274 protein-coding genes and 1 rRNA gene (2 of these 275 running past the window's edge) are annotated in these 341,945 nt (G+C 39.2%); 132 read left to right on the top strand and 143 right to left on the bottom strand.

The window, feature by feature from the left end; all coding sequences use genetic code 11:
• Positions 1–28: ribosomal RNA gene (rrf, locus tag KZP23_RS21250) — 5S ribosomal RNA — on the top strand (it extends 84 nt beyond the left edge of the window).
• Between the two features lie 116 nt (positions 29–144).
• On the opposite strand, the gene KZP23_RS21245 is transcribed toward rrf, so the two are convergent.
• From KZP23_RS21245 to KZP23_RS21235, 3 genes are read right to left on the bottom strand one after another with little or no spacing between them, the layout of a single operon-like run.
• Complete coding sequence (locus tag KZP23_RS21245; protein ID WP_262904763.1) at positions 145–723, bottom strand: Maf family nucleotide pyrophosphatase; 579 nt, start codon at positions 721–723, stop codon at positions 145–147.
• Between the two features lies 1 nt (position 724).
• On the bottom strand, positions 725–2,047 hold the full coding sequence (locus tag KZP23_RS21240; protein ID WP_226333821.1) for a DUF1015 domain-containing protein: 1,323 nt from the start codon (positions 2,045–2,047) through the stop codon (positions 725–727).
• Positions 2,007–3,509: an acetyl-CoA carboxylase biotin carboxylase subunit gene (locus tag KZP23_RS21235; RefSeq protein WP_226333820.1), complete on the bottom strand. Its 1,503-nt coding sequence runs from the start codon at positions 3,507–3,509 to the stop codon at positions 2,007–2,009. The genes KZP23_RS21240 and KZP23_RS21235 overlap by 41 nt, the downstream gene beginning before the upstream one ends.
• Positions 3,510–3,684: 175 nt before the next feature.
• Between KZP23_RS21235 and KZP23_RS21230 the strand changes: the two genes are divergently transcribed.
• The gene (locus tag KZP23_RS21230) at positions 3,685–4,935 is read left to right on the top strand and encodes an aminotransferase class I/II-fold pyridoxal phosphate-dependent enzyme (protein ID WP_226333819.1); all 1,251 of its coding nucleotides are present in this window, start codon (positions 3,685–3,687) and stop codon (positions 4,933–4,935) included.
• 97 nt (positions 4,936–5,032) lie between these two features.
• Positions 5,033–5,209: a histone H1 gene (locus tag KZP23_RS21225; protein WP_226333818.1), complete on the top strand. Its 177-nt coding sequence runs from the start codon at positions 5,033–5,035 to the stop codon at positions 5,207–5,209.
• Between the two features lie 53 nt (positions 5,210–5,262).
• Here KZP23_RS21225 and dapA read toward each other — a convergent pair whose 3' ends face one another.
• From dapA to ligA, 3 genes are read right to left on the bottom strand one after another with little or no spacing between them, the layout of a single operon-like run.
• A complete protein-coding gene (gene dapA, locus KZP23_RS21220) occupies positions 5,263–6,123 on the bottom strand; it encodes a 4-hydroxy-tetrahydrodipicolinate synthase (RefSeq protein WP_226333817.1) in 861 nt (286 codons plus the stop codon).
• 2 nt (positions 6,124–6,125) lie between these two features.
• Positions 6,126–6,617, bottom strand: a complete 492-nt coding sequence (locus KZP23_RS21215; RefSeq protein ID WP_226333816.1) for a DUF6913 domain-containing protein — start codon at positions 6,615–6,617, stop codon at positions 6,126–6,128.
• A gap of 16 nt (positions 6,618–6,633) precedes the next feature.
• Positions 6,634–9,096 (bottom strand): NAD-dependent DNA ligase LigA, encoded by a 2,463-nt coding sequence (gene ligA, locus KZP23_RS21210; protein WP_226333815.1) that lies wholly within the window; start codon positions 9,094–9,096, stop codon positions 6,634–6,636.
• A 162-nt stretch (positions 9,097–9,258) separates the two neighbouring features.
• On the opposite strand from ligA, the gene KZP23_RS21205 reads away from it, so the two are divergent.
• The gene (locus tag KZP23_RS21205) at positions 9,259–9,894 is read left to right on the top strand and encodes a TetR/AcrR family transcriptional regulator (protein ID WP_226333814.1); all 636 of its coding nucleotides are present in this window, start codon (positions 9,259–9,261) and stop codon (positions 9,892–9,894) included.
• Between the two features lie 166 nt (positions 9,895–10,060).
• Here KZP23_RS21205 and xseB read toward each other — a convergent pair whose 3' ends face one another.
• The 7 genes from xseB to serA form a co-directional block, all read right to left on the bottom strand.
• Complete coding sequence (gene xseB / locus KZP23_RS21200; protein WP_226333813.1) at positions 10,061–10,264, bottom strand: exodeoxyribonuclease VII small subunit; 204 nt, start codon at positions 10,262–10,264, stop codon at positions 10,061–10,063.
• Complete coding sequence (xseA, locus tag KZP23_RS21195; RefSeq protein ID WP_226333812.1) at positions 10,254–11,570, bottom strand: exodeoxyribonuclease VII large subunit; 1,317 nt, start codon at positions 11,568–11,570, stop codon at positions 10,254–10,256. Before xseA ends, xseB begins: the two co-directional genes overlap by 11 nt.
• Positions 11,571–11,636: 66 nt before the next feature.
• The gene (locus KZP23_RS21190; protein ID WP_226333811.1) at positions 11,637–12,092 is read right to left on the bottom strand and encodes a Spy/CpxP family protein refolding chaperone; all 456 of its coding nucleotides are present in this window, start codon (positions 12,090–12,092) and stop codon (positions 11,637–11,639) included.
• An 11-nt stretch (positions 12,093–12,103) separates the two neighbouring features.
• Entirely contained in the window at positions 12,104–12,481 is a 378-nt protein-coding gene (locus KZP23_RS21185; RefSeq protein ID WP_226333810.1) for a hypothetical protein, read from the bottom strand.
• 35 nt (positions 12,482–12,516) lie between these two features.
• A complete protein-coding gene (locus tag KZP23_RS21180) occupies positions 12,517–13,065 on the bottom strand; it encodes an RNA polymerase sigma factor (protein ID WP_226333809.1) in 549 nt (182 codons plus the stop codon).
• 234 nt (positions 13,066–13,299) lie between these two features.
• On the bottom strand, positions 13,300–14,226 hold the full coding sequence (locus KZP23_RS21175) for a universal stress protein (protein ID WP_226333808.1): 927 nt from the start codon (positions 14,224–14,226) through the stop codon (positions 13,300–13,302).
• 785 nt (positions 14,227–15,011) lie between these two features.
• Positions 15,012–16,904: a phosphoglycerate dehydrogenase gene (serA, locus tag KZP23_RS21170; protein ID WP_226333807.1), complete on the bottom strand. Its 1,893-nt coding sequence runs from the start codon at positions 16,902–16,904 to the stop codon at positions 15,012–15,014.
• Between the two features lie 376 nt (positions 16,905–17,280).
• Between serA and KZP23_RS21165 the strand changes: the two genes are divergently transcribed.
• The 4 genes from KZP23_RS21165 to KZP23_RS21150 all read left to right on the top strand — a co-directional run bounded on the left by KZP23_RS21165 (position 17,281) and on the right by KZP23_RS21150 (position 24,015).
• Positions 17,281–17,484, top strand: a complete 204-nt coding sequence (locus KZP23_RS21165; RefSeq protein WP_226333806.1) for a hypothetical protein — start codon at positions 17,281–17,283, stop codon at positions 17,482–17,484.
• 873 nt (positions 17,485–18,357) lie between these two features.
• Complete coding sequence (locus KZP23_RS21160; protein WP_317198023.1) at positions 18,358–19,389, top strand: efflux RND transporter periplasmic adaptor subunit; 1,032 nt, start codon at positions 18,358–18,360, stop codon at positions 19,387–19,389.
• 31 nt (positions 19,390–19,420) lie between these two features.
• Positions 19,421–22,576 (top strand): efflux RND transporter permease subunit, encoded by a 3,156-nt coding sequence (locus KZP23_RS21155; RefSeq protein ID WP_226333804.1) that lies wholly within the window; start codon positions 19,421–19,423, stop codon positions 22,574–22,576.
• A complete protein-coding gene (locus KZP23_RS21150; protein ID WP_226333803.1) occupies positions 22,573–24,015 on the top strand; it encodes a TolC family protein in 1,443 nt (480 codons plus the stop codon). Before KZP23_RS21155 ends, KZP23_RS21150 begins: the two co-directional genes overlap by 4 nt.
• Before the next feature lie 444 nt (positions 24,016–24,459).
• Here KZP23_RS21150 and sppA read toward each other — a convergent pair whose 3' ends face one another.
• Entirely contained in the window at positions 24,460–26,217 is a 1,758-nt protein-coding gene (gene sppA / locus KZP23_RS21145; RefSeq protein ID WP_226333802.1) for a signal peptide peptidase SppA, read from the bottom strand.
• Between the two features lie 80 nt (positions 26,218–26,297).
• Here sppA and folK point away from each other — a divergent pair, with 80 nt between their 5' ends.
• Together folK and KZP23_RS21135 are read left to right on the top strand one after the other, a co-directional pair.
• Complete coding sequence (folK, locus tag KZP23_RS21140; protein ID WP_226333801.1) at positions 26,298–26,789, top strand: 2-amino-4-hydroxy-6-hydroxymethyldihydropteridine diphosphokinase; 492 nt, start codon at positions 26,298–26,300, stop codon at positions 26,787–26,789.
• A gap of 163 nt (positions 26,790–26,952) precedes the next feature.
• Positions 26,953–28,344 (top strand): MATE family efflux transporter, encoded by a 1,392-nt coding sequence (locus KZP23_RS21135; RefSeq protein ID WP_226336565.1) that lies wholly within the window; start codon positions 26,953–26,955, stop codon positions 28,342–28,344.
• Positions 28,345–28,591: 247 nt separating this feature from the next.
• Here the strand turns inward: KZP23_RS21135 and KZP23_RS21130 are convergent, their stop codons facing one another.
• From KZP23_RS21130 to KZP23_RS21105, 6 genes are all read right to left on the bottom strand, one after another.
• Positions 28,592–30,166 (bottom strand): hypothetical protein, encoded by a 1,575-nt coding sequence (locus tag KZP23_RS21130; RefSeq protein WP_226333800.1) that lies wholly within the window; start codon positions 30,164–30,166, stop codon positions 28,592–28,594.
• Between the two features lie 148 nt (positions 30,167–30,314).
• A complete protein-coding gene (locus tag KZP23_RS21125) occupies positions 30,315–30,650 on the bottom strand; it encodes a HopJ type III effector protein (RefSeq protein WP_226333799.1) in 336 nt (111 codons plus the stop codon).
• Between the two features lie 73 nt (positions 30,651–30,723).
• The gene (gene bioA / locus KZP23_RS21120; RefSeq protein WP_226333798.1) at positions 30,724–32,025 is read right to left on the bottom strand and encodes an adenosylmethionine--8-amino-7-oxononanoate transaminase; all 1,302 of its coding nucleotides are present in this window, start codon (positions 32,023–32,025) and stop codon (positions 30,724–30,726) included.
• Positions 32,026–32,210: 185 nt separating this feature from the next.
• Positions 32,211–33,086 (bottom strand): ACP S-malonyltransferase, encoded by an 876-nt coding sequence (gene fabD / locus KZP23_RS21115; RefSeq protein ID WP_226333797.1) that lies wholly within the window; start codon positions 33,084–33,086, stop codon positions 32,211–32,213.
• 194 nt (positions 33,087–33,280) lie between these two features.
• The gene (locus tag KZP23_RS21110) at positions 33,281–33,715 is read right to left on the bottom strand and encodes a thiol-disulfide oxidoreductase DCC family protein (RefSeq protein ID WP_226333796.1); all 435 of its coding nucleotides are present in this window, start codon (positions 33,713–33,715) and stop codon (positions 33,281–33,283) included.
• Positions 33,712–36,498: a T9SS type B sorting domain-containing protein gene (locus KZP23_RS21105; RefSeq protein ID WP_226333795.1), complete on the bottom strand. Its 2,787-nt coding sequence runs from the start codon at positions 36,496–36,498 to the stop codon at positions 33,712–33,714. Before KZP23_RS21105 ends, KZP23_RS21110 begins: the two co-directional genes overlap by 4 nt.
• Before the next feature lie 367 nt (positions 36,499–36,865).
• On the opposite strand from KZP23_RS21105, the gene KZP23_RS21100 reads away from it, so the two are divergent.
• The 9 genes from KZP23_RS21100 to KZP23_RS21060 all read left to right on the top strand — a co-directional run bounded on the left by KZP23_RS21100 (position 36,866) and on the right by KZP23_RS21060 (position 46,095).
• A complete protein-coding gene (locus KZP23_RS21100; protein WP_226333794.1) occupies positions 36,866–37,552 on the top strand; it encodes a succinate dehydrogenase cytochrome b subunit in 687 nt (228 codons plus the stop codon).
• 12 nt (positions 37,553–37,564) lie between these two features.
• Positions 37,565–39,499: a fumarate reductase/succinate dehydrogenase flavoprotein subunit gene (locus KZP23_RS21095; RefSeq protein WP_226333793.1), complete on the top strand. Its 1,935-nt coding sequence runs from the start codon at positions 37,565–37,567 to the stop codon at positions 39,497–39,499.
• A gap of 30 nt (positions 39,500–39,529) precedes the next feature.
• Positions 39,530–40,279 carry a succinate dehydrogenase/fumarate reductase iron-sulfur subunit gene (locus KZP23_RS21090; RefSeq protein WP_192007019.1) on the top strand — a complete coding sequence of 250 codons (750 nt, stop codon included), beginning with the start codon at positions 39,530–39,532 and terminating at the stop codon, positions 40,277–40,279.
• A 196-nt stretch (positions 40,280–40,475) separates the two neighbouring features.
• The gene (locus KZP23_RS21085; RefSeq protein WP_226333792.1) at positions 40,476–41,882 is read left to right on the top strand and encodes a sodium:solute symporter family protein; all 1,407 of its coding nucleotides are present in this window, start codon (positions 40,476–40,478) and stop codon (positions 41,880–41,882) included.
• A 40-nt stretch (positions 41,883–41,922) separates the two neighbouring features.
• A complete protein-coding gene (locus KZP23_RS21080) occupies positions 41,923–42,363 on the top strand; it encodes a GNAT family N-acetyltransferase (protein WP_226333791.1) in 441 nt (146 codons plus the stop codon).
• Position 42,364: 1 nt separating this feature from the next.
• The gene (locus tag KZP23_RS21075; RefSeq protein WP_226333790.1) at positions 42,365–43,435 is read left to right on the top strand and encodes an alanine racemase; all 1,071 of its coding nucleotides are present in this window, start codon (positions 42,365–42,367) and stop codon (positions 43,433–43,435) included.
• A gap of 116 nt (positions 43,436–43,551) precedes the next feature.
• Positions 43,552–44,157 (top strand): porin family protein, encoded by a 606-nt coding sequence (locus tag KZP23_RS21070; RefSeq protein ID WP_226333789.1) that lies wholly within the window; start codon positions 43,552–43,554, stop codon positions 44,155–44,157.
• Positions 44,158–44,369: 212 nt separating this feature from the next.
• On the top strand, positions 44,370–44,918 hold the full coding sequence (locus KZP23_RS21065; RefSeq protein ID WP_226333788.1) for an outer membrane beta-barrel protein: 549 nt from the start codon (positions 44,370–44,372) through the stop codon (positions 44,916–44,918).
• A 103-nt stretch (positions 44,919–45,021) separates the two neighbouring features.
• Positions 45,022–46,095 (top strand): Gfo/Idh/MocA family protein, encoded by a 1,074-nt coding sequence (locus KZP23_RS21060; protein ID WP_226333787.1) that lies wholly within the window; start codon positions 45,022–45,024, stop codon positions 46,093–46,095.
• Between the two features lie 95 nt (positions 46,096–46,190).
• Here KZP23_RS21060 and KZP23_RS21055 read toward each other — a convergent pair whose 3' ends face one another.
• The 8 genes from KZP23_RS21055 to KZP23_RS21020 form a co-directional block, all read right to left on the bottom strand.
• Entirely contained in the window at positions 46,191–47,072 is an 882-nt protein-coding gene (locus KZP23_RS21055; protein WP_226333786.1) for a carbohydrate kinase family protein, read from the bottom strand.
• Positions 47,065–48,408, bottom strand: a complete 1,344-nt coding sequence (locus tag KZP23_RS21050; RefSeq protein ID WP_226333785.1) for a sugar porter family MFS transporter — start codon at positions 48,406–48,408, stop codon at positions 47,065–47,067. The genes KZP23_RS21055 and KZP23_RS21050 overlap by 8 nt, the downstream gene beginning before the upstream one ends.
• An 80-nt stretch (positions 48,409–48,488) precedes the next feature.
• Positions 48,489–49,994 carry a glycoside hydrolase family 32 protein gene (locus KZP23_RS21045; RefSeq protein WP_226333784.1) on the bottom strand — a complete coding sequence of 502 codons (1,506 nt, stop codon included), beginning with the start codon at positions 49,992–49,994 and terminating at the stop codon, positions 48,489–48,491.
• 90 nt (positions 49,995–50,084) lie between these two features.
• Positions 50,085–51,734 (bottom strand): glycoside hydrolase family 32 protein, encoded by a 1,650-nt coding sequence (locus tag KZP23_RS21040; RefSeq protein ID WP_226333783.1) that lies wholly within the window; start codon positions 51,732–51,734, stop codon positions 50,085–50,087.
• A gap of 124 nt (positions 51,735–51,858) precedes the next feature.
• Positions 51,859–53,601: a RagB/SusD family nutrient uptake outer membrane protein gene (locus KZP23_RS21035; protein WP_226333782.1), complete on the bottom strand. Its 1,743-nt coding sequence runs from the start codon at positions 53,599–53,601 to the stop codon at positions 51,859–51,861.
• An 11-nt stretch (positions 53,602–53,612) separates the two neighbouring features.
• Positions 53,613–56,762 carry a SusC/RagA family TonB-linked outer membrane protein gene (locus KZP23_RS21030; RefSeq protein ID WP_226333781.1) on the bottom strand — a complete coding sequence of 1,050 codons (3,150 nt, stop codon included), beginning with the start codon at positions 56,760–56,762 and terminating at the stop codon, positions 53,613–53,615.
• Positions 56,759–57,172, bottom strand: a complete 414-nt coding sequence (locus tag KZP23_RS21025) for a hypothetical protein (RefSeq protein WP_226333780.1) — start codon at positions 57,170–57,172, stop codon at positions 56,759–56,761. Before KZP23_RS21025 ends, KZP23_RS21030 begins: the two co-directional genes overlap by 4 nt.
• A 202-nt stretch (positions 57,173–57,374) precedes the next feature.
• On the bottom strand, positions 57,375–58,985 hold the full coding sequence (locus KZP23_RS21020) for an ATP-binding response regulator (RefSeq protein ID WP_262904796.1): 1,611 nt from the start codon (positions 58,983–58,985) through the stop codon (positions 57,375–57,377).
• 75 nt (positions 58,986–59,060) lie between these two features.
• Here KZP23_RS21020 and tnpA point away from each other — a divergent pair, with 75 nt between their 5' ends.
• Complete coding sequence (tnpA, locus tag KZP23_RS21015; protein WP_226332611.1) at positions 59,061–59,522, top strand: IS200/IS605 family transposase; 462 nt, start codon at positions 59,061–59,063, stop codon at positions 59,520–59,522.
• Here tnpA and KZP23_RS21010 read toward each other — a convergent pair.
• From KZP23_RS21010 to msrA, 3 genes are all read right to left on the bottom strand, one after another.
• Positions 59,505–60,680 (bottom strand): substrate-binding domain-containing protein, encoded by a 1,176-nt coding sequence (locus tag KZP23_RS21010; protein ID WP_226333779.1) that lies wholly within the window; start codon positions 60,678–60,680, stop codon positions 59,505–59,507. The two genes, tnpA and KZP23_RS21010, sit on opposite strands and share 18 nt — an antisense overlap.
• Before the next feature lie 442 nt (positions 60,681–61,122).
• On the bottom strand, positions 61,123–61,641 hold the full coding sequence (gene msrB / locus KZP23_RS21005; protein WP_226333778.1) for a peptide-methionine (R)-S-oxide reductase MsrB: 519 nt from the start codon (positions 61,639–61,641) through the stop codon (positions 61,123–61,125).
• 19 nt (positions 61,642–61,660) lie between these two features.
• Positions 61,661–62,272 (bottom strand): peptide-methionine (S)-S-oxide reductase MsrA, encoded by a 612-nt coding sequence (gene msrA, locus KZP23_RS21000; protein WP_226333777.1) that lies wholly within the window; start codon positions 62,270–62,272, stop codon positions 61,661–61,663.
• Between the two features lie 414 nt (positions 62,273–62,686).
• Here msrA and KZP23_RS20995 point away from each other — a divergent pair, with 414 nt between their 5' ends.
• On the top strand, positions 62,687–63,604 hold the full coding sequence (locus KZP23_RS20995; protein ID WP_226332547.1) for an IS1595 family transposase: 918 nt from the start codon (positions 62,687–62,689) through the stop codon (positions 63,602–63,604).
• 40 nt (positions 63,605–63,644) lie between these two features.
• Positions 63,645–64,325, top strand: coding sequence for a 3-keto-disaccharide hydrolase (locus KZP23_RS20990; RefSeq protein ID WP_226333776.1), 681 nt, complete (start codon positions 63,645–63,647; stop codon positions 64,323–64,325).
• 99 nt (positions 64,326–64,424) lie between these two features.
• On the opposite strand, the gene KZP23_RS20985 is transcribed toward KZP23_RS20990, so the two are convergent.
• Both KZP23_RS20985 and KZP23_RS20980 read right to left on the bottom strand, forming a co-directional pair.
• Positions 64,425–64,604 (bottom strand): histone H1, encoded by a 180-nt coding sequence (locus KZP23_RS20985; RefSeq protein ID WP_186756927.1) that lies wholly within the window; start codon positions 64,602–64,604, stop codon positions 64,425–64,427.
• A gap of 412 nt (positions 64,605–65,016) precedes the next feature.
• Complete coding sequence (locus KZP23_RS20980) at positions 65,017–66,321, bottom strand: DUF6600 domain-containing protein (protein ID WP_226333775.1); 1,305 nt, start codon at positions 66,319–66,321, stop codon at positions 65,017–65,019.
• A gap of 949 nt (positions 66,322–67,270) precedes the next feature.
• Between KZP23_RS20980 and KZP23_RS23085 the strand changes: the two genes are divergently transcribed.
• The 11 genes from KZP23_RS23085 (at position 67,271) to KZP23_RS20930 (ending at position 86,681) form a co-directional block, all read left to right on the top strand.
• Positions 67,271–67,879, top strand: coding sequence for a carboxypeptidase-like regulatory domain-containing protein (locus tag KZP23_RS23085; RefSeq protein WP_262904758.1), 609 nt, complete (start codon positions 67,271–67,273; stop codon positions 67,877–67,879).
• 13 nt (positions 67,880–67,892) lie between these two features.
• Positions 67,893–70,412 (top strand): SusC/RagA family TonB-linked outer membrane protein, encoded by a 2,520-nt coding sequence (locus KZP23_RS20975; protein WP_262904757.1) that lies wholly within the window; start codon positions 67,893–67,895, stop codon positions 70,410–70,412.
• A 26-nt stretch (positions 70,413–70,438) separates the two neighbouring features.
• Positions 70,439–71,977 (top strand): SusD/RagB family nutrient-binding outer membrane lipoprotein, encoded by a 1,539-nt coding sequence (locus KZP23_RS20970; protein WP_226333774.1) that lies wholly within the window; start codon positions 70,439–70,441, stop codon positions 71,975–71,977.
• Between the two features lie 179 nt (positions 71,978–72,156).
• Positions 72,157–73,200: a LacI family DNA-binding transcriptional regulator gene (locus KZP23_RS20965; protein ID WP_226333773.1), complete on the top strand. Its 1,044-nt coding sequence runs from the start codon at positions 72,157–72,159 to the stop codon at positions 73,198–73,200.
• A gap of 855 nt (positions 73,201–74,055) precedes the next feature.
• Positions 74,056–77,127 carry a SusC/RagA family TonB-linked outer membrane protein gene (locus tag KZP23_RS20960; protein WP_226333772.1) on the top strand — a complete coding sequence of 1,024 codons (3,072 nt, stop codon included), beginning with the start codon at positions 74,056–74,058 and terminating at the stop codon, positions 77,125–77,127.
• Between the two features lie 12 nt (positions 77,128–77,139).
• Positions 77,140–78,768 (top strand): RagB/SusD family nutrient uptake outer membrane protein, encoded by a 1,629-nt coding sequence (locus KZP23_RS20955; protein WP_226333771.1) that lies wholly within the window; start codon positions 77,140–77,142, stop codon positions 78,766–78,768.
• Positions 78,769–79,132: 364 nt separating this feature from the next.
• The gene (locus KZP23_RS20950) at positions 79,133–81,427 is read left to right on the top strand and encodes a GH92 family glycosyl hydrolase (RefSeq protein WP_226333770.1); all 2,295 of its coding nucleotides are present in this window, start codon (positions 79,133–79,135) and stop codon (positions 81,425–81,427) included.
• Between the two features lie 54 nt (positions 81,428–81,481).
• Complete coding sequence (locus KZP23_RS20945; protein ID WP_226333769.1) at positions 81,482–82,360, top strand: ROK family protein; 879 nt, start codon at positions 81,482–81,484, stop codon at positions 82,358–82,360.
• A gap of 35 nt (positions 82,361–82,395) precedes the next feature.
• Positions 82,396–83,802, top strand: a complete 1,407-nt coding sequence (locus KZP23_RS20940) for a sugar MFS transporter (protein ID WP_226333768.1) — start codon at positions 82,396–82,398, stop codon at positions 83,800–83,802.
• A gap of 5 nt (positions 83,803–83,807) precedes the next feature.
• Positions 83,808–86,105: a GH92 family glycosyl hydrolase gene (locus KZP23_RS20935; RefSeq protein WP_394370951.1), complete on the top strand. Its 2,298-nt coding sequence runs from the start codon at positions 83,808–83,810 to the stop codon at positions 86,103–86,105.
• A gap of 63 nt (positions 86,106–86,168) precedes the next feature.
• Positions 86,169–86,681 (top strand): cupin domain-containing protein, encoded by a 513-nt coding sequence (locus KZP23_RS20930; RefSeq protein ID WP_226333767.1) that lies wholly within the window; start codon positions 86,169–86,171, stop codon positions 86,679–86,681.
• 46 nt (positions 86,682–86,727) lie between these two features.
• Here the strand turns inward: KZP23_RS20930 and KZP23_RS20925 are convergent, their stop codons facing one another.
• The 10 genes from KZP23_RS20925 to KZP23_RS20880 form a co-directional block, all read right to left on the bottom strand.
• Positions 86,728–88,092: a vanadium-dependent haloperoxidase gene (locus KZP23_RS20925; protein ID WP_226333766.1), complete on the bottom strand. Its 1,365-nt coding sequence runs from the start codon at positions 88,090–88,092 to the stop codon at positions 86,728–86,730.
• Between the two features lie 2 nt (positions 88,093–88,094).
• The gene (locus KZP23_RS20920; protein WP_226333765.1) at positions 88,095–91,256 is read right to left on the bottom strand and encodes a VCBS repeat-containing protein; all 3,162 of its coding nucleotides are present in this window, start codon (positions 91,254–91,256) and stop codon (positions 88,095–88,097) included.
• A 274-nt stretch (positions 91,257–91,530) separates the two neighbouring features.
• On the bottom strand, positions 91,531–92,406 hold the full coding sequence (locus KZP23_RS20915; protein WP_226333764.1) for an ROK family protein: 876 nt from the start codon (positions 92,404–92,406) through the stop codon (positions 91,531–91,533).
• Positions 92,407–92,489: 83 nt separating this feature from the next.
• A complete protein-coding gene (locus tag KZP23_RS20910; protein WP_226333763.1) occupies positions 92,490–94,817 on the bottom strand; it encodes a glucosamine-6-phosphate isomerase in 2,328 nt (775 codons plus the stop codon).
• 68 nt (positions 94,818–94,885) lie between these two features.
• Positions 94,886–96,124, bottom strand: a complete 1,239-nt coding sequence (locus tag KZP23_RS20905; RefSeq protein ID WP_226333762.1) for an ROK family transcriptional regulator — start codon at positions 96,122–96,124, stop codon at positions 94,886–94,888.
• A gap of 331 nt (positions 96,125–96,455) precedes the next feature.
• Positions 96,456–98,042: a toxin-antitoxin system YwqK family antitoxin gene (locus KZP23_RS20900; RefSeq protein WP_226333761.1), complete on the bottom strand. Its 1,587-nt coding sequence runs from the start codon at positions 98,040–98,042 to the stop codon at positions 96,456–96,458.
• A 90-nt stretch (positions 98,043–98,132) separates the two neighbouring features.
• Positions 98,133–98,699 (bottom strand): hypothetical protein, encoded by a 567-nt coding sequence (locus tag KZP23_RS20895; RefSeq protein WP_226333760.1) that lies wholly within the window; start codon positions 98,697–98,699, stop codon positions 98,133–98,135.
• Positions 98,700–98,705: 6 nt separating this feature from the next.
• Complete coding sequence (locus tag KZP23_RS20890) at positions 98,706–99,704, bottom strand: 3-oxoacyl-ACP synthase III family protein (protein WP_226333759.1); 999 nt, start codon at positions 99,702–99,704, stop codon at positions 98,706–98,708.
• 130 nt (positions 99,705–99,834) lie between these two features.
• Complete coding sequence (locus tag KZP23_RS20885) at positions 99,835–100,533, bottom strand: SOS response-associated peptidase (protein WP_226333758.1); 699 nt, start codon at positions 100,531–100,533, stop codon at positions 99,835–99,837.
• Between the two features lie 26 nt (positions 100,534–100,559).
• On the bottom strand, positions 100,560–101,519 hold the full coding sequence (locus tag KZP23_RS20880; protein ID WP_226333757.1) for a YheT family hydrolase: 960 nt from the start codon (positions 101,517–101,519) through the stop codon (positions 100,560–100,562).
• Between the two features lie 124 nt (positions 101,520–101,643).
• On the opposite strand from KZP23_RS20880, the gene KZP23_RS20875 reads away from it, so the two are divergent.
• Positions 101,644–103,308, top strand: coding sequence for a pyruvate dehydrogenase complex dihydrolipoamide acetyltransferase (locus KZP23_RS20875; RefSeq protein ID WP_226333756.1), 1,665 nt, complete (start codon positions 101,644–101,646; stop codon positions 103,306–103,308).
• A 124-nt stretch (positions 103,309–103,432) separates the two neighbouring features.
• The gene (gene hslV, locus KZP23_RS20870; RefSeq protein WP_226333755.1) at positions 103,433–103,972 is read left to right on the top strand and encodes an ATP-dependent protease subunit HslV; all 540 of its coding nucleotides are present in this window, start codon (positions 103,433–103,435) and stop codon (positions 103,970–103,972) included.
• A 43-nt stretch (positions 103,973–104,015) separates the two neighbouring features.
• On the opposite strand, the gene KZP23_RS20865 is transcribed toward hslV, so the two are convergent.
• Both KZP23_RS20865 and KZP23_RS20860 read right to left on the bottom strand, forming a co-directional pair.
• Entirely contained in the window at positions 104,016–106,739 is a 2,724-nt protein-coding gene (locus tag KZP23_RS20865; RefSeq protein WP_226333754.1) for an ATP-binding protein, read from the bottom strand.
• An 88-nt stretch (positions 106,740–106,827) separates the two neighbouring features.
• Positions 106,828–107,220, bottom strand: a complete 393-nt coding sequence (locus KZP23_RS20860) for a Dabb family protein (RefSeq protein ID WP_226333753.1) — start codon at positions 107,218–107,220, stop codon at positions 106,828–106,830.
• A gap of 188 nt (positions 107,221–107,408) precedes the next feature.
• Here KZP23_RS20860 and KZP23_RS20855 point away from each other — a divergent pair, with 188 nt between their 5' ends.
• The 5 genes from KZP23_RS20855 (at position 107,409) to KZP23_RS20835 (ending at position 112,301) form a co-directional block, all read left to right on the top strand.
• A complete protein-coding gene (locus tag KZP23_RS20855; protein ID WP_226333752.1) occupies positions 107,409–108,395 on the top strand; it encodes an aldo/keto reductase in 987 nt (328 codons plus the stop codon).
• A 62-nt stretch (positions 108,396–108,457) separates the two neighbouring features.
• Positions 108,458–109,354: an aldo/keto reductase gene (locus KZP23_RS20850; RefSeq protein WP_317198020.1), complete on the top strand. Its 897-nt coding sequence runs from the start codon at positions 108,458–108,460 to the stop codon at positions 109,352–109,354.
• 173 nt (positions 109,355–109,527) lie between these two features.
• Positions 109,528–109,848 (top strand): hypothetical protein, encoded by a 321-nt coding sequence (locus KZP23_RS20845; RefSeq protein WP_226333751.1) that lies wholly within the window; start codon positions 109,528–109,530, stop codon positions 109,846–109,848.
• Positions 109,849–109,987: 139 nt separating this feature from the next.
• Positions 109,988–111,640, top strand: a complete 1,653-nt coding sequence (locus KZP23_RS20840; RefSeq protein WP_226333750.1) for a SulP family inorganic anion transporter — start codon at positions 109,988–109,990, stop codon at positions 111,638–111,640.
• A gap of 22 nt (positions 111,641–111,662) precedes the next feature.
• Entirely contained in the window at positions 111,663–112,301 is a 639-nt protein-coding gene (locus KZP23_RS20835) for a carbonic anhydrase family protein (protein WP_226333749.1), read from the top strand.
• Between the two features lie 68 nt (positions 112,302–112,369).
• Here the strand turns inward: KZP23_RS20835 and KZP23_RS20830 are convergent, their stop codons facing one another.
• Positions 112,370–112,720, bottom strand: a complete 351-nt coding sequence (locus KZP23_RS20830; protein WP_226333748.1) for a single-stranded DNA-binding protein — start codon at positions 112,718–112,720, stop codon at positions 112,370–112,372.
• A gap of 196 nt (positions 112,721–112,916) precedes the next feature.
• Here KZP23_RS20830 and KZP23_RS20825 point away from each other — a divergent pair, with 196 nt between their 5' ends.
• From KZP23_RS20825 to KZP23_RS20785, 9 genes are all read left to right on the top strand, one after another.
• Positions 112,917–113,291 (top strand): hypothetical protein, encoded by a 375-nt coding sequence (locus tag KZP23_RS20825; protein WP_226333747.1) that lies wholly within the window; start codon positions 112,917–112,919, stop codon positions 113,289–113,291.
• A 79-nt stretch (positions 113,292–113,370) separates the two neighbouring features.
• Entirely contained in the window at positions 113,371–114,681 is a 1,311-nt protein-coding gene (locus KZP23_RS20820) for a DUF2254 domain-containing protein (RefSeq protein ID WP_226333746.1), read from the top strand.
• A gap of 206 nt (positions 114,682–114,887) precedes the next feature.
• Positions 114,888–115,334 carry a class I SAM-dependent methyltransferase gene (locus KZP23_RS20815; protein WP_226333745.1) on the top strand — a complete coding sequence of 149 codons (447 nt, stop codon included), beginning with the start codon at positions 114,888–114,890 and terminating at the stop codon, positions 115,332–115,334.
• A 99-nt stretch (positions 115,335–115,433) separates the two neighbouring features.
• Complete coding sequence (locus tag KZP23_RS20810) at positions 115,434–115,625, top strand: hypothetical protein (RefSeq protein WP_226333744.1); 192 nt, start codon at positions 115,434–115,436, stop codon at positions 115,623–115,625.
• 241 nt (positions 115,626–115,866) lie between these two features.
• The gene (locus tag KZP23_RS20805) at positions 115,867–118,818 is read left to right on the top strand and encodes an FAD-binding and (Fe-S)-binding domain-containing protein (RefSeq protein ID WP_226333743.1); all 2,952 of its coding nucleotides are present in this window, start codon (positions 115,867–115,869) and stop codon (positions 118,816–118,818) included.
• A 168-nt stretch (positions 118,819–118,986) separates the two neighbouring features.
• Positions 118,987–120,138, top strand: coding sequence for a glycosyltransferase family 4 protein (locus tag KZP23_RS20800; RefSeq protein WP_226333742.1), 1,152 nt, complete (start codon positions 118,987–118,989; stop codon positions 120,136–120,138).
• Positions 120,139–120,187: 49 nt separating this feature from the next.
• On the top strand, positions 120,188–121,498 hold the full coding sequence (locus KZP23_RS20795; RefSeq protein ID WP_226333741.1) for a glycosyltransferase family 4 protein: 1,311 nt from the start codon (positions 120,188–120,190) through the stop codon (positions 121,496–121,498).
• Positions 121,473–122,570 (top strand): DegT/DnrJ/EryC1/StrS family aminotransferase, encoded by a 1,098-nt coding sequence (locus tag KZP23_RS20790; protein WP_226333740.1) that lies wholly within the window; start codon positions 121,473–121,475, stop codon positions 122,568–122,570. Before KZP23_RS20795 ends, KZP23_RS20790 begins: the two co-directional genes overlap by 26 nt.
• Before the next feature lie 91 nt (positions 122,571–122,661).
• Positions 122,662–123,051: a DUF302 domain-containing protein gene (locus KZP23_RS20785; RefSeq protein ID WP_226333739.1), complete on the top strand. Its 390-nt coding sequence runs from the start codon at positions 122,662–122,664 to the stop codon at positions 123,049–123,051.
• A gap of 148 nt (positions 123,052–123,199) precedes the next feature.
• On the opposite strand, the gene KZP23_RS20780 is transcribed toward KZP23_RS20785, so the two are convergent.
• The 6 genes from KZP23_RS20780 to KZP23_RS20755 form a co-directional block, all read right to left on the bottom strand.
• The gene (locus KZP23_RS20780; RefSeq protein ID WP_226333738.1) at positions 123,200–124,690 is read right to left on the bottom strand and encodes a lipopolysaccharide biosynthesis protein; all 1,491 of its coding nucleotides are present in this window, start codon (positions 124,688–124,690) and stop codon (positions 123,200–123,202) included.
• A gap of 3 nt (positions 124,691–124,693) precedes the next feature.
• Positions 124,694–125,410 carry a class I SAM-dependent methyltransferase gene (locus KZP23_RS20775; RefSeq protein WP_226333737.1) on the bottom strand — a complete coding sequence of 239 codons (717 nt, stop codon included), beginning with the start codon at positions 125,408–125,410 and terminating at the stop codon, positions 124,694–124,696.
• Positions 125,411–125,462: 52 nt separating this feature from the next.
• Positions 125,463–126,320 (bottom strand): glycosyltransferase family 2 protein, encoded by an 858-nt coding sequence (locus tag KZP23_RS20770; protein ID WP_226333736.1) that lies wholly within the window; start codon positions 126,318–126,320, stop codon positions 125,463–125,465.
• 21 nt (positions 126,321–126,341) lie between these two features.
• Entirely contained in the window at positions 126,342–127,058 is a 717-nt protein-coding gene (locus tag KZP23_RS20765) for an SAM-dependent methyltransferase (protein ID WP_226333735.1), read from the bottom strand.
• The gene (locus KZP23_RS20760; RefSeq protein WP_226333734.1) at positions 127,039–129,477 is read right to left on the bottom strand and encodes a YfhO family protein; all 2,439 of its coding nucleotides are present in this window, start codon (positions 129,475–129,477) and stop codon (positions 127,039–127,041) included. The genes KZP23_RS20765 and KZP23_RS20760 overlap by 20 nt, the downstream gene beginning before the upstream one ends.
• A gap of 240 nt (positions 129,478–129,717) precedes the next feature.
• On the bottom strand, positions 129,718–130,749 hold the full coding sequence (locus tag KZP23_RS20755) for a patatin-like phospholipase family protein (RefSeq protein ID WP_226333733.1): 1,032 nt from the start codon (positions 130,747–130,749) through the stop codon (positions 129,718–129,720).
• A 663-nt stretch (positions 130,750–131,412) separates the two neighbouring features.
• On the opposite strand from KZP23_RS20755, the gene KZP23_RS20750 reads away from it, so the two are divergent.
• Positions 131,413–132,021, top strand: a complete 609-nt coding sequence (locus KZP23_RS20750) for a cytochrome c (protein ID WP_226333732.1) — start codon at positions 131,413–131,415, stop codon at positions 132,019–132,021.
• Positions 132,022–132,220: 199 nt separating this feature from the next.
• Positions 132,221–133,066: a hydroxymethylglutaryl-CoA lyase gene (locus tag KZP23_RS20745; RefSeq protein WP_226333731.1), complete on the top strand. Its 846-nt coding sequence runs from the start codon at positions 132,221–132,223 to the stop codon at positions 133,064–133,066.
• 65 nt (positions 133,067–133,131) lie between these two features.
• On the opposite strand, the gene dprA is transcribed toward KZP23_RS20745, so the two are convergent.
• The 10 genes from dprA to KZP23_RS20695 form a co-directional block, all read right to left on the bottom strand.
• A complete protein-coding gene (gene dprA, locus KZP23_RS20740) occupies positions 133,132–134,256 on the bottom strand; it encodes a DNA-processing protein DprA (RefSeq protein ID WP_226333730.1) in 1,125 nt (374 codons plus the stop codon).
• Positions 134,237–134,590: a MerR family transcriptional regulator gene (locus tag KZP23_RS20735; protein ID WP_226333729.1), complete on the bottom strand. Its 354-nt coding sequence runs from the start codon at positions 134,588–134,590 to the stop codon at positions 134,237–134,239. Before KZP23_RS20735 ends, dprA begins: the two co-directional genes overlap by 20 nt.
• Before the next feature lie 153 nt (positions 134,591–134,743).
• The gene (argH, locus tag KZP23_RS20730; protein WP_226333728.1) at positions 134,744–136,078 is read right to left on the bottom strand and encodes an argininosuccinate lyase; all 1,335 of its coding nucleotides are present in this window, start codon (positions 136,076–136,078) and stop codon (positions 134,744–134,746) included.
• A gap of 42 nt (positions 136,079–136,120) precedes the next feature.
• Positions 136,121–137,182, bottom strand: a complete 1,062-nt coding sequence (locus KZP23_RS20725) for a M20 family metallo-hydrolase (RefSeq protein ID WP_226333727.1) — start codon at positions 137,180–137,182, stop codon at positions 136,121–136,123.
• A 51-nt stretch (positions 137,183–137,233) separates the two neighbouring features.
• Positions 137,234–138,034, bottom strand: a complete 801-nt coding sequence (argB, locus tag KZP23_RS20720) for an acetylglutamate kinase (RefSeq protein WP_226333726.1) — start codon at positions 138,032–138,034, stop codon at positions 137,234–137,236.
• 30 nt (positions 138,035–138,064) lie between these two features.
• The gene (locus KZP23_RS20715; RefSeq protein ID WP_226333725.1) at positions 138,065–139,006 is read right to left on the bottom strand and encodes a Rossmann-fold NAD(P)-binding domain-containing protein; all 942 of its coding nucleotides are present in this window, start codon (positions 139,004–139,006) and stop codon (positions 138,065–138,067) included.
• 97 nt (positions 139,007–139,103) lie between these two features.
• Positions 139,104–140,249 (bottom strand): aspartate aminotransferase family protein, encoded by a 1,146-nt coding sequence (locus tag KZP23_RS20710; protein WP_226333724.1) that lies wholly within the window; start codon positions 140,247–140,249, stop codon positions 139,104–139,106.
• A gap of 10 nt (positions 140,250–140,259) precedes the next feature.
• Entirely contained in the window at positions 140,260–141,228 is a 969-nt protein-coding gene (argC, locus tag KZP23_RS20705) for an N-acetyl-gamma-glutamyl-phosphate reductase (RefSeq protein ID WP_226333723.1), read from the bottom strand.
• Complete coding sequence (gene argG, locus KZP23_RS20700) at positions 141,221–142,420, bottom strand: argininosuccinate synthase (protein WP_226333722.1); 1,200 nt, start codon at positions 142,418–142,420, stop codon at positions 141,221–141,223. Before argG ends, argC begins: the two co-directional genes overlap by 8 nt.
• A gap of 1 nt (position 142,421) precedes the next feature.
• Positions 142,422–143,096: a GNAT family N-acetyltransferase gene (locus KZP23_RS20695; protein WP_226333721.1), complete on the bottom strand. Its 675-nt coding sequence runs from the start codon at positions 143,094–143,096 to the stop codon at positions 142,422–142,424.
• Positions 143,097–143,753: 657 nt separating this feature from the next.
• On the opposite strand from KZP23_RS20695, the gene KZP23_RS20690 reads away from it, so the two are divergent.
• Together KZP23_RS20690 and KZP23_RS20685 are read left to right on the top strand one after the other, a co-directional pair.
• The gene (locus tag KZP23_RS20690) at positions 143,754–144,824 is read left to right on the top strand and encodes a Fic family protein (protein WP_226333720.1); all 1,071 of its coding nucleotides are present in this window, start codon (positions 143,754–143,756) and stop codon (positions 144,822–144,824) included.
• Positions 144,825–145,163: 339 nt separating this feature from the next.
• Complete coding sequence (locus KZP23_RS20685; protein ID WP_226333719.1) at positions 145,164–145,877, top strand: DsbA family oxidoreductase; 714 nt, start codon at positions 145,164–145,166, stop codon at positions 145,875–145,877.
• Positions 145,878–146,007: 130 nt separating this feature from the next.
• On the opposite strand, the gene KZP23_RS20680 is transcribed toward KZP23_RS20685, so the two are convergent.
• Positions 146,008–147,222: a serpin family protein gene (locus KZP23_RS20680; RefSeq protein WP_226333718.1), complete on the bottom strand. Its 1,215-nt coding sequence runs from the start codon at positions 147,220–147,222 to the stop codon at positions 146,008–146,010.
• Between the two features lie 611 nt (positions 147,223–147,833).
• Between KZP23_RS20680 and KZP23_RS20675 the strand changes: the two genes are divergently transcribed.
• Positions 147,834–150,008, top strand: a complete 2,175-nt coding sequence (locus KZP23_RS20675) for a B12-binding domain-containing radical SAM protein (RefSeq protein WP_226333717.1) — start codon at positions 147,834–147,836, stop codon at positions 150,006–150,008.
• A 137-nt stretch (positions 150,009–150,145) separates the two neighbouring features.
• Here KZP23_RS20675 and KZP23_RS20670 read toward each other — a convergent pair whose 3' ends face one another.
• From KZP23_RS20670 to smc, 3 genes are all read right to left on the bottom strand, one after another.
• The gene (locus KZP23_RS20670) at positions 150,146–150,853 is read right to left on the bottom strand and encodes an endonuclease/exonuclease/phosphatase family protein (protein WP_226333716.1); all 708 of its coding nucleotides are present in this window, start codon (positions 150,851–150,853) and stop codon (positions 150,146–150,148) included.
• Positions 150,853–151,725: a restriction endonuclease gene (locus tag KZP23_RS20665; RefSeq protein ID WP_226333715.1), complete on the bottom strand. Its 873-nt coding sequence runs from the start codon at positions 151,723–151,725 to the stop codon at positions 150,853–150,855. Before KZP23_RS20665 ends, KZP23_RS20670 begins: the two co-directional genes overlap by 1 nt.
• Before the next feature lie 123 nt (positions 151,726–151,848).
• The gene (gene smc, locus KZP23_RS20660; protein ID WP_226333714.1) at positions 151,849–155,403 is read right to left on the bottom strand and encodes a chromosome segregation protein SMC; all 3,555 of its coding nucleotides are present in this window, start codon (positions 155,401–155,403) and stop codon (positions 151,849–151,851) included.
• A gap of 511 nt (positions 155,404–155,914) precedes the next feature.
• Between smc and KZP23_RS20655 the strand changes: the two genes are divergently transcribed.
• The gene (locus KZP23_RS20655; RefSeq protein WP_226333713.1) at positions 155,915–156,445 is read left to right on the top strand and encodes a hypothetical protein; all 531 of its coding nucleotides are present in this window, start codon (positions 155,915–155,917) and stop codon (positions 156,443–156,445) included.
• Positions 156,446–156,558: 113 nt separating this feature from the next.
• Here KZP23_RS20655 and KZP23_RS20650 read toward each other — a convergent pair whose 3' ends face one another.
• Positions 156,559–158,178 (bottom strand): ArnT family glycosyltransferase, encoded by a 1,620-nt coding sequence (locus KZP23_RS20650; RefSeq protein ID WP_226333712.1) that lies wholly within the window; start codon positions 158,176–158,178, stop codon positions 156,559–156,561.
• A 118-nt stretch (positions 158,179–158,296) separates the two neighbouring features.
• Here KZP23_RS20650 and KZP23_RS20645 point away from each other — a divergent pair, with 118 nt between their 5' ends.
• Positions 158,297–159,232 (top strand): helix-turn-helix transcriptional regulator, encoded by a 936-nt coding sequence (locus KZP23_RS20645; RefSeq protein WP_226333711.1) that lies wholly within the window; start codon positions 158,297–158,299, stop codon positions 159,230–159,232.
• A 14-nt stretch (positions 159,233–159,246) separates the two neighbouring features.
• Here the strand turns inward: KZP23_RS20645 and KZP23_RS20640 are convergent, their stop codons facing one another.
• On the bottom strand, positions 159,247–159,786 hold the full coding sequence (locus tag KZP23_RS20640; RefSeq protein ID WP_226333710.1) for a DUF4377 domain-containing protein: 540 nt from the start codon (positions 159,784–159,786) through the stop codon (positions 159,247–159,249).
• Between the two features lie 259 nt (positions 159,787–160,045).
• On the opposite strand from KZP23_RS20640, the gene KZP23_RS20635 reads away from it, so the two are divergent.
• Positions 160,046–161,521 (top strand): S10 family peptidase, encoded by a 1,476-nt coding sequence (locus KZP23_RS20635; protein ID WP_226333709.1) that lies wholly within the window; start codon positions 160,046–160,048, stop codon positions 161,519–161,521.
• Positions 161,522–161,551: 30 nt separating this feature from the next.
• On the opposite strand, the gene KZP23_RS20630 is transcribed toward KZP23_RS20635, so the two are convergent.
• A complete protein-coding gene (locus KZP23_RS20630; RefSeq protein WP_226333708.1) occupies positions 161,552–162,451 on the bottom strand; it encodes a glutamate--tRNA ligase family protein in 900 nt (299 codons plus the stop codon).
• 303 nt (positions 162,452–162,754) lie between these two features.
• Between KZP23_RS20630 and KZP23_RS20625 the strand changes: the two genes are divergently transcribed.
• A complete protein-coding gene (locus KZP23_RS20625; protein ID WP_226333707.1) occupies positions 162,755–163,489 on the top strand; it encodes an NYN domain-containing protein in 735 nt (244 codons plus the stop codon).
• Positions 163,490–163,537: 48 nt separating this feature from the next.
• Here the strand turns inward: KZP23_RS20625 and KZP23_RS20620 are convergent, their stop codons facing one another.
• Positions 163,538–165,127, bottom strand: coding sequence for a CHRD domain-containing protein (locus KZP23_RS20620; protein WP_226333706.1), 1,590 nt, complete (start codon positions 165,125–165,127; stop codon positions 163,538–163,540).
• 200 nt (positions 165,128–165,327) lie between these two features.
• On the opposite strand from KZP23_RS20620, the gene KZP23_RS20615 reads away from it, so the two are divergent.
• The 20 genes from KZP23_RS20615 to KZP23_RS20520 all read left to right on the top strand — a co-directional run bounded on the left by KZP23_RS20615 (position 165,328) and on the right by KZP23_RS20520 (position 184,037).
• Entirely contained in the window at positions 165,328–166,122 is a 795-nt protein-coding gene (locus KZP23_RS20615; RefSeq protein WP_226333705.1) for a M48 family metallopeptidase, read from the top strand.
• A gap of 673 nt (positions 166,123–166,795) precedes the next feature.
• Entirely contained in the window at positions 166,796–167,365 is a 570-nt protein-coding gene (locus KZP23_RS20610) for a YceI family protein (protein WP_226333704.1), read from the top strand.
• A 43-nt stretch (positions 167,366–167,408) separates the two neighbouring features.
• Positions 167,409–168,668 carry a hypothetical protein gene (locus tag KZP23_RS20605; RefSeq protein ID WP_226336562.1) on the top strand — a complete coding sequence of 420 codons (1,260 nt, stop codon included), beginning with the start codon at positions 167,409–167,411 and terminating at the stop codon, positions 168,666–168,668.
• Between the two features lie 94 nt (positions 168,669–168,762).
• On the top strand, positions 168,763–169,368 hold the full coding sequence (locus KZP23_RS20600; RefSeq protein ID WP_226333703.1) for a YceI family protein: 606 nt from the start codon (positions 168,763–168,765) through the stop codon (positions 169,366–169,368).
• Positions 169,369–169,433: 65 nt separating this feature from the next.
• On the top strand, positions 169,434–170,144 hold the full coding sequence (locus KZP23_RS20595) for a Crp/Fnr family transcriptional regulator (RefSeq protein WP_226333702.1): 711 nt from the start codon (positions 169,434–169,436) through the stop codon (positions 170,142–170,144).
• A gap of 155 nt (positions 170,145–170,299) precedes the next feature.
• Positions 170,300–170,920, top strand: coding sequence for a hypothetical protein (locus tag KZP23_RS20590; RefSeq protein WP_226333701.1), 621 nt, complete (start codon positions 170,300–170,302; stop codon positions 170,918–170,920).
• A 76-nt stretch (positions 170,921–170,996) separates the two neighbouring features.
• The gene (locus KZP23_RS20585; RefSeq protein ID WP_226333700.1) at positions 170,997–173,426 is read left to right on the top strand and encodes a heavy metal translocating P-type ATPase; all 2,430 of its coding nucleotides are present in this window, start codon (positions 170,997–170,999) and stop codon (positions 173,424–173,426) included.
• Entirely contained in the window at positions 173,417–173,602 is a 186-nt protein-coding gene (gene ccoS, locus KZP23_RS20580) for a cbb3-type cytochrome oxidase assembly protein CcoS (protein WP_226333699.1), read from the top strand. The genes KZP23_RS20585 and ccoS overlap by 10 nt, the downstream gene beginning before the upstream one ends.
• Positions 173,603–173,605: 3 nt before the next feature.
• On the top strand, positions 173,606–175,759 hold the full coding sequence (gene ccoN, locus KZP23_RS20575) for a cytochrome-c oxidase, cbb3-type subunit I (protein ID WP_226333698.1): 2,154 nt from the start codon (positions 173,606–173,608) through the stop codon (positions 175,757–175,759).
• A gap of 11 nt (positions 175,760–175,770) precedes the next feature.
• Positions 175,771–175,962: a cbb3-type cytochrome c oxidase subunit 3 gene (locus KZP23_RS20570; protein WP_226333697.1), complete on the top strand. Its 192-nt coding sequence runs from the start codon at positions 175,771–175,773 to the stop codon at positions 175,960–175,962.
• Positions 175,949–176,875 carry a cbb3-type cytochrome c oxidase N-terminal domain-containing protein gene (locus KZP23_RS20565; protein ID WP_226333696.1) on the top strand — a complete coding sequence of 309 codons (927 nt, stop codon included), beginning with the start codon at positions 175,949–175,951 and terminating at the stop codon, positions 176,873–176,875. The genes KZP23_RS20570 and KZP23_RS20565 overlap by 14 nt, the downstream gene beginning before the upstream one ends.
• Positions 176,876–176,922: 47 nt before the next feature.
• Positions 176,923–178,335, top strand: a complete 1,413-nt coding sequence (ccoG, locus tag KZP23_RS20560) for a cytochrome c oxidase accessory protein CcoG (RefSeq protein ID WP_226333695.1) — start codon at positions 176,923–176,925, stop codon at positions 178,333–178,335.
• Between the two features lie 22 nt (positions 178,336–178,357).
• Positions 178,358–178,783, top strand: a complete 426-nt coding sequence (locus KZP23_RS20555) for a FixH family protein (RefSeq protein WP_226333694.1) — start codon at positions 178,358–178,360, stop codon at positions 178,781–178,783.
• On the top strand, positions 178,783–179,490 hold the full coding sequence (locus KZP23_RS20550; protein WP_226333693.1) for a sulfite exporter TauE/SafE family protein: 708 nt from the start codon (positions 178,783–178,785) through the stop codon (positions 179,488–179,490). The genes KZP23_RS20555 and KZP23_RS20550 overlap by 1 nt, the downstream gene beginning before the upstream one ends.
• Positions 179,491–179,752: 262 nt before the next feature.
• The gene (locus KZP23_RS20545; RefSeq protein WP_226333692.1) at positions 179,753–180,316 is read left to right on the top strand and encodes an RNA polymerase sigma factor; all 564 of its coding nucleotides are present in this window, start codon (positions 179,753–179,755) and stop codon (positions 180,314–180,316) included.
• Positions 180,285–181,493 (top strand): PorT family protein, encoded by a 1,209-nt coding sequence (locus tag KZP23_RS20540; protein WP_226333691.1) that lies wholly within the window; start codon positions 180,285–180,287, stop codon positions 181,491–181,493. The genes KZP23_RS20545 and KZP23_RS20540 overlap by 32 nt, the downstream gene beginning before the upstream one ends.
• 126 nt (positions 181,494–181,619) lie before the next feature.
• Positions 181,620–182,132: a CHRD domain-containing protein gene (locus KZP23_RS20535; protein ID WP_226333690.1), complete on the top strand. Its 513-nt coding sequence runs from the start codon at positions 181,620–181,622 to the stop codon at positions 182,130–182,132.
• Between the two features lie 83 nt (positions 182,133–182,215).
• Entirely contained in the window at positions 182,216–182,584 is a 369-nt protein-coding gene (locus KZP23_RS20530; RefSeq protein WP_226333689.1) for a 2-polyprenyl-6-methoxyphenol hydroxylase, read from the top strand.
• Between the two features lie 11 nt (positions 182,585–182,595).
• Positions 182,596–183,132 carry a YceI family protein gene (locus KZP23_RS20525; RefSeq protein ID WP_226333688.1) on the top strand — a complete coding sequence of 179 codons (537 nt, stop codon included), beginning with the start codon at positions 182,596–182,598 and terminating at the stop codon, positions 183,130–183,132.
• Positions 183,129–184,037 (top strand): DUF5777 family beta-barrel protein, encoded by a 909-nt coding sequence (locus KZP23_RS20520; protein ID WP_226333687.1) that lies wholly within the window; start codon positions 183,129–183,131, stop codon positions 184,035–184,037. Before KZP23_RS20525 ends, KZP23_RS20520 begins: the two co-directional genes overlap by 4 nt.
• 3 nt (positions 184,038–184,040) lie before the next feature.
• Here the strand turns inward: KZP23_RS20520 and KZP23_RS20515 are convergent, their stop codons facing one another.
• A complete protein-coding gene (locus tag KZP23_RS20515) occupies positions 184,041–185,114 on the bottom strand; it encodes a LacI family DNA-binding transcriptional regulator (RefSeq protein ID WP_226333686.1) in 1,074 nt (357 codons plus the stop codon).
• A gap of 570 nt (positions 185,115–185,684) precedes the next feature.
• Here KZP23_RS20515 and KZP23_RS20510 point away from each other — a divergent pair.
• The 4 genes from KZP23_RS20510 to ffh all read left to right on the top strand — a co-directional run bounded on the left by KZP23_RS20510 (position 185,685) and on the right by ffh (position 194,323).
• Positions 185,685–189,125: a SusC/RagA family TonB-linked outer membrane protein gene (locus KZP23_RS20510; protein WP_226333685.1), complete on the top strand. Its 3,441-nt coding sequence runs from the start codon at positions 185,685–185,687 to the stop codon at positions 189,123–189,125.
• Between the two features lie 31 nt (positions 189,126–189,156).
• The gene (locus KZP23_RS20505; protein ID WP_226333684.1) at positions 189,157–190,740 is read left to right on the top strand and encodes a SusD/RagB family nutrient-binding outer membrane lipoprotein; all 1,584 of its coding nucleotides are present in this window, start codon (positions 189,157–189,159) and stop codon (positions 190,738–190,740) included.
• Between the two features lie 139 nt (positions 190,741–190,879).
• Positions 190,880–192,418, top strand: coding sequence for an IS1182 family transposase (locus KZP23_RS20500; protein WP_226333683.1), 1,539 nt, complete (start codon positions 190,880–190,882; stop codon positions 192,416–192,418).
• A 564-nt stretch (positions 192,419–192,982) separates the two neighbouring features.
• On the top strand, positions 192,983–194,323 hold the full coding sequence (gene ffh, locus KZP23_RS20495) for a signal recognition particle protein (RefSeq protein WP_226333682.1): 1,341 nt from the start codon (positions 192,983–192,985) through the stop codon (positions 194,321–194,323).
• 165 nt (positions 194,324–194,488) lie between these two features.
• Here the strand turns inward: ffh and KZP23_RS20490 are convergent, their stop codons facing one another.
• The gene (locus KZP23_RS20490) at positions 194,489–195,661 is read right to left on the bottom strand and encodes a 2-isopropylmalate synthase (protein WP_226333681.1); all 1,173 of its coding nucleotides are present in this window, start codon (positions 195,659–195,661) and stop codon (positions 194,489–194,491) included.
• Between the two features lie 140 nt (positions 195,662–195,801).
• Here KZP23_RS20490 and KZP23_RS20485 point away from each other — a divergent pair, with 140 nt between their 5' ends.
• A complete protein-coding gene (locus KZP23_RS20485; RefSeq protein WP_226333680.1) occupies positions 195,802–197,361 on the top strand; it encodes a hypothetical protein in 1,560 nt (519 codons plus the stop codon).
• A gap of 41 nt (positions 197,362–197,402) precedes the next feature.
• Here KZP23_RS20485 and KZP23_RS20480 read toward each other — a convergent pair whose 3' ends face one another.
• From KZP23_RS20480 to KZP23_RS20470, 3 genes are all read right to left on the bottom strand, one after another.
• Entirely contained in the window at positions 197,403–197,879 is a 477-nt protein-coding gene (locus tag KZP23_RS20480) for a nucleoside deaminase (RefSeq protein WP_226333679.1), read from the bottom strand.
• 95 nt (positions 197,880–197,974) lie between these two features.
• On the bottom strand, positions 197,975–198,712 hold the full coding sequence (locus KZP23_RS20475; RefSeq protein WP_226333678.1) for a LytR/AlgR family response regulator transcription factor: 738 nt from the start codon (positions 198,710–198,712) through the stop codon (positions 197,975–197,977).
• Entirely contained in the window at positions 198,709–199,785 is a 1,077-nt protein-coding gene (locus KZP23_RS20470; protein ID WP_226333677.1) for a sensor histidine kinase, read from the bottom strand. The genes KZP23_RS20475 and KZP23_RS20470 overlap by 4 nt, the downstream gene beginning before the upstream one ends.
• A 302-nt stretch (positions 199,786–200,087) precedes the next feature.
• Between KZP23_RS20470 and KZP23_RS20465 the strand changes: the two genes are divergently transcribed.
• Positions 200,088–202,604, top strand: coding sequence for a TonB-dependent receptor domain-containing protein (locus KZP23_RS20465; protein ID WP_226333676.1), 2,517 nt, complete (start codon positions 200,088–200,090; stop codon positions 202,602–202,604).
• A gap of 79 nt (positions 202,605–202,683) precedes the next feature.
• Here KZP23_RS20465 and KZP23_RS20460 read toward each other — a convergent pair whose 3' ends face one another.
• The 5 genes from KZP23_RS20460 to KZP23_RS20445 all read right to left on the bottom strand — a co-directional run bounded on the left by KZP23_RS20460 (position 202,684) and on the right by KZP23_RS20445 (position 210,314).
• Positions 202,684–204,120, bottom strand: a complete 1,437-nt coding sequence (locus KZP23_RS20460) for a RagB/SusD family nutrient uptake outer membrane protein (RefSeq protein WP_226333675.1) — start codon at positions 204,118–204,120, stop codon at positions 202,684–202,686.
• Between the two features lie 216 nt (positions 204,121–204,336).
• Complete coding sequence (locus KZP23_RS23080; protein WP_262904750.1) at positions 204,337–205,959, bottom strand: SusC/RagA family TonB-linked outer membrane protein; 1,623 nt, start codon at positions 205,957–205,959, stop codon at positions 204,337–204,339.
• Complete coding sequence (locus KZP23_RS23075; RefSeq protein ID WP_262904749.1) at positions 205,917–207,197, bottom strand: SusC/RagA family TonB-linked outer membrane protein; 1,281 nt, start codon at positions 207,195–207,197, stop codon at positions 205,917–205,919. Before KZP23_RS23075 ends, KZP23_RS23080 begins: the two co-directional genes overlap by 43 nt.
• Positions 207,198–207,876: 679 nt before the next feature.
• Complete coding sequence (locus tag KZP23_RS20450) at positions 207,877–208,857, bottom strand: pyruvate dehydrogenase complex E1 component subunit beta (RefSeq protein ID WP_226333674.1); 981 nt, start codon at positions 208,855–208,857, stop codon at positions 207,877–207,879.
• A gap of 95 nt (positions 208,858–208,952) precedes the next feature.
• The gene (locus KZP23_RS20445) at positions 208,953–210,314 is read right to left on the bottom strand and encodes an NAD-dependent succinate-semialdehyde dehydrogenase (RefSeq protein WP_226333673.1); all 1,362 of its coding nucleotides are present in this window, start codon (positions 210,312–210,314) and stop codon (positions 208,953–208,955) included.
• A 184-nt stretch (positions 210,315–210,498) separates the two neighbouring features.
• Between KZP23_RS20445 and KZP23_RS20440 the strand changes: the two genes are divergently transcribed.
• Both KZP23_RS20440 and KZP23_RS20435 read left to right on the top strand, forming a co-directional pair.
• The gene (locus tag KZP23_RS20440; protein WP_226333672.1) at positions 210,499–211,005 is read left to right on the top strand and encodes a metallophosphoesterase family protein; all 507 of its coding nucleotides are present in this window, start codon (positions 210,499–210,501) and stop codon (positions 211,003–211,005) included.
• A gap of 29 nt (positions 211,006–211,034) precedes the next feature.
• Positions 211,035–211,769 (top strand): EcsC family protein, encoded by a 735-nt coding sequence (locus KZP23_RS20435; RefSeq protein WP_226333671.1) that lies wholly within the window; start codon positions 211,035–211,037, stop codon positions 211,767–211,769.
• Positions 211,770–211,822: 53 nt separating this feature from the next.
• Here the strand turns inward: KZP23_RS20435 and KZP23_RS20430 are convergent, their stop codons facing one another.
• Positions 211,823–212,629, bottom strand: coding sequence for a 3'-5' exonuclease (locus tag KZP23_RS20430; protein WP_226333670.1), 807 nt, complete (start codon positions 212,627–212,629; stop codon positions 211,823–211,825).
• Between the two features lie 362 nt (positions 212,630–212,991).
• Here KZP23_RS20430 and dnaB point away from each other — a divergent pair, with 362 nt between their 5' ends.
• Together dnaB and KZP23_RS20420 are read left to right on the top strand one after the other, a co-directional pair.
• Positions 212,992–214,590 (top strand): replicative DNA helicase, encoded by a 1,599-nt coding sequence (gene dnaB, locus KZP23_RS20425; protein WP_226333669.1) that lies wholly within the window; start codon positions 212,992–212,994, stop codon positions 214,588–214,590.
• A gap of 39 nt (positions 214,591–214,629) precedes the next feature.
• A complete protein-coding gene (locus KZP23_RS20420) occupies positions 214,630–215,637 on the top strand; it encodes a quinone oxidoreductase family protein (RefSeq protein WP_317198019.1) in 1,008 nt (335 codons plus the stop codon).
• A gap of 13 nt (positions 215,638–215,650) precedes the next feature.
• On the opposite strand, the gene KZP23_RS20415 is transcribed toward KZP23_RS20420, so the two are convergent.
• On the bottom strand, positions 215,651–215,983 hold the full coding sequence (locus KZP23_RS20415; RefSeq protein ID WP_226333668.1) for a tetratricopeptide repeat protein: 333 nt from the start codon (positions 215,981–215,983) through the stop codon (positions 215,651–215,653).
• Between the two features lie 449 nt (positions 215,984–216,432).
• Between KZP23_RS20415 and KZP23_RS20410 the strand changes: the two genes are divergently transcribed.
• The 4 genes from KZP23_RS20410 to KZP23_RS20395 all read left to right on the top strand — a co-directional run bounded on the left by KZP23_RS20410 (position 216,433) and on the right by KZP23_RS20395 (position 220,184).
• Complete coding sequence (locus tag KZP23_RS20410; RefSeq protein ID WP_226333662.1) at positions 216,433–217,170, top strand: electron transfer flavoprotein subunit beta/FixA family protein; 738 nt, start codon at positions 216,433–216,435, stop codon at positions 217,168–217,170.
• A 26-nt stretch (positions 217,171–217,196) separates the two neighbouring features.
• Positions 217,197–218,162: an electron transfer flavoprotein subunit alpha/FixB family protein gene (locus KZP23_RS20405; protein ID WP_226333661.1), complete on the top strand. Its 966-nt coding sequence runs from the start codon at positions 217,197–217,199 to the stop codon at positions 218,160–218,162.
• Between the two features lie 7 nt (positions 218,163–218,169).
• The gene (locus tag KZP23_RS20400; protein ID WP_226333659.1) at positions 218,170–218,775 is read left to right on the top strand and encodes a bifunctional nuclease family protein; all 606 of its coding nucleotides are present in this window, start codon (positions 218,170–218,172) and stop codon (positions 218,773–218,775) included.
• A 122-nt stretch (positions 218,776–218,897) separates the two neighbouring features.
• Positions 218,898–220,184: a NupC/NupG family nucleoside CNT transporter gene (locus KZP23_RS20395; RefSeq protein ID WP_226333658.1), complete on the top strand. Its 1,287-nt coding sequence runs from the start codon at positions 218,898–218,900 to the stop codon at positions 220,182–220,184.
• Positions 220,185–220,331: 147 nt separating this feature from the next.
• On the opposite strand, the gene KZP23_RS20390 is transcribed toward KZP23_RS20395, so the two are convergent.
• Complete coding sequence (locus KZP23_RS20390) at positions 220,332–220,769, bottom strand: peptidylprolyl isomerase (protein WP_226333657.1); 438 nt, start codon at positions 220,767–220,769, stop codon at positions 220,332–220,334.
• A gap of 149 nt (positions 220,770–220,918) precedes the next feature.
• On the opposite strand from KZP23_RS20390, the gene KZP23_RS20385 reads away from it, so the two are divergent.
• The gene (locus tag KZP23_RS20385) at positions 220,919–221,188 is read left to right on the top strand and encodes a hypothetical protein (protein ID WP_215223609.1); all 270 of its coding nucleotides are present in this window, start codon (positions 220,919–220,921) and stop codon (positions 221,186–221,188) included.
• 41 nt (positions 221,189–221,229) lie between these two features.
• Here KZP23_RS20385 and pckA read toward each other — a convergent pair whose 3' ends face one another.
• Positions 221,230–222,828, bottom strand: coding sequence for a phosphoenolpyruvate carboxykinase (ATP) (gene pckA, locus KZP23_RS20380; RefSeq protein ID WP_394370947.1), 1,599 nt, complete (start codon positions 222,826–222,828; stop codon positions 221,230–221,232).
• A gap of 308 nt (positions 222,829–223,136) precedes the next feature.
• On the opposite strand from pckA, the gene KZP23_RS20375 reads away from it, so the two are divergent.
• The gene (locus KZP23_RS20375; RefSeq protein WP_226333656.1) at positions 223,137–224,717 is read left to right on the top strand and encodes a peptide MFS transporter; all 1,581 of its coding nucleotides are present in this window, start codon (positions 223,137–223,139) and stop codon (positions 224,715–224,717) included.
• Positions 224,718–224,773: 56 nt separating this feature from the next.
• Here the strand turns inward: KZP23_RS20375 and KZP23_RS20370 are convergent, their stop codons facing one another.
• From KZP23_RS20370 to KZP23_RS20360, 3 genes are all read right to left on the bottom strand, one after another.
• Positions 224,774–224,914 carry a hypothetical protein gene (locus KZP23_RS20370; protein ID WP_226333655.1) on the bottom strand — a complete coding sequence of 47 codons (141 nt, stop codon included), beginning with the start codon at positions 224,912–224,914 and terminating at the stop codon, positions 224,774–224,776.
• Between the two features lie 125 nt (positions 224,915–225,039).
• Positions 225,040–225,240 carry a hypothetical protein gene (locus KZP23_RS20365; RefSeq protein WP_226333653.1) on the bottom strand — a complete coding sequence of 67 codons (201 nt, stop codon included), beginning with the start codon at positions 225,238–225,240 and terminating at the stop codon, positions 225,040–225,042.
• 161 nt (positions 225,241–225,401) lie between these two features.
• Positions 225,402–225,758, bottom strand: coding sequence for a response regulator (locus KZP23_RS20360; RefSeq protein ID WP_226333652.1), 357 nt, complete (start codon positions 225,756–225,758; stop codon positions 225,402–225,404).
• Between the two features lie 499 nt (positions 225,759–226,257).
• Here KZP23_RS20360 and KZP23_RS20355 point away from each other — a divergent pair, with 499 nt between their 5' ends.
• The 4 genes from KZP23_RS20355 to KZP23_RS20340 all read left to right on the top strand — a co-directional run bounded on the left by KZP23_RS20355 (position 226,258) and on the right by KZP23_RS20340 (position 232,235).
• Positions 226,258–227,646 carry an undecaprenyl-phosphate glucose phosphotransferase gene (locus tag KZP23_RS20355; RefSeq protein WP_226333650.1) on the top strand — a complete coding sequence of 463 codons (1,389 nt, stop codon included), beginning with the start codon at positions 226,258–226,260 and terminating at the stop codon, positions 227,644–227,646.
• A gap of 652 nt (positions 227,647–228,298) precedes the next feature.
• Complete coding sequence (locus tag KZP23_RS20350; protein ID WP_226333649.1) at positions 228,299–229,288, top strand: polysaccharide lyase; 990 nt, start codon at positions 228,299–228,301, stop codon at positions 229,286–229,288.
• 156 nt (positions 229,289–229,444) lie between these two features.
• Positions 229,445–231,097 (top strand): polysaccharide lyase, encoded by a 1,653-nt coding sequence (locus KZP23_RS20345; protein WP_226333646.1) that lies wholly within the window; start codon positions 229,445–229,447, stop codon positions 231,095–231,097.
• A 439-nt stretch (positions 231,098–231,536) separates the two neighbouring features.
• A complete protein-coding gene (locus tag KZP23_RS20340) occupies positions 231,537–232,235 on the top strand; it encodes a polysaccharide lyase (RefSeq protein ID WP_226333645.1) in 699 nt (232 codons plus the stop codon).
• A gap of 36 nt (positions 232,236–232,271) precedes the next feature.
• On the opposite strand, the gene KZP23_RS20335 is transcribed toward KZP23_RS20340, so the two are convergent.
• The 21 genes from KZP23_RS20335 to KZP23_RS20235 all read right to left on the bottom strand — a co-directional run bounded on the left by KZP23_RS20335 (position 232,272) and on the right by KZP23_RS20235 (position 260,553).
• Entirely contained in the window at positions 232,272–233,231 is a 960-nt protein-coding gene (locus tag KZP23_RS20335; protein ID WP_226333643.1) for a polysaccharide deacetylase family protein, read from the bottom strand.
• 81 nt (positions 233,232–233,312) lie between these two features.
• Positions 233,313–234,947: a GNAT family N-acetyltransferase gene (locus KZP23_RS20330; protein ID WP_226333642.1), complete on the bottom strand. Its 1,635-nt coding sequence runs from the start codon at positions 234,945–234,947 to the stop codon at positions 233,313–233,315.
• Positions 234,948–235,041: 94 nt separating this feature from the next.
• A complete protein-coding gene (locus KZP23_RS20325; RefSeq protein WP_226333641.1) occupies positions 235,042–236,655 on the bottom strand; it encodes a GNAT family N-acetyltransferase in 1,614 nt (537 codons plus the stop codon).
• 53 nt (positions 236,656–236,708) lie between these two features.
• A complete protein-coding gene (locus KZP23_RS20320; RefSeq protein WP_226333640.1) occupies positions 236,709–237,824 on the bottom strand; it encodes a DegT/DnrJ/EryC1/StrS family aminotransferase in 1,116 nt (371 codons plus the stop codon).
• Between the two features lie 51 nt (positions 237,825–237,875).
• Complete coding sequence (locus KZP23_RS20315) at positions 237,876–239,480, bottom strand: GNAT family N-acetyltransferase (RefSeq protein WP_226333638.1); 1,605 nt, start codon at positions 239,478–239,480, stop codon at positions 237,876–237,878.
• 141 nt (positions 239,481–239,621) lie between these two features.
• Positions 239,622–240,929, bottom strand: coding sequence for a UDP-glucose dehydrogenase family protein (locus KZP23_RS20310; protein WP_226333636.1), 1,308 nt, complete (start codon positions 240,927–240,929; stop codon positions 239,622–239,624).
• A 2-nt stretch (positions 240,930–240,931) separates the two neighbouring features.
• The gene (locus KZP23_RS20305) at positions 240,932–241,954 is read right to left on the bottom strand and encodes a DUF354 domain-containing protein (RefSeq protein ID WP_226333635.1); all 1,023 of its coding nucleotides are present in this window, start codon (positions 241,952–241,954) and stop codon (positions 240,932–240,934) included.
• Between the two features lie 137 nt (positions 241,955–242,091).
• Complete coding sequence (locus KZP23_RS20300) at positions 242,092–243,030, bottom strand: glycosyltransferase family 4 protein (RefSeq protein WP_226333634.1); 939 nt, start codon at positions 243,028–243,030, stop codon at positions 242,092–242,094.
• Between the two features lie 21 nt (positions 243,031–243,051).
• A complete protein-coding gene (locus tag KZP23_RS20295; protein WP_226333633.1) occupies positions 243,052–245,055 on the bottom strand; it encodes a glycosyltransferase in 2,004 nt (667 codons plus the stop codon).
• 7 nt (positions 245,056–245,062) lie between these two features.
• A complete protein-coding gene (locus KZP23_RS20290; RefSeq protein ID WP_226333631.1) occupies positions 245,063–246,208 on the bottom strand; it encodes a glycosyltransferase family 4 protein in 1,146 nt (381 codons plus the stop codon).
• Positions 246,209–246,217: 9 nt separating this feature from the next.
• The gene (locus tag KZP23_RS20285; protein WP_226333630.1) at positions 246,218–247,486 is read right to left on the bottom strand and encodes a hypothetical protein; all 1,269 of its coding nucleotides are present in this window, start codon (positions 247,484–247,486) and stop codon (positions 246,218–246,220) included.
• On the bottom strand, positions 247,483–248,247 hold the full coding sequence (locus tag KZP23_RS20280; protein ID WP_226333629.1) for a hypothetical protein: 765 nt from the start codon (positions 248,245–248,247) through the stop codon (positions 247,483–247,485). The genes KZP23_RS20285 and KZP23_RS20280 overlap by 4 nt, the downstream gene beginning before the upstream one ends.
• Positions 248,248–248,252: 5 nt before the next feature.
• Positions 248,253–249,647: a nucleoside/nucleotide kinase family protein gene (locus KZP23_RS20275; protein WP_226333627.1), complete on the bottom strand. Its 1,395-nt coding sequence runs from the start codon at positions 249,645–249,647 to the stop codon at positions 248,253–248,255.
• A gap of 52 nt (positions 249,648–249,699) precedes the next feature.
• Positions 249,700–251,244, bottom strand: a complete 1,545-nt coding sequence (locus tag KZP23_RS20270; protein WP_226333625.1) for a lipopolysaccharide biosynthesis protein — start codon at positions 251,242–251,244, stop codon at positions 249,700–249,702.
• 187 nt (positions 251,245–251,431) lie between these two features.
• A complete protein-coding gene (locus tag KZP23_RS20265) occupies positions 251,432–252,433 on the bottom strand; it encodes a UDP-glucuronic acid decarboxylase family protein (protein WP_226333623.1) in 1,002 nt (333 codons plus the stop codon).
• Positions 252,434–252,657: 224 nt separating this feature from the next.
• On the bottom strand, positions 252,658–253,740 hold the full coding sequence (locus tag KZP23_RS20260) for a glycosyltransferase (protein ID WP_226333619.1): 1,083 nt from the start codon (positions 253,738–253,740) through the stop codon (positions 252,658–252,660).
• Positions 253,741–253,925: 185 nt separating this feature from the next.
• Positions 253,926–256,358, bottom strand: coding sequence for a GumC family protein (locus KZP23_RS20255; RefSeq protein WP_226333617.1), 2,433 nt, complete (start codon positions 256,356–256,358; stop codon positions 253,926–253,928).
• 367 nt (positions 256,359–256,725) lie between these two features.
• Positions 256,726–257,880, bottom strand: a complete 1,155-nt coding sequence (locus tag KZP23_RS20250; protein WP_226333616.1) for a polysaccharide pyruvyl transferase family protein — start codon at positions 257,878–257,880, stop codon at positions 256,726–256,728.
• A gap of 2 nt (positions 257,881–257,882) precedes the next feature.
• Positions 257,883–259,052 carry an outer membrane protein assembly factor BamB family protein gene (locus tag KZP23_RS20245; RefSeq protein ID WP_226333614.1) on the bottom strand — a complete coding sequence of 390 codons (1,170 nt, stop codon included), beginning with the start codon at positions 259,050–259,052 and terminating at the stop codon, positions 257,883–257,885.
• Between the two features lie 284 nt (positions 259,053–259,336).
• Entirely contained in the window at positions 259,337–260,152 is an 816-nt protein-coding gene (locus KZP23_RS20240) for a polysaccharide biosynthesis/export family protein (RefSeq protein WP_317198018.1), read from the bottom strand.
• A gap of 233 nt (positions 260,153–260,385) precedes the next feature.
• Positions 260,386–260,553 (bottom strand): hypothetical protein, encoded by a 168-nt coding sequence (locus tag KZP23_RS20235; RefSeq protein WP_226333613.1) that lies wholly within the window; start codon positions 260,551–260,553, stop codon positions 260,386–260,388.
• Between the two features lie 72 nt (positions 260,554–260,625).
• On the opposite strand from KZP23_RS20235, the gene KZP23_RS20230 reads away from it, so the two are divergent.
• Positions 260,626–261,108 carry a deoxycytidylate deaminase gene (locus tag KZP23_RS20230; RefSeq protein ID WP_226333612.1) on the top strand — a complete coding sequence of 161 codons (483 nt, stop codon included), beginning with the start codon at positions 260,626–260,628 and terminating at the stop codon, positions 261,106–261,108.
• On the opposite strand, the gene murB is transcribed toward KZP23_RS20230, so the two are convergent.
• Positions 261,105–262,124, bottom strand: a complete 1,020-nt coding sequence (gene murB, locus KZP23_RS20225) for a UDP-N-acetylmuramate dehydrogenase (RefSeq protein ID WP_226333608.1) — start codon at positions 262,122–262,124, stop codon at positions 261,105–261,107. The two genes, KZP23_RS20230 and murB, sit on opposite strands and share 4 nt — an antisense overlap.
• 135 nt (positions 262,125–262,259) lie before the next feature.
• Here murB and KZP23_RS20220 point away from each other — a divergent pair, with 135 nt between their 5' ends.
• The 4 genes from KZP23_RS20220 to KZP23_RS20205 all read left to right on the top strand — a co-directional run bounded on the left by KZP23_RS20220 (position 262,260) and on the right by KZP23_RS20205 (position 266,231).
• Positions 262,260–263,201: a succinylglutamate desuccinylase/aspartoacylase family protein gene (locus KZP23_RS20220; RefSeq protein ID WP_226333605.1), complete on the top strand. Its 942-nt coding sequence runs from the start codon at positions 262,260–262,262 to the stop codon at positions 263,199–263,201.
• A gap of 56 nt (positions 263,202–263,257) precedes the next feature.
• Complete coding sequence (egtB, locus tag KZP23_RS20215) at positions 263,258–264,400, top strand: ergothioneine biosynthesis protein EgtB (RefSeq protein WP_226333604.1); 1,143 nt, start codon at positions 263,258–263,260, stop codon at positions 264,398–264,400.
• A 10-nt stretch (positions 264,401–264,410) separates the two neighbouring features.
• On the top strand, positions 264,411–265,376 hold the full coding sequence (gene egtD / locus KZP23_RS20210; protein WP_226333602.1) for an L-histidine N(alpha)-methyltransferase: 966 nt from the start codon (positions 264,411–264,413) through the stop codon (positions 265,374–265,376).
• A gap of 63 nt (positions 265,377–265,439) precedes the next feature.
• Positions 265,440–266,231, top strand: a complete 792-nt coding sequence (locus KZP23_RS20205; RefSeq protein WP_226333600.1) for a tRNA pseudouridine synthase A — start codon at positions 265,440–265,442, stop codon at positions 266,229–266,231.
• A 52-nt stretch (positions 266,232–266,283) separates the two neighbouring features.
• Here the strand turns inward: KZP23_RS20205 and KZP23_RS20200 are convergent, their stop codons facing one another.
• A complete protein-coding gene (locus tag KZP23_RS20200; RefSeq protein ID WP_226333599.1) occupies positions 266,284–268,011 on the bottom strand; it encodes a phospho-sugar mutase in 1,728 nt (575 codons plus the stop codon).
• A 122-nt stretch (positions 268,012–268,133) separates the two neighbouring features.
• Positions 268,134–269,228, bottom strand: a complete 1,095-nt coding sequence (gene hppD / locus KZP23_RS20195; RefSeq protein ID WP_226333598.1) for a 4-hydroxyphenylpyruvate dioxygenase — start codon at positions 269,226–269,228, stop codon at positions 268,134–268,136.
• A 363-nt stretch (positions 269,229–269,591) separates the two neighbouring features.
• Between hppD and KZP23_RS20190 the strand changes: the two genes are divergently transcribed.
• Complete coding sequence (locus KZP23_RS20190) at positions 269,592–270,014, top strand: hypothetical protein (RefSeq protein ID WP_226333596.1); 423 nt, start codon at positions 269,592–269,594, stop codon at positions 270,012–270,014.
• A 79-nt stretch (positions 270,015–270,093) separates the two neighbouring features.
• Here the strand turns inward: KZP23_RS20190 and trpS are convergent, their stop codons facing one another.
• Positions 270,094–271,068 carry a tryptophan--tRNA ligase gene (gene trpS / locus KZP23_RS20185; RefSeq protein ID WP_226333595.1) on the bottom strand — a complete coding sequence of 325 codons (975 nt, stop codon included), beginning with the start codon at positions 271,066–271,068 and terminating at the stop codon, positions 270,094–270,096.
• A 71-nt stretch (positions 271,069–271,139) separates the two neighbouring features.
• Here trpS and KZP23_RS20180 point away from each other — a divergent pair, with 71 nt between their 5' ends.
• The gene (locus tag KZP23_RS20180; RefSeq protein ID WP_226333593.1) at positions 271,140–272,237 is read left to right on the top strand and encodes a DUF1573 domain-containing protein; all 1,098 of its coding nucleotides are present in this window, start codon (positions 271,140–271,142) and stop codon (positions 272,235–272,237) included.
• Between the two features lie 9 nt (positions 272,238–272,246).
• On the opposite strand, the gene KZP23_RS20175 is transcribed toward KZP23_RS20180, so the two are convergent.
• Complete coding sequence (locus KZP23_RS20175; protein WP_226333592.1) at positions 272,247–273,455, bottom strand: acyl-CoA dehydrogenase family protein; 1,209 nt, start codon at positions 273,453–273,455, stop codon at positions 272,247–272,249.
• A gap of 130 nt (positions 273,456–273,585) precedes the next feature.
• Between KZP23_RS20175 and KZP23_RS20170 the strand changes: the two genes are divergently transcribed.
• The 5 genes from KZP23_RS20170 to ppk1 all read left to right on the top strand — a co-directional run bounded on the left by KZP23_RS20170 (position 273,586) and on the right by ppk1 (position 280,896).
• Positions 273,586–274,554 carry a tryptophan 2,3-dioxygenase family protein gene (locus tag KZP23_RS20170; RefSeq protein WP_226333591.1) on the top strand — a complete coding sequence of 323 codons (969 nt, stop codon included), beginning with the start codon at positions 273,586–273,588 and terminating at the stop codon, positions 274,552–274,554.
• Positions 274,555–274,620: 66 nt separating this feature from the next.
• Positions 274,621–276,198, top strand: coding sequence for an NAD(P)/FAD-dependent oxidoreductase (locus KZP23_RS20165; RefSeq protein WP_226333590.1), 1,578 nt, complete (start codon positions 274,621–274,623; stop codon positions 276,196–276,198).
• A complete protein-coding gene (locus tag KZP23_RS20160) occupies positions 276,191–276,562 on the top strand; it encodes a CoA-binding protein (RefSeq protein WP_226333589.1) in 372 nt (123 codons plus the stop codon). The genes KZP23_RS20165 and KZP23_RS20160 overlap by 8 nt, the downstream gene beginning before the upstream one ends.
• 125 nt (positions 276,563–276,687) lie before the next feature.
• Positions 276,688–278,646, top strand: a complete 1,959-nt coding sequence (gyrB, locus tag KZP23_RS20155) for a DNA topoisomerase (ATP-hydrolyzing) subunit B (protein WP_226333587.1) — start codon at positions 276,688–276,690, stop codon at positions 278,644–278,646.
• A 120-nt stretch (positions 278,647–278,766) separates the two neighbouring features.
• Positions 278,767–280,896, top strand: coding sequence for a polyphosphate kinase 1 (gene ppk1 / locus KZP23_RS20150; RefSeq protein ID WP_226336558.1), 2,130 nt, complete (start codon positions 278,767–278,769; stop codon positions 280,894–280,896).
• Positions 280,897–280,961: 65 nt separating this feature from the next.
• Here ppk1 and KZP23_RS20145 read toward each other — a convergent pair whose 3' ends face one another.
• The 5 genes from KZP23_RS20145 to KZP23_RS20125 form a co-directional block, all read right to left on the bottom strand.
• Positions 280,962–281,858: a Ppx/GppA phosphatase family protein gene (locus KZP23_RS20145; protein ID WP_226333586.1), complete on the bottom strand. Its 897-nt coding sequence runs from the start codon at positions 281,856–281,858 to the stop codon at positions 280,962–280,964.
• 105 nt (positions 281,859–281,963) lie between these two features.
• Positions 281,964–282,173, bottom strand: a complete 210-nt coding sequence (locus KZP23_RS20140; RefSeq protein ID WP_215223650.1) for a hypothetical protein — start codon at positions 282,171–282,173, stop codon at positions 281,964–281,966.
• 107 nt (positions 282,174–282,280) lie between these two features.
• A complete protein-coding gene (locus KZP23_RS20135; protein ID WP_226333585.1) occupies positions 282,281–283,258 on the bottom strand; it encodes a TerC/Alx family metal homeostasis membrane protein in 978 nt (325 codons plus the stop codon).
• A gap of 63 nt (positions 283,259–283,321) precedes the next feature.
• Positions 283,322–285,103, bottom strand: coding sequence for an SLC13 family permease (locus KZP23_RS20130; RefSeq protein WP_226333581.1), 1,782 nt, complete (start codon positions 285,101–285,103; stop codon positions 283,322–283,324).
• Positions 285,104–285,106: 3 nt separating this feature from the next.
• Positions 285,107–285,382 (bottom strand): DUF202 domain-containing protein, encoded by a 276-nt coding sequence (locus KZP23_RS20125; protein WP_226333580.1) that lies wholly within the window; start codon positions 285,380–285,382, stop codon positions 285,107–285,109.
• Between the two features lie 48 nt (positions 285,383–285,430).
• On the opposite strand from KZP23_RS20125, the gene KZP23_RS20120 reads away from it, so the two are divergent.
• Positions 285,431–286,342, top strand: a complete 912-nt coding sequence (locus tag KZP23_RS20120) for a DUF3078 domain-containing protein (RefSeq protein ID WP_226333578.1) — start codon at positions 285,431–285,433, stop codon at positions 286,340–286,342.
• A gap of 179 nt (positions 286,343–286,521) precedes the next feature.
• Here KZP23_RS20120 and KZP23_RS20115 read toward each other — a convergent pair whose 3' ends face one another.
• From KZP23_RS20115 to KZP23_RS20080, 8 genes are all read right to left on the bottom strand, one after another.
• On the bottom strand, positions 286,522–288,057 hold the full coding sequence (locus KZP23_RS20115) for a DUF4301 family protein (protein ID WP_226333576.1): 1,536 nt from the start codon (positions 288,055–288,057) through the stop codon (positions 286,522–286,524).
• A gap of 175 nt (positions 288,058–288,232) precedes the next feature.
• Entirely contained in the window at positions 288,233–289,099 is an 867-nt protein-coding gene (locus KZP23_RS20110) for an alpha/beta hydrolase (RefSeq protein ID WP_394370946.1), read from the bottom strand.
• Positions 289,100–289,614: 515 nt separating this feature from the next.
• Entirely contained in the window at positions 289,615–290,547 is a 933-nt protein-coding gene (locus KZP23_RS20105) for a polysaccharide deacetylase family protein (RefSeq protein ID WP_226333575.1), read from the bottom strand.
• A 26-nt stretch (positions 290,548–290,573) separates the two neighbouring features.
• Positions 290,574–291,446: a TlpA family protein disulfide reductase gene (locus KZP23_RS20100; RefSeq protein WP_226333573.1), complete on the bottom strand. Its 873-nt coding sequence runs from the start codon at positions 291,444–291,446 to the stop codon at positions 290,574–290,576.
• Between the two features lie 97 nt (positions 291,447–291,543).
• On the bottom strand, positions 291,544–292,422 hold the full coding sequence (locus tag KZP23_RS20095) for a 5-oxoprolinase subunit C family protein (protein WP_226333572.1): 879 nt from the start codon (positions 292,420–292,422) through the stop codon (positions 291,544–291,546).
• On the bottom strand, positions 292,409–293,122 hold the full coding sequence (locus KZP23_RS20090) for a 5-oxoprolinase subunit B family protein (RefSeq protein WP_226333571.1): 714 nt from the start codon (positions 293,120–293,122) through the stop codon (positions 292,409–292,411). The genes KZP23_RS20095 and KZP23_RS20090 overlap by 14 nt, the downstream gene beginning before the upstream one ends.
• Entirely contained in the window at positions 293,119–293,847 is a 729-nt protein-coding gene (gene pxpA / locus KZP23_RS20085) for a 5-oxoprolinase subunit PxpA (RefSeq protein ID WP_226333569.1), read from the bottom strand. The genes KZP23_RS20090 and pxpA overlap by 4 nt, the downstream gene beginning before the upstream one ends.
• Positions 293,838–295,061, bottom strand: a complete 1,224-nt coding sequence (locus tag KZP23_RS20080; RefSeq protein WP_226333568.1) for an Nramp family divalent metal transporter — start codon at positions 295,059–295,061, stop codon at positions 293,838–293,840. Before KZP23_RS20080 ends, pxpA begins: the two co-directional genes overlap by 10 nt.
• A gap of 756 nt (positions 295,062–295,817) precedes the next feature.
• On the opposite strand from KZP23_RS20080, the gene KZP23_RS20075 reads away from it, so the two are divergent.
• The 6 genes from KZP23_RS20075 to KZP23_RS20050 all read left to right on the top strand — a co-directional run bounded on the left by KZP23_RS20075 (position 295,818) and on the right by KZP23_RS20050 (position 302,095).
• Positions 295,818–296,996, top strand: a complete 1,179-nt coding sequence (locus KZP23_RS20075) for a DNA recombination protein RmuC (RefSeq protein WP_394370988.1) — start codon at positions 295,818–295,820, stop codon at positions 296,994–296,996.
• Positions 296,997–297,089: 93 nt separating this feature from the next.
• Positions 297,090–297,668: a DUF4136 domain-containing protein gene (locus tag KZP23_RS20070; RefSeq protein WP_226333564.1), complete on the top strand. Its 579-nt coding sequence runs from the start codon at positions 297,090–297,092 to the stop codon at positions 297,666–297,668.
• Positions 297,669–297,934: 266 nt separating this feature from the next.
• A complete protein-coding gene (locus KZP23_RS20065; RefSeq protein WP_226333563.1) occupies positions 297,935–298,255 on the top strand; it encodes a n-acetylglutamate synthase in 321 nt (106 codons plus the stop codon).
• Positions 298,256–298,405: 150 nt separating this feature from the next.
• Positions 298,406–299,752 (top strand): Trk system potassium transporter TrkA, encoded by a 1,347-nt coding sequence (trkA, locus tag KZP23_RS20060; protein WP_226333561.1) that lies wholly within the window; start codon positions 298,406–298,408, stop codon positions 299,750–299,752.
• 4 nt (positions 299,753–299,756) lie between these two features.
• A complete protein-coding gene (locus KZP23_RS20055; RefSeq protein WP_226333559.1) occupies positions 299,757–301,208 on the top strand; it encodes a TrkH family potassium uptake protein in 1,452 nt (483 codons plus the stop codon).
• Positions 301,209–301,246: 38 nt separating this feature from the next.
• Complete coding sequence (locus tag KZP23_RS20050) at positions 301,247–302,095, top strand: PhzF family phenazine biosynthesis protein (RefSeq protein ID WP_226333558.1); 849 nt, start codon at positions 301,247–301,249, stop codon at positions 302,093–302,095.
• Positions 302,096–302,169: 74 nt separating this feature from the next.
• Here the strand turns inward: KZP23_RS20050 and KZP23_RS20045 are convergent, their stop codons facing one another.
• On the bottom strand, positions 302,170–302,601 hold the full coding sequence (locus KZP23_RS20045; protein ID WP_226333556.1) for a c-type cytochrome: 432 nt from the start codon (positions 302,599–302,601) through the stop codon (positions 302,170–302,172).
• Between the two features lie 5 nt (positions 302,602–302,606).
• Positions 302,607–303,773, bottom strand: a complete 1,167-nt coding sequence (locus KZP23_RS20040; RefSeq protein ID WP_226333555.1) for a PQQ-dependent sugar dehydrogenase — start codon at positions 303,771–303,773, stop codon at positions 302,607–302,609.
• A 267-nt stretch (positions 303,774–304,040) separates the two neighbouring features.
• On the opposite strand from KZP23_RS20040, the gene KZP23_RS20035 reads away from it, so the two are divergent.
• On the top strand, positions 304,041–304,520 hold the full coding sequence (locus tag KZP23_RS20035) for a hypothetical protein (RefSeq protein ID WP_226333554.1): 480 nt from the start codon (positions 304,041–304,043) through the stop codon (positions 304,518–304,520).
• Positions 304,521–304,608: 88 nt separating this feature from the next.
• Here the strand turns inward: KZP23_RS20035 and KZP23_RS20030 are convergent, their stop codons facing one another.
• The 3 genes from KZP23_RS20030 to KZP23_RS20020 all read right to left on the bottom strand — a co-directional run bounded on the left by KZP23_RS20030 (position 304,609) and on the right by KZP23_RS20020 (position 310,499).
• The gene (locus KZP23_RS20030; protein ID WP_226333553.1) at positions 304,609–305,220 is read right to left on the bottom strand and encodes a hypothetical protein; all 612 of its coding nucleotides are present in this window, start codon (positions 305,218–305,220) and stop codon (positions 304,609–304,611) included.
• 23 nt (positions 305,221–305,243) lie between these two features.
• Positions 305,244–307,556: a TonB-dependent receptor gene (locus KZP23_RS20025; protein ID WP_226333551.1), complete on the bottom strand. Its 2,313-nt coding sequence runs from the start codon at positions 307,554–307,556 to the stop codon at positions 305,244–305,246.
• Between the two features lie 174 nt (positions 307,557–307,730).
• Positions 307,731–310,499: an outer membrane beta-barrel protein gene (locus KZP23_RS20020; RefSeq protein WP_226333549.1), complete on the bottom strand. Its 2,769-nt coding sequence runs from the start codon at positions 310,497–310,499 to the stop codon at positions 307,731–307,733.
• Between the two features lie 330 nt (positions 310,500–310,829).
• Between KZP23_RS20020 and KZP23_RS20015 the strand changes: the two genes are divergently transcribed.
• Positions 310,830–312,062, top strand: coding sequence for a S8 family peptidase (locus KZP23_RS20015; protein ID WP_226333547.1), 1,233 nt, complete (start codon positions 310,830–310,832; stop codon positions 312,060–312,062).
• Positions 312,063–312,116: 54 nt separating this feature from the next.
• On the opposite strand, the gene KZP23_RS20010 is transcribed toward KZP23_RS20015, so the two are convergent.
• Entirely contained in the window at positions 312,117–312,347 is a 231-nt protein-coding gene (locus KZP23_RS20010) for a DUF3820 family protein (protein ID WP_226333546.1), read from the bottom strand.
• Between the two features lie 101 nt (positions 312,348–312,448).
• Between KZP23_RS20010 and KZP23_RS20005 the strand changes: the two genes are divergently transcribed.
• Positions 312,449–313,855 carry an alpha/beta hydrolase family protein gene (locus KZP23_RS20005; protein ID WP_226333545.1) on the top strand — a complete coding sequence of 469 codons (1,407 nt, stop codon included), beginning with the start codon at positions 312,449–312,451 and terminating at the stop codon, positions 313,853–313,855.
• Positions 313,856–314,173: 318 nt separating this feature from the next.
• Positions 314,174–315,178: a type I glyceraldehyde-3-phosphate dehydrogenase gene (gap, locus tag KZP23_RS20000; protein WP_226333544.1), complete on the top strand. Its 1,005-nt coding sequence runs from the start codon at positions 314,174–314,176 to the stop codon at positions 315,176–315,178.
• Between the two features lie 60 nt (positions 315,179–315,238).
• Here gap and KZP23_RS19995 read toward each other — a convergent pair whose 3' ends face one another.
• Positions 315,239–315,619, bottom strand: coding sequence for a nuclear transport factor 2 family protein (locus KZP23_RS19995; protein WP_226333542.1), 381 nt, complete (start codon positions 315,617–315,619; stop codon positions 315,239–315,241).
• Between the two features lie 390 nt (positions 315,620–316,009).
• Positions 316,010–317,548, bottom strand: coding sequence for a SulP family inorganic anion transporter (locus KZP23_RS19990; protein WP_226333540.1), 1,539 nt, complete (start codon positions 317,546–317,548; stop codon positions 316,010–316,012).
• Between the two features lie 569 nt (positions 317,549–318,117).
• Here KZP23_RS19990 and cfa point away from each other — a divergent pair.
• On the top strand, positions 318,118–319,263 hold the full coding sequence (gene cfa, locus KZP23_RS19985) for a cyclopropane fatty acyl phospholipid synthase (protein ID WP_226333538.1): 1,146 nt from the start codon (positions 318,118–318,120) through the stop codon (positions 319,261–319,263).
• Between the two features lie 124 nt (positions 319,264–319,387).
• Positions 319,388–319,591 carry a YwbE family protein gene (locus KZP23_RS19980; protein WP_226333537.1) on the top strand — a complete coding sequence of 68 codons (204 nt, stop codon included), beginning with the start codon at positions 319,388–319,390 and terminating at the stop codon, positions 319,589–319,591.
• Positions 319,592–319,631: 40 nt separating this feature from the next.
• On the opposite strand, the gene KZP23_RS19975 is transcribed toward KZP23_RS19980, so the two are convergent.
• The 4 genes from KZP23_RS19975 to KZP23_RS19960 form a co-directional block, all read right to left on the bottom strand.
• Positions 319,632–320,066 carry a hypothetical protein gene (locus KZP23_RS19975; RefSeq protein WP_226333536.1) on the bottom strand — a complete coding sequence of 145 codons (435 nt, stop codon included), beginning with the start codon at positions 320,064–320,066 and terminating at the stop codon, positions 319,632–319,634.
• A gap of 148 nt (positions 320,067–320,214) precedes the next feature.
• Positions 320,215–322,614 (bottom strand): glycoside hydrolase family 3 N-terminal domain-containing protein, encoded by a 2,400-nt coding sequence (locus tag KZP23_RS19970; protein ID WP_226333534.1) that lies wholly within the window; start codon positions 322,612–322,614, stop codon positions 320,215–320,217.
• A 472-nt stretch (positions 322,615–323,086) separates the two neighbouring features.
• Entirely contained in the window at positions 323,087–323,764 is a 678-nt protein-coding gene (locus KZP23_RS19965; RefSeq protein ID WP_226333533.1) for a LytR/AlgR family response regulator transcription factor, read from the bottom strand.
• A complete protein-coding gene (locus tag KZP23_RS19960) occupies positions 323,764–325,191 on the bottom strand; it encodes a sensor histidine kinase (RefSeq protein WP_226333532.1) in 1,428 nt (475 codons plus the stop codon). Before KZP23_RS19960 ends, KZP23_RS19965 begins: the two co-directional genes overlap by 1 nt.
• A gap of 510 nt (positions 325,192–325,701) precedes the next feature.
• Here KZP23_RS19960 and KZP23_RS19955 point away from each other — a divergent pair.
• Positions 325,702–326,754 carry a LacI family DNA-binding transcriptional regulator gene (locus tag KZP23_RS19955; protein ID WP_226333531.1) on the top strand — a complete coding sequence of 351 codons (1,053 nt, stop codon included), beginning with the start codon at positions 325,702–325,704 and terminating at the stop codon, positions 326,752–326,754.
• Between the two features lie 376 nt (positions 326,755–327,130).
• Here the strand turns inward: KZP23_RS19955 and KZP23_RS19950 are convergent, their stop codons facing one another.
• The gene (locus KZP23_RS19950; protein WP_226333530.1) at positions 327,131–328,108 is read right to left on the bottom strand and encodes a M23 family metallopeptidase; all 978 of its coding nucleotides are present in this window, start codon (positions 328,106–328,108) and stop codon (positions 327,131–327,133) included.
• A gap of 134 nt (positions 328,109–328,242) precedes the next feature.
• On the opposite strand from KZP23_RS19950, the gene alaS reads away from it, so the two are divergent.
• From alaS to KZP23_RS19915, 7 genes are all read left to right on the top strand, one after another.
• Positions 328,243–330,873 carry an alanine--tRNA ligase gene (gene alaS, locus KZP23_RS19945; RefSeq protein WP_226333529.1) on the top strand — a complete coding sequence of 877 codons (2,631 nt, stop codon included), beginning with the start codon at positions 328,243–328,245 and terminating at the stop codon, positions 330,871–330,873.
• 90 nt (positions 330,874–330,963) lie between these two features.
• A complete protein-coding gene (gene gatB / locus KZP23_RS19940) occupies positions 330,964–332,427 on the top strand; it encodes an Asp-tRNA(Asn)/Glu-tRNA(Gln) amidotransferase subunit GatB (protein ID WP_226333528.1) in 1,464 nt (487 codons plus the stop codon).
• A 5-nt stretch (positions 332,428–332,432) separates the two neighbouring features.
• On the top strand, positions 332,433–333,551 hold the full coding sequence (locus tag KZP23_RS19935) for a TlpA disulfide reductase family protein (protein WP_226333524.1): 1,119 nt from the start codon (positions 332,433–332,435) through the stop codon (positions 333,549–333,551).
• A gap of 226 nt (positions 333,552–333,777) precedes the next feature.
• On the top strand, positions 333,778–334,242 hold the full coding sequence (locus KZP23_RS19930) for a nucleoid-structuring protein H-NS (RefSeq protein WP_226333523.1): 465 nt from the start codon (positions 333,778–333,780) through the stop codon (positions 334,240–334,242).
• Positions 334,243–334,267: 25 nt separating this feature from the next.
• Positions 334,268–334,846, top strand: coding sequence for a hypothetical protein (locus KZP23_RS19925; protein WP_226333522.1), 579 nt, complete (start codon positions 334,268–334,270; stop codon positions 334,844–334,846).
• Complete coding sequence (locus tag KZP23_RS19920; RefSeq protein WP_226333521.1) at positions 334,843–335,685, top strand: hypothetical protein; 843 nt, start codon at positions 334,843–334,845, stop codon at positions 335,683–335,685. Before KZP23_RS19925 ends, KZP23_RS19920 begins: the two co-directional genes overlap by 4 nt.
• Entirely contained in the window at positions 335,672–338,122 is a 2,451-nt protein-coding gene (locus tag KZP23_RS19915; protein WP_226333519.1) for a leucine-rich repeat domain-containing protein, read from the top strand. The genes KZP23_RS19920 and KZP23_RS19915 overlap by 14 nt, the downstream gene beginning before the upstream one ends.
• Positions 338,123–338,290: 168 nt before the next feature.
• Here KZP23_RS19915 and KZP23_RS19910 read toward each other — a convergent pair whose 3' ends face one another.
• The 3 genes from KZP23_RS19910 to KZP23_RS19900 all read right to left on the bottom strand — a co-directional run bounded on the left by KZP23_RS19910 (position 338,291) and on the right by KZP23_RS19900 (position 340,670).
• Complete coding sequence (locus KZP23_RS19910) at positions 338,291–339,238, bottom strand: formylglycine-generating enzyme family protein (protein WP_226336556.1); 948 nt, start codon at positions 339,236–339,238, stop codon at positions 338,291–338,293.
• Positions 339,239–339,562: 324 nt separating this feature from the next.
• Positions 339,563–340,024 carry a DUF1801 domain-containing protein gene (locus KZP23_RS19905; RefSeq protein ID WP_226333518.1) on the bottom strand — a complete coding sequence of 154 codons (462 nt, stop codon included), beginning with the start codon at positions 340,022–340,024 and terminating at the stop codon, positions 339,563–339,565.
• A gap of 100 nt (positions 340,025–340,124) precedes the next feature.
• Positions 340,125–340,670 carry a ferritin gene (locus tag KZP23_RS19900; RefSeq protein ID WP_226333517.1) on the bottom strand — a complete coding sequence of 182 codons (546 nt, stop codon included), beginning with the start codon at positions 340,668–340,670 and terminating at the stop codon, positions 340,125–340,127.
• 438 nt (positions 340,671–341,108) lie between these two features.
• On the opposite strand from KZP23_RS19900, the gene kdsB reads away from it, so the two are divergent.
• Positions 341,109–341,840, top strand: coding sequence for a 3-deoxy-manno-octulosonate cytidylyltransferase (gene kdsB, locus KZP23_RS19895; RefSeq protein ID WP_226333516.1), 732 nt, complete (start codon positions 341,109–341,111; stop codon positions 341,838–341,840).
• On the opposite strand, the gene KZP23_RS19890 is transcribed toward kdsB, so the two are convergent.
• Positions 341,841–341,945, bottom strand: the final stretch of a protein-coding gene (locus KZP23_RS19890) for a DMT family transporter (protein WP_226333515.1). It continues 210 nt past the right edge of the window; only the last 105 of its 315 coding nucleotides appear in the window; its start codon lies beyond the right edge, outside the window — the gene reads right to left on this strand; the stop codon is at positions 341,841–341,843.

The raw sequence follows: 341,945 nt of genomic DNA, 5'->3' as shown, positions 1-341,945 counted from the left end.
CACCCGGGAGAGTAGGTCGCCGCCCTCACCTATCAGGCCCCTTTTACAGAAATGTCAAAGGGGCCTTTTTTTGATTATTATTACTAAAAAAAGCCAACAGTTATTAATATAGCTGTTGGCTTTTTTATTGGTGTTTTGTTGAGTTTACCAGTTTTTCAATTCTTCATATATTTTATGTACAGGAAGTCCCATTACTGTATAGAAAGAACCTACTAATTTATGGACTGCTGCATAGCCTATCCATTCCTGGATGCCATATGCTCCTGCTTTATCAAAAGGCTGGCATTTATCTATATAGAATTCTATTTCATCATCTGATAATTTATTGAAATGGACCTCTGTAATGTCCGAGTAGACTGTTTTTCTTGATTTGTCCATCATACAAACTCCAGATACTACTTGATGAGATTTGCCTGATAATAGCTTTAACATATCGATTGCTTCCAACTTGTTGGCGGGTTTGTTCAATACTTTTCCATCAACTAGTACCGTGGTATCGGATGTAATTAGTAACTCATCAAATGCAAGGTCTGATTCAAATGCTTTTGCTTTCTTTTCAGCCAAATAGGTAGCTACTTCAGTGGGGGCCAAATCCTCTGGGAAATCTTCATTTACTTCCTTTGTGCGGACTTCAAAAGGTATAAATAGACCTTTCATTAACTCTTGTCTTCTAGGGGACTTGGAGGCAAGAACTATTTTTTTTGTGTTTAGTATAGGAAACAATTTATTGATAGTTATAATACGGATAATTAAATTCTTCTTCTTTTATTGAGCCAAATAGTAAGCCTGATAATAATTTGGGGTAAAAATAGGTTGATTTCTGGGGAAGGATATGTCCTGAATTACATACTTTTATTATTTCTTCGATTTTTATTGCTCTTGTAAGTAGGACCATAGCTACTTCCTCCTTGCTCAATTTTTGTTGACATACCTCTAAATCATTTGCATATTCTATACTATTCGAATATCGTTGTTGATTTAGGGGAATTCCTACTGTTTTGTCGACAAAGAAAAAGTGTAGAATGGATATATCCAATTCTTTTAGCATGGCTGGTGCTGATATGGTGAAATCTTTAAATAACTCTCGCTTAAAAAGCATGCCGTATGAACTTTTTTTGGTTAAAAGTATAAAGCTCCATTTAGATTTTATTTGGTTGGGATGAGCGATGTCATGTTGGGATAAGGGAATCAGATCAAAATACTTTTTCGCTTTAGTTAGTGTTTCTTTTTCAGTAAGTTGTATGTTTTTTAGTAATCTATGTGTAGGTAGGATTTTTAAATTATTTGAACTTGAATTAGTAAAGTACATCATATGGTAATTATAACCTTCTTTGCCGTTATGGTAGGGGTTCTTTCTAGTACACTTATTTTTATATTCAATGGCAGCTTGGATTCTATGATGGCCGTCAGCAAGAATGATCTTTTTTGATTTTATTAAGCCAAGAAATTTTTTGACGATCATAGGATCGGTTATTCTTGCAAGGACATCCCTTACACCGAGGTCATCGATTATATCATACAAAGGAATTTTCATGGCGTCATCCATATATTTCTCCAAGTGAAAGGTTTTGTCCTCATAAAGGCCATGAGTAGGACTAGATTGCATCAAAGTTTCTTTTAGAACTTGTACGCGTTCACTAACGGATGATGGGATCGTGTCTTCATGCCTCAAGATCACCTTTTCTTCCCAGTTATAGGCTTTGATCTGTGCTATAAAGCCTTTTCTGCAATATTCCTTATTGTCATTAGGTAGAGTGAAGTACTGGTAATAAACATATATAGCTGGCTCCCTATCCTGAATTAGGATAGCATCATGTTTCCATTTTTTGATAATCTTACCTGGCTTTGCGGCTTTGTCAGGCAATGTTATGTGTATGCTGTTAAAAGGAAATTGATAAAGTTTCATTAATTGCTTTGCGCTAGCAACATCAAATAGCGGTGAAACAAGTTGTTCTAAGGGAATTCCCAAGTTCTCATTGTATCGCCAAGCACGTAAAGGGAGTATTTCAGCCACGTTTTTTCCTTTTGGTCCAATTGCTTTTTTCATTTAGAGACTTACTTGGATAGGCTTGGTTTTTTGGGGATGACTGTTTGAAAATATAGACACCTAATGCGGCCAGTATTGTCTTTTCATCCCTAGAGAATTCAGTGACCAAGTTCTCAGGACTGAAAAACTTTTCTATAAACTTTGTATCAAATGCACCTGACCTAAAAGAAGGATGTTTCATGACGTATTTGGCAAATTGAAGTGTATTTTCAATTCCCGTAATTTTATAGCCATCGATAGCCCGTATCATTTTTTCAATACATTTCTCTCTGTCCTCAGCATAACAAATCAATTTAGCGATCATAGGATCATAATATATTGGGATATCCATTCCTTCTTCAAATCCATCATCTACTCGTATCCCCGGTCCTTCAGGCCTTTTATAGGTATGGAGTTTACCTATGTCTGGCAGGAAGTTGTTTTTAGGATCTTCGGCATACACCCTGGTTTCAATTGCATGTCCAGTAATACTTAAATCCTCTTGGTTAAAACTTAATGCTTTTCCTTCAGCTATAAGCACTTGCTCTCGTACTAGGTCTTTTCCTGTAATAAGTTCAGTTACAGGATGCTCCACCTGTAGTCTAGTGTTCATTTCAAGAAAATAAAAATTCAATTTTTCATCTACAATAAATTCAACTGTCCCTGCACCGTAGTAATTACAGGCCTTGGCAACATTGATTGCAGCTATGCCCATTTTCTGCCGCATGCTAGGCGTAACTACAGCTGAAGGAGCTTCTTCTATTACCTTTTGGTGTCTTCTTTGTATGGAGCATTCTCTTTCAAAAAGATGGACAATATTGCCATGTTGGTCTCCCAATATTTGAATTTCTATATGACGAGGTGAATTGATGTATTTTTCTATGAACACAGCACCATCTCCAAAGGAACTATGGGCTTCACTTACCGCTCTTTGTACTTGTTCCTCAAATTGTTCTTCATCGCCTACTATTCGCATGCCTTTTCCTCCCCCTCCGGCACTGGCTTTAATGAGAATAGGGTAGCCTATATTTTTGGCAACTTTTTTTGCTTCCTTTAGGTCTGATATGGGATCATCGGTACCCGGAACCAAAGGGATATTATACTGGCTTACTGCTTTTTTTGCGCCGAGTTTACTGCCCATAATCTCTATTGCAGCAGAAGAGGGACCTATGAAAATGATCCCAGCTTCTTGGACTTTCTGTGCGAAAGCAGCGTTTTCTGAGAGGAAACCATAGCCAGGATGAATGGCATCTACCTTTAAGCCTATAGACAATTGAATGATTTTGTCTTGTAAAAGGTAGGATTGTTTGGAAGGGGCAGGTCCCAGGCAGACAGCTTCGTCTGCAAAATGTACATGTGGAGCGTTTCTATCAGCCTCACTGTATACTGCCACAGAAAGTATTTCCATTTCACGTAGCGTTCTCATGATCCTTAGGGCTATTTCTCCTCTATTGGCAATTAGGACTTTTTTGATCTTGGACATAGGTTATCTGGACTATGAATATGTTGAAAAAATGCTTTTTAATAATATAACAATAAATGGAGGAATTGTGAAATGTGATAGCTTTTTTGCAGATAACTTGAAAAAATGCTATTTTTGGGGGTTTTAACGAACAGTATAAGAAGTAAGCAGTAAGTACTCTAAACGATTATTAGTTTTGGATATATTTGAAAAACTACAGACAAACCTAGGACCACTTGGCAAGCACTCTGACTTGTCAGAAGGATATTTTATGTTCCCAAAATTGGAGGGTGAAATAGCTCCTAGAATGAAATTTAAGGGAAAGGAAGTATTGACCTGGAGTTTGAACAACTACCTAGGCTTAGCTAACCACCCAGAAGTGAGAAAGGCTGATGCAGCAGCTGCAGAGAAATGGGGGGCCGCATATCCCATGGGAGCGAGAATGATGTCTGGTAATACGGATTTACATGAGAAGTTGGAAAGAGAGCTGGCAGAGTTTGTTGGAAAAGAAAAAGCTTACTTGCTCAATTTCGGTTATCAAGGGATCATGTCCGTGATTGATTCTTTGGTGGATCGTAAGGACGTCATTGTGTATGACAGTGAATGCCATGCTTGTATTATTGATGCTTTGAGAATGCATATGGGGAAACGTTTCGTTTTTCCTCATAATGATATGGAAAATTTCGAAAAGCAATTGGTAAGAGCAGAGAAGTTGACTAACGAAACTGGTGGCGGCATTCTGGTTATTACTGAAGGTGTTTTTGGGATGACCGGTAATATGGGGGATCTGAAAGGCATTGTGAAGTTAAAAGAAAAATTCCAATTCAGGTTATTGGTAGATGATGCGCATGGTTTTGGTACCATGGGGGCCACCGGTGCTGGAGCAGGAGAGGAGCAAGGAGTTCAGGATCAAATAGATCTTTATTTCTCTACTTTTGCTAAATCCATGGCTGGTATTGGTGCATTTATCGCCGGTGATGAAAAAGTGGTTCATTACCTGAAGTATAATATGCGTTCTCAGATCTTTGCTAAATCACTTCCTATGGTGTTTGTAGAAGGTGGATTGAAGCGATTGGAACTATTGAGAAATAATCCTGAGCACAAAGCTAATCTTTGGAAAGTGGTCAATGCACTTCAAAATGGCTTAAAAGAAAAAGGATTCAGTATCGGTACGACTACTACTCCTGTAACTCCTGTGGTACTGAATGGAACAGTAGGAGAAGCAGCTACCCTAAGTAAGGATTTGAGGGAAAATTATAATATCTTCTGCTCTGTAGTTATCTACCCAGTGGTACCAAAGGGAATGATTATTTTAAGATTAATCCCTACTGCTGTCCATACACTGGAGGATGTGGCAGAAACTATCTCTGCTTTTGAAGCCATTAAGGATAAACTTTCTAGTGGATATTATAAAACCACAGAACTAGCGACTTCATTTGGTGAATAAAGTTTTAAAAAATATGGCTGATCTGTTGTTTTATAAACATTTTGACTATATTGAATGAAAAATAAACTTATCATCAACCTAAAAATTAATTTTTATCATGAGTAGATTTAGTGAAATCAAAGATCTAGTGACGTCTTTGGAAGCTGACTTCGAAAAGTTCTATGAAAAGAAAAATTCAGCAGCGGGTACCAGAGTTAGAAAAGGTATGCAAGAGATGAAAAATATGGCCCAAGAAATTCGTAAAGAAGTTCAGGACATTAAAAATAAAGGTTAATATAAGCTTTAAAAGTAGAAAAAAGCTGGCCAATTAAAGTGGCCAGCTTTTTTTTATACTGTTTGTGAAAGTTCTTTGATCTTCTTATCTAAACTTTCAGTAGCTCTAAGAAGTGGTAACCTCACCTGGTCTCCACAGACTCCCAAGTGTTTCAAAAGGTTTTTGACTCCCACAGGGTTGCTTTCTGCATACATCAGTGGGTTGATTTCCAGTAAACGGAAAGTAGCGTTTTTGGCCTCTTCAGGGCTTCCGTGACAGATGGTCTTAAAGATATCTGGGAAGCTATTGGCAAGAACCGATATAACCCCTTCACAGCCTATGGCACGCATTGAGGCCGTTAGCATATCGTCGCCTGAGATCAAGATAAAATCTTCAGGTTTATTTTTACAGATTTCCATACACTGTACCAAATCTCCACTGGCTTCTTTTATTCCAATGATATTGGCATGTTTTGAAAGGGCCAATGTGGTCTGTCCAGCCATATTGGACATGGTTCTGCCAGGTACATTATAAAGAATCACAGGAACTGGACAGGCATCAGCGATTTTCTCGAAGTGGATTTGAATGCCAGCCTGACTAGGCTTGTTGTAATAGGGACTCACAGAAAGGATAGCGTCTACTTTGCTTAGGTCGGTGTCATTGATTTCATCAATGGCTGCTTGGGTGTTATTTGCCCCAATTCCGTAAACAATGGGTAACCTTCCGTTGTTAATTTTAATGGCTTCAGCAAGGACGGAACGTTTTTCCTCTCTGGATAAGGTAGATGCTTCTCCAGTAGTTCCTTGAACAACCAAGTAATCAGCACCGCCCTTGATAACATGTTCCACTACCTTTTCTAACCCTCCAAAATCAATATTTCCTTCCTCATCAAAAGGCGTAACCAAGGCTACTCCCGTCCCAATAAATTTTTTCATTTCTAAATTATCTTCTTTAGGTACTTAAGTAAATTTTTAATATTATGGTCCAAATCCGTATTTTCCTTTGCTAACATTAAATCGAAGCTATGGGAAGCCGATTGGTTATAGAAACCAATTTTGCATCGAGCAACTTTTTGATTAACGACTAGTTTTTGGAAGTCGTTAAAGTCTGTTAGTGTAGACAAAAACAGGTCTGCAGGGCTCTTCAAGAAATCTTGTAAATGATCTTTTGGTTTGCCAAACAAAGAAAACCCCTTACTTGAAAAAGCTCCCTCAGCAGTTGATTTATCTGTATAATATACGGTTTGAATTTCCAGCTTTGCTGGCCATTCTTTTTGGATAGTTTCTTCAGCTATAGCCAATTCTTCGTAAGAATCTGCTAAAATATGAATTGATTTTATATCATCCATTGATTTTAACCAATTCTCTAGGGTATTGCCTTTATTTTTTTTGAGCTGAAGGGAAACGAAGAATTTTTTAATCCATTTCATATCTTTTTCTGAGTGGTTAATCCTGGATCATTTGAATAAATTCCTCTTCAGAAATAAGTTTTACACCCAATTTTTCAGCTTTTTCTTTTTTACTAGGCCCCATATCTGCTCCTTCAATGATAAAGTCCAAACTTTTAGAAACGGACTTTACATATGTTCCTCCATGTGCAGTCACGGTATCGATTATTTCATCCCTTTTAAAATATTCCAATTTTCCCGAAGCCAAAATTTTCTTTCCTTCCAGTACATTACTCTTTTTACTGGGCATATCTTCCTCTTTGATCTCAAAATGCAAGCCTTGGGCCCTTAGTCTTTTAATGATATTGAGGTTTTCTTCCTGCTTGAAAAATTCCTTTAAACTATATACCAAAGTTTCCCCAATCCCATTGATCTCCAATAAGTTTTCGGGAGAGCTCTGCATGAGCTGGTCAATGTTTCCAAAGTGGTGGGCCAATATCTGTGCTGTGTTTTCTCCTATATTTCTGATACCCAAGGCGAAAAGTACTTTCTCAAAAGGCTGATTTTTAGAGGATTCGATTCCGTGAAACATATTTGAAATGACACCTTCTTGGAATGTATTGCCCTTTAACTTTTTGATTTTTTCTTCTTGCTCAGTACTTAGCTCAAAATCAAAGGCCAAAACGATGTCATGTACCGTGTTTTTCTCTTGAGATAATTGATGGAGTTTTTCCAAGCTGATTTGTTTGCCCACAAAAAGAGATAGGACTACTGAGCAAGGCAAAAAGTCCTCAATCTGATCATGAGGGAGGTCAGCTAGCCGCTCTAACAAAATTTCTAATGATCCCAAATTTTGAGCTTTGCCGGATTTTTGGATTTCAATAAAGCTTTTGAATTTTTCTAGCTTTGGCTGTAGTTCCAGTGTCTCATTATCTTGAAGGAATTGATCTATGGCAGTAAGTGAAATGCCATGGGTGATAGAAAAAAGTGCTTTTTTTAGAATCACATACAGGTATCCTTCACTGCTCTTGTCATATTGATCATTATTGATCTCCAAGCCCAGTAGCATTTCTCTTTGGTCATGCAGCTCATAAAGATCTGCTGGGTTCGCGACATAACCTTGGTTGATCAATGCCCTGATCCTCTCTGTTCCCAATGAGTCAATATCCATCGCCCTTTTGGATACAAAATGCTCTATTCTTCCCAATATTTGGGGAGGGCATGAATTGGCATTTGGACAGAAGTGCTTGGCCTCACCCTCTTTTCTTTCCAGTAAAGTTCCGCATTCTGGACAATGGGTGATATATTGGACAGGTTGGGTACCTGTTTTTCTCTTTTCTAGGACTATTCCGGTTATTTTAGGTATGATTTCCCCTCCTTTTTCTACTAGTACTGTATCTCCATTATGAAGACCTAAACGTTCTATTTCATTGGCATTATGTAGAGAGGCTCTTTTTACTGTAGTCCTAGCCAAGGAAACAGGGGAAAGGTTAGCTACAGGGGTTATGGCCCCCGTTCTTCCTACCTGATAAGTGACCGACATCAATTCACTTTCAGCACTTTCTGCTTTATATTTGTAGGCAATGGCCCACCTTGGTATTTTAGCAGTATAGCCGAGCTCTTCTCTTTGCCCGTAGTCGTTGATTTTTAGCACCACACCATCCGTTTCCAAGGGTAATTCATGACGTTTTTCCCTCCAAGATTCGATATAGTCTAATACCGAGTTGATGTCAGTGCAGTTTTTATAAGTAGGGGAAATATTAAATCCCCATTTTTCCAATAATTTTATAGCATCAAAGTGATTTTCAACCTCAAGATCATCCCCAAGAAGCTGGTAGCAATAGCAGTTTAACCTTCTTTTGGCTACTACACTGCTGTCTTGCATTTTAAGGGTCCCTGAAGCAGTGTTTCTTGGATTGGCCAATAAGGCTTCATCATTGGCAGCCCTTTCAGTGTTGATCTTTTCAAATTCCTTGATGCCCAAAAATATTTCGCCCCGTACCTCAAATTTGGAGGGAATATCATCACCTTCAAGAAATAGGGGGATACTTTGGATGGTTTTTACATTTTCAGTGACATTATCACCTCTATAGCCATCTCCGCGGGTGACGGCCCTTACGAGCTTCCCTTGTTCATAGACAAGACTAATTGCAACTCCATCGAATTTTAGCTCACAAAAATAGGAATACTGCTTATGGCCCAAGCCTTTGATCACCCGTTCATCGAAGGCTTCTAAATCTTCCTTGGAATAGGTGTTTCCCAAAGAGAGCATTCTCGTTTCATGATCAACAGTTTCGAATTCTTTGGTTATGGTGCCACCTACGCGCAGGCTAGGGCTATTTTTATCCTGTAATTCTGGATATTGATTTTCTAGAACGATAAGCTCATTTAAAAGTTGGTCAAATTCATAATCAGAAATCTCTGTACGGTCTTCCTGATAATAGAGCTGGTTATGGTGATTGATAGCAGTAGTGAGTTCTGCAATCCTTTTTTTTGCTTCGGATTTGGGAATGGTGTTCATGTAGATCCTTTGAGGTTCTGCTTGCTTTTTTGTAGTTCAAATCTACAGCTTTTGAGTGAAAATTTCCGTCTTATAGGGCTGCTATTATTTTTTTCTCAAAGTTAGTGAATAAGACGTGATATTAAATCGAAATAATTATATTTGAAATCCAGTTTTATCGAAATGAATAAGAGTAAAAAAGTAGAAGAGAAGATAATGGAGATGGCTAATAAGCTGTTTTTCCAAAACGGGTACAAGAATACGACAATGGATGAAATATCCAAAAAACTAGGAATGAGCAAAAAAACAGTTTATATGTACTTTCCTGGTAAGCTTGAATTGTTGGAAGCTTCTTTTAACCTACTAAGAACTAAGCTGTCTATCAAGGTAGAGACCATCTTACAGGATGAAAATTTGCCCTTTCTTATGAAATTGAAATCCATGCTTTCTGCAATTGCCTCGGATCTAGCCCCCATCAATCCTCAACTGGTGGCGGATTTAAGGGAGCAGGTGCCAGAAGTTTGGGCAGCATTGGAGGATTATATACGTACATCAGCTTATTTGAGGTTCCAAAGACTGGTACAGTACGGGATCGATCAAGGCTTGGTATCGTCCAAGGTGAATAAGAGTATGGTGGTGTTGATATATGCTTCTGCCATTCAGAATTTGATAGATCCAAAGTTTTTGGGACAGTTTCCCTCCGAAATGATTGATGGATTGGAGCTTAAACCCGCTAAAATCTATGATCAGGCGATTTCCATTATTTTTGAAGGTATATTGACAGACGAGGCCAAACAGGAGTACACAGGACAAGAGTGATCCTGAACGACGGTTCAAAATAAAAATATAGAATCCTCAAAATTTGATATGAATGAAGAGGGAATAAACAGAGTGAGGTAACTGTTCTTGATTTATGATTACTTCACTCTGTAGATATTTGTTCAGATGGGATTGGTACTAAAGGTTTCTTTCTTCAATTTGTTTTTTATTGTTCATCTTCTCCGAAGGCTTTAAGGATATCTTCCTCTGTCATTCTCAGTTTTGATTTGCAGGCTTTGACCAATGTGCTGGCTTCTTTTACTAAAGCAGAAAGTTCATCTATGCTTTTGTCATCTTCCTCCAACTGGTTAACAATTTCTTCAATCCGACCAATCGACTTATCGTAGCTAAAGTTTTCTTTATTGCTCATTTTCTTCAATGCTATTTACGGTACTTTTGATTTTTTCAGATAGGGTATAGGTAGTCAGTTCATCTCCACTTTTGATGCCTACATTATTAATGGGGGTTCCCATGATTTCTGTTCGGGTATAACCTCTTTTCAAAAAGGTGTTTGGGTCCAGTCTTTGCAAATCTTTGTCTAGACGATTTAACTTAAAATTTTCATTGCTGAGAATATTGGAAACGGACTTTTTCATGGCTGATTCCATATGCAATAATTCACTGGATTTAAGTTTAAGGATATGCTGGGCTTGGGAAATGATCCTTTGCCTGAGCACTTGAGTCTGGTCCTTACTCCGCTGGATTTGGTTTTGGGAAATGCTTTTAAGCAAATGCTCCAAGTTAGAGATTTTTCGGTCTTCTTTTTGGAGTTGGTATGCGGCATGTCTCTCTATTTGCTTGAAATGGGTTTCCAGTAAATCTTCAAAATTTCTGAATCCCGAAAGGATAAATTCAGCAACTGCAGTAGGTGTTTTCATCTTAGTATGGGCTACCATGTCTGCTATTGATTCATCCCTTTCGTGACCAATGCCAGTTACTACAGGCAGTGAAGTACAAGCGATGGATTTAGCCAACTCATAATCATCAAAACAGTCCAAGTCAAGTTGTGCCCCGCCTCCCCTGATGATCACCATTAAATCAAACTTTTCTTTTATGAGATCAGCTTCGACTTGTTTGATGGCCAAGATTAAACTGTCTACTGCCTGATCACCTTGCATTGTTGCCTGATAGAGTTTGTAATGTACTTTATATTGGCTGCGGTTATGCGCTACTTGGTTGATAAAGTCGCCATATCCAGCGGCATTGACTGAGCTGATAACGGCGACTTTTTGTGGGACCTTGGATAGTAAAAATTGCTTATTGAGGTCCATGAGCCCTTCCTTGTTGAGCAAGTCAATAGTTTCCTGTCTTTTTCTGGCCTTTTCACCCAAGGTGAAATTGGGGTCGATATCTTTGATGTTTACACTTAATCCATATACTTCATGGAATTGTACGCCGACTTGTGCCAGGATTTTCATTCCGGCTTTTAAGTTTTGTCCTGTAATAGTGTTGAATCTGGATGCAATGCCCCTGTACGTATATGACCAAATATTTGCCCGGATTTTGGCGAGGATATTTTTGTTGGATTTTTCAACCAGTTCCAAATAAGCATGTCCCCGAGGCGAATCCCTGAATTCTCCAATTTCAGCAATTACCCAATAGGAGGGGGCCAAATTAGCATCAAGGCTTTGTTGAATCAGTTGGTTAAGTTCTAATAATGATAGAGGGCTTTGCATAAGACAAAATAAATAAAAAATAGCCAGCGTAGCCGGCTATTCGATTTCTTTTTTGCTCAATTTAGGTCATGAGCCATCAGGTTCACGCCTTCCTCCATCTCTGGTGCTTCTGTAGAGGTGCCTTAAAAACTCTCTTTCTATCTCCCCCAGTCTATAAACCTGCACTGGACTTAGCACTTCTAGTACCTGTTTGCTAAATTTTTTTTCAATGTCTAGTAATTCTTGTTGCAATTCGAATTTTTTATTGATCAATTCAGTAGCTTTTTCAGGGCTTATATTCTCTGTCTTCTGATGCATGGCCTTTCTTAGTTCCATATGGACCCCTTTTCTCTTTTCATCAAATTGATTGTAAATGGGCCAAAATTCAGTTGCTTGTTCCGGACTGATATCCAGCCTTTGGGTCAGAAAGGCTATTTTGGCAGCCTCAAATTTTTCCATATCAAATCTTCTACCTTCATCTCTTTGGGCCAGTGCTGAAAGGGAGGTTATACAAGATATCAATAGGATGAACAGGGTTTTCATTTCTTTCGTTTTTAATATGTCCATATTTCATGTTCTAGCTCAGCTTCACTTACCTCATAAGCTCCCCATTCTTCTTCAATGATCTGATCTAGAATAGCATTGGGGTCATCACTGAGTGAAAGTATATCTTCTGCATACCATTCGCCTTGATCAATCATTAACTCTACTTCCTGGTCCAGTGCATAAGTATTGGAAAGGTCTTCTGATGAATTTGTCGATAATTTAAATATAGAAAGCCCCAAGCCAAGAACCAAAATTGCAGCTGCAGCCCAGCGTGTAAAATAGACTTGTCGGGTCTCTTGCTGTCTTTTTTCAAGGATATTGTCAGCAAGTCTATCAAAATATCCTTCGGGGGTTTTGAATACGTTATTTTTTGGTAATCCTTTCATATTTCATTACTTAGACAATGAAAAACCTATAAGGTTTATTCTTCTTTGATTTCCTTTTCAATTTTTTTTACCGCATGATGATAGGAGGCTTTTAATGCACCCACGGAAGTTTCGGTAATGGTACTTATGTCTTCATAGCTTAATTCCTCGAAATACCTGAGGTTAAAAACCAGTCTTTGCTTTTCTGGTAATTTGAGCAAAACCTTCTGTAATAAAACTTCAATTTTATCCCCGTCTATATGTGGTGATTTTTCCAAGTAGTTTTCCATTTTCATGATATGATCATCAATTTGGAAGAAAATACGTTTCTTTTTTTTGTTTAAAAAGTTGAGGCTTTCATTGGTTGCTATGCGATATAACCAAGTGAAAATACTGGCGTCACCCTTAAATTTGTCGATGTTTTTGAACGCTTTGATAAAAGTGTTTTGCGTGATGTCATTAGCATCCTCATGGATCAAAACCATTTTTCTGATGATGCCATATACCCTTACTTGGTATTGCTCTACCAACTGACGATATCCTTTTTCTTTAGTGGAAGGGTCTTTTATAAGTGCTAAAATGGCTAAGTCATCCAATGGTCTCATGCTTTACTTAGACTTCTAATCTATGCATAAGTTTAATGGCTTTTTACATAAAATATAAAAAGTTAAGGAAGTAGGGAAGTGCTTAGATTGCCTTGGTTTTTTACTTTTGAGGGTTAATTGGTTTAAGTGTTTTTTTTTGATAAATAAAAAGCCGTCAGAAATTAGACGGCCTTTCTCTTGGCTTTTCGACCAAGTATGGATTTTTTGCAAAATAGAATATTGCTATGGTTAATTTTATATTTCTAGAATATAGTCTAAAATTCCAGCATTTTTACCTTTAGGTCTGGTAACTACAAGTGGGAATTTGTCATTAAGCTGGATAAGCCTTTCAGCCATGCTGCCGATAAACAGGGCAGTTGCTGCTGTTCTTCCTTTGGCACCTATGATAATTCCATCCACATTGGCTTCTTGGGCTTTCATGAAAATGTCTTCCACAGGATCATCGTTATTGTCTACCGTGTAAACTGGGTGAATAGTGACATTTTTAGTGTCAATTTTCCTGATGAACTTCTTGAAGTTGACTTGAGCATTTATCTTCATGATATCTGCAAATTCTTCATAAGATTTACCTGTAAGGTGGTAGCCAGAAGGAACTGAGAATACATTTTGGCAGATAATTTCCACATGGCTTCCGTGGCGTTCTGCGATCATGATCGCCTCTTCCAAAGCGTCTTTAGAATAGTCAGAGAAGTCACTTGGAACCAATAATTTTTCCACTTTAGGGCTTGTGCAGCTTTCAGGGACGATCATAAGGGAACAAGATGCTCTTCTGGCTAATCGTTGTGAAACAACGCCACTGCCAGAAAGGGTAGACTTTCTTCCCACCAAGATCATGTCTGCAGATTTCTCATGGGCTAGTTTTAGGATTTTTTTCGATAGCTGCCCTTCTTTCACTACATAACTTAATTCAATCTTTAGGTCTTTATCAAAATGTTGGTCAACCAAATTTTTCATTTGCCCTTTTCTTTCCTCTATCATGTTCTCGACTAGATTGGGGAATTCTTTCAAAATGTCTTTTGGAATCTGAAGGTTTCTGATCACATTGGTAAAATAGATCTTTTTGGTGTGGTTGATCTTCGCTATAAAAGAAGCGAATTTCACCAATGTTTCATCCATTTCTGTGTGGTCTAGGCAAACAATGAGTTTCTTAATTGTATACATTTCTTAAGCTGCTAAATATAGTGCGAAGTTATGATTTTAAATGAAGTGAAAATAATTAAAAATGAATAAAATAGTTGAATGTTAATATGGGTAAAGAGGGCTCAAGTTTTTGTTCTGATATTGACTTAATCTTCATAATTTAATAAAAAAAACATTCAATAACCTAATCCAAAATGAAGAAGGCTTGTGTTGTATTGATATTTTATTCACGGACTTAAGTTTAAGCAGATTTTTTTTGCAATATTTTCTATTGGGTAAATAATCAATGTGCTTGACGATAAATCTTTGGTTTTTCCTCTTAGATACAGGGACTTTTGGTAGTTTTTATCAAAACAATGTTAGGATATTTTGATAATAGGGCATTGCTATTGCTTGTTTTGTAACTGATTGATTTATAGTTAAATGGAATGTGTTTGTTGGTTTTTTAGATCTCTATGGATATTTTTATCATTCCTCAATCTTATTTGTATATTTGCAGAAGGTTCGGGTCGCCGACATGTTCAAACTTCACAATTAACAAAAATACCGAGTGAAGCCTTTTTTCAAAACCAGGCCTCATCCCGATAGCTATCGGGACCTCGTTTCTTCGGAAGCAGGATAACAGTGGAAGGTTGCGAAACCCTGGCAGCTCAAATCTTGTCTATAAAGAGGTTTGTAACACTCTAAGACCCGTTCCTTTTTTATTTTTATCCCCTCAAAATTTTCACCTATAAAAAAAGAGAGCAATACCGATGATTGACTCTCCTTTTATAGTTGTATAGGTTAATTGTTTGTTGCTATATGATTTAGTAAAGGATACGGAATCTGATTGTTCCTTCGATTTCCTTTAATGCGTCAATTACCTCTGTTTCGTAGGCTTTATCAATATCCGTAATTACATAACCAATCTTTTCATTGGTTTTTAGATATTGGCCAACGATATTGATTTTGTAGCTAGCCAAAACTTGATTGATTTTAGCCAGTACTCCAGGTTCATTGTGATGGATATGGATCAGTCTGTGGGCATCTCTTAAGAAAGGCAATTGGATGTTCGGGAAGTTTACACTATTGAATGTGTTTCCTGTATTGATGTATTCAATGATTTTTCCCGGAACAAACTGAGCAATGTTTTGTTGGGCCTCAAGGGTACTTCCTCCGATATGGGGCGTAAGTATGGTGTTTGGACATCCTTTGAGCTCTGACTCAAACGGTTCACTGTTGTTTTTAGGTTCTGAAGGGAATACATCCACAGCTGCACCTGCCAGTTTTCCAGAAATAAGGGCTTCTTTGAGGGCAGGTACATCCACTACGTGACCCCGACTCAGGTTAACTAAAATAGCGCCTTTTTTCATCTTGGCGATCTTGTCTTTATCAAGGATGTTTTTGTTTTCCTTACGTCCATCCACATGTAGGGAAATGATGTCGCAGGTTTCCAAAAGTTCATCCAAAGAATCCACTTTGGTGGCATTTCCCAAAGCCAATCGCTCGACAATATCATAGTAGAATACGTTCATGCCCATGTTTTCTGCCAAAACAGAAAGTTGGGCACCGATATTACCATAGCCGATTATACCCAGTTTTTTGCCTCTTACTTCAAAACTACCACTGGCAGATTTGTTCCAAACGCCTTGGTGCATCTTCAAGGATTTGTCATGAAGATTTCTCATCAAGAAGATGATTTCGGAAATGGCCAATTCTACAACAGATCGGGTATTGCTGAAGGGGGCATTGAATACCGCAATCCCCTTTTCCTGGCATGTTTCCAGATCAATTTGGTTGGTCCCAATACAGAAGGCGCCTACTGCGATCAATCTGTTGGCATTTTCCAAAACTTTTTTGGTGATCTGGGTTTTTGATCGGATACCAATAATGGATACCGTTTTGATCTTTTCGCACAGTTCTTCTTCAGACATAGCAGAGCTCACAACTTCCACGTTGTAGCCTTCTTGCTTCATCAATTCTACCCCAATAGGGTGGACATTTTCAAGCAGGAGTACATTGATCCGGCTTTTAGGGTAAGAGTATTTCTTATTCATTTTGTTAACATACAAAATTTCGTCTAAACTTGGGGCGATATGATCAGCCTTAGAAGAAACTTTTGGACGGTTGATGTTTTCTGTAAATGCGTAAAATTTATTGGCTAGGCCTGAGGCCTTGATTTCATAATCTGTGTAGCCGTCACCTATTACATACACATCTCCTTCAAGGTTAAGTGTCTTAATGGTTTCCGGTTTTCCATTGTTTTTGGAAAGCAAGTTTTCCCGGTTGAAATCGACAATATTTCCATCCGAATCGTAAACAAACTCATTGGCAAACACATTGTTCTCATCCACCCCATATTTTGCAACTACCGGTGTGATGAAATCTTTGAAACCATTAGAGATAATATAAATGTTTTCCGCGTTTTCCTGGATAAATTCTTTGTTTCTCTGGAAAGATTTGGAAATCTTTTTACTTAGCTCTTCAACGAGTTCTTGGATTTGTCCTTTGTTGGCACAAAGGATTTCAATTCTTTTTTCTAAGCTTTCTCTTAGGGAAACTTTTCCCTCCATGCCTAGGTCAGTGATGTCTTTGATCGCTTTTAATTTTTCATCTCTTTTGGGGTCATTTCTCAAGCTGATCTCTCCTAGAATGTCTAAAGCTTCTACTTGTGTAAATGTACTGTCAAAATCGATGATAAACTTTTTAATCATGGCCATTTTGTGGTGAACTTTTAATGATTAGGCTGTAAATTTAGTATTTTATCAAATTATATGTGCGTTTGTTACGAAAAATACTTTTAATTTTTTGTTCCAGGTTTGGGGCTTCAAGTCCATTAATTCTCAGTAATCTGCGAAATAGAAGAGATAGGAGGGAAAATTATGCTGGAAGCTACTGTATGTGTCTTTATGTAAAGAAAAATATACAGCTATATTCTTATGATAGTTTCTGTTTAATGGAGTATTTTTGAAGATTCGTTAATCACTTTCGGAAGAAAGCTATAAAGCTTCGGGCTGAATAAAATTTAGCTTTTCTTATGTAAGGGTTATAATGATGCTGTTGGTAAATTAATGAAGTATAGAGAGAAAATAGATCATGGCAATATCATTGGATAATTTAAGGGTAGGTAGGGTTTATTGTTTGACCAATTATGGTGAGAAGCGGGAGTTAGAGGTGTTAGCCAAAATAGGTAGGGATAATTTTAAGGTTAAGGATAGGGATACGCTCGAAATCTATGAAATGGAAGAGTTGCTCAGGTGGGGGATAGGGAAAGATTATGATTTGGACGAACTTAGATGAAAAAATAGTTTTGGACCTAAAGGTGTTGTTTCTTACATGTAATTAGTGGAAATAAGAAGGTCTTCGGGCCTGTTTTTTGATTGCGGAAAATATATTGTAAGAATTTTTTTCAACTTTTTACAGGTTTTTGGAATCAATCTATGGTTGATGGTTGAGTATTTGTTTTGTTTATGGTGATTATATTGTTTTAGTGTTTTGGTTTGATTTCCTATTTATTTTTTGGTGTAATATTTGTTAGATCGAAAAAGTGTGGAATTTTTGGACAAAATTATGACCGATCATGTAATAATATGACCGTCGGATTGCGAAAAATATATTTTTGCACTTAATGATCGAGAAGTAAGTGAAAGCTATCGTTTAGGTAAAACGTCCTTTCATTGAGCTTTATGTTTTATTCTACATTATAGGGGAATTTTCCGTGAAGTAAAAGATTTCATGGTTTTTCTTCTTTAATCACTCAAGTTTAGGTTGACACAATGAAAAATGGATAATAGGGAGGTGCAAAAGTCCGTCCAGTGGATCTTTTGATTTTGAACTTTCCGGCCATTTAAAACAACCTTAGATAGAATATCGGTTAAACAATCGATCAGTAAAATAATCTCCAAAATAGCCATTGGGTTACCCGTTAATCATGATTAGATCATGGTGAAAGGGAGTTGTTTGGCATTTTGAATTAAGTTTTGAACGAATAAAAGTTATTTGCTACCGTATAACCATACTACATTTATGATACCACTCTTGAATCAACGAATTTCTTTAAGAAAATGCTCGCATGTATTCTTGTTACTATTAGTCTGCATGCCACTTGTATTTTCGTGCAATGAAGGAAATACCAAAGAATTCAAAAGGAAAAAGCCTTTAAAGATTCCAACCATGAAATTATCGCCACAGAAAATTGAGGTACCTCAGACTTATGTGTGCGATATTCAAGCAGTCCAGTTTGTGGAGGTCCGGGCAAAAGTAGAGGGCTTTGTGGATGATATTTTTGTAGATGAAGGTGCCTATGTGAAAAAAGGACAGCCATTGTTTAAGTTGAGTTCAGCTGAGCTTTTTGAAGAAGTGAATAGTAACCAGGCAAGGTTGATGCAGGCCAAAGCCGAGGCTCAGGCAGCTAAACTTGAAGTAGAGAGGCTACAGACTTTGGTAGATAAGAAAATCATTACTTCATCCGAGTTGGAATTGGCAGAAGCCAAATATGAAATGGCCCAATCAGGAATTATGGAGGCCGAATCCATGCTTAAAAATGCCAAAACTGGACTTTCATATACAACTATCAAAGCGCCATTTGATGGGATCGTGGATAGGATTCCTTTTAAAACGGGTAGTTTGGTGACTACTGGGGATCTGATGACCCATATCACAGATATTTCAGAGATTTTTGCTTACTACAAGGTAAATGAGAACGAATACCTGAGGTTTATGCGTGAAAAACTGGAGTCAGGAGAGTCAGAAGTGTTAGAAAAGGAATTGACCTTGATATTATCAGATGGTCAAGAATACCCATATAAGGGGAAACTGGAAACCATGGAGGCAGATTTTGAAAAAGGAACCGGTTCTATTGCTTTTAGGGTGAGATTTCCAAATCCTGACGGTTTGATCAAGCACGGTGCCAGCGGCAAGATCAAAATGACCAATGAAATGAACAATATCTTCTTGATTCCTCAGAAATCATGTTTTGAGATCCAGGATTTTACCTACGTATATATCTTGGATGAAGAGAATAAAGTGCAGGTGAGGAGTTTCAGGCCGATTAAAAGGTTTGGGTTGTTTTATGTGGCTGAAGGTTTCAAAAGTGGTGATAGGATCATCTATGAAGGTATACAACAGGTGAAGGACGGAAGTGTCATTGAACCAGTTAGTGTTTCAGATGAAGAAGCCTATGACACTTTATACAATTCCTTATAAGAACCTAATAGCTAAAAAGATTTACTAGAGTATGTTTGAAATATTCATTAGGCGACCAATTTTATCCACGGTCATTTCGGTGATCATAACCTTGGTCGGATTATTATCATTGACTTCATTGCCAGTGACCCAATTCCCGGAGATTGTACCTCCTTCAGTGACGGTTACTGCTCAATATACAGGTGCAAACGCAGAGGTATTGGCCAAGGCTGTGGCCACTCCTTTGGAAAGAGCCATTAATGGTGTTCCGGGGATGACTTATATGAATTCCGTAAATACCAATGACGGTGTGACGGTGATCACGGTAGTATTTAAGGTAGGCACAGATCCCGACCAAGCAGCGGTGAATGTGCAGAACAGGGTCTCTACGGTGATAGATGAACTTCCTGAGGAAGTTATTAGAGCGGGTGTAATGACAGAAAAAGAGGTGAACAGTATGTTGCTTTACCTCAATTTGATGAGTTCTGATTCCACCCAAGATGAAAAGTTTGTTTATAATTTTGCCGACATCAATGTGTTGAAGGAATTGAAGCGGATTGATGGTGTTGGTTTTTGTGAAATAATGGGGGTAAGGGATTATGCCATGAGAATCTGGATGAATCCTGACAGAATGGTGGCATATGATATTTCTCCACAAGACATCACGGATGCTATCAGAAGCCAAAATGTGGAAGCTGCACCCGGAAAATCAGGCATCAGTTCAGACAAAGATCCCCAGATGCTGCAATATGTCCTTCGTTATACAGGAAAGTTCAATAAGGAAGAGGATTATGAAAATATTACCATTAAAGCGCTTCCTGATGGTTCATTACTGAAAATCAAAGATGTTGCCGAGGTAGAATTTGATTCGGAAGATTATAATATGGTTTCTATAACTGATGGGAGTCCATCAGCCTCTATTATGATCAAGCAGCGTCCTGGTTCCAATGCCCGTGATGTCATCAATGCCATCAAGGCGAAAATGGAGGAGTTGAAGGGAAGTTCATTTCCTCCAGGCATGACCTATAATGTTTCTTATGATGTTTCAAGATTTCTGGATGCTTCGATTGCGGGGGTAATCAAGACCTTGCTTGAGGCCTTTATTCTGGTGTCCATAGTGGTGTTTATCTTCCTCCAGGATTTTAGATCTACTTTGATTCCAGCCATTGCTGTACCGGTTTCATTGATTGGTACCTTCTTCTTTATGGATCTATTTGGATTCTCTATTAACCTATTGACTTTATTTGCACTGGTGCTGGCGATTGGTATTGTGGTTGATAATGCCATTGTAGTGGTAGAGGCGGTCCATGTGAAGATGCATGAGGATAAAATGAGTGCCAAGGATGCGACCATTTCTGCGATGAAGGAAATAGGCGGAGCAATTATAGCCATTACCATGGTAATGTCAGCAGTATTTATTCCTGTTGGCTTTATGTCAGGTCCTGTTGGTATTTTCTACAGACAGTTCTCCTTGACCCTGGCGATTGCTATTGTGATTTCCGGGGTGAATGCACTTACACTCTCACCAGCACTTTGTAGTTTGTTATTGAAGCCCAATCATCATGAAGAGGGCAAGCCCAAAGGTTTTATGCAGAAGTTCTTCGATGGTTTCAATAGCCGATATGATAAACTTTCAGGGAAATACGCCGGTGTACTTAAGGCCATTGTGGGGAGGAAGTCAATTACCTTCGGAATTTTGGCAGTATTCTTTTTGGCCACTTTTGGCATCAACAGTGTCCTGCCTACTGGGTTCATTCCAACAGAAGACCAGGGTATGATCTATGTGAATGTTACCACTCCTCCAGGAGCAACAGTGGAACGAACCAAAGTGATTTTGGATGATGTTCAAGCAGCTTTATTGCCTTTGGATGAGGTAGAAACCATTTCCACCCTTGCGGGTTATAGTTTGCTTACAGAAACAGCCGGAGCATCCTATGGTATGGGGATGATCAACTTGGTAGCTTGGGAAGACAGGGACATGAGTGTGGCTGAGCTAATTCGTGAATATGAAGGTAGGGTGAGCCATATTACAGGTGCAGAAATTCAGTTTTTCCCTCCTCCAAGTGTACCTGGTTTTGGTAATGCTTCTGGCTTTGAGATGAGGCTATTGGATAAAACTGGTGGGCCGCTGGGTATTACAGCCAAAACTACCCAGGACTTTGTGGCTGCATTGAATGAAAAACCAGAGCTAAATGGTGTATTTACCAACTTTGATCCAAATTTCCCTCAGTATATTCTTCATGTAGATCATGATAAGGCCTCTAAATTAGGGGTTTCAGTAGAGGAAGCCATGGAGACGCTGCAGAGTTTTATCGGTAGTTTCTATGCTTCGAACTTTATCCGCTTTGGACAGATGTACAAAGTGATGATCCAAGCAGCACCTGAATACAGGACCAATCCTGAATCCCTGCTAAAGATGTATGCCAAGAGCTCCCATGGAGATATGGTGCCTTATTCCAACTTTGTGACCTTGGAGCGGGTGTATGGACCGGAGCAGTTGACCAGGTACAATATGTACACTTCCGCGATGATCAATGGCGAAGCGGCGCCTGGTTTTAGTAGTGGAGATGCTATCCAAGCAGTGGAAGCTACAGCCTTGGAGTTCCTACCAAGAGGTTTTGATATTGATTGGTCAGGCATTACCCGAGAGCAGATTGCATCAGGAAATCAAGCCCTGTATATTTTCGCTATTTGTTTGGTTTTTGTGTACTTATTATTGGCCGCCCAGTATGAAAGCTATATGTTGCCTATGCCGGTGATTTTATCCCTTCCTGCAGGTATTTTTGGTGCTTTCCTATTGTTGAAATTGACAGGTTTGGAGAACAATATCTATGCCCAAGTATCCTTGGTGATGTTGATTGGTCTATTGGGTAAAAATGCCATTCTGATTATTGAAATAGCCATTCAGAACAGAAATAGAGGCTTGGGAATTATCGAGTCAGCTATTAGAGGTGGAGTGGAGAGATTACGTCCTATTTTGATGACTTCTTTTGCTTTTGTTTGTGGTTTGATTCCTTTAACAATTGCCACGGGAGCAGGCGCCATTGGTAACCGTACTATTGGTACCGCTGCAGCTGGTGGGATGTTTATAGGTACCGTAGTGGGCGTTTTCTTGATTCCAGGTCTATATGTGGTCTTTGAATCAATCGGTACACATTTTAAGAAAAAGTCAGAAGAACCAATAGAAAAAGCAGCAGAAAAAGCATGATGAATAAAAGAGTAATATTTAGCGGTCTTTTTACCTTATTGCTGGCCTGGTCCTGTAAAACTGGTGAGATCGCCCAAGATCAAGAATTGACTATTCCGGATGATTACGGTGTAATCCAGGATTCGGTGGAAACCTTGGCTGAAGAGCATTGGAGGATGTTTTTTGAAGATGAGCGTTTAAAGCGATTGATTTCAAAAGCAATTGAAAATAACCAAGATGTCTTAAAGACTTTAGAAAGAATTCGCATCGCCAATTCCCAGATGAAAGTAGGGAAGCTAGGTGTGTTACCTGAAATCAGCGCTATAGTTGGAGCAAGGCAGAAAAAATTTGGAGATTATACCATGGATGGAGTGGGGAATTATGATACCAATTTTTCTGATAATCTTTCTGAGGACCAAAAAATACCATCTCCCTATAAGGATTTCGTACTTGGTGCCCAGTTTGCTTGGGAATTGGATATTTGGGGTAAATTTTCCAATAGAAAAAAGGCAGCAATGGCACGCTGGCTGGCTACTGAGCAGGCGGCCAATATGGTCAAGACTCAGCTGATTGCCAATGTAGCTAAGTTGTATTATGAAATGGTAGGTTTGGATGAAGAGGTTATCATTCTATCCAAGAATATTGCTTATCAGGAGACAGCATTTAAACTTTCCAAAGACCTTAAGGAATCAGGAAAGGAAACCCAGCTAGCAGTAGACCAGTTTGAGGCCCAATTGCTGAATTCAAAATCCCTATTAGTACAAAAGAAAAGGGAGTTAAGATCCGTTGAAATAGCCTTAATGAGCTTGTTGGGGACTTATGAGGATGGATTGCAGAGGACTACTTTGTCTCAGGTGGACTTTGTCCCTGAGATTATCCAAATTGGTATACCAGCGGATTTGCTTCAACGAAGGCCAGATATTAGACAGGCAGAGATGGAGCTGGAAGCTTCAAAGGCCGATGTAAAAGTGGCCAGGGCGGCATTTTTCCCTTCTTTAAATCTGGTCGGTGGAGTAGGCTTTAATGCTTTTGACATTAGTAAATTGTTTCTAAGTCCAGCATCTACCTTTTATGAAGCAGGGGCCAACTTAATGGCACCTATCTTCAATAAGGGTAGAATAAAAGCTTCTTTTGAGCAGGCAAAAGCCTCGCAAAAGATTGCCTTTTTAGACTATGAGCAAACGGTATTGAATGCGTATTTGGAAGTCTTGGATATGGTAAATGTTTATTCTACTCTCGATGAGCAATTGACACTTAAAACGGATGAAGTTTTGGTACTGAGAAGGTCGATTTCCAATGCCAATACGATGTTTTCTGTTGGTTATGCCAATTATTTGGATGTAATCAATTCCCAAAATAGGGCTTTGGAGGCTGAATTGGATTATGTTGGGTTAAAAACCCAAAAGCTGAAAAGTATAGTTAACCTTTATAGGGCATTGGGAGGTTCTATGAGCCAATAATACCAAAGAAATTTCCTGATAATTAAATGATAAGTGAGTTAGTTGAAGGGCTGTCCATGGGCAGCCCTTTTTTTGTGCTAGTTTGTATAAGAGCAAAGAGGAAATCGTGATTTTGATGACTTAGAGCAATTGTTTCGAGAATTAACATAGAAAGTTTAGTCCTGAAATTTGCCATTTAGAGGACTTTAATAAGCATATGTTCCCAGTAACTGCGTTTTTGGACGTCATTTAATAAAATATGTGAATCTGCTTTCGCATTCGTAAATTTATTACTCATTGGTTTATATGGCCATTACTAAGGGAATCCTTTGTTATTTGAGTTGATATTTGGAATATTAATCCTTTTTGGTGCAATTCTGGACATAGGAGAAAAATTATATTACACTATTCAAAAAAAAAGGAGCACCTTAAAAAATGCTCCTCCTTTAATCCGATGACTGGTCTTTATTCGATTATCACATCAAAGGGCATTCGTGCCATCACGCCTTGCATATCTTTGACCTTCTCAATTTGCTGGAACATTTGATAGCTTTCCCCAAAACGGTAATTCATGTATTTGGCTTCAATATCCGTTCCTAGTTCACTCATGATTTGTTCTATAAAGTTCTTTTGTTTCGGGAAGTATAATACACGGTATTCGTCTTCAATATTGGCTTTGGTAGCAGCAATTTCAATGGCATCTTCCAAGCCTCCCAATACATCTACCAAGCCTTTTTCTTTGGCTTGCACTCCGCTCCAAACCCGGCCACTGGCAACTTCCAAAACAGCCTCTTTACTCATCTCTCGGCCATCCGCAACCCTTTGGATAAAGGTGTCATAACCGTCTTCAATTTGGTTTTGGATAATGTTTTTCTCTACTTCCGTCAAGGCCCTTGTAGGGTTCATAAAGTCTGAGAATTCTCCTGTTTTGGCTACGTCAGTGGTAATTCCCAGTTTATTATTAAGCAGACCTTTGGCATTGAACCACATGCCAAAAATTCCAATAGAACCTGTAATGGTATTGGGTTGGGCCACGATGGTATCCGCTGGAGCAGAAATATAATAGCCTCCAGAGGCGGCTAGCTCAGACATGGAGGCAATTACTGGCTTTACTTTCTTGGCCTCATTCATTTCCCTCCAGATAACATCAGAGGCCAATATTGATCCTCCGGGAGAATTTACCCTCAAGACGATGGCTTTGATATTGTCATCGAGTCTGGCATCTTTGATTTCTTTGGCTATAATTTCTGAGCTTAACGCATTTTCTACTTTTCCGCTGACAATTTCTCCTTGAGCGATGATCACTGCCACTCGGTCCGAGGCGGTGATGTTTTCGGTTTTTGCAGTGGTATTGATGCCGGTAATATTGATGGTTTTTATTTTACCATTTTCAGCAATTCCCATCTTTTCCCTTAATAGGTCCTTGACTTGATCATCATACCATATGCCATCTATTAGCCCCAAATCAACTGCATCTTGAGGTTTTCTGATCAGCATCTGTTCATTGATGTTCTGAAGCTCTTCAAGGTTGATATCTCGGCTTTCTGAAATGGTTTTGATGGCAAATTGGTTGATATCCCCCAAAAATTCTTCAGTTTGTTTTCTGTTGGCCTCACTCATTTGATCAAGAATAAATGGCTCCACAGCACTTTTGTATTCTCCAACTCTGAAGATCACCGGTTCAATTTCCAGTTTTTCCAATAAACCTTTAAAGAATAAAGCTTCAGATGAAAGTCCATTAAACTCTAATCCCCCCATTGGGTTCATATAAAGCTCATCCGCAATGCTAGAAAGAAAATATCCGTTTTCCGAAAAATATTCTGAGTAGGCAATGATGAATTTTCCAGAAGACTTAAAGTCGTCCAACGAATTTCTTAACTCGAGGAGCATTGCTGGATTGGCCATGACACTGCCAGCCTCCAAATAAATTCCTTTTATTTTGTCATTGTTTTTTGCTGTTTTAATGGCCGTTTTCAAATTAGTCAAGCCAATTTTATTGGCAGTAGGGACCAAACCGAAACTTGACAGATTCATATTGTCATCAGCGGTGCGCTCCATCAGAACAACATTATTAAGGTTCATATGCAGTAGGGTATTGTCCTCAATGGCCACTTTGTCCTCAGCAGTTGTAAGGCTTATTAGTCCTGCAAGAAAAAAGAATCCAAACAGGGAAAAGATAAATAAGCCTATTAATACAGCGAATACATTGCTTAAAAATTTCATATAAATACTTTTTTGTAATGTCCGAAATTAAGTCTTTTTTCTTATTTCTGTTAGTTTTGAACTTTGAAATTAACCCACTTATGGAGAAAGTAGTTTTATTGATTGGAGGGAATTTAGCTGATAGGGAGGCGCTATTGAAGGAAGCTGTTTTGGAGTTGGGCAGACAGTTTGAGATCATTAAACTGTCTGGAATTTATGAAACTGCGGCTTGGGGCGGGAAGTCTTCGGGTGATTACCTTAATATGGCTGTATTGTTTTCTACTGACAAACCTGCAGAGGAGGTATTGGATATTGTTTTGGCTATAGAAAACCAACTTGGACGGGAACGCGACATCAAGTGGGGGAATAGGACGATGGATATTGATATTATTTATTTTGGTGATCAGGTGATTGATACGGAAAGGTTGAATGTGCCTCATCCCATGATGTCAGGTCGAAAGTTTGTTTTGATTCCTCTTGCGGAAATTTTACCGGATTTTGTCCACCCAAAGTTGAAAGTAACAAATCAGGAATTATTGGAGAAATGTCCGGATGTTTCTGAAGTAAAATACTTTTCCGCTTCACTTTTTTGATCAAAAATCATGAATCTATTGTTTCTCTTCTTTTCATTTCCCAAATTTAGGGTCTTATGAAGTCATAATTTTTCAATACCGGGAATATAAACCTCGCAAGAGGTCCATTTCTCTACTCCATTTAGGAGTGGATTTTTTTACTATGGAACATATCAGAAAAACCATGACTTTAAAGCGCATCATCGAGCATATAAAAAATGCCCTTAGTGGCGTAGAGGAAGATTACACTATTGGTAGTATTCGGAAGGCCATATTTTACCTGTCCATACCGATGATTTTAGAAATGTTAATGGAATCGCTCTTTGCGGTGGTGGACATTTTCTTTGTAGGCAAGCTGGGGGTACAGGCTGTGGCCACGGTGGGGCTTACCGAGTCTGTTTTAACTATCGTATATTCAGTGGCTATTGGCTTGAGTATGGCTGCTACGGCGGTAGTGGCCCGTAGGATAGGGGAGAAAAATAGAGAAGCTGCCTCAGAAGCTGCCTTTCAAGCAATCAGTATTTGTGCTGTCTTGGCCGTAGTGGTTGGTGTGCTGGGACTTTATTTTGCCAAGGAGTTACTTCAATTGATGGGGGGAGAAGCTGATTTGGTTGAAAATGGCTATCGTTATACCCAAATTATCTTTGCGGGTAATATCAGTATCATGCTCCTTTTTTTGATCAATGGGGTTTTTCGTGGGGCGGGCAATGCAGTAATAGCCATGCGAACACTTTGGTTGGCAAATGGCATCAATATACTTCTCGATCCGCTTTTGATATTTGGGATAGGTTTTTTCCCTGAGCTTGGATTGGAAGGGGCTGCCTGGGCCACTACTATTGGCAGGTCCATTGGGGTATTGTACCAACTGTCTGTTTTACTCAGCGGGAAGGCAGTCATCAATTTCCGTTGGGAAGTGATGCGCTTCAAATGGCATACGGTACAAAATATTCTTAAGATCGCCATAGGGGGAATGGGGCAGTTTTTGATAGAATCTGCCAGCTGGATAATCCTTATGAGGATAGTGTCGATTAGTGGAAGCGTGGCTTTGGCTGGCTTCACCATAGCTATCCGTTTGATTATTTTTGCATTATTGCCGGCTATGGGGTTTTCGAATGCAGCAGCTACCTTGGTTGGCCAGAATTTGGGTGCTGGACATCCCTATCGGGCGGAAGCATCAGCATGGAAGGCAGCTCATTATACTGCTGTTTTTTTGGGTTCCTGCGGTTTGATCTTTTTCTTGGGTGGAGACTGGATTATCGGTTGGTTTAATGCGAATCCTGAGGTGGTTTCCATAGGAGGTAGAGGTTTAGGAATTATCTGTTTAGGGTATGTGTTTTTTGCTTACGGGATGGTCATGAGCCAGTCTTTGAATGGGGCAGGGGATACGCGTACACCTACCATTATCAATATCTGTGTATTGTGGCTTTTTCAGCTTCCTTTGGCCTATATACTTGCTCACCATTTTGATTTGGGGGCCAATGGCGTGTTTATTGCCATCGCCGTAGGACACTCTGTACATGCAGTGGTCAGCAGTTGGATTTTTAATAAGGGTAAATGGAAATTGGTTAAGGTCTGATTATTGTTTTTTTTTTGGCGGTGTGGGGGATTTTGGTGCAAATGTGTATCACTAAGCATCACCTTCCAAAATCAAGGTATGCATACAATCCATTCTTGAAAAACCAAAATCCCATCCATATGGTAAAACCTCAAAAGCATCCTTTTTTATCCAAGCCTTTCTTGGAATAGCGTTTTCAATATCCAATAAAACTACCCAATATTCAGGATAATAATATTTTCAAATAAGCTTTCATCTAGCATATTGGTTATTGATCGTAAGCATGATACAGGTATAGCGCACCATAGGTCCAGTTAGGACCGGTAAGGCCGGGATAGTTATAGCGGTCCATCATTAATGCAATATAGGGGGAAGGATAACCTTCAGGCAACTGGACAATATTTGGCCATACTCTGGTGCCGGCATTACTGTCCCAAGGTGGGAGATCCATTTTTAAAGTACCAACTTCTTTGAGGTCTGGATAGCTGTAAATAAAAATTTCCCTTTCTGAGCTACCAGAGAAACAATAACGACTGTCGCCGATTTTTTGAATAGATGTACCTGTAGAATTATGTGCTACTGGTCCGGATATTCTGGTATATCCCTTGTTCCAATAGTCAGATTCCAAAACGATGGCTTTATAACCTTGACCTTGGTTCTCACAGGTCAACATTCGCCACTTGTTAACTTCCTCATCAAATAGAATATGAGGATCTTCAATATCACCTACCATTCCAAATGGAACAGCATCCATTACTGAAAAACCAAACCGGGGGTCCCTTTTGCTTTCTATGGCCAGTAATTGCTTTTTCTCTTTGTCTGGAAAGGCATAAGCACTGAACCCTGTGGTCAGCCCTCTCCATATCTGCTCATTTCTGTCATAAAATAAATGGGAAGCTATCTCATTTCTAAGCAGGCCATCTTTACGGTCAAATAGGATAACACCTTCCAGTTTTATGTCGAAGACAGTTGGATCCATGCTGAATACGCCTTGGATATGATGTGGAAGGGCCCGTCCTCGAATGGACATGGTATACCAAAGACGTCCTTGGTCGAGCATTGGGTCCCCATTTTCATAGGTGATGGTCCTGATGTCTGCTAAACCAACCCCAGTGGTCAATGCCATGTCCACCTTCTTGATTTGAACCTGTCCGTTTATAAGGTGAAGGTAGAGCTGGGATTGAAGGGAATGAATATACTCTTTTTTTCTTAAGTCAATAAAGTTGTTAAAGTCGCTCTGACCGATCACCTTGGGTAAGCCCTGATCATGGATATATAAGTTCAAACCGCTTCCAAGCATTTGCAGGATGATTTTACCCTGTAAGTTTTTTGGCCCCTCTTTATTTACTGCGATGGACTGATCAGTTATGGTTTTCTGGTTTATGGTGACTTTTAGTTTTACATCAGTCAGTATATTGTCTTTATAGGCCACTTTAACGATGAATTGTTTTTGGTCTTTAGAATCCGAAAATTGAAAGCCAATTTCTCCACTTCCTAAGCATGATTCCAAGTCAACGGTATAGGTAGCAAAGGGATTGAAACCACCAAACCAAACAGCGGTTTCAGATTCTTGTGGTGATTGGACAATGAGTGTTTCTCCTTCAGTATTAAGATCTGCAGCTATTTCACTATATGTCTTACGGGGATACATGGATGAAAACCCAACAATTGCCTTTGGGTCAAGACTGGACAATGGAATGGCCTGGTTTTCGTCAAAAATCAGTCTTTTCACCCCCTGCCTGACAAAGTTGATCTTTTCCGGTGATGTTTGCGAGGAAACTTCCCTGGCAAATAAACAAATGAAAATGGTAAAAAGGAATGATTTGAAAATCGTCTTTGGCATGGTTTAGTAGGTATTAGGGTTATAGGGAATTGAAAATTAAATTTAAAAAAATAAGCTTAATAAAGACTCGATATGGTCTTGTATTAAAAAGTGGACTGGTCGCAGGATAAGCTACGACCAGTTTTATATTAGTTAAAATTGAATATGCTTATTTTGCCTGAAGAGCTTCTCCATCAAATAGAATACCTTCCCAGCCGCTCTTTATAAAGTTGCGAATGTTTTGATGGCCTGTGCCTTTAGGGTCTTCTAGAACTTCCTCTCTGTAAAAATCTCCAAATAGATTTAAGGTTTGATCCTGATTGAAGCCTTGAAGTTTGGCGAAACTGAAAATTTTGCAGGAACCATTGTTTTGATTGGGCTCGTTGGTGGTGTCGCCATTCGTAAACTTGGTAGGGATGAAATCATAATTTTCATCGATATAGGCGATTACTTCTGGGAAAGTGATGGTTTCAGGATTGGTTTTGATTTTTTCTAGTAATGTCATTTTTATTAGCTTTTTTCAAAATTAATGTAATTGTTGTTGCGATTAAGCCTGAATTTTATAAAAGGCTTTTCTGCTACTTGATCATAAGTTCTTTGGAATATTCTTCAATGGCTGAAACCATTCCTGAACTTAGTTTTGAAAGTTCCTCTTCTGTAATGTTAAATGGCGGCATGGTATAGATCAATTTGCCAAAAGGCCTTAACCATATACCTTTTTCCAATAGCTTTTGCTGGATTTTGGACATATTCACGGCTTCTTTCATTTCTACTACACCGATAGCTCCCAATACTCGTACATCGTTTACTTCATTTAAGTTAGCCAGCGAAGATAATTTTTGTCCTAAATGTTTTTCAATATTTCGGATTTCTTGTTTCCAATTTTTTGATAATAAGAGATCAAGGCTGGCAATGGCCGTTGCACAGGCCAAAGGGTTGCCCATAAATGTTGGGCCGTGCATAAATACCCCTGGACTGCCATCGGAGATGGTTTGTGCTACATCTGTACTGCAAAGTGTTGCTGCAAAGGACATATAGCCTCCTGTTAAGGCTTTTCCGAGACACATGATATCTGGACTGATCCCTGAATGCTCACAGGCAAAGAGTTTTCCCGTTCTTCCAAATCCAGTGGCGATTTCATCAGCGATCAGCAGGATATTGTATTTTTCACAAAGCTGTTTGACCGCCTTTAAATATTCAGGATGGTAAAATCGCATTCCACCGGCTCCCTGGACAATGGGTTCTAAAATAAAAGCAGCGATTTCCTCGTGCCTCTGAGAAAGCACTTCTTCCATCTCAAGGATTTCTTTTTTAATGAGTGGACCATCAAATTTTGATTGAGGAGCTGGAAGAAAGATTTGAGGGGAAAGCCGGTTATTGAAAATACTGTGCATGCCAGTAACTGGGTCACAAACGGACATATCATGCCAGGTGTCCCCGTGGTAACCATTTCTAATCGTAATAAAACGGTTTTTGTTTCCCTGATCTTTAGAGTGCCAGTATTGCAAAGCCATTTTCATGGCTACTTCCACTGCAACTGAACCTGAATCACTGAAAAAAATATGCTCGAGTCCTGAAGGGGCTATTTCCAGTAGTTTTTTAGTAAGAAATGCTGCTGGTTCATGGGTAATTCCTCCAAACATCACATGAGCCATTTTTTCCAATTGCTTTTGGATAGCTTGGTTAAGCTCAGGAACATTATAGCCATGGATCGTAGACCACCAGCTGGACATGCCATCGAGTACTTTTTTGCCTTCACCAAGTTCCAGATAAACACCTTTTGCACCTTGGACCACAAGGTTGTCAATAGCTCTATTTGCAGAGGTATAAGGGTGCCAGATGTGCTTATTATCTACAGATAGGATTTCTTGCTGTGTCATATGGCTATTTGATCGTTTTTGTTTTTGAGACAAATGTAGAATTTTAGGAATTGAATATATAGATCATACAATTCATCTAATAAACAAAGGGGATTGAAAATCCCCTTTAAAATAAGTTCTTGATTACAAACTAAGAACAACTGATTTTAGTCTTAAGTCTTTTATCTGGAATCTTATGTCTTAAATTAAAGTCCAGAAACTTCAGCTTCACGGTGGATTTTCTTCACCAAGCCTTGAAGTACTTTTCCAGGCCCACATTCCACAAATTCAGTTCCACCATCTGCTACCATATTTTGTACCGATTGGGTCCATTTTACTGGTGCAGTCAGTTGGGCAATTAGGTTCTTTTTAATGGTCTCTACATCTGTTTCTCCTTTAGTGCTTACGTTTTGGTAAACAGGGCAAATTGGAGAGTTGAAAGAGGTAGCTTCAATGGCCTTTTCTAATTTTTCCCTAGCGGGTTCCATTAATGGTGAGTGAAATGCTCCACCTACAGGAAGAGGAAGGGCTCTTTTTGCACCAGCTTCTTTGGCTTTTTCACAGGCAATTTCAATACCTTTATTTGAGCCAGAAATCACCAACTGTCCAGGACAGTTATAGTTGGCAGCTACAACCACCTCATCATTAATGCTGGCACAGATTTCCTCTACCTTTGCATCATCAAGGCCTAGGATGGCAGCCATGGTGGAAGGGTTGATTTCGCAAGCTTCTTGCATGGCCAAAGCTCTTTCGTAAACTAATTTTAAGCCATCCTCAAAAGAAAGGGCTCCAGTAGCTACCAAGGCAGAAAGTTCACCCAAAGAGTGACCTGCAGCCATTTCAGGCTTAAAATCTGCAGTGGTTTTGGCTAAAATTACGGAGTGAAGAAAAACGGCTGGCTGGGTTACTTTGGTTTGCTTAAGCTCATCAGCGGTACCGTTGAACATGATTTCACTGATCTTGAACCCCAATATTTCATCAGCCTGATCAAAAAGCTTTTTGGCTTCAGTATTGGTTTCATATAATTCTTTACCCATTCCCGGGAACTGTGCCCCTTGACCGGGGAAAACATAAGCTTTCATGCGTTTTTGTTTTTTATGAATCCACTTTTCTATTTGATAAATATCTCAAAGAGATCAATTTAAGATTTCCAAGTGGCTTTGGTAAATTCAAAATGTTAATCGTGGACACAAATATATCAAAAAATTAAGCAAAGCAGATAAAGCGATGAAACGGAATCATTGAAAGTTCGGAAAGCCTTTATTGATTTTTAACCTCATTTGATAAAATCATCAGTGGAGAGAAATTTCCTTTTTTCACGCTCATTAGGTAATCGACAAGTGTCTCTTTTCCCAAACCATTTGTAGCGATTTTTGGCTATCCAATCATAAACAGGGTCTCTCAAAAATTGGGGTACAATGATGAAACCATAAAAAAGGGGCCAAAGCCCCTTGAGTTTTTTTGCAATTTCCAAAGCAGCCCGGCTCTTGTAATATACTTTGTTCTTTCTTAATAGTACTATAGAGTCGAGGTAGGCTTCATCAATGGATTTTCCTTTTAAGAGTGCCTTGCCAGGCTCATCTTGTAGAGAGGCCAACTTGAAATGATTTTTTGAATCATGCTGAATGATAAAGTCCACAGCCTGATTACACAGGTTGCAGACTCCATCAAATAGCACGATATCAAAATCTTGATTGCTTAATGGGCTCATTTAATAATTTGAACATGTCCTTTTAATTCTTCAGAATTAATGCTTTCATCATTGGTGTTGAATAATACCGTTCCGGAGTAGAAATAGGTGCCTGCAGGTAATTCATTTCCATTTTTGTCTATGCCATCCCAACGAATATAAATATCATTTTCATTAGATGTTGCACTATTGTATTCGAATACCATTACTCCCCAACGGTTATATATTTTAATATCCACCGCATCAACAAATCGTGGGCATCTTACAAAAGGATTATCAAAAGCTTGGAAGGTATCATTGATACCGTCACCATCAGGAGTGAAAGCATTGGGTAGTTCATAATTTGGACAATTGTCTACACAGACGATATTGCTTGGCTCACTTTCATTTCCAGAGCGGTCCACAGCGGTAATATAGTAACAACCTTTTAGTTCTGTCAGTCCTGAAATTCTAGTATTCAAATCCAATGCATTCAAGGTACTTACCAATTCGAAAGTGCCTTCATTACCTGTTTCAGAGAAGTAAATTTTATAGCTCCCCAATTCATCATCACAATCTCCAGTGAAGTTGGGTTCCCAGCTGAGGTCATGGTAGAAAGCATCAAAATTACATGCTTTGTCCGCAAGGAATTCTTCACAGTTTGGACCTTCATAAGTCAGTACAGGTGGGCATGGGAGTCTATTGTCATCAGGTCTGGCACAAATGATCTGAGATTTATTTTCCAGAGGATAGGTCAATATGTCTACATTATAGGCACCTTTGGTAATTACATAATAACAATACTCTGTGTCCCTGCTTAGCGGTACTCCATTATGGCTGCCATCATCCAAGAAGGTAAAGCCGTTAGCAGTGACATCTACTTCTGCAATTAGCTCAAAGGTATCTACATCACTAGCCTCTGGATCAGTACGGTTTCGATAGACTTCATGGGTATATTGGCTGATACTATTGTTCCACGGTACATCAAATTGCCAATTGAGTTCAATGGCTTCATTGATGATGGTAGGTTGCAGCCAAACTGAAGAGGCCTTGCTTGAGGTATCAATCCTCACTCCACCATCAAGTAATACTACCTCATAATTATATACCAGTCCCTCCGTGTTTAATCCTGTATCAGTAAATAGTGTATCACTCGTAGTGATTACTGTAGTGTTGTTGTTGTCTCCTCTGAAGCCCTCAGAACGGATAAGTTGGTATTCATAAGGTCCGGGATATTGAGTTTGATCAATATCATATGGCGGGGTCCACTTGATAAACATCTCGCCGTTTGTAGGATCTGTTTCCTCTACACTGACATTGGTGATGATCGGTACATCTACATCAATGGTCACACAGAATTCCTCAGAAACAATGCTTTCTCCACCTCTTGGCTGAGGGTAAACTGCCACTAGTCGGTAACAGTAGGTGTTGCCAGGAGACAATCCCTCTCCACCATTGATGTCTGTGAACTCAAAGGTGCTCATGTCAGTAGTTCCTATCAATTCATAACCAGCCCTGATACCGGTTTCACAAGAATCAGGTTCGTAAGGATTGCTATTGATGCTCCTCCATATTTGCATGGTTTCGGCACTATTGCCACAGGAATAGGGATCCCAATTTATTGTTGCAGTCCTTCCTGGCATTTGTTCTACATCCTGAATCACCGGAGGAGGGCCGACGACTTTGATATTCCAAGTTTTGATGTCCACCAAAGCAGGTCCCGATTCTGGGTCATCAGTAATACGGATCCTGACCTGATATTCCCTGGCCCTTACATGGCCACAGACTGTTTGCCAATCGAAATTAATAATACCAGGTGAAGACTGGAAAGTAGCCACAGGATCATAGGAAGCAGGGGAAGAGGTGATTTCGATAGGGTCTCCAAAAACTTCTATTTTGATATCATCCCCATCTGGATCAGTACCTTGTATGATTTCTTCAATATTAGTTCCGGCCACCACACATATATCAGGTGGTACCTCTAAAACGGGTCTTTGGTTATCGGAATTCTCAATGATAATCTGCATATCCCGGACCACATAACCGATTTTTTGGTATTCGCCGTTGATTTTCCGCCATTCTTCTATATGGAAGGCTACGTTGTATTGTCCTGCCACTCCAGGTGCATCCCAAATTAAGTCACCAGTTAAAGGGTCCATGGAGATATATGGATTGGGGCTGCCATCTTCTTTGTTGAAGCTAAATTCTCCAGATGCAGGGCTTCTATAATTGTTTACCGGTCTTTGGAAATCCTGAAGGGGAACGATATCGTCAAATCGATAAGCCAAACTGTCTCCATCAGGATCATATGCTCCTGGGTTATGGATGTAGCGGGTATTGATCTGGCCATTATCCACTGGAGGGATGGTCAATACAGGTGAGTTGTTGACACCTATAAATGGATCAATGGTAATCATGGTCTCAATATAGAAAGGTGTTTCTACTGAGTTGTCCATGTTAAGCGTAAGGTCGTTACGGTTAAATTCCTGAAACCGGATAGTGTATTGACCAGGGCCTTGATAGGTATGGGTGATCACAAAGGTGTTTTTTTCAATTTGGTTGCCCAGTGATTCCACCATTTCGAAGTCACTCTCCGTATTGAGGTTTTCTACTACCCGGCCATCTCCAAACTCAATTCGTCCCGGGCCAAATATAACCGAGGAACGGGTGTCCGTATAACCTACGACAGTGATCCTATAGGTAAGGGATTGAACAGAAATTCTCTCTGCAATGATTTCACCTGCCCGGATGTGTGTAGCTAATGTCTCTTGAAGTCCTATAAACAATAGTGACAGGGTGAATAAGAGAAAAGCTTTACATTTCATATATCTCATAAGTTTTACTACTTCACCTAAATCTAACCAGTTTATTTAGGTGGATTACTTAAAAATTTACAGTATTTATACTTAAAAAACTTCTAAGTATAAAATATCGCATTTACCTTAATTAATAAATATATACGAATTAAAGTTAAGGAAGTGTACCGTATTACCGAAATCCAACATAAAAATTAAGTGATAAAGGAGCAAAAAGTTTAAAAATACCTGAAAAATAGGTTTCTGATAATTATTTAGAACCTTTTAAAATAAGGGCAATACGTAGTGATCAATTGTTTGATAAACTTTCGACATGTAAATTTGTTAACCAATTTGAACATTTTAAAAACCATCTACACAAATAAAGAGAAATTTTATGAGTTGGGTAACCAAAACCTTTAGTAGCACTTTGGGACGAAAGTTGCTAATGGCCCTGACAGGCTTATTCCTGATCCTGTTTTTGATAGGACACGTTTCTGGAAACATGCTTTTATTCAAAGATGACGGTGGGCAGGCATTTAATGAATATGCTAAATTTATGACTACCAATCCGGCAGTGAAAATTCTTTCCTACCTGACTTACATCTCCATTATTGGACATGTGGTTGTTTCGATCATTCTTTCTGCAAAAAATAAGAAGGCAAGACCAGTAAATTATGCAGATAGCAAAGCAGGTACCAATAGTACATGGAATTCCAGAAACATGGGGGTACTAGGTACCATTGTATTTATTTTTATTGTTGTTCACCTTCAGAATTTCTGGGCACAGATGCATTGGGGAGCCATACCAATGGTGACTTATGAAGGCGGTGAGTTCAAAGATCTTTATTCGGTAGTTAACCTCGCTTTCTCTAATATTGGCTTAGTTGCTCTTTATGTAATTGCAATGGCATTTTTGGGCTTCCACTTGTATCATGGTTTTGCCAGTGCATTTCAGACATTGGGACTGAATCACAAGAAGTACACTCCGGCGATCAAGTTTATCGGCAGTGCTTTTTCCATCATTGTTCCGGCTATGTTTGCCTCAATGCCACTTTATATCTATTTCTCAACTTTGAATTAATAACTAGCCAATATGATACTTGATTCTAAAATACCAGCAGGTTCATTAGCTGAAAAGTGGACTAAACATAAATTTAATATGAAGTTGGTCAATCCGGCCAACAAAAGGAAATATGAGGTAATTGTAGTAGGGACTGGTCTAGCAGGTGCTTCAGCAGCAGCTTCTTTGGCTGAGTTGGGCTATAATGTTAAGGCTTTTTGTTTCCAAGATAGCCCTAGGAGAGCGCACTCTATTGCTGCTCAGGGTGGTATCAATGCTGCAAAGAACTATCAAAATGATGGTGACTCCGTTTACAGGTTGTTTTATGACACCATTAAAGGAGGCGATTACCGTTCCAGAGAAGCCAATGTACACAGACTAGCAGAAGTTTCTGTAAATATTATTGACCAATGTGTGGCGCAAGGTGTTCCATTTGCCCGTGAATATGGTGGATTGCTTGCCAACCGTTCATTTGGTGGTGCCCAGGTATCACGTACTTTCTATGCCAGGGGCCAAACGGGACAGCAGTTGCTTTTGGGTGCTTATTCTGCCTTGAGCCGTCAGGTAGCCAATGGAAAGGTGAAGCTTTATCCAAGAACTGAAATGATGGATGTGGTAACCATCGATGGCAAAGCCAGAGGTATTGTTACCAGAAACCTGATCACTGGTGCCATTGAATCTCACAGCGCACATGCCGTGTTGCTTTGTACTGGTGGGTATGGAAACGTTTTTTTCCTTTCTACCAATGCCATGGGATCTAATGTGACGGCTGCTTGGAGAGCACATAAGAAAGGGGCTTATTTTGCCAACCCTTGTTATACCCAAATTCACCCAACTTGTATTCCTGTTTCAGGAGACCATCAGTCTAAATTGACTTTGATGTCAGAATCTTTGAGAAATGACGGTAGGGTATGGGTGCCTAAAACAAAAGAATTGGCTGAGAAACTTCGTAAGAGGGAAATCATGCCTAAAGATATTAAGGACGAGGACAGAGACTATTATTTGGAAAGAAGGTATCCTTCTTTCGGTAACTTGGTTCCTCGTGACGTGGCTTCTAGAAATGCCAAGTATGTTTGTGATGAGGGCAGAGGGGTAAATGAAACCGGAGAAGCGGTATTCTTGGATTTCCGTGATGCTATCATCAGAGACGGAGAAGACACGATCAGTGCTAAATATGGTAACCTGTTTGATATGTATCAGCAGATCACTGGTGAGAATCCTTATCAGACGCCAATGAAGATTTATCCAGCTGTTCACTATACTATGGGTGGACTTTGGGTAGATTACCATTTGATGACTACTGTACCTGGTCTTTATGCCCTAGGAGAGGCCAACTTCTCTGATCACGGTGCTAACAGATTGGGAGCTTCTGCATTGATGCAGGGCCTTGCAGATGGTTATTTTGTGATTCCTTACACTATCGGTGATTACTTGGCGGGCATGCCTTACGAGAAAGTGGGAACGGATCATGAGGCTTTCAAGCAGTCGGAAAAAGAAATCAAGGATAAAATCCAAAAACTACTTTCCATCAATGGTAAGAAAACAGTAGATGATTTCCATAAGCGATTGGGGAAAATCATGTGGGAATACTGTGGAATGGCCAGAACTGCTGAAGGGCTTCAAAAGGCTATCGGCATGATCCAAGAGCTGAGAAAGGAATTTTGGTCTGATGTCAAAGTATTGGGAACAGGTGATGAGTTGAACCTATCCTTGGAAAAGGCGCACAGAGTGGCTGACTTCCTGGAGTTGGGAGAGCTTATGGTGAGAGATGCACTGCACAGAAATGAGTCGTGTGGTGGTCACTTCCGAGAAGAATATCAAACCGAAGAAGGTGAAGCCCTTCGTGATGATGAGAATTTTGCTTACGTGGGTGCTTGGAAACACATGGGAGATAATGTGGAGGAAGAGCTGAACAAAGAACCGCTTGTGTTCGAGAACGTGAAGTTGACCCAGAGAAGTTACAAGTAATCATTTGACAACCAAAAATTCATAATTATTATGAACTTAACACTTAAAGTTTGGAGACAAAAAAACAGCTCAGACAAGGGCGGTTTTGTTAATTATAATATTGCTGATATTTCTGAAGACATGTCTTTCTTGGAGATGTTGGACGTTTTGAACGAGGAGCTTTCTGAAAAAGGAGAAGATCCAGTTCACTTTGACCATGACTGTAGAGAAGGTATCTGCGGGATGTGTTCTTTGCATATCAATGGTAAGCCTCACGGACCTCAGCAAACTACTACCTGCCAGTTGCATATGAGATCTTTCAAGGATGGAGATACCATCACCATAGAACCTTGGAGAGCAGCAGCTTTCCCTGTGGTGAAGGATTTGGTAGTGGATAGAGGTGCGTTTGACCGTATTATCCAGGCAGGTGGTTATGTGTCGGTAAATACGGGTGGTGTACCTGATGCCAATGAGATTCCTATTCCAAAGAAAATTGCTGACGAGGCTTTTGATGCGGCGACGTGTATTGGATGTGGAGCTTGCGTAGCGGCTTGTAAAAATGCTTCTGCTATGCTGTTTACTTCCGCTAAAATCTCCCAGTTGGCCATGTTGCCACAAGGTAAGGTGGAAAGAAAAGAGAGAGCAGAGAAGATGATCGCCCAAATGGATGAGGAAGGATTTGGCGCATGTACCAACACAGGAGCATGTTCAATTGAATGTCCTAAAGGCATCAGTTTGACCAATATCGCTAGAATGAACAGGGAATATTTCTCTGCCATTGTCAGCAGTGAGAATGTATAATTGAGATCATAGACACATAAAGTGAAAGGCCGGTAGTTCCGGCCTTTTTTATTGCCTGATTTTTTGGTTCATTATTGTAAAAACAAGTTTTTATAGATCATTTCCTAAATAAGTGCAGTCCTTATTGGAAAAAACGAGGAAAACTATAACTTCAACATTTTGTTAATATTGGTGTAGACAAAAAGAATCTCTTTTAATGGAATGGATAGATGTAGGTATTTTTATATTGTATATGATCATTATGCTTGGAGTGGGGTTCTACTTCATGCGAAATAACCAGGGGCAGGATGACTATTATGTAGGGGGGAGATCCATTGGGCACTGGCATATTGGACTTTCAGTGGTGGCTACTGATGTAGGCGGTGGTTTTAGTATAGGTCTGGGCGGCTTGGGATTTGCAATGGGACTTTCAGGTAGTTGGATGCTCTTTACGGGATTGATTGGAGCCTGGCTGGCAGCAGTATTTTTAATTCCTAAGGTGAAATCAAATCCTGCTTTTGCTAATTTTTACACCTTCCCCCAGATTTTTCAATACCTCTTTAATCGGCCAGTAGGGATTGCCTCAGGAATCATTTGTTTTGTGGGCTATTTGGGATTTACTTCTTCACAACTTTTGGCTGGCGCAAAACTAGCTTCGGGAACTTTCAAAGGATTGGACTTGAACCTTGCCCTTTTAATCATGGGGATTATTGCAGTAGTTTATACCGTTATGGGTGGGTTAAAGGCTGTTATTTATACCGATACCATTCAGTGGGTGATTTTATTGTTGGGCTTTAGTTTAATAGGTTTGCCTATTTCCTATCACCATGTTGGAGGTTGGGAAGCCATTCATGAGACCCTGCCCAAGGAATTTTTCAGCCTTTCCAATTTGACCTGGCAGGATATGGCCAATTGGGGGATAACCATTTTGCCTATTTGGTTTGTGGGCATGACGCTTTATCAGCGAATTTTCGCGAGTAGAGATGTGAAATCAGCCAAGCGAGCATGGTATATTGCAGGGCTTTTTGAATGGCCGGTTATGGCCTTTATGGGTGTTTCATTGGGATTATTGGCCAGGGTTGCCTTTGAACAAGGGATGATAGCAGAAAATATTGAAGATTTAGATCCAGAAATGGGCTTGCCTATTTTGCTTAGTACAGTTTTACCTGCAGGGATTATGGGACTGATGATGTCCGCTTATTTTTCAGCGGTACTTTCCACTGCAGATTCATGTCTGATGGCTGCCTCAGGAAATCTGACTACAGATCTTTTTGGAAGGTGGTTTGCCAAACAAGCTGAAAAGAAATCCATGCATTTCAGCCAGCTTTTTACTTTAGTGATAGGGACTTTGGCTTTGCTAATAGCTATGCAAATGACCAATGTGCTGGAATTGATGCTTTATTCTTATGCATTTATGGTATCGGGCCTATTAGTCCCTATTCTAGCAGGTTTGTTTTGGAATAAGAGAAATCCAAAAGCAGCTTTATCTTCGATGATCATAGGAGGCGGGGTTACGGCTGGTTTGGCACTTAGTGGAACGTCACTTCCCTTAGGGCTAGATGCCAATTTATTTGGGCTTACAGCCTCTTTAGCAGTGTTTTTGCTTGTTGATAGCTTAAGCTGAATTAAATAATTAGTGAGTATATACAGAATAAATATCCAATATGATGAAAATAGAGACACTTTCAACCATTGATAATGCCACCTTTTTACAAAAAACCGAAATTGCAGATTTTCTGTTTAAGCATTTGGAAGAATATGGTGATCCTCACGCGGATATCATGAAATGCTTGGACTATGCTTTGGACATGGCTGGCGATAAAGGAGGTTTTGTTGTTATGGGAAGAGAAAATGGGAAGATTGTAGGAGCAGTAGTGGTGAATAAAACAGGAATGTCTGGATATATTCCAGAAAATATTTTAGTTTATATAGCTGTTAATGCCAATCAAAGAGGGAAAGGAGTGGGGAAGAAATTAATGAAAACAGCCATAGATATGTCCAGTGGTGATATTGCCTTGCATGTGGAGCCAGACAATCCCGCAAGAAAACTCTATGAAAAACTGGGTTTTACCAATAAATACCTCGAAATGAGGTTGAAAAAATAAAATGGCATTTCTAAATCTTTACAAGGATAACCTGAAAAGGAATTACGAATTTCTACGTCAGAAATTTAAGGAGAATAATGTGGCTTGGGGAGCAGTTTCCAAATTACTATGTGGAAATGAGATTTACATCCAAGAGCTGATAGACTTAGGTATAGATGAAATCCATGATTCCAGGATAAGTAATCTAGCTAAGGTGAAGGAAATCAATGAAAACATAAAAACGGTTTATATTAAACCTCCTTCTAAGCGTAACCTGGCTGATGTGGTTACCTATGCAGATGTAAGTTTGAACAGTGAATTAAATACGATAAAGTGGATCAGTGAAGAGGCCGTCAAGCAGCAAAAGAAACACCAAATCATCATTATGGTGGAGACTGGAGATTTAAGGGAAGGGGTCATGGGTGAAGATTTGGTGGAGTTTTATGCCAAGATTTTCAGGTTGCCCAATGTGGAGGTGATTGGGCTAGGTACCAATTTAAATTGCCTAAATGGGGTAATGCCTTCTACAGACAAATTAATTCAATTGTCACTTTATAAACAGATCATTGAATTAAAATTCAACAAAGAAATTCCTTGGGTATCTGCAGGAACTTCGGTGACCATTCCACTGATGCTGAACCACCAGTTACCAAAAGGAGTCAATCATTTCAGGGTGGGGGAAACCCTGTATTTTGGTGCCAATCTATTTGACGATTCCACCATCAAGGGGATGAATGACGGTGTTTTTGAATTGTGCGCTGAAATCATTGAGTTGCAGGAAAAACCACTTTTGCCCACGGGTAATTTAGCAGCAAATCCCCAAGGGGAAATTGCTGAGATCGATGAATCCTTATATGGCCAATCTTCCTTTCGAGGAATATTGGACCTGGGCTTGTTGGATGTAGATCCTAAATATTTGATTTATGATAAGGACGAATTTGAAGTATTGGGAGGAAGTTCGGATATGTTGATCCTGGATTTGGGTAAAAACCCGAAAAATTACCAAGTTGGGGACCTGATTCGCTTTAAGTTGAAGTATATGGGGGCTTTGGCTGTTTTAAATTCCTATTATATTGAAAAAAGAGTTAAGTAGGTGCTAATGAGCTTAGCAGCCTTTTATCATAGGGGGTAGACATTTAATTAAATTAAGCAGCATACGTTTTGGCATGGAATTCGTAGAGTAGTGGTTGAACCAACTATATAAACAACATGAAAAAGGTAATTTTTGCTTTTATCGCAGTAACATTATTTGTTTGGGATGCAAATGCACAAAGGAGGACACCGGCAAGTGCTCAGATGAGTAATTTTGGTATTCGTGGAGGGGCAAGTTTCTTTAATTGGGGAGGAGACGATGGCTCCAATAATGATTATACCAATAGGGCGGGTTTTCATGCAGGTATATATGGAAACATGTTCGTGACCGATAACTTTGCCATTGAGCCCGGAGCCTATTTTTCACAAAAAGGAACAACAGCAGATAATTTTGCAGATTCCAGAACGGTACTTAGTTATGTGGATGTGCCGATTTTATTAAGGTTTTATGCCAGTGATGGTTTTAATATCTTTGCAGGTCCCCAAGGTTCTATTCTGGTAGATTCGAAATTTGAAGGAGATGCTTTTGGATCAACCTTTGAGTGGGAGCGTGATGATATCAATGATTTAGATGCTGGCTTGGTGTTTGGTATAGGATATAACCTTCCTGTAGGTTTAAATGTACAGGGTAGCTATGATTTAGGGCTGACACCTGTCTTTAAGGACTCAGATGCCGAAGTCTATAATAGGGGCTTTAAAGTTTCTTTGGGCTATAGCTTCTAAAAGATATAGAAAAATAGAAAAGGGTTTTGCTGTAAAGCAAAGCCCTTTTTTCTGGGGTGTACAGAAACTCAAACGTTAGATTTATATTATTTTTTGCTAAATAAATCGGAATGCCTAACGTTACCATTTTATTGAATTACTTTTTTAGCTAGTAGCTTTCTCCATTTGTTTGAATTTCACTTTAAAGCAAAACATAAAACCAAGTAAAAACCATGAAAACACAGTTGATCATAATTGTAATGCTACTGTTGGGGGCTTATCAGCAGGTAAAAGCACAAACGGGGATTAGGGCGGGATGGAATTACTCTAAGATCCATGATATCAGTAATGGAGGAAATTCAGGGTTCCATGCTGGTATATACAAAAAGATAAGTTTGTTGGGGCTGATAGGCGTAGAGCCAAGTATACAGTATTCTCAAAAAGGAGCAGAAGTAGACAATATGGGGACTTCAGGAAAAGAAAGATTGCATTATATTGATGTTCCTGTACTGGTGCGCTTGGGATTTATTCCACTGATTAATGTTTTTGCTGGTCCGCAAGCCTCCTTTCTTGTAGCAAGAAAATACGATGGAGCGACCAATGTATCTTCTATAAATGAGCTTTCCCAGTTTGATATGGGGGGAGTGGTAGGAGTAGGGGTGAATTTGCCCTTGGGCTTCAATGTACAGGGAAGTTATGATTTTGGTTTTTCAGATTTGAATTATAATGATTTTGAAAGTAAAAACAGGTTAATAAAAGTATCTATTGGGAAGAACTTTTAATCAGTTGAAAGAAGAATAGCAAAAGCCTGTTTGATATTCCAAACAGGCTTTTGTTTTATGATTTTTTGTAAATTATGCCTCACCATCAGATCTTTAAACCATTATGCGACGACGACAATTTATCCAAAAGACCAGTTTAGCCACAGCAGCGATGTCTTTTTCACACATTTCTATAGGAAAGAAAAAAGAGAAACTAGGGGTAGCTTTAGTGGGGCTGGGAGGGTATAGTACCGGGCAACTGGCCCCTTCGCTGCAAATGACCGAGCATTGTTATTTGGCCGGTATTGTTACGGGAACTCCTGAAAAAGCAGTTTCATGGCAGGAAAAGTATGATATCCCTGATGAAAATGTTTATAACTATGACAACTTTGAATCCATAGCCAATAATGCTGATATCGATGTAGTCTATGTGGTATTGCCCAATAGCATGCATACTGAATTTGCGATTAAGGCTGCTGAGGCAGGAAAACATGTTTGGTGTGAAAAGCCCATGGCCAAAACGGTTAAAGAGTGTGAAGAGATTATAGCAGCCTGTAAGAAGAACAAGGTAAAATTAAGTATAGGTTATCGTATGCAACATGAACCGAATACCCAGCAGTTAAGGGCGTTTGTCAAAAATCAAAAATACGGTGACTTGAGGATGCTGGAGGCGGTAGCAGGCTTTACGATGAACAGCACTGGGATATGGAGATTGAATAAGGAAATGGGAGGCGGAGCGATGTACGATATGGGTGTTTATCCAATCAATGCTGTCAGGTATTTGAGTGGTTTAGAGCCTCTATCCGTAATGGCCTATGAAAGCAAACGCCGACCTGAAATGTTTGCTGAGGTAGATGAGACCATGAATTATATATTGGAATTTCCTGGAGGACTCATGGCGAACTGTGCTACTAGTTTTGGGATGAATATGGGGAGGTTAACGGTTACTTGTGGCCGTGGTAATTTCAGGTTGGAACCTTTTCAGTCTTACAGAGGGATTAAGGGCTATACCAGTGACGGCATACAGTTTTCAGACCAGGTGAAAAGTCAGCAGGCTGTACAGATGGATGATGATGCTTTGGCCATTATCGATGGTAGGGCCGTGATGGTTCCTGGAGAAGAAGGCTTAAGGGATATAAAAGTTGTGGAGGCCGCTTTTAAATCTGCTGAGGAGGGCAAGAGAATAAGCATCCATTAGCTTAACAAATTTGACCTAAAACGATGGTCTCTTGGAGAAAGGAATATGTTAAAAAAGGAAAGGCTTGTTTCTATTTTGAACAAGCCTTTCCTTTATCAGGTCCTTTGAATGGAAGCAATGTCTTCCAGTTCATATTGTGGAGTACCCCCCTTATTGGTGGCAACTAAAGCTCCGAGTGCACAAGCAAAATCCAATATCTCTTTGGGTGAATCACCTGAAAGTGACTTATAGATAAAACCGCTCAAAAAAGCATCGCCAGAACCAACGGTATCGGCTACTTTTACTTTATAGCCTGGGTGGGAATGGCTTTTTTTACCATCATAAATAATGGCTCCGGCAGCTCCCTTGGTCACACAGATCATTTGTAATCCAAAATCTTCAGATAATCTTTCCAAGGCTTTATCCCCGTTTTTGTCTAGTTTGAAAATATCCATGAGCAAGAGCAATTCATCGTCGTTGATCTTAAGGATATCTGCTTTCTTCAATAGTTTTTCAAGCAGTGAAGCCTCGAAATATGGAGCTCTTAAATTGATGTCAAATATTTTTAGAACGGATGTTTCCAAGAGCTTAAACAAGGTGTTTCTACTATCTTCATTCCTAGCAGACAGACTGCCAAAGATAAAAGCATCTGCTTCATTGACCTTTTTCTGCATTTCTTTTGACCATTGGATAAAATCCCAGGCTACTGCTTCTACAATTTCATATTTGATGTTTTCCTTATCAGCATCATCCACTAATACCCTACTGGTATCATAATGTTCGTCTACCTGGATCAGGTCAGTGTTCAGGGACTTATCTTGAACAAAGTCAAGCAGCTCCTTTCCCCAGTTGTCATTTCCCACTTTTGAGATAAAGGAAGTTTCCAAGCCCAGGTATTGGGTGTGGAGAGCTACATTCATAGGTGCCCCTCCAGGGATGCTTCTATCAGAAAAACAATCCCAAAGCATTTCACCGAAGATGACTATTTTTTTATGCATTGCTAGCGATCATATCTTGTTGAATTTCCTCCAATGAGCGTCCTTTGGTTTCTGGCATTTTGGTCAATACCCAAACCAGCTGCAAGACCATCATCAAAGCAAAGAAGCCAAATATACTCACCGCACCAAAGGTATTGGCAAAGAAGGGGAAGATATTGGCGATGATGGCAGCTAAGATCCAATGGGTGAAACATCCAATGGACTGGCCATATGCCCTGGTTTCGTTAGGGAATACTTCCGCAATAAACACCCAGATAACACTGCCTTGTCCTACAGCATGGGAGGCAATGAAAATAAATACAAACACGGGCAAATAGGATGGAGGAATGGCCCCACCAGAAAAGGAATAGGCAATCAAGATTAAGGAGATAATATAGCCAACTGAACCGATCAGCATCAGTTTTTTCCGGCCTATTCTATCGATAAGGTAGAGTCCCAACATGGTGGCTATCATATTTACTGCTCCAATGCCAATAGTGGATAATAAGGCACTTTCAGCATCTATTCCTGCCATTTCAAATACCCTTGGGGCAAAATAGATGATGGCATTGATTCCTGAAAGCTGGTTGAACATGGCGATCATTATGGCCAGCATGGTGGTTTTGATATGGCCGTGTTTGAACAGGGCGGAAAAGCCTACTTTTATTTTTTCTCTATTTCGTTCTTCTATGGCCAGTCTGATGGCTTCATCTACACCTTCAGGATCCGTTTTGGTCAATATCTCTGTTGCTTCTGCGACATTGTTTTGATGGGCTATTAGCCAACGTGGACTTTTGGGAACCTTAATGGTCAGTAAAGTATATATCAGTGCAGGAATGGCTTCCATCCCCATCATCCATCTCCAGCTTTCATTGAGGTTGGCGGTTTCTATCAGGTAATTGGAGAAGTAGGCCATCAAAATACCGAATACGATATTGAACTGGAAGAGGGCTACCAGCACTCCCCGGTTTTTTGCAGGAGCAATTTCACTGATGTACATGGGGGCCACTACTGAAGAAGCTCCCACTCCGAGACCTCCAATAAACCTAAGTGCCATAAAGGTGATGACATCTGGCGCCAGTGCTGAGCCAAGGGCGGAGACAAAATAGAGCAGCCCAATCCATAATAAAGATTTTTTACGGCCGTATTTATCTGCGGGAACGCCTCCAAAAAGAGCTCCGATCACTGTGCCATAAAGTGCAATGGCAACCGCCATTCCATGGGTCCAATCACTGAGTTGCCATTTCTCCTGGATGAACCTTTCGGCCCCTGAGATTACTGCGGTATCAAAGCCAAATAGAAAACCTCCCAATGCGGCTACTATAGAGAGAAAAATTACGTACTTTTTACTGTTCATTTTTGGTTTATTTTCGGGCTATTCGTCAAAACTAGCTACAAGATAGTTGAATTGAAACATTTTTACCCCCTTATTTTTACTTACCAAGTGGAATTCAGATAATGAACTTCACCATTGTTTTCTATCCCTTCCAAATCCAATTTTAATAATGGAGAATTGGGAAATAATATCTCTGTTAAGACCAGTTCCCCATCATTGAAAAAGAACTCTAGAGAAGATTTATCTGAATAAATATCAATATCATTAATCTCCAGGCCATTTAGGGGCGCTTCATGTATGGCTTGGAAAGCTTCATTGAATTTGACCTGACCTGATTTGCTTCTGTCGAAAATTACTTTGTTCTGTTCAATATGAAGGAGAACCTCTTCTCCTAAATCATTGCTGAACTTAATGGATGCCCTGTTCCCATTTGCTGTTTTTAAATCCAAATGGAAAAGTTCGTCTCTCAATAAATGGCTTTTGGCTTCGATTTTTTCCGAATTACCGTATAATGTTTTGACTTCCATTACAGGCCTGGAGGCCAATAAGTCTTTGCCTTCAAAATGATATAGTTCGAGTTTCCTAGGCAGGGTCATGGCTGATCTCCAAATGGTAGTAGGGACAATATTGGCATATAGCCAGTTGCTCATCCAGCCTAGAAATAATCTTCTTCCATCTGTTTTTGGGATGTCAGACCAAGTAACACCGGCATAATTGTCAGCCCCGTAATCTATCCACTTCACATCCTTGCCATCAGCGGTGAAATTTCCACCATCAAAGTTTCCTGTAAAATATTGGGTGGCCGATCCCCCGTTGGGTCCTCCGGGGTTGATGCTGACCAGTAATACCCATTTCTCATGACCTTCTTGATCAGTTAATGGAAACAAGTCCGGGCATTCCCAAACGCCACCATAGGAAGCCCATGAGGGACTGAAATCACTTTCATGTTCCCAGTCAATTAAGTTGGGAGAGGAGTAAAAGCTGATTTTGTCCTTTACCGCCAGGGTCATGATCCATTTTCCGGTTCCATTACCTTGGTCATACCAGCTCACCTTGGGGTCTCTAAAGTCAGGTATTCCAGGGTTGTTCAGTACTGGATTGTTTTTATATTTGGTCCAAGTTCTCCCTTTGTCATTGCTAAAGGCAATTCCTTGGGTTTGGCCTTTTTCCGGATGGTGATAGGTAAAAATGGCTATCATGGGGTTTTTGCCATCTTCACCCAGCCCACTCGTGTTTCCTTTGTCAATCACAGCGCTACCAGAAAATATGGTACCTAGACTATCAGGGTAAAGCGCGATGGGCAAATGTTCCCAGTGCAACATATCTGTGGAAACCGCGTGCCCCCAGTGCATTGGACCCCAGACATTGCTGTCAGGGTTGTGCTGGTAAAATAAGTGGTATTCTCCATCCAAATACACCATTCCGTTGGGGTCATTCATCCAGGATTTTGGAGGAGTGAAATGATATTGAGGACGGTAAGTCTCATCAAAGGCAGGTTCGGAATTGGGGATTTCCAATTCAGCTTGTTTTTCTTTTTTGGACTCAGTACATGCTGCAAACATCCCTAAGATGAGCAGGTATATCAAGGGGTTGAATGAAGTTTTCATGGTTTTGCGTCATTTTGGATTTCGTTTAAACTACCGTTTTGCGATGGTTTGCATTTGATTTTTGTTGTTGTGTTTAGGAGGGGACTGAGGCTATTCCCATATTGACTTAGCCTCAAATACTTCCAAATTCTTTATTTCAATATTGTTGCCCCAAAAATGGAAGCCTTCATTATTGTTGGTGTCTGGTCTTCTCGGCATAATCAATGTTAGTGCCCCTCCGTCCACAAATACCTCAATACTGCTCCGGTCAATATAGATATCTGCTGATATTTCCATGCTTGTGGGATCATTGGGGGAATAGAATACACCGTTAATTTTGTTGAAGTTAAGGTCATAATTCAAGATGTTTTGACCAAAAAGGTTCAAGCCAGCACTGGTCGCGTGGGAAAGCTTGATGGTGGTTTTGATTCGTACTTCCCCAGATTCAGAAAGTGGCTTTAGGGCCTCGTTTGCTTTTTCCGCAGAGAGCGTTTCCCAATGTTGAATGGGCGTAAACAGCTGCTCAGTTTCCTTTACGGGAAGGTTAAAGAGTCTTGGCCCATCTTTGGTTTCCTTGAGGCTTAGTTCTGTGGGGAGCATCATCATACCTTTAAATGGCATTTCTGGATGTGTGATTTGTCCCCAACCTATTTGTATCCTACGTCCATTGGGGACATTGGTAAATGTCTGTGCCGCATAAATAGGACCAGAGGTGAACTGGTATTTTCCTGCTTTAGGCGTAAAGGTCTTGCCATCAAAATCACCCAGCATATAGGTTCCTGAAGCCCCATACATCACCCAAAGGGTGTTATTGGTATCACCATCTATGGGTAATTCAAATAATTCGGGGCATTCCCAGAATCCTGTGATATGACTTTGGTATTCCCAATTTTTAAGATCATTGGAATTATAGATGGAATGGCCATCCCTTTCATTGAGGACCATGACCCAGTGTTTTCCAGGTTCATACCAAAAGACCTTGGGGTCTCGTGTATCTTGACTGTTCCAGATGTGTTTTGAATCAATAACAGGATTGCCCTCATACTTGGTGAAGGTGCGTCCATTGTCCAGGCTATAGGCGATGGCCTGCACTTGCTTTTCAGGACCTGCAGCTGTATAAGCAGCAATCATAGCAGGAGTGTTTTTCTTATTAAAACCGGCTGTATTATTATAATCAATAACTGCTGATCCAGAAAACATGGCTCCCAAATGGTCGGGGTATAAGGCGTCCGGAAGTTCTTCCCAATGGATAAGATCCTTGCTCACCGCATGTCCCCAGTGCATATTCTCCCATTCCCTTTCATAGGGATTATGTTGGTAAAAGAGGTGGTATTCCCCATCATGAAAAAGCAGTCCATTGGGATCATTGATCCAGCCCCTTTGTGTGGTAAAATGAAACTGAGGCCTGTTTTTCTCTTGGTATATATTGGCTTCCCCTTCTATCTCATCTGCCTGATAGATTTTGGACAGCCCAGCTTCATTTCCCTCATAGGAAATCTTTATGGTTTTACCTTTTAGGTTGGAAACATCTTTGAATACCCAGTAGTCAGGTTCATCAGCAGATAGCCGAATGACCACGGTTAAGTCTGCTTGACCAGGAATATGGAAGGTCATTTTATGCCGGTCTTCTTGATGACTAACAGGGAAGTTAAGGTAATTTTTGGTAATCCTAAGTTCAATCTCTCCAGCCCAAGTGGAGGTAAATGTCAGGAGTAAAATGAAGGCTCCAAATAATAAACTTTTCAAAAGTGAAGTTTTCATGGGTTAATCGATTTAGTTGACCTTTTAAAGGTTTGAAATAATTTCGGATAAAAAAACACAATTCTTCTATAATTCTTTTTTGAAAGGGCAGACAGATTTTCATCCGTCCGCCCATACAACAGGTTTAATAGCCAGGGTTTTGCTTATAAAGCCCACCCGTAAAGTCAATCTCCCTTTGAGGAATAGGATAATATTCATCCCTGCCAGCGGTAAATTCAGCACTGGACAAGAAGTCCCTTTTGGTTTTTTCTTCAGCCAGATAGGCATTCAGTACTTCTTCTGCTTCACCCCATCTCACCAAATCGAAGAAACGGTCACCCTCCATGGCAAATTCTAATCTTCTTTCGAATTTCAAAGCTTTCCAAGCATACTCTTTATTGGGAAAGGAGGTATAAAGTCCAATATTGTAGATGTCCTCTGCACCGGCATTGAGTGGTCGTGAAGTACTGGCAGCCGCTCTCGCCCTTATCTCGTTAATTAATGGAAGGGCCTCGTTCCATCTGTCCAACTGGATTAATGCTTCTGCTTTCCATAGTAATACATCAGCGTAGCGGATAAAATCTATGTTTTTTGAGGTGCCGATAAAAGGGCCTTCTTTTTTATAGCAAGAACAATCTGGAGCTTGTTGTTCTTTCATATTTCCAAAATAGCCATAGACCCCTGGATCCCTTGCCCAGCTGAAGTTATAGACCATGTCACCACTTGAGTTGACAGTATTTCTGTATTTGAATGGTCTTCCTGGTATCCCTACTGTGTGGTCCAATCTAGGGTCTACGGTAAGTCCTGTAGATGCAGGAGTCGTGCCATCAGGCAATAAATTGGTGAAAATGTCCTCGTTATTGAAATCGTCCAATAAGGGAAGGCCATTTGCATCTGTTTTGAAGGCATTGACCATGTTTTGGCTGGCAAGGTGAAAGCCACAGCAGCCATATAATCCTGTTCCATGCGGTGAGTTTAATCCGGTTACAAAGCTTAATCGTCCCACGGTGGTCCCGTCATTGATGGAGAACTGTACTGCCCAAATGGACTCTGGTCCATTGTCAAAACCATCCAAGAAGTTGTTCCCAAAGTCATCTTCCAAGCTGCCGGTTACCTCATCTGCATACTGTATGACTTCTTCCAATCTAGAGGTATTTATATTGGTAACCTGATGGTCTTCGTTTTGTTCATAAGCTTGGAATAGCCGTGTTTTGGCCAGATAAGCAGCAGCAGCATTCTTGTCTGCTCTACCTACTTCATCCTGGGATTGTGGGAGGTTATTATAGGCGAAAAGAAAATCATCCGCAATCTTGTCCCAAAGCTCATCATTGGGGATCTCATTGCTTACTTGGCCGATTTCTTCTTGACTTAATTCCTCTGTGATATAGGGGATTTTTTTGAACAATATTTTAAGCATAAAGTGGGAGTGAGCCCTCAAAAACCTCAATTCAGCTTGCCTTATTGTCTTATTGGCATAAGCTCCATCAGGAATTTCATTGATCACCTGCAAGGCAAAATTGGCTCTGGAGATGGCTTTGTAGTAATTGGTCCATGTCCTTGGGGCCATAAAATCACCTTGGTCAGGAATGGTCAAATTGTATTGTTCATATCTGTCAATCTCCCCAACATCGGTACGGCCACCTCCGCCTTTATAGGCATCATCTGATCGAACACTACCAAATACCCACATATGGGTAAGGGGGCCCACCATTTCATCATTGCCAATGCCTGCATAAGCTGCAATCACTAATCCTTCAGCATTTTCTGGAGTGGCCACATTTTCACTAGAGAGTACGCCTTCGGGTTCATATTCAAGGAAGTCTTCCGAACAAGAAACCAAGGAAAACCCTAGTATAATAGCTGAGATATATAATTTATAATTTTTCATGATTTCCAATTTTAGAAGTTTACATTAAGTCCTAGTGAAAGCGTGGTGGGTACCGGGATTCTGTTTGAATCTGTACGCTCAGGATCAGATCCGATATAGCCACTAGGTGTAAAATACAAGAGGTTTTCCCCTTGGAAATATACCCTCAGTCTAGACATTCCTGCCCATTTGTTGATGATGGATTCGGGTAAGGAATAGCCAATTTGGAGATTTCTGATTTTAAAATAGGAGTTGTTTCTGAAAAGGTAATCAGAGGTTCTTTGGTCATTGAAAGCCAAGGAAAGGGAAGGAATATCTGTATTGGTGTTTTCCGGGGTCCAAGCATTCAAAACACCTAAACCTGCATTTTCACGTCCTTGAACAAAGTTGTTCCAGAAAATATAGGGGTCCTGTCCGATTCTTCCTGTAACGCCTGAACCAAAGATGGAGAAGTCGAAATTTTTATAGGAAAGATCAAAGCCTACACCGTATTCTAAGGCAGGAAGTGTGGTGCCGATAAAATCCCTATCATCAGAATCTATTACCCCATCATTATTGATGTCTTTAAACTTCAAGCCACCGGGTCTTGCACCCACCTGATCCGGGCTGTTGTCTACGTCCTCTTGACTTTGGAATAGTCCATCATATTGGTAACCGAATATGGAGAACTGCGAATGGCCAATGATTGAGTTTTGTGCAGTTCCAGGGAAAGCTGCCCTTACCTCTTCAGGCAAATAGGTGATTTCGTCAGCAAAAGCCCCAAAATTGGTATTGATGGTAAAGGTCATCCCATTGTCAAAGTCCTTGGCATAGTTCAGTGCAAGTTCCCATCCATTGGTTTTGGTGGTAGCTCCGTTTAATACGCGCTGTTGTCCTTCACCTATTACAGAGGCAATCGGAGGAGTGGTTAGGATATCACTGGTCTCTCTGGTAAAATAGTCAAAGGAGCCATTGATGGCATAATTGAACAGGCTGAAATCTAAGCCAAAGTTCCATTCTTTGGTAGTCTCCCATTTCAAATCAGGGTTTTCAGCTTGTATGGAAACAAAGCCAGATGGAAGGTTTCCTGTATTGTTTCCGTTAATATCATAGGCTGTACCCACATTATAGTAGATTTCAAAAAAACCACCGATGTATTGGGCTTGGTTCGGGCCATACCTGGATTCATAAAGACCAAACCTGGCCAAGTCTCCAATTTCCTGATTACCAACTTCCCCATAGCCAATTCTCAGTTTCAAATCAGAAAGGGTAGGATTGTCTTTAAGAAATTCTTCATTACTTATTCTCCAACCAACGGTAGCAGCTGGGAACACACCATATCGGTTATTGCTACCGAACCTGGAAGAACCATCACGCCTTAGGGTAAAAGAAGCCAAATAACGGTCATCGAAGGCATAGTTCAGTTTACCGAATTGTGACAATAAGCGGTTACCTGTGGAGCGGCCATTGGAGGTTCTTGCTCCTGTGGCGGCATCCAGTACAAAATAGGATTCTGTTTCAACCGCAAAACCATCGGCCGTAGCTATTAAACTATTCAAATCGTCTTTGATGGATTCTACTCCCAAAAGGGCTTCAAACCTGTGTGATCCTTTAGTGAGTTGGTAGTTTAGGGTATTGGAAAATACCAAGCTGGTGAACTTATTGGTATCCCAAATAAGCCTGTTATTGCTCCTAGTGATAAAGCCATTGTTTACTTTGGGCTCTATGTCTTTTTTCTGGAAATCGCTATAATCAAGGCCCAAGCTGCTGCGGAATTTTAGGTTTTCCAAAATATTGATTTCTGCAAATACATTTCCATAAAAATTGTTTTTGCGGGTATTGTCCCATCTGTTGATGTATTGCATGAGAACTGGATTATTTCTGTCCGAATACCCTGCTCCTAGAGGTCCTGCAAAATTACCGTTGATATCATATACAGGGATGGTTGGTGCCATATAGATGGCCAGTCCGGGAGTAGGAGCACTACCCACATCAGGAGTGGCGAGCGTTTCATTGGAAGAGCTGAATTGGGTATTTATCCCAAATTTCACAACATCATCAAATAGCCAAGTGTTGGCGTTGATCCGAGCAGTGTTTCGCTCATAATTGGTGTATTTAAGCATCCCCGTGTTTTTATAGTTGCCTAAATTGATCATCAGCGATGATTTCTCTGAATTGGTTGCTACGGTCAATTCATTATTGAAAGCCCAGCCTGTTTCATAGGTCGCATCCTGCCAATCGGTATCTCCAGCAGGAACTGTTTCGTCACCACCCACGAAAGGTTGGACCGTAACGCTGTTCAAAACTGGATTGTCAAAATCACCGTTCCAGTCAAAATTATAGATTTCTCCATATCCACCTGCGGGGTCAGCGCCATCATTGACAGAGGCGCGCCACAGCACTTCGCCTCTTTGGACTGCATTGAGCATGTCGTATCGTTGTGGTTTTTCGGATAGTCTTGAAACATTGGTGTTAAAGGTTACGCTAAACTTATCACCACCTAGGCTTTTGTTTTTAGTAGTCACCACGATTACACCATTGGCTGCCCGGGATCCATATACAGAAGAAGCGGATGCATCTTTTAATACTTGTACAGACTCTATGGCCTCGGGATTAAGACTGGCAAAAACCTCTTGTCTTTTCGTTGGGACACCATCAATGACATATAATGGATCGTTGTTTCCCAGCGTGGTTATCCCTCGGATCAGGATTCTGCTATTGGAACCGGAAGGATCGCCTGATTTTTCGACATATAAACCTGGAACACGGCCCTGTAAGGCCTGCATGGGGTTACCGGTACTCATGCTTTGTCCCTCTAAGGGAGCCAAGTCCACGGCTACAATTGCTCCAGTCATATCTGATTTTTTCTGGGAACTATATCCCACTACTACCACCTCTTCCAAATTGGAAATATCTTGACTTAGGATCACATCTATAATACTTCTGTTGCCGACTGTTTCTGATACTGATGCATAACCAATAAAGGAAAATACTAAAATTGCATCGGGACCAGCTGTGATGGAATAGTTTCCATCCAAATCGGTGATGGCACCTTGGGTGGTGCCCTGTACTTGCACCGTCACACCAGGAAGGGCTTCTCCTGAGGACTGGTCGGTTACTTTGCCTGTGATTTCTCTGGTTTGTGCCATAAGTGGCAAAACAAGCAAAAGGGCAAATAATAGACTTAATACACTTGTTTTCATAGGGTAAATGGGTTTTTCATTTTGTTATTGTTTAGGTTAATTTTTGTTGGTTGGGTTTTATGGATGTCATTAACTGTATATAAAACAGGACAAGTAGCTGCAGTATATATGGTTCCGCTAATGATAGAATTAAAGGGTAAAAGGAAAGGTATAGCCGTACTTATTGGGTAATTATAGACCGCAGTTTCAGTTAGTGTTTGGGAGTGAAATAATTGGTTCTTACTACTGGCTTTTAGGATTGGATAATCAAGGATCGCAAGCCCCATAACAGTGATAGAAAGTGTATGGGAAATCATAACGTTCCCTTTGAGAACTTCAGGACTTCCTTTCTGAATCATTATTATTACTGTACAAAATAAAAGACTGTATAGTAGGTTAATGTCAAGGTAATATATTGTTATTTCTTTCATGGCTTATTGTTAGGACTAAGCTATGAAGTATAAATGGAGGGAAATTTTGATCTTGTTTCAAAAAATTACAATTTCAGATCAAAAGGGCTTGATAAATAAAAAATCAAGGTGTATTGTTGATTTCAATCGGTTTCGGTGTGGATTTGTGAGTTTTTAGACTTTCAATTTTGTGTCAGGTTTTCAAAATTGATTCAAATTTGAATCAATTTTGATGTTGTTGGTCTCTAAACTCAGAAGGCGTAATGCCAAAGTGGTTTTTAAATGCAGTGGAAAAGTAGGCTGAAGTCGTAAAACCTACCTGAAAGGCAATGTCAGCAATGGGAGAGTTTTCTGTCAAAAGGAGGTGTTTGGCTTTCTTTAATCTGACCTTATTGATATAGTCATTTACACTGTATCCCAAAAGGGCTTTTAATTTTCTGTAAAGCTGGCCTCTGGAAAGTCCCATTTCCAGACAAATTTCATTGACGCCAAATTGGGAATTGGAGATATTTTTCTCCACCAGTGCAGTGAAGTTACTTACAAACTTTTTGTCAGGAGACTGTTTAGTAATGGCCGTATTTTCGACAGGCAATTCATGAATATAATGTTCTCTTAATTTTTGCCTATTGGCCAGGAGCATTTTGATTCTTTCGAGGACCAATTCAAAGCTAAATGGTTTGGTGATATAATCATCTATTCCCAGTTTGATGCCTTTTATGCGTTCTTCGATTCCTTTTTTAGCAGTTATTACAATGATGGGGATATGTGAGGTTCTGATGTCATTTTTCAGGATTTTAACTATATCAAATCCGTTTTTCTGCTGGAGCATCAGGTCAATGGTAATAAGGTCGGGAACTTGGTCCAGGGCCTTGTTTAGACCTGTTTCAAGATTTTCAGCTTGGATGATATGAAAGTGTTTTCCCAGCTGCTTACACAGATAATCCCGTATGGGTTTTTCATCTTCAATGACAAGAACGGTATGTTCTTTTGGTTCGTCACTTTCAACCATCACAGGGCGGGGCTCAAAATCTTCAAAACTTATGTTTTCTTCAGAGAAATATTGCTGATGCTCACCTTCGATTATTTCAGATGAATTAAAATGGGCTTTTCCGCTTTTAAGATGAACAGAAAATTTAGTGCCATTACCCAGATGGCTTTCAACTTCTATATGTCCATGATGTAGTTCAATCAAGTCCTTGGACAGTGCCAGGCCAAGACCTGATCCAGATTGGGAAAAATTCTCTCCCTGATAAAATCGGTTGAATATATGTTTGACAGATTCTTCAGACATACCTTCACCTGTATCTTCAACTTTTATCAGTACTTCATTTGAAAGTGCATTTTGTTCTACTTTAATGATGATGCTTCCCTTTTCATGTGTGAATTTAAAAGCATTGGAAAGTAGGTTGAACATGACTTTGTCCAGCATCATGGGATCAAACCATAACTTGAGATTTCTGTCTTCTGTTATAAGTTTAAAGGTAATGCCACTTTGCAGTGCTAATTTTTGGAAAGAGGACATGATTTCTTCCAAAAAAGGAATGATGTCATGTTCCGCAGCCTTTATATGCATTTTTGCAGAATCTAACTTTCTCAGGTCCATTAGTTGATTGACCAATCGTAATAGCCGCATTGAATTTTTCCTTATCAATGACAGATCATTTTTAAAGGGAGCGGCATCTTTATTGTTTAGGAGGTCTTCAACTGGAGCTTGGATCAAAGTAAGCGGAGTCCTGAATTCATGGGAAATATTGGTGAAGAACTCAAATTTTTGTTGAGTGGCTTTTTCAGCCTTTTGGGATAGTTCAAGGACTTTGTCTTTTTGTTCTGAGATCTCCTTGTTTTTGTTTTTTAATCTCTTAGGGTCAAATTCCCCGAGGCTAGCCTCGTTTTACTATCTTGTGACTCGATGTCGCAAGAAAGTAAGTATATCCATAAGAGTCATAATGTATCAGTTTTGCTGTACCATATAGTTTGCTCAGCAAAATATAGACGAGTAGTGTTCAGTAAAGAGGTTGATAAAGTTCTGACATCGACGTGTGAACAGATAGAACTAAGATATGAGATTAAATTTCTGGAAATCGGTACAGATGCTGACCATGTACATTTTCTGATCCAATCGGTTCCAACGTATAGTATAACCAAAATAGTGAGAAAGATAAAGAGTTTAGTGTCACGAGAGGTGTTTAAAGAATGCCCAGAGGTGAAAAAACAGCTCTGGGGAGGGGAGTTTTGGGGTAAGGGATATTTTGTCAATACGGTAGGCCAACATGGAACAGAGGAAAAGATCGCTAATTATGTAAAGAGTCAAGGGCTGGAAAAAGGATATAAAAAACTGAAGACCAATTATCAATTAAAAATATTCGATTGACCAATAATGCCTCGTGGGCTTGCCCCGAGGATTATTTACTTCCTCATTGATTTCTTGTTTATCTCTTAGGGATTTGAAAATATAGGCCAGTGAAATGATGGCTACTACCAAAGTAAGGCCGAAAACAAAGAGAAAAGTTCTTTGGTTTTTGTAAATCTCCATTTGAATATTGATCCGGTCTCTTTGACGGGTAATATTGTCTTGTTGATCTATGATTTTATCTGTCTGTTGTTTGATGATCCGGACATTGGATGAATCAACCACGGCTGTTTGAAGGATGTTTTCTTTTTCAAAGTATTCACCTTTAAGTATCTTATGGGCCACTTCAATGGATTTGTCTCCACCAGTGGGGTAGAAAAAAGTAGCGTCGAGTACATCATCTGTTACAGCTTGGATTCCTCCGTAAGGACCGGGAAGGGCGTCTACTCCCAGGAATTTTTTATGGTGGATATTTAATGCATTGCATATTTCATGTGCGCCTATGGCCATTACATCATTATGACCAAATATTAAGTCAAATTCAGGAATATTTTCTTTTAACAGATGGGCCCTTAGTTGGTTTTTGGCAGTGTCTTTTTCCCATTGTCCACTGATCTCAGTGACAATATTAATGTCTGAACCTTGAAAAGCATTGAGCAGCCCTCTGTGTCTTTCTACAGCCGGGGAGCTACCTCTAAGCCCCCAAATTTCCAAAATTTCACCTTTGCCATTTAGAAGATTACGGATATACTGTCCTGCCGTGAATCCCACCTCATAATTATTGCCACCTACATAGGCCGAATATAGGTTTGAGGAAGTTTTTCGGTCTACTACGATCACTGGTGTTCCATTTTGGAAAACCTCCTCTACAATTGGGGTTATCGGCGATGATTCATTAGGTGATACAATCAATAAGTCAATCCCAGATTCCACCAGTTCTTTTATTTGGCGGATTTGAGTAGCATTGTCCCCCTTTGCATCCTTTATTTCCAAACTCAAGTCAGGATAGAAGGACAGTTCGCGGTACATTTCGTCATGCATGGCTTTTCTCCAGGCATCATTGCTGACACATTGGGAGAAGCCTATTTTATATTTTTTGGAGGCTTCTTTTGGGCCACAAGAAAACAGGGTGGCCAAAACAAGGATATAAAGAAGAATGAAGCAATGGGGGGATTTCATTTATTTACAAATGATTTTAGTTATTTGGGTGAATGAATTACTGATGTGTAATTATTTAATCTGATTATCCGCAAAGATGCCAGTAACCTTAAATCCTTTGCTTAAGCGGTCGGGAGTTTGAAGACTGAAGACCGAAGGAGTTGATATTTTAACTAAAATCAACATTTCGATTCGCTTTTAACCTTTACTGGTGCAATTGCGGATATACATTTTATTTAATTTAAACAAATATGCGAAATTAAAATCTAAGGAAACTGAAAAAAATAGTGGGCTTTTTTTAGTTGACTGGATTTGTCCTTTGGGGATACAAGTCCTCACTACGATCACTAATGAATAATCCGATTTAAGCCATAAATGGGTGAGACAATAGGGTGTTACTTAAATGCCATGTTTTGGGTAAAGTAGCTATTGGGTTTTGAAATTGTGCAATATTAGCTTAGCATCATTGGGAAATGGTCCCAAGCAGCGGTTCGAAATCCAGGGAAACTGAGTTCATGCAGAAACGTTTGTGGGTAGGAGGAGGCCCATCATTAAAGATATGGCCGAGATGGGAGTCACATCTACCGCATAATACTTCTATTCTTTGCATTCCGTGACTGTTGTCTTCTTTATAAATGACACTGTTCTTCCTTACAGCCTCAAAGAAGCTAGGCCAACCACAGTCACTTTCAAATTTAGCTTCTGATAGAAATAGCTTGTTACCGCAAACCGCACAGTAGTAGGTGCCCTTAGCATCTGCATTCCAATATTTTCCGGTGAATGCCCTTTCAGTGGCTGCCTCTCTGGCCACAGCATAAAGAAAAGGAGAAAGTATCTTTTTCCATTCTGTATCAGTGACTTGAAGTTTGCTGGTATCAGTTCTAGAATAGTAGGGGTTTTCAGCTTTTTCTGTATTGTTTTGTCCCATACTACAGCTACAGAGGACAGTTAGCGACAAGGTTATAAGCATCAATTTTTTCATGATAGATTGATTTTAATGTTCATTTAAGCTTTTCTTTAAACACTTTTTTGAACTTCTCCAGCTTTGGAGTAATCACAAATTGGCAGTAAGGCTGGTTTTTGTTGAGTGCGTAGTAGTTTTGATGATAATCTTCTGCTACATAGTATTCTCCTACAGGAGATACCTCAGTGACGATTTTTTTTGGATAGATATTTTCTTCCGTCAGTTTTTTGATATAATAATTAGCCATTTCTTTTTGCCCGGTATTGTGATAGAATATAGCCGATCTGTATTGTGTGCCCACGTCATTCCCTTGTCTATTTAACTGTGTAGGATCATGGGAAATAAAGAAAGCTTCCAAGAGTTCATCGTAGCTGATGATATTGGGATCATAGGTGATTTGTATGGCTTCAGCGTGCCCTGTTTTACCTGTGCAGACTTGTTTGTAAGTAGGGTTTTTGACCGTTCCTCCAGTATAACCGGAAACTACTGTCTTGACACCTTCAAGCTGTAAGAATTGTGCTTCAGTGCACCAAAAACAGCCAGCGGCAAAGGTCGCGGTGTCCAGTTCTACCATATTTTCAAGCGAACTGGCTTTTGAAGCAAAAGTCAAAAAGACCAGTGCAAATGCCATTAGCAATAGATTTTTCATGAGTCTTTAGGGGTGAATTGAATTTTAGGTTTGGAATAGGTTTATATTAGTTAATTACGTGAAAATGGGCAAAAATGGTTTAATAAGTCAATTTATAATAAAAGGGTCAGATCAAAAATGAACCCTCGGGAATTTTATTCGATAATGATAATTTCAATAGAATAGCCAAATCTAAGCTATATAATTTTAAGGAGGGATAACGGAGTTTGAGATTAAAGTGGTAAAAGTGCCTATACTATTGGAGGGTTTCTTATTTTTAACTTACGATACCTAAATAATTATTGGTATATAGGGTTTTTAACGAAAGATAATATGTGTATCCGTAAGAGTGCACGTAATAAAATATGACAATACGTGTCATTAAATTTCAAGGTATCAGGATAGTTGTTTTCTTGCATAAAAACAAGAAAAGCTATGAACCTTATAGAATTTACGGGCCATTTCCCAGATGAGGAAAGTTGTGAACAATACATCAAGAAATACCGTGAGAAAAGCGGTATACGGTGCAAAAACTGTGAGAAGATAACCCGACACTATTGGTTTGCCAACGGCAGGTTTTTCGAATGCAGCAGTTGTCGGAGACGTTCTTCTCTTAAATCAGGGACGGTAATGGAAAACAGCAAGCTTCCGCTCCGTATCTGGCTATTGGCCATGCTGTTTATGTCGGCGACCAAGAAAGGGTTTTCCTGCCTTGAGCTCCAGCGGCAACTGGGGCTTAGCCGATATGAGACCACTTTCCGTCTGATGCACAGGATACGGTCAGCCATGGGACAACGAGATGAGCTTTATATCCTCAGTGACATGATTGAATATGACGAGTGTTATATGGAAACCGTACAGGAGAACCAGATCTTGGGTCAGCTTAAACGTGGAAAAGGCAGCCAGAAACAGACCGCAGTAGCGGTGGCGGCCGAATCGGTACCCTTGGAAGACCTGGATTCCGGGCAGAAAACAAAGCGCTGTGGCTATTTCAAAATGAGGGTCATGGACAAAGTGGACTGCGAGAGTGTCAATGCCTTTATCCGGGCCAATACCGTAGGGGATGTGGTACTGTTTACAGACAAGAACACGGCCTACTCGAAAATAGAGGAAGTGGTGGCCACCCATTTGGCCGTTCCATCGGGAAAGGAGTCCGTAAACGACACCTTAAAATGGGTACACAAAGCAATCAGTAATCTTAAAAGAACCCTGTTGGGGGTATATCACATGATAACTTATAAATATTTACAGAACTATTTAAATGAGTTTGTTTACAGATTGAACCGAAGATATTTTGGCAAAGGACTCTTTGAAAGGCTCGTTATTGCGGGCACTTACCCATACGTGCAGTAAAACGGATACACATAAAAGATAATTATTAAACGAACTACTAATGTTTATGATAAAAAAACACAATTTAAATAGGTCCCTTTTAAAAGGGGTGTTTTTAGTATTTGCTGGAATCAGCATAATTTCACTTGTTGGGCTAGTGCCTCCTCTTGGATTTACCCAATTATTCAATGGTAAGGACCTTACTGGATGGGTGGGGAACAAGACCGACTATGTAGTTGAAGATGGTGTGTTGGTCATTCGGCCGGATAGGGGAGGAAGTGGTAATTTGTATACGGAGAAGGAGTATTCCGACTTTCATTTGAAATTTGATTTTTTATTGACTCCTGGAGCGAACAATGGTTTGGGGATTAGAGCTCCATTAAAGGGGGATGCTGCTTATGCGGGGATGGAATTACAAATCTTGGATAATACGGCAAGTAAATATGCCCATCTTAAAGAATATCAGTACCATGGTTCTGTATATGGTGTGATCCCTGCAAAGAGAGGGGCCTTAAAGCCTGTTGGTGAGTGGAACAGTGAAGAGGTGATCGTAAAGGGTAATAAAATCAAGGTTATTCTCAATGGAAAAACGATCTTGAAGGGGGATATTGAGAGGGCTAGTAAGGGTGGAACACTCGATGGAAAGGAGCATCCAGGTCTATCCAGAACAAGGGGGCATATTGGATTTTTAGGCCATGGATCAGTTGTGAAATTTAAGGATATTTCGATCAGGGAACTGTAGAGATCGATCAGGCTCCAAAATAAACATGCCGGTACTATATAGTATCGGCATGTTTTTGAATACTGATTTACTTTTCGACTTGGTCAAAAAGAAATAGAATTATTTTTCTGAATTCTTGATCTCAGTAATTTCTTTTCTGATGTCCTGAGCCAGGTTTTTAATTGCCTGCATGCCGTTTCTTACACGAGTACCAGCTGCTTTGTTTCCTTTTTCGTAGAACTTTTCGAAATCATCTTCTAAAGAATCAATCAAATCCTTAACTTCTGTGAATCTGCTCATAGTGTTAAATTTTTTAAGTTTATGCTATTAAAAACGTGAATATAGGGAGATTATTTAGTTTTCAAGGGTTTTGAGCAAGAGATTTCCCTTTCAAAAGTGGATAGGGTTTTTTCCTTTGCTGGTTTATAGCTGTAAATCTGGTACTTGTGAAGGGGATGCTCCGTTTTTTTATTTTGGCTAAATTCTTTCCGTTTTTAAAGAAAATGCCCACTGGAGCCATTATAAGCCTTTATTTTAATGAATTTTAATTTACCGCTTTAAGCGGAACCTATCGAATGGTGTCTTCTGTATATGTCTAGTTTGGTTATATCAAATGATCAGTGGCAAATGAAAAAAGCTTGCCAGCACATCTGACAAGCTTTTAATAATCTATCACCTAACATTCATCTTTTTCTCTATTTAAGTAGTCAAATTAGTTGTTTGACCTACCTCTGCTACTGGAAGATCTTCTACTGCTGGCACTTGAATTGGAGCTTCTAGAACTACTTCTAGTGGCAGGAGCCCTTCTGACTTGGGGACTTTTGCTCACGGCAGTACGACTTCTGCTTGGTTGGCTTTTTACTTGCCTGTTTGAGCTTGAAGGCCTTGATACCCTACTGGGACTACTGCTTTTTGTTCTTGTGCTTGGAGAAGCTTTTGTTCTGCCAGAATAAGCGTTTCCTTTATTTGACTCATAAGTTGTATTTCTAGGACTCCTTACTTGGCGATTATTACTGCCATTAGGATAAGGAGTGGCTTTCATCGTTTTTGGTTTGTTGGAATTAGATTGCTCAGATCTGCTAGGGGAAGACCCTCTATAAGTGGCAGATGGCGAGGAAGATCTATTGGTGTTTGAATTTCCATAGCTGCGTGAGTTGGTATTACTTCTGTTGCCTCTGATCGCAGTATTTCCCCTACTATATTCTTCTCTGTTTACTCTGGCATTTTGACGGCTAGTGATTTTACTAGGCTTGGCATTATACCTGGAGTTTCCGGAATTACTTCTTATTTGTGGTTTGTAAACATTTACAGCGTTCCTGCTGATGTTAGTTCTTCCAGGTTTTTGGCTGGAATTCACCCTGTAAACCGGCACACGGCTTCTGCTGTATCTTTCTATATGTTGTTTTCCAGGTCCAGCGATATAGCGGTGATTGTTGTAAATCACGGTGTTATTGATAACCGTCGTTTGGTTATAAATATTTACTATATTCCTTCTTGGGGCATAATAACGGTAAACATGTCTATGGGTAAATCTTCTATGAGGGACAAAAACCCAGTGGAAACTAGGTATACCTATATTTACACTGATTGAAACATTTGGTCCCAAAGGTGCCCATCCGTAATATCCGCCACCATTTCTCCAGCTTACCCAGGCAGGTGCCCATTCATATCCAGGAACCCATGCCCAGCCGTAATAATCGTCATATAACCATCTACCATAATGAAACGGAGCCCATCCCCAGCTATAATCGGATACCCAGGTGTTACCGTATTCTGTCATCACCCAGTGACCATTTGTGCCATAGGGATGGAAATTGTGATCGACATATGGCAGCCATATGTACCCATACCGTGCATCTTCTACCCAGTCTCCATGGGGGGACAGTTGGTCATAAAAGACCTGGAATGATACGCCAATAGGTGCTTCTGCTTTAGCTTGTTTTGGGGTTACAATTGCAATTGTTAACCACATCAAGAGGGATATACCCAACCATTTATTTAGTTTCTGCTTATTCATAACGCTGTGGTTTAGTTTAATCATCTGAGCTAGTAATGTTGCTTTACTAGCTTTTTGACATTGTTGATATAATGTATTTATTATGTAGTTAATTCAACTTTTTTGTCTATAAGTTGATTTGTCTGAGTTAATGCCAAAACCATTCCAAATTTTTGAAGTTATCCATAGGAGGCTTTTGCATTTTGGCTACTAAATAGTTTTAATAGTCGTTTTACGTTGGTTTTTTATTGAAAAAAATAATTTGTAATCATGTTAGTTGACAATGTTCCCTTACAAGTAAATAGCTTGTTGCCCTATCATGGTGATATAAAAAAGGGGGCTCAAGCTTCTTATAGCCGAAATATTGAAGGGTATGTTCCCTTACTATTCTAGGAACTAAGGTGAGGGCAATCCCAAGATGACCCTAAGACAAACCTAAGTTTCTGATAAGAGAAACACGGCTAAAACACGGGATAAACACGGCTTAACTAGGGGTTAAATACAGGTTAAGGCAAGGACGTTAAAAATGTTAAATTCATTAATATTGGATTATTTTCACGGCAGTCATCTGGTTTCCCAAGGCTTGTCCTGCCCGTGGAGGAGATTCTCCGGATCTTGGGTAATTGGTGAATTAAAATTAGGCGAGGGAATTTGATTGAATGAAGTTTTATATATTTTGAATTAGTGCTTGCCTTCTCTCATTTTTTATAAAATTATAGGTTATATGTTTTGTGTTTTGATTGAAATTCCTATATTTAATAGGATACATCTAAGATCAACGAAATTTCGTTTATAGATGTATGGAAGGAGGTAAATTGGAGATTGGCTTCTGAAAGTTTACCATAGAGCTTAAGATTACCCTAGCACGTTTAACTACCCACCTTAATGCACCCGGGAAAACACGCCAGTGTTTTAAACTTGAATTTACAAGTAATTATTTCTTCTTAACCTTAATCAAATCCTAAAATTTATGAGCAAAATTTTACTGGCCATATTTTCTATGGCACTATTGATCAACCTGGAGGTCCAGGCGCAAGATAGAGTACTGAGTGGAACCGTGATAGGTTCTTCAGATGGGCAGCCCATTCCAGGGGTGAATGTCCGGAATACAGCTACCAATACAGGTACAGTGACAGATCTTGATGGTAAGTATTCCATAAATGTTACTGATGAAACCATAATTGAATTTTCATTTGTAGGTTATGTTTCACAACAGTTCACGGTAGGAAACCGAAGTAGCCTTAACGTGACCTTGGAAGAGGATTTGGCAGATTTGTCCGAGGTGGTGGTGACTGCTTTGGGTATTGCAAAAGAGAAGCGATCCCTGGCTTATTCAGTTACGGAAGTAGGTGGGGACGATTTGGTGGAGGCCCGGGAAATTAGTTTGGGAGATCAGATCCAGGGACGTGTAGCCGGTGTAAATGTGAGCAATATTGGTTCTGGTGTAGCTGGTTCGAGTAGGATAGTTATCAGAGGTAACTCTTCTTTAAGTGGCCAAAACCAACCATTGTTCGTAATAGACGGAGTACCAATGGATAATTCCCAACTGGGTAGTGCTGGTATGTGGGGGGGGAGTTGACTGGGGAGATGGATTGACCAGTATCAACCCGGATGATATAGAATCCATGAGTGTACTGAAAGGTAATACAGCTGCGGCACTGTATGGCTCCAGAGCTTCGAATGGTGTGGTATTGATCACCACGAAAAAAGGTGTAAATAGAAAAGGCATTGGAGTAGAGGTAAATTCCCAGTTTACTGCTGACCGCATTATTAATCGCTTTGATTTCCAACAAGAATATGGCCATGGTAATGCAGGTTTAAAACCGGCTAATGAGGGCCAAGGCTTTTTATATGGAGCATCGGCTTGGGGAGGTAAACTTGATGGTTCTATGGTTTATCAGTTTGATGGTGAACAAAGGCCCTATGTGTATGCTGGAGATAATTTTGGCAGGTATTATAGGACAGGGACTACTTGGACCAACACAGTTGCTTTAAGTGGCGGCAATGATAAGCAAACTTTTAGATTCTCTGTATCCGATTTGAGAAATCAGGCAATCACCCCTAATTCAGGGATGAACCGGCAAACCGCTACGTTGTCCACCAATGCCAATTATATAGAGAAATTAACCCTTTCTGCTAAAATCCAATATTCAAGAGAAGATGTAAGCAATAGGGCAAGGCTATCGGATGCGCCTGGTAATGGCAACGCAACCTTATCGGTATTGCCACCAAGTATTAATGTCCTTGATTTGAAAGGAGACCCCAACAAATTAGGGGCAAGGCCTGATGGTTACGAGCTTCAGTATGTGGATAATACTTTTACCCAAAATCCATATTGGGCGGCTTATCAATTTGAAAATTCCAATATCAGGGACCGGGTGATAGGCTCAGCATTAGCAAGGTACGATTTTACGGATTGGTTGTATTTGCAAGGTAGGATAGGCTCGGATTTCTATACTTCCAGAAGGAGAAGTTTAGAGCCCTATGGTACGGCCTATATTCAATTGGGTGCTTTGAACGAAGAAGAACATCGGGTCCGGGAAATTAATATGGACTGGATGTTAGGCTCAGATCACAAATGGGGGGATTTTGGTGTGAGCGCATTTGTAGGAGGCAGTACCATGACCAATAAATATGAGGTTTTGGGCGGTAGGGCCACGAATTTCAATGTACCGTTTTTACATACACTGCCCAATGGAGGTCAGCAATCCATTATATACAGTATCAGGGAATTTGGTATCAATTCACTTTATGGATCTGCTGAGTTTTCGTATAAAGATTTATTATTCCTAAATGCGACCGCCAGAAATGATTGGTACTCCACATTACCTACAGATTCAAATGACCTGCTTTTCCCAAGTGTGGGAGCAAGTTTTGTTTTCTCAGAAGCATTTGAATTACCAGAATGGATATCTTTTGGTAAGGTAAGGGCCTCCATGGCCGGAGCTGGTGGAGGTACAGATCCCTATCAATTGATACTCAATTACAGTTTGTTCGGCCAGGGGCATAATGGGGCCGCCTTGGGTAGAATCGATCAAACCAGTGTGCCTAATAGCCAGTTGAAGCCTTTGAGGACCAATGAGTTTGAGGTAGGCGTGGATATTCGGTTTTTTGAGGATCGATTGGGTATAGATTATGCCTATTATAATCGGGAGACAAGGGATGATATTATCCAAGCGACCATTTCTCAAACTTCCGGCTATGGCAACGCTACTGTAAACGTAGGCAAGGTGTCCAATTCAGGTCATGAAGTATTGGTGACTGGATCTATTTTGGAAAGTAGTCAGCTGAGATGGAATACGAGCTTGAACTTCTCCTATAATAAAAATGATGTGGACCAATTATTTGGAGATTCCAAGGTGCTATCTGTGGAATCGCCAAGAGGCGGAGGTGCCAATATCCAGCATAGAATTCCTTATGTGGATGAAGAAACCCAGATGTACATGGAAGGAGGTTATGGAGTGATCGTAGGTCTAAAGCATAGGAGAATTGATGGGCAGAAGGTATATGATGCCAATGGATTGCCTGTTCAGGAAAGCGGAGCCTTTTATTTAGGTGATGGCGTTGCACCTTGGGCAGGTGGTTGGAATAACAACTTTGCCTTTAAGAATTTTACATTAGGTTTCTTGGTAGACTTTAAGTTTGGAGGGTCTTTATTCTCTGGTACAAATGCCAATTCCTATTCCAACGGTATGCATAAGGCAACCTTGGAAGGTAGGGAAAATGGTTTGACCATTTCTGGTGTAGATGAAAATGGTGATCCTAAAACTTGGGAAATAGCTGCTAGTGATCCTGGTAACCAAGGTATTACCACTGTACAGAACTATTACAGTCAGTTGGCGTCCATCACCGAATATTTTGTGTACAGTGCCGATTATATCAAATTAAGACAGGTTTCTTTGGGCTATGTATTCCCCAATAGTTTGTTAAGGAACACTCCCTTCAGTTCAGCAAGTTTATCGTTAATAGGCAGGAATTTATGGTTGATTCATAGTGAAGTGGATAATATCGATCCAGAGTCAACTTACAGTTCATCCAACGGACAAGGCCTGGAGTGGTACGGGGTTCCTCAGACGAGGAGTTATGGTTTTAACTTAAGTGTGAAATTCTAATTGAAGGTTCCAAAATTATGAAAACAATGAAGACGATATATATAAAAATTACAGCTTTGTGCCTCATGTTAATGGTGTCCTTCAATGCCTGTAATACTGATAATTTGGCAGAGTTAAACGTTGATCCTAGAGTTGCCAGTGAGATTGACCCAGGCTTTATTTTAGCTTATACCCAGCTTCAAACATCCGGTGAACGGTATGAGAACTGGCGAACAGTGATGATTTATCAGTCCGTGATGATACAGCATTTTGCTGCCTTGGCGACTTATTGGGTAGGGGACAAGTACCTACACAATGATTCTTATTCTGCTGCATTATGGGATAGGGCGTATGTGAATTATATCAAGGATTTGGTCAACCTGGCAGATATTACAGATCCCACAAAAGAAGGCAATGACCCTTCGAACGTAAATTACCATGCTATTGCTCGGATTTGGAAAGTTTTTGCTTTCCAAAGGATAACCGATATCTATGGTGATGTACCTTATTTCGATGCAGGCAAGGGGTTTATTGACCAAAACTTCTTTCCTGCTTATGATCCTCAAGAAGAAATCTATCCTGATTTGGCCAATGAGTTAGAAATAGCCGCGGGTCTTTTAGATGCTGCTCAGACAAATCCCGGCAGTCAGGATTTGATCTATGGTGGAGATCTTGATAAATGGAGGAAGTTTGCTTATTCGTTGATGTTGAGGATTGGCATGCGTATGAGCAAAGTAGCTCCCAGTTTGGCTGAAGAATATGTTGGAAAAGCCATTGCTGGTGGGGTGATGACCAGCAATGAGGATATCTGCTTTATCTCCCACACTGATGGTCCTGCGGGCATCAATAGGAACGGAATTGGAGAAGTGTTCAACTGGGACGGTACTAATTATACCAATGATGATCAAGGGGTATTGAGCAAAACCTTTGTGGATTGGATGGTTGCAGGTAATGATCCTAGGCTAGAGAAATTAAGCTGGGTGAGAAATGGGGGAGAGCCTATGGGACTTCCCAACGGTTATGATGGAAATACCATTGAGAATTTTGATCCGCTTTACACCTCTTCGGCAAGAAGGGATGATTATAGTAGGATCAATCCCCTGTTTGTTTTGAGAGAATCGCCAATGGTTTTTCAGACTTATGCAGAAGTAGAGTTTTTAATAGCTGAAGCCATTGAGCGGGACTGGGCATCTGGTAATGCTGCAGAACATTATAATGCAGGAGTAACCGCGGCCATGAAACAGTTTACAGTATACGATGCCAGTTTGGAGGTAGCAGATGCTGATATCGTAGCTTATTTGGCTGCCAACCCCTACAATAGCGCAGAGTGGGACAGGATACTTGGTGAGCAATACTGGGCGGCTACCTTATTGAATGAATATGAGGCATATGCCAATTGGAGAAGAACAGGTTTTCCAGTATTGACTCCTGTGAATTATCCTGGAAATCAAACCAATGGTACCATTCCAAGGAGGTTGAGATATCCAGGAGCGGAAGCAGCCAATAATCCAGAAGGGTATAATGCAGCAGTGGCGAGGCAAGGACTGGATCTATATACCACTAGAATGTGGTGGGATGTGGAATGATTTATTTCTTACCAATGATTACAAAAGGCCGTTCCTGGGAATGGCCTTTTGTTTTCTGTACTTAAAAGCTTAGATAAATAAGAATCTTTAATTTTTAAGAAAATAGATTATATTTGGTATTTAACAAATTCAAATGGGACCGATAAAGGAACCATTTTTGCTTAGTATAAATCCCGCAAATGCAAAAAAAGAAACACTCTATAAAAGCCATCGCCAAGGAGCTAAATATTTCTGTGACAACCGTTTCGTTTGTATTGAATGGTAAGGCCGAGGAAAATAGAATTAGTCAGAAATTGATCGATAAGGTACAGGCTTATGTCAAAGAAATAGGCTATTATCCCAGTCAGCTGGCGAAAAGCTTAAGGACAGGAAAATCCAATATTATTGTTTTTATGGTGGAGGATATATCCAATCCATTTTTTGCCACGATTGCTAAGATGATTGAGGACCAGGCATTCAAGGATGGATACAAGATCATTTACAGTAGTACCAATAATGACCCCGAAAAGACCATGGGACTGATCAGGGTTTTTAAGGATTTACAAGTGGACGGTTATATACTGACGCCTCCTGTGGGGATGGACCCCAAGTTTATCAAAGAACTATCCAATGACAGGAATCCAATGATTCTTTTTGATAGGTATTTACCGGATGTGGAATGTAGCCATGTGGTCATTGACAATTTTCAGGGAGCGAAACAAGGACTGGATTTGTTTTTGAACAATGGCTTGAAGAATATAGGATTGGTCACCCTCGATAGTGACCAGTCCCAAATGCACGATAGGATGGAGGCATATGATCAAATGTGTAAAACACTGGGGATCAGTCCAAAAGTATTGAAGGTGCCCTTTGGTTCCTACTCTTCTGCAGATACCGCTAAGGCGTTAAAAGATTATTTTCTAAATAATAGAGATTTGGACGCCATCTTTTTTGCCACTAATTATTTGGCCATGAAGGGCATGCAAGTCATGAAGGAGATGGGGATAAAAATTCCAGAAGATATTGCTGTCATTGCCTTTGATGATAATGAGTTTTTTAAGTTCAATACGCCAACAGTGACCAGTATAGTTCAGCCTAAAGAGGAGATAGCGGAGAAATTAATCAGTACCATGTTGGAACTTATCGATACAAATGTGGAGGACAGAAAGGTGAAGAAAATTGTGCTGCAAGCTTCGGTGAATGAAAGGGAATCGTCTAAAAAGAAGGTAGGCGTGAATAAGTAGTGTTTTGTCATTAAACGCGAAGATGCATTGGTCTATCTACACCGCGACGCACAAGTATTTCGGCCTTATTTGCCACGGTGGATAAAATCATTCGTTTTGCTTTAGTTTTACATCGTAGCGGTACTACGCTTAGGATACTAAACTGGCTTGTTTTCTTGCATTTTCAGCCCTCACTACGATTGCTAATGCATAATCCGGGTTTAAAACCACACTACGATCGCTAATTAATAAGCAGGGTTAAAGATTAAAACCTCACTAATGTGTTACGATTAGTGAGGTTTTAATTTATGGATACAGTAAAGCAATTGATTGTCTGGTTCTTCATCATCCGGTTAAATTGTTAGTTTTTAACAGCGTATCAGGCCCTATGCTCATTTATATGGGGTGTCTGACTTTTTTATAGGAGGATGCTCTGGTTATTTTTGTTTTTCCGGTGATGGAGTAAATGCACATCAATTTATAATGGCATTATTGAATAATTGGAGTTAATTTTTGCGCTGATTTTTTTGTGTATTTATGGTAATAAAAACAAGATTTTTGCTTTGTACAATTAGGACAATAGCACAATTTTTTAAATTAAAAGGATTATTTTATTAAAATTTTAAAAAAGATATAAGGTCATGATTTTGTTATTAAAGATAGGTTTGTCGATTTGAATTACATTTTTTTTCATGTAATGTGTTTTGTTAGATGTGGTAAGTGTTTTTGATGATGCCAAATTTGATAAAACGATTTTGCATTTTTACTAAATGGGTTTAGCTTTATGGGTTGAATGAGGTGGTTCCTACCATTATTTTTTTGGCTGGATAGCCTGATTCACCCAAAATAATTTTCAAACCCTAACCCAAATTTCGCATGAAAGCAAAGTTTACAGATGCTATCATTCCAGATGGTAGTTCAGCTTCAAACTTTCGGGGAGTGAAAGGAGGTATTATGATGATGCTCCTTTCCGGTGTATTAGGATCTTTTTCCTATGCTACTGCAAGTCCCACAATTTTACCAGGAAACAATGCCCAAGCCCTTGCGGCATTTTCTGAAATCAAAGCAAAACAGATTAGCGGAACCGTCACCGATGAGTCGGGAGAACCCCTTCCAGGTGTTTCTATTTTAGAAAAAGGGACTACCAATGGAACCGTTACGGATTTAGACGGAAAGTACAGTATTTCTGTAGCTTCCAGCGAATCCGTATTGATCTTTAGTTTTATAGGTATGGAATCAAAAGAGATCCCTGTAGGAAGTCAATCCAGCCTTAATGTAGTGTTGGCCTCAGATACGGAATCACTAGAAGAATTTGTGGTGATTGGTTACGGGTCTCAAAAGAAGAGAGAAATTACTTCCTCTGTTGCAAATGTAGGAGAGGAGGATTTTGTTCAAGGGGGGATGCGTTCTCCTTTAGAATTGATACAAGGAAAAGTAGCGGGATTGAATATCAATAGAACTCAGGGAAGTAACCCAAATGCAGGGACAGATATTCAGCTTAGGGGATTAACATCTATTATTGGTACGACCAGTCCTTTAATAGTAATTGATGGAATTCCCGGTGGTAGTTTGGATCTTCTTCAGCAGGACGATATTGAGTCTTTTGATGTGTTGAAAGATGGTTCAGCAGCTGCCATTTATGGAACAAGAGGTAATGCAGGTGTTATTCTTATTACAACCAAAAAAGGCAAAGCAGGAAGATCGCAATTTGACTATTCCACTTATGTTCAACGAGAATTTGTGGATAAAAAACCTGATTTCTTAACTGCCGATGAATTTCGTGATCTTATTGATCAAGGTTTGATAGATGAGGTTAATGATTTAGGACATTCTACTGATCTGTATGATATGCTTTTAAATAAGCAAAACTTAAGTCAGTACCATAATTTTGCTGCTTCAGGCGGTGGGGAGAACTCTACTTATCGAGCTTCATTTTATTTTAATGATGCTGAAGGTATTGCTAAAGAAAATAGTAGGCGTCAATATGGTGGTAGAATCAGTTTCAACCAAACAGGATTGAACGATCGCCTTACCTTAGCTTCCAATATAGCTACAAACTTTAATAAGGCTAATCTTTTGGGAGGGGGAACAGGTGATTTTGAGCAGGCTATTCAAAGAAATCCTACAGCTCCGATATTCAATGAGGATGGATCATATGTAGAAACCCAAGCATATAATAATTACAATCCGCTTTCTAGATATGCCAACAGGATAAGTGAAAGAAACCAACAAACTTTTTCTGGGGATGCTAGGTTGACTTTAGAGATCATCGAAGGACTTACTGCTTCGGCTTTTGGAGCACATGTGCGGAATTCCTATAATGATAGATACTATCAATCCATGAATGATTTTGCCAATCGTCCTACTTCTCAGTATCAAGGAATGGGGTATGCATCTAAGAGTAATTATTTGAATTGGTCAAATACTTTTGAATCAACTTTAAATTACAAGAGAGTATTTGCTAGTGACCATTCATTAGATGTTATAGGTGGCTATAGTTATCAGTATTTTACGACTGAAACCTTCAATGTAAACAATAATGGATTTACTACTGATGGATTTTTAGATTGGAATCTTGGAGCAGGTAGTGCTATAAACAACACTCAACTTCCAAGACCTGGTATGGGAAGTTTTAAAGAGGATAATACCCTAGTGGCCCTTTTTGCAAGAGCAAGTTATTCTTATAGAGAAAAGTATTTTGTTCAGGCAACTATTAGAAGAGAGGGATCTTCCAGATTTGGGTCTAACCATAAATGGGGTAACTTCCCTGCCTTATCAGTAGGGTGGGAATTGACTCAAGAAGAATTTTTAAGAAGTAGCTCTGCGGTTAATAATCTTAAGGTCCGTTTAGGTTATGGTGTGACAGGTAACCAAGGAATTGGAAATTATAATTCGATGGTAACTCTTTCTACAGGGGGTGTTTATCCACAAGAAGGTATATTTTATCAGACATATGGAGCCGCTAGGAACCCCAATCCTGACTTACGTTGGGAAAAGAAAAAGGAGTTGAATTTAGGTTTTGATTTCTTATTGCTCAATAACAAATTAGGTGGTTCTTTGGATTTATATAATAGAGAAACAGTTGATTTGCTTTATAACTATACTGCACAGCAACCTGCTTTTGTTAGAAGTACATTGCTCACCAATGTTGGTAGCATTAATAATAAAGGGATCGAACTTTATTTGACCTCTACCCTTGTTCAGAATAGTGATTTCAGCTGGAGGGCAGATTTGACAGCCAATACTCAAAGAAACAAAATCACTTCACTTTCAAATGATGTGTTTACCGTTTCATGGATTGAGGATGGAGGTTTGCCAAGTCCTGGTAATTTAGGAAATGCAATTAGAGTTGAAGAAGGAGGGGTAATCGGTAATTTTTATGGAAAGAGGTTTGCTGGCTTCACAGAAGATGGCGAATGGCAATTTTATAAAGCAGATGGTACCATTGGCGGAGCAGGTGATATGTCACAAGAAGACCTGACTATTATTGGTAATGGAGTTCCAAAATATATGGCTTCTTTGAATAATACCTTTACCTATAAGAATTTTGACTTGAGCGTTTTCTTCAGAGGTAAGTTTGGCTTTGATATTTTAAATACTAAAGATTTGTATTTTGGAAATAAAAGATGGTTACCAAACAACTTGTTAAAAAGTGCTATTACCACTCATGCGGAGCTGGATGATGATCCTCAATATTCTGATTATTATTTGGAGAAAGGTGATTTTGTAAAGCTTGACAATGTGACTTTGGGGTATAATTTCAGCCTTCAAAGTGAGTACATTAGAAATCTAAGGGTTTATGCAACTGGAAGAAATCTGTTGACCATTACTGGTTACTCTGGAATTGATCCAGAGTTGCAGGACGTTGGTTTTAATACAGGCATAGATGGAAGAGGCTTCTATCCAAGAACCAAATCATTTTCTTTAGGAGTAAAAGTTGGATTTTAAAGCACGGTAATCATGAAAAAGTATATCAATAAAATTGCAGCAATCCTTACACCAGCTGCTTTAATGGGCACTGTTGCATGTATGGATTTAGATGAAACCATATATAGTGAGCTTTCAAAAGATAATTTCTACAATAATAAAGTGGAAATTATGCAGGGGGTGCTAAGACCGTTTACTCACATGCAAGCCTGGTTGGCACCGACTGGTCAAAGTGGACATTATTATCATAGTGAATTGGCCGCAGATCAACTGGCTTGGCCTCAAAAGGGTCGTCATGGTTATGATGGAGGTGATCATATTAGATTACATTATCATGAATGGACACAAAGAGAAAATAGACTTAGGGACGCATGGTCTTTGATGTGGGCAGGTCTTGGCTACGTCAATTCAGCTCTTGAGGATCTTGAAGGTGTGGATTTTGTTGCTGCAGGGTTAAGTGAGGACGACAAGAAATCTATTCTTGCAGAAGTAAGGGTAATGCGAGCGTACCATTATATGAAAATTATGGATATGTGGGGAAATGTACCTATAGTCACAACTGTGGGTACTCCGACCAATCCAGAAACCAGAAGTAGAGAAGAGGTCTTTGCCTTTGTAGAAAAAGAATTGTTGGATAATGTAGAGTTATTGGAACCTCTTTCACAAGATTTGGTAGGAAGGGTATCTAAAGCTGCTGGATATTCCATGCTTTCTGAGTTATACTTGAATGCAGAAAAATGGGCTGGCCAAGCTATGTGGGACAAATGTATAGAATACAGTAATAAAGTGATTGACGGAGAGGGCGGAAGTTTGAATGGATCTATGAGATTGGATCCTGATATTCTAGGTCCATTTAATAATACCAATCATCTTTCTCCTGAAAACATCTTTCAATTTGCTTTTAGTAGGCAAGGTGGATTTACCTTTAGCTGGGGAGGATTCTTCTTTGGGTATGGAAATATGTCTGAAGCTTTGAATGTAACTTATGGAGGATGGAATGCATTCGTAGTAATTCCTTCCGCATTTGATGCCTTTGAAGAAAATGATCTTAGAAAACAAGATTGGTTCTTATTTGGTCCACAATATAAGTATGGAACCAATGAGCCTATTATAGCTACTGAAGAGTATGACGGTCAGCCATTAGTATATGTAAATAGTATTAGAAGGAATAGTGAAGGAGCTACTGGAGAAGGTAGTATGACAGAAGGAGAAGAGAATAGTGGTGCCCGTTTCCATAAATATCGCTCTGGAACGAAAGAGGATGAGAACTATCAAGAAAATGATTATATCATTTACCGTCTGACTGAAATTTACTTTAATAAGGCTGAAGCACTTATGAGGAAAAATGGCGGAGCAGCAACTCAGGAAGCTGTGGATTTGATCAATGCAAGTAGAGAAAGGGCGTTTTCAGATGCTGACTGGCCTTCTGAAATGTATACGACGGCTACTTTGACAATGGATGAATTACTTGCAGAGCGAGGTAGAGAGTTTATCTTTGAGGGCAAGAGAAGGACTGATTTGATCAGGTTTGGTAAATTTACCACGACTAGCTGGTGGGATCATGAGCCGAGCAATGATGTAAATATGGAACTTTTCCCAATTCCATATGTACAGACAGCACTTAATCCTAATTTGGATCAAAATCCAGGCTATATTGAATAATGATTTTAGAAAAGAGGTAGTTAATATTGCCTCTTTTCTTATTCTTGTTAGAATAAGTTTTTGACTGAGAGGTTTTCTCTTGTAGATATGTTTATATCAACTCCCCATTTTGAAATCCCATCCTGAAGAGGATGGGATTTTTTGGTTTATGCGACCAATGTAATATATGCCCAAACATAAGAGATGAAGGGGAGGGGCACTTCAGCTGTCAAAATAATTCTTAAATATTACTAAAAGGGTTTAGCTTTTTGTGTCTCAGATAATATATTTGTATTTTGAAAGTTAATTGTAAAATGAACTCCCTTTCTTTATCACTTCAGTGCAAGAGCAGGAATTCCTTTAAACCCTAAATAAAAATATAAAAATGAAGAAAATTTGGACCAATGTCATTGCTTTAATGACGGTCGCTCTGACAGTCAATGGACAATCTTACCTTGTCGAAAAGGTAGAGGATCCGGTTGATTTTGTAAAACCTTTGATGGGAACAGACTCTAAGCCTAGTATGTCCAATGGTAATGTTTATCCTGCAATAGCATTGCCTTGGGGGATGAACTTCTGGACACCACAGACTGGTAAAATGGGCGATGGCTGGGCTTATACTTATAATGCAGATAAAATCAGGGGCTTCAAACAAACGCACCAACCTTCCCCGTGGATGAATGATTACGGTCAGTTTGCCATTATGCCGGTAACAGGGGACCTGAAATTTAAGGAGGATGAAAGGGCAAGTTGGTTTTCCCATAAATCTGAAATAGTACAACCACATTATTATAGTGTTTATTTGGCTGACTTTGATGTAACCACAGAGATTGCACCAACCGAGCGCGCCGCTAGATTCAGATTTACCTTTCCGGAAAACGATCATTCCTATGTGGTTTTGGACGCCTTGGATAGAGGTTCTTATGTGAAAGTTATACCGGATGAGAACAAAATCATCGGTTATACGACCAAAAACAGTGGAGGGGTGCCTGATAATTTCAAGAACTATTTTGTGATGGAATTTGACAAGGCATTTACCATCAATAAAACCTTTAAAGATGGTGAACTTCAGGATGCATTGGAAGCGGAATCCAATCATGTAGGGGCAGTTATCGGTTTTTCTACTGAAAAGGGTGAGGTGGTTAACGCGAGAGTTGCCTCTTCTTTTATTAGCTACGAGCAGGCAATGCTCAATTTGAAAGAAATCGGTAATGATGATTTTGAAACTGTCAAAGAAAAAGGCAGGGATATCTGGAATGAGGAATTAGGTAGAATCAAAGCTGAAGGTGGTACTGTTGATCAAATGGAAACCTTTTATTCTTGTCTCTACAGATCTCTTTTGTTCCCAAGAAAATTCTTCGAATATGACGCAGATGGAAATGTAGTACACTATAGTCCTTATAATGGCGAAGTATTGCCAGGTTATATGTTTACCGATACTGGATTTTGGGATACTTTCAGGTCATTATTTCCATTCTTGAATTTAATGTACCCTGAACTAAATGCACAAATGCAGGAAGGTTTGGCCAATGCTTATAAGGAAAGTGGCTGGTTGCCGGAATGGGCAAGCCCAGGCCTTAGAAGTGTGATGGTCGGAAACAATTCAGCGTCTGTGGTGGCCGATGCTTATTTGAAATATGAAGGAGACTATGATTACGATATAGAGACCCTTTATGAAGCTTTGATCAATGGCGCTAATAATGCGGGACCCTTGACTGCTGTGGGAAGGGCAGGAGCAGAGTATTATAAAGAATTGGGCTATGTTCCTTATGATGTCGGTATCAATGAAAATGCTGCCAGAACCTTGGAATATGCTTACGATGATTTTACGATATACCAATTGGCCAAAGCACTAGGAAAGCCTAAGGCAGAGGTAGAATTGTATAAGGAAAGAAGCTTAAACTACAAAAAGCTATTTGATCCTGAAACCAAATTGATGCGCGGTAAAAATAAGAATGGTGAGTTTATGGCTCCATTCAATCCTTTCAAGTGGGGAGATGCCTTTACAGAGGGGAACAGTTGGCATTATACCTGGTCTGTATTCCATGATATCAATGGCTTGATGGAGCTGATGGGTGGAAAAGATGCCTTTGTGGGTCAATTAGACAAGGTGTTCTCACTGCCTCCGGTTTTTGACGAAAGCTATTATGGTGGTGTGATCCATGAGATTCGAGAGATGCAAATTGCCAATATGGGCCAATATGCGCATGGAAATCAGCCAATTCAGCATATGATCTACTTGTATAATTTTGCGGGCCAGCCTTGGAAAGCGCAGTACTGGGCAAGGGAGACCATGAACAGAATGTATCGCCCAACTCCTGATGGTTACTGTGGTGACGAGGATAATGGTCAGACTTCAGCTTGGTATGTGTTCTCAGCAATGGGATTCTATCCGGTTTGTCCTGGAACAGATCAGTATGTCTTGGGAACCCCGCTTTTCAAGAAAATCACTCTTGATCTGCAAAATGGTAATGAAGTAATCATTAATGCACCCAAAAACAGTCCAGAAAACAAATATATTGACGGACTCAAAGTCAATGGTAAGAAGTATTCCAAGAACTGGCTGAGTCATAAGGAGCTATTGAAAGGCGCCCAGCTTGACTTTGATATGAGTGCATCACCCAATAAGAAAAGAGGTACCAAGGAAGAGGATTTCCCCTATTCTTTATCAACTGAATAATTCAAACTTCCTGGGAATAGTGTACACAGATCGGTGTGCGTTTGAAAATTTATTATGAGTAGTAACAAAGTAATAGGCATAGATATCGGTGGGTCACATATCACCGCAGGTATGGTCAATATGAAAGATTATCGATTGGATGAATCTACAGTGGTCAGAAAAGCGGTGCATTCCCAAGGCGATGCTATGACTATCATCCAGCAATGGAAAGATGCGATATCATCAGTGCCAGGCTATGACGCTACCGATGTAAAAATCGGTATCGCCATGCCTGGTCCTTTTAATTATCCTGAGGGGATTTCTTTTATCAAAGATCAAGGTAAATATCAGTCACTATATGAACTGCATGTAAAGGAAATGTTGGCAGATGCCTTGGGTATCCAGGTAGATCAAATTCATTTTGAAAATGATGCAGCTTGTTTTTTGCAGGGAGAGGTCGCCAGTGGGGCAGCCAGATCTGTAAAGAGTGCGATAGGACTGACACTTGGAACAGGCTTGGGAAGCTCCCGGTATCATGGGGATTTTGCTCAGGATGCGGCTTTATGGTGCAGTCCATTTAGGGGAGTTATAGTGGAGGATTATGTTTCTACCAGGTGGTTTGTCAAAGCCTATAAGGAACGGACAGGAAGGAGCATCAGTGAGGTTCGCGAATTGACCCAAAATCCGGAAAATCAAGGCGTGGCAAGAGAGATTTTCAGGGAATTTGGAGAGAACTTGGCAGAATTTCTGAAGATATTTATTGAAAAAGAGCAACCTGAAGTCATCGTGATTGGAGGAAATATCACAAAAGCAGGAGAATTATTTATTCCAGTAGTACAGGAGGAGTTGGCCAAATCCAATTTGTCCACCCCTATACGGATTTCTGAGCTTGGCGAAAGTGCTGCATTGATAGGTGCAGCGAGTAGCTGGAACCAGCATCAGGAGAAACTTTAAAACACAATTTAAAACCTTTATAACCTTTCAATACAATGGCTTCAGCTAATGTAACCCAACCTATTGACCAAAATGTGGAGTTTGACTCCGGACAGAAGTTCATTGGTCCTTTATTTCTTGTAACGATGTTGTTCTTTATGTGGGGATTTATTACCTGCATGAATGATATTTTGATACCTCATCTGCAGCAGGTGTTTACCCTTCAGAATTGGCAGGCCATGTTGATTCAAACTGCTTTTTTTGGCGCTTATTTTATTATCTCTTTGGTGTATTATATTATATCGATTACCAAAGGAGATCCCATTGGGAAAATAGGTTATAAGAATGGTATTATTTTAGGACTTATTATTTCTGCTGCAGGATGTTTGTTTTTTTACCCTGCTGCGAGCTATAAGAGTTATGCGTTTTTCCTTTTTGCGTTGTTTGTCTTGGCATCGGGAATCACGATTTTGCAGATTGCAGCCAATCCATATGTGACCATTTTAGGTAAGCCTTCAGGAGCTTCCAGTAGGTTAAATATGACCCAGGCATTTAACTCCCTGGGGACTACCATTGCCCCTTTGATTGGAGGATATTTGATTTTTGGTGCCATGGGAGAGGTTGAAATTAGCGCAGATGCTGTTAAGTTGCCTTATATAGGTTTGGCATTGACCTTGATTTTTATTGCTTTGATCTTTAAGCTATTCAAATTACCAGAGGTGAATGCTCAGGGAGTGATTGTTTCTGACAGCGGGGCATTGAAGCACAAACATTTGGTATTGGGAATTGGGGCCATTTTTGCCTATGTAGGGGGAGAAGTAACCATAGGAAGTAATTTGATCAACTTTGCCAGGCTACCGGAGATAGCAGGTTTGGATGAAACAGAAGCCAGTCATTATCTTGCCCTGTTTTGGGGTGGGGCCATGGTAGGGAGGTTCTTTGGGGCTGTTGCTTTGGCGGATTTTAAGAAGAATATAAACAGGTTCTTTATCATTGGTGGGATTACCTTGTTGTCCTTTGTAACCATTTATAATGTTTATGGTATGGACATGGCCTTATATGCTTTGGCTTTTATCGCATTGAATATAGTGGTGATTATCCTTGGACAGTTTATTCCTAATAGAACTTTATGGCTGTTTGGTTTGAGTGTAATAGCTTTATTGACAGTGGGATTGTTAACTGATGGAGCGTTGGCTTTGTGGTCGATAGTGGCAGTAGGCTTATTTAATTCCATCATGTTTCCGACCATTTTCTCTCTGGCCATAAAGGGGCTTGGGAAATATACCGCTCAGGCATCTTCTTTATTGGTAATGGCTATAGTAGGTGGAGCAGTGATTACTCCTTTACAAGGCTTGTTTGCGGATCTTACAGGAAGTGTACAGCTATCCTTTTTGGTTCCTATGGTCTGCTATTTGTATATCGTATTTTATGGGCTTTTAGGTTATAAAATCAAAAAAGATTGATATTAATGATCCGAAGAATTTTATATTCATTTTTTCTGGCATTATTGGGCATGCCGGTACTATCTCAAACGATGGACCTATCTCAATTTGTCGATCCGATGATCGGGACGGCAAAGATGGGACATACCTATCCTGGCGCAACGGTCCCTTTTGGAAGTGTACAACTGAGTCCTGATACGGATACCATTCCTTACGAAGTCAATGGACGATATAATCCTGAAGTCTATCGTTATTGTGCGGGATATCAATATGATGATGAAACTATCGTTGGCTTTAGTCATACTCACTTTAGTGGGACGGGGCATTCAGATTTAGGTGATTTTTTGATCATGCCTACCAGTGGTCCATTACAGCTTAATCCAGGCACCGCTGAAAATCCTGATTCTGGATACAGGTCCAGGTTTTCCCATGACCATGAAAATGCTTTCCCGGCTTATTATCAAGTAGGATTGGAAGATTATGGTATAAATGCTGAGTTAACCGCTACGACGAGGGTCGGAGTTCATCGATATACCTTTGATCGGGGAAAGGATGCACATATTATTTTGGACTTGATGTCTGGGATTTATAATTATGACAATAAGAACTTATGGACTTTCTTGCGGGTAGAAAACGATACTTTGGTGACAGGGTATAGAGAAACTTCAGGTTGGGCCAGGACCCGTAAAGTCTATTTTGCGCTGTCTTTCAATAAGCCCATAGCTAATTATGGACACCAAAAATACGATGAGAAGCAAGCCTATAAAGGTTTTTGGAGAAGGTTCAATGAGCGTGAAAATTTTCCAGAAGCAGCGGGCAGAAAGATAAAGGCATATTTTGATTTTGACCTTGAAGATGGAGAGGAAATTATATTAAAATTGGCAATTTCCCCGGTGAGTACAGCAGGTGCCTTGAACAATATGAAGACAGAGACCCCAAACTGGGATTTTGATGCCATTCATCAGGCAGGTGTGGAACAATGGAACAAAGAACTAAACAAAGTACAGGTAAATACCCTTGAAGAAGAGGATATGGTCAATTTTTATACAGCTATGTACCATGCCTTTCTGGGTCCTACAGTATATATGGACGTAGATGGGAGTTATATGGGCTTGGATAGGAATGTACATAAAGCCGAAGGATTTACCAATTATACCAGTTTTTCACTTTGGGATACTTATAGGACTTTGCATCCATTATTCAATGTGGTTCAACCAAGTCGTAATAGGGATATGATCAAGTCTATGTTAGCGCATTTTGATCAAAGTGTTCATCCCATGTTGCCTATTTGGTCTCATTATGCCAATGAAAACTGGTGTATGATTGGCTATCATAGCGTATCAGTGATCTCAGATGCGGTGGTGAAGGGGAACGTGGATTTTGATACTGAACGGGCATTGGATGCTGCTATTCAAACGGCAAAGACCAGTTATTTTGATGGTATTGGCGAATATATGACCAAGGGGTATGTGCCTGAAGATGTAAGTGGAGCTTCTGTTTCCAAAACCTTGGAATATGCATATGATGATTGGGCGATTGCTCAAATGGCCAATAAACTTGGTGCGGAAGATATTGCTGAAGAATTTGGTAAAAGAGCTAAAAACTATAAAAATGTTTTTGATCCCCAGTCAGGATTTATGCGTCCAAAACTAAAGGATGGTTCTTGGAAAACTGGGTTTGATCCCTTGGATACCCATGGACAGGGATTTATTGAAGGGAACGCTTGGAACTATAGCTTGTACGTGCCGCATGATCCGGCTGAAATGATAAGAATGATGGGAGGAAACAAGCAGTTTGTTCCTCATCTGGATTCTTTGTTTTCTATGGATTTACCTGATAAGTATTTCGCTAATACAGAGGATATATCCAGAGAAGGGATTATTGGCAACTATGTGCATGGCAATGAACCTTCCCATCATGCGGTATATCTTTATAATTGGACTGATCAGGCATGGAAGTCGCAGGATAAACTTAGGATGATCATGAAAACAATGTACCGAAATGGAGAAGATGGCCTTGGAGGTAATGATGATTTTGGGCAGATGAGTGCCTGGTACATATTCAGTGCCCTTGGTTTTTATCCAGTAGCACCTGGATCGGTAGATTACGCCCTAGGAAGTCCTTTGGTTACCAAGGCGAAGATTAACCTGGAAAATGGAAATCAGTTTGAAGTAGAAGTAAAAGGGCAATCCTCAAAAAATGTGTATGTAAGCAAAGTATTGTTGAATGGTAAAGAACTTACAGAACCTTTTATTCAACATGATGATATTATGGATGGAGGAAAATTGACTTTTTATATGAGTGCAAGACCGAATAAAAATTGATTTTTCAAGGATTAAAGTATTACAATTTATAATTTTAAATAAGAAAATAATAACTGTAACTATATGAAGATAGAGAAGAGTGCTTCCAAAGAGGAAATCTTTAAGCAAATTAAGGACTGGTTGGATTTCAACGGATATCAGGTAGCGGCTGAAGACAGAGAAAGGCCTTGGGGTGGTTTTTTTGTAATAGATGAAAGCCAGATTGATAAATTCAGATCCCAGTTTTTTTCCAGTGTTGAATTTTCAGAGGCGCAATTAAGGCAAAAATTGAGTCCGAAGATTTTGATTGTTGGACCTGAGAAAAGACTTTCATGGCAGTATCACCATAGAAGGGCTGAGATTTGGAAATTGGTAGGAGGTGAAGGAGGTATTGTGACGAGTCCATCGGATGAAGAAGGAGAATTACAGTCTTTGATTTTGGGAGAAGTGGTTGAATTGGCCAAAGGCGAAAGACATAGATTGGTAGGAATGGATAACTGGGGTGTAGTAGCAGAAATATGGATGCATACTGATCCTGAAAACCCATCCAATGAAGATGATATTGTGAGGGTTCAGGATGATTTCCAAAGAAAATAATAAATGATATTAGCACAGGCCTTTCTTCGACTAGAAAGGCCTGTTTTTATTTTTGGCTAAGTGTGCCTTGAGGTTTAATCCTGCCCAATATATGATGGGCGATTTTATTGCCTTGATTTATGCCTACTTCTATGGCATCTCTATAGTGGATTCCCCCATATAGTCTTGAGATGGCCGCTTCATCTGATGCCTGTAAGAATGACTTGAATTTTCTGGCAGGTAGCCCAAAATACTCTTCGGAAGTGTCTGTATAGGAAAAATTCTCTCCAAAATAGCTGGTCAAGAGTACGGCGCTTGTTCTGGAAATCACGCTGTGGCCACTTGTATATTCAGGGAAAGGTGGTGTTTGGAGGATAGGCCGCCAATTCTGGTCCAAATGTCTGTTGATTACCGTTTCTGGGCGAATACGGTCACTATCATACTTTTCTTCCCAACAGCTAATAAAGGCATCATGAAGGCCCAAAGAAACCATAGCATGTACTTCCACGGCTTGGAAAAAGCTCAGTTTGGCTTTTTTACTGGCAATTCCTGTAATATTTACCCAGTGCCCTCCAGGAGATATCTTTTTAAGTCCTATTGCCATATGCCCAGAATAGGAAACCATAAATGGATTACAGTCCCAAAAATTGGCTATCAGCCTCTTTTCTTGATTCAATACACGAGTGGTGTCATATACCTCTTTCACCTGTTTGTAGAAAGCACTGTTTTTTTCCATTGAAAATGGTGCCGGAGGAACAGGTTTGAATCTTTCCAAATCCTTAATATAGAATGTTCGAATAGTTTTCCATTCGGGATCAATGGCCATCAAATAGGCTGGGGGGGTAGGGTACCAAGTACCCGGCTTATTGGCAGGTGTATATCTTGGAAGTGCACTAAGTTGCCCATAGCCATCTGATTTTGAGTAGGTAAGGATTTGCTGGGCGATTTCTTGTGCATAAGCTATACTGTTTTCCAAGATTTTTTTGTTGGTCCAGCGGTTGGTTTTGAATTTTTGGAACAATTCCTCTTGTGTTTTGCCCAATAGTTTTCCTGAAGGCATGATTCCTTTTCCGACCTCCAGCATACAATAAATGGCACTGAATGTACTATCTATTTCCACAGGATCAGGGTAGTTGATATTTAGGGGCTGGTTAAACTCATTTATAAAAGAGTGCTTTATTCCTTGTTCTCCGACCATGGCCGCATAGGCTCCAAGTGTGCTATAGGCATAAAATCTTGAAGCTCCTGTAGGGGGTGTTACATCAGAAACCATGATTTCTGTAATGGCAAAAAGGTTTTGTACATAAAGGTTCACCTTTTGATCTCTACTTTGGGCATTGAGATGTGAGGGCAATAGAATTAAGCCGATACAGAGTGATAAGACCATGAATGGAGAAAGGCCAAATCTAATTTTGCTGATATATTGAATCATGTTTATTTACTTTTTTGATAGGCTATGATCCCTTGGTCATTTAGGCCAAATAGGAGAATAGGTCTGTTGTTAATGGTCAAAGGGAGGATAGACTTGACATCTCCCTTGATGGACAGGCCAGATTGTTTTTGAGGAAGGTAGCTAAACTCTCCCTTGCCATTTCCCAGGAATACTTCACCGTAGTTGGCGTCAATTACTCCGATTCTCAAACGGGTATATGTTTGGTTTCCTCCAAGGATAAAATCCAAATGACCATCTTCATTGAAATCGAAGCTTGCAATACTATGGACTGGGGCAAATTGGGCCTCAATAGGGAGATCATGGGCTGTAAACGAATTCCCACTGTTCTCCAAGTAAATGGTTTTTAATTCGTTGACAGTAAGGGTTTGGGCCTCATTTAATTGTTCTTTGGAAAGGACATCCTCAATTTTTGCATCCGAATAGGACCCATAATCTGTGAATTTGCTTCTCAGTCCATAAATTTGATCTAGCAATTCATCCCTACTCGCAAAAGGGAAAGGTTCATCATTGAAGTACTTTACCATGAGCGGATCCACAGAGCCATTCTTATCGAAATCACCATAATAGAGGGTCATTGGCTGGTCCTTGCTGGCACGAAGCTGTGAGTTTAACCCATAATTGCCGGCGATAAGATCGATATCACCATCATTGTCAAAATCTCCTAGGGCTAAACTGGACCATAAGCCATGAGGAGAATCTTTCAGCCATTGGGAGGTGAGGTTTTTAAATCCATTTCCCTGTTGGTTGATGAAGACTTGAATAGGAAGACATTCACCTACCACAATAATGTCATCATAACCATCATTGTTGAGGTCTGTAACCTGCGCATCCGTTACCATTCCCAATTGCGAAAGCTCTGGAGCTAGGCTTGCCGTTTCATTCATGAATCTACCGGTTCCATCATTTATTAGTAAGTAACTTTCGGGGCTTTCAGGGTATTTTCCAGGAATGATCCGACCTCCTGAAAACAAGTCGGGAAAACCATCTTTATTAAAGTCAGCACTTTTTACTACAGAAGAACTGGTGAGCATTTTGGGTAATATCTCAGGAACGTGTCTGAAATTATTGTTCCCATCATTCATATATAACCTATCCTGGAGGGCTTCATCGGTGGCTGTATAATTATGATAACCGCCACTTGCTATATAAAGATCAGGATGGCCATCTTGATCAGCATCCATAAAAACTGCATCTGCATCAGAATAGCTGTCCTCTAAATGTAGGGAGTTGACCGGTTTAAATTGTCCAGACTCATTGCTTAAGTAGAGTTTGCCTGGGTTACCTTTCGAGCCGCCTACATACAGAAGGGTATGACCATCATTGGTTTTGGCTTCAGCCATAATAGGTCCCAAATGACTGGGCATTTCAACCAATAGAGGTTGTCTTTTAAAGTCATTATAATTAGACCTTTGGTGTTTGTATGGAACAGGTGATTCCACGCTTAGGTATAAAGGGGCGCTTAATGGTTGTCCAATAGAAGTGGGTTGATCAGCCTTTTCTTCTTCTAAAATTAAAAGTTGATCAACTTGAATGTTTTTTAATAATTGGGTTTTATCTGAAGGCCATTTGATTTTTATTGAATCCACGGATTGGTTATTGCCCAGTCCAAAGTGCAGGGTGTAACTTACTGTAGACTGGAATCCTCTGGTAGGCATCATTTCCAAGCTCTGAGAAATACCATGTGTAAATACCGAAACCTGAGCTCCTATGCCAAAGGTGTTTTTATTTTGTCCTTTTAATTTTATTTGTATATAATGCCCATTGACTTTATCTGAGCCTTTATTTCGGAAGACTGAAGCAAAATCATTGAGGTTATTGACCACGAGGTCCAAGTGTCCGTCATTATTTAGGTCACCATAGGCAGCCCCGTTAGAAAATCCAGGTTCATCTATTCCCCAATCGGCTGATTTATTGGTGAAAGTGAGGTTGCCATTATTTTGGAAAACATAGTTTGGGATAGGGGTGGAGGTCATGGAAGTTACTAGGAATAGGGTATCTGCTTTTTCCCTAGCAATGGCTTTTTGGAAATAATAGTCCCCTTTATATTTTAGGAAATCCCGATTGGTATAATCTCTGTAATAGCCATTGGTGACAAAAAGGTCTTTGTTACCATCATTATTGACATCAAAGAACAAGGAAGACCAACTCCAATCTGTATTGGAAATTCCCGCTAATTGGCCGATTTCACTGTAAGTTTCATTTCCATGATTGATATGCAGCATGTTCCGCATATTTTGATGATGAAAACCCTCTGATATCATCAAGGCATACTGCTCGTAATTTTCTGGACCATAAAGTAATTTCTGACGTTTATTGTCCTCGGGAAGCATATCCAAAGTAAAGATGTCCTTCAGTCCATCGTTGTTGATATCAGAAATGTCCAGCCCCATGGAAAAATGACTGATGTGCTGGAGTTGTTCATTGAGTCTTTCAGTGAACGTTCCATCACCATTATTGATATAAAGGTAATCTGATTCTATATAATCATTGGAGACATAGATGTCTGGCCAGCCATCATCATTAAGGTCAGAAGAGATCACTCCCAGACCAAAGCCAAGAGCATGGCCAAAAATACCTGCTTCCTCGCTTATGTCTTTGAACTGCCCATCATCATTTCTGAAGAGTTTATCTCCTGCAAATTGGTGTCTTGATTTTTTGGCTTCTTGGAACTCAAAATCATGGATGACCTTGATATGATGGTTGAGTAGGTAGAGGTCTAGGTCACCGTCTTTATCAAAGTCAAAAAACAAAGCCTGTGTACTGTTGGAAGGATCGTCAAGACCATAGGTCGCTGCCTGCTCTGAGAAAGATAGGTTTCCTTCATTGATATAGAGTTCATTTCTCCGGCTTTCTAAATCACCTTCACCAGAGTAAGAAACATAAATGTCCAATAAGCCATCTGCATTGATATCAGCCATGGCTACGCCTGTAGTCCAACTGTCCTTACCACTGATACTGGCTTTTTTACTGAGATCTTTAAATTCAAAATTCCCCTGGTTATGATAGAGTTTGTTCGGCCCCATATTACTGGTAAGGAAAATGTCGTCTAAACCATCATTGTCCAGATCACCAATAGCGACACCACCACCATTATAGAAATATTCATAAGTAAGGATATTGTGGTTTTCATCCTCAGTGAGCATGTTTTTGAATTTTACTCCAGATTTTCTGTGAGGAATGTTTTCAAAACCTGACTTGACCTGTCCCTGGGTGAAATTGGGAAATATTAATAACAGACAAAGACAGCAAATAAGGGGGGGGATAGTGTTTCGGGTAATTATTTTATCATACATCTTATATTAAATATAGACCGTTAATTGAGTAAGTCAACCGTATATAATATAAAATGTTATTTTGTCATTACCAACTAAAATGGTGTTAAAAAATGATCCCCCGATGGATGCATCGAGGGATTTTTTATTTTGCAATATTAACTTCTGGGACTGTAGTTTCTTCTACCAAGGCTGTGGCGCCCATAATAGCGGCATCCTCAACGGTACTGGTGTAGATTTCCAAGTGATCACTGATGGATTTGTATGGAAAAGTATTTACTGTTTCGTGCATACTCTCAGAGAAATAAGGATATGCTTTACTGATAGAACCTCCAATTACCACTGCTTCTGGAGCATAGGTGAAGAGGATGTATTTGATCAAGTTCCCTAAATGGGTGCCGTATTCTTTGAATACATCCAAGGCTTTTTTATCACCTTTAGCTGCTTTTTCTGCTAAATCTTTTGCCGTAGCTTCATGGAAAGTATTGAAAAACTTACTACCACAGTAATTTTCAAAATTACTGTCCATATAGGGGACACCTCCCCATTCTCCGGCTCCACAAATGAAACCAGTATAAAGGGAATTGTTTGTAATAATTCCTGTTCCAATGCCTGTTCCTAATGTAATTCCAACCACATGGTTGTATTTGCTTGCACTACCAAATTTGTATTCACCCAATGCAAAACAATTGGCGTCATTATTAATGAAAACGGGTTTATTGAGCTTTTCTTCTAGATATTTTTTAAGCGCAACTTTGGTAAAAGCAGGGATATTTTCCAAGTTATATACGATGCCGTTCTTGGAGTCGATAAGTCCAGGAATACCTATGCCTATTCCTTCTATATCATAAGAAAAGTAGGAAGAGATAAATTCGGCAATGGTAGATAATATTACCTCTTGAGGGGCATGAGATGGAGTTGGGATTACCTTCTTTTCAATCAATTTACCGTCCTTCAATAGTCCGGCATTGATAGAAGTCCCACCAATATCCAGTCCCAGAATAAGCCGACTTTTTTTCATATATCAATAATTATAAACTAAAGATATCCGAGGACTATACGCCCCCGGATATCTCAATAATAGGCGTAAGATTTAATTTGAGATTAGATCATGCCTTCAATAGACTTCTCTAATTCTCTTGCATGGGCGATGAATTCCTCTACATTCATGTCTTTGAAGAAAATCAAGCCGTGACTTGCTCTTACTTTGGCCATATCATGCTGATAGAAGTAATCTTTACCGAGTAGTAACTGTACATCATTTAGCTGGTCAACCCAAGTGCGCTTGGCAATGGTGCTGAATTTACCATTGTGTGCATAACTAGGGAAGGAAGCGTTTACCTGGCTTAGGTAGCAGTTGGCAAATGAATCTTCCATGACAGAAAGATCTCCCAATGAGACGGGAACAATTACATTGGACTCTGCTGCATCAAATTTAAACCAAACGTTTCTATAACCGATAATCCTAAGTTCGCTAAGATCTTTTTCCTTGCTCCATTCTTTAACCGCTGCCGCTGTAGCCTGAAGTACTTTATAGTGAGTGTCAGGTCCACTGCCTTCTGGGTCAAGGGTCAAGCTTATTTTAGTAGGATTGACTTCCCTGAACATTTGGACAATTGGCTCTACGTCACGTGCTTTTTCAGGTTGTTCGGTGAAGATATCACCAGTGTAGAATCCTAGTCTTAAGTGGTGTACATTCTTAACTTTTACTCCAAAGTGAGCCCATACCAACTCTTCTTCAAACTCACGGATCATCCCCTTAAGTTTTTGGATTTTTGGTGGGTTTTTCTCACCATCGTAAGAGTTTTTCAAGATGCTCAAAACATCATTGATGGTCTCTCTTAATTTATCTTTGCTCGGAACGTTAAAGATCTCAACCAATGCTCTAACTACCCTATGGCAAAGCCCTCTTTTTTGTTGTTCAGGGTCTTCAGAAGCCACATTGGTCAGATAGTGGTAAACATCCTTATCCTTCTTGAGCTTGTAGCCAGCTGCAAAGAAATCTTCATAATTAACCATCTGGATTTGGTTCTCATCCATTAGTTTTTTTGTATGAAGCAAGGTGTCAATAACGAAGGTGTTGGTAACTGCAGTAAATCCTGAAGTCAAGACAGAGAAATGTGCCTCGTTGGTCTTTTCACTCAACTGGTTGGTGATGTGAGGTAGGATACCTAGTGATATATCATCATGGTGAGGACCGGTATGAAGCAATACTTCGTTTTCTTCTTTTACCAAGCCATTATTTAATTTGGCTATCGTACTTTCTATAACAGAGGCAACAGTGCTTTCGGAAAGATTGGGGATTAATGAAGTATAAGGGTCTGCCTTAAGTTCGTCCAAAGTCAATCTGTTGGCGTATTTGCCTAATTTTTTACAAAGGTCAAGAACTGATTTTTCAGTTTTTGCTTGCGTCCATTCGCCATTTTTGAAATAGCTGTTTACACTATCTGTAAGTTTTGATGCAGCACCTTTGGTAAGGTAAAAACGTCCATTTTTCAGTTTTTGCAGCACAGTGCCGGGGAAAACATTGTCCAATGGTGTTTCTAAAGAGTCTTTTACAATTTGTGCTTTGGCCTCACCGGCCGCGATAATGATACCTACAGCCTCAGGATTGTAAACGATGGTGTCCAAACCAATGGTGATTACCAATCTATTGGCAGAAACTTCAATTCCTCCAAGGTCACCAGCAGCAACTGCTTGGGTTTCAAAGTTGGTTTCTGTCAATCTCGTAGTGGAGAAAATGTCAGATCCACGGGTATTGAAGGCAATATGGCCATCAGGTCCGATACCTCCCAAGAAGAAGCCGATACCACCTTTTTCACGGATTTTTTGCTCATATTCACCACACCATTTGTCAATCAGGAAAATAGACTCCTGCTGCAGTTTCTCCAATTTCGAAGTAGCTTCTCTAAATCTTAGCGAAAGATCAACTTTATAGTCCGGGAAGATTTCTGTAAAGTGTTTACCACCGGCTAAAGGAATTTCATCTGAATTGATCAAAAGGGCTTTCTTAGGATCCAGGCCAAATCCATCAATATAGAACTTGTTTACGTAATGGTAGAAACTGTTGTTCTGAGAAGAAGAAATTGGGTAAAACTCATCAATTTGTACAAAGTGAAGGTTTTTCAATTCAGGCTTCTTGATATCCAGAAGTCCATACTGCTTTCTGATTTCTTTTCCTTTTTTGCTGTCCCAGTTTTCAAGTAAAAACTGAGTCCATTTGATGAAAAACTCTGGAGTTTTTCCTGTAGGCAAACTGATGACCCCATCAGGGTTATTAGCAGCCCACTCTAAAAATCTACATGCCGTCAATAACCCTAATTTAGGGAAATTGTCTACTGTCAGGTAAGGGATCAATGTGGTGATCTCTTCAACACCTGATTCTTTTAAGAAACATTCTTCTACTTCCGATAAAGGATAGTTACTTAGCATATTTAGAATTGTTTTATGTTAATGCTCTCGTATTCATCGCCACGGCATGTGATATTTAATGCTGTGGATTAGTTAATAATATCTTCGAAAATATTTTCTATGACCACTGCTACTCCTCCAAGTAGACCAACCTCTTTACCTAGTTTATAAAGTGCCAATTCTGATTTTTCCCTGGATTTGGCCATGCTGAAGATGTTCAAGGCTTGTTGGATAGGGGTAATCAGGTATTGTTGGGCCTCTGCTACAGAACCTCCGACTATGATGAGATCAGGGTTCAATAGCTGTATCAGTATGGAGATCCCTCTTCCCAAGTCCAGTCCTACATCAGAGAGTATAGTGATGGCCCTTTGGTCACCAGCCAAAGCTGCTTCTACAATTAGGGAAGGATCAATACTTTCTCCTTTTTCTTTTGCCATACGGCTGAGAATAGAGTCACTGTCTTTAAGGATAGCTTCTTCTGCCATTCTTACCATGGCTGTGCCTGAAGCGACAGCTTCCAAGCATCCTTTTTTACCACAAGTACAAGAGATATCCCTGGATTCAAAGATAGGAGAGTGGCTAAATTCACCAGCAAATCCTGCTCCACCACGGTAGAGTTTGCCATCAATGATAATTCCAAGTCCAATGCCCCAGCCTACAAAAATGCCCAAGACATTATTGTATTTTTGGCCTTGACTAAACTTAAATTCAGCTAAGGTCATGGCCCTGGCATCATTTTCAATAAATACTTTTTTATTGAATTTTGCTTCAAAGTTTTCTACCAAGGTTTTCTTGCCGAATTTGAGGTAAGTATGGTTGATTCCGCTTAAAGAATCCACCAATCCTGGCATGGATATTCCTATCGCTATGATCTTATCATTAGGAATTCCGGATTCCTCCATATATGTAGCCATGAAATCAGCTATTCTTTCAAAGGTGGACTTGTCATTGTTCAAGGTGACTTTGAAAGTGCCTGTTTCGGTTACTGCGGTATTAGAACTGTCATAAATGGCTGCTCGGACAGTAAACTTGCTGATGTCTACTGATAAAACATAAAAGGAATCAGAGGCCAATCTGTATAAGTCTGGTTTTCTTCCTCCTTGAGATTCTGCTCTGCCTTGTTTGACCAGTTTTCCGCTTTGGATAAGGTCAGTAAGTAGTGAGTTGACAGTAGGTAAACTGATACCTACTTCATTGCAGATTTCACTGGCCGTGTTACTTCCGTTGGTGTAGAGGTTCTTGATGATTTTTATCTTGTTGAGGTAGTTTTTTATTTCAACTACGCCCTCCTTTTCATCTAAGCTCTTTTTTGGATTTATTAGATTCATCTTGTTTTATTTATTAGGGTACTCAAATTAACAAAATATAGCTCAATATAAAAAATACTTTTATAAAAAAATTAAAAAAGAATAAACTATTTTCATTAAAATATCGATTCTAAGCGGTGCTGCTAAATGGGCGATTTTAAAATATATAGCTTAAAAGAGCTTGTGAAATGAAAGATTTATGGTGATTCTCGTCCAAATGCCCTTAATTTTTTAGCGAATTGGCAAATTAAGTATCGAAATGATGCTTTTTACTTTAAATCTGTGAAATTGATTGCGGACTATAAAAAAGAAATGGCACCTTTACAGAGAAAGGTGCCAAGGCTTAAAGTTTTTAGTTGAAAATTTGAAAAGGTAATTCTGGTTCCGGGAGAGTTTCGGGAACTACCTCATCATCTTTGAAAGTAATGATTTCTGCAAGTTTTCCAGTGCGGGAATAATAATTCCAACGGCCCTCTTTTTTACCGTCCACCATCAGTCCGGCAGAGGCGATTTTGCCATTATTGTGATAATATATCCATTTGCCCTGAGGCTTCCCTTCCTTGTAATTTCCTTCAGATTCTTTGGTTCCGTCTGTGTAGTAGGTGATACGGCTTCCATTCCCCTCTTTTAATGTTCCTTTATCCAAGGTCTTGGTACCATCATAGGAATAATATTCGCTGATATCCATTAAGCGGCCATTGCTCCAACTCTCTTCTTGCGTGAGATTTTTATTGTCATAGAAAAGGCCCCATTTGCCATCCTCAAATCCATAAAAATAACTTCCCACTGATTTAAGTTGGCCTCCATCATAATAATAGAACCATTGCCCATGTTCCGATCCCAATTGGTATTCTCCTTCTGCAATAAGGATCCCTATCTTGTTGAAGTATTTCCAGAGACCTGATTTGACACCAGTTTTGTACTCTCCTATACTATAAAGCTGTCCGTCAGAATAAAAACTTTTCCATAGACCAGACTTCACCCCTCCTTTATATTGTCCCCTTACAGAGGCAGTGCCATCTGAATGGTTTTCTATATATTCTCCAACGGGAACACCCAGTTCATAGGTTTTTCTTTTAGATAGATTCTTGTTAGGGAAGTATTCTTCCCATGTTCCGACAGCAATATTGTTTTCGTAGTGTTCAACACGGGCGATTCGTTTGTTTTCATAATAATACCTCCAAGTGCCTGTTTTATTTCCACTACTGTCGTATTCCTGCTCTTCAGCGATCACTTTAGTATCGGGGAAATAACTGATCCATTTACCCACTTTATTGCCATGGTTATATTCACCGGTTTGTTCGATAAGGTTGTTGAATGAATATCTTTTGAAAGTTCCATGGGGCTCTCCATCTACATACTGTACTTCAATAAGTAACTGGCCTCCTCTTGAATATTCTAAGTAGGGGCCATTTAGGGTTCCACCCTTATAGCTGTTTTTTATGGCTAATTGCCCATTTTCATAATATGAAAGCCATTCACCATGTCGTTTTCCATCTTTGAAAGTGCCCTCCCTTTTGATGGTCTTACCACTTTTGTTTTCAGAGAGGTATACATTCCTGCCATAGTATTCTTTATAATCACCTATAGCGACACTGTCTTTATAGATGGCCTCAACTATCAGAAAGCCATGTTCGTCATATCTACTAAAGTTTCCATTGAGTTTATTGTCCTTGTATTCGGCCATTATATGACGTTTTCCATTCGAATGATAGGTCGTCCAAATTCCGTCTTTTTTTCCCTCTGTAAGATATCCTTCTTCTAGTACTTGCTCCGTTTCAGGATTTTTTAGTTTCCAAAGACCATTCATTTTTCCGTTGAGCAGCACACCTGTGGCTACCACACTTGAATCGGCATTGAAAATTCTGACGGTTTGACCTTGGCCAAAAGTATTAAGGGCAAAGGTGAAAATAAAAAACACTGCAATTAGGTACTTCATGGGTTCTCCTTGATTTCTTTCAGTTATTTGCGAGTAGATCAAATTTTTAACGCTATTCTTTTTCTAAATTATCATTAATTCTTAGAAAAATCATTCAAAGCCCTTAAACTTCTTTATTGTACGCCATTCTTCCATCAATGATTTTTCTAAGTCCTTGACACCAATATTATAATTGATTCTTTTTATGAATTGCAGGTGCTTCAATTTATCAATATGAGTTGGTATTTGTTCGAACGGGATATCAGTACTGTACATTTTGTGAATGATCATACCTTTATAATCCCATGGAGAGCCAGTGAGGCTTAGTGCGAAACCTTTGGACAAATAATTATGGTATTCATCTGCACAAGGTGTGTGTGCGGCCCCATGGTAAATAATGATGTACAGGCCATGCCCCCACCAATTGAGGAATCTGATATTGAAGCCATTTTTTTTGTCAAAATCTCTCACAATATCCAACACTTGATATGGGCAATGTTGGAGTTCGTTGCCTTTACTGATTTTTTTTCCTTTGTGTGCGGGATGCAATGCAGTGAGTGCAGCGTCTGGAATTTGATTGGCCATAGAGGCGAATAATCCAATGAATTGCTCTTTTAGTTGATGAATTTGGGTTTGAAGGGATTTGTTTTCTAATAGTTCAATATTGATTTTCTCCATGAGTGATTACCAATTTAACAGTGCTGAAGCCCAGGAAAAACCACTTCCAAAAGCAGCTAGGCAAATAAGGTCTCCTTCTTGGATCTTACCTTGCTCCCAGGCTTCACTCAAAGCGATGGGGATAGTGGCTGCGGTCGTATTTCCATAGTGCATGATATTGTTGAATACCTTTTCGTCGGGCAGTTGGAATTTTTGCTGTATATACTGGCTGATCCTTAAGTTGGCCTGATGGGGTACGAGCAAATCAAGATCATCTTTTGTTTTTCCGTTTGTTGCCAAGGCTTCGTTAATGACTTCCTGGAACCGAACAATGGCATGTTTGAATACCACGTTGCCGTTCATTTGCATGCGAAAACTCGGTTCATTAATGATCTCGGGAGAGAGTCTTACTTCTCTACTGCTACCAGGGTCTTTAAGGTAAAGTTCTTCAGCATAATCTCCATCAGCATGTAGATGAGTTGATAAAATGCCTGAGTTTTCTAGATCAGTGACTTGTATCACTGCCGCACCTGCTCCATCTGCAAAAATGACAGCATTAGATCTACCCGCCGTACTTTTGTCCAAAGCACTTGATTGGATCTCTGCGCCTATGAGCAAGATGTTTTTGTACATGCCAGTTTTGATGAATTGGTCAGCTACAGATAAGCCATAAAGGAAGCCCGAGCAGGCATTTCGAATATCAAGTGCGCCGATACCTTGGAGTCCTAGTTCTCTTTGGACCAAAACACCATTTCCCGGGGCAAAATAGTCTGGAGTACTGGTAGCAAAGATGATAAAATCAATTTCTTTCATGTCTATCCCAGCTCTTTCAACTGCCATTTTGGAGGCTTTGGCCGACATGTTGGCCACTGTGTCCTTTCCTGGAGTGAACCATCTTCTTTGCTTTATACCTGTTCTTTCGACAATCCATTCATCACTGGTGTCCATGATTTTGGTGAGATCGTCATTGGTAATGATGTTGTCAGGAACATAATGTCCGACACCTGCTATTCTGGATTTTTTCATTTAAAGTTCAATTTATGGTAGGTCCATTCACCCATCAAAACAAACTGATATAAGGGGCAAAGGGTTGCGAATTTGCTGTCTTTGAACAAAAATACACAGGATGAACCTTGTTCAAAAGAGAAAAGAGGATTTATCCAAACAGGGTGTAATTGCCAAACTGGTCCATTGGGCTGGTCCTTTTGATAAGGTATTCAGCATCAAGGTTTATTTGGTTTACTGCAGGAGATACAGGGTAGGATAGCATTTGTTCGGTAGGGTAGGGCGCCAATAATTCGCTAAGTTGATCCAATGAGCTATATTTGTCTAGCCAAATTTTCTCTTGCTCCTTGTTCAATATTGCCGGCATTCGATCTGCAAATTCCCGATTGATTTTGTTGGCAGGGACAGTTAATATAAGGAAGGTGTGATTGGTGTCTCCTTTTTCATTTTCAAATTCTTCCCAAATGCCCGCAAAGGAAAACAAAGCGTTGTCCTCTAGGGTAAAACGGTGGGGGATTTTAGTTTTTTTGCCTATTTTTTTCCATGCATAATATCCGTCGGCAGGAATGATACAGCGTCTTTTTTGAAAAGCTGATTTTGTGGAAGCTTTGTTGGGGGCTGTTTCAGCGGCTGCATTGATGAATTTGAGGGAAACTGGTTTGTTTTTTGAAAAATCAGGTGTGACTCCCCAATAAAAGTGAGAAAAGCCTTTTGGGCTATCAGATGTAATGACAGGGAGAAGTTGCGTTGGTGCAATATTATATCTGGGATGGAAGTCATCCAATAGTTCTGCTCCAAATCGCGATTCAAGATCCTGTTGAGTCTTGCCTAGGGAATATCTTTCGCACATAATTTTAGTCCATATATTGTTGTAAATTAATCATCTGAATCGATAAATTCAAACGCTCTTTTTTCGGACCAGTATATTTCTTTTCTTTTTCTAGGGCTGAAGCCTACATGTCCCCCAATTTCAGGGAATTCCATGAAGATTTTGTCCAAGGAATGCCCCAATTCAAAGGGGAAACATTCAGGACTTAAGAAGGGATCATTTTGGGCATTCAATAGAAGGGTTGGTATTTGGATGCCTTCCAAAAAATAGAGGGAAGAGCATTTGTCATAGTAGTGATTGGCATTATTGAAGCCATGCATGGGACCAGTGAACTTATCGTCAAATTCATGTAGTGTTTTGATATTGTCTAATTGGGAGATGTCAATGTTTTCAGGAAACAGCTTTGATTTCAGCCTTATTTTTTGTTTTAAGGTCTTTAGAAATCTATTGGAATAGACGATGTTTTCACCTGTGGAAATCTTTATGCAGCTGCTTTTGAGGTGCAAGGGTACAGAAATGGCCACTGCTCTTTTGATTTTTTTAGCCCTTTGTATGGGCTCTCCTAGGTATTTTAAGGTAAGGTTTCCACCAAGGCTAAAGCCAATAAGGTAGATTTCCTGATAATCTTGTTCTACATATTGGATTACTTCATCCAAATCATAAGTAGCGCCAGAGTGATAGAAAAATGGTTTTTTATTCAATTCACCACTACATCCCCTAAAATTCCAGGTGAGGACATCATAGCCCTGTTGGAAAAAATGTTTGGCCATACCGCACATATATGGTCTTCTGCTATCCCCCTCTAATCCATGCGTAATTATTACCATTTTATGAGCGCCGTTTTTTAAAAAATCCAAATCCAAAAAATCATTGTCTTTGGTGGTAATTCTTTGTCTTTCAAAGGGTAATGTCAGGGGTTTTCTGAAAAGTCCGGGGATGATGGTTTGTAAATGGCCGTTAAATAAAATTGTCGGTCCGCTGTAACTTGTGTTTTTTATTAATGGCATTTTTGAATCAGGGGAATCGTTTTCATTCTTTCTGATATTGAAATTACTATTATTAAATTTGAATAAAGATATTTTAAGAACTATTTTTGACTTGCTGAAAAATTGAATTCGATATAGATAACTTATGGCCGAAGTAATAAGAATGCCCAAAATGAGCGACACCATGGAAGAAGGTGTGATCGCTGCTTGGTTAAAAAAAGTAGGAGACGAAGTAAAAGCTGGAGATATTCTCGCTGAAGTAGAAACTGATAAAGCGACGATGGAACTAGAGTCTTATGACGAGGGAGTTTTGTTGCATATTGGTGTTGAAGAAAAAGATGCAGTGCCTGTAAATGGCGTGATTGCCATTATCGGGGAAAAAGGAGAAAATATCGACAATCTTTTGAAGGACATAGAAGGAGGAGGAACAGCTGCTTCGGAATCAGCTAAAGAAGAAACTGAAGAAACTAAAGAGGAGCCAGCTGCTGAAGCCGCTTCATCTGCAAGTGAAGAAATAGATACCTCGGGAATCAACGCAACCTTGATCACCATGCCTAAAATGAGTGATACCATGCAGGAAGGAACCATTGCTGCTTGGTTGAAGAAAGAGGGAGATGAGGTGAAGTCTGGTGATATACTTGCCGAAGTAGAGACAGATAAGGCAACCATGGAACTAGAGTCCTATGATGACGGGGTTTTGTTGCATATTGGTGTTCAGGAAGGTGATAGTGTAGAAATTGATGGCGTGATTGCGGTGATCGGAGAAAAAGGTGCCGATTACGAAACACTGTTGAAGGCCCATGCGCAACAATCTGCGCCGGCTGAGGAAAAGCCTGCTGCAAAAGAAGAAAAGAAAGAAGCTCCAAAAGCAGCATCCAAGCCAGTAGCCAAAGCAGAAGCTCCAAAAGCAGCAGCGAGCACAGCTGGTAATACAACCGATAATGGAAGAGTAAAAGCATCTCCTTTGGCCAAGAAAATGGCCGAAGAAAAAGGTATTCAGATTTCCTTGATTTCTGGTTCTGGAGAAGGTGGAAGAATCATCAAGAGAGATGTAGAGAACTTCAACCCAGCTTCTGTAGAGGCAGTACAGACAACAGCACCGGCCACCGCACCTGTTGGAATTGGTCAGGAATCTTATACTGAGGAGAAGGTTTCCCAAATGAGAAAGACCATTGCCAAGCGTTTGGCTGAAAGTAAATTCTCTGCTCCTCACTTCTACTTAACCATGGAAATCAACATGGATAAGGCAATCGAAGCCCGTAAGAGTATGAATGAAATCGCTCCGGTGAAAATTTCTTTCAATGATATGGTGATCAAAGCTACTGCGGCTGCACTTCGTCAGCACCCCAAAGTGAATTCCAGCTGGTTAGGAGATAAAATCAGGTACAATGACCATGTCCATATAGGTATGGCTGTAGCTGTAGAAGAAGGTCTTTTGGTTCCAGTGATCAGGTTTGCTGATGGAAAGACTCTTTCTCAAATTTCCCAAGAAGCTAAGTCCTTGGGTGGAAAAGCAAAAAATAAGGAATTGCAGCCTAAGGATTGGGAAGGAAATACTTTCACGATCTCAAATCTAGGTATGTTTGGTATTGAAGAGTTTACGGCGATTGTGAATCCACCAGATGCTTGTATCCTAGCAGTAGGAGGTATAAAGGAAACCGTAGTGGTTAAAAACGGTCAGATGCAGGTAGGCAATGTGATGAAGGTGACCCTTTCATGTGATCACAGGGTTGTGGATGGAGCGGTAGGTTCTGCATTCCTGAAAACCTTGAAAGGACTATTGGAAGATCCTGTTAGAATTTTGATTTAATGACTATTCCTTAGCGTATGCTGGGAAGAAATATGTCAAAAAGTCCTGTTTGGTGTTTTCCTGACAGGACTTTTTCTTTTAGTATAGTTTTTGTCTGTTTGGCAAGGAAACATTTTAATACACTATGGAGAAATTAAGATCAACCACGGTAGTGGCGATTAAGCATAATGGAGAAGTGGTCATTGGGGCTGATGGTCAGGCGACTTTGGGGAATACCATTGCCAAAAGCAGTGTAAAAAAAGTGAGAAAGCTCCAGGATGGTAAAATCGTTACAGGATTTGCAGGTTCTACTGCGGATGCATTTACACTTTTAGAAAAATTTGAAGAGAAGCTAGGCGCTTTTGGGAATAATATGAAAAGGGCTGCGGTGGAATTGGCCAAAGAGTGGAGGACAGACCGGATGCTCAGTAAATTGGAGGCGATGATGATCGTGGCAGACGCAGAGGATGTATTGATCATCTCTGGCACTGGAGATGTGATCGAGCCAGATGAATCCATAGCAACGATTGGTTCAGGAAGCATGTATGCACAGTCCGCAGCTAGGGCACTTAAGAAGTTTGCTTCGCATTTATCTGCGGAGGAAATAGTAAGGGAGAGCTTAAATATTGCTGCTGATATTTGTATTTATACCAACCACAATCTGGTGATTGAAAAAGTAAATTGATGATAAGTTGATCATTCATCTGGAAAATAGTTTAGGTGAATGATCAACTTATTTTTTCAAGTAACCATTGATGGAGAATTTTTCCTATATCCTTTTTATTCATTGGTTTAGAGGTATAATCATCAAGTCCTGCTTCTAGGCATTTTTGTCTTTCATTGTTTAGAATTCCAGCAGTTAAAGCAATGATAGGGGTATGCTTGCCTGTTTTGGCTTCCATCTTTCTGATGGCTTCTGTGGCTTCATATCCATTTAGAACAGGCATTTGAATATCCATGAAAATAATGTCAACCTCATTTTCATTATAAACGTCTATGACCTTTTTACCATTCTTGGCTTCCATGATTACAGCTTTTGGAATAAAACTATGCAATAGCTTTTTGGTCAGTATCATATTGACTTGATTGTCTTCGGCTATTAAGATTGAAGGGGAGATTTCCTTAAGTTGATCAAGGTCTTCTTGGTTGGCCATATTTTGATCAAAAGTGGATTTTGTGTCTTTAGGATGGAATAATTTATTAAGTATTTGAAGAAAATCCGGCTTTTTGTATGGCTTGATGAGCAAGGCATCTACATGTTCTGGTATCCTTGAATTTTGAACAAAGGCATTGTGCATCAAAATTGTCTTGATATCATTGGGAATCAGGTTCATTTCTGATTTGAGTTTTTGGATAAAATGGGCCCCATTACCTTCCTTTATATCATGATTGACCAGCATAAGATTATATGGTGCTGAGTTCCTCAGGAGTTGTTCGGCTTCTTCTTGGCTAAGGGCCAGATCTGATGAAGCTCCTAGATAGGAAAGGTTTTCTTGTATCACTTTGCCATGTCTCTGGTTTTTTTCGACGATGAGTGCATAAAGATTTTCTATAGGTAGTGCGGGTTCTTTTTGTTTTTCCTCCAATGTTTCAAAATTGATCTCGAACCAAAACCTACTTCCTTTATTTAATTCACTTTCTACGTAGATTTTTCCCCCCATCATGTTGAGCAGCTTTTTACATATGGCTAAGCCTAGGCCTGTTCCTCCGAATTTTCTGGTGGTCGATGAATCTTCTTGGGTAAAGGCACTGAAGATTTTTTCCTGATTGCCAGGTTCAATTCCCTTTCCTGTATCGCTTACGGTAAACCTGATCTTGGAGAAGTTTTCCAATTCTTCTCCAAGACGCTCTATTTTCAAAGTGATTTCTCCTTTCTTCGTGAACTTTACAGCATTGCTCAATAGGTTGATAAGGATTTGTTTGATCCTTACTTGGTCTGCCAAAACCATTTTGGGGATTTGTTCATCTATATCTAAAATTAACTCAATAGACCTCTGATGAGCTTGAAATGCCACCAAGTTGACAGTCTCTATCCCCAATTCATAAATATTGGTTTGGGAAAGCTCAATTTCCAGTTTACCAGCCTCAATTTTTGAAAAATCCAGGATATCATTTACAATTTCCATCAGGGATTTGGCTGATTGATTGATGAGGGTGATATACTGTTTTTGGTTGGCATCTAAGGGAGTGGAGTTGAGCAGGTCTGAGAAGCCTATCACACCGTTTAGGGGAGTTCTGATTTCATGACTCATACTTGAGATAAAATCAGATTTTGCCCTATTGGCAGATTCAGCTTGGTATTTGGATCTGCGAATACGGTAGGAAGTGAACAGCACAATGGTCACCAGGACCAGCATGATGATAAAGCCAGCTAAGAATATATTACGTCTGAATATTTGTTGTTGGAGTTTTTCATTGATCAGCTTTTCGTTTAATGCCATTTCGGTATTGATGGCATTCAGTCTTTGGTCAAAATCAATTTTGGCCTCCATTCGTCCCATGTTTTTTGAATTGATTTGATTGGTGACGCTGTCCTGCATGGAGGCATATTTTTTCTGGTAGAATAATGCTTCTTTCCAGTTCCCTAGGTTTTCGTAGTAATTTGAATTAAGTTGGTTGATCTTGATCAGTTGTTCCCTAAAGTGATTGTTTTCGCTGATGATTTCTCCTTTGTCCAGGTATAATTTGGCTTTGTAATTTTGTCCAGTGGCCAAATATAGTTCAGCCAGCCTGATGATACAGCTGGTAAGGGTAGAGTAGGATTGTTCCTTTTCTAGTATTTGGTAGGCAATAAGGTAACTATTTATAGCCTTTGCGGTATCGCCTTGGACTTTTTGGATGTCACCAAGGGTTCTGCGCGCATAGGATTCAAGGAAATCATCTTTTTTGTCGGCTAAAAAAGGAGTGATCAATTGCAATGCCTCGTCATATCGCCCCATTTGGGTAAGGATAAAGGCGCGGTTGTTCAATGCGCGGCCACTCATGGACCTGTCCTGTATATCGAGGCTCCTTTCATACGCCTCTTCAAAATACTCCAAAGCCAATTCCAGCTGGCCACTCCCTTCACTGTATATGGCTCCAATATTAAAGAAAGACCTAATGGTCAAATTTGGCTTGTTTAGTGGGATAATACTTTGGTGGCCTTTAAATGCGTAATCTATCGCTTGGAGATAATCATCCATTCTGTAGTAGATCCACCCTAGGTTAATCATGCTTTGCGCCTCGCCCAAAGGGTAATTGATCTCTTTGGAGAGTTCCAGAGCATTAAGGGAATTGCTGAGGGCATTGTTGATATCCTTTTCGATGTTTTTTTCCACCCAGTTGTTCAAGCTGTCAATTTTCCCTTCTTTTGACAGCTTATTTTGTGGAGAGCTTATCTGGAATGATTTAGCATCAATGCCTGTGAAAAGCAAGACAGAAAATAGGGATAATATGAGGAGACTACTTTTCATTTACAAAGTTGGCTGACTTTTGAATTTATTTCAAAAGTCAGCTGGGAGCTAAATATTTAAAAAACAAAATAGCATTAAATAATGAGTATTATTGAATTTTTGTGTCATAAACTTGGACTTTTTCCCACTTATCTTCGTGGTCAGCTATGAATTTTTTGTGAATTGCTGCTAATTGATAAATATTATGATCTTCAATATTGTCGAAATGTACGGTTAATGAGACATGAAAAGAGTGGTCTACTACATCTCTTCTTTCAGTAACTGCTGGCTGGCCTATATAGGCTTTTTTGATGCTGTCAACTTTGATGAGCTCTTCGCAGCCTTTGATAAAACTCTTTAAATCCCTTTTTGGGTTTTTTAGCCAGAAGTACACTTGATGAATCATAAAATCTTTTTTAGGTTTGGCCAAGACATTATTGGAAAATAAAATGCCTGAACCCAATAAGGAGAAATAGTTAAGGAATTTTCTTCTTGCGTTCATAGTTAATCGTTTTATTGTCAATTTACTTCTAAGATAGAAAAATGTTAATGAATGTTATTTGAGTCAGCAAGGTTGATTTAGTATAACAGTTACTTGCTTTCTGTATATTTAATAATACAAAGTTTGAAATTAATATATCAACAGACATTTTCAAAAGTGTAAACAGTTAATTTATTAGTATAAAAAATATGAAATATAGATTACTAGGAAAAACAGGATTAAAAGTTTCTGAGATATCATTAGGAACTTGGCAAGTAGGCGGAGGCTGGGGAGGTGCTTTTGATGAAAAAGCAGCTCATAGAATAATTAATTCTGCTATAGATCAAGGGGTGAATTTTTTGGATACAGCCGATGTCTATGATAATGGAGCCAGTGAGAAAGCAGTAGGGAGAGTTTTGAAGGAGCGTTCCGAAGAAATATATGTGGCGAGTAAATGTGGCCGACAAATTTCTCCCCATGTTTCAGAAGGTTATACTCCGGAAGCACTAAGGGCCTATGTGGAAGCCAGTTTGAAAAACATGCAACTGGAGAGCTTGGATTTAATACAGCTACATTGTCCTCCTTCAGAAGTTTATTACAGAGATGAAATATTTGAATTATTTGACCGGCTAATAGGGGAAGGCAAAATTCGTCATTTTGGAGTAAGTGTAGAAAAGGTCTCAGAGGCCATGCAGGCGATAAAATACCCAAATGTTTCTACGGTGCAGATTATTTTTAACATGTTTAGACAGAAGCCTTTGGAAATGTTTTTCGCGGAAGCCAAAAAGAATAATATAGGTATTATTGCCAGAGTGCCATTGGCAAGTGGGCTTTTGACCGGTAAGATGGACTCTTCAATTACTTTTGATAAAAACGACCATAGGGATTTCAATAGGAATGGAGAGGCATTTGATAAGGGAGAGACATTCTCTGGAGTAGATTTTGAACTGGGGTTGAAGGCAGTAGAGGAATTGAAACCTGTTTTTGCCGGAAATGCTACACTGGCTTCTTGGGCTTTAAGGTGGATTTTAATGTTTGAGCAAGTAAGTACTGTTATTCCTGGAGCTTCTAAAGTTGAACAGGTGGAATCAAATGTCAATGCAGGTCAGCTATCTCCCCTCAGTTCTGATCAAATGGAAAAAGTGAAAGATGTTTACAATGCATACATTAAACCAACTGTGCATCATCTTTGGTAGATAAAAGGTGAACTGAAGATGGTTTGTATAAATTTTAAAGAGAAAATTAGAAAAGGTTCTAAATGAATTACCGTCAACTAGGAAAATCTTCCATCAAAATATCTGAATTATCTTTTGGATGTATGTCATTGAAAGGTAGCAAATCAGATGATAGGGCATTATTGCGTCAGGCATTTGACCAAGGGATCAACTATTTTGATACTGCGGACCTTTATGATGGTGGAGAAAACGAGAAACTTGTGGGAGCTGCCCTCAAAGGTATAAGGGATGAAGTGGTGCTGGCCACTAAAGTAGGAAACCAGTTGAGGCCCGATGGAAGTGGCTGGGATTGGAATCCCCGTAAATCTTATATCCTGCGAGCTGTTGAAAAGAGTCTTCAAAGACTTCAAACAGATTATATTGATTTGTACCAGCTGCATGGAGGAACCATGGATGATCCGATTGATGAAACGATAGCAGCTTTTGAACAATTAAAAAAAGAGGGTAAGATCAGAGAGTATGGCATTTCGTCTATACGGCCGAATGTAATTAGGACCTACGCAGAGAAGTCCAATATGGTGTCAGTCATGATGCAATATAGTATGCTGGATAGGAGGCCTGAGGAGGAGTGTTTAGGATTTTTGGCTGAGAGGGATATTAGTGTTCTTGTTAGAGGAGCTTATGCCAAAGGCTTATCGTTGGATAAGCCTGCTCAACCTTATTTGAACTGGTCATTGGAAGAGGTTAAAAATATTAACGAAAAATTGAAGACCTATAGTGCTAGTTTGATTGAAAAGACGGAATTGATCTTAAGGTATTTACTCAATCAGCCAGCAGTGACTTCCATTGTGTCAGGAATTAGAACTAAGGAGCAATTACAGAATAGCCTGGAAGCTTTTAATGGATCTAGGAAGTGGAAAGAGCTTGCTGCAGAATTGAAAAAAGAATTGCCTGTTAATAGATATGAAGCCCACCGTTAATTATCTTCTAATCAGCAGATGTGAGATGGGAAAGGAAGACCATATTGCGTATTGACCTTGATGGGATTTATTAATATTTAATGTTTAGAGGAACATTTGTCGGATTATATCCGTAGGTTCTCTAAACTTTTGTATACTTTTGAATCTAACAAACTAGATTTACAAAATATCCTTTGATAGAATATCCAACATATAGAAAGACTGTTGCCGCCATATTTTTGGCGATTTTTGCCGTTTTGGTAGTGGGTCCAAGCGCGATTGCTTTGATCGATGACCAAATTGATATTTCTATTTGTTATTCGATGGTGGAAGAAGAGGAGGAGGAAGGTACTGAAAACCACAAGCCAGAAAAAGAAGAGTTTGTGGATAAGTCTATAGTCTGGGATGCAATATTGGCCCAGTCCAAAATCAAATCTGATTTGGATTTTCACCGGATACATGACTATCATTTTGTCCTTAGGGATCAATTCTGTCCCCCTCCAGAACATTCGTAATACTTTACAGCCGATTTGAGCTGAATCTAGGCAGCTTACATTTCCTTTTAATTTCAGGAGAGTTCCTTTGAAGCCAAAAAGAGGTTTCAAAGGATAATTATGCGCCTTATTTAATTACGAATTATAAAATTAGAATTTTATGACAAAGAAGACTAATCTCTTTGCAAACCTCAAGTCAGACTTGCCATCTGGTCTTGTAGTATTTCTTGTAGCCCTGCCATTATGTTTGGGGATTGCCATGGCATCCGGTGCACCATTATTTTCAGGGATCATTACCGGAATAGTTGGAGGTATTGTAGTTGGTTTTTTGAGCCAGTCCCATATTAGTGTTTCAGGTCCAGCAGCAGGTCTTACGGCTATTGTTATTGTAGCCATTCAGGACTTGGGGGGATTTGATATATTTTTGGTGTCAGTTGTATTAGCTGGACTCATACAGCTCGTACTAGGTTTTTTGCGAGCCGGAAGTATATCCAATTATATCCCTAGCAATGTCATCACAGGTATGCTTGCTGGTATAGGGGTGATTATCTTTATTAAGCAAATACCTGTGGCATTGGGATCAGATGTAGAAATTGGAGGTGGATTGGCTATTTTCTCAGACATTGCAGCCTCTTTTACAGATATCCAACCGGGAGTGATCTTGGTGACCGCTATTTCTTTGGCCATATTGATTGCATGGGATAAAATCCCGGCACTGAAAAAATTAAAACTGGTACCTGCAGCTTTGGTTGCTGTGATTTGCGGTGTATTGATAAATGAGTTTTTGATCATGTCAGGAAGTTCTCTGGCGATCGGAGAAAAATACTTGGTGAGTTTACCTGTACCTACCTCTACAGAAGATTTTAAAAATTTAATTACCCTTCCTCAATTTGGCGCAATTGCCAATCCTGAAGTATGGATTGTTGCCATGACCATAGCAATCGTTGCGTCGATTGAAACCCTATTATGTATAGAGGCTGCAGATCGTATGGACCCTATGAAAAGGGTGACCAATACTAACGTGGAATTGAAAGCCCAAGGGATAGGAAATATGGTCAGTGGATTGATAGGGGGCTTGCCTATGACTTCTGTGGTGGTCAGAACTACTGCTAATGTTAATTCAGGGGCTAAATCAAAAATGTCAGCAGTGATACATGGTGTGTTTTTGCTGATAAGTGTTTTGACCATTCCAGTTATTTTAAATAAAGTGCCGTTGGCGACTTTGGCTGCTATTTTATTATTGATTGGTTATAAGTTGGCCAAGCCATCTACTTTTGTTTATTTTTGGAATCAAGGAAAATACCAGTTCTTGCCTTTTGTGGCAACTTTAGGGGCAGTGGTATTCTTGGACCTTTTGAAAGGAGTAGCTTTGGGAATAGTTATCAGTGTGTTCTTTGTATTGAAGGGAAATGCCAAGAGAGTATACTATTTCAAAAAAGAGGATTATAGTGATGGAGATATTATTCATGTAGATCTTGCTCAAGAGGTGTCCTTTTTGAACAAAGCGGCTATCAAGCAAACACTGAACCACATTCCAAAGGGAGCCAGCGTGGTGATTGATGCTTCTGATACCGTGTATGTTACGCATGATGTGCTCGAGCTTATCAGAGAATTTAAAGATATTCAGGCACCAGAAAAAGGGATATCTGTGAAACTAATAGGCTTTAAAGCTTCTTATAATCTGGAAAATGACTTGGAAGAATCTAATCATGTATCCACTGAGCACAAGGAAGTACTATCCTACAGGAAAAATAGAAAAACATCTCATAAGGAGGTGATAACGGAACTGATCAATAATAATTCATCGAATTAATTTATAGAAATTTAAAATAAATATGAAAGCACATACCGCTGAAACTCAAGCAACAGTAACACCTGAAAAAGCATTAGACTTTTTAAAAGAAGGTAACCAAAGATTTGTAAATAACCTTAAGTACAATAGGAATTTGCTTGAACAGGTAAATGATACCAAAGACGGACAGTGGCCCTTTGCCATCGTATTAAGTTGTATTGATAGTAGAACTTCTGCTGAATTGATTTTTGATCAAGGATTGGGCGATATTTTCAGCACTAGAATTGCTGGAAATGTGGCCAATGAGGATATCTTGGGAAGTATGGAATATGCTTGCAAAGTGGCCGGCTCTAAACTTGTGGTGGTTTTGGGCCATAGTAAATGTGGGGCCATTAATGGTGCTTGTGCTGGAGTAAAAATGGGCAATCTTACGGGGCTGTTGAATAAAGTTACTCCATCGATCGAAGAAGTAAAAAAAGAACAAGCAGATAGTTTACCTACAGATCCTGTGTTTGTGGAAGCTGTTTCCCATCATAATATCATCCACACTATGGATGCTATTTTGGAAAGAAGTGAAGTATTGAATGAATTGTATGAAGCCGGTGAAATCGGTATAGTCGGAGGTTATTATAATGTAGAAACGGGTGAAGTGGAATTTACCAAAACCATGATAAAAAGCTAGGTGAAATGAATTATAAAAAAAGCAGCCGCAATTGTGGCTGCTTTTTTTGTTTTTGATAGGCCAGGAGCTTAGGCTTCAGCTTTGGTTTTGTCTCCTAATAAAACCAAGTCATTAACTTGAATTTCTGTAATGTATTTTTTGACACCGTTTTTGTCTGTATAAGTCCTATTGATGAGTTTTCCCTCAATGGCTATTTCAGAACCTTTGTCGGTGTATTTGTTGATGATTTCTGCAGGTTTGCCCCATGCTACCAGTTGGTGCCAAGTTGTTTCCTCTACACGGTCACCTTTGGCATTTTTATAAACCTCGTTAGTAGCCAAACTTATTCTGGCCATTGCATTGCCATTGTCCAATACCTTAAAATCTGCCTTGGCGCCTAGGCGGCCGATCAATTGTACTTTGTTTCTTAAAGTGTTCATAATAGAAATAATTTAGGTTAAAGAATAAATTTAAAGTCCTGCATTGAAGTAAATGCTTGGTTCAAATTTGGCTTAATGGCTGAAATGTAGTCGGGTGATAAATGTTTCTTTCCATTTGTAGTCGTTTGTAAACGTTTGCTTATCTGTACTTTGATTCGTAAATTCAATTAGTTTTTTCACGTAAACTTTATTTTTTATGTACTATGAAAAGAAGCAATGTCTTTATTGTGGACAGGTTATTCAAGGCAGGGCAGACAAGAAATTTTGTGATGACCAGTGTAGAAATAATTATAATAACCAATTGAAGGCAGTTAAGAATAATGAAATCAGGAATATCAATAATGCCCTGAAAAAGAACAGGAGTATTTTGGAAGAGCTATTGAGAAACTCAGAAGGGACTTTCAAGGTAAATAGGGAAAAGCTTTTGGAAGAAGGTTTTCAGTTTAAATACCATACCCATCATTATGTCAACAAAAAAGGCAATGTATATGTATATTGTTATGACTATGGGTATCTGGAATTGGACCAAAGTTCGGATTGGTTTTTGGTTGTTAGAAAAAAGTCAGGTTAGGATAACCGTCATATTGAACTTGGTTTATGACTAAAATTTACTTTAATAACTTATTTGATAAGATTTAGCAGTAGTAGTCTTGAAAAACAAAATCATTTATTTTTGGTCTCTTCTTCAATCCTCTTTTTGGTTTGTTCCATTGCAGTTGGTGTTGGCCTCCTTGATCGCTGCAATCTGTTTTATATATCTGGACATTATGTGGGATTTTGAGCCATCTGGCCATATCAGTTACTATGTGCTAGGAGGAGAAGATGCTGCAAGGAGTATTTTGTCTACCATTGCTGGGGCCATGATAGGGGTGGCAGGCACGGTCTTTTCCATTACACTGGTGGCTTTGACTTTGGCTTCATCGCAATTTGGTCCCCGATTACTACAAAATTTTATGCATGACGGCATCAACCAAGTGGTATTGGGTGCTTATATAGCTACATTTACCTATTGTCTGCTGGTGCTCAGGGCTGTCAAATCAGATGGTGAAATGGTTTTTGTACCCAATCTATCCATCATATTTGCAATATTTTTAGCTATTGTAAATATTTTTTTACTAGTGATTTTTATCCATCATATTTCTGTAAATATTCAGGCAGATCAGGTGATATCCAATGTTAACCTTAATCTGCATAAAAATTTCAAGCGACTATTTCCCAAAGAGGAAAATGGTGCTACTATGAGCGTATTAGATGAAGATAAACTATTAGAGAAGAAGTCGAAATTAAAGGATAAAATTGAAGTGTGTGCCCGAGAAAGTGGTTATTTACAATCGGTGGATCATGTTGGGCTTTTTGATTTGGCCAAAACGCTAGGAGGTTTGATAGAGGTGAAAAAGCATGCGGGTAACTTTATCATAGCGGGTCAGGTGCTGGCATTGATATTTAGCGCAAAAGAAGTGGAGGAAGAAAAGATAGATCAAGTAAAGTCTTTGTTTATTACAGGAAGGAAAAGGACTTCAACACAAGATGTGGAGTTTTCAATAAGACAGATGGTGGAGGTGGCGGCCAGAGCGCTTTCACCTGGGGTAAATGACCCCTTTACGGCCATTACCTGTATAGATAAATTGACGGATGTGATTTGTTACCTAACTTCTGCACAACTACCAAGTCCTTATCATTTAGATGAGGAAGGAGAAGTATTTTTGATAACAAAAACAATCAGTTTCGAAGATGTGATGAATGTCTCTTTTAATCAAATTCGCCAATACGGAGAAGATTCTCCAGCTGTAATTATCAGATTGATGGAAGCTATGCTGACCATATATGATTACGCTCAGAAACAGGAGCAAAAGAAGATTGTAAAAAAACATGCTCGGATGATTATGCATTTAGGGGAAAAGAGTTTTGTAGAAGAAAATGATATAGATGATTTGAGATTACGGTATGATCAACTTATATAACAACAGTGTTTTAACCCGAAATATGCATTAGCGTATCTATTACGGACTGAAAATGCTTTAAAATCAGTCGCTTTGCTGCTGTTTTCGACTTCACCATAGCGGTGCTATGCCTCAGTCTCCAAACAGCCTGATTTTCTTGCATTTTCAGCCCTCACTACGATTGCTAATGCATAATCCGGGTTTAAGAGCAATTCGAGGAATTAGTCATGGTAAAAGATAATTTTTCAGGACACGCTTCAGATTATAAAAAATTCCGTCCAGAATATTCAGATGAACTTTATGAGTTTGTATTTTCTCAGGTTTCTGGCAGATCTGCGGCTTGGGATGTAGGTACAGGAAATGGTCAGGTAGCAACTGTACTGGCCAAATATTTTGATAAAGTGGAGGCTACAGACATCAGTTCCCAACAATTGGCCCTAGCTCCCCAAAGAGATAATATTGTTTATGGCCTGAAGCCTGCAGAAGATAGTGGCTTTTCTGAAAATACCTTTGACCTTATTACGGTAGCACAAGCGGTACACTGGTTTCAATTTGACAAGTTTTTCACTGAAGTAAAAAGGACCTTAAAACCTTATGGAATCATTGCTTTGATGGGATACGGATTGGTCCAGTTGAAGGAAGGAGAAAAAGTACTTAGGGAGTTGTATGAATAGATTTTACGAGATTATTGGGCACCTGAAAGGAGATATATTGAGCAAAACTATGAAAGTATTCCCTTTGATTTTGATATCATAGCATCACCGCAGCTGTTTATGGCATATGACTGGTCATTCCAAGAGTTTATGGGCTATCTGAACACATGGTCTGCGGTTAAGCATTATGAGGCGATTCACAGAAAAAGTCCTTTGGCGTTGGTAGAAGAATCATTACAGGAGCTATGGAGCAGAGATAAAAAGATCAAAGTTAAATTTCCTCTTATTTTGAAACTAGGTGTTAATAGTTAGTTAAACCTTTTCAGGATTTATATGCTCCGAGATTCAATTTTCGGTTCTCTACTTTTCTATACCTGACAGCTTAAGCCCATTTCAATAAAAAGTTGTATGAGTTGTAATTTTGCTGAAATACTTAGGGCAAGTGCCTCTAAAATAATAAGGTTCTAGGGCTATATTTGGAGCTTTGTAATTTTTTCAACAGATAATTCATTTTATTATTTATTAGTTGCCTTAACTGTTTTAATTTTATGGCATGTCTAAGGAGCAAGAGAATTTGACACCATTTTTGGCTGAATTGGCCAAAGAATTATCCGGTGAATTATATTACGATCAATTGATGAAAACCCTTTATGCCACGGATGCATCGGTATATAGGGAATTACCTTTGGCGGTGGCCACACCAAAAACCAAAGATGATATTAAAAGGCTTATCCAATTTGCCAATACCCACAAAACATCTTTGATTCCTAGGACTGCCGGAACTTCATTGGCGGGGCAGTGTGTAGGAGATGGAATAGTGGTGGATGTATCCAAGCATTTTACTGAAATTTTGGATTTTAATAAGGATGAAGGTTGGGTACGTGTACAGCCAGGTGTGGTAAGAGATGAGTTGAATGCATTTTTAAAGCCACATGGTTTATTCTTTAGCCCAGTGACTTCCACCGCAAACCGGGCCATGATCGGTGGAATGGTGGGAAATAATTCCTGCGGTACGACTTCGATTATTTATGGATCTACTAGGGAGCATACTATAGAACTGCAAACTATCCTGAGTGATGGTTCTGAAGCTACTTTTGGAAAGATTTCTAAAGAGGTTTTTGAGGAAAAGAGAAAGCAAAATAATCTGGAGGGAGATCTCTATAAAAAGGTATATGAGGAGCTGAGCGAGGTGACCAATCAGGAAAATATCCGTAGCCAGTTTCCAAAATCAAGCATCCAAAGGAGAAATACCGGGTATGCAGTGGATTATTTATTGGAAACAGAGATTTTTTCTGATATTGATACTGAATTTGATTTTTGTAAGCTACTATGCGGATCTGAAGGTACACTAGCCTTTACTACGGAAATCAAGATCCATGTAGATCCACTTCCGGATCCAAAAGATGTGGTAGTTGCAGCTCATTTTGGGAGTATTCATGAAAGTATGAAAGCCACACAGCTGGCCATGAAATTCCATCCCACAGCCTGTGAGCTGATGGATAAAATCATTTTGGATTGCACCAAGGAAAATATTGAACAGAGTAAGAACCGTTACTTCGTAGAAGGTGATCCAGAGGGAATCCTGATGATTGAATTCAGGGGGAAGACAGAGGAAGAAGCATTGAAGGATGCACAGAGGATGATCGATGGGATGAAAGCTGCTGGTTTGGGCTATGCATATCCGATCATTACGGGCGAGAGAACTAAGAATGTTTGGGCATTGAGGAGTGCTGGCTTGGGCTTATTGGCCAATATTCCCGGGGATAAAAAAGCAGTTGCTTGTATTGAAGATACGGCTGTAGACATTGATGATTTGGCAGATTTTATCGATGAGTTCGGCGAAATCATGAAGGGATTTGGGCAAAAACCAGTTCATTATGCGCACGCTGGTGCTGGAGAGATTCACCTACGCCCTATTTTGGATCTTAAAAAGTCCGAAGATGTGGAGGACTTTTATAAAATAACTGAGGCGGTCGCCAAGCTGGTAAAAAAATACGATGGCTCATTAAGTGGAGAGCATGGAGATGGAAGGGTAAGGGCAGCATTTATTCCTATAATGGTAGGAGAGGAAAATTACCAGTTGTTCAGGAGGATTAAGCAATCCTGGGATCCCAATAATATTTTCAACCCAGGTAAAATAGTAGACACTGCTCCAATGACCAGTTTTCTTCGTTATGAGCCTGATATGGTCACTCCAGAATATGAAACAGCCATGGATTTTGGGCATGTTGGAGGGATTCTTAGAGCAGCCGAAAAATGTAATGGTTCGGGAGATTGTCGGAAACTACCGATTTCTGGCGGGACGATGTGTCCAAGCTATATGGCTACCAGAAATGAAAAAGATACTACCAGAGGAAGGGCCAATACTTTAAGGGAATTTCTGACCAAGAATACCAAGGAAAATCCTTTTGACCATCCTGAGGTGAAAGAAGTGATGGATCTCTGTCTTTCTTGCAAGGGTTGTACATCTGAATGTCCTTCCAATGTGGACATGGCCAGCCTAAAAGCAGAGTTTCTTTACCAATATCAAAAGACCAATGGGGTGCCGTTGCGGAGTAAGGCCTTTGCCTATATCAATAATCTTAATGAACTGGGAAGCCTGGTGCCGGGCTTGACCAACTTCATGATGACCAACAAATCGACTGGAGGTATGATGAAGAAGTTCTTAGGGGTGGCTGAGCAAAGATCTTTACCTACCATCGCCAAGGTGAATCTCAGGAAATGGTACAAAAAGAACTACAGCAAATTGCCGGTAGCAGAAAAGTCCAATGGTCGGGTGAATTTCTTTTGCGATGAATTTACGAATTTCAATGATACTGAAATAGGAATAAAAGCCATTAAATTGTTGCATCACTTGGGATATGAAGTGGTGATGAGGGAGCATACCGAAAGTGGACGTGGCGCTATTTCAAAAGGTCTATTGGACCATGCCAAAGATTTGGCCAATAAAAATGTGCAGATTTTTAAGGAGGTGGTAAGCCTCAATGAACCTTTGGTAGGTGTTGAGCCATCAGCAATTTTAAGTTTCAAGGATGAATATCCAAGATTGGTGAAGTCTGAATTGGTAGAAGCTGCCAAGAAACTAAAGCAGAACAGTATGATGGTAGATGAGTTTTTGGCCAAAGAGGTTATGCGAGGTAATATTACTGCTGATCAATTCACCAAAGAAAATAAGAAAATATTGCTTCATGGCCATTGTCACCAAAAATCACTCAGCTCTGTTACCTTTACCCAAAAGCTATTGACATTGCCTGAAAACTATACTTTAGAAACTATTCCATCAGGTTGCTGTGGGATGGCAGGTTCTTTTGGATATGAGGAAGAACACTATGAGGTGAGTATGAAGGTAGGAGAGCTGGTGTTGTTCCCGACAGTAAGGAAAGCAGCAGAGGACACCATAGTCGTGGCACCAGGCACGAGCTGTAGGCACCAGATTGCAGATGGTACGGGAAGAAAGGCACTGCATCCAGTAGAGGTGCTATTTGATGCTGCTGGCTTAAAATAAAATTTCTTTTGGTTGGCAGTCATCTATTCGACTGTCAACCATTATTTTACTTTTTGATTTTTTGGTCGAATATTTGATGATGAACATTATGTTGTATTTATAATTCATCTCCAAGATATATTCCTTCACTTTTTAGGTATATATTTGCGCTTTTAAAGGAAAAAATTGATGCCAAAGTTAATCCGAGTAACCACCGTACCCATCTCCCTAAAACTGCTTCTTGCAGGGCAAATGAAATATATGAAAGATGCTGGCTGGGAGGTGCTTATGGTAAGTGCAGAAGGTAAAGAAGTCCATGAGGTAAAGCGGAAAGAAGGCTGTGAACATTTTGAAATTCCTTTCAGTAGGAAAATCACACCCCTGCATGATTTAATTTGTCTTTGGAAATTGATACAACTTTTTAAGCAGGAAAAACCCGATATAGTCCATACCCACACCCCAAAAGCAGGTTTGCTTGGGATGATTGCGGCCAAGTTTGCGGGTGTGAAGGTTCGGATCCATACTGTGGCCGGGATGCCTTATGTGGTGACCAAGGACAACAAGCGGAAGCTTTTGGAGACCATGGAAAAGTGGACTTTTGGAAATGCCAGCCATGTATGGCCCAATGCCAACAGCTTGAAGGACTTTATTTTGAAAGAAAAGCTATGTGTTCCCGAAAAAATGGAGGTTCTGGGCAATGGTTCTTCCAACGGTGTAGACCTAGGACGGTTTAACCGGGATAATTTGAAGGAGAATCATTTGGTCGCCGCAACCATGAGGGTAATGCCCGGAGAAAATGATTTTATCATTTTGGCTGTGGGCAGACTGGTGAAAGATAAGGGAATAGAAGAGCTGGTAAATGCCTTCTTAAATTCCAAGATTATCAACCAGTCCAAATTAGTGCTTTTGGGGGATTTTGAGCAAGATCTTAATCCCTTGGAGGAGGATGTCATCCGTAAAATTGAAGATCACCCAAGAATCGTACAGGTAAACTGGTCTGAGCATGTGGAGCATTATATGGCCATTTCAGATGTATTGGTTCATGCTTCTCATCGAGAGGGATTTCCCAATGTGCTCTTAGAAGCTGGAGCTATGCAACTTCCTATTATCTGTTCTGATATCAATGGGAATATAGATATAGTGACCAATAAAAAAACTGGATTGGTTTTTCCCGCAAAAGATAAAGCAGTACTTAAAGAAGCCTTGGAGTTTGCTTTTGTAAAGAGGGATGTCATGCAAACTTTGGCAGATCACCTTTATGTAGAGGTTACCTCAAAATATGATCGTAAAAAGATGCATGCTTTAATCTTGGACAAGTACCGTGAATTAACGGCTAAGTAGCTTTTTGGCTCATTGAGCTAATCATCTCACAAAAGCTTATATTTGTTTCATGGAAGAGAATAAGAAGGTACTCATTATCACCTATTATTGGCCACCAAGTGCCGGATCGGGGGTTCAACGTTGGTTGAAATTCGCCAAATTTTTACCCGAACATGGATGGGAACCTGTGATTTTTACTCCCGAAAATCCAGATTTTGAATTGAAGGATGAAACCATGCTTAAGGAAATTTCATCTCAATGGGAGGTGATAAAGTTTCCGATTTGGGAGCCATATGGTGTTTTTAGGTTTTTAAAGAAAAAGAAAAATGGTCAATCAGCTGACCCATCAAAACTGATGGAAAAGCGTAATAAGAATTGGTTTGACCAAACATCAATGTGGCTGAGGGCCAATGCCATGATTCCTGATCCAAGGGTTTTCTGGGTGAAACCTTCCGTGAATTATTTGTTGGACATACTGGAAAAAAATAAAATTCAGGCGATTATCACCACAGGCCCGCCGCATAGTATGCACTTGATCGGCAGAAATTTGAAAAGAAAGTCTGGTCTGCCATGGATTGCGGATTTTAGGGATCCTTGGTCCACTTGGGAGTTCCTTGATACATTGCCGATGATGAAAACCATAAAAAAAAGGCATGAGCGCTTGGAACAGTCGGTGTTCAGGGAAGCGGACAATGTGGTCACCATATCACCTACTTTTCAGGAAGAGATTAGTAAGATTGCTGAAAGGGAAATTGATTTGATCACCAATGGATTTGATTCTTCTGATCTGCCAAAGAACTTCAAAAAACAAAAGAAAAGGGGAAAGGTTTTTGAGATTGTCTATACTGGGATCATTGATGCTATCAGAAATCCTATTCCATTTTTGAAGGCTTTTAAATCAGCTTTTGAGCCTCATGAGCAGGAAGTAAAATTGACTTTTGTAGGCCGCGTGAGTGAGAAGGTGAACAACTATATACAAAAAGATTCCTGGCTGCAAAACAGGGTAGAATTTCCTGGCTATTTGCCCCATGAAAAGGTATTTGCTTTCTATGAGAAAGCAGACATGCTTTTACTGATACTTACCAACACGAAAAATGCCAAAGGGAATATTCCCGGTAAACTTTTTGAATATATAGCCACTGGCAGGACCATTGTGGCATTGGGGGATCCTGATGGTGATGCAAGCATGATCATCCAAGAGGCCAGGGCAGGAAAAGTATTTGCACATGAGGCTGTAGGGGAAATAAAAGGATTTTTAGAAAATCAAGTGAATTTGGAAGAGGGAGAAGAGCGTGAAAGGGATATCAGCAGATTTGAAAGAAGAACATTGACCAAGAAATTAGCCAATTTACTTAATGAAAAAGTCAATACCCTTTCTTGAACTTGCCGCAATGCATGCGGATTTGGCTGATGAGCTTCAATCAAAGTTTGCTCATATGCTTCAAAAGGGGGTTTTTTCTGGAGGGGATGAAATAGCTGAATTGGAGAGAAGTTTGGCAGTTTATCTGAAATCCCGTCATGCGATAGCATGTTCCAATGGTACCGATGCCTTGGAATTGGCATTGCGCGCTTTGGAGATAGGACCTGGTGATGAAGTGATCGTGCCCGCATTGACCTGGGTATCTACTGCTGAGGTCGTCAAGATGGTTGGTGCTGAGATTGTGTTTTGTGATGTGGATTCCAATGGTCTGATCAATATTGACCAGATGGAAAGTATGATCACAAAAAGGACAAAGGCGGTCATTCCTGTTCATCTTTATGGGAAAATGGTAAATATGGATAGATTACTTTCCATTACAAAGCCAAAAGGAATCAAGGTGGTTGAGGATGCAGCGCAAGCACTGGGAGCCTTTAAACAAGGAAAAAGCGCTGGAGCCTTTGGTGATATTGGTTGCTTTAGTTTTTATCCCACCAAAAACCTAGGTGCCTTGGGGGAAGCTGGTCTCCTGATTACAGCTGATGATTTTTTGGATAGAAAGTTAAGGCTATTGCTTACACATGGACAACCCGAAAGGGACGTTCATGAACTGATCGGAAGAAACAGTAGAATTGATACATTGCAGGCAGGTTTTTTGAATGTGAAGCTGGATTATTTTTTACCCTGGCAACAAAAGAGAAAACTGCTTGCAGGAATATATTTGGAACATTTACAGCACATAAGGGGAATTTCGATGCCCAAAGGTATCTTAAAAGAAGACCATAATGCTCATCTTTTTACGATCAAATTGGAAGAAAGGGATAAGCTTAAAGGTTATTTGTTTGATAGGGGAATAGGCACTGCCATTCACTATCCTTTGCCTGTTCCAGCTACTCCGGTTTTTAGTGACAATGGTGATTTTCCGATAGCCAATAAAATAGCTAGTACAACACTTTCTTTGCCACTTCATCCTTATTTGGGAGAGCGAGAGGTGAGACTAGTTTGTGAGGGAATTCAGGGGTTTTTCCGGAGTTAGATATTTCAGTCATCAATACTTTGTGACCTAGGTCACCGTTTTGAAGCGAGTTATTTAGTATTTTAAGCTTGAATCAAAATAGAGACTAACCATGAATTATTTCTTTAATAAAACACTTCAAAATGCCAGTTTTGATAAGGTAATTGGTCAGGTAACGGAAGCCTTGAAAGCAGAGGGCTTCGGGGTACTTACAGATATTGATGTAAAAGCTACTTTTAAGAAGAAACTGGATATAGATTTTAGGAATTACCGTATTCTCGGTGCTTGCAATCCTAATTTTGCCCATAAGGCTATAGATGCAGAGGATAAAATAGGCGTATTTTTGCCATGCAATGTAGTGGTGCAGGAATTGGAGAATGGGGATGTGGAAGTGGCTGCCGTGGATCCAATAGCTTCCATGTCAGCAGTAGAAAACCCTTCTCTTGGGGAAATAGCTGGCCAGGTCCAGGAAAGTTTGAGAAGGGTAGTAGTTGGCTTATGAAATTAAAAGGATTTTTCTGAGGCTGTCTCAAAATTTGTTATTGGTACTATAGGGAAAACTTCTTGCTTGATTTTGTTTTTGAAAACCAACGGCTTGAGGTTTTTCCTACTTTTAGAATGGCATCTGCTTAGATTTTAAGTCAGTCTCTTTATGCTTTAAAACCAATCGTTCTCAGGTATTTATCCATTACTGCATTAAAGTCAGGTGAACACTTTGTGAAGTAAACAGCAGGCAAATAGAACACTAACACCAGACTTCCTTTAATCAGCAGGTTAAGGTAAATATTTCCAATATTCGGGATAATATCAATGATCAGCCAGATAATCCCAATTATGGTCAGCGTTTTGAGGCTTTCCCATGAAAAAGGTGTCAAATTGTATTTTTGTCTTAGGAACCAGTAACGCATTCCATTGATCAAGATCATACTAAGCAAGGAGGCCATTGCTGCTCCTGATACGCCCATGATGGGGATTAATAGGTAGTTGGAAATGATCAATAGGGCTAAGGTCAGGAAGCCCATAAAAAGGTTATAATAATAGTGCTTTGAGACAGCAATGATTTGATAGTTGACAGAAGTAATATTGTCTATAAGCTGTGCTAGGGCAGTAAAGAGCAACACAGGTAATGCTATGGCATAATTTTCTCCCAAATACCCTCCAATGCTATAGCGATTTCCCCATACACATAGGAAGATTAAGCCTCCGATGACCAATAAGGTTTGGCTGCTTTTCCGATATATTTTTTGGATATTATCATAATCATGAACTGCCATGGATTCTGAGATGGTTACGATAGATACTCGTCTAATCGCCTTAGCAGGTACGCTAATTACAATTCCAAAAAAGAATAAGGTTACATAAATACCCACCGCTTCTTCACCAATCAGCCATTGAATCATATAAGTATCTATGTATAAAATAAGTCCACCACTTAGGATTTCAAGAATACCAGAAGATGAAATCCCAGCGATGTCGCGTTTTTCCTGTTTAGTAAATGGACCTGGTCTCCCCAATGTGAAAACCTTGGCTTTATTTAGGAAGATATAGGACATTAAAACAGGAATAGTAAAAATGGCCAAATTGAAATAAACCAGCTGCTGGAAATCAAGCCATTGGAAGTAAAATAAAACAAGCCCTATTATGGGAAGGAATTTTTGGATAATACTATCTGCAAAAACTCCAGGTAAGGGTTGGTGGTTAGTGCGGAGATAAGCGTCAAGAATGTATTGAAAAACCCTGAACCCAATCACGAGTAATATACCCCAGTAGAAGGTGTTATTGTAATGGAAATTTTCAAAACCACCATCTTGGGTCTGGAAAATGAAGCTTTTACTCGCTAAAAAAATAGGAATGGCCAGTATACTACCTATCAGCCCTACTAAAAGAGAAAAGGTGATAAAACTTCTCTTTTTTTCAGGATTCCCCTTGAATTCCGGTACCATTTTCAATGTGGTCAAGTTGGTACCCAAAGTGAAAATAGAAGCGAAAAGGGCGGTGGTGTTCAAGACCAGTTGAAGGAGGCCTATTTCTCCCTCGGTCAATATTTTGGGACGGAGTAGGGCAGAGCCCACAAAGCCAATTAATATCCCTGCGTAGGCGATGATGGTACTTTGAGAAGATTGTTTCCTTATGATCCCCATGTTTTAAGGTTTGATCCAAAAAGTGGTGTCAGAAAGTCCTGTAGTGCAAGTGAAATGTTCCCAATCTTTAAGTAATTTAAAGGCAAGCTGGTAACTTGGCCGATCAGAATTGTCCAAAATCATCAAACCACCGGATTTTAGTTTGGGAATAGAATTGAGCAGACAGGCCACTCTTGCCCTTCCATCTACCAGAATAAAGTCAAAATAGGCATTTTCAAATTCATCAGCTACATGAAAATATTCCCAGAACTGGGGCTTAAATGCGTAATCTTCTTCTTTTAGATGTAGCTTCTCAAAGAATTGAGGCAATTCCTTTACATGTAAATTGGGGGCTTCAGCGATAAATCGGTAATCAATATTATCGAGCTGGTTTTCTTCAAACCACTTTGATACATGTTCATACCAACCTTGGTGGTGCTCAATACTGACCAATTTTTTTATCCTCTGGGCAAAAAACTTGGAACTGGCACCGCTGCCAAACTCCAGGCCAACCATGTCCTTTTTTAACCAAGTTTTCAGGAAATTTACGGCAGAAGGGGCAAACCAGGGGGTGGGTTTATTCCACCATCGAAAGACATAGAATACGCCTTTGATCAATGGACGGCAGATGCGATAACGTAAGTAAGTAAATCCATCACTTTTTTCTCTCCGCCAATTGTCATTAGGAAGTATGCTTTTATCTTGAGCTTTTTTGAGTTGTTGGATGATTGGATGTGCCATGCTATTGGATATGCCCTGTACTTATTAGTGGTCAAACTTATAAAAAATCGGCTTATTTACCGCTGATCTTTTGAAAGATGTTTTTCCAGCGATAGGAACGGATAAATTTACCCTCTTCTTTGGAGACCACAGGGACGGTATTGTCTAAATTGGCACGGATATAGCCAATCATGCTGTGAAGAAGGTAAAGTGGCTTTTTTTGTTTGATGCTTACTTTGGCCATGGATAAGAAAGCAATGCCTAAGCCGTAGCGCATTTTGTACATGGCTTGCCCTTGCATGTATTTCGCTTTTTTGGAATAGGAAGAGCCTGTGGGACGAAGGTGCTGAACTTTTAATTCAGGAAGGGTGATTACCTCAAAACCATAATACCTGCAAAGCAGCTCATCTATGGTGTCCCAACCTATGCTACATCGTAAACCGTTCATTTGTTCAAATAATTGTCTAGAGTAGGCCTTAAAAGCTCCTCGGACATGGTCTTTGCCCATCGGGTGGTTGAGTTGCCATTTTCCATTTTCCAATTCGTAAGCAAAACCGCCAACTATTCCAGCAAATGGGTTGTTTTTAAAGACCTTTGAGACTGTTTCAAAATAGTTTTCGGGTAGGATCAGGTCTGCATCCAGTTTGACAATAAAGTCATAATTCACATCGAGAATATTCATGCCCTTTTCAAAGGCGGCAACTACTTTGCTTCCTGGCAACCGGGAAGCTTCTGTTTGACTGTTGACCTTGCGGATCCATAGGAATTGGGCTGCATATTCATCAATAATCTCTTCTGTATTATCTGATGAATGGTCATTGACGATTACTGCTTGGGCGGGGAGCAAGGATTGTTTTGCAAGAGAATCCAATAGTCCAGGTAAAAACTTGGCCTCATTATGAGCAGGGATAATAACACTGTATTTTAGCATAAAATCGGTTGGTGCTGCCCTTTACATCAGCAAGTTCATAAGATTAAATTGCAGCTTTTCCTTTTTAAGAGCCCATTTCTTTTTGGGTGTGGGCTGATCCATTGTTTTAATTGGTTTGAAGATAAAATACTGAAAATCATCTTCCTCATAATAAACCGAATAGGACATGCTTTTATCAAGGTAAAATCCATTGTCGCTAATACTTTTTATCAGATCACCTATATTGACGATAGATTCAAAAAACTGTAGGGATTCTGGGTCGTTTTCAGCTTTCCAAGTAGAAAACTGAGGGGTGGGCAAATTGATGAAAATGATAGAATCTTCGTGGGAATGGCGTTTGATCCCTTCGAAAATCCTAAAATGATGATCTTTGGAAACCTGTTGTAATATTTCTGATATTACAAAGAAATCATAGGTGTTTCCCTGGCTCTCATAAGCTTTCATTTCAGCAATTTTAAAACTAAGGTTTTTTTGATCCTTCCAGCCTTCCTGTGCTTTATGAATACTTTGAGGACTTATATCGATGCCCAGAACATGTCCGTTTTTTGTTTTTTTGGCAATAAGGTGACTTAGCTCACCCAGGCCGCAGCCTATTTCCAAAACACGATGATTGGATTTTAAACCTGATTCTACCAATTTTTCTAAGACGCGAAGGTATCTTAAGTCTATTTCATCTTTCTTGGGTTGGGCCTCAAAACGGTCATAGTAACTGAAATATTTATCCTTTTTCTCTTCCATATTTTGGGTGCTTTGTGAATGGCAGTATTATCCCCACCAATAGCAATAATATAATAAAATATTGGGAAGAAACTGCAATAAAAGAACCCTTAAAATAGGACTTAGGTTCAAAGCTGAAAATGATATTTGATGAACCTTCTGGAACCATTAAGCCCCTCATGAGGTAGTTAGTGCGGATAATCTCCGCAGGTTTTCCATTGATGCTTGCGGTCCAGCCTGCAGGATAATATATTTCAGAAAATACGACCAAGCCAGCCTCTTTGGCTTCGACGGTATATTCCAGTTTATTGGGTTGGTATTTATTTAGTTTTACTGTACCTGCTCCGGTTTCAGCTTCAAACTCAGATATGTTAATAGTTGCTTGTGTTTTTGTGTCCATTTCGGACAAAGCCTTGATCTCTTCATCATTAGAGTTTACAGTGATGATTTCAGAAGGGAACCAGGCAGGACCGTTGGCTTCTGGGTTTTTGAATACCGCATTTTCTGCCTGACCAGCTATAATATATTTGGTGTTGAGCATATTGACCGCCTTGAGGCTTTGGTAATCAAAATTACCTTCTTGGGCTTTTTGGACAAACTGGCCAATTTCCCCTTGCAAAACCCGATCTATCAGGTCTTGGTATCTTCTCATTTTTGCACCATGGTAACCTCCAATACTATTGAACCTGTAACTGGTCCTAGCTTCTTGGAAGGTGTTTTGTAAGTTGAGCACCCTGAAATATCCATTGTCCTGCAAGATTTTTTTGTCCGCACCATTTGGGGCGAAATAAGTTTCACTTGGGCTTTTTGACAAAGACGCATCGTTGAGGTAGCGCTTATTTACTGTCCATACATCTGCAATGACCATCACGGCTATACCCAAAGTAGCATAGAGATAAGTGGTTTTTTCTTTTATGGCCAGGTAAATCAAAAGTCCACTTGCTGCAATAAAGGCCAAGCTTCTGAAGGCGTCTTTTTGCAAGAGGGCCTTTCTGTCCGCACGTATGGCTTTGCTGAGCCATTCTGGGAAGTTGGCATCTGCGGCTCCTTTAAAACCAAATGCTCCTGCCAAAAGAATCAATAATAGGGTGAAGCCACCTACAATGGCCAGTGCTAATAAAAAGGCTTTGAACTTCTTCTTTTGGTCTTTTTGGACAAAAAGGTTTTCTAAACCTATGCATCCTAATACCGGGATGGCAAATAGGGTAATGCCCAAGGCCATGGAAACAGCCCTGAATTTATTATATCCAGGAAGAAAGTCAAACAGGGTATAATTGAACCAAGCCAGGTTTTTTCCCCAAGCTAACATCAAAGATACTATGGTGATGACCACAAAAATATTTCTGTACCTCTTAGGAGCGTAAATCATCCCTATCACAAACAAAAATACCATAATGATGCTGCCATAAATGGGGCCTCCAGTAAAGGGCTGATCCCCCCAATAAGTAGGGGCTCCTTGGATGAAATTGTTTAATTGTGCCCCGGAAACTCCATTTTGTTGGAGGGCCTTTTCTGTATGGGAATCTTCACCGAGGTCTTCTTGACTGGCACCACCAGAGAAGTTCGGGACCAAAAGGGTCAAGGATTCCAGTTTGCCTTGAGACCAGCTAAAGGCGTAATCCTTGCTCAGGCCACTTTCATTTTGAGTATTGCCTTCCAAGGTCTTTTCACCACGGATGGAGTATTCACCGTACTCTAAAATTGATATCAGTCGGTTGGCATTTCCAGCCCCTGAAAGGACACCTGCCAATACCAAAATTCCGGCAACTTTTCCAAATTCAGCCAATCTTTTTTCTTTACTATAATAAACCAATTGTCCTATTCCATAGATAAGGATGACTATCAGGGTATAATAAGTAATTTGCAAGTGGTTGAAGCGGATTTGTAGCATTAAGGCCAAAGCGGTGATGGCAAATCCCAATATTTTTTTTCCATTGAAGGCCATGTGAATGCCTGCAAGAATAAGGGGAATCAGGCATATAGCCCATATTTTGGCATTATGTCCTGCTTCCAGGCTTAGCATATTGAAGGTATTAAAGGCAAAAGCCCATGCACCCATAACGGATATTTCAGGTCTGACTTTGAAGCAAAGCAGAAGTATATACATACCGACCATTCCAAAGAAAAGTCCATTGATAGGGTGGGGCAGACCTAAGGTCAAGATGGATATGACAACCCTAGATATATCGCCTGGATATTCAGTATTGATCAGGTAAGCGGGCATTCCTCCAAACATTCGGTTGGTCCAAAGGGCTTCCTCTCCTGTTTCCTCCCGAAAGTCTAGCACCTCTTTAGCAGAACCTTCCCATTGGAGGATATCATTTTGGAAAATCATTTTTCCTTCAAAAAGAATAGGAGAAAAATATAAAACGATCAGGGTATAAAAAGAAACGATCCCTAAGAGGTGAGGTAAAACCTCTTTTTTAAAATTGATTTGCATGCTGCTTATTTTGTTATTCCTATTTTAGAATGATGTGCAAATTATAAATTAATGGGGATTTCTAATAAATAATACAGATGAGAAGTTTTCTGCCTTTGATAATACAAATAACAATGATAGTATAGAAGAAGTCAAAATTGGATGGCTTAAGAGAAGAGGAGGGATAATTTTAGAATTTGATTTTACCAAGAGGTACTAAATTTTTTAACTAGTACCTCTTGGTATGTTTTCAATTTGGGATCAAGTATTGGAAAGTTTAAACAGCTTTTCTGTGATTTCATCCAACTCTTCATCAACCTCACTTTTAGAAATATAACTTAGTGCATCCTCTTTTAATTTGGTCATGTTTTCTATGGAGCCATTGTCCATGGCCGTATCTGCTTGAATGAGCAGAGGTTCCAAGCGGTGGTAATCTTTTTGGTCCTTTGTGCTAAGGGTTTTGTAGATTTGGTCCAAGTGATGGTGAACTGTTTTGGCATTACCAGACATCATGATTTCAATTATCGGCTTTATCCAGCCTGCGGCACCCCAATCTTTTGCTTTTTTGTATTCGTATTTTTGACTGGTACTACCAGTGCCTAGTGAAACTATCATCATGTCTTTGGCAGTGGGAAGGTGCTTAATGCCCTCAAAATTCATGGTCCTAACCTCAGAATAAGCGACAAGTGCTGGGTTGTTGACAAATACCCCACCATCGATCAAGGGATAAGGAGTGCCCAGACTGTTTTTTATACGTGAGGTTTCGAAGTAGGTAGGGGCGGCAGAAGTGGCACGGGCAATGTCTTTAACTTTATAATTGTAGATTTCCTTGACGGATTTATGTTGTTTGAAAAAGTGAGGTTTTCCGTTTCTGATATCATAAGAACTAATAATACAGGGTTTAAGGAGCTGTGAAAGCTCTGTTTCTAGGAAAGTATCATTTAAAGCTTCTTCGAGTTCACTGGCATCGAATTTCTCGTCTAGAATCCCCATTCCACTTTTGATTTTTTGCCACTTGCTCACGTCAAAAATTTCGTCCCCACGGTCCAGATAGATGTTTACAGCTTCTTCAGCAGTAAGTTTTGGACGGTTTTCTTCATTAGGAGTTAAATAAGCCAAAGTAAGGATCCCTCCAGTACTTGTACCAGCCATAAAATCAAACATGTCTGATAGTCTAAGGTTTTCGTCCTTACCTTTTCTTTGGATTTTCTTTTCAAGTTGGCCGAGAACTACCCCAGGTAAAATTCCGCGTATTCCACCGCCATCAATGGATAATATTCTTACTTTTTTCATGGTTAATAGAGGTTAATTGTGCGTAAAAAACTTACAAAAATGATTGTGTATTGCAGACTAATTATAGTGAGAGCTATTTTTTGATCCTCTCAAGAGCCATTGTCTGGAAGAACTGTAATTGCATTCCAAACTTTGGAGAAATATCAATCCTTAAGGATTAAGTGCCTTTATTATCAGCTTTTTATGAATACTAAAATATGAAAAATATTGATGATTTATTAGTGGGTAATAATTTAAATGATGTATTGATCTTGGGTTAGAGTTCCTGAGGGTATTATTAGAATTTTATGGTTATGAAGATGGGAAGGGGGCTTGGGAATATTTTGTTGCAGCTTGGAATAAGGTGACAAATGGAGATCGGTTTGATTTGATTGGGGCAAACTTATTTTGAGTAAAAGGTAGATGAATGGGATGTGAATGATAATGACCGACCTTTTTTAGTGGATATAAGGTGAAATCATTTAAGTTTATTTAACTAGTAACTGGTGATATTTGATTAAAAATGTTTTTAAATATGCGTTAAATCAATTAACTTATCTATAACTACCTGTAGATATTGTTCCGGTGTAAGACTGCATTTTGTTGGGACTTTGAGTGAGAATGGCAGGAAGACTATAGGGATAAATCTATTTCTGCTTTAGTCACCATTATACCCTAAATATCATGAAAAAGCATTTTAATTCTATTTTGCTGTTGGTGATTTTAATGCTTCTTTTCCAGTGTAGAGAAAAGAACTCAGGCAGCATGGCAAGTGAAAACCCTATAGAAGAGGTTCCATTAAATTATGGGTTTGAAAATCAGGTTAAACTTGGTGAGCATCTGGTACTTGTGGGGGGCTGTAATGATTGTCACACGCCTAAAAAGATGACAGATCATGGGCCTGTATTGGATTCTGCGCTATGGTTATCTGGGCATCCTTCTGCTATGTCCAAGATAGAAGTTGACAAAGCAGAAATGGAATCGAAGGGGCTGGTGGTTACTAGGGATTTAACAGAATGGATAGGTCCCTGGGGTGTTTCTTATGCAGCTAATCTTACTCCAGATGAAACTGGGATTGGCAATTGGAAGGTAGAACAACTGTATAAAGTGTTCAGGGAGGGTAAGTATAAGGGATTGGATGGTGCACGGATGATTTTACCTCCCATGCCATGGGAAATGTTTCAATATTATACTGATGAGGAGGTAGAGGCTATTTTTGCCTATCTTAAGAGTGTCAAGCCAATCAGAAATCAGGTGCCGCCACCATTGCCTCCGGTTTCTATGGTCAAATAATCAATATGGGAAGATGATCGTAAAAAACGTTAATTGATTTACAAATTCAATTTTTGAGCGGTTTTCTCTAAAATCGTAGCATAAAAGTTAGGATGGATGTAAATCAAATGGATAAATGCCCAAGAATGGCTTTTGGGAAAGGAATGCGGATAAATTTGACTAACTTCGATTTTTTGGACAAGATCATTAGTCAGCAGATATGAAGATTATAGAATGTCCCCGTGATGCCATGCAGGGGAGAGAAGAGTTTATTGATACAGCGATCAAGGCTGCTTATATTAATCAACTATTGGAGGTAGGCTTTGATACAGTAGATTTTGGGAGTTTTGTAAGTCCTAAAGCTATGCCGCAAATGCGGGATACTGCTGAGTTGTTGGATTTACTGGATCTGTTCCATTCCAAGTCAAAATTATTGGCGATTGTGGCCAATAAGAGGGGGGCAGAGGAAGCATTGACTTTTGAGGAAATTGATTATTTGGGATTTCCCTTGTCCATTTCTGAGACTTTTCAGCAAAGAAATACTCATAAAAGCATTGCGGAGGCATTAGAGACTGTAGAAGACATTCAGAACCTTTGTGAAATCAAGGGTAAAACCTTGGTCACCTATTTGAGCATGGGCTTTGGTAATCCCTATGGAGAGCCTTTTTCGGCAGAAATGGTGGCGGAGTTTGTGGGGAAGTTGGATGCAATGGGAATTAAGATCATTGCCCTGTCAGATACGATTGGAGTGGCTGAACCCAAGCTGATCGAGGAATTGTTCAGTACCAATATTCAAGCTTATCCAGAGATAGAGTTTGGGGCTCATTTTCACAGCAGGCCGGAAAGCATTGAAGAAAAAATTAAGGCTGGATTGAAAGGTGGTTGTGCTCGTTTTGATGGGGCCATTAAAGGCTTTGGGGGTTGCCCCATGGCCAAGGATGAGCTGGTGGGGAATGTGGCCACGGAAGTGATGATTGAGGTGCTTGAAAAAGAAGGTTTCGATTTGAATTTGAACAAGGAGGAGTTTGGAGAAGCCATGAAGTTGGCCAGATTTGTTTTTGGTTGAGTCTGATCATAAATTTAAGCTAGTTGCCACTTGTAATGGTGAATTTTGATGTGGAGGATTTATACTTAGCACAGACCATATTTTTTCCCAGGAAATGACTTTATTAAACCTTGAAACTCCAAATTGAGCAGGAGAGAAGCTAACTGGGAAACGGGAATTTGGGACTGCCAGCTGAGATGGTCAATCTCTAATTCCTGATTATCGGAAAGCAATTTTAGGATAGTTTGTTCTTCAACTGGAAATTGGCTGAGATCAATCTTAATTTTTTTGACTGGATTTTCTTTATTGTTTTCATTGTCCCATGAGAGGGCTTCCTGAATATCTTTCGGCCCTGTATAAATACTGGCCTTCATGGATCGAATAAGGTTATTGCAGCCTTCACTGTAGGTGTTTTGTAGATTACCGGGCACAGCAAAGACTTCACGGTTATAACTATAGGCAATTTCTGCTGTAATCAATGCGCCACCTCTTTTGGCGGCTTCTACCACAATCAATGCATCAGATAGTGCTGCTATGATGCGGTTTCTAGCAGGGAAGTTATTGGCATTTAATGGCGTTCCTACTTTGTACTCAGATACAAGTCCCCCATTTTCCATCATATTGGCTGCTGTGCTTTTGTGACTGGCTGGGTAAATGGATTCTAGGGAGTTGCCCAAAATAGAAATGGTTGGAAGCCCAAAGTCCAAGGCAGCCCTATGTGCGGTGATATCAATGCCATAAGCCAGACCACTGATGATTGTGGGTTGAAATGGGCTGAGGCTTTCCACTATTTTTCGTGTGCTCATTTTACCATAATCCGATGCATTTCTAGTACCTACGATACCAATGCTTTTATCCGGGTTAAGGTTGATGTTTCCTTTGGAAAAAAGGAGGACGGGTGAGTTCAAATAGGATTTTAATCGAGTAGGGTAGGATGGTTCAAGATAGGTATGAATGTGAATTTGATGTTTATGACAATCATCCATTATTTTCTCAGCTTTTCTGAGAAATTCTTGTTTTTGTTTTCTTAGCTCAATTAGTTTGGGCCCTATCCCTGGGATTTTTGCTGCTTTTCCCGGGGGCATATTGAAAAAGTTTTTTGGCGAGCCACAATAGCTGATAACGGTCTTGAAAATATTGGGGCCAAGTTGTGGGATTAGGCTGAGTGCTATGGAATATTGGAGTTGGTTTTCATCCGCTGTTTTCTGCATGAAGATTGTTCCTTATTTCTATTAAAAAGCTTCTAATTTCTTTCAGGCGATTGACCATGCCGGCTTTGTCAGAAATCTCATACTGATCTTTTTTGATGATTTCTTGAGCACCTTGCAAAGTGTAGCCTTTTTCCTTTACCAAATGAAAAATGAGACCGATTTTTTCGATGTCTTCCTTGGTAAACCTGCGGTTGCCTTTTTTGTCCTTTTTGGGTTTGATAATGTCAAACTCACCTTCCCAATAGCGGATCAGTGAAGTGGCTACTTTGAACATTTCAGCTACTTCACCTATGGAATAATACTTTTTCTCTATTTCTCGTTCTTTGTATGGCACCGCGCAAAAATTTAAAGGTTCAAAATAACGAATTTATAGGAAAGAAGGCAATGGTTATAGTCAGTATTTCCTGGAGAGTCTTCTGTAATAAAAAAATACTAGATGCAGGATAGTAGCTCTTAATTCCAATATCCTGCATCTAATGCATAATTTTTATGCTTCTAGTAGCTTTTTGTAGCTGGATTCAATTTTTTCAAAATCAAACTTGGCTATGGCATCATCCATTTTTTGTTTGATTTCATCCAGGCAAAGCTGCCCTATACTACCTTCATGGCTGTGATTAACGGTATGTTCAGGAGCAAAATCATCACTTTCAATATCTAAACCTACCTTTTTGTAAGCATCTCTGAATGGCATGCCTTCCAAAACCAAGCGGTTGACTTCTTCTACACTGAAAAGATGCTTATAGAATTTATCTTCCAATAAGCCGGATTTCACCTCAATATGCTCCAACATAAATTCGGTGATTTGGAGGCAGTCCTTCAGTTTTTCAAAATCAGGGAAGGTCGTTTCTTTTAATAATTGTAAGTCACGGTGATAACCTGTGGTGGTATTGGTCATTTGCATCATCAGGTTCTGAGGACCACTTTGGATTTGGTTGGCCTTAGCTCTGATCAATTCAAATACATCTGGATTTTTCTTATGAGGCATGATACTGGATCCAGTGGTGAGGTTATCAGGGAACTTTACGAAACCAAAATGTTGGTTCATAAAGATGATCGTATCCGCTGCTAATCGGTTGAGCGTACCCGCCAGTCCGGCCATGGCAAAGGCGATTACCTTTTCGGTTTTTCCACGGTTATTTTGAGCGTTGATCACGTTATAGTGCATCTCTTTAAAGCCCAAAAGCTCAGTGGTCATGGTGCGGTTTAGCGGAAATGAAGATCCATAGCCTGCAGCAGAGCCCAGTGGGTTTCTATTGGCTAGGTTATAGGCAGCTAGCAACATTTCCAGGTCTTCTGCCAATGACTCAGCCAGTGAACCAAACCATAGGCCAAAAGAAGAAGGCATGGCCAATTGGGTGTGGGTATAACCTGGCATCAAATCATTTTTATGTTTTTCTGCCAATTTCACCAATAGGTCAAAAAGGGATTTTGTAGCAGCAAGTACCTCCTGGATCTCTGAACGATAATAAAGCTTTAGGTCTACGGCAACCTGGTCATTTCTAGAACGACCGCTATGTAATTTTTTACCTACATCTCCATATCTTTCTGTAAGAAGAAATTCAACCTGTGAATGAACGTCCTCTACTCCAGGATCAATTTTAAAGGTTCCAGCTTCAATTTCAGTATAGATTTCTTTCAGACCCTTTTTCAGGGTAGCTAGCTCATCTTTGGTCAAAAGACCAATACTTTCCAACATGGTCGCGTGGGCCAGCGATCCCAATACATCAAACGGAGCCAGGACAATGTCAAATTCAGGATCACGTCCAATTGTAAATTGTTCAACTTCCTTGGTGCTAGTAGTGTTTTTTTGCCAAAGTTTCATAATTGTATTATGCTTTTCCCAAATTGACGGGAAGGTTAATTTCTAATTTTGATCAAAATAATGTTGTAAAATCTCAACATACCGATCGATTCCCTGATCGATTTCTTCCAAATAAATAAACTCATCTGGGGTATGTGAGCGGGCAGAATCTCCCGGACCAATTTTAATAGAAGGATACGGAATCAAGGCTTGGTCAGATAATGTGGGACTGCCGTAGCACTTCAGGTGCATGGTCTCAATGACCTTCCAAATATCATGGTCTTTGGGCAATGCTGAACTGTTCAGACGCATAGACCTTGGTTGTAAATCTGCCTTTAATACTTCTTTTAACTCATCCAGAGCTTCTTGTAAAGTATAACTGTCTGTAACCCTGACATCCAAGGTGTAAACACATTTGTCCGGGACCACATTATGCTGGCTGCCTGATTGGATGATAGTTGCGGAGACTTTGCTTTCTCCCAAGTACTCTGAAACCTTTTTGAACTTATAGTCTTTAATAGTATTTAAGTCTGGCAATGCTTCATATAAGGCATTGATACCTTCATTTCTTGCAGCATGTCCAGCCTTTCCAGTGATAGTTGCATCAATGACCATAAGGCCTTTTTCAGCTACAGCGACATCCAATAAAGTTGGTTCCCCCACTATGGCCAAATGGATTTTGGGAAGTTCCTCTAAAAGATAAGCTATTCCTTCCCTGCCACTGATTTCTTCTTCTGCTGTTGCGGCCAAGATTAAATTGAAAGGAAGTTTGTGATCGTAGAAATATACAAATGCAGCAATAAGGCTAACTAGACAGCCTCCTGCATCATTACTACCCAGTCCATATAATTTCCCCTCTTCAGTGATGGCATTAAAAGGATCTTTTGTATAGCCATTATTGGGCTTCACGGTATCATGGTGGGAATTCAATAAAATAGTGGGCTTTTGGGAATCAAAGTGTTTATTGACGGCCCAGATATTGTTCTTTTTTCGCTTGATTTCCACTCCTTTTCGCAAGAGGTAATCAGCTATTATATTGGCTGTGTTATCTTCCTCCCTGCTTAAGGAAGGAGTTTCGATCAACTGCTTTAGAAGAGTTTTGGCTTCTTCCTTGAGCTTGTCCATGAATCCGCTAGGTCTGTTTAAATTAATTTAATGCTAAATATAAGGATCCCTTTAATAAAGGTCGTATTTATGTCTTTCTATATTAGTGCCCGATTTTTTTCCCTTAGCTGCCAATAACAAGTTTTCTGCTTTGCCCAGCCAGACATTGCTGACTCCTTTTTGAAGTGCCGCAAAGGCATTGTCCAGTTTTGGAATCATACCGGAATGGATAACATTGTCTTTTTTGAGTTCTTCGTAAATTTCCTCATTGATGCGGGGAACGACAGAATCATCATTGTGCTCATCGATCAGTACCCCTGCTTTGTTGAAACAGAAGTACAATTTTACCATGTGTTTTTTTGCCATGGAAGTAGCAATTTCCGAGGCAATGGTATCAGCATTGGTATTGAGGAGGTTGCCTTTTTTGTCATGGGTGATGGCTGATATTACTGGAACAATATCTTCTGCAAGTAATAAGTCCAAAAGATCAGTGTTCACTTCCTTGACATCCCCTACAAAACCGTAGTCAATTTTACCTATTGGCCTTTTTGATGAGCGTATAAGATTACCATCTGCACCTGTAAAGCCCATGGCATTTTGCCTAAATTCCTGTAGTTGGGCGACGATCTTTTTATTGATCAGTCCTGCATAAACCATGGTAACCACATCTAAGGTCTCTGCATCAGTGATCCTTCTTCCATCCACCATTTTGGGTTTTATACCAAGGCTTTCACCGAATTTGGAAGCCATCACCCCTCCACCATGGACCAGGATTTTTTTTCCTTCCAGTCGGGCAAACAAAGCTAAAAATTCTTCCAGTTTTTCCGGATCATCAATGACGTTACCGCCAATTTTTACAATACTGATATTCATATTTGGTCAATAGGTTGTTAGGGGAAAAGCTTATTTTAAAATATGACTAAGTGCTGCTTGTGCTGCAAAGATTCTGTTTTTGGCTTGATGCTGTACCAAGCTTCTTGGGCCGTCTAAGATTTCATCCGAAAGTTCCACATTTCTTCTTACAGGAAGACAGTGCATTACTTTTGCATGAGGTGCTTGAACCAATTTCTGTTCATTGAGCATCCAAGATTCATCTGTGCAAAGAATCTTTCCATATTCATTAAAGCCACTCCAGTTTTTAACATAAACAAAGTCAGCATCTGCAAGCGCCTTGTCCTGGTCATATTCTATTTTGGCTCCTTTGGTGAACCTCTCGTCCAATTCATATCCTTCCGGATGGGTGATGGTCACATCATGCCCACAGCCGATGGACCATTCTGCAAAAGAATTGGCGACTGCATGTGGAATAGCTTTGATATGTGGTGCCCAAGTAAGCACGACTTTTGGCTTATCTTTTTTCTTAAGCTCATCTATGGTAATCATATCCGCCAAACTCTGTAATGGATGACGAATAGCACTTTCCAAACTCACTACTGGAAGACCACTGTGTTTGATAAACTGGTTGAGGATATAATCTTCGCTGTCTTCCTTTTTATTGGTGAGGGAAGGGAATGCTCTCAGCGCCAATACATCAAAATAGCTACCCAAAACACCAGCAGCATCACGGATATGCTCCACTTTGCCTTGGTTCATGATGGCACCATCTTCCATTTCCAATGCCCAGCCTTCTTTGTCCATATTGAGGACAATAGCACTCATGCCCAAATTGGCCGCAGCAATCTGCGTGCTGACACGGGTCCTTAGGCTGGGATTCAAAAATATCAATCCAATTCTCTTTCCAGCGCCTAGGTTTTGATCCTGTAAAGGAGATGCTTTGTATTCCAAGGCTTGTTGGATCAGTTGATCAGCCAGGCTTTTGTTTTCAAATTGGGTGTAGTATTTCATTGGTCAATTAAGTTTTAAGAATGAGATAAACCGCTAATACAAAGCGTTCATCTTTTAGTAAAAATGAACGCTTTGTAATCACTGGTTTGGTATGGTCCTATTGGACCTTATTAGTGGTTAATACTGTTTTTAACTTTTGAATAAATAAAGTTAAGGCTTTTGCTTCAATATTCAGTGGAGGAAGCAAACGAATGGTGTGCTTTCCTGCTGAGCTGCCCGTGAAAATTTTATGTTCCTTGATCAAAGCAGCTCTTACAGGAGCGGCTTCTATGTCCAGGTCAAATCCAATCATCAAGCCTTTACCTCGTACTTCAGTTACGCCTTCAATGGCCTGAAGTTCTTTTACCAAGGCTTCGCCACTTTCAAGTGATTTATCAATAAGGTTTTCCTCTTCAATTACCTCCAAAACAGCCAATGCAGCAGCACAGGCTAAATGGTTGCCTCCAAAGGTGGTTCCAAGAAGACCATGAGAAGCTTTGAAATCAGGACTGATCAACACTCCTCCGATGGGGAAGCCATTGCCCATTCCTTTGGCTACAGTGATCAAGTCGGGTTTTAATCCTTCTACCCACTGATGGGCAAAGAATTTTCCTGTCCTGGCATATCCAGACTGAACTTCGTCCAAGATGAGTTTCGCGCCATATTGCTTCGCCAATTTGGCAAGACCCAAAAGAAATTCTGTATTCGGCACTTGAATACCTCCTACACCTTGGATTCCTTCTATGATGATTCCAGCAATATCGCCTTGAGCCAATTGCTTTTCCACGGATTCAATATCGTTGAAAGGAAGAATATGTACATGTTCATGCTCGTTGAAAGGAGCGATGATTTTGGGATTGTCCGTCAAGGCCACCGCACCTGCAGTCCTTCCATGGAAGCCCTTGGTAAAGGAAATAAAACCTTTTTTGCCTGTTTCAAAAGAAGCTAACTTGAGGGCGTTTTCATTGGCTTCAGCACCAGAATTACATAAGAATAAATTGTAGTCGGTATAGCCAGAAACTTCGCCCAGTTTTGTTGCTAATTCCTTTTGGATAGGGATTTGGACTGAGTTGGAGTAAAAGGCAATATTGTCCAATTGCTCCTTGATCCGTTTTGTATAATGTGGATGGCTGTGTCCTATAGAAATCACGGCATGGCCACCATATAAATCTAAATATTCATTTCCTTGATCATCCCATATTTTGCTGCCGGCAGCTTTCACGGGGGTTACATTGATCAATGGATAAACATCAAATAGGTTCATCTTTTTTTGTTTAGAAAGCTACGCTTTTGAGTTTTAAACCTGTTTTTTCATCCAAGCCAAAGGCCAAGTTGTAGTTTTGGACGGCTTGTCCTGAAGCTCCTTTCAAAAGGTTGTCAATGGCGGAATAGACCACCAATTGTCCTTCCTCTTTTTTCAAGTGAACAATGCACTTATTGGTGCTCACCACCTGTTTCAAGTCAATATCTTTATCTGAAACGTGGGTAAAAGGGGCATCTGCATAAAAGTCCTTGTAAACTTTATAGGCATCTTCTATGGTTCCTTCGTAAGGAAAATAAGCCGTTATCCAGATTCCTCGCGAGAAATTACCCCTGTAGGGAACAAAAAGCAGGTTTTGGTCAAAGCCTTCCTGAAGCTGCCCAAAAGTCTGTTTGATTTCTTTTAGGTGCTGATGGGTGAAAAGCTTATAAACTGAAACATTCTGGTTACGCTGACTAAAGTGAGTGGTTTCACTCAACTTTTTACCTGCACCAGTACTGCCCGTTATACCGGTAATATGAATATCATTTTTGGCCAATCCAGCAGCAATGGCAGGTACCAAGGCCAGTTGGATTCCTGTGGCAAAGCAGCCCGGGTTGGCAATGCGCTTGGTGTCCTTGTTTTTTGCGGAATTGATCTCAGGAAGTCCATATAGGAAACCATTGGACTCATCTCTGAAATCAGTACTCAAGTCAATGATGACAGTGGTTTCATCGAATTTGTTCTGTTCCAAAAAGGATTTGGCCTGTCCATGGGGCAATCCCAAGAAAACGGCGTCCAAACCTTCAGTTTTTACTTCATCCGTGAAGATCAAATCGGAGTCACCGATCAGATCTGGGTGTACTTCATCTATTTTTTTGCCCTTTTGGCTGTTGCTGTGGATATAAACCAGTTCACAGTTAGGGTGGTTGACCAAAATTCTTAGTAATTCCCCTCCGGTATATCCTGCAGCGCCAATAATGGCAGTTTTGATTTTAGTCATTTTCTAAGGTTTGGTTCACTTTATGGAAAATTGCTGTTTGGTTACCAAGTATTTTGGTGAATCCTTTAACATCTTCAGCGGTATATCCTTTGTTCATTTCACCATAACTACCAAATTTGGCTGACATCAAATCATGCTCTGACTCAATTCCAATCAATTGGAACTGATATGGTTTAAGGGCAACCTTTACAGTACCCGTAACGAATGTTTGAGTATCCTGAAGGAAAGCTTCTAAGTTTCTCATCACTGGATCTAAATAATGTCCTTCGTGAAGGTGGTTTCCGTAGAATTCTGCCATTTGATTTTTCCAGAATGTTTGCCATTTGGTCAGAGTGTGTTTTTCCAATAATTGGTGCCCCTTAATGATGATCAAAGGTGCGGCAGCCTCAAAACCAACACGGCCTTTGATACCAATGATGGTGTCTCCTACGTGAATGTCTCGGCCAATGGCATAGGGATCAGCCAATTCCTGAACTTTAAGGATAGCATCTACTGGATTGTCAAATTTTTCTCCGTTGACCCCTTTTAATTCACCAGCCTCAAATTGCAAGGTAATTGTTTTAGGTTCAGTTTTTGTCAACTGAGTAGGGTAGGCTTCTTCAGGCAAAGTATCACCAGAAGTAAGGGTTTCCTTACCTCCCACAGAAGTTCCCCAAATACCTTTATTGATGGAATAGGCTGCTTTTTCGAAATTCATTTCCACGCCGTGCTTTTTCAAATATTCGATCTCAGCTTCACGGCTCAATTTCAAATCACGGATCGGGGTAATGATTTCGGCTTCAGGAAGGATGGTTTGAAAGATCATATCAAAACGGACCTGATCATTTCCGGCTCCTGTGCTTCCATGAGCTACAGCTTTTGCTCCGATTTTTTTAGCATATTCCGCAAGGGCCTTGGCTTGAAGGATCCTTTCAGCACTGACAGAAAGTGGGTAAGTTTGGTTTTTCAGAACATTGCCAAATACCAGGTACTTAATCACCTCATTATAGTAGGTTTGGGTAACATCCAATACCTCAAACGACGCAATTCCCAATTTATCTGCTCTTTCTTCGGTGGCTTTTAACTCTTCCTCGCTGAATCCGCCAGTATTTACCAATACGGCATGAACTTCATAGCCTTTTTCTTGGGATAGGTGGATGGCGCAAAAAGTGGTGTCCAAACCACCGCTATATGCTAAAATTACTTTTTTCATTTTATATAATTTCTAATGTTTTATTCGTCTTTTTTTTTATTCCTGTGAAGACAGCACGCTTCATGCGCACCAAGCGCTCAAAAAGGCTAAGGTTTTTGTCAAAATCCTTACGCATGGCCACTTCTTTTTTCTTTTGGTCCTTAGGAACATAAAGCATTGCCGTGCAAAGACAGTTGCTGCGATTTTTGCTTTTTAGGATTTCATAGTTGACACAGCTTTGACACCCTTTCCAGAATTCCTCATCATCTGTAAGGTCTGAATAACTCACCGGTACATAGCCCAGTTCAGAGTTGATTTTCATTACAGCTGCACCAGTTGTCAAACCAAAGATTTTAGCATTTGGATACTTGCTTCTGCTTAGTTTGAAAACTGCTTTTTTTATTTCTCTGGCAAGGCCGGATTTTCTAAAATTGGGGGAAACGATCAGTCCTGAATTGGCTACAAATCTCCCATGGCTCCATGCTTCAATATAGCAGAAACCTGCCCATTCTCCAGTTTTGGATAAGGCGATGACGGCTTTGCCTTCCATCATCTTTTGCTTGATGTACTCAGGGGAACGTTTGGCAATACCAGTTCCTCTGGCTTGGGCGGAAGTAGCCATTTCATCCACAATTTCTTGGGCATATTTACAATGCTGCTCTGCGGCAGGCTGAATGATAAATTGACTTTTTGTCATGTTTGGTATTTATCGAGGGAGTCTTGATTGGCTCTATATCCCGACATCGTTATGCCAACTGATTGACTCCTGTAAGTACTAATGAAAATAAATTTGATTGGGGTAGTAAGACATCCGCGTGAGATATCCATAATATTAGCAGGGACTAAGCCCTAAACAGGCTCCTAAAGTCTTTCCTTATTGAAAAAATTGGCATAGCAATACTCTTAATGGAAAGGATATCCATTGAATTGTTGTGCGCTGCTATGTTAATTAAGTGACTCATTGTTCTAATGCGGTACAAATGTTCGAATTAATGATGAAATAAACAAAATATTTTGATAGAAATTTTATCAAACAATACTTATGTCAAAGCTTTGGCTTGAATACCATCATTATCAAATAATTATATTTTGATGCTTTATGGTACTTTACAGATGATTCTTTGGTGAGATGGGCGCTATTGACGGCTTTTTATGTAAAGTGATTTGGGATAAAATGTAAAGATATGTTTCCGCTGTGGTTCTTTAGGGTAGCGTTTCATTCCTTTAATTTTATTACGTTCTAACATTTGATAGATAAGAGAAGTTATTCAGATAAGTGTTTGATTATTAAATGCTGTATAAAGTTTCAAAACCATTAAAAATTGACTAAATTTGTCAAAAGTAAAAATGTCAAATGAAAACTTTAGCGACTATTTTATTGGAAAGCAGGGAAAATCTTGCGCTTACCTTGAAGGAAGCGGTGAGTTTGACAGGGATAGATGCGGGATTGATCAGTAAATTTGAACGAGGGAAAAGATTGCCATCAGAAAGAAACTTGATGAGTTTGTCAGAGGTCTATGGCTTGGTCTATAGCGATTTGAAAAAGAGATGGTTGGTGGAGAAAGTGTTGAATTTGGTGCAGTATGAAGTTGATTCAGCTGAAATATTGGCTTTGGCAGAAAGTAGGGTAGAGTACCTTGCTGGAAAGCAGTCTCTTGTCCTTCAAAAGATTCCTGAGGAGGTTTTGTCCAAGTTGGAGAAGATAGATTTGCTCAAGGAAAAATGGAATAATAAAAGGCCATTGGGAGCAGTTCAGCTGCAAAAGATGAAAGAGTACTTTAATGTGGCTTATACCTTTGAAAGTAATAGAATTGAAGGGAATACCTTGACCTTACAAGAGACCCATTTGGTAGTAAATGAAGGAATTACCATTGGTGGTAAGTCGATGAGGGAGCATTTGGAAGCTATCAACCATGCGGAAGCGGTGGATTATTTGGAGCAGCTGGTGGTGGACAAGGTGGACCTTTATAAGAGAAGTTTGCTGGATCTTCATTATTTGATTTTAAAAGGGATTGATAAGGATAATGCGGGTAAATTCCGTACAGTGCCTGTGCGAATCAGTGGGAGTAAGCATATTCCGCCCCAGCCTTATCTGATCAATAAGATGATGGAAGATTATTTCTTGCATTACCAAAATCAAAAAAAGCTATTGCATCCAGTGCTTTTGGCTGCGGAGCTTCATGAACGCCTGGTGAGCATTCATCCTTTTGTGGATGGAAATGGAAGGAGCAGTCGGTTGATCATGAATTTGATCTTGGTCAGTAATGGATACACCATTGCCAATCTAAAAGGGGATAATGCATCTAGGATGGGTTATTATCGGGCTTTGGAAGCAGTACAGGTGAATAATGATCCAGTACCTTTTTATCATTTGGTAGCTGATGCTGTTTTGGAATCATTGGAGCAGCATTTGGAGATGGTTTAGTCAGGATAAAGGTGGTTTTATTATTTGGCCACCTTTTACACTTTATAGTCAGGCTTTTGTTTTTAAAGCCATTTAGGGGTTTTTTTTCCTTTATTACACCATGCGGATATACAGAACTTTTTTTTACAACAGATACATGAGAATAAAAAGAATAGCCAAGAGAATAGCGGCCCATTGAAAGAGCGGGCTACGCTTTGGGAACTCATATTTGCAAATGGGACATTCTTTAGCTTTGGCATCTACCTCCATCGCACAGGAAGGACATTCTCTAGTTTTCATATATTTTTTGAACTCAAATGCTACAAAATTGATTTAATCATAAGATAATCAAAAATAACTATGAAGATAGAAATCTGGTCGGACATCATGTGTCCTTTTTGCTACATTGGAAAAAGAAGGTTAGAAGAAGCATTGGAGGAGTTTCCTCATAAAGATAAGGTGCAAGTGGAGTGGAAGAGTTTTTTATTGAATCCTGAAATGAAAACAGAACCTGATAAAAGCATTGCTCAGTATTTGGCAGAAACCAAAGGCTGGAGTTTGGAACAGGCTGAAGAGGCAGGAGAGCAGGTAGCAGCTATGGCTAAGGAAGAAGGTTTGGATTATGATTTCAGTAAAGTGGTTGTGGCCAATGCAAGGAAAGCGCACCGTCTTCTACAGTTTGCCAAGATCAATGGTAAGGGAGACGCTTTAAAGGAAAGGTTATTTCATGCCTATTTTACAGAAGGTGCCAATATGGATGATGAGGCAACTTTGATCCATTTAGCTAAGGAGGTTGGATTGGAAGCGGAAAAAGCGGAGGCTGCCATACCGTCCGCTGATTATGACGCAGCTGTCAACCATGATATCTATGAATCTCAACAATTAGGGGTGAGAGGTGTTCCTTTTTTTGTACTGGACCAGAAGTACGGTGTTTCTGGGGCCCAGCCTAAAGAGACTTTTAGTCAAGCTTTGGATACAGCTTGGAAAGCATACGAAGGGGAGAGAGCTCCCTTAAAATCTGTAGAAGGAACTGAAACAGGCAGCGCCTGTGATATTGATGGAAATTGTGATTAGTTTAAATTTTGTGATTTAGTGTTGAATATTAGAAAGGTGGGGCTTGAGTTCCACCTTTCTTTTTTACTGATATTTAGGAGGATTTTAAATCTTCCTATGTTGAGTATAATTTATACAAAGTTGAAACTTATCATCTTACAAACCTTCCAGTAAAAATTATTGAGCCTGTTTTATTGTCAGTTATAAAAAATATAAAAGGGCGACTGGCATGGAATTGCTTTATCGTCTTTTTGGGCTGTGATAATACTGCACTGTTGCCAACTATCACTATTTTATTTAAAGAAGCAGCTGTAGCCTCACTTTTGATTTCATTGGTTTCAAAGGTGGTCTTATGGATGATTTCACCTATTTTCAAAGAATCTTTGCTTGAAATACCGCTGAAATCTGCTTTATTAGAAAACATTAAAGAATAACCCATCTTTTTAATGTCCTTGATCGGATTGATCTCGGATTCAATCTTCATTTTTGGAAGGGTCAACTTAATCTCTTCTTCAGCACTTAGTCTGTCTATTTTTGAAAGGTAATCCAGGTTGATCTTTTCCTCCAATTCCAAGAGGCTTTTATGTCTCTTTGGTAAAAGTACCATCATAGAGTATTGATTGGATTGATAAGGAATATGAACAGCCTGAAGTTCTGGATCTTCATAATACTGGTAATTGGACTGATTATACATAAAGTCCATACTAACCATTTCCTTTGTAATGGTATAAAATAGGCTCAAAGAATTATTGTTGGATTCAAATGGCTTTTCCCATTGTCCAAAAAAATAAATTGCATTCAAAAGGCTCAATTTGACATCTTTCCCCAATCCATTTAATCTCTTTATTTTGTTTTGGGTTTTGTTTGATACCCAATCATTTAACTTTTGGTTGGGATCCGTATTATTACCCATGTTAAAGCTAAAGACATCGGCCATATAGTCTGTCTGAATTTTATCTTTGTATTGGGCATTTATCTCAAAATTGTCTTTTATCCATAAGGAGTTGGCTATGATGAGCTGGTTGTTATTGCTGCCATCATCATTTTTGATGTGCTGAGGTTGAATTTTGGGAGCTTCATTATTTGATGGTCCATTTAAACCAAAGTTTTCACTGGACTCCTTTTCAAGATTATTGATAGATAATAAACTTTCCAATTCCTGCTTGGTGGATGATCCTGCCCCTTCCATGGTCATAGCTAATGCCAAATTGAGACTGTAAGGGGAAATGAAATAGTTGCTGGAATCTGGTTTGGTCGCCTTGTATATTCTAAAGGCGAAATTATTATTTGGTTCCTGGGGTGAGTTTTGAGAAAAACTATAATGTTGAATTAATAAACTCAGGATAAAAATAAAGGGCTTTTTCATAAGTTTTAAAATAATTTTTACTGACTTTAATCTGAATAAAAAGTGATTTTTAACTAAAATTTAAGCATTGTCAAGATTTATCACCTCAAATAAGATCAAGTACATTTTGGGTTTATTTGAATTTGATTGTAAGGTAAACAATGCTGTAATCCCATAAAATACCCCATGTGGGGTATTTTTAGACTTTGTTTGCCTAAGCCAATTATAAAAATGCCAATTAGGGAAAGTTTTAAAGTTTTTTTATGGCTCTCTCTCAAGTTGATAAGCTCGAAGGTCACAAACAAAACAAAAAGAACCAAACCTAAGGGGATATTGTAGGCGGACATGGAAGTTTAGAATCAAGTGAATCCATTGATAGCATCTTTTAAAAAATACTAGTCCCTTAAAAGTTAATAGACTTTTATCTTTTTCATTTTGCAGAAGTTAAATTATTTGTAATGTTTGGAAAGGTAGAGCTTAGACAAGCTGTTTTGAAGAAAGGTTATAGGAAAATGATTTTTTTATGGGACTTCCAATGACTGGAGTTATGTTTACTGGCACCTGGTTTTGCCACAAATCATGAATTATTCCACCTTTCTTTATAATTTTGCCCCAAATCAATCCCTTATATTTTGGCAACTAAAGTTCTTTTCATCACGCCTCCATTCACCCAACTGAATACTCCTTATCCAGCTACGGCTTACCTTAAGGGCTACCTCAATACTTTGGATATTGCTTCAAACCAGGCGGATTTGGGCTTAGATGTGATTTTAGCCTTGTTCTCAAAAGAAGGACTCATGCAGGTTTTTGAATTAGCGGAAGAACAGGGGTTTCAATATTCAGACAATGTAAATCGAATATTGAGGATGAAGGCTGCTTATTTGCAGACGATAGATACAGTGATTGATTTTTTGCAGGACAAGAATCCAACACTGGCCTATCATATTTCCGAGGGAAATTTTTTACCCCAGGCAGCTCGATTTGAGCAGTTGGGAGATGTGGACTGGGCCTTCGGGACAATGGGCCTAAGGGACAAATCCCGTTACCTAGCTACCTTGTATTTGGAGGATTTAGGAGATCTGATTACTGAGGCCATAGATCCCCATTTCGGTTTTAGTCGCTATGCGGAGAGCTTGGGTATGTCAGCTGGCAGCTTTGATGAGATGGAGGAAGCCTTGCAGGAACCATTGAGTTTGATCGATACCATGTTGTTGGATTTGTTGGAGGAAAAAATAGAAGCATATCAGCCCGAATCGGTAGCCTTCTCAGTTCCTTTTCCAGGGAATCTTTATGGTGCATTGAAGTGTGGGCAATATTTAAAGACCAATCATCCTAGTATTAAGGTGTGGATGGGCGGAGGCTATCCCAATACAGAGTTGAGAAGTTTGAAAGATGCTCGGATTTTCAATTATGTAGATTATATTACCTTGGATGATGGAGAAGCGCCAGTTCGTTTGTTGTTGGAACATTTGGACGGGAAACTGCCTTTGGAAGCTTTGAAGCGAACATTTGTTTGCTTGGAAGGAGAGGTGAAAATGATCAATGGGGCTACAGATAAAGATGTACCTCAGCGGGATGTGGGGACTCCCGATTATAGTGACTTGCCTTTGAGTGAATATCTTTCGGTGATTGAGGTAGCCAATCCCATGCATCGCTTATGGAGTGATGGCCGATGGAATAAGTTGACCCTGGCGCATGGCTGTTATTGGGGGAAATGTACTTTCTGTGATATCTCATTGGATTATATTGGACGTTATGAGCCCATTACTGCAGCGATACTTTGTGATAGGATAGAAGAAATCATGGCCCAAACAGGAACCAATGGTTTTCACTTTGTGGATGAAGCGGCCCCACCAGCTTTGATGCGGGATTTGGCCCTTGAGATATTGAGAAGAGGTCTTGTGGTCGTTTGGTGGACCAATATCCGTTTTGAAAGTAATTTTACCGCTGATCTTTGCCGATTGTTGAGGGCTTCTGGCTGTATTGCCATTTCAGGAGGATTGGAAGTGGCTTCCGATCGATTGCTTGGATTGATCAAAAAGGGAGTAACTGTGGCGCAAGTTGCACAGGTGACTCATCATTTAACCCAGGCAGGCATTATGGTTCATGCTTACCTGATGTATGGTTATCCTAGCCAAACTGCTCAGGAAACCATAGATTCCTTGGAAATGGTGCGTCAGCTTTTTGAGGAAGGTGTTTTGCAATCAGGTTTCTGGCACCGTTTTGCTATGACCGCCCATAGCCCAGTTGGCTTGGATCCAAAGGCTTTTGGCGTTTATAGGACTGATTTGGCTTTAGCACCTTTTGCCAATAATGAAGTGGATTATGAGGATCCAGTTGGGGTGGATCATGGAACCTTTTCTGAAGGTCTAAGAAAGTCTCTTTTCAATTATATGCATGGAGTAGGTTTTGATATACCTTTGAAAGAATGGTTTGATTTCAAGGTTCCTGAGACTACAATTGCCGGAAACTATATTCATAAGCAAATAGCCGAAGAAGCTGCATTAGTTTATAAAAAGCATCATAGAATTGTTTGGATAGGGGCGCAGCCAGATGTGCAGGATTCGGAAGAACAAGGTTTTGTCGAATTGGTCTTTTCGGGTAAGCAAGAAGATTTTGCCATGGAGTTGCCAGAGGAATTTGCAGAATGGGTGGCCAGTCTACTGGGAAGGGTTTCCTATGACCAACCTTTGCGTATGCTTAAAGAAATTTGGGAAGATTATGAAGCCAATGCCGGCGATTTTGAAGAGTTGGTGGAATCCGAAGTTTGGGAAATACTGAGAGAGCAGGGTTTGTTGGTTTTTTAGTGACCTTTTCTAGTTATTGAGAAAACCGCAGAAAACTAAGAGGGCAGGGAGAGAGGGGAATTGACTTTTCTTTTTGACCACAGATGAAGGTGATTAACACAGATTGAAGTAATTAATCTAAAGATTATTTTTCTTTGTTAGTTTAATTTCATTAGCAAAGGTCGGTGATCACTTACAACTAACCATTTATCATCTGTTAATATTTCAAAATGTTTAACGGAATCAAGTAAGTTTTTTGATGCAAAAAAGTAGTCAATATGATAAGGCTTTTCAGTCTTTCTTTGAAGGAAGAAAGTTGGGATAGATTCCTTACCTTGTTCCTCATAATGCCAAGAATGATATACACTAAGAATATTTTTTAATGAAAGTGTGTTTACAATATCAGAGTGGTTCCACCATCTGTCCCATTGATCCCAAATGCGATTACTGTTTAAATCCCCTCCAATTATGATATTGGTGAAGGCATGGATATTTATTTCCAAATATTTCCAGAGTTGACCATTATATCCAAAGTTAGGAGAGTTGTTGTGGTGGGCCCATACTCCTAAAAGATTGAATTGGTCATTAATAGAGCAGGGAAGGAAATATTTGACAGAATGGTCTTGATACGCGTTAGACCAGTTCAATTTTTCAAGTTTGATGGATGGATCAGCGAAAACTCCCAATCCCTTATTTTTATTATCTCCAATCCAAAGATAATTAGTTGCCCAATTCTGATAATTTTGGTCTTTTGTAGAGCTTGGGTTTTCGCATTCTTGAATTATTAGAATGTCAGCATGCAATTCATTGAGTAAATGGAATTTCTTTCTAAAAGCTCCATTGCAATTCCAAGAGATGATTTTCATCAATTCATAAATTTTTCAAAATAGCCTAGTTGAACCTCATAAATAGTTTTGGGTTTTAGGCCCAGTTCAACTTTTTCAAACATTTTTACCAGCTTTTTGCCATCTACTAACTCGACTGGAGGAGCTCCATCTCTTGATGCTTCTTTTTCAGCTTCTCTTGTGAAAAACCCTGTTGTCATGATAATGCCTTTTTCAGCACGACCAATCATTGCGTTTCTGAAATCTCCAACTTGTGCTCTAGAAACACTTCCTTTATATCTTTTACATTGGAACAAGACTTTAAAACTGACAAAAGGGTTAAGTTCAAGGACACCATAGCCATCTATTCCACCATCATGAGATTGTCCTGTAACTAGAACATTTTCAAAACCATGTTCTCGCAAAAGTTCTTTGCAGACATTTTCAAACCCACTTGGAGATAATGATTGAAGCACCTCTAATAAATTAGTTTCAGCTTTTAACTCAACTGTTTCTGGAACTTCTTCTTCTTGTTCCTTTAGTACTTCCTTTTCATTTTTTTTCTGGCGAGCCTTTGCGTTGATATTTACCCACTTTTTGATGATTTCGTAGGCATCATTTGTAGTTAAATGAGCTTCTTTACCTTTATCTGTTAGTTTCCATGTTCCTCGAATTGAAGAATCCAAATACCCTTCCCAAATGAGGTATTGTCTTGCCCAAGCAACTTGATTATAAAATTTATTAATGCCTGATTTATCTAAAGTTTGATTTAAAAAGTCTTCATTTAAGCTTAAATCGGACGCAATTTTGTCAACTACCTCTCTTGGCTTTCCAGAATATCCTAGAGATCTAAGGGCATCTAATGTGGGACCAAACCATTTTGCAAACTCAGCTTTTCCTTTTCTCTTAGCCATATATGATGATTTTAAAAATGAATCAATCTATATTGATTAAACCTGAAACTAATCAAATAATAAATTTTACAATTATGTTTTTTTCAATCTTTAAATTTCTCTGGTTTCTAAGTTTACCGAAGGCTAATCCTCGATAATATCTTCCAATTCCCTTAAATCCACCGGTACCACCCTGGATACACCTGCTTCAATCATGGTAATGCCGTAGATAATATCGGTACTGGCCATGGTGCGCTTATTATGGGTCACAATGATAAATTGAGACTCATTGGAGAACTTTTGGATGATCTGGTTGAACTTATCAATGTTGGCATCGTCCAGTGGGGCATCCACCTCATCAAAGATACAGAAAGGTGCTGGCTTCAATAGGTAAATAGAGAAGAGTAGGGAAGTGGCCGTCAAGGTCTTCTCACCACCCGAAAGCTGGTTGATGGTCAATGGCCTCTTTCCCTTTGGCTTGGCCATGATCTCAATGGTACTGTCCAATGGAGACTCTGGGTTGGTCAACTTTAGGTCACAGTCGTCCTCTGCTGTGAACAGAGAACGGAAAACCTTAACAAAGTTGGTTTTGATTTGATCAAATGCAGACAAAAAAGTTTCCTTAGCCACCGTGTCAATTTCCTTAATGGTGTCCATCAAGGAGTTTTTGGCTTTTTCTAAGTCTTCTTTCTGCGAGGAGATGAAAGTATGGCGTTCCTTAATCTCATCATAGGCTTCCATGGCCATTGGGTTGATTGGACCAATTTTTTCCAATCTTTGCTTGGCCTTCTGGACTTCTTCTCGGATTTGTTCTTCATCCTTTTCCTGGTATTCAGGATCGACCTCAGGATCTTCCTGAATAAGGTTGTCAAGGTCAATCTCAAATTCCACACTTAGTCTCTCCTTCATACTGGAAAGCTTAAGCTTGATCTCGTTAAGGGTGTTTTGCAATTCCATGATAAGGGCATCTATCCCTTCTTTTTGCTTGGAAAGTTCACGGATGCCTTTTTCCATTTCATCGATATTGCCCCTGGAAGCATAGTAATCTTTTTCCGCTTCAGTAACACCGAGTTCAATGGCTTCTTTCTCAGTATATAACTCGATCAATTCATCATCCTTGATTTCATTATTGTCCAGAAGTCCCTTGATTTCTTGATCAATTGTACTCAGTTCGGATTGGGATTTCTCTATCCTTTCCTTACTGTTTTCAAAAGCACTTTTCTTAAAGGAAATTTCCTGCTCAAGGCTATTGACTTTATTTAAGTGCTGATGGTATTGGATGTTTTCTTGGTTGTAATTGCTGGAACGGACGGACAAGCTTTCCTCTTCAGTGAGCAATTGCTCATTGATGATTTCGATCTCTTCCTCCATGCCGTCAAAACCATTTTTCTCTTCTTCCAGCTTTGGACCTATTTCATTGACTTCTTCGCTTAAGCTGTCAATCTTTTCAAGGATATCTTCCCGTTTATTGGCATTGGTGGATAGCATCTCTGCCAACTGCTCCTTTTTGGTTTTGATGGAGATATATTGCTGGTTGACCTCAGAAATTTCAGATTGAAGGTCTTCGATATCCTTCTTATAGGAAACTTCTTTCAGTTTCATCAGGTCACTGACTTTTTTGTCCAAGTTGGACCTTGCAGCACTGACCTTTTTATTCAGCTCTTTGATCTCAACTTCCAATTTTTCAAGGTTCTTTGCTCGGCCGATTCGCTTACCTTCGAAGAGCCCAACTGAACCACCAGAAATGCTGAATTTGCGCTTGGTGAATTTTCCGCTTTCCGTGATGAAAATGGTGTCATTATCATCTGGAATGTCTTTGATCTCACCCTGAACAATATAGACATCGTCCAAGATATAACTGATTAGCCTAGCATACTTTTCATCATATTCAATGATTTCCGTGGCAGCCGTAGCATTGGCAAACAGTTTATTGGTAGAGGGCTTGAAACGCTCAAAATGCTCTAGGACAAAGAAGTTGGCTTTTCCTCTTGCTGCATCACTCAACAGGTTCACTGCGGCAATGGCCTGGGCCTCTGTGTCCACCACATAATAGTTCATATAGCTTTCAAGATAATTTTCAATGGCCACACGATAGTTTTCGCTGGTGGTCAGAATATCCGAAAGCAGGGGAGTGTCCTTGCCCCAATCTGAATTCTTTTTCAGGAACTTGATGGCTTCAGGGAAACCCTCCAGGTTTTCGACCAAGGATTTTGTCAGGTTAAATTCATTGGATTTTGCATCCAATTTTCTCCCCAACTGAGTGACCTCTTCCCTGATCAGTTCTATGGTATGATTTAATTCTTCTATTTTATGATTCTGGTCCTCTTCCTTGGCTTTCAGTTGGGTGATGCGATCGGTTTTTTCATCCAATTCATCTTTAAGGACCAGCATTTTTTCTTCAAATTCAGCAAGGTTTGCTTCTTGGCTATTATCGTCTGAAGCAGTTTTTTCCAATTCTTGCTTTAGGGAGGAAAGCTGAATTTGCTTGATCTCAAGTTCTTTGCTGAGTTGGTAGATAGCATCCTTGCGAGAGGAGAAATCCTTGCTGAGCACCTTTTGCCTTTCCTGAAGAATGGCATGGGCTGATTTTTGTTCTTCGTATTCTGCTTTTAGGTTTTCTACTGTCAGCTCTTTTTCGGCCAATAATTTTTCGGCTACTTCCTTTTCCTGTTCAAGAGAACGGATACTAAAGCCCGCACGGTCATTGGATTTTCGGTCCTGATCGATTTGCTCTCGGAGCTTCATTGACCGATCTTCCAAGAATCGAAGGCGTTCGTTTTTGATTTTTTTCTCACTCTCAAACTGTCTGATTTTGTTGACATGCTCGTTGAGTGTTTTTTGTCTGGAGGAGAGGAGCTTTTCTTTATGGATCTGATCAGACTTGGATTTTTCCAGTTCTGCTTCCTTGGTCGTTATCTGGTTGTTGAGCTGTAGTTTGCGATCATTTTCTGCATTGATCCTTTCATTGGCGCCAATCAGGTTGTCGGTATGGGTTTTTACACTGATCTTGGCTAGGGCAATGCTTGATATTTTATATGATTTTTTGATTTCAAAGTATTTGGCAGCCTGCTTGGCCTGTTTTTCCAGGGATTTGAGGTTTTTCTCAATCTCATATAAGAGATCTTCCACCCTGTCAAGGTCTGCATCAGTATCTTCTAGCTTCTTAAGTGTTTCCTTCTTGCGGGTCTTGAACTTGGAAATACCGGCAGCTTCCTCAAAGAGGTCCCTACGGGAGTTGTTCTTGTCATTGAGCAACTCATCAATCATTTTCAGTTCGATGATAGCATAACTGTTGGATTGGATACCCGTGTCCATAAAGAGGTTATTGATGTCCTTAAGACGACAGGCAATGCCATTGAGTAGGTATTCACTTTCACCAGAACGGTAGTAGCGACGGGTGATGGTGACATGGGTGTATTCTGTAGGGAGCAGGTTTTTGGTGTTTTCAAAGGTCAGGGATACCTCAGCCAGATTGGTAGGTTTCCTGTTTTTGGTACCATTGAAAATCACATTCTCCATTTTATCAGAGCGCAGTGCCCGGGTTTTTTGCTCACCCAGTACCCAGCGGATGGCATCCACAACATTGGACTTTCCACATCCATTCGGGCCTACGATTCCTGTAATGCCCTTGTCAAAATGGATGGAGACCTTGTCCCCAAAACTTTTAAAACCTTTGATTTCAAGCTTGGTTAGCTGCATGTATGCTCAAATAAAATAGATTAAGACAAACAAAATTAATCAGATCGGGCTAATAAGCAAATGGGAAACTGTAGCTTCATCTAAATGAGGTATGGACGAGCCTAAGACATGCCTATGCCTCTGATAAGAGAAATACGGTTAAAACACGGGATAAACACGGGTTAACTAGGGGATAAATACGGGTTAAAGGAGGGACGTTAAAAATGTTAAATTCATTAATATTGGACCGTTTTCATATTAGTCATCTGATTTCCACAGCCTGTCCAGTCCGTGTCGGAGACTCCCTGTTTCTAGTTGGCGGCAGGCAGGATTAATCAATCATTTCTGAGAGATCTGTGCTGTCCTTGAGAGGATGTTTTGAAGCGTACAATATATTGATGCCATAGCGGATGTAGAGAATAATTTTATTCAGAAATGAAGATTTGATCGGATTTGCTGTCCTTCCTGGAGGCAAATGAAAAACATTGAGATATTTTTCCTACCTTAGTTTTAACCAAAAAACAGCGAAACAGTGGATAATGGAACTTGGATCTATATTGTCATTTCGATAATATTTTTTATAGTCAATGCGCTTACCAAAAAGAAAAAGGAGAATGGTCAGGAGCTTGATGAGATGGGTGAGGAGCTATCAAATGATGAGCCTAGAAGGAAGCCTGTGTCTTTTGAGGAACTATTGAGAGAAATTCGCCAGGAACAGCAAGGAAGGAATTTTGAAGAAACCGAGCAAGAAGAATTGTTTGATGAAGAACCTGAAGAAGCCGTTTATCCTAATGTTGAAGTAGTTGATAAACCAACCAAGAGATCATCTGAAATTAAATATTACGAAGGGACCTATCAGGCAGATCATGCATATAAGGGAAAGGGGTTGGTCAAACTGGATGATCAGGTGGAAATAGATTCCGATAAGAAGATTCTCAATGAAGTGGAGGATGTGGCAGAGGAAACGGCAAGTTATAACCGGTACAGAAGAGTGTTAAAGGATCCACAATCGCTTAAAGATGCCATCGTGGTGTCTGAAATTTTGAGAAGAAAGGAATATTGATTTAATATTTGTATTATTTCGGTTATAATGTCTTAAGCATTAAGGTTTTTGTTAGCCTTAATCGACTGTGTGTCAGGCCTAGGTGGAGGTGGTAAAATTAGGATGATTAGGCATTATTCAATGTTGAGTGCAAATTCTCCTTTAGGCTGCGGTGATAATGGATTGATTTTTTCGAATCTTATGATTTTAAGCCATTGATCCTCCCGGCTTTCCGTCTGAAGGTAATTATTTTTCTCTGCAAATTCCCTTACATTTTGGAGCAGTGAAGCATGCTTTGGATAAGCATGCTGACTGTATTTGTATATGAACAATGTGAAATTTTGAGGAGGATCCAAGTTGGGATAATCTTTAAACTCCTCCAGACTTATTGCCCTTCTTACAGGTGATAGATTCTCAAGAATAACCTCTTGGCTGTCACAGATAAATTGATGGGTAAGTAGGGGAGAATTGCGGTCGCTATTGTTTAAGTTTTGGATAAATGCATTTTTGAAGTGAGGGTAATTTTTCAGATCAGTCTGATTTTTAACTGCTATAAATACAGGAAGAATCATCAAAAACACCATCCCTACCAGTCTAAATTTAGGGTTTAGAAGGCCCAAACAGGCTGCAAAAAGAAAATAATAGATCGCAATATTCCATTCCATTAATGACAAAGCGATAAATCCTCCAAACGCAATCCATATTGAGCAGAACTTGTTCCAAAAAAAGTTATCCATCCACCTGTAGTTTTCCAGTGCAATATTGGCAGAGAGTAAGGGGATAAGAATGATCAAGTGTCTGGGATTGAGGTGGATGGGGTTGTAGTAGGAGAAACTGGTGCTCATCAACCAAAAGCCCAATATCATACTGATGGTACAGAGAGAAAATATCATTGGAAGGTCTCTTTGGGTCAAAAAAGCCCTGATAATGGAGGGAATCGATAAAACGATCCATATCCAATAGGTGCGCTCCACAAAAGTAGTGATGGGAACAAAGGTAAGCCGCTCCAACATTTCCAGCCATCCTTTATCAAAATAGCTATAGGCAGACACATAGTGACCTTCCTGAATACTACGGAATCTAAATAAGGCATCATCATATTTCCATTCAAAATATCCTAAGTATAGTATGCCCATTAAGGTGATAAAACTGAAAAAATATATATAGAAGATTTTGCTGTTGTCCCTTATATAATCAAATACCAAAAGCATCGCTGGAAATGGGGCCAAATATATGATGGTTTCCTTTGTACAAAAACCCACAAAAAAAGCCAATGCCATGAGTAAGCCAGATTCTAGAGGCCGCTTAAATCTGGCATTTGCTGCATAGGGAATTAAAGCTGTCCAGAATATAAGTGGGGAGTCAGGGTACACTTTGGGTAAGAAATGCAACAGGTAAATATTGGGGATGAAGAATAATACCAACCAAAATTTGGATGAAGCCTTTGGCATGACAGTCCATAAAAGGCACAATGCCCCGATATAATAGACCAGACTGGACAATGACGCTATTCTATCATTGAAGCCAAAAAGAAAGGTAAAGAAGCCAGATAATATATAGGCTCCCCATCTAAATGTGAAATGCTCTCCGGTCAGGACATCCTTGCCCAACCAGAAATTTTGACCATATTTTATATAGGCCACATCATCACTGAAGGTGATACCATCATAAGCAAAAAACCAATAGCCTATTAGCAATAGAATACCGGTAATCAGGTAGGCATTAGGCTGATGGAGTTTTACACTTTTTTCCATAATCTTATTTATTCTCGTTTTTTGAGAAAGGGAACTTGGTGAAAAGTTGACAATTAGTGTCTCATGTTTAGGGGTTTCAGATCTTGGACGTAAATTGCTTTCTGAAATTTAACTTGTCATGGCTAAAACAAAAAGTGTTGAACAACAAAAAATACTAAGGGTTTTTAAATTGATCAACTTACTCCGCTCGAATATAGGGAAACCAGTGAGTAGTTTGGCAGAATCCTTGGGGACGGACAAAAGGACCATTTACCGGTATTTTAGATTATTGGAGGAATTGGGCTTCCATGTAGAAAAGGAATTTGGTAAGTTCAAGATTGTAGACAGGATTGACCGGCACGAGGATAGTTTTTATGGAACTTTTTCTGATGATGAAGCGGCCTTTATGGCTGATTTGTTGAACAAAAGTGGCAAAAAGAATCTTCTGAAGGATTCGATCTTACAGAAGGTCCATTACCGTTCTGATTTTCAACAAGGGGTCAGTCAGTTATTCAATGCCCATTTAGGGACTTTTGTGGACGAACTGGGGGAAGCAATTAGGAATAAATTTCAAGTAGTTTTGAAGGATTATTATTCTCTTAGTAGTGATTCGGTGAGTGATAGGTTGGTGGAACCGGTAGCATTCACCAGCAATTTTGAATCGGTGTATGCATTTGAAGTTGCCAGTAAGGAGATGAAGCTTTTTAAGCTAGAGAGAATAACGGAGGTAAAAGTAAGCTCCAAAAAACATGTTTATGGGGTTTTGCATGAGTCTTTAGAGCAAGGATTGTTTGGTTTTACGGGTAAGGACAGGTTTCATGTAAAACTTAAACTTTCAAAGAAAGCCTACCAATTACTTATGGAAGAACATGCTGATGCTAAGCCATATACTTTTATTAGAGAAAGGAATGAATATTATTTTGAATCTGAAATACCAGAATTACCAGGTATTGCAAGGTTTATTCTGGGTTTACCTGGTGAGGTAATAGTGGAAGAAGGAGAGGAATTAGCTCATTACCTTAGAGAGCAATTAAAAAAGGCTGAAAATATTTTCTCAGCCTTTGAATTGAAATAAACTGTGGTAGTAGTTTATTTGAGTTGGATCAGTTTAATCGTGTTGTCGTCTATATGTCGGAATACACCATTTACATTTGCGTTGGTCTCTAAGTCTAGACTCAGGTCATCACATAAAGTGCTGCATTCAATATCAATTTCTCCCAGTAAATTATATCCTACTTCCTCATTGCCAAGTACCAAGTTGGAAGGGTTGAAATCTGTGGATTTTAAGGGGAGTTCAAAGGTTGTGCCAGCGGCAACAGGGGTCTTTTCATTTTCCGAAATAAAGGTGTATTTGATGAAATGTAAACCCGTGGTGGAGTTCAAAGCTTCTTCTTTTCGTATTTTTAATTCATAATTATATCCCAATTCGTAGTCAAAGCCAATAATGGCATCCATGGGAATCGCTGTCCATTCATCCTTGGCTATTTGATCGCTAAATTGGACCCTTAACCATAAGGTAGGGTTATCGGCTTCATTGTTTTGAACGATGGGGAAATGTTGGACATTTATATTTTCTTCCTTGATGGGGGTTTCGTCCATACAAGAAGAAAACAGTAGGGTGAAAATCATCCCCAAGCAAGCTATAAGAAGGCTGTTTTGACGTTTTAGGGTAAAAAAGCTAATCATAATAAATAATTGAGTTGGTTTAATTAAAAGAAGTGTTTTTATGATAATTCGCTCTGCTACAATAAAAATGCCACTAAATGTAAATGATGATTAATTAATAAAAAGAACAAGTCCGCTAAAAGTGTTTTTTGACCATCGCCTAGATTGTTTTTTAATTGACTATGATAAATTTTTATCTTCGGAACTTAATCAACTAGTTTTTATGAAAAGACCAATTACGCTCATTTTAGCATTGCTAGGTATGTTGGGAAGCCTTAAGGCACAGGAGTTGTTAAATTCTGATTCCTCAGCAATTTCCAAACATCAATTGAATATTAAAGGGAAAAATGTACCCTATACAGCCACAGTTGGAACTCAGCCTGTATGGGGTAAAGATGGCAAGGAAGTGGCCTATCTATTCTATACTTATTATGAACGCTCAGATATTCAAGATAAAACCAAAAGGCCTCTTGTGATTTCCTTTAATGGTGGTCCAGGTTCTGCTTCTATCTGGATGCACATTGCTTATACCGGTCCGGTACTTTTGAATATAGATGAAGAAGGAAATCCTGTTCAGCCTTATGGAGTGAAAGATAATCCACACTCCATTTTGGATGTGGCAGATATCGTTTATATAGATCCTGTAAATACAGGATATTCAAGAATCACGGATAAAGAAGCTGACCGTGCACAGTTTTTTGGTGTGAATTCGGATGTGAACTATCTGGCAGATTGGGTAAGGACCTTTGTGAGCAGAAACAATAGATGGGCCTCTCCGAAATATTTGATCGGTGAAAGTTATGGAACGACCAGGGTGTCTGGTTTGGTAAATAGGTTACAGAACAGTCAGTGGATGTTTTTCAATGGAGTGGTATTGGTCTCTCCTACAGACTTGGGGATAGAAAGGAATGGACCAATAGCAGCAGCCAATTATCTGCCTTACTATGCTGCTACTGCTTGGTACCATAAGGCACTGGAACCATCATTGCAAGAGAGGGATCTTGAAGAGTTGCTGCCAGAAGTGGAAGAATTTACTGTACAGGAATTGATTCCAGCTATGGTAAAAGGAGGTTTTTTGGGCAATGCAGAAAAGGAAGCTTTGGCCAGGAAAATGTCCCGTTATTCAGGATTAAGTGAAAAAGTATTATTAGAGCATAATTTAGCTGTTCCAACCCAGTTTTATTGGAAAGAGCTGCTTCGTGACCAGGGTCTGACAGTGGGGCGATTGGACAGTAGATACAAAGGGATAGATAGGTCCGATGCTGGAAGTAGTTTTGACCATGATCCAGCTCTAACTGCCTGGAACCACGCATTTGCTCCAGCATTTAACCACTATATGATCAATGATCTTGATTTTAAAACGGATTTGAATTATTTCCTTTTCGGACCAGTCCATCCATGGGACAGGACAAGGGATAGCACAGGTGAAAATCTTCGTTCAGCAGTGGCGCAGAACCCATACCTGCATGTAATGATCCAGTCTGGCTATTATGATGGTGGAACGGATTATTTCAATGCAAAGTATTCGATGTGGCAAATGGACCCAAGTGGTAAGTTAAAGGATAGGTTGTCTTGGAAGGGGTATAGAAGTGGGCATATGATGTACTTAAGAGCAAAAGATTTGGAAAAAGCCAATGAGGATATCCGGGAATTTATCCAAAAGTCTTTACCGCAGGAAGGGATGCCTGCGCACTATTAAAATGACTAGTGTAGAAGGAGAAGCCGGGACTTACCCGGCTTTTTCTATATAGGCATTAATAAAATCGTCCAAACTGAATATAGGCTCCTTGAACCCCATAAAATCACCTAAGGAATGATAAATATCAGACTTGCTTTTACCCATCTCTCTTAGTCCTTGGATGGAAGTGGCTCCTTTGGATTTAGAAAGTTTTTTGTTTCCAGAATGCATCATTAGTCGATGATGAAAGAAAGTGATATCTGAATAATTATTGGTAGGCAATAAGGTGGAAAGGTAAGTTTGGGCCAGACTTGAATCCAGCAGGTCCTGTCCACGGACAATCAGATCCACACCAAAGTTGATGTCATCAACTACAGATGCAAGCTGATAGGCAGGTAAACTTGTTTTTTTTCTTACCACAAAATGCCGCATATTGGAAGGCAAAGGAGCGTTGTAAATTCCTCCTTCCAGTGATTTCAAGTGGATGGAATGACCATTGGTGATTAGTCGCCAATTATTGTTTTCAGCATCTAGGGGGATTCCTTTATTTAGGCATGTTCCAGGATATTCCATATTTTTACTGATCTTGGCTATTTGTTTTCTGGAGCATTCGCAAGCAAAAAGCATATGCTGTTCACTTAACCAGTGCAAGGCTTTTTCATAACTCTTCAAGCGTTTGGTCTGTGAAAATACCTGATTGAATTCTTTAGTGTTTCTGGGGCCAAGATCCCAAGGGATTTCCAAAAAATCCAGGGAGACAAAAATGTCCTCGATATATGCTTGTCTTACTCGGCTTTGATCCAAATCATCAATGCGTAACAGTACTTTACTTTGGTACTTTTTGGCAAGGGCAGAAGTGATCAAAAATGAGAGGATATTGCCTAAATGGAGGTATCCACTTGGAGTGGGTGCGATCCTTGTTAAATGGTATGTGGTTTGGGGGGTGGTCATAATAATAGCTACTAAAATAAGAAAGTATCTGCTATGCAGTGTCTATTCAAAAAGGAATTATTCATTAATTAAGATGAAAGGTAAAAGTGGATGCGTTAAGGCATTGCTTTGTTTATTGCATAGTCTTTAATAATTAAACATCTTGTAATAATCACTAACTTTCATTATTGCCTTATTAAAGTGTTTTACGAAGGGGATTTATTGAATTGCGACAGTAACCTTTTGATATAATGGGTGGATAGTTAGTTTGGCTATTTAAAATGAAAAGTTGTTCTTTAAATATAATTCAAATTTACTTTGGAAATGGAAAATGAACTTAATTTGGCCGTGTTGATTGACGCGGATAATATACCTTCTTTTTATATCAAGGAGATGATGGAGGAATTGGCCAAATATGGTAATCCTACCATAAAGAGAATTTATGGGGACTGGACACAGCCGCAGTTGGCCAAGTGGAAGGCGGTGCTATTGGAAAATGCCATCACGCCGATGCAGCAATACAGTTATACTTCAGGCAAGAATGCCACAGACTCTGCCATGATCATCGATGCGATGGATATCTTATATACAGAAAAGGTAAATGGCTTCTGCTTGGTCTCCAGTGACAGTGATTTTACTAAATTGGCCACTAGGCTAAGAGAGGCTAATATGAAGGTTTTTGGTATAGGAGAGAAGAAAACCCCCACACCTTTTATTGCAGCCTGTGATAAATTCATCTATCTGGAAATATTGAAACAGCAAGAGAAAGAAGACAAGGTTGCTGTAGCTAAACAAAGTCCTGAAGTGGAAAAAATCACCAACAAGGTCATCAGGTTGATAGCCAATACAATTTCTGATTGTTCTGAGGATGACGATGGATGGGCATTTATGGGGGATGTGGGGAATTTGCTGCAGAAAAAACAACCGAACTTTGATTCAAGAAATTATGGTTTTCAAAAACTCACACCTATGATCAGTTCAATTAATCATTTTGAGATAGACCAGCGTGAAAGTGGTAGGGGGAGACATAAATTGATTTATGTTAGAAATAAAAAATAGAAAAGGCTTCCCAAAATGGGAGGCCTTTTCTATGAATGTGGAGTAAAACTAATTATTGCTACCGATATTGCCCTGTCCTACTATGGTGCCCAATTGGTCAGCACTGAGGTGTACATTTACATAACCATCTATATTCATCAAGCCTGAATAATTTAAGGCTTCTCCTGAGTCCAACATCTCCACATTGGTTATACTCATTCCGGTAGAGCCATCCACCGAATTGAATGAAAAGATAATAGGTCCACCTTCAGCAGCAGAGTTAGCATGTATATGGGCAGGGTGACTTCCACCATTAGGAGTGCCATCCAAAGCAATGGTCGCTAAAGCAAATCCATTGACCCTTTCAGAAAAGGTGATGGTACCATTGATTCCTGGTACATCTTTTTCATTCAAGCTATAGACCATTGTATTTCCGGTAAGCTCATTTTGACCTATGTCTCCCTGTGCAACGATGGTGCCTAGTTGATCGGCACTTAGGTGTACATTGACATAGCCATCGAAACCAAGGATGTCGTCATACATCAGGTCATTACCTGCATCAGTTTGTCGGATAGTAGTCATGCTCATACCTGTATTTCCATCCACAGGATTAAAGCTTACTGCTATTCCTCCGCCTTCTGCTGCTGTATTATAATGAATATGTGCTGGATGACTTCCACCGTCAGGTGTTCCATCTAGTTGAATCGTGGCCAGTGTGTAACCACTGATTCTTTTTTTGAAGGTAATAGCGCCACTGATACCGGGAACTGCTTTTTCGCTCAGGCTATATGTTTTGAACTGATCAGTGAGTTCGTTGATACCGATATCAGCTTGGGCTACTATTGTTCCCAAATCTCCAGTTGAAAGATGGACATTTACATAGCCATCCATGTTGATAATGTCTTCATATGAGACTGTTGTGCCATCATCTTTCGTTTCGATAATCGTCGTGCTCACTCCAGTACTGCCATCTACTGGGGCAAAGGAAATAGCAATTGGTCCGCCTTCTGCGGCTGAGTTAGAATGGATATGTGCTGGGTGGCTTCCTCCATCAGGCGTGCCTTCCAAGCTTATGGTTGCCAGAGTTGATCCATTTACTCTTTTCTGGAAAGTGATAGTTCCAGAAATTCCAGGAACAGCTTTTTCCAATAAGTTATAGGTTTTGGAATCGCCAGCCAAAGCATTTCCTCCTATGTCGCCTTGTGCTACTATGGTTCCCAAGTCACCATGACTAAGGTGGACATTGATGTAGCCATCAAAATTGATCAAAGAGTTATAGTTGATCGCAGTGCCATCATCACTTTTGTTTACCAAAGTGGTGCTTACACCTGATTTTCCATCAACAGGCATAAGAGAAATAGCAATATCACCTCCTTCAGCTGCCGAATTAAAATGAATATGTGATGGGTGCACCCCGTTTTCCGGAGTTCCGTTTAGGATCAAGGTTACCTTAGTGTAGCCATCTTCTCCTTCTTCAAAAATTGCGGAGCCACTAACTCCGGAATTACCAATTTCTGCTAGCGGATAGGTCATTCTTTGACCTGTCAGTTCTAATGCCTCGGTGGGACTTGTATCATCTACACAAGAAAAAAGTCCGAATAAACCTAATATCATCAGCCAATTAAAAAGATGTAGCGGTAGGCGCTTTTTCATTTTCATATTGATTTTGGTTAAAAGAATATTTATGCAATAAAATTATAACTAGGGTAAATGATATTTGTTTAGTTTTGGTGTTTAATAACTTTGATTGATCCATTAACTTGCAGGAGTTTTAGTGGGGTTTGTAAATTGAAATATCCATTTTAACTGTTATTTGGCATCTTTTTTGGGAAATCTAATTTGAACAATATTATATGAATATGTTGAAAAGAATATCGATTTTGTTTTTGTCAGGCTTGGTGCTATATGGTTGTGCAACAGTGCCGTTAAGTGGAAGGAAACAGTTGAGTTTGGTTAGCAATGAAGAGGTGCTGCCTATGGCCTTCCAACAATATAAAGAAGTAAAAACGGAAAGTAAATTGCTCACAGGTACCAGTGATGGAGAAAAGGTCCAAAGGGTAGGTAAGCGCATAGCTGCCGCTGTGGAAAGTTATCTTAATGATAATGGTTATGGAGACATTGTGGAGGGATTTGAGTGGGAGTTTAACCTTATTCAGGATGATCAGGTGAATGCTTGGTGTATGCCTGGCGGTAAGGTGGCGTTTTATACAGGGATTATGCCAGTTTGTCAAGATGAAACGGGAATAGCTGTAGTTATGGGACATGAGGTAGCTCATGCCATTGCCAGTCATGCCAGAGAAAGAATGTCTCAGGGACTGGTTGCAAATGGGCTATTAGGAGGCTTGCAAGTAGCAATGGGGCAAAACCCAAGTCTGACAGAAGAGATATTCATGCAGGCCGTAGGTATGGGTAGTCAAGTGGGCATGCTTAAATTTTCAAGGGATCAGGAGCTTGAATCCGATCAATTGGGCTTGATTTTCATGGCCATGGCTGGTTATGATCCAAGAGAAGCACCTGAATTCTGGAAAAGAATGGAGGCCAAGTCTTCAGGGGCTGCGCCTCCTGAATTTCTATCCACTCACCCAGGACCTGATAGAAGGATTGATGAGTTAAACAAGCAAATGCCAGAAGCTTTAAAATATTATAAGAAGTAATCTTTTAAGATTACTCATAATTCGAAAAGGCTGTGATCTGAATTTAGGTTACAGCCTTTTTTTGATGTGACTTTTTGAGTTTATAGGGGGGATCTCTTTGCCAAACCAATGTAGTGTTCAATTCATAGATTATACTTTTTAAGGAACTACCTTAAGATTTAAAACGAAGCGATTCAAGTCTTTTGAAGGGGTAGGATAGCGTCCCTTTGGTAGATATTTATGGCACTGTAGGAGTTGCATTTTGGTAGTATGTGATTAGGAAGGATCAGTTTTTATTTAGTGTTGATTAGAAATCACTTTTAGAAATAAAAAATTGAACGATTGATTGAGAAGGATGCTTTGTGATAACAATTAATTTGTTAGGAAATCATCAATGTAATTTTTGTTTTTGACAAAGCGTAAGATAGGGTGTTTTATCTGTTTTTTCTTGTGTATGATTGTATATATTATGATATTAAAATTTGTTTTGTATTAAATAAATAATGTTGTAAGATGTTTTTTTTGAATAAATTACATTTTTAATATAAATATTTTTAGTTATTTTTTTATAGGTAAAACATGACAAAAGTCTTGTTTTTAGTTTCTTTTTCTCATGTTTTCACCGTTTCAAGGACTGTACATTTGTTATATCAATTAAGCAAAAGAAGTTTTCAATAGCATAACCTTTTCAATTATGAAGACAGCGAAATTACTAATTCTATCAGCACTATTTGTGGTGCTAGGATTTCAGCTAAAGGCCCAGGGAAATTATAGCCTTTCAGGTTCTCAGGTATTTACAGTGGAGGGAACCTCTACCATCCATGATTGGGAAATGGTGTCGAAGGAGGGAGTAAAAGGAAATATGGACGTGACCATAAATGGTTCAGAAATAACATCCATTTCGTCATTAAAAATCATACTTCCTGTAGAGAGCTTAAAGAGCGGAAAGTCCAGCATGGACAAGAATGCTTATGAATGTTTAAATCAGAAAAAGAATCCAAACATTCTCTATGAACTGGTGAGTGTAGATCAAATCAGCGCTGACAAGATCAAAGCAAAAGGGAAAATGACCATAGCCGGACAATCTAAGGATGTAATAATGGAAGTTAACTATAAGTTGAACAATGGAACAGTGGTTTTTGAAGGGAATCAGGATATCACCTTCTCGGAATATAAGCTTGACCCTCCAACAGCCATGTTCAACACTATTAAAACAGGTAATGAATTGAAGTTAACATTTAAAGCTCAATTTCAACCCAACTGATAAATCAACAAACACATAATCAAAGCAAAAAGCCATGAATACTATGAAAAAAGGCATCAATTATGCCATCTTATTCTTTGCGGTATTATTATCAGCTACTTCTGTGGTACAGGCCCAAAAGTCTTTACAATATTACAGAGCTGATAATAGCTATGGGGTCAATGTTTTTGAGACCAGCAAAGATTCAGTTGCTACCTTTGAGGGGCTGAGGGTAAAAGTAGGCGGTGATTTCGCGTTACAATTTCAGGGAATTAATCAGGAAAATAGCCTGAATAATTTGGTGGATCTGGAGTCAAATCTAAACCTTCCTACTGCCAACCTAAACCTTGATGTTCAATTAGAGGACGGTGTCAGAATGCATTTGAGAACCTATCTTTCTGCAAGACACCACTCAGAAGCTTGGGTAAAAGGGGGATATTTACAGTTGGATAAATTGGACTTTGTTTCTGAAGGATTTCTAGAGGGATTGATGAAATATGCTACCATTAAGGTAGGGATGGATGAGATCAACTATGGTGATGCACACTTTAGAAGAACAGATAATGCCAGGGCTATTTTTAACCCATTCGTAGGGAATTATATCATGGATTCCTTTGCTACCGAGGCTTTTGCCGAAGTAACCCTACAAAATAACGGGTTCTTGGCTATGCTAGCTATTTCTAACGGAAAACTCAATCAGTCTGTGGTCTCCAACCAAAATTCTGACAATAAGCTTTCGTTCTATGGAAAAGTAGGTTATGATGATTATCTTGCTGAAGATTTGAGGTTTAGGTTGACAGGTTCATGGTATACCAACCAAGGACTTACTACTGGAACCTCACTATATGGAGGCGACCGTGCAGGATCTAGATATTATAGTGTGCTGCATACAATAGAAGATGGCGGATCTGATTTTGAAGGCCGCTTTAATCCGAGATTTAACCAACTTACTGCCATTCAAATTAATCCATTTGTGAAATACAAGGGATTGGAATTTTTCGGGATATATGAATCAGCCATGAACAGTGAGGAACAGGGTGATGGTCAGTATACCCAACTTGCAGGCGAATTGCTGTACAGGTTTGGTTCTCGTGAGCAATTATATTTCGGAGGTAGGTATAATAAAGTAAAAGGGGAGGCAAATGCAGATGACCCAAGTATAGCCATTGAAAGGTTCAATATAGGCGGTGGCTGGTTTATGACCAAAAACATTGTTGCTAAAATTGAATACGTAAACCAAAAATATGAAGGATTTGCGGCAGACTCTAAATACAACGGAGCAAAATTTGACGGACTGAATATTGAAGCCGCGATAAGCTTCTAAACATTTATGATCTCATAAACCTTGGAAGAGTATCGGGCAGATCGGTACTCTTCTTTTGCATTCATAAAATGGTTCAATTATAAATCAAGGTATTATGTTTAAATTACTCGCATTTATTGGTGTTCTTCTTTTGCCGATTAAGCCAAAGGAACCTAAAATAATCATGTGGCATATTCTTGAGGAAAGTGAGCTGGGTATTGCAGGTACTACGAATGTCAATAGCTACTATTGCATGTCTGATAATTATTTTGGTGATGACAAAATTTATGAAAGGTATTCAAGTGACGGCAACATCAGCTGGAGCGGGAAGATAAAAGTGCCTGCAAGCAGTTTCGATTGTGCCAATAATATAATGACCAAGGATTTTCAGACTACTATTAAGGCTGATCAGCACCCCTATATTGGTATGGAATTTTTACATCTTGAAAAAGTCCATGGTATGGGTAATGTCATCAGTGGGGAGGCTATCGTTACTTTGGTTCAGGTTCATAAAAAAATTAAAATAGACTGTGAAATACAAAAAACAGATGATGGGGTTTTAAAACTTGAAGGCAGCCACTCATTTTTGTTTTCAGATTTTGGTCTGGAAGCCCCTAGGAAGTTCTTTGGAGCCATCAAGGTAAAAGACAGCGTCACCGTTGAGTTCAAATTATTTTTAAAATCTGAATCGTCAAATAACACTAAAGGGAATTTATTATGATAAAAGTCATCTTTTTTTAATAGGTTTATAACATAGCTTTGTGATGTTAATTAATTTTTAGGTTCATGACAATAAAGAATACACCATGTGAATTATGCTTAAGCCGTAAATTTTCCATGTTTTCAGGTTTATCTGAAGAGCATTTATGTAATTTATCGGACAGCAAAAATCTTATATCCCATAAAAAGGGCCAGATGCTGTTTTATGAGGGCACAAAACCTTTGGGGGTTTTTTGTGTAAGCTCTGGAATTGTAAAAGTTTTTAAAACAGCATCTAATGGGAAGGAACAAATTATCCGATTGGCACAAAAAGGAGACTTTCTAGGCTATACCTCTTTGCTGGGTGAAGAGGCTTACTTGAATTCAGCCACCATTGTGGAGGATGCAAAAATATGTTTTATTCCCAAAGAAACTTTTCTAAAGCTTATCGCTGAGGACAATAATTTTCATAGAAGATTGACCAAAGCAGTATGCCAAAGTTTGGGATTGATGGAGGAGCAATTGACCGATGCTACCCAAAAAACCATCAGGGAAAGGCTGGCATTTACTTTGATCAAACTTTCCGATTCCTATGGGGTAGATGGCGGTGAAAATAGAAAAATTGATCTGGTCCTGACCCGGGAAGAAATAGCGGGTTTAGTAGGAACCGCCACCGAAACGGTGATCAGATTGCTATCTGAATTTAAAAAAGATAAGCTGATAAAGTTTGAAGGGAAAAAAATTATTGTTTTAGACAGAAAAGGATTGGCCAGGCTATCTGATTTTTATAATAATTGATGCTGGTACATCCTGTATTTCAAACAAAAGCCCAAACAGATATTGTTTGGGCTTTTGTTTGAAATATGATTTTTATCAGTTTTTGGCTTTTTAAAAGTCATAAATCCTCGGCTCAAAGCAGATTAAATTTGTCTTAAATCTTTAATTGATTACAGATGAAAGGCAACATTCATAATTACCTGGAAATACCCGCTGATATATTGGCTCCTGTATACGAGCAGAAGATGCAGCGGGACTTTTTTGATCATGGGCCGGTTGAGGGAGTTTTGAATCATGAGGAGAAAAATATCTATATGATAATGGCCAAGCTGCCCAAGGTACTGGACTGGCTTCATGGGCAGGAGCAGCCGCAGATGCTGGAGAAAAAGCCTTGCGCCATTCCATTATTGTTGTTTGACCAGCAGTTGTCCTTCGAAAAACTCCTGTTTCACTATGATGGAACCCAAGATTCTGCCCATATCATCCATGGATTTCTAGAGAAGTTTGAATTACATATTAAGCATAGCCAAGCCACTATAATTTCTCCAAGTTTCATTCCTAAATCGAAGCTACAAGAAGAGCAGGCACTGATTCAATTAATCAGGAATTATACCAGTGAAACCAGCTTTATAAAATTCAACTTTAGGAAAATCGGGGATTTCTGGTCTTATGCTACCAAAAACAAATCCACCATGCTAGTAACCTCTAAAGCTTACCAAGCTGATTTGGCTAAAGTCCTATTTCACTTTTATAAAGGAGGGTTTTGGTATGATAACCTGTCGTTTTATTTGGCATAATTGCCCCAATATTATTTCATGAAAATTTTAAAACAGGATTATTTATAGTTAAATTGATACAGAATCACCAATGAACATGAAGGAAGTTAAAGAAAGAAATAATACTTTGTGCTTCCACTGTGGAGAACAGTGTTTGGACGAGTCCCTTCGCTATGATGAAAAGGATTTTTGTTGTCCAGGCTGTAAGTTGGTTTATGAAGTGTTGAATGAAAATGGCCTTAGCAGTTATTATGAATATGGTGAGAAGCCGGGTATAAAAAACACCAACAATAATAAATCAGTCAATCGATTTGATTACTTAGAAGAACCTGAAGTAATCCAAAAACTAATAGATTTTCAAAACGAGAAGGAAACGCATATTTCATTTGATATCCCTGCGATACATTGTGCCTCCTGTGTATGGTTATTGGAAAATCTACATAGGTTAAATGAGCATATTTTTGAATCTAGGGTGGATTATGTGAAAAAAGAGGTACACATCAAATTCCTTCATAAGTCCCTAAACCTTAAAGAGCTGGTAAGGTTATTGTCCAAAATCGGCTATGAGCCTAGCATCCAGTTAGATGCATTGGAGAAAAAGCCTAAGGATAGAATTGACAGGAGATTGATCTATAAATTGGCAGTAGCTGGATTTTGCTTTGGCAATATGATGTTTTTCAGTTTGCCTGAGTATTTCAGTGAAGTGTCATTATTGGAAGAGAATTTTAGAGGCCTCTTTGTCCAGCTCAATATAGCCTTGTCACTTCCGGTTATATTTTATTCAGCTACAGATTACTATAGGTCAGCATGGTACTCTCTGCGTTCTGGTCGTGTTAATATGGATGTCCCCATTGTTATGGGAATCATTTCCTTATTTGTTTATAGCCTTTATGAAGTAATAGCGTTAGGGGGAAGCGGTTATTTCGATTCTATAGGGGGGCTATTGTTTTTTCTATTGATCGGGAAATATTTTCAGCAAAAAACCTATGACCGTCTTGCTTTTGACAGGGATTATAAGTCCTACTTCCCATTGGCTGTAACCCGCTTGGGGAATAAAGGGGAAGAGGTTGTTTCGCTTCCTAAAATAAAAGTAGGGGATACCTTGAAGATTCGTCATGGTGAGTTGATTCCAGCGGACAGTTTGTTGCTGGAAGGAGAGGCCCAAATTGATTACAGTTTTGTGACAGGGGAGGAAGTGCCTGTTTCTGTGAAGAAAGGATCCTTGATTTATGCAGGAGGTAGGCAGCAGGCAGGCGCTTTGCTTTTGAATGTACAAAAAGCCCCATCCCAAGGTTATCTTACTGATTTATGGAATCAAGATAGTTTTCAAATCGAAAAATCAAAGGAACTGGAATCATTGGCCAATGCCATCAGTGGGAAGTTTACCTTGGTGGTGCTGATGGTGGCTTTTGGTTCACTAGCTTTTTGGATTCAAAGGGATGTTTCCTTGGCCATGAAAACATTCACCAGTGTTTTAATTGTAGCCTGCCCATGTGCATTGGCGATGTCCACTCCTTTTACCTTGGGTAATACATTGAGGGTTTTTGGGAATAGGAAATTTTATTTGAAGAACAGCCATGTGGTAGAGCAACTGGCAAAATCAGATACCTATATTTTCGATAAAACAGGAACGCTTACAGATCCTGCAGCGGCTAAAGTAGACTATATAGGGTTTTGTTTGGACGATGAGCATAAATCAGTACTCAAAGCTATGGTCCAACATTCCGTTCATGCCCTAAGTAATAGGCTAAATGTATGGTTGGGAGGTATTAAGCCTGCTTATGTGGAAGGGATAGAAGAGTTTTCTGGAAAGGGGATTGAAGCTATTTATAATGGCGAGATAGTGCGCTTAGGTTCGGCCAAGTGGTTGGGGATCGGTGATGTTAGAACCAAGGGTTTTGGTAATAGGATTTATTTATCCATCGGGGGAGAAGTAAAGGGATACTTTCATATCCAAAGTGGATTGAGGAATGGAGTGGTTAAGACCATGGATCAATTGAAAGATATGGGCCAAGTTCACTTGCTTTCCGGTGATCAGGACCAGGACCGCGAAAATCTTCAAAAGGCATTTGGGCCAGCGGTGAAGATGAATTTTAACCAAAGCCCAAAAGAAAAGCTGCAATACATCAAATTCTTGAATGATGGAGGGAATAAGACGGTGATGGTTGGAGATGGATTGAATGATGCAGGTGCCTTGCAGGAAAGCAGGGTGGGGATTGCAGTAACCAGTCAATCCACTCATTTCTCTCCTGCCAGTGATGCTATTATGGACGCCGATGTAATAGGCCATTTACCTCAATTTATAGCATTGGCAAAGGAAAGCAGGAATGTGATTAAGGCGAGTTTTGTACTCAGCTTTCTATACAATATTGTTGGGATCAGCTTGGCTGTCCAAGGCCTGCTAAGTCCTGTTATTTGTGCGGTTTTGATGCCACTGAGTAGTATTTCGGTGGTGGTATTTACCACAGTTATGATCAATTATCTAGCGATGAGAAAGGGAAGTAAAAACAATTATTTATGGAAGTAATATTCATTTTGATCGGGGTGAGTTTGGTTTTGGCTTCTAGCTTTTTGTTCCTGTTTTTCAGGGCCATGAAGAAAGGTCAGTTTGACGATACTTACACCCCGTCGGTAAGAATTCTATTTGATACACATAAAAACCAAAAAACGGTTAAGCCTAAACCGTCACCTAAAACCAAATAAAGTATGTCAGAAGTAATACTAGAAAAGTTCAGTTACGATAATAAAATCGTAAAGTACTTTGGAGCAGCCACCATAGTTTGGGGCTTAGTCGGAATGCTGGTTGGGATATTGGCTGCCATCCAGCTTTTTCTTCCCGAGGCCAACATGGGAAATCCTTATACCACATTTGGTAGAATTCGTCCCTTGCATACCAATGCGGTGATTTTTGCCTTTGTGGGAAATGCCATTTTCGCCGGCGTGTACTATTCCATGCCTCGGTTGCTGAAGGCCAGGATGTGGAGTGATGCGCTTAGCTGGATCAATTTCTGGGGCTGGCAGCTGATTATCCTAGCTGCAGCGATCACCTTGCCGCTAGGTTTGACCACTTCAAAGGAATATGCAGAATTGGAATGGCCTATTGATATTGGTATTGCTGTGGTGTGGGTGGCATTTGGTGCCAATATGATCGGTACATTGCTTAAGCGTAGGGAAAGACATATGTATGTGGCCATTTGGTTTTACTTGGCCTCATTTGTAACCGTCGCAGTACTGCATATTTTTAATTCTTTGGCCTTGCCAGTTTCTTTCTTTAAAAGTTATTCTGCCTATGCCGGTGTTCAAGACGCCTTGGTTCAGTGGTGGTACGGTCATAATGCCGTGGCTTTCTTCTTGACCACACCTTATTTGGGATTGATGTATTATTTCCTTCCCAAAGCAGCCAATAGGCCAGTTTATTCCTATAAGCTTTCTATCGTTCACTTCTGGTCCTTGATCTTTCTGTATATCTGGGCAGGGCCTCATCACCTGTTATATACCGCATTGCCCAACTGGGCCCAGGTGCTCGGGGTAGCTTTCTCGGTGATGTTAATTGCTCCATCTTGGGGCGGTATGGTCAATGGCCTATTGACACTAAGAGGAGCTTGGGACAAAGTGAGGGTTGACCCGGTACTTAAGTTTATGGTCGTGGCGGTGACCGCTTACGGTATGGCTACATTTGAAGGGCCTTTATTATCCTTGAAAAATGTAAACGCCATTGCGCACTATACTGATTGGATCGTTGCACACGTACATATTGGCGCCTTGGGCTGGAATGGTTTCTTGACCTTTGGTATGCTTTACTGGCTATGGCCTAAGATGTGGAAAACAAAATTGTACTCTACTAAATTGGCGAACACCCACTTCTGGTTGGGTACCCTCGGGATAGTTTTCTATGCCCTGCCTATGTATGTCGCAGCCTTGACTCAAAGCTTGATGTGGAAAGAGTTCAATGAGATGGGAAGATTGGCCTATCCAAATTTCCTTGAAACAGTGCTTGAAATTGTTCCCATGTATATGCTAAGGGCATTTGGTGGGGTACTTTACCTGACTGGGGCCATCGTGATGGTTTATAACCTTATCAAGACTTCCAAAATTGGTGTTTTCCAAGCTGAAGAGCCTGATGAGGCACCTGCCCTTACCAAGTTTGTACCGAAAAAAGGTGAATACTGGCACCATGCCTGGGAGAGAAAACCCATCTTCTTTACCATTTTGGCCACAGTAGCCATACTTATAGGAGCAGTGATTGAGATTGTCCCAACCTTGTTGGTGAAATCCAATGTACCAACTATCAGCAGTGTAGAACCCTATACTCCGCTAGAACTGCAGGGAAGAGACCTTTATATCTCTAATGGTTGTGTAGGATGTCATTCACAGATGATTCGGCCTTTCAGGTCTGAAACGGAGCGATATGGTGAATATTCCAAAGCGGGTGAATTCGTTTATGACAGACCGTTCCTTTGGGGGTCTAAGCGTACTGGGCCAGATTTGCACAGGGTAGGAAAGAAATATCCAGATAGTTGGCATTATCATCATATGTTAGACCCAAGGACCATGTCTCCCGGCTCCACCATGCCTTCTTACCCATGGATGATCACCAATTCCATGGACCATTTAGACATGCCTGACAAAATTAGGACCATGCAACAACTCGGGGTACCGTATCCAGATGGTTATGCAGATGAACAGGCCATGAAAGATCTGCACGAACAAGCCCAGGGAATTGCTTCCGGACTTTCAGATGCAGGTATAGAAGTAAAACCAGAAGCTGAGATCGTGGCATTGATCGCCTATTTACAGCGACTAGGAACGGACATCAAGAAAACGGATGCTCCGACATCAGAAGAAAGTATCGCTAAATAACTCCAAAAGTCATGAAAAAGGAAATTTTAACCTCAATAGAGAACGTGGAGATTTATCCCATTTTGTCTTTGCTCATTTTTGTACTGTTTTTTATCGGTGTTGCTTGGTGGGTGGTAAAAGCAGATAAGCAGTATATAGATCATATGAAATCCCTTCCGATGGAGGATGATAACCCAAATTATGTGAGCCATGAAAAAAACTAAAATAGCACTTATGGTGTCCATGTTGGCACTTATCACCCAATCAGCGATGGCCCAAGAGGCTGAAAGGGGATGGATGGAATCATTGGGAGAGATGGATAGCAGTCAGTTGACCTTATTGATCATCATCATGGTGGTCCTTGGACTGATGGTCTTGTTGATGATTTTATTGATTTATCTGGCCAGCTTTATTGTCAATATATTAAATCAGGAAAATCCTGAAATGGCCAAAGAGCCAAGCTGGTGGGAAAATTTCAAGGAGAAATTCGTCACAGGAAAGCTTAAGCCTATTGAGGATGAAGAGGAGATACAAATGGATCATAGTTATGATGGTATAGTTGAGTTGGATAATTTTATGCCTCCTTGGTTAAAGTACGTGTTTTATGGTTCCATATTGTTTGCGGTAGTTTATTTGGTGAACAATACCAATGTGGGATTTGGTAAATCACCTACGGAGGAATATCAGGCTGAACTGGCAGAGGAAGCCATTGCTGCTGAGGAGCGGAAAGCCTTGGCCCTGGCTTCGATCGATGAAAGCAATGTTGCCTTTGATCAATCACAGACGGTCTTAGAGATTGGTGGTGCCATTTTTCAAAATAACTGTGTGGCCTGCCATGCCGCAGATGGAGGCGGTGGAGTAGGACCAAACCTGACGGATGTATTTTGGTTGCATGGAGGAAGTATTTCTGATGTATTTACGGTAATTAAATATGGTGTTCCAGAGAAGGGGATGATTCCATGGCAGGACCAGTTAAGTCCGGAAGAGATCCAGCAAGTAGCGAATTTTGTACTCTCACTAGAGGGAACGACTCCGTCCAATCCTAAGGAACCTCAAGGTGAAGAATATGTTCGTGAAACTGATGGAGAAACAGGCGGAGAGGAGACTGTTTCAGATAGCGTACAAGTTAATGGCTAAATAATAACGGGGGCAGTATAAGCTGCCCCTTACAAAAAAAAATAACCATGTCCCAGGATCAACAAAATAAATCAGAGGCCTTTAGAGATTCCCTTTCCACAGTAAAGGACGATGGAGGAAGGAATTGGGTATATCCCAAAAAGGTAAGTGGTTTTTTCTATAAATGGAGAACTTATGTTTCCTGGATTCTATTAGCGATTTTATTTGCAGGTCCATTTCTAAAGATTGGAGGAAAACCTTTTCTTTTACTGAATATTTTCGAAAGGAAATTTATCATATTCGGGCAGGTGTTTTGGCCTCAGGATACGCATATTCTGTTGTTCTTGTTGCTTATATTCTTTGTCTTTATCATCCTGTTTACAGTAGTTTTTGGTAGGGTATTTTGTGGTTGGGCCTGTCCTCAGACCCTGTTTATGGAGATGGTGTTCCGCAAAATCGAGTATTGGATTGAAGGGGATGCCAATCAACAAAAACGTTTGAATGCCCAGCCTTGGAACCAGGAAAAAATATTGAAAAAGGGAGGCAAAATGACATTGTTCTTGCTCATCTCCCTTTTGATTTCCCATCTGGTAATGGCCTACCTTATAGGGGTGGATCAAACCTTGGAAATCATCAGCAGTCCGCCTTCGGCCCATTTAACAGGATTCATGGGCTTACTGGCATTTACCGGGATCTTTCTCTTTGTATTTTCTTGGTTTAGGGAGCAGGCCTGTACAGTGGTTTGTCCTTATGGTAGGCTGCAAGGAGTTTTATTGGACACCAATTCCATCAATGTATCCTATGATTACTTACTGGGAGAACCGAGGGGGAAAATCAATAAGAAAGACCCCGGAAAATCCGCTAAAGGAGATTGTGTAGATTGTAGTTTATGCGTGCAGGTTTGTCCTACTGGCATTGATATTAGGAATGGGGTACAAATGGAATGTGTCAACTGTACCGCATGCATAGATGCTTGTGATGAGGTGATGGTGAAGGTGGATAGACCCAAGGGCTTGATTCGTTATGCTTCTGAAAATAGTATCAAGGAAGGACATCAAAAATTGATCACACCGAGGGTAATAGGTTATATAGCTGTTTTATTGATTCTAGTAGTAGCCTTTGTGGGATTGCTCGTGACCAGAACTGAAATGTCAGCTACGATTACTAGGTTTAGAGGAATGACTTATCAAGAAAGGACTGATGGTCAAATCAGTAACCTTTACGAGGTGACCTTCATAAACAAAACCTTTGATGTACAAAACGTACAAATAAAATCATCCAACGATAAATATATGGTAGAGGCAAGTGATGAAGGAAATTGGATATTGGATGGACAATCCAAGGTGGAGGGTAGGTTCTTTCTGGTAATCGATGCCAATGAGGTAACAGAAATTAACCAGGAAGTGGAATTATTATTACTTCAAAATGGTGAAGTAATCGATGAAATCAAAACCAATTTTATGGCACCAATGCCAAAATAGGGTTATTTAAAATCAATAGATTATGAACTGGGGAAATTCGATAGTATTGGTATTTGTTGTATTTGCAGCCATTGTTTTTACCATGGTGGGAATTTGCATCAAACAGGATGATATTCATTTGGTTACAGAAAATTATTACGAGGCTGAAATCAAATATCAGGAACAAATTGAAAAGGTTTCCAATGCGGCATTATTGTCAGAAAAGGTGATGGATTATGATCCTTCAGAAAAGGAATTAAATATTCACTTGGATGATGGTGTGAAAGGAACTGTTTGGTTGTTTAGGCCTTCAGATGCCCGACTGGATCAGGAATTCAATTTTGAGATTGACCAGTCAGAAGAGAAGAAAATCAGCCTTAATAAATTGGAGCAAGGCTATTGGAAGGTGAAGATCGCCTGGACCAATGCTGGAAAGGAATATTTTGAAGAATTGAAAATTAGCCTCTGATGATCTGGACAGCATTTTTATTGGGGTTTTTAGGTTCTTTTCATTGTTTGGGGATGTGTGGCCCCATCGCCTTGGCGGTATCAAGTACAGATAAGCAAAAGGCAGTGATGAAAAAGGTATGGTATAACCTGGGGAGGACCATGACTTATTCCATTTTGGGCTTGATTGCTGGTAGCATCGGTTTGGGTTTGGAGTTGGCAGGTTTTCAACAATGGGTTTCTATTGGTCTTGGGCTTTTGATAATTCTTTTTGCGTTTATGTATAAAAAGAGCGAAAGGGCCCTTGCAAAAGGAGGGGCTTATCAGCTTGTGGCTAAGGTTAAAAGTGCTTTGGGATATTGGTTGAAAAAAGGAGGGGCAAAGGCTTTTTTTATGACAGGATTGGTCAATGGGATTTTACCCTGTGGAATGGTTTATATAGCATTATTAGGGTCTATGGCCATGGCGGGACCTGTGGAAGGAGCCATTTATATGGCTAGTTTTGGAATAGGTACCATCCCATTATTATTGGCTTTGATGCTAAGTGGAAATCTATTCAGTGCAGATTGGAGGACGAGGCTTTTTAGGTTTATGCCTTATTTTGCCATACTCATAGGTTTATTATTTGTTATCAGAGGTTTGGGTTTGGGTATTCATTTTTTAAGTCCTGCATTAGAGGTTTTTGACCCTTCAAATGGAATTCCAGCTAGTATGACCATTTGTAAATAATTGGTTGTATAGGGTTAATGTGAGATCCTCTGTTGTTTTAATAGGTCCTTACTGTAGAATCTAATTAAGATATTGTTTTTAGCTTTTTGAAGCAGGTTCTTTAAACGATATATTTTGTTTTCTATATTTTTTCGATCATGATATGGTCAATAGTCAATTTTTCGGTATATAATCGTTTTATTATTATAAAGGGAGAAATATTTGAATGTTGACGCAACCCTTTCAAAGAATGTCTTGTATAGGCAATTGAACCATTTCTATTGTGAACAAAGAACCGGACAAAAGGATAATAAGGGGACTCTTAAAAAATGAGGGCAAGTCTCAAGAACTGTTGTATAAGCAGTTTTACAGTTATGGTATGAGTGTTTGTTTACGTTACACGGCTAATAGAAATGACGCGGTGGAGGTGTTGAATGATAGCTTCATGAAGGTGTTTACCAAAATCCAGCAATATGATGAACAATACGCTTTTAAGGCTTGGTTCAGGAGAATTCTGATCAATACCGCCATTAATCATAATAGGAGCCAATTAAATAACCATCATGATTTGAGTCTAGATGAAGCAGCTGAAATTAGCGACAAGCAGGGCAATATAATCAATGAACTTTCCTATGATGAATTGATAAACCTTGTGCAAAGCTTGTCGCCAATGTACAGGACTGTTTTCAATTTATATGTGATTGAGGGGTATTCGCATTTAGAAATAAGTGAGTTGCTTGGTATCAGTGAAGGAGCGTCGAAGTCCAACCTTTCACGGGCAAGAATGAATTTAAGGGAACTACTAAAAAGGGATCATGAAAAAAGACTGGCCAGATATGAGCGATAAGGAGCTGGATGATTCCTTCCGGAAAGGCTTAGAAGAGCCTCAGATCCCTTTTGTGAAAGAGGATTGGGACAAAATGCAGGAAAAGATGAGCCGATTGCCCAATAATGGGAAAGCTGGTGGTTTTTTTCAAAGCAAATGGTTTTTGTTAGGATTGGGATTGGCGCTGCTCGTACCATTCAGTTGGTGGGGCATGGGAGTTCTGGAGGGCACTCATTCGGGAATAAAATCCAATGAGACGATGCAGGAAAGCCATCAGGTAACTAATGGTAATACTTCCGATCCGGCAAAATCAATATTAGAAACTGATCAGGAGATAAAATTAATAGGAGAGGAAGAGAATGTTGATCAAATAGATGGTAATCAAGAATCAATGGCAAATGTAGGCTTAATAGCTAATAGGCTTTCTTCAGAAATGGATAGATTAGAATTTGATGGAAATGGATCCAATTATCCCTCATCAAAACGAAATAGGGAGGACTTAGTCCCTGGCTCGATTAGAAAAAGGCAGCCTTCATTTGAGCAGGACAAAGAAGTGAGATTGGTATTTGACAGAGAGGGGTATGGAGCCCCTCCGGTTAAAAAGGAAGGTAGTGATATCGCACAAAGGTGGAGTTTTGCATTATTGTTTTCTCCAGATGTAAGTGCCTTAAAACTGAAGGAAGTAAGGGGAGTGGGGACGAGTGTTGGGATAAATCTTGAATATTATTTTCTCCCAAAGTGGAGTCTGAATTTTGGGGGATTATATTCCTTTAAGACTTATGGTACCAGTAATGGCTATCAATTCTCCTATCCAAGCTCTATGCCTACCACCTGGGTAGAAGGGGATTGTTATGTGTTGGACATTCCTCTTAATATTCGTTTTTATGCCATAAATGGCCCGATGGATAGGTGGTATGCCAGTGCAGGCTTGTCTTCCTATTTGATGTTGAAAGAAAAGTATCAGTTGATCAATGGTTATAGTTCTTATTATCCCAATTACGAAAACTTGGAAGTCAATAATAAAAATCAACATTTTTTCCAGGTGCTTAATTTAAGTATGGGGTACGAAAGGAGACTATCCGAAAAACTATCTATACAAGTTGAGCCCTATTTGAAATTACCTCTAAATGGGGTAGGAGAAGGGCAGGTAAGTCTAAAGAGTGCAGGAGCGCTGATTGGCTTGAAATATAAATGGTAGCTATTTAATTAAACAATCGGTTTTAGAAAATGGTGACTCATCATTTGCCTCAAAAAAAAATGAGGTGAAAAGGTGAGGTGGAGAAGTATTGCCCAATAATTATTGAGAAAATTTAAAAATAAGGTCATGGAAAAGTACAAGAGATTTTGGTTGCTGGGAATGATATTATTGTTGACTGCAGGACTAGTGGCCTGTGGTGACGATGATGACGATGATCCTAGTCCACAAGTGCAAAAGAAAGTCTATAATTTAAATGCAGTGGGAGAGTCAGGTGTATCTGGTACAGTTACTTTCACCAGACAGACTGATGGCTTTACCTTGATAGAGATAGATCTATCAGGTACCACTGCCGGAAACTCACATCCTTCACATATACATGCCAATTCTGCCAGTGAAGGTGGAGGCATAGTGATCGATCTGACAAATGTGGACGGAACCACGGGAGAAAGTAGCACTTTGGTAACGGAAAAAAATGATGGGGCAGCAATCACTTATGAGGAGTTGATTGCATTTGATGGCTATGTAAACGTTCATTTGAGCGCTTCAGAGTTATCGACATTAGTCGCCCAAGGGAATATTGGTAGTAATGCCAGTGGGACATCCAATGGTGGAAATGGTGGAGGTGTTCCCGGATACTAGCCAATGTTGTGTGAGGACAGTTCCCCTGAAGAACTGTCCTCTCTTTATGCTTCAAATAAAAGACCAAGTTAAACATGATTATTATGAAAGGTTCAAAAATCTTATTGATTGGCTGTCTGCTCTTAGGGGTGATGGCTTGTGGAAGTGAAAGTGAAGAGGATCTTATGCCAAACAATCCTAATGGAGGGGATAGGTGTGATGATAATGTGGCGACATTGTCAGGGGAGGTGTCCACAATAATTGAAAATAATTGCGCTATTTCTGGATGCCATGTGGCAGGAACGGGCAGGGTGGACCTGACGGTGACAGCTAATATTATCCAAAATGCCAATCAGATTAGGAATTATACAGAAAGTGGTTTTATGCCCGAGGCAAGTTCCGGTCTGACATTGACACAGGCTCAAAAAGATGATATATACTGCTGGGTGGCTAATGGTGCCCAAAACAATTAAATAAAATGGTCATGAAAGCTAATTTAATCGTCATGATGTTATGCTTGATTGCCTCTCCAATATATGGACAAGCATTTCGAACGGAGTCTTCAGAAGTCAGCTTTTTCTCCAGCGCTCCCTTGGAGGATATCAAGGCAAAAAATGAGGAAGTTATAGGTGTGTTCAATGGTGAGAATGGTGCCATAGCATTTGTGGTTCAAATCAAGGGCTTTCGATTTGCCAAATCACTGATGCAAGAACATTTTAATGAAAACTTCATGGAGTCCGAAAAATATCCAAGAGCGACTTTTGAAGGTAAGGTGATGGACTATGACTTGGGAAAATCAGGTGAACAAGAAGTACGGGTCAAGGGGACCATGTCCATCCATGGAGAAAGCCAGGAAATGGAGGAAGTGGGGACATTTGAGAAAAAAGGAGAAGCAATAATGATGAAAGCTGTTTTTCCCATTGTTTTGGTGGATTATAACATAGCCATTCCCAAAATTTTGTTTCAGAAAATTGCAGAGGAAGTGGAGGTCACTGTTTATTTTAAATTTGTAGAAGGATGAAAAATTTAGAAGTAGTTTGTTTGGTGTTAGGAACATTTTTTTTTGGTGTTTTTGGCCAGTTGACGCATGTAATGGCACAGGACAGTTTGTTAGAGCAGTTAAAGCAAGAAGCCCCACCTATGAAAGATGTTGCTTTGGGAACATTTAAAGGAACACGGTTGATCAATGGTCATAGTATCATGACCAGGGGTGCGGGAAACCTTGATTTTATGATATCCCATCGCTTTGGTAGGTTGAATTCAGGTGCTTATAATTTTTTTGGTTTGGATGAGGCCAATATTAGGCTGGGTTTGGAATATGCTTTTACTGATCGTATGACCTTGGGTATTGGAAGAAATTCGTTCCAAAAGGTTTATGATGGTTTTGTAAAATATAATTTGATGCAGCAGCAATCGGGAAGTAAAAGTATTCCCCTTTCTTTGACCTGGTATTCCAGCATGGCTATAAATACTTTTAAAAGGCCCGAGCTACCTCTGAATTTTCAAAGAAGGCTTTCTTATGCCCATCAATTATTGATGGCTAGAAAGTTTTCGGAACATGTTTCTCTGCAGTTGATGCCGAGCTATGTCCATCAAAATTTAGTGCCGAGCAGGGAGGACAAAAATGACCTTATTGCCTTAGGGGCAGGAGGCAGCTTTAAGCTCACTAAGCGGACCTCTTTGAATTTGGAGTACTATTACCGCATCAATCCCAATAAGGATAATGACTCGTATAATGTTTTTGCCATTGGTTTTGATATTGAAACTGGAGGTCATGTTTTTCAGCTTCAGCTGACCAATGCCCAATCGATGACAGAAACGGGGTTTCTACCAGGTACTACAGGGAATTTTTGGGATGGAGACATCCACTTTGGCTTTAATATTTCCAGGTCATTCCAACTTAAAGAAAATTCTAAATCATGGTAAGGCTTAATGGAGATTGGATTTGATATAAGAGTCGAGGTTATGTTTGGTGATTATTTCTAGGGGAAAGAGTTCTAAATTTGGCGGTTCTTTTTTGAATAATAGATGATTGGCAAGGTGGTAAATCCCCCTATTGACTTGTTTGTTTGGGTTTTGGTTGATCAGAAAATTAATCTGACCTGATTTTAATAATTCTATATTCTCCTTCAATAAATCATATCCTACTATACAAATATTAGGAAGCTTGTATTTACTAATAATATTAGCGGTTAGTTTGGCTCCCGAGGAAGTAGGGATAAACAATCCCTTGATATCATTGGATTTAATGGCCTCTACTAGTTTGGATTCAAAAGATTTCATATCATCACCCTCAATAATTATAGATACCACCTCCATTTTATTGAATTGATGCTCCTTGAAATAATCCCTAAATCCCCTTTCTTTTTCAATAAAGTGAACAGAGTGCTGGACTTTTTCACTAATGTGCAGGATGGCTACAGTTCCTGAAGGTGATGGTGTAGACAGGGCTATCAAAGAACCAGCCAATTGTCCACTTTGATATAGGTCTTGTCCAATAAAGGCAAGAGGAGAAACGCCATTGATCATGGTGTTAAAATGTACATAGGGAATTCCAAGGTCTTCTATTTCATTAAAAAAATCCAAGGCCACATTAAGGAAAATAGGGGCACTAATGATGGCGTCCGGTTTATTCTTCAGTACATTTTTGGCAGCCTTTTTAAATGATTGCTCATCATTTAATTTGAAGAAATACGTTTCTATTTGCATTTGGTAGGGTTGCCATTCTTTTTTGGCAGCATCAAGGTTGTCCAAGGAGAGTTTCCAATAAGGATCTTCCTCAGGATGAGGAACCAGTATTGCTATTTTATTGGTCTTATTTGAGCCTAAGGTCTTGGCGAGAAGGTTTGGGGTGTAGTCGATTTCTTTCAAGATTTTCTCCACCTTTTTACGGGCTTCATCCGATACCTTGCCTCTTTTATGAATTACCCTATCTACCGTACCAACGGAGACACCCGATAATTTAGCAATATCTTTGATCCTGATTATTTTATTTTTCTCCATTCTTGATTTTCGGTGAATTTGGATTTAGGGTGAAATACATTTTAATGAATTTAAGGACTTTTTTTAATCCGTCACTATACAATACTGAAAGGTATTAGATTTTGTGAAACTGCTGAATTGTCAAATTGTCAATTTTAATTTTTAAAGGCAAGCAAAAAATTAACAGGCAGGGAATAAAAATGAATAAAAGTTAATAAATCTTAAAATAATGCCCTTTTCACATAAACTTGACTTTTATTTTGTTTTTATGTGTGCGCAAACAATTATAGTGTGTGCGCAAACATTTTGAAAATTATTTTTGAATCAATGAAATATCTTTCTACTTTGGTGGTGTTAAAATATTTTAATAAGTGCTATATGAAATGTTAAATTATTGTTTTTAATCAGGTAATTAGTTTAGGATTTTGTTAATCTAAAAAACTTGAAAGGACAATGGTTTTGTGTTTCCGGTTACTGGTTTATTCCAGGTTTGAAGTCTTTATGGCGTGCTATAGAGAATGGTATTAAAAATTAATTGATGCGTATTTGAAATTATCTCAATGGACAACTCTTTGATCTAAACAATTAAATATGAAAAAACTAATTACCCGAAAAACTAAACCCAATTTGCCTTTCACGAGGAAAAGTAAGGTCTTACTAGCCCAGAGTATGCTGGTAGGTCTGGTGTTTTCTGGACATGCTTCGGCAAATGTATTAGAAAATGCTCCCGTTTTTAATGATGTTATCAGTATCAACAAAGCTGATATCACTATTAAAGGAACCGTAAAGGACAGTAATGGAGAACCATTGCCTGGCGCCGCTGTTACCATCCAAGGAAAAAGCGTTGGTACCATTACTGATTTGGACGGTAAGTTTACTTTAGATGTACCTGCCAATTCTACTTTGGTTATCTCTTTTCTTGGTTTTACTTCGCAAACGATTTCAGTTGGCAATCAGACAGAATTCGACATTGTTTTGGAAGAAGAAGCTGCTGCGCTTGACGAATATGTAGTAACTGCTTTTGGTATGGCCAAGGAGCAAAAGGCTCTAGGTTATGCAACTACCACGGTTAAATCCGATGAATTGGTGAAAGTGGGTACGCCTAACGTAGCTTCAGCTTTATATGGTAAAGCACCTGGTGTAAGGATTCAAACCGGTGCCGGTGGTGCCACTTCAGCGGTTAATATTCAAGTACGTGGGATTAACTCCATTACTGGTAAAAACCAACCTTTGATCGTATTGGATGGCGTGCCTATCCGAAACGAAGAAGTAACCAATAACTCTTACTCACAAGACCAAAGACTAAGAGGGAACGGACTTTTGGATATTAACCCTGCAGATATTGATAATATTTCTATTCTAAAAGGTGCATCTGCTGCTGCGCTTTATGGTTCTGAAGCGGTAAATGGTGTGGTTTTGATCACTACCAAAAAAGGTACGGCCGGAAAAAATGGCATGAGTGTGGACTTCAATGCCAATTATACCGTGGACAAGATTGCCTATTTGCCAAGGTATCAAAATGTACGTGGACCGGGCGCACCAGCTCACGTTTATGATTATGGTCAGTCGGCAGATGGGTTCAACTATACGGAAGATGGTGTTAGGACTGTACCCAATACTACGAACAATTTTGGACCAGAATTCGATGGCGAGCCAATGTTGGCATGGGACGGTGTATCTAGGCCTTATGTGGCTCAAGAGGATAATTACGCAGCCTTATTTAATAATCCAGTGAGTTCTCAGGTAAACGTGGCGATTTCCAATGCCAATGATAAGGGAAGTTTCCGTCTTTCATTGACCCGTCAGGACAATGAGGCCTTGAGTTTGAATTCCAAAAACAGTAAGAACATTGTTAACCTTAATTCATCTTATCAGGTGAGTAAAAGGGTTAAGACGGATTTGATGATTAACTATATCAATCAAAACACCAAAAACCGTCCTTATTCAGTTGACCGAATGATCAACAACTTTACTGGAATGATGACGCGTTTTGACAATGGTGCATGGTATCTTGATAGGTATCAGACCAGCTTGGGCTATCGCTTTGTTACAGGTACAGGTCAGAGTTTGACACCAGACGAAAATATATCTGGTAATGGATTTTTGTCAGACATTGCCGATTATGTTTGGAGAGTGAATAAATACCAATATTCAGAATTGAGTAATCGTGTGATTGGTAGTTTGACCAACCATATTGATATTACAGAAGACTTGAATTTAAGAGCCCGTATTTCTACCGATTTTACTAACCGTTATTCTGAGGATGCGAGAGCTACTGAAAGACCGTTGGATTTTGGTCCTTCAGGTTATTTTGGCATGGAAACAGAACTTTACAGCATTCTGTATGGAGATGTGATGTTGAATTACCGTAAAAAGTTGACTGATGAAGTTACTTTGCGCGCAATGGCGGGATATACAGCAAGAAAGGAAAGCATGAGTAGCATTGCTAGAAGTACTGCTGGTGGTTTGACCACCGAAAACCTTTTTGATGTGGTAGCTTCAGCCAATATCCCTAACAATAGCTCTGTTAGGACACATAGGGTCATTGATGCGGCTTTGGGTACTGTGAATTTGGATTATAAAGGTGTGTGGTTTGTGGAAGGTACTATCCGTAGAGATAGAATTTCTACCATGAACCCCAATAATAATACTTTTGTGTATCCATCTGTCAATTCCAGTTTTGCTATTTCGGATGCCATTGTTTTACCAGAATTCATTACTTTCTCTAAGTTAAGAGGTTCTTGGGGGATCGTGGGTAATTATCCTGATATCTACAAGGCGAATATTGCCTACACACAAAACTCTTTAGGGGAGCAGCAACCAGGTGGTTCTAATGTGCTTTATACCTTCATGCCTTCGGCTTTTGGTAATGATGAGATCAGACCAGAGCAAAAGCACGAATTTGAATTTGGCTTGGATACAAGGTTCTTCAATAACCGTTTTGGATTAGATATCTCTTATTATAATGCACAGATCCGTGACCAAATCCTGCCTTTGACCTTACCTTCATCTTCAGGTGCCAAGTCAATATTGACGAATATCGGTACCTTGAGAAACCAAGGTGTAGAAGTATCATTGAATGGTGCCATCATGGAAAGTGCGGACTTTGGCTGGAATGCGATCTTGAATGTGGCGAGAAACGTCAATAAGGTAGAGAAATTGGCCAATGGTGCTACGGAATTGTTGCACGCAGATTATGATGGCAATGCTGCTCAGCTTCGTTCGGTAGTAGGTCAGCCAATGGGTGATTTTTATACTAGACCTATAGCCACTGATGCTGATGGTAATAAAATTGTTCAACCAAATGGACTTTATAAAATTGACAGTGAAAACTGGATCAAGACTGGAAACGCGATGCCTGATGCAGTAGGTGGTTTTATCAATGACTTCAGGTATAAAAACTTCAATTTGTCAGCAGTAATCGACTTCCAAATTGGTGGTAGTGTAATGCCCACTGGTATCAACTGGATGATCAGCCGAGGTTTGACTGAGGAAAGCTTGAACTATATGAATGAAGAAAGAGGAGGTTTGGCCTACTATCAGGAAATAACATATAATGATGAGGGAGAGGTGATCAAGACTACTGGAATTCAGGTTCCTCATTCCACAGTTCAAGGACCTAATGGAGAGACTGTTTATCATGATGGTATGTTGATGGATGGTGTTACAGCAGATGGGGAAGCCAATACCAATGTGATATCTCAAGCATATTATTATAATCAAACCTATAACTGGGGTGGTCCTCAATATAGCCAGTCAAGATATGAATTGTATGTAAAAGATAATAACTATGCTAAAATGAGGGAATTGTCTTTGGGTTATACTGTTCCGAATCATATTACTGAAAAAATCGGAGCGTCCAATGTAAATATTTCTGTCTTTGGTAGAAACTTATTCTTCCTATACAGAAGTATCAAGGACTTGGATCCAGAGGTAATGACTGGGGGGTCTAGATGGACGCAGACATTGACCAGTGCAGGAACTAACCCTGCTACTAGGACATTTGGTGTAATGTTAAGGGCTAAATTCTAAAAGTTATTTAAGAACAACTCATATTTAAGACATGAATATCAATCGACTATTAATAGGAACACTTCTGATAGGTAGCATGGCAAGCTGTTCTATCTCGGATTTTGAAGATAATTATACAGATCCTTCCAAACTTGCCGAAACTACCGTTGGAAAACAGTTTACTGGAATGATTCATTCCAACAGACTATATGTATTGCCCGGTTATGGAGATTATTTTGTGGTCAATAGGATTACATCCAACCGTTATAGCCAGGTTACGGGCTGGGTAAATGTGGAAAATCAATATGTGCCGGGTTCTGCAGCTGTAAGTGAGCGTTGGGATGCTTATTATAATTTTATGGCCCAATACCGCGAATTACAGAAAGTATATGCGGGTTTGTCGGACTTGGAAAAGGAGAATAACCGCGTATTTATGATTACAGCCGCGGCTTATTTTTATGACCGCACACAGAAAATGGTGGATCTCTATGGTGATATCCCTTGGAGTGAGGCTGCTATGCTGAGCACCAATGAGGGCGATTATCCAAATTCGTATCCTGCATATGATAATGCTGAGGATATCTATACCAAGATGTTGGATGATTTAGCTGTTTTTGCTGACGAATTGCCTGATTTACAATTGAGCAATGCGACTAAAGAAGTTTTTAGGACGCAAGATTTGGTTAACCGTGGCAATATCAATCTTTGGGTAAAATATATCAACTCTTTGAGATTAAGAATGCTGACAAGGGTGAGTGGAAACAGTACATTTAGTGAAAGAGCAGAAACGGAGATTGAGAAGATTCTATCCAGTCCAGCTGACTACCCAGTAGTGACGGATAATGATAGCAATATCCTGTTTAAGATCCATACTTTAGGAACCTTAATGGGGGTAAATCAATTCAGAGATGGATTGGAAAGTTGGGATGGCAATATTGCTGGTAAAGCAATTTTGGATCATATGGTAAATAATGAAGATCCAAGGTTGACTTACTTGTTTGAGACTGGAGAAAAGGCAAATGGGCAGTATTTAGGTCTTGACCCATTATTGGATGCTTCTGCGCAAAATGCTTTGATAGAATCTTTGACCCTGTCTATCTATAACCGCTCTACCTTAAGTAGAAACCAATATTTCCCTGGAGTAATCATGACTGCTTCTGAAGTGAATTTAATAGCAGCAGAATATTACTTAAAGGAAGGTCAGGAAGCGATGGCAAAAACACACTATGAAGCGGCTATCAAGCAGTCGGTTGGCTTCTATGAGTATTTAAGAAGTATATCTAATAATACTATTGCTACAGATCCTGTAGTACCTACAGAAGAATCGATCAACGCTTATCTGGCAATGGAGTCCGTTTCTTGGGATGCTGCCTCTACAATGGATGATAAGTTGACCTTGATTGCAGAGCAGAAGTGGTTACACTATAATGTAGTGCAGCCTAATGAAAACTGGACAGAAATCAGAAGACTTAAGAAATTGGATCTTGATTTCTGGGTAGATAACTCTAACCAGCAAAGTACTCCTCCGGACCGTTGGATGTATCCAGGGTCTGAGCAGACGTATAATACAGAAAATTATGCCAAAGTACAGAGTAAGGACAAGTTGACCAACAAGTTGTTCTGGGATGTAAACTAAGGGTGTTTACTTCCTGAAAAATTGAGTTAAAATTGTTTGGGAACAATTTAGGAGGCTGTCTCAAAAGTAGATAGTTTAAAAGGCTAGTCGATTTCTCGGCTAGCCTTTCTTGTTTAACTCAAAAATGTTATTTTGAGGTGTGCAAAAACAAGACTTAAATGTAGCTTTTAAAGACTACAATCCCAACCAACTGATGTTTCTTCCTCCCAGTTTGGAGGAATTGATTCCCGCCCACCATCCAGGCCGTGTTGTTCACCAGATCATTGAGCGGATAGATCTGAGTGAGGTGTATGGTCGATACTCAGAGAACGGATCCAGCAGCTATCATCCCAAGATGTTGTTAAAGGTGTTGGTTTATGGATATTTAGAGAACTGTTATTCTTCCCGCAAGCTTGAAAAAGCGGTCCGGGAGAACATTGTGTTCATGTGGCTTGCCGGAATGCAGCGTCCCGATCACCATACAATCAATCGGTTCCGTTCAGAACGTCTCCGGGATGTGATTGGTGATATTTTTGCCCAAGTGGTGCTGTTGCTGCATGAAGAAGGACTTTTGGACATCAAAGAAGTGTACACCGATGGGACCAAGATCGAAGCCAATGCCAACCGCTACACCTTTGTCTGGGGCAAGGCGATTAAAAAGAGCAAGGAACGGATCAGTTCCCAGCTTCAGGAACTTTGGAACTATGCCGGTTCGGTAGCCTCCGCTGAGTTGGGGACAGAAGAACCCGACTTTGTGAATCCGAGTGCAGAGAAAGTTTCCCGAACCATCGAAAAGATCAATCAGGCGCTGGAAGGGAAAGCCGTTGACAAGAAGGTGAAACAGAAGTTGGGTTATGCCCAAAAGAACTGGCCTGCCAAACTGGAAGAATATGCCCAGAAAGAGGAAGTACTGGCTGGACGGAACAGTTATTCCAAAACCGATCCGGATGCCACGTTCATGCGGATGAAGGAAGACCATATGAGAAATGGCCAGCTCAAACCTGCCTACAACCTTCAACTCAGCACCCACGGACGGTTCGTGGTCAACTATTCCCTGCATCCCAATCCCAATGATACCTTAACCCTGAAGCCTCATCTACAGCAGTACCATCAGCATTACGGATTCTACCCTTCCTGTTGTACAGCAGATGCTGGATACGGAAGTGAAGAGAACTATTGCTTTCTGGAGCAGAACCAGATCGAAGCTTACGTCAAGTACAACACCTTCCACAAAGAACTCCGTCAGGAATCCCAATCAAAGAAAGTCCATGGCTTGCTGGACAACCTGTATTACGATCCACAGAAAGATCACTACATCTGTCCGATGGGACAGGCGATGGAACCCTGTTGGGAAAGTACCAGAAAAACCTCAACCGGTTTTGTCCAGCATTACCGGCACTATACAGCCCAAAATTGCAAGGACTGCCCACTGGCTGCTAGTTGTAGACCCGGGACCGGTAACAAATCCCTCAGGGTAAACACCAGGTTACAACAACAGAAGACAAGGGCAAGACAACGACTCACCTCTGAGCAGGGTATCCAGAAAAGAAGGCAACGGGCCACCGATGTGGAACCGGTATTTGCAGACTTCAAACACAACAAAGGGAGAGCAAGGTTTATGTTAAGAGGAGCCGAAAAAGTAGCAATTGAAACCGGATTGATTGCCATCGCCCACAACCTGGCAAAAATGGCCGGGTAAGAAGGAGCTGACGCCGTTTTTAAGTTCAGAAACCCTCTGATCCCCAAGTTTAAACTGTCGCTTCAGAACAAAGAACCTAGAGCTGAATTGACCGTAAGTCAAAAAAAAATAGAGGCCGATTAATGAAAATCGGCCTCTATTGGCTAAAATCGACTGTCCCACTTTTTTAACTCTTGTTTTGAGACAGCCTCTTTTTTGTTTTTAATGCAAAAAAAAGCCGCTGGTTTTATCCGGCGGCTTTCTTTTAGGATTAAAAATTAAAAGTAAAGTATAATTACTTTGTTTGATTGAAAAAAGTGAAACAGTAAGACTAATGTACAATAATTAATTAAAAAATAAAATACCGTGATTAGGGTATTTTTTGAGTTAATCTGTAAATAAAATGCAGAAATATCGAAGGTATATATTTAAATATTCTGGATAAAATGCTGTAACGTTTTACCTATTGTCAAATGCACATTAAAAGGGGCTGGATACATTGATAAGAAATTGAGAATAAAAGAGCCATGACTTCAAAAAAAATTAAATTATTGTATTTTTGCACTAAATAGAAGAATAAGACACATGTTTGATAATCTTAGTTATAAATTAGATAAGGCATTTAAGACCCTCAAAGGGACGGGTAAAATCACAGAGATCAATGTTGCCAGTACGGTTAAGGAGATCAGAAGAGCCTTGATTGATGCTGACGTTAACTATAAAGTGGCCAAGGAAGTTACCGATACTATTAAGACGGAAGCTTTAGGTAGGGATGTGTTGATCTCTGTTTCTCCTGGGCAGTTATTGGTGAAAATCACTCAGGAAGAGCTGACCAAATTGATGGGCGGCAAAAAGGAGGATATCAACCTTAGCGGAGATCCTGGTGTGATATTGATTTCTGGTCTTCAAGGTTCTGGTAAAACCACTTTTTCGGGGAAATTGGCCAGTCACCTTAAGAAGCAGGGGAGACAGGTGTTATTGGTAGCTTGTGATATTTACCGACCAGCTGCGATTGAACAGTTGAAGACTTTGGGTGAGCAGATTGGTGTGGAGGTCTATGCGGAGCCGGAAAATAAAAATGCTTTGGAGATTGCTTCAAAAGCCATCGAATATGCCAAGAAAAACGGAAAGAAAACTGTAATCGTTGATACAGCTGGTCGTTTGGCAGTGGATGAGCAGATGATGAATGAAATTTCCGAATTGAAGAAACATCTAAACCCTGCTGAAACCTTATTCGTGGTGGACTCCATGACGGGGCAAGATGCTGTCAACACAGCTAAGACCTTTGATGAGCGATTAGACTTCAATGGGGTAGTATTGACCAAATTGGATGGTGATACCCGTGGTGGTGCGGCCATTTCTATCCGTCACGTAGTAGATAAACCAATCAAATTTATCTCTACAGGTGAGAAGATGGAAAACCTGGACGTTTTCTACCCGGATCGTATGGCCCAGCGAATCTTAGGGATGGGAGATGTTGTTTCCTTGGTGGAGCGTGCTCAGCAGTCTTTTGATGAGGATGAAGCCAAAAGGATCAATGCGAAAATCCGTAAGAATCAGTTTAACTTTGATGATTTCCTTTCCCAACTTGAGCAAATCAAGAAAATGGGTAACTTGAAAGATTTGATGGGGATGATCCCTGGGATGGGAAAAGCGATCAAAGGATTGGATATTGATGATGATTCATTCAAACCAATAGAAGCGATTATAAGAAGTATGACACCTTTGGAGCGTGAGAATCCTGATGTGATTGATGGAGGAAGAAGGAGAAGAATTGCCAAGGGTAGTGGAAGGTCTATACAAGAGGTGAACAATTTGATGAAACAGTTTTCTGATATGAGAAAACTGATGAAGCAAATGAACAAAATGGGCGGTGCCCAACGTGCCTTGGGAAATTTGATGCCAAAAGCAGGAGGGAGAAGGTAATACGCTTTCTATGTAAAATAAAAAAACCAGACCGTCTAAACGGTCTGGTTTTTTATGGATAAATATTTCTTCTATTCTAGAATGATATATTCCAGGCAGTGTATAAAACAGAAGCCTATTCCCTTTAGAAGCAATTTTTAATGGGAATAGGCTTTAAAGTAAATCTTAAGCTTCTACTTTTCCAGAAAGTTTAGCCACTTTCATGATTTCATGCAAATCATCATCAGTGATTTCCTTCTTAAGGTCGGCATGTTCCAAGAACAGTTGATACACTTCATCCAACTGTAATTTGGTCAAGCTGTAACCGATCTTATGGGCACGGAATGCTAATGCAGCGCGACCACTTCTAGCGGTAAGTACAATCATTGATTCGTGAACGCCTACTTCTTCTGGATCAATGATTTCATAAGTTTCTCTGTTTTTGATCACACCGTCTTGGTGGATTCCTGAAGAGTGGGCAAAGGCATTAGATCCGACAATGGCTTTGTTAGGTTGCACGATCATTCCCATTCTTTCTGAAACCAATTTACTCACAGGGTTAAGCAATTTGGAGTTGATATTATTATATACATCCAACCTTGGGTGTTGTTTCATAATCATGGCAACTTCTTCAAGGGAAGTATTACCCGCACGCTCTCCAATACCGTTAATGGTACATTCGATTTGTCTTGCGCCATTCATGACTGCAGATATGGCATTGGCAGTAGCCAAACCAAGGTCATTGTGGCAATGGGCAGAAATGATTACATTTTCTATACCCACTACATTGTCAGTAAGGTATTTGATTTTTGCACCATATTCATCAGGTAAGCAATAACCAGTGGTATCAGGGATATTCAGTACAGTAGCACCAGCTTTGATGACCGCTTCGCAGACTAGTGCAAGGTATTCATTGTCCGTTCTGCCAGCGTCCTCGGCATAGAATTCAACATCCTCCACGAATTTTTTGGCATGCTTTACGGCTGCCACAGCTCTTTCGAGGATTTGATCTGGAGTACTTTTGAATTTAAATTTTATATGTGAAGGAGAAGTTCCGATTCCAGTATGGATTCTAGGTCTTTTAGCATATTTAAGGGCTTCAGCAGCCACTTCGATATCCTTTTGAACACCTCTTGAAAGTCCGCAAATAATAGGTTCTGATACACTTTTAGAGATTTCCACAACTGATTTGAAATCCCCTGGGCTAGAAATAGGAAAACCAGCCTCAATTACATCTACTCCGAGTTGCTCGAGTTTTTGGGCAATTTCGATTTTTTGAGGGGTGTTCAACTTACAGCCTGGGACTTGTTCTCCGTCCCTTAGGGTGGTATCAAAGATCAGTACTTGTTGTTTATCCATAACGTGTTGTTTTTATCTAAAATCTAAAGTAAAATCTAATGGTTTGAATATAAATTCTATTAATTATATTTGTCCAATGTTCAATCTTATAGTTTATAACATAAATAATTGATAAACAGTTTTTTATGTGTAAAAATGGTATGAAGTTAGAAAGAGGAAAAGATATTGTTTTTAATTTAATTAAGTCTTTAAGTACATCAGAGAAGCGAGGGTTCAAACTTTATGCAAAGCGCTTTGGAGCGAATGAAAATGCGAAGTTTGTTAAACTGTTTGACACTATGGATAAGATGGAGGTTTACGATGAGGTTTATCTCTTGAAGAAAGCTCCGGTTACCAAGAAGCAGTTGGCTAATATGAAGTCTCATTTATACAAACAGATTTTGGTCAGTCTTAGGTTGATCTATGCTGATCAGAATGTGGAGCTACAGTTGAATGAACAGATTGATTTTGCTAGGATTTTATACAATAAGGGGCTTTATCAACAAAGTTTAAGGTTATTGGCCAAAGCAAAGCATATAGCCGAAAAGTATTTTCTGGATACCATTATGCTTAGGATAGTGGAGTTAGAGAAAGTGATAGAATCCCAACATATCACTCGAAGTATGCGGGATAGGGCGGAGATCCTTGCCAATGAAGCTAAAAATTTGGCCAAGAGTGCTTCGCAAAAAAACTCATTCAGTAATCTGTCATTACAGTTATATGGACTCTATTTAAAGGTGGGACATGTGAAAGATGAGTTTGATAAAAAGCTAGTAGAAGCTTATTATCTGAAAAACATGCCTGAATATGATATGGAAGAACTTAATTTTTATGAGAAGTTATATCTATTTCAGGCGCAAGTTTGGTTTTACCATATTTTGCAGGATTTTCCTTTGTGTTTTAGGGCGGCGCATCGCTGGGTAGGACTTTATGAAGAGCATCCCCATATGAAAAAGGTGGCTACTGGGAATTATCTTAAGGCCTATCATTATCTATTGGATACCCTTTTTTATCTGCAGCATTATGATCGATTCACAGAGGTCTTTGAGCAGTTTAAGGATAGCTTGGAGAATGATGACTTTAAAATGGATGATAACTGTAGGGTTTTGGCATTTCTCTATTATTATTCCAATAGTATCAATTACCATTTTCTGACAGGGGATTTCAGCGGAGGAGTAAAATCCGTGGTTCCGCCGCTTCTGAAGGAAATGGCCCTATTGGAAGATAAACTGGATGTGCACCATGTGATCGTATTACATTATAAGATAGCCTGTTTGTATTTTGGAGGGGGTGATAATATCCATGCTATACAGCATTTGAATGAAGTGATAGATCATAAAGGGGATGGTTTGAGGGAAGATTTGCAGTGCTTTGCCCATATCCTAAAGCTCATAGCCAGTTATGAAGAGGGCTTGGATGATAATCTAGAGCATCAAATAAAAACGGTCTATAAGTTTTTGATAAAAATGCAGGATTTGCACTTGGTGCAACAGGAGATGATCAACTTCGTCAGGAACTTGAATAGAATTTATGATTATCAATTAAAATCAGCTTTTATGGAGCTTAGGGATAACCTGCTTCAATATGAAAACCATCCATACGAAAAACGGGCCTTTTTATACTTGGATATCATATCTTGGCTGGAAAGTAAGATTCAGGGAAGGCCTGTACAGGAAGTGATTAGAGAGAAATACCAGAAAAAGCTGGTTAGGGAGAAGTAATTTAATTGAGAATATCCTAACAGACTTAATTAAGTCAAGCCTTAATATACTTTTTTGTTTTCATTATCGTACCATTCTCCAAAAACCTTTAAGGCTTCTTCGTCTGGGAAATGTTGCATGGGGATTTTTCTTTCTTGGGGAGGAAGGGGCAATTCCTGATATATAAAGTCATCATCAAAGCCAGCATCTGCGGCTTGTTGACGGGTGTTGGCATAAAAGACCTGTTTGGGCCTTGCCCAGTATATCGCTCCTAAGCACATCGGGCAGGGCTCACAAGAGGTGTAAATTTCACAACCATCTAATTGAAAGGATCGGAGATTTTTGCATGCTTCTCTAATGGCCACAACTTCTGCATGTGCTGTGGGGTCATTGGTGCTGAGGACTTGGTTATTGCCTTGTCCTATAACAATTCCGTCTTTCACGATTACACAACCAAAAGGACCGCCCTTACCTGTATTCATCCCTGATCTAGATAGGCGGATAGCCATTTGCATATATGTTTTTTGAACTTCTGTCATATTTTATGTGGCTAAGGGATATAATTGGTTTGCATGGTTTTAAAATAGCTTGAATCCCTGTAAAAAAGAAATGACCGGCCCGAAGATTTTTAAGATTAACCAATCCACTTGTTTACAAATTGAAGAAAGTTGTCTTTATAGTTTTCGCTGACTGCAATGGTCGTGTTATTGATGTTGACGGAGTTTTTTGTGATGGAATGAATATGGTCCAAGGAAATGATATACGATCGGTGGATCCTCATAAACTGGTTTTCTGGAAGTATTTCTTCCATGTTTTTAAGGCTGGTCAATGAGAGTAGTGGAGCTGATTTATCAGCCAGGTGTACCTTGACATAATCTTTGTAACCTTCCACATATAAGATGTCTTTTAGCATCACTTTCACCAATTGGTATTCCACTTTGATAAAGATGTAATTCTGTTGGGCACTATCGGGGTTTCCTCCGGTTGGTGATGATTTTGATTCGAAGTAATGATAGGCCTTTGTGCAGGATTTTAAGAATTCTTCATAGCTAAAAGGCTTCAGAAGGTAATCCATGGCATCTACCTTATATCCCTCTATGGCAAACTGGTTATAGGCAGTGGTGAAAATAATTCTTGCAGTATTTCCTTGTTTGTTGCTGTCCAGTACCCTGGCGAGCTCCATTCCAGAAAGATCCGGCATTTGAATATCCAGGAAAATGAGGTCCACTTCATGGCTATGTACAAAGGCCAGCGCATCAATGGCATTTTCAAATTTGGCCTCCAAGGATAAAAAGCTGGTTTGCTCTATAAAGCTACAAATAAGCTCCAGTGCCAAAGGTTCATCATCTACGGCTATGCATTTGATCTTCATGCCAGATTGATTTTCAAGGTTACACGATATTCATTTTCAGGATTTTGATCATCAATAGATAATTCATATTGCTGATTATAAAGTAAGGAAAGCCTCCTTTTGGTATTGTTTAACCCTATTCCTTTCAAGTTGTTTTCCGGACTATTGGGGTTTTTTGGAATGATATTATTACAGGTCTTTAGGGTCAGTTCATTCTTGGATTGCTTTACACTGATATAGATTTGGCTGTCTTGCTTAGCACTTATCCCATGCTTAAAACAATTTTCCACAAAAGGCAGGAATAGCATGGGAGCAATAACCTTGTCCTCTACTGTTTCTTGAATATCCAGTTCCACTTTTACCTTTTGGGAAATTCGTAGTTTCATCAGTTCAATAAAATCTTTGATAAAATTGATTTCTTTGCTGAGTAAGGTTTGGTTCTTTTCGGTTTCATATAGCACATAACGCATCATTCTGGATAGCTTATGCAATGCGATACGGGCTCTTTCCACATCAATATTGGTAAGGGAGTAGATATTGTTTAGGGTGTTGAAAAAGAAGTGGGGATTGATCTGGGCCTTTAGGTAGGAGAGTTCTGAATTAATCCTTTGCTGGTCCAATTGCCTCCTCAAAGCCTCGTCAGATTGCCATTTTTGTACAGCAGCCACACTGGTACTGGTACCCAAGCCTAAGAAGAATACGAGTAGAATGAAAAGGTTGATAAATTCCTTCTTTTGTACATAAGGTTTGTCATCATCAGGGTGAAATGCCCTATGCATTAATTCGGGTAGATTGATACTGTTTTCAAAGTACTGGATCAGGTACATCAGCAGGAAGCATAGTCCAATGCTGAAAATAATAAATATTCCTATTTTACCGTTGAAAAGTATTTTTGGTACGAGAATATCTTTATTGAAATAAAACAGGCCCACCAAAAGAGATAGGAACAATACTTGCCGCCACCAAAATTCTGTAGGGAGGGTGGTTTTCCATGATAGCGGCCCAAGTAAAAATAGGGTAGCAGCCACTACCGCCCATAGCAATATATGGATAAGGAATGATAGGTTTTTATGAAAAACAGGTGATTGGTTCATGCATTTAGCTTCTTATTTCAATTTAAACATAAAACAAACTTCTTAAAACAAGAAATGGTAATCTGCCAATTGGAAGGATTTGCCCATGAATTTGGGCTTTTGGTCCATTAGCTGGCATGTGGATGTTGACTTAAACGGTTTATCTAGTGAATTTGCCCATTTGTCGATAAAGTCACCCTTACCATCTATCGCTTTTTTATAAACAAGTATTTCAATCTACTTTAGTTTTGAATAGTGTCCAGAAGATACTCTTGAACCACCAATTTTAATATTGTATAACTTTACCATTTAATCTTAATTTCATGAATTCTCTATTAAAAACTTTGTGTTTTTTAAGCTTGATTTTGATATCAGTTAGGCCTACAGGCTATGCACAGACTGCTGATGATTCAAAAGAAGCTAATTACCAAATCACAGGAACGGTGGTGGAGTCCTCTTCCGGCGATCCTGTGGCCTATGCTACCGTGATGCTTTTGGAATCAACTTCTGAAAAGAATATTTCTGGGGGTGTTGCCGATGATGAAGGTAAATTTTTTATTACTGGTTTTAAGCCAGGAAAATACAGGCTTAAAATTAACTTTGTGGGTTTTGCCCCCTATGTTAATGAAAATATAATCGTAAAAGCAGGTCAGAAATTGGTCAATTTGGGAGAAATAGATATGGAAGAGGAGTCTGTTTCTCTGGAGGAGGTGACCGTGCAAGGGCAGCGTGAATTGATCACAGAAAAGGTGGACAGGACAATTTACAATGCGGAAAATGATAAAACCACTGTAGGTGGCGATGCTACAGATGTACTGAGAAGGGTGCCGATGTTATCAGTTGATTTGGATGGAAATGTGTCCATGAGGGGAAGTAATAATCTGGTTGTATTGATCGACAATAAGCCTTCCACCATGTCAGCCAGTAGTATAGCGGATGCGCTAAAACAAATTCCAGCTGATGAAATCAAGTCCGTAGAAGTCATCACGTCTCCCTCTGCCAAGTATGATGCAGAAGGCTCCGGTGGGGTGATCAATATAGTGACCAAGAAAAATAATCTACAAGGTACATCCTTGAGTATCAATACCAGTGCAGGTATGAGAGGCTCCAACTTGGGTTTAAATGCCAGTGCTAGAAAAGGCAAGTGGGGATTTAATTTGGGGGGATTTGGTCGAGCAGGTTATAATATCAAAGGAGGTTTTGAGAATAATCAGCGTGTAACCAATCCGGATGGATCGATTTCCAATATTATCCAGAGCTCTGATACGCGAAACAATATGCTTATGGGCAGGTATAATTTTGGAGTGGACTATGAAATAGACAAATACAATTGGTTGGCCGCATCGGTGAACTTTGGGATGTTCAATAGGGATACCAAGCAGGATAACTTATTGACTGAGAATTATCTAGATGATGAATTGGTCAATGCCCTGATGAGAAGGGTAAATACAGAAGATCTTTCCAATACGGTGGATATCAGCTTAAATTATACCAAGACCTTTGAAAAACCGCAGAAGGAGTTTAGCATTATGACCCTTTATAGCCGAAATAATAGAACTAATGATTTTGTACAGGCTCTTTTGGATGGGAACTTTGAAAATGTGGAGTCCAGAATCAAGAATGAAAATGCCAGTAACAATCAAGAGTTTACGGTTCAGGTGGATTATGTGACGCCTTTAGGGGATGGAGAAAACCAAATTTTGGAATATGGTGCCAAAAATATTCTTAGAAGGGTTAATAGTGATTATGCTTATTTTACTGCTGATGGAGCTGATGGAGAATACTTGGAAAGTGATAATGCTCAGTACAGCAATGTTTTTGATTATGATCAAAATGTGACTGCAGGTTATCTGTCCTTTACTCAAGGCTTCCTTAAACACTATACTGCAAAGGCTGGTGTGAGATATGAATATACGACGATCAATGCTGATTTTAAAAGTGGAGAAGTAGAGGGAGAAATACCTAATTATGGGGTTTTGGTACCAAGTGTTAATTTGAGCCGGAAGCTGAAAAGTGGCAATATGATCAAGGCCGCCTATAACCGTAGAATCCAAAGGCCTTCACTTCGGTTTTTGAACCCGAATATTCAAAGTTCAAACCCAACGCAAATTTCGCAGGGTAATCCGCTTTTGGATCCAGAGTATACAGACAATTATGAATTGTCCTATAGCACTTATCTCAATGCAACGAGTATCAATATCTCTACCTTCTTTAGAAATACCAATGGATCTATCCAGCCCCTTCGTACAGTTCAGGATGATGGAGTGATCTATACCACTTACGAAAATATTGGTAGTGAACAATCCATAGGTATAAACCTGTTTGCCAATATAAATGTGTCCAATAAGTTATCTTTCAATGGTGGAGTGGATTCCTATTATACCATGATCGACAATAATGTGGGAAATCCACTTTATAATGCTTCCAATGAAGGTTTTGTGGTAAGTGGACGTATGTTTGGTAACTATAATATCACAGACAGTTGGGTGTTGCAGGCATTTACCTTTGCCAGAGGACGTAGGGTCAATCTTCAAGGATACGATAGTGGTTTTGGAATATATGGTTTGAATATTAATAAGCAGTTTGCAGAGAAAAAAGGAAGTGTTGGATTTGGAGCAGAGAACTTTTTCACCTCAGAATTCAAAATGAAAAATGAAATAGTTTCACCAACCATTATTCAGAACAGTACCAATATCATGCGTAATATGAATTTCAAGATCAATTTCAGTTATAGATTTGGAAAAATGAGTGTGGCGCCTCGTCGTAAAAAGAAATCCATCGAAAATGAAGACCTTAAAGGTGGTGGGGGAGATAATGGAGGAATGATGGGAGCGCAATAAGATCATCATGTGGGTTAATTAACAGAAAAAGCACATCGGATTTCCGATGTGCTTTTCTTTTATATCAACTTTTTGAAGTTTACCAACCGGTGTTTTGCGGTAGTAAATTTCCATCAATATTGATTTCATTTTGAGGAACTGGCCACATCAAAAGTTTGTCATCATAAACTCTTTCATGACCAACTACACTAGTGACATTTTCCATTGAAGCTTGCAAATCTGCTGCTCCATATCTCAAAATATCAAAATAGTAATGTCCTTCAAATGCAAGTTCCAGCCTTCTTTCTTTTTTGATGGCTGTTCTCAATTGATCCTTGGTCAAACCGGCAGGAAGGTCATCCAGGCCTGCTCTGTTTCTGATTTTGTTTACGGCATCATAGGCAATGGCTGTTGGACCGTTTAGTTCATTTTCAGCTTCTGCCAAGTTCAGTAAGATCTCAGCATATCTAATGACAACGAAATTGGCATCTCCGTCATCAGTAATCAAAGGATCTTCAATTACTCCTTTGATCAAGGCAAGGCCTGTTTCGGATCTGACTGGGTCAAAATCTTCTCCTGCGAATGTCTGACCTTCTTGAAGAATCGTGATGTTCTTTCTGATGTCTCCAGTTTCATATACGTCAGCCAATTCCTGTAATGGAGAGTAAGGAGGAACGCCAAAAGCTGGAATAGCTCCAGAACTGGCATTAAAGGCACTTCCTACTCCTGCTGTACCTGTTTTGCCCAAAAACTGCACCTCGAAAATCGATTCAGTGCTGTTGTTTTCCAAAGCAGGCAAGAACATGTCCTTGTAGTTTGCTGTAGGTAATAGGTCATAGCCTAGGGCAGAGACTTGATTGGCCGCTTGTATTGCTTCACTGTACATTTTATTGTACAGATAGACTCTTGATTTCAAGGCAATGGCAGCACCTTTGGTCACTCTGCCAATATTAGAAGGACCATAAGATGAAGGTAAGTTATTCATGGCATAATCAAGGTCCGCCAATACCTGCGTAAGTACCTCTGACTTAGGGTTTCTGGCCACCATTGATTCTGCAATAGTTTGCTTGGTCAAAATCAAAGGAACGTCTCCATAAAGATTGGTCAGGTGGAAATAAAACAAAGCTCTCAAGAAACTCGCTTCTCCCAAAATTCTGCTTTTGGTTTCTTCTTCCATTTGAATCTCTGGAACGTTTAGCAAAACTTCATTTGCCCTAACGATGCCTTCATAAGATTTTCTCCAGAAATTCAGTGGCCAAACACTTGAAGCATCAAAGCCCCTTCCTTCACTGATTTCAAGATAATAATTAAAGGAATACTGAGAGTAGGCATTGTCAACCAATGCATCAGAATGCCTCATGAAATCCCTGTACATATGGTTATGAGCAAGGACATTATAGACGCCGTTGATACCTAAAATGGCATCGTCACTAGTCGCCCAAAATTCAGGTGCGCCGATTGAATTAAGTGGATAACGTTCTAAATCAGCACATCCCAAACATAGAGCTGTCAGAATAAATGCAATATATTTTTTCATGATTTTCACTTTTTAGATTTAGAATGAAAGATTAACACCCATGGTGAAAGATTTGGCTTGCGGGTAACTGTCGTTTACATTGTTGAAAGTAACCGCATCTTCTGGGTCAAATCCATCGACAAATTTGGTGAATGTCAGTAAGTTTTGACCAGAAACATAAACCCTTGTATTGGAGAAACCGAATTTGGAAATGGTTTCGGCAGGTAGGGTGTATCCCTATTCAATATGTTTCATTCTAAGGTAAGAAGCATCTAGGATGGCAGCACTGATAGCAGGTCCTACAAATAACGAATTGTTGTATTTGTAACCTGTGGCTACCCTAGGGATGTCAGTGTCGGTATTTTCAGGAGTCCATCTGTCCAAGAAGGCTGTAGTCAAATTACTGAACCCTCTTAATCCATCAGTACCATAAACACCATTCTCTACATCTCTACCCAAAACTCCCTGGAATAGAACGCGGAAATTAAATCCTTTATAATCTGCGGTTAGGGTCATGCCGAACGTGTTTCTGATATTAGGGTCACCAATGATCACTCGGTCAGCAGCATCAACCACGCCGTCACCATTGGTGTCATCATAGATATAGTCGCCAGCGCTTACCAAAGAACCTCCTGGCTGAACACCATAAGTTTCAGAATCTTGTGCTTCTGCATCTGACTGGAAGATACCAGTGATGATATGTCCATAGAAGGAGTTAATAGGATACCCTTCTTTGGTCAGTACTTTATTGGCAGAAAGGAATTCACTGTCCAGCTTTAATACCTTGTTGTCATTGTGTGACCAGTTTCCTGAAATGGAATATTGGAATTCGCTGCCGATGTTTCCGTAGTAGTTTAGTGAAAATTCATAACCACGGTTCTGTACTTCGCCTTGGTTTTGTACAGGTGGGGTAAGGTTACCCAAAGTAGCAACCACTGGTGGGCTCAATAGTACATCTAGGGATTTTCTTACATAATAATCTGCAGTCAGCGAAAGTTTGTAATTAAACAGGGTCGCATCCAATCCGATGTCAGAAGTTTGTGTAGTTTCCCATTTTACGTTTGGATTGGCCAGGGCCCTTGCTGCTGCTCCGCTTACCAAAGAGTTTCCGATGACATATGGTTGGTCCAAATTGATCGTTACAATACTTGGGTAATTACCAATATTTTGGTTTCCAAGTTGGCCCCAGCTGGCTCTTAATTTCAATTCATTGACTTCTGTCAAATTGGCCATAAAAGCTTCTTTGTCCATATTCCAGCCTAATGAGAAGGAAGGAAAAGTACCAAATCTGTTGTTTTCTCCAAATCGGGAAGAACCATCATATCTAACATTTATTTCAGCTAAATATTTTCCTTCATAGTCATAGTTTATCCGGCCAAAGAACGATTCCAGTGCCCATTCGCTGGCATTACCAGAAACACTCGGGTTCAAGGAGGCAGCGTCCAATTCTATCAGCAGATTGCTATTGTAGCCCTCATTACCTGCAGAAAGGAAGTCTTGCCTATAAGCTTGGCTGGTATAGCTCAACATTCCGCCAATAGTTGATTTACCTATGGTTTTGGTATATCTACCGGTCAACTCGAAGGTCGAAGTAGTACTCAATAAATCGGTTTCACGGTATTCTCCTAGACCATTTCCCGTAAAGACACTTTCACCGTCAGATACGGTCAGTTTATTTCTAAAGAAGCTTTGTTTTCTGTCCTGTACATAAACGGAACCGTTGGCCCTGAAGACCATGTCTTTGATAGGTTCCAGTTCAAAGTAAAGGTTTGGCGTAGCTCTATAGTATTTGGTGTTGTCATTGCCTCCATATTTGGCTAGGCCAATTGGGTGGATGCCACCGTCGGTTCTTCCTGCCAATACCACATTTCCAGAAGAAATATAGCATTATCATATCTGAGAGGGGATAGTGGTGCTTTTCTGATCATGTCACGAATAAGCTGTGTTACACCATATCCAGAATAGTTCGGCTCATTACTGTCCGTTAAACTACCAGAGATATTGATTCCCGTTCTTACTTTATCGGAAACTTTTACGTCAACATTTGAACGGAAGTTATATCTTTTGGAGTCTGTTTCGATAACAATACCTTCTTGGTCTTGAAAACCTGCAGAGAACATGTATTTAACATATTCAGTGCCGCCAGTTACAGATAGGTAGTGGTTTTGAAGAGGTGCCCCTTTGCGGTATCCATCTTCAAAAAAACCTTTGGTAGAATACCTGGAGTCACCACCATTTAGGAAAAGATCCAATTCTTCTTCTGAGTAAACTTCAGGTCTGCCGGTATTGGTTTGTGCTTCGTTCTTCAAACGAGCAAAGTCATACGGGCTTAGCATTTCTGGTGTGGTGGTAGCACTTTGGAAGGCCATATATGAGTTGATAGAGACTTTAGGCTTTCCGGACTTACCTCTTTTGGTAGTCACTAGAATAACTCCATTGGCTGCTCTGGCACCGTAAATGGCAGCGGAGGCAGCATCTTTTAAAACTGAGAAGCTTTCGATATCATTAGGGTGTACATCATTAAGGGTGGATTGAACTCCATCTACCAATACCAATGGCGCAGAATCACTGTTTTGTCCTTCTACAGAAGTTCTTACAGTACCGATACCCCTGATCTGAATAGAGGGAGCGTCATTACCTGGCTGGGCAGATCCTTGGATCAATTGAACACCTGAAACACGGCCAGAAAGGGCATTTGCGGCACTGGTAACACTTTGACTTCCAATATCTTCACTTGATAATGTTCCCACTGCACCGGTTAGGTTTTTCTTCTTTTGTGTACCATAGCCGACAACGACAACTTCATCCAAAGAGGCGCCAGTTAAGGCCACATCTATAACGTTATTGCTGCCAACTGCTATTTCCTGAGAGGTATATCCAATAAAGCTGAAGACTAATGTCGCATCCTCAGCAACGGAAATGGAATATTTACCATCTAAATCAGTAATTGTGCCTGAAGCTTGGCCTTTTACCAAGATATTGGCTCCTGGAAGAGGCTCGCCTGTCTCTCCATCAGTCACGGTTCCTGTGATTGTTACATTTTGAGCAAATGCAATACTAACCACAAAGAACGCAATGAGTGTAAATAGTTTTTTCATAAGCGATTGTTTAAGTTAAGTAATTGAAATTGTGTACTATAAGGTGTGTAAGTGCGTGCTAGAACTAGGGTGGTTAGATTAGGGTCAGCTTATCTGCCTTTTGAGGTACGACTTTATTGTACAGGTTCTTGAAATACGGATAGTTTCAAGAAGGGGCGAGGAGGTGTTTTCTCCTTGCGGCTATTCAAGGGAGTTTGTAATTAGGCTACTAAAATAAATAAAATAGGCCCACTGGACAAATTAAACTAAATATAAATTTAAACTTTCGTTTAATATTGTTTTATATGTACTAATGTTTTGAATGGTTTTATATTGGTTTTTGTTTGATTTCTATTTTACTACTTATGGAATAAAATTGTGAGTTTTTAAACTGGATTTTGTTATTGTTTATTTATTTTACCCAAATGAGATTACAAGCAAAATTTTATAATGGAAATGATAGTTTGGTGATTGTTGCTTATTTAGGGAGTTTTGGTCTGAATAAAATTAGAATCTCGACCAATGGTAATGAGGCTTAATGGCCAAGATATAATGCAGTTTTTGTTTGTCTTGATGATTTTTATTGGCTATGACAAAGGTTTCAGAATGGAACTGGTCGAGTAAAAATAAACTAGTCAAAAAAAAAAGCGGTCAATGAGTATGAGCTCAATGACCGCTTATATATTTTAAACTGTTGGGATTACTTAGCGTAAGTAACTTGCTTAACAGCGTCAATGGTTCTTTTTACATTAGGCAAAGTAGCTTCTATATAAGTAGGTGCATAACTCAATGGGATATCCATGGAATTCACCCTTAATACTGGAGCATCCAAATGATCGAACATGTTTTTCTGAACATTAAATGCAATATCAGTTGCTAAAGAAGAAATTGGGTTGGCTTCTTCCACTACCACACATCTATTGGTTTTCTTAACAGATTCGTAAACAGTGGCGTAGTCAATAGGCCTAACAGTTCTTAGGTCGATTACTTCTGCTTCAATTCCATCTTTTGCCAATTCTTCAGCTGCTTCCAAAGCTACTTTCATGATTTTACCAAAAGAAACAATGGTTACATCTGTCCCTTTTCTTTTGATATCGGCTACTCCGATAGGAAGTAAATATTCTCCTTCAGGTACTTCTCCTTTGTCTGAATACATCAATTCAGATTCCATAAAAATAACTGGATCGTCGTCTCTGATAGCGGACTTCAATAAGCCTTTGGCATCATAAGGGTTGCTAGGGACAACTACCTTTAGACCAGGAGTGTTTGCAAACCAATTTTCGAAGTTAGAAGAGTGGGTGGCACCAAGTTGACCAGCATTTCCAGTAGGTCCTCTGAAGACTACAGGGACATTGTACTGGCCACCGGACATGGCATACATCTTCGCTGCTGAGTTGATGATCTGATCAATAGCCACCAAAGAAAAATTGAAGGTCATGAATTCTATTATAGGTCTTAGACCGTTCATTCCGGCCCCAACGCCCAAACCAGCAAAGCCAAGTTCTGCGATAGGAGTATCGTATACTCTCTCAGGTCCGAATTCATCCAACATACCTTGGGTCACCTTATAGGCTCCGTTGTATTCAGCCACTTCTTCTCCCATGAGAAACACGTTTTTATCGCGTCTCATTTCCTCGCTCATGGCCTCTCTTAATGCTTCTCTAAATTGTATAATTCTCATTTTTTAGCCAAAATTTTCGCCTGTAAAAATAGAAAGTAATCCTTCAATTACCAAGCCCTGAGAGGAATTAACCAATAATTAGAAAATAAACATGGTTAGCCAATAAAAACGGTTTTGATATTCACGAATTCCTTAATGCCATTTTCAGCTAATTCTCTTCCATAGCCTGAATTTTTTATGCCTCCAAAGGGAAGGTGAGGGTTGGAAGCAACCATGGAGTTAATGAAAACAGCACCTGATTCGATTTCCCTGGCCAGTCTATCTGCTTTTGCTGCATCACTGGTCCACAGAGCTGAACCCAATCCAAAATCGGAATCATTGGCCATGGCGATGGCTTCTTTTTCATCTTTGACTTTAAAAACAGCGGCGACTGGACCAAATAATTCTTCACTATAGGCTGGCATGTCAGGACTCAGGTCACCTAATATATAAGGTTTGAAATTCGCCTTTCCTTTATCCGGACGACTACCTTCAAGAATTACTTTGGCACCTTGGTCGATGGAGGATTTCACCTGTTGGTAAAGTTCCTCTGCTAGATCTGGTCTGGCCATGCAGGCGTACCCTGTCTTTTCATCCAGTGGATCGCCGCTTTGGTAATTTTGAATATGTGTTTTAAAAGCTTTGATGAATTGATCATATACTGGTGCCTCGATAATAAAGCGTTTGGCTGCAATGCAGCTTTGACCAAAATTGATCATGCGACTTTTTGCCGCAGTTTCTGCTGCAACTTCAATGTCTGCATCTTTGAGGACGATAAAAGGATCACTGCCGCCCAGTTCTAAAACTGTTTTTTTGATTTGTTTTCCTGCCTGGGCAGAGATAATTTGGCCCGCCTTTTCGCTACCTGTTAGCGTCACAGCTTTTACTTTAGAATGGTTAATGACTTTTTCTACTTCTTTGGATCCTATGATTAAAGTTTGAAAAACACCTTTTGGGAATCCTGCTTTAGTAAATACTTCTTCAATGGCTAAGGCGCATTGTGGAACGTTGGAAGCATGTTTTAGTAAACCTGTATTTCCTGCGGTTAAGTTGGGAGCAGCAAATCTGAAAACCTGCCAAAAAGGAAAATTCCAGGGCATTACCGCCAAAATAATTCCCATGGGGTCATAAACTACTTTGGCTTTTTTTCTATCGGGAAGGTAAATGGGCTCGTCTTTTAAAAAACCCGCTGATTTTTCGGCATAATATTCACATACCCAAGCACATTTTTCTACTTCTGCACGGGATTCCGAAATCACCTTTCCCATTTCCAAGGAAATGATTTCAGCATATTTTTCCTTGTTTTTTCTAAGGATTTCAGCAGCCTTATTCATCAGAGAACTTCTTTCAGCTATTGACCTTTTTTTCCAGCCTTGGAAAGCGGCTTCACCTTTATTAATGATTATATCAATATCCTCTTCGGAATGCTCTTCTACATCTTTTAGTAACTCGCCAGTATAGGGATTAATGGATTTCATTTATTGAGAATTTTTGTTTTTAGTACAACAATTAGACATTATTCTTTGAAATCGGAGCAGAAACTGTTCCTAATTCAAAGGTATTTCAGATTAATCTTTAAAAGGTAGTTTTATCCAAATGCCAAAATGTATTTCTTTGTTTTTATTTTCTAATTCCAATAAGAAGTTAAGCATATTTAATATTATGATAAAAGTAGCATTGATTTCTGATTCGCATAGTTATATAGATGGAAAAACCATTGAACATTTGGAAGATGTGGATGAAATCTGGCACGCGGGGGATATTGGCGAGGAAAATGTAATAGATTCCCTTCCCAAGGGAAAAACGCTGAGGGTGGTTTTTGGAAATATAGATGATCAAGCTGCAAGGGAAAAGTATCCTGAGGAACTGGTTTTTGAACAGGGAGGAGCCAAAGTGCTGATGTTACATATAGGAGGGAAGCCACCTAGGTATGCCAAAGGAGTAAAGAAAAGAATCAAAGAAGTTAAGCCCAATATTTTTGTTTGTGGCCACTCCCATATTTGTAAAGTAGAATTTGACGCGGAGTTAGGATGTCTTTATATGAATCCCGGCGCGATCGGAAACCATGGCTTTCATCAGGTGAAAACACTTTTGAAATTTGAATTGGAAGAGGGCAAACCAAAAAATCTTCGCGTCGTTGAATTAGGGAAGAGAGGAAGTCTGAAATGATCCATCTTTTAAATATGAGGTGAATAAATATGGTGCTTTACGAGGAAATAGCTTTTTATGAGATGAATGCTTGGCTCAAAATGGTCAAGAAAAATCCATCTATTATAAATAGAATGGCCAAAGGCCTTCAGCACAAGATCAATGAGATCATTCCAGGCAAGATCCACCAGGCCATTACCTATGCCATTGAGAAAATGGTCAAAGGCGTGCTTTTTGGTTCCTCTTATATTAATACCAAGATAGTAGAGCAAATTCCCTTTGAGGGCAGGGAGCTAAAAATAAAGAATAAAATAAAATGGTACCAGAGGACAGCTTCTGTGGAGGGGGCGGTCACGGGTGCTGGTGGGATATTAATGGGAATGGTTGATTTTCCTGCTTTTCTGGCTATCAAGATGAAGATGCTGTTTGAAGTAGCATCCATGTATGGCTATGATGTAAAGGATTTCAGGGAAAGGATTTATATTCTTTATGTTTTCCAGTTGGCCTTTTGCAGTCAACAAAAAAGAAGAGAATTGATTGGGCTGTTGGAAAATTGGTCGAGTTATAAGGAAAACTTACCAGATAGCGGTGACAATTTCGATTGGCGAAGTTTTCAGTTAGAGTACAGGGATTATATGGATCTGGCCAAGTTGGCCCAGTTGATCCCTGTTATTGGTGCTGGTGTGGGCGCTATAGCCAATTGGCAGCTTACCGATCATTTAGGGAAAACAGCCATACAATGTTATCGTTTAAGGTATTTTGAAAAGAAGAAGGAGCTGAGCTGATCTCCGCAAACATTATGTTCAAAAAAATGACCGCTTTTTAAGCGGCCATTTGATTATCTATTATTAAAATTCCTCAGTTTTATCTGGGTAAATTTCCTTTTGGTGTCCAATGGAAAGTCACCTTTCATCATCCAGTCATAATAATTAGGCTCTTCTTGAAGGACCTTTTCTACTGGTTTGCCTTTGTGCTTGCCAAAATTAAAGCATTCCACCCCATCATCATTGAAAATAAATCTTCCAGCTAGGTCTACCATTTTTTCGTTGATCAGGGCATGGATTTTTTTCATGTCATTTTCGATGATACCAAGTTTATTTCCTTGCAGATCAATGGCTTCTTCGTTTTCATATCTTTCCACTTGGGCTTTAAATACCTCGTAAGTAGCTATGGTGTCAGCTTCAGCACTATGCGCATTTTCCAAGGTCTTGCCACAATAGAATTTATAGGCTGCTGTCAGGTTCCTTTTTTCCATCATGTGGAAAATTTTCTGGGCATCCAGCAGGTTTCTTTTTTCTATATCAAAGTCTATTCCTGCTCTCAAAAACTCCTCAACCAAAAGCGGGATATCGAATTTGAGCACATTGAAGCCTGCCAAGTCAGCCCCGTCCAAAAACTGGTGCAATTCTTTGGCGATGTCCTTAAAGGTAGGGGCGTCTTTAATGTCCTCATCATAAATTCCATGAATCAAAGAAACCTCTTTAGGGATAGGAATAGTTGGGTTGATTTTCATGGTTTTGATTTCTTCCTTACCGTTTGGGTGGATTTTTACAAATGAAAACTCCACTATTCTGTCTGTAGAAATATTTATTCCGGTGGCTTCAAGGTCGAAAAATGCTAAAGGGGTTTTTATGTTTAAAGTCATTTGTTTTTTATTTGAAAATTATGGCTACTATTAGAGAAAAGCCCGATAATCGTAAAAGGTACATTTTTATTTTCTCCCAAAGATAAGATATTAGAATTAAAATTACGGTGCCTGCTAGCGCCTCTTTGTAATTTCTCAAGGGAATGAAGAATTAGTATGAATTTGGTGAAATATGCCCTTATATTTGTTGCTCAAATTTTACCGGTTCCTTGAAATCTTAGAAGAGGAAAAATATAGGAAATGGTGCGAATTAGGTAATAGTAAGCAGTAATAGGTTACTTAACACTTTATTAATGAATTTGTTAATAGGGTGTGAATAAGTTGTTTAAAATCTTTGGTTTAAAGGAGCTACATTTGTTGTTATGGCAGAAGGAAATACTACAGGAAGAGAAAGATCATCTTTTAGGCGAAAAAACGGCGCAGAGAAAGGTTTTGGGGTAGGTGTTGGAAAGATACCACCGCAGGCAATTGATTTGGAGGAAGCTGTTTTAGGTGCTTTGATGTTAGAAAAGGAGGCCATCACGGCAGTGGTGGATATTCTTAAGCCTGATAGTTTTTATAAGGATGCACATAAGGAGATTTATGATGCTATTCTTCAGCTTTTTAATGAAAGTGAGCCCATAGACTTGCTTACGGTAACCAACAAATTACGTAAGAATGGAAAGTTGGAAGTAGCAGGAGGCGCTTTTTATATTACTGAACTGACTTCTAAGATATCTTCTGCGGCCAATATTGAGTATCATGCTCGGATCATTACAGAGCAGGCCATGAAGCGCCATATGATCCGTATTTGCTCGGAAATCCAATCTGAGGCATTTGAAGAAACTACAGATGTTTTTGAGCTTTTGGATACAATGGAGCAGTCCCTTTTTGAGATTTCAGAAAACAATATCCGTAAAAACTATGCGGACATGAAATCCATTATGAGGGAGGCTATCTCAGAGTTGGAGGGTAAGAAAGATCTTTCAGATGGTTTGACCGGGGTGCCTAGTGGGTTTACTGCCTTGGATAGGGTAACCTCTGGTTGGCAAAAATCAGATTTGGTTATTATTGCGGCACGTCCTGCGATGGGTAAGACGGCCTTTGTACTTTCTGTACTCAGAAATGCAGCAGTGGACCACAATAGACCAGTGGCCATCTTCTCCTTGGAGATGTCAGCGGTACAGTTGGTTAACCGTCTTATCTCTTCCGAGGCAGAATTGGATTCAGAAAAGATCAAGAAAGGTAATCTGGCTGATTATGAATGGGAGCAGCTTATCCATAAGACCAGTAAGCTGTCTTCGGCACCATTGTTTGTGGATGATACACCGGCACTTTCGATTTTGGAATTGAGAGCAAAATGTAGAAGGCTGAAAGCCCAAAGTGATATTCAGATGATCGTAATTGATTACCTTCAGCTGATGTCAGGAGATTCCAAAGCCAGTGCTAGTGGAAACCGTGAACAGGAAATTTCAAGTATCTCAAGGGCCTTGAAAAAGATCGCTAAGGAACTTGAAGTTCCAGTGATTGCACTTTCCCAGCTTTCCAGGGCTGTGGAGACCAGAGGTGGAGATAAACGTCCACAACTTTCGGATTTGAGGGAATCAGGAGCGATCGAGCAGGATGCTGATATAGTAATGTTCCTTTACCGACCTGAATATTACGGTATCAATGAGGATGAAGAAGGAAACAGTACTTTAGGAACTGGAGAGGTAATTATCGCTAAGCACAGAAGTGGTTCCCTGGAAACTGTTAGGCTTCGATTCATTGGTAAGTATACCAAATTTGCTGACTTGGAACTCAATGTTCCCTATCAGCCCCAAGCGCAGGAAGCCATGTATGGTAATAAATTTCCAAGTGAGGCAGGGGGGAAAGGATTTGATGACAGTAATATGATCAGAATCCAAAGTAAAGCCAATGGACCAGATGAGGACGATTCATTTCCTGGGGGATTAGGGAGTAATGAGCCTGCACCTTTTTAATAGCTAGTTTATTATTGTTCATCAATAACCAATTTCTAAATGACCATGAAGGCCTTAGTTTTAGATCAAAATACTTCTTTTGGAATTAAGTTAAGTGAGGTAGAATTGCCTGCTTTGCAATCTCATGAGGTAAGAGTGAAGTTGTATGCTGCTGCACTGAATAGAAGAGATGAATGGTGTCGCCAAGGCCGGTATCCCAATATTCAGAATGGGGTGATTTTGGGTTCTGATGGAGCTGGGATAGTAGAAGCGGTAGGAGAGGAAGTAGATAAGGATTGGTTGGGCAAGGAGGTTATCATCAATGCCGCCAATCATTGGGGAGAAAATCAAAAGGTACAATCGGGCGAGTTTCAGATTTTGGGCATGCCTAAAAATGGAACTTTGGCTGAATATGTACAGGTGGATGTGGACAGGTTGCTTAGTAAACCTTCTCATATGTCATTTGAGGAAGCAGCAGCCCTACCTTTGGCCGGTTTGACGGCATACAGGGCCTTGTTTTATCATGGCCAGGTAAAGGCTGGCCAAAAGGTTTTGGTGACAGGTTTTGGGGGTGGAGTGGCACAATTTGCCACACAATATGGTATTGTCGCTGGGGCAGAGGTTTACGTCAATAGTAGTAAGGAAGATAAGATCAACAAGGCTTTAGAGCTTGGTGCAAAAGCGGGTTTTGACTATAGGAAGGAAGCTTGGGTTGAAGAGGCCAAATCTATTAGCGGGGGATTCGATCTGATCATAGATTCAGCAATGGGGGATACTCTTCCAGGACTGATCAATTTATTGGTTCCAGGAGGAAAACTTGTTTTTTATGGCGCTACTTTAGGGAATCCACCCATGTTAGATGCTAGAAGAGTCTTTTGGAATCAATTGACCATTCAGGGTACAACCATGGGCAGTGATCAGGATTTTAGGGATATGGTGGATTTTGTTACAAAAGAAAGTATACAACCAGTGATCGATTCAGTAAGGCCTTTGGAGAAAGTTTTAGAAGCTTTTGAATTGATGTCAAATGGAAGTCAGACAGGCAAGATCGTGGTGAAAATAAATTAAAAATGACAGGTGCTTAGTCCAGGTCATTTTCAAAAATAAAATTTTGATAGGCATTTTTTAGCTCCCTGAGGGCATGAAGGTTATTTTGGCTTTGAGCCAAATCAATTCCCGTTTTATAGATTTGTTGGGCTTTGTCAATTTGATCCATTTCAGCAAAAAAGGCAGCGGCATGGAAGTAGGTGGGGAGGTATTTTGGATGATGTGTGATTAACTGATCAAAATATTCTGCTGCTTTAGATGGCGCTGAATTTTGGTGTTCCAGGGCAAGTGCATATATATTGAAAGGATTGTCGGGTTCATCTTTTATAAATTGCAATAATTGCTCAATTCGGGATGATTTACTCATAGTAAGACTAGTGATTTGATATGTTTTTCGATTGATTTTTCGTGAATACTTGCTCGCAGGACAAAAATAGTGCTTTTCGGTTAGGATTTTATATTCATTCTGGGAACCTTATTAGGTTAGAATATCTCAAAGGTTATCGTATGTTTCTGATAAATTAGGATTTAGGCTAGAAATAGGCATTTATAGTTTGGTTAAGTATAACTATAAATTATGGACTATAGCCAAAATCAATTGGAATCGGATGGGTAATAAAAGACGTTTTTTTGTATTTTTGGTCATTCCAAAAACATGGTTTAATTCATGTTTGGGAGAATTGACAAAAAAGGAACATTAATATTGCTGTTCATATAAGTTTTTCCAATTTGACAGCGGATATTTTTTTTGCATGAAACTTGTGAAGTTTGTGTAAGGAAGATTTAAGTATTTTAATAGACAATAAAATTATACATATGAAAATTCTGGTTTGTATTACCCACGTCCCGGATACCACATCTAAGATTCAATTTACCGAAAATAACACCCAATTTGACAAAACGGGGGTACAGTTTATTATTGGTCCTTATGATGATTATGCATTAGCGAGAGCAGTTGAACTTAGGGATCAAACTGGTGGTAGTTTGACCGTTTTGAATGTAGGCGAAGCAGAAACAGAACCTACCTTGAGAAAAGCCTTGGCTATTGGAGCTGATGAGGCGGTAAGAATTAATGCTTTTCCTTCGGATTCGCTTTTTGTGGCCAATCAAATTGCTCATTATGCCAAAGAAGGCAATTATGACTTAATATTGATGGGAAGAGAGTCGATAGATTTCAATGGTGGAATGGTTCATGGAATGGTCGCAGAAATGCTTGGTGTACCATCTGTTTCCCCGGTTATGAAATTGGAGATTGAAGGGGAAACCGTAAAAATGGCCAGGGAGATTGAAGGAGGAAAAGAATATTTGGAGGCAAAGTTGCCTTTGGTAGCAGGATGTCAAGAACCAATTGCAGAATGGAAAATTCCTAATATGAGAGGGATTATGTCTGCCAGGACCAAGCCATTGAATGTGGTGGAGGCTGTGAATGATAAAACTGCCACCAAGACGGTATCTTATGAGCTTCCACCTACTAAAGGAGCAGTGAAACTTATCGACAAAGACAATGTAGAGGAGTTGGTTAAACTTTTACAAAACGAAGCCAAGGTGCTTTGATTTCCGGGATTTTAAAAAAGAATATTATGTCAATTTTAGTATATATTGAGCACGCTGAAGGTGCTATCAAAAAAACTTCATTAGAAGCTGTATCCTATGCTAAGGAACTAGCGGCCCTAGAAGGTCAAGATGTAGTAGCGGTGGCCTTGGGAACCATTGAAGAATCGGCTTTAGGCCAAGCTGGAACTGCTGGTGCTTCAAAGGTATTGCATGTAAATGATGAAAAGCTAAATGCAGGGGTGATCCAAGCCCATGCGGATGCCGTTGCCCAAGCTTTTGAAAAAGTGGGGGCACAAACTTTGGTTTTGGCCAAGTCTTCTCTTGGTGATGCAGTAGCAGCGAGGTTATCCGTAAAATTGGATGCAGGACTGGTATCCAATGTGGTTGCCCTGCCAGAAACCAATGGGGGGTATAAGGTAAAAAGAAGTATCTATACAGGTAAAGCTTTTGCCTTTTCGGAGATTACTACAGATAGGAAAATATTAGCGGTTAAAAAGAACGCTGTTGGACTCAAGACTGATGGAGATGCAGCTTCCGTGGAGGCTTTAGAGGTGAATTTACCTGAAAGTGACTTTGTTGCAAAAATTACAGCAACAGATAAGGCAACCGGTGAGATATCATTGCCAGAAGCAGATATTATAGTTTCGGGTGGTAGAGGTCTTAAAGGTCCAGAAAACTGGAATTTGATAGAGGACTTGGCCAAGGCAATGGGAGCGGCAACAGGTTGTTCCAAGCCTGTATCTGACAGTGGATGGAGGCCTCACCATGAACACGTAGGACAAACAGGTGTAAAAGTTGCACCAAGTTTATATGTTGCAGTTGGAATTTCAGGAGCTATTCAACATCTTGCAGGTGTTAATGCTTCTAAATATATTGTGGTGATCAATAAAGATCCAGAAGCGCCATTTTTCAAAGCTGCTGACTATGGTATAGTGGGAGATGCATTTGAAATTTTACCAAAGTTAACGGAGGCTGTAAAAGCATTAAAGTAATTAACTAGTGGAGAATACTGTAGAATTAGAAATATTAGGTTTGTCCTCAAATCATTCCCAATCAGGTTCATTTACCTTGGTTATGGGAGAAATAACTGGAACCAGAAGGCTTCCGATAGTTATTGGAATGTTTGAGGCCCAGGCCATCGCCATTGAGATCGAGAAGATCGTCCCGAATAGGCCGATGACCCATGACTTATTTAAGTCCTTTGCTTCTAATTTTAATTTCTCGGTGGACCATATTTTGGTTTCAGACATGCGGGAAGGTGTATTTTATGCTAAAATAGTTTGTAAGGATGATGAGAAGACCGTTGAGATAGATGCAAGGCCTTCAGATGCCATTGCGATAGCAGTGAGGTTTGATGCCCCTATTTTTTGTGAGAAGAAAGTGATGTCTGAGGCAGCTATTGAATTTAATGAAGAAGAGGAGGCAAAAAGTGAAAAAGAAAGTGCTTCCAGCAGTCCTAAAACCAGTCCGACCAAAGCCCAAAAACATGAAGCATTGAAGGATTTTAGCTTAGAAAAGTTGAACCAAATGCTGGAGAAAGCCATCAATAGTGAGGACTATGAACGGGCGGCCAGGATAAGGGATGAAATAAATCGTAGAAACTGACCATCTAAAACCTGAGGAATTTTTCTCAGGTTTTTTTATTTTCTATATCCTTAAATAATCTAACTTTAGGATTCTTATTTAAATGAGCAAGCGTAATTTGAAGGGTTTTCAAATGAATTTTTATGGAATATATTAGAGGGTTAATTGGAGTGATGGCCTTGTTGGCTGTTGCTGTGCTTTTTTCGGCTAACAGGAAATCGGTTGATTGGCGATTAGTAGGAATTGGGGTGACATTACAGGCCATTTTTGGGTTCTTGATTACCAAGGTTGAATTTGTAGAAAAGGTGTTTACTGGCGTCAGTGGAGCATTTGTTAAACTTTTGAGTTTTGCTCAAGCGGGAGCAATTTTCTTGTTTGGAGATTTAGCTACTGATTCTTTTGGAACCATATTTGCCTTTCAGGTCTTACCTACGATTATTTTTTTCTCTACCGTATCGGCTGGATTATATTATCTGGGTGTGCTCCAAAAAATCGTATTTGGGATAGCATGGGTAATGTCCAAAACCATGAGGCTTTCTGGAGCAGAAAGTTTGTCTGCTGCAGGAAATATTTTCTTAGGTCAAACAGAAGCACCTTTATTGGTGAGACCATTCATACCTTCGATGACCAAGTCTGAATTAATGTGTTTGATGACCGGAGGGATGGCCACCATAGCTGGAGGGGTATTGGCTGCTTATGTGGCTTTTTTGGGCGGTGATAGCTTAGAGGAACAAAGCCGCTTTGCTTCCTATCTCTTAGGTGCCAGTATCATGAACGCACCGGCAGCGATAGTGATGTCAAAAATCATCATTCCAGAAACTAATAAGGAAGGACTTAATGATAAGCTTGAAGTAAGTGATGAGGAAATGGGGGTGAATTTAATAGATGCCATGTCTATCGGAGCTGCTGATGGATTGAAATTGGCGCTAAATGTGGGCGGGATGTTATTGGCATTTATAGCAGTGATTGCAGCTATTAATTATTTATTGGAAGGAGTGATAGGGGATTGGACAGGGATCAATGCATATATAGCGAGCTCTACTTCAGGACAGTTCCAAGGGTTTTCTTTGGAGTATATATTGGGGCAGGGTTTTAGGGTGTTTGCATGGCTAATGGGCGTGGAATGGCAGGATACCTTACAAGTGGGGTCTTTACTGGGACAAAAAACCGTCATTAATGAATTTGTGGCATATTCTGGATTGGCGGAAATGAAGGAGTCAGGCTCCTTAAGTAACAAATCGATCGTTATCGCTACCTATGCACTTTGTGGTTTTTCTAATTTTAGCTCTATAGCCATTCAAGTAGGAGGTATTGGAAGTATTGCACCTAATCAGCAGGGAGCATTGTCCCTATTGGGAATGAGGGCATTGCTTGGGGCTACATTGGCATGCATGATGACAGCGACGATTGCAGGAATGCTTTTTGGCTAATTGAATAAAAAATGCCTAATATTTAAAAGAAACAGGGACATCAGCGTGAAAATATAGTTTGATGATCAGTTTAGAATAGCATTGCCAAGTATCAAAAAAGGTTAGCTTCACATAGTAAGGCTAACCTTTTTTGAAATTTGAGAAGTATTAATCTTCTGAAATTACAATTTTTTCAATTTTATCACCGGCTTTGATTTGGTCAATTACATCAAGGCCTTCTATTACCTTTCCAAAACAAGTGTGGTTTCTGTCAAGGTGTGAAGTATTCGCTCTACTATGGCAAATGAAAAATTGAGAACCACCAGTGTTTCTACCTGCATGTGCCATAGATAATACGCCTCTGTCATGGTACTGATTATCACCATCAAGTTCACAGTCGATTTGGTAACCAGGTCCTCCAGTTCCATTTCCTGTGGGGCAACCTCCTTGGATTACAAAGTTAGGGATTACTCTGTGAAAAGTTAATCCATCATAAAATCCTTTCTTGGAGAGTGTTACGAAATTTTCAACAGTATTGGGAGCATCTTTCTCATAGAACTCCACTTTCATTGTACCTTTCTCTGTGATTATCTCAGCTGTTTTCATACAGTTTTTTTGTGCAAATATACTAAAACCTCGCTTTTTAGGAAGCTTGATAAATATTTTTATGATTAAATTTTATAGTGGAAAAGTACAAAATACTTTATTTTGGCTTGCAATTTGAGTAAATTATAAGTAATCAAACTATTTGAATCATGGATAATCGAGAAAAATTGAAAAAAATGGACAGGGCGCTGAGGTTGTTAGAAGATTTGAAAAACAGTCAGGTTGCTTTGATTGAAAAATCATCACAGCTGCAGCTAGATGCCATGGAGTTTAACTTTTCAAACATGGAAAAAAATATGGGAGACTTATATTCGAGGTATAATGATTCTTTGGATATGTTAAATGAGGAGCTGGAAAGGTTTGAAATTAGAAGGAATAAGTTTGAACGAGAAAATGGCTTGGATAAGCCTGAAGAATAAATAAAACAGGCCGGAGAACAAAATCCGGCCTGTTTTTTTGTTTAGACGATCGGGGCTCCCGACACTATTTCATCAGAAGCATAATCCAGATACTGTTCAAAGTTGTTTTGAAATGCCTTCGCCAGTTCTCTTGCTTTTTGATCATAGGCCTGTTGGTCTTCCCAAGTATCTCTAGGATTTAAGATTTCACTCGGAACATTTGGACAGCTTTGTGGTATGGAAATTCCGAAAATGCTATGATTTTTAAAATCCACATTATCCAATGTTCCTTCCAATGCGGAGGTAATCATCGACCGGGTATATTTTAGTTTCATCCTTTTACCTACTCCAAATGCTCCACCAGTCCATCCGGTATTGACCAACCAAACATTAACTTCCTGATCTTTCATTTTTTTGCCCAGAAGGTCAGCGTATCGTGTAGGGTGTAAAGGTAAAAAAGCTGCTCCAAAGCAGGCAGAGAAAGTAGCTTGCGGCTCTGATACCCCCATTTCTGTGCCTGCGACTTTTGCCGTATAACCAGAAATAAAGTGATACATGGCCTGTCCTGGACTAAGTTTTGAGATAGGAGGGATTACTCCAAAAGCATCTGCAGTTAGGAAGAAAATGTTTTTTGGTATTGTTCCCAAAGGAGGTTCTACAGCATTTTTTATATGGTTTAATGGATAGGCCGTTCTGGTGTTTTCGGTCACTTCACGATTTGTATAATCTACCGTTCGTGTTCCAGGATAGCATCTGGTATTTTCTATGATGGAGCCAAATTTTATAGCATCCCATATTTCAGGTTCTTTTTCTCTAGTGAGGTCAATGACTTTTGCATAGCACCCTCCTTCAAAGTTGAATACACCATTATTGGTCCAGCCGTGTTCATCATCACCGATGAGTTTTCTGTCAGGGTCAGCAGAAAGGGTGGTTTTTCCAGTGCCAGAAAGCCCAAAGAAGATGGCGGTGTCTCCATTTTTGCCCATGTTGGCAGAACAATGCATTGACAGGACTTTTTCTTGATGGGGAAGTATAAAGTTTAGCACAGAAAAGATTCCCTTCTTGATTTCTCCTGCATAGGCTGTTCCTCCAATTAATATAACCCTTTTACTTAGGTTCAGAATGGCAAAGTTTTTACCTCTGGTACCGTCTGTTTCAGGATTAGCCTCAAATTCAGGGGCACAAAGTATGGTAAAGTTGGGATCAAAATCCATTAGTTCTTCTTTGCTGGGCCTGAGAAACATATTATGGCAAAACAGGTTGTGCCAAGCTAGTGTGTTATAAACCCTTATGTTTAACTTGTAGCGGCTGTCTGCACCAGCATAAACGTCTCGAGCATAGATTTTTCTTTTTTGCATATGCTCCAGCATTTTGTCGTAGAGTTGGTCAAAATGCTCCTCACTGATAGGAATGTTGATGTCTCCCCACCAAATGGTATTCTTGGTAAGTTCATCTTCTACTATAAACCTGTCCTTGGGAGACCGACCGGTGTATTTTCCCGTGTCGGCCATGAGACCACCTACATCTGTAAGTAATCCTTCATTGTTTGAAAGGGCATGTTCAATAAGTTCAGCAGGACTTAAGTTGAAATAAAAATGTCGTTTGTTCATCCATTGAACTTCCATCAATGGGTCTGAAAAGGTGTTTGTTGGGCTAATCATAATTCTTTAAAGATATTTGGGTTACACATGGTGTTTTGTGTTACTACAAATATAGGCTAAATAAGTAGTAAAGTATCTAGTATTAGTTTGAAAAATCTTTGATTTCAAACGATTTCGTAGGGGTTTTTGGGGCTTGTGTTCCAATCTGATTGTGCTGTTTCGGAGAGAATAAATAATGAAAAAAAAATCTTTTTTATCGTCCTAAATCGATTAATACCCAGTACAATTCGTCTTTGATTTCTTATACAAAAAGAAAAAATCTCTTATCATTGCATTATCTAAAAATATTTTCAGAAAATTAATCCCAAATGATAAAAGAAGTGAATAATGATCCAGAAATGGATAGAGGTTTTGATGGGCCTTCCATGTTTGGCCATCCAAAGGGCCTAATGACCCTATTTTTTACCGAAATGTGGGAGCGTTTTAGCTATTATGGCATGAGAGCGCTATTGATATTGTTCATGACCACAGCGGTAATCGATGGTGGACTGGGGTTTGATGATAAGACCTCAGGAGCAATTTATGGCCTTTATACTATGGGGGTTTATCTTCTAGCTTTGCCTGGTGGTTGGCTGGCCGATAGGCTTTTTGGATTGAAAAAATCAGTTTGGTATGGAGGTATCATCATTGCTTTAGGGCATTTCACTATGGGGATTCCTGGGATACTGTCTTTGATGGAGGGTAGTCATGGTCCAGCTACCGCTTTGAGTTCATTGGATACCACCACTTTTTTTCTTGGACTTATATTGATAGTTGTAGGGACAGGATTACTTAAGCCAAATATTAGCTCTATAGTTGGTCAACTGTATCATGAGGGAAGTTCCAAGCGGGATGCTGGATTTTCCATTTTTTATATGGGGATTAATATAGGTGGATTTATAGCTCCTATTATATGTAGTACCTTCGCAGAGATAGATTGGCATTTGGGATTCGGAATTGCCGGATTTGGAATGGTTTTAGGGTTGATTCAATATAGGCTCACTTCTTCAAATTTGGAAGGTAAAGGAGAGCTTGCTGCTCCTCAGACTACTCAGGAAGAGGTGAAGCGTAAGCGTTTGGGAAGAGGAGCGCTTTTAGGGGTGTTGGTAATAGGACTTATTGTATTATTGATGTTTCAGGGATTTATTCCTATAAATGCTTCTGCAATAGCTGAAGCTTCTTACACTGTCATCGCGATTGTGACGGTTTTGTTTTTTGCCTATGTGCTCATCCTTGGAGGTTTGAATGTGGATGAAAAGAAAAAGGTAGGCGTAATTGCCATATTATTATTGTTTTCAGCTTTGTTCTGGTCTGGTTTTGAACAAGCGGGATCTACCTTGAATCTATTTGCAGAGCGGTTTACGGATCGTACTGTATTGGGTTGGGAAATTCCCACAGGGTATTTCCAGTCCGCTAATTCAATGTTTATCATCATTTTCGCGCCAATTTTTGCTGCCCTTTGGGTGAAATTGGGCAAGATGCATTTGGAGCCTAGTTCTCCCTTGAAATTTGCCTTTGGTTTGATATTGCTGGGGGTAGGTTTTTTAGTGATGGTTTTCGCTGCCAAAATCGCGGCTTCGGGAGATTTAGCTGGCCCATCTTGGTTATTGTTTACTTATCTTTTCCATACGTTTGGTGAATTAAGTTTAAGCCCAGTAGGTTTGAGTTTGACCACTAAGTTGGCTCCTAAGAAATTCCAAGGGCAGATGATGGGGATGTGGTTCCTGTCAGTAGCTTTGGGAAATTTGATTGCAGGCTTGATTGCTGGGGAAGCGAGTGGTGAAACTGAAGAGGCGCTGTTGCAGATGCCGGATCAATATTTTATGATCGTGATGACCGTGGTGGGAGCGGGAGTGTTACTCATCATTCTTACCGGACCAATAAGGAAGTTAATGGGCAATGTGAGGTAAAAAAAGAAAGGCAGCCATCAATGGTTGCCTTTCTTTTTATAAGCAGTGTTTGTCGATTAATGTTTCTTTCCTTTAGAAAACTCTTTTCTGACGTCAATGGAAGAAATTCCTGCTCCTAAACCGATCAGGATACATACGATCAACAAAAAGATTTGGGCTCCTGAACCAAGTGGAGAGTTGAATATTTCTAGCAACATGATGATGATGTTTAGTTGATAAGTCTAAATTTGTTGCAATTTAACACCTCGGAATTACCGGACAAAGATTAAATAAAAAAAAACGAGCTTAACCGTATGTTAGGTAAGCTCGCTATTAAGAATAATCAGTCGATTTCGTCATCGAAATCACCATAATCGGCAAAGTCGTCTTCTATGTCGTCCTCATTGAACTTCATTAAGTCTTCATCGATCAAATCATCATCGTCATCAAAATCGAAGTTATCTTCTTCAAATTTTGAAGTGAAATTGTCGTCTTCCTCGAAGTCGTCAAATTCATCATAATAGCGTTCTGTTTCTCTTGCCATGGTCAGTTATATTAGGTGAAAGGCAGGATTTTTAATGCTATTTACAATAAAAATTAAATTAATTCAAGGGTGAGTTAATTGATAGTAAAAAAAATATTGGGAAGAAAAGTGAAGGGAGGTAAGTTGTTGATTTATAGTTGTATAGTGTTTCGTTTTTAATGTTATTCAAAGATGGTATGGATGTATTTTGATATGAGAGGTTTGCTAAGGTATTTTTTTACATGAGCATAGGTATAGGCTTTATTGATGTCTCTTTTGTCTACAGAACTGGAGAGAATGTAAATTTCAGCATTGCTTTTATCTGATGAGAAGCTCTCCAAAAAATCCCAACCGTTCATTTCTGGCATATTTAAGTCAAGAAATAAATAGTTTGGATTGATCATATAAATTTTTTGCAGGGCTTCTTTGGCTCTTTCAAACTTAAAAATCTTGCAAGGTTTTTTGATGTATCTTGCAATTAAGCTTTCTGTCACAAAGGTACTGATTGGATCATCATCGATTAAAACGATTTTTATCATGTTATGCAAAATACATTGTTTGAAATATATAAAACTATATGTAAAATTAATTATTTTTTTCTCAACCCAATACAAAAGCTAGTTTAATTTTCACTTTTAAGGTGTTTTTTTTACAATATAAATCTGCATATCACCAAACTATGCAGCGTTGTTCTTTATTTTGGAAATTTGCTATTATCTGTGCACTTAAGTTTCAAAATTCATTTTAAACCAATTAAAATGAATTTTGAAATAATTATAATGTATTTTGTTTGCTTTCTTGAGTCTTATATTATACCTTTATATACGGTATTTAATTAATTGATAATCAATAGATTACGTTTGTGTTTGAATGATTTGGAAATGATGGTGAAAGCATTAAAATCGTGTATGAAAGGATATTTATTAAGGTAAATAAAGGTGATTGGTAGTTTAGTTTTGATGCAAAGCATCATCGTGTTTTGATTATCCCTTTGGATGACAACATATTTTGTGACAGTCAATTTTTAAACTTGTATATATGAATAGTACCAATAGATTTGTTTCAGGAATTTTCTTTGTATGGGATGTGATAACCTTAGGTCTGACCTTTCTCTTATCTATTTATTTGAGTAAAGAAAATGGTGTGCAGTCAGTGGATTGGTTATTGTTTTTTGCATTGACCTCCCTTTGGTTTATCATAGTGATATGGCGGAAGTTGTACCTCTTTGAATATAAGGGAGACTATTCAAGTAGAATTTTTAATTATGTCAAAGCCAGCGCAATTTTGGTGGTGCTCTTTGGACTGATATATTTGATCTTTACTTTTCCTCCAACTTTTAGAAAGGTAGTTATCTATTTTTCCATAGGCTTTCCTTTGATTGGGATTTCTACCAATTTTATTATTCTGAGTATCATCAACAGGATTAATCAAAATGGTAATGGACTGAAAAATGTTTTGGTTACAGGGAAGGGGGAAATGGTAAATAAGGTAAATACATATTACAAAGGGCATCCCAATTTGGGTTACCAAATTAAAGGTTTTATAAGGTATAAGGAGGACGATCTTGAGAAGGAAAATACATACGAGGCAGCAGGGTATGTGAGTGATGTCAGCCACATGGGAGATTATATTGCGGCAAACCCAGTGGATGAAATTATAGTGGCCCTTCCGGTAAAATGTTCCAAGGAAATAAAAAAAATCCTTAAGACTGCTGATTATTATGGCACCCGTGTAAGGTTTGTTCCTGATTATGGAAATATCCTAGGAAAGGAATACAAGGTGGTCAGAAAAGGAGCATTGGATATGGTAAATGTCCGGCAAATGCCCTTGGATAATAAATGGTCTTTTTTCCTTAAGGAATGTTTTGATTGGATTTTCTCCAGTGTAGCGCTTTTGATGTTGTCTCCGATTTTTATCGTAGTAGCCATTCTGATAAAATTGGACTCTCCCGGCCCTGTATTTTATTGCCCTGTAAGGATTGGTCAGGGAAGCAAGCCCTTCCGGGTGTTTAAATTTAGGACCATGAAAAAGAATGATGAGACTGGAAAGGTTTCCACTAAATTCAATGATCCAAGGATTACCAAAATAGGAAAGATTTTGAGGAAATATAGCATTGATGAATTACCTCAGTTTGCCAATGTCTTTATGGGACATATGAGTGTGGTGGGGCCAAGGCCACATAGAAGCTTTCTGAATCAGGAATTTCAAAAGAATGTAGATAAAGCCATGGTAAGACATTACTTTAAGCCTGGAATAACGGGGTGGGCACAGGTAAATGGTTGGAGAGGTCCAACTGAAACTTTTGAGCAGAAAGAGCAGCGTATAATGCATGATTTATGGTATTTGGAGCATTGGACGATGTGTCTTGATTTGAAAATTATTTATTTGACTATTTTTAGTAGGAAAACACACAAGAATTCTTTTTAGATAAAGTGTGGAATATGTGTACTTCCACACTTTTAGTGTGTATCTACTCGGTTTTTGTACATTGGTTTATTTTTGTTAAAGTGTATAACTTACTGTTAATCAGTATGTTTATGGTTTTAATTTATTTTTAATCATTGAAGCATTAATAGAAAAAATTAATTATTAACCTCTACTTTTTTAAAATGTATTTCTACATAATGTGTACCTTAATACACAGTTTTTCTTTCGGTTTAGTTAGATTTTCAATCTTTCCATGATGTTTTTTTCACTTCGATTTTTTATTTATTTGATTGTATAATTTTTCATTTATTAATGCATGTCGTTGGTTTATGGTTTTTGACCACTTGTTTTTATTTAAGCTAAAAGGGTGATTTACAGTTATTTCACTGGCATAGTTATTGGCTTGTTGGGAAACCGAAATCATCCAAAAGATTTTCCCGGTTATGCTAGGGGAATTGGTCTGAAAATCAGCGATTTTCTTTCTAATACGAAATAAAATCAACTCGTAAAATTTGAACTACTGCAAGATGTAGGCTGATATTTCTTTGCCCTTTTGGAATCTGACTTCAGTATATCATTAGTAGATGATAAGCACCTAATCAAATAGAGTACCCAACCTTTAAATAAATCAATATTAAACTTAAACTCACGAATGAAAATCACCAATAACGCTTTAAAAAGTTTATTAGCATTTTCGGTCATTGGCTTAGTTTCTACTTCTTGTGAAATGACCGACTTCGAGGAAGACAACATTGTAAAAGAAGAGTTCCATGCAGCTACTGGTATATCAAGTTCACCCAATATTGAATACCAAGAGACTTTTGAGGGGAGTGATCCTTTTTCCTTTGCACATAAGCAATTGTCAGAGGATTATTCCTTGACAATTGCTTCGTCTCCAGTTGTAAATGGCTCGGGATCAGGTCGTTTTGAATTAAATGATTATGATCCTTTGGTTTCCAACGGGACAAGGGCAGAAGTGTTGTTTCCTGAGCTGTCATACAATGAAAGATGGTATTCTTATTCCCTTTATTTGCCATCTAAGGATTTCCAAATTGATTCCAATAACGATATTATCAGTCAGTGGCACCAAGGAAGTGGGTCTGGAAGTCCAACAACTACACTAAGGATCAAGGATGATCGCTTCTTCTTGAAAAGTGGTCCCACCAAAGAAGAGAGGAAGGACTATGACATTGCTGCAGTGAAGAAAGATGCATGGAATGAGTTTGTATTTCACATTGTACATTCATCTGGGAGTGAAGGTCTGGTCGAAGTTTGGATGAACGGAGAAAAAGTCCTCCATATAGAAGGTGGCAATATGAATAAAGATTATGGACTGCCTAGATGGAAGATAGGGATTTATAAGGATAATTGGAATGGATCGGGAACCACTGATACAGACAGAAGAGTAATGTTTTTTGATAATGTAAGGCTGGGTAACCAAAATGCCAGTTATGAAGAGATGACCTCTAGAAGCGATGATATTAGCAGCATATCTCCAGAAGAAGAGGAAGAGACTGCAATTACGAATCCTGAGGAAGAAGAGACCTCTGGTGATGACTGTAAACTTACTGCTGATTCAAATCCTGAAGCAGGGAATGCAGGAAAACCAATTCCCGGAAAAGGCAACGGAAAAGACAAATAGCCAAATCATTCCTACATAAAGGCCTGGTTTATCCAGTTTTAAGACTGGATGAGGAAAAGTATTGCCCAAACACAACGATGAAAAGAGTAAATCCAAGATAAATAACCTTTAACACCAAGTAAAACAAACTTCGTAAATAAAAAATTGAAAAATTCAATGAAAGTAAACAACAATTATTTTAAAAGCCTATTAGGCATCACCCTTTTGGCTGGGGGAATTTCTTCTTGTAATATGATGGAGGATAATATAGAAGGAGCTGATATCCAAAAAGCTACAGGTTTATCTACTTCTCCAAATATTCTTTATCAAGAGAACTTTGAAGGAAGTGACCCCTTGTCATTTACCCACCAACAGCTATCAGAAGACCATTCTTTCCGAGTAGCGAATAATCCTGTTTTCCAAGGTGCTTACTCAGGAAGATTTGAATTGAATGATGATGATGATATGGTATCTAATGGTACTAGAGCAGAGGTTTTGTTTCCTGAACAATCGGAAAATGAAAGGTGGTATTCCTATAGTCTTTATCTTCCTGCTAATGGATTTGAGAAGGATAGCAATAATGACATTATCACCCAGTGGCACCAAGGAAGTGGATCAGGTAGTCCTACGACTACTTTTAGAATAAAAGAAGATCGTTTTTTCTTAAAGAGTGGACCTACTAAGGAGGAAAGAAAAGATTATGATGTAGCAGCAGTTAAAAAAGATGCTTGGAATGAATTTGTATTCCACATCATTCACTCGTCAGGTAGTGATGGATTAGTTGAAGTTTGGATGAACGGGGAGAAGGTTCTTGATATCAAAGGGGGAAATATCGACAAAAACTATGGCTTGCCAAGATGGAAAATCGGTATTTACAAAGATGACTGGAATGGATCCGAAACCACTGACGCAGACCAAAGAATCATGTATTTTGATAATGTCAGAATGGGGGATGAGAATGCTTCTTTTGAGGAAATGTCTTCCTTAGGTGGAGAAGTAGGTGTAGTAGAGCCTACTCCGGATCCAGAAGAAGGTAATGAACTTCCTAGTGAAGGTCCTGTACACAGCTTGACATTAATCAATACCAGTAGTGATGAGGCGGTGGGTGATTTTCTGGACCAAGCAACAATTGGTGCGAAGGATCACAGGCTTTCTATTGTTCCAAATTTTGAAGCGGGAAGTGAGCCTGTGGAGGTTAAATTTGACTTGAGCGGTGCGGCGAGCAAAAATTCTTTAGATGATACGGCCCCTTTCTCCTTAAGTGGTGATGATGGTAATGGGAATTTCTGGTATGGTGATGGTCTGTATCCTGGCGATTATGAGCTTTTGGTAACTCCCTATTATAATGTAAATGGAGAGAAAGTAGCTGGTCCTGCAGAGAAATTTAGATTTACTATCATAACGGCTGATGAAAATGCAATATTGGAAAACACAAGTGTTGCACCTGAACTGCCTTCATTTGATATCCAAAGTCTGAGTTTGATCAATACCAGTTCAGATAAGGAGATTGGACAATTCAATTCTGGATCCATCATTACGGCCAAAGACCATAGATTGTCTATCGTGCCTAACTATGAAGGAACCGCTCCTGTGGAAGTTTTACTAGATCTTAGTGGAGCAGCGAATAGAAGCAATCTAAGTGAAAGTGCTCCTTTCTCCTTAAACGGTGACGATGGTAATGGGAATTTCTGGTATGGGGAAGGTTTATACCCTGGCGATTATGAATTGGAAATCACTCCTTTCTTTGAAGTGGATGGGGAGAAAATAACAGGAAATACTGAAGTTTTTAGGTTCACAATTGAAGAGGGGAATTCAACTACAATTGGATAATTGAATTAGTTATTTTGATGCAAAAGAGGGGAGATCTAGAAATTAGATTTCCCCTCTTTTGCATTTGCAAATGGAAGGTATCGGAGGATCATATACCCTTCGATATTATGGTTGCATTATTGGATTATAAGCTATTCTGAAGTTTTTCTTTTTCAGGTCTTATTGGATGAAAAAATCAATAGAATCTATTTATATGGAGTTGGACTGCTGTAAAGTAAAAGCATTTGGTTTGTTCCTAGGGATTTCAGCTGGTAAAATGTTCCAAAAAAGATATTGAATAAGGTTTATTGTGTTGTGAATCAGTTTGTTGTGGTTATTTTTGCTTATATTGTACTAGAAGAAATATTTAGGAAAAGTGATACTAAGACTGATTTTTATTGTGTTTTTTTGCTCATGTGCTGACAAGGAGTCACCTATAAAAGGGGAAAATACGAGCTTTATGGGAAATAAGGTCCTAGAAAATTCTCTTTCCCTATTATTTGAAGAAACCTTTGAGGGAAATTCATCTTTAAGTATAGCTCACAAACAACTATTCAAAGACTATTCATTTTCATTAGTCAAGGCACCGGTATTTAAAGGTCAATATGCTGGAAGGTTTGAGCTTCGTGATACAGATGATATGGTGGCCAATGGAACCAGAGCAGAAGTATTGTTTCCGGAACAGGTTATGATGGATCGTTGGTATTCTTTTGCTGTTTATTTTCCAGAGGATTTCTTTCAAAAAGATAGTTACAGGGAAATCATTAGCCAATGGCATCAAGGAGGCGCAGGTAGTCCTCCCAACTCACTACAGGTAAGGAATGATCAACTTATTTTCCGTTCAATAGGCAATGACAATAGGTACAAGGACCATATTTTGACCAATGTTCCCAAGGATAGTTGGACGCAATTTGTCTTTCATCTAGTGCATTCGCCAAATGAAGAGGGAATAGTAAGAATATGGATGAATGGAGAAAAGGTGCTTCAGTTAGAGGGAAGAAATATGAAGTCTGGATATGAAAATCCTAGATGGAAAGTAGGTCTTTACAAATGGGCATGGAATGGCCATAAAACAACAGATACACAACTAAGGGTGCTGTACTTTGATAATATTAGAATAGGCAATGAAAATAGCACGCCAGAAGAAATGTCCAGATAAAGTTTACCCTCGTTCACCAAATTATATTAAGAAACTTTAGGATTGCTTTTGGAATTTATATTCCGAGTATTCTGCTTTTTGATGAAATAAAGTATACCTGAATTGGTCTCTGAGCGGTTGCCAGATTCCTACCATTCTACAGATATTTTCAGCCATTGAAGCTCCCTCCAAAAATGCAAATCTTGGGATTTTGTACGGACTCAAGAGGTTTTGCCTTTTAATGCCCGTAGGTTCACAGGTGAATGCCAGTTGATAATTTAATTGGCTGAGAAGGTTGATTTCTCTATTGGTAAAGTCACCATTGGGATAAGCAAAAGAGATCACGGGTTTTCCTATCCAACTTTCCAGTTTTTCTTTGGAAGATTTGAGTTCTTCCAGTGATTGCTCATAGGAACAATTCGGTAAAATTGGATGGGTATGGGTATGGGCACCAATATGTACATAGGGAGATTTGGAAATTCTTATGATCTGTTTGATGTCCATGGCTTCACGCCCGTTTTTATCTGTAGTTTTGATTTTATTGATGATTTCCAATCTTTTTTCATTAGATACCTTCTTAAGGTCTTGAACATCAGGGATGTCCTTTTGGAGGGTTTTGTTGGCATAAATGACCTTGGGCCACCAGTAATTTCCTGTTTCTATAGCTTCTGTAGCCACGAAGATACAGACGGGGATTTTATAGGTGTTGGCCACTTCTACAATGTTTTCCTCATTATTTTTCCATCCATCATCTACAGTAATCATGATAGCCCCCTTGGGGAACGGTTGTTTATTTTGGGCAATCATTAATAAATCTTCTGGAGAGATGAATTGGAATTCATTTTTCAAGAGCCATTTTACGGCAGACTCAAATTCTTTTCTGCTGGGATCATGAAAATAAACTGCCAAAATATGATCGCCATTCATGGCTCTTTTGATGGCACTTTTAACTAGTCCTGCTCCTATTATTGTTTGGGCAAGGCTCCATTTAAAAATATTACTGAAATTAGGGGTCATGTTAAGTTTAATTTGGGTTTTCTATGGTCTGTATAATCTGTTTGCTCTCCTGAAAATTCAACAATAATTACATTTTGTTGATTAAATAGGAACCTGTAAATCCATTAAAATTTTTTGAATATTTTTGTCCTTGGTATAAAACAACAATTCTTTTCCATCAATATTTTTTAGTGATATAAGCTGGTTTAAAAATGCCTTGATAGGGGGATTCGCTGAGTTTTTCAGGTAAAATTCCTGAATGATTCCATTGAGCAGGGGAAGTTTGATTTCGTCGTTTGGGATTGAGCTGTTTTTGGGATTTACTGTAAACCAGGCCAAAATTTGGAGTTTATCCTTGTCCACATAAGTCCAGCATTCTTGGCCTTCTTCGAGTTTTTTCATGCAGTCCATCAGAAATGCTTGCATGGGAAGCGGTTCATCATTGGGCTCATATTTTAATAAATCACCTAAATTGTTTTTTTGAATATTGATTGACTGACCATTTGGAATTTGCTTGTTAATGGCAAAGAATTTAGGGTTAGGGAAATGTGTTTTGTCCCTGTAGACCCTTTGAAGATGAATTCCGGGATTTTGTCTAAGTAAGTGTTTCCACTTATTTTTTATAAAAAGAAAATTGGATTTGTGCTTTCTCAGACTTGCCTCATCGAAGCCCATGCTTTCCAGTTGCTTTTTTGCCTTGACAATAAAATTATTTTTCCATTCATCTAGGTGAATTTTTTGTGGATTTTGGATGGTAAGTTCAAAAGCCTTTTTGAACTCGCTTGCCAAACTACTTTTATAAGTGTCTGCTCCAGGAGTGAGGTCAAATATTTTAATACTTTCAGCTTTCAAATCTTGGGCTAACATCAGGAAATGGAGTATTCCTGGAGAGTGTTTTGCATAAAAAGGGGAATGGGTATTGATACCTTGAAGATGGACCCAACTTTTTCCCACCACGCCCACATTTGAAGCGATGATTTCGTCATTTAGCCTTAGGGTGGAAACATGCAATAACTCCTTTTCAAAAAGTGCTAACATAAAAGATTTTCTCAAGGGGTCTTCTTTGAAAATCATGTGGTTATAGACAGCCCCCTTTCTGAAGTCACTTTGTATGATCAATTCGTCCAATATTTCAGTAAATTCATCTATTTTAGTGATTTTACTGAATTGGAGGTCGCCTTGTCGTTTAAGGCGGTTGAGCTTTTCTCGCTTATTCTTTTTTCGGATTTCAACATAGGGTTTTTCGCTGAAGGTCTCAAGAACAGGGTGTCTATGTGTTTTTATATGGCTTCTTTTTCTCCAAAAATGCTTTTGAGAAAAGGTTTCCATGGGACTCCCTTCAGGCAGGTATTTCAATGTTATTTTAGAAGGGTGAATTTTACTCCAAAGTAAATGCAGTGACCTGTCCAAAAAATAATGGCAATTTTCAGTATGATAAACCCAAACTTGGTATTCCGCTTGGTCAGCCCCAGCAGCGATGAGTTGCTTTTTTTTGTTTAGGGCCAAAGGAAATATTCCAGTAAGCCGATCTTTTTTGCTTTCCAAGATCAAAACTGGTATATATTCTTTTTGATATAAATTATACCAAGTGTTTACAAATTCAAATCTTTGAAATGTAGTTGCCCAAGGACATGCTCCAACAAGAGTATTCCATAGGTCTGGTATTTCTGCGGAAGAAAGCCGATCGAGCACTTCTTCTCCAAAAAGTAATTCTATTTCTGGAGTTTCACGTTCCATCTGTGTTATGTTTTTGTTGGATAGTACCTTTTCTACTGCCATCTTATTTCTAATGAGATATGAAAGGACAATCAAAAAAGCTTTAAGAATCAGATCAATGATTGAAAATGATCTGATCTGTTTTTTCGGAGCATTTGATAAATTGATAGAGACTTGCTAAATGCTGTTTTTCAAATGATCTGTCTCGTATAAAACAGTAGTCAAGTTTTATTTGCAGGGAAGCATTTGTTCCTGTCTTTTTATCCTTGTTATTCATTTTTATGATCCATGCACAGAATTCCAATTGACCATTCTTGGAGATAGAGTAGGAATTTTGTCCCTCTTCAAATCTTTTTAGTGCATTATCCAGAAATTCCCACCTTGTCAAGGTACTTCTTCCTTGTTGATAGTTTAGAAGGTCTTCCAAGTGGTTTATCTTAAAAATTATTTGGGGAGCATTTTTGATTTGCTCATCAGTGATTTCAAATGGTTTTGTCGATGGTGAAGCAGACAAATGCATTAAAATTGATCGCATTCCAGCGGCTAGGAGGTATTTGTATTTGTTTTTGAAGATATATACATTTTTCTCAAACTGTAATTTTAATTTTTGAGGTAAGATGCCATATCTGTAAAGTCCGTCAAAGAAAGCTTTTCGTGCAGCTCTTTTGTATTTGAATAACTTGTTTTCTGTGATGACCAGTTCATAAGCTATATCATTATGGGTTGCTAGTCGATCTTTATAAGGGTCATTTCCAGGCGTGAGGTCAAAGACCTCTATATGGTCAAAATAAAATTTTCTACCAAGCATGTACAATTGTACCAATCCGGGCGAATATTGGGAATAAAAAGGTGAATGAGAGATAAGTCCTGCCAAATGCACCCAATTCTTATCGGTCATGGATATAACAGCAGCTGTAATGTCATCGTTTAATTTTAGAGTACTGACATGGAGCAAACCAGCATCAAATAATCTTTTTAGAAAAGGGGCTTTTTTGGGGTCATCCCGGAATTGATTTTTATTAAATAGGGCACCTTGCCTGAAATCATATTGGTCTTTTAAGAATAACAGCAATTTAGAGAATTCATCAGTATCATTGATTTCTTCCAATTTCAAATGCCCCGCCTTGTTGATTCTGTTGTATTTTGCTTTTAGGTGTCTTTTTCGGAGCAAATTGGGGAAATCCGGATGATAGGTGTCCATTAATGGTCTTTTGGAAGCTTGCAGAATGATTTTTCTTTTCCACTGGTGACTATTTGTCCAACTCAATGGAGTCTCTGGGGGCAGGTACCTTAAGATTACTTTGCATTTTGGAAACTCCCTTAATAATAAACTCAGCGAAGTTTTGATGAAGGAATTATTATTTGATTTGGTTAACCAGGCATGGTATTCTGCATTAAATTCTCCCGCACCATGGATTTTTACCATTGATTTTTTCTTGAGTTCTTTGGTCGGAATAGCCAGGTGGATTATTCCTGTGATGACTTTTCCATATTGTTCGCTGATGATGATCGGTTGAAATTCTTCTTGGTACATTTGATACCAAGAACTGATAAAACTCCTGTGCTGGAACACGGTTGCCCAAGGGCAGTGATAATAGAGATTGTCCCATCCACGCTGAAAATTTTGGTTGGTAAGAATTTCAAAAGCTTCATTTCCGCGATAAAGGTTGAGGGAATAGATTATATTTTTTGAATCTATTCGCTCTTTGAAAATAGAGGAATTAGTCATAAAAATCACTAAGGTTAAATAAACTATGGTAGATGGCGATCGAAAATCAATACTTATGCATATTCAAGGATATAGAAGGACTCCTTGGCCGCCTTTATAATTTGGTCCAATTCTGTTTGGTTGAGTTCTTGATGGACCGGTAAAGCTAAAATTGTTTGTCTCAGTTTTTTGCTATGGGGAAAATCTTCTACGGGTAGAGAAGGGTGGGGATTGATCCAAAATAACAATCCCATGACTCCCTTTTTCCTCATGAGTTTTAGGAAGGTATCTGGGGTTTCCAATTCCACAGGAAAAGCAAATGGACTTGCTCCTTCAGGCAAATGTCTAAAGGGAATAGGAACCGCTTCAGACAAATGCTTGAGTAGATAGTTATAATTATCTCTTCTTATTTGGGCTGTTTCTTCAGAAAGTAATTTTGGAAGTAAATTTAGACTCATTTTGGCGGCAGGAGTATTTGGATCGTTCATGTCGAATTCTTGATGAGGTCGGTCCCACTGTTTTTTTAGCCATCTTAGAGCTGGGCTAAATACAAGATGAATAGACCCCAGTTCCGGTCGATGGGTAGCCACCCAGTTAAAATGCCGCTTAAATGCCCGCCATATTCCAGAACTTTGTTTGCTGATGGGAGGTGCTGGAGGCACAGTGCATACTACTGCTCCACCATCAGGAATTCCGTAGGTTTTATAGAGACAAAATACACCGATCTGTCCAAAAGATCCTAAAGGTTGGCCCTCATAGGTGGCCAGAAAGGATTGGGCTGCATCTTCTATCATCATGATTTGATGTTGATCACACCATTCTTTCCAGAATTTGGCATTCTGAGGAAAGCCCAAATAATGTATAATATAAAAGGCTTTGACATTTTCATCCAGAAGTCCTTCCAATTCCTCAGGAGAGGGTTCTAACATTTCATTAAGTTCATAGTACCTGAGGGTCAATCCAGCCTGTATCAGTGATTCTATCTCTGATCCGTGATGATATGCTGGGACAAGAATTACATCTCCTTCTTTCAGACCGATGGTCTTGCAGGCATTCCAAATAGCATGCCTCGCAAGGCTGAATATTCGGCAATTTTCCTGGTCCAGTGGAAAAGGTTTGAAATTGCTCTGCGGCCTAAAATAGGTGTCTGGTGGCAAGGTAGGCCAAATGGCCATTCTTCTTAAACTCATATAGGGAGTCCTCCTGACTCAGGTTGGTGATGATGATAATTTAGGAGAGATTTAGGATACTGCTGATGCCAGTTCCTCAACTTTTTGTAATAGTTGTTTTTCTTTATGGCTGATACTTAAAATTACTTTGTTGTTATTTTTTGATTGTTGGATTTTCTGGGCAATGCTCATTAGAAACAAACCCAATTGGTCCTTTGCAGCAGGATGATATCCCATATCAACCACCACGGGGTGTTTTTCAGATGCGGGCAACTGTTTTTGGTAAACCTTTTCCCATCTGTCCGGTTCGGCTAGCCAGGCATAGCCAAGCAATTTGCCATTCTCAACCCATGTGATGGCATGAAATTCATGTGCAAATTTTAACATGGCATCTTTCAGAAAATCCCAAGAGCTGGTCCCTTTTTGGTTTTCCTCATAATAGAGCAAGTCTTGTAGGCTATCCATTTTAACATTGGCTAAACCTTCTTTTTTCTTACTGTGGAGGATATGAAGGTAGGCTTCACCATTAGCATTTTGGAGTTGTAGTTTTGATAGCGTGGTGACGACTCCCTTGGCTTTTAGGGATTTAAACCAATGCTTAAAATCGTATTTTGCCTTTTTCAAAGAAAGCTGAAGGGACATCGGGCGAACGTTAAATTTCATTAAATATTTGTGAAACTGATATTTCACGAATTGTCTCCTTTTGAACATAGCATTGTGTGGAATACAAAGTTCAGTAACAAAATCATGGTCATTGGCCATTCTTTCCTTATAGGCATCTCCACCAGGAGTCAGGTCAAATTTCATATTGGACTCATGAGAGAGGAGTTCGCACAATAGGATAAAGTGGACAAATCCCGGAGAATGATTTCCATAAATGGGAGAGTGGGTATTGATGGCCCCTAAGTGGTACCAGTTTTTTTCTTTCAGGCCTAATATGGAAGCAACAATATCATCATCTACTTTAAGAATGGTGGTGTGTAAAAGTCCGAGCTCAAACAGTTTTTTCAAAAAAGCGACTTTTTCAGGCTTGTCTGAAAATTGGCTTTTATTAAACATGGCAAGTTGGCGAAATTCAAATTGTTCGATTAGAATAGGGAGAATAGCATTAAACTCATCTAGGTTGATGATCTTTTCGAAGCTGAGGTTACCTAGTCTTTTTAAGCGATTATGTTTGTTCTTGAATTCTTTTTTCTTGAAAAGCAGGCCGATTTCTGGGTCATCCATTCTTACCAATGGCCTTTTGTATGCTTGTTTGACTGCATTTTTGTTCCAGTTTTCCTTCGCTTCGAGCCAATTCATGGGCACTTGAGGTATTAAGTACCTGAAATAGATATCACACTGAGGAAATGCACTTTTGATCAATTCCAGGGCGGACGTGATAAAATCATCACTATTGTTTTGATGTGCAAGCCAAGATTGGTATTCAGCATCATAATGACCAGCCCCTACTATTTTTGCTTTAATTTTAGGCTGATTTAGGTCCTTCCCTTTGAACAGGACAGTCATGGCTAGGAGGCCTTTTAATTCGTGTTCACTTTCATCAATAACCATGATAGGGGTATATTCCTCGGAATAGGTTTCATACCAAGCACAAACAAATTTTCTGCTTTGAAATACTGTACTCCATTCACATGATTCATATAGTTTGTCCCATCGAGCTAGGAAATCAGGCATTTTTATGCGCTCCAAAACGTCCTTTCCCGTTAATAAATGAGGGAGGGAGTGAACGATTGTTTTTTGATGGGCTAGGGACATACTCGTGTGGGGATTTGTGACTTCAGTAATTTTCAAAAAGTAAAAAAGATGGGCATCTTGTTACCAACATAAGCCTTCATAGTTTGGCAGTTTCATTATCTGATCAAGCCTTACCAAATCAATGACTTTAGTTTTTTTTTCCAATAGCGGCATATAGGGGGCAGGATCAAAACTTTTATGGTTGATGATAATTACATCAGCATCTTGGATGGCTTGCTCCAAGTCGGTGGATAGCAGTTCGGATAAATGAGGCAGTTTTTCGTTGATATAGGCTTCGTTGGCGCCAATCAACTTTGAAAGCTGAACATTCTCATCAAAGATGGTAAGGTGGTAGCCTTTTCCAATAAGTGTTTCTGATAAGTCTACTGAGGGACTGTACCTCAAGTCATCTGTGCCTTCCTTAAAACTCAGGCCAATCATACATATATTTTTTTTGCCGCTATTTTCGATCAGTTGATAGGCCTTTTTTTTCTGGGCTTCATTGGAAGGGGAAATGCTGCTTAGGACAGGTGTGGTCAGGTAATTATCATGTCCAAGCGTTACTAGACCTTTGAGATCTTTGGGTAAACAAGAACCGCCATAGGCATATCCAGGTTTGAAATAGGTGCTGGAGATGTTTAAATGTTTGTCCATGCAGAAAAGGGACATTACTTTGTGAGAATCAATTTCCAGGGCTTTGCAAATATTTCCCACCTCATTGGCAAAGGTGATTTTTAGTGCATGAAAAGAGTTATTGACGTATTTGATTAATTCTGCAATTTTTATGTCGGTTATTTCTACAGGCGCATCAAGTTGCTCATAAATGGAGGCTACTTTGTCCATGGCTTCTTTATGATCTCCGCCTATGACGGTAACCGCCGGATGGTAATAATCCTTGACAGCTGAACCCTCTCTGAGAAATTCAGGGTTGGAAATGACGGTAAAATCTTTCCCTCGGACTTTTTGGGACTGTCCGGCGATGATTTCTCCTACCTTTTGATTGGTGCCAGGAAGTACTGTACTTCTAATGACCACGATATGGAAACTATCTTTTTCTTTTAACGCTTCACCAATGCCTTCAGCGGTCCTATAGATATAGGAAAGATCCAAATGCCCGTGTGGAGATGAAGGTGTCCCTACACAGATAATGCTTATGTCGGTATTGTTTATGGCTTCATCTACACAAGTGGTAGCGTTGATTTTTCCCTCTTTATGGGCTTTGGAAATAATATGATCGATGTCCTTCTCCAAAATGGTAGGTTTCCCTTTGTTGATCAGTCCAACTTTAAACTCATTGACATCTACCCCTGTAATTTGATGGCCATTTTGGGCGAGGCAGCCTAGACTGACACATCCCACATAACCCAATCCAAAAATTGAAATATTCATAATTAATGTCTTTTATAGTATTGAATTTTTTCTTTCATAAAATCTACCATATCACACCAATCAGCCATCAATACCTCTCTTACTATATGCTGATTTTCTTGGTCAAATGGATTGGAAATGGTCCTGTTGATAAAAGGTAGGGCTGTTTCACCGGGTAAATGTTGAAGAAGGCCCTTATCCATCAGGATTTCATTGGCCTTCATGGTCCTCGTCCCACAGTAAACGCTGGGAACACCCAGCATGGCTCCTTCCCTGGCCATGCTGTCACCAGAGGAGATCACAAGTTTTGAATAGTAAATCAAGGAATGTATATCTTCTACAGGTTCTTCAAGTATTTTCCAGGTTTTGGGATAATCGTCTATCTTACTTTTGTCCTCAAGTGAAAGTATGACCTGGGCTTCTGCATGAATATCACTGGAAAAAGCTTGGACAATGTCTGCTTGCTGTCCGTAATAGTTGAAGGATTTATTACTGACCTCACGGATAAATACATATTCATAAGGTTTAAGGCCTTGGTTTAGCAGGATTTTGGGGTTTGGTTTGAATCTTTTTGGGCTCAGATAACTCCATTCTTTCAGGCAATTGAAGGTGGAAACCTTGCCATTGGCTTCCACAATGGGAGGGAAGAACAATTGATCGGACAAAATTTCATTGATCTTATTTACCTGGCCTCTCTCTGGATCATCATAAAACTGAATGATGGGAGTGGAAGTAAGTTTACATGCCATGGCCAGTGGAATGCTACTGGCAGCGATGCAGATTTCATAATGGTTTTTATTGATCAATGACAGAAAGGAAGCCGTCCTTTTAAGGTTTCCATGCCAAATAATTGACCATTTGGTGCCTTTGCTGCTACCTACTGGAATAGGCGTAAATCCAGGGTATTCAGCTTGGATAATCTTGGGTAATTTCCCCCTTTTCAGATAGCAGATGGTTACTTCCGAACCTTCCTCTTTTAGTTCCTTGGCCAGGGCTTTGAACAAATTGAGTTGGGCAGGATGTTTAATATCGATGAGTAGCTTCATAATATCGAGTGAAAATTATAATGGCCGAAAAATAGGAGGTGTTGAGGACTGAAAACCGCTTATTGTGATATGTAATAGTATTATAACCAGTTACTTATTTCTTTTTTTTTCTCATTTTCAGAAATACGGTTCAAGGATTAGTTTTTATTTACATCGCAGTAGATTTTATTTATTTTTTGAGCAATCTGCTGATTGTCAAATTTTTCTAAAATCGGGTTTCTATTACGAATACGTAGCTTTCTTTCAGATAGGTATTTGAGATAATATACATAGTCATCCAAGGTTTTGGGGACAATAAAACAATTGTCTACTTTTTCACAAATGAACCTGATATCGCCGACATCATTGGTGATCACAGGTAATGAATTTAAAATGGATTCCTTGATGACCTGAGGGCTGCCTTCCATATGACTGCACAACAGCATGACATCAGCAGCTTGCATTAGCTGTGTGATTTGCTCTCTGTGGTAGCCCTTTAGTTCTATGAATATTACTTTATGTGGACATTTAGCCTTAAAGTAGTTAATTACTTTGAATGCAAATTCAGGGTCTTTTTCCTTTCTGTCAAAACTTGAGGAAAAGAGGATGATAAAATCATCATCAGTCCAGCCCTTTTCCTGTCTGGTCATTTTTCTGAAATTCAATTCTATTTGGGTGTCAATTCCACAGGGAATAATGGAATAGTTTTTATGAAAGAATCTGGACATTTTGTGGGATACCAGGATATTGTGGGCAGAATAATTAGCTGCAAACAAAGAAAAGATCCTTTCACTTCCTTTATTGATGTCGCTTCCATGAAAAGTGATGATCACCTTTACTTTTTTCATGGACAGCATCCTCGCAATAATTACAGCAATGGCAGAAAGTCCGTAGTGGACATGGATGATTTCTACAGCATGTGTTTTAACTTTTCTATAAATTGAAAAACTGGATTTGATATAGCCCAAGAGGCCTCCTTTATTGATCAAATAATGTTCAATTTGATGTCCATAATGGTTGGACAGAATATTGGCTTGTTCAAAAATGAAGGGGTGGGGTTTATGGGTTTTTGATCTACTTACATATAGGATTTTCATAGGGAGAAGACCTTGATGGTTTTAACTATTACTTTGGACATACTCCGGTTTATTAAGAACTGAAATATGGGATGATTTCTCATTTCCAAATGAGATCTTGTTGACCATGCAGTTCTCGTAAACCTTCATAAACCCTTTTCCCATTTTTTCGATGGTGAAGGATTCCTCTATGATCTGTCTTCCTCTCTTACCAAAACGTTGGCTTTTTTCTTTATTATCAATCAGCTCAATGACCATTTCTACGATTTGATCTATGGTGTGATCGGTTATCAAATAACCGTTCTTATTATTAAATATCAGCTCTTTTGTGCCGCCAGCATCATTGGCGATGACTGGTTTTGCTAAGGCCATGTATTCCATGATGGAATTGGATATGCCCTCTCCATGTATTGAGGTATTGGAAAACATCAGGCCCAGATCACATGCATTGACCAGTGCTTCTACATCGTCAATCCTACCAGGGTAATTAATTCTGGGATAGTCCTCGGATGCCTTCAAAACCTCTGAAAAAAAAGGGTTGTCTGGATGGTCATGGGCTCCAATTCCCAAAAAAGATATGTCTTCCCGCAAAGCGGTTACCTTTTTGGCAATTTCAAGGAATAGTTTATGATCCTTATTGGGGGAGAATGAAGCAGACATTATCACCAAATAGGGGGATTTAACCTGATATTTAGCCTTTATGGATTCTTTGTTGGGAAGGTTTTCAAACCTGCTAAAGCTAAGTCCATTGTATATAACCTTACTTTTACTTTCAGGAGGTGAATAGGCCTCTATGCCTGCCTTAGAATTGGATAACACAAGATGGGAAAATTTGAAGTTGAGTTCATTGATCCAATATCCGACGGAAGTTTTGCGTATTTTTGGCGGTGCAGAGGCAATTTGGCTATTGACCAAAGGGATATTTAGCCTATAAACTGCTGGTAGGGTATATAAGGTTTGTTTGGCTCCCCAAGTATGGATTATATCAGGTTGGAAAGCCTTGCAAAGTCGATAAAAGCGGGAAATGATATTGAGTTTGAATCCTTTGTTGCTTTCGTCAAGAATTTTAATGGGAATGCCTAAATCCAGAAATTCCATATAATGAATTCTATCCACTGTGAGGACCAGCATCATCTCTATATGGCTGTTGGCTTTTAGAAACTTCAATAATTCCAAAAGTCTGCGTTCCTTTCCCCCGGCCAGTAAGCTTCCTATATAGAAAAGTATCCGTTTTTGTATTTTTTTTGTCATATGGATGGAGTGGTTATCAGTGGACCCAATAGATTTTACAGTTGAAAAACTTTCATTTATCCACTTTTTCAAGGCCTTGTGTGGAGGAAGACCGGTTTCTTTGCATAATTTCATTACCCATTCAGCTTGGATTCCCCTTAATAAAAATGGGACATTAGTGATACCAAGTAGTTCTGCCATTCTTATCCGATGGTTCCCTCCTGTGCCTAGGCAAAGCTTGCCATTTCGGGTCACATGAAGGCGAATTTCCTCAACGGGAGATTTTCCCTGCTGCGCTTGGGTCAGATAGCCCTTTTCCTTCATGGACTTATAGGCTTTTTTCAATTGTTTGAAATAATCTTTTATAGCTTTTTGCGTGTAACAACCTTGTGGTGGATTAGGATCTCCATGTTTCACCTTGTCCATCATGTTTTTATATTGTGGTGTTTTTTTGTATTTCTTTTTGAGGAGAAACATTTTTCTGATGGTTTGGTGTACATCATACTTTTTAGCATCCTTGGGGACTTTTTCAAAAATTGAGGGGAGTTTATATATTTTGTGGAGATCCCAGTCATCTGTATGGCACCATCTTCCTCGTGGAGGGTAGGCCAAGCTGCCATGGTATTCCACCCGATCAATGCTAATCCAATAAACAGGAGGACTAATAGGAGGGGATAACCATTCCACTTGTTTTTGTAAGGGTAGCTTAAATATCAATGATAATTGGTACCTGAGACCAAAGAATGTGTGTATAATGGCCCACTTGAAATTGACCAAATTGCTTTTTACCCGAGAGGGAAAATTAATTTTTTCCATTCTGTTCTCAGTTTGCTTGAAGGATATTTACTAAGTTCTTAGCTAATATTTTATAGTTGTGGTTTTTAGATACATAGTCAATGACGTTTTCTGATAGTTGTTTGTATTCTTCAGGTTTCAATGAATCCAGTTGACTTGAAAGTTGGTTGGCATTCGCATAGATCAATCCCAGCTGATGTCTGTCTATAATACCATCTGGATTTACATTTGGAGTAGATAGGATAGGGGTTCCTACCGTCATTGCTTCAAGAAATGTATTGCTGAAACCTTCGTAATGAGAGGTGTTTAACAGGAATTTAGCACCTTTAAGAAAGGGGAGCACTCCATTTCTGTCCACAAATCCCATGAAAGTCACATTGGGCATGGTTCTTAGTTTATTTAGATAAAGAAGGCTAGTTTTATCTATTTTTGAGGTTTCTTTTCCAGCAATACAAATATGGGTGTCAGTGAGTATTGTGGCGATTTCGTATAATAGTTTCAGATTTTTCTGTGACTGAAATATTCCTAACCAAGCAATGTATTTCCTTTTCTTTTTATCACCAACCAAACTATTGTTTGATTGATAAAGAATGGGATTAGTGATTTTTTTTGTTCTGATATGTGGATGTTTTTTTTGTAACTGGCCAAGTTGGTAATCGTTCTGGCAAAGAATAATATCGGTCATTCCCATGCCTAATTTCATGAAGAAGCCATGTAAAGTAGAATGCATATTTTTAAACCTATCATCCAAAAAGTAATCGTTGGATATACGCAAAATATATTTCACACCCAATTGCTTGCAAATGATACCAATCAAAAAACTACTCCAGCCCGGGACACTTTGATAGAGATAATCTGGTTGTATCTTTTTTATTTTTGTATACAAATCAGGAAAGCGGTAATATATCCATCGTATCCACCTTAAGCCTTTTCGCTCATCATATAGTGGGATTAATTGGAGATCTTTCACTTCCTCTTTTAGTTCTCCCCCCTTGATGAGATCGGTCATAATGAAAACCTCATGTCCAGTTTCTACAAGACCTTTTGCCCAGCCAAAAGACTGGACAGCAGCTCCTCCAGAAGGTTTCTCATTTTTCGAGATGATATTGATGATTTTTGCATCTAAAAACAAAAAGCGCATACCATTGTGGTTGGTTTGTAAAGTCTTGTTCATCGAAAATACTTAGGAGAGCTGTCGGCTAGCGTTATTGGTAGACACCTCATTGTTGAGAATTTTTCTTCTTATCTTACCCATCGGAAGCATTAGTAAAAGAATCATCATTAGCATACTGTCCACTTGGGTATACCGGCCTGTAATGGTATACACACTAAAGGCAATGGCACAAAAACAGATAATCAACAAATCAGTGATGGACTTTACCCTTAATAATGCCTGTACAAATGCTGTGGTGACCATGGAGAGGTAGAGTAATAAGCCTACTAAACCGGTCGAATGAAATATATTCGTAAGATCACCATGTAGGGATCTGTCCCCAAAGGCTCCTTTTCCATAATTTCCCGGACTGTCGAATAAGGCATATCCGAGCCAAGGATCATAGTCATAGCTGATAAAGGTGTCCCTGAAAAGCATATCATATTCAAAGAAGCGCTTTTCCTCTGCCAACTCCCTTTCGTCCAATTTCCTTAATTCATAGCGGTGGATGAATTCTTGGATAAAGTCGGTGCTAAAAAAGATAATTGCTCCAGCAAATACGCTTAACAGAACAAATCCCACTACTTTGTCTACCTTCCCCCTAAAAACAAGAATGGACAACATGGTTATGACTGCTAATGCGCTCAGTCCCATTGCAGATCTTCTAAGAGATAGCATGATAAAAGCCAGCGCAACAATAAAAATGATCAATTCCATGGGCCTTTGCTGGCTGGTCAATCTATAAATAGCCACGAAAAAGGCAAATGCAAGAATATTGAAATAGGTAGTGTCCTGATTCCCAAATAAAAGCCCACTGGTGATACCATACATTTCTGTGGGTGCATATCCACTGGCCGTAGAAGCCAATGCATTTAATACAAACAGTACCAAAATAATGATCGCCGATTGATATAGTTCATGGAACAACTCTTGCCTACTATATTTTTTATAAACCTCAGGGGTCAGTGAAATAAAAATAAAAAGTGAAGTAACTGAAAACATGTGGGGTCTTATCGAGACGAAGTCATCAGTTTTGTGCAATAGAAAAAAGTACAGCAGTGCTAGAAGCACTGCAAAAATATTGTTCTTTAAAAAGTTGGGATGGTAATAAATGATTTTTCCAATTAACAAGCTGGTCAATAAATAATGTAAACTAGCCGGAGCGACTGGATTAATCATAAAGTAGGCATAGAATGTTACAGGTAAGTAAAAGAGAATCCTATCATCCCTGTAGCATAATAGATAGATGGAAAAGCCATACAGGACAAACTCTGTTACCAGAAAAAACAGATTGATCATGATAAACTGCTAAGAATGGATTTTACTTTTTTTACGTTGTTTTCTATAGAATCCCTACCATCGATTTTGTAGATACGGACACCTTTCTGTTCTACTTTTTTAATGAGCAACTTGATTAGCCGCATCCATTTTTTGGTTTCTATTTTTAACATTTCATCACCAAGATCAATATGCGATGCGATTCTTTTTTTTCGCATTTTGATCCTGTCCAAGATAATATGAATGGGCCTAACATGGACCCAAATTACCGCTTTGGGCAGTTGTATAAGGGATAAGTAATCATCCAAGACTGCTTCGATGATTTTTTTGTCTTTATGCACCAAAAAGGACTTTTGCAAAAAGCCTTCATCCATGATACAGGGTATGCCATTGGCATTATCATGTATGGCCTGATAGCGACAAAAGTCCCTATAAAGGAAAAAGGCTGACCTGAATCTAAGGGCTGGGTCTGCATTTGCTTCAAATTCGGTGTTGGATAAATGTTGCCAGAAGAACTGACTCAGTACTTCATTGTTGTGGGCATATTGAATGCCCTTATTAATTTCAAAGGATTGATGTTTTTTGACTTTTAAGAAACGTTTAATAAGATTAATGGATTGGTTAATAAACCCATTAGACTTGGTTTTGCCCTGATTGATCAGAGCATCTAAATGTGTCCACTTCTGCTTGCTGTTCCACTCATTGCATAGCTCTTTGAATACAGAAGATTTACCTACTCCTGGGACTCCTATGATTTCGACTATATTTGGGTGAGGATTCATTTTTTTTATGAAAGATTGTTCCAGATTTCATTTTTTATTTTTAATAATACCTCATGATAGGGCGGACAGGCATTGATTTCTATTACCTTGGCATGTCTAAATGAAAGATTATCGAGATTTTCACATTTTCGTTTGATGGCTTCGGTATCATGGCTTGACTTCCGTTGGGTAGCTATTTCCGGACTTACCTTTAATTTGAAAATCATATCAGGTTCCATCATTTCGATCTTTTTGAATAAGGACCATTCTTTGGCTGATTTTTTTGATTGCACCCCATTTTGAAGATGTGGGCCATCGTGCATATGAAGGACATTGTTTTGAGGAAATCGGTCGCATATAATCAAACTGCCGCCTAGGCTAATTTTTTTGGCTAATTGAAGCATGTCTATTTTTCGTTGCGGCAGGATCAGGTAATAATAATCTCCTAGTATTTTTCTAAGTTTTTTTGAGAATTTGGTCTTAGAATGAAGAAGCTTGGAAGGTGAAAACAGCACTTTATTATAAGACCGGATAAAAGGATATTTTCCCATATAGAAATAATGTGTATCCAGTTTGAAAGTAAGCCATTTCACGATGTCTTCACATAAGGTGCTCTTTCCCGCACCATCACTCCCTACTAATGCCATGATTTTTCCTCCCGTGAGAAGTTTTTTCTTATAACTCATAGGAGAAAAGAAACGAAAAAAAAAAGAAGTTACTTTGAGGTAATAAGTATAGTAATAGGATTGGGCCAAGGAACTGATCCAAGATTTTCGATAATGTCTTTTTACTTGTGTGTAAAAGTATTTGGCGATCCGAACAGTTTCTTTTTGATCAGCTTCTAATCTGATTTTTTTGACGGCATCCATAAATCCCTCAGGGATTTTAAGTTGCAAATTCCAACAGGTCTTTAGAAGCTTTTGGTCCTCACATTGTTGGAGTAAACCTACCAACTCTTCTAGTCGTTCTTTCGATACTTCCGGAGCTTTTTTAATCCTATTTGTTAGGGGCATCTTTGCCCAAATGCGAATGAAGAGGACTAATGATTCCAATTCAGGTTTTGGGATCGGCCAGCCTGATTTTTCGTCTGTTTTCAACTGGGAGAAATATTCCTCTAGCCAGGGTAGGTAAAGGTGTTTTACATATTTGACTCCAGTAACTATGGCATAGTGTGTATGTAAGTGGAGTAAATTCCCTGTTTTTTGATCAAAACCTATCCAGTCCTCAACTTTGGGGTAGGTATTCCACTTTGGGCTAATGGCTTTTCTGAATTTGAGTTTTCTCAGAATGGATTCAAAAGTCTCCTTGTGCTTGGGATCCACAAGGATTTCCATGTCGGATTTACCTTCCAGTGAATCCATAATGTGCTGGTTGCCCTTCCAATGTAAAAAGCGAATTCCTGATTGCTGTAATGCTTTCAAGAGCAATTTTGATTGGTATGTAGGAATGCTTTCTACCACTTTGTTGAAATGACTAGTTTGTTTTGAAGAATTTAATCTTTGATATTACTTCTAGGACATTTTTCCTGTTATCAGGACTGATGCCCAGCCACCAAATGAACAAGGTTCCAATAGGTAAAGTGATGACTCCTGTAAAAATCAGGTAATACCAGTTGTCTATATGAACCCACTGTCCCATATAGCAGGCCAATGAAAGCAAGAATAAGCTAGAAATAATGGGCCTTAATGATTTTATGGAAAATAAGTGACTATAGTCTTTGATCCGTTTTTTGATAACAACAGGATAACCTATAGTCAGGAATAAACGGCCCAATATGACACTGGCACAAAGTCCAAGAATGCCAAAGTCCTTCACCAACAGAAATGCCAACAAAATTGAAATAGAAGCGGCCAAGAATGTAAGCAAGACCTTGATTTGTAGCTTTAGGGACAGATTAATGATATCACTGTCCATCTGGAAGAAAATGTATTGTATAGCAATGATCAGGATCAATAGATTTTCGAGGTTTCCAGCATAATGTTCTGATCCTACCCAAAGTCCTATAAATGATTGATTGAACAGCAATACGGATATTCCAAATGTACAGACCAGTATCCAGTTAATGGTAATGATTATATTTCTGGCATTTTGGACTTTTTCAAATTCCCCTTTACCAAAAATCCCTCCTATACCAGGAATAATGCCATTTGTAATGGCTGAAACAATTCCTTTGATTGCAAATGAGGTAAATAATGTCAGAGTGTATTTGGTGACAAATATTGGTCCTATGATATATCCCAGAACGATTTTATCACTGCTTACCAACATCATTTTGGTGAGCATCAAGGCCATAAACCAGCCGCTTAATTTTCCATAGATTTTTATTTTGTCGTTGTTTGTTTTTCCAAATCCAAACCATGGAACATTTTTGTAGACGATAAAAGCGAAGGTTAAGCCTAATGCTAGCACTGTAAATAGTTGTGCAGCGGCCAAACCGATCAACCCGTATCCTTGGGTGATGGCTAGGACTTTCAGGGCGCCTCCAAGAGCCATTACACCTGCTCGTGCTCCCATTCCCTTAAACCCCAAATTCATCCCTCTTAGTACTGATTCGAATAGGTCGAAAATTTTATGTACTACCAAGATGAGGATTAACAAAGAACAAGTGATTCTAATTAAATTAAAATATTGTTCTTCAATATTGGTCAAGTAGGGAGCATACCAGACAATGATAGCCCCAATGATCACGATAAAAGGAACAATGATAGCAGTAATGAATAAAGCCGTCATTACCTCACTTTGAAGTTCTTCATCCGTGGCAATATCCCTTTTTTTTGAAATTGACCATTTAAGGACTTGTGTTGCCCGGATGTCAGCCATATTTGCATAACCAGTCATTTGGGTCAACATTTGCCAAACACCATATAGTGAATTGCCTAAACCATGAACAATGAATGGGTTAATGATAAAGCCGGTCAATTGTACGCCAACATGATCTATTATAGCAGTGATTGAGTTGAGGTATCCGTACTGTTTAAGGTTCTGTTTTGACTTCTTTTGGATAGAGATTTTATTCATATGGAGAAATGAAATAGTCTAGGGATTCACCAAAATCTAGCGGGATGGAAGGATTTTGGAAATTCCACTTATTGATATTAGCGTACTGCTTTGTCAGATAATGTTGGGTATAATTAAGCCACTAAAAAAAGATAGCTGATTGATTATGAGGTGAAATTTGGTTGATTATTCCCTTAGTAATTTGGACCTAGACCCTTTCATAATTGATCTTGGAGGAATTGTTTTTAACAGTTTTGTCAAATATTAGCTTTTCAAAGTATTCAATTGATCGCGTCAGGCCTAATTCCAAGTCAATATTTGGTGTCCATCCCAGATTTTTTTTGGCTATCGTAATATCGGGTTTACGCTGTTTCGGATCATCTTGTGGTAATTCCATAAATGCAATCTGACTTTTACTTCCCGTAATTTTTATGATTTTCTCAGCTAATTCAAGCATAGTGAATTCTGTCGGGTTTCCTATATTAACCGGTCCCGTTAAGTCTTTATCAGACTCCATCATTTTATGCAATCCATCTATCATATCTTCCACATAGCAAAAACTCCTTGTCTGAGATCCGTCGCCAAAAATGGTAATGGAGTCATTCCTTAAGGCCTGCATTATAAAGTTACTGACTACCCTGCCATCGTTTAATTGCATATGAGGTCCATAGGTATTGAATATTCTCACAACTTTAATTTCTACATTGTTTTGTCTATGATAATCGAAAAACAATGTCTCAGCACACCTTTTTCCTTCATCATAGCATGCCCTTGGACCAATGGGGTTTACATTTCCCCAATAACTCTCTGTTTGGGGATGAATGGACGGATCTCCATAGACTTCAGATGTACTGGCCTGAAGAATTTTTATTTTGAGTCTTTTGGCTAATCCTAACATATTTATAGCACCTACTACAGAAGTTTTGGTTGTTTGAACTGGGTCAAACTGATAGTGTACAGGGCTGGCAGGACATGCTAAGTTATAAATCTCATCTACTTCTACATAAAGCGGAAAAGTGATGTCGTGACGAAGTAGTTCAAAGTTTTTGTTATCTAATAAGGAATGTATATTCTGTCTTCTACCAGTAAAAAAATTATCTACACAAAGTACCTCGTGTCCTTCCGTCAATAGCTTCTTGCATAAATGTGAACCTAAAAAACCAGCTCCGCCGGTTACTAGTATTCTCTTTACTTTTTTTGTTCTGTCCATTTTGATAAAATTTTAGATTTCTTTTAACATATAATTTTCAGACTTTATGATTACACTACTTTGTCTGAGAGATTGAATTGAGATTGTTTGCTGAATATTTACTGCCCAAAAAACAATATGTAAAAGAGCCCTGCCAAATAATCTATTTCGAGGACCATTTCTATTAATGATATCAAAAATTTGAAGCGTGTAATCATAGCTTTTGTGCTTTGTTCCTAGTCAAATCACATCATGGAATGAATTTCTAAAAGAATTTTCTCTACTCTGCTATCTACCTGCTCATAGGAAGTCTTTAATTCTTCCCATGCATATTCCCGGATTTCATTCATTCTCTTGGAGTCTTCTAAAAGTTTATTGACAGTTTCGAGCAGATTATTTCCATCCCATGAAATGGGCACATATGTTTTATTGGGCTGGTAAATATTTGGCCAAGTTTCAATATGATCCATAGTTGGTTTGACCATGACTGCACCATTCCTAATCGCTTCAAAGTCACGGAAACATATTTCACCCCAGCCAAAGGGGCTCAATATTGCCTGTACATTCTTTATTTCTTTGTTATATTCTTTTAATGGAATTAATCCACTTAAAAAAGCAGGCTGCCCATCGACAATATTGGAAAAAAGCTTTCTTTGATATCCAACGGTGGTTCTGTACCCTTTATAACCAAATCTAGCTTGGCATTTTGCTAATTGTGGTTTTGGAACATTTTTGCTGAATGGAAACTGGCTGTGAATATGCCTCATGGCATTTGCCCCAAAGAAGGAGTAAAGTTTTTTGCCCAAAAAGACTTTGATTTTAGAAGCTGGATACTGCCCTATTCCAAGGTTCCATGATACCCTCATTTTTTTTAACTGGGTTTTATCCTCTAATTTGGGTAGTTCTTTGGGTAAAGGAGTCTCAATGACTCCCATCTGCTTATGGTAAAAGTCAGAAAAGATTCTCCTTCCATAAAATTCATCCAAGTATCTATTTCTGTCAGAAAACAGTTGCTTTTTATAGTATATGTCCAGATATGGTAATAAAAATAGAAATTGAGATTCTGATCCATCATAGTCATCAAAAAAGGAAATGACCTTGTATTTATTACGAAGGGCCTTGAACAATTTAATGTGCTGTTCTACATTGTTTTGGCCAAGTATTTTTCCCACTATTAATAATGCTTCGTTTCTATCTTTTCTTAGAACCCAATCGATGTCATTGGTGAAAACAAAATGATTCATAAACTTGGAATTCCAAAAAGGATAGAAAGAATACATTAATGTGATTTTCTTGTTGGGAAATAAAACAGTAATTTTTTTCTTCATTAGATTTTAAAAGTTTTATTACAAATTGTAATAGAAATTAACAGTACTCTGTTGCTTTATATATTTAGGCACAGCTTCGCCCGGTCAGTCCCAGGGAGTTTTGATGGTGACTTAGAATTTTTTCCACTTGAAGTGAGAAATTTCACATTATATTGAAAGAAGCGAACCAGTATTGTTGACCTGTATTATAGGCCTACATTCCTGCTGCTCTTACCGATGATCTTATTGATCAAGCTTTTTTTCTGGTCTTCTTTATAATACCCATATCCATATCCACCATAAGTGAGCTCTTTATCAGCCACATCATTAAACACTGCATAAAGATGAGGTTGGCCAATTTTGGTTTTCAACTTATTGATCTCTGAGATAAATGGTTGCTTGCTATAATTATATCTTATCATAAATAGGGTCAGGTCCACCAACTGGAGGATTTCCAGTGTTTCGCTGACCAATCCCATAGGAGGAGTGTCCAGGATTACCACATCATATTTGGTCTGAAGCTCTCTGATCAAAAGTTCAAAATGGTTACTCACCAATAGTTCCGAGGGGTTTGGAGGGATTGGCCCTGCGACCAGAATGTCAAGGTTTTCATATTTTGTTGACTGAATGACACTTGATAAGTCATGGCTCTGCATGCTCAAATAGGTGCTGAGACCGGCATCATTGTTGATTTCAAAATCCCCGAATATTTTGGGTTTACGCATATCACAGCCCACTAAAATGGTTTTTTTGTTGTTGAGTGAAAAGGTGGAGGCTAAGTTGATGGCACAGAAAGTTTTACCTTCACCACTGATGCTTGATGTCAGGGCAATGGTTACCTGTTTTTCTTTAGGGCTGATAAAGTGGATATTGGTTTTTAGCGCCCTAAATGCCTCCGTAATGCCTGACTGTGGCTCGTTCAAAACCACTAGATTAGACTTGTATTTGTTTTTGCCTATATGGGTTAAGACAGGCACTGAAAGTTTTTTCTCCGCTTCTTTGAGATCTTTGATATTTTGATTGAACAAGTGAACCAATGTGATGATCGTGAAAGGGGTCAGCAATCCTGCGAGTAGGGCCAGAATATAATTGGTTAGGTAGGGGAGGGTGATGGGGATCGACCCTGGACCGGCATATTCCACTACCTTATTAGTCGTGGTGTTAGAGGCCAAAGAAATGGCTGATTCGGCCCTTCTTTGGAGCAGAAATGTATAAATACTTTCATTGATGGCAAACTGTCGCTGGATTCTCAATAGGTTTTGTTCTGTAAAAGGCAGTCTGCTGAATTCGTTTTCTAACTTGACAATTCTGCTCTGCAGATCTGAGATCATTTGGTCTGTATTTTTTCCTGCATTGACGATGACTTCCCTGATGGAAGCGTTTAAATCCCTGATTTTTTTGTTGACTTCCTTTACCGAAGGAGAGGCCTCTGTAAGTGTGACCAAAAGTCTGGATTTGTCAGATTGCAGGGCGATAAGGTTTTCAATGAGGGTATTGAGAATGGGATCCTCTATTCCAAGACCGGAGGGCATGACGATCTCGTTATAGTTTTCCCTGGTCAAGTAGTCTTGGAGATTTTGATAATACTCTTTTTTGAATTGTTGTTGGGCCAGATTACTTTCCAGTTCTGATATCCTGTCAAACATAGCGCTGCCCTCAGAACCTATATTGTAGGTTTTATGGCTGCTTCGAAAATTCTGTAACCTGTTTTCTATAAATCCTAATGAATCCGAAACACCGGCAATTTGGTTGTCTATGAAATCTACAGTATTGCTGGCCAGTCTGTTTTTTTCCTCAAGTTCATACTCAAGGTAGATGTCCATTAGTTGATTGAGGTAATCAATCCCTTTTTGTGAATTTTTGGTAATGAGTGAAAGTCCGAGAATGGATGAGGTAGGATCCATGGGGAAGACTTGTAAATTTTCCCCTGTATATTGACTGACCAGACTGTTCAGCGATTTGAGTTTAATGATATATTCACCGGTGGGTAATGCATCATCCTCTTTTAGTGAAACCTTAATTCTTAAGTCAGGAACTTCTAACCATTTTCCGAAAGGAAAGGGTTTCATCTTGGAAAAGGGACTCGGATATTCAGCTGTTTTTCCTGTTTCTGGAGAATATTTATAGTAAATATCTTCGGGGAGTTCTAGAAAATAGCTATCTGGATTGACCCAAGTAATGTTAATAAATGCCCCAGTGAGCTGAGAGTGCTCCCAATCCACTTCCACCTCAAAAGGGGCATTTTTATATATCTCTATTGGTATTTGTTGGTCTGTGCTGTAATATTCAACATCAAAATCGAGTCTTTCCAGCGCTCCTCTTGCCATTGGTTTGGATTTCATTGTAATCGATTCATTGGAAAGCTGGTTGGGTGAGTATCTTCTTCCTGTTGCCAAGCCAGTCAAATCCAGTATGCCAGTATTTGGATTGTCTTCTTTAATAAGAAATTTACTTTCTACTTTATATTGAGGAGCAATAAACTTATTGGCTATAAAGGCGGCTGCCAGCGCAACGCCTACAGAGACCAAAAAATAGGGCCAATACTTGAGGTACCTAAGGAAATAGTCTTTCATATTGAAAGGCTCAACCTCCTTTTCTTCCAAATAATCTTCGGATGTGTTTTTAGGAATTAATTTCATGATTGGTCATTTTACAGCTGTCTGATGAATAATAGTTTTTGTTAAAAACCATTTATTTGAAAATCAGTTGGTTGATGGTTGGTTTTGAGTAAATACTTAATTCAAGCTTGCTTTGCCATAGGGAATTCATACCGAAAAGTCCCTAAGGAATTATAGGTTTAATTTAAATTTTTGATCTTAAAATTCCTAGTTTTATACGCTAAAAAATGAATTATAAATACATAAAAAAGTAAAATATATTCAATGCCTTGATATTTATTGCCTGCGAACTGTAATTGGTTCGAAATGGATTTGAAAGTTTGAAACTATGCCGAAAGGTCTAAGCAATTAGATTTGGTATTTTGGCTTTTGGAATATAAAAGGCAGCTTAAACTTCTTCCAATAAATCGGTTTCCTGACTAAGATGTGCGAGTGAGGATTGCCAAATAGCTTTGTTGGCATGTATAAAGTCTTTGAGCAAGTCTTCCCTTCTTAGGAATGCATTTCTGTCCCAATGATCAATCAGCCCAAGGAGATTTTTTCTGAATTCTTCTTGGTTGTCTCTGTCCAGACGGATACAGTATTCGGGAATTCCTATTCTTGTGAATAGGTCTCTGCCTTTACCATTGGGGTGTGGGTTTTTATTATAACGCTCAATATTGATGACAAGCGTATTTGAGAGCTTCATGGCAAAAATGGATCCATGAAACCTATCAGTAATGAGAATGTCTATTTTGCTGTAGACATTTAATTGGTCAATAATATGGTCGTCAAATAGACTTAGGCTCTTTTTTCTTTGAATGAACAGGTATTGGTCAGAATGGTCCTTAAGTAAGCTTTTGATATTTTGAGCGATATATTTGTCAGTGACCCCAATCAGTACGTTTTTTTTCTTGATGTCAGGGCTTTTGTTGATAACTAATTTAAGGTCCTTTTCAAAATCATATAAGAATGTGGGGTCTGCAATTTGATTTGTTTTTTTTACGCCCATTTTCTTTAATAGGTTAAAGGTAGCACTATCTCTTACCAAGATGATCTTGTATTCATTTAAGATTTGGGATAGCATATGCTTATGGTTGAAAAACTCATTATCGTCCTTTAAAGGATCGACTGAAGCTGCAATTGAAGCTTTTTTAGCTTTTATTCCCTTGGGCAAAAAGTAAATATTGGGAAGTTGGTAATCAAATTTGTCAGAATGCATCCAAACTGTATCACTTCCGGTGAAGATAAGGTCATAAGCTTGCTTATTGATGAATTCAATTTGCTTGGTCAGGTCTTCTTGGTTACAGAATTCAGAAAAAGGAAGGTAGTTTTTTATGAATTTCCTGACTGAATTGTACCGGATTATTTTTCTATGCCTAATAAAAGGTGGTTTCTTGCTAAAGAAGTCACGTTCGATTTTTTCCCTGTTGGCGGGGATTAGGTTGATGATTTCTACTTTTGCATTGGGAAAACCATTTTTTAGCAAATGATATACACAATAGGCTTGTATTACCGAGCCGGGATTGATCGAGTAATGAAAGGTTAAGATTCCGATTTTCATGGTCAAATGGTTTTAAGTGAGTAATAGCATCCATCCCAACTACCGATATAAATATCTCCGGATTTATTGATGACTGGAACGGATAAAATCTTGTTGTTTTCAAACTGCCAGATGATTTCTAAGTCTTGATTTAATTTAATCAGCCGACCGCTGCTTTTGCCGTCCTTGGTAGCAAGTAAAAGGTTGTTATCACCATCTAGTGTTGGTGTAATCCAAAGTCCCCTGCTAACACTGTTGATCTGTTTTGAGCGAATAATCTCGCCATTTGTAGCATCCAGCTTATAGATGAATCCTTGGAAGTCACATAAGAAGATATGTGTACCATCTCTGCTTACTGCACATGAACCTCTAATCGCTCCAGCTTCTTTTTCCCATTTCAAATTTCCTTTATTATCTAAGGCAGTTATCCAGCCTTTTTTCTCTCCCTTTGCAAAAAAGAAGTAAATCGTATTTTGGATTTTGCATACCACAGGATTACCCCAAGGCTCCCAGAATGCCTTGATCTTCTTCTTCCAATTAAGGCCGCCCTCTTTGGTGAAGCTATAGGCAAAACCTCTTCGGGAAGCACAAAAGATATGGTCATTATCGTCGATGGCTACTCCCGAAAGTTGGTACCGCGGAAAGCCTAGGTCGTATTTCCAAAGGGATTTTCCTTCCTCATCAAAACAATGTAATCCTGTTCCAAATCCAGTGATGAAGATTCTCCCGTCCGTATAGTTAGGGGAGCTCCAGGATTTATATATTATATTTTTCTTTTTTTGAATATCGTAAGTGAAAGGAAAGTGTAAGATGGAGTTTAATTTTTTACTGTTTTTTAAGCGTCCCTTTTGCTTGGATAGGTCTATCAGCCATTGAAGGTTTCCATCCAGATCAATACAATAAAAAAAACCATCCCCTCCAGCAAAATACACCCTGTCTCCCAATAATAAGGGGGAAGAATAGATCTTCTCTTTGGTAAGAAAACTCCATCTGATCTTGCCTTTGTTGTCAAGGGAATAAAAATTACCACTATGCGAGCCAAAATATAAATTGCCTTTTTGATCGAGGACAGCGGTAGATTCAGCACCATAGACAGGGTTGGTGTTCAAGAAACATTTCCAGTTTATTACGGGGGTTTTGTTTCCCGAAACATTGTCCTGTTGTGCATTTCTGTATTTGTTAAATAGGAACATGTCAATGGTAGATATTGATGTTGGTAATGGAGATCAGAACACTAGGGCGCATTCCAATTTTTATTTCATTCACAGAAGAATAGTCTAATAGATGAATGCGGTTGTTCAATTATTTTTGAATTTCATTTATCATCAATGAATGAGAATTCAACAATTAGCAACCATAAGGCTTTGTGTACTGCCAATCAAGTTTATTTGAAGCCTTGTTTTGAAAAGCAAAATTGAACAACGGAATCTATTTGGGACGTTCTATCTCAAAGCTGATTGCCTTATATTAGTCAGCCTTAATTCGTTGCAGTGTAAACTAGAAGACCAACTGTTATAATACTTACAAAGAGTTGGAACGTTTGTATTAATGTGGTCCCTGTTCCCAATTCACGGACTTTCATAGGCTCGACATAGATTAGATCGTTTGGCTTTAAGAAATAGAATTCGGACTCCATGATGTCTTTATTGTTTAGGTTGATAATGTGGTTTTTGGATCCATCGGGATATTGTCGAATCAAATGTACATTGTCTCTATTGGCATAAATGGTCAAATCTCCAGCATTAGCAATGGCTTCAAAAATGGTTACCCGATTCTGTAAAAGCGTATATTTTCCAGGCCGGGTGAATTCTCCTAATGCACTGTACCGTATTCCGCCTAATCTCACGCGGACAAAAAAGTCCTCCTCAACAATAAATTCCTTCAGTTTCTCTTCAATATGCAATTTGGCTTCATTGGTCGTCAACCCAACTAGGGAAATTTCCCCAATCAATGGTAATTCGACCATTCCCTTATCATCTATGGAATAGCCGGTTAGGAAAAATACATCACCGCCGCTCAATAAACCACCACTCGCCATTCTACTTTGGGCCATAGCATTTGGATCATTAAAGATCATGTTTATTTCGGGGCTGGTGGTTCGGATGGAAATGTCTACGACATCATTATATAACAAATAATAGTCCTCTATCTTATGGACCATTTGTTCTCCTTTTCTGGAAACGAATTCTTCTTTACGCTCATCTTGCATGTAAATGACTTTTTTATTGGAGATGCAGCCAAAAATCGTAAAAGTACTACAAGAGATGAGCATCAAAATTTTTATCAGTTTCATAATATATTATTTCAAAATGATCAATCAGATTAAAAGTGAAAAGCTTGATTATCAGTAAAATGAATAATAAATATATGGCATAATTTTCTTATTATCTATTTAAAACCATTAAAAATGAATGATAAATACAAAAAAAAGTTTTTTATATATAAAACACATCAAGAATCACATAGATTCTTTAGGAGATAGGCCAGGGGCAGCACGGATTTAAGCCAAGAAGAATTAAGTTGTGATTAGCTGGTGACTGAAAATTTCTTTCTTACTTTTGTGGAATTAAAAAATGAAATCTGATTACCCGCTATGATGCCAGTAACGATAAATTCTTTGCCCAAGTGGTCGGAAGCCTGTCTAACTGCCAAGTAGAACTGAAGTTTGAAGATCGAAGCAGCTGATACTTTCATCAGATCGATCGTTTTAATTTGCTTTTAATCTTTACTGGTAAAATACCGGATATAATATAAAATATTAGTAAGATGTCCCGACCTGATTTTGATGATATTTTTATGGAGCTGGCTGTTAATTTGGCCAAAAGGTCCCACTGCATAAAAAAGCACGTTGGAGCGGTGCTGACTAAGGAAACTCGGATCATCTCTATTGGCTATAACGGACCTCCTTCAGGGACGCATAATTGTGATGAGGAATTTCCTGAAGCGGGTTGTAGCAGGGACAGCAAGGGAAGTTGTTCTTTGGCATTACACGCTGAACAAAATGCGATTCTCTATGCCGTGAAAAATAATGCCTCTGTGGAGGGATCTACATTATATGTTACTTTAGCCCCATGTTTGGCCTGTGCGAGGATTATTTACTCCATGGGGGTGGCTAAGGTCATCTATATGTATTCCTATGCTGACTATAAAGGCCTGCCTTCAGATGAAGGAGTGGATTTTTTAAGGAAGTTTGGGGTTAAGGCGGAACAGTATGATAAAGAGATAGACTTTGAGGATAGTTTGATTTAAATGAAATTAACCTCTGGATTTAATAGAATATTGAATTTCTTTTGAATGTCCTTTTGGATTTTTTCAGAAAGGGCTTTTATCGTTTCCCCATCTCCATCTCCATAATTAACCAAAACCAATGGTTGGTGCTTGTGTACTCCTATTGGCCCGAAGGTTTTGCCCTTCCAACCTGATTTCTCTATTAACCAAGCTGCGGGTACTTTGATTCCAGTTTCTTGAGTATATCCAGGAATGTCAGGGTATTGCTTTTTCAATGCTTCATATTGCTCAATAGAGATGGTAGGATTTTTAAAGAAGCTACCGGCATTTCCTATTTCTTTGGGATTAGGAAGTTTACTTTCCCTAATTGAAATTACCGCATCACTTACCGCCTTGATAGTCAGTTGATCTTTTGTGATACCCATTTTCGATAAAGTTTCATTGATGGCACCATAGCTGATATTAAAATTGGTTTTTTTGGAAAGCTTAAAAGTTACATGGCTGATTACATAGTGATCTTTCTCCTTATTTTTGAAGATGCTTTCCCGATAACCAAAATTGCACTTTTCCTTATCGAACAGTTCGGATTCTAAGGTGTCTCTGTTAATCGCTTCTAAATGGTCAAAAACCTCTTTGATTTCCACTCCATAGGCACCAATGTTTTGCATGGGGGAGGCACCGACCGTTCCTGGGATCAGTGATAGGTTTTCCACCCCTGCCCATTGGTTTTGAATGGCTTTTAGCACAAACTCATGCCAAACTTCTCCAGCACCAACCCTTACCCAAATATGTTCATCATCTTCTTTGGTGACCTCTATGCCGGTGATATCAATTTTGACCACCAGGGCAAAAACATCCTTTGTGATCAAGATATTGCTTCCTCCTCCCAAGATGAATAAGGGAATGTTTTTGACTTTTGAAAATTCGATGGCTGCTATTAATTCATCTTTGGAGTTTACCTTGGTGAAAAACCTGGCTTTTTTATCAATTTGAAAAGTATTATATGGCTTTAAAGAAATGTTTTCTTGTATCTTCATAGGAGATTATTGGTTGAAGTAGCTGTGGTATTTCTTAATTGAATTAGAAGGACCACCATTATTCTTCTGCGAATTAAGTAAGATTTTAAGCAATAAGAAAGTGATCTGCTTCAGTAAAATGAATTAAAGTAATTTATGAAAGAAATGGTAATCAATGGGGTCAGAATCAGGCCCGGCCAATCCATCAATATTGAAATAGCCATTGCAAGGCTGCCTACGCATACTTTGATCGACTTACCTGTTTTTATAGACCGGGCCAAAGAGGATGGACCGACTGTTTTGATCAGTGGTGGTGTCCATGGCGATGAGATGAATGGGATAGTAACTGTAAAAAGAATGTTGGAAGAAGAGCTTTTTAAACCCAAGAAAGGGACCATTATATACATCCCTTTGGTCAATGTCTATGGTTTTTTGAGCAATAGCAGGACGTTTCCAGATGGTCGAGACCTGAACAGGAGTTTCCCAGGCAGTAATAAGGGCTCCCTTGCTTCACAGATTGCCTATATCATTACCAATCAGATTATTCCTAATATAGATTATGGTATTGATATCCACACAGGAGGAAGAATGTTATCTAATTACCCCCAAGTCAGGGTCGATTTTAAGGATACCAAGGGATTGGAATTGGCAAAGGTGTTTGGAGCGAAGTTTGTGATCAATTCCAGTCATATCGATAAATCATTTAGAAAAGAGGCCTATAAACTAAAAAAGCATATTTTGGTCTATGAGGGAGGTGAATCGATGCGCCTAGATGACTTGGCCATAGAAGAGGCTATTTTAGGAACCAGAAGGGTGCTTTTACATTTGGGAATGATCGAGGATGATGTGGACAAGGGAGAGAGCATATTGATGAAAGAAAGCTCTTGGGTAAGGGCAAAAATGTCAGGCATCTTTACTCCCAATGCCAAAGCGGGGGAAGCGGTGAAAAAAGGACAGGTATTGGCCAAAATATCAGATCCTTATGGGCAGGTAAAGGTGGCCGTAAAGAGTAGCTCAAATGGTTATATAGTTGGTGTGAACAATTCCCCGGTGGTCAATGCAGGAGATGCTATTTTCCATATAGGGAAGGGAGCTTAGGTTTTAAGTAAAAATAAATAGAATGATATAATTATTAATTTTTGAATTGCTCGATCATGACTTATGAAAAATACAAGCAAGTAAGGGACTGGACCATTGATCTATGTTCACATTTGGAAACAGAGGATTTTGTGGTACAGGCATCAGAGCATGTGAGTCCCGCAAAATGGCATTTGGCCCATACTACTTGGTTTTTCGAAACGTTTGTTCTTAAAAAGCATTTGGATGATTACAAAGAGTTTCATCCTGATTTCAGTTATTTTTTCAATAGTTATTATAATGCTGTGGGGGAGCGTATATCTAGGAATCAAAGAGGTTTGATGACCCGACCAAGTGTAGAGGATGTGTTTGATTACCGGGATTATATAGATGAACAAATGCAGTTGCTATTCGCCCAGGCGATAAATGAGGAGCTTAGGGAAACGATTGTATTGGGCTTAAATCATGAACAGCAGCACCAGGAACTCCTGATTACAGACTTAAAATATAATCTCTGGCTGAACCCAATGCGTCCTGCTGTTCTTAATATCAGAGAGTATGCGGCACAAGAGAACAGAGGATGGCAAAAAATTAATCAAGGTTTGTATTCTATAGGGTTTGATGGAGAAGGCTTTTGTTACGACAATGAGCAGGGAAAGCACCAGGTTTATTTGGAAGAATTTTCTATTTCTACCAACTTGGTCACCAATGGGGAATACCTTCAATTTGTTAAAAGTGGAGGCTACCAAAATCATGAATATTGGTTGTCGGATGCTTGGGCATGGCTGGCTGAAAACAGAATTTCGCTTCCCTTGTATTGGGAAGAAATCGATGGAAAGTATAGATGCTATACCCTTGATGGATTAAAGGAATTGGACCTCAGCGCACCTGTTACGCATGTGTCATATTATGAAGCTGCTGCTTATGTAGAGTGGGCCGGTTATCGACTGCCTACAGAGGCGGAATGGGAAATTGCTTCGGATAAATTCAACTGGGGTGATAGGTGGGAGTGGACCAATTCTGCATATTTACCTTATCCGGGGTATAAGAAAGCCGCGGGAGCTATTGGAGAATACAATGGCAAATTTATGATCAATCAAATGGTGCTTAGGGGAGCTTCTGTAGCCACTTCCCTTGGTCATTCAAGAAAGACCTACAGGAACTTCTTTCACCCGCAGTACAGGTGGCAGTTTACGGGAATCAGACCATGTCAAAAATAAGAAAGCGGTAATGGAATTTATATTGAAAGAAAAAGGTGAATTTGCCTTGGATGTCCAATCAGGTTTGTCTGCACCCAACAAATATTTGCTTTCCAAGTATTTTTACGACCATAGGGGAGACGAGCTGTTTCAAAAAATCATGCAGCTCCCAGAATATTATTTGACCAGAACTGAATTTTCAATTCTCCACCATAATTACGCCTCTATTTTAGCGCCCATATTGGAGATGCAGCATGAATTTAATTTAGTAGAACTGGGGGCAGGTGATGGATTTAAGACAAAAATCCTGATTGAATATTTGGAGTCGGAAAAAGCAGCTTATACTTACTACCCCATAGATATTTCAGGAAATGTTTTGGCACATCTGAAGCAAAGTCTAAGGGATAAGTTTGAAAGAATTCAAGTACATCCAATTCAAGATATTTATAGAAATGCCTTGGCCGGGCAGCTCTGGGATCATAAGCGGCGGACTCTTTTACTCTTCTTGGGAGCAAATATAGGCAATTTTGTACTTGAAGAGGCCAAGGAAATATTAAAGTTGATGGCAGCGACTTTAGGTTCGGGTGATTTTGCTTTGATAGGGTTTGATCTAAAGAAAGACCCAGAATTAATTCTTGGAGCTTACGATGACAGCCAAGGAGTTACCAGAGACTTTAACCTTAATATCTTAACAAGGATTAATAAGGAATTAGGAGGAGATTTTGACCTGAGCAAATTTAAACATTGGCCGGTGTATAATCCTGTCAATGGAGAATGTCGAAGCTACTTGGTCAGCTTAGCTGATCAAGAAGTACGCGTGGATGCTTTAGCAGCAACTTTTCACTTTAAAAGAGCGGAAGCCATTCATACGGAGGTTTCCAAAAAGTATGATAAGGAAGAATTGAACCAGCTTGCCGAAGAATGTGGCTTTGAGATCATCCATAACTTTCAGGATGATCATGAATTTTTTACAGATAGCTTATGGAAGAAAAGGTAAAGTTCAATTTTGTGGTGGAAATGATTACCTTCGATCCCTCAGCAGAAATTTTGGAATTAATTCATGAAAAGTAAACCCTATACTTATTTATTTCGGGTACAATATTTAGGTTTTAGATACCATGGTTGGCAAAAGCAACCTGGCGTAAAAACCGTTCAGGAAATGCTCCAAAGGGCCTTTAAGGGGGCTTTGGGGATAGAGGAATTCAATATTTTGGGTTCTGGAAGAACGGACACTGGGGTGTCTTGCCTCAATGGAGCCTTTGAGCTTTTTTCTGCAGAGCCCATTGAAGATCTTCAAAAGACATTAAAAAGCTGCAACACTTTTTTGCCAGACGATATTCGACTGCTTTCGGCTGGGGAAGTCGGCCCACAGTTCAATGTCATCCAAGATGTGGTGGAGAAGGAATACCGGTTTTACTTTTCATATGGAACCAAGCCTCATCCATTTTCGGCTCCTTTTACAGTTGTTTTTCCTGAAAAGTTGGATGTTGCACTCATGAGGGAAGGAGCCAAGTTGTTTGAAGGGACGCGTGATTTCAGAAACTTTTGTACAAAGCCAAAGCCTGAAACCATTTTCAAGAGGTTTATTGATCTTGCAGTAATAGATGAATTAGAGAGTCCTGATAGTTCTTGGGAATTGTGTGCACCCAATTATTGCTTTCGTGTACGGGGAAAAGGTTTTTTGAGAAATCAGGTGAGGATAATGATGGGAGCACTTTATGATCTGGGGAAAGGAAAGATGAAATTGGAGGAATTAGAAAATGCACTGAAGGGTGAATTGGAAATAGGGCCTATAAGCCGCAAAGCATTGCCTACAGGATTGGTATTATATGATGTTATATATGAAAAATAAGAAAGGCCTCATATTTGGGCCTTTCTATTTATAGCTATTGGTCTATACCTCTTTATTCAAAGAATTTTTTCAAACCTTCTATTTTTTTAACCAAAGATGCTTCCACAGCTCTGTAAGCATCGCGATTTGGAAGGTGTTCATTTACCGAAATATAATATTTGATTTTAGGTTCAGTACCGGAAGGTCTTGCGGAAATTTTACTACCATCTTCTAGGTAGAACTGTATTACATTGGACTTGTCCAGTTTTAATTCCTCGGTAGTGCCTTTTTCAATATTGTAGAGTTTGCTCTCCAGTACATCTAGGACCTTGGTGACTTTGATGCCATTGATGGTTTCTGGCCTGTTGGTTCTGAAGTCATGCATTAACTGTTGGATTTGTTCTGCACCATCTTTACCTTTTTTGGTTACGGAGATAAGCGCTTCTTTATAGAATCCATATTCCTGATATATTTCTGCCAATAGGTCGAATAATGTCATTCCACGCTCTTTGTAATAGGCTACCACTTCAGCTAAGGTAGCACAAGCCGAAACGCCGTCTTTGTCCCTTACAGCATCACCTACCAAAAATCCATAACTTTCTTCACCGCCACCGATAAATTCTTTTTTGCCTTCCAGTTCTCTGATTACCGCAGCAATATTTTTAAATCCGGTAAGTACTCTATAGCAAGGTATACCAAATCCTTTACAGATTTCTTCGATCAGTTCCGTGGTCACAATGGTATTGACCATATATTGATCACCTGTAAAATGTCCTCTTTTGCTCCACATGGTCAGCAAATAATAGGTGAGGAGTGTGCCTGTTTGGTTACCGTTCAGCAGTTCAAATTCGCCCTTTTCATTAGGGATAGCTGCGGCATACCTGTCTCCATCGGGATCACAGGCAAGGACCAGTTCTGCATTGACTTCTTTTCCTAGTTTCAGGGAAAGGTTGAGCGCTTCAGCCTCTTCAGGATTAGGATAAACCACAGTGGGAAAGTTGCCATCAGGCTCAGCTTGCTCTTTTACCACATGGATATTTTCAAAACCGAAGGTCTTGAGTGCTGCCGGAACCATTTTTCCAGAAGCGCCATGGATAGGAGAGAAGACAATGGGCATATTCCTTTGGTTCAGGATGGCTTTGGGAGATAAACTGAATTTTTTGATATCATTCAGGTAACTAAGGTCCATTTCGTGACCAATATATTCGATCAGGTTTTCATTTTTGTTCCATTTAACATCATCAATAGATTTGATTTTCTGAACCTCAGTGATAATATTTTTGTCATGTGGGGCTACTATTTGGCCTCCATCTTCCCAATATGCTTTATAGCCGTTATATTCTTTTGGGTTGTGAGAAGCGGTGATCATTACCCCGCTTTTACATCCATAATGACGGATCGCGTAGGAAAGCATGGGAGTGGGGCGCATTTCCTTAAAGTACTTCACTTTTATACCGTTGGCTGTTAGCACATTTGCGGTAGTATCGGCAAAAAGGGTATTATTGATTCTAGAGTCATGGGTAATGGCTACTTTTATTTCTTCACCGGGAAAACAAGCTAGCAGGTAATTGGCCAAGCCTTGTGTGGCCATACCTACTGTGTAGACATTCATTCTGTTAGAACCGACGCCCATTACGCCTCTCAATCCACCTGTCCCAAATTCTAAATCCTTATAAAATGAATCGATGAGTTCTGATTGATCTTCCGCATTTAATAATGCTAGGATTTGATTTTTTGTTTCTTGGTCAATGTTACTCTCAAGCCAGCTTTGGGCTTTGATTTTTATGGATGCGTCTGTCATGATTTTGTAAAAAACTTAAAATGAAAATCAAATTTAATGATAAAAGCCATTATTGCCACTTGTGTAGAAAGCTTTAGCATAAAAAGTCAGGGAATTTACATTTTTATGCTATTAATATTGGCCTATAGGTTTCCTCTTAATTCTTGTTCCCTTTCGATGGCTTCAAAAAGGGCTTTGAAATTGCCCTTACCAAATGATTGGGCACCCTTCCGTTGGATGATTTCATAGAATAGAGTTGGTCTGTCCTGTACTGGTTTGGTGAAGATTTGTAAGAGATAACCTTCATTGTCTCTGTCCACCAATATGTTAAGGTCTTTCAATGATTGAATAGCTTCATCTATTTGGCCTACTCTAGCAGGCATTTCTTGGTAGTAGGCTTCGGGGACCTCTAGAAATTCCACGCCTCTTTTGCGGAGTTCTCCTACGGTTTGGATGATATCATCCGTGGCAATGGCGATATGCTGGACTCCAGGACTATTATAAAAATCCAAATATTCTTCGATTTGTGATTTTTTCTTGCCCTCCGCAGGTTCATTAATGGGGAATTTGATATAGCCATTTCCGTTGGATACGACTTTTGACATGAGGGCAGAATATTCTGTAGAGATGTCCTTATCGTCAAAGGTAAGCAGTAAACTAAATCCCATTACTTTTTTATAAAACTCTACCCATTTGTTCATTTCGCCCCAGCCAACATTACCTACACAGTGGTCTATATATTTGAAGCCCACAGAAGTAGATTTGAAGTTGCTGCTTTTACTGATATATCCAGGAAGAAAAGGTCCACGATAGTTTTTTCTTTCCACAAAAGTATGGATGGTTTCTCCATAAGTATGGATAGAGGCTGTTTTTACCGAGCCATTTTCATCCTTTAGGGTTTGGGGCTCCTCAAAGGATGTTGCTCCACGGGAGGTGGTTTCCCGCCAGGATTTTTCAGCATCATCTACCCATAGCGCCAAAACTTTTACACCATCTCCGTGCTTTTTTACATGAGCTGAAATGGGGTGAAATTCATTGAGGGCGCTGCTGAGGACGATCCGTATTTTTCCCTGACTCAATACATAGGAAGCCCTATCTCTAATTCCTGTTTCAGGCCCAGCATAGGCCACTAAGTCATAGCCGAAAGCATACTGATAGTACAAAGCAGCTTGTTTGGCATTGCCTACATAAAGTTCGACGTGGTCTGTGCCGTTTAGGGGAAGAAAGTCAGTTTCCATAGGTTATCATGTTTTGGGTTTATACTTGCTTATGGACTTAAACAAATATATCCATTTTAAATGGACTGATATTCTATGTAGATAGATTATCTGCATGGTTTTCATGCCAAGTTGCTTGAGTTTTGGGCTTGAAGATTTTACTGATTGTTATGTAAAATCATGCCAGACTTTTTTTATTTTTGTTTTGACCACTTCATTAATAGAATGAATGGTAACTGTCTTCACTTTTAAAATAAAGAGCATAATAGGAAGGACAAAAAAAGGATTGATAGGGCAGAAAGCATCCTTGCGCTGTAATCTCTTTTTGGAAACTCCTTAGGGATTATCTACCTTCATATTTAAATTCAAAATCAACAAAAAATAATGGACTTAGATAAGTTAGATAAAGACCTAACCGCTATTGTAGAGAAAAGAATCGAGTTGAGTAAATTAACTTATGCAGATGACAATTACGATGATATCGAAGAGGAGATGCATGATTTAGAAGATGATTTCAACGAGGAATTTGGCGATGCCCTAGAAGGGGAGTTAGAAAAAATTTATGACAAGCTGGATTCCGATACTGATATTTTGTTGCCATCTGCCTATTTGGCCAATAAGTATATTCCCATGCTTCCAGATGCCAGAGGTATAGTTTCTTATGAGGTAAAGGGAAAAGAGGGAGTGCCGATTGAATCTGAACAGTTTGATGGTCAGGATGTAAGGATTATTATCGTCCCTAATCCAACACGCTTTGTGATGCAAATCAATGGAGTGGCCATGAAGGATTTATGGAGATCAAGATAGTTTTCCTGGATTAAATTTTATACAAACAAAAACACCCCAGTTAATCCGGGGTGTTTTTGTTTGTATTGATCGTTTTTGATCATGAAAAGCCCAATTTCTTTTTAACTTTTGTGAGTGTGTTTTGAGCTATTTCTTTGGCTTTAGCTTCACCCTCAGCTAGTTTACTGTCCAGTTCATCCAGATTGTTCATATAATAGTCAAAGGTTTCTCTTTCCTTTGCATATTTTTCAGTGATCAGATCAAGTAATGCTTTTTTAGCATGTCCATATCCAAAATTTCCACCAAGATACTGTTGTCTTAAATCCTCGGTTTGTTCCTTGTTTGCCACAAGACTGAACAATTTAAATACATTACAGGTGTCCGGGTTCTTTGGCTCTTCAAGAGGAGTACTGTCCGTTACGATACTATAAATGTTTTTCTTTAATTGTTTTGGAGGAAGGAATATATCAATAAAATTATTATAAGATTTGCTCATTTTCTGTCCATCAGTGCCAGGAATGATCATTACATCTTCATTGATCCGTGCTTCAGGTAGAATGAGGATTTCTTCTTCCAGCCGTGCATTAAATGTAGCGGCAATGTCACGCGTCATTTCCAGGTGTTGCATCTGATCTTTTCCTACTGGAACAATGTCCGCATCGAACATCAAAATATCTGCAGCCATCAAAACAGGGTATGTAAACAAACCAGCATTGACATCAGAAAGTTTGTCTGATTTATCCTTGAAACTGTGGGCATTGGCCAGCATAGGGTAAGGAGTGAAGCAGCTAAGGTACCAGGTCAATTCGGTTATTTCCGGAATTCGGGATTGTCTGTAAAAAACCGTCTTGCTTATATCCAGTCCAAAGGCCAGCCAAGCAGCTGCGACTGCATGGACATTTTCTTTTCTTTTTTCACCATCCTTAATGGTGGTTAGGGAATGGAAATCAGCTATAAAAATGAAGGATTCGTTATCTTCTTTTTTTGTAAGTTCTATTGCCGGAACTATAGCTCCAAGGATATTGCCCAAATGTGGTCGCCCTGAACTTTGAATTCCTGTTAATACTCTTGCCATCAGTCAAATTTTTAACGCAAATTAAAGAAATAAAGACAGAATTCGCTTGAATTTTGCCGTTATTTGTAACTATGAGAAATATTGAATTGACGTTAATTACCTTATTGTTTTTTCTTTGTTTGACTTTTGTTGTTAATGCTCAGGGACTTGCCCCTAATCCTTTGTTATGGGAAAGAAACCATGCTGAATTGGGGGCAGTGATGGAGGAACATGGTCAGGTCAATACTACTTTCTATATGGTCAATAATGGGGAAGCTCCTATTATCATAGAAGATGTATTGACAGATTGTGGATGTACAACGGTTGATTTCATTGCTGATACACTTTTTCAAGATGATATTGGTGCCATAAAAGTGGCCTATCAGCCTACCAGTTTTGGAGGAAAGTTTGAAAAAAAAGTCCTGGTAAGGACCAATATTAACCCCTCAGGAGATACCTTGATGATTGCAGGGAACAACATTCCTTATCCAGCAAATGTGGCTTCCTATTATGATTATAAAATCGGTGATTTGGGTTTTAGGTTTAGCTCTATCAATATGGGGAATGTTTTTACCAATGAACCAAAAATCAAATATGTAGATTTCTATAATTTCAAAGACCTTCCAATTACCCTGGACCAAAATGAAATGAACTTGCCCAAGCATATTAAAATCAATATGGTACCAGCCATAGTGCCAGCAAAATCAAGGGGGCTTTTGGCCATTCAGTATGATGGTGAGCTTAAAGATGACCTGGGATATTTTGATGAAACAGTGACTTTTAATATCGAATCGAATAACAACGAAGGAATAGATTTGAGGTTGTTGACTACCGTGCATGAGTATTTTGCCCCTGTTTTAAAATCAGAGATAAATGAGGTGCCACATTTGGCACTTGCTGAAGTAAATATTGATCTTGGAAGAATATCTAGTAAAAATGTCGTGTCCAAAAGCATTAAAATAACCAACACAGGCAGGCAAGCACTTAATATCAGGAAGGTGGTCACTAACTGTGAATGCATGGTGTATGATTTGCCTACAATGGATTTGGGACCAGGCGATCAAACTGAACTGGTATTCACCTTTGATCCTAAAGGAAGGTTAGGTATCGACCATAAAATGATCACCATTTTCAGTAATGATCCAAGAACCCCAACCAGGACCATCGTAATTAAAAGCCGTATAGACTGACCAAAAGCCTCACTTGAATGCCTGAATGCCCGTAATTTCCTGCCCAAGGATAAGAAGATGAATATCATGGGTCCCCTCATAGGTGATTACGGATTCCAGGTTCATCATATGTCTCATAATTGGGTATTCACCCGTGATTCCCATTCCTCCATGTATTTGTCTGGCCTCTCGGGCAATATCCAGCGCCATAGCTACATTGTTTCTTTTTGCCAGGGAAATTTGGGCTGTAGTAGCTTTGCCTTCATTTTTAAGTTTGCCTAGTCTCCAGGCCAAAAGCTGGGCTTTGGTGATTTCAGTGAGCATTTCAGCCAGCTTTTTTTGTACCAACTGAAAAGAGCCAATGGGTTTGTCAAACTGGACCCTTTCCTTTGCATATCTTCTGGCGGCATCATAGCAGTCCATGGCTGCACCGATTGCTCCCCAAGCTATGCCATAACGGGCGGCATCCAAGCATTGTAATGGAGCCCCCAAACCTGATTTTCCGGGAAGTAGGTTGGCTTTAGGTACCTTCACATTGTCAAATACCAATTCCCCTGTGCAGCTTGCACGTAAAGACCACTTATGATGGGTTTCTGGCGTGCTAAATCCTTCCATTCCTCTTTCCACAATTAATCCATGGATCCTGTTGGATTCATCCTTTGCCCAAACAATAGCCATGTCGGCCTTTGGTGAATTGGAAATCCACATTTTTGCTCCATTCAATAAAAGGTGATCCCCCATGTCTTTAAATTGGGTTTTCATTCCTGCAGGGTTGGAACCATGATCTGGCTCCGTCAGACCAAAGCAGCCCAAAAGCTCACCACTGGCGAGTTTGGGAAGAAACTTTTGTTTTTGTTCTTCCGAGCCAAAAGCAAAGATGGGATGCATTACCAAAGAACCTTGAACAGAAACAGTCGACCGCATGCCAGAGTCTCCCCGCTCGATTTCTTGCATGATCAGTCCATAGGAAATATCATCCAATCCACCACCTCCATATTGGGTTGGTATCTGAGGACCAAAAGCACCTACAGCTCCGAATTTTCTGACAATGCTTTCTGGAAAATGACAGTTTTGTGCCCAATCCTCTATAAAAGGGGAGATTTCTTTTTTGACAAAGTCCCTGATTGACTGCCGGATGAGCAAGTGCTCCTCACTGAGTAATTCATCCAAAGCATAAAAGTCCACGCCTTCGAAAGGATCCTGTCTATGAGATGGGTTATTAGGGGATATTGACGACATATTCAGTTGCTTTATTGGGTTTTTAGACTGATTTTTGCACTTTGATATATAATTATAGATTCTTAATTGTCTCCTATAATTAAGCAAGAAGTTTTATAAAAAACTAAATTACCTCCCTAAATATATAGCTATGAGCAAGGAGCAGCCATCCCAGGAGATCATTGAAAAAATCCAGTTATTGAATGAAAAGTACAAAGCATCTGGGCAGGATATGCTTTCTTATCTAGAGGGGCTTTTATATGCTGATTATTTGACATACTGGGATTATATCAACTTAGATACCCTGTTGACCCTGCAACAGCCCAAAACCTCCTTCAAGGATGAAAGGATTTTTATCATTTACCACCAGATCACAGAGCTTTATTTCAATTTGATCATATGGGAATTGGAGCAGATTTCTGAACAAAAAGTCAGCAAAGCAAAATTCATAAAGGAGCGACTCAATAGGGTGATCATGTATTTTGACCAGTTGATTTCTTCTTTTTCGGTAATGTGGAAAGGGATGGAAAGGGAGCAATTTTTGAAATTTAGGATGTCGCTTTTGCCTTCCAGTGGATTCCAGAGTGCCCAGTATAGAATCATAGAAATCATGTCCACAGAAATCCAATACTTGGTGAATTTGGAGGATAGGGAAGATTATATGGATATCAATTTGACCAGTGTGGACAGTTTATTTGATTTGCTTTACTGGCAGTTTGGTGCAAAGGAATTGGCAACGGGAGAACAAACATTGACTTTAAAGACCTTTGATGAAAAATATGGAAAAGAATTAAAGGAATTGATTATCAAATACAGAAAGATTAACCTTTGGAAAGTCTATCAGCATTGCCCAGACATAGATGAAGAATTGACCGAATTGATGCGGACTTATGACCTTAAAGCCAATGTGTTTTGGCCATTGGCACATTATAAATCAGCTGTAAAGTACCTTCATAAAGCTCCTGCAGATATTGCTGCAACTGGAGGCACTAACTGGCAAAAGTACCTTCCTCCTAGGTTTCAAAAGGTGATATTTTATCCTGAACTTTGGTCAGAAAAGGAAAAGGAAGAGTGGGGAAAAGGCTGGGTGATGAAGGAAGTGTTTGGAGAAGAAGAGTAGGTTTGGTGTGAAAGACCGATATGCTTAAGAAAAAATTAGATAAGATTTAAGGATAGATACCTTACTATGAAAAAAGAAATACAACTTAGGCTCAGTCCTGAAGTGGCTTTTGATTCAGAAAAATTTGAATTGGAAGTAAAAAAGTCTCTTGGAATACAAGGAACGAGTGACCGCATAGTTATACGTCAGGCCAAGCGATCCATTGATGCAAGGGGTAAGCATGTAAAGATCAATGTAAGTTCTGAAGTATTTATCAATGAGGATCCGAGCCCGAGGATTACTGCTGATAAGGATTATAAGAATGTTTCCAATTCAGAGCCTGTGATCATCGTGGGAGCTGGTCCGGCAGGTCTTTTTGCGGCCCTGAGGTGTATTGAATTGGGCGCAAGGGCCATCGTAATAGAGCGAGGAAAGGATGTTAGGACCAGAAGAAGAGATCTTGCAGCTATCAATAAAGATCATATCGTAAATCCAGAATCGAATTACTGTTTTGGTGAAGGAGGGGCAGGGACCTATTCAGATGGGAAGCTCTACACCCGATCCAAGAAAAGGGGAGATGTCAGGCGGGTGTTGGAGATTTTGGTTGCCCATGGTGCTCGAGAGGACATCTTGGTGGATGCCCATCCTCATATTGGTACCAATAAACTCCCAAAACTGGTAGCTGAATTAAGACAAAGCATTTTAGATGCAGGTGGAGAAATCCTGTTCAATACAAAAGTGACCGACTTTATCCTAGAGGGCAAGGAAATGAAAGGGGTTGTCACGGAAGAAGGAGAAAAAATCCTCGGTCTGGGTGTGGTCCTTGCAACTGGGCATTCAGCCAGGGATATTTTTCTTTTATTACAGAAAAAATCAATTTTGATTGAAGCTAAACCGTTTGCCCTCGGTGTAAGGGTGGAGCACAGTCAAGAGTTGATAGATAAAATACAGTACCACTGCTCGGGAGATAGAGGAGCCTATTTACCTGCTTCTTCTTATGCATTGGTGGAGCAAACCATGTATGATGGCAAACAAAGAGGGGTGTTTTCATTTTGTATGTGCCCAGGGGGATTTATTGTTCCAGCGGCTACTTCTCCAGGAGAGCTTGTGGTGAATGGTATGAGCCCAAGCCGAAGGGATAGTCAATTTGCCAATTCAGGTATTGTGGCAGCTGTAGAGTTGGAGGATATTCCAAGCTACCATCAGTATGGAAACTTGGCCGCAATGATGTTTCAGGCTGATGTAGAGAAAGCCGCTTGGAGGGCCGGAGGTGAAACACAGGTTGCGCCAGCCCAGCGTTTGGTGGATTTTGTAAATGGAAAAAATAGTAATTCCTTATTGGAAACTTCTTATCAGCCAGGTCTTAGGTCTGTAGATATGGGACAGGAGGTGTTGCCCGGTTTTGTAGCGGATAGGCTCAGGAATGCATTCAAGGGATTTGGGAAAAAAATGAAAGGGTACCTTACCAATGAGGCCCAGATTATCGGAGTGGAAAGCAGGACTTCTTCTCCGGTTAGGATACCTAGGGAAAAGGAGAGTTTTGAACATCCCGTCATTAGAGGTTTGTTTCCTTGCGGTGAAGGGGCAGGATATGCAGGCGGCATTGTTTCTGCTGCTATGGATGGTGAACGTTGTGCTGAGAAATTAATGGAAAAATATGGCTAGTAAGAAAACAGTTATTATTGGAGCTACAGATAAGCCTGGGAGGTATGCTTTTTTGGCCGCTCAAATGTTAAAAGAATACGGACATCCTATCGTGCCAATGAGTATCCATAAAGGGCAGGTTAGTGGTGAAGAAATTATTGAACTGTCCAGTAAGCCGCCTATTGAAGGGGTGGATACTGTGACCATGTATATCAATCCATTGCATCAGGAAGAATGGGCTGATTATATTATATCCTTGACACCCAAGAGAGTGATTTTTAATCCGGGTTCTGAAAATCAAGGGTTTATACAGCAGTTAAATGAAGCCGGTATAGAAAGTGTAGAAGCTTGTACCTTGGTGATGTTGCGGACAAATCAATACTAGTTTATTGAGCGGTAATTTTTGGATTTATATAGCTGTTATCTGCTAAAAATGTCGTATTATTAAAGGTTGAAAGTGAAATTGAAAATGGAGGAATTTTTCCTCTTTATTCTTTTATAAATCTTATTATGAGTAAAGAAGAAGCGTCGAATTTAGGGGACTATTCCGCAGGGAATATTCAGATTTTAGAAGGTTTAGAAGCAGTTAGAAAAAGACCGGCCATGTATATTGGTGATGTGGGGATAAAAGGCCTCCATCACTTGATATGGGAAGTAGTCGATAACTCTATCGATGAAGCTTTAGCGGGCCATTGTGATACCATCTATGTGACTGTGATGGAGGACAATTCCGTAAAGGTGCAGGATAATGGTAGGGGGATTCCTACTGATATGCACGAGAAGGAAAAACGATCAGCCTTAGAGGTGGTTATGACTGTACTCCACGCCGGTGGTAAATTTGACAAGGATACCTATAAGGTCTCGGGGGGACTTCATGGTGTAGGGGTATCCTGCGTGAATGCCTTGTCTACCATGTTGAAAGCTACTGTGCATAGAAATGGAAAGGTATTCGAACAGGAGTATTCAAGAGGAGTGCCCCAAACAGAGGTAAGGGAAATTGGAGAAACAGATAAAAGAGGTACTACGATACATTTTAAGCCTGATGGTGAAATATTTGCCATTAGGGAGTATAAGTACGATACCATTGCTACTCGTTTAAGAGAGATGGCCTTCCTAAATGCAGGGATCAGAATCTATCTTAAAGACATGAGGGAATTGGATGAAGAAGGTAATCCAAGATCGGATGAGTTTTTCTCAGAGGGGGGACTGGTAGAGTTTGTAGAATACCTTGATGAAACCAAAGAAAAGGTTATCAATGAGCCGATATATATAGAATCAGAAAAGAATGGCGTGCCCGTTCAGGTCGCCATGAGTTATAACTCTTCTTTTTCAGAAAATGTGGTGTCCTATGTGAATACCATCAATACCTATGAGGGCGGTACTCACGTATCTGGATTTAGAAGAGCTTTGACAAGGACCTTGAAAAGCTACGCTGATAAATCAGGTATGCTTGATAAAGTGAAGATAGAAGTTTCAGGAGATGACTTTAGGGAAGGTTTGACTGCAGTAATTTCCGTGAAAGTGGCTGAGCCTCAATTCGAGGGGCAGACCAAAACAAAATTAGGGAATTCTGAAGTTATCAGTGCGGTGGATAGTTCTGTGTCAGAAGTATTACAGTATTGGTTGGAAGAGCATCCTAAGGAAGCGAAGATCATTGTCGGGAAGGTAGTGCTTGCCGCACAAGCTAGACATGCTGCTAGAAAAGCCCGTGAAATGGTGCAGCGAAAAAATGTTCTTGGGGGAGGAGGTCTACCAGGTAAATTGGCAGACTGTGCAAATACCAATCCTGAAGTATGTGAATTGTATCTGGTGGAAGGTGACTCTGCAGGCGGTTCTGCAAAACAAGGTAGGGATAGGGATTTTCAAGCTATTTTGCCACTGAAGGGTAAAATCCTGAACGTGGAAAAAGCCCACGAGCACAAGATTTATGATAGTGATGAGATCAAGAATATCCTCACTGCTCTGGGAGTGAAATTTGGTACAGCCGATGATGAAAAAGAACTTGACTTGACCAATTTAAGGTATCATAAAATAGTGATTATGACGGATGCTGATATTGATGGATCCCATATTCGTACTTTGATCTTGACTCTTTTCTTCAGGTATATGAAATCCTTAATAGAAAGTGGGTATGTGTATATTGCCCTGCCTCCATTGTATTTGTTGAAAAAAGGGAAAGATGAGCGCTATTGTTGGACTGAGGAAGAAAGGGTTAAGCTCACTAAAGAAATGGCAGGTGATGGTAAAATAGAAAGTGTGGGAATTCAGCGTTACAAAGGTCTAGGAGAAATGAACCCTGAGCAACTTTGGACGACAACCATGGATCCAAGTACACGTACAATGAAACAGGTTACCATCGAATCAGCTGCAGAAGCTGATCACCTTTTCAGTATGTTGATGGGAGATGAAGTAGCTCCAAGAAGAGAGTTTATTGAGAAGAATGCTAAATATGCAAAGATCGATACCTGATAAAACTTAAATTTAGGAAGAAAAAGGGGGCGGTTAGCCCCTTTTTTACTTATCTTGAATTATCGTCGATAACCATTCTTTTTTAAAATTATTTATGTATTGAAGTTTGTAATTATGGAGATGGATGTCATTCAAAAAGATAAATATATAAGTAAGATAGATAGCAGTGACCTGGTAAGCCGGGACTTGAGTTGGGTTAAATTCAATGACAGGGTTTTGGATCAATCAAAGAAAGCGACCAGGACCATTTTCGAAAAGCTCAAGTTTATGGCCATTACTGCTTCTAATCTTGATGAATTTTTTATGATTCGGGTAGGTTCTTTGTATAATTACCTGGATTATGATAAAGAGCGAATAGATTATTCAGGTCTTAGGGAAGAGCCATTCAAAGAAAAATTGATGATGGACTCGCAGGCTTTCCATAGTCGTCAACATGAGCACTTTATCAATGAAATACTTCCAAATACGGAAGCCTCTGGTTTTATTTTGAGTAATGTCAAAAATCTCCGTGATGAAGAACAGGAACTGATCCGGGAATATTTCTTTAAGGCTGTCTATCCCATGCTGACCCCTATGGTATTTGATGGTTATCATACCTTCCCCATATTGATGAACAAGCTGTTGATTTTTGGGGTGGTAACCATTAATCCAGGAGAGAAAAAAGACAATAGAAAACTGTCCTTTGTGCAGATTCCATCAAATATTCCAAGGTTTTTTGAGATTGAAAGGGGAGAGAATGTAGTCTATGTGCCTATCGAGGAGGTGATTCGGGAACATATTGTTTCCCTTTTCAGAAATGTGGTGATAGAATCCATTAACCTTTTCAGGATTACCAGAAACGGGGATTTTACTCTTGAAGAAACAGAGGATATGGATTCCAATTTTCTGGAAGAGGTGAAGCGAAAGCTGAATGAACGAAAAACTGGGCGTGTTGTTCGGGTAGAAATAGAAGAGGGGCATAGCAAATGGATGATGAATTTGCTTAAAGATCGCTGGAAAATCCAAAATGACAGCATTTTCAAAGTACGGAAAGAAAGTATGTTGGATTTCACGAGTTTTTGGCAAATCATAGGCAATAAGCGATTCAAGGATAGGATGTGGCATCCACCGGCCCAAGTACCTCCCTTAAGTTATCCATTGGCAGGAAGGTCGGATATTTTTCAGACCTTAAAGCAAAAGGATGTGTTGCTGCATCATCCCTATAATAATATTGAGCCTATTTTCGATCTACTTTATCAGGCTGCAGAAGATCCTAATGTAATGGCTATAAAAATGACCATTTACAGGTTGGCCAAACACTCAAGGATCACTTCGGCACTTTTGAAGGCTGTAGAAAATGGGAAGCACGTTTCTGTCCTTTTTGAAGTCAAGGCACGCTTTGATGAAGAGAACAATATTCAAGAAGCCAAGAAACTGCAAAAGGCAGGTTGTTTTGTGATCTATGGTGTGAGTAACTTTAAAACCCACACCAAGCTATTGCTGATCGTGAAGAAGGATGAAAATAAAGTAACCAGATATGTGCATTTAGGATCAGGAAACTATAATGAGGATACTTCCAAATTATATACAGATTTGGGCTTGCTCACCACCAATGAGGTTTTGGCCAATGATGTTTCAGAATTCTTTAATGTAATCACTGGGCACTCTATGCCAAGTAGCTATAAAAACTTGATTACAGCTCCGCAGGGGATGAGAAGTCAGTTGATTAGTTTTATAGAAAATGAGGCTGAAAATGCTAAAAAGGGCTTGCCATGTGGGATTTTTATCAAGGTAAACAGCCTAGAGGATAGTGAATCCATACATGCCCTTTACAGAGCATCCCAATGTGGGGTTCCTATTAAGTTGATCATAAGAGGGATTTGCTGTCTACGACCGGGAAGGAAAGGACTGAGTGAAAATATTGAGGTGTATTCCATAGTAGGAGATTTTCTGGAACATTCCAGGATTTATCATTTTCATAATAATGGAGACACCAGAACCTATGCAGGAAGTGCAGATATGATGGTGAGGAGCTTTGAAAAAAGGTTGGAATCCTTGTTCAGGGTTCAGGATCCATTCTTGGAAAAGCAATTGATGAATATCATTGCCTATAATCTGAAGGATAATGTTAATGCTTATATCATGCAGGAGGATGGTAGCTACATTGCCAAGGCACCAGGAGAAAATGAAGAGGCATTCAATATCCACGAAGAGTTTTTCAAACTCACTCCGGAGATTGTGGAGGGGGTTAATTTGCAGGAATTAAATTGATTTGGATTTATCCATAAAAAAAGGCTGTCATCAAAATATGACAGCCTTTTTTGCATCCAGCAGATTCAAAATTTTGAATGGGCCAGTTTTGCTTTGTTTTTTTCATAGAGCACATTCATTACTCCATCTTTAAGTCCTACATCAGGGACGATCATTTTATTTGCATTGGCAGCTTCCATGGCTTCCAAATAAATACTGGATGCAGGAATGATAACATCAGCTCGATCGGGGTTTAGGTTTAGGTGATTTACCCTTTCTTCATAACTGAATCCTTCCAGGTAGGCCTTGATCTCTTTTATTTTGTTGATGTCAAGAAACCTTTTGTTCTTTCGGGGGTTGGACAGCTCAAAGATTTTATTGATATTCCCTCCCGTACCTATGCAGGTGATTTTGTGTTTTTTATCTATGTTTTCTGCAATAAAACTTCGCATGGAATTCCAAACCTTAGGAGATTTACCGCTGTCCAGGGTTCTGACAGATCCTATTTTAAATGACTTACTGGCCACTTTTTGTTGGTTTTGGTAGATGTTAAGCTCTGTACTTCCTCCGCCCACATCTATGTGAAGGTAGGACTTGTGGTCAATATAATTCCATAAAGCAATATTGATCAGATCCGCTTCTTTGTTTCCGTCAATAATTTGGATTTTTAAGCCTAAGTCCTGTTTTACTTCTTCGGCTATTTCTCGACCGTTTTCTGATTCGCGCATAGCAGAGGTCGCACATACCATATAGTCATCTACCTCATAAAGCTCAATGAGTAATTTATAGGCTTTCATTAGTTTGACGAATTTTCTACGGTTTTGATCACTTATTCTTTTATCGTGAAACACGTCTTTTCCCAATCTGAGTGGAAACCTGACATATTCCAATTTTTTGAAATTAATATTATCTTGGTAATGGGTGATATGGGTGATCTGCAATCTGATGGCATTTGACCCAATGTCTACTGCTGCTAGCTTCAAGGTTGATTTGGTTTATACTGTCTATAGACTTAAAACAATACCTCCCATTGAGGGAGATTAACTGCTTAAAAATAAAATAAAAAGAGGGGAAATTTTCCCCTCTTTTTATTTTTTCTTGGATACTCCCAAAAGGATAAGTCCAGCGATGATTGAAGCTCCACCAGCATAAGGAGGCCAATTTACATTTTTCTCTTTCTCCGCGCTTAGCTCTATAGGTCCAGCATCAATAACGGTTTCTTCAGTGGTAAAAGAAAAACCAGTTACGAAAAACATAGCTATGCCCGCTATGATTAAAATAATTCCAATGGTTTTCATATGTTTTTATATTGATTCGCCTAAAACTATTCAAAAAACCTACCAAAGATTATTTTTTTTACATAAAAGTTGATTATATCTTCTTAAATGTTTGTAATAATCTCATATTAAGTCTTTTGTAGCTTGTGCTTTTTTAGTGATAAAATTAGGCAAATCATTAAAATAGAACCCACAATCCCCAAAGAGAGGACAGAAGAGATATGATAGACTGATGAAATGATCATTTTTATCCCTATAAAAGCAAGTATAAATGCCAAGCCAAATTTCAAATAATCAAAAATATCAAATGCCGAAGCCAATAGGAAATAAAGTGCTCTCAAACCAAGAATGGCAAAAATATTAGAGGTATAAAGAACAATTGGATCATTGGAAACAGCAAAGATTGCTGGAATCGAGTCCACTGCGAACAATAAGTCGGTTATTTCAATTACTGCCAGTACTACCAATAGCTGAGTTGCCAGTCTTTTTCCATTGATTTTTATAAAGAACCTGTCTCCATGAAAATGTGGGTCTACAGGAAATATTTTATGAATAAGCCTAGTGCCCATGGAGTTATTGTAGTTTTCTTGGTTGTCTTCATCCTCGGGAAGCAAGGATTTCCAGCCTGCATATATCAAGAAAAAGCCAAAAACACTTAGTAATAAGTTGATTTTTATCGGTTTTCCCAATAACTCAAAAGTAGGCAGGTAGCTTAATTCTATCAGTGTTATTCCAAAGAAAATAAAAATGGCTCTCATAATGATGGCTCCGAGTATTCCGTAAAAGAGGACTTTGTGCTGGTATTGGTCAGGTACTTTAAAGAACTTAAATACCATTATAAACACAAAGAGATTATCCACGCTAAGTGCCTTCTCTATTAAAAAAGCAGTATAGTATTGGGAAGCTTTTTCTGCTCCAAGGTCAAAGTATAAGTACAGGCCAAAAAGCAGTCCCAAGCCGATCCAAACAACCGACCATAATAGTGCTTCCTTTGCTGCGATCTTTCGGGCCTTTCTATTGAATACAAATAAGTCGATTGCCAGCATGCTCAAAATAACCAAACAAAAACCAACTAGGGTATAGCCTTCCTCTTTGAAATAATCCATCCTTAATTTTTTAGAACTGTAAAAGTAGGAAATACTCCTTTAGCTAAAAACTTTGGTTCAGACTTAAAAGGGGAAAAATATAGGGATAAGGAAAGTAGCTACGATCCAATAGATAATATTCAAAGGTGTTCCAACTTTCAAATAGTCCACAAATTTATAATTGCCAGGAGTGTAGATCATAGTATTGGTCTGATAGCCCATGGGCGTCATAAAACTCAAAGAAGCGCCAAAGGTAACTGCCATGAGAAAAGGTCTATCACTGACTTCCAGAGCGGTTGCGATAGAGAGGGCTATAGGAGCCAATAGTGCTGCTGTGGCATTGTTCGACATGAAATTGGTAATCATAAAGGTCAATCCAAAAACAACACTTAGAATGGTAGTGGGGCCATAATTCCCCAATTCGTCTACAAGGAGATTGGCCAATAAAGTAGATGCCCCTGTTTTTTCAAGGGCTGTTCCCATAGATAAAATTCCAGCCAACATGAATAATACTTTCCAATCAATCGCCCTATAGGCTTCGTCAGTGGTAATGGATTTTAAGATCACTAGTAATATCACTCCAAGTATGGCCGCTATAGTAATAGGCAGAATATTTAAACCGGCTAAGGTCACTACAGAGATCACGATGAGCAGGGTTTGGGCTATTTTTTTCCAATCAATGCGTGGTGTAGTATCCTCCGAGATGACCAATAAGTTTTCTCCCCCCTTTATTTGTCCTACTACTTCCTCATCACCTCGTACTAGCAGTACGTCACCAGCTGAGATTTTTGTGTGTTTTAACTTTTTGTTGAGAATATCATTTCTATGTCTGATGGCTAGTACAGTCAGTCCAGGAAAGGTAGCCCTGAAATCGACAGATTTTACCGTGTTGTTTACTAAAATGGAATTAGGAGGAACAACCATTTCATATAATTTGTGTCCTTGAAACTTAAAGTCTTCATCTTTGAGCTTAAGGTCAATCTTTAATTCTATGCCAGGAACATTCCTTATTTGGGTCAATGTTTCCTTGTCACAGGTGATCCTAATGGTGTCATGTGGACGAATGGATGTGTATTTATATGCATTGATTTTATCTCCATTATCACGGATGATTTGAACCGCTTCAATATTGTAATCATTAAAAAATTTAGCTGAGCGGATAGATTTGCCAATATCCTCGAATTTTTGAGTGACAAATATTTCGGTAATATAATCTCCCAAGTCAAATGTCTCAGATAATTCCCTGGCCGGTTTTCTGCTTGGGATCAACCATCTTCCTATGGTCATCATATAAGTGATCCCAATAAGTAAAAAGATGATGCCCATACCGCTCATTTCAAAAATTCCGAATGGTTTGACACCATTGCTTTCAGCTATACCGCTTACAAGAATATTGGTACTGGTTCCCAAAAGGGTACAAACCCCACCCATCAGTGCCCCAAAAGATAAAGGCATCAGCAATTTGGAGGGAGGGATATTACTGTCTTTGGAGATTTTGAGGACCGTGGGCATCATTAATGCGACTATTGCGGTGTCATTGATAAATGCAGAAAGCGTACCCGCAACAATCATAAGTGTCAGTAGGAACATGAATTCATTCTTTCGGCTCATTCGGAGAAAGAGGATGTTAATGGAATTAAGGGATCCTGTTTTAAAAACTGCCGCACTGATGACGAACATGGCGCCGACTGTAACGGTGGCCGGGTTGCTAAAACCAGCTACCCCTTCTTCAAAACTCAGAATACCAGTGACCATGAAGCTGATCATGACCATGATAGATACGGTGTCTATAGAGAACTTCTCCGTGAGAAAAAGTGCCATAGCAAGGCCGATAATAATGAGTACAAGTAAGATTTCAAATGTCATGGTTTACATTTTAGCATAATGGCCTTTTTTAATTTTTCTTTTGATGGAGAAGAAATTTGTAAACCCCATTACCAAGAAGATCAAGCTGATTCCAAATGATAAGTACCCAAATTCTTTGATGTTGGCTAAACCTTCTACTTTTACCAACGCCGTGCCACTCACCAAAAAATAGAGACTAGTTCTAATATACGAAAGAAGTGTCCTATCATTGGCCATTTTGGTCCTTTGTCTTGCCAAATAATCTCTAATAATTAATTCATTTTCAGATTCTTTTTCCATAGTTTTGCTAACTTCATATGGTTCAATTTCATAATAAATCTAAAAAAAATGCTTTTTTCTACGAAGAAATTTTTCCTAACCTGTACTTTGTTGGGTATTTGTCTTTTAGGCTATGCACAAACAGCACCTACCTTGACTGAAAAAACAAAAAGTGATACCTCTTATTGGGTAAAGGAATTTTCTGCAGGTTTAAATTTTAATCAAGGTGCATTTAGTAGTAATTGGAAATCAGGAGGGGTGAATTCTATTTCCTTCGGGAGCATTTTGGCCGGAAAGGCTAATTACGCCAAAGAAAAATGGACTTGGGACAACCAAATGGAATTGTTATACGGTATTGTCAAAAATGAAGGTGAACAGTCAAAAAAATCCAATGACCGTATATTTCTTGATTCAAAAGTAGGGTATAAGCTATCAGATAAATGGGGCAGCTATTTTTCTGCCAATTTTCTTTCTCAATTTACCAGAGGTTATGAGTATGGTGATGATGATGTGAGGACATTGATATCAGATTTTATGTCACCAGGTTATCTGACCACTTCATTAGGTTTTGAATATAAGCCAAACGATGAATTTAACCTTCGTATTGGCCCATTATCTCCAAGATGGACGTTTGTAACCAATTTAGATATTTCGGATAATGTGGAGGACAATTATGGTGTGCCTATTGGAGAAAAGGTAAGAACGGAATGGCTGGCCATGCAAATATTTGCTGAGTGGGATAAGGATATTGCAGAAAACTTTAATATTAAGTCCAGGTATCAAATGTATGCTAACTATGAGACCTTGGCGTGGAAGACAATAGACCACCGATTAGATATCGCCTTGACTGCTAAAATCACGCAGTTGATCAATGTTACCTTTACCAGTATTAACTTATATGATATTGATCAAGATGCTGGAATCCAGTATAGCCAAGGTTTGGCTTTGGGTATATTGTATAAGGTAAGTAACAAAAAATAGCCGATAACATACCTTTTTTATAAAATATTTTGAATATAGGTGAAAATTACTATTTTTGTTTAACTGTGGTAGTTAAATAATAGTTGGTTTAGTTTTCAAAATAAAGAGCAGAGAAATTTTCTCTGCTTTTTTATTATCAATGAAATTGTAATTTATTGTTTTTCAGTGAAATATATTTTCTATTGATGCTGTGTCCTTAATAAATCATTTATGGTTTTGACAGGGTTAAAAGTAGATAATGGAACTTCAACAAATAGGGTGTTCCAATCTGCCATAGCGCCATTCCACAGACCAGGGAGTTCTTGCGCTTTTAGCTCTTTACCATTTTTTGATTTGTTGGTGATAAAACCTGTTTCTGGGTCCCTGTATTTCAACAGATCAAATTTTTCACCCTTGTAATTTCTTACAGCACAAACCAGATCAGTAGGATTAAAATGAGTGGAATTCTTTAAGATGGAGGCCTGCTCAGAGTTGTTAAGATCAAGTTGGGCAGTTTCTCCTATTTGAAGAGATATGGCGCCATCCTTGTTTTTGACCCAGAATGGACCACCACCAGGCTCCCCAGTGTTTTCCACCATGCCACAAACCCGAATAGGTCTGTTAAGTTTTAATCTTATATAGTCGAATTTTTCATTATCCTTCCACGTCTTAAATGCAGCAGGGAGTTTTGTTCCTAATTTGTTTTCTATGAGATCAGTTGCAGCCTCCAGGATTTCTGAATTAGGTTCTCTATCTATTTTATGAAGCAATTCAAAAACTTGATTTTGAAGATCTATAAGGATACTTGCCAATGCAATTTTATAAGACTTAGTAATGTCTTTGAGGTGGTCCGGAACGACATTATCAATGTTTTTTATGAAGATTATATCAGCATCAATATCATTTAAATTTTCTAATAACGCTCCGTGACCAGCTGGACGAAATAATATTTTTCCATCTTCTTCTATAAAGGGACTGTTGTCAGGGTTCACGGCTATTGTATCTGTAGACTTTTTCTGTTGGGAAAAACTTACTTCAAAATTCACCTTGTATCGGTCCCCTAGCAAGTCCTTAAGGAAGTTGACCTTATCTTCAAAACTATCCTGGTGCTCTGGAGAAACTGTAAAATGTAATCTTACTGTATTGCCTTTCCCCAATCCGTAATGAAGGCCCTCTATAAAATGTTCAAAGATTGGTGTCCGACTACCATCTTCATAACGATGAAACTTTAGTAGGCCTTTTGGTAAACTGCCATAGGACAAGCCCTTATCATCTAATAAATATTCAATAATAGTGGCATAATCTTCCTTATCAATAAGGTCATCGATATCATGGCCAGCATCTGTTATGACTTCCGAGAGGTCTTTGTAAAATGCAAACGTTTTCAGATTTGAAATAAATTTTTCAACGAAAGGGTTGTTAGCCAGAGATTTGTCCTGTGTTTCCAAATAGGCAAACAAATCTTTGAACATCCTAGTGGCAGCACCACTTGCAGGCACAAATTTCACCAATACTTTGTTAGAAACTTTTTCAGCATAGGAGAGAAGGCAATGATTAATTTCCTTATCGTTCACTGTAATAATGCCATTGCCAAGACTGGCAGCCTCTACTATGGACAAATAGGGGAACCCTTTTTTGAAATTCTGGATTTGTAATTCAATTTTTTCCAAATCCATTCCTTGTTGGACTATTTTTTCTTTAATCCCAGCTTCTTTCATATCGGTTTCATTAAGCATAAAAAAACAATTTATGGGTGTGGTTAATATATATCTGTCGTTCTAATCTTTAATAAAATAGTCGAACTTTGACAGTTTTCAAATCAATATGGCTCCAACAATCATTTAGTGCCATATTGATTTGAAATAAAGTTCTGTAATAATGATATGAAAAATACCTTCAGTTTTGTTACGACTATTGGTGAAAAGATCTGGAAACAAATTCCAATACTGAAGGTAAGGACTCTCTCCAATATGTCCAAGTATGTCCTCCATTTCTAATCCTAAATTCATGGGGAATTTCTTTTTTTCTCATGGCAATATGTACTAGACTATTTCCTTCATATAGGAAATCATCATCTCCGCAATCTATATACCATTTGATTGATTGTAGGGATTTTTTGTCCATGTTTTCTATAAGAGACAGGGCATTGTGTTTTTCAAAGTAGGCTTTTAGCTCAGTTTCAGAATGATCCTCGGAATCATTCATTCTTGAGATCATCTGCTCAATAGAAAGTGGGCCAATATAGGCACTTAGTGGAGCTGCGGCAGCAAAGAGTTCAGGGTGATGCAAGGCGTACATAAAACTGCCCCCGCCGCCCATGGAGAGACCTGCTACTGCTCTGTACCTTTTTTCCTTTTTTATTCTATATTTTTCTTCCACATGTGGGATCAATTCTTCAAAAATGAAATCTTCGTAATTCCAGTCTCCATCAATTTGATTGAAATAGCCTCTCTTACCTGTGTTGGCATCCGGCATGACGATAATCATAGGTGTGGCTTTTCCAGCTTTTATGGCTTGGTCACTTATGTGCTGGACTTCCCCAAATTGTATCCAACCAGTATGGTCATCTCCTGCACCATGAAGAAGATATAGGACGGGGTAACTCCTTTCTGAGCTTTCATAATCTGGAGGTAGATATATGGCATACTTTCTTTCTCCTTGTAATATTTTGCTGTCTAAGCTTAGGTTATCAAATACTTTTCCCGATTGGGCGAAAATGTTTTGTGTAATGAAAACTAAAAATAAGTGTAGAAAAATGGTCTTGGTTAAGGTCATCATGCAATCTAGTGTTTGTAGTTGTTGGAATTATTAATGGTAAGTAGTCTTGAATTTAATCCTTAAGGAAAGTACTAAAGTTTTCGATAGGATGAAATATTTTGTGTTCCAATTAAGATTGAAAAGTGATTTTATGGAAATGAAAATATACCTAAACAATAAAGTCCGTGTTGTGCACGGACTTTAATCAAAAATTTGTGATCGGAAAAACGCAATTTATTTCAAACAGTTAGAAGAGATTCTTTAGGTGATTAAGAATCGCTAATTACATAATTTGATTTTTTCTTTTTGTTAATTATATTTTATCAGTCTTTTATATATTGAAGTTAAGAAATATTATGTTTATATATAAGGGCTTTTTTGAATAAAGGGAAGTACTGTATGCTTTTGTATATGAATGACTTAATTAGGTTATTCATTTACTGTTAATTGTAAAAGAAAAGGCAACTTTTTTCAACCTTTCAATTCAACAGGATAAGGTTGTTTTTAATGTTTGGTAAAAGCTGTTCCAAGTGGATTTAATGGTTCATGGATTTAATGAACTTTGGTGTGACAGGATCATCTTTGAAAAAGTCTGCCTTTTTACCCATACTGATGGCCCACCTGTCCAGCCATGATATGCCCCAATCTCCATATTTAGAGATGACAGTATTGTAAGCAGGGTCCTGCAAGGCTTCATCTTGAGAAATAAATTTGTAGCCGAGATCTCTAATTCTTTTGACCAATTCTTCCATATAATCAGCATTCAAAAGATTAGCGTGGCAAAGTAAGATTTGATTGATATTTCTGTTGAATAGTTTTTGGGCAGATTGTTCAAAATAAATCACTTTCTCTTCCATATAGTCAATATATGCTTTCCCAATCCTTTTCATTAGTGCTTCATCTCCTTTTTTATAGGCCTTGGAATACGCAAAAGCAAATAGATAATCATCATTATCCACTGTTACGGGGGCGGCTATGTAATTGTGATTGATTAGGAATCGACCTAATTGGTCGCTTAGTTCTTTGGTTTTTCCGCTGCGTAAATAAGGGTGGCGGAAGAATTTCAGTTCCTGGTGGTACTTTGGAAGCAGTATTTTTAGGATGTTTTCACCTTTAATGATGTCAGAGGTGAATGCATCAAACCCTACTTCATGATAATTTGAATGGGAGAAAGTGTGATTGCCAAGCTCCAAACCTTGGGATAGCCAATATTCTAGCAGCTGCAGTTTAGCGGAATCCAGTTGGTCTCCTTCATAGAGCTTACTTTCATTGACATACCCTATTGCAGGAACATCTTCTTGGATGAAAGTTAGGACCAATGATTGTGTGATCCTATTATGAAATGCAATATCGTTTATCCCATAAGTAACTGTAGGAAGATCATCTACCGTAATGCAAATCTTTTTCTCCTGAGCTGTAGACTGAAAGCAAATTACTAGGAAGAATAGGGAAATGGATAAGTGTTTCATAATCGGTTATTAAATAAAGAACCCAGTTATTCATTAGTAAGCTTTTGGATCACATCTTCTACTCCTTCTATTTTCCCCATAAAGGCCACATTTCCTTCTTGGTCTAGAACTACAATGGTCGGATAGACATAAATATCAAAGTCATCCATCACTTTTTGTGTACCCTTTAAAACAGGAAAGGTATAGCCTTTTTCTTCAATTGCTTCAAATAACTGATTGGGCTTATCTTTAGGCATTGGCCTATTGACGGCATAGATTTCAACTTGTGGGTTTTCCTTGTATTTATCATACAATTTTTGCAGGTCAGGGAACTTCACCCAGCAAGGACCACAGCTGATAAACCAGAAGTCCAGAACTACTACTTTGCCTTTGAAGCTGTCATTTTGTAGGATTTTGTTATCTATATTCTGTACTTCAAAAGGGACATAGATTTGCTCATCGACTTTCCCCGAAATATTACCAAACTCTATAAAATGTACCCAGGAAGTATAAAAATTTAGATTTAAGAAGAATGGAAATAAAAATAATAAACTCGTGTAGAGGTGTCTTTTTTGGATTTTACGATCCGAGTAAATGGCTCCTGCAAGCACTCCCAATAGGAAAGAGATGTAGGAAGGAAGTACTTTGGAAGCAAAACGCATACTTGGTGCACTCATGAAAATAAAAATCACTACAGCAAATACCAAAAGGAACATGATGAGTTTGGTAGATATTAGCTTCTTTCCCTTACTGTAGTAAAAATGCGTGGTAAAAAACAATAGGATAAATCCAAGTAGGGCGCCAAAGCCCCAAAGGCTAAAGTCTTTAGAAAGGTCTAGACAAAAATCGCATATAAAGTAAGTGGTAAAAAGGATGGCAAGGCCTAATAATAGGCCTAAGACAATGTTTTTTATTTTCATTGGTTTTTGATTCTATTTCTAGTTAGCGTAAGGTAAATCTAAGCAAGCTTTGTGTAATTTTTTGAAAAGTATGATCTAAAATAAGTATTCTTCCATATTATAGGTCATCAGATTGTATTAGCTTGAACCGAATTTTGTCTCCTTGTTTCTTTTGGGCCATGATATTAATGGCATTGGGATTGAGTTGAAGGATTCTGGGGTATCCTCCTGTAACCTGCGCGTCGCGCATTAGAATCATTATTTTACCTCCAGGACTTAATTGAACAGTGCCAGGATATACTGGTGCAGTCAGGATTTCATTCAGCTCATTTTTCAGTTTCTCTTGAAGTTGGATTCCCATTCTATTCATCAGTGGGGAGAGTTGGAACTCCCTTTCAAAGAGTTGTTCAAAAATCTCATGGGGAAGTCTATCGGATTCAGGTCCTGCATAGACTTCAATAAATTCATTTTCCAATAATGTATGGTCCTTTGCCACTTTTGCATTTAAGTTGGGTAAATGTGCTGTTTGTTCAAAATAGGGTAATATAGTTCCCACTTCCAAAATATGTTTTTCTGAAATGCCATTGTACCAGCTCCTGCTTTGAAGTGTCAGTGGTGTTTGGAAACCGCCATTAATAGCCATATACATTCTGCATCCTTTGGTAAAAGGGCCTATTTTTAAGTGGTCTCCAGCGTTAATATGTAACACATGGTTGGTTTCTTGAGTTTTCTGGTTTAAGGCGATTTTTGCATCGGCTCCAGTTAGGACGATTTGGGTCTTGCCCCTAAAAATGAATTCGCCTCCCAACATAGTCATTTCAAGACTGGCACAGTTTTCCTCATTTCTTAGCAGGTGGTTGGCCAATTCATAGGATTGTCTGTCCATGGCCCCTGCAGCTGGAATGCCCCAATGCCCTTGGCCAAATCGACCAAGGTCTTGGATGGTACTGTAGAATCCAGGTTTAATAACTTCTAAATGGGATTCAGATGATTTCATATTCTAGGGAATAGTTTTGATTGTATATGGATTTGGAGACCCTTTCAAATTCCTTTTTGTCAATAGAATAAAATTTGATTTCATCGCCAGGTTGGGCGGAGATTGGAGGTTGTTGTTTTAGGTCAAATAGCTTCACGGGAGTTAAGCCAAGTATGTTCCATCCTCCGGGACTATCCATGGGGTATATGCCCGTTTGTTTTCCACCTATGGCGACAGATCCCTTTTGAATCTTAGGGTCTGGTTGGTCCTTTCTGGGGGCAAAAAGTTTTTTGGAAAGTCCTCCCAAATACATGAATCCTGGCATAAAACCAAAAAAATGCAAAAGGTAGGGAGATTTATGATGGTGTTCTATGACTTCATTGACACTTAGTTGGGTGATTTTTGCGATCCTGGATAAATCTTTGCCTTGGTATAGTACTGGGATTTGCCAACGCTTTCTATGGAGGATTGAATGGGTCTCTTCTTCTTGACCAAAATCCTCTATTTGTCCTATCACTTCATCCAGAGAAAAAGCCTCTTTGAAATTCAAACTCAAACAATGGTATCCTAAATGAACGTCCCATAATTCTTCATACCACAAGGAGATGATTTTCTTTTTGTATGTCATCATTTGTAAAAGGATATCCTTACTGATTGCTGCAGGCCAGCATATCTCTAGAATATTTGGGGAAATATGTTTGTAACTTAGTTTGTAAGTCATTGGGAATAACTTTTGGATTTTACCATTTGATTGATCGCCTTGGCAAGGTTTAAGGCTCTTTCATTGTCTCCATGAACACAAATCGTATCCGCTTTAATAGGAAACAAATTCCCGGAAATGGTTTTAACTTTTTTCTGTTGGATCATTAGTTCCAAATGCTCCAATACTTCGTTTGTATCATGTAGTAAGGCATTGGGCTTTTTTCGGTTGACCAGTTTCAGGTTGTCCTCATAATTGCGGTCTGCAAAGATTTCATACCAAACAGGTATCCCTGCCTTTTCGGCCATTTCAGCTATGACCGAGTTATATGGAACATATAGTAAAATTCCCGGGAAATGATCTTTCATTATTTTGACCAATAAATGGGCTATGGAGCCATTGATGGCCGATTCATTGTACAACGCACCGTGGGCTTTGATATGATGGAGTTGGCTTTTATGATCAGATAGTAATTTTTGAAAGGTGAGAATTTGGTCAAGAATACTGTTTTCCAGTGCTTCCAGAGAAATATTAATTACTTTTCGTCCAAAATTTTCAGGGTCCGGGTAAGAGGGGTGCGCGCCAATGTTCACCTGGTGTTTCATTGCATGTTTTATGGTTGAGACCATGCTTTTTTCATCACCGGCATGACCTCCGCAGGCAATATTACAACTGCTGATGAATTGCATAATAGCTGCATCGGCACTAGAACCTTCACCTAAATCACTATTGATATCTATCCCCATACTTGCCATTTTTCTAAAACACTTGTGATACTCTTGATACCTATAATCCATGTAATGATCCAAATCCCAAAGCCTAGAATATTTAAAACGACGCCATTTTTGTACTTGTTCATTAGCTTGCGGTTATTGGCTACCCATAATATAAAGGTACTTAAAACGGGCAATAATATGCCGTTGGTCAGCTGTGCTACAGTAATTAATTCTATTGGTTTTATTCCTAATGAAGCAAAAATTACACCTAATAGAATGATCAAGCTAAACGTCCATCTCATGGGCTTGGAGTTAAGCGCATTATTCCAGCCAAAGCAACCACAGATTACCAATCCAGCGGCCAATGGAGCAGTGATGGAGGAGGTGATTCCCGCGGCAAATAGACCAACACCCAAAAAGTAGGGGGCAGCTTTGCCAAAGAGAGGTACAAGACTTTCTGCCAAATCCAATACCGAATCAATTTTTTCTGCACTCCCCAGGGAACCTGTTATCAATATCGCAATAGAAACCAGTCCTCCTAAGCTAACAGAAATAATGGTATCTAGCTGTGCATATTTTAAATCCTTGCTTCCCTGCCATTTTTTTGTGACTAAAGCTGCATGTAAAAATAAATTATAAGGTACCACAGTCGTTCCGATCAAGGCGCCTATAGTGATGATATTATTGGTATTGATACTGGGGACCAATCCTCCCAGAACCAACCTTAGCTGTGGTGCTCCCATAATAGCTGTCAGGAGAAATACAGCGCTCATCGTAAGGACAATGACCAACATAAAAGACGCCACTTTTTTATAGCTGCCACTCATCAGTAAGCTCCAAGCCAATAGCCCTACTATTATTGGATAAGGAGAATATGTATTGAAGAATGGTAGCTTTTTAAAGCCATTCAAGCCCAGTACTGCGCCACTTATATTGCCAGCTTCATAAGCTGCATTGCCAACGACAATCGCAATGATAATCAAACTAAGGGCAGCTATCTTAGGCCATTTATGCTTTAATTCCTGTCTGACTATTTCAATCAGTCCTTTTTGGTTGATCAGTCCAATCCTGGCGGACATTTCCTGAAGTAGGATGGTAGCCAGAATAGACAATAGAAGTGCCCAAATCAATTCATAACCAAATTTTACACCAGCAAGTGTGCATACAGTAACTGTACCAGGCCCTATAAAAGCAGCCATGACTAAAGTCCCAGGCCCTATGAATTTTTGTAAGTTTCTTTTCAAGATGTAATTGCTCTGTTTATGGAAAAGTGAAAATCTAAAATAATTGATTCCAATGGGATAAGTAGGATTACTTATAGGATTTATCCATAAACATATCGATGAAGGCAACATTTTTACCGGTCATAGTTTAACCTGTATTTAACCCCTGGTTAAGCCGTGTTTATCCCGTGTTTTAACCGTGTTTCTCTTATCAGAGATTTAAGGTAATCTACTCCTTAAGTCCAGGGAAAGTAAGGGGACATACCTTTCAATATTTTGCTTATAAGCAGTTTAAGAATCATTCTTTCCGTCCTCATGATAAGAAGATATTTCCTCAACTAAGAAGGAGTTGGGCTGATTTGATATTTCGAATGGTTGGGGTATCAGGTAGTGTTCAGGTAAGATTTTCTTTCTCGTACCAGATTTCGATGATCACAAAGGTTTCAATCCTGGGCTGGTTAAATTGTAGCTTTGGACTTTGATAGAAAATGCTGAAGGAACAGTTACATTTTAAACGTTTAAACTAACGCATTTAATCATTTACAATTGGTCCTGTAAAAGATATTGTTTTGCTTTTACCTACAGTAACAAAAATAGGAGGAGTAGTTATATTTCTGTTTGCGACATGAAATGTCGCATTGTGTGGTTTTCAGTTTAGGCAAATCCAAAGTATAGCCTTAATTTGCCCATAAAAATCGGTTGGTACATATGGAAATGATACTTTTGGGCCTTTTGGCATTGAACGTTCTGATTACGATTGTCTTACTCAGCAAACAAATGAGCCAAGGCGATCAAAAGCAATCCCTTGAAGAAAAATTAGCCGTTATAACGATGCAATTGGAGCGGCAGATGGCCGAAAATAGGCAGGAGATTGGTCAGAACATCAATCAACAGTTTAAGTATGTTTTTGACACATTAAGAGAGAATTCCAAAGACCAAAATGAGACACTAAGGGATTTTGGTAAGCTTTTTAGGGAAAATGTGAAAGAGTTCAATGAAATACAGCGTGAGAAATTCAGTGAGCTGGAACGAAGACAAGAAAAAATGCTCTTATCTACTGAAGCCAGATTGGAAAAAATGAGGGAGACGGTGGATGAGAAATTACAGAAGACCTTGGAGATCAGGCTGGGGCAGTCATTTGAGATTGTCAGCAAGCAACTTCAAGCTGTTCAAAAAGGATTGGGAGAGATGCAAAACTTGGCAACTGGTGTAGGAGATCTTAAACGTGTGCTAACCAATGTAAAAAGTAGGGGAGTACTGGGTGAATACCAATTGCAAAGTATACTGGAAAATATTTTGGCTCCAGATCAGTACGTAAGCAATGCCGTTATGAAAAAGGGGGCTTCAGAAAGGGTGGAATTTGCTGTGAAATTACCAGGGAATAGTAGTGATGAACCAGTGTTCCTTCCCATTGATGCGAAGTTTCCTCAAGAAGCCTATAATAGGTTGTTGGAAGCCTATGACCTTGGAGACAAGGGATTGGTGGATAGCAGTAAGTTGGAACTGATGCGAGCAGTGAAAAAATCCGCTCAAGATATCAGTCAGAAATATATTAACCCTCCCTATACCACTGATTTTGCAGTGATGTTTTTACCTATGGAAAGCCTGTATGCAGAGGTGATAAGGGATGGGGTTTTATCACAACAGTTGCAGAAAGAATATAAGGTGGTGGTTACCGGGCCGACTACCTTGGCGGCCATGTTGAATAGTTTGCAAATGGGATTTAAGACTTTGGCCATTCAGAAGCGCAGCAGTGAAGTGTGGAAAGTGTTGGGAGCGGTGAAAACTGAGTTTGGTAAATTTGGTGATTTGATAGAAAAGGCACAGAAAAAAATCAATGAGGCGAATCATGAACTGGATACTTTGGTAGGAACCAGAACAAGGGTGATCCAGAGAAAGTTAAGAGACGTGGAAGAATTACCAGAATCAGAAAATGGAAAGTTGTTGAATAAATGAGTAGTCTGTCTTCACACAGAAAACTATATTTATGGCCATTAAATACACAACTTTAGCCCATTTCTGTCGTTTTTTAGATAAATGGCCTAGAGTATGAAATTGAGATTTGGAATAAATATTATCCTTTTAGGAGTTTTATTGGCAGCCTGTAATCCTGTTAAAGTTTACTTGGAAAAAAATGAGGTAAAAGCAGGTAAATCCTATAAGACCTTTGCCATCATTAATCAGTATGAGGGGAAGGATGCCTGGAATTCACCAACTTTGGACAGGAACTTAGTGGATGATTTGGTCCAAGGTATGGAAGAAAGGGGCTTTGTACAAGATAGTGAGCATCCTGATTTAATTCTACGGTATAATACCCTTTTAAGCGACCGGGAAAAAGAAGTAAGCAGAAGTGCCTATGATGGCTTATACCCATACGGTTTGTATTCTCCTATGTACAGATTTCCCTATAGGATGGGCTATCCTTATTGGCCAAGCCAGACGGAAATTGAAAAGTATAATTTGGGAGAGGTGTTGATAGACTTTATTGATCCCAGAGCAGACAAAATTATTCTGAGGATAAGTGCCGTGGGAGAGGTTAATAATATCAAGCAGAAATCAAAGAATATAGGTGTATCAGTAGATAAGATTTTATATGAATTCTCCAAACATCTCCCCGCAGATGGGTAGTATTAAAGATCAAGTTTTCAAAAGTCATTCTATCTATATCGAATGACTTTTTTTATGATTATATATTTTGAATAAACTCAAATGGATTCGTTGTGGTTTTATGGAGATCATAAAATGAATAAATAGATGATTTTGTAAGCTGCTCATTTATTGCTAAAATCGTCATCTGATTGGTCTTTGATAGAGAAGGGCATTGTACGGTGGCTCAAATTATTTAAAATCCTAATTATAATTTCAGAGAAGAATAAATGTTCAATTATGATAGTATGACCTTTAGGTCCGTTAGCAATACGGATAATGGGGATGTGTCATCAGCGACGGTTTTCCATTATTCACAAGAGGGGGAGATCCTAACAGCACATTATGAAGGAGGTGAAATTGTAAAAGGACACCTGATAGGTAAAGTGGATAACAATGGAGTGATAGATATGCGGTATCATCATATCAACCAAGCAGGAGAACTAATGACCGGAAAGTGTATTTCTATACCGGAAAGGTTGGAGAATGGAAAAATACGGCTCAAAGAATCCTGGGAGTGGACTTCTGGAAATTTCTCAAAAGGGGAATCAATGATAGAGGAAGAATAATTAAGGGGTTTTTACTATCAATTCTATTATTTATAGCGGTTAAATTATTTGGTGCAAGTAGGGTAAATTTAGGCGTGAAGGCCACTTTTTCAACTAAAAATTAATTTACAATTTTGTCTTTGCAGCTTAAAACACCTTATATTTACGCCTATGGCCATGAATATTGTGATCGCTGGAGCAGGTGATATGGGATTCCATCTTGCCGAGTCTTTGAGCTATGAAAATAAAGATATAACCCTAATTGATACCGACAAGGATATTCTGGAGAATGTAGCTTCGAGGTTAGATGTGTTGACGGTAATGGGGGATTCTGCCTCTATCGATGTTTTGCAGAATGCAAATGTCAAAGAGGCTCATATGGTAATGGCTGTAACTACCTCCGAGAAAACCAATATAGTAACGGCTATGTTGGCAAAACAACTCGGGGCAAAAAGAGTGATCGCCAGGGTAAGGAACCACGATTATCTTTTGGAAGAAAATATAGCCTATTTTCATAATCTGGGTATAGATAATATTATTTCTCCCACCATGTTATGTAGTGGTGAAATTCACCGGATGATCAAGAACTCGACCTTCTCTGATATTTTTGATTTTGAGGAAGGTAAGCTGAATGTGGTGGGTATTATTTTGAATCAATATTCTGCTCTGGTAAATAAAAAGCTTTCAGAAACCCGGGCAATGCCAATTTTTGAAGACATCAGGATTATTGCGATTGTCCGAGACCAGATGACCATTATTCCAAAAGGTACTACAGTTCTCAGAAATAATGATCATGTCTATTTTATCTCCAATAAAAAGGCCAATGATTCCATTGTTCAGCTGATGGACCAAAGGGAAATCAATATTAAAAATGTAATGATCATTGGTGGAGATGATCTAGCATTTACTTCTGCGCTTAAATTGGAGCCAGAATATAGGGTGACCTTGATCCACAAGGATAAAGAGCGCTGTAAATGGTTATCGGAAAGGCTAGATACTTCTTTGGTTATCCATGGAGATTATAAAAATATAGAATTACTTATTGAAGAGGGACTGGAGGAGATGCAGGCATTTTTAGCACTTACAGAAAGTTCGGAAACGAATATTATCACCAGTTTGAGTGCCAAAAACCACGGGGTTTACAAAACCATTGCCCATGTGGATACGCGGGAATATATCCATATTTCACATAGTATAGGGGTAGATTCCCTTATCAACAAAAAGTTGGTAGCCGCTAACCAGATTACCAGGTACCTCAGAAAGGGTAAGGTGGAGGCCATTTCAGGTATTTATGGTGTAGATGCTGAATTTATCCAATATGTGATTTCAAAGAATAACCGATTAACCAAGAAGCAACTTCGTGAATTGCATTTTCCTGAAACGGCCATCGTTGCAGGTGTAATCAGGGGTGAGGAGGTTTTTATACCAGATGGGGATTTTCAACTTCAAATGAATGATAAAGCCATTGTTTTAGCATTGCCATCTGCCAAATCCAGTCTGGAAAAATTATTTAACTGATACGATGATCCATTATAAGGCTATTGGGAAAATCATGGGAGGTTTATTGATGCTGTTGGGCCTATTGATGCTCCCAGGTATTGGTTTTAGTTATTATTACAAAAGTGGTGATCAAATGCCCTTGATTTATTCTGCTTTTGTCTCCATGGCCATGGGCGCTATTTTATTTTTCTCATTTTCCAAGCAGGACCAGAATATCCGAAAACGAGAAGGCTACTTGATAGTTGGCTTGAGTTGGCTCTTTATGTCATTATTTGGTATGCTTCCTTATTTGGTGAGTGGGACGATTCCTAATATTCCAGATGCCATATTTGAGACTGTATCGGGATTGACCACTACAGGTGCCTCTGTTCTGAATGATATAGAAGCATTGCCAAAGGGCATTTTGTTTTGGCGAAGTATGACCCAATGGATTGGTGGTTTAGGGATTATTGTATTGACAGTGGCTATATTTCCACTCTTGGGGATTGGGGGGATTGAATTATTTGTGGCAGAGTCCCCGGGCCCAACGTCAGATAAACTGCATCCACGGATTCGGGAAACAGCCAAAAGGCTGTGGTATGTTTATGTAGGGCTGACCATTCTTTGTACAGTATTGTACTACTTAGGAGGTATGACCTTTTTTGATGCGATTAATCACGCCTTGACGACTTTGGCTACAGGAGGCTTTTCCACCAAGAATGCCAGTATGGCCTTTTACGAATCTCCTTTCATTCAGTATGTAGCGATTGTTTTTATGTTGTTGGCCGGGACCAACTTTACTGTGATATATTTTGGGTTGGTGGGTAAGTTTGATAAGGTATGGAAAAGTGATGAGTTTAAAGCTTATGTTCTGGTGGTGGTATTGATTATCGCAGCCTTAACGGTTCCGGTTTATTATTTTTCTGGGGAAAGTGCAGAGAAAGCATTTAGGGATACAGCATTTCAAGTTTCCTCTTTGATGACTACCACTGGATTTGTGACCGCAGATTATACCAGTTATGGTCATGGTTTGACCATATTTTTCTTTCTGATTTTGTTTATAGGAGGTTGTGCAGGGTCCACTGCAGGAGGTATTAAGTTTATCAGGCATTTGACTTTCTTTAAAAATACCATTTTGGAATTCAAGCGCATTGTACACCCAAGGGCGGTGGTGCCTTTAAAAATCAATGGAGACAGAGTTACGGGGAAGATCATTACCCATATCATGAATTTTTTATTGATATATCTAATGGTATTTGTTCTAGGAAGTGTAGCACTTTCTGTGCTAGGTTATGATATGTTGACCAGTTTTGGAGCCATTGCCACTTGTCTGGGAAATGTCGGACCTGCTATAGGAAATGTTGGACCGCTGAATAATTTTGCTTTCTTTGATCCAGTAGCTAAATTGTTTCTGTCCTTTATTATGCTTTTGGGAAGGTTGGAACTTTATACAATTTTAATCCTGTTTACATCATATTTCTGGAGAACAAATTAAATATAGCATTCTTTATCAGCTACCTAGTGACTTAAGTTGTGGTAGAGGAGAAATTGCTTTTTTTCAAAATAGATGAATTATTGGCCATGGATATTCAATATCAAATCATATCAGTCTTTACTGATCAAAAAAGAGGTTTTAGGGGAAATCCTTCTGCGGTAATCCTTTTGGAAAGGGAGCTATCTGATACTGAACTAACGGAAATAGCCAATAGTTTGGATCAGCCAGCCACCACTTTTCTCTGGGAAATACCTGTAAATGGAGAGTATAAAGTCAGGTGGTTTGCGCCAGGTGCAGAGATTGGATTATGCGGCCATGGTACTGCAGCAGCGGCGGCATTCCTGTATCAAAAAACTGGGGAGAATGGACCTTTTAAGTTACATTATGCTGAAGGAATAGTGGAAGGACAAGTCAATGCAGATCAAACCATTAGTATTTCTATCAATGTCATTCCAGTTCAGGAGAAAATTGAAACTGTCCCTGAGGCCATTTCAAGGGGATTGGGGATTCCCGTATTGGAGATGTACAAGACAGCCAATAAGCATATTATCCTGACCGATTCTGAGCAAAGTATAGAAAAGATGCAACCGGATTTTGAGCAACTGAGAAAAAGTGAGATTTTCGGTTATGCCATCACTGCAAAAGGCGATGAAGTAGACTTTGTTAGCCGTACTTTAGTCCCTCACACCACTATTTTGGAAGATAGCGCCACAGGTTCTTCACATGCCATGCTGCTGCCTTTTTGGGCAGAGAGGTTGAATAAAATACATTTTAATACACTTCAGCTTAGCGCCAGAGGTGGCGCTTTTTTAGGAGAAATGAACGGTGGAGTGGTCAAGTTATGTGGTGAGTATATGATGGAAGAAAAAGGCAAAATCAGTATTTGAAAAGAACCTTACCGCTTTATTGGAAAAGGAAAAAGGACAATGATGATTGCCCTTTTTCTTGTTTTTAATACAAATTAACTTGCTGTTTTTTCTTTCTTTTCGATGGATTTAACTTCTTTTTCCGAAACCATCTTTTTTGATTTGTTTCCCCAACTATTCAGGATATAGTTCATGACATCAGCAACTTCATCATCGTATAACCCCAAGTTGCTCATGGTGTTATTATAGGCTTTTTTGTTGACTGTGATTTCTCCGCTCATACCAAATTTTATAGCACGGATACTTTGTTCGCGGTTTTTTAATAGAAAATCAGAATTGGCCAAAGGGGGAAAGGTACCGGAGACACCCTTGCCATCAGCCATATGACAAGTAATACAATAATCATTATAGACTTCTTGGCCTCTTTTTATGCTGGCCTTTAAAGCTTCATCTTGATCACCAAAGGTAAATGCTGTCCAACCCAAATATGCGCCTACCAAACTGGTAATAACAGTCGTTTTAATCATAAGTATTATTTCTTTGGTATAATTTTAACTATGCCTTTTCCACCGATAGCTGCATAGATGTGATTGTCAGGACCAATTTTTACATTTCTCAATCTGCCCATTCCATCCAGTAGCTTTGTTCTGCCTATAACCTTTTTACCATCCATTTGTAGCAATTCAAGGTATTGGAACTTTAGGGAGCCTACTAGGAGACTGCCAGCCCAATCAGGGTAGGTTTCTTCAGGTACTACAGCGAAACCACAAGGAGCAATCGAAGGTACCCAATAGTAAATGGGTTGTTCCATTCCTTCTTTGCTGGTATTCTCAGTAAGCATAGAGTCATCATAATTAATACCATAACTGATCACTGGCCAGCCGAAATTAGCACCTTTTTTAACGATGTTAATTTCATCGCCACCTTGTGGACCGTGCTCATTAACCCAAATTTCCTTGTATTTTGGGTGGAAAATCATTCCTTGGGGATTTCTGTGTCCATAAGAATAAATGGCTTTTTTGGCATTGGCTTCATTTACAAAAGGATTGTCTTTTGGAATACTTCCGTCATCATGAAGGCGGTAAATTTTTCCATTATCCCTAGTGATGTCTTGGGGATTATTGTCCCTGTCACCTCTTTCACCGGCAGAAAAATAAAGATATCCTTTGTCATCAAAGGCTAATCTAGAACCAAAGTGTTGTCCTTTTTTGGTGTTAGGGCTTGCTTTATAGATGGTTTCATGGTCTGTAAGTTCAGAACCATTCAATTTAGCTCTTACTACTGCAGTATTGGCACCTTCTTCTTCTCCTTCTGAGGAAGCAATGGAAAAATATACCCAACTGTTGTTTTCAAAATCTGGGTGAAGCATAATATCCAATAGCCCACCTTGACCTCTAGAAGATACTTCAGGTGCGTTTTTTACTTCGGTTTTTTTTCCGTCCTTAACCAGATAAAGTGTTCCGGCTTTCTCTGAGACCAAAATGCTTCCATCTGGTAAAAAGTCCATTCCCCAAGGATCATCAAAACCTTCAACGATTGTTTCTACCGTATAATTTTTCGGGTCTTCAGCTATTTCAGGCGTATTAATGCTGATTCCTGATCGTGTGTCTTTTTCCTGTGCACAGGAACTGCCAACTACTAAACTAAAGGAGAGTAAGGTCAAAGCATATTTTAAGTGCTTGTTGTTTTTTAATTCCATAATAAATAGGCTTGTTATATAATAGGTTTTATTGATTTGATGTTTTCTAAGAAATAAATTGTAAAAACAGAAATGTACAGTTCCTTAATGCTTTTAGCAATTTGGAATTAAATATAAGCAATAACCCAATGAATAGAGTGATTCAAATGGGTAAGATTACAAATTACTTTAAAAGACAAAATATTTTTAGTTTTTAGCATGAATCAGAAATATCCATATTGTATATTTAATATGGACTAAATATTATCTGATCGGAAAATTAGTAATATGAATAGCGTTAGAAGTAAAGTTATTTTGGTGATGGTGCTGTCAATATTGGGATTGTTTGGAGGATGTAGTGAGTTGACAGAATCAATTTATACAGATAATGTACTGGAGTATGAGCTTAATACAATCAGTACGGAATATGGATATACGGGTAGGGCGATATTTAGAGAGTATGCTGATGGAACTGGACTGCAACTCTCCCTTATTCTTGAAGGAGAATCAGACCGTAAAGCTTATTTCTTTCCTGCACATTTGCATCAGGGAAGTTATGGCGAGGAAGGGATTATGTTGGAAAAATTAAATCCTGTGGATATAAGGCCCTTAAAAAGCGTGACGATTTTAAAAGATTATACTTATGAAAAAATGAAAGAACTAGATGGCCATATCAAGGTACATTTAGCTGAAGATGGACCTGATTATAATACCATTTTGGTAGCTGGAAATATTGGCGCCAATGCTCCCGGTGTGGCAAAGGAATGAGCAAATAATATCCAACTTTTATGATATAAGTAAAAAATAAAAACGGCCATGGTGAAATATCCAGGGCCGTTTTTTCAAGTTTCTATCCTTAGAAAGTTACTTCAAAAGATAGATCAAGGTCTGATTCTCCTCCAGCTTGTACATAGTTTTCCCAATGTGGATTATCTGCACCTGTGAAGGATTTATCCAGGTCATGCCTCAAAACAATTCTTATTTTACCTGAATTACTAACTAGGTTCTCATCCACTTTTACAATGCCGTTTAGGCCGATAGGATTTCCATTAGTGTCTGTATCGTCATAAGCATATTCCATAAAAGAGTTTTCTCCCACGAAAGCAGATCCAAGGAAGTAAAACTGGTGCTCATCAGCTTCTTCCTCGATTTCTTCTGTAATATCTTCATCGGCTATACCATTATAGGCGGTGATTTCCATTCGGTAGCTTTTGCCACTTTCCAAACCAATAATGGTTTCGATGTCTAGGTTTCCGTCCAAGGAAAGCCCTCCTTCAGATGAAGCTACAAAATCCATGGAGCTACCTATACTAAGGCCTGACTCATCTACTTCTGTGAAGGTAAGGGTAACATCAGTAATGACCTCTTGGTCCAATTCTGGTACAGGATCATCCTTGCTGCAGGAAGTCAATATAATAGTAAGTCCTAGTAAAAATGTTAAGGGTAATAATTTTGCTTTAGTTTTCATAACTATTGTGGTTTTGTGTCTTTTTAGAATTCATATTTTAGCCGCAAGGAAAGGTTTCTTCCCATTTGATGACTGAAGTACCTGAACCTGTCCATATAGTCTTTGTAGGAGGTATTAAGAAGATTGTCTATGGATAAATTGACCTTTAGTACGCTTTTTTGATTTTCAAATAATATTGTACCTACACTGATGTTCCAAAGGTTGTATCCTAATGGTGCTGGAGCTAAATCAAAGTCAGGTTCTCTTCTTTGTCGGAAAACAGAAAGGTTGCTCAGGCTAATCTTATTATTGCTCAGACCTCTCCATTCTGGTAATTCATAACTGATTCCAGTTTCGATTCTGTCGGCTGGAATAAAGGGCAGGTAGCTTTTATCTATTAAATTTTTTGCCCTGATCATAGCTCCTTTGACAAACCAGGAAATTCCATTTTCATGTTTATACAGAGAACTTAAGTCCATTCCCCAAAAATCAGCATCTGTTTGGAGGTACTCATAAATATTAAATGTTCCCCGGAGTGAAACATGTTGTTCTCCTGTGGGGTTGAGGTAGATATAGTTGTTGATCTTATGGTAATATCCTGTCCACTCTATGTCCCAATTACCCCTATTGAAGTTTAAGGTATTGACCCATTTGATGGCCTGCTCGCTTACAAAGTTTGGATTACCTATTTCTACGGCAGCGGCACCATGATGAAGGCCTTCACTAAACTGTTCATTGATGTTCGGAGGTCTCCATGCCGACCCGATATTAGAGATCAACATCCAATTGCTGTTAAAGCTGTAAGCTGCTCCTATGGAGGCGGTGAAGTTTTTGAAAGTGTAGTTCCTTTCTTCCAATTCTCCATCGTTATATCTGGCAGCATCCACATATCTGAAGTCATATCGAGCTCCGGCTTCCAGTTCCAAATTACCATTAGTGTACTTTTCAATGGCAAAAGCACCTAAATTAATTAAATCATAATTGGGAATCAGGGGAGTAACCCCAGTGCCTGGTATATTATTATTGGCTTGCTGTAGCATATTAACCCCAATAGAACCATTCCAGGATTTTGCACTGGGATGCTCATAGGAGAGGTTTAGGGTATTTGTAAACAGTTCAAGGTCTAAGGCCGCCCTATCATTGAGTGCCCCCCGTCTTTTGTCAAACTCTTGCCGGTTATTTTGCTGAAAGGCGTATTCTAAGTTGAGTACACCTTCGTTTTTCAAATGATAATGACCTTTGGCTTTGAGCAGCTGGTGGACTACTTCTTGTCTTGGATTGACAATGTCATAATTGAAACCAGGATTACTGAATGGTCGTCCATTTTCAATCAGTTCATTTAAATCACTTAAGTTTCCCGTATGGGAATCACTTAGAATACCAATTGTAGTGGAAAATCTACTGTAAAATAGGTCCATCCCGATGTTTTTGGTATTATAGCCAATGGCACCTGAGAAATTGAGCTCTCGCATGCCTGTATTGTCCTGAAAATAATCAGGGGATTTAATATTTCCTCCAGCACGGCTTGAAGCTTGGAGTCTATAACCCAATCCTTTCCATTTTTTACTTCCCCCCTCCAAACTAATGGCAGCAGCTCCGGAACGTCCATTGGTGTTGCCGATGATATGGGCAGTGCCTTTAAAACCAGCTTTGACAGGGAGTTTGGGTGGGGTGACCAAAAGTACTCCTCCCATGGCTTCAGGACCGAATCGAATTGACTCTGCACCTTTAACCACGGAAATGTTTTCGGCCATGAATGGGTCGATCTCGGGCGCATGTTCGCCACCCCATTGTTGGCCTTCTTGTTTGATTCCATTATTTAGGATCATGATCCGATTGCTGTGCATACCATGGATGACCGGTTTGGCGATGTTGGCACCAGTAGTATAAGTGGTAACGCCTGATAGTGACTTAAGGGTTTCTCCCAGATTTTTACCCCGGGTTTCATCGAGCAGTTCAGTACTTATACTGCTTACTGCATTCATGGTATTGACAGCATCTTTATGTCCGACTATTTCCACACCGTCAATGGTGTATTCCTTCTGGCTCAATCGGATGGTCAGATTGACATTTTCGTGGACATTAAGAGGTAGCGTTTGGGCTGTATATCCCAAGGATTCTACCTTTAGCTCAAAATGTCCCTCACATAGGTCATTGATGCGGAAATTCCCGTTTTGATCTGTAACAGTTCCCTTGCTGAGGTCTTGAACCCATATATAAGCGTTGATAACGGCTTCATTGCTTTCACTGTCCAAGACTTTTCCCCTGAGTATAAAGGGACAGTCTTCCTGGGCCAAAAGATTGGTGCTAAGGAGGAGTAAAGTGAATAAAAGTGAACTCAGTTTTCGCATTTTCATTATTGATGACAAATATAATGCAATATTGTTGCTTCTACGTTCTTTTTGCAACTTTGTTTCACTGATAAACTTTTAATGGGTAGTGAAAAGTTCAGATTGGAGGCCAATGCAGAAAAAAAAGGTACAGTTGAATAGAACTGTACCTTTTCGATTATATAGTTACTGAAATTTGGATCAATCGTATTGCGGTCGGTTTCCGCCAAATGCTCTTAGATTATAAGTCAAGGTAAGCATAAAGAATTGTTTTAGCACATCTGTCCTCACATTTTCTATATAGACATCTGTAATATTTCGTTCAATACTGGTATTTTGGTTCAATAAATCGAATACGGTCATTTTTAATTCCAAGTTTTCAGAAGGAGGGAACCTATAGCCAAAATCTGCATTCATCAACCAGATGGATTGATCAAATTCATCTCCTAATCCTGCATAGAGTTGGTTGTTTACATTGGTACTGATAAAGAATCCTCTCCAGAAATTCCAATAAAGGTCCAGACGGGTACTTTGGGAATAGTAATTTGAGTTTCTATCTGCTTGAAGTGTGCTTCTGACCACATTATAGTTAGCGCTTGTTCCTAGGTTGAAATCAAGCTTTTCCCCTACATTACTGGTGATGGACAGGCCTTGTCCCATACCAAGGTTATGATTGGTATTGAGCTGGTCGTTGATAAGGCCTGGCTGGTTGGAATAACTGAACCTTGTATCCAAGTTTAAATTACTTTTTATAAATCCAAGCGGGAAACCAAAGGAGATACTGGTACTTGCATCATATGCGTTGTCGAGGTTCACTGGCCTTCTTAGTTGACCTCCTTGTCTCAATAATACATCATTATTGATCAGGGTGTCTTTGGAAGCAATGAAGGTACTGGTCCCCATATAGTTTTTTCTTACCCTGCCGGAAAAGTACATAAAGAAAGACTTGGAGGTTTCCAGATTGATTTTTCTGATCCTAGAAAATATCCTGTGCTCGTATTCTTGTTCCAAATCTGGATTTCCCATAGAAATGGAAAGTGGATTGCTATTGTCGATTACGTCTTGTAACTGATTGACAGACGGGGCATCCGTGTCTGTTCTATACCCAAACCTTATACTGGTTTCTTTATTGGGTTCGTAGGTGACATAGACTCTCGGAATAAAGTTTTTAAAATTTCTTTGTGTGTTTTCAAAACCAGGAAAAAGCCTATCACTGTTTAGGTCAGCAATTTGGTAAACAAAGGAAGAATATATTCTTAATTCTTCTCCGGCGTATTGATAGCCAAGGTTCATTTCATGGTGACGGTAACCATTGTCAAATTTGTTACTTAAAGTACTGTCTTTTTCAAAGTTAAAGGATTCCATTTCCCTTTGGCTTACATCTCTGTCACTAATTCCATTATCATTTCTTAATTCATACTCTAATCTCAGCTGAGAGTTTTCACCAACAGGTTCCGTATATACAATCTCCATCTCATAATTGTTGGATTTTGAAGTGCTATTGGATTTTTGAACCAAGCTATCCAAGTTTTCATTTTGATAATTCCTGTTGGCAGAGGTTAATAAGGACTGACCATTGTTTTTTCTATACCTGGATTCAATGCTGGTAGAGATCGTTCTTCCCGGTTTGTTAAATTTATAGCGATAAGTGAAGTCATTATCTATGCTTAATGCATCATTATTAGAGGAAGTTAAATTGATCGTTTCACTGATAGGTGTGTTTTGGTTATATAGGTTCCTTGCAATGAGGCTATTCTGGGCATTTGATTTTTGATAGGAGAATCTTGGTCTCCAGATTATAGCATGTTTATCAGAAATATCATACTCTAGCTTCAAAGACATTCTGTGGGTTTGACTGTTGTTTTGGTCAAGTCTTTCTTCATCGTAAAATTGGAGGCTATCACTTGGCAAGATATACTCTCTGCTAGAAGTCCTGTTCAGGGTGTTTTTACTATCATTGAAGAAATAGTTACCGGAAATTTTTGCCTTGCCATTATCGAATTTATCGGTGAAGTTGGTTCCTACAGCATTTGTTTTAGTGATACCTGGCAGAGACCTGACGGTCAAGTCATCGCTGTCTCGTCTTCCCCAGCCCCGATCATTTCCAGATCCAAAGGCGCCTGTTAGGTCATCTGCAGAAAAGTTTTGTTGGTTGATATTGTTGCTTAGTCCAAGTACCGAGAGCCTTTGGGCACCTTCAAAGAAATGGATAGCGCCTCCCACCAAATAATTGTCGTCAGTACCATATCCGGCAAAGAGTTGCCCGAATTTCCCTCCTCTTTTATCCTTTTTAGTGATGATATTAATGGTCTTAATGGTTTCTCCATCATCAAAACCTGTTAGTTTAGCTTGGTCACTCTTTTGATCCAAAAATTCAATTTTATCAATTACCTCAACTGGCAGGTTTTGCATGGCCGTGGCTGGATCATCCCCGAAGAAAGGCTCACCATCGACCAGAACACGGCCTACAGTTTCCCCTTGAACTTCTATGGTTCCTCCTCTCATGTTTACTCCTGGCATTTTACGGATCAATTCACCAGCACTTGCCTGAGACCGGGTCTTGTAGGCATTGGCGTTAAAGGAAACCGTATCTCCTTTTACTTCTCCTGTCATGATTTGGCCTTTTACCTCTACCTCCTGGAGCTGAGTGGCATCCTGACCTAGGGCGATTGTTCCAAGGTTGTTACTTTGAAGATTGGAATAGGTCTTTCTCAATGTTTCAAAACCTATAAAACTAATTTCCAATATGAATGGTGTGGTTGTAGGTTTGGCTATTTTGAAGTCGCCATTTTCATCAGAATAGGTGTTTCCTATGGTCTCATTTTCTGTGTTTTTGACAAAAATATAGGCACCAGGAAGTGTTTCCTCGCTTTGTTGGTCTATAATTTTACCTTGAAGGATTTCTTGTGCCCAGAGATTTCCCTGAAAGTTTAAACTTATTATAAAAAAAAGTAAATAAAATTTGTTCATTCTGTTGTAATTCAGTTTGTTATGATTGATGAGGTTGTTGAACTATATATTAATAGACTACAAAATTAGACAAAGGTTTAGGCTACTCTTGGGTTATTGTATGAGTGGATACAAATTCAGTTAAACGGGTTATTTAATGGGTGGAGTTCCTACCACTCAACAAATAAAAAACTTGACTTTTCGTCATTACTGGCATTTGCTAAATCGGTTGACTGTTTTGAACCTCTTCTGTTGGAGCTTGGGAAAAGAAGGTTTTACGTTGGTTTCCCTTTAATTTTGCTTATATTCATTTGTATAGTTTTGATCATTAATTGTTTAAAAAGTTAGAAGATGAAAAAGCATTTATTAAGCGTAATGATGAACCCAGTGGTGGCTTTGTCCATTATTTTGGGGGCCTTTCTAGCTTCATGTCAGGAAGTAGAGCAAAGTTCCATATCAGTGCCGGTGGATCAATCTGCTGATATCAACGGCACTGTAATACCTGGAAAGTATATTGTGGTATTACATAATCAGAGAATTAATTTTAGACGGAAAGGTAGCTATGAAGATATGCAGGCATCCATGAGGAAGGAAGTTTCCAGCATGCTAGCAGATTTTCGTGTGGCACCAGAAAACCTAGACCGAGTATTTAGCAATGCGCTAGAAGGTTTTTCTGTAGAATTGGATGAAGAACAATTTATCCTTTTGAGCAAGGATAGCCGGGTCAAGTTTATAGAACAAGACCGTGTGATTGCATTGGCTCCACCTCCAGGAAAAGGCCCTGGTAATGGAGGAGGAGGGGAAGAACCTTCAGGCGAAACGGTTCCCTATGGGATTTCAAGGGTTGGAGGTCCGGTGGATTACTCAGGCAGTAATGTGGCTTTTGTAATCGATACTGGCATAGACTTGGATCATCCGGATTTGAATGTCGATGCTTCCAAAGGCTTCAATGCTTTTAATACAGGGAAAGACAGCAAATCTTTGGATGATGGAAATGGGCATGGTACGCATGTAGCAGGAACGATTGCGGCGATCAATAATGATTTTGGAGTGATAGGAGTGGCAGCTGGAGCAACAGTCGTACCAGTGAAAGTATTGGATTCCAGAGGTTCAGGTTCTTATTCTGGGGTGATTGCAGGGGTTGATTTTGTGAAAGCGAGAGGCAATAATGGTGATGTGGCCAATATGAGTTTAGGAGGACCAGTCTCTAATGCGCTGGATCAAGCGGTCAAAGAGGCTGCTGCTTCAGGCGTAAAGTTTAGCTTGGCTGCCGGTAATGAGGGGGGAGATGCCAATGAGCATTCTCCAGCAAGGGTCAATGGCCCGGATATTTACACCATATCGGCCATGGATGAAAGTGATAACTTTGCCTCTTTCTCAAATTTTTCGAATCCTCCTGTGGATTATTGTGCTCCTGGAGTATCGATTACATCTACCTGGAAAAATGGCGGATATAATACGATCAGTGGTACCTCCATGGCCGCTCCACATGTAGCGGGAATCTTATTGCTGGGAAATATCCAAAGTAGCGGAACAGTAAATGGTGACCCGGACGGTAATCCAGATTCTATTGCTTCACATTGATTTATGAATAAACCATTCAATAGTTGGCCTCCTGATATGATTTGGGAGGCTTTTTTATAGTTCCCCTAATTGGATTTTCTTTTTGAGTTCTATCAAAATATATTCCAAACCATTGACGCGGATTTCATACATAGTATTCAGCCACATGCCTAATTTCCCTTCCGGAAAGCCTTTCCTATGCATCCATACTAGGTAATGCTCTGGTATATCACAAATCAACCTTCCTTTGTATTTTCCAAAAGGCATTTTTTTAGTCACTAAATCAAGCAGTATTTCTTTTTGCATAGACGAAGATATCTGAAAATCGTATTAACTTTAAAATTCTCAGGAATACATTTTACCACACTATTTATAATCAGCTGTAAAATAGCAGAAAAATCAAGCCCATGATCCTTCGGTTAAATCAATACTTTCTAGCCTTTTCTGTTGGTTTTCTCACCATCTTTTCCCTTCATGCACAGGAACTACAAGGAAGCTGGAAGGGAGAACTCGATATAATGGCAAAAAAACTACCCATAATATTTCATTTTGAACAGGAAGGTGGAGACTGGAAAGGAACGATGGACAGTCCTACTCAGGGGGCAACTGGCATGGCGATAGATAAGGTGCTACATACTGCTCCCATGGTATCGGTAGAATTGGGAAAATTCAACATTACCTTTGAGGGATTGTTGATGAATGATACGATCAAAGGGACCTTTACACAGTCTGGGGTGGAAATTCCTTTAGATCTGATCAAGGTAGGAGAGGAGGAGCTACTTGGGCAGCCAAAGCAGCAAGAACCAAAAGCGCCATTTGACTATGATGTTATAGAAACCAGTTTTCAAAACATGAAAGCAGGTATAAAGTTAAAGGGAACGATTACCAAACCAAAGGGGATGGGGCCATTTCCAGCTGTAGTCTTGGTTAGTGGTTCTGGTCAACAGGATAGGAACGGAGAGGTTTTCGGTCATAAACCATTTTGGGTAATTGCAGATTACTTGACCAGAAAAGGTATTGCTGTGTTGCGCTATGACGAACGCGGGACGGGTGAATCAGAAGGTGAATTTGCGGAGGCCAATAGTTTTGATTTCGAAAAAGATGCTGAAGTAGCCCTTCACCACTTGAAGAAATTCCCTTTTGTGGACCAATTGAGAAGTGGTGTGGTCGGGCATAGCGAAGGAGGAATGATTGCTTGGATTATGGCTGCGGAGACCAAAGGTTTGGGCTTTGCCATTTCTTTGGCAGGGCCTACCGTGCCCATTTCGGACTTAATGATGCAGCAAAGTCAGGATGTATTGTCTTCTTACGGTGCTTCTGAAGAATTGATCCAGGAACAAAGGAAAATCAATGAAGTACTTTATCAGGTATTTGAAGATACAGAAGATTTTAAGGACTTGAATGGTAATTTGACTACAGCGCTCAGAAGTCATTTGAAAGAGATGAACAAAGTGGATTCTTTGGATCAGGAACAAATACAGGAATTGGAAGGTGCTTACAGCCAAATGGTTTCTCCTTGGTATTTTAGTTTTATGAAATTTAATCCAGCGCCTTATATTAGGCAAGCCAATATTCCTGTTTTAGCATTGTTTGCGGCAAAGGATATACAGGTGAACGGTCCCATTAATTACCAGGCATTGGAGGATATTAAAAATAAAGAGGGAAAGGATAATATAGAACTCAAATTATATCCAGGATTAAATCATTTGTTTCAAACCGCCCAAACGGGTGCCATAGATGAATATGCACAGATTGGTGAGACCTTTAGCGAGGTGGTTTTGGAGGATATAGTGGCTTGGATCAAAGGCCTATAGGATTCAGAAGAATTATTAATTCTAAAGCATATTTTGGTTTTTGCTGAGAAATTGGAGGGTTTGAGCGGTGTTTCTTGCAAGAATTTTAATTTTGACTCGAAAAAGACGAAAAACTTTGACCTAATGTCAGATTAATGAAGCCTTAATTTCCTTCCTAAATATTAATTCAATAAATTTGGCATAGTTAAAAACAGCCGTCCAAAGCTAAAGTACTGCAGGAAGCATTTAGCATTTTTGCAAACCATGATGATGGGATTTGGATGCTGTAATCATAAGTCGAAAATAACAACATAATTTTACCTATTAACCTTACTAAAAATGACAAAGATTAAAGTAGGAATTAACGGATTCGGAAGAATTGGTAGACTGGTTTTCCGCGCTGCCCAAGAAAGAGATGATATTCAGATTGTGGGTATCAATGACCTAGTGGATGTAGATTACATGGCTTACATGTTGAAGTATGACTCTACTCACGGTATCTTCAAGGGAGACGTAGAAGTTAAGGATGGCCAGTTGGTTGTAAACGGTAATGCAATCCGTGTAACTGCCGAAAGAAATCCTGCTGACCTTAAGTGGTCTGATGTTGGTGCTGAATATGTAGTAGAATCTACTGGTCTTTTCTTGACCAAGGATTCAGCTAAAGGTCATATCGAAGCTGGTGCTAAGAAAGTGATCATGTCTGCTCCTTCTAAGGATGACACTCCTATGTTCGTAATGGGTGTAAACGAATCTTCTTATACTTCAGATATGCAGTTCGTTTCTAATGCTTCTTGTACTACTAACTGTCTTGCTCCATTGGCTAAGGTGGTAAATGACAATTGGGGTATTGAAGAAGGTTTGATGACTACTGTACACGCAACTACTGCTACGCAGAAAACTGTTGACGGTCCTTCTGTGAAAGACTGGAGAGGTGGACGTGGTGCTGGTCAAAACATCATCCCTTCATCTACTGGTGCTGCTAAAGCGGTAGGAAAAGTAATTCCTGAATTGAACGGTAAATTGACTGGTATGGCGTTTAGAGTTCCAACTCCTGACGTTTCTGTAGTTGACCTTACTGTGAAATTGAAGAAAGGTGCTTCTTACGAAGAGATCTGTGCTAAAATGAAAGAAGCTGCTGATGGTGAATTGAAAGGTATCTTGGGTTACACTGAAGATGCAGTGGTTTCTAATGACTTTATCGGTGACGCTAGAACTTCTATCTTCGATGCAGGTGCTGGTATACAGTTGAGCGACAAATTCGTGAAATTGGTGTCTTGGTATGACAATGAGTGGGGTTACTCTAACAAAGTTGTTGATCTAGTAGCTTATATCGCTAGCAAATAAGAGGTTATTCAGCCTTGAACATATAAAAAGCCAGCTTGATTGATTTCAAGCTGGCTTTTTTTATTTCATTTTAATTATATATGAAGTTATTGATTTAATGAGTTTACCTTTTGCGCCACTAAATTGGTAAAAATCGGAAAATGCATATTCCTTTCCATCATGCATTTTCATTGATCCGTTTACTGCCCCTTCTTTTCCGTGGGATAAGATTTGGTATAAAGTTAGTTCGACCACTTTGTTTGTTTTCATATTTTCCATTTCACTTCTAAACATCTCCTTTCCGGCGATTTCTTTGTCGCCGACGATGTGCCAAACAATTTCGTCAGATACGCTTTCGATCAAGTAATCAATATTGCCCTTAGCAAAAGCAATATTAAACTCTTTTAGGAAAGCCATTTTAGGGGAGTTTCCACAATTTGGGCTAGCAATGATTTTTGTCATTCATTAGTGTTTTTAAGAAATACATTTTAATAATATAGAGCCACCCGTGTGCGTGCGTAGCCCAAGAGGAACTCCATATTTAGTCATACTTTCTGCTTTATCTTCTGCATGCTTATTGATAGCATAAAGGTACTTTGTAGACATTCATGGCATTTGGGTTAAAATATTGATAGATCAGTATCTAAAATTAATCATATTTTTCACAATTCAAGAAGTACTTATGGACATGTAATGACTTGAAATTAAGTGCTTTTTGAGGAGTAGGTGTTTGGATATAATGCGTTTCAGTTTGACTGACAGAGATTCGTTCATGTACTTGGAATTCCGTATGGGCAAAAAAAAGCAGCGATTTTAAAACCGCTGCTAAGTATTTTATTAGGTTATAATGGATCAATCCATTACAATTTTATAACTAGGATCGTCATCTGCATAGTTGACATTGATGATTTTTTCGGCTTTTTCCAATAAGGTTTTGGAACTTGTGCTTAGATGACGGATATAGACCGTTTTGCCTACCTTATTGTATCTTTCGGTTACCTTATGAACTGCATCTATACCTGAATGGTCCACAATGCGACTCTCTGCAAAATCGATGATGATCTCATCTGGATCGTTGGTAGGGTCAAATTTTTCACCAAAGGTCAATGCAGAGGCAAAGAATAGAGGACCATAGATTTCATAGTGTTTTACACCATTTTTATCAATGGTTTTTCTGGCACGGATCATCTTGGAATTTTCCCAAGCAAATACCAAGGCTGAGATGATCACTCCAACCAATACAGCCAAGGCCAAGTTGTGCAAGAAGATAGTTACCAAGGTCACTACAATCATGACCAATACATCGGTGAAAGGTACTTTTTTGAAAATCTTCAGGGATGCCCATTCAAATGTCCCTATGGCGACCATAAACATTAATCCCACCAATGCGGCCATTGGGATCATTTCAATATAAGATGAAAAGAAGAGTATAAATGTCAGCAAACCACAAGCTGCCACAATGCCTGAAATTCTGTTTCTACCGCCAGCATTGACGTTGATCAGGCTTTGGCCGATCATGGCACAGCCACCCATTCCGCCAAAGAAACCTGTGGTGACATTGGCCATGCCCTGGGCGATACACTCTTTATTCCCGTTTCCACGAGTTTCTGTGATTTCGTCTACCAAGGTAAGGGTCAAAAGGCTTTCAATGAGCCCCACGGCTGCCATGATAGCAGAATAGGGAAGTACCACCATCAAGGTGTCCCAATTTAAAGGCACCATGGGAAGATGAAATTCCGGTAGTCCACCTGATATAGAAGCCATATCCCCAACAGTTTTGGTGTCCACACCTCCAAAAATAACTATGCCTGAAATGACCAATATCGCCGCTAGGGCAGAAGGAATGACTTTAGTGACTTTGGGTAAGAATTTTATGATGATCATAGTAAGGATTACTAAGCCCAGCATAATGTATAATGGAGGACCTGAAATCCATTCTTTCACGCCTGGAGCTGTTTGGATTTTAAACTGCTCAAATTGGGAAGTGAAAATTATCACCGCCAATCCATTGACAAACCCATACATTACTGGGTGAGGAACCAACCGGATCAATTTTCCAAGTTTTAATACGCCCACCAAAATCTGGATGATCCCCATTAAAATAACTGCAGCAAATAGGTATTCTACTCCATGGCTCACCACCAAGGCGACCACCACAACAGCAATAGCGCCAGTAGCACCGGAAATCATTCCTGGCCTACCGCCGAGCATAGCTGTGATCAAGCCTATAAAAAAGGCAGTATAAAGTCCTATCAAAGGAGAAACTTGTGCAATTAAAGAGAAGGCCACTGCTTCTGGCACCAGGGCCAATGCAACAGTTAAGCCTGAGAGTACTTCATCCTTAAGCGTTGATTGCTTTGGACGAAATAGGTTAAAGAACATTTGTGTCATGTCTTTTCTGGTTTAATTTGGTATAGTATGAAAGCGTGTTTAGAATGTGTTGGCCACAGCATTTTGTCCGAAACATTGAAATAATGACGGGAGGATAAAAAAAGCCACCAAGGTTCAGGGTGGAGTAGGGATAGGTTTTATTGTGGCAATGTTTATCATAGGTGATACAAAGGTAATTCTTTTTTTTAAAAACAGAATAAAATTTCAAAAAAGGGCATGGGGTGATGTGCTGATAAAATAATACCTAATTTTAAATGTTTGAAGGCGAGTGCTTTGGATGTGATTTTGTTAATAGGTAGGTCTAAATTTTATTGTTTGTCTTGCGAAGTGTTGTGATGGTTGTGTATAATTGAAATAATATGCTATTTATTGATTTTTTGGTTTCTCGTTTTCTTTAGTGGCTTTTCGGCGGAGCAAATAAGGGAGAGAAAAGAACTTATAATCCTTTAATTCTTGAAGGGATTTTAATAAATTAAATAAGGAATTTTGGTTGTATATCGGGTTGAACTTAGTTATTCTTTGAGGTATCAGGACAATTTAAGGTTTGTGTAATCTAAGAGGACACCACCATGGATGCTTATCAAAAGACAATTCAAGAACTATTAGCCCATGCAGGTATTTGTGTTAATGGGGCTGCTCAATATGATATTCAAGTGAAGGATCATCGTTTTTATAAGAAAGTACTAAGCGAAGGCTCTTTGGGCTTGGGAGAAGCTTATATGGATGGATGGTGGGAATGCGAGGCTTTGGATGAATTTTTTAATAAGTTATTGAGGGCAAAATTGCATCAGAAGGTCAAGGGAAATTTAAAAATGTTCTGGCAGGGAATCAAGGCCAAATTGTTTAATCTCCAATCAATCACTTTGGCCAAAAATACTATCGTCCAACATTATAATATTGGCAATACTCTTTATGAGAAAATGTTGGATAAGTATATGATGTACAGTTGCGCATATTGGGAAGAAGCGAGGGATTTAGACGAGGCACAGGAGAAAAAGTTGGAATTGATATGCCGAAAGTTAAAGCTGTCAGCAGGGATGCGGGTTTTAGATATTGGTTGTGGATGGGGTGGATTTGCAACATATGCCGCCAGAAATTATCAGGTAGAAGTGGTTGGATTGACGCTATCTGAGAAGCAGGCTGAATTGGCAAAGGTACGCTGCAGGGGACTGGATGTGGAAATACGTTTGCAGGATTATAGAGAGGTCAATGAGTCATTTGATAGGGTCTTATCCATCGGAATGATGGAACATGTGGGCTTGAAAAACCATCGGAAGTATATGGAGGTGGTGAATAAAAATCTAAAAGATGGGGGCATCAGTCTCCTTCATACGATAGGTAAATATGCAACTTTTGAAGTCACTGACCCTTGGATCGATAAGTATATCTTTCCAAATAGTCTGATACCATCAGCTGCACAGCTTACAAAAGCCATGGAAGGGTACTTTCATATTGAAGACTGGCACAACTTTGGGCTTTATTATGATAATACGCTGATGGCTTGGTTGGATCGGTTCAAAGCAGCTTGGGATTCCATCAAGGAGCATTATGATCATAGATTTTACAGGATGTGGCAGTATTACTTGAGTTGTAGTGCAGGCTCTTTTCGTGCCCGTCAAAACCATTTATGGCAGATAGTGATGGTAAAGGATACCTTTAAGGGAGAGTATAAGGCAGTAAGAAGTTTATGCCAAGATCAAATAGGAGTGAAATAGTTCTGAATAGTCAATGCGATTCAATTATCTGATTCTAAAAGTGGCTGAATTCAATTTATTTGCGTTATTTCGTCGGAATTTGCTTTTGATGAAAATAAATGGATAAATAACATATACATTCAATATGCTTGACGGTAGAATAAGGAAGGATATAAAAATAGGGGATTTTGTAGAGATCGTGCAAAAACATCATCAGAGGAGTGGGGAACTCACTGATGGCCTGGTGAAGCGGATATTGACTAAATCACCCAATCACCCACATGGGATCAAGGTTCAGCTGGATACCGGTGAAGTGGGAAGAGTAAAAAATATCATAGAGGAAGATTGAATTGAAAGAAAAAAGGAGCCGTTGAGCTCCTTTTGATATTTTATGCCAACCAAGCATTCCAAGGTATTCTTGAAAGGATCATTAATAAGGCAATTCCATAAAACATATAAAGGCTTCTGTACCTGGCCTTATTATTGGTTAATTTTTTAGCCCTACTGTAACCTACTGTGATCAGGATGATGGCTATGATATTCATCAAGGGATGTTCCAAGGCATATAGTCTGCTGGTGGCATCTCCCATAGCTTCTCCGCCAGATAAATTAGACAACCCCAATGGGCTGATAAAGTAAATGGCTATTCCTACGATCAGTTGGATATGGGCTGGAATAAGTCCTATCAAACCAAATTTACGGCTTTTATCAGTAAATTCTTTATTGCTTAAAGCACCAATAAGGGCGTAAATAAAAACAATGGCCAGACCCGCTATGACCAAATAAGCCATTCCGGAATGAAGGTGTTGAAATCCTGTTTGCATGTTGTCTTCTATAATTTTTTTTACAACCCAAATTAACGCAAATCTTAGGAGATTTTTATGTTTTTTGGATAGATTGTAAAAGAGGATACAGAGAATAAGCTGAATCTACTCCTGTTTTTACCCTTGAGTTTTGCCTAAGCTTGGGATGTTATTTAATAATTTCAAATTCCTTTTGGAGACGAATATCTTCCGAACTGCTGCCCAATAGAACTTCAAAGCTACCGGGTTCTACTGTCCAGTTCATGTTTTTGTCCAATATTTCCAGGTCGTCAGGACCGATGCTAAAGGTGACGGTCTTGGTTTCTCCCGGTTCTAATGTAACTCGTTCAAAGCCCCTTAACTGGCTGACATAGGTGGTTACGCTGCTGACTTTGTCTCTGATATAAAGCTGGACTACTTCATCACCTTTCATTTTTCCGGAATTGGTAATATCGGCACTTACAGTAATCTGACCTTGTTGATACTGCTTATCGGGGCTAATATTGAGATTAGCATAAGAAAAAGAGGTGTAACTCAGACCATAGCCAAAGGGATATAGGGGGCCGATGACGGCGGTGTTTCCATAACCATTGGGGCCAGCTCCGGGCTGTCCTGCATGGGAGCCAGGCTTAAACGGGAAGTTAAGTTCTATTTGGCCCAGGCTTTTCGGAAATGTTACCGGAAGTTTGCCTCCAGGATTATAGTCTCCAAATAGTGTTTCTGCCACTGCTTGCCCTCCTTTTGCATTCGGAAACCATGCTTCTAAGATGGCAGGGATATACCTGTTTTCCCAATTAATGGTCAGCGGTTGTCCATTGATAAGGACAAGCACGATTGGTTTGCCTGTTTCCTTTAGGGCTTGAAGTAGTTGCAACTGCCTTCCTGGTAAGCCTAACCCCGTGCGGGATTTGCTCTCTCCACAGCGTTTTTCATCTTGTCCTAGTACTGCAATTACTACATCGGCATCCTGGGCTTTTATCACTGCTTTTTGGATGTCATCTTTTTCTCTATCGCTCAGGGGAGTAGGAATGATCTCACTTTCAGGCCAGTTCTCATCCACCACTTCACAACCTTTTTCATAATTTACCTTAGCGGCATCCCCGACATACTGCTGGATGCCTTCCGGTATATTGATATTTTCAAGATTTTGTGGGCCATAGCGACTTACATAGACACTTTCATCTTCAGCTAGTGGTCCTGTAACCAAAATATTGTTGAGAGAATTTAATTTCAATGGCAATAGGTCTGCTTCATTTTTAAGTAGCACGAGTGATTCACGTGCCATGTTTAAAACAAAGTCTTCCGTATCAGGAGCGGCCACTATTTTGTCCGCGGCTTTTGGGTCTTTTACATAGGGCGCATCAAAAAGCCCCAATTGGAATTTCACCCTGAGGACGTCAGCTACGTTTCTGTCCAAGGTTTCCATCGAGAGGCGTCCTTCCTTGACCAATTCTCTGAGGGGAAGAATATAATCCTGTGGTGGAGTAAAATGGGTTCGTACATTCAGGCCCGCTTCTGCCACTTGGCGGACGGCATCTTTGTAATCGACTGCTACGTGATGTTTGCTGTGCACAAATTCCACTGCCTCACTGTCTGACACAACATATCCGTTGAAGCCAAATTGATGCCTGAGCAGTTCTGTAAGGAAATAATAACTGGCACTGACGGGTACTCCATCCCAGTCGTTATAGCTGCTCATTACCCCTACAGGCTTGGATTCTTTGATGATTTTGCGATAGGGGAAAAGGTGTAACTGGTGCATTTCTCTGGGAGCTACATGGGGATCGGTTCTGGCATAGCCATCTCTGCCTCCCTTTGGTACACTATATACTGCGTAGTGTTTTAGAGTAGCTCCTAAACCTTGGGACTGAATTCCTTCTACCATTTGTTGTCCCATTGATGCTACATGGAAAGGCTCTTCACCGTAACACTCCAATACGCGTCCCCATCTCGGATCTCTGGCCAAGTCAAGGATTGGAGCGTATATATTAGTGTAGCCCAATGCTTTGGCTTCCCTACCAGCGATGCTTCCTGCTTGTCTTACCAGTTTTTTGTTCCAAGTACTCCCAATCGATATGGGAGCAGGTAGTGGGGTCGCATGGTCATGATTTAATCCGTGAATGGCTTCGTTGGTAAAATCTACGGGAATCCCCAGGCGGGTTTCTTCGATGAACCAACGCTGAATAGTATTAATGGCCTCTGCATGCTTACTGAAAGGGTAAGAATATGGTGTTTCTTTTAGGCCATTGAGCTGCTCATCAATATTGGCTATGCCATCTTTCCATATTTCATTTTTCCATTCTTTGGTGGGTAATTCATCTGCCAGTACCCTTTTATAGCCATATAAGGTGGCCGTTTGGCATGTCTTTTCCTCTAATGTCATTTGGCTCAATAGGTCCTCGACACGTCGTTCAATATATTGATTGGGGTCCTCGAAAATATCCTTTTGACCGTTTTTATTGAAATCAATCCAATCTTTGTGATAAATATTGGCTTTTTGTCCCAGGGCACCAAGGCTAGTTAAGCTGAAACAGAGGGAACACAGTGTTAACCTATTAAATATTTGCATATAGTGTAAAATGTTAATTATTCCTAAACGAAAAGATTTTCTCATTAGGGCAATAGCCCTGTAAAATTAATCATTTTAGTTTGTTTTCTATAAAAAGCTCGCTGATCACTTTTTTTATGCTACAAATGAGGAGGAGCATTTTGAATGTGATGTTGCTGATGGTTTGACCAATTATTTTGCTGTGCGAAGATTAGGGCTTCAGAAGAGGTCAATGCCACTGTCTCGGTAGCGCAACGATTTACGAATTCAGCAAATTCCTCTACTTGTGGTCTGTATGTTATAAGATCAGGAATATATCTTTGAATAAGTCCAAATGGAAGATATGGGGCAATGACTGTTGCTTAAGAACAAGAATGGGAGTAAGCTAAAAAAACTGATTTCGTGATTTTTTTAAATCATTGATAATAAATAGATTGTGAGAAAGTTTTTTAATCAAAATGACCACCAGGATTTTCCAAGGCGGTCATTTTGATTAATTGATTGATTCAAGGTTTCCAGCGTAATTGCTGCCGATAGGGATTTTATGTTTTCCAATAGTGACCTGATGTCTCTCTATTTTTTCAATTTTGTCTTTGTGAACAATAAAGGAGCGATGGATTCTAAAAAATGATTCAGACAGTAGCTTTTCAGCTTCTTGAAAAGTCATTCTGCTCATGATTTTGTTTTCTTTGGTTTGAAAGGTGACATAATTTCCAGAGGCCTCCAAAAACAGGATTTCGCTCAGTAGTATTTTTACCTGTTCGTAGCCTGTTTTCAGGAATAAGGAATTTTTTTCTGTTTCTTTCCTGTTTTTTAATATCCATAATTCATTGGCCTTAGTACAGGCTTTGGTAAATCTGGCTAGGGAAAACGGCTTCAACAGGTAGTCTATAGCGTCCAACTCAAAACTTTTTACTGCATGCTCAGAATAGGCAGTGGTAAAGATAATCATGGGTTTATTGGCTGGAAGAGTTGCAAATTCCATTCCAGAGATATCAGGCATTTTTATGTCCAAGAATATCAGTTCTACTGGATTGTTTTGCAGGTAATCCAAAGCTTCAAAGGCATTGGTAAATGTTTTCTCAAGTTGGATAAAGTTGACCTTGGAAGCATGGCTTTTGATTACTTCCAAGGCAAGCGGTTCATCATCTATGGCTATGGCTCTGAGCATCAGCTTTTGGTTAATTGTATGGATAAATGTACAAAATATTCCAGATCATTTTCGCGGATTACCAATTCATGTCTGTTCGGATAGAGCAGTTTTAACCTTTGTTTTACATTTTGCAGCCCTATGCCTGAAGCTTGGTGTTCAGGGTCTTCTTCTTTCTTTCGATGGATGCTGTTGTTGATGTCCAAATGAAGCGAGCCTTCCAGACATCTTAAATTGATGTTGACCCAAGATTTTTTTTGCAGACTGATACCATGCTTGAAGGCATTTTCAATAAAAGGAATGAGGAGCATGGGGGCGATATTTCCCTTACAATGGTCCTCGTTGCTGCTGAAGAGAATTTCAATGTTTTCCTGTTCCTGAATCCTTAGTTCCTGTAGGTCCACATAATTGATCAAATAATCGATTTCCCTGTTTAGAGGAATACTGTCTTGGGTATTCTCATGCAGCATAAATCGCATCATATCCCCCAACTTTTGGACGCTTTCAGCTGTTTTCTCGGCATTTTCTTGAAGAGAGATTCCATAAATGGTATTCAGGGCATTAAAGAGGAAATGGGGATTGATTTGATTTCTTAGTTGTTTGAGATCAGTTGTTTTTTCTTCAAGCTGGATATTCAGATTATCCAACGTTTCGATATAATGTTGGTATTTTTTGAACAAGGCGTTAGAAACGGGATTGATGATGAGCATCAAGGCGAGGATGGCTACAAAACCAACGATGAGTGCCTCCTCTTCTTCAGATACGCCCGTAATGAAGATAAAAATCAAGGCAATCAATGAAGGTAAAAACCAATAATAGAATTTGGCCAATTTCACCTTTCCCAATTCCCTGTTCCTATAAACCAAGAAGTAATTATACAACAGGATTATTATCAGGGATGGAATGACGAATAGGTAAATGATGGTAATAAAAAAGTGAAAAAAACGATGGAATTTGAATAAAAATATACAAAGGAAAATATAGGCAGTGGAAAGCCTTAATATATTATAGCTAAGGTAGTTGGGGGGATTACTGTTTAGCGTTAGGTTTTTGAAAAAGCTGATCACGATAAAGTAACCAACATATAAGGCTATTCCGGAAAAATAAAATGGAACAAATATATCTCTTCCAAAATCAGCACCAACATAAAAGGCTCCTACTAAAAACCATGAGCTGAAAAATAACAGAGCGCCAAACAAAATTAATTTCCACATTTTCTTCTCCTTATGGTAAATAGGGATCACCTTCATATGCATAAGGTAAAATGCTATAAACATAATAGAAGGTATGAATATATAAGCCAGGTACCTTGCCATATCACTGTGGTCGTGATTGAGATAGTCTAATCCAACTTTGGCTCCAAGGATATTAGATAAGATGATGAAGAAAAATGCAATGGCCACTAGCCATAGCTCAATAGGTCTAAAATTTAATGGTTTCTCTTTCATGGTGTTTGTTTAAATAATACTAGGGCAATGATAGGTACTGCAGTAGGCTTCAACAAAAAAATGTGATCAACACCTATATAAATGGGATAAAAAAAGGTGACCGCATGGCCACCTATTAGAGGTTTGATAGGTATGATTATTTAGAATCTTGATTTCAGTTTTACTAATGTAATTTAAAATTAGTGGTATCTCCAAACTCAATTTTGCCGCAATCGGTTGTGCAATCATTTTCATAAATTCTATTTAAATGTGTTCTAAATTAATTTGCTAGTACTTTGTTAAAATGCCAGGGAATATGTATGTTAAAACTCAGTTTTATCCTGCTTGTCCAAGTATAGGAAATCACCCAAAATACTTGGACTGATATTTCAAGCTTTATGCATTCTGGGCGTATTTTATGCGTCAAGGGTAAATTATGATGTGTTTAGGTATGTCCTATATATGACCCTGATAACAAACAGGATAAATACTCGCCATAAATTTTTAAATTTGTCAAAACAAAGCAAGTTCATGTCAGAGAAACATCAATTAACACTTAAGGACATTGCCAAGGAGTTAGGCTTGGCAGTTTCCACTGTATCTCGGGCTTTAAAATCCCACCCAGATATCAGTAAGGAGACCATTAAGCTGGTAAAGGATTATGCTGATAAGCACCATTATGTACCGAATCTATTGGCGGTTAATTTTCGTAAGAGTAAAACCTTTAATATTGGTTTGATCATTCCAGAACTGGTACATCAATTTTTCTCCAGTATTATCAGTGGTGTGATCAAGGAAGCCAATGAATATGGCTATAATGTGATGATTTGCCAGTCCAATGAGCATGTTGAGGACGAAAAGAAGGTGGCAAAGGCCTTATTGAACAGTCGTGTGGATGGTGTAATTATTTCCTTATCCAATGAGACTGATGAAGTCAGCCATTTGGAGGACTTTATTGCTGCGGATATTCCAGTGGTTCAAGTCGACAAAATCAGCGATCAATTTGATACGCCAAAGGTGATTGTCAATGACTATGCCGGTGCCTATCAGGCTGTTAGTCATTTATTAGATTTAGGATACAAGCGAATTGCGCATATCAGAGGTCGATTAATTGTGCAACACTCCAATGAACGCTATCGTGGCTACGCTGAGGCACTTGAAAAATATGGGCAAAAAGTCAATGAGGAATATGTCAAGGTATGTGATTTACTGACAGAAGAGGAAGGCTATGATTTTGCGCAAGAATTGATGCGTCTCCCAGAAGTGCCAGATGCTATTTTTTGTGTGACGGACTTGGTGGCCCTGGGAGTGATGAAGTATTTGCGGGAAAAAAACATTAAGGTACCAGAAGAAGTGGGCATCATAGGTTTTAGTAATTGGAAATTGGGAGAAATCGTAAGTCCCACACTTAGCACGGTGGATCAGCCTGGTTATGAAATAGGCGAAAAAGCCATGCAGTTGCTATTGGATAAGATCAATAATGGCATGGAAAGTCCAAATGAGCGGGTGGTCCTAAGTGCAGATTTAATTGTCAGAGAATCAGTTAAAAACGTTTGGGCAGGGGATGAAAATCTTCTGACTTAATCACAGGGATTTTTTACTTCATAATCTCTTGATTTAACGCGATAAAACTGGTGTTTGTATTATATTAAATGTAACTTGATGAAAAGTTGAATGGACATGGAGATAGCCTTTACCCTGATAACTCTGACCCTGCTATTTGGACTGAGCTTATTGTCAATTTATCCAGAAAAGTATTTTAGGAAGTTAAGCTACAAATACTCGCATCAGCATTGGCCCGACTATAAAAAGCTTCGATTATCGGAACCCTTCTTTTTTTGTTTTTTAGGAGGTTATATGATGGCTTTTATGGCGGTTTATTTTATCTATTGAGCAAGAAAAATCCCCAGCAGTTTACCTAGAATTGCTGTGGATTTTTCTTATTAAAGTTGTTTTGAAATTATGATAGTGATTGGTTTTCTCTGGAGGCCAGTTCAAGGATTTTATCAAATTCTGAAGGTTCGATGTCTTTGAAGAAATAGTTGACCGGATTGATTTTTCTATCATCTTTAATGACCTCATAGTGTACATGCGGTGCTGTAGAGGTTCCGGTATTGCCCACTTTGCCAATTTCATCTCCTCTTTTGACAGTTTGGCCTCTTTTGACTGAGAATTCATTCATATGTCCATACCTGGTTTTAAAGCCAAATCCATGGTCAATTACGATGGATTTTCCATAACCGCCAAATTCCGTCTTGACTTCAACTACTTTTCCATCCCCGGTAGCATAGATAGGAGTTCCTTTTGGAGCGGAGAAATCAATGCCGGTATGCATTTTCCTTACTTTGAGGACTGGGTGCAATCTCATCCCAAAACCAGAGGCCAGTCTGTTTAGGTCTTCATTGTGGATGGGCTGTATAGCAGGAATGGATGCCCAATATTCTTCTTTGTTTAATGCTTTTTCGGCCAGTTCATCATAGGATAGGGATTGTACATACATTTGCTTTTTGAGCTTGCCTACTTTTTCCAGTACATCAATGATCAATTGTTCCTGTTGTAATCCTTTATCTTTTAGTTCAGCATAGCGGTCACTTCCTCCATAGCCAGCCTCACGGATGGATCTAGGGATGGGTTCAGATTCAAAAATCACTCTATATAAATTATCATCCCTGTCTTTCAAATCACTCATCATACCGTTGAGACGGTCGATTTCGGTATTCATCATTTGATAATAGAACTTCAGTTCTTCATTTTCCTTTTTGAGCAGAAGCTCTTTTGGACTGTCAAAATAATAACTGAAAACTAATAGGATCCCTACTGCTGTGATGGATGATAGAGAAAGAAAACCCAATACGCCCAAAAGTACATCCCATTTACTTTTAGTATATCTTTCGTATTTACAGGTTTTTGGATCGTAGTAATATTTTATCCTACTCATTATTAAATCAATGGTAATTCTTATATTTTTGTAGCCCTATAGTTGGGTACGAGTGACTTATTCGAAACCGCTCAATTCGCCAATATAGACATATCAATTGTATTATCCGAATATTAATAAGCATAACTCATTACATGGACGCTAAAAGAATCAGAAGTACTTTTATAGAGTATTTCCAATCCAAGCAACACCAATTTGTACCTTCTTCACCGATCGTTGTGAAAAACGACCCTACGCTGATGTTCACCAATGCCGGTATGAATCAGTTTAAGGATTATTTCCTTGGTAATGAGGTGCCTGCCTATACTAGAGCAACTAACAGCCAAAAATGCCTGAGAGTTTCAGGTAAGCACAATGATTTGGAGGAAGTAGGTGTAGATACCTATCACCACACCATGTTTGAAATGCTTGGCAACTGGTCTTTTGGAGATTATTTCAAGAAGGAAGCGATCGCGTGGTCATGGGAATTGCTCACAGAGATCTATAAACTTCCAAAGGACAGATTGTATGTGACCGTGTTTGAAGGAGATGCTGGGGATAAATTGGAAAAGGACATGGAAGCCTTCGGAATGTGGGAGGAACATGTTGAGAAGGAAAGAATTCTCTTTGGAGATAAAAAAGATAATTTCTGGGAAATGGGTGATATTGGACCTTGTGGACCATGTTCTGAAATCCATATTGATCTAAGGCCAGAAGAGGAAATCAAGCAGGTGCCAGGAAAGGACTTGGTCAATATGGACCATCCTCAGGTAATTGAAATTTGGAACTTGGTATTTATCCAGTTCAATAGACAAGCCAATGGCAGTTTGAGTGAATTGCCTGCCAAGCATATAGATACAGGAATGGGTTTTGAAAGATTGGTGAGGGCCATTCAAAACAAGACCTCCAATTATGACACCGATGTATTTACTCCGTTCATTGAGGCGGTGGAGAAGAAGTCTGGTAAGAAATACGGTGATGATGAAAAGATTGATATTGCCATTCGAGTAATAGTAGATCATATCAGGGCGATTTCCTTTACAATAGCCGATGGTCAGTTGCCTTCCAATAATAAGGCCGGGTATGTGATTCGTAGGATTTTAAGAAGGGCTGTAAGGTATGGTTATACCTTCTTAGGTTTTACCGAACCTTTCCTGTATGAATTGCTTCCTTTGCTGTCAGAGCATTTTGGAGAAATGTTCCCAGAGATTGCTTCCCAGCAGGACTTTATAGCCAAGGTGATTTTTGAGGAGGAACAATCCTTCTTGCGCACTCTGGACAATGGATTGAAAAGACTGGAACACATCAAAGCCGATATGGACAACAAAGGCGAAAAGGTCATTCCTGGCCAAGTAGCTTTTGAATTGTATGATACTTTTGGTTTCCCTCTTGACTTGACCTCATTGATAGCCAGGGAAAATGGTATTTCAGTGGATGAAAGAGGATTTGAGCAGGAAATGAACAAGCAGAAAGAGAGGTCTCGTGCCGCTGCTGAGCAAGAAACTGGCGATTGGGTTTTGGTAGGCGAAGATGGTGGAGTGCAGTTTGTTGGTTATGATAACTTGGAAAGCACAAGTCATATCATCAAGTATAGAGAGATCAAAGAGAAAAAATCTACCAAGTACCAACTGGTATTGGAAGAAACACCTTTTTATGCAGAGAGTGGTGGGCAAGTAGGTGATACGGGTATTTTGGTGAATGACCAAGAGACTATTAAAGTATTGGACACCAAAAAGGAGAATGACCTGATTGTGCATTTTGTGGAAAAACTTCCCCAGAACCCAACAGCTAGCTTTAGGTGCAAGGTGGACAGGAGGAAAAGGGAATTGACCATGAATAACCATACAGCTACGCACTTATTGCATGCTGCATTACGGGAGGTATTGGGAGACCATGTACAACAAAAAGGCTCATTGGTCAATGAAAACTTATTGAGATTCGACTTTTCCCATTTTAGTAAACTGACTGATGAGGAGATTGCTCAGGTGGAGCATATTGTCAACCAGAAGGTTAGGGAGAATATTCCTTTAAATGAGCAAAGAAATGTTCCTATTGAGGAAGCCAAGAAGATGGGAGCGACAGCGCTTTTTGGTGAAAAATATGGTGAATTTGTACGTGTCATCACCTTTGGAACCGAATATTCCGTAGAACTTTGTGGTGGTACCCATGTATCCTCAACTGGAAAAATAGGTTTGTTCAAAATAGTATCTGAAGGGTCAATTTCTTCCGGTGTAAGGAGGATAGAGGCGATATCTGCTGAGGCTGCCGAAGAGTTTGTCAACGAACAAGTCAACTTGATAAAAGAATTGCAGGAGATGCTGAAGAATCCAAAGGATCTTAAGAGGACCATTCAGACATTGATCCAGGAGAGGGGTGAGTTGAAGAAAGAAGTAGAAGCTTTACATCTAAAACAAGCAGCGGGTTTGAAAGATGAACTGATCAAAGCTCAAGTGAGCAAAGATGGTGTCAATCAAATCATTGCTAAGGTTTCTTTGCCATCGGCAGATGCCCTGAAAAAGTTGGCCTTTGAATTGAAAAATGAGGTGGACAATGTACTCGCGGTGATAGCAGCTGACATTAATGGTAAACCACAGGTAGCGGTGGTGATAGCGGACTCTTTGGTAGCTGAAAAGGGGTTACATGCAGGAAATACAGTAAGGGAATTGGCCAAAGAAATACAAGGTGGAGGCGGTGGTCAACCGTTTTTTGCCACAGCAGGAGGTAAGTATGCTGAAGGTTTGGATCAGGTAGTGATCAAAGCAAAAGAAATGTTTTCTTCCATATAATTAGTTTTCTCGGGTTGATGATTTGGTTTTGGGTGAAAACTCCACCATTTTTGGAAATCTGAAGCGCTTCAAAAAAAATATACAATAAAAATGCCATCTAAGGAAATCAAAGATAAATATGAATTAGTCGTAGGACTAGAGGTTCACGTTCAGTTGCTGACCAAAAGTAAAATGTATGCGTCTGATTCCACAGAGTTTGGAAACCTTCCAAATACCAATATTTCAGTAATTACATTGGGGCATCCAGGGACTTTGCCTAAAGTAAACAAGCGGGCGGTAGAATTTGCGATGAAGCTGGGATTGGCCTGCAATAGTGAGATTACGAGAACCAATATTTTTGCCAGGAAAAATTATTTCTACCCTGATTTGCCTAAAGGATACCAATTGACACAGGATAAGAACCCTGTTTGTGTAGGTGGTTTTGTGCCAGTGACGCTAGAGAAAAAGGGGGAGAAGAGAAATGTGGAACTGACTAGGATTCACATGGAAGAAGATGCTGGTAAATCCATGCACTTGGCAGGGGAAGTAGATACATTGGTGGACTATAACCGTGCAGGTGTTCCTCTTTTGGAAATTGTAACGGAACCCTGCATCAAATCTTCGGAAGAGGCTTACCAGTTTATGGCAGAGATCAGGAAATTGGTACGTTATTTGGAAATTTGTGACGGTAATATGGAAGAAGGTTCCATGCGTTGCGATGCCAATATTTCTACAAGACTGAAGGGAGAAACGGCACTGGGCAAGAAAGTGGAGGTGAAAAACATGAACTCTTTCCGAAATGTAGCCAGGGCTATTGAACATGAGTTTGATCGCCAAATTGATATGTTGGAAAATAATGAGGAAATCATTTCCGAGACAAGAACATTTGATGCGACCACAGGCTTAACATCCAGTATGCGTACCAAAGAAGATCTGAATGATTACAGGTATTTCCCTGAGCCTGATTTGAGTCCTGTTGTGATCTCAGAAGAATGGTTGGAGAGCATTAAGGTAGGGATGCCTTCATTACCAAGAGAATTACATAAGCGATTTGTAGAGGAGTTTGGTTTGCCGGAATATGATGCCAATGTATTGACAGATTCCAAGGAAATTGCGCTTTATTTTGAGGAATTGTGTGCTGAAACCAAGAATTATAAAGCAGCATCCAACTGGATGATGGGGCCGGTGAAGTCATATTTGAATGAGCTTACACTGCATATTTCTGATTTCCCAGTGACACCAAAACAGTTGGCCAGCTTAATTTCATTAATTGATGAAGGTAAGGTAAACTTTTCTGTTGCCTCTCAGAAAATCTATCCTGAAATGTTAAAGAATGCTTCGCAAACACCACTGGAGATTGCACAGAAGCTGAATTTGATTCAGGAAAGTGATGAAGGTTCATTGAAGCCAATAGTAGAAAGTGTCTTGGCAGAGAATGAGGCAAAAGTTGCAGAATACAGGTCAGGCAAGAAAGGTCTTTTGGGAATGTTTATGGGGCAAGTGATGAAAAAGTCCAAAGGCAAGGCAGATCCAAAAGTGGCCAATAAAATATTATCCGAACTATTAGACAACTAATTCATATGAGGAATTACAATTATTATATTGCTTTACTATTTGTAGTATTAATCAGCTCATGTTCCAATGGGGTAAAAGAGGCTGTTTTTGATGGTGAGGTAATAGTGAGCGGAAAGCTCGAGAATCAGCCGGAAGGTGATTTGATACTGTCCAGGTATACTGATAATAGTATTGAAGTGGTGGATACCCTTTCTATTAAGGGCAATGGTAAATTTGAATATAAATTAAGCTTGGATGGCCCCCATTTTTATGAATTGGACTTATTTGGAGAGAAACAAGTGAAGTTGGCTTTGTACGCTGAGGATGTTGATATTTCTTATGACTTCGATAAGGAAGAAAGCTTTGCCATCAGTGGATCATTTGATACGCAGCAAGTAGCCAAGGTAGATCAGTTGTCCGAGCAATACCAAGAGCAAATCAATCAATTGAATTCTGAATATTACGAAGCTCTTTCTGCTAAGGATGAGGCGGCCATTAAAGCCATTCAGGAAAAGGCGATGAATCTTGAGTCTGATCATGCCCAAAAGGTAAAGAGTACCATAGACAGCATGGAAGGTAGTTTTGCAGCTTTAGCTGCTGTAGGAATGTTAAATCCAAGAAATGATTTTTCTTATATAGATAGTCTGGTAAGCCAGTTGGATATGAAGTATCCAGACAATAAAATGATTTTGGGTTTAAAGCAGGAATTGGACGAAATGAGGGCCTTATCTATTGGTCAGCCTGCTCCTGAAATATCCTTGCCAAACCCTGATGGGGAAGTGGTCAATCTATCCGATTTCAAAGGTAAATATGTGTTGATTGATTTTTGGGCTGCTTGGTGTAAGCCATGTAGAGAAGAAAATCCAAATGTGGTAAGATTGTACAATGAGTATAAAGATAAGGGATTTGAAGTATTTGGTGTCTCTTTGGATAGGACCAAGGACGCTTGGGTAGAAGCCATTGAAGCTGATAAATTAACTTGGACTCATGTTTCCGATTTGAAATATTTTAATTCAGAGGCTGCGGCTACCTATAAAATTAATGCAATTCCAGCTACCTATATGGTTGATCCTGAAGGGAAAATCATTGCAAAAGATCTCAGAGGACCTAGCTTGGAGAATAAATTGAAAGAGATTTTTGAATAATGGAATGCTTTTTGTTTAAAATGCATGAGCGAAAATGAATCTTAAAGATATCCATTAGGAAATGATCAACTGAAATGACCTGACGACCTAAGTGTTACTTTAAAAGGTCGTTTTTGAGACTGGCTGTGAGAGAGGTCTTGATTTTCGGTAAAACTAGCTATTGCTGTTATAGTGGATATTTCAACATACTAAAAATTACCAACTTAAAATAATAATCTATTCTAACATGAAAAAAAGAAGTCTAAAATCACCTATTAGCAGGCTTATGACTTTGGCACTGTTTGGGCTATTGGCAATGGGCGCTTGTAAAAGTAAGAAAAAGGTAGTTGAAGCAGCTCCGGCTCCAGCTCCAGTAGAAGAACCTGCTCCTGCTCCAGTAGAAGCAGCACCAACAGCAGAAGAGGTAGCTGTAGGCAAGCTTGAGAATTATTTTTCAGCTGTGGCGAATGCATCTAGCGTTCAAAGTGCCAACAGCTCAATTCAAGAAGCATTGAGTATGTTTTCTAATCAAAATACACCTGTTTTGATTGTTATCCACGAAGAAAATGGAATCAAAGATTACGATGAACCAACTACCATCGTGAAGTATTTGAATTATTTGAAGGATACTAAGAAGAATTTGAATTTCATCAGTGACGTGCGACTAGATGGTAGCGGTAGAATCACTGAACTAGAACTTCGTAGAAGATAATTAAAACATAGAAAAGAAACTAATCATGAAAAAGCATATCCAAGCATTTATTTTATTGTTCTTTGCGACTACGCTTTTTGCTGCTGCGCAATCAGATAATATTAGTCCTCAAAGGAAACAGGCCATTGATTCTTTGGCTTTGGAGAAAGTAAAAGATCTTAGTAAGTACATCAGTATTATAGGTAGTAAAGAAACACAGTTTTCAGAAGCTAATCGTGTAATGGACAGGGCTGAGGAACTATTTGCTCCTGGAGCAGAGATGGGAGTTTCTTCTATCAATTCTCAGGAAGTAGCCTATTATCCTGTAAGAAGATACTTCGAGAGATTGATGGCTCTTAACTATGACAATGTAAAAATCAGTTGGTATGATATCCATTATATCTCTGATTTGGAGAGACAGCCTGATGGCAGATATGTAGGTGTAGTAACGATTTACCAAAGATTTGAAGGTACTTCTGCAGAGACTGGTCTTAATTATAAGGATACCACCAAAAAAGATATCACCATTTACGTAGAGAAGAAACAGACTCAGGTAGCTGGTAGAACTATCGAGTTTTGGGACGTGATGCTGGGTGATATTAGAGTGACTGAAACTTCCGCATGAAGAAATTAAGCTTATTAGTAATTTTAATAATTACATCCATACAGTTTGCTCCGGGGCAGGGTTTATACGGCCCCGGACAAATTAAGGATGACGGCAGATTTGCTGCTTCAACCAAACAATTAAACCAATTCTTTCGTCGATTTAATGCTGAAGAAAGCCAAGATGGGCTGACAAGGTACTATGCTGGTGATGAAGAATATCATAACAGGGAGCTAAGGACTAAATACATTAGTTTACTTTTTGATAATCAGACTTCCAATATCCCTGAGAATTTAAAACAAGAATTTAAAGACCAAGTCTTATCCAAAAGCTATCCGCAATACCTGAATTTCCATAGAGGCGGTTGGTTTGCAGAAGTTTCCACTGTGTTCCAATACAAAGGTAAAAGGGAGGATATCACTTTATTTATGAAGTTGGAGGAAGAAGGACTAGGTTATGAATGGGTGATAGATAAGGTGACTTTTGATTCCTTCAAGCGTTTTTTTGATAAGGAAGAAGGGAATAAGAAACCTTTTTTGCATCCACTAAGCCATGAGCTCGGTTTCATGAATCTTAGAAAAGCCTTACAGGATAATAAGAAACCAGAATCCTATACACCAGATGAGTTTGAGCCGGATTATTTGACCATATTTCTCTATGAAATAAAAAACGGTAATATAAAGTTTGAAACTGTAAAAGGAGTGAAGTTCCATTTCTTTCAAATTGATAACTGGTATTTTGAGGTGGCGCAGTTTAATAGACCAGGCTTTAACACTGGTTGGTTGGTGAGCAATCTCAGTAAATACAGCGATGAAAAAGAAAAAGAGGTTATCCTAAATTATATCTATGATCAGGAATAAGTATTATATTTTCTTTTGGGCCATTGTTCTGATCCCAGGATTGGGGATTGCCCAAGATATGGGAGGCTACTCTAAGCAGGAAATCAAAGATTTTAGCCAAAAAGTAGAGGACCAAGTTCAGTTTTTGGAATATTTCCTTAACACTGTAGGTAGTGAAGAAACTCCTGCCCGTGATAAGGATGTCATCATTACCGAAAGCTACAAGAAGATTTTTAGGGATAGTAAAGTCCAGGTCGAGGATGATTTGGTTCTTGACCGAAAGGTAATTACCAATAAAGATGTCACCGCTTATTTGAAAGATGTAGAGTTTTTCTTTAAGGACGCCAGTTTTAAGTTTAAAGTGAGGGATATAAAACCATTTCTTAGGGATAATGGTGAACTATCCTTTAGTGTATCCATGGACAGGACCCTTTCAGCAACAGGTCTAGATGGAGAGGAAATAGAAAACACCAAGCCTAGATTTGTAGAAGTAAATCTAGATAGACGTTCCAATGAACTGAAAATTGCAAGTATTTATACAACGAAACTCAGCAGGGACAAGGAATTAATGGAATGGTGGGGTACACTTTCTTTGGAATGGGAAACTTATTTTAGGGAAAGTTTTGATATCAGGATGGAAGATTCCATTACAGTTGATCATTTGAACAAGATCAGTGCTATAGATAGTTTGAATCTGTCGGGAAACACTTATATCCAAGATTTGAAGCCATTGGAAGCCCTTAGGGATCTGAAATATATTGATATTAGCAATACGATGATCAGTGAGCTAGGGCCAATCAGTAATGTTACCTTTTTGACCTATTTGGATGTTTCTAACACTCCGGCACAAGATATACAATTTGTAAAGTATGCGGAGAATTTACAGTACTTGGATATTTCCAATACTCTTATTCAGCAGATTGATGATCTACAGTATCTTGGTAAATTGAAGGTGTTAAAGGCGGAGAATACGCCTCTTATGAGCTTTGCAGCCTTGAATTCATTTGAAGCTTTGGAAGAGTTGAATTTGGGTAGAAGTGGCTTTAATAATATTGAAAGTATTAATCAGCTTAAGCAGCTCAAGAAATTGGGTGTTCAGGACAATTACCTGATCAATTTCAACTTTTTGGCTGAACTTCAAAGTTTGAAGGAAGTAAATTTGTCCCAAACAAATATAAATGATTTGACGCCTTTGGCCGGTCTTGAACATTTGGAAGTGATCAATATTAACCAGACAGATGTAAGTAGTTTAGAACCGATCAATGGTAACAAAAATATACAAAAAATCTATGCTGATAGGACGGGGATTTCAGAGGGACAAGCTGATGATTTTGCTAGAGAAAATAGAAGGGTTTTGTTGATTCACAATGTTGAGAATTTACAAACTTGGTGGTCTACTCTGCCTGATGCATGGAAAAAAGTGCTCGAAAATAATTTAATGGAGCGTGGTGGAACTACACCTACAGTGGAATCTATTTCGAGAATAGTAAGTGTTGATTCATTGGATTTATCTGGAAGTGAAATTGTTAATCTTCGCCCTGTTCTTAAATTCAAAAAATTGGTTTCTTTGAAATTTGATGACACCAAAATAAGTGATTTAAGCCCTTTGAGAGAATTGAAAACCTTGAGGCGAATTTCAGGAAATGCAAGTGTCATCACCAATGTGGAGGATCTTGAGAAGTTGTTAGGTTTGGAATATATTTCACTAAACAATACAGGTTTGGCAACTATTGCTCCATTGATGGGCTTGTCCAAATTGGAGTACTTGGATGTAGACGGTACGGAGGTGCCTTTATGGGAAGTACAAGATTTGCTGCAGGTGATTCCGAATGCTAATATTATCTTTAGAACCGATGAGTTAAAAGCATGGTGGAATGGCTTGGACAGTGTCTGGAAAGGGATTTTTGTAGAAGTAGGCAATTTATCTGATGAACCCAATAATCGGGAGCTTCATAAGTTAACTTCTATTCGAGAACTGGAGATAGATAGGGAAGGGATAAACTCTTTGAGACCTTTGGTAGATTTTATCAATTTACAGTCTTTAGAAATCCATGATTCTCCTCTCTATGATATCAGTGATATTGTTACTTTTGAGCGTTTGAGAAAATTAGAGATTTCCCAATCACCAATTACAGATTTGGAGCCTATTGGACAAGTAAGTAGCTTGGAGTACCTAAATCTTTCCAATACTGGAATTGAGGATTTACGTCCGTTGGAAAACTTGAAAGCTCTTAAGAGTTTAGTGATTTCTGGAACAGGTGTAAAGAGACTTAAAGGTTTAGAATCTTTAAATCAATTGGAGGAATTGGACATTGCGAGTACCAATGTGAGGAGTATAAACCCAATTGAAGATTTGACTAATCTTAAACGTTTGATCTGTTTTAATACCAGAATTAATAGCCGACAAATAGATAGCTTCAGGGAGTCCAATCCTGAATGCGATGTGAGGTATTATTAATTAGGTGATTGATCCTAATAAAGTATTTTGGATCAAGTCCAGCTTGATTTGAATTTTTCAATATCGCCTAAAAAGAAAGTAGCTTCTGTGTATTTGAAGAGCTGAGGGACAAAAAAAGTCCGATGGCAATTTGTCATCGGACTTTTTTTGCAAATTATTATTCGTTTTCTATTTCAATCCTAAGGTCTTTTGGGGAGCATCCTTTACGCATCTAAAACCTACATTGGATGTACCACTGTCATAAGCATGGCCTTGACGAGCACTTGGTCGATAATTAATGCAATAATTATCCGAGCATAGGTAAGACCCTCCTTTGATAACCCTTTCTTTAGCATAAGGATTACTAGGATTGTAACATTGGTTCATATTAGAGTCCAGAGCGGGAGCACTTCCGCTCAATCTTTGGAATTTGATGGCATCAAACCAATCATCGGTCATCTCCCATACATTTCCTATGATATCATAAAGTCCAAATTGGTTGGGAGCAAAATTCTTTACAGGAGCTGTGCCCATAAATCCATCTTCTCCTTTATTTCCATTGGGGAAATTCCCTTGGAAAGTGTTGGCCATAAATTTGCCATTTGGCCTTAATTCAGATCCCCAGGCATATCGCTGATCTCTAAGTCCTCCTTTGGCAGCGAATTCCCATTCTGCTTCAGTAGGAAGTCGTTTTCCGGCCCACTTGGCATATGCAACCGCATCGTCATAAGCGATGTGAACAACAGGGTGGTTCCATCTTCCTTCGAGGTCAGATTCAGGACCCTCTGGATGCTTCCAATTGGCACCATCTACCCATTGCCACCATTGGGAAATATCACGTTTGTCTACAGGGTGATTTGGAGCTACAAATACCATAGAACCCGGTTGTAATAAAGAGTCGTCAGGCTTGGGAGTATCCGGTGGAAGCTGTTTTTTCATTTCTTCCCAATCTGGTTTTTGCTCTGCAATAGTAATATATCCAGTTTCTTCTACGAATTTTTTGAATTGGGCATTAGTAACCTCAGTCTCATCCATCCAAAATCCATTTACCGATCTTTTTACTGCAGGTTTTTCGGCAGGATAGGCCTCATCTTCGTCGGTTCCCATAATAAAATCTCCTCCAGGAATCCAAACCATGCCATCTTGTTTTTTAACTGTCTCTTCAAATTTTGGACTTTTATGTGTTTGGTTTTCAATCTGATCCTTTCCTGTACTTTTTTCAGAACAACTGAATAGGATTCCAAGCATACTACTTGTAAAAAGTACTCCTTTGAAAGTTGTTTTGATTGTTTGCAATTGATGCATAATTATTGGTTTTATTAGATAATTCTGTATCTCTCATTAAATTGTATAGAACAATTTATGTCGAAGTTACATAAATATATAATTAAACGATAACTATTTTGTGAACAGTCTAATGCTTCTTTTTATTCCTTGATAAAAATCATATTACTGATCTTTTTAATCTGTGCGTTTTATATTGGATTCATACAGGCTTATCCAATCTTCTACAGTGAGTTTCTTGATGAGCTCTCCAATGAGGTCAAAGGGGATATGTTCTGGCTTTTTAAACCTGATACAACTTTTGCCCATGTCCAGTTTATACTTACTGTGCTTAGGGAATTCATTTACAAACCAATCCAGGATTTCTTTGTCAGCATAAATCCCATTATGGTAAAGGGCAATGAAGTTTTTTTGAGAAGCTATATTTATAAAAGGAAGGGGCAGCTTGGGATTACAGTGGTAGCCTGGAGGATATAGTTTATGAGGAACAACATAGCCAATCATTCCATAACTCATGGTTTCTTCGAAGCCTTTTGGGAGGTTGTCAGTAATGGTACGCCTTAGCCTCGAAAATGCAGGTTGGCGTTCCTCTGGTATTTTTGTTATATATTCTTCGGGACTTTGGGCTTCTATTTTCATCTTACATCATGTTTTACATGAATATAAGATTTAATTGCTTCGATAGAAAAATAAAAAGCGATCATAAAATGACCGCTTTGCAAATTTAAGTTTTTTGGTTTTAGGCATCTCCGACTTGATCGTGCAGTTTGCCCAATTCCTGATCAATGGTCCAGAGGCCAACGCCTTCTTCACCGATGATATCAAATAGCTCAAGAGCCCTTCTGGCCAAAGATTCTTCTTCTCTTTGCTCTGTTACGTACCATTGCATAAAGCTGAAGGAAGCAAAGTCTTTAACTCCAAAGCAGTGATCTACGATAATATTGATGGATTTTGTTACTTGGATTTCGTGTTCTAATATTAACTGAAACACTTCTTTTAAGGAATTAAAATGATGTTTGATGCCAGTGATTTCTGGCTGAATGGCATGGCCGCCAGCTTCATTAATATAATGCAAAAGTTTAAGCATATGTTGTCTTTCTTCTTCTGCATGAGCATATAGCAGTTTGGCGGCATTGTCATAACCCATCATATCACACCATGAAGCCATAGAAAGATAAGAGGCTGAAGACTTTGCTTCCATCTCTATCTGCTTGTTCAACATTTTTTCTGTATCGTGAAGTAAAGAACGCTGAAGCGTAACAATTTCTTTTTCCTTAGTTTTCATAATCTATGGGTTTTAATTTGTATAACAAACATAACCAAATTTTGAAACAATAGTTCATCGTTTGGCGATAAAACATGAATTTAGAATTGGTATAAGTAAAGATATAAAGAATAAAATTTGGTTAATATTAATTTGAATTAAATATAAATAAATAGTTCGGCCCCTTAACTTTTGCTACTTTATTCATTAGTTTGCCTTTTCCAATAGTTCTCGTTATAATAAGATTTTACGTTAAATATGATTTACTGTTTTGATCATCTTTCAGTAGGGGAAGGAAAGGGGACACTTCTGTTGAATTAAAGTATTTCGGGAGAGGGGCCCAAAAGTGATGATGTCATGGGCTTTTCATATTATACAACGTCAAAGAGAGGGAAATAGAAAAAGGGAAAATCTATGTTTGGGCTGATTTAATTCAAGTATTTTTTTTAACATTGCCCTATGAAAATTGTAGCAATGATTCCTGCCAGATTTGGTGCAACCCGCTTCCCTGGAAAGCTTACTTCTGACTTATGTGGTAAGGCCGTAATAGCCAGAACCTATTTGAGCACTGTAGCGACTGGATTGTTTGATAGAGTGATTGTGGTTACTGATCATGAGAAAATTGCGGAACAGATAAGGGCTGAAGGAGGTGAGGTGTATGTAAGCCAAAAGCAACATGAAAGTGGTTCTGATAGAATAGCAGAGGCCATGGTGAATGTGGATGCGGATGTGGTGGTAAATGTTCAAGGAGATGAGCCATTCCAAGATCAAAAATCTCTGACTGATTTGGTAAAGGCATTTGCTGATCCAACAGTAAAAGTAGCTTCCATGATGCGAAAGATAGAGGATGAGGTAGAAGTTATCAATCCCAATTCTGTAAAAGTAGTGGTTGATAAATCTAATTTTGCACTTTATTTCAGTCGTTCACCTATACCTTTTGTAAGGGACAGATTCAGTCCTGTTTATTATAGGCATATTGGTGTTTATGCTTATACCAAAGATATTTTATTGGAGTATACCCAATGGGATAAATCCATGCTGGAACAAGCAGAGATGTTAGAACAGTTGCGTCTGTTAGAAAATGGTATTCGAATAAAAATGGTGGAGACCGATCATGAGGCTGTTGCCATAGATACCAAGTTGGATCTAGACAGAGCCATTGCTTTTTATAAAAGAACTCACCAATCTTGATTAAGCTACGGCTTTTAAGCCCACTATTGAACCAATTAGTAGCATCAAAAAGAAAATTCTTGGCCAGCTAGTAGGTTCTTGGAAAAATAGAATCCCTATTATTAA

The organism is Echinicola marina (assembly GCF_020463795.1).
In the GTDB taxonomy this organism is placed as follows: domain Bacteria; phylum Bacteroidota; class Bacteroidia; order Cytophagales; family Cyclobacteriaceae; genus Echinicola; species Echinicola marina.
The sequence above is the reverse complement of the archived record's forward strand: the minus strand, read 5'-3'. Positions and strand labels throughout refer to the sequence as shown.

What these genes read in the sequence shown, in the direction of transcription:
- KZP23_RS21240 (WP_226333821.1), bottom strand. Translation starts at nt 2,047, where the DNA reads ATGAAAAAAGCAATTGGACCAAAAGGAAAAAACGTGGCTGAAATACTC.
- KZP23_RS21235 (WP_226333820.1), bottom strand. Translation starts at nt 3,509, where the DNA reads ATGTCCAAGATCAAAAAAGTCCTAATTGCCAATAGAGGAGAAATAGCC.
- KZP23_RS21225 (WP_226333818.1), top strand. Translation starts at nt 5,033, where the DNA reads ATGAGTAGATTTAGTGAAATCAAAGATCTAGTGACGTCTTTGGAAGCT.
- dapA (WP_226333817.1), bottom strand. Translation starts at nt 6,123, where the DNA reads ATGAAAAAATTTATTGGGACGGGAGTAGCCTTGGTTACGCCTTTTGAT.
- KZP23_RS21215 (WP_226333816.1), bottom strand. Translation starts at nt 6,617, where the DNA reads ATGAAATGGATTAAAAAATTCTTCGTTTCCCTTCAGCTCAAAAAAAAT.
- ligA (WP_226333815.1), bottom strand. Translation starts at nt 9,096, where the DNA reads ATGAACACCATTCCCAAATCCGAAGCAAAAAAAAGGATTGCAGAACTC.
- KZP23_RS21205 (WP_226333814.1), top strand. Translation starts at nt 9,259, where the DNA reads ATGAATAAGAGTAAAAAAGTAGAAGAGAAGATAATGGAGATGGCTAAT.
- xseB (WP_226333813.1), bottom strand. Translation starts at nt 10,264, where the DNA reads ATGAGCAATAAAGAAAACTTTAGCTACGATAAGTCGATTGGTCGGATT.
- xseA (WP_226333812.1), bottom strand. Translation starts at nt 11,570, where the DNA reads ATGCAAAGCCCTCTATCATTATTAGAACTTAACCAACTGATTCAACAA.
- KZP23_RS21190 (WP_226333811.1), bottom strand. Translation starts at nt 12,092, where the DNA reads ATGAAAACCCTGTTCATCCTATTGATATCTTGTATAACCTCCCTTTCA.
- KZP23_RS21185 (WP_226333810.1), bottom strand. Translation starts at nt 12,481, where the DNA reads ATGAAAGGATTACCAAAAAATAACGTATTCAAAACCCCCGAAGGATAT.
- KZP23_RS21180 (WP_226333809.1), bottom strand. Translation starts at nt 13,065, where the DNA reads ATGAGACCATTGGATGACTTAGCCATTTTAGCACTTATAAAAGACCCT.
- KZP23_RS21175 (WP_226333808.1), bottom strand. Translation starts at nt 14,226, where the DNA reads ATGTATACAATTAAGAAACTCATTGTTTGCCTAGACCACACAGAAATG.
- serA (WP_226333807.1), bottom strand. Translation starts at nt 16,904, where the DNA reads ATGGCCATGATTAAAAAGTTTATCATCGATTTTGACAGTACATTTACA.
- KZP23_RS21165 (WP_226333806.1), top strand. Translation starts at nt 17,281, where the DNA reads ATGGCAATATCATTGGATAATTTAAGGGTAGGTAGGGTTTATTGTTTG.
- KZP23_RS21160 (WP_317198023.1), top strand. Translation starts at nt 18,358, where the DNA reads ATGAAATTATCGCCACAGAAAATTGAGGTACCTCAGACTTATGTGTGC.
- KZP23_RS21155 (WP_226333804.1), top strand. Translation starts at nt 19,421, where the DNA reads ATGTTTGAAATATTCATTAGGCGACCAATTTTATCCACGGTCATTTCG.
- KZP23_RS21150 (WP_226333803.1), top strand. Translation starts at nt 22,573, where the DNA reads ATGATGAATAAAAGAGTAATATTTAGCGGTCTTTTTACCTTATTGCTG.
- sppA (WP_226333802.1), bottom strand. Translation starts at nt 26,217, where the DNA reads ATGAAATTTTTAAGCAATGTATTCGCTGTATTAATAGGCTTATTTATC.
- folK (WP_226333801.1), top strand. Translation starts at nt 26,298, where the DNA reads ATGGAGAAAGTAGTTTTATTGATTGGAGGGAATTTAGCTGATAGGGAG.
- KZP23_RS21135 (WP_226336565.1), top strand. Translation starts at nt 26,953, where the DNA reads ATGACTTTAAAGCGCATCATCGAGCATATAAAAAATGCCCTTAGTGGC.
- KZP23_RS21130 (WP_226333800.1), bottom strand. Translation starts at nt 30,166, where the DNA reads ATGCCAAAGACGATTTTCAAATCATTCCTTTTTACCATTTTCATTTGT.
- KZP23_RS21125 (WP_226333799.1), bottom strand. Translation starts at nt 30,650, where the DNA reads ATGACATTACTAGAAAAAATCAAAACCAATCCTGAAACCATCACTTTC.
- bioA (WP_226333798.1), bottom strand. Translation starts at nt 32,025, where the DNA reads ATGACACAGCAAGAAATCCTATCTGTAGATAATAAGCACATCTGGCAC.
- fabD (WP_226333797.1), bottom strand. Translation starts at nt 33,086, where the DNA reads ATGAAAGCTTATGTTTTCCCCGGTCAAGGGGCACAGTTCCCGGGAATG.
- KZP23_RS21110 (WP_226333796.1), bottom strand. Translation starts at nt 33,715, where the DNA reads ATGAGCCCATTAAGCAATCAAGATTTTGATATCGTGCTATTTGATGGA.
- KZP23_RS21105 (WP_226333795.1), bottom strand. Translation starts at nt 36,498, where the DNA reads ATGAAATGTAAAGCTTTTCTCTTATTCACCCTGTCACTATTGTTTATA.
- KZP23_RS21100 (WP_226333794.1), top strand. Translation starts at nt 36,866, where the DNA reads ATGAGTTGGGTAACCAAAACCTTTAGTAGCACTTTGGGACGAAAGTTG.
- KZP23_RS21095 (WP_226333793.1), top strand. Translation starts at nt 37,565, where the DNA reads ATGATACTTGATTCTAAAATACCAGCAGGTTCATTAGCTGAAAAGTGG.
- KZP23_RS21090 (WP_192007019.1), top strand. Translation starts at nt 39,530, where the DNA reads ATGAACTTAACACTTAAAGTTTGGAGACAAAAAAACAGCTCAGACAAG.
- KZP23_RS21085 (WP_226333792.1), top strand. Translation starts at nt 40,476, where the DNA reads ATGGAATGGATAGATGTAGGTATTTTTATATTGTATATGATCATTATG.
- KZP23_RS21080 (WP_226333791.1), top strand. Translation starts at nt 41,923, where the DNA reads ATGATGAAAATAGAGACACTTTCAACCATTGATAATGCCACCTTTTTA.
- KZP23_RS21075 (WP_226333790.1), top strand. Translation starts at nt 42,365, where the DNA reads ATGGCATTTCTAAATCTTTACAAGGATAACCTGAAAAGGAATTACGAA.
- KZP23_RS21070 (WP_226333789.1), top strand. Translation starts at nt 43,552, where the DNA reads ATGAAAAAGGTAATTTTTGCTTTTATCGCAGTAACATTATTTGTTTGG.
- KZP23_RS21065 (WP_226333788.1), top strand. Translation starts at nt 44,370, where the DNA reads ATGAAAACACAGTTGATCATAATTGTAATGCTACTGTTGGGGGCTTAT.
- KZP23_RS21060 (WP_226333787.1), top strand. Translation starts at nt 45,022, where the DNA reads ATGCGACGACGACAATTTATCCAAAAGACCAGTTTAGCCACAGCAGCG.
- KZP23_RS21055 (WP_226333786.1), bottom strand. Translation starts at nt 47,072, where the DNA reads ATGCATAAAAAAATAGTCATCTTCGGTGAAATGCTTTGGGATTGTTTT.
- KZP23_RS21050 (WP_226333785.1), bottom strand. Translation starts at nt 48,408, where the DNA reads ATGAACAGTAAAAAGTACGTAATTTTTCTCTCTATAGTAGCCGCATTG.
- KZP23_RS21045 (WP_226333784.1), bottom strand. Translation starts at nt 49,994, where the DNA reads ATGAAAACTTCATTCAACCCCTTGATATACCTGCTCATCTTAGGGATG.
- KZP23_RS21040 (WP_226333783.1), bottom strand. Translation starts at nt 51,734, where the DNA reads ATGAAAACTTCACTTTTGAAAAGTTTATTATTTGGAGCCTTCATTTTA.
- KZP23_RS21035 (WP_226333782.1), bottom strand. Translation starts at nt 53,601, where the DNA reads ATGAAAAATTATAAATTATATATCTCAGCTATTATACTAGGGTTTTCC.
- KZP23_RS21030 (WP_226333781.1), bottom strand. Translation starts at nt 56,762, where the DNA reads ATGAAAACAAGTGTATTAAGTCTATTATTTGCCCTTTTGCTTGTTTTG.
- KZP23_RS21025 (WP_226333780.1), bottom strand. Translation starts at nt 57,172, where the DNA reads ATGAAAGAAATAACAATATATTACCTTGACATTAACCTACTATACAGT.
- tnpA (WP_226332611.1), top strand. Translation starts at nt 59,061, where the DNA reads ATGTCGCAAGAAAGTAAGTATATCCATAAGAGTCATAATGTATCAGTT.
- KZP23_RS21010 (WP_226333779.1), bottom strand. Translation starts at nt 60,680, where the DNA reads ATGAAATCCCCCCATTGCTTCATTCTTCTTTATATCCTTGTTTTGGCC.
- msrB (WP_226333778.1), bottom strand. Translation starts at nt 61,641, where the DNA reads ATGAAAAAATTGATGCTTATAACCTTGTCGCTAACTGTCCTCTGTAGC.
- msrA (WP_226333777.1), bottom strand. Translation starts at nt 62,272, where the DNA reads ATGAAAAATCTATTGCTAATGGCATTTGCACTGGTCTTTTTGACTTTT.
- KZP23_RS20995 (WP_226332547.1), top strand. Translation starts at nt 62,687, where the DNA reads ATGAACCTTATAGAATTTACGGGCCATTTCCCAGATGAGGAAAGTTGT.
- KZP23_RS20990 (WP_226333776.1), top strand. Translation starts at nt 63,645, where the DNA reads ATGTTTATGATAAAAAAACACAATTTAAATAGGTCCCTTTTAAAAGGG.
- KZP23_RS20985 (WP_186756927.1), bottom strand. Translation starts at nt 64,604, where the DNA reads ATGAGCAGATTCACAGAAGTTAAGGATTTGATTGATTCTTTAGAAGAT.
- KZP23_RS20980 (WP_226333775.1), bottom strand. Translation starts at nt 66,321, where the DNA reads ATGAATAAGCAGAAACTAAATAAATGGTTGGGTATATCCCTCTTGATG.
- KZP23_RS23085 (WP_262904758.1), top strand. Translation starts at nt 67,271, where the DNA reads ATGAGCAAAATTTTACTGGCCATATTTTCTATGGCACTATTGATCAAC.
- KZP23_RS20970 (WP_226333774.1), top strand. Translation starts at nt 70,439, where the DNA reads ATGAAGACGATATATATAAAAATTACAGCTTTGTGCCTCATGTTAATG.
- KZP23_RS20965 (WP_226333773.1), top strand. Translation starts at nt 72,157, where the DNA reads ATGCAAAAAAAGAAACACTCTATAAAAGCCATCGCCAAGGAGCTAAAT.
- KZP23_RS20960 (WP_226333772.1), top strand. Translation starts at nt 74,056, where the DNA reads ATGAAAGCAAAGTTTACAGATGCTATCATTCCAGATGGTAGTTCAGCT.
- KZP23_RS20955 (WP_226333771.1), top strand. Translation starts at nt 77,140, where the DNA reads ATGAAAAAGTATATCAATAAAATTGCAGCAATCCTTACACCAGCTGCT.
- KZP23_RS20950 (WP_226333770.1), top strand. Translation starts at nt 79,133, where the DNA reads ATGAAGAAAATTTGGACCAATGTCATTGCTTTAATGACGGTCGCTCTG.
- KZP23_RS20945 (WP_226333769.1), top strand. Translation starts at nt 81,482, where the DNA reads ATGAGTAGTAACAAAGTAATAGGCATAGATATCGGTGGGTCACATATC.
- KZP23_RS20940 (WP_226333768.1), top strand. Translation starts at nt 82,396, where the DNA reads ATGGCTTCAGCTAATGTAACCCAACCTATTGACCAAAATGTGGAGTTT.
- KZP23_RS20935 (WP_394370951.1), top strand. Translation starts at nt 83,808, where the DNA reads ATGATCCGAAGAATTTTATATTCATTTTTTCTGGCATTATTGGGCATG.
- KZP23_RS20930 (WP_226333767.1), top strand. Translation starts at nt 86,169, where the DNA reads ATGAAGATAGAGAAGAGTGCTTCCAAAGAGGAAATCTTTAAGCAAATT.
- KZP23_RS20925 (WP_226333766.1), bottom strand. Translation starts at nt 88,092, where the DNA reads ATGATTCAATATATCAGCAAAATTAGATTTGGCCTTTCTCCATTCATG.
- KZP23_RS20920 (WP_226333765.1), bottom strand. Translation starts at nt 91,256, where the DNA reads ATGCTCACTGAGGATGAAAACCACAATATCCTTACTTATGAATATTTC.
- KZP23_RS20915 (WP_226333764.1), bottom strand. Translation starts at nt 92,406, where the DNA reads ATGAAAAAAAGTCGGCTTATTCTGGGACTGGATATTGGTGGGACTTCT.
- KZP23_RS20910 (WP_226333763.1), bottom strand. Translation starts at nt 94,817, where the DNA reads ATGCTAAGTAACTATCCTTTATCGGAAGTAGAAGAATGTTTCTTAAAA.
- KZP23_RS20905 (WP_226333762.1), bottom strand. Translation starts at nt 96,124, where the DNA reads ATGAATCTAATAAATCCAAAAAAGAGCTTAGATGAAAAGGAGGGCGTA.
- KZP23_RS20900 (WP_226333761.1), bottom strand. Translation starts at nt 98,042, where the DNA reads ATGAAGTACCTAATTGCAGTGTTTTTTATTTTCACCTTTGCCCTTAAT.
- KZP23_RS20895 (WP_226333760.1), bottom strand. Translation starts at nt 98,699, where the DNA reads ATGGAGAAAATCAATATTGAACTATTAGAAAACAAATCCCTTCAAACC.
- KZP23_RS20890 (WP_226333759.1), bottom strand. Translation starts at nt 99,704, where the DNA reads ATGAAAAAATCCAGAATAGCAGGTGTCGGACATTATGTTCCTGACAAC.
- KZP23_RS20885 (WP_226333758.1), bottom strand. Translation starts at nt 100,533, where the DNA reads ATGTGCGAAAGATATTCCCTAGGCAAGACTCAACAGGATCTTGAATCG.
- KZP23_RS20880 (WP_226333757.1), bottom strand. Translation starts at nt 101,519, where the DNA reads ATGCCATTAATAAAAAACACAAGTTACAGCGGACCGACAATTTTATTT.
- KZP23_RS20875 (WP_226333756.1), top strand. Translation starts at nt 101,644, where the DNA reads ATGGCCGAAGTAATAAGAATGCCCAAAATGAGCGACACCATGGAAGAA.
- hslV (WP_226333755.1), top strand. Translation starts at nt 103,433, where the DNA reads ATGGAGAAATTAAGATCAACCACGGTAGTGGCGATTAAGCATAATGGA.
- KZP23_RS20865 (WP_226333754.1), bottom strand. Translation starts at nt 106,739, where the DNA reads ATGAAAAGTAGTCTCCTCATATTATCCCTATTTTCTGTCTTGCTTTTC.
- KZP23_RS20860 (WP_226333753.1), bottom strand. Translation starts at nt 107,220, where the DNA reads ATGAACGCAAGAAGAAAATTCCTTAACTATTTCTCCTTATTGGGTTCA.
- KZP23_RS20855 (WP_226333752.1), top strand. Translation starts at nt 107,409, where the DNA reads ATGAAATATAGATTACTAGGAAAAACAGGATTAAAAGTTTCTGAGATA.
- KZP23_RS20850 (WP_317198020.1), top strand. Translation starts at nt 108,458, where the DNA reads ATGAATTACCGTCAACTAGGAAAATCTTCCATCAAAATATCTGAATTA.
- KZP23_RS20840 (WP_226333750.1), top strand. Translation starts at nt 109,988, where the DNA reads ATGACAAAGAAGACTAATCTCTTTGCAAACCTCAAGTCAGACTTGCCA.
- KZP23_RS20835 (WP_226333749.1), top strand. Translation starts at nt 111,663, where the DNA reads ATGAAAGCACATACCGCTGAAACTCAAGCAACAGTAACACCTGAAAAA.
- KZP23_RS20830 (WP_226333748.1), bottom strand. Translation starts at nt 112,720, where the DNA reads ATGAACACTTTAAGAAACAAAGTACAATTGATCGGCCGCCTAGGCGCC.
- KZP23_RS20825 (WP_226333747.1), top strand. Translation starts at nt 112,917, where the DNA reads ATGTACTATGAAAAGAAGCAATGTCTTTATTGTGGACAGGTTATTCAA.
- KZP23_RS20815 (WP_226333745.1), top strand. Translation starts at nt 114,888, where the DNA reads ATGGTAAAAGATAATTTTTCAGGACACGCTTCAGATTATAAAAAATTC.
- KZP23_RS20810 (WP_226333744.1), top strand. Translation starts at nt 115,434, where the DNA reads ATGGCATATGACTGGTCATTCCAAGAGTTTATGGGCTATCTGAACACA.
- KZP23_RS20805 (WP_226333743.1), top strand. Translation starts at nt 115,867, where the DNA reads ATGTCTAAGGAGCAAGAGAATTTGACACCATTTTTGGCTGAATTGGCC.
- KZP23_RS20800 (WP_226333742.1), top strand. Translation starts at nt 118,987, where the DNA reads ATGCCAAAGTTAATCCGAGTAACCACCGTACCCATCTCCCTAAAACTG.
- KZP23_RS20795 (WP_226333741.1), top strand. Translation starts at nt 120,188, where the DNA reads ATGGAAGAGAATAAGAAGGTACTCATTATCACCTATTATTGGCCACCA.
- KZP23_RS20790 (WP_226333740.1), top strand. Translation starts at nt 121,473, where the DNA reads ATGAAAAAGTCAATACCCTTTCTTGAACTTGCCGCAATGCATGCGGAT.
- KZP23_RS20785 (WP_226333739.1), top strand. Translation starts at nt 122,662, where the DNA reads ATGAATTATTTCTTTAATAAAACACTTCAAAATGCCAGTTTTGATAAG.
- KZP23_RS20780 (WP_226333738.1), bottom strand. Translation starts at nt 124,690, where the DNA reads ATGGGGATCATAAGGAAACAATCTTCTCAAAGTACCATCATCGCCTAC.
- KZP23_RS20775 (WP_226333737.1), bottom strand. Translation starts at nt 125,410, where the DNA reads ATGGCACATCCAATCATCCAACAACTCAAAAAAGCTCAAGATAAAAGC.
- KZP23_RS20770 (WP_226333736.1), bottom strand. Translation starts at nt 126,320, where the DNA reads ATGCTAAAATACAGTGTTATTATCCCTGCTCATAATGAGGCCAAGTTT.
- KZP23_RS20765 (WP_226333735.1), bottom strand. Translation starts at nt 127,058, where the DNA reads ATGGAAGAGAAAAAGGATAAATATTTCAGTTACTATGACCGTTTTGAG.
- KZP23_RS20760 (WP_226333734.1), bottom strand. Translation starts at nt 129,477, where the DNA reads ATGCAAATCAATTTTAAAAAAGAGGTTTTACCTCACCTCTTAGGGATC.
- KZP23_RS20755 (WP_226333733.1), bottom strand. Translation starts at nt 130,749, where the DNA reads ATGAAAAAAGTAAGAATATTATCCATTGATGGCGGTGGAATACGCGGA.
- KZP23_RS20750 (WP_226333732.1), top strand. Translation starts at nt 131,413, where the DNA reads ATGAAAAAGCATTTTAATTCTATTTTGCTGTTGGTGATTTTAATGCTT.
- KZP23_RS20745 (WP_226333731.1), top strand. Translation starts at nt 132,221, where the DNA reads ATGAAGATTATAGAATGTCCCCGTGATGCCATGCAGGGGAGAGAAGAG.
- dprA (WP_226333730.1), bottom strand. Translation starts at nt 134,256, where the DNA reads ATGCAGAAAACAGCGGATGAAAACCAACTCCAATATTCCATAGCACTC.
- argH (WP_226333728.1), bottom strand. Translation starts at nt 136,078, where the DNA reads ATGAAACTTTGGCAAAAAAACACTACTAGCACCAAGGAAGTTGAACAA.
- KZP23_RS20725 (WP_226333727.1), bottom strand. Translation starts at nt 137,182, where the DNA reads ATGGACAAGCTCAAGGAAGAAGCCAAAACTCTTCTAAAGCAGTTGATC.
- argB (WP_226333726.1), bottom strand. Translation starts at nt 138,034, where the DNA reads ATGAATATCAGTATTGTAAAAATTGGCGGTAACGTCATTGATGATCCG.
- KZP23_RS20715 (WP_226333725.1), bottom strand. Translation starts at nt 139,006, where the DNA reads ATGAAATACTACACCCAATTTGAAAACAAAAGCCTGGCTGATCAACTG.
- KZP23_RS20710 (WP_226333724.1), bottom strand. Translation starts at nt 140,249, where the DNA reads ATGAACCTATTTGATGTTTATCCATTGATCAATGTAACCCCCGTGAAA.
- argC (WP_226333723.1), bottom strand. Translation starts at nt 141,228, where the DNA reads ATGACTAAAATCAAAACTGCCATTATTGGCGCTGCAGGATATACCGGA.
- argG (WP_226333722.1), bottom strand. Translation starts at nt 142,420, where the DNA reads ATGAAAAAAGTAATTTTAGCATATAGCGGTGGTTTGGACACCACTTTT.
- KZP23_RS20695 (WP_226333721.1), bottom strand. Translation starts at nt 143,096, where the DNA reads ATGACAAAAAGTCAATTTATCATTCAGCCTGCCGCAGAGCAGCATTGT.
- KZP23_RS20690 (WP_226333720.1), top strand. Translation starts at nt 143,754, where the DNA reads ATGAAAACTTTAGCGACTATTTTATTGGAAAGCAGGGAAAATCTTGCG.
- KZP23_RS20685 (WP_226333719.1), top strand. Translation starts at nt 145,164, where the DNA reads ATGAAGATAGAAATCTGGTCGGACATCATGTGTCCTTTTTGCTACATT.
- KZP23_RS20680 (WP_226333718.1), bottom strand. Translation starts at nt 147,222, where the DNA reads ATGAAAAAGCCCTTTATTTTTATCCTGAGTTTATTAATTCAACATTAT.
- KZP23_RS20670 (WP_226333716.1), bottom strand. Translation starts at nt 150,853, where the DNA reads ATGAAAATCATCTCTTGGAATTGCAATGGAGCTTTTAGAAAGAAATTC.
- KZP23_RS20665 (WP_226333715.1), bottom strand. Translation starts at nt 151,725, where the DNA reads ATGGCTAAGAGAAAAGGAAAAGCTGAGTTTGCAAAATGGTTTGGTCCC.
- smc (WP_226333714.1), bottom strand. Translation starts at nt 155,403, where the DNA reads ATGCAGCTAACCAAGCTTGAAATCAAAGGTTTTAAAAGTTTTGGGGAC.
- KZP23_RS20650 (WP_226333712.1), bottom strand. Translation starts at nt 158,178, where the DNA reads ATGGAAAAAAGTGTAAAACTCCATCAGCCTAATGCCTACCTGATTACC.
- KZP23_RS20645 (WP_226333711.1), top strand. Translation starts at nt 158,297, where the DNA reads ATGGCTAAAACAAAAAGTGTTGAACAACAAAAAATACTAAGGGTTTTT.
- KZP23_RS20640 (WP_226333710.1), bottom strand. Translation starts at nt 159,786, where the DNA reads ATGATTTTCACCCTACTGTTTTCTTCTTGTATGGACGAAACCCCCATC.
- KZP23_RS20635 (WP_226333709.1), top strand. Translation starts at nt 160,046, where the DNA reads ATGAAAAGACCAATTACGCTCATTTTAGCATTGCTAGGTATGTTGGGA.
- KZP23_RS20630 (WP_226333708.1), bottom strand. Translation starts at nt 162,451, where the DNA reads ATGACCACCCCCCAAACCACATACCATTTAACAAGGATCGCACCCACT.
- KZP23_RS20625 (WP_226333707.1), top strand. Translation starts at nt 162,755, where the DNA reads ATGGAAAATGAACTTAATTTGGCCGTGTTGATTGACGCGGATAATATA.
- KZP23_RS20620 (WP_226333706.1), bottom strand. Translation starts at nt 165,127, where the DNA reads ATGAAAATGAAAAAGCGCCTACCGCTACATCTTTTTAATTGGCTGATG.
- KZP23_RS20615 (WP_226333705.1), top strand. Translation starts at nt 165,328, where the DNA reads ATGTTGAAAAGAATATCGATTTTGTTTTTGTCAGGCTTGGTGCTATAT.
- KZP23_RS20610 (WP_226333704.1), top strand. Translation starts at nt 166,796, where the DNA reads ATGAAGACAGCGAAATTACTAATTCTATCAGCACTATTTGTGGTGCTA.
- KZP23_RS20605 (WP_226336562.1), top strand. Translation starts at nt 167,409, where the DNA reads ATGAAAAAAGGCATCAATTATGCCATCTTATTCTTTGCGGTATTATTA.
- KZP23_RS20600 (WP_226333703.1), top strand. Translation starts at nt 168,763, where the DNA reads ATGTTTAAATTACTCGCATTTATTGGTGTTCTTCTTTTGCCGATTAAG.
- KZP23_RS20595 (WP_226333702.1), top strand. Translation starts at nt 169,434, where the DNA reads ATGACAATAAAGAATACACCATGTGAATTATGCTTAAGCCGTAAATTT.
- KZP23_RS20590 (WP_226333701.1), top strand. Translation starts at nt 170,300, where the DNA reads ATGAAAGGCAACATTCATAATTACCTGGAAATACCCGCTGATATATTG.
- KZP23_RS20585 (WP_226333700.1), top strand. Translation starts at nt 170,997, where the DNA reads ATGAAGGAAGTTAAAGAAAGAAATAATACTTTGTGCTTCCACTGTGGA.
- ccoS (WP_226333699.1), top strand. Translation starts at nt 173,417, where the DNA reads ATGGAAGTAATATTCATTTTGATCGGGGTGAGTTTGGTTTTGGCTTCT.
- ccoN (WP_226333698.1), top strand. Translation starts at nt 173,606, where the DNA reads ATGTCAGAAGTAATACTAGAAAAGTTCAGTTACGATAATAAAATCGTA.
- KZP23_RS20570 (WP_226333697.1), top strand. Translation starts at nt 175,771, where the DNA reads ATGAAAAAGGAAATTTTAACCTCAATAGAGAACGTGGAGATTTATCCC.
- KZP23_RS20565 (WP_226333696.1), top strand. Translation starts at nt 175,949, where the DNA reads ATGAAAAAAACTAAAATAGCACTTATGGTGTCCATGTTGGCACTTATC.
- ccoG (WP_226333695.1), top strand. Translation starts at nt 176,923, where the DNA reads ATGTCCCAGGATCAACAAAATAAATCAGAGGCCTTTAGAGATTCCCTT.
- KZP23_RS20555 (WP_226333694.1), top strand. Translation starts at nt 178,358, where the DNA reads ATGAACTGGGGAAATTCGATAGTATTGGTATTTGTTGTATTTGCAGCC.
- KZP23_RS20550 (WP_226333693.1), top strand. Translation starts at nt 178,783, where the DNA reads ATGATCTGGACAGCATTTTTATTGGGGTTTTTAGGTTCTTTTCATTGT.
- KZP23_RS20540 (WP_226333691.1), top strand. Translation starts at nt 180,285, where the DNA reads ATGAAAAAAGACTGGCCAGATATGAGCGATAAGGAGCTGGATGATTCC.
- KZP23_RS20535 (WP_226333690.1), top strand. Translation starts at nt 181,620, where the DNA reads ATGGAAAAGTACAAGAGATTTTGGTTGCTGGGAATGATATTATTGTTG.
- KZP23_RS20530 (WP_226333689.1), top strand. Translation starts at nt 182,216, where the DNA reads ATGAAAGGTTCAAAAATCTTATTGATTGGCTGTCTGCTCTTAGGGGTG.
- KZP23_RS20525 (WP_226333688.1), top strand. Translation starts at nt 182,596, where the DNA reads ATGAAAGCTAATTTAATCGTCATGATGTTATGCTTGATTGCCTCTCCA.
- KZP23_RS20520 (WP_226333687.1), top strand. Translation starts at nt 183,129, where the DNA reads ATGAAAAATTTAGAAGTAGTTTGTTTGGTGTTAGGAACATTTTTTTTT.
- KZP23_RS20515 (WP_226333686.1), bottom strand. Translation starts at nt 185,114, where the DNA reads ATGGAGAAAAATAAAATAATCAGGATCAAAGATATTGCTAAATTATCG.
- KZP23_RS20510 (WP_226333685.1), top strand. Translation starts at nt 185,685, where the DNA reads ATGAAAAAACTAATTACCCGAAAAACTAAACCCAATTTGCCTTTCACG.
- KZP23_RS20505 (WP_226333684.1), top strand. Translation starts at nt 189,157, where the DNA reads ATGAATATCAATCGACTATTAATAGGAACACTTCTGATAGGTAGCATG.
- ffh (WP_226333682.1), top strand. Translation starts at nt 192,983, where the DNA reads ATGTTTGATAATCTTAGTTATAAATTAGATAAGGCATTTAAGACCCTC.
- KZP23_RS20490 (WP_226333681.1), bottom strand. Translation starts at nt 195,661, where the DNA reads ATGGATAAACAACAAGTACTGATCTTTGATACCACCCTAAGGGACGGA.
- KZP23_RS20485 (WP_226333680.1), top strand. Translation starts at nt 195,802, where the DNA reads ATGAAGTTAGAAAGAGGAAAAGATATTGTTTTTAATTTAATTAAGTCT.
- KZP23_RS20480 (WP_226333679.1), bottom strand. Translation starts at nt 197,879, where the DNA reads ATGACAGAAGTTCAAAAAACATATATGCAAATGGCTATCCGCCTATCT.
- KZP23_RS20475 (WP_226333678.1), bottom strand. Translation starts at nt 198,712, where the DNA reads ATGAAGATCAAATGCATAGCCGTAGATGATGAACCTTTGGCACTGGAG.
- KZP23_RS20470 (WP_226333677.1), bottom strand. Translation starts at nt 199,785, where the DNA reads ATGAACCAATCACCTGTTTTTCATAAAAACCTATCATTCCTTATCCAT.
- KZP23_RS20465 (WP_226333676.1), top strand. Translation starts at nt 200,088, where the DNA reads ATGAATTCTCTATTAAAAACTTTGTGTTTTTTAAGCTTGATTTTGATA.
- KZP23_RS20460 (WP_226333675.1), bottom strand. Translation starts at nt 204,120, where the DNA reads ATGAAAAAATATATTGCATTTATTCTGACAGCTCTATGTTTGGGATGT.
- KZP23_RS23075 (WP_262904749.1), bottom strand. Translation starts at nt 207,197, where the DNA reads ATGAAAAAACTATTTACACTCATTGCGTTCTTTGTGGTTAGTATTGCA.
- KZP23_RS20450 (WP_226333674.1), bottom strand. Translation starts at nt 208,857, where the DNA reads ATGAGAATTATACAATTTAGAGAAGCATTAAGAGAGGCCATGAGCGAG.
- KZP23_RS20445 (WP_226333673.1), bottom strand. Translation starts at nt 210,314, where the DNA reads ATGAAATCCATTAATCCCTATACTGGCGAGTTACTAAAAGATGTAGAA.
- KZP23_RS20440 (WP_226333672.1), top strand. Translation starts at nt 210,499, where the DNA reads ATGATAAAAGTAGCATTGATTTCTGATTCGCATAGTTATATAGATGGA.
- KZP23_RS20435 (WP_226333671.1), top strand. Translation starts at nt 211,035, where the DNA reads ATGGTGCTTTACGAGGAAATAGCTTTTTATGAGATGAATGCTTGGCTC.
- KZP23_RS20430 (WP_226333670.1), bottom strand. Translation starts at nt 212,629, where the DNA reads ATGACTTTAAACATAAAAACCCCTTTAGCATTTTTCGACCTTGAAGCC.
- dnaB (WP_226333669.1), top strand. Translation starts at nt 212,992, where the DNA reads ATGGCAGAAGGAAATACTACAGGAAGAGAAAGATCATCTTTTAGGCGA.
- KZP23_RS20420 (WP_317198019.1), top strand. Translation starts at nt 214,630, where the DNA reads ATGACCATGAAGGCCTTAGTTTTAGATCAAAATACTTCTTTTGGAATT.
- KZP23_RS20415 (WP_226333668.1), bottom strand. Translation starts at nt 215,983, where the DNA reads ATGAGTAAATCATCCCGAATTGAGCAATTATTGCAATTTATAAAAGAT.
- KZP23_RS20410 (WP_226333662.1), top strand. Translation starts at nt 216,433, where the DNA reads ATGAAAATTCTGGTTTGTATTACCCACGTCCCGGATACCACATCTAAG.
- KZP23_RS20405 (WP_226333661.1), top strand. Translation starts at nt 217,197, where the DNA reads ATGTCAATTTTAGTATATATTGAGCACGCTGAAGGTGCTATCAAAAAA.
- KZP23_RS20395 (WP_226333658.1), top strand. Translation starts at nt 218,898, where the DNA reads ATGGAATATATTAGAGGGTTAATTGGAGTGATGGCCTTGTTGGCTGTT.
- KZP23_RS20390 (WP_226333657.1), bottom strand. Translation starts at nt 220,769, where the DNA reads ATGAAAACAGCTGAGATAATCACAGAGAAAGGTACAATGAAAGTGGAG.
- KZP23_RS20385 (WP_215223609.1), top strand. Translation starts at nt 220,919, where the DNA reads ATGGATAATCGAGAAAAATTGAAAAAAATGGACAGGGCGCTGAGGTTG.
- pckA (WP_394370947.1), bottom strand. Translation starts at nt 222,828, where the DNA reads ATGATTAGCCCAACAAACACCTTTTCAGACCCATTGATGGAAGTTCAA.
- KZP23_RS20375 (WP_226333656.1), top strand. Translation starts at nt 223,137, where the DNA reads ATGATAAAAGAAGTGAATAATGATCCAGAAATGGATAGAGGTTTTGAT.
- KZP23_RS20370 (WP_226333655.1), bottom strand. Translation starts at nt 224,914, where the DNA reads ATGTTGCTAGAAATATTCAACTCTCCACTTGGTTCAGGAGCCCAAATC.
- KZP23_RS20365 (WP_226333653.1), bottom strand. Translation starts at nt 225,240, where the DNA reads ATGGCAAGAGAAACAGAACGCTATTATGATGAATTTGACGACTTCGAG.
- KZP23_RS20360 (WP_226333652.1), bottom strand. Translation starts at nt 225,758, where the DNA reads ATGATAAAAATCGTTTTAATCGATGATGATCCAATCAGTACCTTTGTG.
- KZP23_RS20355 (WP_226333650.1), top strand. Translation starts at nt 226,258, where the DNA reads ATGAATAGTACCAATAGATTTGTTTCAGGAATTTTCTTTGTATGGGAT.
- KZP23_RS20350 (WP_226333649.1), top strand. Translation starts at nt 228,299, where the DNA reads ATGAAAATCACCAATAACGCTTTAAAAAGTTTATTAGCATTTTCGGTC.
- KZP23_RS20345 (WP_226333646.1), top strand. Translation starts at nt 229,445, where the DNA reads ATGAAAGTAAACAACAATTATTTTAAAAGCCTATTAGGCATCACCCTT.
- KZP23_RS20340 (WP_226333645.1), top strand. Translation starts at nt 231,537, where the DNA reads ATGGGAAATAAGGTCCTAGAAAATTCTCTTTCCCTATTATTTGAAGAA.
- KZP23_RS20335 (WP_226333643.1), bottom strand. Translation starts at nt 233,231, where the DNA reads ATGACCCCTAATTTCAGTAATATTTTTAAATGGAGCCTTGCCCAAACA.
- KZP23_RS20330 (WP_226333642.1), bottom strand. Translation starts at nt 234,947, where the DNA reads ATGGAACGTGAAACTCCAGAAATAGAATTACTTTTTGGAGAAGAAGTG.
- KZP23_RS20325 (WP_226333641.1), bottom strand. Translation starts at nt 236,655, where the DNA reads ATGACTAATTCCTCTATTTTCAAAGAGCGAATAGATTCAAAAAATATA.
- KZP23_RS20320 (WP_226333640.1), bottom strand. Translation starts at nt 237,824, where the DNA reads ATGAGTTTAAGAAGAATGGCCATTTGGCCTACCTTGCCACCAGACACC.
- KZP23_RS20315 (WP_226333638.1), bottom strand. Translation starts at nt 239,480, where the DNA reads ATGCCTGATTTCCTAGCTCGATGGGACAAACTATATGAATCATGTGAA.
- KZP23_RS20310 (WP_226333636.1), bottom strand. Translation starts at nt 240,929, where the DNA reads ATGAATATTTCAATTTTTGGATTGGGTTATGTGGGATGTGTCAGTCTA.
- KZP23_RS20305 (WP_226333635.1), bottom strand. Translation starts at nt 241,954, where the DNA reads ATGAAGCTACTCATCGATATTAAACATCCTGCCCAACTCAATTTGTTC.
- KZP23_RS20300 (WP_226333634.1), bottom strand. Translation starts at nt 243,030, where the DNA reads ATGAAAATCCTATATGTAAGTAGATCAAAAACCCATAAACCCCACCCC.
- KZP23_RS20295 (WP_226333633.1), bottom strand. Translation starts at nt 245,055, where the DNA reads ATGGAAAAAATTAATTTTCCCTCTCGGGTAAAAAGCAATTTGGTCAAT.
- KZP23_RS20290 (WP_226333631.1), bottom strand. Translation starts at nt 246,208, where the DNA reads ATGAACAAGACTTTACAAACCAACCACAATGGTATGCGCTTTTTGTTT.
- KZP23_RS20285 (WP_226333630.1), bottom strand. Translation starts at nt 247,486, where the DNA reads ATGATCAATCTGTTTTTTCTGGTAACAGAGTTTGTCCTGTATGGCTTT.
- KZP23_RS20280 (WP_226333629.1), bottom strand. Translation starts at nt 248,247, where the DNA reads ATGAATCCTCACCCAAATATAGTCGAAATCATAGGAGTCCCAGGAGTA.
- KZP23_RS20270 (WP_226333625.1), bottom strand. Translation starts at nt 251,244, where the DNA reads ATGAATAAAATCTCTATCCAAAAGAAGTCAAAACAGAACCTTAAACAG.
- KZP23_RS20265 (WP_226333623.1), bottom strand. Translation starts at nt 252,433, where the DNA reads ATGGACAGAACAAAAAAAGTAAAGAGAATACTAGTAACCGGCGGAGCT.
- KZP23_RS20260 (WP_226333619.1), bottom strand. Translation starts at nt 253,740, where the DNA reads ATGAAGAAAAAAATTACTGTTTTATTTCCCAACAAGAAAATCACATTA.
- KZP23_RS20255 (WP_226333617.1), bottom strand. Translation starts at nt 256,358, where the DNA reads ATGAAATTAATTCCTAAAAACACATCCGAAGATTATTTGGAAGAAAAG.
- KZP23_RS20250 (WP_226333616.1), bottom strand. Translation starts at nt 257,880, where the DNA reads ATGAAAATCGGAATCTTAACCTTTCATTACTCGATCAATCCCGGCTCG.
- KZP23_RS20245 (WP_226333614.1), bottom strand. Translation starts at nt 259,052, where the DNA reads ATGTTCCTATTTAACAAATACAGAAATGCACAACAGGACAATGTTTCG.
- KZP23_RS20240 (WP_317198018.1), bottom strand. Translation starts at nt 260,152, where the DNA reads ATGAAACTGATAAAAATTTTGATGCTCATCTCTTGTAGTACTTTTACG.
- KZP23_RS20235 (WP_226333613.1), bottom strand. Translation starts at nt 260,553, where the DNA reads ATGAAAGTATCAGCTGCTTCGATCTTCAAACTTCAGTTCTACTTGGCA.
- KZP23_RS20230 (WP_226333612.1), top strand. Translation starts at nt 260,626, where the DNA reads ATGTCCCGACCTGATTTTGATGATATTTTTATGGAGCTGGCTGTTAAT.
- murB (WP_226333608.1), bottom strand. Translation starts at nt 262,124, where the DNA reads ATGAAGATACAAGAAAACATTTCTTTAAAGCCATATAATACTTTTCAA.
- KZP23_RS20220 (WP_226333605.1), top strand. Translation starts at nt 262,260, where the DNA reads ATGAAAGAAATGGTAATCAATGGGGTCAGAATCAGGCCCGGCCAATCC.
- egtB (WP_226333604.1), top strand. Translation starts at nt 263,258, where the DNA reads ATGACTTATGAAAAATACAAGCAAGTAAGGGACTGGACCATTGATCTA.
- egtD (WP_226333602.1), top strand. Translation starts at nt 264,411, where the DNA reads ATGGAATTTATATTGAAAGAAAAAGGTGAATTTGCCTTGGATGTCCAA.
- KZP23_RS20205 (WP_226333600.1), top strand. Translation starts at nt 265,440, where the DNA reads ATGAAAAGTAAACCCTATACTTATTTATTTCGGGTACAATATTTAGGT.
- KZP23_RS20200 (WP_226333599.1), bottom strand. Translation starts at nt 268,011, where the DNA reads ATGACAGACGCATCCATAAAAATCAAAGCCCAAAGCTGGCTTGAGAGT.
- hppD (WP_226333598.1), bottom strand. Translation starts at nt 269,228, where the DNA reads ATGGAAACTGACTTTCTTCCCCTAAACGGCACAGACCACGTCGAACTT.
- KZP23_RS20190 (WP_226333596.1), top strand. Translation starts at nt 269,592, where the DNA reads ATGGACTTAGATAAGTTAGATAAAGACCTAACCGCTATTGTAGAGAAA.
- trpS (WP_226333595.1), bottom strand. Translation starts at nt 271,068, where the DNA reads ATGGCAAGAGTATTAACAGGAATTCAAAGTTCAGGGCGACCACATTTG.
- KZP23_RS20180 (WP_226333593.1), top strand. Translation starts at nt 271,140, where the DNA reads ATGAGAAATATTGAATTGACGTTAATTACCTTATTGTTTTTTCTTTGT.
- KZP23_RS20175 (WP_226333592.1), bottom strand. Translation starts at nt 273,455, where the DNA reads ATGTCGTCAATATCCCCTAATAACCCATCTCATAGACAGGATCCTTTC.
- KZP23_RS20170 (WP_226333591.1), top strand. Translation starts at nt 273,586, where the DNA reads ATGAGCAAGGAGCAGCCATCCCAGGAGATCATTGAAAAAATCCAGTTA.
- KZP23_RS20165 (WP_226333590.1), top strand. Translation starts at nt 274,621, where the DNA reads ATGAAAAAAGAAATACAACTTAGGCTCAGTCCTGAAGTGGCTTTTGAT.
- KZP23_RS20160 (WP_226333589.1), top strand. Translation starts at nt 276,191, where the DNA reads ATGGCTAGTAAGAAAACAGTTATTATTGGAGCTACAGATAAGCCTGGG.
- gyrB (WP_226333587.1), top strand. Translation starts at nt 276,688, where the DNA reads ATGAGTAAAGAAGAAGCGTCGAATTTAGGGGACTATTCCGCAGGGAAT.
- ppk1 (WP_226336558.1), top strand. Translation starts at nt 278,767, where the DNA reads ATGGATGTCATTCAAAAAGATAAATATATAAGTAAGATAGATAGCAGT.
- KZP23_RS20140 (WP_215223650.1), bottom strand. Translation starts at nt 282,173, where the DNA reads ATGAAAACCATTGGAATTATTTTAATCATAGCGGGCATAGCTATGTTT.
- KZP23_RS20135 (WP_226333585.1), bottom strand. Translation starts at nt 283,258, where the DNA reads ATGGATTATTTCAAAGAGGAAGGCTATACCCTAGTTGGTTTTTGTTTG.
- KZP23_RS20130 (WP_226333581.1), bottom strand. Translation starts at nt 285,103, where the DNA reads ATGACATTTGAAATCTTACTTGTACTCATTATTATCGGCCTTGCTATG.
- KZP23_RS20125 (WP_226333580.1), bottom strand. Translation starts at nt 285,382, where the DNA reads ATGGAAAAAGAATCTGAAAATGAATTAATTATTAGAGATTATTTGGCA.
- KZP23_RS20120 (WP_226333578.1), top strand. Translation starts at nt 285,431, where the DNA reads ATGCTTTTTTCTACGAAGAAATTTTTCCTAACCTGTACTTTGTTGGGT.
- KZP23_RS20115 (WP_226333576.1), bottom strand. Translation starts at nt 288,057, where the DNA reads ATGCTTAATGAAACCGATATGAAAGAAGCTGGGATTAAAGAAAAAATA.
- KZP23_RS20110 (WP_394370946.1), bottom strand. Translation starts at nt 289,099, where the DNA reads ATGATGACCTTAACCAAGACCATTTTTCTACACTTATTTTTAGTTTTC.
- KZP23_RS20105 (WP_226333575.1), bottom strand. Translation starts at nt 290,547, where the DNA reads ATGAAACACTTATCCATTTCCCTATTCTTCCTAGTAATTTGCTTTCAG.
- KZP23_RS20100 (WP_226333573.1), bottom strand. Translation starts at nt 291,446, where the DNA reads ATGAAAATAAAAAACATTGTCTTAGGCCTATTATTAGGCCTTGCCATC.
- KZP23_RS20095 (WP_226333572.1), bottom strand. Translation starts at nt 292,422, where the DNA reads ATGAAATCATCTGAATCCCATTTAGAAGTTATTAAACCTGGATTCTAC.
- KZP23_RS20090 (WP_226333571.1), bottom strand. Translation starts at nt 293,122, where the DNA reads ATGACTTACAAACTAAGTTACAAACATATTTCCCCAAATATTCTAGAG.
- pxpA (WP_226333569.1), bottom strand. Translation starts at nt 293,847, where the DNA reads ATGGGGATAGATATCAATAGTGATTTAGGTGAAGGTTCTAGTGCCGAT.
- KZP23_RS20075 (WP_394370988.1), top strand. Translation starts at nt 295,818, where the DNA reads ATGAGCCAAGGCGATCAAAAGCAATCCCTTGAAGAAAAATTAGCCGTT.
- KZP23_RS20070 (WP_226333564.1), top strand. Translation starts at nt 297,090, where the DNA reads ATGAAATTGAGATTTGGAATAAATATTATCCTTTTAGGAGTTTTATTG.
- KZP23_RS20065 (WP_226333563.1), top strand. Translation starts at nt 297,935, where the DNA reads ATGACCTTTAGGTCCGTTAGCAATACGGATAATGGGGATGTGTCATCA.
- trkA (WP_226333561.1), top strand. Translation starts at nt 298,406, where the DNA reads ATGGCCATGAATATTGTGATCGCTGGAGCAGGTGATATGGGATTCCAT.
- KZP23_RS20055 (WP_226333559.1), top strand. Translation starts at nt 299,757, where the DNA reads ATGATCCATTATAAGGCTATTGGGAAAATCATGGGAGGTTTATTGATG.
- KZP23_RS20045 (WP_226333556.1), bottom strand. Translation starts at nt 302,601, where the DNA reads ATGATTAAAACGACTGTTATTACCAGTTTGGTAGGCGCATATTTGGGT.
- KZP23_RS20040 (WP_226333555.1), bottom strand. Translation starts at nt 303,773, where the DNA reads ATGGAATTAAAAAACAACAAGCACTTAAAATATGCTTTGACCTTACTC.
- KZP23_RS20035 (WP_226333554.1), top strand. Translation starts at nt 304,041, where the DNA reads ATGAATAGCGTTAGAAGTAAAGTTATTTTGGTGATGGTGCTGTCAATA.
- KZP23_RS20030 (WP_226333553.1), bottom strand. Translation starts at nt 305,220, where the DNA reads ATGAAAACTAAAGCAAAATTATTACCCTTAACATTTTTACTAGGACTT.
- KZP23_RS20025 (WP_226333551.1), bottom strand. Translation starts at nt 307,556, where the DNA reads ATGAAAATGCGAAAACTGAGTTCACTTTTATTCACTTTACTCCTCCTT.
- KZP23_RS20020 (WP_226333549.1), bottom strand. Translation starts at nt 310,499, where the DNA reads ATGAACAAATTTTATTTACTTTTTTTTATAATAAGTTTAAACTTTCAG.
- KZP23_RS20015 (WP_226333547.1), top strand. Translation starts at nt 310,830, where the DNA reads ATGAAAAAGCATTTATTAAGCGTAATGATGAACCCAGTGGTGGCTTTG.
- KZP23_RS20010 (WP_226333546.1), bottom strand. Translation starts at nt 312,347, where the DNA reads ATGCAAAAAGAAATACTGCTTGATTTAGTGACTAAAAAAATGCCTTTT.
- KZP23_RS20005 (WP_226333545.1), top strand. Translation starts at nt 312,449, where the DNA reads ATGATCCTTCGGTTAAATCAATACTTTCTAGCCTTTTCTGTTGGTTTT.
- gap (WP_226333544.1), top strand. Translation starts at nt 314,174, where the DNA reads ATGACAAAGATTAAAGTAGGAATTAACGGATTCGGAAGAATTGGTAGA.
- KZP23_RS19995 (WP_226333542.1), bottom strand. Translation starts at nt 315,619, where the DNA reads ATGACAAAAATCATTGCTAGCCCAAATTGTGGAAACTCCCCTAAAATG.
- KZP23_RS19990 (WP_226333540.1), bottom strand. Translation starts at nt 317,548, where the DNA reads ATGACACAAATGTTCTTTAACCTATTTCGTCCAAAGCAATCAACGCTT.
- cfa (WP_226333538.1), top strand. Translation starts at nt 318,118, where the DNA reads ATGGATGCTTATCAAAAGACAATTCAAGAACTATTAGCCCATGCAGGT.
- KZP23_RS19980 (WP_226333537.1), top strand. Translation starts at nt 319,388, where the DNA reads ATGCTTGACGGTAGAATAAGGAAGGATATAAAAATAGGGGATTTTGTA.
- KZP23_RS19975 (WP_226333536.1), bottom strand. Translation starts at nt 320,066, where the DNA reads ATGCAAACAGGATTTCAACACCTTCATTCCGGAATGGCTTATTTGGTC.
- KZP23_RS19970 (WP_226333534.1), bottom strand. Translation starts at nt 322,614, where the DNA reads ATGCAAATATTTAATAGGTTAACACTGTGTTCCCTCTGTTTCAGCTTA.
- KZP23_RS19965 (WP_226333533.1), bottom strand. Translation starts at nt 323,764, where the DNA reads ATGCTCAGAGCCATAGCCATAGATGATGAACCGCTTGCCTTGGAAGTA.
- KZP23_RS19960 (WP_226333532.1), bottom strand. Translation starts at nt 325,191, where the DNA reads ATGAAAGAGAAACCATTAAATTTTAGACCTATTGAGCTATGGCTAGTG.
- KZP23_RS19955 (WP_226333531.1), top strand. Translation starts at nt 325,702, where the DNA reads ATGTCAGAGAAACATCAATTAACACTTAAGGACATTGCCAAGGAGTTA.
- KZP23_RS19950 (WP_226333530.1), bottom strand. Translation starts at nt 328,108, where the DNA reads ATGAGTAGGATAAAATATTACTACGATCCAAAAACCTGTAAATACGAA.
- alaS (WP_226333529.1), top strand. Translation starts at nt 328,243, where the DNA reads ATGGACGCTAAAAGAATCAGAAGTACTTTTATAGAGTATTTCCAATCC.
- gatB (WP_226333528.1), top strand. Translation starts at nt 330,964, where the DNA reads ATGCCATCTAAGGAAATCAAAGATAAATATGAATTAGTCGTAGGACTA.
- KZP23_RS19935 (WP_226333524.1), top strand. Translation starts at nt 332,433, where the DNA reads ATGAGGAATTACAATTATTATATTGCTTTACTATTTGTAGTATTAATC.
- KZP23_RS19930 (WP_226333523.1), top strand. Translation starts at nt 333,778, where the DNA reads ATGAAAAAAAGAAGTCTAAAATCACCTATTAGCAGGCTTATGACTTTG.
- KZP23_RS19925 (WP_226333522.1), top strand. Translation starts at nt 334,268, where the DNA reads ATGAAAAAGCATATCCAAGCATTTATTTTATTGTTCTTTGCGACTACG.
- KZP23_RS19920 (WP_226333521.1), top strand. Translation starts at nt 334,843, where the DNA reads ATGAAGAAATTAAGCTTATTAGTAATTTTAATAATTACATCCATACAG.
- KZP23_RS19915 (WP_226333519.1), top strand. Translation starts at nt 335,672, where the DNA reads ATGATCAGGAATAAGTATTATATTTTCTTTTGGGCCATTGTTCTGATC.
- KZP23_RS19910 (WP_226336556.1), bottom strand. Translation starts at nt 339,238, where the DNA reads ATGGTTTGGATTCCTGGAGGAGATTTTATTATGGGAACCGACGAAGAT.
- KZP23_RS19905 (WP_226333518.1), bottom strand. Translation starts at nt 340,024, where the DNA reads ATGAAAATAGAAGCCCAAAGTCCCGAAGAATATATAACAAAAATACCA.
- KZP23_RS19900 (WP_226333517.1), bottom strand. Translation starts at nt 340,670, where the DNA reads ATGAAAACTAAGGAAAAAGAAATTGTTACGCTTCAGCGTTCTTTACTT.
- kdsB (WP_226333516.1), top strand. Translation starts at nt 341,109, where the DNA reads ATGAAAATTGTAGCAATGATTCCTGCCAGATTTGGTGCAACCCGCTTC.